This window comes from Pseudomonas sp. RC4D1 (assembly GCF_018390395.1).
Taxonomy (GTDB): domain Bacteria; phylum Pseudomonadota; class Gammaproteobacteria; order Pseudomonadales; family Pseudomonadaceae; genus Aquipseudomonas; species Aquipseudomonas danubii.
The window spans coordinates 2017212-2478584 of record NZ_JAHBAW010000001.1 but is presented as its reverse complement, the minus strand read 5'-3'; the positions used below and the strand labels follow the sequence as shown (position 1 = coordinate 2478584).

Below are 461373 nucleotides of genomic sequence, written 5' to 3'. Positions count from 1 at the left end.
CTGCGGCAAGCTCGCGAAGGCTATGAATTTCAGCGCTGCTTCCTGGTTCCGGCTGCCTTTGACTATGGCCCAGCTATCCATGTCATAGAGACTGCCATTCCACACTAACGGGAAGTCGTATCCCTCTTTTTGGGCACTGATTGCCCGGGTGATGTACACAGACGTCATGCTGACATCTCCAGCCGCCAGCCATTGCATCGGCTGAGCGCCTGACTCCCACCACTGTATCTGTGTTTTGATCTGGTCCAGTTTGCGAAAGGCCCGGTCTACGCCACCGGGTTGTCGCAGCACCTGATAAACCTGATCACGTGGTACGCCGTCGGCCATCAGGGCGATTTCCAGAGTCAGCTTCGCGCCTTTGCGCAGAGCCCGCTTGCCAGGAAAGCTCTCCAGATCCCAGAGGTCCGCCCATTCTTTTGGGGATTTCGACACCGCTTTAGGGTCATAGACCAGAGCCGTAGACCAGATAAAAATACCGACCCCACATTCGCTTACCCCGTCTTCGACGAAGTCCTCCTTGCGCACTCCGGGAATCGCCGGCAAGCGCTCGAACAATCCTTCCTCGCATCCGCGCTGCAACTCCGCATGGTCAACTTCAACGACATCCCAGGTAACGCTTCGGGTATCCACCTGAGCTTTGATCATGCCGATTTCGCCGTTGTATTGCGCTGCTCGCACGACCACAGAATGCTGCTTCTCAAAAGGCGTGTAGAACGCCTCCTGCTGAGATTATTTGTTTATTCCACCCACGGAGACGACCGTCAGTGCCTCGGCTTGGGCGCAAGTACCTAGGGCGACCAGGGTCAGGCTGGCTATCGCAGTTTTAAACATGGCAGATCATCCTTTTTCTGGTTTAAAAAACCTCGAAGAGGATGCTAACCAAGGTGACAAGCTGCTATCGGGAATAAAAGGCTCAAGCGGCGGGAATCTTTTTCCTCCGCCGCTGTGCGGATAGAACGACTCAACTCACTCAGGGGCCGTAAGATCGAAACCCGAATAGACCTTAAACAAAGCTAGAAAACCGAACCATCGTTCGAGCTCTGGTCGTTAGGAGGCCATGAAGAATGAAGAGCTGCAACGACTATCGACTCCCCTCTCTCGATGCACTGCTGGCCTTTCAGACTGCCGCGCAGTTGAAGAGTTTTGAGCGTGCAGCCGAAGCCCTGTCGCTGACCGCAAGCGCACTACGAAAACGTATAGCGGGTCTTGAGCAACTGCTTGGCTTGGTGTTGTTTGATCGTCAAGGCGGAACCCTCGCGCTGACGGCGCAGGGGCAAATGTACCTGGAACAACTCACCCCCGTACTGACTCAACTGATCGCCATACCGGTGCATCAACGCCCGGCACAACGCAGGCAGCGCCTGACACTCAGTTGTCCACCCACGTTTGCCCGTCAGATTCTCATCCCCCGCCTTGCAGAACATAGCCAACATTACCCGGACATCGATCTGGAAATTCAACTAAGCGCTCCCATGTCTGGTACAGAAGCACCGCTGCGAGACATCCAGGTATCTGGAGAAAGCGCCACCGTGGAGCCTCAACACAGGCTACTCGACGAGCTTTTGCAGCCCTTGGCTGCGCCAGAGCTGCTGAGCCGTTACCCAGACATACGGCTACCGCAGGAGCTCGCCTGCTTGCCGCTGATGCGCTCACCGCTAGAGCCCTGGCAACCCTGGTTTCAACAAGCGCACCTGGCCTTGAACGAGCCAGACCAGGGACCGTCCTTACTGGATCTGGGGATGATGCTAGAGGCTGCGGCCAACGCTCAGGGGGTCGTCCTCGCGCGCCCCTCGCTGGCTCGTGATTGGCTGGAAAGTGGGCGACTGGTCGCGGTCGGCAATGTTCGTAGTGTTCCTTCCTACCACTACCAACTGCACATGCATCAGCGATCAGAGGCCGCACAAGCCTTCAGTCACTGGTTGACACAGATATGCCATGAGGCCGTGGAGCACGGGCAGCGTTACTTGAGTGATCCGCACTAAGGAAAAACCGGCTCGCGAGATGTGAAATTTTTTCCCTGCTGATGATGCATCAGGCGGTTAGGCTGACTCTGAACATCACTCGGGAGCAGTCCAATTGCCTATCGTTACTTGCATCGAAGACCTGCGCAAAATGGCGCAGCAGCGCGTACCACGCATGTTCTATGACTACGTCGATGGAGGCTCTTGGACCGAAAGTACCTACCACGCTAACCAGGACGATTTTGCAAAGATCAAACTGCGCCAGCGCGTTGCAAGAAATCTCGAAAATCGATCGCTTAAAGCTAATCGACTGGGCATTGATATGGCTATGCCGCTGGCCATAGCACCTACCGGATTGGCTGGGATGATCCATGCGGATGGTGAAATCCTTGCGGCGCGTGCTGCGACTGCGGCCGGTATTCGCTACACACTCTCAACGGTCAGCATTTGCTCACTGGAAGACGTCGCCGACGCAATCGAGGCACCTTTCTGGTTTCAACTCTATGTGATGCGCGATCGTGAGTTTGTGGGCCGACTGATTGACCGGGCTAAAGCCGCAGGCTGCGATGCCCTGGTGTTAACTCTGGACCTGCAATTGAGCGGTCAACGACATAAAGACCTGAAAAACGGACTGAGTACCCCGCCACGCCTCACTCCCGCCAGCCTCTTGAACATCCTGACTAAACCACGCTGGATCAAAGGCATGCTGAGCACTCGCCGTCACTACTTCGGTAACATCATGGGACACGTTGCCGGCGTGGATGACTTGCGTCAGTTGGCCGATTGGACCTACGAGCAGTTCGACCCAACGCTGTGCTGGGACGACATCAAGTGGATCAAGGATCGCTGGGGCGGAACACTGATTCTGAAAGGCATTCTCGATGTTGAGGACGCACACCTGGCCGTTGCCAGTGGCGCAGATGCACTGATAGTTAGCAACCACGGCGGGCGTCAACTCGATGGCGCTCCTTCCAGCATCAACATGCTGCCGGCCATCGCTCAAGCAGTCGGTGGACAGATTGACGTCTGGTTCGACAGTGGCATTCGTAGTGGCCAGGACGTGATCAAGTCACTGGCTCTGGGGGCTCAAGGCGTCATGCTCGGACGTGCCCATCTTTATGGACTGGGAGCAATGGGCGAAGCAGGAGTGACCAAGGCATTGGAGATCATTGCAAAAGAAATGGACCTGACCCTGGCACTTTGCGGATACACCGATGTACAGCAAATTGATCACAACATCTTGTTACCAGGAAGTTATCCGAAGCCCTGACAAATCTGAAAGCCATCGCACTCGGGCTAAGGCATAGAAGCGTCTACAAAACTCGGGACGATTCAATCCTCGAGCAAAGGGCTATCACGATAAACAACGATCTTCCAATCCTTGAGGCCGTTTTTCCCAGTGAGTCGGCCCTCAACTTTCTCGGTTGCTGGAGCAGCCACCAGAAGTAAGAGCAGGAAATACAGCAAGCCGCACCCTAATTAGAGAGCTGTATACCAGCAACTCGAAGAAAAACTATGCGGGAGGAGATGTAGGAGTATTCTCCAGACATGAAAAAGCCCAACCTGTGAAGATTGGGCTAAGTCATTGAAAAATATGGTCGGGACGGAGTGATTCGAACACTCGACCCCTAGCACCCCATGCTAGTGCGCTACCGGACTGCGCTACGCCCCGACTAGGCGTGAAACCTATTTCACTTCTCAGGAAACGTTGAGGAATATACCGCAAGCTTTTGAAAAGTGGAAGTATTTAATACGATGAATTACTTCTTGAGCACCACAAGCACATCTTCCAGCTCAGAGATCATCTGACGGATCAGTTGCTTGTACTGGGTGGTGTCGTCTTTGGCCTCATCACCGGAAAGGCGCAAGCGCGCTCCACCGATGGTAAACCCCTGATCATAAAGCAACGCGCGGATCTGCCGGATCATCAACACGTCCTGGCGCTGATAATACCGGCGATTTCCGCGGCGTTTGACGGGGTTGAGTTGAGGAAACTCTTGCTCCCAATAACGCAGCACATGCGGTTTTACCGCACAGAGCTCGCTGACTTCACCAATGGTGAAGTAGCGTTTACCCGGGATGACCGGGAGCTCGTCGTTATGACTTGGTTCCAGCATAAGCCTCAACTCGGGCCTTCAACTTCTGCCCTGGACGAAAGGTGACCACACGGCGAGCCGTGATCGGGATTTCTTCACCCGTTTTCGGGTTGCGGCCAGGACGCTGGCGTTTATCCCGAAGGTCGAAGTTACCGAAACCGGACAATTTGACCTGTTCGTTATCTTCGAGAGCGTGCCTGATTTCTTCAAAGAAAAGCTCGACCAATTCCTTGGCCTCGCGTTTATTCAGGCCTAGCTCTTCGTAGAGACGTTCGGCCATTTCAGCTTTCGTCAGAGCCCCCATACGTCACTTCCTTAGCGTGGCGTTCAACCTTTGTTCGAGCGAGGTGAGGATGTTTTGTGTCGTGGAGTTCACCTCATCGTCATTAAGAGTGCGCGATGGATGCTGCCAGGTCAAGCCGACGGCAAGGCTTTTTCTATGCGGATCAATGCCTTTACCCTGATAGACGTCAAAGAGCCTGAGGTCTGTCAGCCATTCGCCTGCATTTTCACGAATTACGTCCAGTACTGCGCTCGCCGCCACGTCACGATCCGCCAGCAATGCCAGGTCACGGCGTACTTCTGGGAAACGCGAAAGCTCGTGGAACTTCGGAAGACGACCTTGAGCCACCTCGCTCAGAACCAGCTCAAACACGTAAACCGGACGATCCAGGCCGAGGTTTTTTGCCAGTTCCGGGTGAATAGCCCCCAGATAACCGACCTCACGACCATCACGCTCGATACGTGCAGTCTGGCCAGGATGCAGCGCAGGATGCTTGCCCGGAGCAAAAGTGAATTCATCCAGTGCGCCAGCAAGGCCCAGCACTGCCTCGACATCTGCCTTGACGTCAAAGAAGTCGACACCGTCGCGACCTTGCGCCCAACCTTCAGGTAAGCGACTGCCGCAAACGACGCCGGCCAACATTGGCTGCTGCTTCAAGCCTTCCAGTTGACCGATAAAGCGCAAGCCGCTTTCAAACATGCGGACGCGATCTTGCTGACGGTTCAGGTTGTGCTGAAGTGCCTTGACCAGGCCAGGCCACAAAGAAGAGCGCATGGCCGCCATGTCAGCCGAAATCGGGTTGGCCAATAGCAGCGGTTCAACACCTGGATTGAACTGCTCAAACAATTTCGGATCGATGAAGCTGTAAGTGATTGCTTCCTGATAACCACGGGCTACCAGCAGACGCCGCAGGGCAGGCAGATCACCTTGCGCTTCCGCCTTAGCCTGAGGAGCCAGGCGAGCCTGCGGATAACGAACCGGCAAACGGTTGTAGCCGTAGAGACGCGCCAACTCTTCGATCAAGTCGACTTCAAGGCTGATATCGAAACGGTGGCTTGGCACTTCAACGCGCCATTGGCCTGCACCATCGGCAGTGATTGTCAGGCCCAACGCGGTGAGCAGACGCTCGACCTCGGGACCGTCGATTTCCATGCCCAGCATCTGGGTGATGCGCTCAGCGCGCAGTGTCACAGGTGCAACAGATGGCAAGTGCTGCTCGCTGACAGCTTCGATGATCGGACCAGCTTCGCCGCCAGTGATCTCCAGCAACAAGCCAGTTGCACGCTCCATGGCCTCGCGAGCCAACTGCCAGTCCACACCACGCTCATAGCGATGAGAAGCATCGGTATGCAGGCCATAGGAACGGGCTTTGCCAGCAACCGAAATCTGGTCGAAGAAAGCGCTTTCCAAAAACACATCGCGGGTGTTTGCGGTAACGCCACTGTGCTCACCGCCCATAACGCCAGCGATTGCCAGAGCACGGGTGTGGTCAGCAATCACCAGGGTATCGCTACGCAGAGTAACTTCCTGGCCGTCGAGCAGTACCAGTTTCTCGCCCTCTTCGGCCATGCGCACTCGAATACCGCCGTTGATTTCGGCGAGATCGAAAGCATGCAGTGGCTGGCCCAGTTCGAGCATCACATAGTTGGTGATGTCCACCGCCGCATCGATACTGCGCACGTCGGCACGACGCAAGCGTTCAACCATCCACAGAGGGGTCGGCTTGGACAAATCGACATTGCGAATAACCCGACCCAGATAGCGCGGGCAGGCCGTCGGAGCAAGCACTTCCACAGGGCGTACTTCGTCGTGCACTACGGCAACCACTTTTACTTCAGGGCGCTGCACTTTAGCGGCATAGAGCGCACCGACCTCACGGGCCAGACCGGCAAGCGACAGGCAGTCACCACGGTTTGGAGTCAGATCGACCTCAATACTGGCATCGTCCAGGTTCAGATAGACGCGAACGTCCTCCCCCACTGGAGCATCGGCCGGAAGCTCCATCAGACCATCACTGCCTTCGCCAATCTGCAGTTCGGCTTGGGAACACAGCATGCCGTTGGATTCAACACCACGCAGCTTAGCTTTCTTGATCTTGAAGTCGCCCGGCAGCTCGGCGCCAATCATCGCGAATGGGATCTTCAAGCCTGGACGCACGTTAGGTGCACCGCAAACCACCTGGAAGGTCTCCGCGCCGTTACTGACCTGGCATACGCGCAGCTTGTCGGCATCTGGGTGCTGCTCGGTGCTCAGCACCTCGCCCACCACTACACCACTGAAATCACCGGCGGCTGGCGTTACGCTGTCAACCTCAAGACCGGCCATCGACAGACGAGCAACCAGCTCGTCACGACTCACCTGCGGGCTAACCCAGCCAAGCAGCCATTGTTCACTGAATTTCATCCTGCTCTCCTAATAGATTCGTTACGGACGCGCGACTAGCGAAATTGCGCAAGAAACCGCAAGTCGTTGTCGAAGAACAGGCGCAAGTCATTGACACCGTAACGCAGCATGGCCAAACGCTCGGCGCCCATGCCGAAGGCAAAGCCCTGGAACTCTTCCGGGTCGATCCCGGACATACGCAGCACATTTGGGTGAACCATGCCGCAGCCCATGACTTCCAGCCAACCGGTCTGCTTGCAGACGCGGCAACCTTTACCGCTGCACATCACGCATTCCATATCGACTTCAGCGGATGGCTCGGTGAACGGGAAGTACGAAGGTCGGAAACGCACGGCCAGCTCTTTTTCAAAGAACACCCGCAGGAACTCTTCAATGGTGCCTTTCAGGTCGGCAAAATTGATGTCGCGATCCACCAGCAGGCCTTCGACCTGATGGAACATCGGCGAGTGAGTGATATCGGAGTCGCTACGATACACACGGCCTGGGCAGACGATGCGAATCGGCGGCTGCTGCGATTCCATGGTGCGGACCTGTACCGGCGAGGTATGGGTGCGCAACAGCATGTTCGCATTGAAATAGAAGGTGTCATGCATCGACCGGGCCGGGTGATGGCCTGGGATGTTGAGCGCCTCGAAGTTGTGATAGTCGTCTTCAACCTCAGGGCCTTCGGCGATGCCGTAGCCAATGTGGGTAAAGAATTGCTCGATACGCTCCAGGGTCCGCGTAATCGGGTGCAGACCGCCAGAGGTCTGGCCACGGCCCGGCAGAGTTACGTCAATGCACTCGGCAGCGAGTTTGGCGCTGAGTTCCGCCTCCTCGAAAGCAATTTTGCGCGCATTGAGAACCTCTGTTACACGCTCCTTGGCAACGTTGATCAGCGCTCCGACTTGCGGGCGCTCTTCGGCAGGCAGGTTGCCCAGGGTCTTCATCACCTGAGTCAGCTCGCCCTTCTTGCCAAGGAAGTGAACCCGGATCTGTTCCAGGGCATTGATGTCTTCAGCGTGTTGCACGGCCTCAAGTGCTTGAGAAACCAGCGCATCCAGGTTTTCCATGTACAGACTCCAGATACAAAATAGGGGAAGAGCTTGAAGGCTCTTCCCCTATTTATGACGTTTAACACCAGAGCCCACGAAAGGTGAGCCCGGATGACTGTCGGGGGTACTTAAGCCAAGGTGGCTTTAGCTTTCTCGACAATCGCAGCAAACGCCGCTTTTTCGTTCACTGCCAGATCAGCCAGAACCTTACGGTCGATCTCGATGGACGCCTTTTTCAGGCCAGCGATCAGACGGCTGTAAGACAGACCGTTAGTACGAGCACCAGCGTTGATACGAGCGATCCACAGAGCGCGGAACTGACGTTTTTTCTGACGACGGTCGCGGTAGGCGTATTGGCCTGCCTTGATTACCGCTTGCTTGGCAACACGGAATACGCGCGAGCGTGCGCCGTAGTAGCCTTTAGCAAGTTTCAGAATTTTTTTGTGACGTTTACGGGCAATGACGCCACGCTTTACACGAGCCATGAGTTACTTCCTCTATTCTTGATCCAAAAATTAACGAAGGCGCAGCATGCGCTCGACTTTTGCCACGTCAGACGGATGCAGCAAGCTGCTACCGCGCAGTTGACGCTTACGCTTGGTCGACATTTTGGTCAGGATGTGGCTCTTGAAAGCGTGCTTGTGCTTGATACCGTTAGCAGTTTTCAGAAACCGCTTAGCAGCACCACTTTTGGTTTTCATCTTTGGCATGTTCGGATACTCCGCATTCAGTTGATAAACATAATCAGAAGGCCTGCCGTGCCCTGTTGATTACTTCTTCTTTTTCGGGGCGATGACCATGATCAGCTGGCGTCCTTCCATCTTAGGATGCTGTTCGACCGAACCGTACTCTTGCAGGTCAGCTTCAACCCGCTTGAGGAGTTCCATCCCCAGCTCCTGGTGGGCCATCTCACGGCCGCGGAATCGCAAGGATACCTTGGCCCTGTCCCCGTCACTCAGGAAACGTACCAGGTTGCGCAGTTTTACCTGGTAATCCCCTTCCTCCGTCCCTGGACGAAACTTGATTTCTTTAACCTGAATCTGCTTCTGGTTCTTCTTCGCAGCAGCAATCTGTTTCTTCTTTTCGAAGATCGATTTGCCGTAATCCATCACCCGGCAAACAGGTGGGACTGCGTCGGCGGAAATCTCCACCAAATCCAGCTTGGCTTCTTCAGCTATACGAAGCGCTTCATCAATCGAGACGATGCCAATCTGCTCGCCGTCAGCGCCAATTAACCGAACCTCGCGTGCCGAGATATTCTCGTTGATCGGGGCTTTCGGTGCAGCTCGTTTATCTTGTCTCATATCACGCTTAATAATAATTACTCCGAATCTTGGCGACCACGCCGGGAAACCGCTTGTGCGAGGAACGCCGAGAATTGGTCCACAGGCATCGAGCCCAGGTCTTCACCTTCACGGGTACGCACAGCGACAGTCTGCATCTCGACCTCCCGATCTCCAATAACCAAGAGATAGGGAACCTTGAGCAAAGTATGCTCGCGGATTTTAAAGCCGATCTTTTCATTTCTCAAGTCGGACTTGGCACGAAATCCGCTTTGATTGAGTGTTTTTTCTACTTCAAGGGCAAAATCTGCCTGTTTATCAGTGATATTCATCACCACGGCCTGAGTCGGAGCCAGCCACGCAGGGAACGCGCCCTCGTAATGCTCGATCAGAATCCCGACAAAACGCTCGAAGGAGCCGAGAATCGCCCGGTGCAGCATCACCGGATGCTTACGGCTGTTGTCTTCGGATACATATTCAGCACCCAGACGGATCGGCAGGTTGAAATCCAGCTGCAAGGTACCACACTGCCATACACGCCCCAGGCAGTCTTTCAACGAGAACTCGATCTTCGGACCATAGAACGCGCCCTCGCCCGGCTGCAGATCATACGGCAACCCGGCACTGTCCAAAGCCGCAGCTAGCGCATTTTCCGCACGATCCCACAACTCATCGGAACCCACGCGCTTTTCAGGACGAGTGGAAAGTTTCATCTCGATGTCCTTGAAGCCGAAGTCGGCATAGACATCCATAGTCAGCTTGATGAACGCAGCGGACTCGGCCTGCATCTGATCTTCAGTACAGAAGATGTGAGCATCGTCCTGGGTAAAACCGCGCACACGCATGATGCCGTGCAGCGCTCCCGAAGGCTCGTTACGGTGGCAAGCACCGAATTCGGCCAGTCGCATCGGCAGCTCGCGGTAGCTCTTCAGACCCTGATTGAACACCTGCACGTGGCACGGGCAGTTCATGGGCTTGATTGCGTAGTCGCGGCTTTCCGATTCGGTGGTGAACATATTTTCGGAATAGTTGGCCCAGTGCCCGGACTTTTCCCAAAGGCTGCGATCGACCACTTGCGGAGTCTTGATCTCCAGATAGCCGTTTTCACGCTGCACCTTGCGCATGTACTGCTCGAGCACCTGGTACAAAGTCCAACCATTGGGGTGCCAGAACACCATGCCCGGAGCTTCCTCCTGGGTATGGAACAGGCCCAAACGCTTGCCGATCTTACGATGGTCGCGCTTTTCGGCCTCTTCGATACGCTGGATATAGGCAGCGAGCTGCTTCTTATCCGCCCACGCAGTACCGTAAACCCGCTGCAACTGCTCATTCTTGGCGTCGCCGCGCCAGTAGGCACCAGACAACTTGGTCAATTTGAACGACTTCAGGAAGCGCGTGTTCGGCACGTGCGGACCGCGGCACATGTCGACATATTCTTCGTGATAGTAGAGGCCCATTGCCTGTTCATTCGGCATGTCCTCCACCAGGCGCAACTTGTAGTCCTCGCCACGAGACTTGAACACTTCAATCACTTCGGCTCGCGGGGTGACCTTCTTGATCACGTCGTAGTCTTTCTCGATCAGCTGCTGCATGCGCTGCTCGATAGCCGCCATGTCTTCGGGCGTGAAGGGACGCTCATAGGCGATGTCGTAATAGAAGCCTTCATCAATGACCGGGCCGATGACCATCTTGGCGGTCGGATACAACTGCTTGACCGCATGCCCTACCAAGTGAGCGCAAGAGTGGCGAATGATCTCAAGCCCCTCTTCGTCCTTTGGCGTGATGATTTGCAGGGTTGCGTCGCTGTCGATCACATCGCAGGCGTCGACCAGCTTGCCATTGACCTTGCCGGCCAGGGTGGCCTTAGCCAAACCTGCGCCAATAGATGCAGCGACCTCGGCTACGGATACCGCATGATCGAATGAACGTTGACTGCCGTCGGGAAGAGTAATGGTGGGCATGGCGCCTCCTCTCCTAGTGGTGACCCCTACCAAAGGTCACGTGGGTTGGGATGAGCCAGTACGCGATTCAGTCCGGCCGTTCTGTAACAAACGCCTGCCTCACAGTGGCGAGAGCCTTGCGGCCAACCGGGAAACCGAACCAGAGTGACTGGGGTTCAAATCAAAATTAATGAGGCATAGACCGCGAGGGAGAAGTGCAACACCCAAAGCTTGAAAACACCCAAGCCGGGCATGCTAGCACAGATAAATCGCAAGCACCGCGCAGCAAGTTTCCCAAAAGATACTTTCCGGTCTTTTATTGAAGAAAGTGAACTTGCGATGTACGCCGAACCTCAAATACCAAGAGAATCGTCGTCCTTGCTATCGACCTCAGGAGAACTCGACTCATGCGCCTTACCCAATTGCTTACCCTTGCCGCCCCACTCGCCCTGCTCCTGCCCTTGAGCGCACAAGCTGCATGGCCTGCCGGAGCTCGTGCCGACTATATGAAGGATTGCACTGCAGCAGCCAGCCAAAGCATCGACGCCAAAAGCGCCGAGAAACATTGCGCCTGCGGTGCAGAGAAGCTGAATGAAAAATTCACCACCGATGAAATCAAGGAGCTGATGAGTAAATCCAAGCAACCTAGTGCAGAACTGAGAACCCGAGCCCTGGACGCCATCGCTGCTTGCCGAGTGGTCAAATAACCAACCACCGCTCGAAACAGGCTGTACCAAGGCCTGTCAGCAGGCCTGAAACGCGGTTTTTTTCACAATTTACGCAGCTTTTACGGGTTTTTTTATCACCGTTTGTTTTCCGCGAAAGCCCCTTAAACCGGGGTCTACAGGCAAATCGAACGGCAAAATACACGGACACATCGGGCAAAGAGCACCTACAGGGGGCTCCCAAGCCGAACATTTCGACTATGATAGCTCGGTGTGCCCAGTTGGCCTGAGCAGCACAGCACTACTGAAAATATATGTTTCTTGGAGATACACCATGTCTAATCGCCAAACCGGCACCGTAAAATGGTTCAACGATGAAAAAGGCTTCGGCTTCATCACTCCTCAAGGTGGCGGTGACGACCTGTTCGTACACTTCAAAGCTATTGAAAGCGACGGTTTCAAAAGCCTGAAAGAAGGCCAAACCGTTTCCTTCGTGGCTGAGAAAGGCCAAAAGGGTATGCAAGCTGCACAAGTTCGCCCTGAGTAAGTTTTCAGCGAGCTAAAAAAACCCCGTCCATGTGACGGGGTTTTTTATGCGCGGGCAAAAAACCTAAGCCTCAACCACAGTTGACCCGAGTAACCACCAGGCCGGCATCGGTATTGAGGTTCAGGCGGTCGGAGCGGTACTCCAGAGTAATCATGTCATTAGGCTTGAGGAAACGCGCATATTGCGCTCCTGCGCGAGTACGGGCCTGCTCCAGCAGTTCGGGAGAAGCCTTCTTGCCGACGGCAAATTCGGCAGCTGTTGCTTCACAACGCGTGTGCCCGGATTCAGAGGCCACAGGTTCCTTTGTCGACCCGGTGGTGCTGCATCCACTGAGGACAACAGCGGCCAACAAGGTTCCGAATGAAGCGAGCTTCCAAGGCATGAAGCCTCCTTTTCAAAATTAAGCAGAGATCGTGCGACAGCCGATTTGGCTTTTGGTTTCAAAACAAAATGGCCTTTTGCCCTATGTCACGGACAGCGAGTAAGTCTGCCTCAGGCATCGCGACACTTTCACAGGACAATCGTCACTGAATATGAACAGCACTCAATAGATATCGATGTAGTCGAACGCCGGTTTCGGCCAGTTCTGCTTGAGTGCATTGAAGATCTGCATTACCCAGACCTCATCACTGGCCGCCACGTTGCCGACATAGCCGGATCCGGCTGCCCAGGTTTCCAGGCGAAACAACAAACCCTCGATGTCGACACCTCCCACCACTCCCGAAGAGATGTAGGCAATCCCGGTCCTGGTGACACGCAACTGGGTATGCACGTTGTCACTGGCCGAAGCCAGAAGCTGGCGCACCGCCTCCAGGGTCAGGGCATCAGGCTGATTCAAATCGATTTGCACAGAAGCTTCCTTGAGCGCAGGAAAAGCGCCAGTGTCGCATAGCCCCCCGCTTGATGCCTAAGTCGGAGTGCCAAACGCTCGGCAACATGGTTAACTCTGCGACGCAGCAAACACCCGCCCAGGCCCGGCCCTGGCGCCCGCCTTATCCGAATTCGTGAGACTTTCATGGCCACCGTGAGTATCGACGCCGACATCAAAGCCAAATGGCCCCAGGGCCAGTGCTCCTACAGCCCAGGGAGCCCGGAAGAGTTGGCGATCATTGGCATAGACCTGCTGGTCAAGGAGCTGGGAACCCAATCCGCCTGGGCGTTCATTGAGCAGGTTTTCGAGAAGTACCCTGCTGATCACCCAGGCGCACAGGACCCGGAACGGGAATAGAACCCCGCAGGCAGGAGCCTGCGGGGGCGCTGCTTACTTGAGCCGAGCCAGACGCTCGGTGAGCAAGTCGAAGAAGCCCTGAGCATCACCGTTCTCAACCCAGAACACGTTCTTTTCCTGCTTCAGACCGTCGTACCAGTCGACGATGGTCTGGCCGAACGTCGGCCCTTCACGACTGTCGACAACCATGTTGGCCTGACGCCCGCTGAACAGCTCAGGCTTGAGCAGATAGGCGATCACCGTCGCATCATGCACCGGGCCGCCAGGAATACCGTAGTGCTCCATGTCGCCTTTGACGTACTCATTGAGGATATCCCCTACCACCTTGCTGGCATTGTTGTTCAAGGCGGCGATCTTCTGCAGTCGCGCCTCGCTGGTCAGCACCTTGTGGGTGACGTCCAGTGGCAGGTAGGTCAGCTTGACGCCACTCTTGAGCACCACTTCGGCCGCTTGAGGATCGGCGAACAGGTTGAACTCGGCCACTGGGGTGATATTGCCGCCATTGAAGTGCGCGCCCCCCATGACCACCACTTCCTTGATGCCCTGGGTAATATCCGGCGCCTGGATCAATGCCAGTGCCAGGTTGGTCTGCGGCCCCAGCATGGCGATGGTGATGCTGTGGGGCTTGGCCGCCCGCAATGTATCGATCAGATAGTTGACCGCATTGCCCTTGGCCAGCGGCGCCTTGGGCTCATGCACAGTCACCCCGGAAATGCCTTCCTTGCCGTGGATATTCTCGGCATAGATCGGCGTGCGCAGCAGCGGTTTTGGCGCCCCGGCGTAGACCGGCACTTCATCGCGACCAGCCCACTCACGGGCCAGGCGCGCATTGCGCGAGGTCTTGTCCAGACGTACGTTGCCCGCCACCGTGGTCAAGGCACGAATATGCAGCTCCTCGGGCGATGCCAGGGCGAACAACAGAGCCACCACATCGTCGGCCCCCGGGTCGGTGTCGATGATCAGATCGATTTTTTCCGCCGCCTGAGCGCCGGTAGCAGTGAGTAGAGACAAGAGCAGCAGACTCCGGAACCAGTGTTGAAACAGCAGAGCATAGCGGTGCATGGCGCACTCCTTGTGCAAGGTAAGGAAAAGCCGGACAGCGGCTTAGAAAGTCACCCCGGCAACCAGGGCGATGTTGCAATACGGCTGGCACTCTCCCGTGCGAATCACTGCACGAGCCTGGCGACTGAGCACCTTGAAATCTTCGTGACTCATCAGTCTGCGCTCCCCCAGCTCGCCACTGAGGTTCAGCACATCCAGCCCCAGCAAAGGCTGCGGCCGCTTGAGCAGAATTTCCTCGGCCAGCACGTGACTCTCCACCTGCATCTCGCTGAGCAACACCTTGAGCGTGCCGAGAAAATCGGGCACGCCGTGGGTCAGGGCCAGATCGATCAATTCGACGCCAGGAGGCACCGGCAGACCGGCATCACCGATCACCACGATGTCGCCGTGGCCCAAAGAGGCAATCAAACGTGACAGGGCAATATTGAGCAAAGGTGTCTTTTTCATGAGGGGACAAAGGCCTGTACGTCGGACAGTGTGGGAATGGAAGGTTGTGCACCGGCGCGCGTCACCGACAGCGCCGCAGCGACCTGACCAAAGCGGATCGCCTCGGCCTCGCTCTTGCCGGCAGCCAGGGCGGCGGCAAAACCACCGACGAAGGTATCCCCCGCGGCCGTGGTGTCGATGGCCTTGACCTTGGGCGCCGGAAAATGCTCGAAACTACGGCCATTGGCAAACAGCGAACCTTGCGCCCCCAGAGTGATGATGACCTTGCCGGCACCGGCGGCGATCAAGCGACCGGCCGCAGCTTCGGCGCTCTCCAGCGAGTCCACCGCCACGCCACTGAGGGCGGACGCCTCGCTTTCATTGGGAATCAGGTAGTCGATCGAGCCGTACCACTGCTCCGGCAGCGGGCCGCTGGCCGGCGCCGGATTGAGAATCACCGTCTTGCCCAGCTCACGCCCGCGCTTGAGGGTGTACCCCACCGTTGCCAGGGGCACTTCCAACTGACAGATGATCACGTCGGCCTCCTGCAACACCCGATCAAACCCCGCAACCTTCTCGGGGCTGAGCAGGCCGTTGCCACCGGCGACGATGACAATTGCATTCTGGCTACTGTCATCCACCACGATCAGGGCTACGCCGCTGGAACCCTCTACCACGCTCACCGCCTGGCAATCGATCTGCTCGGCGAGCAAGGCACTGCGCAATTGCTCGCCATAGGCATCATCGCCAACACAGCCGACCATCGACACCTGCGCCCCCAGCCTGGCGGCCGCCACTGCCTGATTGGCTCCCTTGCCACCAGACACCGTGGCAAAGGATTTGCCAATCAGCGTCTCGCCTCCTCGCGGCAAGCGCTCGGCCCGGGTCACCAGATCCATATTGAGGCTTCCCACTACCACTACTTTTGCTGGCATACATCGATACTCAATCATTTGGATTCAGCGGTACTCGGCAAATGCGCTACTGAGCGGCGCAGTCGATTCCCGCAAGACAATATTCGGCGTAACGATGCGCTGGTCGACCGGCAACTCCCGCGCAGCGATCCGGCGCAGCAGCAACTCTGCCGCGGTCTCCCCCAGTTGCAGGATCGACTGACCCACCGTGGTCAGCGCCGGGTAGACATAACGGCTCATGAGAATGTCGTCGAAGCCGATCACCGAGAGCTCACTGGGTACACGGATATTGCGCTCCGCCGCGGCCCGCAACACACCGATGCCCATCATGTCGTTAGCGGCGAAAATGGCGCTTGGCGGGCGACTCTCAAGCAACTGCGCCGCAGCGCGATAACCACCAGTGCTGCTGAAGTCACTTTCCAGGATGCGCCCTGCTGGCACCTCGACACCGGCTTCCTGCAACGCCTGGCGAAACCCCGCCAGGCGCATCTGCGCCACGCTGGTATTGGCCGGTCCGCCGATACAGGCGATGTCCCGGTGCCCCAGCTCCAGAAGGTGCCGGGTCGCCAGGTAGGCACCGTAATGGTGGTCGATACGCACCAGATCGGCGTCCACCCCTTCCAGCCCACGGTCGACAATCACCATCGGCGTGCGCACCCCGGCCAGACCCTGGGCCAGACCACTGTCGCCACCAGCGGATGTCACAATCAGCCCGTCGATGCGCTTTTCCAGAAGCACACGCAGATAGTTGCGCTGCTTGTCCGGGTTATCGTCGGAGTTGCAGAGGATCACGCAGTAACCGTTGCGCTCGCAGTAGTCCTCAATCCCTCGTGCCAGTTCGGCGAAGTAGGGGTTGAGACTGTTGGGCACCAGCAGGCCGATGGTCGCGGTGGTCTTGGCCTTGAGTGAGCGGGCCACCGCACTGGGCACATAGTCGAGGCGCTTGATCGCCGCCTCGACCTTGACCCGCACCTCTTCACTGACCGGCCGCGTCTTGTTCAGCACATGGGACACCGTGGTGTAGGAAATCCCCGCCAGCGCTGCCACATCCTTGATTGTTGCCATGAATCAAACCCGCCGATTGGCGCGCTGGCTGCGATAGGTGTCCAGCACCACGGCAATCACAATGACCGCACCGGTGATGATGCGCTTGGTCGGTTCTGATGCGCCGATTTGCGCCAGGCCTGCAGCCAGCACGGAAATAATCAAGACGCCGAAGAAGGTACTGATCACCGAACCGCGTCCGCCCATCAGGCTGGTGCCGCCAATCACCACCGCAGCGATGACCTGCAACTCCAGACCGGAGCCCGCATTCGGGTCTGCCGCTTCCAGGCGAGAAATTTGAAACAGCGCTGCAATGCCCGCCAACAACCCCATCAGGCTGAACACCAGGATCTTGTAGGGTTTGGGATTGATCCCCGCCAGACGCACCGCCTCTTCGTTGGTACCGATGCCGATCAGGTAGCGACCGAACACGGTGCGCGTCAGCACCGCCTGGGCCAGGAAGATAATCAGCAGGGCAATGATAAACGACGGCGAAATGCCAAAGGCGATTGGATTCGACAACCAGGCGAAGGCATCACCGATATAGGCCGTGCGCGAGCCGGTCATCTGATAGGCAACGCCCCGGGCCATTTCCAGCACCCCCAAGGACACGATGAAGGACGGGATACGCCAGGCCACAGTGATCGAGCCGGTGATGGTTCCCGCCAGCGCCGCACAGGCCATGCCCAGCAATGCCGCAGGTACCACGCTCCAGCCCCAGCCGAGAATCGCCACGCTGACTGTCGAGGCCGCCAGGGCCAGCACCGACCCCACGGACAGATCGATGCCACCGATGATCAGGACGAAGGTCATACCCACCGCCAGCACCATCAGGTCGGGAATCTGGTTGGCCAGGGTGCTGAAGGTGTCATAGGAAAGGAAATGGCTGCTGAGCAGGGAGAACAGGACGATCATCCCCAACAACGCCCCCGCCAGACCCAGGTAGGTGCCGAGGCCGTAGTAATGGCCGCCTCGCTTGCCGCTTGCAGGTGCAGTTTTCATGATGCATTCCTAGGCGTCGCTTCGCTGAGCAACGCATCTCGTTTTTGATAGCCGGCAAAGGCGGCGGCAAGCAATTCGTCCTGGGTCCAGCTGTCACGCTCGAAGGTGTCGATCAGACGCCCGGCAGAGAGCACGCCGATGCGATCACAGATCAACATCAACTCGCGCAGGTCGCTGGACACCACCACCAGGGCCTTGCCCTGGCGGGTCAACTCCCCCAGCAGGCCATAGATATCGAACTTGGCGCCGACATCGATACCGCGAGTGGGCTCGTCGAACAGCAACACCGAGCAGTCGCGCTCCAGCCAACGGCCGATCACCACTTTCTGCTGGTTGCCGCCGGACAATTCGGACACCAATTGCGCCGGACTGGAACTGCGAATGCGCATGGCATCGATCTGTCGCCGGGCCAGTTGCTCTTCGTCCTGGCCATTGACCAGGCCGCCACTGGAAATAGCCGGCATGTTGCCCAGGGCGATATTGGCGCTGATGGACTGGGTCAGCAGCAGCCCTTCGCCCTTGCGATCCTCAGTGATCAACGCAATGCCGTTGGCCACCGCATCCACCGGGGAGCGAATGCTCACCGGCCGGGCTGGTGTGCCCAAGGCAATGCTGCCGCTGTCGGCGACATCGGCACCAAAGATCAGCCGCAGCAACTCGGTACGCCCTGCCCCGATCAAGCCAGAGATACCGAAGATCTCGCCACTGCGCACCTCGAAGGACACATCACAGACCTTGTCCGAGCGACTGAGGTTATTCACCGTCAGCGCCGGCGCACCGATCTTGCGCTCGCCCAGGTCAATGTGTTCGCCCAGCTCGCGACCCACCATCAGATTCACCAACTGTTCGCTGTTGTAGTTGGCCATGGGCTCGACACACACCAGGCAACCGTCACGCAACACAGCAATGCGCTGGGCTACGCGGGCCAGCTCTTCCAGGCGATGGGAGATATAGATGATGGACACGCCCCGAGCCTGCAGGCGAGTGATCTGCTCGAAGAGCATCTCCACCTCACGGGAAGTGAGCATGGCCGTCGGCTCATCGAGAATCAGCACATGACAGTCGCCGATCAGGTTGCGGGCGATCTCCACCATCTGCTGGTGACCGATGCCCAATTCACACACCAGCGTGTCGGGATCGATGGCGTCAAGGCCGACCTGGGCCATGGCCTCGATCGCGGCCTTGCGCAATTGCTTGCGGCTGATCCAGCCACCGGTACTGGGCAGATTGTCGAGAAACAGATTCTCGGCCACCGACAGGGTCGGCAGTAGGTTGAGCTCCTGCATGACCATGCGAACCCCCACCTCTTCCGCCTGGGTCCTGCTACCGGGACGATAGTCCTGGCCGTTGAACTGCATGTGGCCGGTGGTAGGGCTGACCAGACCACCGATGATCTTCGACAAGGTGCTCTTGCCGGCGCCGTTCTCACCAGTCAGGGCCAGCACCTCCCCACGCATCAGCGTCAGGTCGATGCCGGTCAATACCGGCTGTGCATAGGTCTTGCCGATACCGCTGACCGAGAGGACAGCGTTCGCAGCGGAAACTGACATAAGAAACTCTCCATGCGCTCGCCCGAACGGGCGAGCGCCGTTGTGCCGCCGGAAGGACTACTTGGTGACCAGCTCAACTGGAGTTTCGATCACGCCGTTGGCACCGCTGTCGACTTTCTCGCCCTTGAGGATCTTCAGCGCGGTCTCGATGCCGAACACCGCCTGCTTGGCAGCGAACTGGTCGGCAGTGGCCAGGACCCGGCCATCCTTGAGCATGGGTTTGATGGCGTTGATATTGTCGTAGCCCACTACCTGGACCTTGCCGGCCTTACCGGCGGCCCGCACGGCGGAAACCGCCCCCACTGCCATGCTGTCGTTACCGGCCAGCAATGCCTTGAGATTCGGGTACTCGCTGAGCATCGCCGAGGCCACACGGTTGCCTGCATTGATTTCCCAGTCGCCGGATTGCAGCGAGACCACCTTGATCTGCGCGGCGTCCATCGCGTCCTTGAAGCCAGCGGTGCGCTGCTGTGCGTTGGTGGTGGTGGAAACCCCTTCGATGATCCCCACTTCGTCGCCGGCCTTCAGTTGCTTGGCCAGGTACTCACCCACCAGGCGAGCCCCCTTGCGGTTGTCCGGCCCCACGAAAGGTACGCTGATGTTCTTGCTTTTCAGCACACCGGGATCGAGTTGGTTATCGATATTGATCACGGTGATCCCGGCATCCACCGCCTTCTTGATCACCGGCACCATGGCCTTGGAGTCGGCGGGTGCAATCACCAGGGCATTGACCTTGGAGACGATCATCTGCTCGACGATGCGAATCTGGTTGGCGGTATCGGTTTCGTCCTTGATGCCGTTGGACACCAGGTCGAAATCGGCGGAATGCTCTTTCTGATAAGCCTTGGCGCCGTCTTCCATGGTCAGGAAGAACTCGTTGGCCAGGGACTTCATGACCAGGGCGACCTTGGGTTTCTGCGAGGTCTCGGCATAGGCCGAAGAGAGAGGGAGGGCAGCGGATGCAGCAGCCAGAACAGCGACAGCGAGTAGACGTCCAGCGAAGGGCAGCTTCATGAATTCACTCCGATCTTATGATTATTGTGAGCAGCGTCCGCACGGCAGGGTGAGCAGGCCGTCATCAGCAGGGATGGGAGGCCGGTGCCGCACTTTGGAAAGATAGACGATTGTCGTTATCCAAAGGCCGCGCAAACGTTTGCGTAAAACGAACTATGCGAACCTAGCCAGAGTTTGTCAACGCCGATCAGTGTCTGGAAAAAGCAGACAGACAGGGGGCAAAACCCCACTGCTGGAGAGGAGAAACCTGTCCGCACCGTAGCGTCGAACAGGCTCTGAGGGTCATGCGGTGGTGTTTACCAGGCCGCCCGAGGAGGAGTCCTTGGCCAGCTCACGGACCAGATTGCCCGATACCTCGGCCAGGGCCCCGTTGGTCTGGGCGATCTGCCCTTGAAGGCCCATCACCACGGTCTGCTTGGCTTCAGGGGTCGGATAGTCGGCGGCCTGGGCGGCAGCCAGTTGCTGTTGCTGCTGCTTGAGCTGCTCCTGCAACTCTTGCATGCGTTTGAGCAGCATCTTGACGACGATGCTCTGATTGTCTCCACCCGAGTCTGCGGCTTCGGACTTTTCCGCCTGCTTGCCGGAACCCACCCGGAGGGTGTCCGACTCATCGGTGCCCAGCGCCGTGGACGCCTCCTCGGCAGCGGCGTTACTCAATGCATCAATGGTCGCCGGTGACTTGCCATTGATCAAAATCGCTCCTGCGCCAGGAAATCCGACTGACAGAGACATATGAACTCCTGAAAAAAAGATCCTGTCGGGTCATCGACCATCTCGCGACATTCTTTAATAACGGCCCCTGCCCCTTTGTACCAAACCGCTGACGGGCATTTTCGGATTGCCGAACGCCTACCCGCGCAAACGTTCGGAAACCCGGACACACACCACTCCATCGCCGTCATAAAAATGAATAAAGTTGATATAAATCAGTAACTTAAAATACTTATCAGACCAAGGTAGCGCTGGTACAGATCCTGCTCAACCCTCACTGCCTCACCGCATACAGATCTGCGGTCGGGGTGTTTCTAGATGAACCTGCATCAGCACCGTCTCACTACTAGAGAGAAAATAATGAAATCTGCCTTCAAAACCTTCGTTCCGGGCGCTTTGGCCCTCCTCCTGCTTCTGCCTGCAGCTGTGCAGGCCAAAGAAGCTGAAACCCAACAAAAACTCGCCAACGTTGTGGTCCTTGCTACCGGTGGCACCATCGCCGGCGCCGGCGCCAGTGCCGCCAACAGCGCCACCTACCAAGCAGCCAAAGTCGGCATCGAACAACTGATCGCCGGCATCCCCGAGCTGAGCCAACTGGCCAATGTGCGTGGCGAGCAAGTCATGCAGATCGCTTCGGAAAGCATCACCAACGAAAACCTGCTGCAACTGGGTCGCCGCGTTGCTGAACTGGCCGACAGCAAAGACGTCGATGGCATCGTCATCACCCACGGCACCGACACCCTGGAAGAAACCGCCTACTTCCTCAACCTGGTGGAAAAGACTGACAAGCCGATCGTGGTCGTCGGCTCCATGCGCCCAGGCACCGCCATGTCGGCTGACGGCATGCTCAACCTGTACAACGCAGTAGCCGTAGCCGGCAGCAAGAACGCCCGCGGTAAAGGCGTGCTGGTCACCATGAACGATGAAATCCAGTCCGGTCGCGATGTCAGCAAGACGATCAACATCAAGACCGAAGCCTTCAAGAGCCCATGGGGCCCACTGGGCATGGTAGTGGAAGGCAAATCCTACTGGTTCCGCCTGCCTGCCAAGCGTCACACCATGGATTCGGAATTCGACATCAAGAACATCAAGAGCCTGCCTGACGTAGAAATCGCCTACGGCTACGGCAACGTCAGCGACACCGCTTACAAGGCCCTGGCACAAGGTGGTGCCAAAGCCATCATCCATGCCGGTACCGGCAACGGCTCCGTGTCCTCCCGCGTAGTGCCAGCCTTGCAAGAGCTGCGCAAGAACGGCGTGCAGATCATTCGTTCTTCCCACGTCAATGCTGGCGGCTTCGTACTGCGCAACGCTGAACAGCCTGACGACAAGAACGACTGGGTCGTGGCTCACGACCTGAACCCGCAAAAAGCCCGCATCCTGGCCATGGTCGCTCTGACCAAGACTCAGGACAGCAAAGAACTGCAACGCATGTTCTGGGAATACTGACAGCCCTCCGCTCGACCGACTCCGGTCGAGCAGGCTTCAACCACTCGCCCATCCAGGCGAGTGGTTCCGCCCCCCGCCTAACAGCCTCGTCGCGCCCTCCCCCGTAAAAAATCTCCTTCATCCGTGAGACAAATGCGTAAAGCATGGTCAGAGGAACTTCTTGAATCTTAAGCAGTTGCGAAATGTCTTACAGTTAAATACTGTATACACGTACAGCTTATTAAGGATTGTTCCGTGGCCACGACCCAAACGCCCCTCAGCTCCTACGAACGCCTGGGTGTACGCATCCAGAAAATCATCAACTCCCCTACCGCACAGAAAGCCAAGGCAGCCCTGATCTTCCGCCTCGCCGATGAGCCCCAGGACGAGTGGGAACGCCTGCTGGAGGAAATCGCCGAGAACGACAACGTCACCCTCGCCTATCGCGACGATGGTGGCGTGCAAATTTTCTGGGTCGTACCGAAGGAAGACTGAGTTGATGAGTGTCCGTTGTTTTGCCGTACTGCTGTTTTTCGTCACCTTCACCGCCCAAGCCGATGCCCCACGCACCTTCAGCGAAGCCAAGAAAGTCGCCTGGAAACTCTATGCTCCCCAATCAACCGAGTTCTACTGCGGCTGCAAGTACAACGGCAACCGGATAAACCTCGCCGCTTGCGGCTATATACCGCGCAAGAACGCCAAGCGTGCGGAGCGCATCGAATGGGAACACATAGTGCCGGCCTGGCAGATCGGTCATCAGCGCCAATGCTGGCAGCAAGGCGGACGCAAGAATTGCACCCGTACCGACCCGGTCTATCAGCGGGCCGAAGCGGACTTGCATAACCTGGTACCAAGCATTGGCGAAGTGAATGGCGACCGCAGCAACTTCAGTTTCGGCTGGCTGCCGGAGCAATCCGGGCAATATGGCTCATGCCTGACCCAGGTGGACTTCAAGGCCAAGAAAGTCATGCCCCGCCCCTCGATTCGCGGCATGATCGCCCGCACCTACTTCTACATGAGCAAGCAATACGGTCTGCGCCTGTCGAAACAGGATCGACAGCTCTTCGAAGCCTGGAACAAAACCTATCCGGTGCAGGATTGGGAGCGCCAACGCAATCAGAGCGTGGCCTGCGTGATGGGGCGTGGAAACGAGTTTGTCGGGACCGTCAACCTCAAGGCCTGCGGCTGACCCAGAGGCGCCCCTTGATATGGGCGCCTCTCGATATGGCGGGAGCAGACTTACTGTGCAGCCTGGTGCTCGATAACCGTGACATCGATGTCACGCTTCTTGGCCTTGATGAGTTTCTCGACCACTTCGGTCTTTTTTGCCTCGGCCTCGGCCTGGGACGCAAAAGGCCCGAGCAGCACCCGCTTCTTGCCTTCCACGGCCACCACATTGGACATGATCCCGTGCTCGATCAGCCAACCTGTGAGATCACTGACCGCCAGGGGCAGTTCGCTGCCCACCCACACATCCCACTGCGGCGCGGTAGAAGCCTGAACCGGCTGAACCTGCGTCGTTGCCAAAGTGCTCTTGTTCGCCTCGACTGGCTTGCCTTCACCGCAACCGGCCAACGCCAACACCGCCATCATCATCGCTACTGTGCGCACAACCTACCCCTAGAAAGTCTGAGGCAGCGATTTTAGCACTCAAGACAAAAGAGACCTCGTCACAAAATCAGGCCGAAACAGGAAGAATGATATTTATTGCCTCTGTATAGTTGCGCCTTGGGAATTAATAGATCGTCTGCGCGTCAGAAAGAGGCACCCACTCAGTGGAACTTCGCACTAATCTATACCTAAGACCGACCTCTGCACTGTTTGAATCTGGTGCTCTACAAAGCCATCAAGGAGAAGATCATGCTGATACTCACCCGCAAAGTCGGTGAAAGCATAAACATCGGTGACGACATTACGATCACCATTCTCGGCGTCAGCGGCCAACAGGTCCGCATCGGTATCAACGCGCCAAAAGACGTCGCGGTACACCGCGAGGAAATTTATCAACGCATTCAAGCCGGACTGACCGCCCCGGACAAACGCGAAACCCCATGAATCCAATGAGCACCCGCTCCCTGCCTGTGCCCAACAGCTGGCGCGGCGCGTGCCCTATTTGCCTTGAACCTCTCCTACAGAACACCTGCATGCCCTGACCGGATTGCGGCTATAACAGATTCCCGCCCACTGGATTGTCGTCAAGCACTGACTATCGCCCTTTTCTGGCAAATACCAACCGCGGCCTCCCGGTACGCGGCGCCTCAGCAATACAGGCGTCGCACCCGGGCTCGGCGGTCAGGCGCTGACTGCTGGCTTGAACCCCAAATCCTCAGTGAACCGCAGCAGGTAGCCGTCCGGATCAAGCACTAGCAGGTTCAACTCACCATGCAGCAACTCGTCATGCCGGTACCAGCACTCCTGGATTTCCCTGCGCAGGACGATACCGGCATGCGCCAGAGCGGCAGCCATCTGGCGAATGTCCGGGCACTCGATGGACAAGTTCATGCCTCGGCCAAAAGGCGCCTGCAAGGGGCCGACGCGCCACTCTGATTCCTCCTGATCATCCTGCTCCAGCATCAACTGAGCGCCGTTGAGGGAGAGAAAGGCAAAGAAGTGTTCCGGACGCTGATACTCCACCTTGAAACCGAGGGTATCGCGATAAAAAATCAGACTGCGCTCCAGGTCCGTGACCAGCATTTCCGGAACCAGGTTATTCATTTGAAACATGGCAAAAGTCCATTGCTCATTGATCGAGCCGCGAGACTACGCTCAAGCCGATCCCAAGTGCAGCCCCGCTTACCAATGATTACAACTGAGCCAATGCCACACCAGGCGCCACGCCCATCCACCTGCCGCCGATCATCCATGGACAGCCTTCAGGAAAAAAAGGCGACCCGCATTCGGATCGACAACATCCGTGCGGGCCGCCTTGCCGCTGAGAAAAACAACGACGTCACTGTTCAGCCATGACGCTCCAGCAACACCTTGCTCCAGAGGGTGAAAGCCACGGAGGGCGTCCATGCCGGGTTTGAAGTGTGCTCTTGAAGGCAGAGATAGTGATTGCCCTCGTAGCTCACTCCGTCCTCCCGGAGATAGCGTTGACTGCTACTCCACTCAGGAAAGCTCGGATCGACGGCGCCACCCGCAGTCCTGACACTCAGGCTGCGACTGGGCAACGATTCACGACCCTGAGTATCAGTGGCCGTAACGAAGTAACTGTACTGGGTATCGGCACTCAGCCCCTTGTCTTCAAAGCCCAGGGAAGTCGACTGGCCCACCGCATTGCCATCGCGATACAGGGTGTAGAACTCCACCGGACGCACACCACTGGAGGCGCCCCAGCTCAAGGTGACACTGCTACGAGTGGCTCCCAGCACCTGCAGGTTGCCAGGTGCCCCGGGACGCTCGGGCTCTGCGCCATCGCCATGGATCAACGGCGCATAACGGTTGCGGAACTCCCAGTTGTACGGCACGCCTTGCCGACTGACTCCGGCATCCCAGTTCACCGACCAGGTCATCAAGCCCTTGATGGCATGACCAGCATCCTGCAGCCGCTTGAACGCATTACTCACAGCCGCGGGATCGATGACATAGCCCGTGGCCGCGGCATCGACGTTGCTGGGCAAGCCGATTGCCAGCTTGTCCGCCGCAATCCGGGTGTAACCGCGAGAGCCCGAAGCCAGGCTGTCGGTCAGGTAGAACAGGAAGTCTTCCTTCATCTGATCATTGTTCTGGGCAATCCAGGCGCCCTGCCCGCCATTGGCCTCCGGCACCCAGAGTCCATCGCCACCCTGGTTGTAGTATTGCGGCGCGACAAAGTCGTAGTAGCCCTCCAGGGCTTGCAGGTAAGCCACGTACTTGCCATTGCTGGTCAGGTACGGAAACTCCGGCGCCATGCTGATGATGAAATGCTTGCCCTGACCGGCATAGTGATCCTTCACCAGCTTCAAGGCTGCCGGCAACACACTCTTGTTGTCGGCATAGTCGATTGCACTCTGCTCCAGATCGATATCCAGGCCATCGAAGCCGTAAGTCTCCACCAGACGGATGATTTCGTTGGCCAAAGGCTGCTCGTCGCCCTTGCGCAACTCGATATGCGCATCGGCACCACCCAGGGAAATCAGCACGACGCGCCCCTGGCTGTTAAGCACACCGACCTGACGCCGGAACTCGGTGTCCGAGAGGTTGTAGGGCTTGAAGGTGGGAATGCCGTTGCCCTTCATGAAGGCCACCGCCACCACGTTGTACTCCTTGGGGACATCCAGCAGGCTCAGATTGGCAAATTGCCCCTGCTGATAACCGTCGGCAGAACCGGCGGCCCAGTTATGCCAGAAGCCCATGAGGATCTTCTTGCCGGCAATACTCGGCATCATGGAGGCCGCATCGGCAGCTTGACTCTTGTTTAATGCAAAATCGATTTTATTCACGCTCTAATCCTTCAGAACTGTTAAAGGGGGCTGCACGACCGAGACTTACTTGAAGTCCAGATCGAAAGCCTGATAAAACCCGTTTCCGGTATTGGCGACAACCCACACCAACACCACAACATGGTGGCCTTTCTTGTTTTTTGGCAGCACAACTTCATGATTAGTCTTGGCCTTCAATACCGAGCCAAACTTGTCGAATGGAACTTCGGTATAAAAATCCTGATAAAAAGCCTGAGGCTCCAGTTGTGCACGGCTGATGCGTTGCTTCGGATCCCAACCATCTTTAGTGATGAACCAGCTGTAGCCACGAGTGACGTGAGGCGCGGTGTACTCCCATTGCACCCGGAATACCTGACCGGGGTCCACATTGAGCAGCGGCCAGCTGAAGGCACGATTGATTTTCTTCGACATTTCCTCGTTGGTGAAGTTGATGCAGTCGCGCTCATCCACCTTGCCACCACTGAGAATGTGGCCATCTGCGGGAGGTACCGCGCTCCCGACATCGCTGTCGTAAGGTTTCGGGAAAGGCCCGGCGGTCAGAGCCGGAAAGTTTTTCCCGCCTTCCATTTCATTCACCTGCCAGGTTCCCAGCAATCCCAGCTCTACTGCAACCGCACCACGACTGGAAGGCGAAACAACGCGACCATGTTTAACTTGAGCTTGTGGCTTGTTCATATCTTTCACTCCATTGATTAAGTAAGTCTTGCTCCATGTTGAGCACCTTTAACTTAGCGCACTTTTCTCGATTTTTTTCACCACGTCACAAACTAACCATCCAGAACAATTTACACAATTCAGCGCCAGCCCTATTAAACACTAGACCTCTTTGTTTGAACTGACACTTTAAAGAGTCAATGTATTACACGCTTTTCTACACTAAAACTCATACTTTCTGCCGAGAGAAAATATCAAGCCATACAACTTGCGTTGAAAACACGGCACCCAGAAACAACAAAACCCGGCGATTGCCGGGTTTGCTGACAGAAAGGCTGAGCGCCTACACCTGAAGCCCTGCCTGGGCTTACAGACAGGTCGCCAACGCCGCCAGTCGACGCTTCGAAACAGAGCTGTCCTCGATCGCGTAATAGTGGACAGCGGTGCCCGAGGGCTCGGCCTTGATATCCACGAAGACTTCAGCTGCACGGGTATACACCGTATATCCGCCTACCTTGCCAGCTTGCAGGTAGGCAGCCGCATCCACACCAAAGACCGCCTCATCCTGCCAGGCGAACTGTACGCATTGCGCCACCAGTTGATCGGCCTTGGCCGAGGTCAGGGTCTTGTTGGGCGTTCTTGTCCGGGCATCATCCATGGTGGAACTTGCACAGCCGGCCAACAACACCGCAACCATCACCGCCATCAAAACCCGCATGCTGCCACCTCGTCCATAAAACGCGAGAGTATCGCTCACACGGCGGAGAAAAGGCGTTTGAGTAGAAGAAAAAAAGCCGCGATGCCAATTGCCTTTTGTTTACAAACCCCATTGCAAGGCCTCAGGCAAAGGATTAACCTTCGCGCCCCTTCCCACACTTTTGCCAAGGAGATCCACCATGCAACAGCTGATCACCCCTTGCAGGACGTGCCTGGTTTAAACGCTGTACCCGCTACCCGTTAGCGCCTTCGCTTAACCCCGCTCCGTCCTGCCACTACCTGAATATTTTTTTCCAATCAGGAATTGGACATGGACACTTGCATCCGTCATTTGTCGAATGGCGTCTCTCTTATCGCCTCCGACACCACCTGGATCGAAGACAAAGCGCTCCAGCAACTGCACACCACCGCCCAACTGCCCGGCATGCGCCAGGTCGTCGGCATGCCTGACCTGCACCCAGGCCGAGGCTACCCGGTGGGTGCAGCATTTTTTTCCACTGAGGTGGCCTATCCGGCACTGGTGGGCAACGACATCGGCTGCGGCATGGCGCTGTGGCAAACCGACCTCTCCAGCAGCCGCCTCAATCTCGACAAGCTGGAAAAGAAAATCGGCAATATCGATCTCCCTCTGGATGAACAGTGGGATGAAGAACGTGCCCAGCTGGGCCTGCCCCTCACCGGTCACGAGCACTCACTGGGCACCATTGGCGGCGGTAATCACTTCGCCGAGTTGCAACAGCTCGATCAGGTGTACGACACCGCAGCCCTGCCGGCTCTGGAACTGAATCCGAAAGCCTTGTTGCTGCTGGTGCATAGCGGCTCTCGCGGCCTGGGAGAGGCCATACTGCGGCGCCATGTGGATCAGCACGGGCACAACGGCCTGGAGATGACCAGCGCCGCTGGCGTCCAGTACTTGCAAGAGCATGATGAGGCCCTGCGCTTCGCCGAAGCCAACCGACGACTGATTGCCGAACGCCTGCTGCACAACCTGCGAGCCAGGGGGCACGCCGCTCTGGACATCAACCACAATCTGGTGTCCCCGGCGAATATCGATGGCGTCGAGGGCTGGCTGCATCGCAAGGGCGCCACACCATCGGACCAGGGCCCAGTGGTCATTCCGGGCTCCCGGGGTGACTACAGCTACCTGGTACAGCCCACTCCGACGCCTGTCAGCCTGTTCTCCCTGGCCCACGGCGCCGGACGCAAATGGCTGCGCAGCGACTGCAAGGGCCGGCTGGCGACCCGATTCAGTTTCGACCAGCTCAAGCGCACGCAACTGGGCAGCCGAGTGATCTGCGAAGACCGCGGATTGATGTACGAGGAAGCGCCCGAAGCCTACAAGAGCATCGACAGCGTAGTGGGCAGCCTGCGGGACGCCGGCCTGGTAAAGGTCATCGCCCGGCTCAAGCCGGTACTGACTTACAAACGCCGGGGGTGCTGCTGATGCTGCTGTTACAGCTGTCCTCTGCCCAGGGGCCTGCCGAGTGCGAGCTGGCGGTGACCAAGGCCTTGCGCCTCCTGTATCGCGAAGCCGAGGCACAAGGCGTACGTACCAGCCTGGTCGAACAGGTACCCGGCCAAACCCGGGACACCCACAAGTCGGTCCTGATCAGCCTTGATGGCGAACAGGCTGCAAGACTGGCTGAACGCTGGACAGGCACCCTGCTCTGGACCTGCAAAAGCCCGTGTCGCCCTGGACACAAACGCAAAAACTGGTATTTCGCCGGGCAACTGTTCAAGGCTCCACAAGACAGCATGGACGGCGAAATCCGCTTTGAAGCCATGCGCGCCTCGGGTCCGGGCGGACAACACGTGAACACCACCGACTCCGCCGTGCGTGCCACGCACCTGGCAACTGGAATCAGCGTGAAAGTGCAGTCCGAACGCAGTCAGCACGACAACAAGCGCGTTGCTCGCCTGCTGATCCTGCAGCGTCTGGCGGATCGGCAACAGCAATCCGAGGAAGCACTGCGTCTGCAACGCCGCGACGCCCACCACCGAGTGGAGCGCGGCAACCCGGTACGCAGTTTCAACGGCAACGCGTTCATAGCCCAAGACTGCCCCCCCGGCCACGGGAGCCGGCCATCACGGCGGCTCCCTGCACCAGAAGTTGGCGAGCTTCGCCTACGAAAACAGGGAACCGCACGTAAAAAATCCTCAACCCGTTCGCCAACAGGACCGCCACCCACAACAAGAACCGTGGACGGCAACGACCAGGACAATTGAAAACACGGAGTAAAAACCTTGATGAACAACTATTTTGAAAGCCCCTTCAAAGGCATCCCCCTTGATCAGCAAGTAACCCACCCGGATATCCAGGTGGGCCGCTACAGCTACTACTCCGGCTACTAGCACGATCACAGCTTCAATGACTGCGCAAACGACCTTCTTCATGATGAAGGCGCAGACCAACTGATTATCGGCAGCTTCTGCTCAGTTGGCTCAGGGGCGGCATTCATAATGGCCGGCAACCAAGGGCATAGGAACGCGCGGATCAGCACCTTCCCTTCTATTGGATGTCCGAAGAGCCTGCGTTCACAGGCGCACAAAACGGCTACGAAGCCGCTGGGGACACGGTGATCGGCAATGATGTCTGGATGGGTTCCGAAGCGGTTGTCATGCCCGGCATCGAAATCGGAGACGGTGCAGTGATAGGCACCCGCGCCCTGGTGACACGAGATGTCGAACCTTAGGCAATCGTCGGCGGCAGTCCTTTCAAGACGATCCGTAAACGCCTCGACGAACGTAGCATCGAGAGGCTTCTGGCGATGCCGTGGAGGCACTGGAGCGACGACCAGTTAAAAGCGGTAATGCCACTGATGACCAGTAGCAATATCGCGGCGTTGTTTCCGCACTGGAAGGAGTTCATTCGAGCGCCCTGACCCGACATCCCCAAGCGGCCCGCTCACACTCCGGCCGCCATCAGGACAAGAAGCGCCATGCGGAAAAACAGTGATCGCACCGAAGTTCTGAAGAGCGCCTCGCAATACAATTAAAACGCCCAAAGCAAAAAGGGGCTCACCTTTCGGTGAACCCCTTTTAGACCGCCCAGCAGAGCGGATTTTGTTTGGTAGGCGCGATTGGACTCGAACCAACGACCCCCACCATGTCAAGGTGGTGCTCTAACCAACTGAGCTACGTGCCTGCTGTGAGGCGGCATTCTACGGAATTCCAAAGGGGTGTCAACACCTTTTTTGCAGCTAAGCCTATGAATATGCGAATTTTTTAATTTCGCGGCCACGAAGAAGTTTTTCTTCCTGTCTGGTAGCGGATTTTCAACTCAGGTAGCATCGACGCACTCGTAAAATATATTAAACACATGAGGTCGCAGAATGGCGAACACTCCCTACCCACAGTCTTATTACGCTGCTTCCGCCAATGCGGCCCCGGAACGCCCACAATTGCAAGATGAGGTTGAAACCGACGTCTGCGTGATAGGCGCAGGTTACACCGGCCTGTCCAGCGCCCTGTTTCTTCTGGAAAACGGCTTCCGGGTGACCGTGCTCGAGGCCGCCAAGGTCGGCTTCGGTGCATCCGGGCGCAATGGCGGGCAGATCGTCAACAGCTACAGTCGCGACATCGATGTAATCGAACGCACTGTCGGCCCCAAGCAAGCACAACTGCTGGGCCAGATGGCATTCGAGGGCGGCCGTATCATCCGCGAGCGCGTCGCCAAGTATCAGATCCAGTGCGATCTGAAAGACGGGGGCGTGTTTGCCGCACTGACCAGCAAGCAAATGGGTCACCTGGAGTCGCAGAAGCGTCTCTGGGAGCGCTACGGCCACACTCAGCTGGAGTTACTGGACGAGCGGCGGATTCGTGAAGTCGTGGCCTGCGACCAGTACAAGGGCGGCATGCTCGATATGAGTGGCGGCCACATCCACCCGCTGAACCTGGCCCTGGGTGAAGCGGCTGCCGTGGAATCCCTGGGCGGGACCATTTACGAACAATCCCCAGCGGTACGCATCGAGCGCGGCGTCAGCCCCGTGGTACATACCCCGCAGGGTAAAGTCCGCGCCAAGTTCATCATCGTCGCCGGCAACGCCTACCTGGGCAACCTGATTCCGGAGCTGGCAGCCAAATCCATGCCGTGCGGCACCCAGGTGATCACTACCGAACCCTTGGGCGATGAGCTGGCAGCCAGCCTGCTGCCCCAGGACTACTGCGTCGAGGACTGCAACTACCTGCTGGACTATTACCGCCTCTCCGGCGACAAGCGCCTGATCTTCGGCGGCGGAGTAGTGTATGGCGCCCGTGACCCGGCCAATATCGAAGCGATCATCCGGCCGAAGATGCTCAAGGCCTTCCCGCAGCTGCAAAACGTGAAGATCGACTACGCCTGGACCGGCAACTTCCTGCTAACCCTGTCGCGCCTGCCACAGGTTGGTCGTCTGGGAGACAACATCTACTACTCCCAGGGCTGCAGTGGACACGGCGTGACCTATACCCACCTGGCGGGCAAGGTCCTGGCAGAAGCCCTAAGAGGCCAGGCAGAGCGTTTTGACGCCTTCGCCGATCTACCCCACTACCCTTTCCCTGGAGGCCAATTGCTGCGCACTCCATTCACTGCACTAGGAGCCTGGTACTACAGTCTACGAGACAAGTTCGGCCTCTGATAAACGGCCTTTCTGCCACCATAAAAAAACCGCCCAACAGGCGGTTTTTTTATGCTCGGACATTTCCACTCAAATTGCACAACTGCACCAAGCTCATTGCAAAAACAAAAAACCCCGGTCTTTCGACCAGGGCCTTTGCTATCTATGCGAATCAAGCCTTTGGCTTTCTTCGTTGCTTCAAGGCGTTCAGTGGTCCTTGAAACTGATATGGCGCAGCGGACGGGACTCGAACCCGCGACCCCCGGCGTGACAGGCCGGTATTCTAACCGACTGAACTACCGCTGCGTATCGCTTGGACTTGCGTCCATGTGAACCGTTTAAATCGTCTGACTAAAAAGCTTTTTGACTTTTCAATCTCAAACCAGGTCAACCTGATCTGGAAAATATGGCGCAGCGGACGGGACTCGAACCCGCGACCCCCGGCGTGACAGGCCGGTATTCTAACCGACTGAACTACCGCTGCGCGTCGGTTGGAGGCTTCCTTGGAAGCTTCCGCCTTTCTCTCGAAAGGCTCTCAGCAATGGTGGGTGATGACGGGATCGAACCGCCGACCCTCTGCTTGTAAGGCAGATGCTCTCCCGGCTGAGCTAATCACCCTTTGCTTCGCTGAGGCCGCGAAATTTACGCAGGTACCGAAGCTAAGTCAATAGCAGGCTTGAAGTTTTTTTCAGAAACAGCTGCAAGCGACACACTGTGAGGCTCAGGCAAAAGCCAAGACCGCATCATCCCTGATAAATCATTTTCTTGGTCATGCCGCCGTCCACCACGAACTCTTGACCAGTAACGAATCCCGAGTTGCGCGACAGCAGCCAAGCCACCATCGCTGCCACGTCCTCCACCGCCCCCACCCTGCCCGCTGGATGCTGGGCGTGATCAGCATCAGACAACGGCTCGGCGCGTCGCACCGCTGGATCACGAGCGTCGATCCAGCCAGGACTCACGGCGTTGACCCGAATTTCCGGCCCCAGGCTAATTGCCAGGGCGTGAGTCAAGGCCAGCAAACCACCCTTGCTGGCCGCATAGGCCTCACTGTCGGGCTCCGATTGCCGAGCACGAGTAGAAGCCAGGTTGACGATAGAACCGCCATGGGCACGCAGATAAGGCGCGCAATGCTTGGCCAGCAGCATAGGGCCGCCAAGATTCACCGCCAGTACCCGATTCCAGTAGGCCAGGTCCAGGCTTTCCAAGGTGATGTTGTGCGGATCGGCCACCGCAGCATTGCAGACCAGGGCATCCAGGCGCCCGAACTGCCCCAGCACCTCGGCAACCCCTTGAGCCACCTGCTGCTCATCCGCCACGTCCATGGTGATGAACCAGGCATTCTCACCCAGCACCTTGGAAACCTTGGAACCGCGCTCCCGATCCAGATCGGTCAGCACCACTTGCCAGCCTTCACTGATCAGCCATGCAGCGATCCCCAAGCCAATGCCCCGCGCCGCGCCGGTGACCAGCGCAACACGACCATTAACGCCACCCTGAGGCGTGGACAACTCGATCACAAGGCTGCCAGACCGCGAGCCAGGTCAGCCTGCAGGTCAGCCACATCCTCCAGCCCCACCGCAATGCGGATCAGACTGTCACGAATACCCGCAGCCTCACGCTCCTGAGGCGCCAGACGCCCATGGGAAGTGGTGCTCGGATGGGTAATAGTGGTTTTGCTGTCGCCCAGGTTGGCAGTGATCGAAATCAGCCGAGTGGCATCGATAAAGCGCCAGGCGCCCTCTTTACCGCCCTTGACCTCAAAGCTCACCACCGCACCGAAACCACGCTGCTGGCGCTTGGCCAGCTCGTGCTGCGGATGACTGGCAAGACCGGCGTAGTGCACCTTCTCGACACCATCCTGCTGCTCCAGCCATTGCGCCAGGGCCAGGGCATTGGAGCAGTGGGCACGCATCCGCAAGCTCAGAGTCTCCAACCCCTTGAGGAAAATCCAAGCATTGAACGGACTCAGGGTCGGCCCTGCAGTACGCAGGAAACCCACCACTTCTTTCATTTGTTCGCTGCGGCCGGCCACCACACCGCCCATACAACGGCCCTGACCGTCAATGAACTTGGTCGCCGAATGCACCACCACGTCCGCGCCAAGCTTCAGCGGCTGCTGCAACGCAGGGGTACAGAAACAGTTGTCGACCACCAGCATCGCGCCCTTGGCATGCGCTACCTCGGCCAGTGCGGCGATGTCCACCAACTCGGCCAAGGGATTGGATGGCGACTCGACAAACAGCAATTTGGTGTTGCTCTTGATTGCCGCATCCCAGCCAGACAGATCCGCCAGAGGTACGTAATCAACCTCAACACCAAAACGCTTGAAGTACTTCTCGAACAAGCTGATGGTCGAGCCGAATACACTGCGTGACACCAGCACATGGTCTCCGGCACTGCAAAGACTCATCACCACCGAAAGAATGGCCGCCATGCCAGTAGCCGTGGCGACTGCCTGCTCCGCACCTTCCAGCGCCGCGATTCGTTCTTCGAACGAGCGCACCGTCGGATTGGTGTAGCGCGAATAGACGTTACCAGGAACCTCGCCGGCGAACCGTGCAGCCGCATCAGCGGCTGTACGGAACACATAGCTGGAGGTAAAGAACATTGGATCACCGTGCTCGCCTTCCGGCGAGCGGTGTTGGCCGGCGCGCACCGCCAGGGTATCGAACGCTACGCCTTCAAGGTCGCTGTCCAGCCGACCGGCATCCCAATCCTGACTCATGCCGCCTACTCCTAATGTCTTCTTAAATGCTCTGGATCAGTTGTTGTACAGATCGATGATGGCGCTGACTGCCTGAGTCTTGGCCTTGGAGGCATCATTACGAGCGTCCTCGATCTTGTTCAGATAGGCCTCATCCACATCGCCAGTGACGTACTTGCCATCAAACACGGCGCAATCGAAGCTCTCGATCTTGATCTTGCCACCACCGACTGCTTCGATCAGATCTGGCAGGTCCTGATAGATCAGCCAGTCGGCACCAATCAGGTCCGCCACATCCTGGGTCGAACGATTGTGAGCAATCAGCTCGTGGGCGCTTGGCATGTCGATGCCGTACACGTTCGGATAGCGTACAGCAGGGGCCGCCGAGCAGAAGTAGACGTTTTTCGCACCGGCTTCACGGGCCATCTGGATGATCTGCTTGCAGGTGGTGCCACGGACGATGGAGTCATCCACCAGCATCACGTTCTTGCCGCGGAATTCCAGCTCAATTGCATTGAGTTTCTGACGCACGGATTTCTTCCGCGCCGCCTGGCCCGGCATGATAAAGGTGCGACCGATGTAGCGGTTCTTGACGAAACCTTCGCGGAACTTGACGCCCAGATGGTTGGCCAACTCCAACGCCGCGGTACGACTGGTGTCCGGAATCGGGATCACCACATCAATATCGTGCTCCGGACGCTCGCGCAGGATCTTCTCGGCCAACTTCTCGCCCATACGCAGACGCGCCTTGTACACCGAGACACCATCAATGATCGAGTCAGGACGAGCCAGATAAACGTGCTCGAAGATGCACGGAGTCAGCTGCGGGTTGGTGGCGCACTGACGGGTGTAGAGTTTGCCTTCTTCAGTGATGTAGACCGCCTCGCCTGGAGCCAGGTCGCGAATCAGGGTGAAGCCCAGCACGTCCAGGGAAACGCTTTCCGAGGCAATCATGTACTCCACGCCTTCGTCGGTATGACGCTGGCCGAAGACGATCGGACGGATACCGTGTGGATCACGGAAACCGACGATGCCGTAACCGGTGATCATGGCCACCACTGCGTAACCACCGACACAGCGGTTGTGCACGTCAGTCACCGCAGCAAACACGTCTTCCTCGGTAGGCTGCAGCTTGCCGCGCTGGGCCAGCTCGTGAGCGAACACGTTGAGCAGCACTTCGGAGTCGGAGTTGGTGTTGACGTGGCGCAGATCGGACTCATAGATCTCTTTGGCCAACTGCTCGACATTGGTCAGGTTGCCGTTGTGCGCCAGGGTGATGCCGTACGGCGAGTTGACGTAGAACGGCTGAGCCTCGGCCGAAGTCGAACTGCCCGCAGTCGGGTAACGCACATGGCCAATACCCATGTGACCGACCAGACGCTGCATATGCCGCTGCTGGAACACATCACGAACCAGGCCATTGTCCTTGCGCAGGAATAACCGGCCATCATGGCTGGTCACGATACCGGCAGCGTCCTGGCCGCGGTGCTGGAGGACGGTTAGCGCGTCATACAGCGCCTGATTGACGTTCGACTTACCGACGATACCGACGATGCCACACATGCGACGCAACCCCTACTTAATGAAACTGAACTGAACACATCTTACTGAGGCGTTTTGGCCGGTAAGAGGTGCTCCTTGAACGGTATTTCAGCGGGTACGCTGATACCGCTGGCCAGCCACTGACTGCTCCACCCCAGAATGAGGTTCTTGGACCAGTCTGCAACCAATAGAAATTGTGGCACCAGTCGCGACTGTTGCCACCAGGAATCCTGCTGAACCGGCCCCAGGCTCAAGAGCCCGACGGCCACGACCACCAGCAACGCGCCACGCGCCGCGCCGAAGGCCATGCCGAGAAATCGATCGGTTCCGGAGAGACCGGTGACACGAATCAATTCGCCGATGAGATAGTTGACCATTGCCCCCACCAGCAAGGTGGCGACAAACATGATTGCGCAGCCCGCGATCACGCGAGCCGAAGGAGTTTCGATATAACCGCCGAGGTACTCGGACAGCGAGCCACCAAACATCCAGGCAACGACTCCTGCGATGATCCAGGTAAGCAACGACAAGGCTTCTTTGACGAAACCGCGGCTCAAGCTGATCAAAGCGGAGATGGCGATTATTGCAACGATCGCCCAGTCAACCCAGGTAAATGGCACAGTGCAGCCTACAGACGGATAAGGCGGCGCATTTTAACAGAGCGCTTGGCTGTCGGTAAGCTGCGATTCACTGTGCTTTTGAAATCAGCCAGATAGCCTCAGCCACGCTCCGGCTGGAAGCGCACCACAAAACCCTTGAGGTTGTGCTGACGACCCAACAGGTCACGCAGGCGATCAGCCTCGGCACGCTCGATCAACGGCCCGACAAACACCCGATTCTTGCCTTCAGCAGAACGGATATATGCGTTATAGCCCTGGCTGCGCAGGGTTTTCTGCAGGTTTTCCGCACTTTCACGGCTCGACAGGCTGGCCAACTGCACCGACCAGCTGATGGACAGACCATTGGCATCGATCCGACTCTGACCGGTATCAGGCTTGGCTGCGGCAATCGGCTGGGCCGGGGCCGGCACAGGGGCAGGCTTAGGCGCTGGCGCCGGCTTGCTGGCCACTACAGGTGCTGGCGCACTCGGAGCAATCGGCATCGACGGTGCAACCTGCTGCACCACGGGCTCCTCGACAGGCACCGGCTCCTGGGGCAATACCTGGGGCTCAGGCACCACCACCGGCTCAACCTGAACCTGAGGCATGACCGAGGCCTGTGGCGCCGGCGGCGCTTCAACCGTTACGTGGCGCTGCTCATCCTCTCGCGAGAACAGCATCGGCAGAAAAATCACCGCCAAAGCCACCAACACCAGCGCTCCAACCATTCGCTGCTTGTAGACCTTATCCAGCATTGCCATGTGCAGCTTCCTCCGTGGAGCGCCGGGCGAGCCACTCAAGCGCCTCGGCAACACAATAAAAAGATCCGAACAGCAGAATTTCGTCATCTGCAGTCGCTTGCGCACATTGCGCGTCCAACGCCGCTGCGACACTGGCATAAGACGCTACCGAAGCACCAAGGTTCTCCAAGGCGGCCTGCAGATCCTCCACAGGGCGCGCCCGAGGCGAATCCAGTGGAGCCACCGCCCAGTGCTGGACCGAGGACTGCAAACTGCCGACAACTCCCGACAGATCCTTGTCTGCCAGCAGGCCGAATACCGCCAGGCGCTTGCCGGCTACAGGTCGACGCGCCAGGCGCTCGGCCAGATACTGCGCGGCATGGGGATTGTGCCCCACATCCAGCAGCAGGTTCAGACGCTTGCCCTGCCACTCGATCTGCCGACGATCCAGACGGCCGGTCACCCGGGTCCGCTGCAGAGCTACACCGATCAGCTCAGGCTGCCAGGGCAACCCGGTAAGCAGGTAGGCCTGCAACGCCAACGCCGCGTTTTCCATGGGCAAATCGAGCAGCGGCAGATCCCGCAACTCAACCTGATTGCCCTGGGCATCCAGACCGCGCCATTGCCAATATTCTTCGGTGAGCCCGAGGTCGAAATCTCGCCCCCGGAGGAAAAGCGGACAACCCAGCTCTCGCGCCTTGTCCAGCAAAGGCTGCGGCGGATTCAGGTCGCCACACAGAGCTGGAGCGCCGGCACGGAAGATTCCAGCTTTCTCAAAAGCCACAGACTCCCGGGAATCCCCCAGGTACTCGATATGATCGACACCAATGCTGGTGACCAATGCCAGGTCGGCATCCACCAGATTGACCGCATCCAGACGCCCACCCAGCCCCACTTCCAGGACTACGGCATCCAGGGCCGCGCGCTGGAACAGCCAGAACGCCGCCAGGGTGCCCATCTCGAAATAGGTCAGGGAAACATCACCACGCCCCGCCTCTACCGCAACAAAGGCCTCGCACAGTTGCTGATCAGTGGCCTCAACGCCATTGATCTGCACCCGTTCGTTGTAGCGCAGCAGGTGCGGCGAGCTGTAGACCCCAACCTGCAGGCCCTGAGCCCGCAAAAGGGAAGCGACAAAGGCACAAGTAGAGCCCTTGCCATTGGTACCAGTGACCGTGATGACCCGAGGCGCCGGCTTGCCCAGCCCCATCCGGGCCACTACCTGCTGCGAGCGCTCCAGCCCCATATCGATGGCCGAAGGGTGCAACTGCTCAAGGTAGGCGAGCCAATCGCCCAGGGTACGCTGGGTCATAGGTTTGCTGGAGCCGGCGGAACCACGATCGGTTCAACGGGAGCAGCCACGAATTCAGGCGTCGGCAGCCCCATGAGCTGGGCCAGCAGATTACCCAGGCGCGGACGCAGCTCCTGACGGGAGATGATCATGTCGATGGCACCGTGCTCCAGGAGGAATTCGCTGCGCTGGAAACCTTCCGGCAGTTTTTCCCGCACGGTCTGCTCGATCACTCGCGGCCCCGCGAAGCCCACCAGGGCTTTAGGCTCGGCGACGATTACATCACCCAACATCGCCAGACTGGCGGAAACACCACCGTAGACCGGATCGGTCAGCACGGAGACGAATGGAATACCTTCTTCACGCAGGCGCGCCAGCACGGCGGAGGTCTTGGCCATCTGCATCAGGGAGATCAGCGCCTCCTGCATCCGCGCACCACCGGAGGCGGAGAAGCAGATCATTGGGCAACGGTTTTCCAGAGCGTAGTTGGCCGCGCGGACAAAGCGTTCGCCAACGATGGCGCCCATGGACCCGCCCATGAAGGAGAACTCAAAGGCCGAGACCACGACCGGCATGCCCAGCAGAGTGCCACTCATGGAAATCAGAGCGTCCTTCTCGCCCGTCTGCTTCTGCGCTGCTGTCAGACGGTCCTTGTACTTCTTGCCGTCACGAAATTTCAGACGGTCAACCGGCTCCAGATCAGCACCCAGCTCGGCACGACCTTCGGCGTCGAGGAAAATATCGATCCGGGCGCGAGCACCGATGCGCATGTGGTGATTGCACTTGGGGCAAACATCCAGGGTCTTTTCCAGCTCCGGACGATAAAGCACCGCCTCGCAGGACGGACACTTGTGCCAAAGACCTTCGGGCACCGAGCTTTTCTTCACCTCGGAACGCATGATCGAAGGGATCAGTTTGTCTACTAACCAGTTGCTCATGCTTTCTTTCTCCAGTACCGGCGGCCCGAACGCTCTGGTTCGCAACCCCGCGTATGCCCTTGAGCTAAATTCATGTGTGCGGCGATGATCACTTCGCTACCGCGGTCAGCACCGGGCTCGACCTGCCTGCAATGAAGCGCCCCTCAGCCATCCCGACAACCCGCAATAGAGCGGTTGCCACTCGATTCCGACCCCGCCTTAAGGCGGCGCCTGCCTGTTTTGTACAGTGGTGTTATGGACGGCGGCAGACTGCCAGCCGTCACATCGACTCGTTGCTGCGACGCACTGCCTGCATAAATGCCTGAACCTTTGCCGGATCCTTGATGCCTTTGCTCTGCTCCACACCGCCACTGACATCCACCGCGTAGGGGCGAACCCGAGCAATGGCCTCGGCGACGTTCTGCGCTGACAGTCCGCCAGCCAGGATGATCGGCTTGCTCAGCCCCTGAGGAACCAGGGACCAGTCAAAGGCCTCGCCAGTTCCCCCCGGCACACCCTCGACATAGGTATCCAGCAGAATTCCGCTGGCGCGCGGATAAGCCAGGCAGGCAGCAGCAACGTCATCCCCGGCCTTGACTCGCAGCGCCTTGATATAGGGACGGTGATAGCCCTCGCAATCCGCTGCCGACTCATCGCCATGGAACTGCAGCAGGTCCAGCGGAACGGCATCGAGGATCTCCCCCAACTCGCAGCGACTGGCATTGACGAACAGCCCGACCGTCGTCACGAACGGCGGCAAGGCGGCGATGATCGCCCGCGCCTGCTGCACACTCACCGCCCGGGGACTCTTGGCATAGAACACCAGACCGATGGCATCGGCCCCCGCCGCCACCGCTGCCAACGCATCTTCTATGCGGGTAATCCCGCAAATCTTGCTGCGAACAGCTGACATGTCGTTTGAACCTCGGGGGCAAATTCGGAAAGTTCCGGATGGTAGCAAATGCTTTTCCGGGCGTCAGCCGTCAAGTTCAGACCAACCGGTGAGGAAATGTGGCCCGATGTATCGCTCCGGCAACTGGAACTCGTCCTTGTATTCCACCTGCACCAGATACAGGCCGAAAGGATGGGCGGTGACTCCGCCCGTGCGGCGAATCCGGCTCTCCAACACCTCCCGCGCCCACTCCACCGGCCGCTCGCCCGCACCGATGGTCATCAAGACCCCGGCAATATTGCGCACCATGTGATGCAGGAAGGCACTGGCGCGAATGTCCAGGACAATCATCTTGCCGTGCCGGGTAACCCGCAGGTGGTGAATCTCCTTGATCGGCGACTTGGCCTGGCACTGGCCAGCCCGGAACGCACTGAAATCATGGGTCCCCACCAGAAACGCGGCAGCCTGGGCCATCCGTTCGATATCCAGCGGCCGGTGATTCCAAGTGACCTCCTCATTGAGATGGGCCGGACGAATCTGATCGTTGTAGATCACATAGCGATAGCGCCGGGCAATCGCCTTGAACCGAGCATGAAAATGCGCCGGCATCTCACGAGCCCAACTGACACTGATGTCATGAGGCAGGTTGATATTGGCCCCCATGACCCAAGCCTTCATCGAGCGCACGGCCTGGGTATCGAAATGCACCACCTGACCACAGGCATGCACACCGGCATCGGTACGCCCCGCACAAGCCACCACCACGGGAGAGTCCGCAACCCTGGACAAGGCCTTCTCCAGGGTTTCCTGGACGCTGGGCACACCAGAAGCCTGACGCTGCCAACCGCGATAGCGCGATCCCTTGTATTCAACACCCAGAGCGATGCGGGAAAAGCCTGCGGCCGCCATTTCGGCGGCCGGGTTATCTATATTTGCCAAGAACTTACAGCCTGCTGATATGCGCAAAGGCGCTCATTATAAGGCTGGCGGGAGCAGACGCCATGCACTGCCGCGGTTTAGTTGCAGATTGCTTCACCTCGACAACGATTGCATCAGCCGCCAGGTCATCGCTATATAGCAAACTACATAGCGGTAGAGAAACAAACACCCTGACCGAGAGCCGACGAATGATCGCAACCAACAAAGAAGCCGTGGGCCTGGCCTACAGCCTGGAAGGCATGCTCCACGCCAAGCGCATGACCTGGGAGGCCATCGCGCAAATGGCCAGGCGGATCAAGCCCGGCATGCACGAATCCACCGCCAGGGAGATGGGCCTGCAAGTATTACAGGAGCTGGGCATGGAACGTATTTGGCACCCACTGCTGATTCGTTTTGGCGCCAACACCCTTAAGACCTTCAAGCAACGCTCCGACAGCGACCCCCAACTGAATGAAAACGATCTGTTCTTCATTGACCTGGGAGTCGTCTGGGATCGCCACGAAGGCGATTGCGGAGCGACTTACGTCGTAGGTTGCGACGAGGAAATGCACGCCTGTGCCGCGGCCGCCAAGAGCCTGTTCGATCAGGTGCACGATCACTGGAAAACCCATCAAGTGGCCGGCCCCGAACTGTACCAATATGCCGAAGAACAGGCCCGCGCCATGGGCTGGATGCTCAACCTGGAGATCAAGGGGCATCGGGTCAGCGACTTCCCCCACGCCATCTATCGCGCTGGAGACCTGGGGGACTTCGCCGACTGCCCACAAGTGGGCCTGTGGATCCTGGAAATCCAGATCGCCCACCCTACTCGCCCCTTTGGCGCCTTCTACGAAGACCTGCTGGTCTGAATGACCGCCAAAAGCGCCACCAACAAAAACGGCAGCCTTATCGGCTGCCGTTCTGCTCAAGCATCGGGTTGTTTCAGGCCAGTCTTGCGAGCATTTCCTGCGCTTCGCTCTTCTGTCCTTCATTACCCTCGCTGAGCACTTCGCCCAGGATATCCCGCGCGCCGTCGTTGTCACCCATATCGATATAGGCCTGAGCCAGATCCAGCTTGGTGGCCACTTCATCGCTGCCGGCGAGGAAGTCGAAATCCGCTTCCTCAGGCGCAGCCGCAGCATCTTCAGCCGTGAAGCTTGGCGTAGCCGGCTCAGGCTGATCCAGACTCTGGGCCAGACGATCCAGTTCGGCGTTGACATCATCCAGCTCGGAGGCAAAGGCGTCCTTGGGCTCTGCCGCGGCATCCATTTCATCAGCCAGGGACAGATCGAAGTCCGCCGACAGATCCAAGTCATCCAGCGTTGACTCGGTGACGGTAGGCACATCGCCAGCCGGCAGATCCTTGAGATCGTCTTCCAGGCTCAACAGGAAGTCGTCGTCACTCTGGGTCGACGCCGGCAGGTCCGCTCCGAGATCAAGGTCGAAATCCCCCAGATCATCCAGGCTTTCCTGGGCCGCAGTCTGCTGCTCAAGAACCGAACCAAAGCTCAGGTCGTCGTCCAGAGGGAATTCCTCCAGTTCAACCTCAGGCTCAGACGCCACTACCGCTGGCGAAGCTGCCTCGAGGTCATCCAGGCTCAGATCGAAATCCGCGTCCAGACCTTCCACAGGCGCCGCGGGCTCAGCGGGCTCAGGCTCATCCAGCAGCTCCTTGACATACTGAGCGTCCAGTTCCGCAGCCACAGCCGCAGCAGCCAGCCCCGCTGTCGCCGCCACCGCCACCATCGCCGGGAAACGGCTCTTGAGCTGCTCGACCTGAGCGTGGTTATCGCCATTGGCTACCAGCTGCCGCTCCTGAGCGACAAAGGCGCTGCGATCCCCCTGATGCGCATACACCTCCATCAGCTTGAGGCGCAGATCACTGCGCTGCGGCTCGAGCTTGACCGCCTCTTCAAGAATGGCTGCCGCCTGATTCAGGCGACCACCATCGATATGGTTCTGCGCCTGCCCCAGCACATCGGTGGCTCGCTCAACCGGCGCCGCCGGAACTGGCGCCACCACCGGAGCTGGAGCTGGAGCTGGAGCTGGAGCTGGAGCTGGAGCGAGCTTGACGCTTGGTGGAGGGACTTCAAGACCTTCGAAGCTACCTTCCGGAAGATCCAGTTCCTCGGCGAAGTCGCTATTTTCCTCGGACAACGCCCGAGCCATGCGCAGGTGCTTTTCCGCTTCCTGCTGAGCCTTGCGACGACGTGCCAGCAACAGCAACAGCAGCAACACCGCCACTATCGCACCGCCACCTACCAACCCGAGGAGGATTGGATTGGTCAGCAGGTCGCCATACTTGTCTTCGTCAGCCTGGGCCGCTGGCACATCCGGAGCCGGATTGGCTGCCGGTTCACTGACTGGAGCTTGCGCAACCACTGGCGTCGCCGCAGGCGCCTCAGGTTTGGCCACCAGCTCAGCAGGCATCACCGCTGCCGGCTGAGCGACAGGGGCTGCACCTTCAGCCTGCAACTTGGCCAACTGGTTGTTCTTCAATTCGATCAGGCGCTGCAGCTTGTCCAGCTGACTCTGCAGATCCGCCATGCGCTCCTTGAGTTCAGCATTATCGCGACGGGTTGCATCCAGGCTTTCCTGAGTCACCGCCAGCTTGTTGTTCAGGGCCTTGCTATCACCCGCGACGCCCTTGCCACCAGCCTTGCCGCTGTCCGCAGAAACCAGACTCAGGTTGTCCTTGGTATTGACCTGCTTGGGCGCTTTTTCGGCACCCGCACGACGAGTCGCATCCACCTGCAGCTGGCTCCGTGCACCAACGCGACGTCCCTGACGCCAGGCAGCATTCTGCGCAGCCACTTCGGCAATGGCCTTGGGCTGCGGCAACGCGGTGCTCTGCACCACGTCAGGCAGGCGCAGGACCCTGCCAGCTTTCAATCGATTGATGTTGCCGTCGATAAAGGCGTCCGGGTTCAGCGCCTGGATCGCCAGCATGGTTTGCTGGATCGACGCGCCATTGCGATTCTTCGCGGCGATTTCCCACAGCGTGTCACGAGGCGCAGTTGTGTATTGCTCAGGCTTGCTGACTTTGTTGGCACGAGTGACCGGGGCATTCACCGCCGGGCCACTGACCGGTGCCGCCTGTGCAGCAGCAGCGGCTTGCGGGGAAAACTTCGAAGGGTCCAGCAGCACGCTGTAATCGCGCAGCAGACGACCGTTGGGCCACATTACCTGGACCAGAAACTTGACCATCGGCTCCGACAACGGCTGGCTCGAGGTCACCCGCAGTACGCTCTTGCCGCCGGGATTGAGAACAGGAGTAAAACTCAGGTCATTGAGAAAGGCCTGACGATCGACGCCGGCCTTGGCGAACTCTTCTGCCGGGGCCAGGCTGGGCACCACTTCCGCAGCAGTAAGGTCCTTGATATCGAGCAATTCGATTTCTGCTACCAGAGGCTGGTTCAGACTCGACTTCAGGGTCAGCTCCCCGAGCCCAAGCGCCTGCGCCATACCGGAGGACAGCGCCGAGGCGGCCGCTATTGCTAACACCAGTTTGCGAACTTGAACCATAGCCTCATCCTTTGTTTGAACATTCCTCGGCCAGCGAGAAGGTTTTGTAGCGGCTGCCATAAGGCACTGCGCGGGATCATGAGCGACCACCACGCGGGATTATTTACTGCATGCCCCGGGAGCACCTGACGGCCACTCACCTCCAGCAACTTGCCAAGCATAGCGCCCGGCTAGATTCATTCTGCAAATTGTTGCCAAGTATCTTTTACAGCAGGTCTTTTATCAACAATTCAGCCAGCTGCACAGCGTTCAAGGCCGCACCTTTGCGGACGTTGTCCGAAGTCAGCCACAGATTCAGTTCCGCCGAATCGTCGACGCCCCCACGAACCCGCCCCACATAGACTACGTCCTGGCCCACGGCGTCACCCACTGCGGTGGGATAATCACCGGCGTCCACCAGTTCCAGGCCGGGAGCCGCCTCCAGCGCCGCATTCACCGCCGCCAGATCGACGTCGGCACCTGACTGCAAAGTCACGCTATAGCTATCGCCAAAAAACACCGGTGCTTGAATGCAAGTGACAGAAATCTTTAATAAAGGCTGCCCCAGCACCTCCCGCAACTCTCTCACCAGACGCTTTTCCAACAGCGTGTGTCCCTGGGCATCTGGCGTACCGACCTGAGCCAGCAGATTGAAGGCTACTTGGCGATCGAAGAAACGCGGTTCCAACGGACGCACATTCAGCAGTTCGGCGGTTTGCCGGGCCAGTTCGCTGACGGCCTCACGCCCCTGGCTGGAAATCGCCAGGCTGGCGGTCAGGTTAACCCGCTGGATATCCAGCACGTCCTGCAATGGCGCCAGCGCCACCGCCAGCGCCGTGGCCGCAGCACTGGGACTGCTCAGTTGCACCGGCTTCTTTAGACCAGCCAGCACCTGGGCATTGGCCTCAGGCACGACATTGGGTGCCTGAGCCGACGGCAAGGCACCGGAGAGGTCGATCACCGCGCAATTGGCCGCTGTGGCACGAGGAGCGAAGCTCAGGGTCACCGCAGGGCCCGCGGCGAAAAACGCCAACTGAACCTTGCCAAAGTCGAACTCGTCGACTTCTCGCACACGGACATTCTTGCCGCGAAACGGCACCGAGTGACCAGCCGACTCACTGCTGGCGAGCAGGTGCAGGTTGGCAACGGGGAAATCACGCTCTTCGAGAATCTGCACCAGGGTTTCGCCAACCGTGCCGGTGGCGCCGATAACAGCAATATCAAAGGACGGGTTCATGGTGCTACCTCAGGCGGAACGGGGGGAGCGGCACTTTACCCGGCACGGGGTGACGAGGCAATTCGCGGGGGAAAGTGCTGGTTGGGCTAAAGCACTCTTCGCGGGCGAGTCCGCTACATGAGCATGAAAAAGCCCGCGCCTTGTGCAAGGGGCGGGCTGTTTCAAACGCTTAGAGAATCAACGCTCCAGCAAGATCCGCAGCATGCGGCGCAGCGGTTCGGCTGCACCCCACAGCAACTGGTCGCCCACGGTGAAGGCACCGAGGAACTGCGAGCCCATGTTCAGCTTGCGCAGACGGCCAACCGGGATGTTCAGGGTGCCGGTGACCTTGGTCGGACTCAGCTCCTGCATGCTGATGTCGCGCTGGTTCGGCACCAGTTTGACCCAGGGATTGTGCTGGCTGATCAGCCCTTCGATATCGGCGATCGGCACATCCTTGTTGAGCTTGATGGTCAGCGCCTGGCTGTGGCAGCGCATGGCACCGATACGCACGCAGATACCATCCACCGGGATTGGGCTCTTGAAGCGACCGAGGATCTTGTTGGTCTCGGCCTGGGCCTTCCACTCTTCACGGCTCTGGCCGTTAGGCAGTTCCTTGTCGATCCACGGGATCAGGCTGCCGGCCAGGGGTACGCCGAAGTTCTCGGTCGGATAGGCATCGCTGCGCATGGCTTCAGCCACTTTACGGTCGATGTCGAGGATGGCGCTGGCCGGATTGGCCAGGTCATCAGCGACAGCCGCGTGGGTCGCGCCCATTTGCTTGATCAGCTCGCGCATGTTCTGCGCGCCGGCGCCGGAGGCCGCCTGGTAGGTCATGGCGCTCATCCACTCCACCAGACCGGCTTCGAACAAGCCGCCCAGGCCCATCAGCATCAGGCTGACGGTGCAGTTGCCACCGATGTAGTTCTTGGTCCCGGCATCCAGTTGCTGGTCGATGACCTTGCGGTTCACCGGGTCAAGAATGATCACCGCATCATCCTGCATGCGCAGGCTGGAAGCAGCGTCGATCCAGTAACCCTGCCAGCCGGCTTCACGCAGCTTGGGGAAGACTTCGCTGGTGTAGTCGCCACCCTGGCAGGTCAGAATCACGTCGAGGGTTTTCAACTCTTCAATGTTGTAGGCGTCCTTCAGTGGAGCAATGTCCTTGCCCACCGACGGCCCCTGGCCACCGACATTGGAAGTGGTGAAAAACACCGGTTCAATAAGATCGAAGTCCTGCTCTTCAAGCATCCGCTGCATGAGCACGGAACCGACCATACCGCGCCAACCGATCAGACCTACACGTTTCATCGCAACTACACCTTTACAAAAGTGGGCCACCGTCTGTGCGGTGGGCCCGAAAGATTACAGATTCCGCAGCGCGGCGACTACTGCATCGCCCATTTCCTGCGTACCGACTTTGGTGCAACCGGCCGACCAGATGTCACCGGTGCGCAAACCTTGATCCAGCACTCGGCTCACCGCTTGCTCGATGGCATCTGCCGCGTCATTCAGGTTGAAGCTGTAACGCAGCATCATCGACACCGAGAGGATGGTCGCCAGCGGGTTGGCAACACCCTGGCCGGCGATGTCCGGCGCCGAACCGTGGCAAGGCTCGTACATGCCCTTGTTGTTGGCATCCAGGGAAGCCGACGGCAGCATGCCGATGGAACCGGTGAGCATCGAAGCCTCATCGGAGAGGATGTCGCCGAACATGTTGTCGGTGACGATCACGTCGAACTGCTTCGGCGCACGCACCAGTTGCATGGCGGCGTTGTCCACATACATGTGGCTCAACTCGACATCCGGGTAGTCCAGAGCCACTTGTTCGACCACTTCACGCCACAGCTGGCTGGAGGCCAGAACGTTGGCCTTGTCCACCGAGCAGAGCTTCTTGCCACGCACCCGCGCCATGTCAAAACCGACCCGGGCGATACGACGGATTTCACTTTCGCTGTACGGCAGGGTGTCGTAGGACTGGCGCTCGCCATTTTCCAGCTCACGGGTGCCGCGAGGCGCACCGAAGTAGATGCCGCCGGTCAACTCGCGCACGATGAGGATATCCAGGCCCGAGACAATTTCCGGCTTCAGGCTCGAGGCATCGGCCAGTTGCGGATAGAGGATCGCCGGGCGCAGGTTGCCGAACAGACCCAACTGCGCACGAATCTTCAGCAAGCCGCGCTCAGGACGGGTATCACGCTCGATCTTGTCCCACTTCGGACCACCCACAGCACCCAGCAGCACAGCATCGGCGGCACGAGCACGATCCAGGGTCTCATCGGCCAGGGGCACACCGTGCTTGTCGATGGCAGCACCACCGATGACGTCGTGGCTCAGCTCGAAGCCCAGGCTGTACTTGTCATTGGCCAACTCCAGCACCTTGACCGCCTCGGCCATGATTTCCGGACCAATACCGTCACCTGGGAGAATCAGAATCTGCTTGCTCATGCGTTCCTCATTTGCTCTGTCGGCGCACCCGCAGGCGCGCCCGGAAAAGTTCTATCGCTCGGCCCACAGCACCAGTACATCTGTACTGAACGAACCATCGGCCTCAATCTCAAAATATTCGCGCACTTCATTGCCCATTGCCTGCTGCAGCTCGCGAATTGCCGCCCGCAGCACCTGGGGCGTGCGCATGCGCTCGACCCAGGAGTTGTACTCCAGGCGCAGACGCTGACGAGCGGTACTGCGGGTATGCAACCCCGCCTCGCTGACCTGGCGCAGCCACTCCCCAGCCGAATAGTCACGAACATGACTGGTGTCACGCAGCACTTCGACGCTTTGCAGGTAAGTGTCCAGCAGTGGACTGCCCGGCGACAAGACATCAATGAACGCCGCCACGCCACCCGGCTTCAGCACCCGGCGTACTTCTCTCAAGGCCAGGCCCAAGTCGCTCCAATGGTGAGCCGAGTAGCGACTGAAGACGAAGTCGAACTCGCTGTCGGCGAACGGCAAGCGCTCGGCTGCGCCCTTAACGGTGCAGACGTTGTGCAGATTACGCTCCTGCGCGGCTCCCGACACTACATCCAGCATCTGCTGGGAGAGGTCGTAAGCCACCACTTCCTTGACCAGCGGCGCAACGTGGAAGCTGACATGACCGGCGCCGCAGCCCAGGTCCAGGACCCGGGCAGCACCCTGGCTCGCCACTTCGGCTTGTAGCAGCGCGAATTCGGCGCCTTGAGCGTGTACGGCACTGCTCAGGTAGGCCGAGGCCTGTTCACCGAATTGCTTCTGTACCACCTGGCTATGGGCGTTGCTGGTCATGCTGTGGTCCTTTTGATCAGGGGGAACGGCGTTCACTGGCCAGCCAGCTCCTGCAACACAAATCCGCAGGAGCCGGCTGCCGGCGATCAGGCGTCGCGGAACAACCAGGGCTGGCTGGCCCGATGCTTGGCCTCAAAGGCGGCAATGGCGTCAGCGTCCTGCAAGGTCAGGCCGATGTCGTCCAGACCGTTGAGCAGGCAATGCTTGCGGAAGGCATCAATCTCGAACTTCAACACCTTGCCGTCGGGACGGGTCACGGTCTGCGCCTCAAGGTCGATGTGCAACTGGTAACCCGGCGTGGCTTCGACCTGCTGGAACAGCTCGTCGACTTCAGCATCGCTCAAGATGATCGGCAACAAACCGTTCTTGAAGCTGTTGTTGAAGAAGATGTCGGCATAGCTTGGCGCGATGATGCTGCGAAAACCGTACTCTTCCAGGGCCCAGGGCGCGTGCTCACGGCTCGAGCCGCAGCCGAAGTTCTCCCGCGCCAGCAACACGCTGGCCCCTTGGTAACGCTCGGCGTTAAGGACGAAATCCTTGTTCAACGGACGCTTGGAGTTGTCCTGGTAGGGCTGGCCCACGTCGAGGTAGCGCCACTCATCGAACAGGTTCGGACCGAAGCCGGTGCGCTTGATCGACTTCAGGAACTGCTTGGGGATGATCTGGTCGGTGTCGACGTTGGCACGATCCAAAGGCGCGACCAAACCATTGTGCTGGGTGAAAGCTTTCATGCTGCGCTCCTTAGATCAATTCACGGACGTCGACGAAACGACCGCTGACAGCGGCGGCGGCGGCCATGGCCGGACTGACCAGATGGGTACGCCCACCGGCACCCTGGCGCCCTTCGAAGTTGCGGTTCGACGTCGACGCGCAATGCTCACCGGACTCCAGGCGATCCGGGTTCATCGCCAGGCACATCGAGCAGCCCGGCTCACGCCATTCGAAACCGGCTTCGAGGAAGATCTTGTCCAGGCCTTCCGACTCGGCCTGGGCCTTCACCAGCCCCGAACCCGGAACCACGATCGCCTGCTTGATAGTGGAGGCCACTTTACGGCCCTTGGCGATCACCGCCGCGGCACGCAGGTCTTCGATCCGCGAGTTGGTGCAGGAACCGATGAACACGCGATCCAATTGAATGTCGGTGATTGCCTGGTTGGCGCTCAAACCCATGTACTTCAAGGCTCGGACGATGGAGTCACGCTTGACCAGGTCCATTTCCTTGGCCGGGTCCGGCACGCGCTGATCCACGGCCAAAACCATTTCCGGCGAAGTACCCCAGCTGACTTGCGGCTTGATTTGCGCGGCGTCGAGCTCGACCACGGTGTCGAACTGGGCATCGGCATCGGACACCAGGTCTTTCCAGGCCTCGACCGCCAAGTCCCATTCGGCGCCCTTGGGTGCAAACGGACGACCCTTGACATAAGCCACGGTCTTTTCGTCCGCCGCCACCAGTCCGACACGGGCACCGGCTTCGATGGACATGTTGCAGATGGTCATGCGGCCTTCAACGGAAAGGTCGCGAATCGCGCTGCCGGCGAACTCGATGGCGTGGCCGTTGCCACCGGCGGTGCCGATCTTGCCGATCACTGCGAGGACGATGTCCTTGGCGGTCACGCCAAAGGGCAAGGTGCCTTCCACGCGCACCAGCATGTTCTTCATCTTCTTGGCCACCAGACACTGGGTGGCGAGCACATGCTCCACCTCGGAAGTGCCGATGCCATGGGCCAGGGCACCAAAGGCGCCATGGGTGGAGGTATGGGAGTCACCGCAGACCACGGTCATGCCCGGCAAGGTGGCGCCCTGTTCCGGACCGATCACGTGGACGATGCCCTGACGCACATCGTTCATCTTGAATTCGACGATGCCGTATTCGTCACAGTTGTCATCGAGGGTCTGCACCTGCAGCCGGGAGACCTGATCGGCAATCGCTTCGATCCCGCCCTTGCGCTCAGGCGTAGTCGGTACGTTGTGGTCCGGGGTGGCGATGTTGGCATCGATGCGCCAAGGCTTGCGTCCGGCCAGACGCAGGCCTTCGAACGCTTGCGGCGAGGTCACTTCATGGATGATGTGACGATCGATATAGATCAGCGCCGAACCATCGTCGCGCTGCTTGACCAAATGCGAATCCCAGAGCTTGTCGTAGAGCGTCTTGCCGGCCATCGGACCATTCCTCATCAGCTTGTTTCTATGCCCCGGGCCCTGACCGTCGGCCGATCAATAACCCCTTGGCTTGTGAGGCTGATGCTATGGCGTTAGATTAAATAACTCAAATTCATATTTTTCATGCTTTGGATAACCAACTGGAATACAATCATGGACCTGGCCAACCTCAATGCCTTTATAGCCATCGCCGAAACCGGCAGCTTTTCCGGCGCTGGTGAACGCCTGCACCTGACCCAGCCCGCTATCAGCAAACGTATCGCCGGCCTGGAGCAGCAGCTCAATGTGCGCCTGTTCGACCGCCTGGGCCGCGAGGTCGGCCTGACCGAGGCCGGACGCGCTCTGCTGCCCCGGGCGTATCAGATCATCAACGTGCTGGACGACACCCGTCGCGCCCTGACCAACCTCACCGGGGAAGTCAGCGGCCGCCTGACCCTGGCCACCAGCCATCACATCGGCCTGCACCGCCTGCCGCCGCTGCTGCGGGCCTTTACCCGGCGCTACCCGCAAGTGGCGCTGGACATCCAATTCCTCGATTCCGAGGTGGCCTACGAGGAAATCCTCCACGGCCGCGCCGAACTGGCGGTGATCACCTTGGCACCCGAGCCCCACAGCCTGATCAAGGCCACCGCGGTCTGGGACGACCCGCTGGACTTTGTCGCCGCCCCGGAACATCCGCTGGTCAGCAACGGCCAGGTCAGCCTGGCGGATATTGCCCTGCATCCGGCAGTTTTTCCCGGCGGCAACACCTTTACCCACCATATTGTCCAACGCTTGTTCGAGGCCCAAGGCCTGACGCCGAACATCGCCATGAGCACTAACTATCTGGAAACTATAAAGATGATGGTTTCCATCGGTCTGGCCTGGAGCGTCCTGCCCCGCACCATGCTCGACGATCAAGTGGCGCGCATTCCTTTACCGGGCATACAACTGCGACGCCAGCTAGGCTATATCCTGCATACCGAACGGACGCTGTCGAATGCTGCGCGGGCCTTCATGGCCTTACTGGATGCACAAGTCGATTGGCCAGGGAACCCGGCATAGCTCTTCCGGGTATTGCCCGTGCCAAGCCGAACTGTCATGAGTATCCCGCGCCAAACGAATGACTCAGCTCAAGGCCTGACACCCATGCCAAAACCCGCTGACCGTATTCCACCCATGCCGCGTATCCATGCTGTCGACCCCAGGGAGTCGGAACAAAGCTGGGAAAGCGCACCGCAGTTGCTCGCCGCTCTCAATGGCGCGCGGCTGGGAGCCTGGTATTGGGATATTGAAAGCGGGCAGATCAGCTGGTCCCGGGGCACCCAGGCACTGTTTGGCTTCGATCCACGCCAACCCCTGCCGGAAAACCTCGAATACCTCGATCTGCTCCCCATTGAAGACCGGGCCAGAACCGTGCGGGCTTTTCATTCGGTGCTGGCGGGAGCGCCCCTGGAACACGCGATGCACCACCGCATTCGCTGGCCCGATGGCAGCCTGCACTGGCTGGAGATCAACGGCAGCGTGCTACCGGACAAGCATGGCAAGCCCCGAATGATCGGGGTGATCCGCGAGATCACTCACCAACGCCAGCGGGAGGAAGCCCTCAGCAGCTCGGAAAAACGTTTCGCCACCCTGTTTCACCTGTGCCCCAACATGGTGCTGCTGACCCGCCTGGAAGATGGCCTGATCAGCGAGGCCAACCAATACTTCGAAAGCCAGTTCGGCTGGCCCGCCGAACATGTGATAGGCCGTACTACCCTGGAGATCGGCCTGTGGGTTAATCCCGAACAGCGCGCCCAACTGATCAAGGCCGTGCAGAAAAAGGGCCAGGCCGCCAGCCTCGAAGTCCAGTTCCGCGCCAGCAACGGCCAGATCCACGACGGCATTCTCAGCGCGCAGAAAATCGAACTGGAAGGCAAGCCCTACCTGCTCAGCACCTTTCTCGATACCAGCGAACGCAAAAGAGCCGAACAAGCCCTCAAAGACAGCCAGGAACGCCTCGACCTGGCCCTGGATTCGGCGCAACTGGGCACCTGGGATTGGCACATTCCCAGCGGCATGCTCTATGGCTCGGCCCGGGCCGCACAATTGCACGGCCTGGAGCCAGCGCCCTTCCATGAATCCTTCGAAGCCTTTTTCGAGGGCGTCCCCACTGAAGAACGCGACAGCATGCGCGATGCCTATCGCAGCCTGCGGGAAGGCCCGGCGGGCAACTACCAGCTGACTTACCGGGTGCAACTGGCGGACGGCAGCTCGCGCTACCTGGAAAGCCGCGCTCGCCTCTATCGCGACGAGCAGGGCAATCCACTGCGCATGGCCGGAACGCTGCTGGACATCACCGAACAGGTGGAACGCGAACAGCGCCTGATCACTTCGGAAGAGAAGTTCGCCAGCCTGTTCCAGGTCAGCCCGGACCCCATCTGCCTGACCCTGCTGGAAACCGGCCAGTTCATCGAGATCAATTCAAGCTTCACCCAGACCTTCGGCTGGACCCCGGAAGATGTGATCAACCGCAGCGCCGAGCAGATCGGCTTCTGGGCAGATCCCGCCCCGCGTCTGCGGCGGATCGAACAGGTGATTCGCGAACAGGCGCTGAACAACGTGGCAGTGGTGGTCAACCACAAGAACGGCCAGGCACTGACCTGCATCATTTCCAGCCGCCTGATCACCGTCGACAAGCAGCCGTGCATCGTCACCACGCTGCGGGATATCACCCAGCAACAGCGTTCCGAGGCCGCGCTCAAGGCCAGCGAAGAGAAATTCGCCAAGGCCTTCCACTCCAGTCCTGACGCCATCACCATCACCGAGCGCGACACCGGCCGCTACCTGGAGGTCAACGACGGCTTCTGCCGCCTGACCGGCTACCACACCGATGAAGTGCTCGGCCGCACCATGTACCAGGTCGGCATCTGGGCCGAAGAAGCCCAGCTCGCCACACTGCTGGCGGAGCTTAGGCTCAAGGGCCGGGTGCATCACCTGGAAATGCTCGGGCGTAACAAGCGCGGGGAAATCCTCACCCTAGAGGTCTCGGTGGAGCCGATCATCCTCAATGAAACACCGTGCCTGCTGCTGACGGCCCGGGACGTCAGCCTGCTGAAGAATGCCCAGGCGCAGATCCGCCACCTGGCCTACCACGATCCTTTGACCAACCTGCCCAACCGCGCCCTGCTGATGGACCGCCTGAGCCAGCAGATCGCTCTGCTCAAGCGCCACAACCTGCGGGGCGCCCTGCTGTTCCTCGACCTGGACCACTTCAAGCACATCAACGACTCCCTGGGGCACCCGGTGGGCGATACCGTACTGAAGATCATCACCGCCAGACTGGAAGCCAGCGTGCGCATGGAGGACACCGTCGCGCGCCTGGGCGGCGATGAATTCGTGGTGCTGCTCAGCGGCCTGGAAGGCTCGCGCAATGAGGTCAGTGAACAAGTGCGGCAACTGGCCGGGACCCTGCGCGAGCTGCTCTCGGAACCGATGTTCCTCGACGGCCAGCGCCTGCAGGTCACCCCCAGCATCGGCGTGGCGCTGATTCCCGATCACGGCTCGACCCCCACCGACCTGCTCAAGCGCGCCGACATTGCCCTTTACCGCGCCAAGGACTCCGGGCGCAACACCACGCAGATGTACCACAACACCATGCAGAAGGCCGCCAGCGAACGCCTGCGCATGGAAACCGACCTGCGCCTGGCCCTGTCCCGCGGCGAATTCAGCGTGCACTACCAGCCACAGGTGGATGCCCGCGACAACCGCATCGTCGGCGCCGAGGCCCTGGTGCGTTGGCAGCACCCGGAGCTGGGGGCGCAATCACCGACGGAGTTCATCAAGGTGCTGGAGGACAGCGGACTGATCCTTGAAGTGGGCACCTGGATTCTCGATGAAGCCTGCCTGGCCTTCAGCCAACTGATCGAGCAAGGCCTGGTGGACCCGCACCACTTCAGCCTATGCGTCAACATCAGCCCTCGGCAATTTCGCCAGAACGACTTCGTCGAACGAATCGAACACAGCCTGACTGCCTATGCCCTGCCCTCATCATTGCTGAAGCTGGAGATCACCGAAGGCATCGTGATCCAGAACCTGGATGACACCATCAACAAGATGCGTCGACTGAAAAAACTTGGGGTCAGTTTTGCCATGGACGACTTCGGCACCGGCTACTCCTCCCTGACGTACCTAAAACGCCTGCCGGTGGACACCCTGAAGATAGACCAGTCATTTGTCCGCGATGCCACCCACGACCCCAACGATGCGGAAATCATCCGGGCCATCGTCGCCATGGCCCGCAGCCTGAACCTGAAGGTCATCGCCGAAGGCGTGGAAACCCCACAGCAACTGGAATTCCTCCAGGGGCTGGAATGCCATCTGTACCAGGGCTACCTGCACAGCCAGCCACTACCCCTGAGCGAATTCAAGAAGCTGCTGAAATGACAGGCACGAAAAAGGGCGCCACCAGGGCGCCCTTTTTTTACAGCGGTCTTAGTGTTGCAGAGCCGGCTGCTGCGCACCGTTGATCGGGATGCGCTTTGGCTTCGCCTCTTCCGGTACAACCCGCAGCAGGTCAATGTTCAGCAGACCGTTGCTCAGGGCCGCGGCCTTGACCTCGATATGGTCGGCCAGGCGGAAGGACAGCTTGAATGCACGCTGGGCAATGCCCTGGTGCAGGTAGGTGACACTTTCATTGGCGTCGCGCTTGCCACCGCTCACGGTCAACACACCTTTCTCCACTTGCAGTTCCAGATCTTCATCCTGGAAGCCGGCAGCGGCGATAACGATGCGGTATTGGTCGTCGGCGTGTTTTTCAACGTTGTAGGGTGGATAGCTGCTGCTCGGTTCGTTGCGCAATGCCGATTCAAACAGGTCGTTGAAACGGTCGAAGCCAACAGAGGAACGGAACAGTGGAGCCAGGGAAAATGCAGTACTCATGGGTCTATCTCCTGATTTTTCAGCGAGTGGTTATCTCCGCGACCCGAATTCGGCGTCGCGTACCCAAGAGATAGGGACCGCTCCTGACATTTCAAGAGGCTTTTTTTGAATTTTTTACGCCGCTTCGCTGCGGGGCATGCCCAGCAGCCGCCCCACCTGATCCAGATCGGTTTCCCGACGCAGAGCGGTAAACAGCTCAACCGCCTCCGGATAGTTGCGGGTCAGCATGGCCAGCCATTGCTTCAAACGCCCCGGGGCTGAACGGGGGGTCAGTTGCACCACCACCTGGGCCCAGAAGTCCTGAAGCATGGGCTGCAGATCGGCCCAGGACATTTCCACCACCTCCTCCCCTGCGCGAGCGGCGGCGATCTGCCGGGCCAGGTCCGGACGCGAGACCAGCCCACGACCGAGCATGATGTCCTCCACGCCACTGATCTCCCGACAGCGCCGCCAATCCTCGACGCTCCAGATATCGCCGTTGGCGAACACCGGCACCTTGACCACATCCTGCACCCGAGGAATCCACTCCCAATGAGCGGGCGGCTTGTAGCCATCGACCTTGGTCCGTGCGTGAACCACGATATGTTCCGCGCCGCCCTCGGCCAGCGCCGTAGCGCACACCAGCGAACCGTCCGGACTATCGAAGCCCAGGCGCATTTTTGCCGTGACCGGGATATGCGCAGGCACCGCTCGCCGCACATGCTCGACAATCTGATTCAGCAGTTCGGGCTCCTTAAGCAGCACCGCCCCACCCCGGGACTTGTTGACGGTCTTGGCTGGACAGCCAAAATTCAGGTCGATCACCTCGCTGCCAAGCTCGCAGGCCAGCGCGGCATTTTCAGCCAGGCACACCGGATCGGACCCCAGCAACTGCACGCGCAATGGCACGCCGGCAGCGGTATGCGCGCCTTGCAGCAACTCGGGAGCGAGCTTGTGGAAATAGGCAGGCGTCAGTAGACGGTCATTGACGCGAATGAACTCGGTGACACACCAGTCGATCCCGCCAACACGAGTCAACACATCCCGCAGGATGTTGTCGACCAACCCCTCCATGGGCGCCAGGGCAATTTGCATGAAACACACTCAACGAAAAATCAGGCGAAAAAACGTCCGCCAGTTTACTGGGTTTCACCCGATAACAGGAATTTTGTAGGAACGGCCGAGCGGCGTTGTGCTTAGCGAAAAATGGGCTCTCGGGCCTGACAGCGCCCTTGAACACGCCTTCGCTGGCAAGACGGTATCCACACAGGAGCCAAGGTAATCACGAGCCCTGCAGGGCTGGGCCGTAGCCCTCAAGGAATTCGGCGGGCATACGCTTGGGCTTGCCGCTGGACAGCTCGATGCAGACAAAAGTGGTCTGGGCCCGCAACAAGGTACTGCCATCGCTCGGACGGACCAGCTGGAAACGTCGAGTCATCTTCAGGCGCTGATCCCAATCGACGATCCAGGTGGCCAGTTGCAGCTCATCGCCTTCATAAGCCGCGGTCAGATAGTCGATCTCGTGCCGCACCACGGCCATCGCCCGATCCAGGCGACGATACTCGGCCAGATCCAGCCCCAGACGTTGCGAGTGACGCCAGGCGCAACGCTCCAGCCAGGTCACGTAGACCGCATTATTGGCGTGCCCCAAGCCATCGATATCCTCGGCCACCACCTGCAGATCGATAACGAATGGCGTTGCCAGATCCCAACTCATGCCCAACTCCCGGTCAGATTTTTTGACCGGGCCAGTGTAGCGGATGCTCAGGCAGATTGGCGCGCCTGCAGATGGCGTCCGGTGACCAGAGTGATCACAGCGTCGATCACTCGGGGATCGGCCAACACTCGCTGATGACCACCTTCACTCAAGCGCAGCAAGCGACTGTCGAACCAGGCCTGGTGGATCAACTCCGACTCCTTGACCGGTACAAATCGATCATCTTCGGCATGAATGATCAGGCCAGGCATCTCCAACTGATACTGAGCCACGTCCAGAGTCGCGGCACGCATCCCTACATCCTTCTCCACTTGACGGATAAAGGCCGAGCGCGCCCTGGGCGGCAAGCGCATGTAGCGGGCAAAACCTCGCAACACGCCAAGAATCCGAGCCGGCGCGGCGATACTGACCAGGGTTTCGGTGCGCAGTCCCAACTGCACAGCGAGCATTGCGCTGGCACCGCCCATGGAGTGACCAATCACTGCGCGCAAGGGGGGCAATTCCGCTGCTGCCTCCAACATCGCCCGGGCAAAGAGCACCACATTGGCCTCCTCCCCTGGAGAGCGGCCGTGGGCGGGACCGTCCAGCGCCACTGCGGTATAGCCAGCCGCCACCAGCGCCTCGATCAGGCTGGCAAATTGAGTGGGTCGCCCTTCCCAGCCATGCATCAGCAACACTGTCGGCCCCTGCCCCCAACGCAAGGCAGAGAGGCCAAAGCGCAAGGTCAGACGCTCAGCATGCTCCAGCAGGGGCAGCTCCCACTCTCGGGGCGGCAGCTCACGGGGAGTCATGAACAACTGGCGCATCCGATTCGCCGCCCACTGAGGAGCCACCCAGCCCAGAGTGCCATTGACACCACGAATCCAGCTCAATCCGCTCATCGCCCAACACCTCGCAACCGAACTTCAGGTCATAGAACCGCCGACTTGGCGGCACGCAGTAGACGATCGGACAATTCACCCGGCCCCAGAGCTCGCGCCAGGGACAGCCCACCAACCATCAACGCCATATCCGCCAACGCCTTGTCCGTGTCCTCGGGGCTTGCGGCCAACTGCGCGACCATCAGCTCCATATGCTCGTTCAAAGCCTTGCGAAAACTCTCTGGAAGCCGCCCCAGCTCACCCACCGATGCCGGAATCGGACAGGCCTGCTCAGTGGAGTCGCGGTGCTTGCGCGACAGATAGAACGCTGCCGTCAGCGCCCTTCGCTCCTCACCACTCAAGCCTGCGTCCATCTCGTCGAGCAAGCCACGTCGGTGGGCGAGCAGTTGGGTGAACGCCTCAAGCATCAGCGCATCCTTGCTCTCGAAGTGCGCATAGAAGCCCCCCACCGTCAGCCCGGCAGCCCCCATCACCTCACCCACACTCGGTTCGGCCGGGCCTCGCTGGATCAGCGCCGAACTGGCAGCCTGGAGAATACGTTCGCGGGTTTGAGCTTTTTTATCGTTCATCGTTGCCTCCGAATATTACGGATAAAATATTATTCTCATAATAATTTTCCGCAAGTCGTCAGTGTGACCGCCGGTCAGAAGTGCAGGCTGAGGAAGAGGGTAAAAGTTGGCCGGACGCCAGAAAAACAAAAGGGCCATTCAATAATTGAATGACCCTTAAAAATCCCGCATAGCGGGTAAACGTGGCGTCCCCTAGGGGACTCGAACCCCTGTTACCGCCGTGAAAGGGCGGTGTCCTAGGCCACTAGACGAAGGGGACACATACCCTTCTAACAGTTGATCAGTGCTGAGTTCTGATCGATTCAAGACCCGTGTGGCCAGGCCTTGAACTGTAAATTGGTGGAGCTAGACGGGATCGAACCGTCGACCTCTTGCATGCCATGCAAGCGCTCTCCCAGCTGAGCTATAGCCCCGGATTTTCGCCTCGCGGCGCAGCGATATCTTGCAACATCACTTGTGTAAAACTGGCGTCCCCTAGGGGACTCGAACCCCTGTTACCGCCGTGAAAGGGCGGTGTCCTAGGCCACTAGACGAAGGGGACGCAAACCCTTCTATACAACTGATCAGTGCTGAGTACTGATCAATTCAAGGCCGGTGTGGCCAGACCTTGAACTGCAAATTTGGTGGAGCTAGACGGGATCGAACCGTCGACCTCTTGCATGCCATGCAAGCGCTCTCCCAGCTGAGCTATAGCCCCGGATTTTCGCCTCGCGGCGCAGCGATATCTTGCAACATCACTTGTGTAAAACTGGCGTCCCCTAGGGGACTCGAACCCCTGTTACCGCCGTGAAAGGGCGGTGTCCTAGGCCACTAGACGAAGGGGACGCAAACCCTTCTATACAACTGATCAGTGCTGAGTACTGATCGATTCAAGGCCGGTGTGGCCAGACCTTGAACTGCAAATTTGGTGGAGCTAGACGGGATCGAACCGTCGACCTCTTGCATGCCATGCAAGCGCTCTCCCAGCTGAGCTATAGCCCCTCGTCGGTGAGGACGGGGCGAATCTTAAGGGGCGATCGGAAGGCTGTCAATTTTTTTTCCGTATTTTGAAAAAAAATTTGCCGGGATAACAACCACTTACCGCCCTGCCCCAAAAACCCTGGCTTTTTCAGCCTTAGCGGCCCGTGCCAACTCCCATAAACGGGGGGCCGCGAGCCGCCTGGAACCCACTTGGCCAGCGACCAATCGACCTGGCGCCTGAGAATCAAGCGTAGTCGAAAAGCCCGTAGCGCCTTGTAGCTCCCCTGCTGCGAAGCGCCGTCAGCCGATGGCGCCCAGCAATTTTTCCCACTCCTTGTTCTCTTTCTTCGACACGCCACCGAGCAGGTCGATGGCCTGGCGCAGACGGAAACGAGTAAGGTCAGGCCCCAGGATCTCCATGGCATCGAGCACCGACACCGAGCTGGCCTGGCCAGTGATCGCAGCGAACATCAGCGGCATGGCGTCACGCAGTTTCAGCTCCAGGGATTCAACCACTGCCTGAATGGTCGCGGTGATGCTGTCTTTCTCCCACTGGCGCAGGCTCTCGAGCTTCCACAGGATCAACTGCATCACTTGCCGCACCTGATCGCCAGAAAGCTTCTTGGATTCGAACAACTTGGCGTCCGGGGTCACGCCACCGGCAAAGAAGAAGCCGGCCAACGGTGCGATCTGGCTGAAGGTCTCAACCCGGCCTTGCACATGGGGCGCGATCTTCATCAGGTATTCAGGATTCAGCGCCCAGGTCTGCACGCGACTGGCGAACTCTTCCACCGGCAGGTCACGCAACCACTGACCGTTGAGCCAGGACAGTTTCTCGATATCGAAGATCGGCCCACCCAGGGATACCCGCGACAGGTCAAAGTTATCGACCATTTCCTGCAACGAGAACTTCTCGCGCTCGTCCGGCATCGACCAGCCCATGCGCCCCAGATAATTGAGCATGGCTTCCGGCATGAAGCCCATGCGCTCATAAAAGGTCACAGAGGTCGGATTCTTGCGCTTGGACAGCTTGCTCTTGTCCGGATTGCGCAGCAGCGGCATGTAGCAAAGCTGAGGCTGCTCCCAACCGAAGTACTCGTAGAGCAGAATCAGCTTCGGTGCCGAAGGCAGCCACTCTTCACCGCGCAGCACATGGGTGATGCCCATCAGGTGGTCATCGACCACGTTGGCCAGGAAGTAGGTCGGCAGGCCATCGGTCTTCATCAGGACCTGCATGTCCATGCGATCCCACGGAATTTCGACATCGCCACGCAGCAGATCAGGCACCACACAGACGCCTTCGGTCGGCACCTTCATACGAATCACATGGGGCTCACCGGCCGCCAGACGCCGGGCCACTTCTTCCTTGGACAGCAGCAAGGCGCGGCCGTCATAACGCGGCGTCTCGCCACGAGCCATCTGCTCGGCGCGCATCTGGTCCAGCTCTTCGGCCGTGCAGAAGCATGGGAACGCGTGTCCCAGGTCCACCAATTGCTGAGCATATTTCTGATAGATATCGCCGCGCTCGCTCTGGCGATAAGGACCATGGGGACCGCCCACATCCGGCCCTTCGCTCCAGTTGATGCCCAACCAGCGCAAGGCATCGAAAATCTGCTGCTCGGACTCGCGGGTCGAACGCAACTGATCGGTGTCTTCGATACGCAGGATGAACTCACCGCCATGCTGCTTGGCAAAGCAATAGTTGAACAAAGCGATGTAAGCGGTACCTACGTGGGGGTCCCCGGTAGGCGATGGCGCGATGCGCGTGCGGACGGTGGTCATGGCATATCTCGAAAAGATAGAAAAACGAGGAATAAAACAGGGGGCGAATGGTAACAGGCGACCCCGGCCCGGCTCCAGTAAGGAGGGCATTTAAGCCAAGGTTGCGGCTGTGCGCCCTGGGATTTGACCTGTTCGGGCTCGCGAGCCTCTCTTCCGGAGTGCTCAACCCGGACCTCGCCGGGCCGCAGCGCAATCAGATCCAGATCATCCGCGCCCTGAGGCAGCCGCTGATCATGACCCACAACGACGTCTTCCAGGTTGTCGGCATCGCCCAAGGAGGAGAAGCCCACTGACCCACGAAATGCCTGCAGCAGTTGCCTTGCCAGCGAAGCCCCCCCCCTCGAGCACCGCACAGGACTTGAGCCCCTCTTCGCCGGCCAGCCGGCTCCGAGGGATCGAACGCCGTTAGACGGTCAGCAAGCGCTCGCGCAGCTTGGTGATTTCGTCGCGCATCTGCGCCGCCGCCTCGAACTCCAGGTCCCGGGCCAGTTGGTACATTTTTTCTTCGAGCTGGCGAATGCGCTTGGTGATTTCGCTGGGCGAACGCAGTTCGTTTTCGTAACGGGCACTTTCTTCGGCGGCCTTGGCCATGCCCTTGCGCTTCTTGCTGCGCGAGCCCGGCACGGTGGCGCCTTCCATGATGTCGGCGACATCCTTGAACACCCCTTTGGGGGTGATGCCGTTGGCCAGGTTGAAGGCAATCTGCTTGTCACGCCGCCGTTCGGTCTCGCCAATCGCCCGCTCCATGGAGCCGGTGATGCGGTCGGCATAGAGAATCGCCCGGCCATTGAGGTTACGCGCGGCGCGACCGATGGTCTGGATCAGCGAACGCTCGGAACGCAGGAAGCCTTCCTTGTCGGCATCGAGAATCGCCACCAGCGACACTTCCGGCATGTCCAGGCCTTCACGCAGCAGGTTGATCCCCACCAGCACATCGAAGGTGCCCAGGCGCAGGTCGCGAATGATTTCCACACGCTCCACGGTGTCGATGTCCGAGTGCAGATAACGCACGCGCACGCCGTGGTCGGCCAGGTAGTCGGTCAAGTCCTCAGCCATGCGCTTGGTCAGGGTGGTGACCAGCACTCGTTCTTCCACCGCCACGCGCTTGGTGATTTCCGACAACAGGTCATCCACCTGGGTCAGGGCCGGGCGTACTTCCACCTGGGGGTCCACCAGGCCGGTGGGACGCACCACCTGCTCCACAATGCGCCCGGCGTGCTCAGCCTCATAGTTGCCCGGGGTAGCAGAGACGAAGATGGTCTGCGGGCTGACGCCTTCCCACTCGTCAAAACGCATCGGCCGGTTGTCCAGCGCCGATGGCAGGCGAAAACCATATTCCACCAGAGTCTCCTTGCGCGAACGGTCGCCCTTATACATGGCGCCTACCTGAGGCACGCTGACGTGGGATTCGTCGATCACCAACAGCGCATCCGCCGGCAGGTAGTCGTACAAGGTGGGTGGCGCGGCGCCAGCGGGACGGCCGGAGAGGTAGCGCGAGTAGTTCTCGATGCCGTTGCAATAGCCCAGCTCGAGGATCATCTCCAGATCGAAACGGGTGCGTTGTTCCAGACGTTGGGCTTCCACCAGTTTGTTGTTGGAGCGCAGGTATTCCAGGCGTTCCTGCAGTTCCACCTTGATCCCCTCGATAGCGTCCAGCAGGGTTTCCCGTGGGGTCACGTAGTGGCTCTTGGGGTAGAAGGTGAAACGCGGCAGCTTGCGGATCACTTCGCCGGTCAACGGGTCGAAAGCGCTGATGCTTTCCACTTCGTCGTCGAACAGCTCGATGCGGATCGCTTCCAGGTCGGATTCCGCCGGATAAATGTCGATCACGTCGCCACGCACACGGAAGGTGGCGCGAGCGAAGTCCATATCGTTGCGGGTGTATTGCAGGTCCGCCAGGCGCCGCAGCAAGGCACGCTGGTCGAGCTTGTCGCCGCGGTCCACGTGCAGAACCATTTTCAGGTAGGTTTCCGGGCTGCCCAGACCATAGATGCAAGACACCGTGGTCACGATGATCGCGTCCTTGCGCTCCAGCAGCGCCTTGGTCGCCGACAGGCGCATCTGCTCGATATGGTCGTTGATCGAGGCATCCTTCTCGATAAAGGTATCCGAGGAAGGCACATAGGCTTCGGGCTGGTAGTAGTCGTAATAGGAAACGAAGTACTCCACCGCGTTGTTCGGGAAGAAGGCCTTGAATTCGCCATACAACTGGGCCGCCAGGGTCTTGTTCGGCGCCAGCACCAGGGTTGGGCGCTGCACCTGGGCGATCACGTTGGCAATGCTGAAAGTCTTGCCCGAACCGGTCACACCGAGCAGGGTCTGGTGCGCCAGCCCCGCCTCGATGCCTTCGACCAGCAGGCGGATGGCTTCCGGCTGGTCGCCGGCGGGCTGGAAGCGGGTGACTAGCTGGAATTCGGACATAACCTACCTCTGGGATCATTCGTGCGCGGCCATACCGTACAGGAACGAGAAAGACCGCGTACGACCCATGTCGCCGGGGAAAAAACGGGAATGTGCTAGATGTGGAGCCAAATACTACGGCTTTCAAGGGAAAGGCCTGACACCCGCTAACACCCAGGATGTTGCAATAAGACTAACGGTCGAAAAATAAAGCGAAAAACTTGCTGCAAAAGGTCAATCGACTGTCGCCCACCGCGATGATGGCCTCTATACTAGCTCCCCGTTTGTGCACCGCTCTAGTGCATTCGGCTGGAGCGCGACACGTCCCTCCACACTCCATTCAGAGCCGCCGTAAAAATGAGCCTGTTCTCCGCTGTCGAAATGGCACCACGCGATCCAATCCTGGGCCTCAACGAAGCATTCAACGCCGACACCCGAACCAACAAGGTCAACCTTGGGGTGGGCGTGTACTGCAACGAGGAGGGACGCATTCCACTCCTGCGCGCCGTTGTCGAAGCCGAGACAATTCGCGCCGCTCAACACGCTTCCCGTGGTTACCTGCCGATCGACGGCATTGCCGCCTATGACCAAGCGGTACAGAAACTGCTGTTCGGCAACGACTCGCCCCTGCTGGCCGCTGGCCGCGTGGTCACCACCCAGGCCGTTGGCGGTACTGGTGCACTGAAGATCGGCGCCGACTTCCTCAAGCAACTGCTGCCCAACGCTGTGGTTGCCATCAGTGATCCAAGCTGGGAAAACCACCGCGCACTGTTCGAAACCGCTGGTTTTCCGGTGCGGAACTACCGCTACTACGACGCCGCCACCCACGACGTAAACCGTGCCGGCCTGCTGGAAGACCTCAACGCCCTGCCGGCCCAATCGATCGTGGTGCTGCATGCCTGCTGCCACAACCCGACCGGTGTCGACCTGACTCCGCAGGACTGGAAAAACGTCCTGGAAGTGGTCAAGGCGAAAAACCTCGTGCCATTCCTCGACATGGCCTACCAGGGCTTTGGCGACGGCATCGACGAAGACGCCGCCGCAGTGCGCCTGTTCGCCGAGTCGGGCCTGACCTTCTTCGTGTCCAGCTCGTTCTCCAAGTCGTTCTCGCTGTACGGCGAGCGCGTTGGCGCTCTGTCCATCGTCAGCAGCTCGAAGGAAGAAAGCGCTCGCGTGCTGTCCCAGGTCAAGCGCGTGATCCGCACCAACTACTCCAACCCGCCAACCCATGGCGCAACCATCGTTGCCGCGGTGCTGAACAACCCGGAACTGCGCGCCCAGTGGGAGCAGGAACTGGCGGAAATGCGCCTGCGCATTCGCGGCATGCGCACCCAGATGGTCGACTTGCTGGCCAAAGGCGCCCCTGAGCACGACTTCAGTTTTGTCGGCCGCCAGTGCGGCATGTTCTCCTACTCCGGCCTGACCGTTGAGCAAGTGACCCGCCTGCGCAATGAATTCGGCATCTACGCCCTGGACACCGGCCGCATCTGCGTGGCCGCACTGAACCAGAACAACATCGACGTGGTGACCAAGGCCATCCTCCAGGTGATCTGATTCACGGCCGTCGCGCAAAAAGGGGAAGCCAGGGTGCTTCCCCTTTTTTGTGCGCGCTCAGCTAATACCCAGTCCAGCCCCTGCATCCTCTAGACTGAGGCCACGCCTCCCTTGCCGATCGAGAATCCAGATGAAAAACGATGACCTGCGGGCCGACCGCGACGAACTGGAGCACTACTTGCCCCGCTCGCAGAAACGCGAAAAGAGCCTGGTACTGCAAATAGCCCTCGGCGTGTTCCTCGGTGGTCTGGCCCTGTGGCTGGTGCAACTGGCAGCCACATCGCTGATGGCCAAGCTGATGCTGGGCACCCTGACCTTCGGCGGCTGAACCGACTCAACCCGCCAGTTCACGCATTCGCTGACTGGCGGCATCATCAAAGGCCACGTACAACGCCTCAGCGACCTGGCTCTTGATGGCCTTGGCACTCTCCAGCCCCAGGACAAAACCTTCGGCCTTGCCCGCCGCGCGGTTCAGATCCGCCGCTGCCGCTGCCTGGGTAATGGCATCCCACAACTTGTCGGCCTGAGGCCCGACTCCCTTGGGCAGGTTGATCTGCTCGATGCTCATGACAGCACCTCGCATCGCGATGCAAAAAAATGAGTGGGAACCTGGGATAAATCGAAGCGCATCATAAAAACGTACCTTTGCGGCTTGAGGCCGGCAGCGCGTGAAACCACTTCCGGGGAGCCATGGTAGCCCCTATCGGATCACGTACAGGCCCGCTAGCCGATAAAACCCTTGAAGTAATGTCAGCAGATCATTCAGAACCTCGCTGCACTGAAAAAAACATTCACAGCTTGTTGACTTCCCTTTCTGAATCAGTAAGATACGGCGCATTCCGCGATAGCTCAGTTGGTAGAGCAAGTGACTGTTAATCACTGGGTCCCTGGTTCGAGTCCAGGTCGTGGAGCCATATTCCTACACTGATTTGCCTCAAACACAGCAAGAGCGCCCTGCTCTTTTGGCAAATCAGCAGAAAAAAACCAATATCAGTTTCATGATCCGCATGTCAGCCAGACATGCGGATAAAGTGCTTTGCGAGCCGAATGACTCAGGCAAAGGTCTGGTTGCCTTGCCGCAATGGCCTGACGTAGGCTGTGCGCCTATTTTTCCGGCCAGTCAGACAACGATGTTCCTGCCAGCACAGTCCCCGTGCCTCTCCCCCTCGATGAGCCCTTCGGCAACCCTGGCCGTTGCCCAGCATGATTGCGCGATCAACCGTCGCCGCCGCAGCGTCCTGTTCGCCTTCACCTTCTCCCCGCACCAAGGCAGTCGCTAACCGCGATTGAGCCTGGCACCGCCCCGCCACCTTTGGCGCCGATGCAGAGGCTGGCTCGCCAGCGAAGACGTCTCGAAGTGCAACGCACCATTCAATGACCGCTTCGCCAGCAGCCGGCCCCTATGCCGAGGGCACAGGCCCGGCTCTCGCCCGTATCTCGGCGGATGCTGTCACGCGGCGTCCGCAACATCTCCATTTTTCAGCGCCTGACGCTTCAGGCGCGAGTCTTGATCATGAACAAAGCCTTGTTAGCTGCCTTGATCCTGGGCATTTCCATTGTCGGCCTGAGCATCGGCTCCACAGTGCCGATCCTTGCCCTGCGCCTGTACCAGGCCGGCGCGTCGAACAATCAGATTGGCATCATGTCAGCCCTGCCTGCGGCGGGCATGATGCTTTCGGCATTCCTGGTCAATGCCTTGTGCCAGCGCCTGACCCGGCGCCAGATCTATCTGCTGTGTTTCAGCCTCTGCGCCCTGAGCGTGGCAGCCCTGGAACTGCCGGACGCCAGCCTCTTCAGCCTGGGATTGGCCCGGGTCACCATGGGGCTTGGGGCCGGGCTGATCATCATTCTCGGGGAAACCTGGGTCAATGAAATGGCCGAAGACGCCAGCCGTGGCCGCTTGGTGGCGGTCTACACCACCTGTTTCACCTTCTTCCAACTGCTGGGCCCTGGCCTGGTATCACTGCTGGGCACCGAGGGGCCGCTCGTACTCGCCATTGTCAGCCTCGGTTATGCCGTGGCGATCGCCGTGGTCTGGCTGACTCTGCCCCAGGAAGACTCCCCAAGTCCTCACGAGGAAAGCCGGACCTTCTCGGTGCTGGGCTTTATCCGCATCGCCCCGGCGTTGTGTGTGGGCATATTGTTCTTCGCCTTCTTCGACAGCGTCGTGCTGTCGCTGTTTCCGGTGTACGCGGCCACTCATGGCTACAGCATCAAACTGGCGGCACTGATGGTGACCATCATTCTCCTGGGAGATACGGCGTTCCAGTTCCCCCTGGGCTGGCTCTCGGACAAGCTGGGGCGCCCGGGGATCTACCTCGGCTGCGGCATCATCGCTCTGCTGATCGGTCTGTGCCTGCCACTGTTGATGCAATCCCCCAGTCTGCTCTGGCCGAGCCTGGTCATCCTCGGTGCGGCGGCGGGCGGCATCTACACCCTAGCGATCGTGCTGATCGGGCAATCCTTCAGCGGAGCGGATCTGGTGACCGCCAATGCCAGCGCCGGTCTGCTCTGGGGCATCGGCAGCCTGCTGGGACCACTGCTCAGTGGCGCCGCCATGAGCGGCGGCAGCTATGGCTTGCCCCTGACCCTGTCGGCGGCCGCCGCCGTGGTGGTGGTAATGGCTCTGTCCCTGGTGCGCCAGGGGCAGTTCAGCAAGGTCACGGAGTAACTCACGCTTCACAAAGAGGCGGCCTGGAAACATTCACAGGCCGCCTCTTTGTCATTACCATCGCGCCATCCGAATCCCCTGATGAAAACTGTGCAATGAACCGACCTCTGCGCCTCCTGTCCCTGTGGGGGCTGCTGTCTCTGTTACCGCTACAGGCCCTGGCCGCCTCCACGGTGGATTGCGCCACCCTGAGCGACAACGCTTCCCTGGAAGCCGGCGAGTACCGGCCGCCCCTGGAAGCCAAGGTCATAGGCCAAGGACGGTTGCACTTTCACAGTGGGCCGAATGCCGCCTGCGTGAACCAGAAGCTCTATGTGATTCCGGGCGACGGCCTGACCGTGTACGCCTCCAGCGACAGCGGCTGGGCCCAAGTCATGTACATCGCCAAAAACGGTGAGGACTACAGTGGCTGGGTCGAGGAAAAACGCCTGCAACTGGGCGGTCACTACGGCGGCCCACAGCTGCCGGCCGAGGTCACGGCCTTTATCCAGCGTCACGAAGATTGCCAGCACTTTGCCGGCGAGGAGGCGTATGACGAGGAGCGTCGGGCCGAATTGGAGAAAGCCGTTAACGACGTCTGTATTGGCCATGATCGCCAGCTCGCAACCTTGCGCGGGCAGTACAAGGACAACCCCGAGGCCCTGCAAGCCCTGGAGCCCTTGAACAACCTCGAATAATGACTCACCCATAAAAAACGGCGCCTTCAGGGCGCCGTTTTTTTATGTCGCAGTGATTGCACTCAGTGCGTGGTTTGCGCACTGCCTCGAGCATGGCTCGGTGCCGAGCCGTCCCCAAGCGGATTCGACGACTGCCCCGAAACCTCAGCTACCAGCGGCACTTCATTGCCTTCGGCATCGTGCAGCTTGCCACCGCTGAAGTAGTCCCCCTCACGCAGTACGGCAATGTCCTGGAAACGGAGGCTGCGCTCGGTGCCAGCGACGAACACCGACTGCTGGTCCGAGTTGCCTGCGGTGAAATGGTTGAACGCCAGGTTCAGCAGGATCGCCATGATCGCCGACGAGCTGATGCCCGAGTGGAAGATCGTCGCGAACCAGCTGGGGAAGTGATCGTAGAAGCTCGGCGCAGCGATCGGGATCATGCCGAAGCCGATGGAGGTCGCGACGATGATCAGGTTCATGTTGTTGCGGTAGTCGACCTTGGACAGGGTACGAATGCCACTGGCCGCCACGGTGCCAAACAGCACGATACCGGCACCGCCCAGCACCGAGGTGGGCACCGCCGCAATCACCCGCCCCATGAAGGGCAGCAAGCCAAGGACTACCAGAAACACGCCGCCGGTAGCCACTACAAAACGGCTCTTGATCCCGGTGACTGCCACCAGCCCGACGTTCTGGGCAAAAGCACTCTGAGTGAAGGAACCGAAGATCGGCGCGATCATGCTCGACAGCATATCGGCACGCAGCCCATCCCCCAGGCGCTTGGAGTCGACCTTGGTGTGGATGATTTCACCCACCGCGAGGATGTCCGCCGAGGTTTCCACCAGGGTCACCATGACCACGATGCACATCGACAGGATCGCTGCGACATGGAAAGTCGGCATCCCGAAGTGGAACGGCGTGGGCAGGCCAAACATCGGCCCCTGAGTGACGCCGGAAAAATCCGCCATGCCCAGGAACACCGCGATCACCGTACCGATGACCATGGCAAGGAGAATCGACAGCCGGGAAATCGCCGCGCTGCCGATCTTGCTCAGTAGCAGCACCAGCACCAGGGTGAGGGCCGCCAGACCGATGTTCGACATGCTGCCAAAATCCGCCGCCCGGCTGTTACCGCCCATGGCCCAGCGCGCCGCCACAGGCATCAGCGTCAAGCCGATGGTGGTGATGACAATGCCGGTGACCAGCGGGGGAAAGAACTTGGTAATGCGAGAGAACACCGGCGTAATCAGCAGGCCGATCAGCGAAGCTGCAATCACCGCCCCCAGAATTGACTGGAAGCCGCCCTCGCCGCTGCTGGTGACAATCGCCACCATGGTCGATACGCCCGCAAAGGACACCCCTTGAACCAACGGCAGCTTGCAGCCGAAAAACGGCACGCCGAGCGTTTGCAGCAAGGTTGCCAGCCCCCCTGCAAACAACGAAGCGGCGATCAGCAGGCCGATCTCCGCTGGCGACAGACCGGCCGCCTGGCCGACGATCAGTGGCACCGCAACGATACCGCCATACATGGTCAGAACGTGTTGCAGGCCATAAGCCATATTCGCGGCAATACCCAAATTTTCATCTTCGGGACGTTGCTGTGAAACCTGGGGCGTATTCATGGTGTGGGGTTCCCTGTTTTTGTTATGCGCACACTGTATGCAACAACAAAGACAACTGTCCATAGGATTGTATACAGTTTATCGGTCAATCTTCGGGCACTTCCCCCTGCTGATTCACCGATAAAAAGCCCCGCCCAGGTCGTACGGATCACCCTTTTCCAGCCTGAATGCCCGCCCCAGAGCCACTGCCCCACATCGGGCCGACAGGACCTGTGCAGCAAGCCGACATCCTCGGCCCCAACCCCACCCGCTGAAACACAACGCAAAAAAAGGCCGATCCATTGGCTGGATCGGCCCTTGCTGCACACAAAAAGACCAATCAGTTGGCCGGTACGCGGATCTTGTACACATTGGGGGCGACACGAATCCACTGATCGCTGACCAGCGGATAGACCCGGGTCCGCGCCGACAAACGCAACAGCTGCGAGTTGATGTTGGCCAGGGTCTTCACGTTGCCGTCACGCTGATAGCTGAGCATGTTGTCGCGCACATTGATGATGGTGTTCCAGGTGTCCTTGTTATTGATGATGTACTGGGCATTGGTTTCGAATTGCTCACCCGGATCATCATTGCGGCCGTTCGGACCGAGAAACAGGTTCCAGGGCATCCAGGTGTAGAAGCCATGGAAGGTGTCCCAACCCAGGGGCCGTGGCGGCACGCCCGCATTGGCCCGCACCACGCCCCGACCGATCTCCTCGAGCAACGTCTTGGCCTGGTCATAATCCGCCGCCACCGGCGCAGTGACGTTGACTCGATTGTCCTGGCCATAGCTGAGGAAACGTGCGCCAAAGCCGTCCCAGAAACCCTTCAGCTCCTTCAAGTGCCCACGCTGCACCACGGACATGTAGAAATCCCGCAATTGGTTGTAGGCAATGATGTGGTGTCGACTCACCGGCACCGTGAACGCCGGCCCGACTCCGGACGTCTTGAGATCGGCACTGTAGTTGTCGGACGGTGGATAGGGCGACCCGGCCCGGGCGTCCATGCTCAGGTTGTAGTTGCCGTCGGGGTTGGGGACCGCGAAGCTGCTGGTGGAACACAGGCTGACCACTGCCAGCAGTGCAGCGAACAGCCCCTGCCTGAAACGCCTCAGCGGTGTTGCGGTACTGCCGGACACCGTGGATCGATGTATTTTCTGCATGATTCTCTCCATAGAAAATTGCCGGTTTGCCGGTGGATTCTATGGAGCGCCAGCTTGGGATTTTAATCGGGAAGTGCTTCCGTATTCGGCTCCCGCTCCCGGTGCGACAGGTGGTGATCAGGCCTCCAGCAAGCGCTCGAGCACTCGCGACAGCTCGGGATGCTCCGGCAGACGCAAGGCAAACTCGTCCTGCAACAACTGCATCAGCTCCCCCGCATTAGTGATCTGCCGCCGCTCGCTGGGCTGCCCCACGCGATGCAAAGCGTAGCTGCCGTTGTTCAGGGTTCGGCGCACCCCCGGCCCTATCAGCGCCACCTTCAACTGACCGAGGAAAGGCGAGTCACGGTGAGTCGAGACGTACCAGTTGCCCATTTCGTAGTCCACATCGCCCTGTATCTGCAGATCAAAGACGTACAGGGCCCGCCACTCATCCATGACCTTGGCGCGCAGGGTGTAGCTACCGTCTCGCTCGGTAATGCGATAGGGCTCGTGGGGTGTTGCCTGTTCTGCTTCGGTATCGAGCAGCAAGGGCGCAGTGGGCACCATGCCGCCGAAGCCGACATCGGCGATGTAGCGCTGCCCGTCTAGGTGCAACAGCGTCAACCTGTGACTGCGCGCGGTGAGCGCATCCTCCGGCCCTCCCATGACCACCCGCCCGGTAATGCCACGCGCCTCATAGCCCAGATGCTGCAACAGCACCAGGAACGTCTGATTGAGTTCATAGCAATAGCCACCGCGCCCCTCTTGCAGAATCTTGCGTTCCACCGTGCCCAGGTCGATGGGCACCGGCAGGCGCAACAAGGTAGAAAGGCTTTCGAAGGCAAACTCGCAGACATGTCCCCATTGCAGTTCTCGCAGGGTTTCCAGGGTCGGCGGTGGCGCGCTGTGGTAACCCAGTCGGCGCAAATAGAGGTCAATGTTCATCAGGTGCGGCTGGCTCATGCACAAATCCTTGAAATGAGTGTCGCGCAGGGCTCCGGAGACTCTTGTGCCGATCCGCTTGTTCAGCACCGGTCCCTGCCAGGTCAACGATAGGTATAAGCCAGAAACGGGGCATTCCAACAATCGATTCGGCTGATATTTTTTATCGCATTGGCCCGGGATTGGCTCTTGCCAAGAGCTGACGGTGATTCTGTAGTAGCCACCGCCCTAGCGGCCTCGCCCAGGCGCGGCGAGCGTCCTGCCTGTGGCTCAAAAATCATTCGGCACGGGCCTTCTACCGGGCCCAGGGATATGACGCCGCAGGCACCACCCCCTATGAGCTTGGTGGCAATACCTACGCCAATCAGATCTTCTGCAAAGCCTGACAATGACTCAACGGTCGGAGCGCTGCAGCAGATCCTCAGCGCTCTCCACCGCCAGGGCCATCACCCGATTGCGCCCCGTGGCCTTGGCCTGATACAGCGCTGCATCCGCCCGTTCAATGAAGACTTCGATGCTGTCGCGCCCCGTAGGAACGAAGGAGTAACAGCCCAGACTGATGGTCACGCGTCCCACTGGAGAACCGGAATGGCTGATGTTGCGCTCCATGACGCTCTGGCGAATCTGCTCGGCCATGGCCAGGGCACCGTGGATATCGGTATCGGGTAGCAGCACCGCGAACTCTTCCCCGCCATAACGCACGGCCAGGTCGGTCTTGCGATGACAACACCCTTTCAGGGCCTGGGCCACCTCTGCCAGACAATGATCGCCGGCCACATGGCCGTAGGTATCGTTGTAACGCTTGAAGTAATCGATGTCGGCAATGATCAGGCTCAGCGGCGTGCTCTGCCGCGCCCCGCGACCGAACTCGATCTCCAGGGAGCGCTCGAACAGCCGCCGATTGCCCAAACCGGTCAGGCTGTCATGGGTGGCAATCACCTCCAACGCCTCCTGGGCCTTGCGCAGATCGGTTTCGATCCGCTCGTTGTTGCGCACCTGGCTCACAAACACCCAGCCGAACAGCCCCACTCCCAGCAGCACCAGGGCAACGATGGCCGTGGATTGATAGGCCGAGGCGTACCAGCCCTTGAGAATCGAGTCCTTGGAGTTGGCCGCCGCCACCACCAGCGGATACGCCTGCAACTGGCGATAGCCATACAAGCGCGTCACCCCATCCACGATCGAGGTGATCATGGCGTTGCCGGAGGTGGCCTCAGGCAGGTACTTGCTGAAAATCTCGCCACGGGACAGGGAGGCCCCCACTTGCCGCTCCTCGAATGGCCGCCGCGCGATCAGGGTGCCATCGGACAGGGCGAGAAACATCACGCCCTGCTCATCGATATTGAAGCTTTTGAAGAATTGATCGAAGTAAGCCAGCTTGATGCCGGCCATCAGCACGCCCTGGAAGTTCCCGTTCTGGTCATTGATCCGCCGCGAAATGGGAATGATCCACTCGCCGTTGGCGCGACTGCGAATCGCCGGACTGATATGGGCCTGCAGCGAAGCGTTCTGCTGGTGGAACCTGAAGTAGTCACGATCTGCCACGTCCTTGCCATGAGGCGAATCGTTAAAGGAACTGACCACCCACTGGCCTTGCTTGTCATAGAGAAACACTCCGCTGAGTTGCACCAGGGCCTGTACCCGTCGAGCAAAGATCTGTTGCAGGCGCAGCCGCTGCACGGGGCCCTCGCCGATGGCCTGGATCCACTCGGACAGGCTCATCAGCACCAGGTCGGCCTCCATGAAGGTGTCCTCCGCCTGCTGGGCAATGGCCCGAGTCAGGTTGGTGGAGTTGACCTCTGCCTGCGCCAGGTCATGGCGCCAGGACTGCTCTAGCTGGAGGTAAAGCAAACCGCACAGGCACAGGAACACCGTGGCGATAAAGGCCACCGCGGCCTTGAGCAGCGGCAAGCGTTTCAAGGTGCCACCCGGGGCGTGTTGAGCGTCGTAAATGGGGACAGGCAAAAGGGGCGTCCTGACGGGAAAAGCCTGAACTACGCGGCAGATCCCTGATTGTTTTCGAGACCGGTTCACTGACCAGCATCCTGTAAAACATCGGCTCCATGGCGTTCAAACACAGGCCAGGGGCCGCTCGCAACCGCATCCGATCTAGCCCCTTGCAGGGGTTATCGGCCGCAGAGGACGATGCCTAAAGCGCGGATCGTCGGCTGGAACAATATTCGACGATGACCTGAGTCAGTGTCGCCACAACGGCCGGGTCCGCGTCGGACGCAGTAAACAGCCGGAACTGGGCCTGAGGCAACTCCGGCAAACCGTATTCCGCCCCCAGTGCACACAGCCCTGCTCCCAACTGACTGACCGCCATGGGCGCCACGGCGAAGCCCGACAGCACTGCGGCACGCAAGGCCCCATTGCTGCTGCAGAGCATGGCCGTACGCTGAGCGATGCCGGCTTTGGCCAACAGCCCCAGGGCCACCGCCCGATAAGGACAAGGCTCAGGAAACAGCGCCAGGGGCAAAGGCTCGGGCAAGGGTGCCACTGATTGTGGCAGCCCGGCCCAGACCAGAGGTTCGGACCAGAGCAACTGGCCTGGCGCTGCTGTTTCGCACAAGGACCCCACCACCAGCTGCAAACTGCCCTGAGCCAGAAGATCCAGGAGGGTACCGGGGATGCTCACCTGCACATCGAGCTGGATACCCGGGAACTGCCCGGCAAAATCCAGAAGCGCACGCAACAGACGGGGCTCGGCAAAATCCTCCGCCAATCCAATCCCCACACGCCCATGGAACGGCACCCGGGTCAACTCGGTCCAGGCGTCGCGATTCAACGCCAGAATGGCTCGGGCGTAGGCCATCAGCCGCTCGCCATCGGCTGTCAGTTGCTGTGAGCGGGTGGTGCGTTGCAGCAACGGCTTGCCGACCTGCTGTTCCAGGCGCCGCAGATGGCCGCTGACCGCCGACTGGGTCAAGTGCAGTTTTTGTGCTGCACGACTGAACCCCTGTTCATCGACAACAGCGACAAAGGTACGGAGCAGCAAGGCATCGAACATATTTCATATCGCCATTAATAAGCCTTAGATCGACAATTTATATTTATAAATAAGCTATGTTGCAATAGCGGTCATCCCTGTCCACCAAGAGATTCGTTCATGACCCGGCTCCTGCACATCCAATGCTCGCCTCGCTTACGTCGCTCCGCCTCCCTGGAAATCGCCCGCAGTTTTATCCAGCGCTATCAACAACAGGTTCCCGACACTCAAGTCAGCACCCTGGACCTTTGGAGCCTGGAACTGCCGGAGCTCGATCAGACTGCAATGGACGCCAAGTACGCCCGACTCGGTGGCCAGCCGTTGAACGCTGGCGAACAAAGCGCCTGGGACCGACTCCAGGAACTCGCCGTGCCCCTGCATCAGGCCGACCTGTTGGTGCTCTCCGTGCCGCTGTGGAATTTCAGCATTCCCTACAAGCTCAAGCATTTCATTGACCTGGTATCGCACCAGGGAATCCTCTTCAGCTTCGACCCCGAGCACGGGCTGCAGGGCCTGTTGCGCGAAAAGACAGCGGTGGTGAGCTACGCCCGCGGCCTGGATTTTTCAGCCCAGTCGAACACTCCGGCCCAAGCGTTCGATTTCCAGAAACCCTACATCGAGGCCTGGCTGAACTTCATCGGCATTGCCGACCAGCACTCGCTGGTGGTGGAGAAAACCATTCTCGGGCCAGACATCGACCAGGCCTCCCGGCAAGCGACCGCGCGCCAGGCACACGGCCTGGCCGAGCAACTGGCAGCGCGCCGCCCCTAGTACTCGAAAAAGACCGGTGGAGCGACTGACAGTTTCCGCCGGTCTGCTCTGGTCCTTCCTCAACCCCCTGCTCATGCTGCTGGTATACACCTTCGTTTTCAGCGTGGTGTTCAAGGTGCGCTGGGACACCGGCAGCGACTCGAAAAGCCAATTCGCCTTGCTGGTATTCACCGGCATGATGGTCTTCAACCTGTTTTCAGAATGCATCAGCCGTGCTCCGGGCCTGATCCCGAGCAACGCCAACTACGTGAAGAAAGTCGTGTTCCCCCTGGACCTCCTGCCCGGCGTGATACTCGGGGCCGTGCTGTTCCATACCCTGGTGAGTTTCATCGTCTGGCTGATCTTTCATCTACTGGTCTTCGGCCTGCCACCGTTCACCACCTTGCTGTTTCCCCTGGTACTGCTGGGGCGTCGTCCCCGATATCAGCCTATGGCTGGGCCAACTGGTGGGTGCCAGCACTGTGGCTTTTCTCGGACATGCGTGGTTCGAGAAGAGCCGCCAGGGGTTTGCCGATGTGCTCTGATCCTGTGATCAAGACCCTGGGCCTGGGCAAGTGCTATCAGATCTACGACCAGCCTCGGGATCGCTTGCTGCAATTGCTGCTACCTCGCGGTAAACAGCGCTATCGCGAGTTCTGGACATTGAAAGAGGTCTCACTGGAGATTCGCAAGGGCGAAGCCCTGGGCCTGCCGGTGGTCAGCACCGACTTTGGCGAAATGAGTGTTCACCGTCACACACCGGGAGTTTTTCTCAGCGATACCGCCGCGGACATTCCCCAAGTGATGCGCCAAGCCCTGGCGTTCAGCGAGCCACTGGCGAATACCCTGCAGTTCCGCGAGGCCAACTCTTGGACGAAACGTTTCGAGGTTGCCCCTGCCGACCCAACCAACCAACCAACCAACCAACGTCGAAGCCATTTCCGGCGCCTGCAGCCGCTCACGCCCGTTGTTCGTCGAATGGCATAAACATCGAGGCATGATCCGCTTCTATGGCAAGTTCTTTCGTGATGATTATCCGAAGGTTCTTTCCTGGTGCATTTGCGCGGGGGTATGGCTGAGGTTCGGCGCAATCGTGGGGTACTACTCTGCGGTGCGCTTGAGGCAGATAATCGGCGTAACTCGATGACTCACCAATCGTCCCCCGTCCATCCCGGGGACAAACAAATTGCCCCTGCGCTTTCCTGATAAACTCCGCGCTATCAGATCTTTTGTTCACGATGCGAAGAAGCTTGCTTCATTTGCCGCCGTAACGTCTCAAAGCAGAACCTCATGTCCTTGAACAACGAAACCTCCCTACAGCAAAGCTTTTCACGTCGTTTCTCAGTGGCGCCGATGATGGATTGGACTGATCGTCACTGCCGATTCTTCCTGCGTCTACTGTCCAAACACACCCTGCTCTACACCGAGATGGTCACCACCGGTGCGCTGCTCAACGGTGATCATGAACGCTTCCTGCGCTATCACCAGTCCGAACATCCTTTGGCACTGCAGCTGGGCGGCAGTAACCCGGCGAACCTCGCGGCCTGCGCGCGTATGGCCCAGGAGCACGGTTATGACGAGGTCAACCTGAATGTCGGTTGCCCAAGCGATCGGGTGCAGAACAATATGATCGGCGCCTGCCTGATGGGGCATCCGGCGCTGGTGGCCGATTGCGTGAAGGCCATGCGCGATGCGGTGTCGATTCCGGTGACAGTCAAGCATCGCATCGGGATCAACGGTCGTGACAGTTATGCCGAACTGTGTGATTTCGTCGGCCAGGTCCAGGATGCCGGCTGCAGCAGTTTTACCGTGCATGCACGGATCGCGATTCTCGAAGGGCTATCGCCCAAGGAGAACCGGGATATTCCACCGCTGCGCTATGACGTGGCCGCACAGTTGAAGGCGGATTTCCCGCAGCTGGAAGTCATCCTTAACGGTGGAATCAAGACCCTGGAGGCCTGCCATGAACATCTGCAGACCTTTGATGGGGTGATGTTGGGTCGTGAGGCATATCACAATCCCTATCTGCTGGCCGAGGTGGACCAACAGCTGTTCGGCAGCACCGCACCGGTCATTTCCCGGGCCGAGGCCCTGGCGCAGCTGCGACCTTATATTGCCGAGCATCTGGCTTGCGGCGGCGCGATGCACCACATCACTCGCCATGTGCTGGGACTGGGGACGGGCTTCCCTGGGGCTCGCAAGTTTCGCCAGTTGTTGTCGGTGGATATTCACAAGACCAAGGACCCACTGGGCCTGCTGGATCAGGCCGGGCAACTGCTTGAAGGGCGTTAACCATCAGCCGGGTTGAACCTGATCTGGCTTTTGGTATCTCAATTACCTGAATCACGCCCCAGCATTCAAACACCTGTTTTCAGGCCGCCGCCCTTGGGGCCGTTGTAAGCCTTCCGCGCCCTTGAGCGCCTGACAGCGCTCGGGTAATGTCATCAGACCCATAGGACAGAGCACGCTCATGACTTCCAAGCTGGAACAACTGAAGAAAATCACTACCGTGGTAGCCGATACCGGCGACTTCGACGCTATCGCCCGGGTCAAGCCGGTGGATGCCACCACCAACCCTTCGCTGCTGCTCAAGGCAGCAGCCATTCCTGGCTATGCCGACCTGTTGAACGCTTGCGTCAGCGACTGCAAGGGTGATGTCGGTCTGGCCAGCGATCGCTTTGGCGTAGCTGTCGGCCAAGAGATTCTCAAGGTCATTCCCGGTCGTATTTCCACTGAAGTAGACGCCCGGCTGTCGTTCGACACTGACGCGATGCTCAAACGCGCCCATCGCCTGGTCGAACTCTATGAAAAGGCTGGCGTAGGACGCGATCGAGTGCTGATCAAAATCGCTTCCACCTGGGAAGGCATTCGTGCCGCCGAGAAGCTGGAGCGTGAAGGCATCCAGACCAACCTGACCCTGCTGTTTTCCTTCGCTCAGGCCGTGGCCTGCGCCGAAGCTGGAGTCTTCCTGATCTCGCCATTTGTGGGTCGGATCTACGATTGGTACAAAAAAGCCAACGGTAGCGACTACACCGGCGCCGATGATCCGGGCGTACAGTCGGTCACACGCATCTACAACTACTACAAGGCCAACGACTACAAGACCGTGGTCATGGGTGCCAGCTTCCGCAACCTGAACCAGATCGAGCAACTGGCCGGCTGTGACCGCCTTACCATCAGCCCAGACCTGATCGAGAAGCTGGCAGCCGACACTGGCCAGCTAGAGCGCAAGCTGAGCCCGGGCAAGACCGGCGAAGCCCGTCAGAGCCTGAACGAATCGCAGTTCCGCTGGGCCTCCAATGAAGATGCCATGGCCACCGAGAAACTGGCCGAGGGCATTCGCCAGTTTGCCCGTGACCAGGAAAAGCTCGAAGCCCTGCTGGCTGCCAAGCTCTGATTACTCAGTACCAACGCAAAAAGGGCGAACCCTCACAGGTTCGCCCTTTTTTATGCCGTGCGTTTCAGCGAATCAGTGACGCTCCAGAGCGTTCACCAGATCGTGGAAGGCTTCGCGGTTGGAGTCGTTGAGCCCCATCAGGATCTTGTGAGCCTCCAGGACCTTAATCCGCACCACTTCTTCCGACTGGTCCTGGGAAGGCAAGTCGGCCAGGCATTCCGGGCAAGGAATCGGACGATCGACGATGTTGAACACCTGATCGAAGCCCATGGACTGCAACAGCCGGGTAATGTCTTCGTGGGTGGTGACGACGGTGGGCAATAGACCTACCTTCTGCCGCGATAGGATCGACAACTTGGCCAGCAGGCCCAGAGTAGTACTGTCGATGCTGCGGGTTTCAGTGAGGTCGATCACGATCGCCGAGAAATTCAGCGCAGTGAAAATCCGCTCAATAGTCGCATCCAACGCCGAACACAGGGTCAGGCGCACTTCACCGATGAACTTCAGGACAAAAGTGCCGTCCTGCTCGGCGAACTGGATTCTACCGGTACTCATTAAAGGTTCCTGCTCAACACTAACAGGGCGATATCATCCGGCATCTCCCCTAGCGTGGCCAATCCAAAAACTTGCCGCAGGCCATCCAGGCTGCCGCCCGCAGCTCTCACCCGTTCAGGCAAGGCCGCTTCTTTTTCTTTGAGTGTAGGTTCGGGCAAAAGGTCCAGAATGCCATCGGACATCAGCGTCAAGCTGAACACCGGGGGCAGTTCCAGAATGTGGTCTTCATAGGTAGCCTCGTTGAACAGCCCCACCGGCAAACCACGCCCTTCCAGATAACGCACACTGTCTGGTGTGTACAACACCGGCAACGGCAAGTGCCCGCCAATGCTATAGGTCAACAAACCAGTCTCCTCGTCGATAACTCCACCGACCATCGTGACGTGTTTGCCCAGCTTACAACTGATCAGGCCACGGTTGATATGGCCCAGTACTTCCGAAGGCTTGAATTCCGGCAAGGTACCGTTGCGCTTGGACTCGAACAGCAGGCGCGTGGTCATGAACTTCAACAGCACGGTGACGAAGGCTGATGACGCACCATGGCCGGAAACGTCAGCCAGGTAGAAGGCAACCCGACGCTCGTCGACGCGGAAGTAGTCGACGAAATCCCCCGACAGGTAGAGCGAAGGGATGATCTGGTGCGCGAAATTAAACTCATCGATCGACCAGGGACTGGTGGGCAGCATGTTCATCTGCACCTGGCGACCGGCGTTCTGATCTTCCCGAAGCAGATTGAGGCTGGCCTCGAGTTCGCGGTTGGCGGCTTCGAGCTTTTCTCGATAACGCTGGTTTTCCAGCAACAAGCGCGCCCGATCCAGGGCTCGACGCACCGAGTGCTCGAGCACGGCCAGATCTTCCAGAGGCTTGATCAGGTAGTCCGCCGCACCCAGGCGCAGCGCTTCAACCGCGTCGTTCATCACGCCCGCCCCCGAAACCACCATCACCGGGGTTTGCGGCGACAACTCGGTCACTTGACGGATAAGTTCGAGACCGCCCATCTGCGGCATGCGCAGATCGCAGATCACCAGATCGGGGTTGTCGCGCTGGAATACCTGAAGACCCTGCTGGCCGTTAGCAGCCTGCAGTACGCTGAAGCCACTGTCTTCCAAATAGGCCGCGAGACTCGCGCGTACTACTTCGTCGTCATCGATTATCAGCAGCGTGGCACTGGTTTTTTGCATGTGGGCAAACGGCGCCAGAATTAGGTTGGCGTAGGTGGCTTGGCCCAAGGCCTGGCGCACGCTACTGGATTCGCTTTCTAGCCACTCTGAAGTGGAGCCAGGACCTTCAGCCCTGCACGCCCGCTCATCAGAGGTGCCCTTCTAAGGCGCAGACGGTACTCCCATCCGCGGGGCGTTTCAAGCTCATGCCGATGGTCGCCTGACGTCTTTACACCGCAAATCACCGGGAGTTATAAAAACCGCTAAAACCGCAACTCAATCGCAGGATGGAACCCATGAATCAAAACCAGCGTGACTACAGTGAAAAGCGCGATTACATCCGTATGCGGGTGGATGCCGAGGTCACGCTGATCCACCAGGGACAGGTGATAGAAGCGGTCTGCATTGACCTTTCCAGCAGCGGCATGCAGGTCCAGGCGCCCCGTTCATTTCAGGTCGGCGACCTACTGAGTGTGCGTATCGACTCGGAGCATGCAGCCCTCAGAGGCCTGGAAGCGGAGACCGAAGTGGTCTGGGTCAACTCACAGGAGGGTGGCGGCCAGAAACTTGGGCTTACAATCCTTAAGATGAAGTAAAACTTACTCCCATGAAAAAGGCGGCCTGATGGCCGCCTTTTCAGTTTCTGCAAGACAGTCGCCCGATCAGAAGTCGTCTTCGACCTGACCATCCTTGACCTTGAATTCACGATTCTGCAGATAGGCATTGCGCACAAAGGTGTAGCGATCACCGCGAATCAGCTTGTCCGCAGCCAGCAGGCTGGCACGAGTATCAACCACGTTCACGCCCATGGTGATGTTGCGCGCAGGGATGTCGTTCATGTAGCGATAAGGCAAGGTGTAGCTGTCCACATACTTGGCCGGCGCGTCACGCAGGGTGCTAGGGCCCAGTAACGGCAGCATCACGTAAGGACCGCTGCCCACGCCCCAATAGCCGAGGGTCTGGCCAAAGTCTTCGTCATTGCGCTGCAGGCCCATCTGGGTACCGACGTCAAAGAAGCCCGCCAGCCCCAACGTGGTGTTCATCAGCAGGCGCGCAGTATCCACACCGGCAGCACGAGGCTTGGCCTGGAGGATGTCGTTGGCCAGGTTGCCGACGTCACCAAGGTTGCGGAACATGTTGTGGATACCGTCTTCCAGAAACTGCGGCGTCACGGCCTGGTAGCCTTGGGCCAGCGGCTTCAGGGCATAGGTATCAAGGGTATCGTTGAACGTGAAGATGGGACGGTTGATGCTTTCCCACGGGTCCTCTTCGGCCGCCTGGGCGACCAGGGGAGCCAGCGTCACACCGGCACTCATACATAGCGGAACTAGATAACGGCTCCAGCGCATAGCAGGAAACTCCTTGGATTGTTCTCTCGTGGGGCTATGCCCTGAGGTTAGGTCGAGGAGTATAAAGCGGATAGGCCTGTTTAGGCAGCATCACTGCAAGCAGCCTGGAGGCATCAGTCACTCAATCCTGTTCGCATTCACCTCACTGTCACCTGCATGTCATCTTCCCCGGCTAGCCTCGAGAAGAATTTCAAGGATGTTGATATGCCCCACGCCGATGCCTTAGCCCAGACTGCAGCGCCATTGACCGCGGTGCTCTTCGGCCTCAGTGGCTGCCTGGTGGATTTCGGTGCGCGCACGCGCCTGCAAACCACCACGCGCCCTGGCCCGGAACAGGTCCGGACCACTCCAGGAGCTTTGGACACCTTGCGTCATCTGCAACAACTGGGCATTCCCTGCGCCTGGCTCGAGCAACTACCCTGCGCCAGCAGCAGCCACCTGGCCGCCGCCCTGCCCGACTGGATCAAACCCACCCCCGCCGCCCCCGCTCCCTGGCCCGCTCCTGACGCCTGCTGGCAGGCGCTGATGACCCTCAAGGTGTCCCGCCTCGAGGGTTGTGTACTGGTCAGCGGCGAACCGCAACTTCTGCAGTCTGGGCTCAACGCCGGTCTCTGGACCATAGGTCTGGCCTCCTGCGGGTCCCTGTGCGGCCTGACGCCAAGTGAATGGCAGGCCCTGAGCCAGCAGGAGCGCGAACTCAAGCGCGGCAAGGCCACCCTGCAACTCTTCGGTCTGGGGGTGCACTCGGTCATCGATCACCTGGGGGACCTGAACACCTGCCTGGCGGACATCGAACTGCGCCGGCTCAAAGGTGAAAAACCCTGACATAAGCCTGTTGATCAGGATCATGCACAGTGCCCGGGAGTGGATTACTCTAAGCCGTGGGCATGGACCTTTGCCTCAAACGCGCGGTCCATCCCTGTGCCTATCAATAAAGGGAGAACGCCATGCCTGCCCGCGAACTGCAAGAACAACTCGATACCCTGCGCGAGCAATTGGAGCAGAACCCACCGCTTTCGGAAGCCGAGCGCGCCAATCTGCAGGAACTGATGCAGCAGATCGAACTGCAACTCAAGCTGGAGACCAGCACCCACGACGCCAGCCTCGCCGACGGCGTCAACCTGGCAGTGGAACGCTTCGAACTGGAACATCCGGCCATCGCCGGAACCCTGCGCAATATCGTCCAGACCCTGGGCAACATCGGTATCTGATAGCGCCCGATAACACCGTCCCATAAAAACAAAGCCCCGCATCATTTGCGGGGCTTCTGCTTACTGGCGAACCAATCGCTGATTGGCGAACTCAACCGTTTCGGTACTGCGGTACGGATTGATATCCAGCCCGCCGCGACGCACATAGCGAGCGTAGACGGTGAGTTTCTCGGGTTTGAGCAACCGCTGCAGATCAAGGAAAATCCGCTCCACGCATTGCTCATGGAAGTCCGAGTGCTGACGGAAACTCACCAGATAGGCCAGCAGGCTGGCGTGATCCAGCGCCGCGCCACGGTACTCCACCACGACACTGCCCCAGTCCGGCTGGCTGGTCACAGGGCAATTGGATTTGAGCAAGTGGCTGTGCACACTTTCCTCCACCACTTGCGAATCATCGCAACGCAGCAGCTCAGGTCGCGGATGCTCATAGCTGTCGACACTGATATCCAGCTCGTCGATGCAGATGCCTGGCAGTGCCACCACACCTTGCGCCTCGACCTCACCAAGGCTGCGAATACGCACCCCTACGGGCTTGCCTGCGGCGGCCGAGAGATCCTGACGCAAAGTCGCCTCAAGCGTCGCTCGATCAGCGAAGGGGGTCTGGTTCAACGAATTGAGGTACAGCTTGAAAGACTTGGACTCGATGATGTTCGGCGAATCTGCAGGAATGCTGAATTCACCAATGGCCACCACCGGCTTGCCTGAAGGCAGCAGCCAGGACAATTCGAAGCAGTTCCAGAAATCCACTCCCTTATACGGCAGGGTATCGGCACTCAAGCCCAGCTCGGCCCATTTTGCTGCCCGGGGAATCGGGAACAGCAGGGATGGCGTGTAAGTGGAAACGTATTCACTGGACTTGCCCAGCGGCGAATGTTCGGCTGCGGGATGCATGGCGGAAACCTGACTGAAGAATCAGCGGATTCTACCAGCCTTTGCTCCCGCCTTTGAGCCCCGAACGCTTACGGGCTGACTGTCAGCTTGCCGACCATGCCGGCCTGGTAGTGCCCGGGAACATTGCAGGCGAATTCCAGGCTGCCGCTTTTGCTGAAGGTCCAGGTCAGGTCGGCCTGCTTGCCAGGCTCCACCAGCACACTGTTGGGATCGTCATGCTGCATGCCGTGATCCATGCCCGCCATTGAGCCGTGGCCCATGGCTGCGTGATCCATGGTTTTCATTGCGGTGGGCGTAAGCATCCCGCTTTGCTGCATCTTGAGCATTTCCTGCTGGTGCTCGGCATGCATCGCCGCGTTACCCAGGTTGAATTCGTGGAGCAGTTGCCCCTTGTTGATCAACACAAAACGCACAGTCTCGCCGGCCTTGATCTCCAGGACCTTGGGATTGAAAGACATATCGCCCATCACCACCTCGACCACCCGAGTGGCCTTGGCGGCCGCGGCCGGCTGGCCGAAGTCATAAGAGGCCGCCGGTGAAGCCCAGAGCGGTACGCTCAACAGCATCAGACAGCCTCCCAGGGCCGAGCGGCATCGCAACAACAGGTTTTGCAGATTCATCGTCAGGCTCCAACAAGATCAGGATTGAGCATGTGGCAAACTCTAACGGCCCAGCGCTGCCAGCCAGCTGACGGCTAGATTACAACTTTGTCAGCTTGATCTGCCCTGCCCCCCGGCAAGGTATAAAGCCCGGGTTACACAAGCCACGAGTACCACCATGAAACTGTTGATCGTCGAAGACCAGCCGAAAACCGGCCAGTACCTGCGCCAAGGCTTGAGCGAAGCCGGCTTCAATGCCGAGCTGGTAGCGGATGGCAATACCGGCCAGCACCTGGCGCTGACCGGTGACTACGCCCTGTTGATTCTCGACGTGATGCTCCCGGGACGCGACGGTTGGCAGATCCTCCAGGCCGTACGCAGCGCCGGCCTGGACATCCCTGTGTTGTTCCTCACCGCCAGAGACGCCGTAGAGGACCGAGTCCACGGCCTGGAACTGGGAGCCGACGACTATCTGGTCAAGCCCTTTGCCTTCTCCGAACTGCTGGCCCGGGTTCGCAGCCTGCTGCGCCGGGGTAGCGTGATGACCCAGGAAACCAGCCTGCAACTGGCTGACCTGCGCCTGGACCTGATCCGCCGCCGGGTAGAACGCAGCGGCCAGCGCATTGATCTGACCGCCAAGGAGTTCGCCTTGCTGGAAATGCTCCTGCGACGCCAGGGAGAAGTCCTGCCCAAATCGCTGATCGCCTCCCAGGTCTGGGACATGAACTTCGACAGCGACACCAACGTCATCGAAGTAGCAATCCGCCGCCTGCGCCTGAAAATCGATGACGAATACCCGAACAAGCTGATCCATACCGTACGCGGCATGGGGTATGTGCTCGAAGAGCGTCCGGCCTGATGCGCCGCCTGTCACTCAGCGCACGCCTGGCGCTGCTGTTCGCCGCCTGCACCGCCGTGGTCTCGCTATTTGCAGGGGTGCTGTTCAGTCGCGCCAGCGAAGCCCACTTCATCGAACTGGACCAGCAACTGCTGGACGGCAAGCTGATCGCCCTGCGCAGCGTCTTGCAGGATGTGACCGAGGCCCGAGATTTTGCCCGGTATCAGGCACGGCTGCAGGACGAGCTGAGCCATCAACCGGACCTGGCCCTGCGGATTATCGGCAGTGACGGCCAACTCTGGTTCAACAGTGCCCCCGCCCTGCCCGCCTCCTTGCCCAGCGAAGCCGGCCTGCACAATCTGAATCTGAACAGTGCTGCCTACCGGATCTACTCCGCGCCACTCAAGCCAGGTCAAACCGACTCGCCACAGCTGGCCCTGCTGCTGAATATCACCCATCACCAGCACTTTCTGCAGCGCATGCAGCACCTGATCTGGCTCACAGTAGGGCTCTCGGCCCTGGCCACTGCCCTGCTTGGTGCCTGGGCCGCCCGCAGCGGCCTGCGCCCCTTGCGACGCATGAGCGCAGTGGCCGCAGGAGTCTCCGCCAGTTCCCTGACCCAGCGCCTGCCCCAGGAACAGATGCCCGTCGAACTGGCCGACCTGGCCAGCAGCTTCAACGCCATGCTCGGCCGCCTTGAGGAATCCTTCCAACGCCTTTCGGCCTTTTCCGCTGATATTGCCCACGAGTTGCGCACGCCCCTGTCGAATCTGCTGACCCACACCCAAGTCACCCTGACCCGCCCGAGAGCGATCGAGGACTACCGCGAAGCCCTGCACAGCAACCTCGAGGAACTGCAATGGATGGCGCAACTGGTCAACGACATGCTGTACCTGGCCAAGGCCGACCATGGGCTGCTGACCCCGAAATGCGAAGCACTGGAGCTGGCCGAGGAAACCGACATGCTGTTGGAGTTCTATGGCCCCCTGGCGGAAGACGCGAACGTCAGCCTGAGCCGTGAAGGCCATGCCGGCTTTATCGGCGATCGCAGCATGCTGCGTCGTGCGCTGTCCAACCTGCTGGACAATGCCCTGCGCTTCACACCTCCTGGAGGATCGGTCCAGGTACGGATCAGCGACAGCCTACAGGGCTTGAACCTGAGCATCGAAAACAGCGGAGAGGGTATCGCCAGGGAGGTACTGCCGCGGTTGTTCGACCGTTTCTACCGGGTAGATCCGGCGCGACGCGAGGGCAGCAGTGAACATGCAGGATTGGGACTGGCGATCACGCAATCGATCATTCGCGCCCATGGCGGACAGATACGTTGCGAATCGGAAGCGGGCTGGACACGCTTCGTGATCGAGTTGCCGAGCAAGCGTTGAGAGCCTGTTCACCGGCAAGCCGGCTCCTTCACCAATCAGGCAGGAGCCGGCTTGCCGGCGAGAGCGGATCTCAGGAATACCGCAAAGCGTGAGCCGGCTCGACCTTGGACGCGCGCCAGGCCGGATACACAGTGGCCAGGAAGCTGAGGATGAACCCAGCGCTACAAATCAGCGCCACATCCCCGCCCTGCAGTTCGGAAGGCAGGTTGCTGACAAAGTACACATCCGAACTGAAAATCTGCTGGCCGCTGATCCGCTCCAGCCAGCCCACCAGCTCGCTCACGTTCAACGCCGCAATGACCCCTAGCACCCCACCGATCAGGGTGCCGACAATCCCGATCACCGTGCCCTGGACCATGAAGATCGCCATGATCTGCCGCGGCGTGGCGCCGATGGTGCGCAGGATTGCGATGTCCGCGCCCTTGTCGTTCACCACCATGATCAGGGTGGCGATGATGTTGAACGCCGCCACCGCGACGATCATCAGCAGCAACAGGCCGATCATGGTCTTTTCCATCTTCATTGCGCTGAACAGGCTGCCCTGGGTGTGGGTCCAGTCATCGGCGCGGAAGTCCGCACCCAGCCCCTTGGCGATATCCACCGCCACCTGTGGCGCGGCATACAGATCCTTGACCGCCAGGCGCACGCTCTGCACCTGATTGGGCTGCCAGCGCTGCATCTCTGCGGCGTCGGCCATATGGATCAGGCCCATGGAGCCATCCAGCTCGGCGCCCACCTTGAACACCCCCACCACGTTCAGGCGCTGCATACGCGGGGTGATACCCCCTGGGGCCGTACTCACTTCAGGCACGATCAGGGTCAGCTTGTCGCCGACATTCAAGCGGAAACGCCGGGCCGTGATCTCGCCGATCACCACACCGAACTCGCCGGGTTTCAGGTCCTGCAGGCTGCCCTGGACAATATGCTGGGCGACGATGGACACCTTGCCCTCCTGGGCCGGGTCGATACCGCTGATCTGGATCGGTTGCATCGCCCCCTTGTAGGAGAGCATGCCTTCCATCTCGGTGAAGGGCACCGCCGCAGTGACTTCCGGGTTCTTCAGGGCCGCTGCGGCCACTGGTTGCCAGTCATCAATGGGCTTGACCCCGACGATGGTGGCGTGGGGCACCATACCGAGGATGCGCGAGCTCATTTCCCGCTGGAAGCCGTTCATCACCGACAGCACCACGATCATCGCCAAAACGCCCAGGGCGAGGCCGATCATCGAGGTCATGGAAATGAACGAGACAAAACGATTGCGCCGCTTGGCGCGGGTGTAGCGCGTGCCGATAAAGATCGATAAGGGTCTGAACATGGGCAAGGCACCCTGGAAAAATTAATGACCCGGTGTCGACGGGCCAGCCGCCGACACCGCGTGCGGCCGCATCAGATGGCGACCAGGTGACCTTCTTGCAGGTGCAGTACGCGATCCATCTGCCGGGCCAGGTTCATATCGTGCGTCACCACCAGGAAGGCGGTACGCATCGAAGTGCTGAGTTCCAGCATCAGGTCCTGAATGCCCTGGGCCGTGTGCGAGTCGAGGTTGCCAGTGGGCTCATCGAGCATCACCAGCCCCGGCTGGTTCACCAGGGCCCGGGCGATGGCTACCCGCTGGCGCTCACCACCGGACAGTTCGGCCGGTTTGTGCTCCAGGCGATGACCCAGGCCGACCCGCTCCAGCAGCGCAGTAGCACGCTGACGGGCTTCAGGAATCGGTGTACGGCCGATCAGCAGCGGCATGCAGACGTTCTCCAGCGCGGTGAACTCTGGCAGCAGGTGGTGGAACTGGTAGACGAAGCCCAGGGCGCGATTACGCAATTGACCGCGAGCCTTCTCACCCAGCGCCGAGAGTTCTTCGCCGGCCAGCCAGACGCTGCCCTTGGAGGGCGTATCCAGGCCGCCCAGCAAGTTGAGCAAAGTACTCTTGCCGGAGCCCGACGTACCGACGATGGCCACTCGCTCCCCCGGATGCAGTTCCAGTTGCAGGCCGGACAGGACCACCACCGATTCCGGACCTTCCTCGTAGGACTTGCCCAGGTCACGGCAGCTCAGGATTGCTTTTTCACTCATGCCCAACTCACTCATAACGTAGCGCCTCCGCAGGCTGGGTGCGCGCCGCACGCCAGGCTGGATACAGGGTGGCGAGGAAACTCAGGACCAATGCCGCGCCGCAGACCATCAACACGTCCTCGGCCATCAGTTGCGACGGCAGGTAGTCGATGAAGTACACGTCGGCATTCAGGAATTTATGGCCGATCAGGCCTTCGAGGGCGGAGATCGCAGCACTGACATTCAAGGCTGCGAGCATCCCCAGCACCGCACCGATCAGGGTGCCGACCACACCGATCACCGTGCCCTGGACCATGAAGATCGCCATGATGGTGCCCGGCGTAGCGCCCAGGGTGCGCAGAATAGCGATGTCGCCCTTTTTGTCGTTCACCACCATCACCAGGGTCGAGATGATGTTGAACGCAGCCACCGCGACGATCAGCAGCAAGAGCAGGCCGATCATGGCTTTTTCCATGCGGATGGCCTGGTACAGGTTGCCATGAGTACGGGTCCAGTCACGGGCGTAGAAATGGTTCTCGCCCAACTGCTGGGCGATTTCCCAAGCGGTGCGCGGGGCCTGGAACAGATCGTCGAACTTCAGCCGCAGGCCCTGGACCTGATCCGACTTCCAGCGGTGTAAGCGGCCCAGGTCTTCCAGGTTGGTCAGGCCCAGGTAGCCGTCGATCTCGCCGGCGCCGACATGAAAGATGCCCACCACGGTAAAGCGCTTCATCCGCGGGAACATGCCGGCCGGGGTCACCGTGACTTCCGGGGCAACGAAGGTCAGCTTGTCCCCCAGGCCAACACCCAGCTTGGCGGCCGCCTTATCGCCGATGACGATACCGAAGCTACCGGGCGCCAGAGCATCCAGCTGCCCCCGCTGCATGAAGTGGTCGATGATCGACACCTGCCGCTCTTTGCCAGGATCTATGGCATTGAGCAGCACCTTCTGCACCTGGCCGTTGTTGGTCAGCAGGCCCTGCATTTGGGTGAATGGCGCCACCGCCAGCACTTTCGGGTTCTGCTTGACCTTGTCGGCCAGGCTTTGCCAGTCGCTGATGGGTTCACCGGACTCGATGGTGGCGTGGGGCACCATGCCCAGCACGCGGGTGCGCATCTCATGATCGAAGCCGTTCATCACCGACAGCACCACGATCATCACGATCACGCCGAGGGCGAGTCCGATCATCGAGGTCAGGGAAATGAATGACACAAAATGATTGCGACGCTTTGCACGGGTGTAACGCGTGCCGATAAAAGCAAACAGAGGTCTGAACATGTCGGGGCTTGTGCAGAGGAAAAGAAGACGTCCTTGTGGCGGGGCCTGGTAAGCAGCTTTACACTCAGACCACTGCCTCTACCATGGGTTCGCCATGTCGACATTAGATGAAGAAGATCGCCGCGAATACTACCGTATCGAGGACACGATCGCACTGGAAATTAGCCCCTTGTCCGCCCACGACGCGGCGAGCAAGGAAGTGTTGCAGGATGAGTCTCCGCTGTTCAATCTACTCAGCGAACTGCACCTGAGCGAATTCGAATCCCAGCACCTGCTGCGTCAGGTCAACGAGCGCGATCGCACCCTGGCCAGCTACCTCAAGGCCATGAACAAGCGCATCGACCTGCTCAGCCAGGTGGTGGCGCAGACCGTGTTCGGCAAGTTCGGCGAGCCGCAGCGGGTCACCCTTTCCGAAGGCGGCATCGAGTTCAACCACCACCTGAGCTATCCCAGCGGCAGCCACCTGGCGGTGAAACTGCTGTTGATGCCGCAAGCCCTGGGCCTGCTACTGCGAGCCCGGGTCATCCACTGTGAGCCACAGAGCTTCGGCACCTTCGAGATCGGCACCGAATTCGAAGCATTGACCGATGCCCAGCGCCAACTGCTGGCGCGCTACATCCTGCAAAAACAGGCTCAGCAACGCCGCATGGCCCGGGACCAGACAGACCCCGCCGCTGGTTGAGCCGCAAGCCTGACCCCCTCTTAAGGAACAACATCCGTGAAGGAGCAATTGTGACCCTGATCTATGGCCATCGCGGCGCTAAAGGCGAAGCACCGGAAAACACCCTGACCAGCTTTCAGGAATGTCTCAAGCACGGCGTGCGCCGCTGCGAGCTCGACCTGCACCTGTCCATGGACGGCGAGCTGATGGTGATTCACGACCCGACCCTCAAGCGCACCACTGACCGGCGCGGCAAGGTGGTGGAGCATTCCGCCGCCGAACTGGTGACCTACGACGCACGCAAAGGCGGCCCGGGCTGGGTCAGCCCCTGCCCTATTCCGCGCCTGGAAGAGCTGTTCGAAAAATGCGATTTCGAACACTGGCAGTTGGAGGTCAAGAGTGCCTCGCGCACCCGCGCCGCCACCACGGTGCTGGCAATTCGGGAAATGGCCCAACGCTTCGGCCTGCTGGACAAGGTCACCGTGACCTCAAGCTCGCGGGAAGTGCTGAAAGCCGCAGTCGAACTGACCCCGGACCTGTCTCGCGGACTGGTAGCCGAATACGCCTGGCTCGACCCATTGAAGGTCGCCCAGAGCTATGGCTGCGAGATTCTTGCGCTGAACTGGACCCTGTGCACCCCGGAGCGACTGCAAAGAGCGCAGCGTCAGGGCTTGCATGTGTCAGTGTGGACGGTCAACGAGCCCGCGCTGATGCGCAGGCTCGCCGACTTCGGCGTAGATAGCCTGATTACAGACTTTCCCGGTTTGGCCAGCGCCACCCTCGAGAATTACTGAAATCGGTCTCCCCGGCCGGCTCAGGCCACCGGCCGGAGCCGCTCAAAAAAGCCGGTTGAGGCCGTCGTACGCCGCTACCCGATAGGCTTCGGCCATGGTCGGGTAGTTGAAGGTGGTGTTGACGAAGTACTTCAGGGTGTTGTGCTCACCCGGCTGGCTCATGATCGCCTGACCAATGTGGACGATTTCCGAAGCCTGGTAACCGAAGCAATGCACGCCGAGGACCTCCAGGGTTTCCCGATGGAACAGGATCTTCAGCATGCCTTGCGGCTCGCCGGCAATCTGCGCACGAGCCATGCCCTTGAAGAACGCCTTGCCCACTTCGTAAGGCACCTTGGCCTGGGTCAGCTCCTGCTCGTTCTTGCCGATCGAGCTGATCTCCGGAATGGTGTAGATCCCGGTCGGTACGTCGTTGACGAAGCGCCAGCTACCGTTGTCGACGATGCTGCCGGCGGCGGAACGACCCTGGTCGTGGGCAGCACTGGCCAGACTCGGCCAGCCGATCACGTCACCGGCACCGTAGATGTTCGGCACGCAGGTGCGGTAGTTCTCGTCGACTTCGATCTGGCCACGACTATTGACCTTGACCCCGATATTCTCCATGCCCAGCTTGTCGGTGTTGCCGGTACGGCCGTTGCACCAGAGCAAGGCGTCGGCCTTGATCTTCTTGCCGGATTTCAGGTGCAGGATCACCCCGTTGTCCACACCTTCAACGCGGTCGTATTCCTCGTTGTGGCGCACAGTGATGTTGTTGTTGCTGAAGTGGTAGCTCAGGGCCTGGGAAATCTCCGAGTCCAGGAAGCTGAGCAACTGGCCGCGGTTGTCCACCAGTTCCACCAACACCCCAAGACCACTGAAGATCGAGGCGTATTCGCAGCCGATGACCCCGGCGCCGTAAACGATGAGTTTGCGTGGGGTGTGGCCGAGGCTGAGGATGGTGTCGCTATCGTAGATACGCGGGTGACTGAAATCGATGTCCGCCGGGCGATAAGGACGCGAACCGGTGGCGATGATGATGTGCTTGGCTACCAGTTTTTCCACCACGCCATTGGCGCAAACCACTTCGACGGTCTGCTCGTCGGCAAAACTGCCAGTGCCGAAGAACACATCGACCCGGTTGCGGGCGTAGTAGCCGGTGCGCGAGGCCACCTGCTTGGAAATCACCTTCTCGGCGCTCTTGAGCACGTCCGGAAAGGAAAACCAGCGCGGCTCGCCAATGGCCCGGAACATCGGATTGGTGTTGAACTGCATGATCTGCCGGACCGAGTGACGCAGGGCCTTGGACGGAATGGTACCCAGGTGGGTGCAGTTGCCGCCGACCTGGCGACGGCTATCGACCATCGCCACTTTGCGTCCTGCTTTCGCGGCGTTCATTGCCGCACCTTCTCCAGCGGGGCCCGAGCCCAGCACCACTACGTCGTAGTTGTAGACAGCCATGCGTACTCCTCAGAACAGGCCGAGATGCCCTTCTGGCATCTCCGGCTAAATCATGTCGCGGCCAGCGACATGAAGGATCAATTTGGCTCGGTTACGAACCCGGGCACAGTCTATAGAAGCGTCAACGCCGCGCACATTAACCCTTGGTCGCGTCGTAGGCTACTTTTGCCTGCACTACAGCATTCACAACAGCGTGCCTGGTTATTGTTTTGGTCCGGCCAACAGCGCATCGAACGCCGGGTTGCTACGTGTGACGAAGCCTTTATCGGCACGCATCACAAAAAATGCGCCGATACGGTGTTTTTGCGCGTAGTCCCAGCCTGCTTCGGGACCAAGAATCAGTAACAGCGTAGAGAGGCCATCGGCCATGAGTGCCGAAGGATGAATCACGGTCACCGACGCCAGCCTGTGAGTGATGGGCTTGCCAAGCCTGGCATCGAAGGTATGGGAATAGCGCTGGCCGTCCTGCTCGAAGTAATTACGGTAGTCGCCAGACGTGGATACACCATAGCCGTCCAGTGCGATCACCCGCTGGGCCACCTGCTGGTCGTCCCGCGGTTCCTCCAGGGCGATACGCCAGGGCGCGCCGTCCGGTTTGCGGCCCACGGCCTTGAGCTCGCCAGTGACTTCAGCGAGAAAACTGTCGATCCCCAACTGCGCAAGCCGCGCGGCAATGCGATCCACTGCGTAACCGGCGGCAAGGCTGTTGAAGTCCACTTCCACCGGCGCATCCTTGCACAGCTCTTGGCCTTCGATATGCAGGTGCCCATGTCCGACCCGCTGCCGAGCCTCGGCCAGGGCTGACGCGCTGGGAATTTTTTCCTCTCGCCCCTGAGGCCCAAAGCCCCAGAGGTCGAGCAGCGGCTCCACCGTCAGATCAAAGGCGCCGCCACTGTCCCGGGACAGCTGCTCGCCAACTCGCACCAAGTGCAGCACCGACTCAGGCATCGGTTGGCAGCTGTTGCCGGGCAAGGCGTTGAAACGCTCGATATCAGAGTCACTGCGGTAGGTGGACATCTGCCGATCAACCTCGGCCAGGATTTGCTCGACCTCGGCCTTGACCCGCGACTCATCCGGCACGCCGGTGCGCTGCACGTACTGAACGGAGTAAGTGCTGCCCATGGTCGGCCCGGAGACGCTGTGCAGGCGATCGCCACCACAGCCCGCCAACAGCGCCATCGCGCCCCACAATGCGTTCCACCACCATCGCCTTCCCGACAAGATTCCCCTCCAGATCAATTGCCCCAGAGGGCGAGCTGACAACGCGAATGGCCATTATGCGACAGACGGATGCGGCATGCGCGCCAGGCCTGCCAGCCTGGCCGGCACCAGAAGCTTGACCCAGAGCCATCGCGCAGCACCCAAGAGTTTTTGTTGCCTGACGCCACCAGCACACATATTGTTACAAAACTGTTCAGCGTGCCGCCTCGCGCCCCACCTTTGCAGTGAGGACGAGTACTGACCAGGGATTGATAACAAAACAGCCAAAGTGAGTGAAAAAATGTCCACGACCACGGGCAAAGGCAAGGCGATCTTTCGCGTTGTCAGCGGCAACTTTCTCGAGATGTTCGACTTCATGGTCTATGGCTTCTACGCCACGGCAATCGCCAAGACCTTCTTTCCGGCCGACAGCGCCTTCGCTTCATTGATGCTGTCCCTGGCCACTTTCGGCGCCGGCTTCCTGATGCGTCCACTGGGAGCGATCTTCCTCGGCGCCTACATCGACCGTCACGGCCGCCGCCAGGGCCTGATCATTACCCTGGTGCTGATGGCCGCGGGCACTGTGCTGATTGCCTGCGTGCCGGGCTACGCCACTCTCGGCGTCGCCGCTCCGCTGCTGGTGCTGCTGGGTCGCTTGCTGCAGGGCTTCTCCGCTGGCGTGGAACTGGGTGGCGTGTCGGTGTACCTGGCCGAGATCTCGACACCGGGCCGCAAGGGCTTCTTCGTCAGCTGGCAATCGGCAAGCCAACAGGCGGCCGTGGTGTTTGCCGGCTTGCTGGGGGTGGGTCTGAACCACTGGCTGAGCCCCGAACAAATGGGTGAGTGGGGCTGGCGCGTGCCGTTCCTGGTGGGCTGCATGATTGTTCCGGCAATCTTCATGATCCGCCGCTCTCTCGAGGAAACACCCGAGTTCCAGGCCCGCAAACATCGCCCCACCCTGCAGGAAGTCATCCGCTCCATCAGTCAGAACTTCGGAGTCGTCATTGCCGGCATGGCCTTGGTGGTGATGACCACCGTGTCCTTCTACCTGATCACCGCCTACACCCCGACCTTTGGCAAGGCCGAGCTGCACTTGTCGGACTTCGACGCCCTGCTGGTGACTGTGTGCATCGGCCTGTCGAACTTCTTCTGGCTGCCGGTCATGGGCTCGCTGTCGGACCGCATCGGTCGTAAACCGCTGCTGCTGGGCGCCACCATCCTGGCCATCTTCACCGCTTACCCGGCGCTGTCATGGCTGGTAGCCAACCCCAGCTTCAGCCACCTGCTGATCGTCGAGCTGTGGCTGTCCTTCCTCTATGGCTCGTACAACGGCGCGATGGTGGTGGCCCTGACTGAAATCATGCCGGTGGAAGTGCGCACCACCGGCTTCTCGCTGGCCTACAGCCTGGCAACCGCAACCTTCGGCGGCTTTACCCCGGCGGCCTGCACCTACCTGATCCACGTTCTGGGCAACCAGGCCGCACCGGGCATCTGGCTCAGCGGCGCGGCGGTGCTGGGGCTGATTGCGACACTGGTGCTGTTCCGTGGCAACCGCCACGAGCTGCGTACAGCGCAGGCGGCTGGCAGCGCCTGACAGCCAGCAGCGCGGACAAGTTGGCACCTACAAATGACGCTGGCCTCGTAGGCGAAAGCCACAAACAAAAACGCCCCGACAAGTCGGGGCGTTTTCATTTCAGCAGTCGCTTAGCGTGGGAATGCTGGCGGGTTGACCCCGGCCATGTCTTCCATCACGCGCACAACCTGGCAGCTGTAACCGAACTCGTTGTCGTACCAGACGTACAGAACAACGCGATTGTCCTGAACGATGGTGGCTTCAGCGTCGACAACACCGGCGTGACGCGAACCCACGAAGTCGGTGGACACCACTTCCTGCGAATTGACGAAGTCGATTTGCTTATGCAGATCGGAGTGCAGCGCCATGTAGCGCAGGTACTCGTTCATCTCTTCACGGGTGGCGGCTTTCTCAAGGTTCAGGTTGAGAATGGCCATCGACACGTTTGGCGTTGGAACGCGGATCGCGTTACCGGTCAGCTTGCCGGCCAGCTCAGGCAAGGCCTTGGCAGCAGCGGTAGCAGCACCCGTCTCGGTGATCACCATGTTCAGTGCGGCGCTACGGCCACGGCGATCGCCCTTGTGGAAGTTGTCGATCAAGTTCTGGTCGTTGGTGTACGAGTGAACGGTTTCAACGTGACCGTTGATGATGCCGAACTTGTCATTCACCGCCTTGAGCACCGGCACGATGGCGTTGGTGGTGCAGGAAGCGGCGGACACGATCTTGTCGTCAGCAGTGATTTCGTTGTGGTTGATACCGTGAACGATGTTCTTCAGCTTGCCTTTGCCAGGCGCGGTCAGGACCACGCGGTCGATACCCGGGCAGGTCAGGTGCTGGCCCAGGCCGTCGGCATCACGCCATACACCGGTGTTGTCCACCAGCAGCGCGTTCTTGATCCCGTACTGGGTGTAGTCCACCTCGGTCGGGTTCTTCGCGTAGATGACCTGGATCAGGTTGCCGTTGGCGGTGATGGTGTTGTTTTCTTCGTCGATGGTGATGGTGCCGTTGAACGAACCGTGCACCGAATCGCGACGCAGCAGGCTGGCGCGCTTGGTCAGGTCGTTTTCGGCGCCTTTGCGCACCACGATGGCGCGCAGACGCAGGCCGTCGCCACCACCGGTTTTCTCGATCAGGATGCGCGCCAACAGACGGCCGATACGACCGAAGCCGTACAGGACAACGTCAGTGCCTTTGCGGGCCGAAGCGTTTTGCTGGCCAACCACGTCAGCCATTTCTTCGCGAACGAACTGCTCGGCGCTGCGGCCATTGCCTTCGTTACGGAATTTGAACGCCAACTTGCCCAGGTCTACCGAAGCTGCGCCGAGCTTGAGCTCGCTCATTGCTTTGAGCAGAGGGAATGTTTCGTGGACGGAGAGTTCGCTGTCGTCGGAGGAGCGATGGCGAGCAAAGCGATGAGCTTTGAGAATCGCGATGACAGACTGGTTGATCAGGCTGCGGCCATAGATCGAGCTCACCACATTGTTATTGCGGTAGAGCTGACCGATAAGCGGAATCATCGCTTCTGCGAGTGCTTCACGGTCGATCCATTCACCAAGACACTGGTCGGGCTTCTGAGTCACGGGAACCTTCCACATGTAGGGGCAGAAAAAAGGGGCTACATTATGACGCCGAGTCCCTCTCGTAGCAATGCGCGCCTGTCGTGCGGAACGTAACAAAAAGCCCTTGCAAAAAAACACCACTATGCTGGAGGCCAGTAAAACCGTGGCTTCCAGCCGCGTCAATTTTTTGGACAGCCAAGCAACCTGTATGTAACCCTCCGTAACACCGAGCAAATTCGGCACTACATTTCCGCCAAAAAAGCACATTTTGTTGTCATAGCCACTACATTTGCCCTGACCGGCGTAATAGACGCATCAGCCACTGACAGTGGCCACCCGGGGCCGTTACAATTACCGACTTTCGTCGCAACGCTTGGAGCTTGACCGTCCGTGCCCGTCCTGCGTCTACCGCTACTCCCTGCCGCCGCCGGTAAACAGCATTGGGGCAACCTGCCCGGTGCCGCCCTGAGCCTGGCCATCGCCGAAGCCGCCAGCGCCGCCAAGCGCTTTACCCTCCTGCTGACCGCCGACAGCCAAAGCGCTGACCGGCTGGAACAGGAGCTGGGCTTCTTCGCCCCGGATCTGCCGGTGCTGCATTTCCCCGACTGGGAAACCCTGCCCTACGACCTGTTCTCGCCGCACCAGGACATCATTTCCCAGCGCATCGCCAGCCTCTACCGGCTGCCGGAGCTGGAGCACGGCGTACTGGTAGTGCCCATCACCACCGCCCTGCACCGCCTGGCGCCGACCCAGTTCCTGCTGGGCAGCAGCCTGGTACTGGACGTTGGCCAGAAGCTCGATGTGGAACAGATGCGCACGCGCCTGGAGGCCAGCGGCTATCGCTACGTCGATACAGTCTATGAGCACGGCGAATTCACCGTGCGCGGCGCCTTGATCGACCTGTTCCCCATGGGCAGCAAGTTGCCTTACCGCATCGACCTGTTCGACGACGAAATCGAGACCCTGCGCACCTTCGACCCAGAGAACCAGCGCTCCATCGACAAGGTCGACTCGGTGCGCCTGCTGCCGGCCAAGGAATTCCCTCTGCAGAAAGAAGCGGTGACTCGCTTCAAGGCGCGCTTTCGCGAACGCTTCGACGTGGACTTCCGCCGCTGCCCGATCTTCCAGGACCTGAGCAGCGGGATTACCCCGGCCGGTATCGAGTACTACCTGCCGCTGTTCTTCGAAGAGACTTCGACCCTGTTCGACTACCTGCCCCAGGACACCCAAGTGTTCTCACTACCGGGCATCGAACAGGCCGCGGAAAACTTCTGGAACGATGTACGCAACCGCTATGAAGAGCGCCGCGTCGATCCATCGCGCCCGCTCCTGCCTCCGGCGGAACTGTTCCTGCCGGTGGAAGACTGCTTCGCCCGCCTGAAAAACTGGCCACGGGTGGTGGCCAGCCAGCAGGACATCGAAACCGGCGTCGGCCGCGAGCGTTTCCCGGCCCACGAATTGCCCAACCTGGCCATCGAGGCCAAGGCCAACCAGCCGCTGGCGGCGCTCTCGGGCTTCCTCGACGAGTTCCCCGGCCGGGTGTTGTTCACCGCCGAATCCGCCGGCCGCCGGGAAGTGCTGCTGGAGCTGCTGGAACGTCTCAAGCTGCGGCCGAAGACCGTAGACAGCTGGCCGGATTTCGTCGCCAGCAAGGAGCGCCTGGCAATCACCATTGCCCCTCTGGACGAGGGACTGGTATTGGACGATCCAGCCCTGGCCCTGGTGGCGGAAAGCCCACTGTTCGGCCAGCGGGTGATGCAGCGTCGGCGCCGGGAAAAACGCGCCGACGCCAATAACGATGCAGTGATCAAGAACCTCACCGAGCTGCGCGAAGGCGCGCCGGTGGTGCACATCGACCACGGTGTCGGCCGCTACCTGGGTCTGGCGACCCTGGAGATCGACAACCAGGCCGCCGAGTTCCTGACCCTGGAATACGCAGAGGGCGCCAAGCTCTATGTGCCCGTGGCCAACCTGCACCTGATTGCCCGCTACACCGGTAGCGACGACGCCCTGGCGCCGTTGCACCGCCTCGGCTCGGAAGCCTGGCAGAAAGCCAAGCGCAAGGCCGCCGAGCAAGTGCGCGATGTGGCCGCCGAGCTGCTGGACATCTATGCCCGGCGCGCCGCCCGGGAAGGCTATGCCTTCGCCGATCCGAAGGCCGACTACGCCACCTTCAGCGCCGGCTTCCCCTTCGAGGAAACCCCGGACCAGCAGAGCACCATCGAAGCGGTGCGCGAGGACATGCTCTCGGGCAAACCGATGGACCGCCTGGTCTGTGGCGACGTCGGCTTCGGCAAGACCGAAGTGGCCATGCGCGCCGCTTTCATTGCGGTCCACGGCGGCAAGCAAGTGGCCATCCTGGTGCCCACCACCCTGCTCGCCCAACAGCACTACAACAGCTTCCGCGACCGCTTCGCCGACTGGCCGGTGACCGTGGAGGTGATGAGCCGCTTCAAGTCGGCCAAGGAAGTGAACGCCGCGGTGGCGGACCTGGCCGAAGGCAAGATCGACATCGTCATCGGCACCCACAAGCTGCTGCAGGACGATGTGAAGATCAAGAACCTGGGGCTGGTGATCATCGACGAAGAACACCGCTTCGGGGTGCGCCAGAAGGAACAGCTCAAAGCCCTGCGCAGTGAAGTCGACATCCTCACCCTGACCGCCACGCCGATCCCGCGAACCCTGAACATGGCCGTCTCGGGCATGCGCGACTTGTCGATCATCGCCACGCCGCCGGCGCGACGCCTGTCGGTGCGCACCTTTGTCATGGAGCAGAACAAGAGCACGGTCAAAGAGGCCCTGCTGCGTGAACTGCTGCGTGGCGGCCAGGTGTACTACCTGCACAACGACGTGAAAACCATCGAGAAATGCGCCGCCGACCTGGCCGAACTGGTGCCCGAAGCACGGATCGGCATCGGCCATGGGCAGATGCGCGAACGCGAACTCGAACAGGTGATGAGCGACTTCTACCACAAGCGCTTCAACGTGCTGATCGCCTCGACCATCATCGAGACCGGGATCGACGTGCCGAGCGCCAACACCATCATCATCGAGCGCGCCGACAAGTTCGGCCTGGCCCAGTTGCACCAGTTGCGCGGTCGGGTCGGCCGTAGTCACCACCAGGCCTATGCCTACCTGCTGACACCCCCGCGCCAGCAAATCACCCCGGACGCTGAAAAGCGCCTGGAAGCCATCGCCAATACTCAGGACCTGGGGGCCGGTTTCGTGCTGGCCACCAACGACCTGGAAATTCGCGGCGCCGGCGAGCTGCTGGGCGACGGCCAGAGCGGGCAGATCCAGGCTGTGGGCTTCACCCTTTATATGGAGATGCTCGAGCGCGCGGTGAAGGCCATCCGCAAGGGCGAACAGCCGAACCTCGACCAGCCCCTGGGCGGCGGCCCGGAAATCAACCTGCGCCTGCCGGCGTTGATTCCCGAGGACTACCTGCCGGATGTGCACGCCCGCCTGATCCTCTACAAGCGCATCGCCTCGGCAACCGACGAAGACGGCTTGAAGGACCTGCAAGTGGAGATGATCGACCGCTTCGGCCTGCTGCCCGAGCCCACCAAGAACCTGGTCCGCCTGACCCTGCTGAAACTCCAGGCCGAAACCCTGGGGATCAAGAAGGTAGATGGCGGCCCGCAAGGCGGGCGCATCGAGTTTGCCGCAGATACGCCGGTGGACCCATTGGCACTGATCAAACTGATTCAGAGCCAACCCAAACGCTACAAATTCGAAGGCGCAACCCTGTTCAAGTTCATGGTGCCGATGGAGCGCCCGGAAGAGCGCTTTAATACATTGGAGGCACTGTTTGAACGCCTCACCCCGAAAACTGCTTGAAGGACGCCCCATGCGCCTGTTCCGCTCCCTGACCCTGCTCCTGACCCTGGTCGCGCCCATGGCGTTTGCCGACGATCTGTACCAGGTGGAAATGATCCTTGTCCGGCAGAACGCCGAGCCGCAGATCATAAGCCGCGCCGCTCCGGAAGACTGGGCCGCCGGCGCTCAACGCCTGAGCCCGGAAAGCCAGCGCACGCCCGCCCTGGGCGGGATCGTCGAGAAGCTCAATGCCAGTGGCAACTACAGCGTGCTGCTGCACAAGGCCTGGCAGCAGACCCTGGGGGAAACCCCGGTCAAGGTGGCCCTCAGCGACGGGCGGGAACTGTTCGGCCAGTTCCCCATCGAAGGCACCCTGAACCTCAAGCTCGGGCGCTTCACCGATGTGGACGCAGACTTCTGGATCAACCAGATCGACAGCAATGGCCTGGTTACCCGCAGCGAACGCCTGAAGCAGCAAAGCCACACCAAAAACGGTCAGCTCAACTACCTGGACAACGGCCACCTAGCGCTGCTGATCAAGATCACCTCGCTCACCGCACCGGCGCCGCGCCCTGCTCCAACTGAAATACCGGACTGATCGAAGTCCCTATGACCCCGCCCCTGACCAAACCCCTGGCCCCGTCCTGGGTCAATCGCTTCAAGGAACAAACCTTGGAGCGCGGCCGGCGTTACGCCCTGGAAAGACGTGTACGCATCGTTACCGCCGCAGACAGCGCTATCACTGCCAGCTGCGAAGGCTCCGGTGGCAATGTCTATCGGCAGCACATCAGCCTGCGAGAATCGAGCAAGGGCAACCTGCTGCTGATCGACGCCCATTGCACCTGCCCGGTCCGCAGCAACTGCAAACACATCGCCGCCGTGCTGTTGCAAGTGGAAGAAACCCTGGCCTATCCCGCCGCAGCCAAGGATGCCGAGCTGCTGGAAAAGCTCTCCGCGGTACTCGACAGCCGCCGCCCCGCCGCGCTGCCACAGCACTTGCTGGAGGATGTGCAACCCGTGCCGCGCCTGTGGCTGGCAAGCATCGAATTCAGCGCTTTCGAACCACGCAACGGCAAGATGCAGCGCTATATCCAGCACCGCGCCGCACTGTCATTCAACTACATGGGCGAACACGTCAGCGGCCAGAAGAATGCCGATGTGATCATCCGCCAGGAACATCAGACCCTGCGTATAAAGCGCCACCCCGAGCGTGAGCAAGGCTGGCGCGAGCAACTGCGAAACCTGGGTTTCAAGATCGCCACCCGGCAGAGCAAGGCATTACCGGAAAGCGCCGGCGAGCTGTTCGAGATGGTCAACGACAGCGCCTGGCTGACCTTCACCCTCAATGAGCTGCCCAAGCTGCGCAACCAGGGCTGGGAGCTGCAGATCGACGAAGGCTTCGGCTTCGACCTGACAGCCGTGGACGACTGGTACGCCAGCGTCGACGAAGCGCCAGGGCGCGACTGGTTCGACCTGGAACTGGGGATCATCGTCAATGGCGAGCGCCTGAGCCTGCTGCCGATCCTACTTAACCTGATGCGCTCCCACACCGAACTCCTCAACCCGGAACGCCTGGCCAGGCGCCGTGACGATGAGTTGATCCTGGTGAACATTCCCAACCGACCCAATTCCTTGCACGGCCCGCTGCAAGTGGCGCTGCCCTACGGCCGCCTGAAACCGGTGCTGGCAACCCTGGGGGAGTTCTATCTGCAGGAGCCCGGGGAAACCGCCCTGCGCCTGAGCAGTGCCGATGCCACACGCCTGAACCCACTGCAGGACCTGCCACTGCTCTGGGAAGGTGGCGAGCATATCCGCACCTTTGCCCAGCGCCTGCGCGACATCAAGGACTACTCGGCGCCGGTGCCAGAAGGGTTGAATGCCACCCTGCGCCCCTATCAGCAGGAAGGCTTGAGCTGGATGCAGTCCCTGCGCCAGCTGGAAGTGGGCGGCATCCTCGCCGATGACATGGGCCTGGGCAAAACCCTGCAGACCCTGGCGCACATCCTCAGCGAGAAAAACGCCGGCCGCCTAGACCGCCCTTGCATGGTGGTCATGCCCACCAGCCTGATTCCCAACTGGCTGGACGAAGCGGCGCACTTCACCCCGCAACTCAAGGTTCTGGCGCTGTATGGCGCGGGACGCAAGAAACACTTCGCGCAACTGGCCGACTACGACCTGCTGCTGACCACCTATGCACTGCTGCCCAAGGATGTTGAACTGCTGGCCGCGCAGCCCTTGCACGTACTGATCCTCGACGAGGCGCAGTACATCAAGAACCCGTCGAGCAAGGCCGCTCAAGCCGCACGCGAACTCAACGCCCGGCAGCGCCTGTGCCTGTCTGGCACGCCCCTGGAAAACCATCTTGGAGAACTCTGGTCGCTGTTCCACTTCCTGTTGCCGGGCTGGCTTGGCGATGCCAGGAGCTTCAACCGCGACTACCGGGTGCCGATCGAAAAGCACGCCAGCGAAGTGCGCCTGCAGCACCTCAACGGCCGGATCAAACCCTTCCTGCTACGCCGCACCAAGGAGCAAGTGGCCACTGAGCTGCCACCCAAGACCGAGATCATCCATTGGGTCGAACTCAACGAGGCGCAACGGGACGTCTACGAAACCATGCGCCTGGCCATGGACAAGAAAGTCCGCGACGAGATCACCCGCAAGGGCGTGGCGCGCAGCCAGATCATCATCCTCGAAGCCCTGCTCAAGCTGCGCCAGGTGTGTTGCGACCTGCGCCTGGTCAACGACTCGCCCCTGGCGCGGGGCAGCTCGTCGGGCAAACTCGACAGCCTGATGGAGATGCTTGAGGAGTTGTTCGAAGAAGGCCGGCGCATTCTGCTGTTTTCGCAGTTTACCTCGATGCTGAGCCTGATCGAAGCCGAGCTCAAACGACGCAAAATCGCCTACGCCCTGCTCACCGGCCAGACCCGGGATCGGCGCACGCCGGTGCGGGATTTCCAGAGCGGCAAGCTGCAGATCTTTTTGATCAGCCTCAAAGCGGGCGGCGTGGGCCTGAATCTGACCGAGGCCGACACCGTGATCCACTACGATCCGTGGTGGAACCCGGCGACCGAGAGCCAGGCTACCGACCGCGCCTACCGCATCGGCCAGGAAAAGCCGGTGTTCGTCTACAAGCTGATTGCCCGGGGCACCGTGGAGGAGAAGATCCAGCTCCTGCAACAAGAGAAGTCGGACCTGGCGGCAGGCGTACTGGACGGGCGCAAGGCCGGCGACTGGAAGCTGCAGAGTGAAGACATCGAAGCCCTGTTCGCACCGTTGCCGGACAACAAAGCCGGCCGCTGACCCGATATGGGCACCCGGGAATTGCTCCTGGTGCCCATTAGTCAGGCGTCCTCAGTCAATCAGCTGGGCAGCCCTCAACGCCTCCAGGGCCTTGAGCCAGCGAGGGTCCTGCTTGTACTCAACATTGGCAAACGCCTGACCACGCATCCGTGCAATGCGCGGCGACGGCTGCACTTTAAGGCGCTGCGCCGCGCTCAATGCCAGCTCGGCCGCAGCACGGTCATTGCACACCAGGCCCATGTCACAACCGGCACCAAGAGCGGCTTCGATCCGGCTCGCGGCATCCCCCACCACGTGAGCGCCGGCCATGGACAAGTCATCACTGAAGATCACCCCGTCAAATTGCAGTTCGCCACGCAGGATGTCCTGCAACCAGCGCCGAGAGAAACCGGCCGGCTGGGGGTCGACTTGCGGGTAGATCACATGAGCCGGCATCACTGCCGCCAGTTGCTTGCTCAGGCGCGCAAATGGCAGCAGGTCCTTGGCACGAATCTCCTCCAGGCTGCGCTCGTCGTTGGGAATCGCCACATGGGAATCGGCCTCGGCCCAGCCATGCCCGGGGAAATGCTTGCCCGTGGCCGCCATCCCGGCGCTGTTCATGCCGCGGATAAAGGCACCGGCCAACAGCGCCGCACGTTCCGGATTCCCCTCGAAAGCCCGGCTACCCACCACCGCACTGCGCTGATGATCAAGGTCCAGGACCGGAGCGAAGCTCAGATCCAGGCCCACAGCCAGCACTTCGGTGGCCATGATCCAGCCACACTGTTCAGCCAGGTATTCGGCATTCGGGTTATCCGCGAGGGCGCGCATGGCCGGCAGACGAACAAAGCCCTGGCGTAGCCGCTGTACCCTGCCACCCTCCTGATCCACCGCCAATAGCAGATCAGGACGGATGGCGCGGATCGACGCACTGAGCTCACGCACCTGGCGCGGATGCTCGATATTGCGAGCAAAGATGATCAATCCACCCACTTGCGGCTGGCGCAGGAGTTGGCGATCTTCAGCCGTCAGCCAAGTACCGGCGACGTCCACCATCAAGGAGCCTTGCAGGCCAACGGTCATAAAATTTCCTTAATCACAAATACGCGCGCCATCAGCGATGGCTTCCTGGCGACGCAGACAAGGCCGTATCCACGAGGAACACAGCCGAGCCAATCGACATCGACGAGAGGAAAGCACAGGGGTAAAACGGGAATCGGCATGGGCGGCTAGCTTAGCGGATGTAAGCTGTCGCGCCCACCCGTGAGGTCAAGCCTTGGCGACTGCCGGGGCCGACTTGCTACGCGGCTTGAGCTGAGCGCTAGCCATGGCTTCGTCCGTGACCCCGGTTTCGGCACGCATGCCGGCGGCGAGGAACGGCACCATCAGCCGCATCACCTGCTCGATGGAGGTATTGACCCCGAAATCGGTCTCAGCGATGGCGCGCAATGCCTTGATCCCGGACATGCTGAAGGCCGCAGCACCCAGCATGAAGTGCACACGCCAGAACAACTCGATGGGCGGAATACGCGGCGCCGCTTCGTTAACCAGCAACATATAACGGCGGAATACCTTGCCGTACATGTCTTCCAGATAACGCCGCAAATGGCCCTGGCTCTGACTAAAGGCCAGTCCCAGCAGACGCATGAAGATCGACAGGTCGTTACCGCTACGAGGCTGCACCACCAGCGCCTGTTCGACGAGGATTTCCAACAGCTCCTCAAGACTCGGCTTGCTGTCCGGTTTTGACTGCCGCCGCTCCAGCTCGCGATCAAGACTGATGCAGAAAGGTCCAAGGAAGCGCGAGAACACTGCCTGGATCAACGCCTTCTTGGAACCGAAATGATAGTTGACTGCCGCCAGGTTGACCCCGGCCTTGCTGGTGATCAGCCGCAACGAGGTTTCGGCAAAACCTTTTTCCGCGAACAACTGCTCGGCAGCATCGAGAATGCGTTCAACGGTTTCCGACTGGGCCATGGCTACTCCGCCTGACAAACACTTGTTTGAAACATACGTTTCAGGCTCTGCAATGTCAAGCCTGCCGGCCTCTGCAGAGGCCTTACGGCGCGCTATTTAATCATACCTACCGACCTCTGTAGCCAGCCTTCGGCAACGGATTCCAGCATCAGGATGATGACCGCCCGGTAGCCCCCAGAAAAAGGAGGATTGCCAAGTGACACTCACTGTATATAATCCCAGTCACTGTATAAAAAGACAGAGCGATCGACATGCTAAAACTGACGCCACGCCAAGCTGAGATTCTGGCTTTTATCAAACGCTGCCTCGAAGACAACGGGTATCCCCCCACCCGTGCCGAAATTGCCCAGGAGCTGGGCTTCAAGTCACCCAATGCCGCCGAAGAACACCTCAAGGCTCTGGCCCGCAAAGGCGCTATCGAGATGACTCCGGGAGCCTCTCGCGGCATTCGCATCCCCGGTTTTGAAGCCAAAACCGACGACTCGCTACCCATCATCGGTCGTGTCGCCGCCGGCGCCCCCATTCTCGCCCAACAGCACATCGAAGAGTCCTGCAACATTAACCCGACCTTCTTTAATCCTCGCGCCGACTACTTGCTTCGGGTCCAAGGCATGAGCATGAAAGACATCGGCATCTTCGACGGCGACCTGCTCGCGGTGCATACCACCCGCGAAGCTCGTAATGGCCAGATTGTAGTCGCGCGCATCGGCGATGAAGTCACGGTCAAGCGCTTCAAGCGCGAAGGCAGCAAGGTCTGGCTGATCGCCGAGAATCCGGAATTTGCCCCTATCGAAGTCAACCTGAAAGATCAGGAACTGGTGATCGAAGGCTTGAGTGTCGGCGTCATTCGCCGCTAAAGGAGGCTCCATGCAGTTCCCCCAGACACCACAGCAAGCACAACTACCACTGTTCGAAGCGTTCCTAGCCCAGCCACTGGCGCCCGTACTCAAGGAAGCGGTCGAATCGCCCTGGAACAACGATCCAGAAGCCTTCAGTGAACTGTCGCTGCGCGGCGCCACCGGGAACTGCCTGAACCTTCTGGCCCCCATCCTCAGGGAGCTGAGTCAGGATCAGGACGCCCGCTGGCTGACCCTGATCGCCCCTCCATCCAGCCTGACCCAAAGCTGGTTGCGGGAGGCTGGACTGAATCGCGAGCGCATCCTGCTGCTGCATCCACGGGGTAATCAAAGCCCGCAGCAGCTCGCTTGTGAAGCCTTAAGACTGGGCCGCAGCCATACCGTGGTCAGTTGGCTGAACCCGCTAAGCGGCAGTGCTCGGCAACAATTGATCAGTGCCGCACGCACGGGTGATGCGCAAAGCCTGAATATTCGCCTGGGATAAATACCGGGAAGCCACAATAAATGCGCTTGAATGACGCGAGGCTTCTCCAGGATTGAGAAGCCGGAACAAATATGACGAATAACCGGAAGAAAACCGATAAACGGGTTTAGTGGAGAACCCGCGGACCGTCTTCCTTGTCGATTTCACCTTCAACCAAGCGTCCGGCCATCTGCACGCCGACGCTCAACATGGCCTTGGCAACTTCCACATGCTGACCTTGCAAAAAGACTTTGGCATCCTCGGAAAAATCCAAAGTAACCAGAGAACCCTCGTCCTCAGCTCTGCGCAGCTCAATACGACCGTCTGGCAATTCGACAATTTCTAGAAAGGACGTTGGCATAAAAGTCTGGTCTCCACGAAAGGCGGGGATTATATCAGTCATAACCCCCACCTCGCTCAGGATCTTGCATGGCAGCAGCTACTGCTCGACGCGCCACCTTCCCTTCTCCACCCGATGTCCCCTAAGCCGAACCCGCCACACAGGCGCAGCAGAGCCCCTCAGAAATTCGGCTTGTATTCAAAACCCGCCGACGCCTGGCTGTCGGAAAACGGCGTGACCAGTGACTTTTTCAGGGTCAACCGATTAACCAGCGAGCCGGGAAACAACTGAATTCTGTTATTGAAATGCTCCACATTCAGATTGAACAGGGTAATGGCGCCGCTGACATTGCCCTCCTGCTCGGCTACCTCACGCATCAGGTTGTTCATCAGCTCCGCAGACTTGAGCTCGGGATAGGCTTCAAACGCCAGGTTCAACCCTCCCAGCAACGCCTTGGTCCCCCGATCCACCGACTTCAACGCCTCGCCATCCGCCACAGATGGCAAGCTGGTGATGGCGCTACGGAGCCCGACTATTTTCTCCAGCAACTGGCTTTCGTAATCCTGAAAACCGGCCACTTGCGGCTCAAGCACGTCCAGCACCTTGATCTTCTGCCTCTGGTAGGTGAGCACATCTGACCAGGCCCGTTGCACGCGGTTATAAGCGCTGACGATCTTGTTGTAGTGCACATAGGCAAGGACACCCAAGACAATCGCAATCACTAACAACAATTCCATACCCTACTGCTCCATATCATCGGTGACTGTCAGCGGAAGCTCGAAATTGTTGTCCTGCAACTCCGCCAACTCATGCACGAGGGCCAGAACCGGAAAAAGGTTCGGCAATTTAAGCCCCTGCTTGATCTTTGCGTAGAAGCCCGGAAGGTCCTCAAGGGTTCCCGGGTCCTGATAGGCCATGACTTCGGCATCATCGAAGCTCAGACACAAGCGCCCCTGACTGGAAAACTCCAGATTCACATTCTTCAGCCGCCGACAAAGACCCAGCAAGAAAACCAGGGTGGTGGGCGTTGCGAACCTTGCGCAAGCCAGCTCACTCTCACCACAAAACATGAAAGTCCTGTTGAAGTCATCGAAGGTAGTCTCGAAGACCTTGCGCTTGGTAATTTTTTTATCCGGGAGATTGCTACGCACTGCCACACCCCTCACCCAGGGGAACTCCACCACCAGGCTGAAGCGATCGAAGCTCTCATACACCCGCTCGGACTCGCCATCGGTTTTTCTCTTGATATGAGAGTTCACATAACGCAGGTGGTGAAAGACAAAAGACAGCTCGTGCCGAGCTCCCTGATAGACCCCCTTGGCCGAAGCCTCGATACGACGACTGTCATTGCCACGGTCATAGTCATCAAACTCACCGCTCAATTGCCTGAAACGCTCATCAGCTGATCCACCCGGGTCCCACAGACCATTACTGAGGAACGAACATTTACGGGCTATCTTCTTCGGTAGCTCGTCAAAGGCCGCCTTACGGCTCATCCAGATGTACAGACTGGCAAAACCCAGGCACGCCGCGACAAACACCATCGGGATCACACCAGCCATGGCAGGCACGGCCGCAGCAATAGCCAGCATCAACAGCACCAGGGGCTGGGCATGATCGAATTTCAACCCACCTTTGAAGGTGCGGAGCTTGTCGATAACCTTCAGCAAATCCTCGTTTGACCTGGCGCGTGCGACTTCCGAGTCGCAGCTGGCCAACAAGCGGACCAGCTCGGCATCATGCTTGAGAAACTGCATCATTCTTCCTTGCTCAATTCGCCGGATTCAGAAGTCTGTGGAACGACAGCAGTAACAACATGACCGTCGTGCTGCTGGGCCAACCGCTCTATCTGCGCCAACAACGGATACAACTTCGGCAACTCGATGCCAGCCTCGATCCGCTCACGAAAGACCGCCAGATCACTCAGCAACCCCGGATCGGCATAAGCCATGATGTCTTCATTGTTGAAGCTCAGGCAGAGCCGTCCCTGGCTGGAGAACTCCAGATTGACCCCATGGAGCTGGCGCGAAAGCTCCATCAACAGATCCAGCGTCGCAGGCGTGGCGAAGCGCTCGCAACAGGCGGGGTCAATGCCGCGCAGCACAAAGGTCTGATTGAAATCGTCGCGGTCGGTCTTGAAGGGCTGTCCAGACAGCGGTATTTCCAAGGGACTGGATCGAACCGCAATCTCTCTCACCCAAGGGAAATCCACCACCAGACTGTAGCGGTGGTAGTTCGTGTAAACCGTCCTGAAGCCTCCGCTGGCCTCACGCTCGCGACTGGAGATCACATATCGTAGATGGTGATACTCGAATGCCAGCGAATGCTGCTCTCCTCGATACACCCCCTGGAGCGAGTCCAGGATACGGCGCTGCTCAATCTCGCTGCCCCGCTGGTAATCGGTGAATTCGTTGTCCAGTCTCTTCAGGCGCCAGTCGGCACTGCTGTCGAATTCGCTCAAGTCGTTGCCCAACATCATGCACTTGCGGGTAATGCTCGCCGCCAGATCCGTCAACGCCCCAGAGACGCCCTTGCTGACCCGGTAGCTGAAGAAACAAAGAGCCACAAACACCCAGAACATCCCGCCCATGCCATCCATCAACAACCCAGCCGCGAGCGCGGCAAACGCCAGCACCAGGAGCGTTATTGACTGCATATGATCGAATTCCAGGCCACCGGGGAATATCTCCAGCCGGTCGAGCACCTCCAGCAGATCCGCCTTGGACTGAGCGTTGATGACTCGCATCTGGCAATCGCTCAGCAGGCGAACTAGCGCTTGGTCACGCAAGAAGAACAACATAAATCTTCCTTGATCAATTAAACGCGTCGCGTATCAAGCGACGCTCAGGCTCAACACTCGTTCAAGCCATCTCGAAAACGAATGGCCAGGGCCTTGAGATTCTGCCGCCAACTTTCCAGCTCTTCCCGGCTCAGTTCCTGCTCCGACTCTTCCTCATCCAGATTGACCGCCACGATCAGCGGCTGGGTCACATCGCCCTTGGGCTTGTGCGGCGCTCGCGGTGGTTGAAAGAGTTCGCTGTAAGCGGATAGCAGTTGCGCCAGCCAGGTCTGCGGGCTCTGCGCCAATTCCACCAGCTCCGCCAGCTCGGGAATCGCAATGCTATCCAGCACTTCACGGCTCAGGATCTGCTCGACCCGCGCAGCATTGGCCTGCGGCAGCCGGTAGAACCCTGCAATTTCGTGGCATAGCCCCAGCAAGGCACCGTACAGGTGGAACAGCACCGATTCGCGCCCGGCCTGAACCTGTGCCTGGGCATTCATCGCCCGCCCCTCTTCGGCCCGGGCCAGGGACTCGAGGGCCAGGCCGGCAAAGTAGATTTTCTGATTGGTACGGGTATAGAGCTCGTGGGCCATGTAGGCAGCCTCCACTACAAGAAGAGAACCGGATGCGGACGGCACAGTTTCAAGGATCACTCCCGCGCACCGCAAGGCAAAAGAAAGGCCGCATGACTCCCAACGGAATCATGCGGCCCTGTACAGCGCTACATCGAGGAGCAAGCCCCTCGACACAAACAGTGCTTAGCGCTTGTCTTCGACCTTCCAGGTACCACCGTCGTAGAACGCACGCCAGCCGGTCGGCTTGCCATCAACCTCGGTCTGCACGTACTGCTCCTTGGTCTTGCGGCTATAGCGCACCACCGCCGGGCGACCGTCCGGGTCCTTTTTCGGCGCTTCGCAAAGGAAGTGGTACTTCGGATCAATTTCGTCCTTGTGCGGGATCAGCTCCAGCACCAGCGGAGCGCGGGTTTCACGGTTTTTCGGGAACTGACTGGCGGCCAGGAACAGACCCGAAGCACCATCGCGCAGGATGTAAGTGTCGTTGACCTTCTCGCATTTGAGCTCAGGCATCTTCACCGGGTCCATCTTCGGCGGCGCCGCGTCGCCGCTTTTCAGCAGCTTGCGAGTGTTCTTGCAGGTCGGATTGGTGCAACCGAAGAACTTGCCGAAACGACCTGTCTTGAGCTGCATCTCGCTCCCGCACTTGTCGCATTCCAGGCTCGGGCCTTCATAGCCCTTGATCCGGTAGCTGCCCTCTTCGATCTCGTAACCGGCGCAATCCGGGTTGTTACCGCAGATGTGCAGCTTGCGCTTTTCATCCAGCAGGTAAGCGTCCATCGCCGTGCTGCAGATCGGGCAACGGTGCTTGCCGCGCAGCACTAGGGATTCAGATTCACCCTCGTCGTCCGCAGCGATCTCATCGCCCGGCACCAGGTTGACGGTGGCCTTGCATCGCTCCTTCGGAGGCAGGCTGTAGCCCGAGCAACCCAGGAACACGCCGGTGGAAGCGGTACGAATCTGCATCGGCCGACCGCAGGTCTGGCAGGGAATATCGGTCATCACCGGCTGGTTGGCGCGCATGCCGGTGTCAGCGCCCTCGGCCACTTCGAGTTTCTTCTTGAAGTCGCCGTAGAACTCGTCAAGGACGTTCTTCCAGTCGCGCTCGCCCTGGGCCACGTCATCGAGGTTCTCTTCCATGCCGGCGGTGAAGCCGTAGTCCATGAGGTTGGAGAAGCTTTCGGAGAGACGCTCAGTGACGATGTCACCCATCTTTTCCGAATAGAACCGACGGTTGTGCAGGGTTACGTAGCCGCGATCCTGAATGGTCGAAATGATCGCCGCATAGGTCGAAGGACGACCGATGCCGCGTTTTTCCATTTCCTTCACCAGGCTGGCTTCGGAATAGCGCGCCGGCGGCTTGGTGAAGTGCTGGCTTGGGTCGAGCTTGATCAACTTCAGCACTTCGCCCTGCGCCATGTCCGGCAGCACATCGTCATCACCTGGCTTGCTGATCTGCGGCATGACCCGGGTGTAGCCGTCGAACTTGAGGATGCGGCCCTTGGCGCGCAGCTCGAAGTCGCCAGCGGCCACGCTGACGGTAGTGGACAGGTATTGCGCCGGCAGCATCTGGCAAGCAACGAACTGGCGCCAGATCAGCTCGTAGAGCCGCTCAGCGTCACGTTCCATGCCCGACAGTTTGCTTGGATGGGTGTTCACGTCGGACGGACGAATCGCTTCGTGCGCCTCTTGGGCCCCTTCCTTGCTGCTGTAGACGTTGGGCGAGGCCGGCAGGTACTTGTTGCCGAACTCGTCTTCGATATAGGTCCGCGCCATCGCCACGGCATCAGCCGAGAGGTTGGTGGAGTCGGTACGCATATAGGTGATGTAGCCAGCTTCATACAGACGCTGGGCCATCATCATGGTCTTCTTCACCCCGAAGCCCAGGCGGTTGCTCGCAGCCTGCTGCAGGGTGGAGGTAATAAATGGCGCCGACGGCTTGCTGCTGGTGGGTTTGTCTTCGCGCTTGGCGACGCTATAGGCCGAAGCCTTGAGCTTCTCCAGGGCAGCCATGGCCTGTGTTTCATTGAGCGGCTTGAAGGCCTCGCCGTTTTCACGGGCCACTTCAAAACGCACATTCGAACCCTTGGCGGTGCCCAGATCAGCGTGTACTTCCCAGTATTCTTCCGGGATAAAGGCACGAATTTCGCGCTCGCGCTCCACCACCAGCTTCACGGCTACGGACTGCACGCGGCCGGCAGACAGGCCACGGGCAATCTTCGCCCACAGCAGCGGCGAGACCATGTAGCCCACCACGCGATCAAGAAAGCGACGGGCCTGCTGAGCGTTGACCCGATGAATATCCAGCTCGCCGGGCTGGGAGAAGGCTTCCTGGATCGCCTTCTTGGTGATTTCGTTGAACACCACGCGCTTGTAGCGGCTGTCGTCACCGCCGATGGCTTCCCGCAGGTGCCAGGCGATGGCTTCCCCTTCGCGGTCCAAGTCCGTTGCGAGATAGATGGTGTCGGCATCCTTGGCAAGGCGGCGCAGCTCTTCAATGACCTTTTCCTTGCCGGGAAGGATTTCGTACTTGGCCTTCCAGCCGTGCTCGGGGTCGACGCCCATGCGTGAAACCAGCTGCTTGCGCGCTTTTTCCTTCGGCGACAAGGCCGGGGCTTCGCCCGCAGCGGCCTTGCCACGCTTGGCGGCTGGCTCTTTGGCGGCGCTCGCCGAACCGCTGGTGGGCAGGTCTCGGATATGGCCGATACTCGACTTCACCACGTATTGGTTGCCCAAGTACTTGTTGATGGTCTTGGCCTTAGCCGGGGATTCCACAATGACCAGCGATTTGCCCATGGATCAGAAAATTCCTGAATTCGAGAAGTGAAAGGCGGTTGGCGCCTGACGCGGCCCCGCTATATATAGTGGCAACAAGGTGAGGTCAAGCGCAGGGTACTGCGCGACCAGCACTTACGTCGGTGAAAAAAGACTGGGTTCGGCCTGCACCAAAGCAAAGCGTGGGACCTGCTCGCCGTCAACTTCGACCGACTCCAGGAACATGCTCAAGGGTCGCACCCAAAAACCGTAATCCCCATACAGGGCTTGGTAAAACACTACTTCTTCTTCCGTTTCCGAGTGCCGCGCCACGCTGAAAACGCGGTACTGCGGCCCCTTGTAATGCTGATAGAGCCCGGGTTGTAACTGCATGCTCTGGCCCTCGTGCAATTCTTTTCAAAATAAAAACAAATAAATCTTCAGAAAAACAAAAACCGGGGCACAGGGCCCCGGCTTCCATCAACCCAACGCTTAAACGCGTTCGAAGACGGTCGAGATGCCCTGGCCAAGGCCGATGCACATGGTGGACACACCGAAGGTGCCGCCATTTTGCTTCATGACGTTGAGCAGGGTCCCGGAGATACGCGCACCGGAGCAACCGAACGGGTGACCCAAGGCGATCGCGCCGCCGTGCAGGTTAACCTTCTCATTCATCTTGTCGAGCACTTTCAGATCTTTCAGCACTGGCAGGGCCTGTGCAGCGAAAGCTTCGTTGAGCTCGAAGAAGTCGATGTCGTTGATGCCCAGGCCTGCGCGCTTCAAGGCTTTCTGCGTGGCCGGTACTGGACCATAGCCCATGATCGCCGGGTCCACACCCGCCACCGCCATGGAACGGATCACTGCCAGCGGCTGGATGCCCAGATCCTGGGCACGCTGGGCCGACATCACGATCATGCACGAAGCGCCGTCGGTGATCTGCGACGAAGTACCGGCAGTCACGGTGCCACCCTTGGGGTTGAACGCCGGCTTCAAGGCCGCCAGGCTTTCCAGGGTGGTTTCGGGACGAATGGTTTCGTCGTAGTCGAACAGTTTCAGGAAACCGTTCTCGTCATAGCCCTGCATCGGGATGATTTCGTCCTTGAACTTGCCTTCCACGGTCGCCTTGTGGGCGAGTTGGTGGGAACGCACGCCAAAGGCGTCCTGCTGCTCACGAGTGATGCCGTGCATCTTGCCCAGCATCTCGGCGGTCAGGCCCATCATGCCCGAGGCTTTCGCCGCGTACAGGGACATGTGCGGGTTCGGATCGACACCGTGCATCATGCTCACGTGCCCCATGTGCTCGACGCCGCCCACCACGAACACGTCACCGTTACCGGTCATGATCGCTTGCGCAGCGGTATGCAGTGCACTCATGGAGGAGCCGCACAGGCGGCTGACGGTCTGGCCGGCCGAGGTGTGCGGGATCTGGGTCATCAGCGACGCCATGCGCGCGATGTTCCAGCCCTGTTCCAGGGTCTGGTTGACGCAGCCCCAGATCACGTCCTCGACTTCCGCCGGGTCGACCTTGGTGTTGCGTTCCAGCAGTTTGCTGATCAGGTGCGCCGACATGTCTTCGGCGCGGGTGTTGCGGTGCATGCCGCCCTTGGAGCGGCCCATCGGAGTACGACCGAAGTCGACAATCACGACGTCTCTAGGATTCAAGCTCATATGTTCACTCTCGCTCTAGTGTGGGCGCTTAACCGAAGAAGCTCTGGCCGTTCTTGGCCATTTCACGCAGCTTCGCGGTCGGGTGGTACAGCGCGCCCAGATCGGCGTACTGGTCGGCCAGGGCAACGAACTGGGCAACACCGATGGAATCGATGTAGCGCAGCGCACCACCACGGAATGGAGGGAAACCAATACCGTAGACCAGGCCCATGTCAGCTTCGGCAGCAGTTTCGACGATGCCGTCTTCCAGGCAACGAACGGTTTCCAGGCACAGCGGGATCATCATCCAGTTAATGATGTCTTCGTCAGTGACTTCACGCTGCTCGTAGACGATTGGCTTGAGCACTTCCAGCACCGACGGATCGGCGACCTTCTTCTGCTTGCCCTTCTTGTCGGTTTCGTAGGCGTAGAAACCCTTGCCGTTCTTCTGGCCCAGGCGCTTGGCTTCGTAGAGTACGTCCACGGCCGAACGACGATCGTCCTTCATGCGATCCGGGAAGCCTTCAGCCATCACGTCACGACCGTGGTGACCGGTGTCGATGCCGACCACGTCCATCAGGTACGCCGGGCCCATTGGCCAGCCGAATTTCTCCATGATCTTGTCGATGCGCACAAAATCCACACCGGCGCTGACCAGCTTGGCGAAACCGCCGAAGTACGGGAACAGAACGCGGTTGACCAAAAAGCCCGGGCAGTCGTTGACCACGATCGGGTTCTTGCCCATTTTCTTGGCGTAGGCAACGGTGGTGGCAACGGCCAGCTCGCTGGACTTCTCGCCACGGATCACTTCCACCAGAGGCATCATGTGCACCGGGTTGAAGAAGTGCATGCCGACGAAGTTTTCCGGACGCTTGAGGGCCTTGGCCAACAGGCTGATGGAGATGGTCGAAGTGTTGGACGCCAGGATGGTGTCCTCTTTGACCTGACCTTCGACTTCAGCCAATACCGCTTGCTTGACCTTAGGGTTCTCGACCACCGCCTCGACCACCAGGTCGACGTGACCGAAGTCCCCGTAAGACAGGGTTGGACGAATGCCGTTGAGCACCTCAGCCATTTTCGCGGCAGTCATGCGGCCTTTATCAACGCGACCGACCAGCAGTTTCGCAGCTTCCGCCAAACCCTGCTCGATACCGTGTTCGTTGATGTCCTTCATCAGGATCGGCGTGCCTTTAGAGGCCGACTGGTAGGCAATGCCACCGCCCATGATGCCGGCGCCGAGCACTGCGGCCTGCTTCACGTCCTTGGCGATCTCATCGTAGGCCTTGGCCTTTTTCTTCAGTTCCTGATCATTCAGGAACAGACCGATCAGGCTTTGTGCGGCAGAGGTCTTGGCCAGTTTGACGAAGCCGGCGGCTTCCACTTCCAGAGCCTTGTCGCGGCCGAAGTTGGCGGCCTTCTGGATGGTCTTGATCGCTTCAACAGGCGCCGGGTAGTTCGGGCCTGCCTGACCGGCGACGAAACCTTTGGCGGTTTCGAAAGCCATCATCTGCTCGATGGCGTTGAGCTTGAGTTTTTCCAGCTTCGGCTGACGCTTGGCCTTGTAGTCGAACTCGCCGGAAATAGCGCGCTTAACCAGGGCCAGAGCGGCGTCCTTGAGTTTATCGGGAGCAACCACAGCATCGACGGCACCGACTTTCAGCGCGTCTTCAGCACGGTTTTCCTTGCCGGCGGCAATCCACTCGATGGCGTTGTCGGCACCGATGATGCGCGGCAGACGCACGGTACCGCCGAAGCCCGGGTAGATGCCCAGCTTGACTTCCGGCAGGCCGATCTTGGCGCTGGCCGCCATGACGCGGTAGTCCGCCGCCAGGCACATTTCCAGGCCGCCGCCCAGGGCGATGCCATTGATCGCGGCAACGGTCGGCACGTTGAGGTCTTCGAAATCGCTGAAGATCTTGTTGGCTTCGAGGTTACCTGCCACCAGCTCGGCATCCGGCAGCTTGAAGTTATCGACAAACTCGGTGATGTCGGCGCCGACGATGAATACGTCCTTGCCACTGCTGACGATCACGCCCTTGATCGAAGCATCTGCCTTGATGGTGTCAACAGCCTGACGCAATTCATTCAGGGTTAGACGGTTGAACTTGTTGACGGACTCACCCTTGAGGTCGAAATTCAATTCGACGATGCCACTTTCAAGAGCCTTAACCGTGATGGCTTTACCTTCGTAAATCATCAACTGATCTCCACGATATGGAAGCTGAACAGTACACGTCGGACGCTGACTTCTGGCTTGGCACTAACGTCACCGTCGATGCTAACGCCAATCCGCCAGGCACACCCGCCAACGCGATAGTCGGGATTCTGTATAGAGCCGCCTGAGATACAAACGCTCATTTCATACGCCCGTTTGATTTGGGTACGCCACATTCAGGGAAAATCCGGCAATTGTCAATCGTACAAAACGCTGTTTGAAACGCGACTTTGCGGTCACTTCACTGCTCCCCAGATGATCAACACACCCCTGCATTCATCGCCATTCATAGGATCAATATTTAGAAAAATCGCCCTAAATCGTCAGCCCACAGGGAACGATAGCGACTAAGCTGGAGATATATCTGAAGAAAAGGTCAGAAAGTTTTATCAAATAGGGGCACAGCCCAGACAGCAAGAAGCCACCCCAGGGTGGCTCAAACGAGATTACCGGCCTGCCTGGCCATCCCGCCCGATGCTGAGTCGGGCTTTTTATTGCCAAACGCCCACGATTGCCGCGGACGCCCTCCCCCATGACTTCAGGCCAAGGCCTTGAGCACCGAGGCGATATCCTGCAAGACACTGGCCTCGCCGCGCTCGCTCCAGTACAGGGCGATCAGTTGCTTGTCCGCTTCAACCTTGAAGACCCCTGGCGGCAAGGTCTGCAGATGCTGGAGCAGCGCCTCATCGACACAGGGTTCACGCCACTGGTTGACCCAGCTACCAGGGGCTATCTGCCAGTAACTCCAGCAGGCCGATTGTGCGCTGCGCCTCGGCCGGTGGTATTGCGGGCAAGGATTGGGCGGCTCCTGCCCCAACCAGTGCGGCCATTCCTGGGGCGCCAGCTGCATGGCCAACCCCATGCGCCGCGCTTCCAGGCGCAGGGCGATCAAGCCGCTCTGGCGGCGCGAGGGCCGCAGCCACGCCAACGGGCTCAGAACCACCGCAAGGATTGACACCACTATCCAGACCGTCATATCAGTACTCTCGATTTTTAGATGAGCGGGGCCTGGGTGGAACCAACCCGCTTGAAACCAGCCATACTTGAAGCTATTGCAATCCTCAGGAGGAGCGCCTCATGTCCTACCACCATATTCTGGTCGCCGTAGATTTAACCGAAGAGTGCGATCCTGTTATCCACCGCGCTCGCGAGCTGTCGGTGAGCAATGGAGCCAAGCTGTCCCTGGTGCACATCGTCGAACCCATGGCCATGGCCTTCGGCGGTGACGTGCCCATGGATCTTTCGCAGCTGCAGCAGCAACAGTTCGATCAGGCCAGGGAACGCCTGGACCGGCTGATCCACAAGTACCCGGAGCTGACCAAGGAATACAGTCACCTGACCTATGGACAACCGCGCCAGGAAATACATCACCTGGCCAAGGAACAGGAATGCGATCTGATTGTGGTGGGCAGCCACGGCCGTCACGGCCTGGCCCTGCTGCTGGGCTCCACCGCCAATGACGTCCTGCACGGCGCACCGTGTGACGTGTTGGCTGTGCACCTGGCCAAACGCTAAGCCCTCACCCGACAGTTACCAGACCGGTCACTGCTCCGAAAAAAAGCCCGACGCTAAAGTCGGGCTTTTTTATCAAACACCGGTCACTCAGGCATCCAGCTCGGCCCAGCGCTCGACCATCTGCTCCAGCTCGGCATTCAACTGCTCCAGCCGGGCAATGACCGCAGCGGTTTCAGCCGCCGGGCGCTGATAGAAACCGGCATCGGCCATCTCCGCCTCGACCCCGGCAATCTGTTGTTCCATGGCATCGATCTGCCCCGGCAGCGCCTCAAGCTCACGCTGCAATTTGTAGCTGAGCTTCTTCTTCGCAGGAGCCTCTTGCACGGGGGCTGGCGCTGCGGCTTGCACCGGCGCAACCACGGCGGAATTCAGTTCGGCCTTGCCGGACTTGTTCTCGGTAACCCCCAGCAGCCGCGGCGAGCCACCCTGGCGCAACCAGTCCTGATAACCGCCAACGTACTCGCGAACCTTGCCTTCGCCTTCAAAGACCAGGGTGCTGGTCACCACGTTGTCGAGGAAGGCCCGGTCGTGGCTGACCATCAGCACGGTGCCCTGGAAGGTCAGCAACACTTCTTCCAGCAGCTCGAGGGTTTCCACATCGAGGTCGTTGGTCGGCTCGTCGAGCACCAGCAGGTTGGCCGGTTTGCTGAACAACTTGGCCAGCAACAGACGGGCACGCTCACCGCCGGACAGGGCCTTGACTGGCGTACGGGCACGTTGCGGACTGAACAGGAAATCACCGAGGTAGCTCAGCACGTGACGGCTCTGGCCATCGATCTCGATGAAGTCGCGACCTTCGGCAACGTTGTCGATCACGGTCTTTTCCAGGTCCAACTGGTGGCGCAACTGGTCGAAGTAGGCCACGTCGATCCGCGTGCCCTCTTCCACCTTGCCGCTGCTCGGCACCAGACCGCCGAGCATCAGCTTGAGCAAAGTGGTCTTGCCGGTGCCGTTGGCGCCCAGAAGGCCAATGCGGTCGCCACGCTGCAGGACCATGGAAAAGTCCTTGACCAGGAACGGGCCGTCCGGGTGAGCGAAGCTGACATTCTCCAGCACCATTACCTGCTTGCCAGACTTGTCGGCGGTTTCCAGCTGAATGTTGGCCTTGCCGGTACGCTCGCGACGCTCACTGCGCTCCACGCGCAGCGCCTTGAGCGCACGCACGCGGCCTTCGTTACGGGTACGCCGGGCCTTGATGCCCTGGCGAATCCACACTTCTTCCTGGGCCAGGCGCTTGTCGAACAGCGCATTGGCGGTTTCTTCCGCCGCCAGCATGGCTTCCTTGTGCACCAGGAAACTGGCGTAGTCGCCGTTCCAATCGATCAGGCCGCCACGATCCAGTTCGAGGATGCGGGTGGCCAGGTTCTGCAGGAAGGAACGGTCGTGGGTAATAAAGAGGACCGCGCCCTGGAAATCCTTCAGCGCCTCTTCCAGCCAGGCAATGGCGCCGATATCCAGGTGGTTGGTCGGCTCGTCGAGGAGCAGCAGATCCGGCTCGGATACCAGGGCCTGCGCCAACAGCACGCGACGCCGCCAGCCACCGGACAACTCGGCGAGGGTCTTGTCGGCTGGCAGTTGCAGGCGGCTCAGGGTGCTGTCCACCAGTTGCTGCAGGCGCCAGCCGTCACGGGCTTCGAGGTCGTGCTGGACGTGCATCAGTTTTTCCAGATCGGCGTCGGTGACGATGTTCTGGCTCAGGTGGTGGTACTGGGCCAGCAGCTCGCCGACACCGTCCAGGCCCTGGGCAACCACGTCGAACACGGTCCGCTCGTCGGCCACAGGCAGTTCCTGAGGCAATTCGCCGATCTTCAGACCGGGTGCGCGCCATACGGAGCCGTCGTCGGGCTTCTGATCGCCCTTGACCAGCTTCATCATGCTGGATTTGCCAGTACCGTTACGGCCGATGATGCACACCCGCTCACCACGGGCGATCTGCCAGGACACCTTGTCCAACAACGGCATGGCGCCGAAAGCAAGGGACACATCGCTGAATTTGAGCAGGGTCATGTTCTTCTCCAAAAACCGGGCGCGCATTCTACCTGACTTGCGCCCTCAGAAGGCCCGCTATTTCGCCACCGGCAACCCCGAAGGCACTTTTGTTGCCAACTGATGCCAAGGGCTCGGCAAAGCTTTCACCGGTTGCTGGCAAAAGGCTAAGCTAGTGAACAATCAGTGTTGGCCTTGTCGGCACTTGTCATGATTTCTCTGCCCGGATGTCTCATGCGCAGTCGCCTTTTCAGCCTTTTATCCTGTCTGCTTCTTTCCGCCACTGCCGTCCAATCCGCCCAGGCGGCGGACCTGACCCAGCAACGCCGGTATTACGACGAGGCCAAACGCGCTCTGGCCAAGGGCGATTCAGGCCCTTATTTCCGTTATGCCGATGCCCTGCGCGACTACCCGCTGGAACCGTACCTGGCCTATGACGAACTCACAGCCCGCCTGAAGAGCGCCAGCAACGCCGAGATCGAGAAATTCCTCGCCGAACATGGCGATCTGCCCCAGGCTAACTGGATGAAACTGCGCTGGTTGCGCTGGCTGGCGGAACGCGGCGACTGGGCCACCTTCACCCGGTATTACGACCCGAAACTCAACTTCACCGAGCTGGACTGCCTCAATGGCCAGTACCAACTGGGGCACAACCTCAAAGCCGAAGGCTACGCCGCCACCGAAAAACTCTGGCTGACCGGCAAATCCCAGCCCGCCGCTTGCGACGCACTGTTCGCCCAATGGGCCGCTGAAGGCCAACTGACCGAACAGAAGCGCTGGCAGCGGGCCAAGCTGGCGGCCGAAGCCCGCAACTACCCCCTGGCCAACAGCCTGGTCAAGAGCATGACCACCCTCGCACCCCAGGGCCGTCTGCTGGTGGATGTGGCGCAAAAGCCGGAGCTGCTGAGCCAGCCTTCGCGCTTCCAGCCCGCCGATGAGGCGATGTCCGACGTGGTCGGCCTCGGCTTGCGCCGACTGGCTCGCCAGGACCCGGACAAGGCCATGGCCCTGCTGGACGGCTATGCCAGCAGCATGCACTTCTCACGTGACGAAAAAGTGGCCATTGCCCGCGAAATCGGCCTGACCCTGGCCCGGCGCTTCGACAGCCGCGCCTTGGACGTCATGACCAAGTACGACCCAGAGCTGCGGGACAACACCGTCTCCGAATGGCGCCTGCGCCTGCTACTGCGTCTGGCGCGCTGGGAAGATGCCTACCAGTTGACCCGCAAGCTGCCTCAGGACCTGGCCAGCACCAACCGCTGGCGCTACTGGCAGGCGCGCAGCCTGGAGTTGGCCCAGCCGAAGAACCCCCAGGCCCTGGCGCTGTTCAAAGGCCTGGCCCGGGAGCGTGATTTCTACGGATTCCTCGCCGCGGATCACGCCAAGGCCCCCTATCAGTTGAACAACCAACCGCTGATGCTGAGCCAGGCAGTCATCAACAAAGTGCGCAACACTCCGGGCGTGCGTCGCGCCCTGGAATTCCATGCCCGGGGCCAGATCGTCGATGGTCGCCGTGAGTGGTACCACGTCAGCCGGCACTTCAACCGTGACGAAATGGTGGCCCAGGCCAGGCTGGCCTACGACCTGAAATGGTACTTCCCGGCCATTCGCACCATCAGCCAGGCCCAGTACTGGGATGACCTGGACATCCGCTTCCCCATGGCTCACCGCGACACCCTGGTGCGCGAAGCCAAGGTCCGCGGCCTGCATTCCAGCTGGGTGTTCGCCATCACCCGCCAGGAAAGCGCCTTCATGGACGATGCCCGTTCCCACGTGGGCGCCAGCGGCCTGATGCAACTGATGCCTGGTACCGCCAAGGAAACCGCGCGCAAGTTCAGCATTCCCCTGGCCTCTCCCCAGCAAGTGCTGGACCCGGACAAGAACATCCAATTGGGTGCGGCGTACCTGAGCCAGGTCCACAGCCAGTTCAACGGCAACCGGGTATTGGCATCTGCTGCCTATAACGCGGGTCCTGGACGGGTGCGGCAATGGCTCAAGGGCGCCGACCACCTGAGTTTCGACGTGTGGGTGGAAAGCATTCCCTTCGACGAAACCCGCCAGTATGTGCAGAACGTGCTGTCCTATTCGGTGATCTATGGCCAGAAGCTCAACTCACCGCAGCCGCTGGTGGACTGGCATGAGCGCTACTTCGACGACCAGTGAAGCCAGCCTTCTACAAGCCCGCAGCGATGCGGGCTTTTTATTGGGCGGCCACCCATTGCGGGAGCTGGCATGCCGGCAAAGAGGCCTTCGGACTCGGCGCCAGCCTGATGGCCGCTTTCGCCGGCAAGCCGGCCCCTACACAGGCGCCTGAGGGCCTTCGCTGAACTGCAGCGCCGCCAGACGCGCATAGAGCGGACTGTTGGCGATCAGTTGCTGATGAGTACCCACCGCCACCAGCCTGCCCTGATCCATGACCGCGATGCGGTCGGCATTCTTCACCGTGGCCAGGCGATGGGCGATCACCAAGGTGGTGCGGTTCTTCATCAGGCTGGGCAAGGCTTGCTGAATCAGATGCTCACTCTGCGCATCCAGGGCACTGGTGGCCTCGTCCAGTAACAGGATCGGCGCATCCACCAACAACGCGCGAGCAATTGCCAGGCGTTGCCGCTGTCCGCCAGAAAGTCCCAGCCCGCCATCCCCCAGATGAGTCTGATACCCCTCTGGCATCTGCTCGATGAACTCGTGGGCATAGGCGATCTTCGCCGCCTCCTGGACTTGGTCCAGGGTGGCATCAGGATTGCCATAGCGGATGTTCTCTTCGATGCTGCCGTAGAACAGCGCCGGGCTTTGCGACACCAGGGCAAAACAGCGCCGCAGATCCAGCGGATCGAGCTGGGTCAGGGGCACGCCATCCAGCAATATCCGCCCCTGCTGCGGGTCGTAGAAACGCAGCAGCAGATCGTAGAGGGTGGATTTGCCTGCCCCCGACGGCCCGACCAACGCCAGGGTTTCTCCGGCCTGAACCTTCAGACTCAGGCCATCGACGGCGTAGCGGTCCGGCCTTGACGGATAGGAAAAGCTCAGGCCGTCCAACTCCAGATTGCCCTGCACACGTGCCGGCAAGCTCACCAGACCACTACTGGGCGCCTGGATAATGTTCTCCGCCCGCAGCAGTTCGGCGATCCGCTCCGCAGCTCCGGCAGCGCGCTGCAGTTCGCCAATGACCTCACTCAAGGTGCCAAAGGCGCTACCGACAATCAGGCTGTAGAACACGAAAGCCGCCAGCTCACCGCCGGAAATACGCCCGGCGATCACATCCATGCCTCCTACCCAGAGCATCACCCCCACCGCGCCCAAGACCAGGACGATCACCAGGGTGATCAGCCAGGCGCGCTGGACAATACGCTTGCGCGCGGTATCGAAGGCCTGCTCCACCGTCACGGCAAAGCGCTGCTCGTCCTGGGCCTGGTGGTTGTAGGCCTGGACCGTCTTGATCTGCCCCAGCGTCTCGGACACATAGCTGCCGACATCGGCGATCCGGTCCTGACTCAAGCGCGACAGGCTGCGCACCCGGCGGCCGAAAATCAGGATCGGCACCAGCACCAGCGGCAAGGCCACCACCACGATGCTGGTGAGCTTGGGGTTGGTGACGAACAGCAGGACGATCCCTCCCAACACCATCAGCGCATTCCGCAGGAACAACGACAGCGAAGAACCGATCACCGACTGCAGCAAGGTGGTGTCCGCCGTGAGTCGAGACTGGATCTCCGAACTGCGATTGTTCTCGTAGAAGCCGGGATGCAGGTAGATCAGGTGATTGAACACCTGACGCCGGATGTCCGCCACGCAGCGCTCGCCGATCCAGGACACCAGATAGAAACGCACGAACGTGCCTACCGCCAGGGCCAGGACCAGCAGCAGGAACAGGCCAATGGACTGGTTCAGCAAATGCGGGGACTGGGTCATGAAACCCTGGTCCACCAACAGGCGAATCCCCTGCCCCATAGACAAGGTGATGCCCGCAGTAACAATCAATGCCAACAGGGCGCCGAGCGCCTGCCAACGGTAGGGAGCGATAAAACGGCTGGCCAGATGCAACGCCCGGCGGTGACGAGAAGAGAGCATGCAGTTCATCCATTGACGCGCCGGCGACTGACCCGTTGCAGCGGCGGCAACGAGAGGAATTCGCAGGAACTTTGCTAAATCACAATGAGTCAGGTTGATTATGACCGCTGACACTAGCGCCTAGAGATTATCGGTCTAATCCGTGGCTGGCACTCCCCGGGCATTTCTGTTGGAGTGAAGTCGCCGGGCCAGCCCTTGCGGCGGTCTGTAACAGCTTGGTCACCCGGCCATTCTAGAGTAAGCACACAACCTGATGAGGAGACAGGCCATGTCCTTGCAACACAGCAGCAATGACAAGATTCAAGTAATCCGTACCCAGCCGAACCAGTCTCTGGGGTGTGCCATCATCGACGCCCAGGGCCGCGAAGTACCTATTACTGAAGAAATGATCCAGAACGCCTGCCGCGAACTGGAAAAGCGACTGGTCAAGCCTGCTCGGCAAGATTGACACTCAGCCTCATGTCCTCTTGACCCGGCCTGGCGGCCGGGTTTTTTATGGGCGCGCTTTACTGTCTGAACGACTTCAGACTTCGCTGGCGCCCAGGGCCCGAACGATCTGGCTCAGGGCTGGCGAATCACCCTGAATCCGCACCTGCAGCCCGTCGATCTCGCGACGCTCCGGATAATGCTTGCGCAGGCCGTCGAAGGCGCTGCGTTGCTGGGCGACATCATCCGCCAGGCTACGGCGAAAATCCGCATCATCACGGCGCGGGTCATACACCGCCCGGCAGATCATCGCCAGGGCCCAGGCCGGATCGGCATTGGCATTCAGGCTGACTTGCGGCACCCAGGGCGCCGGCAGCAAGGTGGCCAGGCTGACCTGTTCGGCCTGACCGAGGAAGCGGCAGTAGGCCTGGTAGATCTGCGCCGTGCCACGCTGCTTGCCATCCAGGCTGTAGCCGGCGATATGGGGCGTGGCCAGCACGCACAGGTCCGCCAGCTCGCGATCCACTGTCGGCTCCTCTTCCCAGACATCCAGCACCGCCTGCAAATCCTCACGCTGCAGCAACACTTCACGCAGTGCCTGGTTATCCACCACCGGGCCACGGGCTGCATTGATCAGCCAGGTACCTTGCTTGAGCTGGCTCAAGCGCTGGCGATCCAGCAGGTGCCAGGTGGAATGCTCGCCATGCCGAGCCAGTGGCGTATGCAGGCTGATGACGTCGCAACGTTCGATCAATTGCTCCAGGCTGACGTAGTCGCCGCCTTCCGCCGCCTGTCGCTGCGGATCACAGACCAGGACTTGCCAACCCAGACCGCGCAAGACCTTGATCAAGCGTCCGCCGACTTCACCAGCCCCCACCACGCCGTAACAGCGTTGAGCCAGGTCCGCCCCTTCGATCTCGGCCAGGGTCAACAGGCTGCCCAATACATAATCCACCACGCCACGGGCATTGCAGCCCGGCGCACTGGACCAACTGATACCCGCCTGCTGGAAGTAATCCAGGTCCAGATGATCGGTGCCGATGGTGCAGGTGCCGACAAACCGCACCGGACTGCCTTCCAGCAATTGGCGGTCGACTTGAGTCACCGAGCGCACCAGCAACACATCCGCCTGCTCCACGGTCGCCCGATCAATGGCACGCCCGGGGAAACGCCGGATCTCGCCGAAGCCGGCAAAGAACTCTTCGATCAGGGGAATATTTTCGTCGGCAACAATCAACATGGCAGGCTCCTCGTGCGGAGCCGCAGTGTAGGCGCAGATGACAGGCCGAGCCAGCGCGGCTTGAGGTCGAGCACTCATTTCCCCGCGGCCGGCCATTACAAATCCACAACACTGGATTTTTTCCTGACCAGAGTGTCAACGCGTAGACTGTCGCGTCCCGCGCAACACGCCTATGGACGCTACGCCCCGTGAATTCCGTAACCGACACTCCCATCACCCCAGCCACCAGCCGCCCTGCCCGGGTTGGCCGCGAACTGCGCGACCTGCTGCGACTGGCCCTGCCCATCATGATTGCCCAGGTGGCCACCACCGCCATGGGCTTTGTCGATGCCGTCATGGCCGGTCGGGTAAGTCCGCGGGATCTCGCGGCCGTAGCCCTGGGCAACTCAATCTGGATTCCAGTGTTCCTGCTGATGACCGGCACCCTGCTGGCCACCACACCCAAAGTGGCCCAGCGCTTTGGTGCCGGCAAGCTGCACGAGATCAGTCCGGTGGTGCGCCAGGCCCTGTGGCTGGCGGTAGTGACGGGCCTCTCGGCCACGCTGATATTGATCAGCGCCGAACCGATACTGCACCTGATGAAGGTTGATCCGGAACTGATCAAGCCCTGCATGGGTTATCTGCACGGCATCGCCAGCGGCCTGCCGGCTGTAGCGCTGTACTACGTGCTGCGCTGCTTGAGCGACGGGCTGGGCCGCACAGTGCCGAGCATGGTCATCGGGCTTTGTGGCCTGGCCCTCAACATCCCCATCAACTACATCTTCATTTATGGCCACTTCGGTGTACCGGCCATGGGCGGCGTCGGCTGTGGCTGGGCCACGGCGATCGTGATGTGGGCCATGATGCTAGGCATGGCCGGCTGGGTTCACTGGGCACCGGCCTATCGCAAGATCCAGCTGTTCAGCCGGTTCGACTGGCCACAATGGGCGGTGATCAAGCGCTTGGTGAGTGTCGGCCTGCCTATCGGCATCGCGGTGTTCGCCGAGTCGAGCATCTTCGCGGTCATCGCCCTGTTGATCGGCAGCCTGGGCGCCACGGTAGTGGCCGGACACCAGATTGCCCTCAACGTCAGCGCCCTGATGTTCATGATCCCCTACTCCCTGGCCATGGCCGTAACGGTGCGGGTCGGCCAGTCTCTGGGCCGTCAGCAACCGCGCGACGCACGCTTCAGCGCCGGAGTCGGCATGGGCGCGGCACTGGCCTACGCCTGCCTGTCGGCAAGCCTGATGTACCTGCTGCGTGAACCCATCGCCTCGATCTACACCAACGACCCGATGGTGATCCAGGTAGCCTCGATGCTCATCGTGTACTCGGCATTGTTCCAGTTTTCCGATGGCATTCAGGTCACCGCCGCCGGCGCACTGCGCGGCTATCAGGACACTCGGGTGACCATGATCCTGACCCTGTTCGCTTACTGGGGGATTGGTTTGCCGGTGGGCTACGCCCTGGGCCTGACCGATTGGTTCGGAGCGGCACGGGGCCCGAGCGGTCTGTGGGAGGGGTTGATTGCCGGCTTGACCTGCGCCGCGCTGATGCTGTTGATCCGCCTGACACGCAGTGCGCGCAAGCAGATCCGCATCGGCCGTTCGGCGGGTTAATCGAGCTTCTTGCGAATCCAGTAGAGGTAGGTGCCGGCCTCTTCCTGCTGCGCCACCAGTTCGTGGTCGAGGAACACGCAGAACTTGGGAATGTCGCGGCGGGTGGAAGGGTCGGTGGCGATCACTTTCAGCAGCCCGCCTGCGGGCAGATCGCGAATGTGCTGGTGCAGCATCATCACCGGCTCGGGGCAATTGAGGCCGGTGGCGTCGAGGGTGCCGTCAACCGGCGTATCGATGATTTGACTCATGGTTCACTCCTGAAACAGGCGGCCATTGTCGCGCAATGGTGCCATAGGGTCATCTGTTGCCGTCGTTCCACGGCCCCGGACCTGCCGTAGGAGCTGGCTTGCCAGCGAAGGCATCCTCACGCCTTGCACAGCTGTGGGGCCTTTTTCGCCGGCAAGCCGGCTCCTACCTGGAAGCGGGCGGTGTTGCGGGTACTACGCCGATTTGGGCTTTTTCACATCCAGGCGACGCAGGTGGCAGGTCACTTCCTCGCGGTCGTGATACAGCTGCTTGCAGCCGATCGCCACCCGAATTCCCCGCGCCTTGAAGCCCTCTTCAATCCGCTCCAGCAAACGCTTCACTTCGGCGTAACGCTGCTTCATCGGCAGCTTCAGGTTGACCACGGCCTCGCGGCAATGGCCCTCGCCGATCCAGGTTTCCAGAAGTGCGGCGTTGCGCGCCGGCTTCTCGACGATGTCGCAGACCATCCAGTCCACCGGCTGTCGCGGCTTGAAGGTAAAGCCGTCCGCCATCAGGTGTTGCACCAGGCCAGTGTCCATCAGGCTTTCAGCCATAGGGCCGTTATCGACGGCGGTCACCAGCATGCCGCGATTGACCAACTGCCAGGTCCAGCCTCCTGGCGCCGCACCCAGGTCGACCCCGGTCATGTCGCTATGCAAGCGCTCATCCCACTGATCCCGGGGGATGAAGTGGTGCCAGGCCTCTTCCAGTTTCAGGGTCGAACGGCTTGGCGCTTCCCGGGGGAACTTCAAGCGTGGAATGCCCATCGGCCACATGGCCGAGTTGCCGGCATCCGCCAGGCCGACAAAGACTTCACGCCCACTCTTGAAGGTCAACAGCAAGCGCGGCTTGGCGGCATCCTCCACCAGCTTGCCGGCAGCGCTCAGGGCCTTGCGCAGCGGACCTTCGAACTTTTTGCAGAAGTTCGACAGTTCCTTGCCGTCATTGGTATCCACCACCTCCAGCCACAGGCTGCCGCACTGGGGAAAGCCGGCCAGGTAGGCCAGGATCACGCTAATGCGGTCGGTTTCCGGCAACTCGATGAAGCCGCCGCGGGCCCACTGCCGGGGGAAGATCAGTTCGGCAAAGCGCAGCCCCTGCATCAGGCGCTGGGCGCCGTCGTCCTCGGTGCAGATGAACTCGGCGCAGGCAGTGCTGGGCTTGGCCTTGGCGTAGCCGGCGACATTCAGCCGAGCCGCGTGGTCGGCGATCTCGGAGCAGACTTCGCCCTCGAAACCGGGCCGGCAATGGATAAACAGGGTGTTCATTGAATCTCCTGGGCAAATGGCGACGAATCGATGCGCAAACCTGCCCTGTAGCAAAGCCTGTCACGAAAACCGGCGCATCATAACCGAGTTCGGAACCTTGGACTGAACCCAGGAGTCCAGTGATTAGCTATAAGCCCCAAACAGAGCTAGGTTAACCCTCTGTCCGTATCACAGGCCCGTAGCCGTGCGGGCCACAAGGAGTCATTCAATGCCATCCCTCGATAGCCTGAAAACCCTTAAAACCCTAAAAGTCGACGACAAGACTTATCACTATTTCAGCCTGCCGGACGCCGCCAAGAGCCTGGGCGATATCGACGCCCTGCCCATGTCGCTGAAAGTCCTGCTGGAAAACCTGCTGCGCTGGGAAGACGACAAGACCGTCACCGGCGCCGACCTCAAGGCCCTCGCCGCCTGGCTCAAGGAGCGTCGCTCCGACCGGGAGATCCAATACCGACCCGCTCGCGTCCTGATGCAGGACTTTACCGGTGTGCCCGCCGTGGTCGACCTGGCCGCCATGCGTGCTGCCATGGCCAAGGCCGGTGGCGATCCACAACGGATCAACCCGCTGTCCCCGGTGGATCTGGTGATCGACCACTCGGTGATGGTGGACAAGTTCGCCAGCAGTAGCGCCTTCGAGCAAAACGTCGACATCGAAATGCAGCGCAACGGCGAACGCTATGCCTTCCTGCGCTGGGGCCAGAGCGCCTTCGACAACTTCAGCGTGGTGCCGCCGGGCACAGGCATCTGTCACCAGGTCAATCTGGAATACCTGGGGCGCACGGTCTGGACCAAGGACGAGGATGGCCGCACCTACGCCTTCCCCGACACCCTGGTGGGCACCGACTCCCACACCACCATGATCAACGGCCTCGGCGTGCTGGGCTGGGGCGTGGGCGGGATCGAGGCAGAAGCGGCAATGCTGGGCCAGCCGGTGTCGATGCTGATTCCGGAAGTCATCGGCTTCAAACTCACCGGCAAGCTCAAGGAAGGCATCACCGCCACCGATCTGGTGCTGACGGTGACCCAGATGCTGCGCAAGAAGGGCGTAGTGGGCAAGTTCGTCGAATTCTATGGCGATGGCCTGGCCGACCTGCCCCTGGCAGACCGCGCCACCATTGCCAACATGGCCCCGGAATATGGCGCCACCTGCGGCTTCTTCCCGGTGGACGACATCACCCTGGATTACCTGCGCCTGTCCGGGCGCCCTGCCGAGTTGGTGAAACTGGTGGAGGCCTATAGCAAGGCCCAGGGCCTGTGGCGCCTGCCGGGCAAGGAGCCGGTATTCACCGACAGCCTGGCCTTGGACATGGGCACCGTGGAGGCCAGTCTCGCCGGCCCCAAACGGCCACAAGACCGGGTTGCTCTGCCCAATGTGGCCCAAGCCTTCACTGACTTCCTCGACCTACAGTTCAAGCCCACCAGCAAGGAAGAAGGTCGCCTGGAAAGCGAGGGCGGCGGCGGTGTCGCCGTGGGCAATGCCGACCTGGTGGGCGAAGCCGACTACCAGGACGCAGGCCAGACCTATCGCCTGAAAAACGGCGCGGTGGTGATCGCCGCCATCACCTCCTGCACCAACACCTCCAACCCTAGCGTGATGATGGCGGCAGGCCTGGTGGCCAAGAAAGCCGTGGAAAAGGGCCTGCAGCGCAAGCCCTGGGTCAAGAGTTCGCTGGCTCCAGGCTCCAAGGTGGTGACTGACTACTATAAAGCCGCCGGACTTACGCCTTACCTGGACCAACTGGGCTTCGATCTGGTGGGCTATGGCTGCACCACCTGCATCGGCAACTCAGGTCCGCTACAGGAACCGATCGAGAAAGCCATCCAGCAAGCCGACCTCACCGTGGCTTCGGTGCTGTCGGGCAACCGCAACTTCGAAGGCCGGGTGCATCCCCTGGTCAAAACCAACTGGCTGGCTTCCCCGCCCCTGGTGGTGGCCTATGCCCTGGCCGGCACGGTACGTATCGACATCAGCAGCGAACCGCTGGGTCAAGGTAAGGATGGCCAGCCGGTGTACCTGCGGGACATCTGGCCCAGCAGCCAGGAAATCGCCGAGGCTGTGGCCCAGGTCAACACACGGATGTTCCACAAGGAATACGCCGAGGTGTTTGCCGGTGACGCCCAATGGCAAGCCATTGAAGTGCCACAGGCGGCCACTTATGTCTGGCAGGACGACTCCACCTATATCCAGCACCCTCCCTTCTTCGACGACATTGCCGGCCCCCTGCCGGAAATCAAGGACGTCAGCGGTGCACGGGTGCTGGCGCTGCTGGGGGACTCGGTGACCACCGACCACATCTCTCCCGCCGGCAATATCAAGGCCGACAGCCCGGCCGGACGCTACCTGCGGGACAAGGGCGTGGAACCCCGGGACTTCAACTCCTACGGCTCGCGTCGGGGCAATCACCAAGTGATGATGCGCGGCACCTTCGCCAACATCCGCATCCGCAACGAAATGCTCGGCGGCGAAGAAGGCGGTAATACGCTCTACATCCCCAGTGGCGAGAAAATGCCGATCTACGACGCGGCCATGAAATATCAGGCCTCGGGCACGCCGCTGGTGGTCATCGCCGGTCAGGAATACGGCACCGGTTCCAGCCGTGACTGGGCCGCCAAGGGCACCAACCTGCTGGGGGTCAAGGCGGTGATCGCCGAAAGCTTCGAGCGCATCCACCGCTCCAATCTGGTGGGCATGGGGGTCCTGCCCTTGCAGTTCAAGCTCGACCAGAACCGCAAGAGCCTGAAACTCACCGGCAAGGAGACCCTGGACATCCTCGGCCTGAGCGACGTGGAACTGACCCCGCGGATGAACCTGCCCCTGGTGATCACCCGTGAGGATGGCAGCCAGGAGAAAATCGAGGTGCTGTGCCGCATCGATACGCTGAACGAAGTCGAGTACTTCAAGTCCGGAGGAATCCTGCACTACGTGTTGCGCCAACTGATTGCATCCTGATCCACCACGAAATAAAACACCGCCTCAGGGCGGTGTTTTTCGTCGGCCTGTCGAACAAAACTCAGCTGGTTATACTTGCCGCCCGCCAAAGCTGACTCACCGGTCGCAATGGCGACTACAGATCCGCCGCTGAACAACGTTTCTGCAATACCTCTTTCTTTTGCAACAAGGATTCCACATGACCGCTTTGCCATGGATGTATCTGGCACTCCTTTCTATCGGCTACGCACTGGCTCTGAGCTACGGGCAACTGGGGCTGCTGGCCGCCCTCTCGATCTTCCTGCTGCTCTGCGCCGGATTTGCCGTACGCCAGCAACACAGCCGCATCGGCCAATACCTGGGCCACGGCCTGTTCGTGGTGCTCGCCCTGGCTCTGGCCATGCACTGGCTGCCAGGCTTCTACAACGGCCGGGCCATCGACCCGCAGCGCTTTACCGACGACGCAGTGCCCTTCTCCATGTACCTGAATCAGGACAAACCGCTGATCGGCTTCTGGCTGCTCTTGGTCTGCCCCTGGATCGTCGGTCGGCGCTCGCTGCGTCTGTCGCTCTACGCAACGGTTCTGGCCCTGACGTTGTGCGCAATCGCCGCATTGGGCGGAGCATTGCTGCTGGGAATCATCAGTTGGGCGCCGAAATGGCCGGATCAGGCCTGGTTGTGGGTGCTGAACAATCTGCTGCTGGTCACCCTGGTGGAGGAAGCGCTGTTCCGGGGTTACATCCAGGGCGGCCTGAGCCGGAAATTCAAGGCCCTTCCCTATGGTGAGAACCTGGCACTGCTGTGTGCGGCCCTGTTATTTGGCCTGGTACACCTGGGTGCTGGCTGGCAATGGACCCTACTGGCGACCATCGCCGGGGTCGGCTACGGTCTGGCCTATCGCTTTGGAGGCCTGGGTGCGGCAATTGCTACGCACTTCGGTCTCAATCTGCTGCATTTCGGCCTGTTCAGCTATCCGATGCTCGCCGGATAGCCCAGCGAAAAGTTGCCAAAACCAGTACTTCAGGACAATTGACTATCAAGGAAGAAGGTCAATGATTAACGCCTCGCCAAAGCCATCGGAACCGCGGTGGCGCATTTTGCAAGCGACAGCTTCTGCCTAATGAGACCCAGCGCCGATTATTGAAAAATAATTTCAATAATCGGCTGAAGCGGCCGACAACCCATCAAAGCCTTGCGGATTGAAAAACCATGCGTAATAACCAGCCTGTCACTCAGCGCGAACGTACCTTCCCGGCTCAACAACGGTTGATTTCCACCACCGACGCCAAAGGCGTGATCACCTACTGCAACGATGCCTTTGTCGAGATCAGTGGGTTCTCCCGTGAAGAACTGGTTCGCGCGCCGCACAACCTGGTCCGTCACCCTGATGTCCCAGCGGCAGTGTTCGCGCACATGTGGGGCACCTTGAAACAAGGCTTGCCATGGATGGGCATCGTCAAGAACCGCTGCAAGACCGGCGACCACTACTGGGTCAACGCCTACGTGACTCCGGTGTTCGAAGGTAACCAGGTGGTGGGTTACGAATCGGTACGGGTCAAGCCCACCGCCGAACAAGTGCGCCGCGCCGAAGCGCTTTACCAGCGTATCAACTCCGGCAAGTCGGCCATTCCCAAGCGTGACAAGTGGCTACCGGTGCTGCAGGACTGGCTGCCCTTCATTCTGGTCAGCCAACTGAGCTTCATGATCGGCGCCTGGCTCAACTCCCATTGGGGCTTCGCCCTGGCTGCCGCGCTCTCGGTGCCGCTGGGCCTGCTGGGCCTGAGCTGGCAGCAACGCGGCCTCAAGCGCCTGTTGCGCCTGGCCGAGCAGACCACCTCCGACCCGCTGATCGCCCAGATGTACACCGACAGCCGCGGCGCCCAGGCACGTCTGGAAATGTCGATCCTGAGCCAGGAAGCACGCCTGAAGACCTGCCTGACCCGCCTGCAGGACACGGCCGAGCACCTCAACGAGCAGGCTCGCCAGTCCGACACCCTGGCCCACAACAGCTCCAGCGGCCTGGAGCGTCAGCGGGTCGAAACCGAGCAGGTGGCCACCGCGGTCAACCAGATGGCCGCCACTACCCAGGAAGTGGCCAGCCACGTACAACGCACCGCCGACGCCACCCAGGAAGCCAATCGCCTTACCGGCCGTGGCCGGGACATCGCCGGGGAAACCCGCGAAGCCATCCAGCGCCTGTCAGTGGTGGTGGGCGAAACCGGCCTGACCGTGACCCAGCTGGCCAAGGACAGCGACGAGATCGGCGGCGTGGTGGATGTGATCAAGGGCATCGCCGACCAGACCAACCTGCTGGCCTTGAACGCGGCCATCGAAGCGGCACGCGCCGGGGAAATGGGCCGCGGCTTTGCCGTGGTCGCCGATGAAGTGCGCCAGCTGGCGCAACGCACCAGCGAGTCCACCGGGCAGATCCACACCCTGATCGCCAAGCTGCAACAAACCGCCGCCACCGCCGTGCAAACCATGGACGCCGGTCACCGTCAGGCCGAAGAAGGCGTGGCGCGGGTGCTGGAAGCCGACCAGGCGCTGGTGGGCATCAGTGAAGCGGTGGCCAACATCACCGACATGACCACCCAGATCGCTGCCGCCACCGAAGAGCAAAGCTCGGTGGCCGAAGAGATCAGCCGCAACATCAGCACCATCGCGCAACTGGCGGACCAGACTTCGGAGCAGGCCCAGCACTCGGCCGAACTCAGCGAAGCCCTGACCCGCACCGCCCACACCCAGTACTCGCTGGTGGAGCGTTTCAACCGCTAAGCCCCCGGGCCGGCGACAAAAAAACCGCAAGCACCGGCTTGCGGTTTTTTTATGCCTGCGAACTCGCCCAACAGCCGCAGGAGCGAGCTTGCTCGCGACAGATCTACGCCGCGATCCCCATTCGAGGGCCGGGTGAGCGCTTCGCGAGCAAGCTTGATACAGGATCAGGCCAGTGTTTGCAGGAACGCAGCGACCTTGGCCGCCGCTGACTCCAGGTGCTGCTCATGGGTGCAACCGGAGGCCTTCAGGGGCTTGAGATCGTGATCAGCGGCCGTCAGCCAATACAGCTCTATACTCGGCGCCAGCGAGTAGGCTTCGACCGCCTGGCGATTGCCCAGGGCGTCACGCTCGCCCTGCACGATCAGGGTCGGCGTCGCCAGTTCGGCCAGGTGCGCCACTCGCGGTTTTTCCGGCTTGCCAACGGCATAGAAGGGATAGCCCAGGCACACCAGGGCATCGGCAGCCAATTCATCGGCCAGCAAACTGGCCATGCGTCCGCCCATGGACTTGCCGCCCACCGCCAGAACCCCAGTGACATAAGGTCGCACCAAGGCATGCACCTCGCGCCAGCACTCCAGGAGTTTGGGTGCCGGGTTGGGCGGGCGCTTGCCGCCATCCAGGCGCCGCTGGGCCATGTAGGGAAACTCGAAGCGCAAGACGTTCACCCCATGCCCGGCAAGGCGTACAGCGATGTCGTTCATGAAGCTGCTGTCCATCGGCGCACCGGCACCATGGGCCAGGATCAGGGTCGGAGCCTGCAACGGGCTGGCAACAGCGGCGACCTCCCATAACCAGCCCCGTTTCCGCACGCACTGCGCCCATTGATCCCCGTCAATACTGGCCTTGTGCTCATTGCTCATGCTTGCCTCGCTTTTAGTCTGCCTATAACTCCAGACGAAGTGAGCGCGCCTTGCCGTGCGCAGTCGCTTTCACTTCAGCTGAACCGTGGATGGGGAACCATGAACACTTCTATCAGTACCGCCTACAACTACAAGGTGGTCCGCCAATTCGCCATTATGACGGTGGTGTGGGGCATCGTCGGCATGGGGCTCGGGGTTTTTCTCGCTGCCCAGTTGGTCTGGCCTGAACTCAACTTCGACCTACCGTGGACCAGCTTCGGCCGTCTACGTCCGCTGCACACCAACGCGGTGATCTTCGCCTTTGGCGGCTGCGCACTGTTTGCCAGCTCGTTCTACTCGGTGCAACGCACCTGTCAGACTCAGTTGTTCGCGCCGAAAATCGCCGCGTTCTGCTTCTGGGGCTGGCAGCTGGTCATCCTCTTGGCAGCTATCAGCCTGCCACTGGGCTACACCAGCTCCAAGGAATACGCCGAACTGGAATGGCCGATCGATATCCTGATCACCATTGTCTGGGTGGCCTACGCCATTGTGTTCTTCGGCACCGTGATGCAGCGCAAGACCAAACACATCTATGTGGGTAACTGGTTCTTCGGCTCCTTCATCATCACCGTGGCCATCCTGCACATCGTCAACAACCTGGAACTGCCGGTCAGCTTCACCAAATCCTACTCGGTGTATGCCGGTGCGACCGATGCGATGGTGCAGTGGTGGTACGGCCACAACGCTGTGGGCTTCTTCCTGACCGCGGGCTTCCTGGGGATGATGTACTACTTCGTACCCAAGCAGGCCGAGCGTCCGGTGTATTCCTATCGCTTGTCCATCGTGCACTTCTGGGCACTGATCACCCTGTACATCTGGGCCGGTCCGCACCACCTGCACTACACCGCACTGCCGGACTGGGCTCAGTCCCTGGGGATGGTGATGTCCCTGGTACTGCTGGCGCCAAGCTGGGGCGGCATGATCAACGGGATGATGACCCTCTCGGGTGCCTGGCATAAGTTGCGTAGCGACCCGATCCTGCGCTTCTTGGTGGTGTCCCTGGCGTTCTACGGCATGTCGACCTTCGAAGGTCCGATGATGGCGATCAAGACCGTCAACGCCCTGTCCCACTACACCGACTGGACCATCGGCCACGTTCACGCCGGCGCTCTGGGCTGGGTAGCGATGATCTCCATCGGCGCGCTGTACCACCTGATCCCGAAAGTCTTCGGTCGCGAGCAGATGTACAGCGTCGGCCTGATCAACACCCACTTCTGGCTGGCCACCATCGGTACCGTGCTCTACATCGCCTCGATGTGGGTCAACGGTATCGCCCAGGGCCTGATGTGGCGTGCAGTCAACGAAGACGGCACCCTCACCTACTCCTTCGTCGAAACCCTGGTGGCCAGCCACCCAGGCTTCATCGTGCGACTGGTCGGTGGTGCGATCTTCCTCAGCGGCATGTTCCTGATGGCTTACAACACCTGGCGCACCGTGCGTGCCGCCGTGCCAGCCGAAGTCAACGCCGCTGCGCAGATGGCCTGAGGAGTCCGCCATGAAACACGAAACGATTGAAAAAAACGTCGGCCTGCTGATGCTGCTGATGGTCTTCGCGGTGAGCATCGGCGGTCTGACCCAGATCGTCCCGCTGTTCTTCCAGGACGTCACCAACAAGCCGGTGGAAGGCATGAAGCCCTACACCGCCCTGCAACTGGAAGGCCGTGACATCTACATCCGCGAAGGCTGCGTACAGTGCCACTCGCAGATGATCCGTCCGTTCCGCGCTGAAACCGAACGTTACGGTCACTACTCGGTGGCTGGTGAAAGCGTCTGGGACCACCCGTTCCTGTGGGGCTCCAAGCGTACCGGTCCGGACCTGGCCCGTGTCGGCGGCCGCTACTCCGATGACTGGCACCGTGCGCACTTGTACAACCCGCGCAACGTCGTGCCCGAGTCGAAGATGCCGGCCTACCCGTGGCTGGTGACAGCAGCGGTGGACAGCAGCCATACCGAAACCAAGCTCAAGGTCATGCGCACCCTCGGCGTGCCCTATACCGACGACGACATCGCCGGGGCCACCGCCTCGCTCAAGGGCAAGACCGAGATGGACGCCCTGGTGTCCTACCTGCAAGTGCTTGGCACTGCGATCAAGAGCAAGAGGTGAGCCATGGGTTTTGAACTCGATAGCGGCATGATCCGCGGGCTCGGGACCCTGGTGGTGATGATCGCCTTCGTCGGTCTATCGATCTGGGTGTTCAACTCAAAACGCAATCCCGAGTTTGCCCAGGCACGCCTGCTGCCCTTCGCCGACGACCCGATGCCGGGTGCGGCACCGGCCGGTAATACAACTGATGACGCTCAACCTCAAGAGCCTGTAACAAGGAGCATTCGGCCATGACCACCTTCTGGAGTACGTGGATCTGCGTACTGACCATCGGCAGCCTGATCGGCCTGACCTGGCTGCTGGTCGGCACCCGCAAGGGTGAAACCAAGGGCAGCGTGGACCAGACCATGGGCCACGCTTTCGATGGCATCGAGGAGTACGACAACCCCCTGCCGCAATGGTGGTTCCTGCTGTTCGCCGGGACCCTGGTGTTTTCCGTGGGCTACCTGATCCTCTACCCGGGCCTGGGCAACTGGAAAGGCATTCTGCCGGGCTATGAAGACGGCTGGACCCAGACCAAGGAATGGGAAAAGGAAATGGCCAAGGCGGATGTGAAATTTGGGCCGATCTTCGCCAAATTCGCAGCCATGCCCGTGGAAGAAGTGGCCAAGGACCCACAAGCACTGAAGATGGGCGGACGCCTGTTCGCGTCCAACTGCTCGGTGTGCCACGGCTCTGACGCCAAGGGTGCCTTCGGCTTCCCCAACCTGGCGGACGACAACTGGCGGTGGGGCGGCAGCGCCGACACCATCAAGGCCACCATCATGGGCGGCCGCATGGCGGCCATGCCGGCCTGGGGTGAAGTGCTCAAGGAAGCAGGCGTGAAGAACGTAGCGGCTTATGTCCGTCACGAACTGGCCGGCCTGCCCCTGCCAGCGGACAGCGACGCCGACCTGGTGGCCGGGCAGCAAGCGTTCAGCACCACCTGCGTGGCCTGTCACGGCGCCGACGGCAAGGGCACTCAGATCATGGGCGCGCCCGACCTGACCCAGCCTGCCGGTTTCATCTACGGCACCAGCCTGGCGCAACTGCAGCAGACCATCCGCCACGGTCGCCAGGGCCATATGCCGGCGCAGAGCGAACTGCTCGGCAACGACAAGGTGCAACTGCTGGCCGCCTACGTGTACAGCCTCTCCCACCACAACAGCAACAAGCCACAAGCTGAAAGCGACCAGTAAAAGATCAACGGCAAGCTGCGAGATTTCACTTGCAGCTTGCCGCTTGAAGCTTTCCCTCCTGCCTCTTTGCGACCAAGTGTCGCACCCCTCTCCCCCACCGCCTTTGCACTGATCCGAATCAGGTCTAAGCTTGCCCCGAAGTGGACTGGCAATGACCGGTCACAGGCCATCGGTATCCTTGACGTTCGAAGCTTTCGCTCGATGACAGGCCGCAAAGGCTGGTTTATACCGGCTGTCGACTGGCTTACCACCTGTCAGCTGATCCGCGGACTTCCACACACCCGGTTACAACTGACCTGACACCCCAAGTTTTTTGTCCACTGCGACATTTTGTCCGAGGGCAATTTTTGTCCCTACTCGGCATAGGGAAAGGCCGCAGAATCAGGCATGGAACGCATTGACCCAGGTCATGGCGCGTTGCAATGACCCCCTGCTTTCTCCATACTTGCGGCCGATTTTTATCCCTAATAAAACACCCAAACCGTGGAACCTTAGAATGAGCACAGCAATCAGTCCGACTGCTTATAACTATAAGGTAGTCCGCCAGTTCGCCATCATGACGGTGGTCTGGGGGATCCTTGGCATGGGGCTCGGTGTCTTCATCGCCTCGCAACTGGTCTGGCCGGAGTTGAACTTCGATCTGCCATGGACGACCTTTGGACGCCTGCGCCCGCTGCACACCAACCTGGTGATCTTCGCCTTCGGTGGATGTGCATTGTTTGCCACCTCTTACTATGTCGTGCAGCGAACCTGCCAGACGCGACTGATTTCCGACAGCCTTGCGGCCTTCACCTTCTGGGGTTGGCAAGCGGTGATCGTCGGCGCGATCGTGACCCTGCCACTGGGTTACACCACCACCAAGGAATACGCCGAACTGGAATGGCCCCTGGCTATCCTGCTGGCGATCGTCTGGGTCACCTATGGCCTGGTGTTCTTTGGCACCATCACCAAGCGCAAGACCAAGCACATCTACGTCGGTAACTGGTTCTACGGTGCCTTCATCGTGGTGACCGCGATGCTGCACATCGTCAACCACGCCTCCCTGCCGGTCAGCTTCTTCAAGTCCTATTCGGCCTATGCCGGTGCGACTGACGCCATGATCCAGTGGTGGTACGGCCACAACGCCGTGGGCTTCTTCCTGACCACCGGCTTCCTGGGGATGATGTACTACTTCGTACCCAAGCAGGCCGAGCGTCCGATCTACTCCTATCGCCTGTCCATCGTGCACTTCTGGGCGCTGATCACCCTGTACATCTGGGCCGGTCCGCACCACCTGCACTACACCGCACTGCCGGACTGGGCCCAGTCCCTGGGCATGGCCATGTCGATCATCCTGCTGGCACCCAGCTGGGGCGGCATGATCAACGGCATGATGACCCTGTCGGGTGCCTGGCATAAGCTGCGCACCGACCCGATCCTGCGCTTCTTGGTGGTGTCCCTGGCGTTCTACGGCATGTCGACCTTCGAAGGTCCGATGATGGCGATCAAGACCGTCAACTCGCTCTCGCACTACACCGACTGGACCATCGGCCACGTACACGCCGGCGCTCTGGGCTGGGTAGCAATGATCTCCATCGGCGCCCTGTACCACCTGATCCCGAAAGTCTTCGGTCGTCAGCAGATGCACAGCACCGGCCTGATCAACACCCACTTCTGGCTGGCCACCATCGGTACCGTGCTCTACATCGCCTCGATGTGGGTCAACGGCATTACCCAGGGCCTGATGTGGCGTGCAATCAACGATGACGGCACCCTCACCTACTCCTTCGTCGAAGCGCTGCAAGCCAGTCACCCGGGCTTTATCGTCCGCGCTCTGGGCGGTGCGTTCTTCGCCGCCGGCATGCTGATCATGGCGTACAACGTGTTCCGCACCGTTCGCGCCTCGAACCCGGCTGAAGCTGAAGCCGCCGCTCAGATCGCTGTAGTTGGAGCTCACTGATGAAGCACGAAGTAGTCGAGAAGAACATTGGCCTACTGGCCTTCTTCATGGTCATCGCCGTCAGCATCGGCGGCCTGACCCAGATCGTCCCGCTGTTCTTCCAGGACGTTACCAACAAGCCGGTGGAGGGCATGAAGCCGCGCACCGCGTTGGAACTGGAAGGCCGCGACGTGTACATCGCCAACGGCTGTGTCGGCTGCCACTCGCAGATGATCCGTCCGTTCCGCGCTGAAACCGAACGCTATGGCCACTACTCGGTGGCCGGTGAAAGCGTCTGGGACCACCCGTTCCTGTGGGGTTCCAAGCGTACCGGCCCGGACCTGGCCCGTGTCGGCGGCCGCTACTCCGATGACTGGCAGCGTGCGCACTTGTACAACCCGCGCAACGTGGTCCCCGAGTCGAAGATGCCGGCTTATCCGTTCCTCGTAGAAAACAAGCTCGACGGCAAAGACACCGCGAAGAAAATGGAAGTCTTGCGCACACTCGGCGTCCCTTACACCGACGAAGACATCGCCGGCGCCCAGGATGCTGTGAAGGGCAAAACCGAAATGGACGCGCTGGTGGCCTATCTGCAAGGCCTGGGCACCATCATCAAAAGCAAACGGTGATCTAGATGGATATCGGGATGATTCGTGGCCTGGGCACCCTTGTTGTGATGGTGGCCTTCATCGGCTTGGCGCTCTGGGTGTTCAGCCCCAAGCGCAAGTCCGAGTTTGAAGACGCGACCTTGCTGCCGTTCGCGGATGATCCCGACGCCATCAAGCACGTCGAGCAAGCTTCTAGGAGTAACAAAGAATGACTACGTTCTGGAGTCTGTACGTCACAGTCCTCAGTCTGGGTACCATCTTCGCCCTGACCTGGCTGCTGCTGTCGACCCGCAAGGGCCAGCGCACCGAGCAGACCGACGAGACGGTCGGCCACTCCTTCGACGGGATCGAGGAGTACGACAACCCGCTGCCACAGTGGTGGTTCATGCTGTTTGTCGGCACCATCGTCTTCGCCCTGGGTTACCTGGTGCTGTACCCGGGCCTGGGCAACTGGAAAGGCGTCCTGCCGGGCTACAACTACCTCGATAACGAGAAGCAGACCCCGTTTGCCAACGGCCAGCCGGGCTGGACCGGTGTGCATGAGTGGGAAAAGGAAATGGCCAAGTCGGATGCCAAGTTCGGTCCGATCTTCGCCAAGTACGCCGCCATGCCGATCGAAGAAGTGGCCAAGGACCCGCAAGCCCTGAAAATGGGCGGTCGCCTGTTCGCGTCCAACTGCTCGGTCTGCCACGGTTCCGACGCCAAGGGCGCCTATGGCTTCCCTAACCTGACTGACGCCGACTGGCGTTGGGGCGGCGAGCCGGAAACCATCAAGGCCTCCATCATGGGCGGTCGCCACGCGGTGATGCCAGCCTGGGTGGACGTGATCAAGGAACAGGGCGTCAGTGACGTTGCCGCTTATGTCCTGACCAACCTCGACGGCCGCAAGTTGCCGGAAGGCATCAAGGCCGACCCGGTCAATGGTCAGAAGCTGTTCGCCGCCAACTGCGCGGTCTGCCACGGTCCGGAAGGCAAAGGCACACCAGCCATGGGCGCCCCGAACCTGACTCACCCGGCAGCCTTCATCTACGGCTCGAGCTTCGCCCAACTGCAGCAGACCATTCGTCATGGCCGTCAGGGCGTGATGCCTGCTCAGGAACAACTGCAAGGCAATGACAAGGTTCACCTGCTGGCGGCCTATGTCTACAGCCTGTCCCACGGTAACAAGCAGGCCGACGCCGAGTAAGACCGACGCCTGAAAGCAATACCCGACGGCCCCGCCAATGAAAATTGACGGGGCCGTTTTGTTTGCGCCTTGCATCGGCTGGTGCTCGACGGTGGATCACCCTTCCCGGCAACCCGGTAGTAGCATTTCTAGAGCAAGGAGGACTTTGAGGCCTGCGGAGTCCGCCTGATCATTCCCTGGAAGAATTGAACGGCGCCGCCTGCAAATGGGTCCATAATTCATAAGTCAATTGATTCAAGTCATTACACCATCAGTTGATTTCCCCCAACGCGACCAAAGGTCGCACCCTTGCGCTAGAGCTACAGGCGTATCATTGCGCCACTGCAACACCCCTTTTGACCCCGGCCGGCATGTACTGGCCGAGGCATTTTTCCACTGCCGTGGGATGCAATGATGAGCAACCAGATTCCCGTACAAGACGTTACCCCGCCTGCCAAAAACGCGACCAACAGCGTCGACCTCTACGCCTCCAGGGAAAAAATCTACACCCGCGCCTTCACTGGCCTGTTCCGCAATCTGCGCATGCTGGGCGGCGCCGGATTATTCCTGCTGTACTTCGGCACTGTGTGGCTCAACTGGGGTGGTCACCAGGCTGTCTGGTGGAACCTGCCGGAACGTAAATTCTTTATCTTTGGCGCCACGTTCTGGCCCCAGGACTTCATCCTGCTCTCGGGCCTGTTGATCATTGCCGCTTTCGGCCTGTTCTTCATCACCGTCTATGCCGGACGCGTCTGGTGCGGCTACACCTGCCCGCAGAGCGTCTGGACCTGGATTTTCATGTGGTGCGAGAAAGTCACCGAAGGCGACCGCAATCAGCGCATCAAGCTGGACAAGGCGCCCATGAGCGCCAACAAGTTCCTGCGCAAACTCAGCAAGCACAGCCTCTGGCTGTTGATTGGCTTCGTCACCGGCATGACCTTCGTCGGCTACTTCTCGCCGATCCGCGAACTGGTCATCGAGTTCTTCACCGGCCAGGCCGATGGCTGGTCGTACTTCTGGGTCGGCTTCTTCACCCTGGCCACCTACGGCAACGCCGGTTGGCTGCGCGAGCAAGTGTGCATCTACATGTGCCCCTATGCGCGCTTCCAGAGCGTGATGTTCGACAAGGACACCCTGATCGTGTCCTACGATCCGCGCCGTGGTGAAAGCCGTGGCCCACGCAAGAAAGGCGCCGACTACAAGGCCCAGGGTCTGGGCGACTGCATCGATTGCACCATGTGCGTCCAGGTCTGCCCCACCGGCATCGACATCCGTGATGGCCTGCAGATCGAATGCATCGGCTGCGCCGCCTGTATCGACGCCTGCGACAGCATCATGGACAAGATGGAGTACCCACGCGGACTCATCAGCTACACCACCGAACACAACCTCTCCGGACAGAAAACCCATAAACTGCGTCCGCGCCTGATCGGTTACGCCCTGGTGTTGCTGGCCATGATCAGCCTGCTGGTCACCGCGTTCTTCATGCGCTCGCTGGTGGGCTTCGATGTCAGCAAGGACCGGGTGCTGTACCGCGAAAACTCAGAAGGCCGGATCGAAAACGTCTACAGCCTGAAGATCATGAACAAGGACCAGCGCGACCACACCTACGTGCTCGATGCCGCTGGCCTGCCGGACCTGAAGCTGCAAGGCAAGCGTGAGATCCACGTGGAGGCCGGCGATATCGTCAGCATGCCAGTGGAATTGTCCATCGCTCCAGAGCAACTGCCATCGACCACCAACGAGGTGAAATTCATCCTCAAGGATGCCGACGATGACAGCGTCCACGTTGAAGCCAAGAGCCGGTTCATCGGCCCACAAATTCGTTAAGAGCCAAGAGAAGTGATCATGCCCGCAGCTACCACCACCAGCCCCTGGTACAAACACCTCTGGCCCTGGATCATCATTGGCATCCTCGCCTGCTCGGTGACCCTGACCCTGTCCATGGTGACCATCGCCGTGAACAACCCGGACAACCTGGTCAACGACAACTACTACGAGGCCGGCAAGGGCATCAACCGCTCCCTGGACCGTGAACTGCTGGCCCAGACCCTGAAGATGCGCGCCAACGTGCACCTCGACGAACTGACCGGCGAAGTGGAACTGCGCCTGAGCGGTAACAGCCAGCCCAAGACCCTGGAGCTGAACCTGATCTCGCCGACCCAGCCCGAGAAAGACCGCAAGATCGCCCTCACCCGCAGCGAAACCGAACAAGGTCGCTACATTGGCCAGCTGAGCGATCAGGTCGAAGGCCGGCGCTTCGTCGAGCTGCTGGGAGTCGAAGGCGACAAGACCTGGCGCATGTTCGAAGAGGAACAAGTCAGCCACGACAAGGACCTGCTGCTGGGCGATGAGCCGCTGCAAGGGGCGGAAGACCTGAACTGAACAACACCTGTCGTCCATCGCCGGCCCGCCGCCCTCCCCGTCACCCGGGTTGCAGGCGACTGGCCGGCGATGAGTTTTTTCCCGACCACAAAGACCGCCGATGACCACGCCACTGCCCTGCTACCACTGCGCCCTGCCGGTTCCCACTGGCAGCCGGTTCACCGCCGTCGTGCTCGGCGAGCCTCGGGAGTTCTGCTGCCCGGGCTGCCAGGCGGTGGCCGAAGCCATTGTTGCTGGCGGCCTGGAGCATTACTACAGCCACCGCAGTGAAGCCTCGGCCAACCCCGAAGCCTTGCCTGTGCAGTTGCTGGACGAATTGGCACTGTACGATCGTGCCGACGTGCAACAGCCCTTTGTCCGCCACGAAGGCGAGCTGGCGGAAACCACACTGCTCATGGAAGGCATCAGTTGCGCCGCCTGTGGCTGGCTGATCGAAAAACACCTGCGCAGCCTGCCAGCAGTGGTCGAGGCCCGCCTCAACCTTTCCAACCACCGCCTGCATGTGCGCTGGGCCGATAGCCAACTGCCCCTGAGCCAGGTTCTCAGCGAACTGCGGCACATCGGCTACGCCGCCCACCCCTACCAGCCGGACCGCGCCTCCGAGCAACTGGCCAGCGAAAACCGCCTGGCCCTGCGCCAGCTGGGGGTCGCCGGACTGCTGTGGTTCCAGGCCATGATGGCGACCATGGCCACCTGGCCGGAATTCAATATCGACCTGAGCCCGGAGTTGCACACCATCCTGCGCTGGGTCGCACTGTTCCTCACCACTCCCATCGTGTTCTACAGCTGCGCACCTTTCTTCAAGGGCGCCATGCGCGACTTGCGCACCCGTCACCTGACCATGGATGTCTCGGTGTCCCTGGCCATTGGCGGGGCCTACCTGGCGGGAATCTGGACCGCCATCAGCGGTGTCGGCGAACTGTACTTCGACGCCGTGGGCATGTTCGCGCTGTTCCTTCTCGCCGGCCGCTACCTGGAACGTCGGGCCCGGGAACGCACCGCGGCGGCCACAGCGCAGTTGGTCAACCTGTTGCCTGCCTCCTGCCTGCGCCTGGGCCAGGATGGCCAGAGTGAACGCATCCTGCTCACCGAACTGCGCCTGGGCGACCGGGTACTGGTGCATCCCGGCGCGGTGCTGCCGGCCGATGGCAAGATCCTCGACGGCCAGTCGAGCATCGACGAATCCCTGCTCACCGGCGAGTACCTGCCGCAACCACGCAGCCTGGGAGATAGCGTCACTGCCGGCACCCTGAACGTCGAAGGCGCGCTGACGGTGGAGGTTCAGGCCCTGGGCCAGGACACCCGGCTGTCCGCCATCGTCCGCCTGCTGGATCGGGCTCAGGCAGAGAAACCGCGGCTCGCGGAGGTCGCCGACCGCGCAGCCCAGTGGTTCCTGCTGTTTTCATTGATCGCTGCAGCGGCCATCGGCCTGCTGTGGTGGCAACTGGATGCCTCGCGCGCCTTCTGGATCGTCCTGGCCATGCTGGTTGCCACCTGCCCTTGCGCGCTGTCCCTGGCCACCCCAACGGCCCTGACCGCCGCCACCGGCACTCTGCACAAGCTCGGTCTGCTGTTGACCCGCGGTCATGTGCTCGAAGGCCTGAACCAGATCGACACGGTGATTTTCGACAAGACCGGCACCCTCACCGAAGGACGCCTGGCACTGCGCGCCATTCGCCCCTTGGGGCCGCTGTCCAGCGATGACTGCCTGAGCCTCGCGGCCGCCCTGGAGAACCGCTCCGAGCACCCTATTGCCCGGGCTTTTGGCCGTGCTCCAGTGGCGGCCGAAGAGGTCACCAGCAGCCCGGGGCTGGGCCTGGAAGGCCTGGTGGGCACACAGCGCTTGCGCATCGGCCAGCCGGCATTCGTCTGCGAACTCAGCGGTTGCCCGGTGCCCTCGATGCCCGATGAAGCCGGCCAGTGGCTGTTGTTGGGTGACAGCCAGGGCGCCCTCGCCTGGCTGGTGCTCGATGACCGGCTGCGCAGCGACGCCCCAGCCCTCCTGGCCGCCTGCAAGGCTCGCGGCTGGCATACCCTGCTACTGTCCGGGGACAGCTCACCGATGGTGGCCAGCGTCGCAGCCGAACTGCAAATCGACGAGGCCCGTGGTGGCCTGCGCCCGGATGACAAGCTGCAGGTACTGCAACAGCTGCATCAACAGGGCCGCAAAGTGCTGATGCTCGGCGACGGGGTCAACGATGTGCCGGTGCTGGCCGCCGCCGACATCAGCGTGGCCATGGGTTCGGCCACCGACCTGGCCAAGACCAGCGCCGATGCAGTGCTCCTGTCCAACCGCCTGGACGCACTGGTGCAGGCCTTCAGCCTGGCCCGCCGGACCCGCCGGGTAATCATCGAGAACCTGCTTTGGGCCGGGCTGTACAATGGCCTGATGCTGCCGTTCGCTGCCCTGGGCTGGATCACTCCGGTCTGGGCTGCAATCGGCATGTCCATCAGTTCCCTGACCGTGGTGCTCAATGCCCTGCGCCTGACCCGCATGCCGCGGTCAGCCGACAGCGCCAGCGCCCCCGAAACCCGCCTGTTGCCGGCCTGAGCCGCCGGGCCTGGAGTCCAGATGCCAGCTCTATATGTGATGATTCCGGCCGCCCTGCTGATCGTGGCCATCGCCATCTATATCTTCTTCTGGGCCGTCGACAGCGGTCAGTACGACGACCTCGACGGCCCGGCCCACAGCATCCTGTTCGACGATCAAGACCCTAGCCACACCGCAGCGGTGGACGAAGCCAAGGGCCAGCCAGGCAACGACGCCGAGCCGGTCAAGAAAGCGGAACCACCTCATGCTTGAGCTGGCTCCCCTATTGGTTTCGGCGGTGATCCTTGGCTTGCTGGGTGGAGGGCATTGCCTGGGCATGTGTGGCGGCCTGATGGGCGCTCTGACCCTGGCCATTCCCCAGGAGCAACGCAGCCGGCGTTTCCGCCTGCTACTGGCCTACAACCTGGGGCGCATCCTCAGTTATGCCCTGGCCGGCCTGCTGCTGGGCCTGGCTGGCTGGGCCGTGGCCAGCAGCCCGGTGGCGCTGTTCATGCGGGTACTGGCTGGCTTGCTGTTGATCGCCATGGGCCTGTACCTGGCCGGCTGGTGGAGCGGCCTGACCCGCATCGAAGGCCTTGGACGGGGCCTGTGGCGGCATATCCAGCCTGCCGCCAACCGCCTGCTGCCAGTTTCCAGCCTGCCTCGTGCACTGCTCCTGGGTGCGCTCTGGGGCTGGCTGCCTTGCGGCTTGGTGTACAGCACCCTGCTGTGGTCGGCGAGCCAGGGCAACGCTCTGGACAGCGCTCTGCTGATGCTGGCGTTCGGCCTCGGCACCTGGCCTGTGCTATTGGCCACGGGCCTCGCGGCAGAACGGGTCACCGCCCTGCTGCGCCGTCGCAGCGTGCGCATGGCCGGAGGGCTGCTGGTCATGCTGTTCGGCATCTGGACCCTGCCCGGTCCTCACCAGCACTGGCTGATGGGCCACTGATCCCAGGAAAGTGCCCGGCTACAGGGCTTGCACGCCCCGTCGGCGCTACCTCAGCGGCTCCCGAACACCCTTGATACAAATCAAGATGGCCGCAGCCCTAACCCCCTAGACTCGCGAACACTGCCAGCCTATCCGGGGGAATTCCCGCATGCTCGACGCCATTCGTTGGGACACAGATCTGATCCGCCGCTATGACCTGGCGGGACCACGCTACACCTCATACCCGACCGCGGTGCAATTCAACAGCCAGGTCGGCGCCTTCGATCTGCTGCACGCCCTGCGCGACAGCCGCAAGGCCCAGCGTCCGTTGTCGCTGTACGTGCACATCCCGTTCTGCGCCAACATCTGCTACTACTGCGCCTGCAACAAGGTCATCACCAAGGATCGCAGCCGCGCCCTGCCCTACCTGCAACGCCTGGAACAGGAGATGCAACTGATCGCCTGCCACCTGGCGCCCAACCAGCGGGTCGAGCAGTTGCACTTCGGCGGCGGCACCCCGACCTTTCTCAATCACGATGAGCTGCGCCAACTGATGGCGCTGCTGCGCAAGCACTTCAACCTGCTGGACGATGACTCCGGGGACTACGGTATCGAGATCGACCCCCGGGAAGCCGACTGGTCCACCATGGGCCTGCTGCGGGAGCTGGGCTTCAATCGGGTCAGCATTGGCCTGCAGGATCTGGACCCGGCGGTACAACGGGCGGTCAATCGCCTGCAGAGCCTGGAGGAAACACGGGCCGTGATCGAAGCGGCCCGCACCCTGCAATTTCGCTCCATCAACATCGACCTGATCTACGGCCTGCCCAAGCAGACACCAGAGCACTTCGCCCGCACCGTGGAAGAAGTGATCAGCCTGCAACCGGATCGCCTCTCAGTCTTCAACTATGCCCATCTGCCCGAGCGCTTCATGCCGCAACGGCGGATCAATGGCAATGAGCTGCCGGCTCCGGCAGAGAAACTGGAAATGCTGCAACGCACCATCGAGCAATTGACCGCCGCTGGTTATCGCTACATCGGCATGGACCATTTCGCCCTGCCCGATGACGAGTTGGCAATCGCCCAGGAGGAGTCGACCCTGCAACGCAACTTCCAGGGTTACACCACACATGGTCATTGCGACTTGATTGGGCTGGGAGTATCGGCCATCAGTCAGATCGGGGATCTCTACTGCCAGAACAGCAGTGACTTGACCCAGTATCAAAATGCTTTGGCGGGTGCACAACTGGCCACTAGTCGTGGCTTGGTATGCAACACCGACGACCGTCTGCGCCGTGAAGTTATTCAACAACTGATCTGCAACTTTAGTCTTAAGTTCGAAGATATAGAAAAGGCATTCAATATCGACTTTCGTGGCTACTTCAACGAACTATGGCCGGATCTGCAGGAGATGGCCGACGATGGCCTGATTCAACTCAGCGCCGAGGCGATTACCGTACTTCCAGCAGGACGCCTGTTGGTGCGCTCGGTGTGCATGATCTTCGATGCATACCTGGGCCAACAGAATCGCCAGCGTTTTTCCCGGGTGATCTAGGACCTCATGATCAGGGAAGCGGCCTTCATCACCTGCTCGGGGCTCAGACCTGCCTCTTTCATCGCCTTGGCCAGGGAGGCATTGGCAGTCAGCAAACCGCTGTTCAGGCTCGCCAGGGCAGACTGCAAGCTGCCAACCTTCGCCTTGGCCTCTTCAGGGCTCAGGTGTTTGTCGGCCATGACTGCCTGAAGCCGGGCAAGCTTTTCGGCAATCTGTTGTTGCAATTTTCTGATCATTTTGAGGAGTTGTTGAATATTTTCGGGCAGGCCGCTTTCCTCGATGTCACGGTCATCGCCCGCAGCACTGGAGGATTTCTGCAATCCAACACCCGACAGCGACACTTTGACGCCCTCTCCGATCACCGATTCAGTAACTAATGGAGAGCTCCTTAGTTCATCGTCATCACTGCCTTTCGAGGTCTCGGAAAGTAACTGCAAGTTGTTGCTGCCATTAGTAATACCGCCAACAGAGGACATAGTTGCAGCTCTCCAAGTTAACTTTGTTAACTGGTTATCGACTCATAAAAGGAATGCTTTACGACTAACAATCAATACGGCACGGACTGGCCGGAACCTCCTCCCGTGAGTTACCCTTACGGCTTATGTGTGTTTTCCCACAAGGATTCTAGAATGTCCGAGCCAGTTAAACTGCGCGCTCATAACCAGGCCCATTGCAAGGATTGCAGCCTGGCCCCTCTGTGCCTGCCACTTTCCTTGAATTTGGAAGACATGGACGCGCTGGACGAAATCGTCAAACGTGGCCGCCCATTGAAAAAAGGCGAATTCCTGTTCCGTCAGGGTGACGGCTTCGACTCGGTGTATGCCGTGCGTTCAGGTGCCCTGAAAACCTTCAGCCTCAGTGACGGTGGCGAAGAACAGATCACCGGCTTCCACCTCCCCAGCGAGCTGGTGGGGCTGTCCGGCATGGATACCGAAAGCCATCCGGTTTCGGCACAAGCCCTGGAAACCACCTCGGTGTGCGAGATCCCCTTCGAACGCCTCGACGAACTGGCTCTGCAACTGCCGCAACTGCGCCGTCAGTTAATGCGGGTCATGAGCCGTGAAATCCGTGACGATCAGCAGATGATGCTGCTGCTGTCGAAAAAGACCGCAGACGAGCGCATCGCTACCTTCCTGGTCAACCTCTCTGCACGTTTCCGCGCACGGGGCTTCTCGGCCAACCAGTTCCGCTTGAGCATGTCGCGCAACGAAATTGGCAACTACCTGGGCCTGGCGGTGGAAACCGTATCCCGGGTGTTCACCCGTTTCCAGCAGAACGAACTGATTGCCGCCGAAGGCAAGGAAGTGCACATCCTCGATCCGATCCAGCTCTGCGCCCTGGCCGGCGGCTCGGTAGACGGCTGAACCGCAGCACTTGCGACTGAGCCAAGCCGCTCGGTCGCGGGTATACTGGCGCGGCCTATTTGCCCGCCAGGACACCTGAAGATGGCCTTCGATTCCTTCGACATCAAATCCCTGATCCGCCCTGTCATCGACTTCCCGAAACCGGGCGTGATCTTCCGCGACATTACCCCTCTGTTCCAGTCTCCCCGGGCCTTGCGCCTGGTGGCCGACAGTTTCGCCCAGCGTTATGTCGAAGAAGACTTCAGCCACATCGGTGCCATGGATGCCCGGGGCTTCCTGATCGGCTCGATCATCGCCTACCAACTGAATAAGCCGCTGATCCTGTTTCGCAAACAGGGCAAGCTGCCCGCGGACGTGCTCGCCGAGGGCTATCAGACCGAATACGGCGAAGCCTTTCTCGAAGTCCACGCCGACAGTCTGTGCGAAGGCGATTCAGTACTGATGTTCGATGACCTGATCGCCACCGGCGGTACCCTGATCGCCGCGGCCAATCTGGTACGGCGCATGGGGGCGAAGATCTACGAGGCCGCCGCCATCATCGACCTGCCGGAGCTGGGCGGCTCGCAGAAACTGGAAGACATGGGCATCCCAACCTTCTGCCTGACGCAGTTCTCGCTGACTGAGCGCTAGGATCTACCCGCGTATTCACCAGCAAGCAGGTTTCTACAGGCCCATCTGCTTGCTGATGATTTCGTTCATCACCTCGCGAGTGCCGCCGCCGATCGAGAGAATACGGTTGTCGCGATACAGGCGCTCCACCAGGCTCTCGCGCATGTAGCCCATGCCACCGAGTATCTGCACCGCATCATGGGTAATACGGTCGGCGGTATCGGTGGCAACGTTCTTGGCCATGGAAATCTCCTTGATCACACTCTTGCCCGCGGCCATCTTCGCCGCCTGGCGATAGGTGAACTCCCGCGAGACTTCCAGAGCCGTAGCCATCTCCGCCAGACGATGCTTGAGCACCTGGAACTTGCCGATGGGCTTGCCGAACGCCTCGCGCTCGCGAGCCCACTTCAGGCTTTCCTCCAGGGCCATCTGCGCCGTCATGTTGGCCATCAGCGCCAGGGCCAGGCGTTCGCTCTGGAAATTGCCCATGATGCAGGCAAAACCCATGTTCTCGGCACCGATCAGATTGCCCACCGGTATCCGGCAATCGTCAAAGAACAGCTCGGCAGTGTCCGAGGCCCACCAGCCCATCTTTTTCAGCTGTCGCCCCACAGTGAAGCCCGGCGTGCCCTTTTCGATCAGCAGCAAGCTGATGCCGCCGTAACCGGGCTCACCGGTACGCACCGCAACGGTGTAGAAGTCGGCGCGTACGCCGCTGGTGATAAAGGTCTTGCTGCCGCTGACCCGATAATGATCGCCGTCACGCACGGCGCGGGTTTGCAGGTTGGCCACGTCAGAGCCGCCACTGGGCTCCGTCACCGCCAGAGCGCAGATTTTCTCGCCGCACAGCACTTGGGGCGCCACTCGCTCCCGCACTTCGGGTCGAGCCCATTTGACGATGGGCGGCAGGCCGATATCCAGGGAGCCCAGCCCTGCCACCAGGCCGCCGGAACCGCTGCGCATCAGCTCTTCACTGGCGGCGATCTTGGCGAACAGGTCACCTTCGTGACTGCCCCCCAGGGCTTCGGGATAACCGATCCCCAGAATCCCTGCCGCACCGGCCTTGAGATACAGCTCGCGGGGGAAGCTTTCAGCCTCCTCCCACTGATCGATCTCGGGGAGAATTTCCCGTTCGACGAAACGTCGCACGCTGTCACGGACCAACTGGTGGCTGGGGTCGAAGTATTCCTGGCAGGCAGACATCGGCAAGCTCCTCTGAAGGGTCGAGGGAACTTACCAAGCGCTTGCTTGGTTTTCAAGAAAATGTGTGGCGGGTCTTTCGCCGGCAAGCCGGCTCCTACCGCGTTAAAGTGCTATGGGTTTGCGACCGGCGAAGGAATGGGCCAGGGTGCCGCCGTCCACCAGCTCCAGCTCGCCACCCAGAGGCACGCCGTGGGCGATACGCGAAGTGATCAGGCCTTTGTTGGTCAGCAGTTGGGCGATGTAGTGCGCAGTAGCCTCGCCTTCCACGGTCGGGTTGGTGGCCAGGATCACTTCGCTGAAGCTGCCTTGCTCCTCGATCCGTGCCAGCAACTGCGGAATACCGATCGCTTCGGGCCCTAGACCGTCCAGCGGTGACAAGTGCCCCTTGAGCACGAAGTATCGACCGCGATAGCCGGTCTGTTCCACCGCGTACACATCCATCGGTCCTTCCACCACGCAGAGCAAGCTGTCGTCGCGACGCGGGTCGGCACACTGCGGGCACAGCTCGTCTTCAGTCAGAGTCCGGCATTGACGGCAATGCCCCACCCCTTCCATGGCCTGGCTCAGGGCCTGGGCCAGGCGCAAACCACCACTGCGATCACGTTCAAGCAGCTGCAAGGCCATGCGCTGGGCGGTTTTCTGACCCACGCCCGGCAAGGTGCGCAGGGCATCGATCAGTTGGCGAATCAGGGGGCTGAAGCTCATGGGCAAAGGTCCGACAAAACGACGAGACGCGGTTTATACCCGCGCCTCAGGGTAGCGTCAAATACTCGCGTGCGCGGCAACCTTGACCACCAGCTTGCCGAAGTTGCGCCCCTCCAGCAGACCGATGAAGGCTTCAGGCGCCTGCTCCAGGCCTTCGACCACATCTTCCTTGAACTTGACCTTGCCTTCGCGCACCCAGGGCGCCATGGCCTTGATGAATTCTGGATGCCGGTCACCATAGTCGTCGAAGACGATAAAGCCCTGGATCCGCACCCGCTTGGTCAACAAGGCGCGCTGCAACAGCGGCAGACGGTCCGGGCCTGGCGGCAGTTCCTGAGCATTGTACTGAGCGATCAACCCGCACAGGGGAATGCGCGCCTTGGGATTGAGCAAGGGCAGCACGGCATCGAACACCTTGCCACCGACGTTCTCGAAATAGATGTCCACGCCCTTGAAGCAGGCCTGGGCCAGCTCAGCGGCAAAATCGGCGCTCTTGTGATCGATGCAGGCGTCGAAACCCAGTTCCTCGACCACGTAGCGGCACTTGTCCGCGCCACCGGCCACACCCACCACCCGCAGCCCCTTGAGTTTGGCCACCTGCCCTACCACCGAGCCCACAGCGCCGGACGCCGCAGCCACCACTAGGGTTTCCCCGGCCTTGGGCTGACCGATGTCCATCAGCCCCATGTAGGCAGTCATCCCGGGCATGCCCAGCACGCCCAAGGCCATGGAGGGGCTGGGCAGGCCGGAAGGCACCGGAATCAGGTTACGACCATCACTGATGCAGTGGCTCTGCCAGCCAGTGGCCCCCACGACCAGATCGCCTTCCTGGAACTTCGGATTCAGCGAACGCTCGACCCGACTCACCGCGCCACCGGTCATGACTTCATTGATTTCCACTGGTGCGGCGTAGGACGGCGCGTCACTCATGCGGCCGCGCATGTAGGGGTCCAGGGACAGGTAGAGGGTCTGCAGCAGGACTTGGCCGTCCGCCAGCTCCGGCAAGGCGACCCGCTCCAGACGGAAGTTCTCAGGGACCGGTGCACCCTGGGGACGAGAGACCAGCACCACACGCTGGTTGAGGGTCAATGTTTGCGACATCACAGACACTCCTGTATCGAGGGTTGGATAGGACTGTATAGGGTGCAGACCCCGCAAGGGCCGTGGCGTTCGATGTTTCTACAGACGGATCGGCGGCGGCCTTCGCCCGCAATCCAGCTCCCACGAACAGCGCAGTGCTTATCGACAGGATAAAAAAAGCCAGGCTCAAGGCCTGGCTTTTTGCGTCCATCCGAAGCGCCTGGGCGACTCAGAACGGCAGTTTCATGCCTGGAGGCAGTTGCATGCCGGCAGTCATGCCGGACATTTTTTCCTGGCTATTGGACTCGATCTTGCGCACGGCATCATTGACCGCAGCGGCGAACAGGTCTTCCAGCACTTCACGGTCATCTTCGCTGACGCCTTCCAGCAGGCTCGGGTCGATGCTCACACGCTTGATGTCGTGACGACCGGTCATGACCACAGTGACCATGTCGCCGCCAGCCTTGCCGGTGACTTCAGCGTTGGCCAGTTCTTCCTGCATCTTGGCCATTTTTTCTTGCATTTGCTGTGCCTGCTTCATCAGGCCGGCCATGCCACCTTTCATCATGGGAATTACCTCAAAGTACGGGGATTGAAACAGCGCCCGACCCAGGGTCCGGCGCCCTTTAAGTGATCAACCCTGAGCGGCCAGGGCCTCGACAGGTTCAATAGTATCCTGGCGCACCACGGCGCCGAACTCCTGGACCATCTGCTGGATGAACGGATCGCCGTGGATCGAGTCCTCCGCCTCGCGCTGACGGTCGGCCCGACGCCTCGAAGCGGCCTGGGCCGGGGTTTCCTGCTCGGGCTTGATCAGCTCGATGGTCAGGGTCAGGGTACGTCCGTGGTACTGGTTCAGCGCGTCATTGAGCCGGCGCTGCTGAGTGGCGTTGAACAGTGCGCTGTGGGCCGGGTCCAGGTGCAACAGCCAGTTGTCGCCCTCTACGGTCATCAGGGTGCAGTTGGCGGCGATGCTGCCGGTCATGCCGGAGATCGGCAGTTTCGGGAACAGTTGCAGCCATTCCAGAGCCAGGCCGGTGGCCGGCTTGGCAGCAGGTTCCGGCTCGGGCTCCGGGGCCGGATCGGCGGCGTGCTCGCTGGCCAGCTCGTCCAGGTAGCTGTAGGCCGAATCCATGTCCGGCTCGATGTAGTCCTCGTCCAGGGGCGGCTCGTCGTCCAGATCAATGCCCGGGGTGGCAGCGTCGACCTCGGCCACGCTCGGCTCGGGCACAGGCGCACTGACCCACTCCGGCGCATCCGGCACCACGCTGTCGGGCGTTGGAGTTGGCATTGGCGTCAGCTCGGGCTGTTCGGCCACCACGTCCAGCACCGGTTCAACAGCTGGTTGCTGCTCGATCTGCGGCGCTACCGGATCGTTCCAAGGCAGGTCGACCACCTCCTCGGCGGCCACCGGCCCAGGCTCGACGTCAACCGCTTCGACGGCAAGCGCTTCGGCAACCGGCGGCGCGACAGGTACAGGCGCGACCGGCGGATCTGGAATCGGAGCCGGAGCGGCAGCCGGTGCGACCGGCGCGCTAGCAATAGGAGTAATGGGAGCCACAGGCACAGCAGGTGCTGGTACCGCCACGGCTTGGGCGGAATCAACTGTGGCCTGGCTGATCCCCACTAGCTTTAGCGGCTGTCTCGGTGCATCCGCGGTCTCCGCCGGGCGGAAGGCCAGCATCCGCAGCAAGACCATTTCGAAGCCCCCTCGCGGGTCCGGCGCCAACGGCAGGTCGCGACGGCCGATCAGGCCCATCTGGTAATAAAACTGTACGTCTTCGGCCGGCAGCGCCTGGGCCAGAGCCAGTACCCGGTCACGATCGCCATGACCGTTGTCGACCCCTTCGGGCAACGCCTGGGCAATCGCGACCCGGTGCAGCACGTTGAGAATTTCCGAGAGCACGCCGTTCCAGTCCGGGCCCTGCTCCGCCAGATGGCGCACAGCCTCCAGCAACGCCTTGGCGTCACCATTGATCAGGGCATGGAGAACGTCATAGACCTGGCCGTGATCGAGGGTGCCGAGCATCGCTCGCACGTCGGCGGCCATGACCTTGCCTTCACCGAAGGCGATGGCCTGATCGGTCAGGCTCATGGCGTCACGCATCGAGCCGTCGGCGGCGCGGCCCAGCAGCCACAATGCGTCGTCTTCGAACGGCACGTTCTCTACACCCAGCACATGGCTCAGGTGCTCGACCACCCGTTCGGGGGTCATGTTCTTCAGGGAGAACTGCAGGCAACGGGACAAAATGGTCGCCGGCAGCTTCTGCGGGTCGGTGGTTGCGAGGATGAACTTGACGTAGGGTGGCGGCTCTTCAAGGGTCTTGAGCAAGGCGTTGAACGAGTGACTGGAAAGCATGTGCACTTCGTCGATCAGGTAGACCTTGAAGCGCCCGCGGCTCGGCGCGTATTGCACGTTATCCAGCAGTTCACGAGTGTCCTCGACCTTGGTCCGGCTCGCGGCGTCGATCTCGATCAGGTCGACGAAGCGTCCTTCGTCGATCTCGCAGCACACCGAACAGGTGCCGCACGGCGTGGAAGTGATGCCTGTTTCACAATTCAGACATTTGGCAATGATCCGCGCGATGGTGGTCTTGCCCACCCCGCGGGTGCCAGTAAACAGATAGGCGTGGTGCAGCCGCTGGCTGTCCAAGGCATTGATCAGAGCCTTGAGCACATGGGTCTGGCCGACCATTTCGCGGAACGAGCGCGGACGCCATTTACGTGCAAGAACCTGATAACTCATCGAAAACCGTCGCAACTGGAAAGCGGAAGCCGGTAATGCTAGCGGAGCAAGGGCGAAATTGCATCCGGCGCGCTCGTCTAATCTGTCTAAGCTGCATTTCGCAAAGGATTGCTCGGTCGTTAGAACCGTGGGAGACCGTATGCATTTGACCTGGGGCGCCCTGCTACTCTTGAGCACCAGCCTGGAAGCCGCCGAAGCGCCTTTACGCTTTGTCATCGCCGACAGCTGGGCCATGCCGACCATCGAGGTCGATGGCGAGCAACCCACCGCCGGCATCCTTTACGACACCATGAACAGCCTCGCCCGGCATATGGGCACCCGTGCCGAGTTCCACGTCCTGGCCCGCGCCCGGGTGCAGAACGCCATGGCCCAGGGCGAAGTCGACGTGCGCTGCTTCGCCGCACAAGCCTGGCTGCCGAACCTGTCCGGGGATTACCTGTGGAGCGTGCCGCTGTTCGTGCAACGCAACCTGCTGGTCAGTAACCGCTACCATCATGAGCCGATCAACCCGCAACAGTTGCCCACTCAGCACATCGGCACCGTACTGAGCTACACCTACACCTCGCTGCAACCCCTGTTCGAGAGCGCCCAGCTGATTCGTGACGATGCCCGCAACGAGGAGCAAGTCCTGCAAAAGCTCCAGGTAGGACGCTACCAGTACGCTATCGCCAGCCAATGGACCCTGGACTGGTTCAACAAGACCCAGTCCTCCGGCAAACCCTTGCACCGCGTCGCGCTGCTGCAGGAGCAAGCCGTGGGCTGCTACGTGCGCAATGACCCGGCAGTGCCGGCCCAGCGAATTCTGCGGACCCTGCTGAAGATGAAGATGTCCGGCGAGATCGATGCCATCGTCCAGCGCTACGTCGACCCGCAGACCGGCGCTCAGGCCTCCGACACCGTGTCGCCCTGAAGCGTGCCGCACCGCCACGGCAGCGGCGGCTCGAAGTTGCTTACCCACTCCAGCACGGCGTCAGCGGGCATGGGCGCAGCAATGAACTCACCCTGGGCCACCTCACATCCGAGGGCCATCAATCGCTCGCCATGGGCCAGGCTTTCCAGGCCCTCGGCCACAACTTGGCGGCCAAACGCCCGGGCCAGCCCGACCAGAGCCTGAATCAGGGCCTGGTCATCCTGGTCGTGAAGCATGTCGCGGACAAACAATCGATCGATCTTGATGGTCTGGGTACGCAGACGCTTGAGGTAGCTGAGGGACGAATGCCCAGTACCGAAGTCCCCCAGGGAAAACTGCACACCAAAGCCCTGGCAGGCATCGAGGCAATCGCTGACTCGCTGAATATTGTCGATGGCCACCGACTCGACGATCTCCAGATCCAGCAAGACGGGTGACACATCCGGGTAGCGATCGAGCATCCCCTTGAGCCGCTCGACAAAATCCGTGCGCTGGAAATGCCGGGCCGCGACGTTCAGGCTCACCGGCCAGACATGGCCCGCCGACTGCCAGCGTTGCAACTGACTCATCACCTGATCGATGACCCACTCGCCGATGTCGACGATGAGGTCGGTCTCTTCCACCTGAGGCAGGAAATCCTGGGAACCCAGCATCCCGCGCTGCGGGTGCTGCCAGCGCAACATGGCTTCAAACCCCACCACCGCGCCGCTGCGCATGTTGACCTTGGGCTGGAAATACAGCTGCAGCTCGCCGCTGTTCAGCGCCTGGCGCACGTGCTCCACCGTCTGGTAGGTGACCATCACTTCGCGATCACGCAGGACATCGAACAGGTGGAAGCGATTGCGTCCGCTTTGCTTGGCCACGTACATCGCCTGGTCGGCGTGGCGCAGCAAGGTATCGGCATCATGGTTATCGGTGGGAAACAGGGTCACCCCAATGCTGGCAAACACATTGATGTCCTTGCCCTGGATCGAATACGGCTGGGAAATGGTCGCCAACACCCGCTGCAGTGCCGCCCGCAGCTCCAGCATGTCCCTTACGTAACGCAGGATCAGCACGAACTCGTCTCCGGCCAGGCGTGCCACCACATCTTCGCCCCTGATGATCGAACGCAGGCGCGCAGCCACTTCCACCAGCAGCAGGTCACCACAGGCGTGACCGTAGCCATCATTGACCGCCTTGAAACCGTCCAGATCGAGCATGCATACCGCCAGGGGAATATTCTCCTGGCGGGAGAAGTCCAGCGCCTGGTGCAACAGATCGGAAAGGAAGGCCCGATTGGGCAGACCAGTGAGCACGTCATGCCCAACCCGCCATTGCAGCGAATGCAGCAACTGGCGCTTCTCGCTGACATCGAAGCGGATCGATACATAGCGCATCACCTTGCCGGAGCGCTGATCCACCAGGGGCACCATGGTGCTGTCGACCCAGTACAGGCTGCCGTCCTTGGCACGGTTGCAGATCTCACCTTTCCACACCCGCCCCTGGATGATGGTCTGCCACAGCTCGGTAAAGAACTCCGGTGGATGCAGCCCCGAACTGAGCATCCGGTGGTTGGCTCCGATCAGCTCTTCACGGCTGTAGCCCGAGATCTGGCAGAACAGGTCGTTGACATAGGTGATGCAACCGCCGAGATCTGTCTCGGAGAAAATGGCGGCGGCATCGACGGCCCTGCGGTATTTCTCATCCATGAGTCGAACTCACTGTCGCTAGCGGTTGAACCGCTCGACCAAGGCACGCAGCCCGGAAGAGATGTTTTCCAGCTCCGCGCCGCGAACGACTCCGGCGCTGGCATTCTCGGCAGTGCGCTGCACCGTGGCGGCGACACTGTTGATCTGTTCGGAAACCGATTCAGCTACATGGGACTGCTCCTGGGACGCCGCAGCCATCTGCTGACTCATGTCGGTGATACGCTCCACCGCGGCGCCTATGCCCTGCAAGGCTTGCTGCGCCTGCAAGACCTGCTGCACCCCTTGTTCGGCTTCCTCGATGCCCAGGCTGGCGATCTGCACCGCCTCATCGGCACCGGCCCGCAGGCTCTGGATGATGCCCTGGATCTGCTGGGTGGACTCACGAGTCTTACCGGCCAGGGCGCGCACCTCATCGGCCACCACGGCAAACCCGCGCCCCTGCTCTCCGGCCCGAGCGGCTTCGATGGCTGCGTTCAAGGCCAGCAGGTTGGTCTGGTCGGCAATCGCCTGGATCATGCTCGCTGCCACCATGATGTCCTGGGTCTGCCCGGCCAGGTCACCCACCGCCTGATTGATCTGGGTAACAGTGCGGGCCAGCAACTGGATGGCGTCACGGGAAGTGCCCGCCACCTGGCTGCCTTGCTGGGCCAGCAGGTTGGCAGTGTGAGCCTCACTGGCGGTGTGCTGTACGTGTTCGGCAACCTCGGTGATCGAAGCGGCCATCTGGGTCATGGCAGCGGCCGTCATGTCGGTCTCCGCTCGCTGTTCCAGCAGCGCCGACTCAGTGCGGCTGGACAACTGACTGGAGTCGGCCGCCGCCGTAGCCATCTGTCGAGCCAGGTCGCTGAGTCGGGTCAAGGCGGTTTTCAGCCGCGCCTCTTCACTGGCCAGGATCAGTTGCAACTGCGCCGCCGGCCCCAGCGCGTCGCTGTAAGCCAGGGCACAGATCGGATCGGCAAAGGTGTTTGGAGTGCTACGGACAATCTGCTTGAGCTGCTGCCCCAAACGGCGCTGGGCCATCAGCCCGACCCCCACGAACCCCGTGACCGTCAGCCCCTGGGCCAGCAGCGTCGGCAACCAGGTGAATGCCGCCAGGCAACCCACCGCCACCGCTACCGGCAACAGCAATGGCCTGGCTGCTGCCTCCAGGTGCCGCCAGGCCGAGACCGGTGCCTTGTCAGCACGCAGTCGCGCATAGAGGATTTCAGCGCGGTTCACTTGCTCCCGGGTCGGCTTGACCCGCACCGACTCATAACCCACCAGTCGACCCTCTTCGAGGATGGGCGTGACATAGGCGCTGACCCAGTAGAAATTGCCGTTTTTGCAGCGGTTCTTCACCACGCCCATCCAGCTCTGCCCTGCCTTGAGATACCCCCACATCGACTCGAACACCGCCGCCGGCATATCCGGGTGACGCACCAGGTTATGGGTGCTGCCAATCAGCTCGGCCTGGCTGAAACCACTCATCGCGGCGAATTCGGCATTGCAGTAGGTGATGTGGCTGTTGGTATCGGTGGCGGATATGAGCCGCTGCTGGTCGGGAAAGGTCTGCTCAACAGAGGTGACCGGCAAATTGAGACGCACTTTAGAACTCCATAGACAGCCTGCGATCAACAGCACCGGGAAGCCGGCAACAGGTTGATTCGAAATGTACTTTCCTGGCGGTACGACTCAATCGAAAGGATCGCCCTGATTGCAGCCGTACAGCGGTTTGCGCGGCAGTTGACCGTCGATTCGACGAAGATCAACTAGGATCAGATAAGGCGTCAGGTGGGGGACGGCGGACGGTGCGTTGGCGGGATTTACGAGACGGTCGAGCCTCTGCCAAGTCCTCGGTTTAGGTGAACAAGGGAAATGCAATGATTTCTTGTTTCATAAACCTGCCCTCTGAAACTAGATCACCAAATACCTGTCCGAAGCGCCGATTCTACGAAATGCATCACATTTTGCAAAGCAAGGTGATGAATCATGGTGTTGTCTAATGCCAATATTTATCGTTAAGTTCTTGATTCTAAATGGGAATTGAGCGATGCAAATTTCAAGTTTGGGTGCAGCCATCAAGCGTTATCGAAAGGTAGCGGGGCTTACTCAGGCTGAACTAGGTGAAAAAACCGGTTTTGACCCAAAAACCATCAGCCGCTTCGAAACCGGCACCTACACCCCCAGCGTTGAAGCTCTATTTCTGCTAGCCGAAGTACTGGGAGTGAAGCTGAAAGCCTTCTTCGCCGATCTGGGCGACGAAGAGGAACAGCGGGCTTATTTGTTCGGTGTCATTCACAAAGCCACCCCGAAGGATCTGGGAAAGCTGATAGCAGCGGTAGACCAGGCCTTGTCCAAGCCTTGAGCCCCGCAACAAATCAACGAGAAGAGGCACGCTTATCACCCCTGATAAGTTGGCCTCTTTTTTAATCCACGACTCCTGACAGGAACTGACAGACCCAGCCCATAAGCTTGTGCCCACAGCACAGCCCAAAGGCCCCTGGAGTCGTCATGATCAGTAACACCTACTTCCTGCTTTATGTGGACAGCCCGCCCCTCAGTGCAGAGTTCTACAGCCGCCTGCTGGACAAACAGCCGGTGGAATCATCCCCATCCTTCGCCCTGTTCATCCTCGACTCGGGGATCAAGCTCGGCCTCTGGTCCCGGCACACGGTTGAACCGAGCGCCCAATCAACCGGTGGTGGCGGCGAACTGGGCTGGGCCGTGGACAGTCGAGAAGCCGTGGACGAATTGCATCGCCACTGGCAAGCGCTGGACATGACCATCGCCCAGCCCCCCACCCAGATGGACTTCGGCTACACCCTGCTCGCCCTTGATCCGGACGGACATCGCTTGCGCGTGCTCTATCTCACTGTCGACTGAATCCATGCCCCAACAGAGGCGCTATACCAGCGCCTTCCCCGCCAGCGCTGAGAGATTACTAGAAACACCTCATTGAGCCCTCCAACACTCATCGCTATCCTCCCCGCCGACTTGTCACAATTTGTAAGGGAATACGATGAAGTACCTGCGCCTCCTCATGGCGATGGCCGTCCTCTGCGCCACGCCCCTCCTTGCCTTTGCCGCCGCGCCGAACGAGAGCAAGGACGCCGAACCCCAGACCGCCGAACAGTTTCTCGCCTCGCTCTCCCCACGCCACGGCAACGTCAAGCTGCCCGGTGATATCGCCAGCCTCGACCTGAGCCAGGAGTTCTACTACCTCAACCCCAAGGACACCGAGAAGCTGCTGACCGAGGGCTGGGGCAACCCACCCGGCTTCACCACCCTGGGCATGATCGTGCCCAGCGCAGTCAGCCCGCTGTCCGCCGAAGGCTGGGGCGTGATCATCAGCTACAAGAATGACGGCCACATTTCCGATGACGACGCGGCGAAAATCGATTATCAGGACCTGCTCAAGCAAATGCAGGAAGCGGACGAGGAAGACAATAAGCAACGCAAGGAACAGGGCTACGGCGCCATCCACTTGCTGGGCTGGGCCGAACAGCCAAGCTATGACGCGCAATCCCACAAAATGTACTGGGCCCGCGAACTCAAGGCTGAAGGCGCCGAGAGCAACACCCTGAACTACAGCATCCGCGTACTGGGGCGCGAAGGCGTGCTGGAACTCAACGCGGTCGCCTCCATGGACGACCTGGCAACTATCAAGCGCGAAATTCCCAAGGTCCTGGCCTTCACCAACTTCACCGATGGCAACCGCTACGCCGACTACAACCCCAGCACCGACAAACTGGCGTCCTATGGCCTGGCCGCCCTGGTGGCCGGTGGCCTGGCCAGCAAGGCTGGCTTGTTCGCCAAGCTGGGGGTACTGCTCCTGGCCGGCAAGAAGTTCATTGTCATCGGCGTGCTCGCACTTGCCGCGTTCGCCGGCCGGCTGTTGAAGAAAAAAGGCTGACTGCAAGGTGCAACGCCCCCCGCATGATGAGGGGGCGTTGCAGCTTATCAACCACCCTGTTTTACCTGCACATCTCGCTCCTTCGCCGGCAAGGCCCGCAGCCGCCAACGCCCTTCCAGTTGCATGGCCATCACACTGCCCAGCACCACGGCCGCCCCCAGCACCACAGAAGATTGCACCCGCTCTCCCAGGACCATCGCAGCCAGCAGCATCGCCGTCGGTGGAATCAGATACATGGCGATCGACGCCCGACTGACCTCCACCCGCTCCAATACGTAAGCCCAGGCCAGATAGGCCAAAGCACTGGGAAACAACCCCAGCAACAGCACCGCCAGATTCACCCGCCACGACGCCTGTGCCACCGCCTCGGGCAACCCGGGTGCGTACACCGACAACAGCAACGTACCGCCCCAAACCATGTAGCACACCGTGGTCAACACGCCGTAGCGCCCGGAAAAGCGCCGTTGCAAAACGAAGTACAACCCCCAGGAAAAAGCCGCCAACAACACCAGCAATCCGCGCGGTTCGACCGAGCCCAGCCCCTTGTCGGCCGCCACCACCAGCACCGCTCCAAGCAACCCCACCACCACGCAGCCCCAGCGCCAACCACTGACCGGTTCCTTGAGCCAGAAGAAGGCGATCAGCGTGCTGAAGATCGGTGCCGACTGCGCCAGCACGCTGGACGCGCCGGCACTCAAGCCCTGCTGACCATAATTGAGGCTGACGTGATGCAGGGTGATGGCAAAGAACCCCAGCACCAGCAGCCAAGGCAGATCACACCAGCGCGGCAGGGATATTTTCAACGCCACTGCCATTGCCGCCATGAACAGCGAAGCGATCAGGAAGCGCAGCAGCGCCAGATGCCCCGGACTGTAGCCCTCAAGGCCAATATGGATACCCACCGGCGAATAGGCCCAGCACAGAATGACCGCAGCGGTAGCCAGCAATAACTTGAACCCAGGTAAGCGCTTCACGGCACAGGCATCCAGACAATAAGAAGAAACGCAGTCTCTCGCCCCTCATAACTCACCACAACTAACCGATACTAAGGCTACCCCTCACTGGAAATGAGCAATGGAACTGACCCAACTGAAGATGGTGAAAGCCGTGGCCCGCTCCGGCAGCATTGCCCGCGCGGCCGAGCAATTGCATTGCGTGCCCTCTAATATCACCAACCGCCTCAAGCAGCTGGAGAGCGAACTCGGTACCCCGCTGTTCACCCGGATCGGGCGCGGGCTGAAGATCAGCCCGGCCGGGGAAATATTCCTCGGCTACAGCGAGCGAATCCTGGCTCTGGTCGACGAAGCCAAACGCGCCGTGGACAGCCAGGCGGAGCCCAGCGGATTGCTGCGCCTGGGCTCGATCGAGTCCTGCGCTGGCGGCCGCCTGCCACCGCTGCTGGCGCAATACCACCGACGCTACCCCAAAGTGAACGTGGAACTGGTAACCGGCACCTGGTCGCAACTCTTTGAAGAACTGCAACACCAGCGTATCGACGGTGCCCTGGTGGCCATCAATACCTTGCCGCCCAAGCTTCAGCAAACCGTGCTCTACCACGAGCCACTGGTGCTGATTTCCAGTGCAGGCACCGCCCCCATCCGCAGCGCCAGCGATTTGCAGGGGCAGAATCTGTTCATGTGGCCACCGGGCTGCCCCTATCGCCGCGCCCTGGAAACCTGGCTGGCCAGGCACGGCCTGAACCTGCCCATTACCGGGTATGCCAGCTGGGGCACCATTATCGGCTGCGTCAGTGTCGGTGCCGGCGTCTCGCTGATACCGGAAGGTGTGCTGGAACGCTATTCACAATCGGCGACCCTGAACGTGCAGCGTTTCAGCGACCTGCTGCCGGTGGACAACCGCTTTGTCTGGCACCAGGACGTGAAGCGCCACAGTGCACGGGATGCGTTTGCCCAGTTGTTGCGGGAACAGCTGGGAGCATGACGCCCTTTCCCGGCAAGCCGGCGAGCGTTTCGGCACAATGCACGAGCGCCCCGGCACAACAACGGACTCAGCCTGCCAATAGACTCGTCTTTCATCACCAACACCCAGACGAGCCCCTCATGAAAAACCGACTTTTACTCAGCGTGCTTTCCTTGGGTCTGAGCCTTGGCGCCCACGCCGCCGAGTTCAGCATCAGCAGCCACGACATCAGCGACGGCCACCCCTTGAGCCCTCGTGAAGTGTTCCAGGGCTTTGGCTGCGAAGGCGGCAACACCTCTCCCGAACTGTCCTGGAAAAATGCCCCACCGGGCACCAAAAGCTTTGCTATCACTGTTTATGATCCGGACGCCCCCACCGGCAGCGGCTGGTGGCACTGGACCCTGGTCAACCTCCCGACTTCCACCCAGCAACTGCCCAGAGGTGCCGGTAGCGCCAACGGCGAGCAACTGCCGCCCGGCGCCATTCAGGGGCGTACCGATTACGGCCAACCCGGCTTTGGCGGCGCCTGCCCGCCAGTGGGCGATAAACCGCATCGCTATCAATTCACCGTCTGGGCATTGAAGGTGGATAAACTGCCCCTCGATGCCCAGGCCAGCGGTGCATTGGTGGGCTACATGCTCAACGCCAACGCCTTGGCCAAGACCACACTGACCGCTACTTACGGACGCTAGTAACGATGAATGCCCCTGCCGGCCTGCAGCATCATGAAAGCCGTATCGACACCTGCGTCATCCGCGCCCGGCAAGCCCATGCCCTGCAACGGGTACCGATTTTCGTCAGTGCTCTGTGCCGGGTGCGCCAGGGCGAGAAACGCATGGAGTGGGACGACCGCCAGATGCGCGTGGGCGGCCAGCACCTGATCCTGCTTCCGGCGGGACGCGAAGTGGGCATCAGCAACTATCCGGGCGCGCAGGGTCACTACATCGCCGATGTCGTGACCTTTCCTGCCCCGGCCTTGCGGGCGTTCAGCCTGCGCTACCGCCAGCAGATCATTACCCGTCCCGGGCGCAGCGGCGCGGACCTCTGCGTCCCCCTGGAGCGGCACACCGCCCTGGCCTGGGACAACCTGCTGGAGTGCATTGCCAGCGATGCACCGGACGCCCTGCGCAGCCACTACGGCGAAGCGGTGCTGCTGGCCCTGGCCCTTGGCGGCTGGGCCGGCCCATTGCTGCTGGATCGTCACGACCCACTGTGCGAACGGGTGCAACAGATCCTCATGAGCAACCCGGCGCGGGACTGGACAGTAGCCTGCGTCGCCGAGCGCCTGAACCTTGGGGCTTCCACATTGCGTCGCCAGCTGGCGAACGAGAACGACAGCTTCAGCAACATCCTCGAGAACGTCAGGCTGGGCCTGGCCCTGCAGTGGCTGCAAACCACGCCACGCCCCATCGGTGAAATCGCCGCAGCCAGCGGCTACGCCTCGGCATCACGTTTTGCGGTGCGCTTTCGCAAGCATTACGGGCTTTCGCCCCGAGAACTGCGGGCAGCTATCTAGCCAGCGCGCATCACTGCGACAGGCCATCCATCACCGCATCGATGAAGGGCGCCTTTTGCGCGAGATACTCGCCAATGCCCTCGCGATTGCCGGCTTCAAGCCGAAGCTTAAGATCCTGATATTGCTGACGGATGCCGCTGTCCTGACGCAACAGATCACGAAAACGCAGCATGCGCCCGATCTGCTCATGACCACAGATGCAGACATGCACTTTGTGGGTGCGCACACCCTCGACATCGCGGCGGTAAAAGTGATGCCCCGGGGACAGATCACTGCCCCGGACATAGCCCAGGGTCGCCATGAAGGCATTGCGCGCAGCCTCATCCCGGTGCTCCACGACTACTGCCAAAAGATCGATTTCCGGCTTGGCCGCCAGCCCTGGAACAGCGGTGCTGCCCACATGCTGAATATCCACTAGCTCGACGCCCAAGCCCTGGGCGATACGCGCTTGCTCGGCAGTGAAGGCCGCAGGCCAGTGATTGTCATAAGCACAGATTTTACTGGTCAGCGCCATTGGCACTCCGTCCCTGGTAGCAAAAAAACGCGAGAGCTTAACTTCGATAGGCAACCCTTGGAATCCTCCAGGTCGCAGAAGCAGTCTTTGAAGAGGCCGTAGATGGCGCTACGCGCCTTCCCTGCGCCCATCAAACTCAAACCAGAAACTGGCGCCACCACTAACGGATCGGCCGTACATGAATTCGCTCAACAGGTCGTCATTGAAGTGCTTGTGATAGGCATTGCCATACAACAGCCGGGTTCGCGGGTTATCAATCAACAACGCAAGCAGAAGATACTGCTCGGTCCAATAGATCTGATGATCAATCACCCAACTCTGCGGCAGCGCAAAGGGAAGAAAGACATCATGCACATGGACAAAGATCTTCTTGGTTATTTTCGGCAGCAGGCGCAAGTAAATGTGCAGGCAGTCGCTACCGGTCTTCACCGTATGCGTGGAGTCGATAAAAAGGATATCGCCATCTTGCAGAATGGCGTTCAGGCACTCGACCGTCAGTTCCTGAGCCGGCCTTACCTGCAACTCAAGTGCCCCCTCGGCCCCCAGCGCAGCAATGAACGGCCGCGGGAAGGGCTCGATGCAATGTAACCGCCCGACCGCGTTCCTGGACAATGCCTCCAAGGCAATCAGCGAAGAAAAACCACTGCCGATCTCGACAATGTTCCTCGGACGGATGCGCCGTATGTAGGCGTAGTAGGCCATGGCGTCACTGCCTGTGAACTGGCCGTTTTTCCAGAAGTACGAACGACTGTTTTCCTTATCCCCGGTTTGCGCCGGAGTGAAGTCGACCCCATATCGAATCAACTCGACAAGCTCTGCCCGCAGCTTGTCCCGATCAAATATTCCACAGTGCAAATACGGCGGCTCTGCTTCGCGGTATTCATAGGAGTTGAATGTCTCGGAAATCGATGGCGTGTTCGAGTAGAAGTTCACAGGAATCAAGTTAAGTCCATGCCCCTGCAAGCGCTCCCTGTCCTGCTGGTCAGCCCACAACAGTTTTTGCATCACGGGCAAAGCCGCATTGAATTCCTTATCCGTGAGGCGCGCCATCTTATCGACTTCCTTGTTCAAGCTACGTTGGATAAAGCAGAAGACCTGCTATAGGTCCTTTCCCTTTCGGAGAAACAGCGTAGACCGCTCAAGCCCGACGTGCAGCGCAGCGCTTTTGAACTGACAGCAAAAACTCTTGCCGATGGATAAGCCCCTCAGGCTCGCCACAGGCTGGCAAGGAGCAAAAGATATGCTTGAGAAAACGACGGACGCATAAGATCCAGCACCACGATTCGGAAGCTTTAGGCCGAGTGGCGGTACAACGTTAGGTAGGATCGAAGCGATACGGATATATCACGCCTTGTACCAGCGCATGGCAAAGGGTGAAAAACAGCTAGAAGAGAATCATTTGAAGATTGGAGGCAACCCCACCAGCCACACCCCGGCACACAATGTTCCCGCTGTGGCTGCTGCCTTCCGGCTCTGACCAGGTTCACGGGTAATCGTTGCGGGGGGACCGATGGGGTCACCATAACGACGTTCGCCTGACGGCGAGCCGCGCCATTGTACCTATCTGAGTTGAACTTACAACCGCTCGTTGCAGATTAAAAAATCCGATGAGCTTCAAGCACTTGGATACACCCCTGGGTGAAAGTCTTCCCCCATCGCCTGAAGGACGGTGGAGTCAGTCCAGGGACAGCACTTCGTCGGCACGGCCGCCTTCTTGCTGGATCACCAAATGAATGAAATGCAGCTTGGCAATCACCGCCGGCGGCAGGATGAAGGGGTAGAAATCCGGCTGGCCCATGCTGCGTGACAGTTCGTTGAGCATGCCAGCCAATTCGATCCAAGCGTTGACGAAGGCCAGGAACGCCGGTCCGCCAGGATGCTGCGGGTCGTACAGGCTGCTCAGGGGAAACGGCTGGTAGTCGAGATCGACGTCGCGGGCACTCATGCCAAAGCCCAGGGCGGTGTCCACCGCGTCCATCATGTGCAGGTAGTGAGCCCAGGTTTCCGCCCAGTCCTCCCAGGGGTGCATGGTGGCGTAGGCGCTGACGTGGCTTTGCTGCCAGCCGTTTGGCGCGCCCTGCTGATAGTGTTGCTCCAGAGCCTCGGCGTAGCTGTAGCGCTCGTCGCCGAACAAGCTGCGAAACGACTCCAGCCAGGGGCTGTTGGCAATCAGCCGATCCCAGTAGTAGTGCCCCACTTCATGGCGAAAGTGCCCAAGCAGGGTGCGGTAAGGTTCATGCATCTGCGCCCGCACCCGCTCGCGATGAGCATCATCGGCTTCCTTGATATCCAGGGTGACCAGGCCATTGGCATGTCCGGTAATGGGCGTCCTTCCCTCAAGATCAACACCAAGGAAGTCGAAAGCCAGGCCCCGCGCTTCGTCGTCGCTCTTGGGGATCACTTGCAGCCCGAGGGCAATCAGTTGGGCGACCAGGCGGCGCTTGGCGATTTCCACTTTGCGCCAGCGCTCCGGATTCTCCGGGACGGACAAGTCGGGGATGGTGCGGTTGAGGTTGCAGGCTACGCATAGATTACCGGTCAGGTGGGCCGGCAACAGCCAGTTACAAGCGGCGGGCGTGTCGAGGTTGGCGCAGCGCTTGAACGCCCCCGCCTCAGGCTCGGCATCCAACACCCAGGTCCCGGCGGCGGGCCCCGGCTGCAGGGACGACAGACAGCCTGATTGCGGCGCATAACCGAGCAAGGCAGAGCACGCCAGGCACTGGCTGTTGCGAAAGAACAGCGACTGCCCACAGCGGCATGACCAGAGTTTGCTGTTGCGTGAGCGGTCACCGACGAAGGGCGCGGCGATCCGGGAACTGAGCTGCTCGAAGAAACGGTACATGACGCATCCTCCCTGGGGCTTGCCAAGACTAGATCATCCTGGCTGCCTCATCGTTCCCTCGGCCTGTCAGGAGCCGGCTTGCTGGCGAAACCATCGCTGCCCAGCCGGCTCCCAAGGATCACGCGGGGATGGGGATGCCGTGGTCGACGAGAAAGGCGACAAAGGCCGCTTCATCCAGGACCTTGAGCCCCAGCTCATTGGCCTTGGCCAGTTTGGAACCGGCTCCGGGGCCGGCGACGACGCAGTGGGTTTTCGCCGAAACGGACCCCGCCACCTTGGCCCCCAGGCTTTCCAGCTTTTCCTTGGCCACATCGCGACTCATCAACTCCAGGGAGCCGGTGAGCACCCAGGTCTTGCCAGCCAACGGCAGGCCTTCGACCACCTTCTTCTCGCTCTGCCAATGCATGCCAAAGGCCTTGAGCTGCTCTTCGATGGCCTGGGCCAACCGGGCATTGGCCGGGTTGTCGAAGAACTCCCGCACCGACTTGGCCTGCTTCTCCGGCAGGGCCTGGCGCATATCCAGCCAGTCAGCCGCAATCACGCCCTGCAGGGAACCGAACTTGTCTGCCAGTTTCTGCGCCGCACCCGGCCCCACCGAGGGGATATTAAGCTTGTCGAGCATGCCGCCCAGCGTGGTGCTGGCGGCAAACTCTGCCCCCAGCTCGCCCTGATCCTGCAACACCAGGCCGCATTGATCCTCGGCCAGCAAGGCACCAATCACGCTCCGGTTATGACTGTCTTCGAAGAAGCTGTGAATCTCGTGGGCCACTTCCAGCCCCACATCCGGCAGGTAGGTCAGCACCTGGGGCAAAGCCTGCTGGACCCGCTCCAGGGTTCCCAGGGAACGGGCCAGGACCTTGGCGGTTTCCTCACCCACATCCGGAATGCCCAAGGCATAGATGAAGCGAGCCAGGGCCGGACGCTTGCTGTCCTCGATAGCCTTGAGCAGCTTGTTGCTGGAAACCTCGGCAAAACCTTCCAGATCGATGATCTGTTCGTACTTGAGCTGATAGAGATCCGCAGGCGAAGCAATGAGCTTTTCGTCCACCAGTTGCTCGATGGTCTTGTCCCCCAGGCCTTCGATGTCCATGGCTCGACGGGAAACGAAGTGGATGATCGCCTGTTTGAGCTGGGCACCGCAGGCCAGGCGACCGACGCAACGATACACCGCGCCTTCGCTGACGGTTTCCCGGCCCTTGCTGCGCTTGACCAGTTGCGTGCGTTCGACATGAGAGCCACAGACCGGACAGCTTTGCGGAATCTGTACCGGCCGGGCGTTTTCAGGGCGACGCTCAACGACCACCTGCACCACTTGCGGGATCACGTCACCGGCGCGGCGGATGATCACCGTGTCGCCGATCATCAGCCCCAGGCGCGCCACCTCATCCATATTGTGCAAAGTAGCGTTGGACACAGTGACTCCCGCCACCTTGACGGGCTTCAGGCGCGCCACTGGCGTCACCGCGCCGGTGCGGCCGACCTGGAATTCCACATCCAGCAACTCGGTGAGTTCTTCCATGGCCGGGAATTTATGGGCAATGGCCCAACGCGGCTCCCGGGCACGGAAACCCAGTTCACGCTGAGAGGCGATGCTGTTGACCTTGAACACCACACCGTCGATCTCATAGGGCAGCGCATTGCGCCGCTCGCCGATCTCACGGTAATAGTCCAGGCATTCATCAACCCCTTTGGCCAGGCGCAGCTCACGACTGATGGGCATGCCCCACTGCTTGAGTTGCTCCAGGTTGCCGATATGCGTGTCGGCAATATCGGCGCTGACTTGGCCCAGGCCGTAGCAGCAGAACTCCAGCGGCCGGCTGGCAGTGATCTTCGAGTCCAGCTGGCGCAGGCTACCCGCCGCCGCATTGCGCGGGTTGGCGAAGGTCTTGCCGCCCGACTCCAGTTGCGCCGCATTCAGGCGCTCGAAACCGGCCTTGGACATGAAGACTTCGCCGCGCACCTCCAGGGTCGCCGGCCAGCCGCTGCCTTGCAGCTTGAGCGGAATGTTGCGCACGGTACGCACGTTGACACTGATGTCTTCGCCGGTGGTGCCGTCGCCACGGGTGGCGCCCCGGACCAGCACGCCGTCCTGATACAGCAGGCTGACCGCCAGGCCGTCGAGCTTGGGCTCGCAGCTGTACTCCACCGCCGCGCCACCACCGAACAGATCGCCCGCCGGCAGGTCCAGGCCCTCGTTGACCCGGCGATCAAACTCGCGCATGTCGACTTCTTCAAAAGCGTTACCCAGGCTGAGCATGGGGATTTCATGGCGCACCTGGGTGAAGGCCGAGAGCGCCGCGCTGCCCACACGCTGGGTTGGAGAGTCACTGGTGACCAGCTCCGGGTGCTCGGCCTCCAGGGCCTTGAGCTCGTGGTACAGGCGGTCGTACTCGACGTCCGGAATGCTCGGTTCGTCCAGTACGTGGTAACGGTAGTTGTGTTGGTCCAGCTCGGCGCGCAGCTCAAGAATGCGGGTTTCAGCGGCGGTCATGGGGGTTCTCTCATAAAGCAAAAGAGCAGCCTAGGCTGCTCGATCTGAAGATGGGGGCGTGGGCTTCGCTGGCAAGCCAGTTCCTGCACAGTCAGCTCCTGCGAGAGGAGCTGACTGTGGAAGCTTAGCGCTTCTGGGTCAGAGCGCGGCGTTCGAATTCGACGATACGCTGACGGTAGTGCTCGATGGTCTGGGCAGTCAGCACGCTGCGCTGGTCGTCCTTGAGTTCGCCATTGAGCTCCTGGGACAGCTTGCGCGCCGCCGCCACCATCACGTCGAAGGCTTGCTTCGGGTGACGCGGGCCAGGCAAGCCGAGGAAGAAGCTCACCGCCGGAGTGCTGAAGTGATCGATATCATCCAGATCGAACACGCCGGGCTTGACCGCATTGGCCATGGAGAAAAGCACTTCGCCATTGCCCGCCATGCTTTCGTGGCGGTGGAAGATATCCATCTCGCCAAAACGCAGGCCACTTTCAAGGATGTTCTGCAACAGTGCCGGGCCTTTGAAACCAGCGCTGTCGCGGCAGATCACACTGATCACCAGAACTTCTTCGGCTTGCGGCTGTTCCTTGTCGCTGTGACCGGCAGCCTTGCCTTCATCCGCCGGGAAGTCATCGTCGCGGCTACTGAAGCTTGGGCCGCTATCCAGATCCAGGTCCAGATTGAGGTCACCCTGATGAGGCTCGCCCCCACGCTTGCCGCGCTTGGACGAAGAACTATCCCGAGGCTCGCGGGCAGGCATGCTCACCGACGGCAGATCGTGCTCGTCCAGTTGCGGTTCTTTATGAGTATCCAGCACCCGAGGCGGACCCAGGAGTTCGGCACTGCCTTCATCGTCCGGCAGATTGGAAAGACTTCGATCAAGACGGAACTTCAACTTCCCCTTGCCGCCGCGCATACGCCGCCAGCCATCAAAAAGAATACCGGCGATAACAATAATGCCGATGACGATCAGCCACTCGCGCAGACCGATTTCCATGTAATCCCGTGCCTCTATAAAAAATGCTGAAAAATAAGGGGTTTACAATCTGCAAACCGCTTTAAAACGTGGCGCCAACTCTATGTTCTGAATGGCGTTTTGCCCACGCATAGGAAAAATTGACATTAAACTAGCACGACCAAAGGCAACTTTACACCGTCTGTCGCAACGGTTACGGCCAATATGTCGATTGGCCAGCTTGGTAATGGGAAAAATCCCCCGACTTGCCGTCCAATAGTCGCCTTAGTCGCCCGGACTCAAGCGTCCACCATCGCCATCGCCTCCTCGACATCCACGGCTACCAGGCGCGAACAACCGGGTTCGTGCATCGTCACCCCCATCAACTGATCGGCCATTTCCATGGCGATCTTGTTGTGGGTGATATAGATGAACTGCACAGTCTGCGACATCTCTTTAACCAATCTTGCATAGCGTCCAACGTTAGCGTCATCCAGCGGCGCGTCAACTTCATCGAGCATGCAGAACGGCGCCGGATTCAACTTGAAGATGGCGAATACCAGGGCCAAGGCAGTCAATGCCTTTTCGCCCCCCGAGAGCAAATGAATGGTGCTGTTCTTCTTCCCGGGAGGACGCGCCATGATCGTTACCCCTGTATCGAGTAGATCTTCGCCCGTCAGTTCCAAATAAGCGCTGCCGCCACCGAAAACTTTTGGAAAGAGTGCCTGCAAACCGCCGTTGATCTGATCAAAGGTATCTTTGAATCGATTGCGGGTTTCCTTGTCGATCTTGCGAATCACGTTTTCCAGGGTTTCCAGGGCCTCCACCAGATCGGCGTCCTGGGCATCCAGATAGCGCTTGCGCTCTGACTGCTGCTGATACTCGTCGATGGCCGCAAGGTTGATTGCGCCCAAGCGTTGAATTCTTGCCGCAATGCGCTCCAGCTCTTCTTCCGCGGCCTGCTCGCTGGCCTCCCCGGTCAGGGTCGCCAGCACGCCGTCCAGGTCGTAGCCATCGGCCAGCAACTGCTCCTGCAAGGTCTTGCGACGCACGGTCAGGGCTTGCCATTCCATGCGTTGCTGTTCGAGCTGGCCGCGGATCAGTTGGGATTGCTGCTCGGCCTGGTTACGGCGCTTCTCGGCATCACGCAGTTCGCGATCGGCATCTTCTAGGGCGATCTGCGCGGTCTTGAGCTCGACATCAACGGTCATGCGCTTTTCCAGCAGTTCTTCGAGCTTGAGGCGCAGTTCTTCCAGCGGCGCCTCGCCCTCCTCCAGGTTGAGGCTGAGCTGTTCGCGCTTCTCGGTCAGGCGCTCGGACTGCAGCTCCAGACGCTCCAGGGCCTGACGGGTAGAGTCATGTTGGGCCTTAAGGGAGCCCATGCGCACCGCCAATTGATGAGCGTGATCCTTGTGCTGGCGTGCTTCCTGGCGCACCCGATCAAGGCGCTCGCGCAAGCTGTCGCGCTGGGCCAACAGCAGCTCACGCTGCTCGGTGTCCAGGGCCATGCTGTCGAGGGCCTCCTGCAATTGCAGACGCGCCTCGCCCACTTGTTCATGCTCCAGCTCACGCTGCTCGCCGAGCTCTACCAGCTCTTCATCGAGGCGGGTACGACGCAGATTCAACTGCTCAGCCTTGGCCTTGCCGGCGGACAGCTTGGCTTTCAACTCTCCCTGCTGGCGAGCCTCGTCCTGCAACAGGCGACGCAAGTGTTCGCGACCGTTCTCCTGCTGACGTTGCTGGGCCCGCAGGTTGAGCAATTGACTCTCCAGGGCTTCGACACTGGCTTCGCGCTCATCGCGCTCCAGGGTCAGTTGCTGGATTTCCTGGCCTCGCGCCAGCACGCCGCTTTCCGCTTCGCTGGCCCGCCGCACCCGCAGGAAATGCCGGCCGACCCAGTAGCCGTCGCGACTGATCAGGCTCTGCCCGGCTGCCAGTTGCCCACGCAAGGCCAGGGCCTGTTCGAGGTTTTCCACCGGTTTGACCTGCCCCAGCCAGGGCGACAGATCGACCGTGGATTCCACCTTGTCCAGCAAGCTGCCGGGCATGCGCAGCGCATCGCCTTGCAGGCTCAGCAGACGCAGGTCGCCTTGCTGGAAACCGGCCAGATCGATACCGGTGAAATCATCCACCAGCACCGCTTGCAGATCGGCGCCGAGCACGGTTTCCACCGCCAGCTCCCAGCCCGCTTCCACGTGCATGCCATCGGCCAGGCGCGGACGCTCGGCCAACTGCTGTTCACGCAGCCACTGTGCAGTACCGGTGCCCGGGTCCAACGCGGCTTGCTGCAGGGCCTCCAGAGACGCCAAGCGGCCATTGAGCCGCTGCAATTCACCCTGGGCCTGCTGCTGGGCCTGGGTCGCCTGCTGCAATTGCTGGCGCAGTTGCTCCAGGCGCTCGACCTGGGATTCCTCACTGGCTTGCAGGTCTTCCAGAGTTGCTTCGCTGGCGGCCAATTGTTCGTTGAGTTCGAGGATCGCCGCGTCTTCCGGGTCGGCCGAGAGCAACTCACGCTCCTCCCCCAGGCGTCGCTGACGCTCGGCCAGCCGCTCCATGCTGCTTTCGAGCTGCTGGATGCGCGACTGCTGCACTTCCGCCTGGCGCCGCGGCTCGGCAGAACTCAGGTTGAAGGCGTCCCACTGCTCCTGCCAGCCGTGCATGGTGGTTTCGGCTTCTTCCAGGGTCGCGGCGGCTTCCTCGGCGGCGGCTGCAGTGACCTCCTGCTCAGGTTCGAGCATGGCCAGCTCTTCCCCCAGGGTTGCCAGCAAAGTGCGGTCGTGGCCCAGGTGTGACTCGGTCTCCAGACGCGCACGTTCGGCTTCCTTGAGATCATCCTGCAATTGCCGCAGGCGCTGCTGGCCGTGCTGGATGCTTTGCTCGACCCGGGCAATGTCGCCGCCCACCGAATAGAAGCGCCCCTGCACCAGATTGAAGCGCTCGGACAATTCATGGTGACCGTCACGCAAGCGTTCGATAGCAGCATCGGCATTGCGCTGCTCAGCCACCAGGGCCTCGAAGCTGACTTCCTGGCTACCGATCACCGACTCGCGCTGGCCGACCTGCTCATTCAATGCCTGCCAGCGCAGAGCCGACAGTTGCGCCTTGAGCTGGCGCTCCTCGGCCTTGTATTCCTGGTACTTCTCGGCGGCCTGGGCCTGGCGATGCAGGCGTTCCAGCTGACGCTCCAGCTCTTCGCGCAGATCGGTCAGGCGGGCGAGGTTCTCATGGGTGCGGCGGATGCGGTTTTCCGTCTCGCGCCGGCGCTCCTTGTACTTGGAAATGCCCGCGGCTTCTTCAATGAAGTTACGCAGGTCCTCGGGCTTGGCCTCGATCAGCTTGGAGATCATGCCCTGCTCGATGATCGAGTAGCTGCGTGGCCCCAGGCCGGTGCCAAGGAAGATGTCGGTGATGTCCCGACGGCGGCACTTGGCGCCGTTGAGGAAATAGCTGTTCTGGCTGTCGCGTGTGACCTTGCGGCGAATGGAGATCTCGGCGTAGGCCGCGTATTCGCCCACCAGGGTGCCGTCGGAGTTGTCGAACACCAGTTCGATACTGGCCTGGCTCACTGGCTTGCGACTGGTGGAGCCATTGAAGATGACATCGGTCATCGACTCGCCACGCAGGTTTTTCGCCGAGCTTTCGCCCATCACCCAGCGCACGGCGTCGATGATATTCGACTTGCCGCAGCCATTGGGCCCCACCACCGCCGCCATGTTACTGGGGAAGTTCACCGTGGTCGGATCGACGAAGGACTTGAACCCCGCCAGCTTGATGCACTTGAGTCGCACGCTTAAGCATCCGCCAACGCAGACACCACCAGATCGCTGCTGCGCTGGGCGTAGGCCGTCAACACCTGGCGGATCTGCTCCAGATCACGGGCCAGCACCGCGGCCAGCAACTGCTCGAACAATTCCAGGTACTCGCTCATCGACGCCTTGCGCTGCTCCAGTGCCAGGTAATAGGCACGGCTCATGGCCGGCTGCAGATTCTCGACGGTTTCCTGCAGGTAAGGGTTGTTGGCAAAAGGATAGGCCGCGCGCATCACGCTGAAGCTGTCCTCGACGAAGGCGCGGATGTCCTGGCGCTCGTAGGCACCCTCCAGACGCTGCTGGATCTGCAGGAACGGCGTCATGTCGCTCTGCTGCACCCAGCCGCTGGCCACGCAGTTGCCCAGCAGGATGTACAACTCGCTCATCAGGGTGCAAAGACTGCGGACCTTGTGCTCGGTGAGCTCGGTCACGTGGGCACCACGGCGCGGCAGGATGGCAATCAGATGGCGGCGCTCAAGAATCAGCAAGGCCTCGCGGACCGAACCACGACTGACATTGAGGGCCAAGGTGACCTTCTGTTCCTGAATGCGCTCTCCAGGCTTGAGATCCCCGCGAATGATACGTTCGGCGAGGTGGTGAGCAATCTGCTCGGCGAGGCTGTCCGGCGCCTTGAACGTCATGGTTTTCCTTCAAAATCTTTAATCGGCACAAGCGGCGCAGTGTAGCGCAATTGCTACCCCATCGCGGAGTGCTCCGACAGGGGAATTTGGCATGAAACAAGCAGATTGATGTTGATTCAAGGGTTTCTCAAATGCCGTTCATACTTGAAATGTTGAGCACAGAAATTTCCTGACCCAAAGGTCAGAAAATCATTGACCGAAAAGTCAGACATGACTAAATTCGGCTCAGTTCGCTTAACAACAATAAAGAGTCTGCGAGGCCTTCCGTGATCCAGTTTTTACTCAACCAGGAACTCCGTAGCGAGCACGCCCTGGACCCAAACCTGACCGTGCTCAACTATCTGCGCGAGCACCTGGGCAAACCCGGCACCAAGGAAGGCTGCGCCAGCGGCGACTGCGGCGCCTGCACCGTGGTGGTGGGCGAGTTGCAGGTGGATGCCCAGGGCGGCGAATCCATTCGCTATCGCAGCCTCAACTCGTGCCTGACCTTCGTCTCCTCCTTGCACGGCAAACAGCTGATCAGCGTCGAAGGCCTCAAGCACCAGGGCCAACTGCACAGCGTGCAGCAGGCCATGGTCGAGTGCCACGGTTCACAATGCGGCTTTTGCACCCCAGGATTCGTCATGTCGCTGTTCGCCCTGCAAAAGAACAGCAGTGAACCCGACGCCCACAAGGCCCATGAGGCCCTGGCCGGCAACCTGTGCCGTTGCACCGGCTACCGGCCGATCCTCGCTGCTGCCGAGCAGGCCTGCTGCGGCCAGCAGAGCGATCAGTTCGACGCCCGCCAGACCGAGACCATCAGTCGCCTCAAGGCCATCGCTCCCAAGGACACCGGTGAACTCAACAGCGGCGACAAGCGCTGCCTGGTGCCGCTGACCGTGGCCGACCTGGCCGACCTCTACGACGCCTACCCCCAGGCACGGCTGCTGGCCGGTGGCACCGACCTGGCCCTGGAAGTCACCCAGTTCCACCGCACCCTGCCCGTGATGATCTACGTCGGTAACATTGCCGAGATGAAGCGCGTCGAACGCTTCGACGATCGCCTGGAGATCGGCGCGGCCACGGCCCTCACCGACTGCTACGACGCACTGCGCGCCGAGTACCCGGACTTCGGCGAATTGCTGCAGCGCTTCGCCTCGTTGCAGATCCGTAACCAGGGCACCCTGGGGGGCAATATCGGCAACGCCTCGCCCATCGGCGACTCACCGCCCCTGCTGATCGCCCTGGGTGCACAGATCGTACTGTGCAAGGGCGAAGTACGCCGCACCCTGGCCCTGGAAGACTATTTCATCGATTACCGGGTCACGGCCCGCCAGGACAGCGAGTTCATCGAGAAGATCATCGTGCCCCGGGCCAGCGCCGAACGGCTGTTCCGTGCGTACAAGGTCTCCAAGCGCCTGGACGACGATATCTCTGCGGTCTGCGCGGCCTTCAACCTGCAGATTGAAAACGGCGTGGTCAGCGATGCGCGCATTGCCTTCGGCGGTATGGCGGCAATCCCGAAACGAGCCAAGAGCTGTGAAACCGCACTGATTGGCGCGCCCTGGAACCTGTCCACGGTGGAGCGCGCCTGCGCCGCCCTGGCGGAGGATTTCACCCCGCTTTCGGATTTCCGTGCGAGCAAGGAATACCGCCTGCTGAGTGCGCAGAACCTGCTGCGCAAGTACTTCATCGAACTGCAAACACCGCACATCGAGACCCGGGTGACCGCTTATGTCTAATCATCACAAAGTCGAGAAGACTCAAGCCGAACTGACGGCCCTGTTTCACCAGGACCTGACCACGGGCGTTGGCCGCAGCGTCAAGCACGATAGCGCCGACAAACACGTGTCCGGCGAGGCGCTGTACATCGACGACCGCCTGGAATTCCCCAACCAGTTGCACGTCTACGCGCGACTGTCGGACCGAGCCCACGCCAAAGTCATCAGCATTGACACCGGCCCCTGCTACGCCTTCGAAGGCGTGCGCATCGCCATTACTCATGAAGACATTCCCGGCTTGAAGGACATCGGCCCGCTGCTGCCCGGCGACCCGCTGCTGGCCATCGATACCGTGCAGTTCGTCGGCCAGCCGGTGCTGGCGGTGGCCGCCAAGGATCTGGAAACCGCGCGCAAGGCGGCCATGGCCGCGATCATCGAGTACGAGGACCTGGAACCGGTGCTGGACGTGGTGGAAGCCCTGCGCAAGCGCCACTTCGTGCTGGACAGCCACACTCACCAGCGCGGCGATTCCGCCGGCGCCCTGGCCAACGCCGAACACCGCATCCAGGGCACGCTGCATATCGGCGGCCAGGAGCATTTCTACCTGGAAACCCAGATTTCCTCGGTGATGCCCACCGAGGACGGCGGCATGATCGTCTACTGCTCGACCCAGAACCCCACCGAAGTGCAGAAACTGGTGGCGGAAGTGCTCGACGTGTCGATGAACAAGATAGTGGTCGACATGCGGCGCATGGGCGGCGGCTTCGGCGGCAAGGAAACCCAGGCCGCCAGCCCTGCCTGCCTGTGCGCGGTGATCGCCCGCCTCACCGGCCAGCCCACCAAGATGCGCCTGCCCCGGGTCGAAGACATGCTCATGACCGGCAAGCGTCACCCGTTCTACATCGAATACGACGTGGGCTTCGACAGCAACGGCCGCCTGCACGGCATCCAACTGGAACTGGCGGGCAACTGCGGCTGCTCACCGGACCTCTCGGCGTCCATCGTCGACCGGGCGATGTTCCACTCCGACAACGCCTACTACCTGGGCGACGCCACCATCAACGGCCACCGCTGCAAGACCAACACCGCCTCCAACACCGCCTACCGCGGTTTCGGCGGCCCGCAAGGCATGGTCGCTATTGAAGAGGTGATGGACGCCATCGCCCGCCACCTGCACCTGGACCCGCTGGCGGTGCGCAAGGCCAACTACTACGGCAAGACCGAACGCAACGTCACCCATTACTACCAGACCGTCGAGCACAACATGCTCGAAGAGATGACGGCCGAACTGGAAGCCAGCAGCCAGTATGCCGAGCGTCGCGAAGCCATCCGGCTGTACAACGCCAACAGCCCGATCCTGAAAAAGGGCCTGGCACTGACCCCAGTGAAGTTCGGCATCTCCTTCACCGCCAGCTTCCTCAACCAGGCCGGCGCGCTGATCCACATCTACACCGACGGCAGCATCCACCTGAACCACGGCGGCACCGAAATGGGCCAGGGCCTGAACGTCAAGGTGGCCCAGGTAGTGGCCGAGGTGTTCCAGGTGGACATCGAGCGGGTACAGATCACTGCCACCAACACCGACAAAGTACCCAACACCTCGCCCACCGCGGCATCCAGTGGCGCCGACCTCAACGGCAAGGCCGCGCAGAACGCAGCGCAGACCATCAAGTCGCGCCTGGTGGAGTTTGCCGCGCGCAAGTACCAGGTCAGCGAAGAGGATGTGGAGTTCCACAACGGCCACGTGCGTGTCCGCGACCATATCCTGACCTTCGAGGAACTGATCCAGCAGGCGTATTTCGCCCAGGTGTCGCTGTCCAGCACCGGTTTCTACAAGACCCCGAAGATCTACTACGACCGCAGCCAGGCTCGGGGTCGGCCGTTCTACTACTTCGCCTTTGGCGCAGCCTGCGCCGAGGTGATAGTCGATACCCTGACCGGCGAGTACAAGATGCTGCGTACCGACATCCTGCACGACGTCGGTGCCTCGCTGAACCCGGCCATCGACATCGGCCAGGTGGAAGGCGGTTACATCCAGGGCATGGGCTGGCTGACCACCGAGGAACTGGTGTGGAACGCCAAGGGCAAACTGATGACCAATGGTCCCGCCAGCTACAAGATCCCGGCGGTGGCCGACATGCCCCTGGACCTGCGGGTCAAGCTGGTGGAGAACCGCAAGAACCCAGAAGACACGGTGTTCCACTCCAAGGCCGTGGGCGAGCCGCCGTTCATGCTTGGCATCGCTGCCTGGTGCGCGATCAAGGACGCAGTGGCCAGCCTGGGCGACTACCGCCATCAACCGCAGATCGATGCCCCGGCAACACCGGAGCGAGTGTTGTGGGGCTGCGAGCAGATGCGTCGCTTGCAGGTGACCAGGGCCGCGGATCAGCAAGTCGAGCTGGCGCCGCTGTAACGGCCTTCGCAGGCAAGCCCGCTCCTGCACCGCGCCCGTAGGAGCTGGCTTGCCGGCGAAGCAGCCCGAACAGACCACCAAGATGTCGAGGTAAACATGAACAACTGGATCAGCGCCCTCGCCGACCTGCAGAACCAGGGTGAACCCTGCGTGTTGGTGACCATCATCGAGGAGCTTGGCTCAACGCCGCGTAATGCCGGTTCGAAAATGGTCGTCAGCGCCACCCAGGCCTTCGACACCATCGGCGGCGGGCACCTGGAATACAAGGCCATGCAGATCGCCCGTGACCTGCTCGCCAGCGGCCAGCAGGCCACCCACCTGGAGCGCTTCAGCCTCGGTGCCAGCCTCGGCCAGTGCTGCGGCGGCGCCACCGTGCTGCTGTTCGAACCCATGGGCCAGGTGCAAGCGCAAATCGCCGTGTTCGGTGCCGGCCACGTCGGCCGCGCCCTGGTGCCACTCCTGGCCAGTCTGCCGTGCCGGGTACGCTGGATCGATTCCCGGGAACAGGAATTCCCGGAACAGATTCCCCAGGGCGTGAGCAAGATCGTCAGCGAAGAACCGGTGGAGGAAATCGATAACCTGCCGCCTGGCAGCTATTGCATCGTCATGACCCATAATCACCAGCTGGACCTGGAGTTGACCGCCGCCCTGCTCAAGCGCAACGACTTTGCCTATTTCGGCCTGATCGGCTCGAAGACCAAGCGGGTGAAGTTCGAGCACCGCTTGCGCGATCGCGGTTTCGACGCAACCACCTTGCAGCGCATGCGTTGCCCGATGGGGCTCGCTGAAGTCAAAGGCAAGTTGCCCGTGGAAATCGCCATCTCCATTGCCGGTGAGATCATCGCTACCTACAACGCCCATTTCGGCCAGTCCAGCGCCAGCACCGAACCCATTGCCAAGCTGCTGCCGGCTTCGCGCCGCAGCCAGACTTCGAACTGACACGCCACACACTGAGAACGACCATGCCTTTGACTCGCAAAGCCTACCGTGCCGCCATCCTGCACAGCATCGCCGACCCGGCCGAAGTCGGAATCGAAGCCTCCTACGAGTATTTCGAAGACGGCCTGCTGGTGGTCGAGGACGGCCGGATCAGCGCCCTCGGCCACGCCAGTGAACTGCTTGCCGGCCTGCCCGCCGATGTGCAGATCAATCATTACCCCGACGCCCTGATCACCCCGGGCTTCATCGACACCCACATCCACCTGCCCCAGACCGGCATGGTCGGTGCCTATGGCGAACAGTTGCTGGACTGGCTGAACACCTACACCTTCCCCTGTGAACGCCAGTTCGCCGATCAGGCCCACGCCGATGAAGTGGCGGACATCTTCATCAAGGAATTGCTGCGCAACGGCACCACCACCGCGCTGGTGTTTGGCAGCGTGCATCCACAGTCGGTCAATGCCTTCTTCGCCGCCGCCGAGAAACTCGACCTGCGGATGATCGCCGGCAAGGTGATGATGGACCGCAACGCCCCGGACTACCTGACCGACACCGCAGAGTCCGGCTATCTGGAAAGCAAGGAACTGATTGAGCGCTGGCACGGCAAGGGCCGCCTGCACTACGCGGTGACCCCGCGTTTCGCCCCAACCAGCACCCCGGAACAACTGACCCTGGCCGGCAAACTGCTGACCGAGTACCCCGATCTCTACATGCAGACTCACATCAGTGAAAACCTGCAGGAGATCGAATGGGTCAAGGAACTGTTCCCGGAGCGCAAGGGTTACCTGGACGTTTATGACCACTACCAACTGCTGGGGGAACGCTCGGTGTTCGCCCACGGCGTGCACCTGTGCGATGACGAATGTGCGCGCCTGGCGGAAACCGGTTCGGCCGTGGCCTTCTGCCCAACCTCGAACTTCTTCCTCGGCAGTGGTCTGTTCAACCTGCCCATGGCGGAAAAACACAAACTCAATGTCGGCCTGGGCACCGACGTCGGTGGCGGCACCAGTTTCTCGCTGCTGCAGACCCTGAACGAAGCCTACAAAGTCATGCAGTTGCAAGGCGCACGCCTGAGCCCGTTCAAGTCCCTGTACCTGGCAACCCTGGGCGGCGCCCGCGCCCTGCGCCTGGAAGATCGGATCGGCACTCTGCACCCTGGCACCGACGCCGACTTCGTGGTCCTCGACTACCACGCCACTCCCTTGCTCAGCTATCGCCTGAAGCAGGCCAACAGCATCGCTGAAACCCTGTTTGTACTGATGACCCTGGGGGACGATCGCACCGTGCTGCAGACCTACGCCGCCGGCCAGCCAGTCCACCAGCGCTAAGCCCGCAAACGAAAAATCCCCCGCTCGCGAAACATCGAACGGGGGATTTTTCACGCCTGAGTCCCAGGCGATCAGGTGCAGACTAGAACGTCACTTCCATGTTCAAGGTCGGCGCCGTGGTCCGCGTACCCCGTCCACCGTCCACCCCGAACTTGTTGTGCCAGTACTCGTAGCCAACACCCAGGTACAGGTTGGGCTTGACGTTCTTGCCGGGCAACACGGCCACCATCAGCGACGTCCGCACCAGGGTTTCCGCTGCGGTGTCACGATAGTTGTAGTCGTGGCCCTTTTCCCCGGTGTAGTTGACGAAGCCCTGGAACTTGGCGGCGTGACTGCCAACTTCGAAGGGACGCATCCAGGCCAGGTTGAGCATGTAAGTATCGTCGAAGGTGTGATCCGGGTCCTTGGCCCCGGGGATGCCGGAATGGTTGTTTTCCTTGTAGTACAGCAAGCTCAGGTCCAGCACGCCGACGGTGTTGAATTTCAGGGTCGGACCGAAGACCAGGGCGCGTTTCTTGGCCGAGCCCAGGTTGTTGTTGCGACTGGCATCGAAGCCCAGGGTCAGCGCGTAGTCCTTGACGAGGCCGGTGCCCAAGGGCGTATCGAACACCCGGGACGCGAAGAGCTGATGACGATAGACGCCATAGACTTCGCTGCTGCCCTTGTGGGTGCCCTTGCGCGGATCGTCGCTGTCGGAGAGCAGCAGATCCAGGTGCAGGTAGTTGCTGCCGTACTGGTAGCCACTGGCGTGGGTGAAACTGTAGATGCGCTTGCTGATGTAGTGCGGATTGTTCGGGTTGGTGAACTCCTTGCCGTACCGAAAGCCGACGCTGTTGTTCATCCACTCCAGGGCGGCTGCTTCCCCTGCTCCGATCAGTGTCATCAGCAGGGTTGCGCCTTGTAATGCCTTTTTCATTTTTATTATGTCCTGTGGCGGTGTGGCGTAAGGCAGCTTCGCTGGCTGCCGTCCGCACGCAGTATCGGCACAAGCGCCACAGGCCCCAAAGCACAGAATATCGATCAGCGCGCTGCCAAAACGGCAACAGCCGCCCACAGCCATGGACTCAGAGCGTTAGCTGGCCGAAAGCGCGCTCGGCCCGCTCGCGAATGGCGATCTCCTCGCCAAGCAGATGCGCCAGCGCCTCCACCGCGCTGGGCAGATCACGACCGCTGCGGGCATAGAGCCCCAGGTCGCTGTAGATCCCCCCCTGATCGCTCAGCGGGATATGCACCAGCTCCCCCTTGCTCAGGTCGCCCTCGACCCCGACCCGGGTCTGGAAGGCCACCCCCATGTTGTGCCGGGCCATCTGCCGCGCCAGCTCCATGGAGTTGCTCTGCAAGGGCGGCTTGTCCAACAGCCCCAAGCGCTTGTGCAACGGCGCCAGCAAGTGATGGATCGACAGCTCGCTCTTGGCCAGGATCAGCCCGTGCTCGGCGCAAGTGGCGAAATTGACGCTGCCCCGCTCGGCCAAGGGATGATCGGGACTGACCAGCGCCCCCAGGCGAAAATGACCGACGCTCAAGGGGCGGATCTCCGGCGCCCTGGGCAAGGCGAACGCCAGGCCCAGGTCCGCACGACTGTTGATCAAGGCCTGGGGAATGGATTGCGAGCCCTGCACCGTGACGCCGATGGTCACCTGTGGATACAGATCGCGCATGCGCTTGAGCACCGAGGGCAGCAGATCCACCGTCGCGCCTTCCACCGCGGCAATCTCCACATGCCCGCTCTTGAGGCCACGCAGGGCATCGAACTCCAGGCGCACCCGCTCCAGATCCTGCAGCACCAGATTGACATGACGGCTCATGACCTCACCCGCCAGGGTCAGGCGCAGGCCGCCCGGCAGGCGTTCGAACAAGGGCGCGCCGATTTCATCCTCGATCTTCAGGATCTGCCGGTTCACCGCCGAAGACGCGACATTCAAGCGCCGAGCAGCCTCGCGGATCGAATGACAGCGACGAACCATGTCGAAGTAATGGATGGCGGAAGAATGAATGCGTAGCGTTCTGCCGATCATGCCGCGGGCTCCTTTCGCAGGACCAGAGGCGCACGGATTGCCGGCCGTGAGCCTCGAAGCAGGCACTGTATACAATCTTGATTGAAATTTAAAACAATCTTCCTGATCAGGAGGCAGACCCGCCGCCAAACAAAAATCCCCCGCTGCATAGGGCTATGCAGCGAGGGATTTTCAGTCTGATCAAGGCTTACAGCTTGGCCGTCGGCCGCCCCGGCTTCTTGGTCTGCAGCAGGTGCGAGAACACCGCATGCAGGTCGTCCGAGGCGCTTTCCTCGTCGAGATTGAGCTTGCTGTCGATGTGATCCATGTGATGCATCATCAGGTTCACCGCCAGCTCGCCGTCGCGGGCCTCGATGGCGTCGATCAGTTGGGTGTGCTCATCGTAGGAGCAGTGGGAGCGGTTGCCGCTTTCATACTGGGCAATGATCAGCGACGTCTGGGACACCAGGCTGCGCTGGAAGCTGATCAGCGGTGCATTCTTCGCTGCTTCCGCCAGCTTCAGGTGAAACTCCCCGGACAGGCGGATACCGGCACCACGATCGCCTCGGGAAAAGCTGTCGCGCTCCTCGTTGACCATCTGCCGCAACTCCAGCAGCTGTTCGGCGGTGGCATGCTGGACCGCCAGCTCGGTAATGGCTCGCTCCACCAGACGCCGGGCGAGAAAGACCTGACGGGCTTCCTCGACGCTCGGACTGGCAACCACCGCCCCCCGATTGGGCCGCAACAGGACTACGCCTTCATGGGCCAGCCGCGACAATGCACGACGGATGATGGTCCGACTGACTCCGAATATTTCCCCAAGCGCCTCTTCACTCAACTTGGTGCCGGGCGCCAGGCGCTGCTCGAGGATGGCCTCAAAGATGTGCGCGTAGACAATATCGTCCTGGGTTCCGCTGCGACCGGCTTTGCCTGCTCGCGGTTGTTTCTTGAGAGGTTGCAACTGTTCGTTCATGGGCACTCGGGTCGGGAGGACTGCGGCGATTTCGGCGTGACTTTAATACGCCACGGTGGGTCGCTGGCAAGTATCGCGTTAAAACAGGGGCACATTGTACACAACCGCTGGGGATCATTAGCAAAAAGTGTTACCGGCCCCACCACTTACTCAACGACTGTACGGCTATTTGTAGTCACGGCTGTATTGCAATGCAAAGTTACTTTTAAGTTTAGGCTTGAACCTTGAACCCTATTACCGGCTCGTTGCTTGCGCAGGCTGCAAGCAGCGTTCGCCGGGTATGGGTTTTGCGTCTTTCGAGAACAAGGAATAGCAGTAATGTCCGACGCCACCCCCGCGCAATTACGCCCCCTCGCGGACACTTCGCCCTCCGCCATCGTTGCCGGCTTCATCGCCATGATGACCGGCTACACCAGTTCCCTGGTGCTGATGTTCCAGGCTGGGCAAGCCGCCGGCCTGACCAGCGGTCAGATCTCCTCCTGGATCTGGGCCATCTCCATTGGCATGGCGGTGTGCAGCATCGGCCTGTCTCTGCGCTATCGCACCCCCATCACCATCGCCTGGTCCACACCCGGCGCTGCCCTGCTGATCACCAGCCTGTCGGGAGTGACCTATGGCGAAGCCATTGGCGCCTACATCACTTGCGCGGTCCTGGTGACCATTTGCGGACTCACCGGCAGCTTCGAGCGCCTGGTGAAAAAGATCCCGGCATCCCTGGCAGCCGCCTTGCTGGCGGGAATCCTGTTCAAGATCGGCAGTGAAATCTTTGTGGCGGCCCAACACCGTACCGGTCTGGTACTGGGGATGTTCTTCACCTACCTGGTGGTCAAGCGCCTGTCGCCACGTTATGCCGTTCTCGCGGCCCTGCTGATCGGCACTGCACTGTCCGGGCTGATGGGCTTGCTGGACTTCAGTGGCTTCCACCTGGAAGTGGCGACGCCGGTCTGGACCACGCCGCACTTTTCCCTGGCGGCCACCATCAGCATCGGTATTCCACTGTTCGTGGTCGCCATGACCTCGCAGAACATGCCCGGGATCGCGGTGCTGCGCGCCGACGGCTACAACGTCCCGGCCTCGCCACTGATCACCGCCACCGGGCTGGCTTCGTTGCTGCTGGCGCCATTTGGTTCCCACGGCATCAACCTGGCGGCCATCAGCGCTGCGATCTGCACCGGCCCCCACGCCCACGAAGATCGCAGCAAGCGTTACACCGCCGCAGTGTGGTGCGGGGTTTTCTATGGCATTGCCGGGGTCTTCGGCGCCACCCTGGCTGCGCTGTTCGCGGCCTTGCCCAAGGAACTGGTGCTGTCCATCGCCGCCCTGGCGCTGTTCGGCTCGATCATCAACGGCTTGAGCATCGCCATGAGTGAAGTGAAGGAGCGAGAAGCGGCGCTGATCACCTTTATGGTGACGGCCTCGGGGCTGACGCTGTTCTCCATTGGCTCGGCGTTCTGGGGAATTGTCGCTGGGGTGGTGACCTTGATGATTCTGAATTGGCGCAGCGCCTGAAGGGCTTCGCTGGCCTACACAGACCGGCGCCCACTGCAGGAGCCAGCCTGCCGGCGAATAGCGCCCACGACAAAACCCGGGGCTGGCCCGTGGCAGATGCAAGGATACAAAGGGGGAAATCGACAGGTTGCCCTGGGGGCAACATCGCATGAGCGGCCCGGACGGGCCGCTCATGCATGACATCACGCGACTGGGTTGATCGCGTTGTCCGGGTACCAGACGTCCAGCAGCGGGCTGACTTCAACGCTGGTCAGCTCGGTACGGCCTTTGAGCCAAGCTTCAACAGCTGCACGCTGTGCTTCGCTGACGGAACCGCGCTTGCTCAGGCAAACCAGACCGAAGTCATCGCCGCCAACATAGCCCAGACCGTTGGCTTCCATCGCTTCTTTGAGGAACGCGTCGAGGAAAGCGTCAATAGCTTCTTCAGCCAGATCTTCTTTGAAATCCAGGTTCAGCTCAAAACCCAGCTCCTGAAATTCATCTACGCAGAGTTTTTTGCGCAGACGGCGGGAACGGTTAGTGGCCATGGAACAATCCTCATAAGTAATAACGGGCGGCACTTTACCAGTTTAGGCGGGCGATTGCCTGACTCTATGAGGATGCAGGACCGCCATTGGTAAAAAAAATACCGCCGCGGCGGCCCGTGGCACGGCACAAGCCGCTATACCTTGGGGCATAATGCCGACACTTTCATGATCACTGAGGGATTTTATCTGCATGCCCTCGCCTTTTTTCCCCTCGACTGCAGGGTTCCACTTCATATGATCAAATCGTTGCGTCCTCTGTTGCTTGCCAGTGTTTTTCTTCCCCTGGCATTTCCTGTCTCTGCGGCTCCGGTCAACACCACCCTGACCCCCAAGGTTCAACAAGCCCTCAAAGCCAGCAAGCTCCCGAACAACGCCCTGTCGCTGGTGATGATTCCCCTGAACGGCCCTGGCACGCCGACGGTTTTCAACGCCGATGTCTCGGTCAACCCGGCCTCCACCATGAAGCTGGTCACCACCTACGCGGCCCTGGAAATGCTTGGCCCGACCCACCAGTGGAAGACCGAGTTCTACACCGATGGCACCCTCAGCGGTGGCATTCTCAACGGCAATCTCTATCTCAAGGGCGGCGGCGATCCCAAGCTGAACATGGAGAAGCTCTGGCTGCTGATGCGTGACCTGCGGGCCAATGGCGTGCAGCAAGTCACCGGCGACCTGGTACTGGACCGCAACTACTTCGTGCAACCGCAGTTGCCTGAGTTCAATGACGACGGCAACGACGAGAACAAGCCGTTCCTGGTCAAGCCCGACGCGCTGATGGTCAACCTCAAGGCCCTGCGCTTCGTCGCCCGCAATGACTCCGGCCGGGTGCTGGTTTCGGTAGAGCCGCCGATTGCCAAGATCCGCATCGACAATCAGGTCAAGGCAGTCAACACCAAGCAGTGCACCGGCGACGTTCGCTACAACCCCGTGCCCCAGGCCGATGGCAGCGTGATCGTCACCGTTGGCGGCCAGTTGGGTGATGGCTGCAGTTCCCAGACCTATCTGTCGCTGCTGGACCATGCCACCTACACCGCCGGTGCGGTGCGGGCGATCTGGAGCGAACTGGGCGGCAGCATCCAGGGCAAGGACCGCCTCGCGGTAGTTCCCAAGGATGCCAAGGTCCTGGCCCGAGCCTTCTCTCCGGACCTCGCGGAGGTCATCCGCGACATCAACAAATACAGTAACAACACCATGGCCCAGCAGCTGTTCCTGAGCCTGGGCGCCAAGTACCGCAATGAAGCCGACGGCGATGACGCCAAGGCGGCCCAGCGTGTGGTGCGCCAGTGGCTGGCGAAAAAAGGCATCACCGCGCCGCATCTGGTGATGGAAAACGGCTCTGGCCTGTCCCGTGCCGAACGGGTCAGCGCCCGGGAACTGGCCGGTCTGCTGCAAGCTGCCTGGAAGAGCCCCTACGCCGCCGAGTTCATCAGCTCCATGCCGATTGCCGGCATGGACGGCACCATGCGCAAGCGCCTGAAACGTACCGCCATGTCCGGTGAGGCACACATCAAGACTGGCACTCTGAACACCGTGCGCGCCATCGCCGGCTATAGCCGCGATGACAACGGCAACACCTGGGCGGTGGTGGCGATCCTCAACGATCCACGCCCCTTCGGCGCCTCTTCGGTACTGGATCAGGTGCTGCTGGATCTGTATCGCCAGCCAAAACTGGCCACCAGCGCATCCGTTCTCTAACTCGCTGTTGCGACAGTGGCGGACCCGCTCCGCCGCTGTCAGCGATCAGGGCAGCTCTGGCTGGACTCGATCGCGTCCGGCCTGCTTGGCGGCATAGACCCCGGAGTCGGCCCGCAACAACAAACCGTCCGCCCCCTCGCCTTCGCGCCAGCTGGCAATGCCGAAACTGGCGGTGACACTGCCCACCGGCTCGATCGGCGAACTGCGCAGCCCCTGCCACAGTTCCTGAGCCAGGATCAGCGCCTGCTGGGCGTTGGTGCCCGGACACAGCACCATGAACTCCTCGCCGCCGAGACGGCAGAACACATCGGTACGCCGCAGACGCCCACCAATGCGGACACAGAGCCCCCGCAAGACCTGATCCCCGACGCCGTGTCCGTACTGGTCGTTGATCCGCTTGAAATGATCGATATCCAGCATGATCACCGCCATATCACCCCCAACACGTTCAAGACGCTGCATTTCGCTCTGCAACTGCTCCTGGAAATAGCGCCGGTTGTGAATGCCGGTCAGGGAGTCGGTCACTGACAACGCACGCAACTCTTCCTCGACCCGCTTGAGGTCGGAAATATCCGAGATATAGCCGTGCCAGAGCACGCCGCCGCCCTGCAGGCTTTCCGGGGTCGCCGCGCCACGCATCCAGCGCAGCCCCCGTTGCGGCAGGCAGACCCGATACTCCTCGCGCCACGGACTGAGCTGCTTGGCGGAAACCTGGATCGACTTGCGCACCCGCTGCACATCCTCAGGATGGATACGCTCGAACACTGCCTCGGCATCCTCCTGCAGCACCTGCGGCTCGATCTCGTAGATTTCGCGAATGCCATCGCTGGCATAGGTGAAGCTCGCGTGTCCCTCGGCATCCAGCTTGAACTGGTAGATCCCTCCGGGAACATGGGCACTGAGCCTTTTCAACAGGCGGTCCCGGGCCGCCAGGGCCTCGTGCACCCGCTTGCGCTCGGTGATGTCGATGCAGATGGCCAGGTGACCGATCCACAGCCCCTGATCATCCAGCACCGGGGTCGCCAGCATGTTCACTTGCAGGTGGCTGCCGTCACGCCTGACCAACGTCCACTCCCGCGCCTCATGGCCACCGGCCAGGCCTTCTTCCACCAGCATGGCCCGGGACACCGGAATGGCCTTGCCATAGCGCTGGGTAAGGCTCTGAGCCCAGCTTTCCAGCTCCCGGGGCAGGTGCAGGCTTTCCAGGGTCAAGTGGCCTACCGCTTCACTGCTGCTGTAGCCGAGCATCTGCTCGGCCCCGGCATTGAAGGTACTGATGACACCACGCAGGTCCGTGGCGATGATCGCCACCTGGGTCGCGGCATTGAGCACGCAGCGCAACTGACTGTGAGTGCCGCGCAATTCCTGCTCGCGACTGCGCAGCTCCCCCGTGCGTTGCTCCACCAGGGCCAAGGCCCGTTGCCGCTGACTCACCAGCACATAGAGCAAGGCGCTGAGCAGCAGACTGAGCAAGCCACCGAGAATCACCAGGCTGCTCAGGGAAGATTGGTTGGCGTGCAGGAACGCCGCGCTGGGGCGGATATCAACCTGATAATCCCGGTCCGCCAGGCGCAGCAAACGGCTGGCCGTCAGGTGACTGGCGATCGGCGGGTTGTTCGATTCATAGAGCACCTCGTGCTGGCCCTCGGTGGACAGATCGAGAATGCGCACCGACAAATTGTCGCTGGCCGGCACCGGCAAGCCGTCCGCCACCAGTTGCCGCAGGCTGATCACCGCCAGCACATAACCGTAAGGCCTGGCCTCGGGCAAGGGGCTGTCCTGGGGCCGCCTGACCGGCGCCGCCAGCAGCACGCCCCGGGCATAGGCCGGGTCCACGGCAACCAGGTGCAAAGGCGGCGAAACCGCCAGGCCGTTGAGCTCCCTGGCCCGCTCCAGAGTAGCCCGGCGCTGAGGCTGGGCCAGCAAGTCGTGCCCCAGGGGCGACCCCAGCGGGCTTTGAGTCTGGCTGTACAGAATCGGCGCAAAGTCTTCTTGCTCACCGGCGGGCTCCATCTGGCCGCTGGCGTTCAATTGCAGGATGGTGAACCCCGCCACCCCCTGATCCCGCACCGCCTGTTCGAACGCCGGACGCTGGGCACGACTCACCAGAGGCGCCCAGGCATAGGCCTGAGTGTGGCGTAGCAGAGGCTTGGCGTAACCATCGAAGTCCTGGCGGGTCACCAGGTCGGAATTGACAAAGAAACGCCGCAGACCGTCCAGGCGTTGCTCCTGGTCTTGAAAGCGCTCTTCGATACGGCTGTAGCGTTCACTGGCGAGCAATTGGAAGCGCTGGCGCAGTTGCTGTTTGTTCGAGTTGTAAGTGGACCAGGCCAGCAGCCCGGTGAGAATGCCGCCCGCAAGCAACACCAGCACAGCTACTAGCCAGGCAGAGACTTCTTCACTAATGAAACCCAGGATCTTCGGGCGTACCACATGCAACGGCATAAGTAGAACTCATCACGCCAGCGAGTTTGGGTGTCATCCGGACTTGGTGTGAGTTATAGCTATTAGCCACTAATTTGACCAGCGCTAAACAGCCCCCAAAGCCCGAAAAAACGGGCGTTGGGGACTTATCCGGCCATCAGCGGGCGCTGATTTTCCAAGCACGGTGAATTTTGCTGTTACGGGCAAAATCCGGGTCGATGGTTTTCGCCGTGATCTCCTCGACCTGATAGCGCGCGGCGAGGTTCTCGTCCAACTGGAACTTGCGGAAGTTGTTGGAGAAGTACAGCACGCCACCCGGCGCCAGACGGGCCATGGCCAGGTCCAGCAACTGCACCTGGTCACGCTGTACGTCGAACACCCCTTCCATGCGCTTGGAGTTGGAGAAGGTCGGCGGGTCGATGAAGATCAGGTCGAACTCGTCACGGCAGCTGTCCAGCCAGGCCATCACATCACCCTGCTCCAGACGGTTCTTGTCGGAGAAACCGTTGAGGGAGAAGTTGCGTCGCGCCCAGTCCAGGTAGGTTTTCGACAAGTCGACGCTGGTCGTACTGCGGGCTCCACCCTTGGCCGCGTGCACACTGGCGGTGGCGGTGTAGCAGAACAGGTTGAGGAAACGCTTGCCAGCCGCCTCTTTCTGGATGCGCATGCGCATCGGCCGATGGTCGAGGAACAGCCCGGTGTCCAGGTAGTCGGTCAGGTTCACCAGCAGCTTGACCCCGCCTTCGCGAACTTCGGTGAACTGGCCCTGGGCGCTCTGGCGCTCGTATTGCTTAGTGCCGCTCTGGCGCTCGCGACGCTTGATCACCACCCGGCTCTTATCCACGTTCAGTGCCTGGGGAATCGCTGCCAGGGCATCGAACAGACGCGCCTGGGCCTTCTCCGGGTCCACCGACTTGGGCGCCGCGTATTCCTGGACGTGCACCCAATCCTGGTACAGGTCGATGGCCAGGGAGTATTCCGGCATGTCCGCGTCATAGACCCGATAGCACTCGACACCTTCGCGCTTGGCCCATTTGCCCAGCAGCTTGAGGTTCTTTTGCAGGCGGTTGGCAAACATCTGCCCGCCCTCGCTCAGACGAGCCTGCTCGACCACCGGCGCCGGCGCAGGAGCCGGCTTGATCGGGTTGCCATTCTTGTTGTACTGGCGCACTGGCGGCTCGTCTGCAGCGGCCTGGGCCTGCTCGCGTTCCACCTGGCGCTGCTCGGCAGTGCGTCGCTCACCGGTGACGAACTGGTCCGGCAGCACCTTGATCAGCAGCAGCTTGCACGGCAAGGCGCCGTTCCAGAACGAGTACTGCTTGTGGCTGCGAATGCCCATGCGCTTGCCCAGGTCCGGGGCGCCGGTGAACACCGCCGCTTCCCAGTTCAAGCAGGCCTGACGCAGGCGCTCGCCGAGGTTCTGATAGAGGTACAGCAGGCTGGCCTCGTCACCCAGGCGCTCGCCGTAGGGCGGGTTGCAGATCACCAGGCCCTTCTGGTTCTGGTCCGGACGCGGTTCAAAAGTCCCCACCTCGCCCTGGTAGATCTTGATCCAGTCGCTCAAGCCCGCGCGCTCGACGTTGTTGCGACCCGGCTGGATCAATCGTGGATCGGCCTCGTAGCCGCGAATCCACAGCGGTGGCTTGGCCAGTCCGGCCTGGGCCCGAGCCAGTGCTTCATCATGCAGTTTGCGCCACAGCGCCGGCACATGGCCGAGCCAGGCGGTAAAGCCCCACTGCTCACGCTTGAGGTTGGGAGCGATGTCCGCGGCAATCATCGCCGCTTCCACCAGGAAAGTGCCGACACCGCACATTGGGTCGGCCAGGGCCCCGCCTTCAGCGGCGATACGCGGCCAGCCGGAACGGATCAGGATCGCGGCCGCCAGGTTTTCCTTGAGCGGCGCGGCGCCTTGCTGCAGGCGATAGCCGCGCTGGTGCAGGCTGTGGCCGGACAGGTCCAGGGACAGGATGGCTTCGCCGCGATCCAGGCGCAGGTGGATGCGCAGGTCCGGATTGAGCTTGTCCACCGAAGGACGCTCGCCGGTAGGTGTACGCAGTTTGTCGACAATGGCGTCCTTGACCTTCAGGGCACCAAAGTGGGTGTTGTCGATGCCCGAACCGTGACCGCTGAACTCCACCGCCAGGGTGCCATCGGCCAGCATGTGGTCCTGCCAGTCGACGTCGAGCACGCCGTGGTAGAGGTCTTCGGCGTCCTTCATTGGAAAGCGCTTGAGGACCAGCAGCACCCGGTTGGCCAGGCGCGACCACAGACACAACCGATAGGCCGTCTCCATGTCGGCCATGCCGCGCACGGCAGAAGTGTGCTCACGCGCTTGCTCAAGGCCAAGCCCGACGGCTTCCTCGATCAGCAGGCCTTCAAGGCCTTTGGGACAGGTGAGGAAGAGTTCGTAACGATCCGACATGGGAGTACCAGGGCCTTTAGCAATAAGTGAACGGACAACGCATCGCCCGTTCGGTTTTCAATCAAGCGCTTTTCTTCAAGAGCGCTCGTGTGGCACGAAACTGTGCCGTCCCACCCCGGCAGACAGGCTTTCTTGCAGGGCAAAAAAGCTTAGAGGCCGGGACAGATAAAAAAGTCAGGGCAACAAAATGACATAAGTCGACCCTTCGTCGAATAGTAGTTGAGTGCAACCGTTCGACATTCTCACTAAAGCATTAACCTCATCATCTAGTGAGAGGCTGATCACAGCGGGCTTTGCCTGGCAAACAAGCTAAAAAACCCGTCCCGGCTTATGGCCTGGACAGCATTATCGTTACGTCCTTATGACAAAACGATCATTCACTTGCTGTGACCTATTGGTTAGAACTCAACACAGGTTGGCGCCGCAATGGCGTCAACATCAAGGCTCGCCACGCCGGCAGCGAGCACCAACGGCAGAGACAATCTGCCCGACCTCAGAAGAAGGTCGACGGGACATAAGACAGTCAACAAGTGAGGGAAACACCCTATGAGAAGACTAAAGCGTGATCCGTTGGAAAGAGCATTTTTACGCGGATATCAGTATGGCGTTAATGGCAAGTCCCGTGAGCTTTGCCCATTTACTCTACCGTCGGTACGCCAAGCCTGGATTAACGGCTGGCGAGAAGGACGCGGCGACAACTGGGACGGTATGACTGGCACTGCGGGCATCCACAGACTCAACGAACTTCGCGCTGTCGGCTGATCAGGGCACATTCCGACACCTACAACTTGAATAGATGACGACTTAACCACGCACGCCCCATCCGGGCGGCGGGCTTCGGCCCAGGGGCTCCTTCGAGGAGCCCTTTTTTATGGCCGCGCTGGCGCCCGTTCTTATCGGCCCATGGCCGCGATGGCATCCACCGACTCGCGAATCAACGCCGGCCCCTTATAGATGAAGCCCGAATACAGCTGCACCAGGCTGGCGCCCGCGGCCATCTTCTCAGCCGCGTGCTTGCCTTCCGTGATGCCGCCCACGGCAATGATCGGCAAGCGACCGGCCAGTTCGGCGGCCAGGACCTTGACTGTATGGGTGCTCTTGTCGCGCACCGGCGCGCCGGACAGGCCGCCTGCCTCATCGCCGTGTTCCATGCCTTCGACGCCTTCGCGACTCAAGGTGGTGTTGGTGGCGATCACCGCGTCCATGCCGGTTTCCAGCAAGGCCCGAGCCACTTCAACGGTTTCCTCATCGCTCATGTCCGGCGCGATCTTGATCGCCAGGGGCACGCGTTTGCCATGAATGCTCGCCAGCTCCTGCTGACGCTGGCTCAGAGCCGACAGCAGCTGCTTGAGGGACTCGCCAAACTGCAGGCTGCGCAAGCCCGGGGTATTGGGCGAGCTGACATTGACCGTGACATAACTGGCATGGGCATAGACCTTGTCCAGGCAGATCAGGTAGTCATCCACCGCCCGCTCCACCGGGGTGTCGAAGTTCTTGCCGATATTGATCCCCAGCACGCCCTTGTATTGGGAGGCGGCCACACGCGCCAGCAGATTATCGACCCCCAGGTTGTTGAAGCCCATGCGGTTGATGATGGCTTCGGCCTGAGGCAGGCGGAAGATCCGCGGCTTGGGGTTGCCCGGCTGCGGACGCGGAGTGACGGTGCCGATCTCGACAAAGCCAAAACCCAGTTGAGCGAAGCCATCGATGGCGGCGCCGTTCTTGTCCAGACCGGCAGCCAGGCCCACCGGGTTCGGAAACTCCAGGCCCATGACCTGCACCGGCAACTGCGCCGGCGCCTTGCACAACAGACCGTTAAGGCCCAAACGCCCGCCCGCACCGATCAGGTCCAGGGACAGATCGTGGGAGGTTTCCGGGGAGAGTTTGAACAACAGCTGGCGGGCCAGGGTATACATGGGCGGGATGAACTCGGTTGGCGGCGAAATAAGGCGCCGATTATAGCCGCGCCCAGGGCTTGCAGGCGAGGCGCAGAATGAAATCCCCGACAATGGCATATGCCTTGCACCCACTTGCTCATCAGACCTGGGCCAATGGCGGCCCAGGTTCAAGGACAACGGCGTCGTCACCCACACAGGCTTTGCCTGGCCAGTGGGTACGACGCTTTTTTATGCAAGGTGCCAAGCCATGACTGAACACCCCAACTGCGCACTGGCCTGGGTCAACGGCAGCGATGCCCCGGAAAAGTCTGCCATCAACCTGGGCTTCATGGCCCTGACCGATTGCGCCTCTGTGGTGGTCGCCGCCACCCAGGGCTTTGCCCAGCCCTACGGCCTGACGCTGAACCTCAAGCGCCAGAGTTCCTGGGCCGGGCTGCGGGACAAGCTGGTGAGTGGCGAACTGGACGCCGCCCACAGCCTGTACGGCCTGATCTATGCCGTGCACCTGGGCATCGGCGGGACCCATCCCTGCGACATGGCGGTGCTCATGGGCCTGAACCAGAATGGCCAGAGCATCAACCTGTCGCGGGAACTGCAAGCCCTCAAAGTGACCAGCCCTGAAGCATTGGACCGCCATGTGCACCAACGCCGGGCACGACTGACCTTCGCCCAGACCTTCCCCACCGGTACTCACGCTATGTGGTTGTACTACTGGCTGGCCAGCCAGGGCATCCACCCACTGCTGGACGTCGACAGCGTAGTGGTGCCGCCGCCGCAGATGGTGGCTCACCTGCAGGCCGGGCGCATCGACGGGTTCTGCGTCGGCGAACCCTGGAGCGCCAGTGCAGTGCAGCAGGATCAGGGCTTCACCCTGGCCACCAGCCAGGCAATCTGGCCGGATCACCCGGAAAAAGTCCTCGGCTGCACCCGCGCCTTCGTCGAGCAATACCCCAACACCGCCCGGGTCCTGGTCATGGCGATCCTCGAGGCCAGCCGCTTTATCGAACAAAGCCCGGAAAACCGCCGCAGCACCGCCCAGTTGCTGAGCGCTGCCGATTACCTGAATGCACCACTGGACTGCATCGAGCCACGGCTGCTGGGGGCTTACGCCGACGGCCTGGGCAATCGCTGGCAGGACCCCCACGCCCTGCGCTTTCACCACCATGGCGCCGTCAACCTGCCCTACCTGTCCGACGGCATGTGGTTCATGACCCAGTTCCGGCGCTGGGGCCTGCTGCGGGAAGACCCGGACTACCTGGGCGTCGCTCGCCACGTGCAGCAACTTGAACTCTATCGCGAAGCCGCCAGCGCGCTGGGCATCACCGCCTGGGGCCAGGACATGCGCAGCAGCCAGTTGATCGATGGCAAGGTGTGGGACGGCTCTGAGCCTGCCGCCTATGCCCGCAGCTTTCGCCTGCATGCCCTCAACGACAGCCCTGCCCTTGCCGCCCAGCGCTGACCGGAGCCCGCGAACATGCTGCGTATCCTGCTGATCAACGACACCGCAAAAAAAGTCGGAAGGCTCAAGGCCGCCCTCAGCGAAGCCGGTTTCGAGGTGATTGACGAATCCGGCCTGACCATCGACCTGCCGGGCCGCGTCGAAACGGTGCGTCCGGACGTGATCCTGATCGATACCGAGTCACCCAGCCGTGATGTGATGGAGCAAGTGGTGCTGGTCAGTCGCGATCAACCGCGGCCCATCGTGATGTTCACCGATGAACACGATCCTGGGGTGATGCGCCAGGCGATCAAGTCCGGGGTCAGCGCCTACATCGTCGAGGGTATCCAGGTCCAGCGCCTGCAACCGATCCTCGACGTGGCCATGGCGCGCTTTGAAAGCGACCAGGCCCTGCGCGCGCAACTCCAGGCCCGGGACCAGCAACTGGCCGAGCGCAAGCGCATCGAGCTGGCCAAGGGCCTGTTGATGAAGATGAAGGACTGCGACGAAGAACAGGCCTACACCCTGATGCGCCGTCAGGCCATGGGCAAACAGCAGAAGCTGATCCAGGTCGCAGAACAGATCATCGCCATGCAGGAACTACTCGGCTGACCTGCGCCCCGTAGGAGCCGGCTTGCCGGCGAACAGGCCTCTGAACCTTGTGCCAGTGTTGAGGGCGCCTTCGCTGGCAAGCCAGCTCCTACAGCGAGCCTGCCCATGCGAGCCTGCATCGGCCGCCGGTTGGCGCGGCTCTTGCTATCAAATCCACAACGGTAACCAACGGCGGTTGCCCCACCTACGACAAAGACGTCGCGCACCCTGCTCGCCACAACGAGCCGGATGCCGACGTTTTTTCGTTTTGGCCCCACTGACCGGGGTCGGTGGCGCGGCCGTGGCGGCGCTCCACCTGCAAGCTCATGACGACTCCAACGACTCTTATCAGCTGAGGTGCGCGATGAATTCAAGCTTCTGGAAATCCGGCCACACCCCGACCCTGTTCGCAGCCTTTCTGTATTTCGACCTGAGCTTCATGGTCTGGTACCTGCTGGGCCCCCTGGCGGTACAGATTGCTGCCGACCTGCACCTGAGCCCCCAGCAACGCGGGCTGATGGTGGCCACACCGATCCTCGCCGGTGCAGTGCTGCGTTTCATCATGGGCCTGCTGGCCGATCGCCTGTCGCCCAAGACCGCCGGCCTGATCGGCCAGGTGATTGTCATCGGCGCTCTGTTCGGCGCCTGGAAACTAGGCATCCATAGCTATGAGCAAGCCTTGCTACTGGGGGTATTCCTCGGCATGGCCGGCGCCTCTTTCGCTGTGGCCCTGCCCCTGGCCTCCCAATGGTATCCGCCGCAACACCAGGGCAAGGCCATGGGCATCGCCGGTGCCGGCAACTCCGGCACGGTGTTCGCCGCACTGCTCGCTCCGGTGCTGGCAGCGGCTTTCGGCTGGAGCAATGTCTTCGGCTTCGCCCTGATCCCGCTGCTCCTGACACTGGTGCTGTTCGCCTGGCTGGCGAAGAACGCCCCCGAGCGGCCGCGGGCCAAATCCATGGGCGACTACTTCAAGGCCCTGGGGGACCGCGACAGCTGGTGGTTCATGTTCTTCTACAGCGTGACCTTTGGCGGTTTCATCGGTCTGGCCAGCGCCCTGCCCGGCTATTTCAATGACCAGTACGGCCTGAGCCCGGTGACTGCTGGCTACTACACCGCCGCCTGTGTCTTCGGCGGCAGCCTGATGCGCCCTCTGGGCGGCGCCCTGGCGGACCGTTTCGGCGGTATCCGCACGTTGCTGGCGATGTACAGCGTGGCGGTGGTCTGCATCGCCGCCGTGGGTTTCAACCTGCCCAGTTCCTACGCTGCCCTGGCCCTGTTCGTCTGCACCATGCTGGGCCTCGGCGCCGGCAATGGCGCGGTGTTCCAGCTGGTCCCGCAACGTTTTCGCCGGGAAATCGGGGTCATGACCGGGCTGATCGGCATGGCCGGAGGCATCGGCGGTTTTGCCCTGGCGGCAGGCATGGGCGCGATCAAGCAGAGCACCGGCAGCTATCAACTGGCACTGTGGCTGTTCGCCAGTCTTGGGGTCCTGGCCTGGTTCGGCCTGCACGGGGTCAAGCGCCGCTGGAGAACCACCTGGGGCTCCGCTGCCGTAACTGCGGCACGGGTCTGAGCGCGCCATGGGCCTGCAACTGAGCCATGCCGAGGCCAGCGCCACCGGACCGCGGACGGAAAATCAGGACGCCTTGCGCCGGGTCACCCCGGCGCCGGATCTGGCGGCGAGCAAGGGCCTGCTGTTCGCCATCGCCGATGGCGTCAGTCAGTGCGCCGACGGCGGCCTGGCAGCGCGTTCGAGCCTGCAGGCCCTGGCCCTGGATTACTACGCCACCCCGGAAACCTGGACCGTGGCCCAGGCCCTGGAACGCCTGCTGACCGCCCAGAACCGCTGGCTCCAGGCCAACGGCGGCGGCCAGCCCCTGCTCACCACCCTCAGCGCCCTGGTACTGCGGGGCCGGCGCTTTACCCTGGCCCATGTCGGCGACTGCCGGGTCTACCGTTGGCACCAACAGCAGTTGCAACGCATCAGCGAGGACCACGTCTGGGACCAGCCGGGCATGCAGCATGTGCTCAAGCGCGCCCTGGGCCTGGACCAGCATCTGGTACTGGACTTCCTCGATGGCGAACTGCGCCAGGGCGAAAGTTTCCTGATGCTCAGCGACGGGGTCTGGGCCACCCTGGGCGACAGCGCCATCGCCGCCATTCTGCGGGACCAGTCCGACCTGGACAGCGCGACACAGACCTTGGTCAACGCCGCGCACCTGGCCGGTAGTCAGGACAATGCCAGCGCGCTGCTGGTGCGGGTCGACGCGCTTGGCGAAAGCAGCCTCGGCGATGCCCTGCTGCACTTGCAACAATGGCCCCTGCCGCCGTTGCTGAAACCCGGGCAACGCTTCGAAGGCTGGCAGGTGGAGAGCCTGGTCAGCCACAGCCAGCAATCGCTGCTGTACCGCGTGCGTGACGAACAGCACCAGGCCTGGCTGCTGAAAACCCTGCCGGCGGCCCTGCACAACGACCTGGCGGCCTGCCAGGGGCTGCTGTCCGAGGAATGGCTGCTGCGCCGCGTTGCCGGGCGGTATTTTCCCCAGGTGCACGGTGGCACTGCGCGCCAGCATCTGTATTACCTGATGCGCGAATACCCCGGTCGCACCCTGCAACAGCTATTTCGCTACAACGGCCCCCTGCCCCTGGACCAGTGGCAGTCCCTGGCAGAGCGCCTGCTGCGGGCCGTTGGCTTGCTGCACCGCCGGCAGATCCTGCACCGCGACATCAAGCCGGACAACCTGTTGCTGGGGGACGACGGCGAACTGCGGATTCTGGATTTCGGCCTGGCCTACTGCCCGGGCTTGTCGGCGGACCTGGCGCACCAGCTGCCCGGCACCCCGAGCTATATCGCCCCGGAAGCCTTCGCCGGCGAACCTCCCAGCCCGCAACAGGATCTCTATGCGGTGGGTGTCAGCCTGTATTACCTGCTGACCGGGCACTACCCCCATGGCGAGATCGAAGCCTTCCAGCGCCCGCGCTTCACCGCTGCTGTTCCCCCCAGCCGCTACCGCCCGGATCTGCCGCAATGGCTGGAGCAAAGCCTAGAACGCGGGGTCTGTGCCGACCCGGCCCAGCGCTATGAAACCGCCGAAGAATGGCTGTTGGTGCTGGAACAGGGTGAACGCCGCAGCCTGAGCCTGCGGCCACGCCCCTTGCTGGAACGGGAGCCGCTGAAGGTCTGGCGCGGCCTCGCCCTGCTCGCCCTGCTGCTCAACCTGATGTTGCTGCTGGCACTGCTGCATCGTTAGCGCCCCGCGTCCCTACGGGCCGTTCGCAGCCTGCGGCAGCGGCTACACAACCCTCGGCTGCCTTGGGCCTGTAGCCGCTGCCGAGCCATAGCGAGGCTGCGATAAGGTCCGCAGGACCTTGCTTGACGCCCCCCTGACCGCCCATCGCCCCCCCCCACAGCCCCCAAGCGCCGAAACAGGGCGCAGCGCCTCAATCAGGTGCAACGGCCACACCCGACATCCCCGGAAACCTGACCCAGGCCCCATAAAACCGCGCCCTCGGCAACTTGGCACAAGCGCTGCATGAGAGCGGACAACAGACATAAAGCCCAGCCTTCAACGACGAAGGCAGGCTTCCCGAGAGAACGGGATCGGACAAAGGCGTCCTCGTCAGGCCACTGACGGGACGCCTTTTTTGTTTGCGCGCAGTTTTTCGAGCCAGGCCGCACTGAACCTGCCTGAGCTCCGGAGAAGCCCATGAAAAGACTCAAACTGGTAATGATCGGCAACGGCATGGCCGGGGTCCGCACCCTGGAAGAGTTGCTCAAACTGAGCGACGAGCTGTACGACATCACCGTGTTCGGTGCCGAACCCCACACCAACTACAACCGCATCCTGCTCTCGCCGGTGCTGGCCGGAGAACAGACCTTCGAGGACATCGTCCTCAACGACCTGGACTGGTACCTGAGCCACAACATCAAGCTGCTGCTCAATCGCAAAGTGGTGGAAATCGACCGGATCAAGCGCCGAGTGATCGCCGAGGACGGCAGCGAAGCCGAGTACGACCGCCTGCTGATCGCCACCGGCTCCACACCCTTTATCCTGCCGATTCCCGGCAAGGACCTGCAGGGGGTGATCGGCTATCGCGACATTGCCGACACCCAGGCGATGATCGACACGGCCAAGACTCACACCCATGCGGTGGTGATCGGCGGCGGCCTGCTGGGCCTGGAAGCCGCCAACGGCCTCAAGCTGCGGGGCATGGACGTGACCGTGGTGCATATCGGCGAATGGCTGCTGGAACGGCAACTGGACCAGACCAGCGGCCAGTTGCTGCAAGGCGCCCTGGAAAGCCGTGGCCTGAAGTTTCGCCTGTGTGAACAGACCCAGGCCCTGATCGATGCCGGCAATGGCCGGGTCGGCTCGGTGCAGTTCAAGAATGGCGAGATCATCCCCGCCGATCTGGTGGTGATGGCCGCCGGCATCCGCCCCAACACCGAGCTGGCGGAACGGGCCGGCCTGCCCTGCAACCGTGGGATTCTGGTCAACGACACCCTGCAAACCTTCGACCCGCGTATCTACGCCATCGGTGAGTGCGCCAGCCACCGTGGCATCGCCTACGGCCTGGTGGCGCCGCTGTTCGAACAGGCCAAGGTTTGCGCCAACCACTTGGCTCAACTGGGCTTTGCCCGCTACCAAGGCTCGGTGACGTCCACCAAGTTGAAGGTCACGGGCATCGATCTGTTTTCCGCCGGGGATTTCATGGGCGGCGACGGCACCGAGACCATCACCCTCTCTGACCCCATTGGCGGGGTCTACAAGAAGCTGGTGATCAAAGACGACGTACTGGTCGGCGCCTGCCTGTACGGCGACACCGCGGACGGCGGCTGGTACTTCCGCCAAATCCGCGAGCAGCAGGCCATCGGCGAGATCCGCGATCACCTGATGTTCGGCGAGCAGGCCCTCGGGGATGTCGGCCACCAGGGCCAGGACAAGGCCATGAGCATGGCCGACAGCGCCGAAGTCTGCGGCTGCAACGGCGTGTGCAAGGGCACCATCGTCAAGGCCATCCAGGAACAGGGGCTGTTCAGCGTCGACGAGGTCAAGAAACACACCAAGGCCGCCAGTTCCTGCGGTTCCTGCACCGGCCTGGTGGAGCAGATCCTGATCAACACCGTGGGCGGCGCGGCGGACGTCAAGCCCAAAAGCGAAAAAGCCATCTGCGCCTGCAGCGACCTAAACCACGGGCAGATCCGCCAGGCCATTCGCGACCAGCATCTGCTGACCATCGCCGGCACCATGAGCTACCTCAACTGGCGTACCCCCAATGGTTGTGCCACGTGCCGCCCGGCGCTGAACTACTACCTGATCTCCACCTGGCCAGGGGAGGCCCGGGACGATCCGCAATCGCGGCTGATCAACGAACGGGCCCACGCCAACATCCAGAAGGATGGGACCTACTCGGTGGTGCCGCGGATGTGGGGCGGCGTGACCAATCCGTCCGAGCTGCGACGCATCGCCGATGTCGCCGACAAGTACCAGGTGCCCATGGTCAAGGTCACCGGCGGCCAGCGCATCGACCTGCTGGGCATCCGCAAGGAAGACTTGCCCGGAGTCTGGAAAGACCTGGACATGCCCTCCGGCCACGCCTACGGCAAATCCATCCGCACGGTGAAGACTTGTGTCGGCAGCGAGTTCTGCCGCTTCGGCACGCAGAACTCCACCCAGCTGGGAATCGAGCTGGAACACGACCTGTTCAACATGTGGTCACCGCACAAGGTCAAGCTGGCGGTCTCCGGTTGCCCGCGCAACTGCTCGGAAGCCGGGATCAAGGACGTGGGCATCATCGGCGTCGATTCGGGCTGGGAGATGTACATCGGCGGCAACGGCGGGATCAAGACCGAGGTGGCGGAGTTTTTCGTCAAGCTCAAGACCGCCGAAGAAGTCCGCGAATACAACGGCGCCTTCCTCCAGCTGTACCGCGAAGAGGCCTTCTACCTCGAACGCACGGTGCACTACCTGCAACGGGTCGGCCTGGAGCACGTAAAAAAGGCCGTGCTGGAAGACCCGCAGCGGCGCAAGGCGCTGAACGAGCGCCTGCAGTTCTCCCTGTCCTTCGAGCAAGACCCGTGGCAGCAGCGCCTGGCTGAGCCGCAGCTGAAAAAAGAGTACGAGTCGATCCCCGTGAAACAACTGGAGGTGCCGGCATGAACTGGCTGGATATCTGCGCCCTGGAAGAGATCAATGCCCTGGGCTCGCGCATCATCAAGGGCCCCAAGGGCGATATCGCGATTTTTCGTACCAGCGACGATCAGGTCTTCGCCCTCGACGATCGTTGTCCGCACAAGGGCGGCCCCCTGTCCCAGGGATTGATCTACGGCAAGCGCGTGGCCTGCCCGCTGCACAACTGGCAGATCGACCTGGAATCCGGCGAAGCCCAGGCCCCGGACACCGGCTGCGCCCATCACCATCCGGCGCGGGTGGCAAGTGGCCGGGTGCAGTTGGCCCTGCGGGATGCCGGCTGATGAAGCCGCAGAGCACGGCCTCGACCTGTTGCTACTGCGGGGTTGGCTGCGGTGTGCTGATCGAGCATGACGGCCGGCAGATCCTCGGGGTCAGCGGCGATCCGGCGCACCCGGCCAACTTCGGCAAGCTGTGCAGCAAGGGCGCCAGCCTGCATTTGACCGGCGACCGCAACGCCCGCGCCCTGTACCCGGAGCTGCGCCTGGGCAAGGACCTGGCTCGTAGCCGCTGCGACTGGGACAGCGCCCTGGAGCATGCCGCCGGGGTATTCGCCCAGACCATCGCCGAGCATGGCCCGGACAGCGTGGCGTTCTATGTCTCCGGGCAACTGCTGACCGAGGACTACTACGCCTTCAACAAGCTGGCCCGGGCCCTGGTGGGCACCAACAATATCGACAGCAACTCACGGCTGTGCATGTCCTCGGCGGTGGTGGGCTACAAACGCAGCCTGGGGGCCGATGCGCCGCCTTGCAGTTATGAGGACCTGGAGCACAGCGATTGCGTGGTGATCGTCGGCAGTAACATGGCCTACGCCCATCCCGTGCTGTTTCGGCGCCTGGAACACGCGAAAAGCCAGCGTCCGGACATGAAAGTCATCGTCATCGACCCGCGTCGTACCGACACCTGCGATCTGGCCGACCTGCATCTGGCGATTCTGCCCGGCACCGATGTCGCACTGTTCCACGGGATTCTCCACCTGTTGCTGTGGGAGGACTGGGTCGATCGGAACTTCATCCGAGAACACACCGAGGGCCTGGCCGAGCTGAAGCTCCTGGTCCGCGACTACACCCCGGCGATGGTGGCGCAACTCTGCGGTATCAGTCTTGAGCAACTGCAGCTGTGCGCCCAATGGATAGGGACGGCGCCCAGTTTCCTGTCGTTGTGGTGCATGGGCTTGAATCAGTCCAGCGCCGGCAGCGCAAAAAACAGTGCGCTGATCAATCTGCACCTGGCCACCGGGCAAATCGGCCGAAAGGGCGCGGGGCCCTTCTCCCTCACCGGTCAGCCCAATGCCATGGGCGGGCGCGAAACCGGCAGTCTGAGCAACCTGCTCCCCGGGCACCGGGAAGCTGCCGATCCCCAACATCGCGCGGAGGTCGCCGCTTATTGGGGGGTGGAACAGTTGCCAGCCAGCCCCGGACTGAGCGCTATCGAGTTGTTTGAACAGCTGCAAAGCGGTCGCATCAAGGCCTTGTGGATCGCCTGTACCAACCCGGCGCAGTCGCTGCCGGACCAGAACGCGGTGCGTGCGGCCCTGCAGCACTGCCCGTTCGTGGTCCTGCAAGAAGCCTTCGCCACCACGGAAACCGCGCCCTTTGCCGACCTGCTGCTACCTGCCGCCAGTTGGGGCGAGAAGGAAGGCACGGTGACCAACTCAGAACGGCGGGTTTCTCATGTGCGTCAGGCGGTAATCGCACCCGGTGAGGCACGGCCTGATTGGGCCATTACCGTGGATTTCGCCCAACGCCTGGAGCGACGCCTGCGGCCCGGGCAGCCGAGCCTGTTCGACTTCGATTCCCCAGCCCAGCTGTTCGATGAGTACAAAGGCCTGACCCAGGACCGCGATCTGGACCTGTCCGGCCTCAGTCACCAGTTGATCGACCGTCTCGGCCCACAGCAGTGGCCCTTCCCCAGCGGCGCGACACAGGGCACGCCGCGCTTGTATGGGGATGGGCGTTTTCCCACCGCCACTGGCCGTGCGCACTTTGTCTGCGACCCTTACCTGCCCGCCAAGGAACAGCGCGATGCCCGCTTTCCCCTGACCCTGATCACCGGTCGGCTGCGGGACCAATGGCACGGCATGAGCCGCACCGGCACCGCGGCGCAGCTGTTCGGCCATGTCAGCGAAGCACTGCTGAGCCTGCATCCGGACGAACTGCGGCGCCAGCGGCTAAGGGAGGGAGATCTGGTCAACCTGAAAAGCCGCCGTGGCAGTGTGATCGTCGCCGTCAGCAGCGATGACAGCGTGCGTCCCGGCCAGGCCTTTGTGCCGATGCACTGGGGGGATCGCTTCCTCAAGGGCGGGATCAATGTCGTCACTCAGCCGGCCTTCGACCCTCTGTCCAAACAGCCGGAACTCAAACACAGCGGCGTGCGCCTGGAGCCGGTGCAACTGCCTTGGCAATTGTTTGCCCTGATCGAAGGCGACGTGCAGGCGCACTTCAGGGCTCTGCGCCCTCTGTGCGAAGCCTTTGCCTATGTCAGCCTCAGCCTGACCGGTCGCGAACGTCCGGCCCTGGTGATTCGGGCCGCTCACCAGGAGGCGCCGCAGCCGGCATTGCTCAAGCTCATCGATCAGCACTTGGGGCTCGAAACTGGGCCGGTACTGGCTTATGACGATCCGCGTCGGGCCATCGGCAAGCGGGTGCGCATCGAACAAGGGCGGATCACCGCAATTCGCCTGGCCGGCGAAACCCTGGCCCAGCACTGGCTGCACGAACTGTGGCACGAGGGACGCGCCGATGAGCAACTACGGCGCTGGTTGCTGGCGCCGATGAGCAGCCCGCCGGGGGCCAGCGGCCTGGGCGGGGAACGGGAGCGGACCCTGTGTAACTGCAAGAACGTCAGCTACCGGGCGGTCTGTGCCGGTATCGCTGAAGGCCTGAATCTCGACCAACTGAAACAACAACTGGGTTGCGGTAGCCAATGTGGCTCCTGCATGCCGGAGATCAAGCGCCTGCTGGCGGCTCCGGTGCAACCTGTCGCCGCCATCCCTGTGTGAGGAAAACGTATGAGCGCAAAAGTCTGGCTGGTAGGTGCAGGGCCTGGAGACCCCGAGCTGTTGACCCTCAAGGCCGTACGCGCCCTTGGCGAAGCCGATGTGGTGTTGATCGATGATCTGGTGAACAGCGCGGTGCTGGACCATTGCCCCACAGCGCGGGTCATCCCGGTGGGCAAGCGCGGTGGCTGTCGCTCCACGCCCCAGGCCTTCATTCATCGCCTGATGCTGCGCTATGCCCGGCAAGGGCGCTGCGTGGTGCGCCTCAAGGGTGGCGATCCATGCATTTTTGGGCGAGGTGGCGAGGAAGCTCAGTGGCTGAAGGAGCGTGGGATCGAGGTGGAGCTGGTCAATGGCATCACCGCCGGGCTGGCGGGTGCAACCCGTTGTGATATTCCCCTGACCCTGCGAGGCGTGGCTCGGGGCGTGACGCTGGTGACCGCCCACACTCAAGATGACAGCAGCCTGAACTGGCAGGCTCTGGCTCAAAGCGGTACGACCCTGGTGATCTACATGGGGGTGGCGAAGCTGACGGAGATTGCCGGGCACTTGCGTGACGGCGGTCTGGCAGCCGATACGCCGGTGGCGATGATTGAAAATGCCTCGCTGCCTGAACAGCGGGAATGCCGCAGCGATCTGGCGGGGATGGAGCGCGATGCCCTGCGCTTCGAGTTGAAGAGCCCGGCGATCCTGGTGATCGGTGCAGTGGCGGCCACTGAGTCCGCTGTCCAAGCCTCTGCGTGCCAAGCCTGAGTCGCGCCTCTGGGCCAGGTAAATCGCAGACAAAGAAAAACCCGGCCTAGGCCGGGTTTTTCCAAGCTACAAGGCTAATTACTTAGCTTGAGCTTCAACCGATGCTTCTACGCGACGGTTAACTGCGCGACCAGCTTCAGTTGCGTTGTCGGCAACTGGGCGGGACTCACCGTAACCAACGGATTGAACGCGGTTAGCGCCAACGCCGTACTGGTTGACCAGAACTTGTTTAACGGCGTTTGCACGACGCTCAGACAGCTTCTGGTTGTAAGCGTCAGGACCGACGGAGTCAGTGTGACCTTCAACAACGGTGGTGGTCTGTGGGTACTGATTCATGAAATCAGCCAGGTTCTTGATGTCAGCGTAGCTGTTAGGCTTAACGACCGACTTGTCGAAGTCGAACTTAACGTCCAGCTCAACACGAACAACTTCAGCAACTGGAGCTTCTGGAGCTGGCTCAGGAGCTGGAGCTGGAGCAACTGGAGCTGGAGCAACTTTGCCGCCGCTGCCACCGAAGTTCACACCCAGACCGATAGTAGGAGCGTAGTCCCACTTGCCGTTGTCCAGCTTGTAGTCAGCTTCAACGCCGGCACGGGCGAACAGGTTGTCGGTGAAGTAGTACTTAACACCAGCGCCTGCAGTCAGGAAAGTCGACTGGTCGCGGCCGCTGTGACCGTCAGCGATCACGTTGGTCATGCTCTTGTGAGCAACACCGCCGGAAACGTATGGACGCAGAGCGTCACCCACGGTACCAAAGTGGTACTGAGCGTTCAGGCCGAAGTTGTCGCCTTTGATTTTCTGGTTACCAGTACCGTCGTTAGAACGGGTGTGGTTGGTCTTGTCGTAGGTGGCGTTCAACGACAGATCGTCGGTCAGGAAGTAACCGATCGATGCGCCTGGGTTGAAGCCGTCTTCAACGTGATTAACGCTGTCGTTGTACTGTTTTTTGTAAAACAGTTCACCCTCGACCGCGCCTTGGCCTTGCGCCAGAACGCCGAACGAAGTCACGGCAACAATAGAACCAATGGCAATGCCCAAGGTGTTTTTCAGTTTCATCCGTTAAATCCCCATCTGGTGATTGTAAAGCAGTCCCACATACCGGGGGACAACTCGGCGGTAAGTCTATCAGAACTCACCTAGACGTAAGAGATATTTGCGCCGAACTAAGTTTCAGCAATGCCTGCAAATTTCTCACGCAATTTATCAAGAGCACGTTTGTAACGCATTTTTGTAGCACTCAACCCCATGTGCATGATGTCCGCGATCTCCTGAAACTCCAGTTCTGCGACAAATCGTAGCACCAGAATTTCTCGATCAATCGGGTTCACATGCACTAGCCATCGGTCAAGTCCGCCCTTTTCCTCAGGTTTCGGCGCCTTCTCTTCAGAGGCCTCCTCGAGGGGGTCAAGACTTAAAGCGTCCATCAACCGACGCTTGCGCCGCTCCTTGCGATACTGCGTGATGCATTCGTTGTACGTGATGCTATATAGCCATGTCTTGAACTTCGATTTGCCCTCAAAGTTCTTAAGGCCATACAGCACCTTCAACATCACCTCCTGACAGACATCATCCGCATCACGATCGTTCCCTAGATAACGCGCACAAACATTAAATAGGGTCCGCTGATAGCGTCGCATCAACTCTTCATAGGCGCGTGTTACGTGAAACAGCTCCGTATGTGAGCGCGCAACCAACTCCTCATCAGAGAGCTCACGGGGGTCATAGCGCGTGGATAGCGATTGGGTTTTATTCAAAACGAGTCGTGCCGACAGTCAGGTCAATGTCCGCCGCAGCCCGATGAGGGCATTTTGCGGCGGCATACATTAGCAGGGTTTGCCGGGTTAGCGGCTACTTACATGCTGCTCCAGCAGGATCCGATTGGACAGAGAGACTAGCTCACCCTCCTCGGTCAGCAATGTAGTTTTAACCGTGCCGATCTCTTCGATCTGGCCTTCGACCTCACCAACACGTACTTGTTGCCCAACCTGATACAACTCACGCACATAGATTCCCGCAAGAATCTGTCCGGCAATTTCCCGGCTTCCCAAACCCATCGCCAGCGCAACGGCCAGACCAACGGTAATCAATACGATCACGATCACATGGTTGAGCAGGTCGGTTTTGACCTCCAACTGACTGATCGCAACGGAAATACTGATGATGATCACCAGCCCCTGGGCAATCCGTCCCAGGCCACTGGCGTAATCGAGGCCTACACCTTCCGCCGCTCCGCGCACCAGACCATTGGCCAATTGCGCCAGCAGAACCCCCACCAACAGCACCAGCGCAGCACCGAAAACCTTCGGCAAATACAGCGCAAGCATGTCGAGCGTAGCCGAAACTCGCTCAAGGCCAAGGGATTCAGCAGCAGAAACCAGAAAAATAAGCAGAACGAACCAATAGACGATCTTGCCGATCAAGGTCGAGATCGGCACTTGCAAGCCCGCGCGGGACAGCAATTTGGTCAAGCCGGTACCGCCCATCAGGCGATCCAGGCCCAGCTTGGCCAGCAATTTCGACAACAGGGTATCCAGCAGCTTGGCCACCACGAAGCCCAGCAACAGCACCACCAGCGCGCCGAACAGGTTCGGAATGAAGTTCGCTACCTTGGTCCACAAGGCAGTCATCGCCGTGACGAGGCTCTGCGTCCAGAGATCAAGTTCCATATTCAATCAGCCTTATCAGCAGTGCGAGCAGAAGATTTACGACGGGAAACCGGCGCGATATGGGCCGATCCGTTATTCAAGGCGATCATCAGCGCCGGCAGCCAGCGGCCCAGCAGGCTGAACAGATCCCCCGCACCAACCTGGCGGTTGGCGGTTTTCAGTACGCGGCCCAGGCAGGCATCGTCATCGCGGCTCGATGGCGAAGCTTTGAGCATGTCACGCAAAGACTGTTCAAACGGATCGTGCATACGCACCTCGGGTGATGTCTGGAAAAGACGCGATCAGATTTATTCGGGTCACATGACGCATCATCACACCCAGCGCAAACGGCGAAACAACCACCATTGTCCCAGGGCCACCGATACCAGCAGCAGGCAGGCAATGATGAATCCGTAAGGGCTGGCGGAGAACGGAATGCCGCCGACGTTGATCCCCAGAAGACCGGTGAGAAAACTCATGGGCAGGAAGATCCCGGTGATGATCCCGAAGCGATACATGGTTCGATTCATGCGTACGCTCAAGCGCCGGTCTTCGGCCTCCAGCACAAGCCCCACGCGCTCTCGAGTCAACTCCAGCTCTTCCAGGTAACGAGTAAGGCTGTTGTGCAGTTCATTCCAATAATCACCATCATCGACGGCGAACCAGGGCAGTTTTATCCGACTCAGTTGGGAGAAAATATCCCGCTGCGGCGCCAGGAAACGCTTCAATCCGGCAGCCCGGCGACGGATCTGCAAAATACTCCCATGCTCCGGGGTATACCGTTCGTCGGCATCTAGCTTTTCTTCCTCAGCATCGACCACTTCAGAGAGATCGCTGACCAGATCCTGCACTTTATGGGTCAGGTATTCGGCCATATAGAGGAGGAGCTCGGCGGCGGTTTTCGGCCCCTTGCCCTCGGCCAGTTGCACCAACAGCTCATCGGTGGCCCGCAAAGGCCGCAAACGCAGAGAAATCACCCGCTGCGCGGACGCAAAGATGCGCACCGAGACCATGTCTTCAGGCTCGGCTCCCGGATTGAGATTGATGCCCCGCAGAAACAGCAGCAGTTCCGACTCCGGCAAGGCCAGCAAGCGCGGCCGGGTATTTTCCTCCAGCAGCAGATCACAGCTGAATTCGCTCAAGCCGCTGGAGCGGCGCAACCAGGTCTGGGTTTGCGGATGACTGCGATCCCAATGCAGCCACAGGCTTTCATGGGCCTGTAGCTGCAGATCGTCAAGCTCAGTCCGGGCTATCGAACGCGCACCACCTTCACCATCCAGCACCAGGGCATGCACCAGCCCCCATTGCGCGTTTTCTTCCTCGAACATCCTCATCCCTTGTCAGGCCAACTACTTATTCAGGCATTTTCAGCGGGCTCGGCGACACGATCACGCCGTTGTTATCGGCGTAGACATACTGGCCCGGACGGAAAGTCACACCGGCAAAGGTCACTGCCACATTGAGATCACCAATGCCACGCTTGTCGGTCTTCATCGGGTGGCTGGCCAGGGCCTGGACACCGAGGTCAGTCTGCGCGATGACATCCACATCGCGGATGCAACCGTAGATCACCAGACCTTCCCAGCCATTTTTCGCCGCCTTCTCGGCCAGCAGGTCGCCCAGCAGCGCGCGACGCAGGGAACCACCGCCATCAACCACCAGTACCTTGCCGTGCCCCTTGAGTTCGACTTGCTCCTTGACCAGCGAATTGTCTTCGAAGCACTTGATGGTGACGATTTCCCCACCAAAGGAATCGCGACCACCAAAGTTGCTGAACATGGGCTCAACCACCTGTACCAGGTCCGGGTAGGCGTCGCACAGGTCGGGAGTGAGGTAATGGTTCATCGAGAAACTCCTGTAGCAGAAAGAACACGATCGAAGGTATCGGCAAATTCCAGGGGCTGCCTTGGAAATACGAGCTCAAGCGGCAGATGTTTAACCCACAGTGCCTGAGAAGCTGATCGGCCTGTCGCGTATTTTGCAGCCGCCTCACTGGAACGGAAAGTCGACTCAACAACTGAATGTGACCAAAACAGCACAATGCGTCATATCTTAGCCGCAAGCGTTATCGAGCGAAATGCCCTTCTCAGAGCCCTCGCATCAGACCGCAGCCACCTGCTCGGGCGCTGAAACCAGCAACGGCGTGTGCTGATCCTTGAGCCAGCGCTCCACTAACGGCCAGACCTCAGTCTGCGCCGGCTTGCTCACCAACATCTCGACATGACCGAAATTGCTACTGAACCCTAGCTCACGCCCCAGGCAGACAAATTGTTTCTGCTCGCTGGCCAACTGATCGAACAACTTGCGACAGGCCCAGGTCGGGTCCTGATGATCCCCAGTTGCGCTGACCGCCAGCACCGGCACTGAAACCTCCGCTAGCCCTGCCCACCAATCCTTATCAGCATCGCCAAAACAACCGAACAGGCCATGCCAGCGCATGCTTTCCAAAGCCAGGCCAATGGGCTCGTCTTCCGGACCGCGCTTGAGCCGGGAACCGGAGAGTTGGGCAAAACGCTTGATGACCAGGCGCCCGCCCCACTCCACCATAGGAATTTTCAGCGGCCAGTAGGTGCGACTGACCTGGGTGCCGAAAAACGCCGCCGAAGCCACCCCCGCATCCCCCAGATACTGCCCACCCAAAGCCGCCGCCAGGGTGGTACCCCCCAGGGAATGGCCAATCCAGTGCGGTATTTGCGCACTTTGCTCACGAACGAAGGCTGCAATCGCCGGCAGATCGTAACGCGCGTAGTCAGCCACCCGATTCTTGCGGTAATCGGCATTGCGTCGCGACAGACCGTGACCGCGCATCTCGGGAATCCACACATCAAAGCCCGCTCGGGCCAGATAGGCCCCGAGGCCAATGCCCTTGGGCGAATACCAGAAACGCCGGTTGGAAAAACTGCCGTGAAGCAGGACCACAGGCACACCCCGGGCCTCGGGCTCATCGGCCAGCCCCAGGCGGGTCACCGCCAGCTCTACGGAGCTGTCCGGACTGTTGCCGGGTTTCAAGCGATAGACATCTTCGCTGAGGTCGCCTCGACGCTCGGCACTGATCAAGGCGACGGGAAATAGATTGCTGCTGCTTTGCATATTCTTCTTGCACAAAAAAGGGCGGCATCCAGAAGAAGCACGCCCTGCTTGAATCTTCAAGAGCCGGCCAGCCTCACGAGCGACCGACTCTTCGTTCACCGATTACGCCGCGCCCTGGCCTTCAGCCAGGAAGAACCAGGTTTCCAGCACCGAGTCCGGGTTCAACGAAACGCTTTCAATGCCCTGCTCCATCAGCCACTTGGCCAGATCCGGATGGTCCGAAGGCCCCTGGCCGCAAATGCCGATGTACTTGCCAGCCTTGTTACAGGCGGCAATGGCATTGGCCAGCAGTTTCTTGACCGCAGGATTACGCTCGTCGAACAGGTGGGCGATGATCCCGGAGTCGCGGTCCAGGCCCAGGGTCAGCTGGGTCAGGTCGTTGGAACCGATGGAGAAACCATCGAAGTACTCGAGGAACTCATCAGCCAGGATGGCGTTGGATGGCAGTTCGCACATCATGATCACGCGCAGGCCGTTTTCGCCACGCTTGAGGCCGTTTTCAGCCAGCAGATCAACCACTTGGCTGGCTTCGCCCAAGGTACGCACGAACGGCACCATGATTTCGACGTTGGTCAGGCCCATCTCGTTGCGCACGCGTTTCAGCGCGCGGCACTCGAGCTCGAAGCAGTCACGGAAGGATTCGCTGATGTAACGCGAAGCACCGCGGAAGCCCAGCATCGGGTTTTCTTCTTCCGGCTCGTAGAGCTTGCCGCCGATCAGGTTCGCATATTCGTTGGACTTGAAGTCCGACAGACGCACGATGACCTTCTTCGGCGTGAACGCTGCCGCCAGGGTGCTGATGCCCTCGACCAGCTTGTCGACATAGAAGTCCACCGGATCGTGGTAACCGGCGATGCGCTTGTCGACGCTGTCCTTGATCTCCTGCGGCAGCCCGGCGTAATTCAACAGCGCCTTGGGGTGCACGCCGATCATGCGGTTGATGATGAATTCCAGACGAGCCAGGCCCACGCCGGCATTGGGCAGTTGGGCGAAGTCGAAGGCGCGATCCGGGTTACCGACGTTCATCATGATCTTGAACGGCAGCTCCGGCATGGCATCCACCGAGTTCTTCTTGATGTCGAAGCCCAGTTCGCCTTCAAAGATGAATCCGGTGTCGCCCTCGGCGCAGGAAACGGTCACGCCCTGGCCATCTTTCAACAGCTCGGTGGCGTTGCCGCAACCGACCACCGCAGGAATACCCAGCTCGCGAGCGATGATCGCCGCGTGGCAGGTTCGGCCGCCACGGTTGGTGACAATGGCGCTGGCGCGCTTCATCACCGGTTCCCAGTCCGGGTCGGTCATGTCGGAGACCAGCACGTCACCCGGCTGGACCTTGTCCATCTCGGAAACGTCCTTGATGATCCGCACCTTGCCGGCGCCGATGCGCTGGCCAATGGCACGGCCTTCCACCAGCACGGTGCCGGTTTCCTTGAGCAGGTAGCGCTCCATGACATTGGCCTGGGTGCGGCTCTTCACGGTTTCCGGACGGGCCTGGACGATGTACAGCTTGCCGTCGTCGCCGTCCTTGGCCCATTCGATGTCCATCGGGCACTGGTAGTGCTTCTCGATGATCATCGCCTGCTTGGCCAGCTCGCTGACTTCCGCATCGGTCAGGCAGAAACGCGCGCGATCGGCCGCGTCCACGTCGACGGTCTTCACCGAACGCCCGGCCTTGGCTTCATCGCCGTAAATCATCTTGATCGCCTTGCTGCCCAGGTTGCGGCGCAGAATGGCCGGACGACCGGCTTCGAGGGTGTTCTTGTGAACGTAGAATTCGTCAGGGTTCACCGCGCCCTGGACCACGGTTTCACCCAGGCCGTAGGCGCCGGTAATGAAGACCACGTCACGGAAGCCCGACTCGGTGTCGAGAGTGAACATCACGCCGGCGGTGCCGGTTTCCGAACGGACCATGCGCTGCACACCCGCAGACAAGGCCACCAGCTTGTGGTCGAAACCCTGGTGCACGCGGTAAGAAATGGCGCGATCGTTGAACAGAGAAGCAAACACTTCCTTGGCCGCGCGAATCACGTTATCCACGCCACGGATGTTGAGGAAGGTTTCCTGCTGGCCGGCGAAGGAGGCGTCCGGCAAGTCTTCAGCGGTAGCCGAGGAACGTACGGCTACGGCGATGTCCGGGTTGCCCGCCGACAAAGCGGCGAAAGCGGTGCGGATTTCGGTGTTCAGGCGCTCGGGAAACTCGGCTTCCATGATCCATTGACGGATCTGCGCACCGGTCTTGGCCAGGGCGTTGACGTCATCGACATCCAGCGCATCGAGGGCGGCATGGATCTGGTCGTTCAGACCGCTCAACTCAAGAAAATCACGATAAGCCTGAGCTGTCGTGGCGAAGCCACCAGGGACCGATACGCCCGCACCTGCGAGGTTGCTGATCATCTCGCCCAGGGATGCGTTCTTGCCCCCCACATGCTCAACATCGTGTTTGCCGAGCTTATCGAGGGAAACTACGTACTCTACCAAGGTGATCTCTCCACTAACTGTGTTGGAAAAGCTCAGAAGCCGGCTGCTCTTTGGAGCGTTTGCCCGCTATATGGCCTGGACCTGGAAAATAAGTGAGAATGCGGGCCATTCCCGGCCGACAAATCGCGCCTATCATATCCAAGAATCGTCACTAGCTTAAGGCCCAAGCCGCAAATGAAACGATCTGCTTTCTTTATCTCCGACGGTACCGGCATCACAGCGGAAACCCTCGGCCAGAGCCTGTTGGCGCAGTTCGAAAACGTTACCTTCAGCAAATTCACGCGGCCGTATATCGACAGCATGGAAAAAGCGCGGGCCATGGTACAACAAATCAATATAGCCGCCGAAAAAGACGGCTATCGGCCGATTATCTTCGACACCATCGTCAATCAGGACATTCGTGAGATCCTCGCCACCTCCAATGGTTTCATGATCGACATCTTCTCGACCTTCCTCGCCCCCCTGGAACAGGAGCTCAGCGAGCACTCTTCCTACTCCGTCGGCAAGTCCCATTCCATTGGCCACAACTCCAACTACATGGAGCGGATCGAGGCGGTGAACTTCGCCCTGGACAACGACGACGGTGCCCGCACTCACTATTACGACAAGGCCGACCTGATCCTGGTGGGCGTGTCGCGCTGCGGCAAGACCCCAACCTGCCTGTACATGGCCATGCAATTCGGCATCCGTGCGGCCAACTACCCGCTGACCGAAGAAGACATGGAGCGCCTGCAACTGCCCAACGCCCTGCGCGCCCACAAGCACAAGCTGTTCGGCCTGACCATCGACCCGGACCGGCTCACCGCGATCCGCAACGAGCGTAAGCCCAACAGTCGCTATTCCAGCTATGCCCAGTGCGAGTTCGAAGTGCGTGAGGTGGAAAACCTGTTCCGCCGCGAAAACATTCCCCACATCAACTCCACGCATTTCTCGGTGGAAGAGATCTCGGCCAAGATCCTCGTGGAAAAAGGCGTGGAACGGCGCTTCAAGTAAGCATCGGCGCCACTTCAGCCGATCCGATGTGGCAAGGACGCGCCCTTGCCACATCCACACCGCCTTCAGCGTCTCACCACCCCGGCAATCCAGGCTCCTGGCTTAACGCCGCAGCCAGCGCAGCAAAACCCTCAGTCAGTTTCCGATCATCGGCCGTGGTATTGCAGACACTGGCACGAATGAACTGCGGCACCCCTGCCTGGCCGACGGCAAAGGCCTCGGCCGTGGCCACCAGATAGTGCTGCTGCTTCAGATGCGCTTCGATCTCCGAGGCCCGCCAGGGCTCGGGAACCTGAATCCAGAAATGCGGGCATGCCTGCGGACTGCGCCACTCCAACCCTTGCAGCAAACCCGCCACCAGCCCCTTGCGACGAGTGATCTCGGCCATTTGCTGCTGACGCAGGCGTTCGGCAATGCCGTCGTCGATCCACCCGGCAGCCAGCTCCAGGGCTAACGGCGTGGCCATCCAGCAGGTTGCCCGCAGCGCTGCGGCCAATCGTCCCACCAGAGGCTGCGGCCCATGCACGAAGCCGACCCGCAACCCAGCCGCCACAGCCTTGCTCAGGCTGCTGATCAGCACCGTGCGCTCCGGGGCAAAATGAGCCAACGGCGCCGGGCGCCGATCCATCAGCACGGCATGGGTTTCGTCTTCAAGAATCAACAGATTGTGTCGCCGACAGACCTCGGCAATGGCCTCCCGCCGCGTCGGGGACTGCACCGCCGTGCTGGGATTCTGCAAGGTCGGCGTGCAATACAGGGCCGCCAGCCGGTGATGCCGGCACGCCTCCTCCAGCGCCTCGGGCAACAGCCCCTGCTCATCCATGGGCAACCCCAGCAACTTGATCCCCAGCATCCGTGCAGTGCTGATCAGACCCGGATAGGTCAGGTGTTCGGTAGCCAGGGTATCCCCGGCCTTGAGCAGCGCCAGCAAGGCGACATGCAAGCCGTGCTGCGCCCCGTTGACGCAAATGACCTGCTGGGGATCAACCTGCAATCCCTCTTGGCTCAGCCAGCGGGCGCCGGCCTCGCGATAGCGCGCCAGCCCGGCTTCCGGGCTGTAGCGAGCCACCTCCAGCAACCCCTGAGGATCGTCGGCTAAAGCCCGCAGACTCTGGGCGATGTAACGACTCTCCGAACCGGGAATATGGGTATTGCGACTCATGTCGAACAGCGCGGGCGACTCGTCTCCGACAGTGCGGAACCCCGAATCACGCTGACGCTGCAAACCGTCCTGGCGCACATAAGTGCCATCACCGACCCGCGCCACCACCTGCCCCAGGCGCTCCAGCTCGGCATAGGCACGGCTGATGGTGCCGATGGTCACGCCCAGTTGATCGGCCAGCAGCCGGTGGGGAGACAGTTTGCTACCGGGCGCCAGCAGGCTTTGCTCAATGCCCTGGTCCAGGGCCTCTGCCAGCCGCTTGTACTTGGGCCCCGAGCCCTCCTGCAACGCGGAACGCAACATTGACACCATGTCAATACTTACTTTGACAGCCATCATTTACCCCAATAACGTGCTTTACAGGTTCAATCACCGGAAATGACTCGCCAAATATAGGGGTCAATTGCCAATCACGAAAGGAATGTCAGTGTGAACACCCTCACGGCAGCACCTACCACGCCTGTGTCATCGCGCCAGTGGCTCGCCACGCTGGTGACCTGCACCCTGTTCCTGATTGTCTGCCTGAGCTGGGGCACCACCTGGCTGGGCATCAAGATTGCCGTGGAGAGCGTGCCGCCGCTGACCGCCGCCGGGCTGCGCTTTCTGATCGCCTTCCCGCTGTTCGCCTGCTTTGCCTGGCTGCGCCGCGAACCACTGATGTTTCCCAAAGGCAGCCGGGGTTTCTTGCTGTTCGTCACCTTGTGCTACTTCAGCCTGCCCTACACCTTGCTCAACTACGGCGAGGTCCACGTCTCCTCGGGCCTGACCGCGCTGCTGTTCAGCTGCATGCCGGTGTTCATCCTGATTTTTTCCGCCTTGCTGTTGCGCGAGAAGATTCATCTGGCACAACTGCTGGGCATCGCTGTCGGCTTCGCCAGCCTGTTCCAGATCATCCGCGGCCAGGGCCTGCTCAGCGATCACAACGAACTGTCGGGGGTACTGGCGATTCTCGGCGCGGCGCTGCTGCATGCACTGTGCTACGTGGTCACCAAGAAACACGGCAGCGCCATCAGTGTCATCACCTACAACACCTTGCCAATCGGCATCGCCGGTTTGCTGCTGTGCCTGGCGGGGCTGGGGATTGAGCAACCGGACTTTGCCGCCATCAGCCCGCGTTCCTGGGGCGCCTTGCTGTATCTGGGGCTGGCTGCTTCGGTGGGCGGGTTCATTGTCTACTTCTTCCTGCTCAAACGACTGAACCCGGTGATCCTGTCCTTCGTGTTCATTATTTTCCCGGTGTTCGCGGTGATCATCGGCGCCTGGTACGAAGGACAGAGCCTGTCCCGGGACTTGCTGCTGTACTCCGCCACCCTGCTCGGCGGCTTTGCCATCACCAAATTGCCATTGGATAAATGGCTGTCCAGAAAGCCCTCACGACACTAAAGAGACGCTGTAGGAGCGAGCTTGCTTGCGAAGCTTCTCGGAACGCCACGCTCGCCCGGCGAACCCGCGTCATCGTTGACGTTCATCGCGAGCAAGCTCGGTCCTACAAGGGTGGGTATCAGATCACCAGCAAATCGACGAACCTATGCACTGGTGTTGCCTCCAGGCGCGCCGGGTCCTTGCACAGTTGGAAAATCTGCGTCGAACGCTGGGCGGTGAAGCGCGTGGCCAGATTGGCCTTGAACTTGTCCTCCAGCAATGGAATGCCTTCGGCGCGGCGACGACGGTGACCGATGGGATATTCCACCGCCACCTGCTCGGTACTGGAGCCGTCCTTGAAGAACACCTGCACGGCATTGGCGATGGAGCGCTTGTCGGCCTCCAGGTATTCACGGGTGTAACGCGGGTCTTCGACGATCTCCATCTTGCCCCGCAACTGATCGATGATCGGATGCGCAGCGTGGAAATCATCTTCGTAGTGCTCGGCCACCAAGGTGCCGAAGGCCAGGGGCACAGCGGTCATGTATTGCAGGCAATGATCGCGGTCGGCGGCATTGGCCAAGGGGCCGACCTTGGAAATGATGCGGATCGCCGATTCATGGGTGGTGATGACGATCCGGTCGATCTCGGGCAAGCGATTGCGCACCAGGGGATGCAAAGTCACCGCCGCTTCACAGGCGGTCTGCGCATGGAACTCCGCTGGGAAGCTGATCTTGAACAGGACGTTTTCCATCACGTAACTGGCGTACTTCTGCGACAGGCTGAAACAGCGCTGCGCCTCGGGCTTCAACGCCAGGTCCTTGTTGGTGTGACTGAACAGCACGTCATAGAAGCCCCATTGCGGCGCCGTCAGGACACCGGGAATCCCCATCTCGCCACGCAGGGCGATGTCCGCCAGACGCACCCCACGGCTTGAAGCATCGCCCGCCGCCCAGGATTTGCGTGAACCGGCATTCGGCGCATGACGGTAGGTGCGCAGCGCCTGACCGTCGACAAAGGCATGGGACAGCGCCGCCAGCAACTGCTCGCGGTTGGCGCCCATCAACTTGGCGCAGACCGCTGTGGAGGCAACCTTTACCAACAGCACATGATCGAGACCGACCCGGTTGAAGGAGTTTTCCAGGGCCATCACTCCCTGGATCTCATGGGCCATGACCATCGCTCGCAACACATCGCCCATGGTCAACGGCGCTTCACCATTGGCCATACGCTTTTGCGAGAGATGGTCGGCCACCGCGAGAATGCCGCCGAGGTTGTCCGAGGGATGCCCCCATTCGGCCGCCAGCCAGGTGTCGTTGTAATCCAGCCAACGCACGATGCAGCCGATGTCCCAGGCCGCCTTCACCGGGTCCAGGCGATAGCTGGTGCCGGGAACCCGGGCACCGAAGGGCACCACCGTGCCTTCGACGATCGGTCCCAGGTGCTTGGTGCATTCAGGGAAACGCAGGGCCAGCAAGCCGCAGCCCAAGGTATCCATCAGGCAATTGCGGGCGGTATCGAGGGCTTCTTGGGAGTCGATGACGTAGTCCAGGACATAGTCGGCAATGTCCTGCAAAACCGGGTCGTAATCGGGACGGTTGTTCAGGTCAACGTTGGCGCTCATGAGTGCTTCACTCCTGTTGCAAGGTTGTGGGTAGCGGTGATTCCTCAGGTACAGGTCAATAACGGCATCGCAGGTCTGCGCCTGCTCAGCGATTCAATAACAACGTCACGACTGGCGGTGATGGCGAGTGCACAAGCCCCGCCACCACAGCCAGCATTACTCTGCCTAGAAACTGTCGCCGGGCACTCGCACCCAGCCTTCCATCAGCACTCGGGCGCTGCGGCTCATGATGGCCTTGACCACCGTCCAGTCACCGCCGCTTTGAGTGGCTTCGGCACCGACACGCAAGGTGCCTGAAGGGTGACCAAAACGCACCGCGCTGCGCGCACCGCCACCGGCCGCCAGATTGACCAGGGTCCCGGGAATCGCCGCCGCGGTGCCGATGGCCACCGCGGCGGTGCCCATCATCGCGTGATGCAGCTTGCCCATGGACATGGCCCGCACCAACAGATCGACGTCCCCGGCCTTGATCGCCTTGCCGCTGGAAGCCTGGTAATCCGCCGGCGGCGCCACAAAGGCCACTTTCGGCGTGTGCTGGCGCTGGGCGGCTTGGTCCAGGTGCTGAATCAGGCCCATGCGCAGGGCGCCGTGGGCGCGGATGGTCTCGAACATCGCCAGGGCCTTGGGGTCGCCATTGATGTCGCCCTGCAGCTCGGTGCCGCGATAACTGATGTCCGCCGCGTTGACGAAGATCGTCGGAATCCCGGCATTGATCAGAGTCGCCTTGAAGGTGCCGACACCGGGGACTTCCAAGTCGTCCACCAGGTTGCCGGTGGGGAACATCGAACCACCGGCGCCCTCTTCCTCGGCCGCCGGATCGAGGAATTCCAGCTGCACTTCGGCCGCCGGGAAGGTCACCCCATCCAGCTCGAAATCACCGGTTTCCTGAACCTCGCCGTTGGTGATCGGCACGTGGGCGATGATGCTCTTGCCGATATTGGCCTGCCAGATGCGCACCACCGCCACGCCGTTCTGCGGAATGCGACTGGCGTCCACCAGGCCGCTGCTGATGGCGAAGGAGCCCACCGCCGCCGAGAGGTTGCCGCAGTTGCCGCTCCAGTCGACGAAGGCCTTGTCGATGGCCACCTGGCCGAACAGGTAGTCGACGTCGTGATCGGCCTTGATGCTCTTGGATAGAATCACCGTCTTGCTGGTGCTGGAGGTGGCACCGCCCATGCCGTCGATCTGCTTGTCATAGGGATCGGGGCTGCCGATCACCCGCAGCAGCAGGGCATCGCGGGCCGCGCCCGGCAACTGCGCGGCCTCGGGCAGGTCCTGCAGGTTGAAGAACACACCCTTGCTGGTGCCGCCACGCATGTAGGTGGCCGGAATCTTGATTTGCGCTACAAATGCCATGGATTTCTGGTCCTGATAAAGACCGGGGGCGGCGCCTTGCGGCCCGCCCCCGGTACGTCATTTAGCTGGCGACTGCCGATTCCAGGAAGTCCTGGGCGAAGCGTTGCAGCACCCCGCCCGCCTCGTAGATCGACACCTCTTCGGCGGTGTCGAGGCGGCAGGTTACCGGCACCTCCAACCGCTCGCCGTTGCGGCGATTGATCACCAGGGTCAACTGCGCCCGTGGTGTGCGTTCGCCGATCACGTCGTAGGTTTCGGTGCCGTCGATGCCCAGGGTCTTGCGGTCGGTGCCCGCCAGGAACTCCAGGGGCAGCACGCCCATGCCCACCAGGTTGGTGCGGTGGATGCGCTCGAAGCCTTCGGCGACGATCGCCTCCACACCCGCCAGGCGCACGCCCTTGGCCGCCCAGTCGCGGGACGAGCCCTGGCCATAGTCGGCGCCGGCAATGATGATCAGCGGCTGCTTGCGCTGCATGTAGGTTTCGATGGCTTCCCACATCCGCGTCACTTTGCCTTCCGGCTCGATGCGCGCCAGGGAACCCTGCTTGACCTTGCCGTTTTCCTCGACCATTTCGTTGAACAGTTTCGGGTTGGCAAAGGTCGCGCGCTGAGCGGTCAGGTGGTCGCCACGGTGGGTCGCGTAGGAGTTGAAGTCCTCTTCCGGCAGGCCCATTTTCGCCAGGTACTCACCGGCCGCACTGTCGAGCATGATGGCGTTGGACGGCGACAGGTGGTCGGTGGTGATGTTGTCCGGCAGCACCGCCAGCGGCCGCATGCCCTTGAGGCTGCGCTCCCCGGCCAGGGCCCCTTCCCAGTAAGGCGGACGGCGGATGTAGGTGCTCTGCGGACGCCAGTCGTACAGCGGCTCGACTTTCGGGCCGGTGTCCTCGTGGATGGCGAACATCGGGATGTAGACCTTGCGGAACTGCTCCGGCTTCACCGCGGCCTTGACCACGGCGTCGATTTCTTCGTCGCTCGGCCAGATGTCCTTGAGGCGGATTTCCCGGCCGTTGGCGTCCAGGCCCAGCACGTCCTTCTCGATATCGAAGCGGATGGTGCCGGCAATCGCGTAGGCCACCACCAGCGGCGGCGAAGCCAGGAACGCCTGCTTGGCATAGGGGTGGATACGCCCGTCGAAGTTGCGGTTGCCCGAGAGCACAGCGGTGGCGTACAGGTCGCGATCGATGATCTCTTTCTGGATCACCGGGTCCAAGGCGCCGGACATGCCGTTGCAAGTGGTGCAGGCAAAAGCCACCACGCCAAAGCCCAGCTGTTCCAGTTCATGGCCCAGGCCGGCTTCTTCCAGGTACATGGCCACGGTTTTCGAACCCGGAGCCAGGGACGATTTGACCCACGGCTTGCGGGTCAGCCCCAGCTTGTTGGCATTGCGCGCCAGCAGGCCGGCAGCAATCACGTTGCGCGGGTTGCTGGTGTTGGTGCAACTGGTGATGGCGGCGATGATCACCGCGCCGTCGGGCATCTGCCCCGGCACTTCGGACCACTGCCCGGCGATGCCCTTGGCCGCCAGGTCGCTGGTGGCGACCCGGGCGTGGGGGTTGCTCGGCCCGGCCATGTTGCGCACCACCGACGACAGGTCGAACTGCAGGCCACGCTCGTAACGCGCGCTCTTCAGGCTGTCGGCCCACAGGCCAGTGTGCTTGGCGTAGCTCTCTACCAGACGCACTTGTTCGTCTTCACGACCGGTGAGCTTGAGGTAATCGATGGTCTGCTGGTCGATGTAGAACATCGCCGCAGTGGCGCCGTATTCCGGGGCCATGTTGGAGATGGTGGCGCGGTCGCCCAGGGTCAGTGCCGCGGCGCCTGCGCCGAAGAACTCCAGCCAGGCACCCACCACTTTCTGTTTGCGCAGGAACTCGGTCAGCGCCAGCACCATGTCGGTGGCGGTGATCCCGGGCTGCAACTTGCCAGTGAGCTCGACACCGATGATTTCCGGCAAGCGCATCCACGAAGCGCGACCGAGCATGACGTTCTCGGCTTCCAGGCCGCCCACGCCGATGGCGATCACCCCCAGGGCATCCACGTGCGGGGTGTGGCTGTCGGTGCCGACGCAGGTATCCGGGAAGGCCACCCCGTCGCGCACCTGGATCACCGGGGACATTTTCTCCAGGTTGATCTGGTGCATGATGCCGTTGCCCGGCGGGATCACGTCGACGTTCTTGAAGGCTTTTTTGGTCCAGTTGATGAAGTGGAAACGGTCTTCGTTGCGCCGGTCTTCGATGGCGCGGTTCTTGTCGAAGGCGTCCGGATCGAAGCCGCCGCACTCCACGGCCAGGGAGTGGTCGACGATCAACTGGGTCGGCACTACCGGGTTGACCAGCGCCGGATCACCGCCCTGGTCGGCGATGGCGTCGCGTAGGCCGGCCAGGTCCACCAACGCAGTCTGGCCAAGGATGTCATGGCACACCACGCGGGCTGGGAACCAGGGAAAGTCCAGGTCGTCACGACGTTCGATCAACTGGCCCAGGGACGCCTTGAGGGTCGCCGGATCACAGCGACGCACCAGGTTCTCCGCCAGCACGCGGGAGGTATAGGGCAGGCTGTCGTAAGCGCCTGGCTGAAGCGCATCGACCGCCGCACGGGCGTCGAAGTAGTCCAGCTGGCTGCCAGGCAGCGTCTTGCGAAATTCAGTGTTCATGGTCAGGGGACTCGATCACGGTAGTTTCAAAGGGAGCGCCTGGCACCGTGTTGAATGAACATCTATCCCTTGTCGGAGCGAGCTTGCTCGCGATCACTGAAGCAGATCCGACATGGCTGTCGGCTGATCCATCGCTATGGCGAGCAAGTTCGCTCCTACAGGTTTGTGGTTCATTCAAGCCATAGTGCCGGCGCCCTCCCGGTCAGCGGCGTTCGATTGGCACGAACTTGCGCTGTTCAACGCCGATGTACTCGGCGCTTGGACGGATGATGCGGTTGTTGCCACGCTGTTCGAACACATGAGCAGCCCAGCCGGTCAGGCGCGAACACACGAAGATCGGCGTGAACAACTTGGTGGGAATGCCCATGAAGTGGTACGCCGAGGCGTGGTAGAAGTCGGCGTTGGGGAAGAGTTTCTTTTGCTCCCACATGGTCTTGTCGATGGCTTCGGATACCGGGAACAGCACCTTGTCGCCCACTTCGTCGGCGAGCTTCTTCGACCAGCCCTTGATCACCTCGTTGCGCGGGTCGTTGTCTTTGTAGATCGCGTGACCGAAGCCCATGATCTTGTCCTTGCGCTCCAGCATCCGCAGCAACTCGGCAGTCGCCTCCTCGGGGCTCTGGAAGCGCTCGATCAGCTCCATGGCTGCCTCGTTGGCACCACCGTGCAGCGGGCCGCGTAGCGAACCGATGGCTGCAGTAATGCACGAGTACAGGTCCGACAGGGTCGAGGCACAGACCCGGGCGGTGAAGGTGGAAGCGTTGAATTCGTGCTCGGCATAAAGGATCAGCGAGACGTTCATCACCTTGACGTGCAACTCGCTGGGCTTCTTGCCGTGCAACAAGTGCAGGAAGTGGCCGCCGATGGTCTGCTCGTCGCTGACACAGCTGATGCGCACGCCTTCGTGGCTGAAGCGGTACCAGTAGCACATGATCGCCGGGAAAGCCGCCAGCAGACGGTCGGTGACGTCATGCTGCTGGGAGAAGTCCGCCTCCGGCTCGATATTGCCGAGGAACGAGCAGCCCGTACGCATCACGTCCATCGGATGGGCCTGGGCCGGAATCCGCTCCAGCACTTCCTTGAGCGCCTGAGGCAGGTCCCGCAGCTTGCTCAGCCTGGCGCTGTAAGCGGCCAGTTGCTCCTGGGTCGGCAGATCGCCGTACAACAGCAGGTAGGCCACTTCCTCGAACTGCGCATCGGCCGCCAGTTCGCGCACGTCATAGCCGCGATAGGTCAACCCGGCACCGGCCTGGCCCACGGTGGACAGCGCGGTTTGCCCGGCCACCTGTCCGCGCAGACCTGCGCCACTCAATACTTTTGCTTCGGCCATTGCTCTCTCCAATCTTGAATTTGTTAGGGACTTGGCAACTTCATCAACGGTTTGTTCGTGGTTCGCGAATCAACCTTTCTTCTGCGCGAACAGCGCGTCGAGCTTCTGCTCGAAGCTGTGGTAGTCGATGCGCTCGTAGAGCTCCATGCGGGTCTGCATGGTGTCGATCACGTTCTGCTGGGTGCCGTCGCGACGGATCGCGGTGTAGACGTTTTCCGCCGCCTTGTTCATGGCACGGAACGCCGACAGCGGGTACAGCACCAGGGAAACATCCACGGATTTCAACTGTTCGGTGGTGTACAGCGGAGTCGCGCCGAATTCGGTGATGTTGGCCAGGATCGGCGCTTTCACCCGGTCGGCGAAGATCTTGTACATCTCAAGCTCGGTGATGGCTTCCGGGAACACCATGTCGGCGCCGGCCTCGATGCACGCCGCGGCGCGCTCCAGGGCCGACTCCAGGCCTTCCACCGCCAGGGCGTCGGTACGCGCCATGATCACGAAACTGTCGTCGGTGCGGGCATCCACCGCGGCCTTGATGCGGTCGACCATTTCCTGCTGGGACACGATCTCTTTATTAGGACGGTGACCGCAGCGCTTGGCGCCGACCTGGTCCTCGATGTGGATCGCCGCCGCGCCGAACTTGATCATCGACTTGACGGTGCGGGCCACGTTGAAGGCCGAGGAACCGAAACCGGTGTCCACGTCCACCAGCAGCGGCAGGTCGCAGACGTCGGTGATGCGGCGCACGTCGGTGAGGACGTCGTCGAGGCCGGTGATGCCCAGGTCAGGCACGCCGAGGGAACCGGCGGCGACCCCGCCGCCAGACAGGTAGATCGCCTTGAAGCCGGCGCGCTTGGCCAGCAGGGCGTGGTTGGCGTTGATCGCGCCCACCACTTGCAATGGCTGTTCGCTGGCGACCGCATCGCGGAAACGCTGGCCTGGAGTGCTCTTGTTGGAACTCATGACTCACCTCGTGGAGTGGCTGTCTGATGGGCGCTGTCCTGGTAGTGACGCGCGATGTTGCGTTTCGAGGCGCCGATGTGGCGGCGCATCAGTAGCTCGGCCAGTTCGCCGTCGCGATCGGCAATGGCGTCGAGAATCCGGTGGTGTTCGGCAAAGGCCTGGTGCGGGCGGTTGGGGGTCGCGGAGAACTGGATGCGATACATGCGCACCAACTGATACAGCTCGCCACAGAGCATTTGCGTGAGGGTGCGGTTGCCCGCGCCCTGGATGATCCGGTAGTGGAAGTCGAAATCCCCTTCCTGCTGGTAGTAGCCGACCCCGGCCTGGAACGCCGCATCGCGCTCATGGGTATCGAGCACCCGGCGCAATTCGTCGATTTCCTCGCTGGTCATGCGCTCCGCCGCCAGGCGACAGGCCATGCCCTCCAGGGATTCGCGAATTTCGTAGAGTTCGATCAGCTCGGCGTGGCTCAGGGATACCACCCGGGCCCCGACATGCGGCACCCGCACCAACAGGCGCTGGCCTTCCAGGCGGTGGATGGCTTCGCGCAGCGGGCCGCGACTGATGCCGTAGGTTCGGGCCAGCTCAGGCTCGGAGATCTTGCTGCCCGGGGCGATCTCGCCCTTGACGATGGCGGCCTGGATGCGCCGGAAGACGTTTTCGGACAGGGTCTCAGAATCGTCCTGTGTCGGCAGCGGATGTTCCAGTTGATCCAACATATTGTCGACACCTTTAAAATCAATGAGGCAAAAACTAGCCAATGCCCCCTAAACAGTCAAAGGAAAAATTGAGATTGTCGACAATCGTCTAATAACCCTTTGCACCCAAACGAGACAAAAGGCCCGCCCCCGACGCTGGCGCCATAAAACCAGCATGCTAGAATGCTGCCCGCATTGGCCTGTCATCTTTTTATGACACGCATACGAGGGAGCTTGCGCAGCAATGCCGGTCGCCTTGAACTGAAGAACCCAAGCCCATCAGGATCTATGAGACTCAAGGCCCTTCCCCTACTCCTCTGTCTGCCTGCCCTGCCCGGTCTCAGTGCCGCCGCCGGCAAGACGGTCTACGGTTTGAACGAGTACGCGCATCTATCAGGTATCGACCTGGAAGTTGCTGCCAAGCTCGACACCGGCGCCAAGACTGCGTCCTTAAGTGCCCGCGACATCAAGCGCTTCAAGCGCAATGGCGAGTCCTGGGTGCGTTTCTACCTGGCCATCGACACCGCCCATTCCCACCCCATCGAACGGCCCCTTGCCCGGGTCAGCAAGATCAAGCGCCGCGCTGGCGACTATGATCCCGATGAGGACAAGAATTACACCGCGCGTCCGGTGATCGCTCTGGATGTCTGCATGGGCAGTGCCTTGCGCAGCATCGAAGTGAACCTGACCGACCGCAGCACTTTCCAATACCCGCTGCTGATTGGCTCCGAAGCGCTGAAACGCTTCGACGCGCTGGTCGACCCCAGTCTTAAATACGCTGCTGGCAAACCCGCCTGCGCCACCGACGCTCATACCGCAGAGTAATTCCAATGCGCTCTCTTACCCTTCATCTGAAAGTCCTGATCGCCATCCTGGTGGTGCTGGGCATTTCGATCACGGCCTATCAGATCTTCGTGCTCGGCATTCCGGTGACCGAAGACGCCACCGACGATCTGTGGAACATCGACGCCAAGGTCGAGTTCGTCGCCAACGGCAAGGACCCGATCAAGATCCAGATGTTCGTGCCGCCCCTGAGCCGCGACTACGTGAGCCTCAACGAGAGCTTCATTTCCAACAACTACGGGGTGGCGGTCAACCGCGTCGACGGCAACCGCAAGGTCACCTGGTCGGCACGCCGGGCCAAGGGCAACCAGACCCTGTACTACCGCCTGGTGCTGACCAAGCGCTACAGCGCCGAGAAGTCCAAGGTCAAGGGCCCGACCTTCCGCGACAGCATGGCCGTGGAAGGCGCGGAAAAGATCGCCGCCGAAGCCCTGCTGGCGCCAATCCGCCAGCACTCGGCGGACGTCGAGACCTTCATCAGCGAAGCCATCAAGCGCGTCAACAACGCCAATGATGACAACGCCAAGCTGCTGCTGGCCGGCGACCCCTCCAGCGCCAACAAGGCCAGGATCGTCGAGCTGCTGCTGTCCATCGCCCACGTGCCGATGGAGAAGGTCCACACCATCCGCCTGGTGGCCGATCAGCCGCAGACCCCGGAACTCTGGCTGCGCAGCTTCAACGGCACCGACTGGCTGTACTTCAACCCGGAAACCGGCGAACAGGGCATGCCCAGCGACCGCCTGCTGTGGTGGACCGGCGATGACAACCTGATCACCGTCGATGGCGGCAAGAAGGCCAACGTCACCTTCAGCCTCAACAACAGCGAAATGAACGCCATTCGCCTGGCCAAGCTGACCGACGAGAACACCGACGCCAACTTCCTCGAATACTCGCTGTACGGCCTGCCGCTGCAGACCCAGCAGACCTTCATGATCATGGTGATGATCCCCATCGGCGTGCTGGTGATCCTGGTGCTGCGCAACCTGATCGGCCTGCAGACCCTGGGCACCTTCACCCCGGTGCTGATCGCCCTGGCGTTCCGCGAGACCCAACTGGGCTTCGGCATCGTGCTGTTCACGGTGATTACCGCGCTGGGCCTGTCCTTGCGCTCGTACCTGGAACACTTGAAGTTGCAGATGCTGCCGCGGCTGTCGGTGGTGCTGACCTTCGTCGTGGTGCTGATCGCCGCCATCAGCCTGTTCAGCCACAAGCTGGGCCTGGAGCGCGGGCTGTCGGTGGCACTGTTCCCGATGGTGATCCTGACCATGACCATCGAACGCCTGTCCATTACCTGGGAAGAGCGCGGCGGCGGCCATGCGATGAAAGTCGCCATCGGCACCCTGTTCGCCGCCTCCCTGGCGCACCTGATCATGAGCGTGCCGGAGCTTACGTACTTCGTCTTCACCTTCCCGGCGATGCTGCTGATCCTGGTGGGCTTCATGCTGGCGATGGGTCGCTACCGCGGCTACCGCCTGACGGAGCTGGTGCGTTTCAAAGCCTTCGTCAAGGCCGACTCCTGATGTTTGGCCTGTGGAAGACCTGGAAAGCCCTGGAAGCGCGTGGAATCATGGGCATCAACCGGCGTAATGCCGACTACGTGCTCAAGTACAACAAGCGCAGCCTGTACCCCATCGTCGATGACAAGATCATCACCAAGGAGCGGGCGATCAAGGCCGGCATCCATGTGCCGGAACTGTACGGGGTGATCTCCACCGAGAAGGAAATCGACAAGCTCGACGAGATCATCGGTGGGCGCAACGACTTCGTGATCAAGCCGGCGCAAGGCGCCGGTGGTGACGGCATCCTGGTGATCGCCGACCGCTTCGAAGGCCGTTACCGCACCGTGTCCGGGAAGATCATCAGCCATGAGGAGATCGAGCATCAGATCTCCAGCATCCTCACCGGCCTGTATTCCCTGGGCGGCCACCGCGACCGGGCACTGATCGAGTACCGGGTGACCCCGGACCAGATCTTCAAGAGCATCAGCTACGAAGGCGTGCCGGACATCCGCATCATCGTGCTCATGGGCTACCCGGTGATGGCCATGCTGCGCCTGCCAACCCGCCAGTCCGGGGGCAAGGCCAACCTGCACCAGGGCGCCATTGGCGTCGGTGTCGATCTGGCTACCGGCCTGACTCTGCGCGGCACCTGGCTGAACAACATCATCACCAAGCACCCGGATACCACCAACGCCGTGGACGGTGTGCAACTGCCCTACTGGGACGGTTTCATGAAGCTGGCAGCCGGCTGCTACGAGCTCTGTGGCCTGGGCTACATCGGCGTGGACATGGTGCTGGACCAGGACAAGGGCCCGCTGATTCTCGAGCTCAACGCCCGGCCCGGGCTGAATATCCAGATCGCCAACGACTGCGGCCTGACCCAGCGTACCCACGCTATTGAAGCCCACCTTGAGCAACTCAAGGCCCGGGGCATCGAGGAAACCGTCGAAGAGCGGGTGCGCTTCGCCCAGGAGCTGTTCGGCCACATTCCGCCGGTGGAAGGCTGATAACGGCTGCCGCGGGGTGCGAAGGCAATTTTCGCAGCCTGCGGCAGCGGCTACAGGTCGGTGAATGCGCCCTGAATCAGGCAATCGCCGACATACCCTCTAGGAGCAATTCCTGCACAGGCATACAATCGCCAACCGCGCTCCGATGGCTGATTTGCCCCGCATGTTGACCTGTTCCGTACACCCGCTTCCTTATCGCGCCAACCCCGCCGAGTATTTCGCGGCAATCGAACACGCCCCCGGTGCCGTGCTGCTGGACAGCGGCCGGCCCGCTGCCGAGCGCGGTCGCTATGACCTGCTCAGTGCCTGGCCGCTGGCCGAGCTGACGGTGGCCGCCGACGAAAGTGGCGGCGACTTCCTCCAGCGTCTGCGGCACAACCTGCAGCAGCTAGGCCCGGCCGAGGTCCCGGCGCCCTATGAATTGCCCTTCGCCGGCGGCCTGATCGGCTACCTCAGCTACGACTTCGGCCGCCACCTGGAACGCCTGCCGAACCTGGCCCAGGATGACCTGCACCTACCGCACGCGCGCTTTGGCCTGTATGGCTGGGCGCTGATCAATGACCACCAGACGGGCACCAGCCAACTGCTGTTCCACCCCAGCCTGGACGCCGCCGAACGCCAGCGCCTGATCCAGCTGTTCAACCAGCCACTGCCCGCGTCGCAGTCGGCATTCAAGCTGACCAGCGCCATGCAGCCTGATCTGAGCGCCGAGGATTACCGCCAGGCCTTCCAGCGCATCCAGCACTACATCCAGGCCGGCGATTGCTATCAGGTGAACTTCGCCCAGCGCTTTCGCGGCCAGTACCAGGGCGATCCCTGGGTCGCCTACTGCGCGTTGCGCGCGGCCTGTCCGACGCCCTTCTCCGGTTTTCAGCGCCTGCCGGACGGTGGCGCGGTGCTCAGCCTGTCGCCGGAGCGCTTCGTCCACGTCAGCCAGGGCCGGGTGGAAACCCGGCCGATCAAGGGCACTCGTCCCCGGGGCCGAGACGCCGCAGAAGACGCTGCCAACGCCGCCGAGCTGCTGGCCAGCCCCAAGGACCGCGCGGAAAACCTGATGATCGTCGACCTGCTGCGCAACGACCTGGGGCGCACTTGCCGCACCGGCTCGGTGCGCGTGCCGGAGCTGTTCAGCCTGGAAAGCTACCCCAACGTGCACCATCTGGTGAGCAGCGTGACCGGCGAGCTGGCGCACGACAAGGACGCTCTGGACCTGATCGCCGGCAGCTTCCCCGGCGGCTCGATCACCGGCGCGCCGAAGATCCGCTCGATGCAGATCATCGACGAACTGGAGCCCACGCGACGGGCGCTGTACTGCGGCTCGCTGCTGTACCTGGACGTGCGCGGGGAAATGGACAGCTCGATCGCCATCCGCAGCCTGTTGGCCAAGGACGGGCAGATCTGTTGCTGGGGCGGTGGCGGAATCGTCGCGGATTCGGACTGGCAGGCGGAGTACCAGGAATCCATCACCAAGGTGCGGGTGCTGCTGGAAACGCTGCAGGGGCTCTGAACCCCTGTAGCCGCTGCCGCAGGCTGCGACAAGCCCCGCAGGGGCTTCAAGACCTCAAGAGCGACGCCTGCTTCGGAGTCGATCGCAGCCTGCGGCAGTGACTACAGGTGCTACTTACAGGCTCAAGGTGCGGTTGGAAGCCTTGATGAACTCCTGCTTCAGCTCGGCAAAACTGTGCACCGCGGGGAACTGCGGGAACTCGCGGATCACGTTGTCCGGGGCATGGAACAGGATGCCGGCATCGGCCTCGCCGAGCATGGTCGTGTCGTTGTAGGAATCCCCCGCCGCGATCACCCGGTAGTACAGGCTCTTGAAGGCCAGCACCGATTGACGCTTGGGGTCCTTCTGGCGCAGCTGGTAACCGGTGACCCGACCGCCGTCATCGGTGATCAGGCGGTGACACAGCAAGGTCGGGAAACCCAGTTGGCGCATCAGGGGCTGGGAAAACTCATAGAAGGTGTCGGAGAGGATCACCACCTGGAAACGTTCGCGCAGCCAGTTGACGAACTCCACCGCGCCGTCCAGGGGCTTGAGGGTGGCGATCACTTCCTGGATGTCGGACAGCTTCAGGCCATGCTCGTCGAGAATCCGCAGGCGCTGCTTCATCAATACGTCGTAGTCGGGAATATCCCGGGTGGTTGCCTTGAGGGATTCAATCCCGGTTTTTTCGGCAAAGGCGATCCAGATTTCCGGGACCAAGACACCTTCCAGATCGAGACAGGCAATTTCCACAAGACACTCCCATTGGTTCTGATTATTGAAGTTGAGCGAGCAAAAGGACTGCCGAACTCTAGCGATTCGCCTGCGCAGGCGCAACGCAGAGGAGCGCGCCAGGGCCGGGTGGATTTTGTTAAGATCGCCCCCCTATAGAGCGCACAGCGCCACCGACCTGTAGGAAACCGCCCTGATGACCCCATCGTTCGACGTCGCTGAACTCGCCGCGACCTATGCCAACAAATCCGCCCAGGACATTCTCAAGCTGGCCTTCGCCCAGTTCGGTGACGACCTGTGGATCTCCTTCAGCGGCGCCGAGGATGTGGTGCTGGTGGACATGGCCTGGAAGCTCAACAAGAACGTCAAGGTGTTCAGCCTGGACACCGGGCGCCTGCACCCGGAAACCTACCGCTTCATCGATCAGGTGCGCGAACACTACAAGATCGACATCGAACTGATCTCGCCGGACCACAGCAAGCTCGAACCCTTCGTCAAGGAAAAGGGCCTGTTCAGCTTCTACAAGGACGGCCACGGCGAATGCTGCGGCATCCGCAAGATCGAACCGCTGCGACGCAAACTGTCCACCGTCAGCGCCTGGGCCACCGGCCAGCGCCGCGACCAGAGCCCGGGAACCCGCAGCCAGGTGGCCGTGCTGGAGATCGACAGCGCCTTCTCCACCCCGGAACGTCCCCTGTACAAGTTCAACCCGCTGGCGCAGATGAGCAGCGAAGAGATCTGGGGCTATATCCGCATGCTCGAACTGCCGTACAACAGCCTGCATGAGCGCGGCTTCATCAGCATCGGCTGCGAGCCCTGCACCCGCCCGGTCCTGCCCAACCAGCACGAGCGCGAAGGCCGCTGGTGGTGGGAAGAAGCCACCCAGAAGGAATGCGGCCTGCACGCCGGCAACCTCATCAGCAAAGCCTGACCCTCCCCCTTCTCCCCTGGAACCGGCTTGCCGGCGAAAGCCCCTCGGCCTGAGGACGCGTTCGCCGGCAAACGGAACGCCAACCGACGCACCCGCAAAACCTGTACACATAAATGTCACCAAGGGTGCCATTTATGTGTGCACTTTCAGCACCCTCCGCCCCAAAAAGTGACAGGCCTTTCTGCCGTCAACATTCATACGACAGCCAATCGCATCCGCCGAAAAATAAATACCTGTTCAAACGGTCAATTTTTAATCCATCTGTTTCATACAGTTAGGAGCAGTCCATAACAAAACGAAATCGGCAGCCGATTTCATAGTTTCAAAACTGGCACAGAAGTGGCTTTAGTCGACCTATGTTTTGTATACAAAAACAGCAAAATATACATACACTAACCGTCCGCACGCCTGATCCACGACTCAAGCTGCAGATGCCCAGAACCCAGTGATTCCGCCCCTGCGACGAAGATTGTCGAGCCTTGCGCTCAAGCACAGTCATCCGGGGCCGGAATCAGGAGCCGCCGGAATGCACACCAGCCCTTCCAACAACATCGCACTGGATCTGCCCTCCTCGCCGCACTCGCACCACCTGCAACAGCCCATCGCCACAACCGACCCGGACAGGGTCATCCTCAGCCCGCGCCTGCACAACCGCGACCTGGCGCCAACCAAGGTCGAAGGCCGGCGCTGGGGTGGCTACAGCATCTTTGCCCTGTGGACCAACGATGTGCACAACATCGCCAACTACTCCTTTGCCATCGGCCTCTACGCCCTGGGCCTGGGTGGCTGGCAGATCCTCCTGTCGCTGGGAATAGGCGCGGCGCTGGTGTACTTCTTCATGAACCTGTCCGGCTACATGGGACAGAAGACCGGGGTGCCGTTCCCGGTGATCAGCCGCATCAGCTTCGGCATCCATGGCGCGCAGATACCGGCACTGATCCGCGCGGTGATCGCCATCGCCTGGTTCGGCATCCAGACCTACCTGGCCTCGGTGGTATTTCGCGTGTTGCTCACGGCCATTCATCCGGGGTTCGCCGACTACGACCACAACTCGATCCTCGGCCTCTCGACCCTGGGCTGGGCCTGTTTCGTGCTGATCTGGCTGGTGCAGTTGGTGATCCTCGCCTACGGCATGGAGATGATCCGCCGCTACGAAGCCTTCGCCGGGCCGATCATTCTGCTGACCGTGGCCTGCCTCGCCGGGTGGATGTACACCCAGGCCGACGGGCAGATTGCCTGGTCGATCCGCGAACCTTTGACCGGCGGAGAAATGTGGCGGCAGATCTTCGCCGGCGGCGCATTGTGGCTGGCGATCTACGGCACGCTGATCCTCAATTTCTGCGACTTCGCCCGCTCCTCGCCGTGCCGCAAGACCATCAAGGTCGGCAACTTCTGGGGCCTGCCGGTGAACATCCTGGTGTTCGCCACCATCACCGTGCTGCTGTGCGGAGCGCAGTTCCAGATCAACGGCCAAGTCATCGAAAGTCCGACCCAGATCATCGCCTCGATCCCCAACACCCTGTTCCTGGTCCTGGGTTGCCTGGCCTTCCTGATCGTCACCGTGGCGGTGAACATCATGGCCAACTTCGTCGCACCGGCCTTCGTCCTCAGCAACCTGGCCCCCAAGTATCTGACCTTCCGCCGCGCCGGGCTGATCAGTGCGGCGCTGGCGGTGCTGATCCTGCCGTGGAACCTGTACAACAGCCCGCTGGTGATCGTGTATTTCCTCTCTGGCCTGGGCGCCCTGCTAGGCCCGTTGTACGGGGTGATCATGGTGGACTACTGGATCCTGCGCAAAGCCCAGATCCACGTGCCACAGCTGTACAGCGAAGACCCGCAAGGCGCGTACTTCTACAGCCGCGGGGTCAATCTGCGAGCGGTGGCGGCCTTCGTGCCCGCGGCGCTGATTGCCATCGTGCTGGCCCTGGTGCCGGGCTTTGCCAGCGTCTCGCCCTTTTCCTGGCTGATCGGCGCCGGCATCGCCGGCCTGCTGTACCTGATCATCGCCAAGCGCCAGCCCGGTTACGCGGACGTCAGCGGCGAATCCATCGCCGTGGAAAACGTCAGTCATTGAAACTGAACGGCCCGGTGCGCCGGGCCTTGAACTGCCCAACCTGCAAGGAGCCCCCATGCGCATTCTCGTGGTCAACGTCAACACCACCGACAGCATCACCCAGGCCATCGCCCGCCAGGCACAAAGCGTGGCAGCGCCGGGTACGGAAATCGTCGGCCTGACTCCCTATTTCGGCGCCGAATCGGTGGAAGGCAACTTCGAAAGCTACCTGGCGGCCATCGCCGTCATGGATCGAGTACTGGCCTACGACCAGCCCTATGACGCGGTGATCCAGGCCGGTTACGGCGAGCACGGCCGCGAGGGGCTGCAGGAGCTGCTGAATGTGCCGGTGGTGGACATCACCGACGCCGCCGCCAGCACGGCGATGTTCCTCGGCCACGCCTACTCGGTGGTGACCACCCTGGATCGCACCGTGCCGCTGATCGAGGACCGGCTCAAGCTGTCCGGCCTCTATGAGCGCTGCGCCTCGGTACGGGCCAGCGGCCTCGCGGTGCTGGAGCTGGAGGAAGACCCGCTGCGGGCGGTGGAGTCCATCGTGCACCAGGCCGAACTGGCGGTGACCCAGGACAAGGCCGAGGTCATCTGTCTGGGCTGTGGCGGCATGGCCGGACTGGATGAACAGATCCGCCAGCGCACCGGGGTGCCGGTGGTGGATGGGGTCACGGCGGCGGTGACCATTGCCGAATCGCTGGTACGCCTGGGGCTGTCCACCTCGAAGGTGCGCACCTACGCGACGCCACGGCCAAAAAAGGTGCTTGGCTGGCCGCTGCGTTTGGGGCGCTGAGTTAGCCAGCGCCCGGGTTTGCCAGCCAGGCGGCGCCTACAGGGCGCTGAAGGTTTGCGCCAGGCCCTGTTCGGCGAATTGCTCGATGACGAAGTCGACAAAGGCCCGGGTCTTGCCCGGGAGCATCTTGTGCTCGGCGTAGTAGATCGAGGTGTAGCCATCATCGACGTACCAATCCGGCAAGACCCGTTGCAGCGCGCCGGAACGCAGGTAGTTGACGGCAAACGGCATGCTCACCAGGGCCAACCCCAGGTCCTGGGCGGCCGCCACGCAGGCGGCTTCGGAATCGCTCATGGTCATGCTGGCCTTGAGCTCCAGCGGGCGCACACCGCCTGCGCGGCCAGTCAGTTGCCAGGGACGGATGCGGCCGGTCTGCGGAGAACGGATCAGGATCCCCCGGCAATGCTGCAGGTCCTCCGGATCACGGATCGGCGCTCGCCCCGCGAGATAGGCCGGGCTGGCCACCAGCACCCGATGGGCCGGTGCCAGGCGCCGGGCGACCACCCCTTGTGGCAACTCGAAACCGCCACCGATGGCGGCATCGAAGCCCTGGCCGATCAGGTCCACCTGGCGATTGTCGAAATGCCAGTCCGGCTGGATGTCCGGGTAACGCTGCAAGAAGCTTGCGAGCATCGGCACGATGTAAAAACAGCCAAATACCGTTCCCATGCTGACCTTGAGCGTGCCTGCCGGGCGCCCCTGGACGGTGGACAGGCTGCTCACGGCATTCTGGATGGTCTGTAGGCTGTCGCTGACTTCTGCCAGGAACAAGCGTCCGGCCTCGGTCAGGGTCAAACGCCGGGTACTGCGCTGGAATAGACGCACACCCACCCGCGCCTCCAGCTTGGCTACGCTCTTCCCCACCGCGGCCGGGGTCAATCCCAGGCGTCGCGCCGCCTCGGCAAAGCTGCCGACTTCAGCGCTGCGGACAAAACATTCGATACTGCCGAAAGCTTCCATCACTGACCATTCCATACTTTTGGTTTACACAGAGTATAGGAATTACCCGCTACACAGCGGCCAATCAGCAGTCGATACTCGACGCCAAGCACAAGGCAACCCGACCTTGAATCTCTGGAGAAACACATGAGCAAGCACAACCTCAGCGGCAAAGTGGCCTTGATCCAAGGCGGTTCCCGCGGTATCGGCGCCGCCATCGTCGAGCGCCTGGCCGCCGAAGGCGCCAGCGTCGCCTTCACCTATGTCAGCTCCGCGAGCAAGGCCAAGGCCCTGCAGGACAGCATCATCGCCAAGGGCGGCAAGGCCCTGGCCATTCAGGCCGACAGCGCCGACGCCGACGCCATTCGGGAGGCCGTGCAACGTACCGCCCAGGCCTTCGGCCGCCTCGACATCCTGGTCAACAATGCCGGGGTCCTGGCAATGGCCCCGCTGGACGAATTCAAGCTGGAAGACTTTGACCAGACCCTGGCCATCAACGTACGCAGTGTGTTCATCGCCACCCAGGAGGCTGCGCGGCACATGGGCGAAGGCGGACGCATCATCAATATCGGCAGCACCAATGCCGAGCGCATGCCCTTCGCCGGTGGCGGTCCCTACGCCATGAGCAAGGCCGCGCTGGTAGGCCTGACCAAAGGCCTGGCGCGGGACCTGGGACCACGGGGCATCACCATCAACAACGTACAGCCCGGCCCAGTGGACACCGACATGAACCCGGCCGACGGCGCCTTTGCCGAAAGCCTGCTGGATCTCATGGCCGTGCGTCGCTATGGCCGCGCCGAAGAAATCGCTGGCTTCGTGGCCTATCTCGCCGGGCCCGAAGCGGCCTACATCACTGGCGCCAGCTTGAGCATCGACGGCGGTTTCAGCGCCTGATCCGTCAACGCAAAAAAACCGGGCCACCTGTAGCAGGTGGCCCGGTTGCTTGCGCGGCATCCGCCAACGGCTGCCGCAGGGGGCGAACCGGCTGGCAACGCCCTCCTTTCTCCCTACCCGTTTCCTTGCGACCTCAGGCCCACACCAGATGCGGCAAACCGCAGGCGGCGGGCTGAAACCCCTTGAGCGAGCGCAAAATCCCGTCAGCGTGGGCGAACTTGCTATCCGCCATGGCCGGATCGGGTACCGCAAGCACCCGCATCCCTGCGGCCTTGGCAGCCGTCACGCCGAAGGGCGAGTCCTCGAACACCAGGCACTCCCCTGGGGCTACCCCCAGGCGCCGGGCCGCAGTGAGGAAGATATCCGGCGCCGGCTTGGCCGCCGTCACTTCCGGGTCATCGGCGGTGACAATGGTGTCGAACAGCGCAAACCAATCGCCATGGCGGGTGATTTTCTCGCCGAAGGACATCTGCGACGAGCTGGTGCCCACTGCGATTGGCACTTGATGCTGCTTCAAATGGCGTACCAGTTGCTGAGCCCCCGGCATGGCCTCGGCTCGAGGAAAGCGCTCACGCATCAAGGGCTCGCGCATGACCAGGAACTCTTCGGCGCTGATGGGCAGGTCCAGGGCCTCGACCACGTAACGCGCCAGATCGGCGGCACCACGTCCGATGATGTTTTGCTTGATGGTCCAATCGTAGGTGCGGCCATAACGCTCGGCGATCAACTGCGTGATCTCGGTGTAGATACCTTCGGTATCCAGGAGCAGACCGTCCATATCGAAAATGATCGCCTTGATCGGTCCCAAATCATTCAACTGTGCATTCATCGCATCTGATCCGTTAGCAAAAGTACATTCCAGGGAGCGGCTCAGGTACGGCCCGTTATGTTCGGCAACGCGTCAATTAAAGGATTCAGCAGCATAGCGGCGGGGCTGGGTCAGGAGCAACCGAGGGGCAAGGTACAGAGTGCGAGAGGCGGGATAGTTTCAGTCGCCAGGATCGAGCTCGCCCTCTCCTTCTTCAGGCCCTTCCTGCAGTGGCACCAGCGCATCATCCATCAAGGAGCCGGGATCTTCATTCCCCGGGTCGTTGATCACCAACGGTGACGCTGGGCCTGGCTCGACATTAGCGGGCATTTCACGGGGCATGATCCTCTCCTTAAACAGCGGGACGGGCTGCATCAAGTATGGCGAAGCCCTGGGCAACGCGCACAAAAAACCCGGCGCGGGGCCGGGCTATTTTGAACGAGAGCCTAAATCAATGACGCTTCTTGTGCCCCATGCTGCTCCCCAGGGCACCACCCGCCGCACCACCAATGCCGGCACCCACGGTGGACCCAGTGCTGCCGCCCAGGCGATTGCCGATCAGCGAGCCACCGGCCGAGCCCAGGCCACCGCCAATCGCAGCCTTGGTCCGGCTGCCCTTGCGCGCACCCGCCGCACTACCGGCCGCCCCGGCCACACCCGCACCAATAGCCGCCCCGGTGCTGCCGCCGAGCTGTTGCCCGACCACGTTGCCCAGCGCACCGCCGAGACCACCACCAATGGCGGCAGTGCCATCGCCAGCCATCGCACCTTGAGCCAGCAGAAGTCCTACAACCAGGGCAGGTAAAGTTGAACGCATGACTTGAACCTCAAAAAAAGACTGTCGAACTGACACAAAAGCCCAGCGCGCGCCACCCGCTGCGGAGCGTAACGGCAACACCCGGTTGCTCTCCGGTGGGTTGGACCGCGGATTCTAAAAGAGTTTTATCGTCGCGCAAAAAAAAGCCCGCTGGGGAACGGGCTAGGGGTACTGCTTTTAACGGATGGTTTGAGCGTACGCAGGCAGATGTGAAGATTCTGTGAAAAGTACCCGCGACTGGGAGCAACAGACGCGGATCACACAATTTCCCATCCTGCCAACATCTTCAGTTCACCTTCTGAAGATGCTCGAAGCCGATCAATACAGGCCAGCCCCTTGGTTGGCTACCCCGCCACTGCTTCGATAACGGCCTGATCGCTCACTGGCAACAGTGATCTCAGCGAATGCTGCGAATGCTGCCCTTGTTGCCTTTGACAGTGACCGAGACTTTCTTGAAGACGAAGTAGTTTTCTTCGCTGACTTCATAGCGTGGAGCCACGATCAGGTCGGCACCGGAAGACTTGACTGCCTTGAAGGCAGCAGCCGACTTGACCGCACTCACTGGATCCAGACCCAGACCACCCAGACCGCCGCCGGTAGCACCGCCGTAGGTCACGCCATCAGCAAACTGGTTATCGCCACCAAACTGCAGGAAACCAAAGAGGATATTCACCGACGACTGGCCCGAGATTGCCTCGCCCACTGCTACATCTGCCTTCAGGTCAGCCTTGACCTGGCTATCGATGGGCGACGATGGCTGGCTGATGTTGTAGCTGGTGCAACCAGTGGCTGCGGCTACGAGAGTGGACAGTGCGAGGAGTTTGAAAATAGCTTTCACGTTTATTTCCTTATCGCTTTTCATATAAAGGCATCATCGCTGGATGCGCAGCCCCGTTTGAATCGGGATAAGGAACATATCGCCAGTTATAGCCAATTGAGATAAGAAATTTCCTAAAAGCACAAAGGATGCCTCTTCAATTACCCCCTCTCACTGGCGATAAACTATTAATACGACTACCAAAAAAATCGAAAAAAAATAATACGCAAACAACGGCAAGAACGTTATGCCCCCAACCAACCACCGAAAATGAACCCGCCTACTTCGTGACCAGCCTTCACGTTTGGCAGCACGATAAAGCCCCATTACAGATGCATCGCTCGGCGCAAACAGGGATCTCTATTGCCAGCAGGACTATTGGCAACATCAGGTCTTTTCTCAAACTACTCATTTCTTCCAATTACAACTATCAATCCTGATAGACATTCGAACTTAACGATTTGCGGACAATAAAAAGCCCCGCATCTAACGGGGCACTCAAAACTTAAGATTACTTTCTCTTTGGCATTGCCTTGGGAAAGAACATCGTGCTACTGGCTACCGGCAGCGGCGCAGTTTTCTTTCTGCTACTGACTCGGGATTGTTCTTCGACTTCAAATGCGGCCTGACCGCAACGCACCAAGTTGTTGATTGGGAACTCATCCCCGTTGTCTTCGATATAGGCAAGACTCCTCATATTCCAGCTCCCTCCAACAACCGATCAGTACCGGCAAGCTCCTGATTGCCTGGAAAATACTGACCGTCACGGCGCTTCAGACTAGCCAGTCATTTGTCGACCTGCCGTCCAAACCAGACAAGTGCCGACGAGTGGCAAGGCATCAGAGGAAAAAATGATCCAGAGCACATTTCCGGGCCCATGAACCCGACGACCACTTGATATGGCAGCACGTCCATTCAGAAATTAGCGGGGGCTTGGCATCCAATTGCCTTATGAAGTGGTGCAGTACATGTCTAGGGATGGAGACATTTTCAGGGAGAGCATCAACACCAGGCTCATCAAATTCGAACCCCTGGCAGCTCTTTCCATGAAAAAACCCAGACCATTATCAGCTTGTCAATAGTGCTGTTGAGCGACTGAGCGGGAGGTCGCGCGGTGGTAGGCTTTCATGGCGTCACATTACGCGCGTGCCCGATCTGTTCGGATTACTGATAAAGGCAGGTCAGGCTATGCATAAGCCGCATATCAGCTAACTGAAAGGAATCGAACATGAAAAAATCCATAACTGTTCTGGCCGTTTCCGCGACGCTCGCTTTCACCGCAACTGTCGCGAACGCCTCCGTGCATCAGGCCCCCATCAAGGCTCCCCAGACCGTCAATCAGATGACAGCCTCTGTTGACACTCCTTTCGGACCCCATCAGACAACTGGCGAAATCCAGATGGCCAGCCTGGCCAGTAGTTGCTCCGATGATCGATATTCCTGGTGGGAATACAGCGGCTGGGAAATCGTCGGCTGTCTCATAAGCGGTCAGTGGTAACTATTCTGACAGGCCTGGTGCGCGACTTACGCGGTCAGCACGCACCAGAGCCTGTCAGCCCAGCCACACACGACTTCGAAGATACAGACGCCCTCATACTTTTTACCCAGCAATAGCCCTCGCCGGCAGACAATTGCTTCTGGTTTAGAGACAACCCTTGTTGCGTCTTCGAAATGGGACTTGAGCAACAAAATACCTTTCCATGTGTATGCTGCTGCGGACATCGCTCGGCGAATTCGACCTCGGCCATTTCGCCGAGATATATACAGCTCATTCACTGCGCAAAGGGGGCAACGCTTAACCAGTTGTTATCCACCCAACGCCACCGAAAAACACCCACCGGCCCCATGCGGGTCCCATAGGGCCATTTTTCAGACGCCAAAAACCACAAACCCCCGACTTTCTCTAGGAAAATCAGGGGTTTGTGTTTGTAGAATGTGGCGGTGAAGGAGAGATTCGAACTCTCGATACAGTTTCCTGTATACACACTTTCCAGGCGTGCTCCTTAAGCCACTCGGACACTTCACCGTATCTCTTCAAACCGATTCAGTCTGTCGAGGCGCGCTAATGTAGTCGATAGCTTTTCAGATGGCAAACTTTTTTTTCAGAATTTTCATGCGCTTAAGGCCGATCCCTGCTTGAAGGGGATTCGCCCTCCATCGACGACAAGGCAAACCGGCCATTCTCCAGCCTTGCCTACAGCTATATAGAAGAAACCACCCGTTACCCGCAGCGCCATACAGGCCGATGTCAGGTCCCAAGCCTGACTCACCAGTCAGTCACGGCGCTTTACCAGATCTATCGTGGTGGGTAACTTCTGCTGCACTTCAATACAAGGAATTGCGTCATGAGTGAGTTGATTTCCTACCATCTCGAAGACGGTATCGCGACCCTGACCTTGAGCAATGGCAAGGTCAATGCCATCTCCCCGGACGTGATTGCCGCTTTCAATGCCGCGCTGGATCAAGCAACGGCCGATCGCGCAGTGGTGATCATTACCGGTCAGCCAGGGATTCTTTCCGGTGGCTACGACCTCAAGGTGATGACTGCCGGCCCTAAAGAAGCCGTGGCGCTGGTGACCCTGGGTTCGACCCTGGCTCGCCGCCTGCTGTCCCACCCCTTCCCGGTGATCGTCGCCTGCCCCGGCCATGCTGTGGCCAAGGGCGCCTTCCTGCTGCTGTCGGCGGACTACCGTATCGGCGTCGACGGGCCGTTCAGCATCGGCCTCAATGAAGTACAGATCGGCATGACCATGCACCACGCGGGGATCGAGCTGGCCCGTGACCGTCTGCGGCGCTCGGCCTTTCATCGCTCGGTGATCAATGGCGAGATGTTCGATCCCCAGAGTGCTGTGGATGCCGGCTTCCTCGACAAGGTGGTGAGCACCGAGGAACTGCAAGGCGCCGCCCTGGCTGCCGCGCGTCAACTGAAGAAAATCAACATGCTGGCCCACAAGAACACCAAGCTGAAAGTGCGCAAGGCGCTGCTGGAGACTTTGGACAACGCCATCATCCAGGATCAGGAACACCTGGGCTAAAACACCTGCCGTCCCCGATCCAGCCCGACCTGCGTGTCGGGCTTTTTGCATTGGCCTGAACACCCAGCGCCCACCGCTCTAGACCGCTGCCGGCCATCGCAGCCGGAAACATGCCCTTAAACATCGCCCATCTCCCGGCTGAGAACGGTAATTGCCGAAAACAGTGCACATCCGTACACTGCGCCACCTTTTGTCCCCGGTGAGCCGTTTAGATGCTGTATCTGTTTCGTATGTCGTTGATGGGCCTGCACTTTATCCTGGCCGGCAGCCTGGGCCTGCTGCTGGGGCTGTGCCGCCCGTTCAACCCCGACAACAGCCGCCTGTGCGCCCGCCTCTACGCCTGGCCGGCCATGTGCATTCTGCGCCTGCGGGTCAAAGCCGAAGTCGGGCCACTGATGGACAAACCCGAGAGCTGCGTGATCATCGCTAACCACCAGTCCAACTACGACCTGTTCGTGTTCGGCAACGTGGTACCACGGCGCACCGTGTGCATCGGCAAGAAGAGCCTGAAATGGGTGCCTTTGTTCGGCCAACTGTTCTGGTTGGCGGGCAATGTTCTGATCGATCGCGGCAACCCGCTTAAGGCCCGACGCTCGATGCTCACCACCACCCACACCCTGCAGCACAAGAACACCTCGATCTGGGTCTTCCCGGAGGGCACGCGCAACTTCGGCGAAGAACTGCTGCCCTTCAAGAAAGGCGCCTTCCAGATGGCCATCGCCGCCGGTGTGCCGATCGTGCCGGTGTGCGTCAGCAGCTACATCAAGCACATGCACCTGAACCGCTGGAACGGTGGCAAGATCCTTATCCGTTCGCTGCCGGCTATTCCCACGGCCGGGCTGACCATGGAAGACATGCCCTTGCTGATTGCCCAGTGCCGCGAGCAGATGCGCGAGTGCATTGCCAACATGGATCGCCAACTGCAAGCGGCCTGAAGCTGCCGCCCCATCTGTGACGCCACCAAGCCCGCCTCGTGCGGGCTTTTATTTATCGCCGAACTCAAGCTGCACCAGTGACTCTGATGCTGCATTGCAGGCTAAGCTGCTGCTGATCTGTCATCGCCACCATTGATAAGAAGAAGTGAACCGCAACCATGGGTAGAGTTGTTGCTGCCGCCGTTTATAGCGGCGGGAAGAAAGTCGCTGATATCAGCCTCGACGAAGGGGCTGCCTGGGCCGCGAAACCCGGCCACTTCGTCTGGATCGGTCTGGAAGAACCCAACGCCCACGAGCTGGCCAATCTGCAGCGCCAGTTCAACCTGCACGAGCTGGCCATTGAGGACGCTCTGGAGAAACACAGTCGGCCCAAGCTGGAAACCTTCGGCGACGCACTGTTCATCGTCACCTACTCCCCCGTGCGGACCGAAGGCAAGCTGGAGTTCATCGAAACCCACATCTTTGCCGGCAACGGTTACATCATCACCGCCCGCAATGGCCAATCGGCTTCCTACGGCTATGTCCGCCAGCGCTGTGAGGCGCGCCCACTGTTGCTCGAGCACGGCGAAGACTTCGTCCTCTATGCCTTGCTGGACTTCGTCACCGAGAACTACCAGCCGGTCAGCGAGGCCATCCACGGGGAAATCGACGAGCTGGAACGCAATGTGCTGAGCAACTCACTGAACGAGCGGGATATCCAGAACCTCCACGGCCTGCGCCGCGACGTGCTGCGCCTGCGCCGTTATGTGGCGCCCATGGTGGAGATCAGCGAGGAGTTGCAGAAGCTCAGCTTTCCGTTCATCGACAAGAACATGCGCCCGTACTTCCGTGATGTGCAGATTCATGTCACTCGGCAGATGGAAGACCTGTCGACCCTGCGCGACATCGCCAGCCAGACCATCGAGATCGGCGTGCTGCTGGAGGCTTCCCGGCAAAGCATCGTGCAACGCAAGTTCGCCGCCTGGGCAGCGATCCTGGCGTTTCCAACAGCGGTAGCCGGGATCTACGGGATGAACTTCCAGAACATGCCGGAACTGAGCTGGCACTACGGCTACTTCGGGGTGTTGGGCTTCATCAGTGTGGGCTGTGTCGGTCTCTGGGCCAGTTTCAAGCGCTCAGGCTGGCTCTGAGGGACGATGGCCCTACCCTTGCGGCAGGGCCACAGGCGCCCTCAGGCCGCTTCAGGCTTGTGAGCGACGAAGCGCATCATCCACTCCGCAACGGTGGTGCCGTGATGATCGTGCTCAAGGCTGGCCACGCCTTTCTGGTAGATCTGCTCGCCGAGAAACTCCTGGCGCAGATCCAGCAGGGCCCGGGAGTAATCGTGGATGAACTCGGGATGCCCCTGGAAGCACAGCACCTGGTCGTTGATGTGGTAGGCCGCGAAGGGGCAGAAATCACTGGAGGCAATCACCGTGGCATTTTCCGGCAACGCGGTGACCTGGTCCTGGTGGCTGATCAACAGGGTCAACTCCTCCACCACCGGGCTCATCCACGGCGCCTTGGCCGCCAACTTGTAGCTGTGGGTTCCCACGCCCCAGCCCTGACTCGCCCGCTCGCTCTTGCCCCCCAGGAGCAACGCCAGCAACTGATGACCAAAGCAGATGCCCAACAGCTTGTCGCCGCGCTCGTAGCGACCCAAAAGGTAGGTCCTGAGGGTTTCGATCCAGGGATCGGTACCGAAGGAATCGGCCTTGCTGCCCGTCACCAGATAGGCATCGAACTCCAGCTCATCGCCGGGATACTCGCCCTGGACCACGTTGTAGACACTGAACTGGGCGGCGATGGGCTGCTGGGAAAACAGACGCTGGAACATCTGCCCGTAACCCTGATATTGATCGACCAGTTCGGGACGCAGGATATCGGTTTCAAGAATGCAGATGCGTAGCGACATAAAAAATTCCTGACAAGGCGATGGCAATAATGAACACCCCAGAGCCTGCCTTGAAATACCACGGCAAGGCAAGCCCCGGGGCGGGTCATTTACTGCCCGCTTGTGTCAGAACAACTGGCCCTGGCGGGCCTTTTCCAGGAGCAGCGTCGGCGGGGTGAAACGCTCGCCATACTGCTCCGCCAGGTACTGCGCGCGAGCGACGAAATCCTGCACCCCGTACTGATTGATGAACTGCAGGGCGCCACCGCTCCAGGCCGCAAAACCGATACCAAAGATCGAGCCGATATTGGCGTCAGCGGTGGACTGCAACACGCCCTCCTCCACACAGCGCACGGTTTCGATGGCCTGGATAAACAGCAGGCGGTCGCGCACATCCTGGGGCGAGATCTGCCCGTCGGCCTTGTAGAAGCGCGTGTGCAATTGTGGCCACAGGTGCTTCTGGCCGCCGGCCGGGTAGTCGTAGAAGCCGCCTCCGGCAGCCTTTCCCGCTCGCTTGTATTCGTTGAGCAACAAATCGATCACGGCAAATGCCGGATGCTCGATGGCAGGCCGGCCTTCGGCCTGCAAGTCCTTGGTGGTCTGCTGGCGAATATGGCTCATCAGGCTCAGGGAAACCTCATCGGAGATTGCCAGCGGTCCGACGGGCATCCCGGCCTTGCGCGCCTCGGCTTCGATCATCGGTGCCGCGATGCCTTCGCCCAGCATGGCGATGCCTTCGTTGGTAAACGTACCGAACACCCGGGAGGTGAAGAAACCGCGGCTGTCATTGACCACAATCGGGGTCTTCTTGATCTGCAGGACGAAGTCGAAACCTCGAGCCAGGGTTTCGTCGCTGGTCTTCGCCCCTTTGATGATTTCCACCAGAGGCATTTTCTCCACCGGGCTGAAGAAATGCAGACCGATGAACTTGTCCGGATTGGGTACTGCGGTGGCCAGCCCGGTAATGGGCAAGGTGGAGGTGTTGGAGGCAATCACGGCGTCCGCGCCGACCACCTGCTGGGCAGCCCTGGACACCTTGGCCTTGAGTTCTCGATCCTCGAACACGGCTTCGATGATCAGGTCGCAGCCGGCCAGGTCGGTCTCTTCAGCCGTGGTGAGAATCCGCGCCAAGATTGCCTCACGCTGCTCGTTGCTCATGTGTCCGCGCGCGACTTTTTTCTCCAGCAGCGCCGCCGCGTGAGCCTTGCCCTTCTCCGCCGCTTCGCGGCTTATATCCTTGAGCACCACCTCGATGCCTGCGACGGCACTGACGTAGGCAATCCCCGCGCCCATCATCCCGGCACCGAGTACCCCGAGTTTTTTCGTGGTCTGCGGCGCTATGCCTTGAGGACGTGAACCGCCGGCATTGATCTCGTTGAGCTGGAACCAGAAGGTGCCGATCATGTTCTTCGCCACCTGGCCGGTGGTCAGCTCGGTGAAGTAGCGGGTCTCGATCAGTTGCGCGGTGTCGAAGTCCACCTGGGCGCCTTCAACGGCGGCGCAGAGGATCTTCTCCGGTGCCGGGAAGCAACCCTGGGTCTTGTTCCGCAGGATCGACGGGGCAATGGCGAGCATTTGCGCCACTTTCGGGTTCGCCGGCGTACCTCCAGGAATCTGATGGCCGCGCACATCCCAAGGTTGTCTGGCTGCAGGATTGGCCTGAATCCAGGCCCGGGCCTTGGCCAGCAGGTCGTCGCGATCTGTCGCCAGTTCGTCGATCAGGCCGGCCTGCAGCGCCTGCTGCGGACGCACTTTCTTGCCCTCCAGCAGATAAGGCAAGGCCTTCTCCAGGCCCAGCATGCGCACCATGCGTACCACGCCACCGCCACCAGGTAACAGGCCCAGAGTCACTTCCGGCAGACCGATCTGTACCGACTTGTCGTCCAGTGCAATTCGGCGATGACAGGCCAGACAGATCTCCCAGCCACCGCCCAGAGCGGCACCGTTGATCGCGGCGACCACGGGCTTGCCCAGGGTTTCCAGGGCACGCAACTGGCCTTTGAGGCTCAGCACCATGTCGTAAAAGGCCTTGGCCTGCGGCTTGCCGACCTTGATCAGCTCATTGAGGTCACCACCGGCAAAGAAGGTTTTTTTCGCCGAGGTAATGATCACCCCGGCAATGGAATCCTGTTCGGCCTGCAGGCGGGCCACGGCAGCGGCCATGGCATCGCGGTACACCGCGTTCATGGTATTGGCGCTCTGGCCCGGCATATCGATGGTCAGGACGACGATCTGGTCCTGGCCCTTTTCGTAACGGATGGCATCGGTCATGAAGGAAATTCCTTGAAGTCGGGGCTCAGAGGCGTTCGATGATGGTGGCGATACCCATACCGCCGCCGACACACAGGGTGGCCAGGCCATAGCGCTGGCGCCGGACTTCCAGCTCGTCGAGCAAGGTGCCGAGAATTGCGCAACCGGTGGCGCCCAGTGGATGGCCCATGGCGATGGAGCCGCCGTTGACGTTGACCTTGGCCGGATCGATGGCCATGTCCTTGATGAACTTGAGCACCACCGAGGCAAAGGCTTCGTTGACCTCGAACAGGTCGATGTCCTCGACTCGCAGCCCGGCCTTGGCCAGGGCCTTGCGAGTGGCCGGCGCCGGGCCGGTAAGCATGATGGTGGGATCGGTGCTGGTCACCGCAGTGGCAACGATCCGCGCCCGGGGCTTGAGTCCCAGCTCCCGGCCCTTGGCTTGCGAGCCGATGAGCATCAGCGCCGCACCGTCGACGATTCCTGAGCTGTTGCCCGGGGTGTGCACATGGTTGATGCGTTCCACATGGCTGTAGACCCGCAGCGCAGTGGCGTCGAAGCCCATCTGCCCCATCATCTCGAAACTCGGCTTGAGGTTGCCCAGGCCTTCCAGGGTCGAATCGGCACGAATGAATTCGTCGTGGTCCAGCAGCACGATGCCGTTCTGGTCCTGAACCGGCACCAGGGACTTGCCGAAGGCACCGCTGGAGCGCGCACGGGCAGCCTTCTGCTGGGATTGCAGGGCAAAGCGGTCGACGTCCTCGCGGGAGAAACCTTCCAGGGTCGCAATCAGGTCGGCACCTATCCCCTGGGGCGTGAAATGACTGTGCATGTTGGTCTCTGGGTCCAGTACCCAGGCGCCGCCATCACTGCCCATGGGGACCCGCGACATGGACTCGACGCCACCGACCACCACCAGTTCCTCAAAGCCCGAGAGCACCTTCATCGCGCCCAGGTTGACCGCCTCCAGCCCCGAGGCGCAGAAGCGATTGATCTGCACCCCCGCCACGCTCACATCCCAGTCCGCTGCCTGGACGGCGGTCTTGGCGATATCGGCCCCTTGATCGCCGATGGGGGTCACGCAGCCCAGGACCACGTCGTCCACCTGGCTGGTGTCCAGCTCGCAACGTTGTTGCAGGGCCCGCAACAGGCCGGCAACCAGATTCACCGGTTTCACACTGTGCAAGGCGCCATCAGCCTTGCCTTTGCCACGGGGCGTGCGTAACGCATCGAATATCAAAGCTTGGGTCATGACGTCCTCGAACCGCTATCCAGGGGGGGAAATGTCGAGCTCCCACATTAGGCGCGGCAGCGACGGATTCAATGACCGATGCGCTCAGCCGCCTTGACGGTGACGCTCAGACGAACGGTAGGCAGCTAAGCGATCCACCGATGAAGGGTCGCGAGCTGTCTAGCCAAAGGGCGGCCACCCGGTATTCGGGCGGATTTATAGCTTTTTAAGGAAGTGCAGCTATAACTTCATACGAATTGGATCTAAGCCAGAGGATTCAAGGCCCCTAAGGTAGAAACTGTAGGAAGTCCCAGACGGATTCTGCGCCGGGACAGATCAGAAAAAGGACACATAGCCGGCTCATCGTAAAAAAAACAGCGACCGGCGTGCATAGATGCTCAGGAATAACAACAAAAGGCATTCAGCCATGTTCAAACATTCGAAAGTACGCCAGGCGGGGCTCATTCTCTTTGCAACCACACTGCTGCTGATCTTGCCGAACCTCACCAAAGTGATCGGCTGATCTGTGGCTGCTCGACCAACGAGATAGAAAATCGCCCCCCGGTTCCTACCGGGGGACAGTTTTGCGTGCCAGTCTTCCCGAGGAACTGGAGGACGTTATCGGCATCAGTGCCGAGGGCCTGGCCCAACAGTTGCGCAACGTGGTGCTGGCCCCCAACGCCACGGTGGTGAGCTACACCGACACTGGCCAGCATGCCCTGGAAGCCGAAGAGACCCTGGTCAAACGCGGCCATTTCGGTATCGTCAACGGCGGTAACCATGAAAAACTCCGGGCTGCCCTGTTCGACCATGTGTCGCAACCTGAGGATGTACTCCCCGGCGACGAACCCACTGACGACGATCCGATGGACATCAATTGAAAGCTCTCATCCTTTGCGCTGCTCTGTTGTCGAGCAGTCCGCTATACGCTGCGCAACTGCTGATCGACCTGGGCTCAGACAGCCGCACCTGGCAAACCGAAGAACTGCTCAAGCACCCCGAAGCCCGGGACATCCGCATCAAGGACGATGTGTCCTACAATCGCGAGATGCAGTACCGAGCCGTGCCCATGGCGGCCCTGCTCAAGGGCCTCAAGGCCGAGGACCATCTGCAGGCCGTGGCTCTGGACGGCTTTGCCGCAGAGTTGAACGCCGCGCCCCTGCTCAATCGCAAGGGCGCCCAGGCCTGGCTGGCCATTGAGAACCCTGACAAACCCTGGCCGTCACTGGCAGCGGACAAGCCCAGTGCCGGGCCTTTCTACCTGGTATGGAGCAACCCCGCGGCCGGGCATATCAGCCCAGAGCAATGGCCGTTCCAGGTTGCGCGCATTCAGCGCCTGGCGCCGGTGGCGGAGCGTTTCCCGGCCCTGGGCCCGGACCCGAAGCTGGCGGTCGATGATCCAGTCAACCAGGGGTTCGCCCTGTTCCAGAAGAACTGCCTGGCCTGCCACCGACTCAATGGCGCTGGCGACTCTCAGTTCGGACCGGACCTGAACATTCCCTATAACCCCACCGAGTATTTCGGCAGTGATTTTCTCAAGCGCTATATCCGCGATCCGCAAAGCCTGAGGCGCTGGCCCCAGGCGAAAATGCCTGGGTTCAGCAACAGTGTCCTGCCGGATGGGGAGCTGGAATTGTTGCTGGAGTACCTCCGGCATATGGCGGGGCGCAAGCAGATTCCTTGAGTCCCTTTCGCCGACGAGCCGGCGCTTGCAGAAGTGACTGCTGCTTGCACAATCCTGGTATGCATCTGTTCGCCGGCACCGCCCCGGCGAAAGCCTCGGCCGCGCTGGTAGCCACATCCGTTGCCCTCAATGTGTAGGCCATGAGCTGGTGAAGCCCTGCATCAGGTCGACCAGAGCGGTGCGATCACAGCGCCTTGCGCATTGCTGACTGGCAAATTCACGCAACGCTTCATCAGCCTCGATCAGGCGAGCACCTGCTGGCGCTCACTGTCGTGGGGCGTCAGGCTCAAGTACTGGATGCTGGTTCGTACCGGGTGCTGGTGCTGGTAGCGATAGGCGGTTGCGTGGCTGATGGAGAGTCTCACGCAGCCTCCAGGTAGGCACGGTGAATGGCATCGCCCAACTGGCGCACCAGGGGAATGAAGTCGGTCAGCCAGGCATGCAGGCCCTCGTCGAGAATTTCATCAATGCCGATGCAGCGCAGACGCGCATTCATCTGCGCCGCCAGACGCTGGGCCGGAAGCCCGTTGTCCCCTGGCAGGCTGGCGAGGATCTGGTCGATCTCTTCGGTGCAGGCGCGCAACGAGCGCGGCACGTCGGCATGCAACAGCAGCAACTGGGCGACATGCCGGGCTCCGGGAGCTTCGCGGTAGATCTCGGTATAGGCCTCGAAGGACGACAGGGCGCGAAGCAAGGCGCTCCATTGGTAATACGCACGGGCGGTACCGTCACCGACCGCATCAACTTGGTCGCCAGTCATCTCGTAGCGGGCATCCAGCAGGCGCAGGGTGTTGTCGGCCCGTTCGATAAAGGTGCCCAGGCGGATAAACCGGAAGGCATCGTTGCGCATGATGGTGCCGTAGGAGGCTCCGCGAAACAGGTGGGAGCGCTCCTTGATCCATTCGCAAAAGCGGTTCATGCCGTAGGTACTGAGACCTTGGCGGGCAATCTGTTGAATATCCAACCAGGTGGCGTTGACGTTTTCCCACATATCGGCGGTGATCCGCCCGCGTACCGCGTGGGCACAGGCCCGGGCCGAACCCAGGCAACTATAAATGCTGGCCGGATTGGCGGCATCCAGGGCAAAGAACTGCAACAGCCGCTCGGCATGCAGCGTCTCATGGCGAGCCCGGTAATCCTCAAGGGTGCCGGTGATCAACAGCGGCATGGCCAGTTCATGCAGACCGTCACCGTGCCCATCCTGGGGCATCAGCGACAGCGAATAGCTGACGTCGAGCATCCGCGCGAGGTTTTCCGCGCGCTCCAGATAACGGGACATCCAGTACAGGTCTGAAGCGGTTCGACTCAACATGGCAGGCGTCCTTAATCCTCCACTACCCAGGTGTCCTTGGTGCCGCCAACCTGGGAGGAGTTCACCACCAGGGAGCCTTCACGCAGGACCACACGAGTAAGACCACCGGACACCACACGGGTTTCGCGATCGGCGAGGACAAGCAGCAACCTGGCGTGCCTACCCTCGCTGCGCGAAGCCGCTGCCGCTCCCTTGTACGTAATGGCCAGGCGCAGGTTTTGGCTATCACCAGCATAGTCAGAGTTGATTTCACCGCTGGGGGACACACGGGGATAATCGCCCCATCGAGCAAACACTTCACCAAGCCTGATGAAGTTGCTGCTGCAACCTTGATGACGCCGATGACAACCGGGTCCGGGCTCTCCCGACCGGTTCCCTCTCCTGACCGGTCTTCCCTTTTAGCCACCCTATCGGGTGGCTTTTTTTTGCCTTTGCGGCCCCTGAAAACACAATTGGCCGACCCGCAGGCCAGCCAATTGTCAGTCTCGATGCACACAACCTTAGCTATACCAGACGCCCACGGATCTCCTGTTTCACCCCCCAGCCTTCAATGATGCCGCCCAGGGGTTCGACCACTGCCTCGAAGTCCTGTTCAAAATCCCCGATGCCGCCATGGGTGGCGTACATCACCTTGCTCAACTCCAGATACCAGGCGCCGTCGTCACGCACGCTGACCTGGGCATTCAAGGATTCACCGCGAAACTGTCCTGCCGCCCTGCGTGCCCGCTCCTCATCCGGGAAAATGGCGTAGAACTCGATGGGATGGAATCGTGAAAAGTCAAAACCGCCTTCTTTCATGCGGCGCAACACACTGCTGCTGAGGTCTTCTTGAAAGGCTGTGCTCATGAAACGTCCTCCTCAAACCGATGGATAGACTTTCCGTGCTTCCCGACCCACCGGCCAAAAGTGACCGACATCACGACCCGGGGCGGGTCGTCAGGAAACAAGCATGGAGCTGACAAGATCAGAGCTTAGCGAAGAATTCGCTGATCTCGTTTGCAGATTAGCGCCAACACCTGGACGACGCCAGAAATTGCTGTCGGAGCCCTCTCTGCTCTCATTACATCGGCGTAATGCTGAGAATCTGAATGCTGTTCTGCTCTTTCAAGCTCTTGAGGGTGGGGGAATCGGTGCGCCCATCCAGATCATTGAGATCCAGTTCGGCACTCACTGGCAGCAACCTGGCCCGGACCAATTGTGCGGCGCGTTCCAACGTCGGTTGCTGCTCGCAATCGAACTGCTCGACGGACTGGACGCCATGATCATCCACGAAAGTGACTTGCCACTTTTGCATCAACGCCTCCTTGATAGCCCCATGAGTGGACCTACAGCATCTCGACCTTGAGTGCGAGGCAAACGTTCCACAGTGCTGGCGGGGACAAACCAATAAAAAGACCGCCCGGAGGCGGCCTTGATGAATCCCGTGGACAATCAGCCGATTACGGCTTTTCGGCACGGGCCTTGAGCGCCTTCAAAGTGTTGAAGGGCGCGTCCACCACGAACTTGTTGGCCAGCCAGGACGGCACGCTGCCACCCGGCTCGGTATGCACCTGGTAGGTCACTTCCACCTGATCGGCCCCTTTGGGCACAAACTTCCAGTAACCCTCAACCTGGGACACACGCACAAAGCCTTTCTCTTCGGGAATGTAGGTGGGCACGCCTTCCAGCTTACGGGTCAGGCTGCCATCGGCGGCCTCGCTGGAGGTAATGTGCAGCACCGAGTCACGGGCAGTCACTGGCCAGGGTGTATTGAACTGAGTGTAGGTCCAGCTTTGATCGCCCTCATGCTTGAGCAGCTTCTGGCTCTTGCACTCATGAATCCAGGAGCAGGCACCGGCCACGTCTTCCTGCAGCGCGCGAAGCTTGGCGATGGAGGTCTTCATGGTGGTGACGCCGCGATAGGCCTTGTATTTGGAACCGGCCACTTCACTCAAGGAAATCTTGATGCCGTCTTCATCCTTGGCCGTTTGCCAGTCTTCGGCGTGGGCCGTTGCCGACAGCAGCACGGTTAAACCACAGAGCACAGCAATTCGATGCAGCGAACCCATTGTCTTATTCCTTATTGTTGAAGTTCCGTTCATTAAAACTAAGCAGCCGTCACTTGCTCCCACCAACCGAGCAAACGGATGGCGTCTTCTCGGCTTTCGCCACACACCTCAGGATCCGCCTGAAATGCCCCACAAACCGCTGGCCGCTCCGGCCTGCCGAAAAGACCGCACAGGTGTTCGACAGAAAGGTGCAGGCAACGTTCTCCCGCCGGCTTGCCATTGGGCATTCCGGGAATCGGCGTACTGATAGAAGGGGCAATGCAGCAAGCGCCACAACCTTCACGGCAGTTCATGACGAAAAGCTCCTCGCGACAAGCATAGTGTTGAATGAGGCCGGACAAGAGTAACCGCTAAAACAGCCGTTTAAAATTACTCAAAGAACGGATTTGACGCACAACCGTGCGTGACTGATCAGTCTCCGACAAAGTGCCGGTCAACTCGGTCACAGAGAGGTTGATGAATTTACTGCTTGAACTCGAAATCCAGGGCAGCGCCCTCGATATCCCGACGCTCCTCGTTGCGTAACTGCAACTGCATTTCGTTGCTGAGCAATCGACCGTTGAGTTGGAACGGACTGCTGTCCTTGGGCTTCTCGCCAAACATCTGCGGCAGCAGAGGCTCGCGCTTGGGCAGCGGCAGTGCTCCCACAGGCTGCAAGTGCTTGACCATTTCCGGTGGCAGGCTCAAGTCGAGCTTGGGACTGGCCAGAGGTGTGTTGATATCTTGATAGGCCCACTTGGACTTGGCCTTCTTGGGCGCAGGCTTGGCCTTTTTCTTGGGCTGGGCTTTGCTGGCATTGGCGGACGGTTTGGTCTTGCTCGCTGGAGCCTGCTTGGTGCTGGAGGCCTTGCTTGAATGAGTAACGCTGGCAGCCGGTTTATCCGGGGTCGAGGCCGCCTGGACAGGCGTCGCAACGACTCCCAAGAGGCAGGCACTCAACCAGATGGCAGGAAAAAAGGCTTTCATAAAGGCAGGTAGATCGACAAAAGGTGCCCTATGCTCGCTTGTTGCAAGCCCCATGACAAGCATGGGACCACACTGTCTAGAATCCGCCGGCCGCTTCTTGGCATAACTGACTGGCGAGCATGCCCAGGGTCATCAAGGCTCGCTCGGCCTCGCGGTTCCAGGGTGTCCCGCAATTCAGGCGCACGCAGTGGTTGAACTGTTCGGTGTTACTGAAGATCAACCCCGGAGCGATGCTGATGCCCTGCTGCAAAGCCCGCACGTGCAGTTCCTGGGTGTTGACCCGTCCCGGCAGGCTGACCCAGAGAATGAACCCGCCGTTGGGCCGGGTAATCTGCGTACCTTCCGGAAAATGCTGCTGCACCGCCAGTTGAAAGGCGCTGAGGTTCTTGCGGTATTCCTGGCGGATGTAGCGCAGATGACGGTCATAACCACCGTTCTCCAGATACGCCGCAACCCCCATCTGCGTCACGCTGCATGCGGAATGGGTACTGAAGGTCTGCAGGCGCTGGATCTCCTGCTGATACTTGCCAGCAATCATCCAGCCGATACGCACTCCCGGCGATAGGGTCTTGGAGAAGCTTGAGCAGTAGATCACCCGGTCCAGGCGGTCATAGGCCTTGAGGGCCTTGGTGCGCCCCACTTCGAACATCAACTCGCCGTAGATATCGTCCTCGACCACCTGGATATCGAAGTCCGAAGCCAGGCGCAGCAGTTGCTTCTGCCGCTCCTCCGGCATGGTTCCACCCAGGGGGTTGCTCAGGCGCGTAGTCAGTACCAGGGCCTTGATCGACCATTGGTTGGCCGCCAGCTGCAGGGCCTCCAGGCTCATGCCCGTAGAGGGGTCGCTGGGAATCTCGATGACCTTGAGCCCCAGCAGGTCCGCCAGTTGCAGCAGCCCGTAATAGGTCGGCGATTCCGCGGCGATCAGATCACCCGGCCGGGTCAGGACCCGTAGGGACATCTGCAAGGCATCGACGCATCCGTGGGTAATCACCACTTCCGAAGGGTCGACCACGACCCCGGCATCGCGCATGCGAATCGCCACCTGACGCCGCAAGGGCTCGAATCCCGGGCTGAACATATAGCTGAACGCCCGCGGACTGTGAAAACGCGTGACCTTGGCCAATTGCTGGTGCAGCGCCCGCACCGGCAAATAGTCAACGCTGGGCACTGCCGCACCCAGGGGAAACACGCCCTCGCGACGGGACTCCACCAGCACCTGCTGAATAATGCTGCTGCGCGTGACCAGTCCTGGACGTTCGACCCGGGCAATATCCGGGGTCGGCGCGGTCAGAGCCGGGGTCTGGTGCACGTAGTAACCCGATTGGGGACGCGCGCGGATCAGTCCCTGATCTTCCAGATTGGCGTAGGCCTGGAGCACCGTGGCGTGGCTGACATTGAGCTGCGAGCTCATCTTGCGCACCGACGGTACGCGCTCCCCCGGCTGGTAGACACCACGGCGAATATCCTCAGCCAGTTGCTGAGCGATACGTTGATAGAGCAAGAGATTGGTCATGGCGCAGCACTCGATTTCACGGCGTTTTATTCTTGTGTGAAACAATACCGGCACAGTTTAGAAGTGTACTGGGACAGTTTCTACAATAGTCGAGGACACAGGGCAGTGAAAAGTAGAACTGTCGGGTTTTTGCGACACCCTCAGACATAAAAAAACCCAACGCTTGCGAGGCGTCGGGCTTTTCAGGGGCAAAGGGATCAGTGTTTCAGCGAGCAGCGCCGAGCTGGCCCTTGTCGTCGGAGAAGACGATCTCCACCCGACGGTTCTGCGCCCGGCCCCGCTCGGAGGCATTGGCTTCCACTGGGTACTCGTCACCATAGCCCTGGACATGGACACGCTTTTCGTCGATTCCCAGGTCCACCAGCACATCGGCCACCGCCTGGGCACGATCGCGAGACAGCTGCAGGTTGCTCTGACGCTCCCCGGTGTTATCGGTGTAGCCCTCGATGCGTACCACGCGCTTAGGGTTCAGCTGGAGGAACTGCACCACCTTGAGCACCGTGCGGTTCGCCGAACTCTTCAACTCAGCTTCACCGGTGTCGAACAGCACGTCTCCCAGCGTCATCACCAGACCACGATCGGTCTGGGTGGTGGCCAGGCTGATGATCTGCTCTTCGAGCCATTTGCCCTGCTGCTGCACGCTCAGCAACTTGGCCTCACGCAGGGCCAGTTGCAGACGTTGACGCTCCAGCTCGAGCTTGGCCGCACGCTCCTGATTCAGCGCCTGTTCGGTGTGCTCACGGGCGATTTCGCTGTAACGACGGCTCAGGTAGGCATAGTGCTCCACGTCGCCGCCGCTGCCCCAGTAGGTCGACAGACGATCGGCGCGAGCCAGGGACTCACCCGCACGTATCACGTCCTTGGGCGCGATACGCAGCACATTGGAGTCTTCCTTGACCTTCTGGAAGTCGTTGCCGGCTTGCTGCAAGGCTTCCTCACTGTGCTGGCCGGCGCAGCCATAGAGACCGGCGCAGGCCAACAGCACAGCGCCGCCGAAGATACGGATAGAGAGGCTCATTGGGCGTCTCCCAACTGCTTGCGCAGGCGCGTAATGCGGGTATTGAGCACATTCACCTGCTCCTGGCTTTTCTGAGTCAGGACCTTGGCTTCTGCCAGACGCGCATCCAGCTCGGCCTGCTCGGCGCGCATCCGCGCCTTCTTGTACGACTCATCCTGCATATTGCCTTGGGCCCGGGCGAACTTGTCTTCGGCCAGTTTCAACTCAGGCATGTCCTCGGCCGAAGCCCCCACGGCCTTGGCTTGTTCCAGGGCCTGGGCAGTAAGGCGCATCTGCTCGTTGGGCGCCGGATCGGTTGCACAACCCGCCAGGGCCAACAGGGCCAGGGCAGCGAAAAGAGGTCGAATAGTCACACGTGATTCCTACGGTTTTGGGCTGCTGACGGGTTGCTGCAACTGGGCCTTCCAGCGCTCCAGATTGCGCTGCAGCAAGGCCTCCGTCAGACCGGACGCGGGCAATTCTGTCATCTTTTTTGCCAACTGTCCGCGCAACCATGGATCATTGCAGGCGGAGTTGTGGGACAAGGCCAGGAACAGCCCCGGTTTGTCGACAGGCTGGGGAAAGGACACCAGATCCGCCGCCATCCCCAAGGACTGGGCCATGGCCATGCCCGCGTAACGCGGCGCCAGAACATAGTCCACTTCCCCCAGGAGCAAGGTCTGGAAGACTTGGGTCAGATTCGGCAAACGCTTGAGTTGCAGATGCTCCTTGGCCATAGCCTGAAAGGGCTGGGTCAGCCTGGCCTTTTCCGATACCGCGCCGGGATGACCGGCAAGATCCAACGGCTGGGCATAACTCAGAGTGGAGTCCTTGCGGGTCCACACCAGGTAGTCGTTCTGCACCAGGGCCGGATGGATGTAGTCCAAGGACTCCAGTTCGTTCAAGGTCAGGGGCGCGTCGGCTAGCAGATCCATGCGCCCACTGCGCACTTCATCCAGGGCCTCGGAACGTTTGCCGGCGTACAGCAACTCGATCTTGAGCCCCAACTCTCCCGCCACCTGCTGCAACAGATCGGCACTGGCCCCTATCAGGTGCTTGGGATTCTGCGGATCGCGCCACAGGTAGGGCGGTGCGTCCGGGCTGCCGGTGACCACCAGGCGTTCGCACTTACCCGCAGCCATCGACAGCGATGGCAACAACGCCAAGCCCAACAGCGCTGACCAGCCACTCATGCGGCGCAGATCCATGGCGAAATTCTCCCCAACAAAAAACAGACAAAAAAAAGCCCGGCCAAAGGGCCGGGCTCTTTATAAGTGAAGCCGCCGGATTAGACCAGCTTCTCCAACTCAGGTACGGCTTCGAACAAGTCCGCCACCAGACCGTAGTCGGCCACCTGGAAGATCGGAGCTTCTTCGTCCTTGTTGATCGCAACGATCACCTTGGAATCCTTCATGCCTGCCAGGTGCTGGATCGCGCCGGAGATACCGACGGCGATGTACAGCTGTGGCGCGACGATCTTGCCGGTCTGGCCGACCTGCATGTCGTTGGGCACGAAGCCTGCGTCCACGGCTGCGCGGGAAGCGCCGACCGCTGCGCCAAGCTTGTCGGCCAGGGCGTACAGGTGCTTGAAGTTGTCACCGTTCTGCATGCCACGGCCGCCGGAAACGACGATCTTGGCAGCGGTCAGTTCAGGACGATCGGACTTGGCCAGCTCTTCGCCAACGAAGCTCGACTTGCCGGCATCGTGAGCGGCGCCAACGGCTTCAACCGCAGCCGAACCACCTTCAGCAGCAACGGCGTCGAAGCCGGTAGCACGCACGGTGATGACCTTCACGGCAGCCGAGGACTGCACGGTAGCGATGGCGTTACCGGCATAGATCGGGCGCTTGAAGGTGTCAGCGCTTTCTACCGAGATGATCTCGGAGATCTGGTCAACATCCAGCTGAGCGGCAACCCGCGGCAGGATGTTCTTACCGTTGGAGGTAGCGGCAGCCAGGATGTGGCTGTAGCCAGCACCCAGCTCGGCCACCAGCAGCGCAACGTTTTCCGGCAGTTGGTGAGCGTAGGCGGCATTGTCTGCCACCAGCACTTTGGCCACGCCAGCGATTTTTGCAGCGGCTTCAGCCACAGCGCCAACGCCCTGGCCGGCGACCAGTACATGGACGTCACCACCGATTTTGGCGGCGGCGGCAACGGTGTTCAGGGTGGCCGGAGCCAGCGCCTTGTTATCGTGTTCGGCGATTACCAAGATAGTCATGATCAGATTACCTTCGCTTCGTTTTTCAGTTTCTCGACCAGTTCAGCCACCGACTTGACCTTGATACCTGCGCTGCGTGCAGCCGGCGCTTCGACTTTCAGGGTCTTGTTGGTGGAGGCGGTGGAAACGCCCAAAGCATCAGGAGTCAGCGTTTCAAGCGGCTTCTTCTTGGCTTTCATGATGTTTGGCAGAGACGCATAGCGCGGCTCGTTCAGACGCAGGTCGGTGGTGACGATGGCTGGCAGGTTCAGCGCAACGGTCTGCAGGCCGCCGTCGATTTCGCGAGTGACGTTGACCTTGTCGCCGGACACTTCGACCTTGGAGGCGAAGGTGCCTTGAGCGTAACCGCTCAGGGCCGCCAGCATCTGGCCGGTCTGGTTGTTGTCGCTATCGATGGCCTGTTTGCCCAGGATCACCAGCTGTGGCTGTTCCTTGTCGACCACAGCCTTGAGCAGCTTGGCCACAGCCAGGGAGTTCAACTCTTCAGCGGACTCGACGAGGATTGCGCGATCGGCACCCAGTGCCAGGGCGGTACGCAGTTGCTCTTGAGCAGTAGCAGGACCGATGGAGACGACGACGATTTCAGTCGCTACACCTTTCTCTTTCAGGCGTACGGCTTCTTCCACTGCGATTTCGCAGAAAGGGTTCATCGACATCTTGACGTTGGCGAGGTCGACGCCGGAGTTGTCCGCTTTGACGCGAACCTTGACGTTATAGTCGACCACTCGTTTGACAGCTACAAGAACCTTCATGGATTCCTCGTTACTCTCCGGTGAAAAGAAAGTCGCCTAGGCGAAAACCTGGCGGTTGATGCTCATCGGCACAAGGGCACCTCCAAAAACGCTGGCGCATATCAGGTTGACCTTGCTCACGGGGTGATGACCGTTCGTCAGTGGTGACCGACGAGTCATTCATTATCGCGGCGTGTAAACTGCGCACTTTCAAGCTGCGCGGTGCGTCACCTTTATTGCCTTTGCCCTGTCTTTAGAGGTGCTCTTGAAACCAACAGTCAGCCTACGGCGAGCGCAAAACCGACCGTATCTTGACCGGAACGCCTTTTCCGGTCAATACGGCAAAATAGCCGTTTATAAGCCGCGCTTCTTTGATTTATCTGGGCTGCGGCAAATTCAAACAAACGTTTGTATTGGACGCTGAGAGTGGTGTAGATATAATGCGCCGCCCAGAGAGAAAGGTCGGCCATCCTCCCCTTCTCCCCCCATTTGTAATGGGAGAAAGCGCGGATGCAACGCCAAACCTCCAATTAGAAAAAACCGTTGAGCCTTGAGTAGGAGATAGCCTAGTGGAACGCGAATACATGGAATTCGACGTGGTCATCGTCGGTGCCGGCCCCGCAGGCTTGTCCGCCGCTTGCCGCCTTAAGCAGAAGGCCGCTGAAGCCGGTAAGGAAATCAGCGTCTGCGTGGTTGAAAAAGGCTCCGAAGTCGGTGCTCACATCCTTTCCGGTGCCGTGTTCGAGCCTCGGGCCCTGAATGAACTGTTCCCGGACTGGAAGGAACTGGGCGCCCCGCTCAACACCCCGGTCACCCGCGACGACATTTATGTCCTGCGTAGCGGCGACACTTCCACCAAGGTTCCAGACTTCTTTGTGCCCAAGACCATGCACAACGAAGGCAACTACATCATTTCCCTGGGCAACCTGTGCCGCTGGCTGGCCCAGCAGGCCGAGAATCTGGGCGTGGAAATCTACCCGGGCTTCGCCGCCCAGGAAGCCCTGATCGACGAAAACGGCGTGGTCCGCGGGATCATCACCGGTGACCTGGGTGTCGACCGTGAAGGACAGCCGAAAGATGGCCTCTACACCCCAGGCATGGAACTGCGCGGCAAGTACACCCTGTTCGCCGAAGGCTGCCGCGGCCATATCGGCAAGCAACTGATCAAGCGCTTCAACCTGGACAACGACGCCGACGCCCAGCACTACGGCATCGGCCTCAAGGAAATCTGGGAAATCGATCCGGCCAAGCACCAACCGGGCCTGGTGGTCCACACCGCCGGCTGGCCGCTGGACATCATGAGCAACGAGAACACCGGCGGCTCCTTCCTCTATCACCTGGAAAACAACCAGGTCGTGGTGGGCCTGATCGTCGACCTGTCCTATGCCAACACCTACCTGTCGCCGTTCGACGAATTCCAGCGCCTCAAGCATCACCCGGTGCTCAAGCAGTACCTGGAAGGCGGCAAACGCATCAGCTACGGCGCCCGTGCACTGGCCAAGGGCGGTATCAATTCGCTGCCGAAGATGGTCTTCAAGGGCGGCGCGCTGATCGGCTGCGACCTGGGCACCATGAACGTGGCCAAGATCAAGGGCAGCCACACCGCCATGAAGTCCGGCATGCTCGCCGCCGATGCCGTGGCCGACTCGCTGTTCGCCGGCTCCGAAGGGGCTGACGAGTTGAAGAGCTACGTCGACTCCTTCAAATCCAGCTGGCTGTATGAAGAGCTGTTCGCCAGCCGCAACTTCGGCCCGGCCATGCACAAGTTCGGTCCGATCATCGGCGCCGGCTTCAACTGGATGGATCAGAACATCTTCGGTGGCAAGCTGCCCTTCACCCTGCACGACACCAAGCCGGACTACGCCAGCCTGAAGCTGGCCAAGGACTGCGCGAAGATCGACTACCCCAAACCCGACGGAAAAATCAGCTTCGACAAACTGAGCTCGGTGTTCATCTCCGGTACCAACCATGAAGAAGAGCAGCCTTGCCACCTCAAGCTGACCGACCCGAGCATCCCTCTGGGCCGCAACCTGCCGCTGTACGACGAGCCTGCTCAGCGTTACTGCCCGGCCGGCGTGTATGAAGTGATCACCCAGGAAGACGGCGAGAAGCGCTTCCAGATCAACGCCCAGAACTGCGTGCACTGCAAGACCTGCGATATCAAGGACCCGGCCCAGAACATCACCTGGGTCACTCCGGAAGGTGCCGGCGGCCCGACTTACCCGAACATGTAAGTCGCCGCGGTACACAAGAGGCCCCCTATATGGGGGCCTTTTTCATGCCCGGGATTTGCTGGCACAGTCTCCGGTAGAAACCGACTTGTCGGCGAAGAGCCCCTCAAGCCTTGTAGCGGCCCAAAGGCGTCGTCGCTGGCAAGCCAGCGCCTACGAACAGCACCTACAGAGCAACGGCCCGCTCATCCCCGGGATTACGCTCAAAGTAGCGCTTGTACTCGCGACTGAACTGCGAGGTGCTCTGGTAACCCACCCGATGCGCTACCTGGGCCACACCCAGCCCTTCTCCCACCAGCAACTGCTGGGCCTTGAGCAACCGCAGGCGCTTGAGGTACTGCACTGGCGACAGCAGGGTGCTGCGCTTGAAATGCTCGTGGAAGGTCGAAGTGCTCATGTTGGCGCAGCGGGCCAGGGTCTCGACGTTCAACGGCTCGGTGTAATGCTCGTGCAGATGATTGAGCGAAGCCGCGACCCGCGCGAACTGCCCCTGCTGCTCCACCAGTGCCCGCAGCGCATCGGCCTGAGGCCCGCGCAGGGCAGCAAAGAGCAGCTCGCGCACCCTGGACGCCCCCATGACCTTGCACTCCAGAGGATCGTGCAGGCAACGCAGCAGGCGCTCCACGCAACCACGCATGACGTCGTCGAGCACCGCCGAGGTCATCGATTCCAGGGTTTGCGCCGAAGCCGCCCGGCCTTCGGCGATCCCCATGGCCAGCACCAGCTCGCTCAGGACTGCCCGGTCGATGGCAATGGAAATCCCCAGCAGCGGTGCATCGGGCAAGGCGAAGGTTTCGCACTCGAAGGGCACCGACAAGGCCTGGATCAGGTAGTGCCCGGCGCCGTATTCCAGGGTCCGCGTGCCCAGGTAGGCCAGTTTGCTGCCCTGGACAATGATCATCAGGCTCGGTTCATAGATCTGTGGACCTCGCGCCACATCACAGCTGGCCCGCAGCACCTGGACCCCAGGCAAGGCGGTGGCAACAAAACCATCTCGGCTGGCAAGGGGCTGGATCAGCGAAACCAGGGTGGCATTGGCGTCAAGGTGACGGGTCAGCAGCATGCAGAAAACTTCACGAAAAAAGGGATGAAAACATCATCGCAGGTCTGCTGGCCAATGCCGCGCAAAAACCGCCAATACCGGAGGAATAGGCATGACATGCCGAGGAATCGCCATGGCCGCCCTCAGGCTCGACGCCGAGAATGCACCGCCTCACTTGTCAGCGCTTTTGCGAGGTTCTTCATGTACACCGCCATCGGTTATGCCGCCCAATCGGCCACCACTCCCCTCGCCCCCATGAGCTTCCAGCGCCGCAGCCCACGCGCGGACGACGTCGCCATCGAGATCCTCTACTGTGGCGTCTGCCACTCCGACATCCACCAGGCCCGCAACGAATGGGGCATCGCCGTGTACCCGCTGATGCCGGGCCACGAGATCGTCGGCAAGGTCACCGCCGTCGGCGCCAACGTCAGCAAGCACAAGGTCGGCGACTTGGTGGGCGTCGGCTGCATGGTGGACTCCTGCCGCCATTGCGAAGCCTGTGCTGCGAACCTGGAACAGTACTGCCTGGAAGGTCCGACCATGACCTACGCCACCCCGGATCGGGTCGATGGCAGCAACACCATGGGCGGCTACTCCGACAGCATCGTGGTCAGCGAGCACTTTGTCGTGCGCATCCCGGAGAAACTCGACCTGGCCAGCGCAGCACCGATTCTCTGTGCCGGCATCACCACCTACTCGCCCCTCAAGCACTATGGCGTCAAGGCTGGCGACAAGGTGGGGATTCTCGGCATGGGCGGCCTGGGCCACATGGGCATCAAGTTCGCCAAGGCCCTGGGGGCCGAAGTGACCCTGTTCACCCGCTCGGCGAGCAAGGCCGAAGAAGCCCGCCGCCAAGGCGCGGACCATGTGATCGTATCCACCGATGCGGCGCAGATGCAGTCGGTAGCCGGGCATTTCGACTTCCTCCTGGACACCATCCCGGTGCCCCACGACCTCAATCCCTACCTCGACACCCTGCGCTTTGACGGCGTGCACATCCTGGTGGGCCTGATCGAGCCGGTGGACCCGGCACTGCACGCCGGCAAGCTGGTGATGAGCCGTCGCGTACTGGCCGGATCGCTGATCGGCGGCATTGCCGAGACCCAGGAGGTGCTGGATTTCTGCGCCGAGCACGGCATCACCTGCGACATCGAGATGCTGGATATTCGCCAGATCAACCAGGCCTATGAGCGCATGATCAAAGGGGATGTGAAGTATCGCTTCGTGATCGACATGGCGACCTTGAAGCTCTGAATCTCGATGCCATGACGGCCCGGCTTGTCACGAGGAGGCGCTCCACGCAATACGCATTCGCCGACAAGCCGGCTCCGGCACGGGCCAGCTGGCGCCAGCCCATGGGGGCTGGCGTCAGCCCCGGGCGAACGCCCGCAGCACTTCGCCGTCCATGCGGTACTTGACCCACTCCTCCTGAGGCTGGGCGCCCAGGGACTTGTAGAACTGGATCGCCGGTTCATTCCACTCCAGCACACTCCATTCGAAGCGTCCGCAATCGTTGTCACAGGCGATCTGTGCCAGATGCCGCAACAGTTGCTTGCCCGCCCCGCCACCGCGTTGTTCCGGGGTGATGTAGAGATCCTCCAGGTACAGACAGTTGCTGCCCAGCCAGGTGGAATAACTGAAGAAAAACACCGCAAAGCCAATTGGCACGCCGTCACGCAGACAGATCAGGCCGTGGGCCGTAGCCCCCTCACTGAACAAGCTGCGCTCGATATCGGCGACGCCGGCAATCACTTCGTGACGAGCCCGCTCGTAGTCGGCGAGCTCAGTGATGAAAGCAAGAATCTGTGGGGCATCGCTGGGCAGTGCAGGACGGATTACGACGGTCATCGACGGTTCTCTAGGCGGAATCAGGTGGCCATATTAGAACGACAGCCGAAATACATGCACGGCCATTTACGCGCAAAGCTGATTCCGCGGCTCGCGGCTTACTCCGCTGTCGACTAACCCTGAGGCCTGCAGGATCAGAACAAACAGCGCAGAAGGCCATGCTAGAAAGCCCTCCACGACTACAAGCATAAGAGAGGAGTTTTCATGTCCGTGCGGGCTATGCAGGAATCCAGGGGGCCGGGGCCATTGTTCGGGTTGTTCTGTCTGGGCAGCTATCTGTTGTCACTGTCTTACGGATCGACCTTTCTCCTGTCCTTGCTGATCAGCAGCCGCGGCGGCAATGAGCACGACGCCGGCAGCGTGATTTCGGCAGCGATGCTCAGCACCTTCGTCGCGGTGATCGGTTCCGGGCACCTATCGGACTGGCTTGGCGCCGCACGTTCGGTGGCGCTGTTCGGCTGCCTGCTGGCCCTAGCCAGCCTGGGCTTTGCCCTGACCCCCGGGTTCGGCCACGCCCTGCTGCTCTTCGGCCTGACCCTGGGCCTGGGCTGGGGAGTGTTCTACACCCTGGGGCCAATCATCGTGGCGATGCTGGTGGAGCCCGCGCAACGAGCCCGTTACTTCGCCCTGCTGTCGGGCAGCATGATGACCGGCATAGGATCCGGGCCGCTGCTGGGCCGCCTGGCCAGCGCCCTGGGCTATCCCGTGACCAGCGCTTTTTTCATTGCTGCGGCAGCCAGCCTGGTGGGGGTGCTGATCTTTTGGCGACTGGGCGCCCGCCTGAGTCGCGAGCCCAATCATCTGGGGGCTTCGGCGGCCCGGATCACCAGGAGCGGTGCGGCGCGCGTACTGTCTTCCAGGGCCCTGTGGCCAATCCTGATGGTGGGCCTGGGTGGCTGTGTGTTCGGCGGGCTGTCGAGTTTCCAGACCAGCTACGGTGTATCCCGAGGCGTGGACTACTCGCTGTTCTTCCTCGGGTTCATGAGCGCCGCCATCGCCAGCCGGATGCTGATCGCCGGCATCGTGGTCAAGCGTGACCCCTATCGCGCATCCTGCCTGCTATCGGGGCTGATGGTGGTGTCGATCCTGCTGTTTCTGTTTGTCGTCGACAGCAGCGCCAGCTACCTGCTGGCCGCAGTAATACTGGGGATTGGCTATGGCCTGACGTATTCAGTGATCAACGGCCTGGCCGCCAACGAAGCACCTGCCGGCAGCACCTCGCAGGCACTGCTGTTGTTCAGCCTGTCCTATTTTGTCGGGGTATTCGGCTTTCCCTGGCTGGCCGGGCGGATCATCGTCGAGGCCGGCATGCAAGCGCTGCTGTTCACCGTACTGGCAATTGCTCTGCTGAACTGGCTGATCAGCCTCGGCCGCCTGGGCTGGCGCCGAGCATTCCAACTGCGTATCGCCCACAACCCGTAGCGCCGTTCGTCGATCATCCGGCACCAACCCCACGCCAGGGCAGACCAATATCAGGTAACGACTCTAACAATGGAGGCGACACCATGATCAAGGTCCAACTCTCAGCCCTGGCCCTGGCCGGACTGTTGTCCAGCGCCGCCCTGGCGGGCACCACAGGCCCCACCAATCCGGTAGAAGGCCCGCAATCCCCTGCCCCCCAGAGCACACCGAAGATCAACATCAACCCGCCAGCCATGGACGAAGGCTCGCTGCCGCCGGCCACCGGCACCGACCCTAGAATCCAGGGCAACGACAACGGCCGCCAGGGCGGCGCCGGCACCCTGGATGCCACGACTCCGGACAATGGCAAGACCGGTAGCGGATCGAAAACCACCACCGGTGGCTCAGGCTCAGAGGGCAGCAGCCAGTAACACCCGGCGCCGGCTCAATCCAGCTAGTGCTGCGCAAGGCTGGTGACAGTCCATCAGGCCCGCAACATTGCGTCCACTTCCGCGCTGCACGGTGCGGTGGCCGGGCCACGGCGGGTCACCGCGATGGCCGCCGCCGCATTGGCCCGACGAGCCGCTGCCTGCGGCTCATGACCCGCAGCAAGCGCGGCGACAAAGACACCGGCATGGGCATCGCCGGCACCATTGCTGTCCACTGCCTCGACCTTGAACCCCGGCACCAGCACAGCACGCCCCTCTTGATTGATCCAGCAACCTCGGGGACCGTCACGCAGTACCAGCATGGCCTTGGACGACAACATTGAGCCCAGCCGCTGCAAGGCTTCGACCATTTCCGAGCTGGCACTCAAGCGCAGGGCCTCGACCCGGTTACTGCTCCAGATGTCGATACGTGGCAACAAAGCCGCCATCAAGGGAGAATCCAACGAGCCCACCAGCGGCCCCGGATCGAACATCAGGGGCACCGAGGCTGGCAACGCCAGCACCCAGTCGACCAGGGCCTTGGCCTTGCTCGCCTGCAGCAGGCTGTAGCCACTGACGTAGAGGTAATCCCCCGCTCTCACCTCGACCTGCGCCAAGTCTTCGACCGTCAGTTCGCCCTCGGCACCTATATGGGAAATGAAAGTGCGTTCGGCAGAGGCTTCGGTCAAGGCCACGCATAGACCCGTGTCGGCCCCAAGACTGGGTTCCAGGCTCATCTGGATGCCTTCGGCCTGCATCGCCTGCCGAGCCAGATCACCAAAACGCCCCTGGCCGTGACGACCGAGATAGACCACCGGCAGGCCATTGCGCGCGGCCGCCGCCATGACATTGAAACCGCCACCCGCCTCGAAACTGGCCGACTGCGCCAGCACATCGCCGCCAGACTCCGGCAGGCGATCAACGGCCATCACCAGATCGACGATCACCTGGCCACTGTGGAGCAATCTAGGCATTGGCATTCTCGACAAAAGCCCGACGCCGGTCACGGGCGCCGCCCAGCACGCCATAGACGCCGCCGGCCACCAGGAAGGTGATGATCCAGCCCAGGCCGTTATGCCCCAGCCAGGAATCGGCCAATGGTCCCGTGAACCAGACGTCCTCGACCGTGGTGCCAATGCTGGTGAAACAGAAGCCCAGGACGATGGCCAGCACCCAGGCACCAAAGGCCCGCCATTCGATGCCGCCCTGATACCAGTAGGCGCTGCTCGGGCCCACATTCAATAAATCATCGGCGCTGTAGTAGTGGCGATGGATCAAGTCCACCACGAAGATTCCCACCCAGGCCGTGATCGGCACCGCCAGCAGGGAAATGAAGCTGATGAAGGGGCCGTAGAAACTGTCAGCGATCAACATGAAGTAGATCGACCCCATGAAGATCGCCACGATGTCCACCAGTACTGCGTAGACCCGCTTGACCTTGAGGCCCAGGGTCAGCGCGGTGAGACCGGCGGAATACACCGACAGGTTATTGGACAACAGCAGACCGCCGAAGGCAGCGATCAGGTAAGGCACGGCCATCCAGGTTGGCAGCATGTCGCGGATCGCAATGATCGGGTCCACCGCTGAGGCCAGATGATCGTTACCGACCGACAGCAAGCCTCCCAGGGTGATCAGCAGCACCAGCGGAATACCGGCACCGAAGGCCGCCGAGGCCACCAGGCGCCCGGCAGTGACCGAACGTTGCTGATAACGGGACATGTCCGCCCCAGAGCTGGCCCAGCCGATCCCGGTGCCTGCGGCCATGGTGCCGACGCCGATGATCATCGCGCTCATAGGCGCGGGGGAGGCATTGAACACTGCGGTCCAGTCGATGGTGGCACAGAGAAAGCCGCCCACCAGGACGTTCAGCGCGCCGAATCCGTAGGTGGCCCACTTCTGGATCACCAGCAACGTGGCGTGACCCAGACCGGACACACTCAGCGTCATGAGCACAAAGATAGCGATGAACAGCAGGGTCAGCAGTGGCGCGTCCTTGGCCGAGGCCGGGGTGTGGAACAGGATCGAACTCAAGGACAGGAGAACAAAGGCTGCGGTGGTGGTATTGACCGTTTCCCAACCGACTCGCGACAGCATGGACACCAGGGTCGGGCCGATATTGCCGCGCACACCGAAAATGGCCCGAGACAAGGTCAGGCTCGGCGCCCGACCACGACGGCCAGCCACGGATATCAGCCCGACCACGGCGAACGATCCCACCGAGCCCAGGACCGCCACCAGCAGCACCTGCCAGATCGACAGACCGCGAAACGCCACCAGGGTCGCCCCCAGGGGCAACCCGAGGATGCTGATATTGGCCGCAAACCAGACCCAGAACAGCTGCAAAGGATGACCGTTGCACTCCGCTTCCGGGACCGGCTCGATGCCACGGGTTTCCAGTTGTCCGACACCTGGCCCGGCGCTCGATGAACTCATGAATAAGGCTCCTGTTGCCATCGTTGTGGTTATTGGCAATTTCGGAAGTCGCTGAACATCCCGGCATTCCTGGCCGTGTTTTTTAGCTTTCCATAGCCATAGGTGTTCTCAGAGCAAAATGGCTCAGCGCAGAGCCAGCAGCTCTTGTACCAGGGGCTGCAAATCCAGTTCATTGACCTGCTGCACCCGGTCGATCAAATCCCTGGGCCACGCCTCGAGCCCAAGGCAGGCGCCGAGCATGGCCCCGAGAATCGCGGCGATTGTGTCGGTATCGCCCCCCAGGCTGGCAGCCATGCACAAGGCCTCGAAGGCTTCCAGATGACCAAGCGCCACTTGCCCGGCCAGGGCAAAGCTCGTTACCACCGACTCTTGGGACGCCACCGAGGTCCCCACCAGCTCATAGAGCATCCGGGCAAACCCCTGCTTGTCGCCATCCACGCTCAGAGTGGCAGCCCACTCCAGGCGCGCGGCAATACTGGCACCGGCGACCCAGTAACCTTGCGCCTGTGCCTGCCAGGCAACCTGCCTCCCAAGGGGCAAAGCGTCCGCCAGGCAAGCGCCATTGACACCTGCGGACACGACTGCCGCCACCGCTGCCGCACTGGCAATGCCCAAGCTGGTGTTGTGGGTGACCTGACAGGCCTGGACCACCGCCTGGATAAAACGATCGGAGTGGGCAACATCGCTGGCGATGCCCACTGGCGTGATACGCATCGCGGCGCCATTGGTGGTGCCGTAGCGGCCGGCCTCTTCCACCGAGTGACCGGCGAGGATCAGTTCAATCGCGTGTTTGGTGGAAGGCCCGAGCAGGTCCTGGGAGCCTTTGGCCTGCATTGCGGCCTCCCATTCAATCAGGCTGCTGGCCAGCGCGGTCGGAGCGATACGGCCTTGGCCCTGGACCAGCAGGCGGCCCACCAGGATCGCCTGTTCGGTGTCGTCGGTAATGGAGCCGGCAGGCATGTTCGCCGCGATCGGCTGATCCGGGCCGGCATCTTCCAGGGTACCGATAGCGCCGAAGCGCTGCTGGATCTGTTCACGACTCAGGGACTGGGTCGGCATGCCCAGGGCGTCGCCCAAGGCCAATCCATAAAAAGCGCCAAGCGCCCGCCGGAGCTGGCTCACCCTGACTCTCCAAATTGCAGGTGCAGGCGAAAATGCTGCGGGTCCAACAGGCTCTCCACCTGCTCCATGAAGCGTCCCTGGCGGTCATAGGTAGTGCGCAGGGCCTTGAGGAACACTTCTCCGGGAGCACGGCCCAGCAGCTCGGCGTCTTCGGCATTCAAGGGTTCGGCGCCGATCCACTGATCGCCACGCTCGCCGATATAGCCGTAGGCGGCCAGGGTAATGGTCAGGGAATCATCGATCAGGCCAACCCGGGGCAGGCCTTCAAGTTCGCCGGATGCAGGGATCAGGGAGCGCTCAAGAGACAGCACCCGCCCCTCGGTGCTGCGGCGACGGCGGTCCAGGGCAATGAATTGGTCAGTGCCCAGGCGGTGCTTGAGCTCGGGACGGCAGATCGCCTCCAGGCGCAACACCTCGGTATTGACCAGCGCTCCACTGTCGGCCAGCGCCTGGGCCCAACCGTGATGCTGGTCCAGGGCCACGCCATCGAAGGTGACAATGGAGCCGACGCCGCTCTGTGTGGCGATGTAGTTGCGACGCTTGAGCTCGGCCAGGGCCTCACGCAAGGTGCCGCGACTGACACCGAACTCTTCGGCCAACTGATGCTCCCCCGGAAGCTGGAAGCCGTCTTCCATGAGACCGCTTTCAATGCGCCGGATCAGCTCGTCGACCACTCTTGTTTTCTTATCGAATCGGACATGTTTGATCATGTCCGGTTGATACATGAAAGATCGGATCAAGAGCAAGAAATATCTTCTTACACCGGCTGGAAACGTCCGTCTAAGGCTCAAGACCCATGGGGAAAAACGTTCCGCCGCTCCACACTCCCAACCAGTTCTGGCCTTCAAGGGTGCGGGTCTGCGCCAGTTCCACCAGTTGGTAGAAGACGTTGCGATGGATCAGCGCCTCAAGATTGTGTCGAACCAGGATATAGGGCGCAGGCTCCTGGGTCTGAGGATCGATCACCACGCGCAGGGGATGCTCAGCGCCGGCAACCACCTGTTCATCGACATGGGTGGTGAAGCGCAACACCTGGTTTTCGCCCTGCCCTTCGACCTCCAGGGTCACGGCAACGAAAGGTGCGTCATCAACCTTGATCCCCACTTTCTCAACCGGAGTGATGAGAAAGTACTGGTCGCCATCGCGGCGGATGATCGTGGAGAACAGCTTGACCATGGGCTTGCGGCCGATGGGTGTGCCCAGGTAATACCAGGTACCGTCACGAGCGATGCGCATGTCGATATCGCCGCAGAAATCGGGATTCCACAAGTGGACCGGCGGCAGGCCCTTCTCAGCCTTGGGAATCTGCGCCAACAGGTCGTTGGCCTTGCCTGGACCACTCATACCGCTCTCCTCAATCAATCAGTCACTCAAGCCCAGCAAACCGCGCGCGTATTGCTGCAAGGGCGGGCCGAGCAGATCCTGGGGCTTGTTGTCGTGGAACGTCAGTAAACCGCCACGACTGCGAATACGTGCCGAATCGATCAGATACTGGGTACTGGTTTCGATCAGCATGATCTGGATGGTACTGGTATCGACCCCCAGGCGGTCCACGGCTTCCTGATCCAGCCACTCATCGGAGTTGCCGATGCGGTCATCCGCCTTGGCAAAACGGGCGTAAAGCAGATAGTGCGCGCCTAGCTCCCGGGCTTCGGCCATGGCTTCGTTGAGGCCTTCGGCTGCTCGGGCGCGACGCACCATGGGGAAATATTCGATAAAGCCGTTGAAGGCTTCCTCCGCCACCACGTTGGGCCGCGGGTACGCGCTGCCTGGAGGAGCGAAAGGCCCCTGGGCGATGAAAATGAACGAATCCGGCTGAATGCGGAATGAGCTGGTACGGCGGGTATCACTGTGGTCGAGCACCCCGGCGTCACTCAGGTGATAACGCACCCCTTCGCCCATATCACTGACATTCATGCAGCCGCCAAGTGCCAAAAAGGCCAGCAGCAAAACCAGGCTACGCATCCTACCCTCCAAAATCCGGTGACGGAAAACCGGCGAATGGCCACGGGATGCAGCTTCCGCGCCAGCTACGCGATTGAAGGAAACTCACGGAAAATCAGCATCAGCCACCGATGATCTTCATCACCGTGGCTCCGCCGGAGAAGGCCACATCCTGCTTGTCTCCCAAGGCCTTGACCAACAGGCGCTGCAGGGCCGGCAAAGCTTGATGACGCGGCTTGTCCAGCAGATCGCCAACATAGTGACGATTGCTCGAAGACAGGCAGCCGTGCAACCAGCCAGTGGAAGACAGTCGCAGGCGCGAGCAAGTCCGGCAGAACGGTACACTCTCGTTGGCAATCACTCCGAAATGGCCAAGCCCGGGAATCTCGTAGCGTACGGCCGTGGCATCCAGTGGCGCGTCGGCCTGCAGGTAGTCGTAGCGCTGGCCGATCAGGTCCAGCAACTGCTGCAGGCTGACAAACTGCTGCAGGAAAGCATTGCCGTCGCTAGCCAGGTGGCCCATGCGCATCAACTCGATGAAACGCAATTCATAGCCCTGCTGCAGACAGTAATCGAGCAACGGCATGACCTGGTCCAGGTTCTGTCCGCGCAACGGCACCATGTTGACCTTGATCTTCAACCCCGCGGCACGGGCTTGCTGCATGCCATCGAGCACAGTGGCCAGATCCCCGCCGCGGGCGATGCTGCGAAAGGCCTTGGCATCCAGAGTGTCGAGAGAAACGTTGATTCGACGGATCCCTGCTTCCAGCAACAATGGCAGCTTGCGCGCCAGCAACTGACCGTTGGTGGTCAGACTGATGTCTTCCAGATCCATGCGCCCCACCGCCTCCATGAAAGCTTCCAGCTTGGGGCTGACCAGGGGCTCACCGCCGGTGATGCGCAAACGCTCGATGCCAGCCGCTTCGATCAGATACGCCACGCCCCGGGCCATCGCCTGGGCCGACAACTCATCCTGGGCAGCCACCAGCCGCTTGCCGTTGGGCACGCAGTAGGTACAGGCGTAGTTGCAGGCAGACGTCAGGCTGATCCGCAAGTTGCGAAAGCGCCTGCCTTGACGATCAACGATCATGGATGACTCCGGCGTAAGAAGGGAGAACCGGCAAAACCTGACTCAAAAATCAGGTTTTAGCAAGTCCCATGCCTGAGTATATTCCTCGGACACCGCGCCATACAGTTACCCGATGGCGCAATACAACGGGCGAATGCCTCAGCTGTTGGAAGTGTCGGGGTCGCGCTTGCGCTTGTTGCCCATGCGCACGCCGATGTCCATCAGGAACTGGAAGAAACCTTCCTGATCCTCGAGCACATTGCTCCAGAATGGCGAGTGATAGAGCGCCACGGCACCGTGCACCAGCGCCCAGGAAGCGCAGTAGTGGAAGTAAGGCGGCACGTCTTCCAGCTTGCCTTCGCTGATGCGGCCCTTGATCAGCAGGGTCAGGCGCTCGAAGTTGGAAGCACGGATCTTGTGCAGTTCCTCGACCATCTCCGGCACCTGATTGCCCTTGACCACCTTCTCTTCCAGGCGGTCGAACAACCGGTAGCGCTGCGGATCGCGCATGCGGAACTCGAAGTAGGCCCGAGACAGAGCCTCCTTATCCTTGTCGACATCGGCAGAGTGCAGCAACTCGTTCAGATCCCGCTCATAGTCGAGCATCAGGCGCAGGTAGATCTCCGCCTTGGACTTGAAATGCTTGTAGATGGTCCCTTTGCCGATACCCACGGCATCCGCAATCATCTCGACGGTGACGCTGTCTTCACCTTGTTCGAGGAACAGCTTGAGCGCGGTATCGAGAATTTCTTGCTCACGGCGACGAAACTCACGGACCTTACGAGGTTCTTTTTGCATAAGAAAAGGTCTGTTCGGGGTCAAAATCGAAGCCGCGTATTATGCCTAACTTGCACCAAAATGCACGGATCATCCGTCGTTGCCACTGTTTCTGACGTAAAAGCCCTCGAGACGAAAAGACACAGATGAGTCGCAAACGTCCGGAAAATCCAGTGAATACGGGGCCGGCAAGCGGTTCAAATAGAAAACATCGACAGCTGTAAAGCCTCGTATCAGACCGTAAAGTCTCGATTTTTCTGTAATCGGGTCTCGATACCGGCCTCAGCCCCACACTCGACGAAAACACCGCAATGAGTCGCAATTGCCTCACTGCTTCGCAGGAGTGTTGCCTTTATCAGCATCAGGAAATATTACCGATGAGCCTCGAAAGCTCCATCCGGGACAGGTGAAAGGTCTGAATGTATCGATACCATTGATGGGGATCAGGCTTCTCGGGAAACTAAACTGCAACAGCTTGTGTGTTTACCGAAGAGAGAAAATCGTCGAATTCGTGCAAATTTTGCGAAAACAGACTGATTTTTTGTGATTTTCAACGAAATAAGCCCCAAAACACCGCAAATGAGAACTCAACCGAAGCGCTCGTATTCCAAATTTGTTTAAAAAACGAGCAGGAGCAACTGGACTGAATGCAATAGTGATCAATACTTGAACTGTCGGCGGGACATCTCCCCCAAGTGAAACGCCGATCAAGGTACCGAAGGACCGCGTGCCTTAGTTTTACTCCTAATGGTCTTAACCCGGATTCACCCCCCAGAACCCGGGTTTTTTTTGCCTGAAATTTGCTCTTCCACACACCGACGACTCAGGCCTCGCCCTTGACTCGCGCCAGGGGAAACAGACGTTTGAAGTTGGCTGTGGTCTGTTCGGCAAAGGCGTCATAGGCTTCGCCCCGCAACATCGCCAGGAACTCCGCCACTTCACGTACGTACTGCGGCAGGTTGGGCTTGCCGCGATAGGGGATAGGCGCCAGATAAGGTGAATCGGTTTCCACCAACAAGCGATCGGCAGGCACCTGCCGCGCTACATCGCGCAAAGCGTCGGCATTGCGGAAGGTGACAATGCCCGACAGAGAAATATAGAACCCCAGGTCCAGAGCTGCCTTGGCCATGTCCCAGTCCTCGGTGAAGCAATGCAACACGCCGGCATTGGGCAATGCAGCTTCACGCAACAGCGCCAGCGTATCGGCCCGGGCACCGCGGGTATGCACGACCACCGGCTTGCCAGTCTGCTGCGCGGCCTGCAGGTGCAAACGGAAGGACTCCTGCTGCAACTCAGCCGCTTCCGGCTCGTAGTGATAGTCCAGTCCGGTCTCGCCGATGGCCACCACCCGCGGGTGGTTCAATTCATCCAGCAACCAGTCCAGCGCCGGAGCCGCCCCCGGCTGCACATCCAGCGGATGCACCCCCACCGAACAATCGACGTCGTCATAACGCTCGGCCAGCGCTTTGACGTCCGCCGCGTTGTCGGCACTGACGCCAATGCACAGAAAATGCCCGACACCGCGCTGACGGGCGGCATCGAGCGCGGCATCCAGTGAGCCGTCATGGGCGGCAAGGTCGAGACGATCAAGGTGGCAATGGGAATCTACGAGCATAAGAGACTGCAACTACATCCGATAAATGAAAGGGCCGGACTGCACAGTCCGGCCGGATACAGGCTTGATTCTAGGCGCTGCCTGTCAGCGCTGGGTAGGCAACGCCGACCATTGCACCAACAGCGCTTCCAGCAGCAACACGCGATTGAGGTTGGCCTTGCTCAGAACCTTTTGCCGCTGGGCCAGGATCCAGTCCTGGATCGCCAGCACCTTGTCCTGGCCGGACTTTTGCGCCAGGTACTGCAGCACCTTGCGCATGTCCTGCAACCCCAGTCCGTCTTCGTCCTGGGTCAGTTGGTAGCGCAGGATCAGGTTCGACCAGTCACAGAACCAATCGAACAGCAGCAACAAGGGGATGGCATTCCAGGCCTCGGCCAACTGGGTTGGCGACTGTTGCTGCTTGAGCAACTTCTTCACCCCCTCCACCACCAACGCCCGCTGCTCACGCACCCCTTGGGCCTGCAAGCCGACGGCAGCCAGCGGCGATCCCGCCGCGAGGGTCAGCAGCTCCAACCGCTCCTCCTCGGTGCATTCAGGCAAGGCCTGGGACAGCCACTGCTGACTCATTGCCGCGCTGGGCAATGGGCACGCCTGCTGCACACAACGGCTCTTGATGGTGGGCAACAGCCGGCTGGGCTGATGGCTCACCAGCAACAGCACGGTGTCGCCTGAAGGCTCCTCAAGGCTTTTCAACAGGGCGTTGGAGGCGTTGATGTTCATCGACTCCACAGGCTCGATCAGCACCACCTTGCGTCCGCCCAGCTGCGCAGTCTGGACCACGAAACTCACCAGCTCGCGAACCTGGTCGACCTTGATCGCCTTGTCCGCTTCTTCGGGTTCCAGCACGTAATTGTCTGGATGACTACCCGCCTGCAACAACAGACAAGACTTGCACTGACCGCAGGCATCCAGCCCGTCGGGGCGCTGGCACAACAGGCGCGCCATCAGGCGCTCAGCCAGGGCCCGCTTGCCAATTCCCGCCGGACCGTGCAGCAGGTAGGCGTGAGCATGCTGCGCGCGCCCCGCCAACTGTTGCCAGAGGCCGTCCTGCCAGGGAAAGACCTCAGCCACGGGCGCGCTCCAGCAATTGTGGCAGCAAGGCATCCAGGGACTGCTGGACCTGCGCCAGTGGCTGCGCCGCATCTACCAGGAAATAACGCTGCGGAGCAGCTTCAGCACGCTTCAGGTAAGCCTCACGGACCTTCTGGAAAAACGCCTGGCCTTCCTGCTCGAAGCGATCCAGCCGGCCACGGGCACTGGCCCGGGCCAGGCCAACGTCCACCGGCAGGTCAAACACCAGGGTCAGGTCCGGGCGCAGCTGGCCCTGGACGAAATCCTCAAGGGCAGCGATGCGCGCAAGACTCAGGCCACGACCAGCCCCCTGATAGGCGTAGGTCGAGTCGGTGAAGCGGTCGCACAACACTACCGCGCCCCGGGCCAGTGCCGGGCGAATCACCGAGGCCAGGTGCTGGGCGCGGGCCGCGAACACCAACAGCAGCTCGGTATCGGCGCTCATGACTTCCTCCCCCGGAGTCAGCAACACTTCGCGAATCCGCTCAGCCAGAGGCGTGCCACCAGGCTCGCGGGTCAACAACACTTCGATGCCTGCAGCGCGCAAACGCTCGGCGAGGTACTCGCGGTTGGTGCTTTTGCCGGCACCTTCCGGGCCTTCCAGGGTAATAAACAAGCCAGTCACAGGCAGTCCTTAATCAAAGTCATTGCGGGCGTTTCGGCGCGGGTTCGGGCTCCAACGGAGCCACAGCCGGCGCGGGTGACGCTGGCGGCGAGCTGTCCGGCGCCGCCTGAGGCACGACTGCCGGCGCCGAACTCTCGGCTTCGGGAGCGGCCGGAGCAGTTACTGGCGCCGGGCTGGAACGATAGTCGGCGCGACGCTTGAGCTGGAACTCGCGCACGGCGCTGTTATGGGCATCCAGATCATCGGAGAACACATGGCTGCCGTCACCCCGGGCAACAAAATACAGGCTCTTGCCCGGCACCGGATTGAGAGCGGCATGAATCGCCTCGCGCCCGACCATGGCAATCGGCGTGGGTGGCAACCCGGCAATCACATAGGTGTTATAGGGCGTGGCTTCCTTGAGATGCGCCCGGGTCAGCTTGCCGGTGTAGCGCTCGCCCAGACCATAGATCACGGTAGGATCGGTCTGCAGCAGCATGCCGATCTGCATGCGCCGTACAAAGACCCCCGCGATCTGTCCACGCTCATGGGGCACGCCGGTTTCCTTTTCCACCAGCGACGCCATGATCAGCGCCTGATAGGGATCACTGTAAGGCGCATCATCAGCCCGCCTGCTCCACTCCTTGGCCAGTACATCGTCCAGGCGGTCGTAGGCTTTTTCCAGAAGTTCGGCATCGGTCATGCCGCGCACAAAACGATAGGTATCGGGGAAGAAACGCCCCTCGGGGAACACGCCGCCGTGTCCGAGCTTCTCCATCACCTGGCTATCGCTGAGACCGGTCAGGGTCTGTTGCAATTTGTCGCTCTTGGCCAGGGCACTGCGCACCTGACGGAAGGTCCAGCCCTCCACCAGGGTCAGGCTGTACTGCACCACCTCGCCTCGCTGCCAGAGACCGATCAGGCCTTCGGCAGTCATGCCCGGTGTCATGCGGTACTCGCCGCTGTGCAAAGGCTGCCCCGGCAAGTTGAAGCGCCAGTAAAGGCGCAGCCAGAACGCGTCCTGGATCACGCCATCAGCCTGCAGACGATTGAAGGTTCCGGTGGGCGTAGAACCGGCGGGAACATCGAGCAGTTGCTCCTGACTCAGGTTCAGCGGTTGTTCCAGGGCCGAGTGCAGTTTCCAGGCACTCGCGCCCAGCAGCAGACCTGCCAGGACCAGTCCGGTTTCCAGCAGGAGCAGAAATTTACGTCTCACGAATCAAGCATCCAGTAGTGCGCGGGTAATGCCCTGCAGTTTACGGGTGAGCGCACCCGCCGACCAGCTCATCCCGGCGCAGCCAAGCACTGGCCAAATGCCGTAGACACTGTTGCAGACGAAGACCTCGTCCGCCTGTTGCAGTTGATCAAGGCTGATATCCGCCACTTCAAAGGGAATGCCTTGTGACTCGGCCTGAAACAAAATTTCAGCGCGCATCACTCCAGCCACACCGCAGCGACTCAGATCAGCCGTCAGGAGACGCCCCTGACTGACCAGAAACAGATTGCTGAATACACCTTCGATCACCCGTCCGGCACCATCGAGCATCAAGCCTTCGGCGTGCTCGGGGTCGCGCCATTCAGCGCGAGCCAGAACCTGTTCAAGGCGATTGAGATGCTTGAGGCCAGCCAGTAGCGGCTGCTCGGATAAACGCGTGACGCAAGGGAACAGCACAACCCCCTGATCGGCATGAGCCGCCGGATAAGCCGGCAAGGCCCCGCCCTGGAGAATCCGCCGCGCAGCGCCTGCAGGATCGGCGGCATATCCTCGCAGGCTGTCGCCCCGGGTCAGGATCAGCTTGAGCACGCCCTCCCCCAGGGCCGCCGCATAGGCCAGCACTTCGTCGCGAATCAGCGCCTGATCCGCGCTCAGCGCCAGACGTCGGCAGCCTTCGGCCAGACGCTGCAAGTGCCGCTCCAGCAGTTGCGGTTGCCCGGATCGGACAGCGATGGTCTCGAACAGACCATCGCCATAGGCCAGGCCGCGGTCCCTGAGCGACAGCGCGTCAGCCGGCCGACCGTCGACCCAGCTTTGCATCACTCGGAGAACCGGCGGAACACCAGGGAGCCGTTGGTGCCACCAAAGCCGAAGGAGTTGGACAGCACCACATCGATGTCCATGCTGCGCGCAGTGTGCGGCACGAAATCGAGGTCGCAACCCTCATCCGGTTCATCCAGGTTGATGGTGGGCGGCGCGGCCTGACTGTTGATTGCCAGTACGCTGAAGATCGCCTCGATCGCCCCGGCGGCACCCAGCAGGTGACCGGTCATGGACTTGGTGGAACTGACCGCGAGCTTGTAGGCATGGTCGCCGAACACGCTCTTGATCGCTTCGGCTTCCGCCAGGTCACCGGCCGGAGTCGAAGTACCATGGGCGTTGATGTACTGCACTTGATCGACATTGAGCTTGGCATCACGCAAGGCGTTGGCGATGCAGCGAGCGGCACCGGCGCCATCGGCGGGTGGCGACGTCATGTGATAGGCATCACCGCTCATGCCGAAGCCGATCAGCTCAGCGTAGATGGTGGCGCCACGAGCCTTGGCGTGCTCCAGTTCCTCAAGAACCAGGGCACCCGCACCGTCGGCCAGCACGAAGCCATCACGCCCCTTGTCCCACGGACGGCTGGCACGGGTCGGCTCGTCATTGCGAGTCGACAGCGCACGGGACGCACCGAAGCCCCCCATACCCAGGCCACAGGCGGCCATTTCGGCGCCACCGGCAATCATCACGTCGGCTTCGCCGTAGGCAATGTTGCGCGCGGCCATGCCGATGCAGTGGGTACCGGTGGTACAGGCAGTAGAAATGGCATAGTTCGGCCCCTGGGCACCCAGATGGATGGACAGGAAGCCGGAAATCATATTGATGATCGAACCGGGCACGAAGAACGGAGAAATCCGCCGTGGGCCGGAATCGTGCAGGATGCGGCTGGTTTCTTCGATATTGGTCAAACCGCCAATACCCGACCCCATGGCCACGCCGATGCGCTCACGGTTGGCATCGGTGACTTCCAGGCCGGCGTTACGCACCGCCTGAAACCCGGCCGCCAGACCGTATTGAATGAACAGGTCGAGTTTGCGGGCCTCTTTGGCCGACAGGTACTCCTCGACATTGAAGCCCTTTACCGAGCCGCCAAAACGGGTGGAATAGGCAGAAAGGTCGGTGTGTTCGATCAGACCAATGCCACTTTGGCCAGCCAGAATGCCCTGCCAGCTACTCGGTACATCCGTACCCAGTGGCGACAACATACCCATACCGGTGACTACGACGCGTCTACGCGACACAGCACTCTCCTTTTTCTAATGACGACACTTTGTATCAGGCCTAAAGAAAAAACCGCACGCCGTAACGGCAGTGCGGTTTTTCCATGACAGCAAAAGACGACTACAAACGATTAAGCCTGGTGGCTAGTAACGTAGTCGATAGCTGCTTGAACGGTAGTGATCTTTTCAGCTTCTTCGTCAGGGATTTCGGTCTCGAATTCCTCTTCCAGAGCCATCACCAGCTCAACGGTGTCAAGGGAGTCGGCACCCAGGTCTTCAACGAAGGAAGCGGTGTTCACAACTTCTTCTTCTTTAACGCCCAGTTGCTCAGCAACGATTTTCTTGACGCGCTCTTCGATGGTGCTCATACCTTGTTTTCACTCCTAATGGACAAATTCAGGCAGCTGGCCAGTGGGTAAGTGTATAGAAAGGCTTTTCAGCTTTTCAACTGAAAGCTTCATCCCTCAAACCCTTTGGCCATCTGCCTATAAATTGATTGCAGCTTTATAACGGATTTTAGACAGCTCGTATGACATTTTTTTGAAGCAATCCGTCACATTTGACTCACATATACATCCCGCCGTTGACCGGGATTGTAGCCCCAGTAACGTATGCCGCACCGTCGGATGCCAGAAAAGCGACCACTTGCGCGATCTCTTGAGCCTGACCCAGACGACCCAGCGGAATTTGCGTCAGCAGGGCTTCACGTTGTGCTTCCGGCAACTCGCGGGTCATATCGGTATCGATAAAACCTGGAGCAACCGAGTTCACAGTGATCGACCGCGAACCCACTTCACGCGCCAGGGCACGGCTGAAACCTTCCAGACCGGCTTTGGCGGCGGCGTAGTTTACTTGGCCTGCGTTGCCCATGGCACCCACAACCGAGCCAATACTGATAATTCGCCCCCAACGAGCCTTGGTCATGCCACGCAAAACACCTTTGGACAGGCGATACAGACTATTCAAGTTGGTATCGACCACGTCGTACCACTCGTCATCTTTCATGCGCATCATCAGGTTGTCGCGAGTGATACCGGCATTGTTCACCAGGATCGCCGGCGCACCGAACTGTTCGGTGATGCTGGCCAGAACCGCAGCCACGGACTCGTCGCTGGTGACATTGAGCTCAAGGCCGGTGCCTTGAATGCCATTTTCCTTGAGGGTAGCGGCGATGCGCTCGGCCCCCGAAGCGGAAGTGGCGGTACCCACCACAGTGGCGCCCATACGCCCCAGCTCAAGCGCGATGGCCTGGCCGATCCCACGGCTGGCGCCGGTCACCAGTGCAACTTTACCTTGCAGACTCATGCAAGCTTCTCCTAGTTCAGGCCAACGCTGCACGAGCGGCAGCGAAAGCATCTGGGGTATTCAGGTTAGAGGTCGACACGCCTTCGGCGCAGCGCTTGTTGAGACCGGCCAGGACCTTGCCCGGACCGCATTCCACCAGCTGGGTGGCGCCCTGGTTCGCCAGGGTCTGCACCGACTCGACCCAGCGCACAGGCTTGTACAGCTGTTCCAGCAAGTCGCACTTGAGAGTATCGAGGTCGGCCGCCACGGCGGCGCTGACATTCTGTACCAGCGGAATCTGCGGTGCCTGCCAGTTGATCGCAGCAATCGATTCAGCGAAACGCTCAGCCGCAGGGCGCATCAGCTCGCAATGGGACGGCACGCTGACCGGCAATGGCATGGCACGCTTGGCTCCGCGCGCCTTGCAACCCTCGATAGCACGGTCCACCGCCGCCTTGGCACCAGCGATCACCACCTGGCCCGGGGAGTTGTAGTTCACCGCACTGACCACTTCACCTTGCGCCGCTTCTGCACAGGCCGCCACGACATCGGCGTCGTCCAGACCAAGAATTGCCGCCATGCCGCCTTGACCTGCCGGCACGGCTTCCTGCATCAGCTGACCACGACGCTCGACCAGCTTGACCGCTTCGGCCAGAGTCAGACTGCCAGCGGCCACCAGGGCGCTGTATTCACCCAGACTGTGACCCGCGACGAAGGCCGGACGCGCACCACCCTCGGCCAACCAGACACGCCACAGGGCGATGGAGGCGGTGAGGATGGCCGGTTGAGTCTTGTCGGTTTGATTGAGCAGCTCTTCGGGACCTTGCTGGGTCAGAGCCCAGAGGTCGTAGCCCAGAGCATCGGAGGCTTCCTTGAAGGTGTCGAGGATCAATGGGTACTGCGCGCCCAACTCGGCCAACATGCCGAGGGACTGCGAGCCCTGTCCTGGAAAGACGAATGCGAGGGATGCAGACATGTAACAAGCCCCTAATGATCTTGTCGTCGGAGAATTGACGTCACACCGCGGTGGACGCAAGAAACTGACAGTTGGATGGCCAATTGAACTGAGCGGTCACATTTAAGCACTCCACAGGATAAACGCCTAAAGCAACAGATCTTCAAGGCGCCCATGAAGGCGTCGCGGCAGGTCTTCCTGGATTTCGATCAATGCACGCTGAATCGCACTCTGGAACCCCTGAACGCCCGCAGAACCGTGGCTTTTCACCACTATTCCCTGCAACCCGAGAAAGCTCGCACCATTGTGCCGAGCCGGCGCCAGGTCCGCCTGTAATCGCCGCATCAGCGGCAAGGCCAGCACACCTACGGCCCGGGATAGCAGATTGCGCCTGAACAATGCCTCGATACGAGCAGCAATCATGGTGGCCAGCCCCTCGCTGGACTTGAGCAGGATGTTGCCGACAAAACCGTCGCACACCACCACATCCGCCTCGCCGCGATACAACCCGTCACCTTCAACGAAGCCTATGTAGTTCAGCCCTCGCGCCTGCTGAAGCAGACTCGCCGCCAGCTTGACCTGCTGATTACCCTTGATGTCTTCGGTACCGATATTCAGCAAGGCCACTCTTGGCCGCACGATGCCCAGGCTTTGTGCCGCAACCGACCCCATGATTGCGAACTGCAACAGGTGCTCGGCACTGCAATCGACGTTGGCCCCCAGGTCCAGCAACTGGCAATAGCCGCGCTGAGTGGGAATGGCAGCCACCATCGCCGGACGATCGATACCGGGCAGGGTCTTTAGCACGTAACGCGACAGAGCCATCAGCGCCCCGGTATTACCTGCACTGACACAAGCCTGGACCTTTTCATCCCGCAACAACTCGAGCGCCACCCGCATCGACGAATCAGGCTTGCCACGCAATGCCTGGGCAGGCTTCTCGTCCATGGCAATCACTTCGCTTGCCGGAGTAATCGTCAGGCGCGCGCGATCCACGGCCGAATGACCGGAGAGCAGCTCTTCAAGTAGGGAGGGTTGACCGACCAGGGTCAGGTGCAGCGAGGGGGTAGCAGACAGGCAAGCAATACTGGCCTGAACAATGCTGCGGGGACCGAAGTCCCCGCCCATTGCGTCAATCGCGATGACTTGAGCGGACAAGGATTACTCGTCAGCGCCCTTGTCGATCACTTTACGACCACGGTATACGCCTTCTGGCGATACGTGGTGACGCAGGTGAACTTCACCGGTGGTCTTTTCTACGGACAGGGTGCTAGCCTCGAGAGCATCGTGGGAGCGACGCATGTCACGGGCAGAGCGGGATTTTTTGTTCTGCTGAACAGCCATAATTGATTAACTCCTAAACGTTTGGGTCACGCTTTAACTGCGCCAATACACTGAACGGGTTGGACCGCGTTACCTCGTCCTCGCTCGGTTCGGGCTCATCGAGCCCCGCCGGCTGCTGGCATTCTTCCGGATGATGAGCAGGCACGATGGGCAAGGCAAGCAAAAGCTCTTCCTCGACCAACGCCTGCAGATCCAAAGGATCTTCGCCCAGTTCCAGCACGTCATAACCTTTCGGCAACGACTGGGTATTCGCACCCTCCTTCACCACGGCGTAACTGCACTTGCTGTGGATCGGCAGGGTGACCAGCTCAAGACAACGCTGGCAAACCATTTTGACTTCGACGTCGATGGAGCTGTGGATAACTACAGCTTTACGCTCGTCACGCTCGAAAACGAATTTAGCCTGCACCGTACCGACATTGTCGGAAAGCGGGTCGCAGAGTCTCTCCAAATCGGCCAGCAGCAGTTCACCTTGAAGGGTGGTGCCACGGTCAGCCAATTTGCGCGGGTCAACGTGAGGTGGAATCGGGTCATTCAACATAGGCGCAGCATTATAGGGATGCCCCCGGCCATGTCAAAGGAAATTCAGCCCTGTCCGTCACTTGCGAGCCCCGCTAGAATTCCCGCCCCACCCCAGGAGATGCGCATGCTGCCTTTATTACTAGCTTCGAGCTCGGTGTACCGCCGAGAATTGCTCTCTCGCCTGCAACTCCCCTTCACTTGCAGCTCTCCTGACATTGACGAAAGCCACCGCCCCGGCGAGCACGCCATAGAGCTGGTGAAGCGCCTGGCGGAGGAAAAGGCCCGCGCCCTGGCAACCACCCACCCAGCACACCTGATCATCGGCTCGGATCAGGTGGCGGTACTGGGAGAGCGCATCATCGGCAAGCCTCACACCTTCGACAAGGCCCGCCAGCAGTTGCTGGACGCCAGCGGCGCGAGCGTGACCTTCCTCACCGGCCTGGCCCTGCTCAACAGCAAGAGCGGCCAATGCCAGGTGGACTGCATCCCCTTTACGGTCAACATGCGCCACCTCGACAGCGCCCGCATCGAACGCTATCTGCACGCAGAGCAGCCCTTCGACTGCGCCGGCAGCTTCAAGGCCGAAGGCCTGGGTGTCAGCCTGTTCCAGAGCACCGCCGGCAGCGATGCCACCAGCCTCATAGGACTGCCACTGATCCGCCTGGTGGACATGCTACTGGCCGAAGGCGTGGAACTGCCCTGAGCAGACACTAAAAAGCCGGCACTGCGGCCGGCTTTTTACTCACCCTCGAAGTCAACGCAAGGTTGGCCCCTGAAAACCCATCCACATGGCGATCTGCTCAGCCACACTGGCACCAAGCTTCTTCGAGAAACGATCGAAAGGCGATTCCTGAACAGTAAAATCCACCACTTCCTTCTCGCCGATCACATCCCGCGCCACCGAACTGGTGCTGCCCAGGCCGTCAATCAAGCCCAACTGCAGTGCCTGCTCACCAGACCAGACCAACCCGGAGAACAGCTCAGGATGCTCCTTGTCCTTGAGACGCTCACCACGCCCCTGCTTGACGCTGGCGATGAACTGACGATGAGTTGTATCCAGCACACCTTGCCAGAACTGGGTCTCTTCAGGCTTTTGCGGCTGAAACGGATCAAGGAACGACTTGTGCTCGCCAGAGGTGTAGGTACGGCGCTCGACCCCCAGCTTCTCCATGGCACCGACAAAACCGTAACCGGCAGCCGTAACCCCAATGGAGCCCACCAGACTCGCCTTGTCGGCATAGATCTGATCAGCAGCACTGGCAATGTAATAAGCGCCAGAAGCACCGAGATCAGAAATCACCGCATAAACCTTGGTGTCCTTGTGCAGAGCCCGTAAACGGCGAATCTCGTCATAAACATAGCCAGACTGCACCGGACTGCCGCCAGGACTGTTGATACGCAAAACAATGCCCTTGACCTTGGGATCATCAAAGGCCGTGCGCAAGCTACCGACGATATTGTCTGCACTTGCAGACTCCTTGTCGGCAATCACCCCCGTGACATCGATCACTGCGGTGTAGCTACCACCACGAGCGGCGCTCTTCTCCATGGTCATCAACGGAGTAAACAACGCCAGCGCGACAAACAGGTACACAAAGGTCAGCAGCTTGAAGAAAATCCCCCAACGCCGCGAACGACGCTGCTCCTGAACACTGACCAGGAGGGTCTTTTCCAACAACTGCCAGCTTTTATCGTCACCACCTTCAGCGCCGGCCTTGCTTGGCGCCTTCCATTCATCAGACATGCTTGCTACCCCAACGAAAACTTAATCGACACCCTGACTGAGCCAGGCGTGCAACTCAGGAAAACGGTCGATGGACAGGCGCGGCTCAAACGCCTGCAAGGCCTCAATGGACTGAGCACCGTAGCTAACCGCCACCGAATCCATGCCAGCATTACGCGCCATCAACAGATCGAAGGACGAATCCCCGACCATCAATGCCTGCCGAGGCCCAACACCGCAATGAGCAAGAATCTCCTCCAACATCAAGGGATGGGGCTTGCTGGCAGTCTCATCAGCAGCCCGGGTGATATCGAAATACTCTTCCCAGCCATGAGACTTCAGCACCCGATCCAAGCCCCGACGCGCCTTGCCCGTAGCGACCGCCAACCGATAACCCTCAGCCCGAAAGGCCTCAAGAGACGACACCACTCCAGCAAACAACGGCGAAGGCTCAGCCTCAAGCGCGATGTAGTGTTCCGCGTAATGCTGACGAAAGGCTACCAACTGGCCGTCGTCGATTTCCGGATACAAGGTACGAATCGCCTCCGGCAACCCAAGCCCGATGATGCCCTTGACGGCAAAATCATCACGCCGAGGAAAACCGGATCGATCGGCAGATACGTGCATCGACTCAACAATCCGACCAATGGAGTCAGCCAGAGTGCCGTCCCAATCGAAGATCAGCAGTTGGTAATCAGGGTGCACTCAAGCGCTCCACGGTTTTGGCCCACATGTCGTCCACTGGGGCCTGCAACTTCAGCTCACCACCATCCGGCAGCGGCACCGTCAACATATAGGCATGGAGAAACAGGCGCTTACCGCCCAACTCGCGAATCTCACGAGTGAAATCGTCGTCGCCGTATTTGCTGTCGCCAGCAATGCAGTGCCCGGCGTGCAGGGTGTGCACACGAATCTGATGCGTACGCCCGGTGACCGGCTTAGCCTCGACCATAGTGGCGAACTCACCGAAGCGGCGCAGCACCTTGAACACCGTCAAGGCCTCCTTGCCCTCCTCGTTCACTTCCACCATGCGCTCGCCTGAGCGCAGATTGCTCTTGAGCAACGGCGCCCGCACCTGCTTCAGCGCAGTAGCCCAGTGACCACGAACCAGCGCCATATAGCGCTTATCCACACCATCACCGCGCAAAGCGGCATGCAGGTGGCGCAACATGCTGCGCTTCTTCGCGATCATCAACAGGCCAGAAGTATCGCGATCGAGGCGATGCACCAACTCCAGTTCCTTGGCATCCGGGCGCAACTGACGAAAGGCTTCGATTACCCCGAAATTCAGGCCGCTTCCGCCATGCACAGCAATGCCTGCAGGCTTGTTGATCACAATCAGGGCCTTGTCTTCGAAGACGATCGACGCCTCAAGACGCTGCAGCAAACCTTGCGCCAGCGGCACCGGCTCGTCGCGCTCAGGCACGCGCACCGGCGGCACGCGCACCACATCACCCGCCTGCAGCTTGTATTCGGGCTTGATCCGCCCCTTGTTCACCCGCACTTCGCCTTTGCGCAAAATGCGATAAATCAAGGTCTTGGGCACGCCTTTGAGCCGAGCAAGAAGGAAGTTATCAATTCGTTGGCCGGCATATTCCGGCGAGACCTCAAGCAATTGAACGCCTGGAGTCGAGGGGGCAGTAGTCGTCATGGCGCGAATGATAACAATTTTTTATGGATTTGAAGCACTTAATGATTGCTGCTATAGTCGCGAACGCCGCCAAAAGCGGCTGGACAGCGGAACAGCGGCAACTAGCCGGCCCTGACCAACGCAATTCATAAGGACGCAAGGCCGTCCTACGCAGCTCTCGCTACATACCGGAAGAGTTTGACGTTGTAACAAGCGCAGGTGACATGAGGCCTGAAACCCGTAGAAAGCAGAGTTATCACTCGCCTTTTACGCAGCGATTAACGGCCAGTTCACAAAGTGCAGTCGGCGACAGACAACCCCGAGCGAAGGTTACGGAAACAACGCCTTTAGCCATGATGCGTGACCTCCCCTTTCGGAGTTCACGGTAAATGCCAACCCGCTGCGGATTCTGCGCGCGGCAGCACCCGAATTATCAGGGATACGTGTAGGGTGGAGATGCACAACCGTCGGACTGTGTAGCATTAGGCTTTATTCAAGACGCTTCATCTCGTCCACAGTCGCCGGTTGATTCCTCCTCCTGACAGACTTTTGCTTAAGCGGTGCCTTAGTCACCACAGCAAGCAGGACGCGTGAGTCGCGACTTCGTTCTTAGTTATTCGGACGAACCTCGCTAGACACTCGAGTGGTCAACCACTCCTGACGCACCTGACACCGACCGTGAGAAGTCGTGTGTGCCGAACGCCGTTTCCGGCAGCCCGGAAACCGACGGTACTACATGAAAAGAATGCTGATTAACGCAACTCAACCCGAAGAGTTGCGTGTTGCCCTGGTAGACGGCCAGCGCCTCTACGATCTGGACATCGAGTCCGGTGCACGCGAGCAGAAAAAGGCCAACATCTATAAAGGCCGCATCACTCGTATCGAACCAAGCCTTGAGGCTGCCTTTGTCGATTTCGGCTCTGAGCGCCACGGCTTCCTGCCCCTCAAAGAAATCTCCCGCGAATACTTCAAGAAAGCCCCTGAAGGCCGCGTCAACATCAAGGACGTCCTGAGCGAAGGCCAGGAAGTCATCGTCCAGGTCGAAAAAGAAGAGCGTGGCAACAAGGGCGCCGCCCTGACCACCTTCATCAGCCTGGCGGGCCGTTACCTGGTACTGATGCCGAACAACCCACGTGCCGGTGGCATCTCCCGTCGCATCGAAGGCGAAGAACGCAACGAACTGCGTGAAGCGTTGAACGGCCTGGTAGCTCCTGCCGACATGGGCCTGATCGTGCGCACTGCCGGCCTGGGCCGCAGCAGCGAAGAAATGCAGTGGGACCTCGACTACCTGCTGCAACTCTGGACCGCCATCAAAGAAGCATCGCTGGATCGCTCCGCGCCATTCCTGATCTACCAGGAAAGCAACGTGATCATCCGCGCGATTCGCGACTACCTGCGCCAGGACATCGGCGAAGTGCTGATCGACAGCGTTGAAGCCCAGGACGAAGCCCTGACCTTCATCCGCCAGGTGATGCCGCAGTACGCCAGCAAGATCAAGCTGTACGAAGACAGCGTTCCGCTGTTCAACCGTTTCCAGATCGAAAGCCAGATCGAGACCGCCTTCCAGCGTGTGGTTGAACTGCCTTCCGGCGGCTCCATCGTCATCGACCCAACCGAAGCCCTGGTGTCCATCGACATCAACTCGGCCCGCGCCACCAAAGGCAGCGACATCGAAGAAACCGCCCTGCAGACCAACCTGGAAGCAGCGGAAGAAATCGCTCGCCAGTTGCGCCTGCGTGACATCGGCGGCCTGATCGTCATCGACTTCATCGACATGACCCCGGCCAAGAACCAGCGCGCAGTGGAAGAGAAAGTCCGCGAATGCCTGGAAGCCGACCGCGCCCGCGTACAGATCGGTCGCATCTCGCGCTTCGGCCTGCTGGAAATGTCCCGTCAGCGCCTGCGCCCATCCCTGGGTGAAAGCAGCGGCATCGTCTGCCCACGCTGCAACGGCACCGGCATCATCCGTGACGTCGAGTCGCTGTCCCTGGCGATCCTGCGCCTGATCGAAGAAGAAGCCCTGAAAGACCGCACCGCCGAAGTTCGCGCCCAAGTGCCGATTCCGGTCGCGGCTTTCCTGCTCAACGAAAAACGCAACTCGATCACCAAGATCGAACTGCGCACCCGTGCCCGCATCGTCATCCTGCCGAACGATCACCTCGAAACGCCGCACTTCGAAGTTCAGCGCCTGCGCGATGACAGCCCGGAAGCCAACACCAACCAGTCCAGCTACGAAATCGCCGCTGCCGCTGCCGAAGCCGAAGAAGTTCAGCCAACCGCCGCCACCCGTACCCTGGTTCGCCAGGAAGCCGCGGTGAAGACCGCTCCGGCCCGCGCCAACGCTCCAGTGCCAACCGAAGCCCCTGCCCCGGTTGCCGCTCCAGCTCCGGTTGTTGCCGAGCCGAGCCTGTTCAAAGGCCTGGTGAAGTCCCTGGTCAGCCTGTTCGCCACCAAGGAAGAGCCAGCGGCTCCAGTTGTGGTCGAGAAGCCAGTGACCGAACGTCCTGCGCGCAGCAACGAAGAACAACGTCGCAATGGCCGCCAACAGAGCCGCAACCGTAATGGTCGCCGCGATGAAGAACGCAAGCCGCGCGAAGAACGTGCTCCGCGTGAAGAACGCGCACCACGGGAAGAGCGTCAGCCACGAGAAGTTCGTGAAGCCCGTGAAGAAGTACAAGGCGTAGCCCGCGAAGAACGCGCTCCACGCGCACCTCGTGAAGAACGTCAACCACGCGCCCCTCGCGAAGACCGCAAGCCACGTGGCGAGCGTGAAGAACGTGTTCGCGAACTGCGTGAACCTCTGGATGCCGCTCCGGCTGCAGCCACCGCTACCGCCGCTGTGACTGAAGAGCGTCCAGCTCGCCAGCCACGTGAAGAGCGCCAGCCGCGTCAACCGCGTGAAGAGCGTCAACCACGCGCCGAGCAGGCTCAAGCCGCTGCCGCCAGCGAAGAAGAAGTGCTGCCGAACGAAGAGCAACTGCAGGAAGAAGGCCAGGACAACGCCGAAGGCGAACGTCCACGTCGTCGCTCCCGCGGCCAGCGTCGTCGCAGCAACCGTCGTGAACGTCAGCGCGATGCCAACGGCAATGTGATCGAAGGCTCGGAAGAGAACGGCGAAGAGCCGAGCAGCGCCGACCTGGCTGCCGGCCTCGCGGTTACCGCTGCCGTTGCCAGCACCGCCATCAGCGCCAACGCTGAAGCCGAAGCGCATCAGCAAGCCGAACGTGCTACGGCCGCGGTTGAAGAAAAGGCTCCGCAAGCGCCTGTTGTTGAAGCCAACACTGCAGTGGAAGCTCCAGCAGCTCCAGCGGTTGAAGTTGCTCCAGTAGCCGAAGCGGCTCCGGTTGTTGCAGAACCCGCCCAGGTTGAAGTTGCTGCCGAACCGGCCGTGGTTGTGGAAGCACAGCCAGTGGTTGCCCAGCAGCCTGTGGCAGAACCTGTAGCCCCAGCGCCAGTGACTGAAGAAAAGGCCATCGAGCCGGCTCAGGAAACTCCAGTGCCTGCAACTGAGCCTGTAGCTGTCGAACAGCCAGTGGTTGCCCAGCAACCAGCCCAGGCTGAAGAGCCTGCTCCGGTTGTCGCCCCTGTGGTTGCCGAAGCACCCGCTCCAGTGATCGAGGCCGCTCCTGCCAGCGCCCTGACCAGCAACGGTCGCGCACCAAACGATCCGCGCGAAGTGCGTCGTCGCAAGCGTGAAGCCGAGCGTCTGCAGAAGGAGGCCGAACTGGCTGCCGCAGCTGCCCCGGTTGAAGCCGTGGTCGCTGCCGAACCCGCTCCGGTAGAAGCGCCAGTGGTCGTCGAGGCCGCTCCAGCGCCTGTCGAAGCATCCGAAGCAGCACCTGCGCCTGTCGCCGAACCTGCGGTCGAGCAAGCTGCCCCAGCCGTGGAAGAGGCTCCGCACAACGTCGAACACGCCGTTGAGCACGTAGCCCACACCGAGGAGAAACAGCACGAGCCTAAACCTCTCGTCTGACTCCATCGGCAATGAAAAAGCCCCGCCCGGTTAACCGAGCGGGGCTTTTTCATGCCTGCCATTCAGCGTTCCCGATAGACCAGCGCCTCGGGTCGATCCACATCCCATACCACTCCCGGGTCGGTCACTGCCACCTCGACCACCTTGCCCGAGGTAAACAGGCACTTGGCACCGCGATCACCGGACAAGCCTTGCAATGCAGCGCCATAAGCCCGACCAAACCCCACCGGATGCCCCAGATCGTCACCCAGCCGAGGCACGCTGATGCCCTCCTCGGTCAACGCCTCGATTACCCGCGTTATGGTGCCAGGCAAGATAAAGGGCATATCCCCCAGCAAAATCACCCAACCACCGGCATCGGCACTAGCAGCCACTGCCGCCGCCAGACTCTGGCCCATGCCAAGGGAATCCAGCAACAGCACCTGGCAGCCATAAGCCTGCGCCAGTTCCGCCACCTGCGGCCGACCCGGCGTCGTGACCAGCACTCGCCGATGCATTTCCACCGGCAGGTTGACCAGCACCTGTTCCAGCACCGGTCGCAATACACCATCGCGACCTCTGCAAGGTGCCAGCAACTTATCCTGATCGCTCCCTGCCACCTCTCGATAACGACTGCCCTGCCCCGCCGCCAGGATGACGGCGCAAGGCGAGGCAATCATGTGGTCGCCTCGGCCACTCGGGCCAACGGCTTCTTCTGCAAGGGCTCAATGCCATTCTTGATCGCGACGATCTCCGCCATCAGCGACAGGGCAATCTCCGCCGGCGTATGACTGCCGATGTGCAACCCCACCGGGCCATGCAAACGCTCGATGGCCGGCGCTGACAATCCCAAGAGCGCCAGATTGTCCCGACGTTTCTGGCTGTTGACCCGAGACCCCAGGGCTCCGACATAAAACGCCGGAGAATCGAGCGCCGTCAGCAGGGCCATGTCATCCAGACGCGGATCGTGAGTCAGCGCCACCACCGCCGTGCGCTCATCGGGCTTAATACTCAGCACCGCATCGTCTGGCATGCCGGCGACAAAGCGCCCATCCTGATCCTCCCACCCTTGCACGAACTCCTGGCGCGGATCACAGACCAGCACCTCGAAGTCCAGCAGACGGGCCATTTGCGCCACATAACGGGAAAGCTGCCCGGCACCGATCAGCAACAGACGCCAGCGCGGCCCATAGATCGCCCGCAGAGTGAGCCCGTCGAACGCCAGCTCATCCGTCTTGCTCGCCGCCTTGAGCAGCACCTGGCCGCTGCTCAGGTTCAATTCCCGAGCCACGATCTGGTGCGCTTCGCAGCGCTCCAGCAACTCGGCGACCCAGGAAGGATCGCCAACCCGCTCCTCGGTCAGGCGCAAGGTGCCGCCACAAGGCAGGCCGAAACGTGCCGCCTCCTCCAGGGTCACACCATAGGTCAGCAACTGCACCGGCGGCCCGGACAGGGACAAGCGCCCATCCGCCAGGCGCGTGATCAAGTCGTCCTCGATACAACCACCGGATACCGAGCCAATCACCACCCCATCGTCGCGCAAGGCCAACATGGCACCCGGCAACCGGGGCGCACTGCCCCAGGTCTGCACCACGCTATAGAGCACCACCGTGCGCCCGGCGCGGCGCCACTCCAGAACACTGCGCAGGACATTCAGGTCGACGCTGTCCATCAGGCACCCGCCTGCTGCCAACCCTGCAGCTGGTAGCGCACGGGCAGATTGCGGATGCGCTTGCCGGTGGCGGCGAAGATGGCGTTGCACAGGGCCGGCGCAATCGGTGGTACACCCGGTTCACCAACGCCCCCAAGCGGCACCTCGCCCGGCGGAGTCAGCAAATGCACCTGCACCTCTTTCGGCGCCAGGGACATGCGGGCCACCTCATACATATGGAAATTGTCCTGCTGCACCTTACCGTCCTTGAAGCTGATCTCCCCCAGCACCGCATTGCCCAGGCCCATGACACAAGCCCCCTCGAACTGCGAGCGAATACGCTCGGGGTTGATCTGCGGACCGCAATCCACGGCGATATCAGCCTTGTGCACAATCAGCGTGCCATCCTCCTTCACCTCCACTTCGATCACCGCTGCCACGTAGGTCACGAAGCTGTAGTGCACCGCCAACCCCAGGCCACGCCCCTTGGGCAGCGAGCGCCCCCACCCGGCGGCCTTGGCCGCGGTTTCCAGCACCGCGCGCATGCGCCCGGTATCGATCGGGTAACGCTCAGGGGACTCGCCGTAATTCCATTCTTCGCTCAGGGTTCGCGGATCGATCTGACGGTCCGGCCCCAACAGCTTGAGCTGGTACTTCAGTGGGTCCTGGCCCGCCTTGTGGGCCAGTTCGTCGACAAAACTCTGAATGGCAAAACCGTGGGGAATATTCGACACCGAGCGATACCAACCCACCCGGGTATGGGCCGCCGCTTCGGGGTTTTCCAGGCGCACATTGGGAATCGCATAGGCCATGTTGGTGAAGCCCATGCCCAGCTCGAAGGCGCCTTCATGGTTCATCCCCGGGGCAAACAACGCGGTAATGCTCGGCGCCACGGTGCGATGCAGCCAGGCGGCGGGCATGCCGTCCTCGCTTAACCCGGCCTTGAGGTACTCCGCCGACACCGTATGGAAGTAGGAGTGGTGGATATCATCCTCCCGGGTCCACTGCACCCGCACCGCCTTACCGGGAAATGCCTTGGCCAGGATGGCCGCTTCAAGAATGAAGTCCGGCTTGGATTTGCGTCCGAAGCCGCCGCCCAGCAGGGTGACGTTGACCGTGACCTGGTCAAAGCCGATGCCCAGGCGCTCGGCAATCCGCTCACGGGTCACCTGAGGCGCCTGACTCGGCGCCCAGGCCTCACAACGGCCATCCACGAAGCGCGCCACGGCCACCATCGGCTCCATGGGTGCCTGGGCCAGGTGCGGCAGGTAATAGGTGGCTTCCAGGCTGCTCTGCGCACCACTCAGGGCTTCATCCAGGTTGCCGGTGCTGCGCACCACCTTGCCCGGCTTTTGCGCCGCCGCCTCCAACTCCTTGCGATATTCGATGGAGTTGTACCCGGCATTGACTCCATCGTCCCACTCGATCTTCAAGGCATCGCGGCCCTTGATCGCCGCCCAGGTGTTGCTCGCCACCACCGCCACACCGCCCAGGGGCTGGAACTCGGAAGGCAACGGACGGCCATCGATGGGCATGACCTTGATCACCCCAGGCACCTTCAGCGCTGCACTGTCATCCACGGACTTGACCTTGCCGCCATAGACTCGGGGCCGCGCCACCGCCGCAAACAACATGCCTTCAAAGTGCACATCGGCGCCGTACACCGCACGACCATTGACGATGTCCTCGCCGTCGATGGCCCGGGTCGCCTCTTTACCGATATAGCGAAACTCCGACGCCTGCTTCAGCCGCAGGCTGTCCCGGGCCGGCACCGCCAGAGCCCCCGCCGCTGCGGCCAGAACGCCATAGCCCAGTTCGCGCCCGCTGGGTTGGTGAACCACTTTGTGCAACTGCGCCCGGCACTCGCTCAGCGGTACTTGCCATTGCTCGGCGGCGGCCTGTTCCAGCATGGTTCGCGCAGCGGCGCCGCAACGACGCATGGGCTCGTACCAATGGCGCATGCTGCGCGAACCGTCGGTGTCCTGGTTGCCAAAGCGCGCCTCGTCCCCGGGCGCCTGCTTGACCTTGACCTGAGCCCAATCGGCCTCCAGCTCATCAGCCACCACCATGCTCAGGCTGGTCCGCACCCCCTGGCCCATCTCCGAACGGTTGCAGATCACCGTCACGCTGCAGTCACTGGCGATGCTCACATAGACCTTGGGATCGTCGACCCAGCCATGGGGCATGCCGTCGGCACCGAACTTCTGGTCTTCGGCAAACGCCTGCTGCCAGCCCCAACTGGCCGCCAGCACCAGGGCTCCGGTTGCACCCACGCCCTTGAGAAAACTCCGGCGGCTGAGGTTGCTCAGGGCAAAATCACTGGGTAGGTGGTTCATGCCTTGGCCTCCTGCAGATGGTTGGCTGCCTGGCGAATCGCGGTCTTGATCCGGTTATAGGTACCGCAGCGACAGATATTGCCGAGCATCGCCTCCTCGATCTGCTCGTCGCTGGGATTGGGATGGGTCTTGAGCAATGCAGTGGCGGACATAATCTGTCCGCCCTGGCAATAACCGCACTGGGCCACCGCTGTATCCAGCCAGGCCTGCTGCACCACCTGCCCGACCGGATCGTTGTGCAGGTTATCGATGGTGCTGATGTTCTTGCCCAGCACCGAGCCGGCCGGGGTGATGCAACTGCGCGCCGGATCACCGTCGATATGAACGGTGCAGGCGCCGCACAGGCCCATGCCGCAGCCGAATTTGGTGCCGCTGTAACCCGCCACATCGCGGATGGCCCACAACAGTGGCATGTCCTCGGTGACGTCCAGTGGATGATCTTGACCGTTGAGCTTCAGGGTAATCATGGGCACGCCCGCATTCTATGAGGTGATGGGGTCGAGCCATCTGCCACGCAGCAGCGCGGCTGCGGTGCGCGCAGATCGGCTCAGGCTAATCGGGCTCTCTTGTGAAGACGGGGCTTCACCGGGCCTTTGGCGACGACAAATACTCACATTGTTAGCAAGCTAAGTTAAGTCGTCATGCATAAAAAAGCCTTGCAGGGTGTAAACCGTGCAAGGCTTTGGACTCAAGCGCTGAGCTTAGTTCAAGAGCTGCCTCAATACAGATTCGGCTCCATCTCCAGCTCGACACCGAAGCGCTCGGCAATATCGCGCTGGATTCGTCGGGCCAACTCCAACAGCTGCAAGCCTGTGGCAGTACCGTAATTCACCAGCACCAGGGATTGCAGGCGATGCACGCCGGCATCGGCATCGCGAAAGCCTTTCCAGCCCGCCTGCTCGATCAGCCAGCCGGCCGCCAGCTTGACCTGCCCGTCGGCCTGGGGATAACCCACCAGCCCCGGATGCGACTGCTTGATCTGCGCCGCCAGCACCGCCGATACCACCGGGTTCTTGAAAAAGCTGCCGGCATTGCCAAGCACCGCCGGGTCCGGAAGTTTCTCGCTGCGGATACTGCAAATCGCCCGGCTGACATCCCTGGCGGTCGGCTGTTCGATGCCCTGCTCACTCAAGCGCTGACGCACCGGACCGTATTCAAGATGCAAATGATCGACACGGTTCAAGGCAAAACGCACCCGCAGAATCAGCCAGCGGCCGGCCTGATGCTTGAACAGGCTGTCGCGGTAGGCGAACTGGCACTGATCCAGATCGAAGTCCCGCAATTCGCCGGTCTGCCGATCAAGGGCGGTGAGACCGACGAACACGTCCTTGATCTCGACACCATAGGCACCGATGTTCTGCATCGGCGCGGCGCCGACGGTGCCGGGGATCAGGCTGAGGTTCTCCAGCCCGGACAAGCCCTGATCCAGGGTCCATTGCACGAAGGGATGCCAGGTTTCGCCAGCCTCGGCTTCCACCACCACCCGCTGCCCATCATCGCTAAGCAAGCGAATGCCGCGGGTGGCCATGCGCAACACCAGTGCCTGGATATCCGTCGTCAGCAGCAGGTTGCTGCCGCCGCCGATCACCAGCAGTGGCAACTGCTGATCGGCGCAATAGGCCAGGGCCTCGCGTACGTCGTCATCGCTGTGGGCCTGGGCGAACCGCTGCGCCTTGACCTCGACCCCGAAACTGTTGAACGGCTTGAGGGACACATCGGATTGAATGTCCAGGCTCATAACCGCCCCTTCAGTTCGATCACCAACCGATCACAGGCATCCTCGATCAGGTCCAGCACCTGCTCGAAGCCCTGCTCACCGTCGTAATACGGGTCCGGCACTTCATCCAGCGGCGCCTCGTAGCGGCGCAGGAACAGATCCAGCTCGGCCTTGCCCAAAGCCGGCTGCAAGGCCTTGAGGTTGCGCAGGTTGCTCTGATCCATGGCGAAAATCAGGTCATACACGGCGAAATCGGCACTGCCAACCTGCTGCGCCCGTTGCGCAGAAAGGTCGTAGCCACGCCGCAAGGCCGCCTGCTGGCTGCGCTTGTCCGGCGCCTTGCCAACGTGCCAGTCGCTGGTGCCGGCGGACGCGACCTGAACCTGATGACCCATGCCGGCTTCATTCAACTTATGGCGCAGCACGCCTTCGGCGGTGGGCGAGCGGCAGATGTTGCCCAGGCAGACGAACAGAACCCGCATCACGCCTCCAACAGGCGCCGAACGCGCTCAAGGTCTTCGGCGGTATCGACGCCAGTGGGAGGTGCTTCCAGGGCATCGGCAACGTGGATGCGCACGCCGTGCCACAGAGCACGCAACTGCTCCAGGGACTCGGTGTTTTCCAGCCAGCACGGCCCCCAACTGACGAAGTCATGGAGAAAACCTGCACGGTAGGCGTAGATACCGATGTGCCGGCGATAAGGCACGCCTTCCGGCAACTGATCATGACTCTTGGCAAAGGCATCCCGGGCCCAGGGCAAGGTGGCGCGACTGAAGGTCAGGGCCAGGCCGTTGAGGTCAGTAACCACCTTGACCACGTTCGGATTGAACAGAGTCTGTGCGTCCTCGATCGGCTCGGCCAGGGTAGCCATGCGCGCTTCGGTATGAGCCGCCAGGTTGGCCGCCACCTGATCGATCACCGAAGGCGGAATCAGCGGCTCATCACCCTGGACGTTGACCACAATGGCATCCGCCGCCAGGCCGAGCTTGCCCGCGACTTCCGCCAAACGATCGGTACCCGAATTGTGGTCTTCCCGAGTCAGCAGCGCTTGCGCGCCAAAGCCCTGGCAGGCCTCGACGATACGCTGATCATCGGTGGCCACCACCACTCGCTCGGCGCTGCTCTTGCAGGCCTGCTCCCAGACCCACTGGATCATCGGCTTGCCGGCGATCAGTTGCAGGGGTTTGCCTGGCAGGCGGGTGGAGGCGAAACGCGCCGGGATGACCACGGTGAAAGCGCTGCTCATTTGTCCAGACGCTCTTCGGTGGTCAGGGTACGGGCCTCGCTTTCCAGCATCACCGGGATGCCGTCGCGAATCGGGTAGGCCAGGCCGGCGCCCTTGCTGATCAGCTCGGTCTTGTCGGCGCTGAGTTTGAGAGGGCCTTTGCAGATCGGGCAGGCCAGGATGTCGAGCAGTTTGGTGTCCATGAGGTTTCCCTGGATAAAAGCGATTAAGGCAACAGACGATCAGGCAGCAGGCGCATCAGCTGGGTATCGAACCAGGCGACGAAGGCCGCGGACGGCACGGCGTCCACCGCCAGGTACCACCAGTCGGCTGCCGCGAAGTCACGGCACTTGACCGCATCTTTTTCGGTCATGACCAGCGGCAATGACGGGGTGAAGGCCAAGGCCTGCGCACTGTATTGGGCGTGATCGGCAAATGCATGGGGGACAGGCCGCCAGTGTAGCGTTTCAAGGGTATTGAAGAAACGCTGGGGGTTGCCGATACCGGCCACCGCGTGCACCGCCTGCCCTGGCGCGAAGTGTTCCACCGGGCGACGCTCGCCGCTCTGCAGATTGACCAGCGCCGAAGGCTTGAGATGGAAGGCAAAACCGTCGGTGCGATCATCGGCAGCGCCGTTGTAGAGCAGGGCATCGACACTGTGCAGACGCTCCACCGGCTCACGCAGCGGGCCGGCCGGCAAACAGCGACGATTGCCCAGGCCGCGGGCCGCGTCGATCAGCACCAACTCCAGATCACGGGCCAGACGGTAATGCTGCAGGCCGTCGTCGGAAAGAATCAGATCCAGCGGTTCGGCAGCCAGCAAGGCCTGCACCGCGCGGCTACGATCCGGGTCGATCATCAGCGGCACGCCACAGCGCTGAACGATCAGCAGCGGTTCATCACCAGCCACGGTGGCGCTGTCGTCGGCCGTCACTCGCCAGGGCAATTGCGGCGGCTTGGCGCCATAGCCACGGCTGACCACCCCGACCCGCAGGCCAAGGCGCTGGCAGTGCTCCACCAACCACAGGATCAACGGCGTCTTGCCTGTGCCTCCGACGGTGATGTTGCCCACCACGATCAAGGGCACCGGTGGTTGATAGATCGCCCCCTCGCCTGCCAGGAAACGCTGGCGCTTGCCCACCACCACACGGCGGTACAGCCATTCCAGGGGCTGCAGCAGTTTCAGCGCAGGATGGCCGTTGTACCAGGCGGCGAGCAGACGATCAGAAAGTGCCATCAGGGTGCCGGCGCCGCCTCGACGGTGGTCATGCGCAAATGGCTGAAGCCGAGCTTGCCGGCCGCGTCCATGGCAGTGATCACCGCTTGATGTTGAGTCTTGCCGTCGGCACTGATGGACAGCGGCAGGTTGGTGTCTCCCGCCGACTCCTTCTGCAAGGCGTCCATCAGGGTCGCCAGGTCATTCTTCGGCAGCACCTGATTGTTGACCGAGAACACGCCATCAGCGCTGATGGCGATATCCAGCTGCTTGACCTGCTGGTCTTCGGCGGGCGAGCCGCTGACCGCTTCCGGCAGATCGACCCGCAGTTGGGTCTCCCGGGTAAAGGTGGTGGTGACGACGAAAAACAGCAGCAGGATGAACACCACGTCAATCAACGAAGCAAGGTTGATGTCCACGGTTTCCCGGGGTTTGCGACGGAATTTCACGCTTTGCCCTCAGCCAGGTCGACATCGCGGTCGCCCTGGATCACTTCCACCAGCTTGATCGCTTCCTGTTCCATGCCCACCACCAGCTCATCGACCCGGCGTTGCAGGAAACGGTGGAAGAACACCGAAGGAATGCCCACCATCAAACCGGCGGCAGTGGTGATCAGTGCCTTGGAAATACCACCGGCAAGCACTGCAGCGTTGCTGGTCATGCCCGATCCCATGAACGAACTGAAGATATCGATCATGCCCAGCACCGTACCCAGCAGGCCCAGCAGGGGCGCCATGGCGGCGATGGTGCCGAGGGCGTTGAGGTAGCGCTCCAGTTCGTGAATGACCCGGGCGGCGGCTTCCTCGATGCATTCCTTCATGATCTCGCGACCATGCTTGGAGTTGGCCAGGCCCGCTGCCAGGATCTCTCCCAGGGGCGAATCGGCACGCAGTTCCTTGAGTTTCTCCTTATTGAGTTGCTTGTCCTTGATCCAGCGCCAGACCTGGCCCAGCAAATGGGGCGGGGTGACTCGGCTGGCCCGCAGGGTCCACAAACGCTCGGCGATGATGCCCACAGCCGCGATGGAACTCAGAATGATCGGCAACATCATCCAGCCGCCGGATTTGACCAATTCCCACACAGTGACAGTCCCCTCGAAAAAGTGCGCCACTCTAACATAGGGGCTGGACGCACCGAAGACCGTGATGTCGCATGCTCAGGGGCTTTAATAACCCACGGTTATTTAAGGCATTGCTGGCCAGTCGCGCCAGAAGCGCCGCTGTTGGCGCAGGCTTTCAGGCTGGCCGAAAGTCCCCAGCCGCAGCTTCAGTGCGCCTTGCTCGGCACTGTCATGAATCACCATGCCCAATTGCCGGTAGCGCGCCACCACCTGGGGATGAGGATGGCCAAAGGCATTGCCCTGCCCCCGGGAAATCAGCACCGCCTTCGGCGTCAACCGCCGGAGCAAGGCCATGGACGATGAGGTACGGCTGCCATGATGGGGCGCCTGCAACCAGTGAATGCGAACCGCCAGCGGACTGCCGAGCAAAGCCCGCTCAGCATGGACATCGATATCGCCGGTGAGCAGCAGGCGTTCGCCGCCGGCCTCGACCAGCAGCACACAGGAAGCCTGGTTGCCGTCTGCCGCCCCCGTCCACTGCCACAGCGTGAAGCGGGCGCCATTCCAGTGCCAGCTCAGCCCGCTATCACAGGAGGCCGACTGCAGGGCAGCCGGCAAGGCCTCAGGCTCGCCGCTGCGCACCTGGCTCACCGGTATCCCGCGCTGGACTGCCAGGGCGCCTCCGGCATGATCGTTATCGGCGTGGCTGAGCAGCATCAAGTCCAACCGTCGAATGCCAAGTTTATGCAGCGTCGGCAGCACCACTCGCTCCCCCAGGTCGAAATCCGCGACTCGCGCACCGGCGTCATACAACATCGCGTGATCACGGGTACGCAGAATGAACGACAACCCCTGCCCCACATCCAACTGCCAGATCTCCACCTCGCCCTCGGGTACCGGGTCCTGGGGAGGCCAGACGGCCAACAGCAACAGCGGCCAACCCAGCACCCGCAGTGGCACGCCCTTGGGCAACAGCAACAACAGCGCGCCCAGGCTGCTCAGGCCCCAAACCCAAAGGGGGATCAACGGCGCCACCCAGGCTGGCCATAATCCGGCCATCGCCCCCAGTAAGCGGAACAGCCCATCCAGCAGGCCACCCGCCAGCCATAACAGCCCTTCACCCACATAAGGCACAGGCAACAACAGACAGCCCAGCAAGGCCGGGGGCAGGACCAGCAGACTGATCCAGGGCACCGCCAGCAGATTGGCCAGCGGACCACTGAGACTGATGGGCAAGCCAAGGGCCAGCAAGGGTGGCAACAGGCCAATACCCATCAACCACTGGGCGCGGGTCCAACTCTGCCACCAACGCCAGGAACCCAGGCGCCCGGCAAAGGTGAAGATGAGCACCGCCACCGCGGCATAGGACAGCCAGAACCCTGGCTGCAAGCTGGCCAGGGGCTCGAACAACAGCACTGCATTCAACGCCAGCAACAAGGGCCACCAAGCCCGCAGGTGACGAAAGCGCCAGCGCCAGAGCAGCACCAGCGCAACCATCACGCAGGCCCTCTGTACCGGCACATCGAACCCTGCCAGCAGGCCGTAGCCCAGCGCCCCGACAAAGGCCAGGGCGCAGGCCCAGGGCAGCCAGGGCCAACGCGCGGGCCAAAGCCCGTAACGAGCCAGCCCTGCCACTGCAAGGTAGATCACTGCGGCCAGCAGACTGATGTGCTGTCCGGATATCACCATCAGGTGCACCGTGCCGGTGTCCTGCAACAGTTGCCAATCTTCCCGCGTCAGCCCCGAACCGTCGCCCATCACCAATGCCGCCAGGCCTGCGGCGCGGCCGTGGGCCTCGACCGCGAGTAAACGCTGGCGCAGACCGTCACGCCAGGCTTGGCGTGCCGGCGCCAGCAGTTGCCCATCCTTGACTGTGCCGGTGGCCCCAATGCGCCGGGCCAGCAGCCAGGCTTCGTAATCGAAACCGTGAAGATTGAGCAGACCGGCAGGACGCCGCAGCTTGACCGCCAGGCGCCAACGTTCCCCGCTATTGACGGGTGGCCCACCGTGCCAGGCCAGGCGAATTCGCCGCGGCAGGCGCTCTCGTCGGGACTGGGCATCCTTGAGCTCAAAGCGCACCACGCTCGCCCCCGGTTCCGGCAAGCCGACCACCCGCCCTTCCAGCCAGCGGGTTTGCCCATCCAGGGACTGAGGCAGGCGATCATCCAGCGCCCATTGCCCGGATGCACAGGCCCAGGCCAAACCGAACAAAAAAAATGCCACCGGATGTGTACGAAAAGGCAGCAACATCAGCCCCCCTATCACCATCAGCAGCAACAACCAGCCGGGCGGCAGCACCGGCATGAAACCCAGCGCCAGCAGTCCTGCGGCCAGGGCCAGCATCCCTGTAACCATCCATCAGCCCATCCTTGGCAGTTCCTAGTCTTGGCTTAGCCGAGGATCGCAGGCGCGGCTTTATCATTTGTCACAATGTCTGAATTTGCGCTGGCTAGAATCCAGTCATAATCCTCGTCTGACCTGACCGAGAAGCCTTATGCCCCGGCACTTATTCAAACGTTACATGCCAGATCCGGTCAGCATCCGGGAACACAAGTCCTTACGCTTTCTTGGCACCCTGTTGCATGACGCCAACCTCTGGCACCTCAATCGGCACTCGGTAGCCCGAGCCATGGCTGTAGGCCTGTTCGCCGCCTTTATCCCGATCCCGATGCAGATGCTGCTGGCCGCGGTACTGGCCATCTGGCTGCGGAGCAACATGCCCATCAGCGTCAGCCTGGTCTGGCTGACCAACCCCATTACCATGCCGCCGGTGTTCTTCTGCACCTATCAACTGGGCGCCTGGCTGATGAATGTGCCGACGCGCACCTTGCCCGACGAACTGACCTGGGAATGGATCAGCAGCCAGCTCAGTACCCTGTGGCAACCCTTCCTTCTCGGCTCGGTGGTGGCCGGATTGGTGCTGGGAGCCCTGGCCTATTGCCTGACCATGCTCTACTGGCGCTGGTGGGTCGGCCGCCAATGGCACAGACGCAAGCAACAGCGGCGATGACAAACGAAAACGGCCTCCCAAAGGAGGCCGTTTTCAGTACACCATCACGGCGTTTACTGACGCATGCCGCGGCCGCTGACCAGCAGTCGGGCACAACCGATATAAAGCACCACGGTGGCCACCAGCATGAAGGTGATGGCCACACTGATCTTGATGTCCGAAACCCCGAGAATGCCGAAACGGAAGGCGTTGACCATGTGCAGCACCGGGTTGGCCAGGGACACGGTCTGCCAGAACGGCGGCAGCAGATTGATCGAGTAGAACACTCCGCCCAGGTAGGTCAGGGGCGTCAGCACGAAGGTCGGGATAATCGAGATATCGTCGAAGTTGCGCGCAAACACCGCGTTGATAAAGCCCAGCAGCGAGAATATGGTTGCCGTCAGCACCACCACCAGCACGGTCACACCCAAGTGATGCACCTGCAGCTTGGTGAAGAACAACGACAACAGGGTCACGATGATTCCCACCATCAAGCCCCGCAGGACCCCACCCAGGGTGTAGCCGATGAGAATGGTGTGGGGCGATACCGGCGACACCATCAATTCCTCGATGGAGCGCTGGAACTTGCTGCCGAAGAAGCTCGACACCACGTTGCCGTAGGAGTTGGTGATCACCGACATCATGATCAGCCCCGGCACGATGTACTCCATGTAGGTGAAACCACCCATGTCGCCGATCTGCCGACCGATCAGATTACCGAAGATGACGAAGTACAGAACCATGGTAATGGCCGGCGGCAGCAGGGTCTGTGGCCAGATCCGGGTAAAGCGTCGGACCTCGCGATAGACAATGGTGTTGAGCGCCACCAGATTGGGTTTCAACTCGGAACTCATACCGCCACCTTCGACAGATTCTTCTCCACCAAGGACACGAACAACTCCTCAAGTCGGTTGGTTTTGTTACGCAGGCTCAAGACCTCGATGTTCTGCAGGGCCAGTTGACCGAACAGCGCCGTAATCCCCACAGCCTTGTCCACCTGGACTTCCAGGGTGTGGCTGTCCACCAGCCGGGTCGGGTAGCCCGCCAGCTGCGGCGCCACACTGAGATCGTGCTTGAGATCGAGAAGGAAGGTTTCCACATGCAACTGGCCCAGCAACTGCCGCATGCTGGTGTTCTCGACGATGGTGCCGTGGTCGATGATGCCGATGTTGCGGCACAGCTGCTCAGCCTCTTCCAGGTAATGGGTGGTGAGGATGATGGTGATGCCTTTCTGATTGAGCTCGGTGAGGAAGCTCCACATCGAACGGCGCAGCTCGATATCGACCCCGGCAGTGGGTTCGTCGAGGATCAGCAGGCGCGGCTCATGCACCAGCGCACGAGCGATCATCAGGCGGCGCTTCATGCCGCCGGACAGGGAGCGCGAAGGCACATCGCGCTTGTCCCAGAGGCCGAGCTGGGTCAGGTACTGCTCGGCCCGCTCCTTGGCGATCTTCGCCGGAATGCCGTAATAGCCGGCCTGAGTGACGACGATGTCGAAGGTCTTCTCGAACTGGTTGAAGTTGAACTCCTGCGGCACCACGCCGATGCAGCGCTTGAGCGCCGCAGGCTCACGATCCAGGTCGTGACCGAAGACATTCACGGTGCCGCTGGTCTTGTTCACCAGGGTCGAAAGAATGCCGATGGTGGTGGATTTACCGGCCCCGTTAGGACCAAGCAGGGCGAAAAAGTCACCTTCGGCGACATCCAGATCGATACCACTCAGGGCCTGGAAACCGTTGCCGTAGGTTTTGGTTAGCTGCCGGATGGACAGAGCGGAACTCATATCGGATTCATGCACCAAGAAGAGGGAATTGTATAAGTGAGGGCAGCCTGGCTGGATTGCAACGACGCCAGGCGCTCGCCATGTTGCGGGTCGAGGCCGCGCAAGTACAGTCACGCGTATCGATAGTGGGTATTAAGTCAACGCGGTCATCACCGCCTGACGATAGGCCGGACGCTGCTTCAAGCGCTGGTACCAGGCCTCAAGATGGGGCATCGAAGGCCGCTCGATGGGCATCTCGAACCAGGCATAGATGAAGCTGCCCAGCGGGATATCGCCCACGCCGATTTCTTCTCCCGACAGATAGGGCTGCCCAGCCAACGCCTGATCGACCCGGGTCAGCAACTCGGCGCAAGTGGCCTTGGCGGCATTGATCTGTTGCCAGTCCTGCTGCGCCTCGGGGGTACGCAACACGCCCCAGAACAACTGCCGGAACGGTTCGGCGAAGGTCGAGGTGGTCCAGTCCATCCACTTCTCGGCACTGGCCCGGGCCTGCACATCGGCCGGATACCAGTGGCTATTGGCGGCATGCCGGGCCGCCAGGTAACGCACGATGCTGTTGGACTCCCAGAGCACGAAGCCATCGTCTTCAATCATTGGGATGCGCCCATTGGGGTTCAGCGCCCGATATTCCGGGGTGTCCACTAGGCCGAAGGCACCGCCGGCATCCAGGGACTCATAGGCCAGCGCCAACTCTTCAGCGCACCACAACGCCTTCCTGACATTCGACGAGTTCTTGCGACCCCAGATCTTCAGCATGACCATCCCTCAGTAATGAATGCCGGGGCAGTCTACGCCTGATCAGCCGCGACTCAAATCGTCGTGCATGTCCCCCAGCGGCACAGGGTTCTGCTCATTGAACAGATGGGGGTAGCACTTTTCCAGGTGGCTAAAGAACAGGCTCTGCGGCACATCGGCGAAGCGCCCATGGTCCACCAGGTACTCCATGGATTGGTCGCCCTGGCGGTTGAAGGGGTGGAAAACACTGTCCTGCACACCGTCAAAATCCAGCGGCGCCACGTCGAACAACTCGCACAGACTCTGATTGAACGCCGGCGTCGCCTTGACCCAGCGTCCGTGCAGGTACAACTCGGTGTAGCCGTGCATGGCGAACACATCGCTGCGCAGCAACTCCAGCAGACGGGGCGTCGACAGATGATTGCGCACATCCGCCAGACCGATACGCGCCGGAATCCCGCAATGCCGGGCGCAGCCGGCGAGCAAAGTGGCCTTGGGCACGCAATAGCTTTCGCCGCTGGCCAGGGCATGGCTGCCTCGCAAGGTCTCGGGGTCGCGGCTGAAGGAATAGAAGTTGTAGCGCACGGCCTCACGCACGGCGTAGTACAGGCTCACCGCCTGCTGTCGCGGATCACCACTGGCACCGCGATGAGATTCGGCGAACTCCACCACTGCAGGGTGGTCACTATCGATGAAGCGGCTGGGACGCAGGTACTCGTGCATGGGCAAAACCTCCGAGCGAAGCCTGGAGTCTATCGAGGCGTGCGTCCCAGCGATAACGACGTTTCGGCCAAAGGTCAGGGTCGGCTCGATCCAATCGGACCGGGTTTGCCAGCCTTGGCTCGACGGCAAAGTCGACCGCTGTACTCGCACCGCACCGATCACCCGCTTTGTCGGAGGCCGACTAAGCTCTGATGGTGATTTGGCCCCTGGTTTCATGGAGGATTGAATATGCTGTTGTTGTGGATACTGGTTCTGCTGGTTGGAGTGGCCTACCTGGCGCACCGCCGCACTGCCCCTCTGCCCGCCCTGGGCGCAGTGGCCGTTTTCCTGCTGGCCATGGGCGCCTTCAGCCGAGCACCCGGCTGGTTGTTGCTGGTTTTCTGGGTAGTGCTGGCGGCCGTCGCCGCGCCTTTGCTGCTACCGGACCTGCGACGCAAGCACTTCAGCGCACCGCTGTTCGCCTGGTTCCAGAAAGTCCTGCCGCCGATGTCGCAGACCGAGCGCGACGCCATCGACGCCGGCACCGTGTGGTGGGACGGCGAGCTGTTCAGCGGCCGTCCGGACTGGAACACCTTGCTGGCCTACCCCAAGGCCCAGTTGACCGATGAAGAACAAGCCTTTATCGACGGTCCCACCGAGGAACTCTGCGCCATGGTCAGTGACTGGCAGATTGGCCAGCACATGGACCTGCCGCCCGCGGCCTGGACCCATATCAAGGAACATGGCTTCTTTGCCCTGATCATTCCCAAGGAGTACGGCGGCAAGGGTTTTTCCGCCTACGCCCACTCTCAGGTAGCGATGAAGCTGGCGACCCGCAGCGGCGACCTGGCCTCCACGGTCATGGTCCCCAACTCCCTGGGCCCGGCGGAACTGCTGCTGCATTACGGCACCGAAGAACAACGCAACCACTACCTGCCGCGCCTGGCTCGTGGTGACGACATCCCCTGCTTCGCCCTCACCGGCCCATTGGCAGGCTCCGACGCAGGAGCCATGCCCGACACCGGCATCATCTGCAAGGGCCAATGGCAAGGCGAGGAAACCCTCGGCCTGCGCCTGAACTGGGAAAAGCGCTACATCACCCTGGGCCCGGTGGCCACCCTGCTGGGGCTGGCCTTCAAGGCCCACGACCCGGATCACCTGCTGGGGGACGAGGAAGACCTGGGCATCAGCCTGGCGCTGATCCCTACCGATACCCCGGGGGTCGAGATCGGCCGCCGCCACCTGCCCCTGGGCGCGGCCTTCATGAACGGCCCGAACTCCGGCAAGGACGTGTTCATTCCCCTGGACTACCTGATCGGCGGCCGGGAAATGCTCGGCAAAGGCTGGATGATGTTGATGAACTGCCTGTCGGTGGGACGCTCGATCTCCCTACCGGCGGTGGGCACCGGCGCCGCCAAGTTCACCAGCCTGGTGACCGGCCAGTACGCCCAGGTACGGGAGCAGTTCAATGTGCCCCTCAGCGCCTTCGAGGGGATTCAGGAGGCCCTGGCCCGCCTCGGCGGCAATGCCTGGCTGATGGACAGCGCGCGCATGCTGACCGCCAACGCCGTGGACCTGGGAGAGAAACCCTCGGTGCTGTCGGCCATTCTCAAGTACCACCTCACTGAGCGCGGACGCGAGTGCATCAGCCACGCCATGGACGTGCACGGTGGCAAGGGCATCATCATGGGGCCCAACAACTACCTGGGCCGCAGTTGGCAGGGCGCGCCGATCTTCATCACCGTGGAAGGCGCCAATATCCTCTCGCGCAACCTGATGATCTTTGGCCAGGGGGCCATCCGCTGCCATCCGTTCGTGCTCAAGGAAATGGCCCTGGCCGGACGCGAGGACCATGACCAGGCCCTGCAGGAATTCGATGCCCTGCTGCTGCAGCACATTGGTTTTGCCGTGAGCAACGCCGCCAGCACCCTGGTGCTGAACCTGGGCCTGGGCCACTTCGAACAACCCCCGGGAGACAAGCTCAGCCAAGGCTACTTCCGCGCCCTGAACCGCCAGGCTGCGGCCTTCGCTCTGCTGGCCGACGTGTCCATGATGCTGCTGGGGGGCGAGCTCAAGCGCCGCGAGCGCCTGTCGGCGCGCCTGGGCGACGTCCTCAGCCACCTGTACCTGGCCTCGGCGGCGCTCAAGCGCTACCACGATCTGGATTCACCGGAGTACCTGCGGCCCCTGCTGGCCTGGGCCCTGGAAGAAAGCCTCGGCCACTCCGAACGCGCCCTGGACGAGTTGCTCAGCAACTTCCCCAGCCGAGTGTTCGGCTGCCTGCTACGGGTATTGGTGTTCCCCTTCGGCCGTCGCCATACCGGGCCGTCGGACCGCCTGGATGCCGAAGTGGCGGCGATCATTGGCCGCGCCCAGGGCGACCCGGCCCTGGAAGCGGTGCTCGCCGGCTGCTATCGCCCGCAATCCACGGACGATCCGGTAGGCGCCCTGCAGCACGCCTGCGACCTGCTGAGCGCGACCCATCCGCTGCAGAAAAAACTCCACGAAGCGCTGAAAAGCGGCCAAGTCAAACCGGCGGCGGGCGAGTCGCCCATCGATGCGGCCCTGGACGCCGGCGTGCTGCAAGCGGCCGAAGCCCAGAGCCTGCGGGACGCCGAAGCGGCGCGACGCAAAGTCATCGATGTGGATGATTTCGCCAAGGAGGAACTGACCTTGAGCGAGGGCAAGACCCGCTAAACGGGCCCCTTGGGACAGGTCGATTATGAAACCGGGCGCGAGGGCTATATACTCCCGCGCCCGTTTTGCTCTTGAGGACCCTGTCATGTCCAACGTCGTCGCCGATCATCTCGTCCTCCTGGACCACCTGCGCAGCATCCTGGTGGCGGTGGGAGAAGCCGAACAGGTTCCCGAAGAAAGCCATGCGCTGTTCCTGGAGCGCTTCGATGAACTGCGCGCCTCGCTGCCGATCGACCCGATCGAAAGCCAGTACCTGGGCCAGGACCTGCTGTGCCAGATCATGCAGCGCTATCCGCAGATCGCTCATCTGGTGCCTCGCGACCTGCTGTGGTTCTTCGCCGGTGACTGCCTGCACTACATGCCCGATGAAGAAATCGACCTGTACCAGGCCCTGGAAGAACGCCGTTTCGAAGCCGAGCAGAACGACGAGCCCTTCGACTGGAACCAGGAAAAACAGCTGCTGGCGCTCTCCGCCCAGGACAGCAAGCACTGATTGCCGCGCCTCGCGCAGCCAAGGCCCGCCCGGCTTTTCCGGCGGGCCTTTTTTATGCCCGCCTTATCGCGTCGTCCTCGCAGGAGCCGGCTTGCCGGCGAAGAGGCCCTTGGTTTTTTGCATCGCCCTCAAAGGCATCTTCGCTGGCAAGCCGACAGTTTCTACAAGATGCGTTCGGCTTTGCCAGGGCGGTTCAAGGTCGGCTCCCGAGCCAGGCACTCCACCAGATAGTCGATGAAGACCCGCAGCTTGGGCGGCAGGTAGCGGGTTGGCGAATGCAGGAGCCAGGCACCGCCGTGATAGGACGCAAGAAAGGTCCACTCCGGCAACACCTGGACAATCAGCCCCTGTTCCAGAGCATGCCGCGCGGTGAAATACGGCAGGCTGCCAATGCCCAGATGCTGCAGCACCGCATCCAGGCGCACCCCTGTGTGGTTGGCGGCATAACGCCCGCGCACACCGACAGTCACCGCCTTGCCGCCTTGAGTGAACTTCCACCGCGCATCGCTGGGGGTTTCGCCAAGATAGATGCAACTGTGCTGGCGCAGGTCCTGAGGATGCTGCGGCGTGCCCTGCTGCGCCAGGTACTGCGGGGTGGCACACAGCAGGTGATCAATGCGCAACAACTGACGACCAATCAAACCTGGCGGCGGGCGATCGGTGATGCGAATCGCCAGGTCGACATTGTCTTCAATCAGGTCGATATCCCTGTCTTCATGCAGCAGTTCGACATCCACCTTCGGGTAGCGCCGAAGAAACTCCGGCATATGAGGATGCACCACGAAGCGCCCCACTGCCTTGGGCACACTGACCCGCACCACGCCCTCGGCCTCGTGGGTGAACTGACCGCTGATCTCCATGACCGAACGGGCCGCACTGACCATCTCGCTGCAGCGCTTGAAAACCTCTTCGCCGCCGTCGCTCAAGCGCAACTTGCGGGTGGTGCGTTGCAGCAGGCGCGTGGCCAGGGCCTTCTCCAGCCGCGAGATGCTGCGGCTTACCGCCGACGGCGAGGAACCCAACTGACGCGCTGCTTCGGAAAAGCTGCCGGTTTCTACGACCCTGACGAAGATGGCCATTTCTGCCAGTAAAGGCAGGGGGAGATTTATGCTCATGACGCAATAGTCCATTGAGTTTTGAACGGATTATCACGCAATTACCCAAGCCTCATAATAAAAAAACACTTGGTTCCAGGGTTTGAGAAATGACGCTTCGCCTGTACTTCGAACACGACCTGCTGACTGCCCCGGTAGAACTGCTGACCTGCGTGCCCCGGGACGATCTGTTCGCCGCGACCTTGCACGCCACGCCCTTTCATCCCCAGGGTGGCGGCCAACCCAGCGACACGGGCTGGATTGGCGAGGCCCGCGTACTGCGAGTCACCCAGGAAGGCGAGCAGATCGTGCATTACCTGACTCAGCCGCTGACGCCGGGAAGCCATGAAGCTCGCGTCGATGAAGAGCAGCGCCTGTTCAACAGCCGCATGCACTCCGCCGGACACTTGATTGGCCACTTCGTACAGAGCCTGGGCTGGATACCGATCAAGGCTCATCACTGGCCGAACGAGGGACGGGTGTCGTTCAAGCCCGGCGAACAGCCTCAGGCAATCGACTGCGCCCGGGTGCAGAACGCCCTCGCACAATGGATCAGCGAGGATTTTCCCCGGCATATTTCCCTGGCCGCCGGATCGCGCCAGATCAGCTTCGGCCAGTTGCCCGCCTACGGTTGCGGCGGCACTCACGTCCAGCACTTGCAACAGCTGGGACGGGTGATCATCGACTCGGTCGCGGAGAAAAAAGGCACCCTTTCAGTCAGCTACAGCCTCGGCTGAGCCACCCACGCTTTTACCCACCTTCCTGCCTTGCGGAGTCCGCATGCTGTCCAATTATCTTGGGGAATTTCTTGCCCTGGCCGTCGTTCACTTTCTTGCCGTGGTCGCCCCAGGCCCGGACTTTGCCGTCACCATTCGCCAGAGCGTGCGCTTTGGCCGAATGACCGGTGTCTGTACCGCCCTGGGGATCGGTGCCGGCATTTCGGTGCATGTGCTCTACACCCTGCTGGGGGTCGGTGCACTGATGCACGCGACGCCCTGGCTGCTGAGCGCCGCCAAGCTGCTGGGCGCGGCCTACATTCTGTACTTGGGCGTCAGCCTGTTGCGCAGCAAGGCCAAGACCAGCATCCCAGGCGACACGGCGCCGGATGAGCCGCAGCAGACGTTACTGCGGGCCTTTATCACCGGTTTCCTGACCAACGCCACCAACCCCAAGGCGACCCTGTTTTTCCTGGCGATCTTCACCACCCTGGTCAGCGCCACCACGCCGTTGAGCATTCAGGCGCTGTATGGCGCCTGGATGTGCCTGGTGAACGCCCTGTGGTTCGTCATCGTCGCGCTGTTCTTTTCCAGCACCCGGGTCCGCCTGCTGTTCATGCGCCTGGGCCACTGGTTCGAGCGCTGCATGGGGCTGATCCTGCTGCTGTTCGCCGGACGCCTGCTGCTGTCGCTGTAAGCGACCTACGACAAAGGCCCGCACAGTCGTCTGACTGGCGGGCCTTTTTTTGTCCATGGCAGGACGAAGCGTTGAATCGCAGACAAACAAAAACGCCGCTCAATGAGCGGCGTTTTTGTGAAATTGGAGCGGGAAACGAGACTCGAACTCGCGACCCCGACCTTGGCAAGGTCGTGCTCTACCAACTGAGCTATTCCCGCAAATGGCGTCCCCTAGGGGACTCGAACCCCTGTTACCGCCGTGAAAGGGCGGTGTCCTAGGCCACTAGACGAAGGGGACACGCTACCCGGAACACATGGTGTGTGTTTCGGTGTCCAGACCCGCATCCGAAAACTTGGTTCTGGTTTCACTCGACCCCGCCCGAAAGCAGTGCCGTTTAAAATTGGAGCGGGAAACGAGACTCGAACTCGCGACCCCGACCTTGGCAAGGTCGTGCTCTACCAACTGAGCTATTCCCGCAAATGGCGTCCCCTAGGGGACTCGAACCCCTGTTACCGCCGTGAAAGGGCGGTGTCCTAGGCCACTAGACGAAGGGGACACGCTACCCGGAACACATGGTGTGTGTTTCGGTGTCCAGACCCGCATCCGAAGACTTGGTTCTGGTTTCACTCGACCCCGCCCGAAAGCAGTGCCGTTTAAAATTGGAGCGGGAAACGAGACTCGAACTCGCGACCCCGACCTTGGCAAGGTCGTGCTCTACCAACTGAGCTATTCCCGCATTGGCGTCCCCTAGGGGACTCGAACCCCTGTTACCGCCGTGAAAGGGCGGTGTCCTAGGCCACTAGACGAAGGGGACACGCTACAACATTCACTACCTTCAACGTTTCGCGCTTTGCTTTCCGTTGAAAGTGGCGCGCATTCTATGGATGCTTTGGGAGGCCGTCAACCCCCAGATATAATTTTATTTAAATCAATGACTTCGGAGTGGTTTTAGGCTCACTTCGGGCTTTTCTGCCGTCCGCGCTTTGACGCCTATATTCTGGCACTCGACAAGACGCTATAGTCCCCCGCAGCCGGTGATGGCAATTTGAACCTGGGGCTCACCCTGGTGGTTCTATACCTATATAAGCAGCACAACTCATGCCCGGCTCGTCGAGCGGCGCTATGCGTCTAAATGCCAAGCCACTACACTCGCACGCGAATCCTATAACGAGGTTTTAACGGTGACACCACTCATGATCACCCTGCTGGTAATAGCCGGGATCGCACTATTGATCGCCATTGGCTACATGAACCATGTGGTGGAAAACAACAAACTGGAAAAGGCCCGTACCAAAGTCGAACTCAATGATCGCCTGCGTCGCTGCGGCGAGATCACCGAAACCTTCCCTGGCCAGTTCATGTCACCGGCCCTCAAGCTGCTGCTGACACGCCTGGAACTCAACGTTGTGCAGCGCATGCTCAACCTCGACAAGACAGATAGCGCTCTCAAGGCGCGTCTGGCCGAGCTCAATACCTTGGTGGGACAGGGCGAATCGATTCCGGTGAACAATCCACCGTCGCCGATCCAGACCGAAGCCAAGGCCAAGGATGTTCGCTTCCTGCTGGAGGCCATGCACGGCCAGGTCACCCGTGCCGCCCACGATGGCTTCCTGCAACCCAATGAAGCCAAGCGCTGGATCAAGGAGATCCGCCATATCCTGGTGTTGCTGCATATCGAGTTCTTCAACAACCTGGGGCAATACGCCCTGCAACAGAACCAGCCGGGCCAGGCCCGCCTGGCCTTCGAACGCGGCGTGCAATACCTGCGCAAGCAACCGGACCCGGCGGTCTACAAGGAACAGCTGGAATACCTGGATAAGCTCCTGGCCCGTGCCAACGCCATGGTGCTGTCGACCCTGGAGCCCGCGCCAGACGAGGACAACGAGCTGACCCAAGGCCTGAAGACCGTGGAAGCCGACGCCGACTGGAAGAAGAAAGCCATCTACGACTGATATGAAAAACCCCCGCCTGGCGCATCCAGCGCCAGGCAGGGGTTCGATGCAACAGCGCCCTCTTCGCCGCTACAAGCGGAAATGCCCCACCATCCCCTTCAACTCCACACCCAACTGCGCCAGCTCGATGCTCGACGCAGCATTGCCTTGCATGGCCAGGGAAGACTGGTCGGCACTGGCACGAATGCTGGTGACACTGCGATTGATCTCTTCAGCCACCGAACTCTGCTGTTCGGCGGCAGCGGCAATCTGCTGGTTCATCTGCTGAATCAACGACACCGCCGCGGCAATACTGCCCAGGGCACTTTCAGTCTGCAGGGCATCGCTGACCGCCAGCTTCACCAGCTCGCCGCTGCTCTGGATCTGCTGCACGGAAGAATCGGCAGCGGCATGCAATGCCGTCACCAGACGCGCGATCTCCTCGGTGGACTGCTGGGTACGTTTGGCCAAGGCCCGAACTTCATCGGCCACCACCGCAAAGCCCCTGCCCTGCTCCCCCGCCCTTGCCGCCTCGATGGCGGCATTGAGGGCCAGCAGGTTGGTCTGCTCGGCAACGCTCTTGATGACATCCAGCACGCTGCCGATGTTGTCGATCTCAGCGCTCAGGCTCTCGATGCCGCTGCTGGCCCGGGTCGCGGAATCCGCCAACTGCTCGATGCGTTGCATGCTCTGGCGCACGACCTGCTGGCCACTCTCCACCTTGTCATCCGCCGCCTGGGCGGCCTGGGCCGCTTGCTCGGCATTGCGCGCCACATCGTGCACCGTGGCGGTCATCTGATTCATCGCGGTGGCCACCTGCTCGGTTTCTTCCTTCTGGGTACTGACTTCAAGGTTGGTCTGCTCGGTCACCGAGGACAGTGACTGGGCCGAACTGGCCAGTTGCTCGATCCCGGCCTGCAGGCCACTGACGATACCGCTCAGGCCACTGCCCATCTGCTGCATCGCCTGCATCAACTGGCCGATCTCGTCACGCCGGGTGACCATCACTGTGGCACTCAGGTCCCCCGCCGCGATCTGCTGGGCCACATGCATCACACTGCGTAGCGGACGAACGATCAGGCGAGTGATGCTCAAGGCCGCCAGCAGCCCCACCAGCAATGCCAAGGCCGAGGAGCCGATGATCAGCAGGGTGTTTTTCTCCAGCTCCCCCTGCATCGACAGATCTTCAGCGGCATAAGCCTGGTCGACCCGTGCCATCACCTGGGCGGCGCGCTCATGCAACGTCTGATAGACCTGCTTCTCCTGAGCCAACAGGCCGGTGTATTCGTTGAGTTTTTCGCTGAAGTTGCCGATGTGCCCAGCGACCTCGTTGAGCACCGTCTGGTAGCCCCCATCCTTGACTGCGCTCTTCAACTGCTCGGCTTGAGCCAGGGCCTGCTCGGCCTGCTCGATATTGCCCTGCTCGGCACTGCCTTGCTCATCCCCCTTGCGATTCTGGTCCAGGCGCACCCGAGCTTCGTTCATGGCTTGCAGCATCAGGCGCGAAACCTGGCTGATCTGATTGGCCTGTTCGATGAACTCCGCGCCCTCCTTGCCCTGGGAATCCTTGAGCGTATAGGCGCCGTCATCCGCCAGACCGGCCTGCAGCACATCAAGGTTGTTGGCCACACTGGACACCGACCAACTGGCCATTTCCAGGGCCAGGTCCTTGGCCTGGGTCAGCTCGACGAATTCATCGAAGGCCTTGCGGTAGTCCGCCAGCGCCAGTTCGACCTCCCCCATCACTGACTGGTTGGCGGTCGACTGCCCCTTGAGCTGCTGGGCCAGGAGCAACAGTGCATCCAGGCTTTCATGCAGGCTGTCCACCGTCTTGCTGTCGCCGTGCAAGGCATAGTCCTGCTCCAGCAGTCGCACCTTGAGCACGCCACTGTTGAGCTGGGACATCTGCTTGAGGCCATCGAAACGCTGGCTGACGGTTTGCAGGGACCAAACGCCGATGCCGGCCACCAGGGCCGTCAAGAGCAACACCAGGGCAAAACCGATACCCAGTTTCTTTGCCATGCCCAGGTTGGCAAAACGTCCACTCGCGGCCGAAGTCATGGTGCGCAGTCCCCTTCCAATCCCCAATGGCAATAAGGCCATTTTGTCTTTGCGAAGGGTCGCAACGGCGTGCACCGGCGCACAAGTCTCTGACGTCGGAATAATGGCAAAAAGCTACGCCGAGGTCGTTTTCAGGACACTGGAGGTCGATTCCATCGGGCCCCGGCGGGCTGTTGCGCCAAGGCCCGAGCCTGCATTCAGATGGCCGTGGCGCCGCCGTCGACGGTCAAGGCGTGTCCAGTGGTGAAAGCAGCGCCATCACTGCACAGATAGAGCACCGCACTGGCAATCTCCTCGACTTTGCCGATACGCCCCACCGGGTGCATCGCCGCGGCAAATTCGGCCTTCTTCGGGTCAGCCTCATAGGCACGGCGGAACATGTCGGTGTCGATCACTGCCGGGCAGACGGCATTCACCCGAATCTTCTTTTTGGCGTACTCGATGGCCGCTGACTTGGTCAGGCCGATCACGGCATGCTTGGACGCCGCATAGATGCTCATCTTCGGAGCGGCGCCCAGGCCAGCCACCGAAGCGGTGTTGACGATCGCGCCACCGCCCTGGGCAAGCAGCAGCGGCAGCTGGTACTTCATGCACAACCAGACCCCTTTGACGTTGACCCCCATGATGGCGTCGAACTCATCCAGGGAGCCTTCCGCCAACCGCCCCTTCTCGATCTCGATCCCGGCATTGTTGAAGGCATAGTCCAGACGGCCATAAGCCTCAACCGTCCGAGCCATGAGGTTCTGCACATCCGCCTCCCGGGTGACGTTACAGGGTACGAACAGCGCCTCGCCTCCAGCCGCCCGGATAAGCGCCACCGTCTCTTCGCCTCCGAGCACGTCCAGATCCGCCACCACCACTTTCAAACCTTCTGCGGCGAACGCCTGGGCAGTCGCCCGGCCAATACCGTTGGCTGCGCCGGTCACCAGGGCCACCTGGCCGGAAAACGTCATGCTCATTGCAAAGATCCTCGATCAAGTACGGGTCAGCTACCCAATCCAATCTAGCCACAGCCGGCCATGGTCGCGTCAGCACTATCAAAAGGCCGGTTGAGCTCTTATGCCTGCTGGTGATGAACGCCCCCCTCTCTACATCACCACACTGGATTGGCTCCCATTCGCTGGACTGGCAAACCTTGCGACAACGTCCTTGAGGGTCTATCAACTAGAGCTTCATTCACCCCTTGAGTGCCTGTCATGACCACCCTGACCAATCGCCAGTTCCTGCTTGCCAAACGTCCCGTCGGGGCAGCCACCCGCGAGACCTTTACCTACCAGCAGGTCGCCGTCGGCGAACCGGCAGCGGGGCAGATTCTGGTGAAGAACCAATACCTGTCCCTGGACCCGGCGATGCGCGGCTGGATGAATGAAGGCAAGTCCTATATCCCTCCGGTGGCGATTGGCGAGGTCATGCGCGCCCTTGGGGTGGGCCAGGTGATTGCCTCGAACAACCCGGGATTCGCAGTCGGCGACTACGTCAATGGTGCCCTGGGTGTGCAGGACTATTTCCTGGGCGAGCCTCGCGGCTTCTACAAGGTCGACCCCAAGCTGGCCCCTCTGCCGCGCTACCTTTCAGCCCTGGGCATGACCGGCATGACGGCCTATTTCGCCCTGCTGGATGTCGGCGCGCCCAAGGCCGGTGACACCGTGGTGCTGTCCGGTGCGGCAGGCGCGGTGGGCAGCATCGCCGGGCAGATCGCCAAGATCAAAGGCTGCCGGGTGGTGGGCATCGCCGGCGGCCAGGACAAGTGCAAGTTCCTCATCGACGAACTGGGTTTTGACGGCGCCATCGACTACAAGAGCGAAGACGTGCACGCCGGGCTCAAGCGTGAGTGCCCCAAAGGCGTCGATGTGTATTTCGACAACGTCGGCGGCGACATTCTCGATGCCGTGCTCAGCCGCCTGAACCTCAAAGCCCGGGTGGTGATCTGTGGCGCCATCAGCCAGTACAACAACAAGGAAGCGGTCAAGGGACCGGCCAACTACCTGTCGCTGCTGGTCAACCGTGCGCGCATGGAGGGGTTCGTGGTGATGGACTACGCCTCGCAGTTCGCCGCCGCCGGACAGGAAATGGCCGGCTGGATGGCCAAGGGGCAACTCAAGAGCAAGGAGGATATTGTCGAAGGTCTGGAGACCTTTCCGGAAACGCTGACCAAGCTGTTCAGCGGCGAGAACTTCGGCAAGCTGGTACTGAAGGTCTGACCTGCAGGAGCCGGCAAGCCGGCTCCTGCAAGAGGAGGCGTGTTACAGGGCCAGTTCGGCCACTACGTCGGCCAGGGCCTTGGCCGGATCGGCCGCCTGGCTGATGGGACGACCAATCACCAGGTAATCGGAGCCTGCGTCCAGAGCCTGACGCGGAGTGAGAATCCGCCGCTGGTCGTCCTGGGCGCTGCCCGCCGGACGAATCCCCGGGGTCACCAGTTGCAGGCTCGGATGGGCGCTCTTCAGTGCCTGGGCTTCCAGGGCCGAGCACACCAGGCCGTCCATGCCGGCCTTCTGCGCCAGGGCGGCCAGGCGCAGGACCTGCTCCTGGGGCTCGATGTCCAGGCCGATACCGGCCAGGTCTTCACGCTCCATGCTGGTGAGCACGGTGACGCCGATCAACAGCGGTTTGGGACCTGTGCGCTGATCCAGCACCTCGCGGCAGGCAGCCATCATGCGCAGGCCGCCGGAGCAATGCACGTTGACCATCCACACGCCCATTTCCGCAGCAGCCTTGACCGCCATGGCGGTGGTGTTGGGAATGTCGTGGAACTTCAGGTCCAGGAACACTTCGAAACCCTTGTCACGCAAGGTCCCGACAATCTCGGCGGCACAGCTGGTGAACAGTTCCTTGCCGACTTTGACCCGGCACAGTTTCGGGTCCAGTTGATCGGCCAGTTTCAGTGCGGCGTCACGGGTGGGGAAATCCAGGGCGACGATGATAGGAGTCTGGCAGGCGGACATGAAGGGGCTCTCAGGCAAGTCGAAATCGGCGCGGATTGTAGCGCAAGCCGTGGCGCTCCGGGACCCGATGAAAGGTAAAACATCCTCAACGGTGGTCGCGAATGCCGATCCGGCCGACAAATCCCCCGGGAGACGCGGACTTTGTATCAAGCCGGATACACTGACGACACGTCAGCAACAATCCCCGACGCTACCCTCCCCAGCCGCAATACCCTCGAACAGCACTTCCAGCCCCCGGGCCGGACGCCTATGCTGAAGCCACAACCCCGCCGTCACCTTCTAGTGGCGGCAAGCCTACCTGGCAGATGAACGCCCCATGCACAACACTCCAGCCCCTCTCAACGACTCCAAAGCAGCAGTCAATGCCGATGACAAGCGCTGGAACACCCGGGCCCTGATCGTCGACGACGACGTACCGATCCGCGAACTGCTGATCGACTACCTGGCGCGCTTCAACATCCATGCCAGTGGCGTCACCGACGGAACAGCAATGCGCCAGGCCCTGCAGGCCGAACACTTTGACGTGGTGGTACTGGATCTGATGCTGCCCGGGGAAGACGGCCTGTCCCTGTGCCGCTGGCTGCGCACCGAATCGGATATTCCGATCCTCATGCTCACCGCCCGCTGCGAACCCACCGACCGCATCATCGGCCTGGAACTGGGGGCCGACGACTACATGGCCAAGCCCTTCGAACCCCGAGAGCTGGTGGCGCGAATCCAGACCATCCTGCGCCGGGTCCGTGATGATCGCAGCGAACAGCGAGCCAATATCCGCTTCGACAGCTGGCGCCTGAACAGCGTCCTGCGCCAACTGATCTCGGCCGATGGGCTGGTGGTGCCGCTGTCCAACGCCGAGTTCCGCCTGCTGTGGGTATTCATCGAACGCCCGCGCCGGGTGTTGAGCCGCGAACAACTGCTGGACGCCGCCCGCGGACGCTCCATCGAAGCCTTTGATCGCAGCATCGACCTGCTGGTCTCGCGTCTGCGGCAGAAGCTCGGGGATGATCCGAAATCGCCGCAGTTGATCAAGACCGTGCGCGGAGAGGGCTACCTGTTCGACGCCCGAGATATCGGCTGATGCGTGGGCGTTTCGATACGCTGTTCGGCCGCCTGTTCGGCGTCCTGCTGATCGCGATCGTACTCGCCCACCTGCTGGCGTTCTTCTGGTTTCACCATTACGGACCACCGCCCCCACCGCCGCCGCCCCATTCGGCGACGTTCAACAATGGCCAGCCTCCAGTTCAGCCACCGCATTTCCCGAGACGCCCGCCACGGCCCTGGTTCGGTGGCCCACTGGTGCCCCTGACTTTCCAGTTCATTTCCTTGATCATCGCCGCCTGGTACGGCGCCAAGCTGCTATCGCGCCCCATCCAGCGCCTCAGCGATGCCGCGGAACGCCTGAGTGAAAATCTCGACAGCCCGCCCCTGGAAGAAGTCGGCCCCCGGGAAGCGCGACAAGCGGCCAGCGCCTTCAACCAGATGCAAAAACGCATACAGGAACAGGTTCAGCAGCGGGGGCGCATGCTCGGCGCCGTGTCCCATGACCTGCGCACGCCACTGTCACGCCTCAAGCTGCGCCTGGAACAGATCGAGGACAGCAAGCTGCAAGGGCAAATGCGCCAGGACCTGGACGACATGATCAAGATGCTCGATGCCACCCTCAGCTATCTGCATGAACAGCGCACCAGCGAGGCGGCGCAATGGATGGATGTGCAGGCGCTGGTGGAGTCGCTGTGCGAGAACGCCCAGGACCAGGGCGCCGACGTCCAGGCCCAAGGCCATTGCGCGCCCCTGCTGGTGCAGCCGATGGCCCTGCAGTCCTGCCTCAACAACCTGCTGGACAACGCCTTGCGCTATGCCGGGCAGGCCACCCTGACCCTGGAAGACAACCGTGAGCAGCTGCTGATCCGGGTCATCGATCATGGGCCGGGGATTGCCGCCGACAAGCGTGAGGCCGTGTTCGAGCCCTTCTTCCGCCTCGAAGGCTCACGCAACCGCAACTCCGGCGGCGTTGGCCTGGGCATGACCATTGCCCGCGAGGCGGCGGAGCGCATGGGTGGGCAATTGCTGCTGGACGAAACCCCGGGCGGCGGCCTGACTGCAGTGTTGCACCTGCCCCGCCCCTGAGCGCCTTGTGTAGCGACGGGGACAAAACTCAAATACCCAGGACAGCGACGCCCAGAGCCAGCAGGCCAACATCGCCGAAGCCCTGGGCAAGATGATCGCCAACCTCAGCAAGCAGTATCAGTTGAACCCCGGCAGCAGCGTCAACGTCGCCGCCTGAGGCCCCTTGCCGCTCCCTCGGGGAGCGGCAATCCGCACGTCAGCGCGGTTCCTGGGCCCGGGCCTGGCTGGCACTCCAGTCCAGCAGCAGGCTGTAGGCCACCGCCAGCAGGGTCGGCCCGATAAACAGGCCGATAAAGCCAAAGGCGATCAGGCCGCCGAACACGCCCAGCAGCACGATCACCAGGGGCAGATTGCCACCGCGACTGATCAGATACGGCTTGAGCACGTTGTCGACGCCGCTGATGATGAAGGTGCCCCAGATTCCCAGGAACACCGCCATGCCGTATTCGCCCTTCCAGGCCAGCCAGGCCGTGGCCGGAATCCATACCAGGGGCGGTCCCATGGGAATCAGGCTGAGCAGGAAGGTGACGATACCCAGCACCAGCGCCCCGGGAACGCCGGCAATCAGGAATCCGATCAGCGCCAGCACGCCTTGGGCCGCTGCGGTACCTATGACTCCGTTGACCACCCGTTGCACCGTGCCGGCCACCAGTTCGATGTAATACCCGGCCCGGTCACCGATCAGGCGTTCCAGCAGCTTGTGCACGAACAGCGCCAGGCGCGGACCGTCGCGGTAGAAGAAAAACACGAAGACAATACTCAGGGTCAGCTCAAGAATGCCCCCGCCTATCTGCGCACTGCGGGCCAGCAACCAGTTGCCGACCTGCCCCAGGTACGGCTTGACCGCCAGCATCAGGGCCGCGCCCTGCTGGTCGATGCTGTCCCACAACGCCACCAAGCGCTCTCCGACCAATGGCAAGCCACCGAGCCAGGCGGGAGCCTCGGGCAGCCCGTCCACCTGCACGTCCTTGATAAAGGCCGTGGCATCGCGCACATGGTCCGCCAGATTGAGGCCCAGCCAGACCAGGGGCGCCGCCACCAGGACCATCCAGCCCAGGGTCAGCAGCGCTGCGGCCAGGGATTCGCGGCCATTGAGCCAACGGGTCAGCAATCGCATCAGAGGCCAACTGGCAAAGGCCAGCACCGCGCCCCAGAACAGCGCCGACCAGAAAGGCGCCATCACCCAGAAGCTGGCACCGAACAACACCAGGAGCAGGATCTGCACCAGCAGGCGATCGTTATTGGGCATGAAATGTCTCGCGCAAGAAGAATCAGAGAAGAGTAGGCGAACCCGCGAATGCGGGCCGCCTGAAACAGCTTAACGCAGCCGTTCGACGTGCAAGCCGGTCACTTCGGTGTTGCCGGTCTCCATGCGCGTGGCCAGCACGCCCTGGCTGATCAGGGCCTGGCGCCAGGCTTCAGCCTGCTTGCCGGACAGGCTGATCCGCATCGTGGTGTCCAGATTCAAGCCACGAGAGAGCAGATTGAGCCAGACGGGCTGGGGGTCCGCGAGTTTTGGCAGATCCAGTTTTCCCGTGTCCTTCAGCTGCCGTAGCAAGGTCGCCGAGGTGGGCAGCAGGTCGCCCAGAGGCGCTGCAGCATCAAACTGTTCCACATGGAGGTAGGCCCGGCGATTACCCCGGGTGATGCTATACAAGGCCACCAGGGTGTTCTCCTGGGGCTCCGCCAGGCGCAACAGCAGATAGGCCTGCTGCTCATCGGCGCCGTACAGCTTGGCGTTGCCGAACACTTGATTGGCCCACAGGCTGCTCTCGCCGCAATCCCTGGCCTGGCACCAGAACAACAGCTCGGCCCCCTGCTTCTGCAGGGCCTCCCGGGCCAGGGTGAAGGCCTCGTTGGAGGTGCGCTCGGCGGGTAATTGGTAGGTAATGGCGGTGAGTTTGCCCCTGGCATTGACCTGTCCGTCAAAACGCAGCTGGCCGCTGATCCTGCGGACCGACCCCAAGGGGTAGACGCGCTCCTGCTCCACTTCGGGGCGGTAGTCGACGATTTGTGCGTCGGTCAGACGGGGAACCAAAGGCAGGTCATGACTGCCCGGCAGATCGGCGGCAAGCGCCAGCGAGCTTAACAAGGCCAAGCTCAAAGCACTGATTGAACGCATGAACACTCTCATCGGATAAGCATGGCCTGGGCGCCTTTGACGACGCTGGCGTCATCATTGCGCTGCGGAACCTGCAAGCCGCGCTGGACCGCAGGCCGGGCCTCCAGGGCCGCCATCCAGCGTTGCAGGGCCGGCAATCCCTGTACCGAGACACCGGACCATTCATGACCGCGCACCCAGGGGAAGGTGGCGATGTCGGCAATGCTGTAGTCCCCGGCCAGGTATTCGACCTGCTGCAGACGAGTATCGAGCACCTCGTACAGGCGCCGGGTTTCATGCTGGTAGCGGTCGATGGCGCCCTGGAGCTTTTCCGGGAAATAACGGAAGAATACGTTGGCCTGGCCCTGCATGGGCCCCACCCCGCCCATCTGGAACATCAGCCATTGCATGACGATGGAGCGGCCCTTGGGGTCGGCGGGCAGCAACTGGCCACTGCGCTCGGCCAGGTACACCAGGATCGCGCCAGATTCGAATACGGGGAAATCACCATTGTCGCGATCGACGATGGCCGGAATACGTCCATTGGGATTGATCTTCAGAAACGCTGGCGCCTTTTGCTCCCGCTTGTCGAAACTCAGGGCGTGCACGGTATAGGGCAGGCCGAGCTCTTCGAGCAGGATGGAAACCTTGTGGCCATTGGGGGTCGCAGCGGTGTACAGATCTATCATGGTTGTCTCCCATTTCAACCCGCCCAGCCTCGACAGTTGACCCCGTCAAGTCAAGGAACGGCGAAAAACCGATTGAAACAGTCTGCGACAAAGCTGGCACCGGTCTCATCGTTGAGATGCAGATGGTGGCCGCCTGGCAGCTGCTCACGGCTAAAGGGTAGACGCTGCAACAGCGCTTCATGCCTGACCAACATGCCATCGGCCGCAACCACCAGTTGAGTTGGACAACTGACACGCTGGACGAAGGACATGGCCTGTTCCTCGGTCAGCCGCAGCGGCGAGGCTAGGGTCAGGCGACTGTCACTGCGCCAGGTGTAGCCACCGGCAACCGGCATCAGGCCACGCTGGGCCAGCAGTTCGGCAGCCTCGCGACTGACCGCGACCAGTCCCTTCATCCGTGCTTCGATGGCCCGTTCCAGAGTGCGATAGACCGGTTTGCTCTTGTCCTGCAGGTTGATTTGCGCCTGCAGGGCCATGCCCAGGCGTTCGGCGGCGTCCTCGCCCTTGGCGGTCGGTGGAATGACCCCGTCGATCAAGGCCAGGTGGCTGACCCGCTCCGGCAGCGCGGCCGCCAGCACCAGGGATACGATCGCCCCCAGGGAATGGCCCATCAGGGCGAAACGCTTCCAGCCCAGCTGTTCGGCGACTTGCAGCACGTCGTACACGTAGTCCCACAAGGCATAGCCGGCCCCCAGGGGGCGATGCCCGGAATGACCATGGCCGGCCAGGTCCAGGGCAACGATACGCAGACCTTTGAGCTTGGGCGCCAGCCGGGCAAAGCTGTTGGCGTTGTCCAGCCAGCCGTGCAGGGCGATGACCGGTAAACCGTCCTCGGGCCCGAACAGATGAGCCGCCAGTTCGATGTGGGGCAGACTCAGGCGCACTTCCTCGACGGTATGGCTCATGCACAACTCCGTTGCTGGCGATCGTCCCAGCGGCTGAACAGCTCCTTGAGCAAGGCCGCCGTGGCAGTGGGCCGCTCAAGAGGAAACATGTGGCCGCCAGGCATGGTCAGCGATTCCCCATGGGGCATGCGCCCCACTGCACTGGTGTGATGACGCATCACCACCCGACTCTGCTGCCCCCGCACCACCGCCAGGGGCACCTTTAGCTGGCGGGCGCTGCCAGGGCTGGTGTGGGGCACGCCGCGATAGATGCTGATCTCGGTAGCCGGATCGAAGCGCAACCGCAGGCGGTCGCCCACTTGCTGCAGGCCATGCTGCAAATACGCGTCCAGACAGTCCGGATCGAACGCGCGAAACAGGGTCTTGCGCGAGAAGTAGCTGCGGGCCGCTTCGATATCGGCAAATTCCTCACGACGTCCCAGGGTGCGCCCGGCGGGAGTCAAGCGGTCGATGAAACCAAACCGCTTGGCGGCGCGGATCACCCATTGATCGGCCCGGGTCAGCACCGGGGAATCGAGCATGACCACGCCCCGATACAGTTCCGGACAACGCAAGGCCGCATGCAAGTGCAACACCCCGCCCAATGAATGTCCGACGCCCCATACCGGCTGGGCCTGCTGTTGCAGGTGGTGAATCAATTCGTCCACCAGGCTGCGCCAGTTATCGTCCACCGGAAAACGCGGGTCATGGGCGTGCTGCTGCAAGTGGCTGACCTGGAATTCAGGCGCCAAGGCAGCGAACAACTTGCCGTAAGTCCCGGAGGGAAACCCATTGGCGTGAGCGAAAAAAACCTGTTGCGACATACCGACTCATCCATCCACCAAACCAACAACGATTGTCCGCAAGGCCCCGTACCAGGGCAATGACCGTAACGGACAGGAATGCTGACACCCGGGCTCAGCCTATGACCCGTTGTTTCAAGCCACCGGCGGTTTCTGTCCCAGCGGCACCACGGCCATGGTCAGGCGCGAGACGCAACTGGCCTTGCCTTCATCACTGCTCAAGCGGATGTCCCAGACATGGGTAGTGCGCCCGATATGAATGGCCCTGGCTACCGCTGTCACCCGACCGCTGCGCAAGCCCCGCAGGTGGTTGGCGTTGATCTCCAGGCCCACGCAATAGAACTGGCTGGCATCGATGCACAGATAGCTGGCCATGGAGCCGACGCTTTCCGCCAGCACCACCGACGCGCCGCCATGCAACAGGCCATAGGGCTGGTGGGTGCGATGGTCGATGACCATGCTCGCCGTCAACGACTCCTCGTCGTAGGACTCGAAGCGAATATCCAGCACTTCGCCGATGGTGTTCTTCTGGATTGCGTTCAGTTGTTCGATGTTCGGAGTGGTACGCCACAGACTCATCGCCGCTTCCTTCTCTCGGGTTGTTCTTGTCGATCAATCCTGCCACAGCACGGCTTCGCCACGCTCGCTCCAGGTTTGAAAACTCCCGCCATAGGTGGCTTCGATCACATTGCGCTTGATCTTCAGGGTCGGGGTCAGAAAGCCGTTCTCCACGGCCCAGTTGTCCTTGACCACCACTAGCCGATGCAAACGCTCGTGTTTGTCCAGACTGCCGTTGACCTGAACCAGGAGACTTTCCAGGCTGCTGTGCAGTCCTTCCCGGGAGCTGCCGCCAGCTGCCTGCAAGCCGGCCGCCGAAAGCACACACAACCCCAGGGGCGCGCTCAAGCCATCGCCCACCACACACACCTGCTCGATATGGGCATGCACCGCCAGGCGATTCTCGATGGGGGCCGGGGCCACATACTTGCCCTTGCTGGTCTTGAAGATTTCCTTGAGCCGGCCAGTCAGGCGCAAATTGCCGGCAGCATCCTGCTCCCCCTTGTCCCCCGTGCGCAAAAAACCATCCTCGGTGATGGTTTCCGCCGTTTTCTGCGGGTCCTTGTAATACCCCAGCATGGTGGCCCCGCTGCGCACCTGGACCTCCCCCGCCTCATCGATACGCACTTCGACCTCCGGACAGGGCCGGCCGATCCAGCCCGGAACATGCTCCCCGGACCGCCCGATATGGGAATAACCGCAGCTTTCGGTCATGCCGTAAACCTCCAGCACGTCCAGGCCCAGGCGGCGATACCAATGCAACAGGGTTTGAGGTACCGGCGCCGCGCCCGACAAGGCCACGCGCAATGCGTCTAGCCCCAATCCGGCCAGCACCTTGTGACCGACGCGCCTGCCGATAAAAGGCAGGCCCAAAAGAAAATCCAGACGCTTGGCCGGCACCTTGCTGTACACCCCCATCTGGAACTTGGTCCAGATCCGCGGCACGCCAAACAGTGCAGTGGGCCGGGCCCGCTGCAGGTCAACCAGGAAAGTGTCGAGGCTTTCGGCAAAGAACACAGTCTGCCCGGTGTAGATCGCCGCCATCTCGACGAACATGCGTTCGGCCACATGACACAACGGCAGGTAGGACAGCAACCGATCCTCGGGGCCCAGGCCGAAAAGCCCGACGCCGTGGCTGGCGGCAAAGCCCAGGTTGCCGAAACTGTGCATCACGCCCTTGGGCAGGCCGGTGGTGCCGGAGGTGTAGATGATGGTGGCCAGTTGATCCGCAGGCGGGCAAGGGCTATCCGCCAGGGGCTCGCTACGCTGCACCTGTTCCCAGTCGAAATCGAAATGCCCCTCGGGGCCCAGCGGCAGACGGATGGTGGGCAACCCGGGCTTCAACCCCGGGGCCATGCCCGGCCAGTCATCGAGCTTGCCGATGAATGCCAGGGCCGACTCGGAATGCTCCAGCACCTGGGCCACCGAATCGGCTGTGAGGTTGGGATACAGCGGCACCGACACATGCCCGGCCATCCAGATCGCCAGGTCGCTGATGATCCAGTGCGCGGAGTTCTTGCCAATGATTGCAATGTGGCTGCCAGGAGCCAGCTGCCGTTCCCGCAGCCACTGGGCGGCACGACGGGCCTGCTGGCCGACGTCGAACCAGCTCAACGTCTGCACCTGCCCTCCGGCGCTGGGCTGCACCAGAAAACGTTGCTGGGGATGACGAGCTTCGCGCTCGTAGAACACTTGCAGCGGCAAACGAAAAGCAGCAGCCATGACTCGCTCCTTTGTTTTTATTCTGTTCGCGACACCAACCAAGCACTTGCTTGGCTGACTATTCCACGCACAAAGGAGCGCTGCAAGTTAAGAAATGTAGCGGATCACGACCCGATACCGAGCGGGGGCAAAAGGTCATGACGGCCAGGGGATTCCCTGGCCGCCGCCAGCATCAAGGGTGCTTGACGCCGTTAAGGGTCATCAGCCCCGCCAGAGGCCAGTCGCCTTCCAGCTCCGCCAGGCTGGCGGTGTTCATGGGCTGGGGATCACGCAGATGGCCATGCTGCAACAGGCCGATCAGGCTACCCACCAGGGGTTGATGGCTGACCAGCAGCAGATTGTCCGCACCGTCCAGTTGCTGCAGCACCAGCAGCGGATTGGCCTCCGGCGTCAGCCAGGACACGGTACGGATCTCTGCTTCGAACCCCAGGGCCTCACGTACCAGCTGGGCCGTTTGCTGGGCTCGTACATAAGGGCTGGCGATGATTGCGCTGATGGGCTGGCCAATCAGTTGCGCGGCGCTGCCCAGCACTTCCTCACGGCCGTGGGCGGTGAGATTGCGTTGGGCATCGGTGGGCGCGTGGGATTCGGCCTGGCCATGGCGCAGGACCCACAGTTTCACAGCTTGGGCTCCTCATCGCGCACCGGATGGGGGGCTGGCGGCACGCTATGGGGAGCCTCCCCTTCAGGTGCTCGTGGGGTTGGCCAATCCGAGAACGGCCAGGGTTTCTGTTCGGTATGGAAGCTGCCGAAACGGCCGATCTGAGCCAGGAACTGACTCAGGCTGTCACCGAAGTTCATCAGGCCGGCATTGGGAGCGCCGTAGATCAACCGATAAACAAGCTGCACCAGGACCAGGGCACCAAGGAGAAACTGCGCCACCTGCCACACCATCACGAACACCAGCATCCACAGCACGCGCAGGAGGATGGATTCGTATTTGGCTTCGGAATTCGTATCGTTCATGTCTGGCTCCTGTGCTACTCAGTTGAATCCGCTGGTGGAGATAAAATCGACGTCGGTTTTCGGCTCGCCGCGCATCAAGAGCTCGATCACCTGATTCAGCGTACGCCCTTCGAACAGGATCGCGTGCAGCCCGGCTACCAGCGGCATGTAGACCCCCAACTCCTGAGCCTTGACCTTGAGCACCTTGAGGGTATTGACGCCCTCCGCCACTTCGCCCAGGCGGGTCACCGCCTCTTCCAGGCTCAGGCCCTGGCCCAGGGCAAAGCCCACCTGATAGTTGCGGCTCTTGGGCGAGGAACAGGTGACGATCAGGTCACCGACACCCGCCAGACCGAGAAAGGTCATGGGATTGGCACCCTGGCTCACGGCAAAGCGGGTCATTTCCGCCAGCGCGCGGGTAATCAGCATGCTCTTGGTGTTTTCCCCCATGCCCAGGGCCACCGCCATGCCGGCGATGATCGCGTAGACGTTCTTCAGCGCTCCGCCCAGCTCCACGCCAAAGCGGTCGGCACTGGCATAGACGCGGAACGTCCGGCCATGCAACACAGCCTGGACCTGCTGGCACAGTTCTTCGTCTTCGCTGGCGACCACGGTGGCGGTCAGGGCGTGCTCGGCCACTTCGCGGGCCAGATTGGGCCCAGAGAGCACGCCGATCCGCGCTTGCGGGGCGATATCCTCGAGGATCTCGCTCATCAGCTTGAAGGTCTGGGCCTCGATGCCCTTGGTCAGACTGACCAGCATCTTGCCGCTCAACAGTTGCGCGTGGGGGGCCAGTACCGAGCGCAGGGCGCTGGAAGGCAAGGCGACAAAGCACAGGTCACTGTCATTCAGGGTGGCCAGCAGATCGGTGACCGGCTCCACCGCCGGATGAATCTTGATGCCCTTGAGATAGCGCGGATTCTCGCGATTGACCCGAATGGCCTCGGCCTGTTCGGGGTCACGCATCCACTGCCGCACCGGGTGACCGTTCTCGGCCAGCAGATTGGCCACGGCGGTACCAAAACTTCCGCCTCCCAGGACCGCAATAGGGCGCTGTTGTGTCATATGCAATCCGTTTATCCATAGCAGTGGCGATGGCGGCATTATACGGGGCGGTTTCCCCACCACCAGCCCCAGCGGCCATTCAGACGATCTGTCGGGAACGGGTGGACTCATTCGGGGAATGTCGGGCTTATCGACTGGAAAACTCGACTGTCTCGGTTAACATGCGCGCCATCTTTCAAGATTCAAGGCTGTGCCGTGTCCATTGGCCCCTCACCTCTTCGTCTGTCACTGCTGCTGGGCATGTTGTTCGGCTATCCAGCGCTGGCCGACGATTTGTTCATGGATGGCAGCGCCCTGCCCGAGGTCCTCACCGCCACGCGCCTGAAGCAATCCCCAGCCGCCGTCCCCGGCAGCATGACGGTGCTCGACAATGAACTGATCAAGGCCAGCGGCGCGCGGGACATCAGCGAACTGCTGCGCCTGGTGCCGGGGATGATGGTCGGCGCCATCAGCGGCAATCAGGCCACGGTCAACTACCACGGCACCAACGCCAGCGAAGCCCGGCGCATGCAGGTACTGATCGATGGGCGCTCGGTGTATCGCGCGGGCCTGGCCACGGTGGACTGGAGCGATATTCCGGTAGCCATGGAAGACATCGAGCGCATCGAAGTGTTTCGCGGCCCCAACACCGTCAGCTACGGCGCCAACGCACTGATGGCGGTGGTCAACATCATTACCCGCTCCCCCGCCAACAGCCACGGCACGCGCTTCAAGGTGACCAGGGGCCAGCGCGGTATCAACGACTGGTACGCCAGCCAGGGCACCGGCTGGGAAAGCGGCGACCTGCGGCTGTCGTTGTCGGGGCAGGAAGACGATGGCTTCGACAGCCGCCTCGACGGTTCGGACTACCGCGACAGCAGGCGCTTGAATCGCGTCAGTCTGTCGGTGAGCCAGATGCTCAATGAACAGCAGAGCATCGATTGGCAATTGAACGCCAAGGAAGGCACCAACCAGCGACCTTATACCTATAAACCAGTCTTCAAAGCCTATGCCGAGAAAGGCTACAACTCTGACATTGTCGCCAAGGACTACGCAGGATCTCTACGCTGGAATCTGGAGCTCAATCCACAACACAGCCTTTATGTACAGGGCTCGGCCCAACACTGGGACCGCCAGCAGACATGGAGAGCCTGCGATGCCGCAGTTTCCTTCAGCCCTGAACTGACGCGCCTTTGGCAACTCAATCCCTATTACGCCGAGCGCCTGGCGAGGAATATGCCAAGTACTTTGAGCGGCGCGCCCTCAGGAACTGCGGCGGAACGGGCATTGGCAAGCCAAATCATCGATCAATGGAATGATGGTGGCCAAAACCCCGTCTGCGGCAATATCGACCAGAGCGCCCGGGAGACCCGCTACGACCTGGAGTTGCAGGACACCCTGAGCCTCAGCGATAACCTGCGGCTGGTCAGCGGCATGAACTATCGTTACGACCGGGCCGACTCCGAAACCTACTTCAACGGCACCCTCGACGACACCACCTGGCGCCTGTTCGGCCAGTTGGAGTGGCGGGCCAGCGAACACTGGCTGATCCAGGGCGGGGCTATGTACGAAGACACCCAGCTGACCGGCAACTCGCTGACGCCACGGATCGCCGTCAACTACCTGATCAACCCGCGCCACGGGCTGCGCGCGGTGTATTCGGAAGCCATCCGCTCTGCGGACATGTTCGAGAACAACGTCAACTGGAGCTACCGGGTCACCGGCCTGAGCGCTCCGGTCTACGGCCAGAACAGCGCCCAGTACTTCGTCAGGACCCGTGGCCCCGGCAATCTTGACCAAGAGCACATGCGCTCTCGGGAGCTGGGCTACAACGGCTATTTCAGCGACCAGGCACTAAATCTGGACATCAAGCTGTTCTACGACGAAATCAGCGGAATGATCAGCGAACCGCTGCGCAACAACCAGTACATCGCCAGCAACAACAACTCGGCGCGCTTCTCCGGCACCGAGGGCCAGCTCGACTGGCAACTGAGCCGCGCCGACCGCCTGCGCCTGACCTACGCCTATGTCCACGCGCAAGCCAGCAATCGCCTGGACCAGCACCTGACCGCCAGCAACAGCGGTTCTGCCGGCTGGCTGCGCAATTGGGGCCAGGGCTGGTCCAGCGCCCTCTTCTACTATGGTGACAACGCCCTCAACGGCTACCGCTTCCAGCGCATCGACACCCGCATCGCCAAGCGCCTGGCCCTGGGCAAGGCCAGCCTGGAACTGGCAGGCACGCTGCAACAGCGGCTTGACCATGAGCCCACCACCTTCGCCGACAACCTCTACGACTCACGGCACGTGGCCTACCTCAGTGCCGAGCTGGAGTTCTAGCATGGGCCAGCGCGGGCCCTGGAAGGCCCTGGGCATTCATCGCTGTCTCGGTATCTGCCTGATCCTCCTGGGCATGCTGCTGGCGACTCCGCTGCGGGCAGCCGACGTGTTGCTGACCGCCAGTGAAGGCAGCGACAGCGTGCGCACCTTCACCGAGGAACTGGCCACCCAGCGGCCTCAGGATCAGGTGCGCTTCGTGCCCTTGGCACAACTGCCGGCACCGAGCCAACTGCCCGCAGCCACGCGCCTGATCCTGCTGGACCCGCAAAGCCTCGACTGGCGCCTGCAAGACCCGCAAGGGCCGGCCACCCTGGTCCTGCGGATCAGCCGCCTGCAGGCCCAGCAGCGCCTGCAAGGCGCACCTCACCCCAAACTCAGCCTGCTCTGGAGCGACCCGCCCTTGAGCCGCCAACTGCGGCTGATCCACAAGGTGCTGCCCCAAGTGCGCCGGATCGGCGTGCTGTACAGCGAGGACAGCCAGTTCCTGCTCAGGGAACTGCGCGACGCAGCGCAATCCATGGAAATGGAAATCGTCGCCGAACCCTGGGACAGCACCAATGACAGCCGCCCGCTGCAGAACCTGTTGCGCAACAGCCAGGTGCTGCTGGGCCTGGACGACCCCAAGCTGTACAACCCGAAAACCGTGAAGAACCTGCTGCTGAGCAGCTACGCCCGGCAACAGGCGCTGATCGGGCCCAATGCCGGCTTCGTCAGGGCCGGCAGCCTGGCCAGCACCTACAGCGACCAGCAGGACTGGCTGCAGACCCTGGACCGCCTGCTGGATCAAGCACCAGCCCACTGGCCCAGGGAGCTGTACCCGGCGGCCTTCAAAGTACTGAGCAATCCACAGGTGGCACGCTCCCTGGGCATCGAGGAAATCGACCCGCAAGCCGTCGCGCACCAGTTGAGTGAAGGAGAGAAACGCCCATGACATTGCGTCGCCGGTGGGATATCCAGACCCGCACTCAGCTCATCAGCCTGGGCCCGGCCCTGCTCCTGACTCTGCTGCTGATCAGCTTTTTCACCTTCGTGCGCCTCCAGGATCTGCGCCAGGAGTTGAACCATACCGGCCAACTGATCGCCAACCAGTTGGCCCCGGCCACTGAGTACGGGGTGATCTCCGGCAACAACGAGGGCCTGGAAAGCCTGTTGCAAGCCACTCTGGCCACGCCTCATGTGCACTTTCTGGAAGTCCAGGACAGTGCCAACAACATCCTGGTGTATGTCGAGCAGCCGTCCGCCAGTCACAACCATGCCCAGCAGATCAAGGTCTTCCAGGCGCCGGTGCGCTTGCAGCGCATTCAGGTGCACAACGACTTTCTGCAGAATGATCCCGCCAGCCTGAGCCCCCAGGGCGACGGTTACCTGGGGCGGGTCATTGTCGGCATGTCCAATGACGCCTTCAGCCAGCGTCAACAGGAAATCCTCCTCAAGGCCGGGATTCTCGCCCTGTTCGCCCTGCTCTTCACCTTCTTCCTGGCCCGACGCCTGGCGGCCGGCCTGGCGCAACCCATCAGCGCCATGGGCCACGCGGTGAAGGCGATTCAGGAAGGCGACTTCAAGACGCCGCTGCCGATTGTCGACGACGGCGAGCTGGGCAATCTGGCGCGACATATCAACAACCTCGCCGCCGGCCTGGAACTGGCCAGCCGTGAGCAGCAACAGGCAATGTCACAACTGATCCAGACCCGGGAAGATGCCGAGCGTGCGAACAAGGCCAAATCGGACTTCCTGGCGATGATGAGCCATGAGCTGCGTACCCCGATGAACGGCGTACTAGGGATGCTGCAATTGCTGGAAACCACCGAGATGACCCAAGAGCAGAGCGAGTACGCGGCACTGGCCTCGGAGTCCACCGAGCACCTGCTGAAGGTGATCAATGACATCCTCGACTTCTCGCGCATCGAACGCTCGGCCCTGGAGCTGGAACACATTCCGTTCAACCTCGCCGAGTTGATCAGCAGCTGCGCCCAGGCCTTCCAGCACAGCGCATTGCAACGAGGCCTGGACCTGCAACTGCGGCTGCCGCCGGGCATGGAGTCGCTGCAGGTCAAGGGCGACCCGACGCGAATCCGCCAGATCCTGGTCAACCTGATCGGCAACGCGCTGAAGTTCACCGAACAAGGCAGCGTCACCATCGAACCCCAGTGGCAGGCCCTGGATCACGAACTCCTGTGGTTCACCTGCTCGGTGCGCGACAGCGGGATCGGCATCAGCCCGGCCAGCCTGGAGCTGATGTTCGATGCATTCCAGCAGGCCGACAGCTCGATTTCCCGACGCTACGGCGGCACGGGCCTCGGCCTGCCTATCGCCCGGACCCTGGCTGAACGCATGGGCGGCACCCTGCGGGCCCAGAGCGAGGAAGGCCAGGGCTCGGTGTTCACCCTGGAAATCCCCCTGGCGCTGTTTCAGCAAAGCCTGCCCGTGCTGGCGCCGCGAGTGAACACGGCCGCTCACCAGGGCGAAGGCCGCAACGTGCTACTGGTGGAGGACAACCCGGTGAACCAGACCGTGATCCAGGCCATGTTGCGCAGCCTGGGCTTCACCGTCAGCATCGTCACCGACGGCGCCCAGGCGGTACGCAGCGCCGAAAGCCTGATTTTCGAGGCCATTCTGATGGACTGCCGACTGCCACTGGTCGACGGCTACGAAGCCACCCGGCAGATCCGCCAACTGCCCGGCTGCGCTGATTTACCGATCATCGCCCTGACCGCCAACGCCTTGCAGGGCGACCGTGAAGCCTGCCTGGCGGCGGGCATGAACGACTACCTGGCCAAGCCGTTCAAGCGGGCTGATCTGCAGCAAATTCTCCAACGTTGGGTGCAGTAACAGGCTATTTTCCAACAGGTGCGACTGGCGTGACGGGCGAAAGTGCGGCAGTCTTAGGCACCCGACGGGCCCCGAAAAGGCCCTCAAAAAAAATTTCAGTGCACAAGTGTACATTCATGCCCTTTGCGCTGTGACTTTCACTACAACGCAATAGTCTATGAGTAGGCTGCCGGCTCGAGGCATGAACGCTTCGATCGGCCGGGAAGATTGCCCAACCCTGCCGCACGGGACTATTGAGGAGCTCGCATGACCAAACAAAACGCCTTTACTCGGGAAGACCTGCTGCGCTGCAGTCGCGGTGAGCTGTTCGGCCCAGGTAACGCGCAACTGCCCGCCCCCAACATGCTGATGGTGGATCGCATCACCCATATCAGCGAAGAGGGTGGCAAGTACGGTAAAGGTGAATTGGTCGCTGAGCTGGATATCACTCCAGACCTGTGGTTCTTCGCTTGCCACTTCGAAGGCGATCCGGTGATGCCGGGCTGCCTGGGCCTGGATGCCATGTGGCAACTGGTCGGTTTTTTCCTCGGCTGGCAAGGCCTGCCGGGCCGCGGCCGCGCCCTGGGTTCGGGGGAAGTGAAATTCTTCGGCCAGGTACTGCCGACCGCGAAAAAAGTCACCTATAACATTCACATCAAGCGCGTGCTCAAGGGCAAGCTGAACATGGCCATCGCCGATGGTTCGGTCAGCGTTGACGGCCGCGAAATCTATACCGCCGAAGGCCTCCGGGTCGGCGTGTTTACCTCAACTGACAACTTCTAAGGGTTATCCGCATGCGCCGCGTCGTTATCACTGGTCTGGGCATTGTTTCGTGCCTGGGCAATGACAAAGAGACCGTCTCCGCTAACCTGCGTGCAAGTCGCCCTGGCATCCGCTTCAACCCGGAATATGCCGAAATGGGTCTGCGTAGCCAGGTTTCCGGCTCCATTGACCTGAATCTTGAAGAACTGATCGATCGCAAGATCTATCGCTTCGTCGGCCACGCAGCGGCTTACGCCTACCTGGCCATGAAAGACGCCATCGCCGACTCCGGCCTGAGCGAAGAGCAAGTGTCCAACCCCCGCACCGGCCTGATCGCCGGCTCCGGCGGCGCTTCGACCCTGAACCAGATGGAAGCACTGGACATCCTGCGCGAGAAAGGCGTCAAGCGCGTTGGCCCGTACCGTGTAACGCGGACCATGAGCAGCACCGTTTCCGCCTGCCTGGCCACGCCGTTCAAGATCAAGGGCCTGAACTACTCCATCGCTTCTGCCTGCGCCACCAGTGCTCACTGCATCGGTACCGCCATGGAACAGATCCAGATGGGCAAGCAGGACATCGTCTTCGCCGGTGGCGGTGAAGAAGAGCACTGGACCCAGTCGTTCCTGTTCGACGCCATGGGCGCCCTGTCCACCCAGTACAACGAAACCCCGGAAAAGGCCTCCCGCGCCTATGACGCCAAGCGTGACGGTTTCGTCATCGCCGGCGGTGGCGGCATGGTGGTGGTCGAGGAACTGGAACACGCTCTGGCCCGTGGCGCGAAGATCTACGCGGAAATCGTCGGCTACGGCGCCACTTCCGATGGCTACGACATGGTGGCTCCAAGCGGCGAAGGCGCAATCCGCTGCATGCAGATGGCCATGTCCACCGTCGACGCACCGATCGACTACCTGAACACCCACGGCACCTCGACTCCGGTCGGCGACGTTGCCGAGATGAAGGGCGTGCGTGAAGTGTTCGGCGACAAGGCTCCAGCCATCAGCTCCACCAAGAGCCTGTCGGGTCACTCCCTGGGCGCCGCCGGCGTTCACGAAGCGATCTACTGCATGCTGATGATGGAAGGCAACTTCATGGCCGGTTCGGCCAACATCGACGAGCTGGACCCGGAAGTGGCCGACATGCCGATCCTGACCAAGACTCGCGAAGACGCCACCATCAACACCGTGATGAGCAACAGCTTCGGCTTCGGTGGCACCAACGCTACCCTGGTGCTGAAACGCTGGCAGGGCAAGTAAGCCCCGCCGCTTCGCCGAATGAAAAAGCCCCGACTGGTTCGGGGCTTTTTTTCGCCTGGCGTTCGCCGGTAAGCCGACGCCCAAGCAACCTGCACGAGCCAGCTTGCCAGCGAAAGCGCCTCACACCGAGAAGCGCGCCACCATGGTGTTCAGATCCACCGCCAGCCGCGACAGCTCCTGGCTGGCGGCGCTGGTCTGGTTGGCCCCCGCCGAGGTCTGCAGCGCCAGATCGCGGATGTTCATCAGATTGCGATCCACTTCCCGCGCCACCGCGGCCTGCTGCTCCGAGGCACTGGCAATCACGATATTGCGCTCGTTGATCAAGGTGAAGGCCGAAGCGATTTCCTCCAGCGCCTGACCTGCCGCCTTGGCCACTTCCAGGGTCGAGCGGGCCCGGCTGTTGCTGTGCTGCATGGAACTGACCGCCTGGTCGGTGCCTTGCTGGATCCCGCCAATCATCTGCTCGATTTCCTGGGTCGACTGCTGAGTCCGATGGGCCAGGGCCCGCACTTCGTCTGCCACCACGGCAAACCCGCGCCCGGCATCCCCGGCTCGCGCAGCCTCGATGGCCGCGTTCAGTGCCAGCAGGTTGGTCTGTTCGGCGATGGAGCGAATCACATCCAGCACCTTGCTGATGCCATAGACCTTCTGTGCCAGGTCTTCCACCTGGCTGGCATTGGTCGTCACATCCTCGGCCAGCAACTCGATGGAGAGCACCGTCTGATGCACCTGCTCACGCCCATGCTGGGCGATCCGGTCCGACTCCCGAGAGGCTTCGGAGGTGGCCACGGCATTGCTGGCCACCTCCTCCACCGCGGCGGTCATCTGATTCACCGCAGTGGCCGCCTGCTCGATTTCCAGGCTCTGCTGATGTAGGCCCCGGGTCGCATCCTCGGTCACGCAACTGAGCTCTTCCGAGGCGGAGGCCAACTGGCTGGAGGAGTCGGAAATGCGCCGGATGGTTTCCCGCAGGCTGTGCTGCATGGCCTTGAGCGCCAGCAACAGACGCGCCGGTTCATCCTTGCCAACCACCGTGATGTCACCCGTCAGGTCGCCGCCGGCCACCACCTCGGCGACACTCAGGGACTGGGCCAGGGGCAGGACGATGCTGCGGGTCAGCAACAATGCCAGGCCAATGGTCACCAGCGCCGCCACCGCGATCATGCCCACCACCCAGACCCGCGACTTGCTGAACACGGCCTGGGCCAGGTCCGTGGCCTGGGTCGCGCTCTGCTTGTTCAACTCGACCAGTTCATGCAGGGTCGCCGCCATGTCATCGGCCAATTGATTCATCTCGCCATTGACCACCTTGATCGCCTCTTCCAGCTGGTTCTGGCTGGAAAAGGCCATGACCTGAGCCTGGCGCTGCAGGTACTGCTTCTCAATGGCCTTGAAACGATCGAACAGGACCCGTTCCTGGGGCAGCACGATCAATGACTCATAGCGCCCCTGGGCAACCCCCAGGCCAGTCTTGATGTCGTTGATCTTTTTTTCGTTCTGGACAATCGCTTGCGGGTCGCGATTGATCAGCAGACGCAGGGTCAGGGCACGGATGCGCAGCAGGTCCTGACTCATGTCACCGACGAACATGACGCTGGGCAGCCAATTGCTTTCCACTTCATCGGACTGCTGGCGCATATTGGCCATCTGCATCAGGGCGAATGCCCCGAGGGCAAACACCATCAGCGCCAGCAAGCCGAAACCCAGGCCTGCGCGCGGCGCGATATTGAGACTTCTAAGGCTCATTCCTCTGGCTCCTTCCTAGAGCGCTGCAAGAACTTGCAGCAGGGTGCTCTTAGACGGTATCGGGCCGTTGGAAAATTGCGTAAGACAAAAACGTGATATCAAAACGCCCTAGCACTCCAATACTTGGGCGTAAAACGATTCAGCGCACAGAAAATCGCTGTTCTGCCAACAAACGGTCGCCCTGAAAGACCATGAAGTGCCATTCGCCGGGCACCACTTCATGGTTCTCCGTGAATTCGTAGGCCATCACATCCTGAGGAGCATTGGGCACCAGTTTCTGAGTGATCTCGAACTTGTCGTGGCGCGCCCCGTCCGGGGTACGGATGCCCGGAGTCAGGTAGAGCAGAGTCAGGGGCTGATCCTCGGCCACCTTGCCCAGCAACTGGTAACGCATACCGAACTTGGTCCCCAGCTTGGCGGGCACCACCGAGGTTTGCTGGATCTTCTCGTTGCTGCGGCGCAGCACCCGCTCCCCCGATTGCAGCTCGGCCTTGGGCCCTTCGAACACGCCGTATTCCACCGGTCCTTCAACACGGACTTCGGCACTGGCCAGGCCAGTGAAGATCATCAGCGCCGCCAATGCGCTTAAACGAGTGAGGTGCATATCGCGCTCCTTGATTGAGATGGCGCGAGCTTATGAAGCAGGCGTGACAGGCTGATGACAGACTGGGGCCTGCTAAGGGCGACTTTTGGCGGGAAGGATGGCGAGGAAATTGTCATGGGCCACCTTGCGCGCCACCTCCTCCGGCAAGGCATCGAGGAAGACATCGAAGCTGTGCAGCTCGCGCCCCAGCTTGTTGAAGCGCCCGACCACATCCGAACCGAGCATGAAGCGCTCCGGGAAGCGCTCCACCAACTGCAGCCAGGCCTGGCTGGGGTTGCCCTGCTCATCCAGCAGATAGGGCGTGAGCAGGCTCCAGGACAGGTCGATGTACAGATTGGGGTAGCTCTCCAGCAGCCGCGTCAGGGTCGGCAGCAAGAATTCCAGGCGGGTCTGGTGACGATGGATCTCGGCGCTGGTGCCAGCGTGGGCCCAAATAAAGCGCGTATGGGGGTGATTGCGCAGCGGCTCTTCGATTTCTGCCAGGTACAGCGGGTTGCGTTCGCGCTTGGAGGTGATGTTGGAATGCAGCATGACCGGCAGGTCGTTCTCCGCCGCCAGGTGATAGACCTTGGTCATCGCCTCGTTGTTGGCCCGTGGCGTGTCTCCGGCAGTCAAGGCCGTGAGGTCGTCATGGCGGGTGAAGACCTCACCGATGCCCTGCCACAGCCCCGGATCAAGGTCGAGCATGCGCTGGATATGCGCCGCGGAGTTCTTGTCATTGGGATTGAAACCGGACAGGAAGGGATGAAAACGCTGACGCTGCTCAGGGGGCAGTTGCTTAACCGCAGCCGCCACCAGCACGTCGGTGGCGCTGTACCAATAGGCATCAGCATCATCACCGGCGTAATAGCGTGGACGCTTGGGTTCGTCCTCGTGCCATTTCTTGGCCACCGGAATGCCGGAAATCATCACCTGTTCAATACGGTTGTCAGCCATGGCCTTGAGCAACGCATCCATGCCCGCGGATTCCTGGAAGAAGTCCACGTAATGCAAGTGAGCATCGCTGTAGCGGTAATCCCGTGCCTGGGCCGCCACGCCGGGCAGCAGCATCAGCAACGCTCCAAGGCAGGTTCCGTATAAATGATTCCAGTACACCGCAGCGTCTCCAAAGGGTTGCAGCCGGGTAGACCCTGCACCCCAGCAGCAGGTTCAGAAAAAAGGGGAACGCCTGTGCCTCACCATGCTCTATAACTTCAGCACCTTTACAGCCTGATCCGATATTCATCACTGCCTGAGGTTTGCCATGACCATTACCGTCAATACCGAGTCCAGCGAAGGTTTCCGCCACAGCATCCAGGTGGATGACCACCAGTTGTTCACCGACCTGCCCCAGTACGCCGGTGGCGAAGGCACCGCCCCCGAGCCCCATGACTACTTCGATGCCGCCCTGGGGGCCTGCAAGGCCCTGACCCTGAAGCTCTATGCGCAGAAGAAGAACATCCCGCTGACCGGGGTCACGGTGGAGCTCAAGCACGACAACAGCCAGGAGCCGCAAGGCAAATACGCCCTGCATGTAAAGCTGACCCTCAAGGGCGTGCTCACCGATGCCCAGCGTGATGAGCTGCACCGGGTGGCCGACCGTTGCCCGATCCACAAGCTGATGACCACCAGCGAAGTCAGCATCGAGACCCACCTCTCCGAAGGCGCCTTCAGCCAATAGCAGCAAGGCTGGCACACGCGGGTTATGCTCCCGGGCATAACCCGATCAGCCTGGAATCCGCCATGAACTCCCCCCTCGTGATCCGTCCCCGTGCCGAGGACGTTGAAGGCCAGCCCATCCTCCGCCCCCTGCCTTCGGCCCAGTGCCGCAGTGTCGGGCCTTTCGTGTTCTTCGACCATATGCTGGAAACCCGCTACCCGCCGGGCAAGGGCATGAATATCCGCCAACATCCGCATATCGGCCTGTCCACCCTGACCTACCTGTTCGCCGGGCAGATCCAGCACAAGGACAGCCTGGGCTCCGACCAGATCGTGGAGGCCGGAGACGTCAGCTGGATGACCGCCGGCAGCGCCATCGCCCATGTCGAACGCACGCCAGCCCCCTTGCTGGCCCAGGGGTTCGCCATGCACGGCCTGCAGGTCTGGCTGGCCTCGCCCCAAGAGCAGGAGCAAGGCCCGGGGCATTACAGCCATCACCCGGCCAGCAGCCTGCCGGTGAGCGACAACCTGGGGGTGAGCATCCGCATGATCGCCGGCAGCGGCTTCTGCCTGGAATCGCCGGTGCCGGTACTCTCCCCCACCCTGTACGCCGAACTGCGACTGCAGACCGCCACCAGCCTGCTGATTCCCACCGAGCACCCGCAGCGCGCGCTGTATGTACTGGACGGCGAGGCACAACTGGACGGCGAGCCTTTGCCCGTGCACGCGCTAGTGGTATTGCCGGAGGGGGAGAACGCCACGCTGTTCGCCGAAAGCGATTGTCACGCAGTGCTGATCGGCGGCGCGCCCCTGGACGGTCCGCGCCGGATCAATTGGAACTTCGTGGCCAGCGATCCGGCGCGTATCGAGGAGGCGCGCCAACGCTGGGCGGCCGGTGATTGGCCGCAGGTACCAGGAGAAAGCGAGCGCATCGAATTGCCACCCGCCCGCCACTGATCGCTAGGAACCGGCTTGCCGGCGAACAGGCCCGTGAGTCTGGCGCTGCTCTCACTGACGCCTTCGCTGGCAAGCCAGCTCCGGAATCAGAGGCGGCGGGTCAGCCGCAGAAAACTTCGTCCAGCAGGTAATGCATGGTGGCGAAGGCCCGCGCCGAGGTCTTGGCGTCGTACATCATCTTGCCCGGTACATTGGCGTGGGTATCGGTGAAGGAATGCACCGCACCGCCATAGCTGACCAGTTGCCAGTCCACACCCGCCGCATCCATTTCCGCCTCGAAGGCCGGCAGTTGCTCCTTGGCCACTAACGGGTCCGCCGCACCGTGCAGTACCAGTACCGAACCCTTGATATTGTTCGCGTCGCTAGGGTTGGGGGTGTCCAGGGTGCCGTGGAACGACACCGCCGCCTTCACTGGCGCGCCACTGCGGGCCAGCTCCAGGGCGCAGCAGCCGCCAAAGCAGAAACCGAAGGTGGCCAGCCTGGAAGTGTCCACCGCTGCTTCGCCCTGACTCTGCAAGGCCGCAAAGGCCGCCTGCATGCGCTTGCGCAACAACGCCCGGTCATCCTTGAGCGGCATCATCGCGGCACCGGCCTCACTGGCATCGCTGGGACGCAGCGACTGGCCATACAGATCAGCGATCAGTACCACGTAGCCCTTGGCCGCCACCGCCTCGGCGATCTTCTCCGCGCCAGCGCTGACGCCCATCCAGTTCGGCGCCATCAGCAACCCCGGGCGCGCGCCTTGATGGGCGGCATCGAAGGCCAGTCGACCTTCATAGGGCTGGCCATCGATCTGATAGACCACGGAACGCACTGTGATTTGACTCATGACTCAGCTTCTCCAGTAGAGGGACACCAGAATGAAAAAACCCGCCGAAGCGGGTTTTTCTTGCAACGTGGTTAAACCGACAGTTCAACCAGCAGCTTGTTCAGTCGGCGCACATAGGCCGCCGGGTCTTTCAAGCTGTCACCGGCCGCCAGGGCCGCCTGATCGAAGAGGATGTGCGACAGGTCGCCAAAGCGCTCTTCGCTCTGCTCACCGTCGAGTTTCTCGATCAGCGGGTGAGTCGGGTTGAACTCGAAGATCGGCTTGGAATCCGGAACCTTCTGCCCGCTGGCTTCAAGGATCTGGCGCATTTGCAGCCCCAGGTCCTGCTCGCCGATGGCCAGGATCGCCGGGGAGTCGGTCAGGCGGTGGGAAACCCGCACTTCGCTGACGCTCTCGCCCAGGGCGGTCTTGATCCGCTCCACCAGGCCTTCCTTGGTCTTGGCGACTTCCTCGGCAGCCTTCTTGTCCTCTTCCGAGTCCAGGTTGCCCAGGTCCAGGTCACCACGCGCCACGTCGACAAAGCTCTTGCCGTCGAATTCGTTGAGGTAGCTCATCAGCCACTCGTCGATACGGTCGGTGAGCAGCAGCACTTCGATGCCTTTCTTGCGGAAGACTTCCAGGTGCGGGCTGTTCTTCACCTGAGCGTAGGATTCGCCGGTGAGGAAGTAGATCTTGTCCTGACCTTCCTTGGCGCGAGCCAGGTAGTCGGCCAGGGACACTGTCTGCTCGCCGTCGTCGCCCTGAGTGGACGCGAAGCGCAGCAGGCCGGCGATCTTTTCCTTGTTGGCGAAGTCTTCGGCCGGGCCTTCCTTCATCACCTGGCCAAAGTTCTTCCAGAAGCCCTTGTATTGCTCTGGCTCGTTCTTCGCCAGTTTTTCCAGCATGTCGAGGACGCGCTTGGTCAGTGCCGATTTCATCGAATCGATGATCGGGTCTTTCTGCAGGATTTCCCGCGAGACGTTCAGCGACAGGTCGTTGGAATCCACCACGCCCTTGATGAAGCGCAGGTACAGCGGCAGGAAGGACTCAGCCTGATCCATGACGAACACGCGCTGCACGTAGAGCTTGAGGCCCTTCGGCGCTTCACGCTGGTACAGGTCGAACGGTGCACGGGCCGGCACGTAGAGCAGCGAGCTGTACTCCAGCTTGCCTTCGACCTTGTTGTGGCTCCAGCTCAGCGGGTTCTCGAAGTCATGGGCGATGTGCTTGTAGAACTCCTGGTATTCCTCGTCCTTGATCTCGGTACGCGGACGGGTCCACAGGGCACTGGCGCGGTTGACGGTTTCCCACTCCAACGCCGGTTTCTCTTCGCCTTCGGCGGCAGCGGCTTCTTTGGGCAACTCGATCGGCAGCGCGATGTGGTCGGAGTACTTCTTGATGATGTTGCGCAGGCGCCAGCCATCGGCGAACTCGTCTTCACCGGATTTGAGGTGCAGGACGATGCGGGTACCGCGCTCGGCCTTGTCGAGGGTCGCCACTTCGAACTCGCCTTCACCCTTGGACGACCAGTGCACGCCTTCGCTGGCCGGCAGGCCGGCACGACGGCTGAACACTTCGACCTGGTCGGCAACGATGAACGCGGAGTAGAAACCCACGCCGAACTGACCGATCAGGTGCGAGTCCTTCTTCTGGTCGCCGGTGAGGTTCTTCATGAAATCGGCGGTGCCGGATTTGGCGATGGTCCCCAGGTGAGTGATGACATCTTCACGGCTCATGCCGATACCGTTGTCTTCGAGGGTGACGGTTTTCGCGTCCTTGTCGAAGCTCACACGGATTTTCAGTTCGGCGCCACCTTCCAGCAACTCAGGCTTGGACAGGGCTTCGAAACGCAATTTGTCGACGGCGTCAGAGGCGTTCGAGATCAATTCGCGAAGGAAGATTTCCTTGTTGGAATACAACGAATGGATCATGAGGTGCAGCAGTTGCTTCACCTCGGTCTGGAAGCCCAGGGTTTCCTTTTGAGTTTCCACACTCATGGTCATCAAACTCCAATCAGATGGCTGTGGTCGCGCTCCGGAAGCGGAGAGCGGCGGGATGACATGGAAGTGGGGGTAGCTGACTGGATTTCAAGGGGCGAGACTCTCTTCAATCTTGAAATGTGCCCGGGCGGTAGCAATTGGCTCGTCGGCGGTGCTCTGCCAGGCCGTGATGGCGACGTTGGCCACCCTCCTCCCCTGCCGCCACACCTGGCAGCGAGCGAAGGTGTCACGAAACTGTCCGGCACGCAGGTAGTCGAGGGAAAAATCGATGATCTTCGGCACGCCGGGCGAGCCGGTGAGAATCAGCAAATGCAGGGCTGCCGCCAGCTCCATGAAACCGGCGATCACTCCACCGTGCAGGGCCGGCAGCAGAGGATTGCCGATATTGTCCTTATTGGCCGGCAGGCGAAACAGCAGCTCATCCCCCAGCGGCGTGCACTCGATGCCGATCAATCTGGCGTAGGGAATCTGCTCCAGCAACGCGGCGTAATCGCCCTGCTGACGAGCCTGCTCCAATAACCCTGCAAGACCCACGCTCATGCCCGCTCTCCCTTGATGGAGCCGGCAAACCCACGACTGCCCTTGAGCCCCTTGCCCATGCGCATGAAGGTACCGACCACGTGGGCCACGGGGCGTTCGGGATCGTCCTGATAGGCAAAGCCACGGGTGAAGATCACGTCAGTGGTGACCCGGTAACACTGGGCAAAGCCGTGCACGTCATGATGAGGCATCGCCGGATGCATATAGTCTATGCGCAGGTCCAGGGTCGGACACACTTCGAACTCCGGCAGCACACAAAGCGTGGCCATGCCGCAGGCGCTGTCCATCAGCGTGGTCAGGGCGCCGCCATGAATGATCCCGGTTTGCGGGTCACCGACAATCTGCGGGCTGTAGGGCAAGGTCAGAGTCATGCCTTCCACCGAGGCGCTGTGTACCCTGATATCCAGCACCTGACAGTGGCGCAGAGCGGAAAGAAAGCGCGTCGCACGCTCGAAAATTGGGTTCTGCACCATGGCTTATGCCTCTTGTTATTGTCAGGAATGTGCATTGAATGAAGCAGACAAAAGTTCCGTGAAACGAATACTTAATATATCTGTGAGCCTCAAGGAACTTAAATCACAAGGCCATGATCGAAAGGCCAGTAGATATCTTCACTAAGGAGAAACACCCCATGCGTAAGACTTTAGCTATTGCCCTGATGCTGACCGCTTCCCTCGGTCTGGCTGCCTGCGACAAAAAATCCGAGGACAAAGCTCAAGATGCCAACCAACATGCTGAGCAAGCTCAACAAAAAATGAACGAAGCTCAGGATAAAGTGAACGAGGCAGCGAAAGAAAACGCCGAAGCCGCCAAAGATCAGGCTGAATCCAACAAGGCCGCTGCTGAAGAAAGCGCCAAGGAAGCAGCACCTAAAACCAACTAAGTCGGTTTTAGCGCAACACCAAAAAGCCCGCCAAGTGCGGGCTTTTTCTTGTCTGCTAAACAGCAGCTCAATACAACGGTGTTTAGTTGTCGAATAGGTAACTAAGCACTGAAGCTCAATACCCTGACTCCAGGAACAACTCATCCTGGAGCGGCTCTGCCTGCAACGGGTGTCCAGACACTCCACTGGCTGAAGACTCCAACGCATAGTGCGAGGAACTGGATACGGGCAATAGCCTGATGGGAAAGTCGTAGTGGGCGGTAAAGGGTGCCAACCACTGGCGAGTCTGGTAATCGACCGCGGTGATACTCATGTAGCAAGGGTGCGGGGTGTCCTGGGGCGCGCGGCCGGCCAGCACCATCACCAGTTCCCAGTCGGTTGCCTGCTCGACCTGGAAGCGTCCGTCCTCGCCAGTCAGGAACTGCGCCCCACAGAAGGTGCCCCTGGCCCCGGCGATCGGCATGCCGCTCAATGCATCCACCACCTGGCCATGGGCGTCGCCATTCAGATACAGGGTTTGCACCCGGCAACCGGACAACAAAATGAATGAAAGGCACAGGCACATCAGGGCACGCAGCTTACTCATTGGCCAACTCCTTTTAACCGGGCAACAGATCAATCGATCAGCCCTCCCCGCTCAGACTGCGTCTTTGGGGCTATCGGCCAAAGGCTGTTCAGTCGGGGTATAGACCATGACGTCAAGTACGTCGGAATGAAACTCCCGCCGGTACAGGACAAACACCACGCCTGCACTCATCAGCATGAACAACCAGGGGCTGACGAACCAGGCCAGCATGGTCATGCCGAAATAGTAGGAACGCAGCCCGAAGTTGAACTGGTTGGCCGCCATGGAAATCACCCGGGCTGCCCGCAAAGCAAACGCCTTGCGCTCCTGCTCGGAGACATGTCGCTCGCCGATCATCGGCGCCGACCCCACCAGCACCGCCGCAAAGTTGTACTGGCGCATGCACCAGCTGAAGGTGAAAAAGGCATATACGAACACCAGCGCCAGGCACAGCAACTTGATCTCCGACATGCCCTGGGACGCCTGCTGCACCAGCGGAATGTCCGCCAGCAGCGACACCGCGCGCTCCGATGCACCGAGCACTGTGAGGATGCCTGCCAGGATGATCAGGGTACTGGAAGCGAAGAACGAAGCGTTGCGCTCCAGGTTGCCGATCACACTGGCGTCGGCGATACGGTTGTCCCGCAGCAGCATGCGACGCATCCAGTCCTCGCGGTACAGGTGCAGGACGCTGGCCAGGCATGCCGTGTCCCGGCCCTTCCAGGTGGCATAGCGGGTATAGCCGCCCCAGCAGACGACGAACCACAGAGCGGCCAGTAGATGAATCAGGTTGGCTTGGACAAACGACATGCAAATTCCTGTAAGGCGTTGGCAAAAGACAAGGACACTGCTTCGACGCCACGCCGAGGAAAAAGACACCGCCCAAGCCCCATAAAAAATGCCCCGTATCGATGGATACGAGGCATTTTCCTTGGCGCTCATGGATCGCTTGTGGCGATCCAGAGCCATCAGCGGCAGATCAAGCCAGGGCTTGGGCCGGCTTGCCCAGAATACGGTCGAAAACCACCGCAACCGCCAGGACGATCACCGAAGGCACCAGCCAGGCCAGGCCTTGCTCGCTCAACGGCAAGTGGGCCAGCTGGCTAGGCAAACCATCGGCCAGGCCGGCCCCCTTGAGCGCATCGATCAGACCGAACACGAAAGACACCAGCATCACCGGGCCAACGATACGCCGCTGGTCCTGCCAGAAGTCCTTGCAGAAGCTCAGCGCCACCAGGGCAATGCACGGTGGATAGATGGCAGTCAGTACCGGGATCGAGAAGGCGATCAGCTTGGTCAGGCCAAGGTTGGACACCAACAGCGAGAAGACCGCGAGGATCACCACCAGAGTCTTATAGGACAACGGTGTTACGCGGCTGAAATACTCGGCGCAGGCACAGGTCAGGCCCACGGCGGTCACCAGGCAAGCCAGGGAGATCAGTACCGCGAGGAAGCCGCTGCCCAGGGAGCCAAAGGTGTGTTGGACATAGGCATGCAGCACCGCCGCGCCATTGGTGGCCCCGGCGGCCACTTCATGGCTGCCCGAACCGAGACGGAACAGACTGACATAGACCAGCGCCAGACCAACCCCGGCGATCAGGCCGGCGATCACCGCGTAACGGGTGATCAGTTGAGGCGACTCGACTCCTCGCGAGCGAATGGCGTTGACGATAACGATACCGAACACCAGAGCGCCCAAGGTATCCATGGTCAGGTAACCATTGATGAAACCTTGAGAAAACGGCGCTGCCACATATTCGGGCGTGGCCTCGCCAACAGTACCCGCTGGCAGCGCGACCGCTGCAATCCCCAGAACCGCCAGCGCGATGATCTTCAACGGCGCCAGGAAACGGCCAACGGTATCCAACAAGCGGCCCGGATACAGGGAGATGAAGAACACCAGCAGGAAGTAGGCCGAACTGTAGAGGAACAGCGCCAGCGGGCTCTCGCCCGTCAGTGGCGCCAGGCCCACTTCAAAGGACACAGTAGCCGTACGCGGCGTGGCGAACAGCGGGCCAACCGCCAGGTAGCAGACCGCCGCCAACAGACCGCCAGCGACTTTACCGATGGGGCTGCTCAGGGCATCCATGGCGCCACCGACCTTGGCCAGGGCAACCACGGTGATCACTGGCAGGCCGACCGCCGTGATCAGAAAGCCTAGCGCCGCCATCCAGACATGGGGTCCGGACTGCAAACCGACGATAGGAGGGAAGATGATGTTGCCAGCCCCGACGAACAGGGCAAAAGTCATGAAGCCGAGTGCCAGAATGTCCTGGCCTTTCAACACTTTCATTAAGGAAATACCACACTACTGAATCGGAATTTAGAGAGGGATTTCCCTTATGGGTGAGGGAAATGCTGTCAATCCGTATAAGACTGACCCGTTTAGCGCGCAGTTACCTTGTGGGCAGCAGACGCAAAAAGAGGCGGCTAGCCTACCGAATCTGCAAGACGAACGCACCGGCGCAATGAGAATTTTCTGATATGCGACATTGGGATGTCGCATTTTCGAAATTATATTTCCATCGGGCTTAATCCTATCCCCGCACACCAGCCAGCATGCTGGGAGCCGAACCGTATAGAAGCCGAATTAGGTAAGCGCGGCTTGTATAGGAGCTGGCTTGCCAGCGAAGCCCTCCCCCAGGGCAGCAACTGAACTGAAGGCCTCTACGCCGGCAAGTCGGCTGCTGGGGCAGAAAGCACAAAGGCCACCCGAAGGTGGCCTTTGTGGTTGAAGCGTCAGTTAAGCGCGAGGCTTACTTGACAGCCCAACCGGTCAGCTCGGCCAGGGCCTTGCCGATGTCTGCCAGCGAACGCACGGTTTTCACGCCTGCGTCTTGCAGCGCAGCGAATTTCTCGTCTGCAGTGCCTTTGCCGCCAGAGATGATTGCGCCAGCATGGCCCATGCGCTTGCCCGGAGGAGCAGTCACACCAGCGATGTAGGAAACAACCGGCTTGGTCACGTGAGCCTTGATGTAGGCAGCCGCCTCTTCTTCAGCCGAACCGCCGATCTCGCCGATCATCACGATCGCTTCGGTCTTCGGGTCTTCCTGGAACAGCTTCAGGATGTCGATGAAGTTGGAGCCTGGGATCGGGTCACCACCGATGCCGACGCAGGTGGACTGACCGAAACCGGCGTCAGTGGTCTGCTTAACGGCTTCGTAAGTCAGGGTGCCGGAACGGGAAACGATACCGACCTTGCCTGGCAAGTGAATGTGACCTGGCATGATGCCGATCTTGCATTCGCCTGGAGTGATCACGCCTGGGCAGTTAGGGCCGATCAGGGTAACACCCAGCTCGTCGCACTTAACTTTAGCGTCCAGCATGTCCAGGGTAGGAATGCCTTCGGTGATGCAGACGATCAGCTTGATGCCGCCGAAAGCTGCTTCCAGGATCGAGTCCTTGCAGAAAGGAGCTGGAACGTAGATCACGCTGGCGGTGGCGCCAGTGGCAGCTACAGCGTCTTTCACGGTGTTGAACACTGGCAGACCCAGGTGCTCGGTACCGCCTTTGCCTGGAGTTACGCCACCCACCATCTGGGTGCCGTATTCGATGGCTTGCTGGGTGTGGAAACTACCTTGCGAACCGGTAATACCCTGGCAGATAACTTTGGTGTCTTTATTGATCAGGACGCTCATTATTTGCCCTCCGCAGCTTTGACAACTTGTTGAGCAGCGTCGGTCAGGCTGGTAGCAGCGATGATGTTCAAGCCGCTTTCTGCCAGTACTTTAGCGCCCAGTTCAGCGTTGTTGCCTTCAAGGCGAACAACAACCGGGATTTTCACGCCGACTTCTTTCACAGCGCCGATGATGCCTTCGGCAATCATGTCGCAGCGAACGATGCCGCCGAAGATGTTGACCAGTACTGCAGCGACGTTGGTGTCGGACAGGATGATCTTGAAAGCTTCGGTCACGCGCTCTTTGGTAGCACCACCGCCCACGTCGAGGAAGTTAGCTGGCTTACCGCCGTGCAGGTTGACGATGTCCATGGTACCCATGGCCAGGCCGGCACCGTTGACCATGCAGCCAATGTTGCCTTCCAGGGCTACGTAGTTCAGTTCGAACTTGGCAGCGTGTGCTTCGCGCGGATCGTCCTGCGACGGATCGTGGAAGGTCTTCAGCTTAGGCTGACGGTACATGGCGTTGGCGTCGATGTTGATCTTGGCGTCCAGGCAGTGCAGATCGCCGTCAGCCTTGATCACCAGCGGGTTCACTTCCAGCAGGGCCAGATCGTGATCCTGGAACAGTTTGGCCAGACCCACGAAGATCTTGGCGAACTGGGCAACTTGCTTGCCTTCCAGACCCAGCTGGAAAGCCAGCTCGCGACCCTGGAATGGCTGAGCGCCAACCAGTGGGTCGATAGTGGCTTTCAGAATTTTTTCTGGAGTGTCGTGAGCGATTTTCTCGATGTCCACGCCACCTTCGGTGGAAGCCATGAACACGATGCGACGGCTCGAACGGTCAACGACAGCGCCCAGGTACAGCTCTTTAGCGATATCAGTGCACGATTCAACCAGGATCTTGGTGACAGGCTGGCCATTGGCATCAGTCTGATAGGTCACCAGACGCTTGCCCAACCACTGCTGAGCGAATGCCTTAGCGTCTTCTTTGCTGCGAACCAGCTTAACGCCGCCCGCTTTACCGCGACCACCGGCGTGAACCTGGGCTTTGACAACCCACTCGGAGCCGCCGATTTTGTCGCAAGCTTCTGCTGCTTCTTCCGGGGTGTCTACCGCGTAGCCTTTGGATACTGGCAGGCCGTATTCAGCGAACAGCTGCTTACCCTGATACTCGTGAAGATTCATGCTTTTTACCGTCTTCGTTAGGTACTGCGCATTCGGCGCTGCGCTCAAGATTGAGTGCCGCACCACCTGTGACCGCTACTCTCAAACCAGCGCCACACCTGAACCCGGAGCCTGAGCCCCGATCCAGTGTGTGGCGCTACCTCAAGAGGTCGAGTCCAGCGGATATTCCGCGGTGAGTCTTGCGCACAAGGCTCACGACGGGCCAACCGCCGTGGTTTCTTATTATTGCTTAGCGTTTCTTGCGGTTGGCAATGTGGATGGCAGTGCCATTCACAGCCAGAGCTGCTTCGTGCAGGGCTTCGGACAAGGTCGGATGAGAGAAAACCATCATGCCCAGGTCTTCGGCGCTGGTGCCGAATTCCATGCCGATTGCACCTTGCTGAACCAGTTCCGCAGCGCTTGGGCCAATCACATGGACGCCCAATACGCGGTCAGTCTTGGCATCGGCGATGACTTTGACGAAACCACCGGTGTCGTTGGCTGCCATGGCACGGCCGCTGGCGGCAAACGGAAAGGTGCCGACGTTAACTTCAACGCCTTCAGCTTTCAAGGCCTGCTCGGTTTTACCGACCCATGCAATTTCCGGGTGAGTATAGATAACCGAAGGGATCAGGTCATAGTTCATCTGGGCCTTGTGGCCCTTGATGCGCTCGGCAACCATGATGCCCTCTTCCGAGGCCTTGTGAGCCAGCATCATGCCGCGCACCACGTCACCAATGGCGTAGACGCCCGGTACGGTAGTAGCGCAGTGATCGTCAACGTGCACGAAACCGCGCTCGTCGAGGGTCACGCCGCAGTCGGCAGCCAGCAGATCGGTGGTCACCGGACGGCGACCAACGGCGACAATCAGCTTGTCGAAAGTGATGGTCTGTTCGCCGTTGGCGTCGGTGTAGGTCACCACGACTTCTTCGCCGTTGACCTTGGAGCCGGTCACGCGAGCGCCCAGCTTGATGTCCAGACCCTGCTTGGTCAGGGTTTTCAGCGCTTCCTTGGAAACAGCGGTGTCAGCTGCCATCAGGAAGGTGTCCAGGGCTTCCAGGACAGTCACTTGCGCGCCCAGACGCGACCAGACCGAGCCCAGTTCCAGACCAATAACGCCAGCGCCGATCACGCCCAGACGTTTTGGTACGGCCTGGAATTCCAGCGCGCCGGTGGAGTCGACGATGACATTCTGATCGACCGGGGCCGGTGGAATGTCGATTGGACGCGAACCCGGAGCCAGGATCACGTTTTCAGCTTCGATGACTTCAACCGAACCGTCCGGCTTGGTGACTTCGACTTTCTTGCCTGCCAGCAGTTTGCCGTGGCCTTGGATCGAAGTGACGCCGTTGGCTTTGAACAGGGTGGCAACACCGCTGGTCAGGCCTTTGACGATGTTGGCCTTGCGACCGACCATGGCCGGTACGTCCATGGTCACGCCAGCGTGGCTGATACCGTGGATGGCGAAACCGTCCTGGGCCTCATGGAATTTCCAGGAGCTGTCCAGCAGCGCCTTGGAAGGAATGCAACCGACGTTCAGGCAAGTACCGCCGAGGGCCAGCTTGCCCTCTTTATCGGTGTACTTCTCGATGCAAGCAGTCGTCAGACCAAGCTGTGCTGCCTTGATTGCAGCTACATAACCGCCTGGGCCCGCGCCAATCACTACTACGTCGAATTTCTGAGTCATAAAAAGGTTCCTTTTAACGGCAAGCTAGAAGCCGCAAGCCGCAAGCTTGAAGCCCCTCGCCTTAAGGGCTCGGAACTTGTCGCTTGCAGCTTGCAACTGCTTTTTAGATGTCCAGGAGCAGACGCGCCGGGTCTTCCAGCAGGTTCTTGATGGTCACCAGGAACGTCACAGCTTCTTTACCGTCGATCAGACGGTGATCGTAGGACAGCGCCAGGTACATCATCGGACGGATTACTACCTGACCGTTGATCGCCATAGGACGTTGCAGGATGTTGTGCATGCCCAGGATAGCGGCTTGCGGTGGGTTGACGATCGGGGTCGACATCATCGAGCCGAAAGTACCACCGTTGGTGATGGTGAAAGTACCACCGGTCATCTCTTCCATCGACAGCTTGCCGTCGCGGGCCTTCTTGCCGAAGGTGGCGATGCCGCCTTCGATTTCGGCCAGGCTCATCAGCTCGGCGTTACGCAGGACCGGAACCACCAGGCCACGGTCGCTGGACACCGCAACACCGATGTCGGCGTAGCCGTGGTAGACGATGTCGGAACCGTCGATCGAAGCGTTGACTGCCGGGAAGCGCTTCAGCGCTTCGGTGGCGGCCTTGACGAAGAACGACATGAAGCCCAGGCGCACGCCATTGTGGGACTTCTCGAACAGGTCCTTGTACTTCGAACGCAGAGCCATGACTTCGGTCATGTCGACTTCGTTGAAGGTGGTCAGCATGGCCATGTTCGACTGGGCTTCAACCAGACGCTCGGCAACCTTGGCCCGCAGGCGGGTCATAGGTACGCGCTTCTCGACGCGATCGCCGGCAGCGAAGACTGGAGCGGCAGCGGCTGGAGCCGGAGCCTTGGCAGGCGCGGCAGCCGGAGCGGCTTTCTTGGCGGCAACAGCAGCCACCACGTCTTCCTTGGTCACACGACCGCCTTTGCCGGTACCGGCAACGGAGGCGATGTTGATGCCGTTCTCTTCAGCCAGCTTGCGCGCGGCAGGAGCGGCGATTGGATCGTCTTCGCCGTCAGCGGCAGCCGGGGCAGCAGCGGCCGGAGCAGCGGCGGCAGCAGGAGCAGCGGTAGCAGCACCGCCTTCAACGATGGAGCCCAGAACTTCGTCGGACAGAACGGTGTCGCCTTCGTTCTTGACGATAGCGCCCAGCACGCCATCAGCGGTGGCCAGCACTTCCAGCACAACCTTGTCGGTCTCGATGTCGACGATCAGCTCGTCGCGCTTGACGGCTTCGCCCGGTTGCTTGTGCCAGGTGGCAACGGTGCCATCGGCAACCGATTCCGGGAAAGTGGGGGCTTTGATCTCGATAGCCATTATCAGTGGTTCCTTAAATTCGGTTTCAGGTGCGCGAAGGCGTTAAACAGTGAAGGCATCTTGCAGCAGTTTTTCCTGCTGCTCGGCGTGCATCGACGCGTAGCCACAAGCTGGCGCAGCAGAGGCGTCACGGCCCGCGTACTCGAGTACGAGCGACTTGTCGTGATTGCCTACGATGCGACGCATATGGTGCTGGCTGCAGTACCAGGCGCCCTGGTTCATCGGCTCTTCCTGACACCAAACCACATGCTTGAGGTTGGTGTACGGAGCCAGGACTTCGTTCAGATCGTCCTCAGGGAACGGATACAGCTGCTCGATACGCACGACGGCGATGTCTTCACGACCTTCGGCACGGCGTTTTTCCAACAGGTCGTAGTAGACCTTGCCGCTACACAGAATCAGGCGCTCGACCTTTTTCGGGTCCAGTACGTCGATTTCCGGAATCACGGTCTGGAACGAACCTTCGGCCAGATCTTCCAGAGTCGAGATGGCCAGCTTGTGGCGCAGCAGCGACTTCGGAGTCAGAACCACCAGTGGTTTGCGCAGAGGACGGATCACCTGACGGCGCAGCAAGTGGTAGATCTGTGCCGGAGTGGTCGGCATGCACACCTGAATGTTGTGCTCGGCACACAGTTGCAGGTAACGCTCCAGACGCGCCGAGGAGTGCTCAGGGCCCTGACCTTCGTAACCGTGAGGCAGCAGCATGGTCAGACCGCAGAGACGGCCCCACTTGTGCTCGCCGCTGGTGATGAACTGGTCGATCACCACTTGTGCACCGTTGGCGAAGTCGCCGAACTGGGCTTCCCAGATCACCAGCGCGTTTGGCGTGGTGGTCGAGTAGCCGTATTCGAATGCCAGTACCGCCTCTTCCGACAGGAAGGAGTCGTACAGGTCAAAGCGCGGCTGACCTTCGAACAGATGCTTGAGCGGCACATAAGTGCTGGCATCTTTCTGGTTGTGCAGAACGGCGTGGCGGTGCGAGAAGGTGCCGCGGCCGATGTCCTGGCCGGTCATGCGGATCGGGTGACCTTCGAACGCCAGGGTCGCGTACGCCATGGTTTCAGCGTAACCCCAGTTGATCGGCAGGCCGCCGGCTTGCATCTTCTGACGGTCTTCGTAGATCTTCGCAACCTGACGCTGAACCACGAAGCCTTCCGGCAGCTCCAGCAACTTGGCGGACAGTTCCTGCAGGGTCTTGAGATCGAAGGTGGTGTCGTGACGTGCGGTCCAGGTGTGGCCCAGGTATGGACGCCAGTCCACGAACAACTCTTTGTTCGGTTCCTTGACCAGGCTCTTCACTACGTGCAGACCGTTGTCCAGCGCATTGCGGTACTCATCGACTTTCGCCTGAACACGCTCTGCGTCGAGCACACCGCTCTGGATCAGGCGATCGGCATACAGCTCACGGGTGGTGCGCTGTTTGGTGATCTGCTGATACATCAGTGGCTGGGTGCCGCTTGGCTCGTCGGCCTCGTTGTGGCCGCGACGACGGTAGCAGACCAGGTCGATCACCACGTCGCGCTTGTACTGCATGCGGTAGTCGATGGCCATCTGGGTCACGAACAACACGGCTTCCGGATCATCACCATTCACATGGAGGATCGGCGCCTGGATCATCTTCGCAACGTCAGTAGCGTACTCGGTGGAGCGCGAGTCCAGCGGGTTGCTGATGGTGAAACCTACCTGGTTGTTGATCACGATGTGCACAGTGCCGCCGGTACGGAAACCGCGGGTCTGGGACATCTGGAAGGTTTCCATCACCACGCCCTGACCGGCAAACGCCGCGTCACCGTGGATCGAGATCGGCAGAACCTTGTCGCCGGTCTGGTCGTTGCGACGATCCTGACGGGCGCGCACCGAACCCTCGACCACTGGAGAAACGATTTCCAGGTGGGACGGGTTGAACGCCATGGCCAGGTGAACTTCGCCGCCGGCGGTCATCACGTTGGACGAGAAGCCCTGGTGATACTTAACGTCACCGGAGCCCAGCTCGACCTTCTTCTTGCCTTCGAACTCGTCGAACAGCTCGCGCGGGTTCTTGCCGAAGGTGTTGACCAGGACGTTGAGACGGCCACGGTGAGCCATGCCGATCACGACTTCCTTGGTGCCGTAGGAACCGGAACGCTGGATCAGCTCGTCGAGCATTGGAATCAGGCTTTCACCACCTTCCAGACCGAAACGCTTGGTGCCCGGGTATTTGGTACCCAGGTATTTTTCCAGGCCTTCGCCGGCGGTGACGCGCTCGAGCAGGTGGCTCTTGATGTCGGCGGAATAGGTCGGACGGCCGCGTACGCTTTCCAGACGCTGCTGGAACCACTGACGCTGTTCGGAATCGGTGATGTGCGTGAATTCAGCGCCGATGGTGCGGCAATATGTCTGCTGCAACGCTTCGTGAATTTCGCGTAGGCTCGCTTCCTCTTTGCCGATGAACAGGTCGCCGGCACGGAAGGTCGTATCAAGATCGGCATTGGTCAAGCCGTAATGATTGATCGACAGGTCTGCAGGTGCAGGACGCTGCCACAGCCCCAGCGGGTCCAGCTGGGCTGCCTGGTGGCCACGCATCCGATAGGCCTGGATCAATCGCAGCACTTCAACTTGCTTCTTCTCGTGCTCACTGCTCACGCTGCCGGCGGATACCGGTTGGGCGCGGCGCTGGTTCTTTGCCAGCAAGACGAAATGATCGCGGATTGTCGAGTGCGAAACATCGATGGCAGTGCTGCCGTCGGTAGGCAACTTCTGAAAGTAAGTGCGCCACTCTTCTGGCACAGCGTTAGGGTCGTGCAGGTAGAGCTCGTAGAGCTCTTCCACATAGGCAGCGTTACTACCGGATAGGTAGGCGCTGTTCCACATGCGCTGCATCACGCTTTCTTGCATGCTTGGTCACCCTCGGTTAGGGGAACACCACCGGCGAAGACACCGAGCAAGCTTGCAGAAGTCCGAATGCAGCGACCAAAACAAGCCACTTAGGATCACGCTGATAGTCCGGGTACCAGCCCGGATGCCCCTGCTTGTCTCATTTCTTCAAAAATAAAAGCAGCCACTTTGTGAGCTGCTGCTCAGGTTAGAGCCATGACGCGGGTTGAAGCCCGCGCCTTGGCTTTTACGGGTACAGCGGTCCTACGGGTACAACAGCTGAATCACACGCCACTCTGCAGCAACATGTTACGAATGTGACCGATGGCCTTAGTCGGGTTCAGGCCCTTCGGACAAACGTTGACGCAGTTCATGATCCCCCGGCAGCGGAATACGCTGAACGGGTCGTCCAAGGAAGCCAGACGCTCGGATGTCTTGGTGTCACGGCTGTCTGCCAGGAAGCGATAGGCTTGCAGCAGAGCAGCCGGGCCCAGGAACTTGTCCGGGTTCCACCAGAAGGACGGGCAAGAGGTCGAGCAGCAAGCGCACAGGATGCACTCGTACAGACCGTCGAGCTTTTCGCGCTCTTCTGGGGACTGCAGACGCTCGATGGCCGGAGCCGGCGTGTCGTTCTGCAGGAATGGCTTCACCTTCTCGTATTGCTTGTAGAAGATGCTCATATCGACGACCAGGTCACGGATAACCGGCAGACCTGGCAGCGGACGAACAACCAGCTTGTTCTTCTTGACCACGGCGGACAGCGGCGTGATGCACGCCAGGCCGTTCTTGCCGTTGATGTTCATGCCATCGGAACCGCAAACGCCTTCACGGCAGGAACGACGATAGGAGAACCCCTCGTCCTGCTCTTTGATCAGCGCCAGCACGTCCAGCACCATCAAGTCCTTGCCACCGGTGTCGACCTGGAAAACCTGGGTTTTCGGAGCCGAGTCGGTGTCAGGGTTGTAACGATAAACTTCAACTTGCAACATATCGATCACCCTTTAGTAAGTCCGGACTTTTGGTTCAAAAGTCGGAACAGTCTTCGGCGAGAAGTTGACCGCACGCTTGGCAACGCGCTTCTCACCCGGGAAGTACAGGGTGTGGCACAGCCAGTTTTCGTCGTCACGGTCTTCGAAGTCTTCACGGGCGTGAGCGCCGCGGGACTCTTTACGCACTTCGGCAGCGATGGCAGTGGCTTCAGCCACTTCCAGCAGGTTCTGCAGCTCAAGTGCTTCGATACGCGCAGTGTTGAAAGCTTGAGACTTGTCGTTGATCTTGACGTTGGCGATACGCTCGCGCAGCTCAGCCAGCTGAGCAATACCCTTCTGCATGTACTCGCCGGTACGGAATACACCGAAGTAGTTCTGCATGCAGTTCTGCAGCTCGCGGCGCAGGGTTGCAACGTCTTCACCGGTGGTGCGCTCGTTGAGCTTGGCCAGGCGGTTCAGGGCAACGTCGACGTCAGTGTCGCTGGCATCGCGGTATTCGATACCGTCGGTCAGCGCTTTTTCCAGGTGCAGGCCAGCTGCACGACCGAACACCACCAGGTCCAGCAGCGAGTTGCCGCCCAGACGGTTGGCGCCGTGTACCGATACGCAAGCCACTTCACCCACTGCGAACAGACCAGGGATGATGGTGTCTTCGCCAGCAGCGTTCTGAGTGATCGCCTGACCATGAATGTTGGTGGCAACGCCGCCCATCATGTAGTGGCAGGTTGGAACGACCGGAACCGGAGCAACCACCGGGTCAACGTGGGCAAAGGTCTTGGACAGCTCGCAGATGCCAGGCAGGCGGCTGTGCAGTACTTCTTCGCCCAGGTGATCGAGCTTGAGCATCACGTGGTCGCCATTCGGGCCACAACCGTTGCCGGCGATGATTTCCTTGACCATGGAGCGCGCAACAACGTCGCGACCTGCCAGGTCTTTGGCGTTCGGAGCATAACGCTCCATGAAACGCTCGCCGTGCTTGTTGATCAGGTAACCGCCTTCACCGCGGCAGCCTTCAGTCACCAGTACACCAGCGCCGGCGATACCGGTCGGGTGGAACTGCCACATTTCGATGTCTTGCACCGGAACGCCGGCACGCAGCGCCATGCCTACACCGTCACCGGTGTTGATCAGGGCATTGGTGGTGGAAGCATAGATACGACCTGCACCGCCGGTAGCCAGAACAGTGGCCTTGGAGCGGATGTAGGTGGTTTCGCCGGTTTCGATGCAGATCGCGATCACACCGACAAAAGCGCCGTCCTGGTTCTTCACCAGATCGACCGCGTACCACTCGTTGAGGAACGTGGTGCCGGCTTTCAGGTTGCCCTGATAGAGGGTGTGCAGCAGCGCGTGACCGGTACGGTCGGACGCAGCACAGGTACGAGCAGCCTGGCCGCCCTTGCCGTAATCCTTGGATTGACCACCGAAAGGACGCTGATAGATACGACCGGTTTCAGTACGAGAGAACGGCAGACCCATGTGGTCCAGCTCGAAGACCGCAGCCGGACCTTCCTGACACATGTATTCGATAGCGTCCTGGTCACCGATGTAGTCGGAACCCTTGACGGTATCGTACATGTGCCAGCGCCAGTCATCGTTCGGGTCCGCCGAGGCGATCGCGCAAGTGATGCCGCCTTGGGCAGACACAGTGTGCGAACGGGTCGGGAACACCTTGGTGATCACAGCAGTCTTGTGGCCGCCCTGGGCCAGCTGCAGTGCGGCACGCATGCCGGCGCCGCCGCCGCCAATGATGATGGCGTCGAAAGAAATGGTTGGAATGTTAGCCATGAATCAGATACCCCAGAGAATCTGCACACCCCAGACGAAGTAAGCGAACATTGCAACGCCGCATACTGCCTGGAAAAGGAAACGCACTGCTGTCGCCGACTTGCCCAGCGCCATCGGCGTCAGGTAGTCAGTCGAGATGGTCCACATGCCGACCCAGGCGTGAGCGCCCAGGGCCACCATGGCCAGCAGACTGAAGATACGCATCCAGTTGTTTGCGAACAGGCCATGCCACTGGGTGTAGTCAATGCCCGGATTCGCTACGAGGTATCCGATCAGGAAAATGAAATAAGCCGCGAGAACGACCGCAGACACACGCTGTGCCATCCAGTCATAAAGGCCCGAACGCGACAGGTTCGTAACGCTGGTTACCATATCCAAACTCCCGCCAGAACGATTACCACCACGGATACGGCGATAACGATTTTCGAGCCCAGCTTGCCGCCTTCCAGCGTCTCACCGATGCCCATGTCCATAATCAGATGGCGTACACCGGCCACCAAGTGATACAGCAAGGCGGACAGGAGGCCCCACGCAACGAATTTGGCCAGCGGACTGGTCAAGCACGCCTTCACCTCGGCATAGCCTTCCTCGGAGCCCAGGGATTTGCTCAATGCATAAAGCATGATGCCGATGCCCAGGAAGAGGATGATGCCGGAAACACGGTGAAGAAACGACGTAACGCCGGTGATGGGGAGTTTGATGGTCCTTAGGTCTAGGTTTACAGGTCGTTGGCTATTCACGGCTTTTTTCACACTGAAGAGCCCCTAACAATCAGGGCAAAGTTGTTGGGGAGTGCACTGGTCAGGTAACCACTACCCAGGGAGTGCGACCCCCAATAAAGCGGGCCCAGAAGCCTACGGAGGTCGGTGGCCGAGTATAGACAGTTAGGCTACTAATGACAACGCAAACACCTTCCCCTAATAGCTGATTGCGTTAGCCTTATAAAAGGCGTAAATGGCGCTGAATTTCGCTAAAAAATCCCTCCCAAAGCCTTCTGGGACAAGACTTTAGGCAAATTGACATTCAGATTTATCTCACTATAGTGGTGCGGGCCCTGCGTGGGGGGTCTGTCTGATGATTTCAAGCATAAATAGGAGGCCACATGGCTGACAAAAAAGCGCAGTTGATCATCGAGGGCGCAGCCCCCGTCGAGCTGCCCATTTTAACCGGCACCGTTGGTCCCGATGTAATTGATGTTCGGGGCCTGACGGCCACGGGCCGCTTCACTTTTGACCCGGGTTTCATGTCGACCGCCTCCTGCGAGTCGAAAATCACCTATATCGACGGCGACAACGGCATTCTGCTGCACCGCGGCTACCCGATCGAACAGCTGGCTGAAAAGTCGGACTACCTGGAAACCTGCTACCTGCTGCTCAACGGTGAATTGCCTACCGCCGAACAGAAGGCCCAGTTCGTCAGCACCGTGAAAAACCACACCATGGTTCACGAGCAGCTGAAGAGCTTCTTCAACGGTTTCCGCCGCGACGCCCACCCAATGGCGGTAATGTGCGGCGTAGTGGGTGCACTCTCGGCGTTCTACCACGACTCCCTGGACATCAATAACCCGCAGCACCGCGAAATTTCCGCCGTGCGCCTGGTCGCCAAGATGCCGACCCTGGCAGCGATGGTTTACAAGTACTCCATGGGCCAGCCGATGATGTATCCGCGCAACGACCTGTCGTACGCGGAAAACTTCCTGCACATGATGTTCAACACCCCGTGCGAGATCAAACCGATCAGCCCGGTACTGGCCAAGGCGATGGACCGGATCTTCATCCTCCATGCCGACCACGAACAGAACGCCTCGACTTCCACCGTGCGTCTGGCCGGCTCTTCGGGTGCCAACCCGTTCGCCTGTATCGCTGCCGGTATCGCCGCGCTCTGGGGCCCTGCCCACGGCGGCGCCAACGAAGCCGTACTGACCATGCTCGACGAAATTGGCGATGTATCGAACATCGACAAGTTCATCGCCAAGGCCAAGGACAAGAACGATCCGTTCAAACTCATGGGCTTCGGTCACCGCGTGTATAAAAACCGCGACCCGCGCGCCACCGTAATGAAGCAGACCTGCGACGAAGTCCTGAAAGAACTGGGCATCAACAACGATCCTCAGCTCGAACTGGCCATGCGCCTGGAAGAGATCGCCCTGACCGATCCGTACTTCATCGAACGCTCCCTGTACCCGAACGTCGACTTCTACTCGGGGATCATCCTCAAGGCGATCGGCATTCCAACCAGCATGTTCACCGTGATCTTCGCCCTGGCGCGGACCGTCGGCTGGATCTCCCACTGGAAAGAAATGCTCTCCAGCCCTTACAAGATCGGCCGTCCTCGTCAGCTGTACACCGGCTACGAATCGCGCGACATCACCAAGCTGGAAGACCGCAAGTAAGACCTGCCTTGCGCACACGTCTTAGCTGCACCGGATACGGCCTCTAACAGAGGTCGTATTTGTTTCTGCTCCCCCCTCCCCTCACCTACCCCCTGCCGGAACCGACTTGCCGGCGAAGAACCCCGCAGCCCTGCCTCCCCCTCAAATAAGCCTTCGCTGGCACGCCAGCTCCTTGCATCTCGACTATCGCTACGCCCGCAATCGAGGGTATCTGAACAGGGCGAGCAGACAAAAAAATGCCTCGATCTTTCGATCGAGGCATTTTGCTATTACACAGCTTCTATATAGAAGCCGATATACAGGCCGAGCTTAGTGCGACACCGCCCCACTGGCGCCCAGGCCGGTCTGCGAACGCACGAACTGCGGGAAGAACAAGGCCCGCTCATTGGCCGCCGAAGCCGACTTGTCAGTGATGGAGAAGAACCAGATACCGACAAAGGCAATGATCATCGAGAACAGCGCCGGGTACTCGTACGGGAAGATTGCCTTCTCGTGGTGCAGGATCTGCACCCAGATGGTCGGACCGAGAACCATCAATGCCACCGCACTGACCAGACCCAACCAGCCGCCAATCATGGCGCCACGCGTGGTGAGCTTCTTCCAGTACATGGAAAGCAGCAGCACCGGGAAGTTGCAACTGGCAGCGATGGAGAACGCCAGGCCCACCATGAACGCAATGTTCTGACTCTCGAAGAGAATGCCCAGACCGATGGCCAGCACGCCCAAGGCCACGGTAGTGATCTTGGAAACGCGAATCTCATCCTTCTCGTTGGCCTTGCCCTTCTTGACCACACTGGCATACAGGTCGTGGGACACCGCCGAAGCACCTGCCAGGGTCAGGCCCGCTACTACCGCCAGAATGGTGGCGAAAGCCACCGCCGAGATGAAGCCGAGGAACACGCTGCCGCCCACCGCATTGGCCAGGTGCACTGCCGCCATGTTGTTGCCACCCAGCAAGGCGCCTGCGGCATCCTTGAAGGCCGGATTGGTGCTCACCAGCAGGATCGCGCCAAAACCGATGATGAAGGTCAGGATGTAGAAGTAACCGATGAAGCCAGTGGCGTAGAGCACGCTCTTACGGGCTTCCTTGGCATCGCTCACGGTGAAGAAGCGCATCAGGATATGCGGCAGGCCGGCAGTACCGAACATCAGCGCAAGCCCCAGGGAGAATGCCGAGATCGGGTCCTTCACCAGACCGCCAGGACTCATGATCGCCTCACCTTTGGGGTGAACCTTGATCGCCTCGGAGAACAGGGTGTTGAAATCGAAGTTGACGTGCTTCATCACCATCAGCGCCATGAAGGACGCACCGGACAGCAGCAGCACTGCCTTGATGATCTGTACCCAAGTGGTGGCCAGCATGCCGCCAAACAGCACATACAGGCACATCAGGATCCCCACCAGGATCACCGCCACATGGTAGTCGAGGCCGAACAGCAGCTGGATCAGCTTGCCGGCACCCACCATCTGCGCGATCAGGTAGAACGCCACCACCACCAGCGAACCACAGGCCGACAGAGTGCGTATCTGAGTCTGCCCGAGGCGATAGGACGCCACGTCGGCAAAGGTGTACTTGCCCAGGTTGCGCAGGCGCTCGGCGATCAGGAACAGAATGATCGGCCAGCCCACCAGGAAGCCGATGGAGTAGATCAGGCCGTCATAGCCGGAAGTGAACACCAGCGCGGAAATCCCCAGGAAGGACGCCGCCGACATGTAGTCACCGGCAATCGCCAGGCCATTCTGGAAGCCGGTGATCTTGCCACCCGCGGCGTAATAGTCGGCAGCCGACTTGTTGCGCTTGGAGGCCCAGTAAGTGATGCACAGGGTGGCCCCGACGAAGACCACGAACATCACGATCGCCGAGACGTTGAGGGGTTGCTTGTGGACTTCGCCAGTCAAAGCGTCTGCGGCCCACAGGGCAGGAGCGAAAGCGGCAAGACCGAGTGCTGCGAATAGACGTCGGATCATTGCTGAGCCTCCTTCAGGATCGCATTGTTCAGGTCATCGAACTCGCCGTTGGCGCGTCGCACATAGATACCGGTCAGGATGAAGGCCGAGACAATCAAGCCGACACCAATGGGAATGCCCCAGGTGATGGATGAAGTTGGACTGAGTTTGGCGCCCAGGATCTGCGGACCGTAAGCGATCAACAGAATGAAGCCCGAGTAAAGCCCAAGCATGATCGCCGAGAGAATCCAGGCGAACCGCTCTCGCTTACTGACCAGCTCCTTGAAACGCGGGCTGTTTTGAATCGAGAGGTAAATGCTGTCGTTCATTGTTTTTATCCTCGCAGCACAGATTTTAGGTAGAACCTAATCCACTCTATGCGGCTGTGAGGCAGGTTCCAGACGACCTTAGTATTAGAACGACATTAGCCACCTCGCCAACTTCCCCCCCAAAAAAACACAAGGCCGGCCGCTGATATCAGCGGCCGGCCTCACAACCCTCGTTCTAGACGCCTGACGGCTATTTAGCAGTCCACTCGGCAACCCGCTCCGGGTGCTTGCTCACCCAGTCCTTGGCCGCCACATCCGGTTTTGCGCCATCTTGAATGGCCAGCATGACCTCGCCGATTTCATCCTTCGACGCCCACTGGAACTTCTTCAGGAACGCTGCCACCTCTGGCGCCTTCTTCTCCAGGCCCTTGCTGCCGATGCTGTTGACGGTTTCAGCGGCGCCATACACCCCTTTCGGATCTTCGAGGAAGCGCAGTTTCCACTTGGCGAACATCCAGTGCGGTACCCAGCCGGTCACGGCGATGGATTCCTGCTTATCCTCGGCCCGGGTCAGTTCGGCGATCATCGCCGCACCGGAACTGGCCTGCAGCTTGTAGTCCAGGCCGTAGTCCTTGATCGCCTGGTCGGTCTTGAGCATCACCCCTGAACCGGCGTCGATGCCGACAATCTTGTTCTTGAAGCTGGTATCGGTCTTGAGGTCCTCAATGGTCCTGGCCTTGACGTACTCCGGCACGATCAGACCGATCTTGGCGTCCTTGAAGTTGGGACCGTAGTCGACAACCTTGTCCTTGTTCTTGGTCCAGTATTCGCCGTGAGTCACCGGCAACCAGGCCGAGAGCATGGCATCGAGCTTGCCGGTGGCTACGCCCTGCCACATGATCCCGGTCGCCACCGCTTGCAGTTTGACGTCGTAACCGAGCTTCTGCTTGATCACCTCCGCCGCCACATAGGTAGTCGCCACGCTGTCGGACCAGCCGTCGACGTAGCCGATGCTCAGGGTTTTGCTGTCGGCACTGGCCAGAGTGGAGCTGATGGCAAGTACCAGTGCGGCACCTGCGCCTAAGAGTCGTCGCATCTTCATCGTTACTTCCCCGAAAAGTGCAGTGCCGGGCGGCTGCCGGGCACGTCAACGTATGGTTATGGTGCTCAGCGCCCCCATCACGCCTCACCGCGAACGCGTTCGATCATCAGCGGAGTACTGATGCTTCGATCATCAACCCGCCACCGCCCGCGACCTGCTCTGCCTGCGACCTCAAGGCAACCAGCAACGACATCAGATAGCCAGTAACCAGGTGCTGCGACCTCCTCGACTCAGGGCCCGCCCAAACTTTGCATGTCAAAATCATGCAGGCCACCAAGCTGTGGACAAATGCGGGTAAGATGCCCCGCTTTGTTCCACTACGGCCTGACCATGTCCGCCACAGCCCGCTTCCCCACCCTCGCTTATCTGTTCGCCTGCCTGCTCGGCCTGCTGGCCCTTGGTAGTTACTGGTACGGCCTTGGCCGGCCGGTGTCGCTGCCGGACGTCGCCAGCGCCAGCCACAAACTGCAATGCGCCTCCTATACGCCGTTCGACAAGGACCAATCGCCCTTCGACCAGCCGTTCAAACTGCGCCCCGAACGCATGGACGCCGACCTGGCATTGCTGGCCACCCGCTTCGAATGCATCCGCACCTATTCCATGACCGGCCTCGAAGCCCTGCCCGAGCTGGCGCGCAAGCACGGCCTGAAGCTGATGATCGGCGCGTGGGTCAATAGCAACCCAGTAGACACCGAGAAAGAAGTCGACCTGCTGATCGCCTCGGCCAATGCCAACCCGGATGTCGTCAGCGCGGTGATCGTCGGCAACGAGGCGCTGCTGCGCAAGGAAGTCACCGGGCCGCAACTGGCGCGGCTGATCCTCAAGGTCAAGGCCGGGGTCAAGCAGCCGGTCACCTATGCCGATGTCTGGGAATTCTGGCTCAAGCACCCGGAGATCGCGCCAGCGGTGGACTTCCTCACCATTCACCTGCTGCCGTACTGGGAAGACGACCCCTCGAACATCGACGCGGCCCTGAACCACGTGGCCGAGGTACGCCAGGTATTCGGCAACCGCTTTGCCCCCAAGGACGTGATGATCGGTGAAACCGGCTGGCCCAGCGAAGGCCGCCAGCGAGAAACGGCGCTGCCGAGCCGAGTCAACGAGGCCAAGTTCATTCGTGGCTTCGTTGCCTTGGCGGAACACAACGGCTGGCACTACAACCTGATCGAAGCCTTCGACCAGCCCTGGAAACGCGCCAGCGAGGGCGCAGTCGGCGGTTACTGGGGGCTGTTCGATGCCGATCGCCAGGACAAGGGCATCCTCGCAGGCCCGGTGTCCAACCTGCCTTACTGGCCACAATGGCTGGGCGCGGGCGCGGTGATATTCCTCGGCACCCTGATCCTGGGTGGCCGGGTTCGCGGTCGACGCGCTGCGCTGCTCTTGCCGCTGCTGGGCGCGCTGGCGGCGTGCACCATCGGTACCTGGGGCGAACTGGCGCGGGTCACCAGCCGCTTCACTGGCGAATGGTGCTGGGCCGGACTGCTACTGGGCCTGAACCTGCTGATTCTGGCCCATGCCGCCCTGGCCTTGAGCCCTCGCGAAGGCTGGCGTCTGCGGGCCTTCAATGCCCTGGAAAAGCGTGCAGGCTGGTTGCTGGCAACGGCAGGATTCGCCGCCGCGGTGATGATGCTGGAGCTGGTGTTCGACCCGCGCTACCGCAGCTTCCCGAGTGCGGCCCTGCTGCTGCCGGCGCTGGTCTACCTGTGCCGCCCGGTGCGCGTGCCACGCCGCGAAATCGCCTTGCTGACCTTTATCCTGGGTGCCGGCATCGCTCCGCAGCTGTATCAGGAAGGCCTGGCCAACCAGCAGGCCTGGGGCTGGGCCCTGGTCAGCCTGCTGATGGTGGCCGCGCTGTGGCGCAGCCTGCGGGCCCGCATCGCCTGAAAACAGCCCTAGCCGCAGGTTTTGCCTGCGGCTAGGGCTTGGCGGCGCGCACCAGGCGCAAGGCCGCAATCACCACCGCAAACACCGCCAGCGTGGTGTTGTACAAGGCCAGGGCCGGAATGCCCGCCAGCAAGGCCAGCACCGCCAGCCACCAGCCGGCACGACCGGGCACGACAAACCCCAGCAGCGCTGCGCCCAAGGCACTCCAGCCCAGCACCTTGAAGTGGATCATCCAGCCCAGGCTGGAACGTAGCGAACACTCCCAGCGACCGACCTCATCAACACAGGCGCCCACCCACCGAGCATCCTCCATAAAGCCATAGCGCAGGCCATAACTGGCAGCCAGCCACAGCGGCAGGACAACGAGCAGCACAATCACGGGAAGGCGGCGGGACATGAAACACTCCGAACAATCAAAACGGCGCCCAGCATAATCGCCCACGGACGCTTGGCAAGCACGACGCACAGATAACTGTTCAGCAAATAGCGGCAAAGTGTATCGTCCGGCTACTATCACCCCCCAGCAGGCCTGTGGCCGGGGTTATTTGTGCCCACCCATGGCACTTCGGCAGCAGCGCGGTGGTCATAGCCTGCGAACCTCATTCGGTACCTTCCTTCTAGGGATACAGTCATGCTTCGTTCCTTGCGCCTCGCTGCCCTGTTCGGCGGCCTTATCCTGAGTGCGTCCGCACTGGCGGTGGATGTCGACCCGGCCAGCTATGGCTACCCGTTGACCAACCCCTTTGAAGCCACCATCGCCACCACCCCCCCGGAGCTGCGCCCGGAACTGCCCGCCAACGATGACATCCGTCAGTCCGACTACAGCCTGAACCTGCGGCCGGAGCGCGAGTTCATCCTCCCGGACAATTTCTGGGCGGTGAAGAAGCTCACCTACCGCATCGCCACCCAGGACCACGCCGCGCCGCTGATCTTCCTGATCGCCGGCACTGGCGCGCGCTACGACAGCAGCCTCAACGAGTACCTGAAGAAGCTCTACTACAAGGCCGGCTACCATGTGGTGCAGCTATCCTCGCCCACCAGCTTCGACTTCATCACTGCCGCCTCGCGCTTCGCCACCCCCGGGGTGAGCCAGGAAGACGCCGAAGACATGTACCGGGTCATGCAGGCCGTACGGGCCCAGCACCCCAAGCTGCCGATCACCGAGTTCTACCTCACCGGCTACAGCCTCGGCGCCCTGGACGCGGCGTTCATCAGCAAACTGGATGAGACCCGACGCAGCTTCAACTTCAAGAAAGTGCTGCTGCTCAACCCGCCGGTCAACCTCTACACCTCGATCACCAACCTCGACAAACTGGTACAGACCGAGGTCAAGGGCATCAACAACAGCACCACCTTCTATGAACTGGTGCTGGGCAAGCTGACCCGCTACTTCCAGCAGAAGGGCTACATCGACCTCAACGACGCCCTGCTCTACGACTTCCAGCAGTCCAAGCAACACCTGACCAACGAACAGATGGCCATGCTGATCGGTACCTCCTTCCGCTTCTCGGCAGCGGACATCGCCTTCACCTCGGACCTGATCAACCGCCGCGGCCTGATCACCCCGCCCAAGTACCCGATCCGCGAAGGCACCAGCCTTACCCCGTTTCTCAAGCGTGCCCTGCAGTGCGACTTCGACTGTTACCTGACCGAACAGGTGATCCCGATGTGGCGCGCCCGCACCGACGGCGGCAGCCTGCTGCAACTGATCGACCAGGTAAGCCTCTACGCCCTGCAGGACTACCTCAAGGCCAGCCCGAAGATTGCCGTGATGCACAACGCCGATGACGTGATCCTCGGCCCCGGCGACCTGGGCTTCCTGCGCAAAACCTTTGGCGACCGCCTGACCGTCTACCCCCATGGCGGGCATTGCGGCAACCTCAACTACCGCGTCAACAGCGACGCCATGCTGGAGTTCTTCCGTGGCTAAACATCTCCTGCTTATCGCTGCGTTGCTCTGCGCAGGCTATGCCCAAGCCGACAACAGCAAGGCCCACGCCTCCACAGTTCAGGACCCCGACGGCTTCACCGAGCCGTTGAAGAAACTCAAGTTCAACCCGGGGCTGGACCAGCGCGAGTTCGAGCGTTCGACCCTCAATGCACTGAACATCTATGACCCGCTGGAGTCGTGGAACCGCCGGGTCTACCACTTCAACTACCGCTTCGATCAGTGGGTGTTCCTGCCGGTGGTGGACGGTTATCGCTATGTGACCCCGAGCTTCCTGCGCAGCGGGGTCAGCAACTTCTTCAATAACCTCGGCGACGTCCCGAACCTGATGAACAGCCTGTTGCAGTTCAAGGGCCATCGGTCGATGGAAACCACGGCGCGCCTGCTGCTCAACACCACCATCGGCGTTGCCGGCCTGTGGGACCCGGCCACCAAGATGGGCCTGCAACGCCATAGCGAAGACTTCGGCCAGACCCTCGGATTCTATGGCGTGCCCGGCGGCGCCTATCTGGTGCTGCCGATCCTCGGCCCGTCGAACCTGAGGGATACGGCCGGGCTGGCGGTGGACTACACCGCCGAATCGGCAATCAACTTCCTCAACGTCTCGGAAGTCAGCAGCAATCACCCCGAGATCTGGGCGCTGCGTGGTGTCGACAAGCGCTACCAGACCAGCTTTCGCTATGGCCAGCTGAACTCGCCGTTTGAATACGAGAAGGTGCGCTACGTGTACACCGAATCGCGCAAACTGCAGATCGCCGAGTAACCTGCTGTACCGGTTGCCGACCGCAAGAGCGGCAACCGGCTGACTCGGATCTCAGCCGCGCAAGGCCCGCCAGCCTTTGCCCAGTAGCGTCACGGCCAGCAGTACCAGCCCACCGGCAATGATCCCGGCCACGGCATTGAGCAGGGTCGGCATGATCACCGACACCGGGCCCATGACTGTGGCACTACGCTCAGCCAGGCTCTCGATCAGATGGTGCACGGCAGGGACGCCGTGGGTGAGGATGCCGCCGCCCACCATGAACATCGCCGCCGTGCCGATCACCGACAGACTCTTCATCATCCACGGCGCCGCTCGCAGGATGGCACCACCGACGCGTTTGGCCAGGGCGCCCGGTTTCTGCGCCAGCCACAACCCCAGGTCATCGAGCTTGACGATGCCCCCCACCAGACCGTAGACGCCAACGGTCATGACAATCGCAATCCCCGAGAGCACCACCACCTGCTGGCTCAGGGAGGCGCCTGCCACCGTGCCCAGAGTAATAGCGATGATTTCCGCGGAAAGGATGAAGTCGGTACGAATCGCGCCCTTGATCTTGTCCTTCTCAAAGGCCACCAGATCCACCTGAGGGTCTGCCAGCGCCCGCAAGGTCTGCTCATGTTCGGCCGCATCGTCGCCGTGGGGCAGGTACTTGTGCGCCAGCTTCTCGAAGCCTTCGAAACACAGGTAGGCCCCGCCGATCATCAGCAACGGCGTCACCAGCCAGGGCGCCAGGGCACTGATGGCCAGCGCCGCCGGCACCAGGATCAATTTGTTGCGAAACGAGCCCTTGGCCACGGCCCAGACCACGGGAATTTCCCGCTCGGCGCGAACCCCGGAAACCTGCTGGGCATTGAGCGCCAGATCGTCGCCCAATACCCCGGCGGTCTTCTTCGCCGCCATCTTGGTCATCAAGGCTACGTCATCGAGAACTGCGGCGATGTCGTCGATCAAAACCAGCAAACTGCTTCCTGCCATGGGCCAGGCTTCCCTGCGTGAAATAAGGCGCGCAGCATACCGCGTCAAAGGCCGGACAAGCGAGATGTCAGAAGCAGGAAAACCGCGGCCAACGGGCATTCTTGAGCCCCTCGCGACCCCGGTGCTACCATGCGCAACCGCCCGAACAGGCAAGGAATCCCCCGGTTTATGAGCACCATCCGCGAGCGCAATAAAGAACTGATCCTGCGGGCCGCCAGTGAAGAGTTTGCCGACAAGGGCTTTGCAGCGACCAAGACCAGCGACATCGCCGCCAAGGCCGGGTTGCCCAAGCCCAACGTCTACTACTACTTCAAGTCCAAGGAAAACCTCTACCGCGAGGTGCTGGAAAGCATCATCGAACCGATCCTCCAGGCTTCCACTCCGTTCAATGCCGACGGCGTACCCAGTGAAGTGCTCAGCGGCTACATCCGCTCGAAGATCCGCATCTCCCGCGACCTGCCTTTTGCCTCCAAGGTGTTCGCCAGCGAGATCATGCACGGTGCGCCGCACCTGAGCCCGGACCAGGTGGAACAGCTCAACGCCCAGGCCAAGCACAACATCGAATGCATCCAGACCTGGATCGATCGCGGCCTGATCGCCCCGCTCGACCCCAACCACCTGATGTTCAGCATCTGGGCCGCGACCCAGACCTACGCCGACTTCGACTGGCAGATCTCGGTGGTCACCGGCAAGAGCAAACTTGACGAAGACGACTACGAAGCTGCCGCGCAGACCATCATCCGCCTGGTGCTCAAAGGCTGTGAACTGGATCGCTGATCGCGTTTCGGCCCTTTCCCGTGCATTTGTGTTGTTGCTGCAAACTGCGCACAGGAATATCTAGACACCAGGCAAGGTCCTGCGGACCTTTTCGCAGCCTCGCGGGCTCGGCAGCGGCTACAGGCCAGGGCCGGGCCGGGCCGGGCCCGCAAGGTTAAGGGCTAAGCGCTGACGCCGGCGTCCGCCGCCAGGCCCTGAGCCTCGATCGCGCTGATCGCGCATTGCTCATCGATGTCCGAGGTATCGCCACTGATGCCGATCGCTCCCAGCACCGCCCCCGCCTGATCCCGAATCAACACCCCGCCCGGCGCGGGCACCACGCTGCCCTGTCCCAGGCCATTCAACGCACCGATGAACGCCGGGCGCTGCTGCGCATCCAGCGCCAGCAGGCGCGAGCCCTTGCCCAGGGCTACCGCGCCCCAGGCCTTGCCGATGGCGATCTGCGGACGCAACAGGCTGGCGCCATCCTCCCGTTGCAGGGTCACCAGATGCCCGCCGGCATCCAGCACCGCAATGGTCAGCGGGGCCGCGTTGATCTTGCGCCCCGCATTGATGGCCTGATTGGCCAGGTTGACTGCGACTTTCAAGGTTAAAGCGCTCATGGGTGCCGTCCTTATCTTGTTATTGGGAAAGCCTGGTGGAAGCTTCTTGCAGGAGAAGTCCGATACAGCAAATAGAACACAATGAATTTATTTTTTGTATACAATAATTCGAGAAAGGTAGCTCATGCGACAAAAGGACGCCGGTTTATAGGGCCCCATCGAAAGCCGCTACCGTTCAAGAAAATGGATTGACCTGCGCCATCCGCCGTGAATACACTTTGCGCAAAACCACTTGTATACAATTACAAAACGCAAGAGGCACAAAACCATGAGCAAAATGAGAGCAATCGAAGCCGCCGTTCTGGTGATGCGCCGTGAAGGGGTCGATACCGCTTTTGGCATCCCGGGTGCCGCCATCAACCCGCTGTATTCCGCGCTGCAGAAGGTCGGAGGCATCGATCACGTCCTCGCTCGCCACGTCGAAGGCGCCTCGCACATGGCCGAGGGCTACACCCGCACCAAGGCCGGCAACATCGGCGTGTGCATCGGCACTTCCGGCCCGGCCGGCACCGACATGGTCACCGGCCTGTACAGCGCCTCGGCCGACTCGATCCCGATTCTCTGCATCACCGGCCAGGCGCCCCGGGCCCGCCTGCACAAGGAAGACTTCCAGGCCGTGGACATCACCAGCATCGTCAAGCCGGTGACCAAGTGGGCCACCACCGTGCTGGAACCGGGCCAGGTGCCCTACGCCTTCCAGAAAGCCTTCTATGAAATGCGCTCCGGCCGTCCTGGTCCGGTGTTGATCGACCTGCCGTTCGACGTGCAGATGGCGGAAATCGAATTCGACATCGACGCCTACCAGCCACTGCCCCTGGCCAAACCGGCGGCCACCCGGCTGCAGGCGGAAAAGGTTTTGGCCCTGCTGGACCAGGCCGAACGCCCGTTGCTGGTAGCCGGTGGCGGTGTGATCAACGCCGATGCCAGCGACCTGCTGGTGGAGTTCGCCGAACTGACCGGCATTCCAGTGATCCCGACCCTGATGGGCTGGGGCACCATCCCTGACGATCACCCACAGATGGTGGGCATGGTCGGCCTGCAGACCTCCCATCGCTACGGCAACGCCACCCTGCTCAAATCCGACACGGTGCTGGGCATCGGCAACCGCTGGGCCAACCGCCACACCGGCTCGGTGGACGTCTACACCGAAGGCCGCAAGTTCATTCACGTGGACATCGAGCCAACCCAGATCGGCCGGGTATTCACTCCGGACCTGGGCATCGTCTCCGACGCTGGCAGCGCCCTGACCGTGCTGCTGGAAGTGGCTCGTGAATGGCAGACCGCCGGCAAGTTGAAAGATCGCAGCGCCTGGCTGCATGACTGCCAGCAGCGCAAGGCCAGCCTGCATCGCAAGACCCACTTCGACAACGTGCCGGTCAAGCCGCAACGGGTCTACGAAGAGATGAACCAGGTCTTCGGCAAGGACACCTGCTACGTCAGCACCATCGGCCTGTCGCAGATTGCCGGTGCGCAATTCCTCCACGTCTACAAGCCACGCCACTGGATCAACTGCGGTCAGGCCGGCCCATTGGGCTGGACCATCCCCGCCGCCCTCGGCGTGGTCAAGGCCGATCCGAACCGCCAGGTGGTGGCCCTGTCCGGCGACTACGACTTCCAGTTCATGATCGAAGAGCTGGCAGTAGGGGCACAGTTCAACCTGCCGTACATCCACGTGGTGGTGAACAACTCCTACCTGGGGCTGATCCGCCAGGCCCAGCGCGGCTTCGAGATGGACTACTGCGTGCAGCTGTCCTTCGACAACCTCAACGCGCCGGAGCTCAACGGCTACGGCGTGGACCACGTCGCGGTCGCCGAAGGCCTGGGCTGCAAGGCACTGCGGGTGTTCGAACCCAAGGACATCCAGCCGGCCCTGCGCCAGGCCCAGGAAATGCTCCAGACCTTCAAGGTACCGGTGGTCGTGGAGATCATCCTGGAGCGCGTAACCAACATTTCCATGGGCACCGAAATCAACGCGGTCAACGAGTTCGAAGACCTGGCGCTGGTGGGCAACGACGCCCCGACCGCCATTTCCCTGCTCGACTAAACCCTGTAGCCGCGCCCCCAGGCTGCCATCAGGTTCGCAGAACCTGGCCGGGATATGCCCCGCACCCTCTTCAAGAGGCACTGCCGGGGCAGCTCGACTGCAGCCTTCGCCCGCTCTACAGGCTTCACCGATTCACAGGAGACCACCATGCCGCGTTTTGCCGCCAACCTGTCCATGCTGTTCACCGAACAGGACTTCCTCGCTCGCTTCAAGGCCGCCGCCGATGCCGGTTTCAGCGGCGTCGAATACCTGTTCCCCTACGAATTCAGCTCCGCCGAGATCAAGGCGCAACTCGATGCCCACGGCCTGACCCAGGTGCTGTTCAACCTGCCCGCCGGCGACTGGGGCAAGGGTGAGCGCGGAATCGCCTGCCTGCCCGACCGGGTCGAGGAATTCCGTGCCGGCGTCGACCTGGCCATCGCCTACGCCCAGGTCCTGGGCAATACCCAGATCAACTGCCTGGCCGGCATCCGTCCCCAGGGGGCTGATGCCGCGTTGCTGGAAAAGACCTTCGTCGCCAACCTCAAGTACGCCGCCGACAAACTGCAGGCGGTCGGCATCAAGCTGGTGATGGAAGCCATCAACACCCGCGACATTCCCGGCTTCTACCTCAACAACACCGCCCAGGCGCTGTCGATCCGCGAACAAGTGGGCAGTGCCAACCTGTTCCTGCAGTACGACATCTATCACATGCAAATCATGGAAGGTGACCTGGCGCGGACCATGGCCAACCACCTCAACCAGATCAACCACATCCAGCTGGCAGACAACCCAGGACGCAACGAACCCGGCACCGGCGAGATCAACTATCGCTTCCTCTTCGAGCACCTGGACAGCATCGGCTACCAGGGCTGGGTCGGCTGCGAGTACAAACCGCTGACCACCACCGAAGCGGGCCTCGGCTGGCTGAAAACCCACAACGCAATCTGAAACCGCCCCCCCCCTGTAGGAGCCGGCTTGCCGGCGAACAGGCCCGCAAGCCGTGCTGCGCCTTCGCTGGCCAGCCAGCTCCTACAAGGTCCCGTTGAATAGAGGATTTTTATCATGGCTAAAATCGGATTTATCGGCACCGGCATCATGGGTCATCCCATGGCGGCAAACCTGCAGAAAGCCGGTCACTCCCTGCTGCTCTCGGAACACCACGGCAAGGCCCCGGCCGACCTGATCGCCGCCGGCGCGGTGGCCCTGGCCTCGCCCAAAGAAGTGGCCCAGGAAGCCGAATTCGTCATCATCATGGTGCCCGATACCCCTCAGGTCGAAGACGTACTGCTGCGTGCCGACGGCGTTGCCGCCGGGATCGGCAAGGGCAAGATCGTCATCGACATGAGTTCCATCTCCCCCACCGCGACCAAGGCCTTCGCCGCCAAGATCAACGAGAAAGGCGCGCAGTACCTGGACGCACCGGTGTCCGGCGGTGAAGTCGGGGCCAAGGCCGCGACCCTGAGCATCATGGTCGGTGGCGACAGCCAGGCCTTTGAGCGCGCCCTGCCGCTGTTCCAGAGCATGGGCAAGAACATCACCCTGGTGGGGGGCAACGGTGACGGTCAGACCGCCAAGGTGGCCAACCAGATCATCGTCGCCCTGAACATCCAGGCCGTGGCCGAAGCCCTGCTGTTCGCCTCGAAGAACGGTGCCGATCCGGCCAAGGTGCGTGAAGCGCTGATGGGCGGTTTTGCCTCCTCGAAGATCCTCGAAGTGCACGGTGAACGCATGATCAAGGGCACCTTCGATCCAGGCTTCCGCATCAACCTGCACCAGAAGGACCTGAACCTGGCCCTCAGTGGCGCCCGCGAGCTGGGGATCAACCTGCCCAACACCGCCAATACCCAGCAAGTGTTCAGCACCTGCACCGCTATTGGTGGCGGCAACTGGGACCACTCGGCCCTGATCAAGGGCCTGGAACACATGGCCAACTTCTCGATCCGCGATAAGAAATAAGCAGCGTCCGTAGCCGCTACCCCAAGCAGCGCCAAGGTTTGCAGGAAACGCCTCACGGCGGGCCAGGGACAGGCCCTGCTGACCTTGTCGCCGCCTGAGGTGGCGGCTACACCCGTTTCAAGCCCCCCATAACAAGAAATCCGGGAGCCCGCCATGTCGGTCGATCCGCAACAATTCCTCCGAGAGCTGTTCGCCACAGCCATCGACGCCGCCCATCCGCAACAGGTTCTCGAAGCCCATCTCCCCAGCGACCGCAGCGGCCGCGTCATCGTCATCGGTGCCGGCAAGGCAGCGGCGGCCATGGCCCAAGTCGTGGAACGCAGCTGGCAGGGTGACGTCTCCGGGCTGGTGGTTACCCGCTACGGCCACGGCGCCCCATGCACCAAGATCGAAGTGGTCGAAGCCGCTCACCCGGTGCCCGACGCGGCCGGCCTGGCCGTGGCCAAGCGGGTACTGGAGCTGGTCAGCAACCTGTCAGAACAGGATCGGGTGATTTTCCTGCTGTCCGGCGGCGGTTCGGCGCTGCTGGCCCTGCCCGCCACGGGCATCACCCTGGCCGACAAGCAGGCCATCAACAAGGCCCTGCTGAAATCCGGCGCCACCATCGGCGAGATGAACTGCGTGCGCAAGCACCTCTCGGCGATCAAGGGCGGACGCCTGGCCAAGGCCTGCTGGCCGGCCACGGTCTACACCTATGCCATTTCCGACGTCCCCGGCGACCTGGCCACGGTCATCGCTTCCGGCCCCACAGTGGCCGATCCGAGTACCTCGGCCGAAGCCCTGGCGATTCTCAAGCGCTATGCCATTGAAGTACCCGCAGCAGTACGCAACTGGTTGCAGAACCCCGACTCGGAAACCGTCAAGCCCGGCGACCCGTGCCTGGACCGCAGCCACTTCCAGTTGATCGCCCGCCCCCAGCAATCCCTGGAAGCCGCCGCGGTCAAAGCCCGCCAGGCCGGCTACAGCCCGCTGATCCTCGGCGACCTGGAAGGCGAATCCCGGGAGGTGGCCAAGGTTCACGCCGGCATCGCCCGCCAAGTAGCCTTGCACGGCCAGCCCCTGGCGGCGCCCTGCGTGATCCTTTCCGGTGGTGAAACCACGGTTACCGTGCGCGGCAAAGGTCGCGGCGGCCGCAACGCCGAGTTCCTCCTGAGCCTCACCGACAGCCTCAAGGGGCATCCCGGGATCTACGCCCTGGCCGGCGATACCGACGGCATCGACGGCTCCGAAGACAATGCCGGGGCGATCATGACCCCGGACAGCTACGCTCGGGCTGCGGCCCTGGGCCTGAGCGCCAGCGACGAGCTGGACAACAACAATGGCTATGGCTACTTCGCAGCCCTGGGCGACCTGATCGTCACCGAGCCGACCCGTACCAACGTCAACGACTTCCGCGCCATCCTGATCCTCGAGAACCCCAAACATGACGCCTGACAAGAAAGTCAAAATCCTCGCCACCCTGGGGCCGGCCACCGACAGCATCGAGGACATCCGCGAACTGGTGCAGGCCGGCGTAAACATCTTCCGACTCAACTTCAGCCACGGCAGCCATGCCGACCATGCTCAGCGATATGAGTGGATTCGCCAGATCGAACGCGAGCTGAACTACCCCCTGGGCATCCTCATGGACCTGCAAGGACCGAAACTGCGGGTCGGCACCTTCGCCGAGGGCAAGGCGCAGTTGGTACGCGGCCAGGCCCTGCGCCTGGACCTGGACCCGACGCCGGGGACCGCCCAGCGGGTCAACCTGCCGCACCCGGAAATCATCGCGGCCCTGGAGCCAGGAATGGACCTGCTGCTGGACGATGGCAAGCTGCGCCTGCGGGTCATCGCCAAGCACGCGGACGCCATCGAGACCACCGTGCTCAATGGCGGCGAACTGTCGGACCGCAAGGGCGTCAATGTGCCCCAGGCAGTGCTCGACCTGAGCCCGCTGACCGCCAAGGACCGCCGCGACCTGAGCTTCGGCCTGGAATTGGGCGTGGATTGGGTGGCGCTGTCCTTCGTGCAACGTCCGGAAGACATCCGTGAAGCCCGTACCCTGATTGGCGACAAGGCCTACCTGATGGCCAAGATCGAAAAGCCTTCCGCGGTGGCCCAACTGCGGGAAATCGCCGAACTGAGCGACGCGATCATGGTGGCCAGAGGTGACCTGGGGGTGGAAGTCCCGGCGGAAAGCGTGCCGCAGATCCAGAAGAACATCATCAGCACCTGCCGTCAGCTGGGCAAACCCGTGGTGGTCGCCACCCAGATGCTGGAGTCCATGCGTTTCTCCCCGGCGCCCACCCGAGCCGAGGTGACCGACGTCGCCAATGCCGTGGCCGAAGGCAGCGATGCGGTGATGCTCTCGGCGGAAACCGCCTCCGGGGAATACCCGCTGGAAGCAGTGCAGATGATGAGCAAGATCATTCGCCAGGTGGAAACCGGCCCCGACTACCAGACTCAACTGGACGTCAGCCGCCCCCAGGCCGAAGCCACGGTATCCGACGCCATCAGCTGCGCGATCCGCCGGGTGTGTAGCATCCTGCCCGTGGCGGTGCTGGTGAACTACAGCGAGTCCGGCAGTTCCACCCTGCGTGCCGCCCGGGAACGTCCTTCGGTACCTATCCTCAACCTGACGCCGAACCTGCAGACAGCGCGCCGCTTGAGCCTGGCCTGGGGTGTGCACTCGGTGGTCAATGACCGCTTGCGCCAGGTGGACGAGGTCTGTGCCACGGCCCTGGAAATCGCCCAGGCCCAGGGCCTGGCCAAACGCGGGGATACCGTGGTGATCACCACCGGCGTGCCGTTCGGCCAGCCGGGAACCACCAACTCCCTGCGCGTCGAAACCCTTCTCTGACCCGCCGCAGCGCCCGCGACCTGCAGCGAGCCTCCCAAAGAGGATGCCGCTGGGGTCGAACGCTGCGGTACGACAACCACCGCATTCGCCGACTCTCGTCATGCCTGCACAGTCTTTCAATGCCTTCTGCCCCGACTGGGCCACTGCCTTGCTCAACGGTTTCAGTCAGATTTTCCTCCAGCGCCACCCGCTGTGCGGCCTGCTGTGCCTGCTGGCGATCCTGATCAGCGCCCCGGCCCTGCTCGGGGGCGCCCTGCTGGGTGCCCTGGCCGGCCTGCTCACCGCCCAGCAACGGGGCTATGCCAAGGCCGACCGGCAAGCCGGACTCTTCAGCTATAACGGCGTGCTCCTGGGCCTGCTGCTGAGCCTGTACCTGCCCTGGTCGGTGCTGCTGCCGCCGCTGATCATCGCCGCCGCCGGCCTCAGCGCGATCATCACCCAGCAATGGCTGAAACGGGCCCGCAGCCCAGCCAGCCTGCCGGCCTACACCGCGCCCTTCGTGGGCCTGGGCTGGCTGTTGCTGAGCCTGATGGAACCCATGCAATCCATGCCCCAGGCGCTGCCCGGCCTGTCCCTGTGGAGCCTGCTGAGCGGACTGTTCCAGGGCCTGGGCCAGATCATGTTCCTCGGTCAGCCACTGGCCGGATTGTTGATTCTCCTCGGCCTGCTGCTGGCCAACCGCCGCGCAGCGACCTGGGCCCTGATCGGTTCCGCCAGCGGCCTGGCCTTGACACTGCTGCTGCATGAGCCCGGCCGGGCCCTGCTGGGCCTGGGCGGCTACAACTGCGCACTGGTGGCCCTGGCCCTGGGCCAAGGGGCCCGACGTCCGTGGCGGCCACTGGCAGGGATGTGCCTGGCGCTGCTGATCACCCCGGGCATCGTCGCCCTGGGGCTAGCGCCCCTCACCGCCCCCTTCGTCCTGGCCTGCTGGCTGATGCATGTCGCCACCCGGGTCCTGGGGCCTGCGCCTGGGGACCACGCACCTTGCGCTCCCCCGGCAACTCCCCCTAGGCTTCGCTGATCTTTGATTCAGGCGATTCCCATGGTTAACCGCGACAACTGGCGCCAGCGCCTCTACGTGATGATCTTCCAGACCGATACAGTGGCCGGAAGACGCTTCGATACGACCCTGCTGCTGATCATCCTCGCCAGCCTGGTGATCGTGATTCTCGACAGCATCGACGAGGTGCACAGCAACTACGCCGACGTCCTGGCGTACATCGAATGGGGCTTCACCCTGATCTTCCTCATCGAATACGGACTGCGCCTGTATTGCTCCCCCAAACCCCTGCGCTATGCCTTCAGCTTCTATGGCCTGGTGGACCTGCTGGCGATCGTCCCCGGCATCCTCGCCCTGTACTACAGCGACGCCCAGTACCTGTTGATCATTCGGATCATCCGCATGCTGCGGATCTTCCGCGTGCTCAAGCTGTCGCCCTACCTGAAACAGGCCCATTACCTGCTCGATGCCCTGCGCGGCAGCAAACAGAAGATCCTGGTGTTCCTGCTCAGCGTCTGCACCCTGGTCACGGTGTTCGGCACCCTGATGTACGTGGTGGAAGGCCCGGAACATGGCTTTACCAGTATCCCCAAGGGCATCTACTGGGCCATCGTCACCCTGACCACCGTGGGCTATGGCGATATCGTGCCCAAGACCGTGATCGGCCAGATTATTTCGTCCATGGTGATGATCACCGGTTACTCGATCATTGCCGTGCCTACCGGGATCTTCACTGCGGAGCTGGCCAGCGCCATGCGCGGCGAACAGCTCAAGCACGACTGCCCGGTGTGCCGCAAGAACAGTCACGAACCGGCCGCGGCCTTCTGCTCCCGCTGTGGCAACGCGCTGTTCAAGAAAATGGAATAAGCAAAGTACTTTTTAATCTTTAAAGAGATATAGCGCCCCGGCTATAGTCGGCGGCAAATTGCCTTCACTCTCGAACAAAAGGAATGCGCAGTGAAAAAACTCTTCAGCGCCTCGCTTCTGGCCGCCGGCCTGGCCCTGGGCAGCGTCGCCCAGGCCGCACCGACCCTGCTCAACGTGTCCTACGACGTGATGCGCGACTTCTACAAGGACTACAACACCGCCTTCCAGAAACACTGGAAAGCCGAGCACAACGAAAACATCACCCTGCAGATGTCCTTCGGCGGCTCCAGCAAGCAGGCGCGCTCGGTGATCGACGGCCTGCCAGCGGATGTCATCACCATGAACATGGCCACCGACATCAACGCCCTGGCGGACAACGGCAAACTGGTGCCGGACAACTGGGTAACGCGCCTGCCGAACAACAGTGCGCCCTTCACTTCGGCCACCGTGTTCATCGTCCGCAAGGGTAACCCCAAGGCCCTGAAAGACTGGCCAGACCTGCTCAAGGATGGCGTGCAAGTGATAGTGCCCAACCCCAAGACCTCGGGTAACGGCCGCTACACCTACCTCTCGGCCTGGGGCTACGTGCTGAAGAACGGCGGCGACGAGAACAAGGCCAAGGACTTCGTCGGCAAACTCTTCAAACAGGCCCCGGTACTGGACACCGGTGGCCGCGCCGCCACCACCACCTTCATGACCAACCAGATCGGCGACGTGCTGGTGACCTTCGAGAACGAAGCGGAAATGATCGCCCGCGAATTCGGCCGCGATCAGTTCGAAGTGATCTACCCAAGCGTCTCCGCTGAAGCCGAGCCGCCGGTGTCGGTGGTAGACAAAGTGGTGGAGAAGAAAGGCACCCGCGCTGCGGCCGAGGAATACCTGAAGTACCTGTGGTCGCCGGAAGGCCAGGAAATCGCCGCCAACAACTACCTGCGCCCACGGGACCCGAAAGTCCTGGCCAAGTACACCGACCGTTTCCCGAAAGTCGACTTCCTGTCGGTGGAGAAGACCTTCGGCGACTGGCGCAGCGTGCAGAAGACCCACTTCAACGACGGCGGGGTTTTCGATCAGATCTATACCAACGCCAAGTGACGCTGGTAGCCCGATAAAAAAAGCGACCGTGAAGGTCGCTTTTTTTATGCCGCCGATCAGGGAGTCACAGAGCCCGCGCCGAACTGAACTGCGCGGCTTCGGCTGCCTGATAACGCTCATCCAGCACCGCCTCCGCCTCGACTTCGATCAACCACTCCGGCAACGACAGCCCGCTGACGATGATCCATGAGGACGCCGGTGGCTGGCTGGCAAAACGCTCGAGCAATACCGCACTGATGTGCTCCTGCTGATCCCGCGCCGCTTCGGCGATGTAGATCCGCAACATCACCACATCCGCCAGTTGGCCTCCCGCCTCGGCCAGGACCTTCTCGATATTGTCGAAGGCCTGCTCGGTCTGCTGCCGCAGGCCCGGTCCTACGGTGCGCTCCTGCTCATCCACACCCACCTGACCGGACAGCAGCAGGCGTCGACCGCCGCGCACCTCCACCGCCTGGCTGAAACCGTATTGCAGGGAATTGAACACACTGGCTGGGTTGAACGTTGACTTTTCCATAGGGGACTCCCACCGCACTGAACGACCGGAAACCCTAAACCAAGGCCTCAGCGACTTCCACTGCAAGCGCAGCGCAGCAACATTTGGCAACGCAAGCTTCAGCGCGGGGTTGCCAGCCTTGAGCAGGCTGCCCCCAGGGCCGTGAAGAACATGAGCATGCTATCGAACAAGATGTAAGTAAATGTATCATCAGGCCTCGGCAGCGGCACGCCCCGGCCATCTCCAGAGCCTCATGACTCAGAGATTTATTCCCAGCAGGAATGAATGCTATCGCCCCGCCCTCTCTACTGCGTTACTGCGCGGTCTCTTAACCTCGTTCCATCCTTTCGCCGCCAAGAGAAACCTGATGACTTCCACGACCCAGGTGCTGCCCGCCAGCAACGTGACAATGACCCGAGGCATGGTGCTGCTGTTCGCCTTCTGCTGCGGCGCCATCGTCGCCAACATCTACTACGCACAACCGATCATCGAGCTGATCGCCCCGGACCTGGGCCTGTCCAGCTCCCTGGCCAGCCTGATCGTGTCCCTGACCCAGATCGGCTATGCCCTGGGCTTGTTCTTCCTGGTGCCCCTGGGAGACCTGCTGGAAAACCGTCGGTTGATGATCATCACCACCCTGGTGGCCATCGCCAGCCTGCTGGGGGCTGCGTATACCCAGCAGCCCAACGCCTTCCTCCTGGTATCGCTGCTGATCGGCTTCAGCTCGGTGTCGGTACAGATCCTCATTCCCCTGGCTGCGCACCTGGCCCCGGAGGAGTCCCGAGGACGAGTGGTGGGCGGCATCATGGGCGGCCTGCTGCTGGGGATTCTCCTGGCCCGCCCGGTGTCCAGCGTGGTGACCGATCTCTTCGGCTGGCGCGCAATGTTCATCGCCGCCGCCGTGCTGATGGCCGCCATCAGCCTGGTATTGATGCTGACCATACCCAAGCGCCAGCCGGCCCACAGCGCCACCTACGGCCAACTGCTGCGCTCCCTGGGCGGCCTGCTGCGCCAGCAGCCGGTCCTGCGCCAGCGAGCCTTCTACCAGGGCTGCATGTTCGCCACCTTCAGCCTGTTCTGGACCGCCGCCCCCCTGGAACTGGCACGGCATCACGGCCTGTCACAAAGCCAGATTGCGATCTTTGCCTTGGTGGGCGCCATCGGCGCCATCGCCGCCCCCATCAGCGGACGTCTCGCGGATGCCGGCCATACCCGCATCGCCTCGCTGCTGGCCATGCTCCTGGCAGCCCTGAGCTTTATCCCGACACTGATCCATCCCGCCTACAGCGTCATCGGCCTGGCAGTGACCGGGGTGGTCCTGGATTTCTGTGTGCAGATGAACATGGTGCTCGGCCAACGGGCGGTGTATGCCCTGGACGCCCACAGTCGCAGTCGCCTCAACGCGCTGTACATGACCAGCATCTTCATCGGTGGCGCCTTCGGCTCGTCGATTGCCAGTGCGGTGTACGAACACGGCGGCTGGCTGGGAGTGGTGCTGGTGGGCAGTGGGTTTCCACTGCTGGCCCTGCTGCGCTTCCTGCTGGTGGCGGACAACCGCCGCGCGGCCCGCGCCTAGGCCGTGCGCCCAGGACTTGGTGAACGTTTTGGCGCACACTCCCCGATTCCCCCCTTCTCAACCCAGCAAGGACAACCGATGGACCGCCTGGCCGCGATGGAAACCTTTGTACATGTGGTGGAAAGCGGCTCCTTCTCCGCTGCCGCCCGGCGTCTGAACCTGGGTCAGCCCGCCGTATCGAAAAGCATCGCCCAACTGGAGGCCTATCTGCAGGTACGGCTGTTGCTGCGCTCCACCCGCGGCCTGAGCCCCACCGAAGCCGGCCTGGCCTTCTTCGAACGGGCCAAACGCACCCTGGAGGAAGCCAGCGAAGCGGAAAATGCCGCCCGGGGCTCGGCCTCCCAGTTGCGTGGCACCTTGCGCATCTGTGCGGCGGTGACCTTCGCCCGCCTGCATATCATTCCTCACCTGGGGCCCTTTCTGGAGCAGCACCCCGAGTTGCAGATCGACGTGGTGATGGATGATCACACCATCAATCTGGTGGAGGCGGGAGTCGATGTCGCCCTGCGCATGGGCAGCCTCGCCGACTCGACCCTCATCGCCCGCCAGATCGCCGAGTGCCCGCGCCTGCTGCTGGCCACTCCCGAGTACTTCGCCGAGCACGGCGAGCCGCAGCATCCCGGTGAACTGACCGGGCATCAAGCGGTGATCTATAGCCGGGGGCCCGGCAATCTCTGGCACTTTTCCCAAGGCGACGACGAGCAACGGGTAAGTGTCAGTGGCAGGGTTCGAGTGAATGCCGCAGAAGGCTTGCGCGAATCGGTACTGGCCCATCAGGGGCTGGCAATGGCCTCGCAATGGATGTTTGCCCCGGAGCTGGCCAAGGGTGCGGTCAAGGCCGTGCTCACGGATTGGCAACTGCCCCGGCAGCAGCTGTGGGCTGTGTTTCCCGGCGGGCGCCTGGTGAGCGCCAAGGCCCGGGCGTTCGTGGATTATGTGGAGCAGTTGCTGGAGCGTCTGTGAAACCCCGGCCTCAGATCCGCTCGCGCACCAGCACTTCGATATTCGCCGCCTCACCCCAGCGCCGCAGCCGGTCGATCAGGCTCAGGTCGGTTTCACCCACCAGATACAGGACGTCGATGGTCTGGATCGCGGCCCACTGGACGAACTCACTGCTGTCGAACTCGCCAAGACTGGCGAGCTGGAACTCGTTCTCGTAGAAACCTGGGATCACCGGGACCGGGGTGTCCTGGGGGCTGGCTCCGGCAATGAACGGGCAGGACAGGTGCACCACGCCCCATTGCGCCACACGCCAGTTCCTCAGGGCTTCGTCCAGGCGCGCGCGGGCACCGCGGACAAAGCCCAGGCCGTCGATCACTACCCGCCGGTTGACGATCAGCCACAACTTGCGCCGGCGCGGCGCCTTGAGCAGTACCTCGCCGGTCACCTTGGACGCCCGCAGCGCCAGGGCGATCACCAGCAGCAAAGGTGCGCAGTAGCCATAGAGCCTCTCGGCCTGACTGGCCTCGGTCAGGCCATGCAGACGGTGTACCTCGGCCCGCTGGTGCTCCAGCTCACTGAAGCTTTCCCCCAGGCGCTGCAGCCATTGCTGCACCAGAGGCGCTGAATACTCACCACGAAGGTCGCCCAGGGCCTGCTGCACCTTGATCACGGCCAAAGCCGAAAGACGCCCATCGGCAGAACGCTCCAATGTGCCAAAGCGTTCGCACAGGCTGATGACCTGGGCGGCATCCTGGGGCTCATGCAGCTCCAGCGCCGCCTTGCAGTGAGCGCTGCCGAGCATGTCGTCGATCTCGGCCAGCACTCTGCGCTGCGCTGCGTCCCGGGCGCTTTGTGCCAGTTGGTAGTCACTCTGGAACCAGTCCACCCGCACTGCCTGGGTGGCGCTGATCAGGGCCAGGGCAGCCAGCAGCAACCAGCCGTAGTCGACTTTCTTCCAGCCGACCTCCCCCAAGCGGAAAACCGAGATCAGGCTCCAGCAGAAGAAGTAGTACATGAAAGCGAAGGCCACCAGCAGGTACACCGGTGCCAGGGACAGATAGATCAGCTCCGGCACGTCCGCCGGCCCCAGGCCGTACAACAGCAACAGGACGCAGACCACGGCCAGCCAGAACACCATCGGCGCGACATAGGGTTTGTTCAGGTCTTTCTTCATCGGGCGCTCAACGGCTGATACTCAGGAACACCCCGCTGTATCGGCCAGCCTGGGCAGGGCTTAAATAATCCGCTGACCATGGCAAGGCCGGCGCCGGCTCTGGCCCGCGCCTGTGCAGTCAGTCAATAGTGTTGGAAATTACTGGAACTGACGCCCCAGCCCTGCGGGTACACCATGGATGTCGGTGTCTTCCCAAGGACCGTCGGGGCTGATGGAGCGGCTCCAGCCATTGTTCCAACGGTAATAGGTGCGTTGGCGATAGAAGGTGTTGCTCTGGTTATCCAGCACATAGACCCCCAGCCGCGCATCCCAGTGGCTGTGCCCGCCGGGTGGCGGAGCAAAGCTGGCGGAGGTGCGTGGCAGGGGCTTGGCGGCGGGAATCGGCGCCCCGGGCTTGCCTGGCGCGGGAGCCGTAGACGGGGCCGGGCGCGTACTCGGCCCCGCAGGCGGGATGGGTTCAGAGGAGGTCGGCGCCGGCCGGTGGACCGTACAAGCACTCAACCCCAGGACCAGTGACAACAGGGTGATACGAGCGATGGCGGTCATGGCGGCTTCTCTGATTATTGATCCGGACTGTCGATGGTCAGCTGTTGCGCGGCCGTGGTGCTGCTGGGCAGGGGCTGGCTCTGCCCGATCCACTCACCGGCCGTTGGCTGGCCGGCACGGGAAATGCGCGCAACCAATTGGACTTCAGGGAAGTTCGACAGTTTCAACTGCGGCATCATCGCGTCGCTATCCCCCAGCTCCACAGTGGCCGGCAGATCGGCGACGGTCAGGCGCTTGGCCGCCAACGGCGCGGGCGGGCCCTGGGTCGCACGGGCGAAGATGAATACGCTGTCACCCGGCTGGACCTTGGCCTTGAGCTCCGCCGCCAGATCGACCCGGACCTTGAGCAAGGCGCCCTTGGCCTTGACCGCAGGCTCGGCCGCGACCTTGCCACCGGCTGCCAGCAGTTTTTCGCTGGCGCGATCAATGCCTCCCTGCAGCGCGGCACGGGAATTGTCCTGCGGCGGCAGTTGCGCCTGCAGGCGCTTCCAGTAATCGATGGCCTCCTGGAAACGTCCGCCTTCGAAAGCGGCGATACCCAGCAACCCGAGACTGGTGACTTCGTTGGGATCGGCCTTCAACGCTTCATCGGTCAAGCCCTGGACCTTGTCCGACCATTGCTTGTTATCGGCGAAGTACTGAGCCTGGGCCCACTGCCCCAACAGCTCGGGCTGGCGTCCGGCCAGAGCCACGGTACGCTCGAAGATCTTCGCCGCGTCCGCTGGACGGTCCTGGGCCATGTAGGTACGCCCAAGGAAGTACAGGCCCTCGGCAGAATCCGGCTGGGCCGCCACTGCGCGCTCCAGGCGCCGGGTCATTTCTTCCATGGACTGCGGCGCCTGGGCGAACTCCCGGGTCAGCTCGACCTTGTCGCTGGCACCAAAATGCAGGTACAGACCCAAGCCCAGCACCGGCACCAGCAGCGCCGCCAGCAGCGGCAGCGGTTTGCCCAGACGCGAGGTCCGCACTGGGCCGCTGCCTTCGGTGTCCGCCAAGAGTTCCCGGGCCGCTTCCGCACGCCCCGCGTCCATCTGCTCGGCACTGAGCACGCCTTGCGCTTGCTGGCCATGCAGCTCGGCCACGCGCTCTTCATAAAGCGCCACGTTCAGCGCGGTACGATCCTCCTCACGTTGGGCACGACGCTCACGCAATACCGGGATCAACAGGAAACTCAGGGCGATCAGGAGCAGCAGACCTGCTGCAAGCCAGAAATCAATCATGGGGGGTTTTATCCAGCAGTTGGTCGAGGCGCTGACGCTCTTCGACGGAAAGCGTGTTCGGGCTGTCGCTGCGCTCGACGCGACGACGCCGGACTATCACGGCAATGATCACCAACCCGCCCAGCAACAGGCCGGCAGGACCGAACCAGAGCAAGGCGGTCTTGCCGGTCAGGGCCGGCTTGTAACGCACAAAATCACCGTAGCGATCCACCATGAAGTCGATGATCTGCTGATTGTCCTTGCCCTCGCCGAGCATGCGGAAAATCTCCTTGCGCAGGTCGGCGGCAATCGGTGCATTGGAATCGGCGATGTCCTGGTTCTGGCACTTGGGGCAGCGCAGTTCCTTGGTCAGCTCGCGAAACCTTTCGCGGTCGGTGTCATTGGCGAACTGGTAGGTATCAATGGCAGCGTGGGCCACGCCAGCGATGCTCAGGCCCAGGATGGCGGCGGCTAACCAGCGCTTCATGGCTTGGCCTCGTCGACCAGGGCCTGGTACTTGGCCGCCAGCTGTTCGCGCCACACCACTTCGTCGATCACCCCGACGAACTTGTCACGGATGATGCCCTTGGCATCGATGAAGAAGGTTTCCGGAGCGCCGTAGACACCCAGATTCAGCCCCAGGGAGCCCTCCTCGTCACGCACATCCAGCAGGTAGGGATTGTGGAACTCGGCCAGCCACTTCAGGGCGTCGGCATTGACGTCCTTGTAGTTGATGCCGTAGATCACCACGCCCTTCTCGGCCAGCTTGTTCAGCACCGGATGCTCGACCCGGCAGGAAATGCACCAGGTGCCCCAGACGTTGACCAAAGCCGGCTTGCCCAGCAGGTCCGCGCGGGTCAGGGTCTTGTCGCCCTGCACCGACGGCAGGGAGAACTCCGGGAGCGGCTTGCCGATCATCGCCGACGGCAGCTCGGCCGGGTCCAGATACAACCCGCGATAGAGGAACACCGCCACCACCAGGAACACCGCCAGGGGCAACATCATCATCCAGCGTCTCATGCGGCGGCTCCTGTCATGCCCAGCGCTTCGCGCACGCGGCTTTTAACCTTGACCCGATAACGCCGATCCATTGCCGCCAGCAAGCCACCGAACCCGGTGAGCAGGCCGCCGAACCAGATCCAGCGCACGAACGGCTTGACGTGTACCCGCACCGCCCAGGCGCCATCCCCCAGGGATTCGCCCAGGGCGACATACAGGTCACGGGTGAAACCGGCATCGATGCCGGCTTCGGTCATCATCGAGCTCTGCACGGTGTACAGGCGTTTTTCCGGGTGCAGCACCGCCACTTCCTTGCCGTTGCGCACCACACGCACAGTGCCCTTGTCGGAAGTGAAGTTCGGCCCTTCGAAATGCTTGGCGCCTTCGAAGATGAACTGATAACCGGCCAGTTCCATGGACTCGCCTGGCTCCAGGCGCAGGTCGCGCTCGGCGCTGTTCTGGCTCGACAGCACCACGCCCAGGGCGCAGATCGCAATGCCCAGGTGCGCCAGCTGCATGCCCCAATAACTGCGAGTCAGGCTTGGCAGGCCCTTGATCAGGCCCTTGTGACGGGTCTTGTCGAAGATGTCACGCACCCCGGCCAGCAGCACCCAGGCCGCCAACAAGAAGGTCGCCAGCACCGCCCAGTTGAAGTCGCCGTAGGCAATGCCGGCCACCACGGCCAGGGCCACGCTGCCCAGCAGCACCGGACCGAGCATGCCCAGCAGCCATTTCACCGGGGTGTCTTTCCAGCGCACCAGCACGCCCACCGCCATCACCAGCATCAGCAGGGCCATCAGCGGAATGAACAGCGCATTGAAATACGGCGGGCCCACCGACAGCTTGGCCCCGGTCAGAGCGTCCAGCACCAGCGGATACAGGGTGCCCAGCAGGATCATCGAGGACGCCACCACCAGCACCAGGTTGTTGCCCAACAGCAGGGTTTCCCGGGACCACAGGTTGAAGCCCACATGGCTCTTGACCACCGGCGCTCGCAGGGCAAACAGGGTCAGGGAGCCCCCCACCACGAACAGCAGGAAGATCAGGATGAACACGCCGCGCTCAGGGTCCGAGGCGAAGGCGTGCACTGAAGTCAGGACCCCGGAGCGCACCAGGAAGGTCCCCAGCAGGCTCAGGGAAAAAGCGGCAATGGCCAGCAGCACGGTCCAGCTCTTGAATACACCGCGCTTTTCCGTCACTGCCAGGGAGTGGATCAAGGCCGTACCCACCAGCCAGGGCATGAAGGAAGCGTTTTCCACCGGGTCCCAGAACCACCAGCCGCCCCAGCCCAACTCGTAGTAGGCCCACCAGGAGCCCAGGGTGATACCGATGCCGAGGAAGGCCCAGGCGACAATGGTCCAGGGCCGCGACCAACGCGCCCAGGCAGCGTCCAGGCGACCGCCGAGCAGCGCGGCGATGGCAAAGGCAAAGGCTACCGAGAAACCGACATAGCCCATGTACAGCATGGGCGGGTGGACGATCAGGCCGATGTCCTGCAACAGCGGGTTGAGGTCACGACCGTCCGCCGGCACCTGGGGCAGGATTCGCGAAAACGGGTTGGAGGTCATGATCAGGAACAGCAGGAAGCCGGTGCTGATCATGCCCATCACCGCCAGCACCCGGGCCAGCATCACTTGCGGCAACTGGCGCGAGAACACCGATACGGCGAAGGTCCAGCCTCCGAGGATCAGCGCCCAGAGCAGCAGCGAACCTTCGTGGGCGCCCCACACCGCGCTGAACTTGTAGTACCAGGGCAAGGCGGTGTTGGAGTTGCTGGCGACATAGGCCACCGAGAAGTCGTCGCTCATGAAGGCGTAGGTCAGGCAGCCGAAGGCGAATACCAGGAAAGCGAACTGGCCCCAGGCGGCCGGCTGGGCCAGGCTCATCCACAGGCGGTCGCCGCGCCAGGCGCCCAGCAATGGCACCACCGCCTGGACCAGGGCAAAGCACAAGGCGAGGATCATCGCCAGATGACCGAGTTCGGGAACGAACAGTGCGGAACTCATGGCTTAACCCTCTTTCGCTGGTGTCGGTGCCGACTGGCCGCTGTCTTGCAACGCCTTGGTGACTTCCGGCGGCATGTATTTCTCGTCGTGCTTGGCCAGCACTTCATCGGCCACCACCACGCCATCGGCGTTGAGCTTGCCCAGGGCGACGATGCCCTGCCCTTCGCGGAACAGGTCCGGAAGAATGCCGCGGTAGGTGATGGTCACTGACTTGTTGAAGTCGGTGACCACGAATTTCACGTCCAGGGAGTCGGCGGAACGTTGCAGGGAGCCGGCCTCGACCATGCCGCCAGCGCGAATCCGCGTGTCCAGCGGTGCTTCACCATTGGCAATTTGGGTCGGGGTGTAGAACAGGTTGATGTTTTCCTTCAGCGCGCTGAGGGCCAGGCCGACGGCAATGCCGACGCCCACCAGGATCGCCAGGATGATCAAAAGACGCTTTTTACGCAGCGGATTCACTTACCGTTCTCCCGGCGCAGACGACGCGCCTCTTGTTGCAGATAACGCTTGCGCGCCAGGATCGGCGCCACCAGCTCACGAGCCAGGACGACCAGGCAAATGCCATAGGCCGACCAGACGTAGAGGCCGTGATGGCCCATGGCGAGAAAATCGCTGAAGGATGCAAAGCTCATTGTGCGGTCTCCAGGCTGCGTTGGACTTCGGCCTTGACCCAACTGGTGCGGGCTTCGCGCTTGAGCACCTCAAGGCGCATGCGCAGCAACAGCAGCACGCCAAAGAAACAATAGAAACCCAAGGACGTCAGCAGCAGCGGCAGCCACATTTCCACCGGCATGGCGGGCTTTTCGGTGAGGGTGAAAGTCGCCCCCTGGTGCAGGGTATTCCACCACTCCACCGAGTATTTGATGATCGGGATATTCACCACGCCGACAATCGCCAGCACCGCGCAGGCCTTGGCGGCGCTGTCACGATTGCTGATGGCGGCATTGAGCGCAATCAGACCTGCGTACAGAAACAGCAGGATCAGCATCGACGTTAGTCGCGCATCCCAGACCCACCAGGAACCCCAGGTCGGCTTGCCCCAGATCGCCCCGGTTACCAGGGCCAGGAAGGTGATCGAATGCCCGATGGGCGCCGCGCATTGCAGGGCAACATCGGCCAGTTTCATTTTCCACACCAGCCCGACCACACCGCACACGGCCAGCATGACGTAGCAGGACTGGGCCAGCATCGCCATTGGCACATGGATATAGATGATGCGAAAGCTGTTGCCCTGCTGGTAATCCGGTGGCGCAAAGGCCAGGCCCCAGACCACGCCGATACCGATCAGCAACACGGCGGCGACGCTCAGCCAGGGCAGCAGCTTGCCGCTGATGCCGTAAAACCATTTAGGCGAGCCGAGCTTATGAAACCAAGTCCAGTTCATTCATTGCTTCCATCACGGTTGCTCTTCGCTTTCACGAACAGCCAGGGTCTTTACTGGTTAAAAAACAACCAGACCTCATTATTCGCCGACGCTGATCTTCAGGCCAGCAGCTATTGCAAAGGGTGTAAGGGTTACTGCCAGGGCGGTCAGGCTCCCAAGCCAAAGCAGATAACCTGTCGCCGGCATGCCCTGCAGTGCCGCCTGCAGGGCGCCACTGCCGAGAATCAATACCGGGATGTACAGAGGCAGGATCAGTAACGCCAGCAGCAAGCCTCCACGCTTCAACCCCACCGTCAGTGCTGCGCCCACTGCGCCCAGCAGGCTCAGCACCGGAGTGCCCAGCATCAATGAAGCCAGCAACACCGGCAGGCAGGCGGCAGGCAAGCCGAGCATCAAGGCCAGCAAGGGTGCAAGCAATACCAGTGCCAGGCCGGAAAAGGCCCAGTGTGCCAGCACCTTGGCCAAAACCAGAAGAGGCAGGGGGTGCGACGAAAGGACCCACTGTTCAAGGGATCCGTCCTCGAAATCACTGCGAAAAAGCCCGTCCAGCGAGAGCAGGACGGACAATAAGGCCGCTACCCAGACCAGCCCGGGAGACAAGGTTTGCAACAGATTTGTCTCAGGTCCCACGGCCAATGGGAACAGTGCAACGACGATGGCGAAGAACACCAGGGGATTGGCCAGCTCCGCCGGGCGTCGGAACAGCAAGCGCGCTTCACGGGCCAGCAATTGGGCAAAGACGCTCATGCCGCCCACCGCCCCAGATCCAGATCGCGGTAGCCGGACGGCATACGGGTCAGCGTGTGGTGAGTGGTCAGGACCACCATGCCGCCACGTTCACAATGATTGGCCAGGTGCTCCTCGAGCTGGGCCACCCCCTGTTTGTCCAGGGCGGTGAAGGGTTCGTCGAGGATCCACAGCGGCGGGCCGTCCAGATACAACCGGGCCAAGGCCACACGACGCTGCTGGCCGGCGGACAGGGTGTGACAGGCAACGTCCTCGAAGCCGCGCAGGCCGACGGCCGCCAGGGCCTGCCAGATAGCGTCGCGCGTTGCCGGCTGGTGCAAGGCACAGAGCCAGTTGAGGTTTTCCTCGGGGGTCAGGACATCCTTGATTCCAGCGGCATGGCCAATCCACAGCAGGTTGCGCGCCAGTTCGGCGCGCTGGGCATGCAAGGGCTGGCCATTGAGCAGCACCTGACCGCTGGTGGGTTGCATCAGGCCGGCGAGCAAACGCAGCAGGCTGGTCTTGCCACTGCCGTTGGGGCCACTGATCTGCACCATGTCTCCGCTGGTCAGACGCAACTCCAGGTGTTCAAACAGCATCCGCCAGTCGCGCTCACAGGCGAGTGCTACGGCTTCGAGAAGAGGGCTGGTCAAGGGATGGTGGGCCTTTACGGGTTCAAGTCGGCAGTGGAGCGGCCGTTAAAGGGATGCAGGATAAATGCATTAGCGGCCTGTTCTAGAGAGCTGCGTCAAACATTTGCAATGTTTTCCCCACTCCCCCAAAGACGGGCGGCATTATACATGCGAAGCCCTACTCTCAAGAGGGCTAATTTCCACAGGTTGTGTCCGAATGACTGGCGAAATAAACATCCTGCCACTGCCCCAGGTGCCCGCTCCCGGCCCCTCGCGCCCTCAGCCGATCAGCGGCGAACTGCTCAAGCTGGTGCCGCCACTGGAAGGCTTGATTGCCGCCGGTCAGAGCGCCAAGGCTGAAGTGCTGTCGCTCAAGCAGACCGACCAGACCTTCCAGCTGCTGCTCAAGGTGACCCTGGACAACGGCCGGCAAACCACCGTGCAAGCCACCAGCAGCCAGCCCTTGCCCCAGGGCACCAGCCTGGCGGTGATCCAACCTTCGGCCGGCAACCTGGCGATCACCGTGCAGCAGGCCATTGCCTCCAGCGTCGCCGCCCTGACGCGCCTGGATACCAGCCAACTGCCCGCCGGCACCCTGCTCCAGGGCAAGGTGCTGACTACCCAGCTCCTGCCCCAGGGCAGCAATCAGCCGGCGATCTACCGTTCCCTGGTGAGCCTGCTCAACACCGCGCAAAGTGGCGCCACCTTGAGCATCGACAGCCCGCAGCCGCTGCGTATCGGCAGCCTGCTCAGCGCCCAGGTGTCGGATGCACAGACCCTGAACTTCGTCCCTCTGGGCAACCGCCAGGAACAACTGGCCATCGCCGCACAACTGGCCAGCCAGCAAAGCCGCCAGGGTTCCCTGAACGGATTGATCAACCTTCTGCAGAACCTGCCCGCCGACAGCGAACTGGCCACTTCCTCCGCCGACCTGCGGGCCGCCGTGGAGCGCTTGCTGGCCGGTCTGCCGGACCATCAGCAGTTGAGCACCTCGCGCGGCGTGGCCCAGGCTCTGCTGGGCAGCGGCCTGTTTCTGGAAGCCAAGCTGCTGGCCGGCACCAATCCCGGTCAGACGCCAGACCTGAAGGGCGACCTGCTGCGCCTGATCGCCCAGTTGACCCCGGGGCTGCCCTCCTCCAGCAGCTTCAATGCGATCATCGCCGCCAACACCCTGGCGCAATCGCTGCCGAGCTTCGTGCGCAGCGCCCTGGGCACCCTCGGCCAGGTCAGCGCCAAGACCTCACCCAGCGGCTTCCCGCTGCCGGCACGGCTGCTGCAAAGCCTGGAGGGCGAAGGCGATCTGGAACACTTGCTGCGCCTGGCCGCCGCTGCGGTATCACGCCTGCAGAGCCATCAACTGGCGAGCCTGGAACAAAGCGGCCAGACCGACGATGGCCGGCAACTGACCACCTGGCAGCTGGAAATTCCCATGCGCAACCTGCAGGACATCGTGCCCTTGCAGGTCAAAATGCAGCGCGAAGAAGCGCCGGAACCTGAGCCGCAACAAAAACGTGAAGAGCGAGAATCCAAGCAGGCCTTGTGGCGGCTCGATCTGGCCTTCGACCTGGAGCCCCTGGGCCCGCTGCAGGTCCAGGCTCAACTGATTCAAGGTCGGCTGTCCAGCCAGCTGTGGGCCGAACGCCCCTACACCGCGAGCCTGATCGAAAGCCACCTGGGCAACCTGCGCGAACGCCTGCTGGCTTCAGGGCTGGATGTCGGTGACCTGGACTGCCACCTGGGCATCCCGCCCCAGGGCCCGCAAACCCGATTGGAACAACGCTGGGTCGACGAAACCGCATGAAGCACACACCTCCTCCACGCCAGGCCATTGCCCTCAAGTACGACGGCCAGCAAGCCCCGGCCCTGACCGCCAAGGGTGACGATGAACTGGCCGAAGCCATCCTGAAGATCGCCCGGGACTATGAAGTGCCGATCTATGAGAACGCCGAGCTGGTGAAGCTGTTGGCGCGCCTGGAGTTGGGCGAGAGCATTCCACCGGAGCTGTACCGGACCATCGCCGAAATCATCGCCTTCGCCTGGAACCTCAAGGGCAAGTTTCCGGCCGGGCATGATCCGCATCAGGTGGAACTGGAGAAAGACATCACCGAGCGCGGTGACGATTATTGAAGAGAAGCCGCGGTAAGCGCTAAGTCGCAAGCCTCCCTCGGGAAGCTTGCGACTTGTGGCTAGCCTTTGTGCAGCTTGCTGACCAGCTCCGCCTCGGCCTGGGTCAGGCCGCAGGACTGGGTCAGCTCGTCGACACTGGCGCCCATGCCCACCAGGCGCGCGGCCTGGGCGAAGGACAGGCTGGAGGGGTCACGCTGCTCCAGTTGGGCCAGTTTGTCCGGCAACGGCGCCACCACCGCTCGCAGCTCGTGCAGATCCTCGCCCATGCGCACCGTACCGCTCTGGTAATGATCGACGCGCTTGGCCAGCTCCTTGATCCGCTGGTCGCGCACGGCATCGCCTTCGGCCTGCTGGGCAGCGATCTGCCGCTGATTGCGGGTGTACGACAGGAATAGCGCCACAGTGGCGACCCAAAGGATCGCCAGGACAATCACCGCTACCTCGAGGATCAATCAGATACTCTCCAGTTCCGACCATTCCTCTTCGCTCATCATCTTGTCCAGTTCAACCAGAATCAGCAGTTCGCCGTTCTTGTTGCAGACACCCTGAATGAACTTGGCCGACTCTTCGTTACCGACATTCGGCGCGGTCTCGACTTCCGACTGACGCAGGTAAACCACTTCCGCCACGCTGTCGACCATGATCCCGACCACTTGCTTGTCGGCTTCGATGATGACGATCCGGGTGTTGTCGTTGACTTCGGTCGGCACCAGGCCGAAACGCTGACGGGTGTCGATCACGGTGACCACATTGCCCCGCAGGTTGATGATCCCCAGCACATAGCTGGGAGCACCCGGTACCGGAGCGATCTCGGTGTAGCGCAGGACTTCCTGGACGCGCATCACGTTGATGCCGTAGGACTCGTTATCCAGCTTGAAGGTGACCCATTGCAGGATCGGATCTTCGGAACCCTGTGCAGACGACGACTTATTCATACCCTGACCCCTCAAAAAACCGTTGAAAACGGCGTGTGTTCTGTGTGGCCACGTCCGACGGACGTAGCCTGTTGTTGGTTTACTTCGGCTTGTGGGCCGCTTGACTGATAGCCATCTGCTTGGCGCCACCGGTGGCAATCAACTCGGCCAGTTCAGCAACGTCAAGCAAGGCGCACATATGCTCAATCACCGTGCCGGCCAGCCACGGACGCTGGCCACGATGACTGCGCCACTTGATTTCGTTGGGGTCCAGGCGCAGGGAGCGACTGACCTGATGCACTGCCAGCCCCCACTCGTAGCCCTGGACCGAGATCACATACTGCAAGCCCTGGCGAAAATCATCACGGTAGCGATCCGGCATGACCCAGCGAGCGGTATCCAGGACTTTCAGATTACCGGCCTGGCTCGGCAGGATGCCGAGGAACCATTCCGGCTGGCCGAACAGCGGTGTCAGTTCCTGCCCCGCCAGGGAATAGATCGACCCCAGGCACACCAACGGCACTGCCAGGGTCAGGCCGGCGACATCGAACAACAGGCACTCGAAAGGTTCGGCCGCCCAGCTGGGACGGTCGCTACCGGAAACCGGAGGCGGTGTATTGTTCGGCGGCAGATGAACTTCCACCAGTGGCGGCACCAGGGCCTGGAGCATCGGCACCACCGGCGAGATCGAGCTCGGCAAGGGTTCCGGCGCCTCCATTACCGCAGGTGTAGGTGCAGGTGCAGCATCCCGGACAGCAGGTGCCGCCTGGTGCTGGGCCTGTGCGTCCCGCGCCTGCTCTTCCAATACGGCAGCCTGGAACTCATCCAGCACTTCGCTGGAAGCCGGGGACATTACCGGCGGGACCGGCGGAGCAACCTGGACCGGAGGCTCCGGTAGCTGTTCCTCTTCGGTAGCATCCTGCAGCAAAGCGTCCAGGTACGACTGCAGCGCCAGCTGAGGCCGGCTCTTGATATCCAGAGGACGGTTCATGAGGATGCCCACGCAAAAACCCCGATACAGTGATCTGTAGGGGTTATCGGCCGAGCGGTCGAGTGACTTGAATAGCGCTTCACGTCAAGCCACCTGCGCCACGAGTTGTTGGGCCAGCAGATGCTTGAGCAAGGCCTTGTAGGCCAGTACACCGCGGCTCTTGCCATCGAACTGAGATGGGGTGACCCCTGCCCGGCTGGCATCCCGCAAGCGGGTATCCACCGGGATATAGCCCTGCCAGATTTCGTCGGGAAACTTGTCCCGCAGAATGCGCAGAGTGCCCAGGGAAGCCTGGGTCCGGCGGTCGAACAGGGTCGGCACAATGGTGAACGGCAGCGGCTGCTTGCGCGAGCGATTGACCATCGCCAGGGTGTTGACCATGCGCTCCAGCCCCTTGACCGCCAAGTGCTCGGTCTGCACCGGGATCACCAGCTGCTGGCTGGCCGCCAGGGCGTTGACCATCAACACACCGAGCAGCGGCGGGCTGTCGATCACCGCGTAATCGAAGTCCTGCCACAGCTGTGCCAGGCTCTTGGCGATCACCAGGCCCAAACCACTCTGCCCCGGTGACTGACGCTCAAGGGTGGCCAGGGCGGTGCTCGACGGCAACAGTGAAATGCGCTCATGGCTGGTGCCCAGCAACAACTGGCCCGGCAGGTCCTGGGGCACATTGCCCTTGTGCAGGAACAGGTCGTAGCTGCTGTGCTCCAGGCTGTCCGGGTCATAGCCGAAGTAGCTGGTCATGGAACCGTGGGGGTCGAGATCGACCACGACCACGCGCTTGCCCGCCTCGGCCAGCAAACCGGCTAAAGCGATGGAACTGGTGGTTTTACCGACACCACCCTTTTGATTGGCAACTGCCCAGACTCTCATTCGGTTTGTTCCTCCCGCCCGGCCACAGCGGGGCGAGACATAGCGCTAAGTTATAAAGCGGGTGACGGAGAATTGACGGCGCTTCCCTGTACCGGCGTTTTCACTGGGGTTGGTGCAGTTTGTGTGCCAGCACGCTTGAGTGCCGCATCCGGTGTCGCGTTGGCGGTTCCGGTACCGGTCAGGCTGCGACGCACATCCAGGTTGCGCGATACCACCAGCACCACCCGGCGATTGCGTGCCCGGCCTTCGGCAGTGGCATTGTTGGCCACCGGCTGGAACTCGCCATACCCCACCGAAGCCATTCGCGCGGGGTTCACCCCCTGCATCGCCAGCATCCGCACGATGCTCGCCGAGCGGGCCGAAGACAACTCCCAGTTGGTCGGGTACTGCGCGGTCTGGATCGGCAGGTTGTCGGTGAAGCCTTCGACATGAATCGGGTTGTCGAAGGGTCTGAGGATCTTCGCCACCTTGTCGATGATGGTGAACGCCTGATCGCTGGGCATGGCATCGCCGCTGCCGAACAACAGGCTGGAGTTGAGTTCGATCTCCACCCACAACTCATTGCCACGCACGGTCATCTGGTTGGAGCTGATCAGGTCGCCAAAAGCGGCGCTGATGTCATCGGCGATGCTTTTCAGCGGATCACTGCCACCGGAGATGCCGGCGTCGGTCTGTTCGCTGTCCTTGACCAGCGGCTTGGCCGGGGTCACGGTCTTGGGCCGCTCGTCACCGATGGGAATCGGCTTGAGACTGCGATCGGAGTCGGTGAAGACCCCGATCAAGGCTTCGGAAATCACCTTGTACTTGCCCTCGTTGATCGAGGAGATGGAGTACATGACCACGAAAAACGCGAACAGCAAGGTGATGAAGTCGGCGTAGGAAACCAACCAGCGTTCGTGGTTGACGTGTTCTTCTTGCTGGCGACGACGAGCCATAATCAGTCCATGAAGCCTTGCAGCTTCAACTCGATGGAGCGAGGGTTTTCGCCTTCGGCAATCGACAGAATGCCTTCGAGCAACATTTCCCGGTAACGGGACTGGCGCAAGGCAATGGCCTTGAGCTTGGCCGCGATCGGCAACAGCACCAGGTTGGCGCTAGCCACACCGTAGATGGTGGCGACGAAGGCCACGGCGATACCACTGCCCAACTGCGATGGATCAGCCAGGTTGCCCATCACGTGGATCAGGCCCATCACCGCACCGATGATGCCGATGGTCGGCGCATAGCCGCCCATGCTTTCGAAGACCTTGGCAGCCTCAATATCGCGGCTCTCCTGAGTGTAGAAGTCCACCTCAAGGATGCTGCGGATGGCTTCCGGCTCGGCACCATCGACCAACAGCTGCAAGCCTTTGCGCGAATAGGTGTCAGGCTCGGCGTCCGCCACGCCTTCCAGGCCCAGCAGGCCCTCCTTGCGCGCGGTCAGGCTCCAGTTGACCACCCGATCGATGCCCCCGGGCAGGTCCACCCGAGGCGGAAACAGAATCCACACCAGGATCTGCATGGCTCGCTTGAAGGCACTCAAAGGCGACTGCAGCAAGGCCGCGCCGATGGTCCCGCCGAGCACGATCAGTGCCGCCGGGCCATTGGCCAGGGCCGACAGGTGCCCCCCTTCCAGGTAGTTGCCGCCAATGATGGCGACAAACGCCATGATGATCCCGATAAGGCTGAGCACATCCATCAGAGACAGGCCTCGACCAGATGCCGGCCGATGTCGTCCAGGCTGTACACCGCGTCCGCCAGATTGGCTTTGACGATGGCCATGGGCATGCCATAGATCACGCAGCTGGCTTCATCCTGGGCCCAGACCGCGCTGCCGCCCTGCTTGAGCAGACGCGCGCCTTCACGACCGTCAGCGCCCATACCGGTCAGCACCACCGCCAGAACTTTGTCGCTGTAGGATTTGGCTGCAGAACCGAAGGTGATGTCCACGCATGGCTTGTAGTTCAGGCGCTCGTCGCCAGGAAGAATCTTCACCGCGCCACGACCGTCGATCATCATCTGCTTGCCGCCCGGCGCCAGCAGCGCCAGGCCTGGACGCAGGATGTCGCCATCCTCCGCTTCCTTGACGCTGATCCGGCACAGCTTGTCCAAACGCTCGGCAAAGGCCTTGGTGAAGGCCGCGGGCATATGCTGAATCAGCACGATAGGTGCCGGGAAGTTGGCCGGCAGTTGGGTCAGGACCCGCTGCAGCGCCACCGGGCCACCGGTGGAAGTACCGATCGCCACCAGCTTGTAGGCCTTGCGCTTGGGCGCCGGCGATGCCGGGCCGGCAGCCGGTGCAGGAGCACGGACTGGAGCAGGCGCAGGCGCCGGACGACTGCCGCCAAAACTCGACGGCGCCGGAGCCGGTGCAGCCGGTTGCGGCGCCGGGGCGCTGTAGCTGCTGAAACGGCGATTACTGCGCGAAATGCTGTGGACTTTCTCGCACAGCAGTTGCTTGACCTTCTCGGGGTTGCGCGAGATGTCTTCGAAATTCTTCGGCAGGAAATCCACAGCCCCGGCATCCAGCGCGTCGAGGGTCACTCGAGCGCCTTCGTGGGTCAGGGAAGAGAACATCAGGACCGGCGTCGGGCAGCGCTGCATGATATGCCGCACTGCGGTGATGCCATCCATCATCGGCATCTCGTAGTCCATGGTGATCACGTCCGGCTTGAGGGCCAGGGCCTGATCGATCGCCTCTTTACCATTGGTCGCCGTACCGACGACCTGGATATTCGAATCCGCTGAAAGAATTTCCGAGACGCGGCGGCGGAAAAAACCCGAATCGTCCACCACCAGGACTTTGACTGCCATAAACACTCCGTTAGGTGGGGCGAGGCCAACCGCCCCTCCCCGCCGAATCAAATACGCCGTGCGGCGTAACGCTTGAGCATGCTCGGAACATCGAGAATCAGAGCGATGCGGCCGTCACCGGTAATGGTGGCGCCGGACATGCCCGGGGTTCCCTGAAGCATTTTGCCCAAGGGCTTGATGACCACTTCTTCCTGGCCTACCAGTTGGTCGACGACAAAGCCGATCCGCTGGGTGCCCACCGAAAGGATCACTACGTGGCCTTCACGCTGCTCTTCATGAGCCGCGGAACTGACCAGCCAGCGCTTGAGGTAGAACAGGGGCAATGCCTTGTCACGCACGATCACCACTTCCTGGCCATCCACCACATTGGTGCGGGACAGATCGAGGTGGAAAATCTCGTTGACGTTGACCAGAGGGAAAGCGAACGCCTGGTTGCCCAGCATCACCATCAGGGTCGGCATGATCGCCAGGGTCAACGGCACCTTGATGACGATCTTCGAGCCCTGGCCCTTGGTCGAGTAGATGTTGATCGAGCCATTGAGCTGGGAAATCTTGGTCTTCACCACGTCCATGCCCACACCACGGCCGGAGACGTCGGAGATCTCGGTCTTGGTGGAGAAGCCCGGGGCGAAGATCAGGTTGTAGCACTCGGTGTCGCTCAGGCGGTCGGCCGCGTCCTTGTCCATCACGCCGCGCTTGACGGCAATGGCTCGCAGAACGTTGGGGTCCATGCCCTTGCCGTCGTCGGAAATCGACAGGAGGATGTGGTCACCTTCCTGCTCCGCCGCCAGCACCACTTTGCCGCCACGGGCCTTGCCCGAGGCTTCGCGCTCTTCCGGCGACTCGATGCCATGGTCCACCGCGTTGCGCACCAAGTGCACCAGCGGATCGGCCAGGGCCTCGACCAGGTTCTTGTCGAGGTCGGTTTCTTCCCCCACCAGCTCCAGGTTGATCTCTTTCTTGAGCTGTCGGGCCAAGTCGCGAACCAGACGCGGGAAGCGCCCGAACACCTTCTTGATCGGCTGCATGCGGGTCTTCATCACCGCGGTCTGCAGGTCGGCCGTCACCACGTCCAGGTTCGACACGGCCTTGGACATGGCTTCGTCGCCGCTGTTGAGCCCCAGGCGCACCAGACGGTTACGCACCAGAACCAGCTCGCCCACCATGTTCATGATTTCGTCCAGGCGCGCGGTATCGACCCGCACCGTGGTTTCTGCTTCGCTGGCAGGCTTTTCCGCTGGTGGCGCAGCTGCGGCACGAGCCGGTGCCGGCGCTGCAGCCGCTGCCGGTTTTGGCGCCTCGGCCTTGGCTTCGGGCTTCTTCGCCACGGGCTTGGCGACGGCGGTGCTGGTTGCAGCGGCCGGTGCCGCGGCAACAGCCGCTGCCGGTTTGGCCGCACCCGGAGCTTCAGAGAACTTGCCCTTGCCGTGCAGCTCATCGAGCAGGGATTCGAATTCGTGATCGGTGATCAGGTCGCTGCCGGCTGCGGCGGCGCTTGGCGCCGGCGCGGCAGGCACCGCGGCCACTGCTGACTCCAGTGCGTCCACGGCAAAGTTGCCCTTGCCATGCAACTGGTCCAGCAGGGCTTCGAATTCGTCATCGGTGATTTCGTCGCCCGCCGCGGCAGCACCAGCGGCAGCAGGAGGCGCTGCGGTGGCTACGGCATCGGGTGCGAACTGCCCCTTACCATGCAGTTGGTCCAGCAGGGACTCAAACTCAGCATCGGTGATCTCGTCGCTGGCGGGCTCGCCCTCGGCCACCGGTGCGGCAGCAGGTGCGGCTTCGGCGTCGGCCTTGGCGGCATTCAGCGAGTCGAGCAAGAGTTCGAATTCGTTATCGGTGATGTCCCCTGACGGAGCCTGCGCTTCAGGCTCGACAACGGCTTCGGCCACTTCTTCAACCACCGGCGCTGCAGGTTCGGCACCGGCAGGCTCAGCCAAGCGCGCCAAGGCGGCCAGCAGCTCAGGTGTCGCGGCAGTAATTTCGGTGCGCTCACGGACCTGGCCAAACATGCCGTTCACCGCGTCCAGAGCCTCAAGCACCACGTCCATCAGTTCCGAGTCGACCCGCCGCTCACCCTTGCGCAGGATGTCGAAGACGTTCTCGGCGATGTGACAGCACTCCACCAGCTCATTGAGCTGGAGGAAGCCGGCGCCCCCTTTAACAGTGTGAAAACCGCGAAAAATTGCATTGAGCAAGTCCGCATCATCTGGCCGGCTTTCCAGCTCGACCAGTTGTTCGGACAGTTGCTCTAGAATCTCGCCGGCCTCAACCAGGAAATCCTGAAGGATCTCTTCATCGGCGCCGAAGCTCATTAATGGGTGCTCCTAGAATCCAAGGCTGGAAAGCAAATCGTCTACATCGTCCTGACCGGACATAACGTCTTCCCGTTTATCGGCATGAATCTGCGGACCTTCACCCTTGGCGAGATGTTTTTGCGGATCTTTTTCAGCGAGGATCGATTCACGGTCATGTTCGATGCCTGCGAAACGATCGACCTGACTGGCCATCAAGACGAGTTTGAGCAGATTGCTTTCGACTTCCGTGACCAACTGGGTCACACGCTTGATCACCTGACCGGTCAGGTCCTGGTAATCCTGCGCCAGCAGAATGTCGTTGAGGTGGCCCGAGACGGTGCGGGTTTCCTGCTCGCTGCGCGTCAGGAAACTGTCGACCCGGCGTGCCAGTTCGCGAAACTCTTCAGCGCCGACCTCGCGCCGCATAAAGCGCCCCCAGTCTGCGCTCAAGGCCTGGGCTTCAGTGCTCAGGCCATTGACCAACGGAGTGCTGATCTCTACCAGATCCATGGTGCGGTTGGCGGCGGCTTCCGTGAGCCGGACCACATAGGACAGGCGCTCAGTGGCATCCGTGATCTGTGAAACTTCCTCGGCTTGCGGCATGTGCGGGTCAATCTGGAAATTGACGATCGCGCTATGCAGCTCGCGGGTGAGCTTGCCCACTTCCTGATACAGGCCGCGGTCACGGGTCTGATTGAGCTCATGGATCAATTGCACCGCTTCGCCAAACCTGCCCTTTTCAAGGCTTTCGACCAGTTCCAGCGCATGTTTTTTCAGGGTCGACTCAAAGTCGCCCAGTGAAGATTCGTTATGCTCCATAGCTCCCCCGTGGCGGAATGGCTACGTACATCAACCGATGCGTTCGAAGATCTTTTCGATCTTCTCTTTCAACGCCTGAGCCGTGAATGGTTTGACGACATAGCCGTTTACGCCGGCCTGGGCCGCTTCGATGATCTGCTCGCGCTTGGCTTCAGCAGTCACCATCAATACCGGCAGGTGCTTGAGTTTTTCATCGGCACGCACGTGGCGCAGCAGGTCGATACCGGTCATGCCCGGCATGTTCCAGTCCGTTACCAGAAAGTCGATGCTCCCGCTGTTGAGTACCGGAATGGCGGTAGTGCCATCGTCGGCCTCGACCGTGTTGGTGAAACCCAGATCACGCAACAGGTTTTTTATGATCCGCCGCATCGTTGAAAAGTCATCAACGATGAGGATTTTCATGTTCTTGTCCAATTCGACCTCCAAGCAGTCTTAAACGCATCCAGCACCTGAACGCGCCATTCAATCAATTCGGCATAACACACAACGACTGCATGGAGCACATACTGCAAGACCGGTGCAGCGCTTGCTTCACCGGTCCTGATCGCAGTGTCCCCACACTGCCTGTCAGCGCGCTCGCCACTCCCCCAAACGCCCCCGCAAGCGGGCTGCGCACTGGCTATGTAACTGGCTGACCCGCGACTCGCTGACCCCCAGGACCTCACCGATTTCCTTGAGGTTCAGCTCTTCGTCGTAGTACAGCGCCAACACCAGTCGCTCGCGCTCCGGCAAATTGGCAATCGCATCCGCCAACGCAGCCTGGAAGCGTTCATCCTCCAGGTCCCGTGACGGCTCGAGATGAGCACTGGCGCCATCCTCATGCAGCCCTTCATGTTCGCCGTCCTGCAACAGATCGTCGAAACTGAACAGGCGGCTGCCCAAGGTGTCGTTCAAAATCCCGTAATAATCGTCGAGACTCAATTGAAGTTCGGCCGCAACTTCGTGATCTTTAGCGTCGCGACCGGTTTTAGCTTCAATTGCGCGAATGGCATCACTGACCATGCGCGTATTACGGTGCACCGAACGCGGTGCCCAATCGCCTTTGCGAACCTCGTCGAGCATCGCCCCGCGGATACGGATACCCGCGTAGGTTTCGAAACTCGCCCCCTTGCTCGCGTCGTACTTGGTCGACACTTCGAGCAAACCGATCATTCCGGCCTGAATCAGGTCTTCCACCTGAACACTGGCCGGCAACCGCGCCAGCAGGTGATAGGCAATACGCTTGACCAGGGGCGCGTAGCGCTCGATCAATTCGTATTGGCTGTCACGTGCCGACTTCTTGTAGAGGTTGTAGCCGCTGGCAGTCATAGCACCGGTCCCGCTGTTTGATGCACTAGGCGCTCGACAAAAAACTCCAGATGCCCGCGTGGGTTCGCCGGCAACGGCCAGGTATCGACTTTTTGCGCGATGGCCTTGAACGCCAATGCACACTTCGAACGAGGAAAGGCTTCATAGACCGCACGCTGCTTTTGCACGGCCTTGCGTACGCTTTCGTCGTAGGGAACTGCGCCGACGTATTGTAAGGCCACGTCCAGGAAACGATCCGTGACCTTGGTCAATTTTGCAAACAGGTTGCGCCCTTCCTGAGGACTCTGGGCCATGTTGGCCAAAACCCGGAAACGGTTCATGCCGTAATCGCGGTTGAGCAACTTGATCAGCGCGTAAGCGTCGGTGATGGAGGTCGGTTCGTCGCAGACCACCAGCAACACTTCCTGGGCTGCGCGGACGAAACTGACTACCGAGTCACCAATGCCCGCAGCGGTGTCGATCACCAGCACATCGAGATTGTCGCCGATGTCGCTGAAGGCCTGGATCAGGCCCGCATGCTGGGCAGGACTCAGGTGCACCATGCTTTGGGTGCCCGAGGCGGCCGGAACGATGCGAATGCCGCCAGGCCCCTGGAGCAGCACGTCGCGCAGCTCACAGCGCCCTTCGATGACATCCGCCAGGGTGCGTTTGGGGGTCAGACCCAGTAGGACATCGACGTTGGCCAGTCCCAGATCGGCGTCCAGCAGCAAGACCCGCCGACCGAGCTCAGCCAGAGCCAGGGACAAGTTCACTGACACATTAGTCTTGCCGACGCCACCTTTGCCGCCGGTCACCGCAATCACCTGTACGGGATGCATGCTGCCCATGTTCTTTCTTTACCTTGTCTTACTTAGACGGGGCCACATAACTGGCTGCGCGTTCACCATTGGAACAATGCATGGCAGACCATCGATGTAGATACACTGCAATCTATTCATGTCTACCTCAGCCGACCCGCTTGGTCGGGCTGTGATAGAGGTCAGCGAACATGTCGGCCATGGCTTCTTCGCTGGGTTCTTCCTGCATCTGCACACTGACAGCACGACTCACCAACTGGTGGCGGCGAGGCAGATGCAAATCGTCGGGAATCCGTGGGCCATCGGTGAGATAGGCCACTGGCAATTCGTGACTGATGGCCAGGCTCAAGACCTCGCCAAGACTAGCTGTTTCATCCAGTTTCGTGAGGATGCAACCGGCCAGACCGCAGCGTTTGTAGCTGTGGTAGGCAGCCGTCAGCACCTGCTTCTGGCTGGTGGTGGCCAGCACCAGGTAATTCTTCGCCCGAATCCCACGACCGGCCAGGCTTTCCAGTTGCATGCGCAACGCCGGGTCGCTGGCTTGCAGGCCGGCGGTGTCGATCAACACCACGCGTTTGCGCAGCAGCGGGTCCAGGGCTTGAGCCAGGGACTGACCAGGATCGACATGGGTCACCGACACATTAAGGATGCGCCCCAGGGTCTTGAGCTGCTCCTGGGCGCCAATACGGAAGCTGTCCATGCTCACCAGGGCAATGTTCTGTGCGCCGTACTTGAGTACATAGCGCGCTGCCAGCTTGGCCAGGGTGGTGGTCTTGCCCATGCCGGCAGGACCGACCATGGCAATCACGCCCCCCTCTTCGAGTGGCTCGACTTCCGGGGTCTGGATCATCCGCGCCAGGTGCGCCAGCAACATGCGCCAGGCCTGGCGGGGCTCGTCGATTTCGCTGATCAGTGCCAGCAGGTCGCGCGCCAGCGGGCCGGACAGGCCGATGCGCTGCAGGCGACGCCAGAGGTTGGCCTGCTCCGGGCGGCTGCCCTGCAACTGACTCCAGGCCAGGGAGCCCAACTGCACTTCCAGCAGCTCACGCAGACCGTTGAGTTCGAAACGCATGGAGTCCAAGGCCCGGTTATCGGGCGCCGGAGCAACAGGAGCCGGGGCCGGACGCGGACGTTCGGTCAGGGTCGGCTCGATCAGCGGCTCGGCGGCAGTCAACGGCAGACCGGCGAACAACTGGCGATTGGTGATCGAGGCACTGTCGCCCTCGCCCCGCAGGCTCAGTTCGGCCTGGGCGGTGACGATACGCGACTGGGTCTTGCGCAACTCGTCTTCAAGTTCCATGTTCGGAACCCGCGGCGACAAGGCTGACAACTTGTAATCCAGGGCAGCCGTCAACTCGACGCCCCCGGCAATCCGCCGGTTGCCGATAATGGCGGCTTCAGCGCCCAACTCATCACGAACCAGTTTCATGGCCTGACGCATATCGGCGGCGAAAAAACGCTTAACTTGCATAACCCACTACCTCAGCCGTTGGGCCCTACTGTCGCAACGATGGTCACTTGCTTGTTGTCGGGAATTTCCTGGTACGCCAGCACATGCAACCCGGGAACGGCGAGACGCCCGAACCGCGAGAGCATGGCGCGGACCGGACCCGCTACCAACAGAATCACCGGTTGACCTTGCATCTCTTGACGCTGCGCCGCTTCGATCAGCGAACGTTGCAGCTTTTCAGCCATGCTTGGCTCCAGCAGAACGCCTTCTTCCTGGCCTTGTCCTGCCTTCTGCAAACTGCTGAGCAAAATTTGTTCCAACCTTGGCTCCAAGGTAATCACAGGCAGCTCAGACTCAGTACCTACAATGCTTTGGACGATGGCGCGAGACAAGCCGACCCGAACCGCGGCAACCAAAGCGGCAGTATCTTGACTCTTGGCGGCATTGTTGGCGATCGCCTCGGCAATGCTGCGGATGTCCCGTACCGGCACCTGTTCGGCCAGCAGCGCCTGCAACACCTTGAGCAACTGCGACAACGACAGCACACCCGGCACCAACTCCTCGGCCAGCTTCGGCGAACTCTTGGCCAGCACTTGCAGCAGCTGCTGCACTTCCTCGTGACCAATCAGCTCGCTGGAGTGCTTGTAAAGAATCTGGTTCAAGTGGGTGGCGACCACGGTACTGGCGTCCACCACGGTGTAGCCCAGGGACTGCGCCTGAGGCCGCTGGCTGATTTCGATCCACACCGCCTCCAGGCCAAAGGCCGGGTCACGGGCCGAGATACCGTTGAGGGTGCCGTAGACCTGCCCGGGGTTGATCGCCAGTTCGCGATCCGGATAGATCTCGGCCTCCGCCAGGATCACCCCCATCAGGGTCAGGCGATAGGCACTGGGGGCCAGGTCCAGGTTGTCACGGATATGCACAGTGGGCATAAGGAAGCCCAGGTCCTGGGACAGCTTCTTGCGCACACCCTTGATCCGCGCCAGCAGTTGCCCGCCCTGGTTGCGATCCACCAAAGGAATCAGGCGGTAGCCAACTTCCAGGCCGATCATGTCGATCGGAGTCACATCGTCCCAACCCAGCTCCTTGGTCTCCATGGCCCGAGCCGGAGAAGGCAGCAAGTCTTGCTGACGCTGGACTTCTTCCTGAGCCTTGACCTTGACCAGGTTCTGCTTTCTCCAGAGCAGATAAGCCGCACCACCGGCCACTGCCGCCAGGCTGAGGAAGGAGAAGTGCGGCATGCCCGGCACCAGCCCCATCACCGCCATCAGGCCTGCAGCAACTGCCAGCGCCTTGGGCGAAGCGAACATCTGCCGGTTGATCTGCTTGCCCATATCTTCGGAGCCCGAAGCACGAGTCACCATGATGGCGGCCGCGGTGGACAGCAGCAGCGATGGCAACTGCGCCACCAAACCGTCACCGATGGTCAGCAAGGCATAGACCTTGCCGGCGTCGGCAAAGGTCATGTTGTGCTGGAAGATACCGACCGCCATGCCGCCGATCAGGTTGATGAAGAGGATCAGCAGGCCGGCGATGGCGTCGCCGCGAACGAACTTGCTGGCACCGTCCATGGAGCCGTAGAACTCGGCCTCCTGGGCCACTTCCAGACGGCGCAGCTTGGCCTGATTCTGATCGATCAGGCCGGCGTTGAGGTCGGCGTCGATGGCCATCTGTTTGCCGGGCATGGCATCCAGGGTGAAGCGCGCGCTCACCTCGGAAATCCGTCCGGCACCCTTGGTCACCACCACGAAGTTGATGATCATGAGGATCGCGAAGACCACGATACCCACGACATAGTTACCGCCGATCACCACCTCACCGAAGGCCTGGATCACCTTACCGGCGGCGGCATGGCCTTCCTGACCGTGGAGCATCACCACCCGGGTCGAGGCCACGTTGAGTGCCAACCGCAACAAGGTGGCTACCAGCAGAATGGTGGGGAACACCGCGAAATCCAGTGGTCGCAGGGCGTACACACAGACCAGCAGGACTACGATCGACAGGGCGATGTTGAAGGTGAAGAACACATCCAGCAGGAACGCCGGCACTGGCAGCATCATCATGGCCAGCATGACCAACAGCAGCACAGGTACACCCAGGTTGCCTCGACCGAGGTCAACCAGGTTACTGCGAGCCGTGTTGATTAACTGAGAGCGATCCACCGATTTACCCCGTTCCGTAAAGCAAACTTTTGACGCCTGAAGCGGCTCGGGGCTGCTACTGCAAGAAGCCTTCCAACTTTGCCAAAGCGGCGCAATCCCATCCTTGACCAGGAAGAACCGGGCTACCGGCGAACAAGATCGCGGGACCACCATTGTCGGCTAGCGAAGCGCCCTGGGTCAGCTGCAAGAAACAAGGTTACAAGGCGAAATAATGGCAATTAGCCATTTTTCTGACGAAAGCAGGACGCACTCGTTGGCAAGCCAGGCCCTGCATGCCTGCAGCTACACAGGCTCGATGGGGCCGCCAGAGGATTGCTTGCCGCCAGTGTCGCGCCGCAGATCCGCCGGAATCGGCAAGTCCTTGAGCGGGTCCGGACGCTTGCCCTTGCCCGCGCGGTGCTGGCGGATCTGATAGACGTAGGCCAGGACCTGGGCCACCGCCAGGTACAGGCCCGCAGGGATTTCTTCTTCAAGCTCAGTGGAGTAATAGATGGAACGCGCCAAAGCCGGCGACTCCAGCAGCATCACTTCATGGGCCACGGCAATCTCGCGGATTTTCAGGGCCAAGAAATCACTGCCCTTGGCCAGCAACACCGGAGCCCCACCCTTCTCGGCGTCATACTTGAGGGCAACGGCGTAGTGAGTCGGGTTGGTGATCACCACGTCAGCCTCGGGGATTGCCGCCATCATCCGCCGCTGAGACATCTCGCGCTGGGTCTGGCGAATCCGCTGTTTGACCTCAGGACGACCTTCCTGGTCCTTGTGCTCGTCACGCACCTCCTGCTTGGTCATCAACAACTTCTTATGGGCCTGGTAAATCTGCACCGGTACATCCACCGCCGCGATCAGGATCAGCCCGCACGCCATCCACAACGTGCTCCAACCCACCACCTGGACGCTGTGGATGATCGCCAGTTCAAGCGGTTCGTGGGCAATGCGCAGCAGATCATCAATGTCCGCCGACAGCACCGAAAGCGCCACGAACAACACCAGGCCGAATTTGGCCAGGGCCTTGAGCAGCTCGATCAACGCATTGGTGGAAAACATCCGCTTAAGACCACTCGCCGGATTCATCCGACTGAACTTGGGCGCCAGACTCTTGCCCGCGAACAACCAGCCCCCGAGGGAAATCGGCCCGATGATGGCCGCCAGCAGCAAGGTCAGCAGCACCGGCTGCACCGCCAGGATGGCGATCTTGCCCGAGTGCAGCAGGTACTGCCCCATGGCTCCCGGGCTGAGCAGCACCTCCCGGGGCAAGGAGAAATTCAGACGCATGATTTCCAGCAGGTCCTGGGCCAGACCACCGCCATATACCAGCAGACCGCCCGCCCCTGCCAACATGACGGCCAGGGTATTGAGCTCCTTGGAACGGGCAATCTCACCCTTTTCCCGGGAGTCCTTCTTGCGTTTCTCCGTGGGGTCTTCTGTCTTGTCCTGACCGCTCTCGCTTTCTGCCATGGCTCAACGCGCCTTTGCCAGTTCGCGTAAAAACTGCAGGGCCTCGGAGGCCAGCGGTTGATACTGATTGAGAATGTCAGCCAGGCTGACCCAGACAATGCCCATGCCGAGCACCAGCGTCAGGGGAAAGCCGATGGAGAAGATATTCAATTGCGGGGCGGCTCGGGTCATCACGCCAAAGGCGATGTTGACCACCAGCAGCGCGGTGATCGCCGGCAGTACCAGCAACAGCGCAGCCCCCATGACCCAACCGAGCTTGCCCGCCAGCTCCCAGTAGTGGTTGACCATCAGGCCACCGCCCACTGGCAGGGTGGTGAAGCTTTCGGTAAGGACTTCAAAGACCACCAGATGGCCGTTCATGGCCAGGAACAGCAGGGTCACCAGCATGGTGAAAAACTGCCCGATCACCGCCACCGAGACGCCGTTGGTAGGGTCGACCATGGAAGCGAAGCCCATGCCCATCTGGATCGCCACGATCTGCCCGGCGATCACAAAGGACTGGAAGAACAGCTGCAGGGAAAACCCCAGCACCGCACCGATCAGAATCTGCTCGGCAATCAGCAGCAGGCCGCTGAGATCCAAAGCACGCACTTCGGGCATGGGCGGCAGGCCCGGGACTATGACCACGGTAATCGCCAGGGCGAAATACAAACGCACGCGACGCGGCACCAGAGTGGTACCGAATATCGGCATCACCATCAGCAGCGAGGTGACCCGGAACAGCGGCAACATGAAGCTCGCCACCCAGGTACTGATCTGAGTGTCGGTCAGCGCCAACAGGGACATCGGCTCAGCCGATCAGCTGAGGAATACTGCCGTACAACTGACGGATGTATTCCATGAAGGTTTGCACCAGCCAGGGACCGGCGACAATCAGGGTCACCAGCATCACCAGCAAGCGCGGCAGAAAGCTCAGGGTCTGTTCGTTGATCTGGGTGGCCGCCTGGAACATGGCCACCATCAAGCCCACCAGCAGGCTGGGCACCACCAGCACTGCCACCATCAGAGTGGTCAGCCAGAGGGCTTCGCGAAACAGGTCTACCGCGACTTCAGGAGTCATTGTCGAGCACCCGCAAACAAGGTTTTAAACACCACCGAAACTGCCCGCCAAGGTGCCGATGATCAGGGCCCAGCCATCCACCAGGACAAACAGCATGATCTTGAACGGCAAGGAAATGATCAGCGGTGACAGCATCATCATGCCCATGGCCATCAGCACACTGGCCACCACCAGGTCGATGATCAGGAACGGGATAAAGATCATGAAGCCGATCTGGAAGGCCGTCTTGAGCTCCGAGGTGACGAAGGCCGGCACCAGGATGGTCAGCGGTGCCTGGTCGGGGCTGGCAATGTCGGTGCGCTTGGACAGGCGCATGAACAACTCCAGGTCACTGCTGCGAGTCTGCGCCAGCATAAAGTCCTTGATCGGCACCTGGGCCTTGGCCACCGCCTCCTGGGACGTGAGTTTTTCCGCCAGGTAAGGCTGCAAGGCATCCTGGTTCACCCGGTCGAACACCGGAGCCATGATGAACATGGTGAGGAACAGCGCCATGCCGGTGAGGATCTGGTTGGACGGCGTCTGCTGCAGACCCAGGGCCTGACGCAGGATCGAGAAAACGATGATGATCCGGGTGAAGCTGGTCATCAGCATGACGAACGCCGGGATGAAACTCAGCGCGGTCATGATCAGCAGGATCTGCAGGCTGACCGAGTATTCCTGCTGACCGTCGGCATTGGTGCCCAGGGTAATCGCCGGGATCGACAACGGGTCGGCCGCCAGCGCCAGCGGCGCCACCAACATCAGTGCCAACGTCAAGATGATGCGCAACGGCATTACTTCTTATCCTTATGATCCTTGCCCAACAGCTCCATCAGGCGCTGGGCAAACTCGGGCGTCGCCTGCTCGGCACTGGGCACCTGCACCGGTTCTTTGAGTACATGCAGCGGGGTGATGGTGCCCGGGGTCAGGCCCAGCAGAATCTGCTCGCTGCCCACTTGCACCAGCACCAGGCGATCGCGCGGCCCCAGGGCCCGGGAGCCGATCAACTCGATCACCTGCCCCTTCCCGGCGGGACCGGCCTGCTGCACCCGGCGCAGCAGCCAGGCGAGGAAGAAAATCAGCCCGATCACCAGCAGCAGGCCCAGCACCAGCTGGGTCAACTGCCCACTGACGCTGCCCACTGCCGGGGCTGCAGCCGCAGCTGTCGCTGCCGACTCTGCAGCCAGGGCGCCCAGGGGCAAACCGAGCACGACCACGCCAAGCAGCTTGTTCACTTAGCGCAGCTTCTTGATGCGTTCGCTGGGGCTGATCACGTCAGTCAGGCGAATACCGAACTTCTCGTTGACCACCACCACCTCGCCATGGGCGATCAGGGTGCCGTTGACCAGCACATCCAGCGGCTCGCCGGCCAGGCGATCAAGCTCGATCACCGACCCCTGGTTGAGCTGCAGCAGGTTGCGGATGTTGATGTCGGTGCTGCCCACTTCCATGGAGATCGATACCGGGATATCGAGAATCACGTCCAGGTTGGGACCGTCTAGCGTGACCGGCTCATGGCTCTTGGGCATGCTGCCGAACTCTTCCATCTGCAAACGCCCGGAGCCGGATGCGGCGCCTGCATCGGCGGCCAGCAAGGCGTCGATATCGGCCTGGCCGGCATCACCGGTTTCTTCCAGTGCAGCAGCCCATTCATCGGCCAGTGCCTGGTCGTCCTGGGAGTTAATTTCGTCAGCCATCTTGGGTCCTCGACGGGCAAAAATTCATTGAACAGCAAACAGGTTGGAGCGCCGCTCAACGGCGCTCGATCGGCTCGATCACTTGCAGCGCCAGGTTGCCCTTGTGGGAACCCAGCTTGACCTTGAACGACGGTACGCCGTTGGCACGCATGATCATGTCTTCCGGCAGTTCCACCGGGATCACATCGCCCGGCTGCATGTGCAGGATGTCCCGCAGGCGCAACTGACGACGGGCCACGGTGGCGCTCAGCGGCACTGCCACATCCAGCACGTCCTCGCGCAGTGCCTTGCTCCAGCGCTCGTCCTGGTCATCCAGGTCAGACTGGAAGCCGGCGTCGAGCATTTCGCGGATCGGCTCGATCATCGAGTACGGCATGGTCACGTGCAGGTCGCCGCCACCGCCATCGAGTTCGATGTGGAAGGTCGACACCACGATGGCTTCGCTGGGGCCGACGATGTTGGCCATGGCCGGGTTCACTTCCGAGTTTATGTACTCGAAGTTGACCGGCATGATCGCCTGCCAGGCTTCCTTCAGATCGACGAAGGCCTGCTCCAGCACCATGCGCACCACCCGCAGCTCGGTAGGCGTGAATTCACGCCCTTCGATCTTCGCGTGACGGCCATCGCCGCCGAAGAAGTTGTCCACCAGTTTGAACACCAGCTTGGCGTCGAGAATGAACAGCGCCGTGCCACGCAGCGGCTTGATCTTCACCAGGTTGAGGCTGGTGGGCACATACAGCGAGTGCACGTACTCACCAAACTTCATGACCTGCACGCCACCCACCGCCACATCGGCGGAACGACGCAGCATGTTGAACATGCTGATCCGGGTATAGCGGGCGAAACGCTCGTTGATCATTTCCAGGGTCGGCATGCGTCCGCGGACGATGCGATCCTGGCTGGTCAGGTCGTAGCTTTTGACACTGCCGGGCTCGGCAGCGTGTTCGGTCTGTACCAGACCGTCGTCGACGCCATGGAGCAGCGCATCGATCTCATCCTGGGACAGCAGGTCCTGCACGGCCATGTCGTGTTCCTACTGCAGTACGAAGTTAGTAAAGAGCAACTGCTCGACCACCACTTTGCCCACCTCTTTCTGCGCCACTTCCTGGACGCTGGCAGTGGCCTTCTGGCGGAGCATTTCCTGGCCAACCGGAGTCGCCAGGGTGTCGAAACTCTGTCCTGAGAACAGCATCACCAGGTTGTTGCGGATCACCGGCATGTGCACTTTCAGCGCATCCAGGTCGGCCTGGTTGCGCGCCAGCAGGGTAATGCTCACCTGCATGTAGCGCTGACGACCGTTCTGCGTGAAGTTGACGACGAAGGCCGGGGCCATGGGCTCGTAGATCGCTGCGGGCCTGACGTTGCTGGCGGTTTCCGCAACCGGCGCAGGCTTGCTCTGAGCACTGTGCATGAAGTACCAGGTGGCGCCGACCGACAAGCCGATGGCCAGCAACAACGCCAGAACAATCAAGAGGATAAGCTTGAGTTTGCTTTTCCCTGCGGTGGGTTTTTCTGCTGCTTCGCTCTTCGCCATGCCAATAATCCGTCACTATTCGGGGGTTCACAGTCGCACGGCAAGGCAAGAGCAAGTGTTATGCCAGATTTGTCCGAAATGGGGGGATAAGCAGCGGGGAAGGAGAAGCAAGGGGCATGGCGAGCTCTCTCGGCCACGCCCCCTCTGTCACTCAATCAGGCGTAATAGTCCACAGCGCTGGTGCCAATCACGGTCTGCACCGGGGCAGCCACTTCAGCCACGCCATGGGGCAACTCCTCGTCGCCACCGTCAAGGCGCGTGCCACTGGTGCTGGAACCACTCCTGCGGTTCTGCTCCTGTTGCGCCTGTTCCTGACCTTGCCAGCCGCGAGACTGGTCGGAAACGTTGACGTCCACCTGCCCCAACCCCTGCTGGTTGAACATGTCTCGCATACGGTGCATCTGCCCTTCCAGGGCTTCACGGACACCGGCATGGGCACTCATGAAGGTCACCTGGGTCTGCTGATCAGGAATCATGTGTACGCGAATATCCAGGCGTCCCAGCTCCGCAGGTTGCAACTGAATGTCCGCCGACCTGAGGTTGGCGCTGGACAGGTACATCACCCGATTGACCACTTCATCGGTCCAACCGCTCTGGTGCATGGCCAGCGGCTGGTTGACCGGCACCGCATTGGCGGTCTTCGGCGTCGCGGCCTGAGTCAGGGCCGCCAGACGATTGGCGAAATCATCCACCCGGGTATCGCTGGAAGCCCCCTTGAGGTCTTTCAGGCCGTCGGCAATCAGGCCAGTGAAGGCCTTTTCGCCGCCCTGCTCGGTGCTGTTCTTGCTGGTGTGCTGCTCAAGCATGCCAGCCATGCCATTGGCGAAGTTCTGCACCGACGTCAACTGACCGTCGGCATCGGCATTCGCGGGTGCAGCCTTGGGCTGAGACTGACTGGAAGCCGAGACATGCCCACCTTGCTCCATGGCCAGACGCAGCGCTGGCAAGGCATCCAGCGGATCGGCCTCAGGATCGAAGGCCTCCTTGGGCGGCTCCGCCACAGGTGCCACCGTCGGCGCTACCGCTGCCACCACTCCAGCGGGCGGCGCCACGGGCACTTCCACCTGAGGTTGCGCAGCCACTACCGGCGGCGGCACTTCAGCGACCTGGGGTTGCGGCTGGATCGCCGGCAACAGACTCGGGTCCACCGGCGCCGGATCCACCGAGGCGTCGGCCTGCGTGGTATCGGCCGGCTTGCTGTCATCACTGGCGGCAGTGGCGGGCTTGCTGTCGCTGCTCACCGGCTTATCGGCAGGCAAGGTTTTGCCGCTATCGGCAACCGCCGGCTGCGGCGCGGCAGACTGATCGCTGGCAACATCCTTCTTCGGACTGTTGTCGACGCTCTTGTCCCGTACGGGCTTGGGCGAGTTGTCGGCGAGGGCCGGCGATTTGTTCTGCGGCTTGCTCTGAGACTCCTTGGCATAGAGCTGCGCGAAGCTGGACGCCTTGTCCCCAGGCTCGGCAACGCTTGCCAGAGGGCTGGCAGGAGCCGCTTGAGTCTTGGACTTAGCGTTGGCCTGAGCTGTGGCCTGAAGAAGCGAATTAGGGGTAACAGCCATGGGACAGTCTCCGCTGCACGGGGATCAAAGGTACAGTTCAGAGACTTGACTGCAAAGGTCGAGCCAGCTTTATCAACCTGCTGACAAAAGGTCGTTTCTCAGCAGTGGAAGCGCTGCAATTCCTGCTCGCACAAGCGCCGGACAATGGCGAACTCGCCATCGATCTCCCCCACCAGCTGGCGAATGCCATCAACGGCAGACTGTCCGGCCCGCACCTCAAGCTCATGACAGAGCTCAGCCAGGCGGATCGCCCCCATATTGCTGCTACTGCCCTTGAGACTGTGGGCGGTCGCCACTAGCTGCAGAGCATCCTCGGACTTGCGCAACAGCCGCACTCGTTCCTCGGAGTCGCAGACGAAAGTGTCCAGCAGGACGGGGTATTCATCCTCCATGACTTCCTGCAATGCGTTGAGCACCGTGTGGTCCAGATGTATCTCAGCCACTTGTTCACTCCTTGATCAAGAACCCCAAGATTATGCCAGAGCCTCCCAGGAAAACTCCACGCAGACACTGCGCCCATCGTCCGCCCACACCGCCTGGCGGCTCATCTGTCGGATCAGGCTCACGCCGCGCCCCGACAAGCGCTCGGTATCGTTGGGCCGAGCCAGGATCGCCGCGACATCGAAGCCCTCGCCACTGTCTTCGATCCGCACTATCAGGCGCCCTCCCGTCTCCAGGGGCTGCACCTGCAAATGCACCCGCACAAAGCCATCCTCTAGCTCCGCCAGCCTCACGGATCGCTCGCGGTAATAGCGGCTGAAGCCCTCGGCATCCCGTTTAAGCCGGGAGTCGAGCTTGAGCACACCGTGCTCCAAGGCATTGGAATAGAGTTCGGCCAGCACGCTGTACAGAGCCCCGCTCTGGGAGCGCAGGCCGTGCACCTCCAGCAACAACTGCAACAGATACGGCAAAGGATTGAAGCGCTTGAGGGTAGCGGCGCGGAACTCGAAGCTCACCGACCAATCCAGCGGACAGGACTGGCCGCTGTCGGAGTACACCGGGGCCGGCGGCGCCAGCCTGGGAAATTCTGGCAAGCCGACTTCGACCATGCTCACATCGTCCCGGGCACTGCCACCAAAGTCCTCCAGGGCCTGCTGAATCTCCTCGAACAGTCGCTCCTGCTCGCGGTTGGCGGCAAACACCCGGTGCAACCGCTCCACACCAAACAACTCATCGGCGGCGTTGCAGGTGTCGATCACCCCGTCGGACAGCAGGAATACCCGATCCCCCGGCGCCATGGGGAACACTTCAGTGCGATCTTCGAAAGCCTCGGCACTCAGCACCCCGAGGGGCAGATGTCGCGCCACCAGGGGCGTACGCGCACTGCCGGCATGACGATACAGATACCCCTCGGGCATGCCGCCATTCCACACCTCCACTGACCGTCGCTGGTTACTCAGGCACAGCAGGGTCGCACAACAGAACATATCCACCGGCAGGATGCGCTTGAGCTTGGCATTCATCTCCCGCAGGGTTTCCGGCAGTCCGTAACCCTTGGCGGTCATGCCATAAAACACCTCGGCCAGGGGCATGGCCCCAACCGCCGCTGGCAAGCCATGACCGGTGAAGTCCCCCAACAGCACATGCATGTCACCCGCCGGGGTGTAGGCCGCCAGCAGCAAATCGCCATTGAACAGCGCGTAAGGCGACTGCAGGTAGCGGATGTTCGGCGCATCCAGGCAACCGGAATGGGCGACCTTGTCGAACACCGCCTTGGCCACCCGCTGCTCGTTGAGCAAGTAATCGTGGTGACGAGTGATCTGGTCCCGCTGCGCCAGCACGGTTTCCTGCAGGCGCCGCAAACGGTCCATGGCGTTGATCTTGGCCCCCAGAATCACCGGGTTATAGGGCTTGGCCAGAAAGTCGTCGCCACCTGCCTCCAGACAGCGAGCCAGCGCCTCCCCTTCGCTCAGGGAGGTGAGGAAGATGATCGGCACCAGGGTCTCGCCCGCCAGGGTCTTGATCCGTCGCGCGGCCTCAAAGCCGTCCATCACCGGCATCATCGCGTCCATCAGCACTATGTGCGGACGCCGCTGCTCGAACAACGCCAGGGCCTCGGCCCCATTACTGGCCGCCAGCACCTGATGCCCCTGGCGCCGGATAATGCCAGACAGCAGCAAGCGGTCCGCCGCGCCATCTTCGGCGATCAGCACACACAGGGGCTCGGTCATCGAGCGCATACCGCTCAACTGATGTCGAAAAGCTTGTCGAAATTGGAGATGGCAAGGATCTTGCGCACATCCGAGTTGCTGTTGATCACCCGGACATCGGCATTGTCGCCACCGGCGTGATCACGCAACAGCAACAGCATGCCCAGGGCCGAGCTGTCGAGGTAGGTGGCTTCCTTGAGGTCCACCACGATGGACTCTGGCGTCCGGTTCAGGCGCTCATAGGATTCACGAAACTCCTGGTGGCGTCCAAAATCGAAGCGCCCCCTGATGGAAATCGTGAGTTTTTGTCCGTCCGGGGATATTTCTGTAACGACCGACATGTGACTGCTTCCTTGTCATTGACGACGTTTAAAAGGTTTAGCACCCACTGACCCGGCGAACAACCTGCAGACGAAAAATGAGCGCTCTCAATAAGGGTTCTGACGGGGCAGACGCTGGGAAAGTTCATCCAGCAGCTTCTGTTCGCGCTTGTCCTCAAGCGCTCGAGCCTCATCAACGTAACGCTGCACCAGCTTGCGCAGCCCTTCCACCCGGGCATAAGCCTGCTGCCAGGCCTCGCGCGCGCGATCGAGGTTGTTCTGATGCCAGGCAAGGCTTTGCCGCTGCTGGGCCACGGCGGTATCCAGCTGACTGAGAAAATACTGGTAGTTCATCAACCAGTGACCACTGACGCCGAGCTTGCCGCGCTCGACCCACTGTTCCTGGTAGTCGCCACGAAAACGCTCCAGGTCCCCGAGCTTGCTCTGGGCCACACGCACCTGGCCGTGAAAGTACTCCAGACGCTGGGCAGCGGTACGCTCGGCGTTTTCCGCCATGTCCACCACCGGCGCCAGACGCGCCGCACGGCTGTCGGCCATGGCCGGTTAGCCCCCCGTCGCTGGAGCGAAAAGCATTTCCAGGTGGGTCTGGCTATGACCCAGGCTGACGTTGTCGTTAAGGCCCTGGCGCAGGTAGGCAACCATCGCCGGCTGCAGGGAGATTGCGGTGTCGGTATCGCGATCGCCACCGGCGACGTAAGCGCCAACGCTGATCAAGTCCCGAGCCTGTTGATAACGCGACCACAACTGTTTGAAGTATTGCGCCCGGGCCATGTTGTCGGGGCTGATCACCGCCGGCATGACCCGGCTGATGGAGGCCTCGATATCGATGGCGGGATAATGCCCTTCTTCGGCCAGGCGCCGGGACAGCACGATATGCCCGTCGAGCACGCCCCGAGCCGAGTCGGCGATCGGGTCCTGCTGATCGTCACCCTCGGACAGCACGGTATAGAACGCGGTAATCGAACCACCACCGGCCTCGGCATTACCGGCCCGCTCCACCAGCTTGGGCAGCTTGGCGAACACCGAAGGCGGGTAACCCTTGGTGGCCGGCGGCTCGCCAATGGCCAGAGCGATCTCCCGCTGGGCCTGGGCGAAACGGGTCAGGGAATCCATCAGCAACAGGACGTTCTTGCCCTTGTCGCGAAAATACTCGGCGATCCGCGTGCAGTACATCGCCGCCCGCAAACGCATCAACGGCGCATCGTCCGCTGGCGAAGCCACCACCACCGAACGCTTGAGCCCCTCTTCACCGAGAATGTGCTCGATGAACTCCTTGACCTCACGGCCCCGCTCGCCGATCAGCCCGACCACGATGATGTCGGCTTCGGTGAAGCGAGTCATCATGCCCAGCAGCACACTCTTGCCCACGCCGGTACCAGCGAACAGACCGAGGCGCTGGCCGCGACCTACCGTCAATAAACCGTTGATACTGCGAATGCCCACATCCAGCGGCTGGCTGATGGGGTCGCGCTTGAGGGGGTTGATGGTAGGACCGTCCATCGGCACCCAGTCCTCGGCACGCATGCCGCCCTTGCCATCCAGAGCGCGTCCGGCGCCATCCAGCACACGCCCGAGCATGCCCATGCCCATGGGCAAGCGCCCGGTATCAGCCAGAGGGACAACCCGAGCACCAGGAGCGATCCCGGCCACGCTACCGACCGGCATCAGGAACACCTTGCTCCCGGAAAAGCCCATGACTTCCGCCTCGACCTGAACCGGGTGATAGCTGTCATCGTTGATCACCAGGCAGCGGGTGCCCATGGCGGCGCGCAGGCCCTCGGCTTCAAGAGTAAGGCCGACCATGCGCAGCAGGCGGCCTTCAAGAATCGGCTGACCTGGTAGCTTGACGGCCTCGGCGTAACCTTCCAGGCGCTTGCCGAAACTGGTGCGTTCAAGGCGCATCGGGGTGTTCCGCAGGCTCGGCCTGCTCTGGAACGCTGGACTCTGCGGCGTCGACATCCGGCGCCGACGGAGTCCTTGGGCCGAGGTCCAGGCTCAGGTCAGCAGCCGCCGGGTGCAGCGACTGCTCATGCAACTGATCGGACAGTTGATCCAAGGCCTGGGTGATCCGGGTTTCGATGCTGGCGTCGATGCGGCTGTGCTCGGTCTCGACCCGGCAACCACCGGGCAGCAGCGCCTCGTCCTCGACGATGCGCCAGCTTTCCTCGTGCCGCTCGCGCAGGCTCTTGACCTGCTCGAAGTCCTGCGGATTGACATAAAGACGTACATTGCCAACCCCCAGCGGCAATAGCTTGAGGGCCTCGCGCATGACGTGTTCGATCTGACTGGAATCCATCACCAGCTCACGCTGGATCACCTGCCGGGTGACGTGCTTGACCAGATCCACCAGGGTTTGTTCGATCTGCGTATCTTGCTCGGCGATGGGCTCGAACAAATTGACCATCAACTGTTCGAGCGCCTGCAACTTGGCGACCAGGGCGACTTCAGCCTCCTGACGAACCTTGAGCGTGGTGCTGTGGAAGCCTTCCTTCTCGCCGGTGGCGAAACCTTCGTTATAGGCTTCCTGGCGAATGCTCTCGAGCTCTTCCAGGGTCAGTGGCTGGACTTCTTCCAGCGGCACTTCCTCGATTTCTTCCGGCACCTCTTCAGGCTCCGGCTCAGGCTCGGGCGGCTCGGGATCGAAACTGGGCAGCGCCCAGACGTCAAAACCCTCGACGTCCCGGGCACGAATCAGTTCGCTTTGGGACTCATCACTGCTGGACGACATAAAGCGACCTTAGATCATTTCTTCGCCGCCCTTCCCACCGAGAACAATCTCTCCGGCTTCGGCCATACGGCGGGCAATAGTGAGGATTTCCTTCTGCGCAGTTTCCACGTCGCTGACGCGAACCGGGCCCTTGGCTTCCAGGTCGTCGCGCAGCAGCTCCGCCGCACGCTTGGACATGTTCTTGAAGATCTTTTCCTTGACCCCTTCGTCCGACCCCTTGAGGGCCAGAACCAGGACATCGGAAGACACTTCGCGCAACAGGGCCTGGATACCGCGGTCATCGACATCGGCCAGGTTGTTGAACACGAACATCAGGTCTTCGATCTGACCAGACAGGTCTTCGTCGACTTCGCGGATCGAGTCCATGAGCTGGCCTTCAATCGAGCTGTCGAGGAAGTTCATGATGTCGGCTGCGCGCTTGATACCGCCCAAGGTGGTACGGGACGCGTTGGAGTTGCCGGAGAATTGCTTCTCGAGAATCTGGTTCAGCTCTTTCAGGGCCGCTGGCTGCACAGTATTGAGCGAGGAAACCCGCAGAATGATGTCCAGGCGCGCCTTGTGGTCGAAGTTGCCCAGCACTTCACCGGCCTGATCCGGATCGAGGTAAGCCACCACGATGGCCTGGATCTGCGGGTGCTCGTAACGGATCACGTCGGCCACGGCCCGTGGTTCCATCCACTTCAGGCTGTCGAGGCCACTGGTGTTGCCACCCAGGAGGATACGGTCGATCAGGCCATTGGCCTTGTCTTCGCCCAAGGCCTGGGTAAGCATTTTGCGCACGTAGTCATCGGAACCGACGCCGAGACTGGTTTGATCGCCGACAATGTCGACGAACTCGCTCATCACCTGCTCGACCTGCTCACGGTGCACGTTGCCCATTTGCGCCATGGCCACACCCACACGCTGAACCTCTTTGGGCCCCATGTGGCGCAGCACTTGCGCGGCATCGGTGGAACCCAGGGACAGCAGCAGAATCGCGGCTTTGTCGACCCGGGTCAGTTTGGCGGTAGCGGCTCGGTTATCACTCATCTGCGTTAATCCACTCTTTCACGACCTGAGCCACACGACCCGGGTCTTCAGCCACCAGACTCTTGATTGCGTTCAACTGAGCGTCATAACCCTCGCTCGGGCTCGGCAGCAGAATGCTTTGCGGACCGCCCAGGCTGACGCGGTCGTTGGCCAGCTCGCCGTCCAGGCCGCCCATGCCGCCCAGCTCGACGTCGCTGCCCAGCCCTGCCAGTTCCTTGTTCTTGCCGCCGCCAGTGATGTTGTTGAGCACCGGGCGCAGCACGCCGAACACCAGCACCAGGATGAACAACACGCCCAGCACTTGCTTGACGATGTCCCAGAACCACGGCTGCGAGTAGAACGGAATGTCGGCGATCACTTCCCCACGCTCGGCGGAGAACGGCACGTTGATTACGCTGACACTGTCGCCACGGCTGGCATCGAAGCCCACTGCGTCCTGCACCAGGCGAGTGAAGCGCGCCAATTCATCGGCGCTCCAGGGAGCGCGACTGGTTTCGCCGTTAGCCGGGTTGACCTTGACTTGATCATCCACCACCACCGCTACCGACAGGCGATTGAGACGCCCCTGCTGTTGCTTGGTGTGGCTGATGGAACGATCGAGTTCGAAGTTCTTGGTGGATTGTTGACGCTTGTCCGACGGGTACGGTGCCAGCATCGGCTGGCCGGTAGCCGGATCCATGATCTGCTGACCGTTGGCGTCCAACAGCGGCTGACCTGGCTGCACCATGCCCGCGGCGGCGGTCGCGCCACCGGTGGTTTGCGGCGCCGAAGCCGGCGAAGGCGGCTGGTTGCTCAGAGCACCCGGAACGCCTTGCGGACCATTGCTGCTGGAACGCTGCTCGTTGACCGACTGCTCGCTGCGCAAGGCCGGCTGGTCCGGGTTGAACTGTTCCGAAGTGGATTCAACGGCGCTGAAGTCGACATCCGCCGAGACCTCAGCCTTGTAACGATCGTTGCCCAGCACTGGCTGCAGGATATTGTGCACCCGCTGGGTCAGCATGCCCTCCAGGCGACGACTGTAGTCGAACTGCTTGCCAGCCATGGTCAGCGCGGAGTTTTCCGCTTGATCGGAGAGCAGGTTGCCCTTCTGGTCGACCACTGTGACTTGGGACTTGCTCAATTCGGGGACGCTGGTAGCCACCAGGTTAACGATGGCCATGACCTGGCCTGGCTCCAGGGAGCGGCCGGAGTACAGCTCTACCAGTACCGAAGCACTGGGCTTGCGCTCGTCGCGCACGAACACCGAGCTTTTGGGAATCGCCAGATGCACCCGAGCGCCCTTGACATTGTTCAGGCTGGAGATGGTACGGGCCAGCTCGCCTTCCAGGCCGCGACGATAACGGGTCGCCTCCATGAACTGGCTGGTGCCCAGGCCTTGCTCTTTATCAAGGATCTCGAAGCCGACGTTGCCGTCACCCGGCGCCACACCGGCGGCAGCCAGTTTCAGGCGGGCACGAGACAGGTCATCGGCCTTGACCAGCAAGGCACCGGAGTTGGGTTCGACGGTGTAAGGAATGTCGGCAGAGGCCAGGGTGTCCATGACTTGCTTGGCGTCCATCCCGGCCAGGCTGCCGTACAGCGGCCGGTAATCGGGCTGCTGGGACCACAGCACCACGGCAAAGCCGATCGCCACGCTGGCGGCCAGGCCTACCAACAGGCCAACCTGACGCAGCATGGTCATCTGGGACAGGTTTTCCAGGAAGGACAAACCGAACAGCGGCGGTTTACCGTCTATCGGGGTGGCCTTGGCCGGTACGTTATCGGCGACTGCTTCTGCCATGACTCAATCTCGTCCTTAAACCGGCATCTGCATGATGTCTTGATACGCTTGAACCAGCTTGTTACGAACCTGGGTCAAGGCTTGAAAAGACACGCTGGCCTTTTGCGAGGAAATCATCACATCCGTCAGGTCCACACCGCTTTTGCCGATCTCGAAGGCACTGGCCAACTGATTGGACGCCTTCTGGGTATCGTTGACCTTGTTCACGGCCTGGCCAAGCATGTCAGCGAAACTGCTGCCGCTGACCTCTGCCACTGCGGCGGATTTAGGCTGCGACATCGCGTCCATTTGCATGGCCCGCATATCCAGCATCAACCGATTAAATTCAACACCTTGGCTCATGGTCTACTCTCTCTGACGACCCGCAATTTTTTGACGCTCACCGTGCGGTTAGTGAGGTGTTAGCAACAAGGGTGCCAGCTCCATGGCCCAACTCGACAAAAGCCCATCCAGGACTTTGCATATCAGTAATCAGGTCGCAAACAGATAGGCCTCGACGTCCATTCCGGCGTCACGCATCTGCGCCAATTTGTAACGCAGGGTGCGCGGACTGATCCCCAGACGCTCCGCCGCCTCCTTGCGCCGCCCACGCTCGGAACGCAGGGTATCGATGATCATCTGAAATTCCCGGCGCCGCAGATCATCCCCCAGGCCACCCGACTCCTGAGGCACGCCCTCATCCTCGCCGACCACGCCGCGCAACGCCGACTGACCGGCAGGAGCCAGAGCCGGCAGGGGTGCACAGGCCACCGGCCCGGCCAGGCAGAAATCTTCCGGCTGGATCAGGCCGCCCTGCTGCAGGATCAATGCCCGCTGCAAAGCGTTGTCCAACTCCCGGACGTTGCCCGGCCATGGATAGGCCAGCAGACACGCTTGCGCCTCAGCCGAGAGCCTGGCGGCGGCATGTTTCATTTTATTGACGTGTTTGGCCAGCAGACGCTCGGCCAGCGGCAAGATATCGGCGGTACGCTCGCGCAATGGTCTCCAGGCCAGAGGAAACACCGAAAGACGGTAATACAGATCCTCGCGGAAGCGTCCGGCCGCCACCTCTCCTGCCAAGTCGCGGTTCGTGGTGGCCACGACCCGGATATCCAGAGCGATAGGCTTACGCGCCCCCACCCGCTCCACTTCACGCTCCTGCAACACCCGTAGCAACTTCGCCTGCAGCCCCAGGGGCATTTCGGAAATTTCGTCCAGGAGAATAGTGCCGCCGTCGGCCTGCTCGAACTTGCCGGGCTGCGCGGCGATAGCCCCCGTGAAAGAACCCTTCTCATGCCCGAACAGGGTGGCTTCGAGCATGTTGTCGGGAATCGCCGCACAGTTGATGGCGATAAAGGGCTGGTTACTTCGATGGGAATGCTGATGGATGTAACGCGCCAACACTTCCTTGCCCGTGCCGGACTCGCCGGAAATCAGCACAGTGGAATCACTACGGGCCACGCGCGCGGCCAGTTCCAGCAATTGCGCACTGGCAGGCTCAAAGGCTACAGGCCCCTCATCCTCGCCCGCCCCCAGGCAACCCAGGGCATGGCGCGCCACCAATTCCAGCAGGGCACGAGGCTCAAAGGGCTTGACCAGATAATCGGCAGCGCCTTGACGCATGGCCTCCACGGCTCGCTCGACGGCGCCATGGGCAGTCATCAGCAATACCGGCAACTGCGGTTGGCGGGCACGCAACAGACCCAACAACTGATGACCATCCATGCCAGGCATGTTGACATCGCTGACCACCAGGCTGAAGGACTCCACGGCGACCGCTTCCAGCGCCTCTTCCGCACTGCCGACCGCCTTGTAGTCATGACCGGCCAGCAGCAGAGTGTCCGCCAGGGCCTCGCGCAACGCGCGATCGTCTTCAACCAGTAGAACCTTGATTGCCATTACCTTCACTCCACTCCATGAGCACTGGAGAACAGAGGCAATGTCACCAGCGCACAAGTACCGCGCCCAGGACGGGAACGCAGCGACAATTCTCCCTGATGCGCACGGGCCACCGCCTTGACCACCGTCAGGCCAAGTCCGGTCCCATTGGCCTTGGTGGTAAAAAACGGCTCTCCCAGACGCTCCAGCACCGCCGCATCGATACCACTGCCGCTGTCACTGATACACAGCCGCAAGGTGTCACCACGACTGTACAGGTGCACCTTGAGCCGCGCCGCGCCGGCACTGGCTTGCACGGCATTCTCGATCAGGTTGAGCAAGGCACCCACCAGGGTGTCGCGATTGCACAGCAACTCTCCCTGATGACTGTCGCACTGCCAGCGCACGGCAACATCCTGGACATGGGTCAGGGCCGCGGCCTGCAGTGATTGCAGCAGCGACTTGGGAGTCAGGCGATCAGTGAGGGGCAGCTCACCACGAGCGAACACCAGCATGTCGCGCACCTGGTGCTCCAGCTCGTGCAGTCGCTCCTTGAGGCGCCCAGCGAAACGCTGATGAGTGGCCACTGGCAGTTCATGCTCGGTGAGGTGACTGGCATACAACAGGGCCGCCGAGAGCGGCGTGCGAATCTGATGCGCCAGAGAAGCGACCATCTTGCCCAGGGAGGACAGGCGCTCGTGACGGGCCAGTTGATCCTGCAGATGACGGGTTTCAGTCAAATCGTTAAGCAGCACCAGTTGCCCGGGTTCGGCATCCAGTGAGCGGGTAGCGATCGATAGGCGCCGGCCATCGCGCAGGGATATTTCATGACCATCATCCTCGCGGGGCGCAAAGCTGCGGGCGATGATGTTGCGCCACAACTGCCCTTCCAGCGGCAGCCCCAGCAAATCACACGCCGCCGGGTTGGCCTCGCTGACGATACCCTGGCCATCGATGACGATGACGCCACCGGGCAACAGGTCGAGAAGGTTTTGCAGACGGTTGGCCAGACGCTCTTTTTCTGCCAGCTCCTGCATCCGCTGGGCACTGACCACAGCCAACTCGCCCTTGAGCTCAGTCACCCGAGCCTCAAGCATGCTGTAAGAGTCAGTAAGTTGGCTCGACATCTGGTTGAACAAAGCGAAGGCCTGCTCAAGACCCAGCCGGCTTGCCTGCTCTACGGACGACGATTGCCCCGAAGTATCAGGGGCAGGAGACATCTGGGCGGCTTGGGGCATCGTGCTTTCTCGCGTGGCTGACCGTCAGTTAAACGGAACGTTGCAAGAGACTTAGCAATACCCGTGCCTAAAAAAAACCGCCCTTTTTTCAACAACTTGAAAAACAGGCGTCAATCATCCGCCTGTTCATCACCTTCACGACGACTCATGCCGTACTTGCGCATCTTCTCCACCAGGGTGGTGCGACGAATGCGCAGGCGTTCTGCGGCCCGAGCCACAATGCCATTGGCATCGTCCAGCGCTTGCTGGATCAGACCCTGCTCCAGGCTACCGAGGTAATCCTTCAGATCCAGGCCTTCCGGCGGCAGCATGGCGGTGGCAGCAAAGTCCGGCGCATGGCCATTGATCGCCACGCGCTCTTCAAGGTCGCTGCGCAGGCTGTCCACCAACTGCTCGTCTTCATCATCGACATAGCGGAATTTCTTGGGCAGCTCGACCACACCGATCACACCGTACGGATGCATGATCGCCATGCGCTCCACCAGGTTCGCCAGTTCGCGGACGTTACCCGGCCAGCCATGCCGGCACAGGGACATGATGGCCGCGGAGTTGAAGCGGATCGAACCGCGCTTCTCATGCTCCATGCGCGAGATCAACTCGTTCATCAGCAGCGGAATGTCTTCCACTCGCTCACGCAACGGCGCCATCTCGATGGGGAACACGTTGAGGCGGTAGTACAGATCCTCACGGAAACTGCCCACTTCAATCATGCTTTCAAGGTTTTTATGGGTGGCTGCGATGATTCGCACATCGACACCCTGGGTCTTGTTGCTACCTACGCGCTCGAAGGTACGCTCCTGCAGCACCCGCAACAGCTTGACCTGCATTGGCAGCGGCATATCACCGATTTCGTCAAGGAACAGGGTGCCACCGTTGGCCAGCTCAAAGCGCCCGGCACGACTGGTAATGGCCCCGGTAAATGCGCCCTTCTCATGGCCGAACAGCTCGCTTTCCAGCAACTCTGCAGGAATGGCTCCGCAATTGACCGGAACGAATGGCGCGTCACGACGCTTGGAGTGGTAGTGCAGGTTACGAGCTACCACTTCCTTGCCGGTCCCGGACTCACCAAGGATCAGCACGCTGGCATCAGTATCCGCCACTTGCTGCATCATCTGCCGCACGTGCTGGATCGCACGACTGGTGCCTACCAGGCTGCGAAACAGGTTGGGTTCGCGGTGACGACCGCGCTCGCGGGCCTGATCGTACATTTCACGATAGACCTGGGCACGGTGCAGGGAGTCAAGCAACTTGCTGTAGCTAGGAGGCATTTCCAGAGTGGAAAGCACTCGACGACGCTGGTCTTCTGGCAAGTCGATGGAAGAATTTTCGCCCATTAACAAAACCGGAAGGAACTCATCCCAGGTTGAGAGTGTCTTTAACAGGCCCAAAAGCGCACCAGGAGCATTTACAGTCCCGATGAGGACGCAAATTACTTCACGACTTGACGACAAAGAGCCGACAGCCTGCTGCCAGTCATGGCTACCGCAGGGTAAATTTTCTTCACCGAGAAAATTTAAAATCACCGCCAAGTCGCGGCGGCGCACGCTATCGTCATCGATCAGCAGAATTTTGGTTTCACGCCACATGCAATAGCAACTTCCCTAGTCAACTCAATGCCCAGAATGAGGGGCAAGCTAGACGCGCTTTAGGCATTTTCTGCCTTATAGACGCCTGAAATCTGAAAACAGCCACTAGTTAAGTCAAAAATGCGTGCACAGTCAAATTTATGGCGCGCAACGTTCGGATTAACTCAACATTAACCGAACAAATGGTAAACCTTTGCTGCGTTCTGTGCTTGGGTGATCTGCGACATCTCGTCGACTATTGCCTGACGCTCACCGGTTGCCACCTCAAGCAGCTGCCGGTAAACACCCAGCAACTCCTCCAGATTGTCCCGCAAGGCGACCTCGTCAACCTGAGCCTCACCAAGCACATCTTCCATGCACGAGCGGCAGGCAAGATCCAACTCGCCAATGGCTTGCCAGTTGCGCTCAGCCAAGGCACCAACCAGGGCTTCGCGGGTTTCTTCGATGCGTTGCAGGACAGCACTCATGGTGTTCCTCCTTAGAACTGCGGACCCGGTGCAGCGATGGCATCCCAGCCTTCCTTGACCGTACGTAGCAGATCAGCGACCTCATCGAGAATCTTCGGATCGGTCTTGATATTGGCTTCAGCCAGACGCTTCATCATGTAGGTATAAAGACTGTCCAGATCCCCCAGGGTATCCATGGAGTTTTCCAGGTCCAGCCCCTCACGCAAGCCACCGATGATGCCAATGGCCTTGCCGATGAACACGCCCTTGTTGGCGACATCCTTGCGCTCCATCGCGCCCTTGGCCTGCGCAATACGATCCAGACCGCCTTCCATTAGCATCTGTACCAGACGATGCGGACTGGCTTCTGAGGTCTGTGCCTGTGCACCCACCTTCTGGTACTGCCGAAGGGCTAACATCGGATTCATGTGATACCTCTTCAAAAATCAAGGGTTCGTATAAGCAATGTATCGACGCAACGTCAAAAAACTTTAGATCAAATGCAAAAGCCCGGAGCGCTGAAAAAACGCTGCCGGGCTTTTGGCGCAGGCTGGATATTAGCCCTTTTTCTGTGCGTTCAACGCTTCGAACATCGACGTGATGTTACTGGCGGTGGCCTTCAACTTGCCCACCAAAGTATCCATGTCGTTGTACTTCTTGGTCAGTACCGCGGTCAGCGTCGCCACTCGACGGTCAAGAGCATCCTGCTGATCGCTGAGCTTTTTCTTGGTGATATCCAGGGTCTTGGTCCGAGTGGTGAGAATCCCCTCGGTCATACTGCCTACGCCCTGAGTGAACGGCTTGATAGCGGAAGTCATGCGATCAAGCAGGCCCGGATTGGTGCCATCGCCGGAAAACAGCTTCTGCACCTCGCCACCGAGCTTTTTATCGGTCATGGCGGCAGTGAACTTCTTATCGTCGAAGTCCAGGGCGCCAGTCTTCTGGTTGGTGGTAATCCCCAACTGCGCCAGTACCGTCAACTTGTCACCCGCCCCCACTTCCGACAACGGCGCACGAATCGCCGCCAGAATCGAACGAGGCAGAGCGTCACCGGTCAACTGAGCAGGGACCGTCAGCTTGCCGTCGTCGTCCAGCGAGGGCTTGGTCAAGGTCGAAATACCATTGGCCACGGCGTTATAGGCATCGACAAACTTCTGAATCGAAGTTTTCAGACCTTCAGTATTGGTCGCAACGGTGATAGTTATCGGCTTATCGGTCTTGGCCACCAAGTTGAGTTTAAGACCGGAAACAGCCTGAGTGACGGTATTGGTCTTACTGGTCAGTTGCATGCCATCGATTGTGAAAACCGCATCCTTGGCCAGCCCACCAATGTTGCCCGATGCAGCGGCGCCTGCCCCCATAGATTGGGTGCCGTCAATTTCCAACCCGGCGATACCACTGACAGAAATATCAGAGCCCGCACCGGTCTTGTCAGAGCCAATCACCAGACGCGAGCCGAACGAGTCAGTCACAATGTTGGCACTGATTCCGGACATGGCCATCTTGGAGTCGGCGTTGATCGAGTCACGCACCGACTGCAATGTCGCATTCGCGCCGATCGTCAGCGGATAGTTAATGCCATTTTGAGTGATGTTCAACGTACCACTCGGAATGGCACTGGTATTTCCTCCGGCAAAAGCCTTACTGGCCACTTTTGACGAAGTTGCAAGATTGGACACCTCAACAGTGTACTTGCCAGCTACCGCATAGTTGTCGGCTGTGGCATCCACAGTTTTGTTGTCGCTGGAGGTCGCCGCAAAGCCGGCAAAGGAGGGATTGACCGAACTTCCAAGCCCTGTGACCGAGAGGGTGCTCTGAAAAGTCGACAACAGCGATTGCAAGGTGCCGATACCGGAAATGCTCGCACTGTTGCTGGCAGTTGCACGGTCAATCTGACCCTGCTTGGCCGCTTTATCAGCCGCAACCAACGCCTTGACGATAGCACCGGTGTCGAGGCCGGAACCCAGACCGGTACCCGGTAGAATTGGACTTGCCATGTGTTTCTCCCTTCAGTGTGCCGCCGGTCTTTTGACCACTACAACGTCCAAAAGAACACAGCAACAAGTTTCATGCCAGCTATCAGACTTTCGCGCTGAACAGCAGACTGCTGGCGTCATTCAAGCTATTGGCCAATCTCAGCACTTCTTCGTTGGGGATCTGACGAACCACCTCACCCGAATCACTGGCAATCACCTTGACCACAACCTGGCCGGAGGGCTCGTCGATCGAGAACTCCAGATTGCGCTTGACCGACTGGACGAATTTCTCGATTTCCTGAACGGCCATCTTCAACTTGTCCTGCTCGGTCTGAGCATCTTTCTTGCTGTCCTGGCTGGCAGCCTCAACCACAGCAGGCACCACCTCTCGAGGCTTCTCCACGGGTTTGTCAGCAACGGGCGTCACCGGCTTGGCCGCTGGATAAGACAAGTTCAGCTTCACGCTCATATCCATGTCCATCACCTCTTAAAGTAAAAAAGCGAGAGAGCACGACCAGCGCACTCCCCCGCCAAAGCTTAGCCAGCTATTACTGAAGCAGTTTCAGTACAGCGGATGGCAGTTGGTTGGCCTGGGCCAGAACTGCGGTCGAAGCTTGTTGCAGAGTCTGCTGCTTGGTCAGCTGGGCAGTTTCAGCAGCGAAGTCGGTATCTTGTACGCGACCCAGTGCAGCACTGGCGTTTTCGTTGATGTTCTGCAGGTTGGAGATGGTGCTGGTCAGACGGTTCTGGGCAGCACCGAGGTCGGCACGGCTGGAGTTGATGGTCTGCAGCGCCTTGTCGATGGCGTCCATAGCAGCTTTGGTGCTGGCTTCAGCAGTGGTGCTGTCAGTACCGGTAATGGCGATGGTCGCGGAACCCACGCTCAGGGTTGCAGCGTCGAAGCCGCTGGCCAGAGTGATGGTGATCTGGTTGGTAGCGCCAGTGTTGGAACCAACCTGGAAGGTCATGGTGCCAGCAGTACCGTCGATCAGGTTCTTGCCGTTCAGGTTGGTCGACTTGGCGATACGGGTCAGTTCGTCCGACATCTGAGCAAATTCTTTGTTCAGAGCAACACGGTCTTGAGTACCGTTGGAGTCGTTTCGTGCCTGAACAGCCAGTTCACGCATACGCTGCAGGATGTTGGTGGATTCTTGCATCGCGCCTTCAGCGGTCTGGGCGATGGAGATACCGTCGTTGGCGTTCTTGATCGCCATGGTCTGACCACGGATCTGCGAAGTCATACGGGTAGCGATCTGCAGGCCGGCGGCGTCGTCTTTTGCACTGTTGATTTTCAGGCCGGAAGACAGGCGAGTCATCGAAGTCGACAGAGCGTCGGAAGCGCGGTTCAGGTTCTTCTGAACGTTCAACGACGTGACGTTAGTGTTTACTGTTAAAGCCATGACGAATTCCTCGTTGGTTGGGTACTGCGGCTTCCGGCCCTGGCAACCGCCGGGTAATGGCCTAGAGAACCTTCGTAATAGTTATCGTCGCCAATGCAAGTTGCTTTAGGGCTTTTTCAAAAATATTTGCCATCACCCTGCCACCCCTTGGAAAACAAGGGGTTAAGCCCATCAACAAGCGAAAAAATGACGCCAGAAAACCCACGCAAAAACCAACTTTGAGCCCTCAGATGGGATACCTCGTCAACCGTCGAGCCCAACCTGCAGCCAATCCAACATTTCATATTCAAGATAATCAGCCAGACCCAACCAGTTCTGCATTTCCTGGCAGGCCAGCATCAGGCCCAGCAGCCGAGCCCAGTCCTGCTGAACCGAAACCGGCGCACCGTCCACCCACAACTGTATGGGCTCGAACAACTCCACCATGCCCCCTACAGCTTCTACATCCCGGCCCAGCCGGAACAGATCGGCAACTTCCCGCGCACGATCAAACACAGGCTCAAGTCGCGTCATTGAACAAAGTCCCCATGGAAGGTGGTGCCCAGGATCATCGCGCCACTGCGACTGGTATTGAAGAACGCCACTTCAGGCCGACTCGCGATGTAACGCTCCAGCTCGCACAGATAGCTGCGAAAGTTGAGCTGAGTCTTGACCCGCTGTCCGTAACCGTCCATCACCCAATGCCGGGCCACACCGGCCTGAGGCCCGAGATCACCGTCCTGCCAACCGGCGTGAGTACGATTCTGAGGAAAAGCGAAATCAGCACCAAACAGCGTGATCCGCCTGCCTCCCATCTTCACCGCGAGGTCCACGGCCGGATGAATCACGCTGCCTCCGGCATGCAACTGCGCCCGCGGCAGCCGCTGGCGCAACGCCTGGAATACCGGACTGGAGGAATAGCCCACGTACCGCGGCCCTTGCCAACCTTCAAGAACCAGCGGGTCCGCCAGGGGCATATAGACCAGGACGACGCCTTCACTGCCCTGGCCCGGCAGGTGTCGCGTGGAGATTCGCTGATCGATACTGACCACCAGGTCCACCCGGATGCCTTGCTTGAGCAGAGGCAGATAGGCTGTATCCACACAGATCAACAACGGCCGCTCAGGTTGTCCGGCCACGACCCGCAATGCCGGGTAATGCTGTTCCAGACTTGGCCCCGTAGCGATCACGAACACCTCGCGCCCAGGGTGAAGATCGAACAGTTCGGCAACATCTCGATCCGCCCCAACCCAAGGCTCGATGGCAGCCAGGCGCGCGGCGATATCCGGCGTATCGGCCGAAAACAAACGATTGTTGAAGGACAGATGGGTCTCGCTGATCAGCCGATCACGAATCTTCGCGTTGTAGTCATCGGCCAGCACCAACTCGGCCGGCAGGGCAAAGAACGGCAGTTGAATCTCCGGCAGATCGCCGGCATACAGCAACTCGACCCGCGGATCGGCCAGCCAGTCCTGCTGATCAAGCAGTTGCAGCACCAGCCTGAACACCGCGCCATTGAGGATGTGCACGTACAGGCGCTTCAGCTCCGGCCGCTGGAGCAACGCCAGTTGCAGATCCCCCAAACCACAGCCGTACAGATGCAGGACCGGCGCCTCAGGCAGGCTGGCGGCCTGGGTATGCGCCTCACGGGTACGATCATGACGACTGGTGAGCTGAATACCTGCAATGCTCAGGGTCGAGCCCAGCCCCTCAACCAGATCGGCCTGCAACGCACCACTGTCTTCAGCCTGCAGCCGCTCCAGCAGCACCGGCCAGCGCTCGCCCAAGATCCGGGCATTGTGTTCCAAGCTGTCGCTCATGCTGCCTCGCTTATCACTCGCGCAAAAAAATAGCGCTCAAGATTACACCTTGAGCGCTACGTGTGCCGCCGGAAGCTGAGTGTCAGGAGCGATAGATAATCGCCGACCCCCAGGACAAGCCAACGCCGAAACCACTCAAGGCCACGCGTTTCCAGCTGGAGTCGAACATGTGCTTTTCCAGCAGCAGCGGAATGCTCGAGGAAACCGTGTTACCGGTTTCCACCATGTCCTTGATGAACTTGTCCGGATCGCCCTCGAAACGCCGGGCCACGGCGTCGACAATCGCGGCACTGCCCTGGTGAATGCAGAAGGCATCGATATCGTCAGGCTGCAAGCCCGACTCGGCCAGCAACTCGTGCAGGTGGGCAGGTACCTTGAGCAGCGCGAAGTTGAACACCTGGCGGCCATTCATGAAGAACACGCCGTCGCTGACTTTCAGGTGCGGAGCACCGGAGCCATCGGTGCCGAACTTGGCCTTGCCCAACTGCCAGGTAGCGCCCTCACCCAGCCAGGTGGCGGTGGCGGCATCGCCGAACAGCATGGTGGTATTGCGGTCTTCAGGATCGACGATCTTCGAATAAGGATCGGCGGTGACCAACAGGCCGTTCTTCAGGCCCGCAGCTTCCATGAAGCCCTTGATGGCATAGATACCGTAGACATACCCGGAACAGCCCAGCGAAATATCGAAGGCCGCCACTGTGGTCGGCAGACCCAGCTTGTCCTGAACGATCGCGGCAGTGTGAGGCAGCCCCTCCTCGTCACCGTTCTGGGTGACCACGATCAATACGTCGATAGCTTCACGCTTGAGTTCCGGGTTGCTGGCGAACAGGGCATTGACCGCTTCGACACACAGATCGGAAGTCTCTTGCCCGTCGTCTTTGCGCGGCAAAAAAGCAGAACCGATCTTGCCCAGGATGAAATCTTCATCCTTGGCGAATTTTGCACCTTGTGCGTAATTGTCCACGCCGGCTACAGGCACGTAGCTCGCAATGCTTTTTATGCCAATCATTACGGCTTCCCAATAATAAACAGCTCAATACCCCCGCTCAGTCACTGAGCAGGGGCTGCCGAAAGAAACACAGATACTTGCGCCGAACACAACGGCATCGGGAAGAACCAAGGGCTATCACGGGTCCTGTCACGCAGGGCTGGCGCCATCTTCCCGGGCAATACAATACAGTGAAGATGCACGTTATGACTCACAGGTCACGCTATTTTGCCGAATCAGCCACACAAAGACCTATTCGATGAGCGCCCAGTCCAGTGCCGTGCCGCGCTTGAGGGCCTGACGCGCACGACGGCCGAGCAGCGCATCGTAGTGCTTGGGAGCCAGCCCCAGCCCGGGACGGATTGCCCGCACGTTGTCGGCACTGAACAGCTCCCCGGCCTGCATGTCCCGAGTGACATACAACGACCGACGGTACATCAGCGACTTGCTCTCGGCCTGAGTAGCGCCATAGCGCACTTGCCCCATGGCCTGCCAGGCCCGCTCGGTTTCCACCACCAGGCTGGCCAACTCCCCTGGCTCCAGGGAAAAACTGGCGTCGACCCCACCGGCCGAACGGTCCAGGGTGAAGTGCTTTTCGATCACCGTGGCGCCCAGGGCCACAGCAGCCACCGAGACCCCAACCCCCATGCTGTGATCGGACAAGCCCACCTCACAGCCGAACAGTTCCCGCAGATGAGGAATAGTCAGCAGGTTGCTGTTGGCCGGCGAAGCCGGATAGGTGCTGGTGCACTTGAGCAATACCAGATCCCGGCAGCCGGCCTGCCTGGCGGCCTGCACGCTTTCGTCCAGCTCGGCGATGCTGGCCATGCCGGTGGAAATGATCAGCGGCTTGCCGGTGGCGGCGACCCGGCGAATCAGCGGCAGATCGGTATTTTCAAAACTGGCGATCTTGTAGGCCGGAACGTTGAGGCTCTCGAGAAAGTCCACCGCGCTCTCGTCGAACGGCGTGGAAAACGCCAGCATGCCCAACTCACGTGCCCGAGCGAAGATAGGCTCGTGCCACTCCCATGGCGTATGGGCACGCTGGTACAGGTCGTAAAGCGATGAACCGGCCCAAAGGCTGTCCGGGTCCTTGATGAAAAACTCCCCCTGATCCAGGTCCAGGGTCATGGTGTCGGCGGTATAGGTCTGCAACTTCAGGGCATGGGCACCGGCCCTGGCTGCGGCCTCGACAATCTGCAGGGCCACATCCAGCGACTGATTATGGTTGCCGCTCATCTCGGCGATGATCAACGGCGCCGCACCCGCGCCCACGCAGCGCGAGCCGATCTTGAAACTAGTCATCCAGATGTTCCTTCAACACACGGGTGAATTCGCAGGGCGCCTGGCAATAGCCGGCCCGGCGAAACAATGTCAGCGAAACCTGATTCTCTGCCAGCACCCTAGCCCCCAGACGCTGTACATCGGGCCAATGGCGCACCAGCCAAGCCTCGCCCTGCTCCAGCAGCGTCCGCCCCCAGCCCAAGCCCAGGTGCTCAGCAAACAGGTAGATGGACACATCCACCTGAACGCCTTGGCGGTCATAGCGCAGCACCCCCACGGCCCCCGCGGCTATTTCCGCTATCAGCAACCGCCGCTGCGGATCATTCACAGCGGCCTCCAGCCAGCGCACATGGTCCGGCCACTCAAGCGCCTCAGGCTGCTGGGACCAACGCCTGACAGGCTCAGCATTGCGCCCGTCGAACAGTAGCCGGGCATCCTCCAAAGTCGCCGGACGCAAGCGCAGTACCGCAGTGAACAACGCCGCCGCCACTCGCTGCACGCCCCGACCATCCACCAGCTCGCGGGCCCGGCGAGACAGGCTATGCCGCAGCCCCGGATTGCCCAGCAACAGGCTTAGGGCCTGGCGCACCTGCTCCACGCTGACCTGCTCACAGGCCCCCAGGTACAAGTGGGCACCCGCCTCGGCCAGCAACCGGGCATTGGCCTCCTGGTTAGCGGCCACAGTGATGCACAGCGTAGGCACGCCCAATACCGCCCGCTCCCAGCTGGTACCGCCTCCCGCGCCCAGGCACAGGTCGGCCTCGGCCAACAGCCCGGCAAAATCCTTCACATAGCTGTGCAGTCGCCAGTGCGGCCGTTCGGCAGCCAGGGCCTGCATGGCCTGCCAGTCCGGGTTGCCGCTGCCGGCGACGAAGTCCACCTGCAGATCGTGAAAATCCAGCAGTGCCAACATGGCCTTGTGGGTCTGACCGGCGGCATCGAAGCCGCCGAAGTTCACCAGCAAGCGCCGCGCCTGTGGCCGGATCGATATCGGTGGACGGCGGAACTCTTCGCGCAGCAAAGCGTAGTGCGGGCCGAACAGGGTCCGGCACGACGCATCGTGCAATCCGGAATAAGCCTGGGCACTGCCGCTGAAATTCTGGTCCAGCAACAGGTCCACGGCATGCTTGCGGTTGGCCAGATCATCGATCGCTGCAATCCTCGGCGCCCATTGGCGAGCGGCGCTCTGCCATTGATGATCAAGGCCGTAATGATCCACCAGCACCCAGTCGAAGGCCGGCTGAGAGGCCAATGCCAGCTGCAGCGCGGCAATGTCCGCCTGCCAGGGCAAAGGCGCCTCGATCCCCAGCTCTGGATGCTCGCCGACGTAGCACTCCGGCAATTCAAAGGCCTGGAAGCCCTCGGCCCGCAGCGCCTCCAGGCGATGGCCGGGCAGACGCCGACAGGCGAACGCCACATCAGCACCCTGACGGCGCAGTTCCTGGGCCAGGGTCAGGCAGCGGGCCACGTGGCCGCTGCCGATGGCCGGCGACGCGTCGGCGCGGATCAGCACCCTCACTCCAGCTCTCCTGCGGCCTTCAGCGCGGCATACAGGTATTCAGCTCGCTGCCAGTCCTCTTCGGTATCGATGTCCTGCACCAGATGACGGGGCAGGATCACCGGCAGGCTGCGGGGCGAGAACAGCACCTCCCCCTCCAGCCAGGCCTGGCTCCTGCCCCAGTAGAACTGCCCGGCATCCTGATAGGCCGGTGGCAGATCCTGGGAACGGCTCTGGCGAAATTCCGGGTACAGGGCATTGAGCGCCCCTTGCTCATCGAGAGTCAGCGCCCGCTGCACGGGAAAGCCGAAGCTGCACACCGAGAAGGCGAACGCCTTGTCCGGGTGCTGCACCAGTGTCTCCAGCCCCTGGCGCAGATAACGCACCTGCAGCAAGGGCGCGGTGGCGTAGATGCAACACGCGTACTCAAACACTTGCCCCTGCTCCTGCAACGCCTGCAGGGCATGGACAATCACCGCTGCCGTGCCGGTGAAGTCATCTGCCAGGGACTGTGGCCGAATAAACGGCACCTCGGCGCCACAGGCGAGCGCCAGTTCGGCGATCTCTGGATCGTCGGTGCTGACCACCACTCGCTGGAACAATCCGCAACTCAAGGCCTTGTCGATGGAGCGAGCGAGCATCGGCACCCCATCAAAGGCCCTGAGGTTCTTGCGCGCGATACGCTTGCTGCCGCCTCGGGCAGGAATGATGGCGATTGCGCTCACGATATTGACGGCTCCTGAATCCAGCGTCGCACCTGCTGGACAACATAGTCCTGCTCGCTGTCACTCAACCCGGGATAAATCGGCAGGCTGATGGCTTCTGCGTAATAGTGCTCAGCCTCGGGAAAGTCCCCCTGGGCGAAGCCCAATGCCTGGTAATAGGGCTGCAGGTGCACCGGAATGTAATGCAGGTTGACCCCGATTCCCGCCTCACGCAGCCCCTCGAAGACCTGCCGATGGGAGCGCTGCAATCCGTCGAGCTGCAAGCGCACCACATACAGGTGCCAGGCCGACTGCGCATCAGCCTGAGCCTTGGGCAGCGTCAACGGCAAGTCCTGCAGCAGCTGCTGGTATCGGGCTGCCAGGTACTGGCGTCGCTGTACAAAGCCATCCAGTTTTTTCAACTGTGACAAGCCCAGCGCCGCCTGAAGATCGGTCATTCGATAGTTGAAGCCCAGCTCCACTTGCTGGTAATACCAGGGACCATGGCTGGCCTCACTCATCTGTTGCGGATCACGGGTCATGCCGTGGCTACGCAAGCGCCGTAAACGATCCGCCAACTCAGGACGATTGGTCAGAACCATCCCTCCCTCGGCACTGGTAATGATCTTCACCGGATGAAAGCTGAACACGGTCATGGCGGCAAACTCGCCGCACCCGACGGGCCGGCCGGCATAGCGCGCACCCACCGCGTGAGAGGCGTCCTCGATCACGGTGAAGGCATAACGCTCGGCCAGTTCCGCCAACTGGCGCATGTCACAGCTCTGTCCGGAAAAAGCCACCGCCACCACCACCTTGGGCAGGCGCCCCATGGCCTGGGCAACCTGCAGCTTGCCAGCCAAGGCCTCGACATCAAGATTCCAGGTCTGCGGATCGATATCGACAAAATCCACATCCGCGCCGCAATAACGCCCGCAGTTGGCCGAAGCCAGAAAAGTGTTGGGGCTGGTCCACAGCCAATCGCCTGGCCCCAGACCGGCCGCCAGGCAAGCAATGTGCAAGGCCGCCGTGGCATTGCAGACGGCCACCCCAAAGGCTGCTTCGCAACGGGCCGCCACGGCCTGCTCAAAGGCATCTATGGTGGGCCCCTGAGTCAGCCAGTCGGACTGCAAGACGGCCAGAACCGCATCAATATCCGCCTGATCCACGCTCTGGCGGCCGTACGGAATCATGCCGAAATCCCGTCATGCAACTCGGCAATCTGCCCCACCGAGAGAAAGTGCGGATTGGTATCGGAGCGGTACTCGAAATCCTCGGCGACCGAAACGCCCCGCTCCCCGACCCCATCAACGGCAAAATCGACATTGACACTGGTGAAGCGAATGGACGGTTGAATCGTGTAGTGATCGGCAAACTCCAGGGTCATGCGCGCATCATCCAGAGGCACCATCAACTCATGGAGCTTCTCCCCAGGACGGATGCCCACCTGTTTCTGCGGCAGATGAGAGGCCATGCCCGACGCCAGGTCGACAATGCGAATCGAGGGAATCTTGGGCACGAAGATCTCACCGCCATGCATACGGGCAAAGCTGTCCAGAACAAACTGCACGCCGTGATCCAGCGTGATCCAGAACCGCGTCATGCGCTCATCGGTGATCGGCAGTTCCCTGGCGCCCTCGGCAATCAGCTTGCTGAAGAACGGCACGACCGAACCACGGGAGCCGGCGACATTGCCGTAGCGCACCACGGCAAACCGGGTTGGCTGCTCACCGGCAATATTGTTCGCCGCCACAAACAGCTTGTCCGACAGCAGTTTGGTGGCGCCGTACAGGTTGATCGGGCTCGCTGCCTTGTCGGTGGACAAGGCCACGACCTTCTTCACCCCGTTGTCGATGGCCGCGGCAATGATGTTCTCCGCACCATTGACGTTGGTACGAATGCATTCCGTGGGGTTGTACTCGGCAGCCGGCACCTGCTTCAGGGCGGCAGCATGGATCACATAGTCGATGCCGCGCATGGCTTGGCGCAAACGCTCGGCATCACGCACATCGCCGAGAAAATAACGCATGCAAGGGGCATTGAAGGTTTGCTGCATTTCATACTGTTTGAGTTCGTCACGGGAAAACACCACCACCCGCTTGGGCTGATACTGCTCCAGCAGACGACGAATGAAATTGCGCCCGAACGAACCGGTGCCACCGGAAATGAAAATCGACTTGCCGTTGAACATGACTGAATCCTTATCCGAGCAACTGGGCCCAGTTGACCGCACTGGCAGCACCCAGGGCAAAACCCTTGCCGCTCAACGCCAGGTTCTGGTTATAGGCAATATCCTGGGCAAAGCGTGCCGCCCATTTGTCTTGCAGGGCCGCGGCCGCCTGTGGGTGTTGCGGCAACGTCCCCGGATGCTGCACCTGGGCCTGGGGCGTCAGTACCGTGAGGTAACCGGCATCGGCCACTTTCAGGCACAGGTCGACATCGGCGAAAGCCTGGTCGAAATGCTCTTCATCCAGCCCGCCCACCGCCTCGAACAGCGCTTTGCCGATCATCAGACAGGCACCGGACACCGCTGAATAATTCTTCTCCACCCACAGGCTATTCATGTAGCCCGCAGCCTCCTTGGTCTCACCGGCGAAGGCCGCACCCAGGTGGCCGTCGAACCCCAGGATCAGCCCGGCCTGGGTGGTCACGCCGTTTTCGTTCACCAGCTTGGCGCCAACAATCCCGACTTCCGGGCGTTGAGCCTGGTTGAGCAAGCTCTCGATCCAGTTGGCGTTGACCACCTCGGCATCGGCCGCAAGCAGCACCAGGTACTCGCCCCGAGCTTCCCGGCACGCCATGTTGAACAAGGCCGAAGCGCTCAGGCGTTGGCCACTGCGCAACACACGAATGCGCTCGCCGCGGCCTTCCAGGCTGGTCAGCCAGCTGTCGAGCTCGACACTCTGGTTGTGGTTTTCGGCGATCAGCACTTCATAGCGCTGGTAGCGGGTGCGCTGCAGCACGCTGACCAGGCAACGTTGCAACTCGGCGAAATTGTCCTGGCTGGGCAGGATGATCGATACCAACGGCCGCTCGGCGTGCTGATACTCGATCTGGTAGGTACCCGGCTGCGCCGAACCGACCTGAGCGCGATAGCCTCGTGCGGCCAGGTGCCGGGTCAGCACCTGCCGCTCTTCGGCGTCAGCCTCGTCCCCCGGAGCCTGACAAATCAGCAAGGGCTCGGCCAGGTGGGCCAGACCGGCCAGGCCGCCGTCCTGGATCAGGCGCAGCAGCAGGTCCAACTCCAGCGCCTGCTTGAGCTCACGGGAGAAACCACCAGCCTGCAGCACCGTCTCGCGGTCCAGCAGCCAATGTCGGGCCATCAGCGCCGGTGTGCCTTGCAATTGATCGAGGTTGACCCCGGGGCGGAACACCGAAGTCAAAGTGGCATCGGCACGGCGCTGGATCTCGTCCATGGCCACGGCACGAATGCCTTCGGCGCCGAGCAATTCCAGGCTCGCCCGCAGCAGGCCGCTGGCGGTGAACTGATCACCGGCCTCGGCCAACAGCACCCAGTCGGCACGGGACTGGGCCATGGCCTGATTGATGCGCTCGACGTAGTTGTTTTCCGTGACCTTGACGAAATGCAAGGTGTCCTGGGCCGTGGTGGTGGCCGGCAGCTCGCCCGTGGTGAACACCACCAGTTTAAACGCCTTGTAATGACCGGCCAGCAGGCTGTCGAGCGTGGCCTGCAACTTGACCAGGTCAGCGTCCAGATCCAGCAGCAGGATCTGCACTTGCGGGCCACCGGCATGGCGGGCCAGGTGCGCAGCGATGGCACTCAACTGTGCCGGCTCCGGAGCACGGGCCTCGAGCCATTTGAGCAAGCGTCCCGACTCGGTCGCGTTGAACAGCGCACGGCTGTCCGACTCCGGTACCGACGCCAGGCGCTCGGCCCAGGCCTGCAGCTTGCGCGCCTCCTCGGGCTCGTCGCTGTCTTGCATCGACTCGGCCAGGCGCTTGACCACCTCGCGGTTGAACAGGTTCAGGGTCAGCGCTTCCCACAACCGGGCGCGCAGGCTCTCTGGTGTGTCGTTGGGATGAACCCGCATCAACTCTTCCTGACGCAGCAACACACCCTCCAGCTCTTTGAGCTGCAGACGCCCGGTGGGCATGGCATGCATGAGGAATTCCAACTCGGTCAGCAGATCGAACATCGGCTGGTTGTAGAACGGCATCTCGACAAACTGCTCGGGACCGAAGGAGCGTACCGGCTCGGCCCCGACCTCGACCCAGGCCGAACGGAAGATCGCCGTGCCCTTGAGGGAACGGCCGCTGAGCAGGCAGTCGGCCATGGCGGTGAAACTGTCCAGGGCGATCTGCTTCACCTGCTCGGGGTCCCGACCACTGAAACCGGTGGGCAGCGAGGCGAGGAACTCGGCGAACGCCTCACGCTGGGCCACCGATTGCGCGTCCTTGTAGGTCAGCACCGTCAGCACATTGGTGTTGTGCTCCGAGGCCCCGTAGTTGGCCTCACGCACGGCAAACGGAATCGGCAGGATCCGCGCCTTGGCACAGGCCAGCAGGAAGAAGGAGTGACCGATTTCCTGCCATTCGAAACTCACCCCCGGCGGCAGCAGCTCATACCACTGGCGCAGCAGGTCGGTGCGGGTTACCGCATAGAACGGCGGCAGGAAATGCCCCATGAAGTTCATCACCCGATCCTGGGCATCATGGGAGTCATAGTCCTCCATGACCCGGCGATCACGGCGGTAGTAATTGGTTTCCGAAGCCCGGGCCAGATACATCATCCCGTAGCCATGGCACAGCCCGTAGTCGGGATGGGCCTCAAGAAACTCCAGGGAGCTGGTCAGCGCATCATGAAGAAGAAAATCGTCATCGGCAGCGAACGCCATGTAAGGCGTGGTCACCAGGCTCATGCCGTAGGTCAGCTTGTCCTGCAGGCCCTTGTAGCTGAACTGCGGCAGATGCCGGTAGTCGACCTGGGGATAGAGCTGCGCCAGGGACTCATCCGCCTCCAGCGACGAATCCAGTACCAGGATCGAGCACGGATAGGTGCTGTAATACTGCAAGGTGCGCCGCATGAACGCTTTGCGGTTGTGGGACAACAGCACAAGGGTGAAACGCTCACTCAGGGGTGCTTTGTCATTCATTGCTTTGTCTCCAACCCACATAGGTACTTCCCCACAACCGGCCAAACGCCTTGAACCTGCAACCATTGATAGTTAACGAACCCGACGCAGGTAACCGTCCGGCGCCACGGTGATCAGCAGCTTGTTCTGCATCTGGTAGTCGATCTCGAAATCGCGGTTCTCCTCCAGATAGGCCCAGACCGCGGTTTTCGGGTTGTCACCCGGGCCCCACGGACGATCCGGGAAGAAGCTTTCCGGCATGTCCTCGACCACGGTGTCCATGACCACGCAGTAGCTGTCCACCGACACCAGCGGCGCATACAGACGCAGCTCTTCGAGCACGTGCTCGTGGGTATGGTTGGAGTCCAGGACCAGAATCACCTTCTTGCCGGCGGCGGCGGCCCGAACCTGCTCGGCGATGGCCGGGTCGATGCTCGAACCTTCGATCATGCGGATCCGCTTGCTCATCGGATGCTGCTCGATGGCTTCGCGGTTGTGCGGACGGATATCCAGGTCGATGCCCAGCACTTCGCCATGGCCCTGCAACTCCAGCAGCGAGGCGTAGTAGATGATCGAGCCGCCGTGGGCGATACCGCATTCGATCACCAGGTCCGGCTTGACCTGCCAGATGATCTCCTGCATTGCCATCATGTCCTGGGGCAGCTGGATGATCGGCCGGCCCATCCAGGAAAAGTGATAGCTGTACTTGTGGGTCGCGGACTCGTTGAAAAAGTCACGGGCCAGGCCCTTGAGTTTCTCATCCTGGCCCTGGGCGCTGATCTGCGCCTGGCATTCTTGTTCAAAGGCTTGAATGACGTTGTGCTCGGTCATGTTCGGTTCTCAATGGCAAATTAGCTGAACGAAGCGCTGTCGACGGCGTGATAGACATAACGGCCGTCGGTCATGCGCTTGATTTCTTCGAGGTAGTTGGAATTCATCACGAACAGGTTGGCGCCTGCCGGCAGTGCCTCCATGGCTTCTTGTGGCGATGACACACGCATGCCACTGAGCGGCAGGTACCGGCCCTGTTTGGCCGGGTTGATATCGACGACCTGATCCACCGCCACGCCGGCGCGTTGCAGGAACAGCGAATAGATCACGCCCTTGGACGACGCGCCCCAGATCCCGGCAGCGGTGTGCGGCGCCGAGCCGATGATGCGTTTGGCGCACTCGATGCTGGCGGTGAAATCCGCCGGCATCTGCAAGGGCTGGATCGGCGCCGGCAACGACGACGTCAAGCTGCCCAGGTCCGCCACCACATATAGGTACTGGCCGCCGAACAGGTGCCCGGCCTCGTGCACGGTGCCGAACATGCGCTGCAGGTCCTCGAGGCGGAAGTAGTTGACGTGCTCATAGAACACGTCGAACCAGGCGCGATGCTCGAGAATCCAGTCGAAACACGGCACTTCGATATAGATCTGCCCGCCCTGGTTGGCATCGGCAATCTCTGCCAGAAAGGCCAGCGGATCAGCAATATGCTCCAGCACATGACGCAGCACGATGGCCTCGGCAGCCAGCCCCAGGCCACGGGTGAAAGGCGCCTTGATCACCTCGGGGTTGGTCCCCTCGTAGGCCGGGTCGATGCCGGTGATGGCATAGCCCTCACTGCGCAGCAGTTCGAGGAAATAGCCCTTGCCGCAACCGACCTCGATCAGCTCGCGCCCCTTGAAGTGCCGGGCGATGATGCCCTCCACATCCATCAGGTGCTGCTGGAACTGCGCCGAATGGGCCTGTTCGTTCTGATAGTCGCTGTCGTAGCTGAGCTTGTCGGCATCGAAGGCCTGATTGAAGATCAGCCCGCTCTTGAGATCCTGCACCAGCACGATGTCCGCAGACGCCGAGGCCCGGGCACTCTGGGCATCGGCGAAGGTACGGTTCTGCAGCACCGGCAAGTCGGCGACCCGATACAACTCATGCGCCATGTTCGGCTCCTGTTATTTGCAGCAAGCGTTGGTTCAAGCCCCAGAACGCCATGGGTTCGTAGTCCGGGTATGGGTAATGCCCCAGGTTCAGGCGAATCGCCGAACCGCGCTGGGCGATGCGCTGCTCCACCAGGGAACGCACGGCTATCGGCCTGCCACTAGAGCAATTGACCACCCCGGAAAATTCTCGCTGCTCGAGCAGCGCCGCCAGGTAGCCGGTAGCCGCCTCGATGTCCAGGTAGTCCCGCAGTTGTTCGCCGCCGGACATATTGAAAACCTCGTCACCGGCATCGATCGCTCGGTCCAGTGCCGCCAGCAGGCTCTTGGGATTCTGTCCGGGGCCATGCAGGTAGAACAGCCGCGCCCACTGCAAGCTGAAGGGCAACTGCTGCTGCAGGGCCTGGAGGAACAGGTGCAGGCTGTGCTTGGCCAAGCCGTAGGGATTGCCTGGACGAGCCTCGGTCTGTTCTGTCAAAGGTCCACTCTGCATGCCGTACTCGAAGCAGGTGCCGGTGACCAGCACCTGGCTCACCCCCGCCTCGACCACCGCCTTGATAAAGCGATAGTCGGCCATCAGGTTGTGCTCCAGGTGAAACAGCGCCTGGTAGTTCGGCAATCCGGGCCAGGCCAGATGGGCCAAGGCATCGACCCCGTCCACCAGGGCCGCGACATCCAGCTGCGGGTCATGCACATCCAGCGCGCGAAACTCTACCGCGTCGAACCAGGGCATCTGCCGCGCCTTGTCCAGATCCCGGGCCAGCGCCCGGACCCGGCAACCCCGGGCCAGCAAGGCCGCGACCAGATGCCGGCCGACAAAGCCGGTGGCGCCGGTGACCAGCACCGTCATGCCCTTCACAGCAGCTTCAACTCAGGCACGGCAATCACGAAACGCCCGCCCCATTGCCGCACCTGGGCCAGTTGCTCGCTGACTTCGCCCAACAGGTTCCAGGGCAACACCAGCACATAGTCCGGCTGCTCCTGCTCGATGCGCTCGGGGGCCACCACCGGGATGCGACTGCCCGGCAGGAACTTACCCTGCTTGTGCGGGCTGGCGTCGGCGACCCAAGCCAGCAAGTCGGCCTTGACCCCCGCGTAGTTGAGCAAGGTATTGCCCTTGGCTGCCGCGCCGTAGCCCACCACGCGCTTGCCTTCGGCCTTGGCCTGGAGCAGAAAGCGCAGCAGCTCGTGCTTGATCCGTTCAGCGGCCGGCGCCAGGGTCTGGTAGTAATCGGGCGTGTTCACCCCTGCATGCTGTTCCAACAGCAACTGCTGCGCCACGCTGTCTTGCACCGGCCGGCGCGAGCCGTCGATGCGCTGCACGAAGACCCGCAGCGAACCGCCATGGGTGGCCAGGGTCTGGACGTCGAAGACTTCCAGGCCGTTGCGCTGGCACAGGCTCAGGACCGCGGTCAGCGACAGGTAGGAATAATGTTCGTGGTACAGGGTGTCGAACTGCTGCCCGGCCATCAGGGTCAGCAGCTGGGGAAACTCGAAAGTCGCCACGCCCGTCGGCTTGAGCAAAGTCGCGAAACCGCAGAGGAAATCGTTGATGTCCGGCACATGGGCCAGCACATTGTTGGCCGCCATCAGGTCGGCGGCCCAGCCCTCCTCCAGCAACTGCGCGGCAGTGCCACGGCCGAAGAACAGCTCGCGGATCTGCAACCCCTTGGCCCGCGCCGCCTGGGCGGTGCTGCGGGTCGGCTCGACCCCCAAGCAGGGAATGTCACGCTGGGCCACGTACTGCAGCAGGTAGCCGTCGTTGGCCGCCACTTCCACCACCCGGCTCCGGGCGTCCAGGCCGAAACGCTCGACCATCTGCGCCACGTAGTCTCGGGCATGCTGCAACCAGGTGCTGGAGAACGAACTGAAGTAGGCATAGTCGGCGTCGAACAGGTGGTCGGCGCGGGTGTAGTCCTCGGTCTGCACCAGCCAGCATTGCTGGCACACCTGGACCTTGAGCGGCACCCACTGCTCGGCCTGATCCAATTGCTCGGCCCGCAGGTAGGCGTTGGATGGCGGCGAGGTGCCCAGGTCGATCAGAGGCAGGCTCAGGCATGCGCCACAACCGCGGCAATTCATAGTCTCACTCCAGCGAAGGCAGCATCGAGCAAGGGGTGGCTGGCATCCCGGGTCGACAGATTATTGACAGGCAACGGCCAGTTGATCGCCAGTCGCGGGTCCAGCACCGACAACCCGGCCTCGTGCTCGGGGGCGTAGTCGGCGCTGTGCAGGTAGAGCAACTCGGCATCGTCGCTCAGGGCCTGGAAGCCATGGGCGAAACCCGCCGGCAGCAACAGGCTGCGCCCATCGCCGCCACGCAGGTGCTCGGCATGCCAATGCAAAAAGGTCGGCGACTCGGGGCGCAGGTCCACCGCCACATCCCAGACTTCGCCGCGCAAGCAACTGATGAGCTTGGCTTCGGGCCGGGCGGCGGTCTGATAGTGCAAGCCACGCACGCTGCCCTGTTCGCGGGTGCAGGAGTGGTTGATCTGGCGAATATGGAAGGG

General features: G+C 61.0%; 427 protein-coding genes, 19 tRNA genes, 1 other RNA gene and 7 pseudogenes (2 of these 454 running past the window's edge). 142 read left to right on the top strand and 312 right to left on the bottom strand.

The genetic code is table 11. The features are described 5' to 3' along the window. Positions 1-708: pseudogene (locus KHO49_RS11455) on the bottom strand (ABC transporter substrate-binding protein) (its annotated part extends 198 nt beyond the left edge of the window); the annotation flags it as partial. A 356-nt stretch (positions 709-1064) separates the two neighbouring features. Between KHO49_RS11455 and KHO49_RS11450 the strand changes: the two are divergent. Both KHO49_RS11450 and KHO49_RS11445 read left to right on the top strand, forming a co-directional pair. Next, positions 1065-1982, top strand: coding sequence for a LysR substrate-binding domain-containing protein (locus tag KHO49_RS11450; protein WP_213665026.1), 918 nt, complete (start codon positions 1065-1067; stop codon positions 1980-1982). 94 nt (positions 1983-2076) lie between these two features. Continuing rightward, the gene (locus tag KHO49_RS11445) at positions 2077-3231 is read left to right on the top strand and encodes an alpha-hydroxy acid oxidase (protein ID WP_213665025.1); all 1155 of its coding nucleotides are present in this window, start codon (positions 2077-2079) and stop codon (positions 3229-3231) included. 325 nt (positions 3232-3556) lie between these two features. Here KHO49_RS11445 and KHO49_RS11440 read toward each other — a convergent pair. From KHO49_RS11440 to thrS, 9 genes are all read right to left on the bottom strand, one after another. Next, positions 3557-3633, bottom strand: a tRNA-Pro gene (locus KHO49_RS11440). A gap of 88 nt (positions 3634-3721) precedes the next feature. After that, the gene (locus KHO49_RS11435; protein WP_007920509.1) at positions 3722-4078 is read right to left on the bottom strand and encodes a MerR family transcriptional regulator; all 357 of its coding nucleotides are present in this window, start codon (positions 4076-4078) and stop codon (positions 3722-3724) included. After that, a complete protein-coding gene (gene ihfA / locus KHO49_RS11430) occupies positions 4059-4361 on the bottom strand; it encodes an integration host factor subunit alpha (RefSeq protein WP_002553164.1) in 303 nt (100 codons plus the stop codon). Before ihfA ends, KHO49_RS11435 begins: the two co-directional genes overlap by 20 nt. 3 nt (positions 4362-4364) lie before the next feature. Continuing rightward, positions 4365-6743, bottom strand: coding sequence for a phenylalanine--tRNA ligase subunit beta (gene pheT / locus KHO49_RS11425; RefSeq protein ID WP_213665024.1), 2379 nt, complete (start codon positions 6741-6743; stop codon positions 4365-4367). 35 nt (positions 6744-6778) lie between these two features. Next, positions 6779-7795: a phenylalanine--tRNA ligase subunit alpha gene (gene pheS, locus KHO49_RS11420; protein ID WP_170002273.1), complete on the bottom strand. Its 1017-nt coding sequence runs from the start codon at positions 7793-7795 to the stop codon at positions 6779-6781. 110 nt (positions 7796-7905) lie between these two features. After that, entirely contained in the window at positions 7906-8262 is a 357-nt protein-coding gene (gene rplT / locus KHO49_RS11415; RefSeq protein WP_016963673.1) for a 50S ribosomal protein L20, read from the bottom strand. A gap of 30 nt (positions 8263-8292) precedes the next feature. Next, entirely contained in the window at positions 8293-8487 is a 195-nt protein-coding gene (rpmI, locus tag KHO49_RS11410) for a 50S ribosomal protein L35 (RefSeq protein ID WP_002553160.1), read from the bottom strand. A gap of 60 nt (positions 8488-8547) precedes the next feature. Continuing rightward, on the bottom strand, positions 8548-9099 hold the full coding sequence (gene infC, locus KHO49_RS11405; protein ID WP_169893379.1) for a translation initiation factor IF-3: 552 nt from the start codon (positions 9097-9099) through the stop codon (positions 8548-8550). Then, positions 9099-11021: a threonine--tRNA ligase gene (thrS, locus tag KHO49_RS11400; protein WP_102863610.1), complete on the bottom strand. Its 1923-nt coding sequence runs from the start codon at positions 11019-11021 to the stop codon at positions 9099-9101. Before thrS ends, infC begins: the two co-directional genes overlap by 1 nt. 386 nt (positions 11022-11407) lie before the next feature. Here thrS and KHO49_RS11395 point away from each other — a divergent pair, with 386 nt between their 5' ends. Together KHO49_RS11395 and KHO49_RS11390 are read left to right on the top strand one after the other, a co-directional pair. Further along, on the top strand, positions 11408-11707 hold the full coding sequence (locus tag KHO49_RS11395; protein WP_102882483.1) for a hypothetical protein: 300 nt from the start codon (positions 11408-11410) through the stop codon (positions 11705-11707). Between the two features lie 292 nt (positions 11708-11999). After that, complete coding sequence (locus tag KHO49_RS11390) at positions 12000-12212, top strand: cold-shock protein (RefSeq protein ID WP_003179963.1); 213 nt, start codon at positions 12000-12002, stop codon at positions 12210-12212. Positions 12213-12282: 70 nt separating this feature from the next. Here KHO49_RS11390 and KHO49_RS11385 read toward each other — a convergent pair whose 3' ends face one another. Together KHO49_RS11385 and KHO49_RS11380 are read right to left on the bottom strand one after the other, a co-directional pair. Further along, on the bottom strand, positions 12283-12594 hold the full coding sequence (locus KHO49_RS11385; protein WP_102863613.1) for an I78 family peptidase inhibitor: 312 nt from the start codon (positions 12592-12594) through the stop codon (positions 12283-12285). Positions 12595-12756: 162 nt separating this feature from the next. Then, positions 12757-13062, bottom strand: coding sequence for a hypothetical protein (locus KHO49_RS11380; RefSeq protein ID WP_102863615.1), 306 nt, complete (start codon positions 13060-13062; stop codon positions 12757-12759). 165 nt (positions 13063-13227) lie between these two features. Here KHO49_RS11380 and KHO49_RS11375 point away from each other — a divergent pair, with 165 nt between their 5' ends. Further along, positions 13228-13440, top strand: coding sequence for a hypothetical protein (locus tag KHO49_RS11375; protein ID WP_102882485.1), 213 nt, complete (start codon positions 13228-13230; stop codon positions 13438-13440). A gap of 33 nt (positions 13441-13473) precedes the next feature. On the opposite strand, the gene KHO49_RS11370 is transcribed toward KHO49_RS11375, so the two are convergent. The 8 genes from KHO49_RS11370 to KHO49_RS11335 form a co-directional block, all read right to left on the bottom strand. Beyond that, positions 13474-14502, bottom strand: a complete 1029-nt coding sequence (locus KHO49_RS11370; protein ID WP_102863619.1) for a nucleoside hydrolase — start codon at positions 14500-14502, stop codon at positions 13474-13476. Between the two features lie 42 nt (positions 14503-14544). Next, a complete protein-coding gene (rbsD, locus tag KHO49_RS11365) occupies positions 14545-14949 on the bottom strand; it encodes a D-ribose pyranase (protein WP_110596814.1) in 405 nt (134 codons plus the stop codon). Beyond that, positions 14946-15863, bottom strand: coding sequence for a ribokinase (gene rbsK, locus KHO49_RS11360; RefSeq protein ID WP_102882487.1), 918 nt, complete (start codon positions 15861-15863; stop codon positions 14946-14948). Before rbsK ends, rbsD begins: the two co-directional genes overlap by 4 nt. Positions 15864-15887: 24 nt before the next feature. After that, positions 15888-16907 (bottom strand): LacI family DNA-binding transcriptional regulator, encoded by a 1020-nt coding sequence (locus tag KHO49_RS11355; protein WP_110596813.1) that lies wholly within the window; start codon positions 16905-16907, stop codon positions 15888-15890. Positions 16908-16910: 3 nt separating this feature from the next. Continuing rightward, positions 16911-17888, bottom strand: coding sequence for an ABC transporter permease (locus KHO49_RS11350; RefSeq protein ID WP_102863626.1), 978 nt, complete (start codon positions 17886-17888; stop codon positions 16911-16913). Then, complete coding sequence (locus KHO49_RS11345; RefSeq protein ID WP_102882489.1) at positions 17885-19438, bottom strand: sugar ABC transporter ATP-binding protein; 1554 nt, start codon at positions 19436-19438, stop codon at positions 17885-17887. Before KHO49_RS11345 ends, KHO49_RS11350 begins: the two co-directional genes overlap by 4 nt. Positions 19439-19495: 57 nt before the next feature. Further along, positions 19496-20452, bottom strand: a complete 957-nt coding sequence (locus KHO49_RS11340; protein ID WP_102882490.1) for a sugar ABC transporter substrate-binding protein — start codon at positions 20450-20452, stop codon at positions 19496-19498. Positions 20453-20734: 282 nt separating this feature from the next. Continuing rightward, a complete protein-coding gene (locus KHO49_RS11335; protein ID WP_102882491.1) occupies positions 20735-21184 on the bottom strand; it encodes a hypothetical protein in 450 nt (149 codons plus the stop codon). Positions 21185-21523: 339 nt separating this feature from the next. On the opposite strand from KHO49_RS11335, the gene KHO49_RS11330 reads away from it, so the two are divergent. From KHO49_RS11330 to KHO49_RS11320, 3 genes are all read left to right on the top strand, one after another. Next, positions 21524-22612, top strand: coding sequence for an asparaginase (locus tag KHO49_RS11330; RefSeq protein ID WP_102882492.1), 1089 nt, complete (start codon positions 21524-21526; stop codon positions 22610-22612). Positions 22613-22816: 204 nt separating this feature from the next. Further along, positions 22817-23086 carry a DUF1654 domain-containing protein gene (locus KHO49_RS11325; RefSeq protein WP_102863635.1) on the top strand — a complete coding sequence of 90 codons (270 nt, stop codon included), beginning with the start codon at positions 22817-22819 and terminating at the stop codon, positions 23084-23086. 4 nt (positions 23087-23090) lie between these two features. Further along, positions 23091-23780: an endonuclease gene (locus KHO49_RS11320; protein ID WP_102864090.1), complete on the top strand. Its 690-nt coding sequence runs from the start codon at positions 23091-23093 to the stop codon at positions 23778-23780. A 50-nt stretch (positions 23781-23830) separates the two neighbouring features. Here KHO49_RS11320 and KHO49_RS11315 read toward each other — a convergent pair whose 3' ends face one another. Next, a complete protein-coding gene (locus tag KHO49_RS11315; RefSeq protein ID WP_213665270.1) occupies positions 23831-24187 on the bottom strand; it encodes an SPOR domain-containing protein in 357 nt (118 codons plus the stop codon). Between the two features lie 264 nt (positions 24188-24451). Between KHO49_RS11315 and csrA the strand changes: the two genes are divergently transcribed. Next, positions 24452-24646, top strand: a complete 195-nt coding sequence (csrA, locus tag KHO49_RS11310) for a carbon storage regulator CsrA (protein ID WP_007920550.1) — start codon at positions 24452-24454, stop codon at positions 24644-24646. Between the two features lie 237 nt (positions 24647-24883). On the opposite strand, the gene KHO49_RS11305 is transcribed toward csrA, so the two are convergent. The 4 genes from KHO49_RS11305 to KHO49_RS11290 all read right to left on the bottom strand — a co-directional run bounded on the left by KHO49_RS11305 (position 24884) and on the right by KHO49_RS11290 (position 28387). Beyond that, positions 24884-25315, bottom strand: coding sequence for a VOC family protein (locus KHO49_RS11305; RefSeq protein WP_110596809.1), 432 nt, complete (start codon positions 25313-25315; stop codon positions 24884-24886). Between the two features lie 233 nt (positions 25316-25548). Then, positions 25549-27015, bottom strand: coding sequence for a carbohydrate-binding protein (locus tag KHO49_RS11300; RefSeq protein ID WP_413787141.1), 1467 nt, complete (start codon positions 27013-27015; stop codon positions 25549-25551). Positions 27016-27060: 45 nt separating this feature from the next. Beyond that, positions 27061-27690 carry a lytic polysaccharide monooxygenase auxiliary activity family 9 protein gene (locus tag KHO49_RS11295; protein WP_102863640.1) on the bottom strand — a complete coding sequence of 210 codons (630 nt, stop codon included), beginning with the start codon at positions 27688-27690 and terminating at the stop codon, positions 27061-27063. A gap of 346 nt (positions 27691-28036) precedes the next feature. Further along, positions 28037-28387 carry a hypothetical protein gene (locus tag KHO49_RS11290; RefSeq protein ID WP_102882495.1) on the bottom strand — a complete coding sequence of 117 codons (351 nt, stop codon included), beginning with the start codon at positions 28385-28387 and terminating at the stop codon, positions 28037-28039. 309 nt (positions 28388-28696) lie between these two features. On the opposite strand from KHO49_RS11290, the gene KHO49_RS11285 reads away from it, so the two are divergent. The 3 genes and pseudogenes from KHO49_RS11285 to KHO49_RS11275 all read left to right on the top strand — a co-directional run bounded on the left by KHO49_RS11285 (position 28697) and on the right by KHO49_RS11275 (position 31268). Further along, complete coding sequence (locus KHO49_RS11285) at positions 28697-29830, top strand: RNA ligase RtcB family protein (protein WP_213665023.1); 1134 nt, start codon at positions 28697-28699, stop codon at positions 29828-29830. Further along, positions 29830-30612, top strand: a complete 783-nt coding sequence (prfH, locus tag KHO49_RS11280) for a peptide chain release factor H (RefSeq protein WP_213665268.1) — start codon at positions 29830-29832, stop codon at positions 30610-30612. Before KHO49_RS11285 ends, prfH begins: the two co-directional genes overlap by 1 nt. 21 nt (positions 30613-30633) lie before the next feature. Further along, positions 30634-31268, top strand: a pseudogene (locus KHO49_RS11275) (CatB-related O-acetyltransferase). 186 nt (positions 31269-31454) lie between these two features. Here KHO49_RS11275 and KHO49_RS11270 read toward each other — a convergent pair. Beyond that, positions 31455-31531, bottom strand: a tRNA-Val gene (locus KHO49_RS11270). Between the two features lie 187 nt (positions 31532-31718). On the opposite strand from KHO49_RS11270, the gene KHO49_RS11265 reads away from it, so the two are divergent. After that, entirely contained in the window at positions 31719-33002 is a 1284-nt protein-coding gene (locus KHO49_RS11265; RefSeq protein WP_102882497.1) for an NAD(P)/FAD-dependent oxidoreductase, read from the top strand. Positions 33003-33210: 208 nt separating this feature from the next. Here KHO49_RS11265 and KHO49_RS11260 read toward each other — a convergent pair. The 12 genes from KHO49_RS11260 to truA form a co-directional block, all read right to left on the bottom strand. After that, a tRNA-Asp gene (locus KHO49_RS11260) sits at positions 33211-33287 on the bottom strand. Between the two features lie 101 nt (positions 33288-33388). Beyond that, positions 33389-33465 (bottom strand) — tRNA-Asp (locus KHO49_RS11255). 58 nt (positions 33466-33523) lie between these two features. Beyond that, positions 33524-33599 (bottom strand) — tRNA-Val (locus KHO49_RS11250). Between the two features lie 125 nt (positions 33600-33724). Next, complete coding sequence (locus tag KHO49_RS11245; RefSeq protein ID WP_102882498.1) at positions 33725-34501, bottom strand: SDR family oxidoreductase; 777 nt, start codon at positions 34499-34501, stop codon at positions 33725-33727. Further along, complete coding sequence (locus KHO49_RS11240) at positions 34498-35709, bottom strand: O-succinylhomoserine sulfhydrylase (RefSeq protein WP_102882499.1); 1212 nt, start codon at positions 35707-35709, stop codon at positions 34498-34500. Before KHO49_RS11240 ends, KHO49_RS11245 begins: the two co-directional genes overlap by 4 nt. A 36-nt stretch (positions 35710-35745) precedes the next feature. After that, the gene (gene purF / locus KHO49_RS11235; RefSeq protein WP_102863649.1) at positions 35746-37251 is read right to left on the bottom strand and encodes an amidophosphoribosyltransferase; all 1506 of its coding nucleotides are present in this window, start codon (positions 37249-37251) and stop codon (positions 35746-35748) included. Between the two features lie 41 nt (positions 37252-37292). Further along, positions 37293-37850, bottom strand: coding sequence for a CvpA family protein (locus KHO49_RS11230; RefSeq protein ID WP_016968003.1), 558 nt, complete (start codon positions 37848-37850; stop codon positions 37293-37295). Between the two features lie 98 nt (positions 37851-37948). Continuing rightward, positions 37949-38590 (bottom strand): SPOR domain-containing protein, encoded by a 642-nt coding sequence (locus KHO49_RS11225; RefSeq protein WP_213665022.1) that lies wholly within the window; start codon positions 38588-38590, stop codon positions 37949-37951. After that, the gene (gene folC, locus KHO49_RS11220) at positions 38574-39881 is read right to left on the bottom strand and encodes a bifunctional tetrahydrofolate synthase/dihydrofolate synthase (protein ID WP_213665021.1); all 1308 of its coding nucleotides are present in this window, start codon (positions 39879-39881) and stop codon (positions 38574-38576) included. The genes KHO49_RS11225 and folC overlap by 17 nt, the downstream gene beginning before the upstream one ends. Then, complete coding sequence (accD, locus tag KHO49_RS11215) at positions 39878-40798, bottom strand: acetyl-CoA carboxylase, carboxyltransferase subunit beta (protein ID WP_060838410.1); 921 nt, start codon at positions 40796-40798, stop codon at positions 39878-39880. The genes folC and accD overlap by 4 nt, the downstream gene beginning before the upstream one ends. A 259-nt stretch (positions 40799-41057) precedes the next feature. After that, complete coding sequence (locus KHO49_RS11210) at positions 41058-41690, bottom strand: phosphoribosylanthranilate isomerase (protein ID WP_110596803.1); 633 nt, start codon at positions 41688-41690, stop codon at positions 41058-41060. A gap of 63 nt (positions 41691-41753) precedes the next feature. Further along, positions 41754-42578, bottom strand: a complete 825-nt coding sequence (gene truA, locus KHO49_RS11205; RefSeq protein WP_102863657.1) for a tRNA pseudouridine(38-40) synthase TruA — start codon at positions 42576-42578, stop codon at positions 41754-41756. A gap of 218 nt (positions 42579-42796) precedes the next feature. Here truA and KHO49_RS11200 point away from each other — a divergent pair, with 218 nt between their 5' ends. Beyond that, positions 42797-43456 carry a M24 family metallopeptidase gene (locus KHO49_RS11200; RefSeq protein WP_110596802.1) on the top strand — a complete coding sequence of 220 codons (660 nt, stop codon included), beginning with the start codon at positions 42797-42799 and terminating at the stop codon, positions 43454-43456. Between the two features lie 73 nt (positions 43457-43529). Here KHO49_RS11200 and KHO49_RS11195 read toward each other — a convergent pair whose 3' ends face one another. The 7 genes from KHO49_RS11195 to leuC all read right to left on the bottom strand — a co-directional run bounded on the left by KHO49_RS11195 (position 43530) and on the right by leuC (position 52731). Next, the gene (locus KHO49_RS11195) at positions 43530-46112 is read right to left on the bottom strand and encodes a motility hub landmark protein FimV (protein WP_213665020.1); all 2583 of its coding nucleotides are present in this window, start codon (positions 46110-46112) and stop codon (positions 43530-43532) included. Between the two features lie 205 nt (positions 46113-46317). After that, a complete protein-coding gene (locus tag KHO49_RS11190; RefSeq protein WP_213665019.1) occupies positions 46318-47328 on the bottom strand; it encodes an aspartate-semialdehyde dehydrogenase in 1011 nt (336 codons plus the stop codon). Positions 47329-47505: 177 nt separating this feature from the next. Continuing rightward, entirely contained in the window at positions 47506-48618 is a 1113-nt protein-coding gene (asd, locus tag KHO49_RS11185) for an aspartate-semialdehyde dehydrogenase (RefSeq protein WP_102863663.1), read from the bottom strand. Positions 48619-48672: 54 nt separating this feature from the next. After that, complete coding sequence (gene leuB / locus KHO49_RS11180) at positions 48673-49755, bottom strand: 3-isopropylmalate dehydrogenase (RefSeq protein WP_102863665.1); 1083 nt, start codon at positions 49753-49755, stop codon at positions 48673-48675. A gap of 51 nt (positions 49756-49806) precedes the next feature. Further along, the gene (locus KHO49_RS11175) at positions 49807-50571 is read right to left on the bottom strand and encodes a class I SAM-dependent methyltransferase (RefSeq protein ID WP_213665018.1); all 765 of its coding nucleotides are present in this window, start codon (positions 50569-50571) and stop codon (positions 49807-49809) included. Between the two features lie 86 nt (positions 50572-50657). After that, positions 50658-51302 (bottom strand): 3-isopropylmalate dehydratase small subunit, encoded by a 645-nt coding sequence (leuD, locus tag KHO49_RS11170; protein ID WP_102882508.1) that lies wholly within the window; start codon positions 51300-51302, stop codon positions 50658-50660. Between the two features lie 10 nt (positions 51303-51312). Beyond that, positions 51313-52731 carry a 3-isopropylmalate dehydratase large subunit gene (gene leuC / locus KHO49_RS11165; protein WP_102863671.1) on the bottom strand — a complete coding sequence of 473 codons (1419 nt, stop codon included), beginning with the start codon at positions 52729-52731 and terminating at the stop codon, positions 51313-51315. Positions 52732-52884: 153 nt separating this feature from the next. On the opposite strand from leuC, the gene KHO49_RS11160 reads away from it, so the two are divergent. Then, entirely contained in the window at positions 52885-53775 is an 891-nt protein-coding gene (locus KHO49_RS11160; RefSeq protein WP_102863672.1) for a LysR family transcriptional regulator, read from the top strand. Positions 53776-53859: 84 nt separating this feature from the next. Next, positions 53860-57138, top strand: coding sequence for an EAL domain-containing protein (locus KHO49_RS11155; RefSeq protein WP_213665017.1), 3279 nt, complete (start codon positions 53860-53862; stop codon positions 57136-57138). A 48-nt stretch (positions 57139-57186) separates the two neighbouring features. Here the strand turns inward: KHO49_RS11155 and KHO49_RS11150 are convergent, their stop codons facing one another. The 12 genes from KHO49_RS11150 to gltX all read right to left on the bottom strand — a co-directional run bounded on the left by KHO49_RS11150 (position 57187) and on the right by gltX (position 63521). Further along, on the bottom strand, positions 57187-57633 hold the full coding sequence (locus KHO49_RS11150; protein WP_102882511.1) for an Hsp20 family protein: 447 nt from the start codon (positions 57631-57633) through the stop codon (positions 57187-57189). 114 nt (positions 57634-57747) lie between these two features. Beyond that, entirely contained in the window at positions 57748-58707 is a 960-nt protein-coding gene (locus KHO49_RS11145) for a tRNA dihydrouridine synthase (RefSeq protein WP_102863678.1), read from the bottom strand. Positions 58708-58894: 187 nt separating this feature from the next. After that, a complete protein-coding gene (locus KHO49_RS11140) occupies positions 58895-59329 on the bottom strand; it encodes an acyl-CoA thioesterase (protein WP_213665016.1) in 435 nt (144 codons plus the stop codon). 47 nt (positions 59330-59376) lie between these two features. Continuing rightward, positions 59377-60210, bottom strand: coding sequence for an alpha/beta fold hydrolase (locus KHO49_RS11135; protein WP_123392594.1), 834 nt, complete (start codon positions 60208-60210; stop codon positions 59377-59379). A 29-nt stretch (positions 60211-60239) separates the two neighbouring features. Beyond that, positions 60240-60779 carry a TetR/AcrR family transcriptional regulator gene (locus KHO49_RS11130; protein WP_102882513.1) on the bottom strand — a complete coding sequence of 180 codons (540 nt, stop codon included), beginning with the start codon at positions 60777-60779 and terminating at the stop codon, positions 60240-60242. Between the two features lie 183 nt (positions 60780-60962). Beyond that, positions 60963-61038 (bottom strand) — tRNA-Glu (locus KHO49_RS11125). A gap of 78 nt (positions 61039-61116) precedes the next feature. Further along, a tRNA-Ala gene (locus KHO49_RS11120) sits at positions 61117-61192 on the bottom strand. A 52-nt stretch (positions 61193-61244) separates the two neighbouring features. Beyond that, positions 61245-61320 (bottom strand) — tRNA-Glu (locus tag KHO49_RS11115). An 80-nt stretch (positions 61321-61400) separates the two neighbouring features. Beyond that, positions 61401-61476, bottom strand: a tRNA-Ala gene (locus KHO49_RS11110). Between the two features lie 52 nt (positions 61477-61528). Beyond that, a tRNA-Glu gene (locus KHO49_RS11105) sits at positions 61529-61604 on the bottom strand. 80 nt (positions 61605-61684) lie between these two features. Further along, positions 61685-61760, bottom strand: a tRNA-Ala gene (locus KHO49_RS11100). Positions 61761-62039: 279 nt separating this feature from the next. Further along, entirely contained in the window at positions 62040-63521 is a 1482-nt protein-coding gene (gene gltX / locus KHO49_RS11095) for a glutamate--tRNA ligase (protein WP_102882514.1), read from the bottom strand. 47 nt (positions 63522-63568) lie between these two features. On the opposite strand from gltX, the gene KHO49_RS31510 reads away from it, so the two are divergent. Further along, a complete protein-coding gene (locus KHO49_RS31510; protein WP_146036707.1) occupies positions 63569-63814 on the top strand; it encodes a hypothetical protein in 246 nt (81 codons plus the stop codon). A 112-nt stretch (positions 63815-63926) separates the two neighbouring features. On the opposite strand, the gene uvrB is transcribed toward KHO49_RS31510, so the two are convergent. After that, the gene (gene uvrB, locus KHO49_RS11085) at positions 63927-65942 is read right to left on the bottom strand and encodes an excinuclease ABC subunit UvrB (RefSeq protein WP_102863684.1); all 2016 of its coding nucleotides are present in this window, start codon (positions 65940-65942) and stop codon (positions 63927-63929) included. Between the two features lie 336 nt (positions 65943-66278). Here uvrB and KHO49_RS11080 point away from each other — a divergent pair, with 336 nt between their 5' ends. Then, on the top strand, positions 66279-67475 hold the full coding sequence (locus KHO49_RS11080) for an amino acid aminotransferase (protein ID WP_102863685.1): 1197 nt from the start codon (positions 66279-66281) through the stop codon (positions 67473-67475). Between the two features lie 130 nt (positions 67476-67605). Beyond that, positions 67606-67803, top strand: coding sequence for a hypothetical protein (locus tag KHO49_RS11075; protein WP_011060362.1), 198 nt, complete (start codon positions 67606-67608; stop codon positions 67801-67803). A gap of 6 nt (positions 67804-67809) precedes the next feature. On the opposite strand, the gene KHO49_RS11070 is transcribed toward KHO49_RS11075, so the two are convergent. After that, positions 67810-68043, bottom strand: coding sequence for a hypothetical protein (locus KHO49_RS11070; RefSeq protein WP_102863689.1), 234 nt, complete (start codon positions 68041-68043; stop codon positions 67810-67812). Positions 68044-68313: 270 nt separating this feature from the next. On the opposite strand from KHO49_RS11070, the gene KHO49_RS11065 reads away from it, so the two are divergent. The 4 genes from KHO49_RS11065 (at position 68314) to KHO49_RS11050 (ending at position 70823) form a co-directional block, all read left to right on the top strand. After that, positions 68314-68389: transfer RNA gene (locus KHO49_RS11065), tRNA-Asn, on the top strand. Continuing rightward, positions 68381-68755, top strand: a complete 375-nt coding sequence (locus KHO49_RS11060; protein ID WP_146232949.1) for a hypothetical protein — start codon at positions 68381-68383, stop codon at positions 68753-68755. The genes KHO49_RS11065 and KHO49_RS11060 overlap by 9 nt, the downstream gene beginning before the upstream one ends. A 233-nt stretch (positions 68756-68988) precedes the next feature. After that, entirely contained in the window at positions 68989-70146 is a 1158-nt protein-coding gene (locus KHO49_RS11055; protein WP_110652618.1) for an MFS transporter, read from the top strand. Between the two features lie 95 nt (positions 70147-70241). Then, on the top strand, positions 70242-70823 hold the full coding sequence (locus KHO49_RS11050) for an SH3 domain-containing protein (protein WP_213665015.1): 582 nt from the start codon (positions 70242-70244) through the stop codon (positions 70821-70823). Between the two features lie 62 nt (positions 70824-70885). Here the strand turns inward: KHO49_RS11050 and KHO49_RS11045 are convergent, their stop codons facing one another. From KHO49_RS11045 to KHO49_RS11025, 5 genes are all read right to left on the bottom strand, one after another. Further along, entirely contained in the window at positions 70886-72427 is a 1542-nt protein-coding gene (locus tag KHO49_RS11045) for a nucleobase:cation symporter-2 family protein (protein WP_102863693.1), read from the bottom strand. A gap of 319 nt (positions 72428-72746) precedes the next feature. Then, positions 72747-73568, bottom strand: coding sequence for a hypothetical protein (locus KHO49_RS11040; RefSeq protein ID WP_170002237.1), 822 nt, complete (start codon positions 73566-73568; stop codon positions 72747-72749). Positions 73569-73685: 117 nt separating this feature from the next. Then, positions 73686-74510: an arylamine N-acetyltransferase family protein gene (locus KHO49_RS11035; protein WP_213665014.1), complete on the bottom strand. Its 825-nt coding sequence runs from the start codon at positions 74508-74510 to the stop codon at positions 73686-73688. Positions 74511-74882: 372 nt separating this feature from the next. After that, positions 74883-76454 (bottom strand): sensor domain-containing diguanylate cyclase, encoded by a 1572-nt coding sequence (locus KHO49_RS11030; protein ID WP_102863697.1) that lies wholly within the window; start codon positions 76452-76454, stop codon positions 74883-74885. A 184-nt stretch (positions 76455-76638) separates the two neighbouring features. Beyond that, a complete protein-coding gene (locus KHO49_RS11025) occupies positions 76639-77499 on the bottom strand; it encodes a LysR family transcriptional regulator (RefSeq protein WP_213665013.1) in 861 nt (286 codons plus the stop codon). 99 nt (positions 77500-77598) lie between these two features. On the opposite strand from KHO49_RS11025, the gene KHO49_RS11020 reads away from it, so the two are divergent. The 5 genes and pseudogenes from KHO49_RS11020 (at position 77599) to tal (ending at position 81625) form a co-directional block, all read left to right on the top strand. Continuing rightward, positions 77599-78249: an FMN-dependent NADH-azoreductase gene (locus KHO49_RS11020; RefSeq protein ID WP_213665012.1), complete on the top strand. Its 651-nt coding sequence runs from the start codon at positions 77599-77601 to the stop codon at positions 78247-78249. 16 nt (positions 78250-78265) lie between these two features. Further along, positions 78266-78655 (top strand): annotated as a pseudogene (locus tag KHO49_RS11015) (ABC transporter permease); the annotation flags it as partial. Between the two features lie 107 nt (positions 78656-78762). Beyond that, positions 78763-79215: a P-loop NTPase family protein gene (locus tag KHO49_RS31025; protein WP_249735503.1), complete on the top strand. Its 453-nt coding sequence runs from the start codon at positions 78763-78765 to the stop codon at positions 79213-79215. 303 nt (positions 79216-79518) lie between these two features. Beyond that, positions 79519-80520 (top strand): tRNA dihydrouridine(20/20a) synthase DusA, encoded by a 1002-nt coding sequence (gene dusA, locus KHO49_RS11000; RefSeq protein ID WP_213665011.1) that lies wholly within the window; start codon positions 79519-79521, stop codon positions 80518-80520. A 178-nt stretch (positions 80521-80698) separates the two neighbouring features. Next, positions 80699-81625, top strand: coding sequence for a transaldolase (gene tal / locus KHO49_RS10995; RefSeq protein WP_102863751.1), 927 nt, complete (start codon positions 80699-80701; stop codon positions 81623-81625). A 72-nt stretch (positions 81626-81697) separates the two neighbouring features. Here tal and rssC read toward each other — a convergent pair whose 3' ends face one another. Both rssC and rssB read right to left on the bottom strand, forming a co-directional pair. Continuing rightward, positions 81698-82180 (bottom strand): anti-sigma factor antagonist RssC, encoded by a 483-nt coding sequence (gene rssC / locus KHO49_RS10990; RefSeq protein WP_102863752.1) that lies wholly within the window; start codon positions 82178-82180, stop codon positions 81698-81700. Continuing rightward, a complete protein-coding gene (rssB, locus tag KHO49_RS10985; RefSeq protein ID WP_213665267.1) occupies positions 82180-83361 on the bottom strand; it encodes a two-component system response regulator RssB in 1182 nt (393 codons plus the stop codon). The genes rssC and rssB overlap by 1 nt, the downstream gene beginning before the upstream one ends. A gap of 275 nt (positions 83362-83636) precedes the next feature. Here rssB and KHO49_RS10980 point away from each other — a divergent pair, with 275 nt between their 5' ends. Further along, entirely contained in the window at positions 83637-83936 is a 300-nt protein-coding gene (locus tag KHO49_RS10980; RefSeq protein WP_102863753.1) for a PilZ domain-containing protein, read from the top strand. A gap of 66 nt (positions 83937-84002) precedes the next feature. Here KHO49_RS10980 and KHO49_RS10975 read toward each other — a convergent pair whose 3' ends face one another. Beyond that, the gene (locus KHO49_RS10975) at positions 84003-84689 is read right to left on the bottom strand and encodes an MlaA family lipoprotein (protein WP_102879033.1); all 687 of its coding nucleotides are present in this window, start codon (positions 84687-84689) and stop codon (positions 84003-84005) included. Positions 84690-84893: 204 nt separating this feature from the next. On the opposite strand from KHO49_RS10975, the gene pcrP reads away from it, so the two are divergent. Continuing rightward, complete coding sequence (pcrP, locus tag KHO49_RS10970) at positions 84894-85514, top strand: HAD superfamily inactivated hydrolase PcrP (RefSeq protein ID WP_102879032.1); 621 nt, start codon at positions 84894-84896, stop codon at positions 85512-85514. A gap of 122 nt (positions 85515-85636) precedes the next feature. Then, complete coding sequence (locus KHO49_RS10965) at positions 85637-85900, top strand: DUF4404 family protein (protein WP_102863756.1); 264 nt, start codon at positions 85637-85639, stop codon at positions 85898-85900. Between the two features lie 60 nt (positions 85901-85960). Here the strand turns inward: KHO49_RS10965 and queF are convergent, their stop codons facing one another. Beyond that, positions 85961-86791 carry an NADPH-dependent 7-cyano-7-deazaguanine reductase QueF gene (queF, locus tag KHO49_RS10960; RefSeq protein WP_123392475.1) on the bottom strand — a complete coding sequence of 277 codons (831 nt, stop codon included), beginning with the start codon at positions 86789-86791 and terminating at the stop codon, positions 85961-85963. 68 nt (positions 86792-86859) lie between these two features. Next, on the bottom strand, positions 86860-87411 hold the full coding sequence (gene copI / locus KHO49_RS10955) for a copper-resistant cuproprotein CopI (RefSeq protein WP_170002219.1): 552 nt from the start codon (positions 87409-87411) through the stop codon (positions 86860-86862). 157 nt (positions 87412-87568) lie between these two features. Here copI and KHO49_RS10950 point away from each other — a divergent pair, with 157 nt between their 5' ends. Both KHO49_RS10950 and KHO49_RS10945 read left to right on the top strand, forming a co-directional pair. Beyond that, positions 87569-88249 carry a heavy metal response regulator transcription factor gene (locus KHO49_RS10950; RefSeq protein ID WP_102879031.1) on the top strand — a complete coding sequence of 227 codons (681 nt, stop codon included), beginning with the start codon at positions 87569-87571 and terminating at the stop codon, positions 88247-88249. Next, the gene (locus KHO49_RS10945) at positions 88249-89610 is read left to right on the top strand and encodes a heavy metal sensor histidine kinase (RefSeq protein ID WP_213665010.1); all 1362 of its coding nucleotides are present in this window, start codon (positions 88249-88251) and stop codon (positions 89608-89610) included. The genes KHO49_RS10950 and KHO49_RS10945 overlap by 1 nt, the downstream gene beginning before the upstream one ends. A 70-nt stretch (positions 89611-89680) precedes the next feature. On the opposite strand, the gene KHO49_RS10940 is transcribed toward KHO49_RS10945, so the two are convergent. The 3 genes from KHO49_RS10940 to KHO49_RS10930 form a co-directional block, all read right to left on the bottom strand. Beyond that, complete coding sequence (locus KHO49_RS10940; RefSeq protein WP_102863761.1) at positions 89681-90925, bottom strand: lipoprotein-releasing ABC transporter permease subunit; 1245 nt, start codon at positions 90923-90925, stop codon at positions 89681-89683. A gap of 71 nt (positions 90926-90996) precedes the next feature. Further along, the gene (lolD, locus tag KHO49_RS10935; RefSeq protein ID WP_162884123.1) at positions 90997-91680 is read right to left on the bottom strand and encodes a lipoprotein-releasing ABC transporter ATP-binding protein LolD; all 684 of its coding nucleotides are present in this window, start codon (positions 91678-91680) and stop codon (positions 90997-90999) included. A gap of 7 nt (positions 91681-91687) precedes the next feature. Next, on the bottom strand, positions 91688-92938 hold the full coding sequence (locus KHO49_RS10930) for a lipoprotein-releasing ABC transporter permease subunit (RefSeq protein WP_213665009.1): 1251 nt from the start codon (positions 92936-92938) through the stop codon (positions 91688-91690). 94 nt (positions 92939-93032) lie between these two features. Here KHO49_RS10930 and KHO49_RS10925 point away from each other — a divergent pair, with 94 nt between their 5' ends. Both KHO49_RS10925 and KHO49_RS10920 read left to right on the top strand, forming a co-directional pair. Then, complete coding sequence (locus KHO49_RS10925) at positions 93033-93620, top strand: PilZ domain-containing protein (protein ID WP_102879029.1); 588 nt, start codon at positions 93033-93035, stop codon at positions 93618-93620. 50 nt (positions 93621-93670) lie between these two features. Next, on the top strand, positions 93671-94393 hold the full coding sequence (locus tag KHO49_RS10920; protein ID WP_016967735.1) for a glycerophosphodiester phosphodiesterase: 723 nt from the start codon (positions 93671-93673) through the stop codon (positions 94391-94393). Positions 94394-94435: 42 nt separating this feature from the next. Here KHO49_RS10920 and sthA read toward each other — a convergent pair whose 3' ends face one another. Together sthA and KHO49_RS10910 are read right to left on the bottom strand one after the other, a co-directional pair. Beyond that, on the bottom strand, positions 94436-95830 hold the full coding sequence (gene sthA / locus KHO49_RS10915; protein ID WP_016967736.1) for a Si-specific NAD(P)(+) transhydrogenase: 1395 nt from the start codon (positions 95828-95830) through the stop codon (positions 94436-94438). Positions 95831-96031: 201 nt separating this feature from the next. Then, on the bottom strand, positions 96032-97009 hold the full coding sequence (locus tag KHO49_RS10910; RefSeq protein WP_213665266.1) for an FAD:protein FMN transferase: 978 nt from the start codon (positions 97007-97009) through the stop codon (positions 96032-96034). Positions 97010-97331: 322 nt separating this feature from the next. Between KHO49_RS10910 and KHO49_RS10905 the strand changes: the two genes are divergently transcribed. Next, on the top strand, positions 97332-98624 hold the full coding sequence (locus KHO49_RS10905; RefSeq protein ID WP_213665008.1) for an MFS transporter: 1293 nt from the start codon (positions 97332-97334) through the stop codon (positions 98622-98624). Between the two features lie 110 nt (positions 98625-98734). Here the strand turns inward: KHO49_RS10905 and KHO49_RS10900 are convergent, their stop codons facing one another. Continuing rightward, positions 98735-100198 carry a glyceraldehyde-3-phosphate dehydrogenase gene (locus KHO49_RS10900; protein WP_102863767.1) on the bottom strand — a complete coding sequence of 488 codons (1464 nt, stop codon included), beginning with the start codon at positions 100196-100198 and terminating at the stop codon, positions 98735-98737. A 354-nt stretch (positions 100199-100552) separates the two neighbouring features. Here KHO49_RS10900 and mfd point away from each other — a divergent pair, with 354 nt between their 5' ends. Genes mfd through KHO49_RS10885 form a run of 3 tightly spaced genes read left to right on the top strand, consistent with a single transcriptional unit; the run spans position 100553 to position 107281 of the window. After that, positions 100553-104002, top strand: coding sequence for a transcription-repair coupling factor (gene mfd, locus KHO49_RS10895; RefSeq protein ID WP_213665007.1), 3450 nt, complete (start codon positions 100553-100555; stop codon positions 104000-104002). Positions 104003-104012: 10 nt separating this feature from the next. Next, complete coding sequence (locus KHO49_RS10890) at positions 104013-104579, top strand: CsiV family protein (RefSeq protein WP_170002207.1); 567 nt, start codon at positions 104013-104015, stop codon at positions 104577-104579. Between the two features lie 11 nt (positions 104580-104590). Next, positions 104591-107281: a DEAD/DEAH box helicase gene (locus KHO49_RS10885; RefSeq protein WP_213665006.1), complete on the top strand. Its 2691-nt coding sequence runs from the start codon at positions 104591-104593 to the stop codon at positions 107279-107281. Positions 107282-107332: 51 nt separating this feature from the next. Here the strand turns inward: KHO49_RS10885 and nagZ are convergent, their stop codons facing one another. Next, positions 107333-108331: a beta-N-acetylhexosaminidase gene (nagZ, locus tag KHO49_RS10880; RefSeq protein ID WP_213665265.1), complete on the bottom strand. Its 999-nt coding sequence runs from the start codon at positions 108329-108331 to the stop codon at positions 107333-107335. Between the two features lie 198 nt (positions 108332-108529). Then, a complete protein-coding gene (locus KHO49_RS10875) occupies positions 108530-109237 on the bottom strand; it encodes a TetR/AcrR family transcriptional regulator (protein ID WP_016967101.1) in 708 nt (235 codons plus the stop codon). 251 nt (positions 109238-109488) lie between these two features. On the opposite strand from KHO49_RS10875, the gene lexA reads away from it, so the two are divergent. Both lexA and sulA read left to right on the top strand, forming a co-directional pair. Further along, the gene (lexA, locus tag KHO49_RS10870; RefSeq protein WP_102863772.1) at positions 109489-110094 is read left to right on the top strand and encodes a transcriptional repressor LexA; all 606 of its coding nucleotides are present in this window, start codon (positions 109489-109491) and stop codon (positions 110092-110094) included. 10 nt (positions 110095-110104) lie between these two features. Then, positions 110105-110578: an SOS-induced cell division inhibitor SulA gene (sulA, locus tag KHO49_RS10865; protein WP_102863773.1), complete on the top strand. Its 474-nt coding sequence runs from the start codon at positions 110105-110107 to the stop codon at positions 110576-110578. A 106-nt stretch (positions 110579-110684) separates the two neighbouring features. On the opposite strand, the gene KHO49_RS10860 is transcribed toward sulA, so the two are convergent. The 10 genes from KHO49_RS10860 to KHO49_RS10815 all read right to left on the bottom strand — a co-directional run bounded on the left by KHO49_RS10860 (position 110685) and on the right by KHO49_RS10815 (position 121846). Next, positions 110685-110918, bottom strand: a complete 234-nt coding sequence (locus KHO49_RS10860) for a hypothetical protein (protein WP_102864101.1) — start codon at positions 110916-110918, stop codon at positions 110685-110687. A gap of 158 nt (positions 110919-111076) precedes the next feature. Next, positions 111077-111634: a LemA family protein gene (locus KHO49_RS10855; RefSeq protein WP_213665005.1), complete on the bottom strand. Its 558-nt coding sequence runs from the start codon at positions 111632-111634 to the stop codon at positions 111077-111079. Between the two features lie 3 nt (positions 111635-111637). Continuing rightward, positions 111638-112654 carry a hypothetical protein gene (locus KHO49_RS10850; RefSeq protein ID WP_213665004.1) on the bottom strand — a complete coding sequence of 339 codons (1017 nt, stop codon included), beginning with the start codon at positions 112652-112654 and terminating at the stop codon, positions 111638-111640. Then, positions 112654-113697, bottom strand: coding sequence for a hypothetical protein (locus KHO49_RS10845; protein WP_213665003.1), 1044 nt, complete (start codon positions 113695-113697; stop codon positions 112654-112656). The genes KHO49_RS10850 and KHO49_RS10845 overlap by 1 nt, the downstream gene beginning before the upstream one ends. Before the next feature lie 50 nt (positions 113698-113747). Beyond that, positions 113748-114272, bottom strand: a complete 525-nt coding sequence (locus KHO49_RS10840; protein WP_102879018.1) for a DUF6586 family protein — start codon at positions 114270-114272, stop codon at positions 113748-113750. Between the two features lie 165 nt (positions 114273-114437). Then, positions 114438-117050: a type I DNA topoisomerase gene (topA, locus tag KHO49_RS10835; protein ID WP_102863778.1), complete on the bottom strand. Its 2613-nt coding sequence runs from the start codon at positions 117048-117050 to the stop codon at positions 114438-114440. 114 nt (positions 117051-117164) lie between these two features. Then, positions 117165-117401 (bottom strand): DUF1653 domain-containing protein, encoded by a 237-nt coding sequence (locus KHO49_RS10830; protein WP_102864102.1) that lies wholly within the window; start codon positions 117399-117401, stop codon positions 117165-117167. Positions 117402-117500: 99 nt separating this feature from the next. Further along, complete coding sequence (gene fadA, locus KHO49_RS10825) at positions 117501-118676, bottom strand: acetyl-CoA C-acyltransferase FadA (protein ID WP_102879017.1); 1176 nt, start codon at positions 118674-118676, stop codon at positions 117501-117503. Between the two features lie 28 nt (positions 118677-118704). Beyond that, positions 118705-120852, bottom strand: coding sequence for a fatty acid oxidation complex subunit alpha FadB (gene fadB / locus KHO49_RS10820; RefSeq protein WP_102863780.1), 2148 nt, complete (start codon positions 120850-120852; stop codon positions 118705-118707). Between the two features lie 556 nt (positions 120853-121408). Then, positions 121409-121846 (bottom strand): hypothetical protein, encoded by a 438-nt coding sequence (locus tag KHO49_RS10815; protein ID WP_102879015.1) that lies wholly within the window; start codon positions 121844-121846, stop codon positions 121409-121411. A 101-nt stretch (positions 121847-121947) separates the two neighbouring features. Between KHO49_RS10815 and KHO49_RS10810 the strand changes: the two genes are divergently transcribed. Further along, positions 121948-122385, top strand: a complete 438-nt coding sequence (locus tag KHO49_RS10810; RefSeq protein ID WP_047302975.1) for a universal stress protein — start codon at positions 121948-121950, stop codon at positions 122383-122385. An 87-nt stretch (positions 122386-122472) separates the two neighbouring features. Here KHO49_RS10810 and KHO49_RS10805 read toward each other — a convergent pair whose 3' ends face one another. After that, positions 122473-124392 carry an ATP-binding cassette domain-containing protein gene (locus KHO49_RS10805; RefSeq protein WP_102863783.1) on the bottom strand — a complete coding sequence of 640 codons (1920 nt, stop codon included), beginning with the start codon at positions 124390-124392 and terminating at the stop codon, positions 122473-122475. A gap of 213 nt (positions 124393-124605) precedes the next feature. Here KHO49_RS10805 and KHO49_RS10800 point away from each other — a divergent pair, with 213 nt between their 5' ends. Continuing rightward, a complete protein-coding gene (locus tag KHO49_RS10800) occupies positions 124606-126534 on the top strand; it encodes a transglycosylase SLT domain-containing protein (RefSeq protein WP_102879014.1) in 1929 nt (642 codons plus the stop codon). 135 nt (positions 126535-126669) lie between these two features. On the opposite strand, the gene KHO49_RS10795 is transcribed toward KHO49_RS10800, so the two are convergent. After that, on the bottom strand, positions 126670-128448 hold the full coding sequence (locus tag KHO49_RS10795; RefSeq protein ID WP_181430926.1) for an ABC transporter transmembrane domain-containing protein: 1779 nt from the start codon (positions 128446-128448) through the stop codon (positions 126670-126672). Between the two features lie 259 nt (positions 128449-128707). Between KHO49_RS10795 and KHO49_RS10790 the strand changes: the two genes are divergently transcribed. Further along, positions 128708-128887: a PA1571 family protein gene (locus KHO49_RS10790; RefSeq protein WP_102863786.1), complete on the top strand. Its 180-nt coding sequence runs from the start codon at positions 128708-128710 to the stop codon at positions 128885-128887. 75 nt (positions 128888-128962) lie between these two features. On the opposite strand, the gene pdxB is transcribed toward KHO49_RS10790, so the two are convergent. Beyond that, entirely contained in the window at positions 128963-130105 is a 1143-nt protein-coding gene (gene pdxB / locus KHO49_RS10785) for a 4-phosphoerythronate dehydrogenase PdxB (protein WP_213665002.1), read from the bottom strand. Positions 130106-130293: 188 nt separating this feature from the next. Between pdxB and KHO49_RS10780 the strand changes: the two genes are divergently transcribed. After that, entirely contained in the window at positions 130294-131703 is a 1410-nt protein-coding gene (locus KHO49_RS10780) for an MATE family efflux transporter (RefSeq protein ID WP_102879011.1), read from the top strand. On the opposite strand, the gene tusA is transcribed toward KHO49_RS10780, so the two are convergent. After that, complete coding sequence (gene tusA / locus KHO49_RS10775) at positions 131700-131951, bottom strand: sulfurtransferase TusA (protein WP_047302965.1); 252 nt, start codon at positions 131949-131951, stop codon at positions 131700-131702. The two genes, KHO49_RS10780 and tusA, sit on opposite strands and share 4 nt — an antisense overlap. A 192-nt stretch (positions 131952-132143) precedes the next feature. Next, entirely contained in the window at positions 132144-133217 is a 1074-nt protein-coding gene (gene rlmM / locus KHO49_RS10770) for a 23S rRNA (cytidine(2498)-2'-O)-methyltransferase RlmM (RefSeq protein ID WP_102863789.1), read from the bottom strand. 208 nt (positions 133218-133425) lie between these two features. Here rlmM and acnA point away from each other — a divergent pair, with 208 nt between their 5' ends. Further along, on the top strand, positions 133426-136167 hold the full coding sequence (acnA, locus tag KHO49_RS10765; protein ID WP_213665001.1) for an aconitate hydratase AcnA: 2742 nt from the start codon (positions 133426-133428) through the stop codon (positions 136165-136167). Here acnA and KHO49_RS10760 read toward each other — a convergent pair. Beyond that, positions 136137-136361 (bottom strand): hypothetical protein, encoded by a 225-nt coding sequence (locus tag KHO49_RS10760; protein ID WP_134929297.1) that lies wholly within the window; start codon positions 136359-136361, stop codon positions 136137-136139. The two genes, acnA and KHO49_RS10760, sit on opposite strands and share 31 nt — an antisense overlap. Between KHO49_RS10760 and KHO49_RS10755 the strand changes: the two genes are divergently transcribed. Together KHO49_RS10755 and KHO49_RS10750 are read left to right on the top strand one after the other, a co-directional pair. After that, a complete protein-coding gene (locus tag KHO49_RS10755; protein ID WP_102879009.1) occupies positions 136346-137137 on the top strand; it encodes a CPBP family intramembrane glutamic endopeptidase in 792 nt (263 codons plus the stop codon). The genes KHO49_RS10760 and KHO49_RS10755 overlap by 16 nt on opposite strands. A 218-nt stretch (positions 137138-137355) precedes the next feature. After that, positions 137356-138921: a methyl-accepting chemotaxis protein gene (locus KHO49_RS10750; RefSeq protein WP_102863792.1), complete on the top strand. Its 1566-nt coding sequence runs from the start codon at positions 137356-137358 to the stop codon at positions 138919-138921. Between the two features lie 164 nt (positions 138922-139085). Here the strand turns inward: KHO49_RS10750 and KHO49_RS10745 are convergent, their stop codons facing one another. After that, positions 139086-139781 carry an alpha/beta family hydrolase gene (locus tag KHO49_RS10745; protein WP_249735501.1) on the bottom strand — a complete coding sequence of 232 codons (696 nt, stop codon included), beginning with the start codon at positions 139779-139781 and terminating at the stop codon, positions 139086-139088. A gap of 99 nt (positions 139782-139880) precedes the next feature. Between KHO49_RS10745 and ccoN (KHO49_RS10740) the strand changes: the two genes are divergently transcribed. The 14 genes from ccoN (KHO49_RS10740) to hemN all read left to right on the top strand — a co-directional run bounded on the left by ccoN (KHO49_RS10740) (position 139881) and on the right by hemN (position 154188). Next, positions 139881-141305 (top strand): cytochrome-c oxidase, cbb3-type subunit I, encoded by a 1425-nt coding sequence (ccoN, locus tag KHO49_RS10740; protein WP_110596940.1) that lies wholly within the window; start codon positions 139881-139883, stop codon positions 141303-141305. A gap of 10 nt (positions 141306-141315) precedes the next feature. Continuing rightward, positions 141316-141924: a cytochrome-c oxidase, cbb3-type subunit II gene (gene ccoO, locus KHO49_RS10735; RefSeq protein WP_102863795.1), complete on the top strand. Its 609-nt coding sequence runs from the start codon at positions 141316-141318 to the stop codon at positions 141922-141924. A 3-nt stretch (positions 141925-141927) separates the two neighbouring features. Continuing rightward, positions 141928-142158 carry a cbb3-type cytochrome oxidase subunit 3 gene (locus KHO49_RS10730; protein ID WP_102879007.1) on the top strand — a complete coding sequence of 77 codons (231 nt, stop codon included), beginning with the start codon at positions 141928-141930 and terminating at the stop codon, positions 142156-142158. Then, positions 142155-143102 (top strand): cytochrome-c oxidase, cbb3-type subunit III, encoded by a 948-nt coding sequence (ccoP, locus tag KHO49_RS10725; protein ID WP_102863796.1) that lies wholly within the window; start codon positions 142155-142157, stop codon positions 143100-143102. The genes KHO49_RS10730 and ccoP (KHO49_RS10725) overlap by 4 nt, the downstream gene beginning before the upstream one ends. 496 nt (positions 143103-143598) lie before the next feature. Next, positions 143599-145041 (top strand): cytochrome-c oxidase, cbb3-type subunit I, encoded by a 1443-nt coding sequence (gene ccoN / locus KHO49_RS10720; protein ID WP_102863797.1) that lies wholly within the window; start codon positions 143599-143601, stop codon positions 145039-145041. Beyond that, positions 145041-145649 carry a cytochrome-c oxidase, cbb3-type subunit II gene (gene ccoO, locus KHO49_RS10715; RefSeq protein WP_102863798.1) on the top strand — a complete coding sequence of 203 codons (609 nt, stop codon included), beginning with the start codon at positions 145041-145043 and terminating at the stop codon, positions 145647-145649. Before ccoN (KHO49_RS10720) ends, ccoO (KHO49_RS10715) begins: the two co-directional genes overlap by 1 nt. 5 nt (positions 145650-145654) lie before the next feature. Then, positions 145655-145840 carry a CcoQ/FixQ family Cbb3-type cytochrome c oxidase assembly chaperone gene (locus KHO49_RS10710; protein WP_011060239.1) on the top strand — a complete coding sequence of 62 codons (186 nt, stop codon included), beginning with the start codon at positions 145655-145657 and terminating at the stop codon, positions 145838-145840. Then, positions 145837-146814 (top strand): cytochrome-c oxidase, cbb3-type subunit III, encoded by a 978-nt coding sequence (ccoP, locus tag KHO49_RS10705; protein ID WP_102863799.1) that lies wholly within the window; start codon positions 145837-145839, stop codon positions 146812-146814. Before KHO49_RS10710 ends, ccoP (KHO49_RS10705) begins: the two co-directional genes overlap by 4 nt. A gap of 393 nt (positions 146815-147207) precedes the next feature. Then, positions 147208-148623, top strand: a complete 1416-nt coding sequence (gene ccoG / locus KHO49_RS10700) for a cytochrome c oxidase accessory protein CcoG (RefSeq protein WP_102879006.1) — start codon at positions 147208-147210, stop codon at positions 148621-148623. 18 nt (positions 148624-148641) lie between these two features. Next, a complete protein-coding gene (locus KHO49_RS10695; protein ID WP_102863801.1) occupies positions 148642-149178 on the top strand; it encodes a FixH family protein in 537 nt (178 codons plus the stop codon). A gap of 100 nt (positions 149179-149278) precedes the next feature. Further along, positions 149279-151729, top strand: coding sequence for a heavy metal translocating P-type ATPase (locus KHO49_RS10690; protein WP_213665000.1), 2451 nt, complete (start codon positions 149279-149281; stop codon positions 151727-151729). 21 nt (positions 151730-151750) lie between these two features. Then, positions 151751-151981: a cbb3-type cytochrome oxidase assembly protein CcoS gene (ccoS, locus tag KHO49_RS10685; RefSeq protein ID WP_102863803.1), complete on the top strand. Its 231-nt coding sequence runs from the start codon at positions 151751-151753 to the stop codon at positions 151979-151981. After that, the gene (locus KHO49_RS10680; RefSeq protein WP_213664999.1) at positions 151974-152657 is read left to right on the top strand and encodes a sulfite exporter TauE/SafE family protein; all 684 of its coding nucleotides are present in this window, start codon (positions 151974-151976) and stop codon (positions 152655-152657) included. The genes ccoS and KHO49_RS10680 overlap by 8 nt, the downstream gene beginning before the upstream one ends. A 148-nt stretch (positions 152658-152805) precedes the next feature. Further along, positions 152806-154188, top strand: coding sequence for an oxygen-independent coproporphyrinogen III oxidase (gene hemN / locus KHO49_RS10675; RefSeq protein ID WP_102879004.1), 1383 nt, complete (start codon positions 152806-152808; stop codon positions 154186-154188). On the opposite strand, the gene KHO49_RS10670 is transcribed toward hemN, so the two are convergent. After that, positions 154185-154664, bottom strand: a complete 480-nt coding sequence (locus KHO49_RS10670; RefSeq protein WP_213664998.1) for a hypothetical protein — start codon at positions 154662-154664, stop codon at positions 154185-154187. The two genes, hemN and KHO49_RS10670, sit on opposite strands and share 4 nt — an antisense overlap. Positions 154665-154817: 153 nt before the next feature. Between KHO49_RS10670 and fnr the strand changes: the two genes are divergently transcribed. Further along, a complete protein-coding gene (gene fnr / locus KHO49_RS10665) occupies positions 154818-155552 on the top strand; it encodes a fumarate/nitrate reduction transcriptional regulator Fnr (protein WP_102863807.1) in 735 nt (244 codons plus the stop codon). Positions 155553-155633: 81 nt separating this feature from the next. Beyond that, a complete protein-coding gene (locus KHO49_RS10660) occupies positions 155634-156182 on the top strand; it encodes an adenine phosphoribosyltransferase (RefSeq protein WP_102863808.1) in 549 nt (182 codons plus the stop codon). A gap of 33 nt (positions 156183-156215) precedes the next feature. Here KHO49_RS10660 and KHO49_RS10655 read toward each other — a convergent pair whose 3' ends face one another. The 5 genes from KHO49_RS10655 to dnaX form a co-directional block, all read right to left on the bottom strand. After that, entirely contained in the window at positions 156216-157364 is a 1149-nt protein-coding gene (locus KHO49_RS10655) for an acyl-CoA dehydrogenase family protein (protein ID WP_102879002.1), read from the bottom strand. 102 nt (positions 157365-157466) lie between these two features. Continuing rightward, positions 157467-158069: a recombination mediator RecR gene (gene recR / locus KHO49_RS10650; RefSeq protein ID WP_102863810.1), complete on the bottom strand. Its 603-nt coding sequence runs from the start codon at positions 158067-158069 to the stop codon at positions 157467-157469. Positions 158070-158126: 57 nt separating this feature from the next. Continuing rightward, entirely contained in the window at positions 158127-159170 is a 1044-nt protein-coding gene (gene curA, locus KHO49_RS10645) for an NADPH-dependent curcumin/dihydrocurcumin reductase (RefSeq protein ID WP_102879001.1), read from the bottom strand. 208 nt (positions 159171-159378) lie between these two features. Then, positions 159379-159717: a YbaB/EbfC family nucleoid-associated protein gene (locus KHO49_RS10640; protein WP_015634779.1), complete on the bottom strand. Its 339-nt coding sequence runs from the start codon at positions 159715-159717 to the stop codon at positions 159379-159381. A 66-nt stretch (positions 159718-159783) separates the two neighbouring features. After that, positions 159784-161895, bottom strand: a complete 2112-nt coding sequence (gene dnaX, locus KHO49_RS10635) for a DNA polymerase III subunit gamma/tau (RefSeq protein WP_213664997.1) — start codon at positions 161893-161895, stop codon at positions 159784-159786. 139 nt (positions 161896-162034) lie between these two features. Here dnaX and KHO49_RS10630 point away from each other — a divergent pair, with 139 nt between their 5' ends. Further along, complete coding sequence (locus tag KHO49_RS10630) at positions 162035-162805, top strand: substrate-binding periplasmic protein (RefSeq protein WP_110652561.1); 771 nt, start codon at positions 162035-162037, stop codon at positions 162803-162805. Here the strand turns inward: KHO49_RS10630 and KHO49_RS10625 are convergent. Next, positions 162778-164496 carry a putative bifunctional diguanylate cyclase/phosphodiesterase gene (locus tag KHO49_RS10625; RefSeq protein WP_213664996.1) on the bottom strand — a complete coding sequence of 573 codons (1719 nt, stop codon included), beginning with the start codon at positions 164494-164496 and terminating at the stop codon, positions 162778-162780. The two genes, KHO49_RS10630 and KHO49_RS10625, sit on opposite strands and share 28 nt — an antisense overlap. 18 nt (positions 164497-164514) lie before the next feature. Further along, the gene (locus tag KHO49_RS10620; protein ID WP_102863815.1) at positions 164515-166080 is read right to left on the bottom strand and encodes a methyl-accepting chemotaxis protein; all 1566 of its coding nucleotides are present in this window, start codon (positions 166078-166080) and stop codon (positions 164515-164517) included. A gap of 445 nt (positions 166081-166525) precedes the next feature. On the opposite strand from KHO49_RS10620, the gene KHO49_RS10615 reads away from it, so the two are divergent. From KHO49_RS10615 to KHO49_RS10605, 3 genes are all read left to right on the top strand, one after another. Then, a complete protein-coding gene (locus KHO49_RS10615) occupies positions 166526-166840 on the top strand; it encodes a helix-turn-helix domain-containing protein (protein WP_011060220.1) in 315 nt (104 codons plus the stop codon). A gap of 146 nt (positions 166841-166986) precedes the next feature. Next, positions 166987-167358, top strand: coding sequence for a VOC family protein (locus tag KHO49_RS10610; protein ID WP_102878997.1), 372 nt, complete (start codon positions 166987-166989; stop codon positions 167356-167358). A 136-nt stretch (positions 167359-167494) separates the two neighbouring features. Next, a complete protein-coding gene (locus KHO49_RS10605; protein ID WP_213664995.1) occupies positions 167495-168388 on the top strand; it encodes a DUF2167 domain-containing protein in 894 nt (297 codons plus the stop codon). A gap of 47 nt (positions 168389-168435) precedes the next feature. Here KHO49_RS10605 and KHO49_RS10600 read toward each other — a convergent pair whose 3' ends face one another. Beyond that, on the bottom strand, positions 168436-169362 hold the full coding sequence (locus KHO49_RS10600; protein ID WP_213664994.1) for a DMT family transporter: 927 nt from the start codon (positions 169360-169362) through the stop codon (positions 168436-168438). 100 nt (positions 169363-169462) lie between these two features. On the opposite strand from KHO49_RS10600, the gene KHO49_RS10595 reads away from it, so the two are divergent. The 3 genes from KHO49_RS10595 (at position 169463) to KHO49_RS10585 (ending at position 171824) form a co-directional block, all read left to right on the top strand. Continuing rightward, positions 169463-170329 (top strand): LysR family transcriptional regulator, encoded by an 867-nt coding sequence (locus KHO49_RS10595; protein ID WP_213664993.1) that lies wholly within the window; start codon positions 169463-169465, stop codon positions 170327-170329. 119 nt (positions 170330-170448) lie between these two features. After that, the gene (locus tag KHO49_RS10590) at positions 170449-171000 is read left to right on the top strand and encodes a kinase inhibitor (protein ID WP_102863820.1); all 552 of its coding nucleotides are present in this window, start codon (positions 170449-170451) and stop codon (positions 170998-171000) included. A gap of 5 nt (positions 171001-171005) precedes the next feature. Continuing rightward, complete coding sequence (locus KHO49_RS10585) at positions 171006-171824, top strand: helix-turn-helix transcriptional regulator (RefSeq protein WP_110596952.1); 819 nt, start codon at positions 171006-171008, stop codon at positions 171822-171824. Positions 171825-171834: 10 nt separating this feature from the next. Here the strand turns inward: KHO49_RS10585 and KHO49_RS10580 are convergent, their stop codons facing one another. From KHO49_RS10580 to KHO49_RS10545, 8 genes are all read right to left on the bottom strand, one after another. After that, positions 171835-172338, bottom strand: coding sequence for a GrpB family protein (locus KHO49_RS10580; RefSeq protein ID WP_110652556.1), 504 nt, complete (start codon positions 172336-172338; stop codon positions 171835-171837). Positions 172339-172446: 108 nt separating this feature from the next. Continuing rightward, positions 172447-173388 (bottom strand): class I SAM-dependent methyltransferase, encoded by a 942-nt coding sequence (locus KHO49_RS10575; protein ID WP_110652555.1) that lies wholly within the window; start codon positions 173386-173388, stop codon positions 172447-172449. A gap of 366 nt (positions 173389-173754) precedes the next feature. Further along, an RNA gene (gene ffs, locus KHO49_RS10570) (signal recognition particle sRNA small type) lies at positions 173755-173851 on the bottom strand. 162 nt (positions 173852-174013) lie between these two features. Then, entirely contained in the window at positions 174014-175180 is a 1167-nt protein-coding gene (locus KHO49_RS10565; protein ID WP_213664992.1) for a zinc-binding metallopeptidase family protein, read from the bottom strand. Positions 175181-175298: 118 nt separating this feature from the next. Further along, positions 175299-177671 carry an NAD-dependent DNA ligase LigA gene (ligA, locus tag KHO49_RS10560; protein WP_123392352.1) on the bottom strand — a complete coding sequence of 791 codons (2373 nt, stop codon included), beginning with the start codon at positions 177669-177671 and terminating at the stop codon, positions 175299-175301. A 124-nt stretch (positions 177672-177795) separates the two neighbouring features. After that, positions 177796-178650: a cell division protein ZipA gene (gene zipA / locus KHO49_RS10555; protein WP_102878987.1), complete on the bottom strand. Its 855-nt coding sequence runs from the start codon at positions 178648-178650 to the stop codon at positions 177796-177798. Positions 178651-178907: 257 nt separating this feature from the next. Then, the gene (gene smc, locus KHO49_RS10550; protein ID WP_213664991.1) at positions 178908-182396 is read right to left on the bottom strand and encodes a chromosome segregation protein SMC; all 3489 of its coding nucleotides are present in this window, start codon (positions 182394-182396) and stop codon (positions 178908-178910) included. Between the two features lie 2 nt (positions 182397-182398). Next, positions 182399-183058: a GntR family transcriptional regulator gene (locus KHO49_RS10545; RefSeq protein ID WP_102863827.1), complete on the bottom strand. Its 660-nt coding sequence runs from the start codon at positions 183056-183058 to the stop codon at positions 182399-182401. A gap of 266 nt (positions 183059-183324) precedes the next feature. Between KHO49_RS10545 and xdhA the strand changes: the two genes are divergently transcribed. The 4 genes from xdhA to guaD all read left to right on the top strand — a co-directional run bounded on the left by xdhA (position 183325) and on the right by guaD (position 189438). After that, complete coding sequence (xdhA, locus tag KHO49_RS10540) at positions 183325-184779, top strand: xanthine dehydrogenase small subunit (protein ID WP_102863828.1); 1455 nt, start codon at positions 183325-183327, stop codon at positions 184777-184779. Beyond that, a complete protein-coding gene (gene xdhB, locus KHO49_RS10535; protein WP_115581941.1) occupies positions 184772-187171 on the top strand; it encodes a xanthine dehydrogenase molybdopterin binding subunit in 2400 nt (799 codons plus the stop codon). The genes xdhA and xdhB overlap by 8 nt, the downstream gene beginning before the upstream one ends. Positions 187172-187267: 96 nt before the next feature. Continuing rightward, positions 187268-188110 carry a xanthine dehydrogenase accessory protein XdhC gene (gene xdhC, locus KHO49_RS10530; protein ID WP_213664990.1) on the top strand — a complete coding sequence of 281 codons (843 nt, stop codon included), beginning with the start codon at positions 187268-187270 and terminating at the stop codon, positions 188108-188110. A 23-nt stretch (positions 188111-188133) separates the two neighbouring features. Next, on the top strand, positions 188134-189438 hold the full coding sequence (gene guaD, locus KHO49_RS10525; protein WP_213664989.1) for a guanine deaminase: 1305 nt from the start codon (positions 188134-188136) through the stop codon (positions 189436-189438). An 82-nt stretch (positions 189439-189520) separates the two neighbouring features. Here the strand turns inward: guaD and KHO49_RS10520 are convergent, their stop codons facing one another. From KHO49_RS10520 to KHO49_RS10510, 3 genes are all read right to left on the bottom strand, one after another. Next, entirely contained in the window at positions 189521-190354 is an 834-nt protein-coding gene (locus tag KHO49_RS10520) for a nucleoside-binding protein (RefSeq protein WP_102878982.1), read from the bottom strand. Between the two features lie 148 nt (positions 190355-190502). After that, positions 190503-191453, bottom strand: coding sequence for a LysR family transcriptional regulator (locus KHO49_RS10515; RefSeq protein ID WP_102863832.1), 951 nt, complete (start codon positions 191451-191453; stop codon positions 190503-190505). 187 nt (positions 191454-191640) lie between these two features. Further along, complete coding sequence (locus KHO49_RS10510) at positions 191641-192405, bottom strand: GntR family transcriptional regulator (protein ID WP_025128787.1); 765 nt, start codon at positions 192403-192405, stop codon at positions 191641-191643. A 318-nt stretch (positions 192406-192723) separates the two neighbouring features. Here KHO49_RS10510 and KHO49_RS10505 point away from each other — a divergent pair, with 318 nt between their 5' ends. After that, complete coding sequence (locus KHO49_RS10505; protein WP_123392323.1) at positions 192724-193914, top strand: benzoate/H(+) symporter BenE family transporter; 1191 nt, start codon at positions 192724-192726, stop codon at positions 193912-193914. 182 nt (positions 193915-194096) lie between these two features. On the opposite strand, the gene KHO49_RS10500 is transcribed toward KHO49_RS10505, so the two are convergent. Next, on the bottom strand, positions 194097-194441 hold the full coding sequence (locus KHO49_RS10500; protein ID WP_102863834.1) for a YggL family protein: 345 nt from the start codon (positions 194439-194441) through the stop codon (positions 194097-194099). Between the two features lie 234 nt (positions 194442-194675). Here KHO49_RS10500 and dacB point away from each other — a divergent pair, with 234 nt between their 5' ends. Then, positions 194676-196136 (top strand): D-alanyl-D-alanine carboxypeptidase/D-alanyl-D-alanine endopeptidase, encoded by a 1461-nt coding sequence (dacB, locus tag KHO49_RS10495; RefSeq protein ID WP_102863835.1) that lies wholly within the window; start codon positions 194676-194678, stop codon positions 196134-196136. Between the two features lie 45 nt (positions 196137-196181). Here dacB and KHO49_RS10490 read toward each other — a convergent pair whose 3' ends face one another. Next, positions 196182-198581 carry a sensor domain-containing diguanylate cyclase gene (locus KHO49_RS10490; RefSeq protein ID WP_213664988.1) on the bottom strand — a complete coding sequence of 800 codons (2400 nt, stop codon included), beginning with the start codon at positions 198579-198581 and terminating at the stop codon, positions 196182-196184. A gap of 136 nt (positions 198582-198717) precedes the next feature. Continuing rightward, positions 198718-200982 carry a bifunctional 23S rRNA (guanine(2069)-N(7))-methyltransferase RlmK/23S rRNA (guanine(2445)-N(2))-methyltransferase RlmL gene (rlmKL, locus tag KHO49_RS10485; RefSeq protein WP_102878978.1) on the bottom strand — a complete coding sequence of 755 codons (2265 nt, stop codon included), beginning with the start codon at positions 200980-200982 and terminating at the stop codon, positions 198718-198720. 546 nt (positions 200983-201528) lie between these two features. Between rlmKL and rmf the strand changes: the two genes are divergently transcribed. After that, complete coding sequence (gene rmf, locus KHO49_RS10480) at positions 201529-201744, top strand: ribosome modulation factor (RefSeq protein ID WP_016965693.1); 216 nt, start codon at positions 201529-201531, stop codon at positions 201742-201744. A gap of 131 nt (positions 201745-201875) precedes the next feature. Here rmf and KHO49_RS10475 read toward each other — a convergent pair whose 3' ends face one another. Beyond that, positions 201876-202898 carry a quinone-dependent dihydroorotate dehydrogenase gene (locus tag KHO49_RS10475; protein WP_213664987.1) on the bottom strand — a complete coding sequence of 341 codons (1023 nt, stop codon included), beginning with the start codon at positions 202896-202898 and terminating at the stop codon, positions 201876-201878. A gap of 229 nt (positions 202899-203127) precedes the next feature. Between KHO49_RS10475 and KHO49_RS10470 the strand changes: the two genes are divergently transcribed. The 8 genes from KHO49_RS10470 (at position 203128) to cobA (ending at position 214857) form a co-directional block, all read left to right on the top strand. After that, complete coding sequence (locus KHO49_RS10470; protein WP_213664986.1) at positions 203128-204339, top strand: CmpA/NrtA family ABC transporter substrate-binding protein; 1212 nt, start codon at positions 203128-203130, stop codon at positions 204337-204339. Between the two features lie 15 nt (positions 204340-204354). After that, positions 204355-204930 carry an ANTAR domain-containing response regulator gene (locus KHO49_RS10465; protein ID WP_102863840.1) on the top strand — a complete coding sequence of 192 codons (576 nt, stop codon included), beginning with the start codon at positions 204355-204357 and terminating at the stop codon, positions 204928-204930. A gap of 343 nt (positions 204931-205273) precedes the next feature. Then, positions 205274-206485: a nitrate/nitrite transporter gene (locus KHO49_RS10460; RefSeq protein ID WP_102878976.1), complete on the top strand. Its 1212-nt coding sequence runs from the start codon at positions 205274-205276 to the stop codon at positions 206483-206485. A gap of 7 nt (positions 206486-206492) precedes the next feature. Beyond that, positions 206493-208163 carry a bifunctional protein-serine/threonine kinase/phosphatase gene (locus tag KHO49_RS10455; protein WP_213664985.1) on the top strand — a complete coding sequence of 557 codons (1671 nt, stop codon included), beginning with the start codon at positions 206493-206495 and terminating at the stop codon, positions 208161-208163. A 456-nt stretch (positions 208164-208619) separates the two neighbouring features. Further along, positions 208620-211073 carry a nitrite reductase large subunit NirB gene (gene nirB, locus KHO49_RS10450; RefSeq protein WP_213664984.1) on the top strand — a complete coding sequence of 818 codons (2454 nt, stop codon included), beginning with the start codon at positions 208620-208622 and terminating at the stop codon, positions 211071-211073. Next, positions 211070-211387: a nitrite reductase small subunit NirD gene (nirD, locus tag KHO49_RS10445; RefSeq protein ID WP_102863844.1), complete on the top strand. Its 318-nt coding sequence runs from the start codon at positions 211070-211072 to the stop codon at positions 211385-211387. Before nirB ends, nirD begins: the two co-directional genes overlap by 4 nt. After that, entirely contained in the window at positions 211387-214107 is a 2721-nt protein-coding gene (locus KHO49_RS10440) for a nitrate reductase (RefSeq protein WP_213664983.1), read from the top strand. Before nirD ends, KHO49_RS10440 begins: the two co-directional genes overlap by 1 nt. 9 nt (positions 214108-214116) lie before the next feature. Continuing rightward, the gene (gene cobA, locus KHO49_RS10435) at positions 214117-214857 is read left to right on the top strand and encodes a uroporphyrinogen-III C-methyltransferase (RefSeq protein ID WP_213664982.1); all 741 of its coding nucleotides are present in this window, start codon (positions 214117-214119) and stop codon (positions 214855-214857) included. Between the two features lie 78 nt (positions 214858-214935). Here the strand turns inward: cobA and KHO49_RS10430 are convergent, their stop codons facing one another. From KHO49_RS10430 to ppsA, 8 genes are all read right to left on the bottom strand, one after another. Then, entirely contained in the window at positions 214936-215913 is a 978-nt protein-coding gene (locus tag KHO49_RS10430) for an OmpA family protein (RefSeq protein ID WP_025128772.1), read from the bottom strand. A 107-nt stretch (positions 215914-216020) separates the two neighbouring features. After that, positions 216021-216611: an RNA polymerase sigma factor SigX gene (gene sigX, locus KHO49_RS10425; protein ID WP_011060195.1), complete on the bottom strand. Its 591-nt coding sequence runs from the start codon at positions 216609-216611 to the stop codon at positions 216021-216023. An 87-nt stretch (positions 216612-216698) separates the two neighbouring features. Further along, a complete protein-coding gene (locus KHO49_RS10420; protein ID WP_016964357.1) occupies positions 216699-217523 on the bottom strand; it encodes a mechanosensitive ion channel family protein in 825 nt (274 codons plus the stop codon). Positions 217524-217525: 2 nt separating this feature from the next. Beyond that, complete coding sequence (locus tag KHO49_RS10415; protein ID WP_011060193.1) at positions 217526-217771, bottom strand: hypothetical protein; 246 nt, start codon at positions 217769-217771, stop codon at positions 217526-217528. 63 nt (positions 217772-217834) lie between these two features. Beyond that, on the bottom strand, positions 217835-218830 hold the full coding sequence (cmaX, locus tag KHO49_RS10410) for a divalent cation transporter CmaX (protein ID WP_102863847.1): 996 nt from the start codon (positions 218828-218830) through the stop codon (positions 217835-217837). A gap of 25 nt (positions 218831-218855) precedes the next feature. Then, positions 218856-219347, bottom strand: a complete 492-nt coding sequence (gene rraA, locus KHO49_RS10405; protein ID WP_102863848.1) for a ribonuclease E activity regulator RraA — start codon at positions 219345-219347, stop codon at positions 218856-218858. A 255-nt stretch (positions 219348-219602) separates the two neighbouring features. Next, positions 219603-220592, bottom strand: coding sequence for an alpha/beta fold hydrolase (locus KHO49_RS10400; RefSeq protein ID WP_213664981.1), 990 nt, complete (start codon positions 220590-220592; stop codon positions 219603-219605). A gap of 102 nt (positions 220593-220694) precedes the next feature. After that, positions 220695-223070, bottom strand: a complete 2376-nt coding sequence (ppsA, locus tag KHO49_RS10395) for a phosphoenolpyruvate synthase (protein ID WP_102878970.1) — start codon at positions 223068-223070, stop codon at positions 220695-220697. A 174-nt stretch (positions 223071-223244) separates the two neighbouring features. On the opposite strand from ppsA, the gene ppsR reads away from it, so the two are divergent. Then, a complete protein-coding gene (gene ppsR / locus KHO49_RS10390) occupies positions 223245-224063 on the top strand; it encodes a posphoenolpyruvate synthetase regulatory kinase/phosphorylase PpsR (RefSeq protein ID WP_102863851.1) in 819 nt (272 codons plus the stop codon). Positions 224064-224136: 73 nt separating this feature from the next. Here ppsR and KHO49_RS10385 read toward each other — a convergent pair whose 3' ends face one another. Then, a complete protein-coding gene (locus KHO49_RS10385; protein WP_213664980.1) occupies positions 224137-225561 on the bottom strand; it encodes an aminotransferase-like domain-containing protein in 1425 nt (474 codons plus the stop codon). Between the two features lie 93 nt (positions 225562-225654). On the opposite strand from KHO49_RS10385, the gene KHO49_RS10380 reads away from it, so the two are divergent. After that, complete coding sequence (locus KHO49_RS10380) at positions 225655-226608, top strand: DMT family transporter (protein WP_102878969.1); 954 nt, start codon at positions 225655-225657, stop codon at positions 226606-226608. Positions 226609-226726: 118 nt separating this feature from the next. Here KHO49_RS10380 and prpD read toward each other — a convergent pair whose 3' ends face one another. The 6 genes from prpD to KHO49_RS10350 form a co-directional block, all read right to left on the bottom strand. Further along, entirely contained in the window at positions 226727-228211 is a 1485-nt protein-coding gene (prpD, locus tag KHO49_RS10375; RefSeq protein ID WP_110595228.1) for a 2-methylcitrate dehydratase, read from the bottom strand. Between the two features lie 165 nt (positions 228212-228376). Next, positions 228377-229567, bottom strand: coding sequence for a 2-methylaconitate cis-trans isomerase PrpF (prpF, locus tag KHO49_RS10370; RefSeq protein WP_110595227.1), 1191 nt, complete (start codon positions 229565-229567; stop codon positions 228377-228379). Positions 229568-229628: 61 nt separating this feature from the next. Then, positions 229629-232223, bottom strand: a complete 2595-nt coding sequence (gene acnD, locus KHO49_RS10365; RefSeq protein WP_110652111.1) for a Fe/S-dependent 2-methylisocitrate dehydratase AcnD — start codon at positions 232221-232223, stop codon at positions 229629-229631. Between the two features lie 202 nt (positions 232224-232425). Then, the gene (prpC, locus tag KHO49_RS10360) at positions 232426-233553 is read right to left on the bottom strand and encodes a bifunctional 2-methylcitrate synthase/citrate synthase (protein WP_213664979.1); all 1128 of its coding nucleotides are present in this window, start codon (positions 233551-233553) and stop codon (positions 232426-232428) included. A gap of 69 nt (positions 233554-233622) precedes the next feature. Continuing rightward, positions 233623-234516, bottom strand: a complete 894-nt coding sequence (prpB, locus tag KHO49_RS10355) for a methylisocitrate lyase (protein WP_011060181.1) — start codon at positions 234514-234516, stop codon at positions 233623-233625. After that, the gene (locus KHO49_RS10350; RefSeq protein WP_102863858.1) at positions 234513-235235 is read right to left on the bottom strand and encodes a GntR family transcriptional regulator; all 723 of its coding nucleotides are present in this window, start codon (positions 235233-235235) and stop codon (positions 234513-234515) included. Before KHO49_RS10350 ends, prpB begins: the two co-directional genes overlap by 4 nt. 267 nt (positions 235236-235502) lie before the next feature. Between KHO49_RS10350 and rloA the strand changes: the two genes are divergently transcribed. From rloA to pabB, 4 genes are all read left to right on the top strand, one after another. Then, on the top strand, positions 235503-236039 hold the full coding sequence (gene rloA / locus KHO49_RS10345; protein ID WP_102863859.1) for a retropepsin-like aspartic peptidase RloA: 537 nt from the start codon (positions 235503-235505) through the stop codon (positions 236037-236039). A 5-nt stretch (positions 236040-236044) separates the two neighbouring features. Then, positions 236045-237577, top strand: coding sequence for an osmotic stress tolerance membrane protein RloB (gene rloB, locus KHO49_RS10340; protein ID WP_102863860.1), 1533 nt, complete (start codon positions 236045-236047; stop codon positions 237575-237577). After that, the gene (locus tag KHO49_RS10335) at positions 237577-238563 is read left to right on the top strand and encodes an alpha-L-glutamate ligase-like protein (protein WP_102878964.1); all 987 of its coding nucleotides are present in this window, start codon (positions 237577-237579) and stop codon (positions 238561-238563) included. Before rloB ends, KHO49_RS10335 begins: the two co-directional genes overlap by 1 nt. Before the next feature lie 163 nt (positions 238564-238726). Beyond that, entirely contained in the window at positions 238727-240070 is a 1344-nt protein-coding gene (pabB, locus tag KHO49_RS10330; protein ID WP_213664978.1) for an aminodeoxychorismate synthase component I, read from the top strand. 114 nt (positions 240071-240184) lie between these two features. Here pabB and thrH read toward each other — a convergent pair whose 3' ends face one another. After that, positions 240185-240802 (bottom strand): bifunctional phosphoserine phosphatase/homoserine phosphotransferase ThrH, encoded by a 618-nt coding sequence (gene thrH / locus KHO49_RS10325; protein ID WP_015634738.1) that lies wholly within the window; start codon positions 240800-240802, stop codon positions 240185-240187. Positions 240803-240977: 175 nt separating this feature from the next. On the opposite strand from thrH, the gene KHO49_RS10320 reads away from it, so the two are divergent. The 3 genes from KHO49_RS10320 to KHO49_RS10310 all read left to right on the top strand — a co-directional run bounded on the left by KHO49_RS10320 (position 240978) and on the right by KHO49_RS10310 (position 244570). Then, entirely contained in the window at positions 240978-241712 is a 735-nt protein-coding gene (locus KHO49_RS10320; RefSeq protein WP_102863863.1) for a phosphoadenylyl-sulfate reductase, read from the top strand. A gap of 526 nt (positions 241713-242238) precedes the next feature. After that, positions 242239-243786: an NCS1 family nucleobase:cation symporter-1 gene (locus tag KHO49_RS10315; protein WP_213664977.1), complete on the top strand. Its 1548-nt coding sequence runs from the start codon at positions 242239-242241 to the stop codon at positions 243784-243786. 55 nt (positions 243787-243841) lie between these two features. Then, positions 243842-244570: an aspartate/glutamate racemase family protein gene (locus KHO49_RS10310; RefSeq protein WP_213664976.1), complete on the top strand. Its 729-nt coding sequence runs from the start codon at positions 243842-243844 to the stop codon at positions 244568-244570. 36 nt (positions 244571-244606) lie between these two features. On the opposite strand, the gene KHO49_RS10305 is transcribed toward KHO49_RS10310, so the two are convergent. Continuing rightward, positions 244607-245530, bottom strand: coding sequence for a LysR family transcriptional regulator (locus tag KHO49_RS10305; protein WP_110595224.1), 924 nt, complete (start codon positions 245528-245530; stop codon positions 244607-244609). 126 nt (positions 245531-245656) lie between these two features. On the opposite strand from KHO49_RS10305, the gene KHO49_RS10300 reads away from it, so the two are divergent. Further along, the gene (locus KHO49_RS10300; RefSeq protein WP_110595223.1) at positions 245657-246403 is read left to right on the top strand and encodes a 3-oxoacyl-ACP reductase family protein; all 747 of its coding nucleotides are present in this window, start codon (positions 245657-245659) and stop codon (positions 246401-246403) included. Positions 246404-246536: 133 nt separating this feature from the next. Here KHO49_RS10300 and KHO49_RS10295 read toward each other — a convergent pair whose 3' ends face one another. The 4 genes from KHO49_RS10295 to KHO49_RS10280 all read right to left on the bottom strand — a co-directional run bounded on the left by KHO49_RS10295 (position 246537) and on the right by KHO49_RS10280 (position 248890). Further along, entirely contained in the window at positions 246537-247232 is a 696-nt protein-coding gene (locus KHO49_RS10295) for an HAD-IA family hydrolase (protein ID WP_213664975.1), read from the bottom strand. Positions 247233-247391: 159 nt separating this feature from the next. Beyond that, positions 247392-247553 carry a hypothetical protein gene (locus tag KHO49_RS10290; protein WP_213664974.1) on the bottom strand — a complete coding sequence of 54 codons (162 nt, stop codon included), beginning with the start codon at positions 247551-247553 and terminating at the stop codon, positions 247392-247394. Positions 247554-247662: 109 nt separating this feature from the next. Then, positions 247663-248028 (bottom strand): glycine zipper domain-containing protein, encoded by a 366-nt coding sequence (locus tag KHO49_RS10285; RefSeq protein WP_102863869.1) that lies wholly within the window; start codon positions 248026-248028, stop codon positions 247663-247665. A 397-nt stretch (positions 248029-248425) separates the two neighbouring features. Continuing rightward, the gene (locus KHO49_RS10280; protein ID WP_249735499.1) at positions 248426-248890 is read right to left on the bottom strand and encodes a hypothetical protein; all 465 of its coding nucleotides are present in this window, start codon (positions 248888-248890) and stop codon (positions 248426-248428) included. A 1183-nt stretch (positions 248891-250073) separates the two neighbouring features. Here KHO49_RS10280 and KHO49_RS10275 point away from each other — a divergent pair. Next, positions 250074-250343, top strand: coding sequence for a hypothetical protein (locus KHO49_RS10275; RefSeq protein WP_123392221.1), 270 nt, complete (start codon positions 250074-250076; stop codon positions 250341-250343). 438 nt (positions 250344-250781) lie between these two features. Here the strand turns inward: KHO49_RS10275 and KHO49_RS10270 are convergent. Next, a tRNA-Ser gene (locus KHO49_RS10270) sits at positions 250782-250871 on the bottom strand. 319 nt (positions 250872-251190) lie between these two features. On the opposite strand from KHO49_RS10270, the gene KHO49_RS10265 reads away from it, so the two are divergent. The 3 genes from KHO49_RS10265 to KHO49_RS10255 all read left to right on the top strand — a co-directional run bounded on the left by KHO49_RS10265 (position 251191) and on the right by KHO49_RS10255 (position 253945). Next, a complete protein-coding gene (locus KHO49_RS10265) occupies positions 251191-251880 on the top strand; it encodes a crotonase/enoyl-CoA hydratase family protein (RefSeq protein ID WP_213664973.1) in 690 nt (229 codons plus the stop codon). 212 nt (positions 251881-252092) lie between these two features. After that, entirely contained in the window at positions 252093-252815 is a 723-nt protein-coding gene (locus tag KHO49_RS10260; protein WP_213664972.1) for a lysophospholipid acyltransferase family protein, read from the top strand. A 158-nt stretch (positions 252816-252973) separates the two neighbouring features. Then, a complete protein-coding gene (locus KHO49_RS10255; RefSeq protein WP_102878954.1) occupies positions 252974-253945 on the top strand; it encodes a magnesium and cobalt transport protein CorA in 972 nt (323 codons plus the stop codon). A 41-nt stretch (positions 253946-253986) separates the two neighbouring features. Here KHO49_RS10255 and KHO49_RS10250 read toward each other — a convergent pair whose 3' ends face one another. The 3 genes from KHO49_RS10250 to KHO49_RS10240 form a co-directional block, all read right to left on the bottom strand. Then, positions 253987-254709: an amidotransferase gene (locus tag KHO49_RS10250; protein WP_102878953.1), complete on the bottom strand. Its 723-nt coding sequence runs from the start codon at positions 254707-254709 to the stop codon at positions 253987-253989. Positions 254710-254814: 105 nt separating this feature from the next. Then, positions 254815-256959 carry a 3-hydroxyacyl-CoA dehydrogenase NAD-binding domain-containing protein gene (locus tag KHO49_RS10245; protein WP_213664971.1) on the bottom strand — a complete coding sequence of 715 codons (2145 nt, stop codon included), beginning with the start codon at positions 256957-256959 and terminating at the stop codon, positions 254815-254817. A 25-nt stretch (positions 256960-256984) separates the two neighbouring features. Then, entirely contained in the window at positions 256985-258190 is a 1206-nt protein-coding gene (locus tag KHO49_RS10240; RefSeq protein ID WP_102863878.1) for an acetyl-CoA C-acetyltransferase, read from the bottom strand. Between the two features lie 563 nt (positions 258191-258753). Between KHO49_RS10240 and KHO49_RS10235 the strand changes: the two genes are divergently transcribed. After that, positions 258754-259050 carry a hypothetical protein gene (locus KHO49_RS10235; protein ID WP_249735498.1) on the top strand — a complete coding sequence of 99 codons (297 nt, stop codon included), beginning with the start codon at positions 258754-258756 and terminating at the stop codon, positions 259048-259050. Then, a complete protein-coding gene (locus KHO49_RS10230) occupies positions 259047-259853 on the top strand; it encodes a c-type cytochrome (RefSeq protein ID WP_213664970.1) in 807 nt (268 codons plus the stop codon). Before KHO49_RS10235 ends, KHO49_RS10230 begins: the two co-directional genes overlap by 4 nt. 82 nt (positions 259854-259935) lie before the next feature. On the opposite strand, the pseudogene KHO49_RS31020 reads toward KHO49_RS10230, so the two are convergent. From KHO49_RS31020 to KHO49_RS10155, 15 genes and pseudogenes are all read right to left on the bottom strand, one after another. Further along, positions 259936-260218, bottom strand: a pseudogene (locus KHO49_RS31020) (transglutaminase family protein); the annotation flags it as partial. Beyond that, positions 260215-261165, bottom strand: a complete 951-nt coding sequence (locus KHO49_RS10220) for an alpha-E domain-containing protein (RefSeq protein ID WP_123392214.1) — start codon at positions 261163-261165, stop codon at positions 260215-260217. The gene KHO49_RS10220 and the pseudogene KHO49_RS31020, both read right to left, overlap by 4 nt. Before the next feature lie 11 nt (positions 261166-261176). Beyond that, positions 261177-261284 (bottom strand): annotated as a pseudogene (locus KHO49_RS10215) (hypothetical protein); the annotation flags it as partial. 385 nt (positions 261285-261669) lie between these two features. Next, positions 261670-262011, bottom strand: coding sequence for a ribonuclease E inhibitor RraB (locus tag KHO49_RS10210; protein WP_102878950.1), 342 nt, complete (start codon positions 262009-262011; stop codon positions 261670-261672). 214 nt (positions 262012-262225) lie between these two features. Further along, positions 262226-262459: a hypothetical protein gene (locus KHO49_RS10205; protein WP_102878949.1), complete on the bottom strand. Its 234-nt coding sequence runs from the start codon at positions 262457-262459 to the stop codon at positions 262226-262228. Positions 262460-262604: 145 nt separating this feature from the next. Continuing rightward, positions 262605-263213 carry an START domain-containing protein gene (locus tag KHO49_RS10200; protein WP_102863884.1) on the bottom strand — a complete coding sequence of 203 codons (609 nt, stop codon included), beginning with the start codon at positions 263211-263213 and terminating at the stop codon, positions 262605-262607. Positions 263214-263251: 38 nt separating this feature from the next. Continuing rightward, positions 263252-263506 (bottom strand): YkgJ family cysteine cluster protein, encoded by a 255-nt coding sequence (locus KHO49_RS10195; protein WP_102863885.1) that lies wholly within the window; start codon positions 263504-263506, stop codon positions 263252-263254. Between the two features lie 169 nt (positions 263507-263675). Beyond that, entirely contained in the window at positions 263676-264179 is a 504-nt protein-coding gene (locus tag KHO49_RS10190; protein ID WP_213664969.1) for a translation initiation factor 2, read from the bottom strand. Between the two features lie 76 nt (positions 264180-264255). Beyond that, positions 264256-265695: an aminotransferase-like domain-containing protein gene (locus KHO49_RS10185; RefSeq protein ID WP_110652120.1), complete on the bottom strand. Its 1440-nt coding sequence runs from the start codon at positions 265693-265695 to the stop codon at positions 264256-264258. 205 nt (positions 265696-265900) lie between these two features. Beyond that, positions 265901-266713, bottom strand: coding sequence for an OmpA family protein (locus tag KHO49_RS10180; protein WP_102863888.1), 813 nt, complete (start codon positions 266711-266713; stop codon positions 265901-265903). Then, positions 266710-267066, bottom strand: coding sequence for a DUF4398 domain-containing protein (locus tag KHO49_RS10175; RefSeq protein WP_102863889.1), 357 nt, complete (start codon positions 267064-267066; stop codon positions 266710-266712). Before KHO49_RS10175 ends, KHO49_RS10180 begins: the two co-directional genes overlap by 4 nt. A gap of 9 nt (positions 267067-267075) precedes the next feature. Then, positions 267076-267900, bottom strand: a complete 825-nt coding sequence (locus KHO49_RS10170; RefSeq protein WP_102878945.1) for a substrate-binding periplasmic protein — start codon at positions 267898-267900, stop codon at positions 267076-267078. Between the two features lie 80 nt (positions 267901-267980). Continuing rightward, entirely contained in the window at positions 267981-268910 is a 930-nt protein-coding gene (locus KHO49_RS10165) for an electron transfer flavoprotein subunit alpha/FixB family protein (protein ID WP_213664968.1), read from the bottom strand. Positions 268911-268912: 2 nt separating this feature from the next. Beyond that, positions 268913-269662 (bottom strand): electron transfer flavoprotein subunit beta/FixA family protein, encoded by a 750-nt coding sequence (locus KHO49_RS10160; protein WP_015634720.1) that lies wholly within the window; start codon positions 269660-269662, stop codon positions 268913-268915. A 257-nt stretch (positions 269663-269919) separates the two neighbouring features. Continuing rightward, positions 269920-270111, bottom strand: a complete 192-nt coding sequence (locus tag KHO49_RS10155) for a hypothetical protein (RefSeq protein ID WP_102863892.1) — start codon at positions 270109-270111, stop codon at positions 269920-269922. 99 nt (positions 270112-270210) lie between these two features. On the opposite strand from KHO49_RS10155, the gene KHO49_RS10150 reads away from it, so the two are divergent. After that, positions 270211-271875 carry an electron transfer flavoprotein-ubiquinone oxidoreductase gene (locus tag KHO49_RS10150; protein ID WP_213664967.1) on the top strand — a complete coding sequence of 555 codons (1665 nt, stop codon included), beginning with the start codon at positions 270211-270213 and terminating at the stop codon, positions 271873-271875. Positions 271876-272038: 163 nt separating this feature from the next. Here KHO49_RS10150 and KHO49_RS10145 read toward each other — a convergent pair whose 3' ends face one another. After that, on the bottom strand, positions 272039-272935 hold the full coding sequence (locus KHO49_RS10145; RefSeq protein WP_102878943.1) for an AraC family transcriptional regulator: 897 nt from the start codon (positions 272933-272935) through the stop codon (positions 272039-272041). A gap of 180 nt (positions 272936-273115) precedes the next feature. Here KHO49_RS10145 and KHO49_RS10140 point away from each other — a divergent pair, with 180 nt between their 5' ends. Further along, positions 273116-274168: an NAD(P)-dependent alcohol dehydrogenase gene (locus tag KHO49_RS10140; RefSeq protein ID WP_102878942.1), complete on the top strand. Its 1053-nt coding sequence runs from the start codon at positions 273116-273118 to the stop codon at positions 274166-274168. A 114-nt stretch (positions 274169-274282) separates the two neighbouring features. Here the strand turns inward: KHO49_RS10140 and KHO49_RS10135 are convergent, their stop codons facing one another. Beyond that, positions 274283-274762, bottom strand: coding sequence for a GNAT family N-acetyltransferase (locus KHO49_RS10135; RefSeq protein ID WP_102863896.1), 480 nt, complete (start codon positions 274760-274762; stop codon positions 274283-274285). A 204-nt stretch (positions 274763-274966) separates the two neighbouring features. On the opposite strand from KHO49_RS10135, the gene KHO49_RS10130 reads away from it, so the two are divergent. Together KHO49_RS10130 and KHO49_RS10125 are read left to right on the top strand one after the other, a co-directional pair. Beyond that, entirely contained in the window at positions 274967-276184 is a 1218-nt protein-coding gene (locus KHO49_RS10130) for an MFS transporter (protein WP_249735497.1), read from the top strand. An 83-nt stretch (positions 276185-276267) separates the two neighbouring features. Next, on the top strand, positions 276268-276594 hold the full coding sequence (locus tag KHO49_RS10125) for a hypothetical protein (protein WP_102863898.1): 327 nt from the start codon (positions 276268-276270) through the stop codon (positions 276592-276594). A gap of 53 nt (positions 276595-276647) precedes the next feature. Here KHO49_RS10125 and KHO49_RS10120 read toward each other — a convergent pair whose 3' ends face one another. From KHO49_RS10120 to KHO49_RS10025, 20 genes are all read right to left on the bottom strand, one after another. After that, positions 276648-277565: a PfkB family carbohydrate kinase gene (locus KHO49_RS10120; RefSeq protein WP_123392205.1), complete on the bottom strand. Its 918-nt coding sequence runs from the start codon at positions 277563-277565 to the stop codon at positions 276648-276650. Continuing rightward, complete coding sequence (locus KHO49_RS10115) at positions 277558-279024, bottom strand: purine-cytosine permease family protein (protein ID WP_213664966.1); 1467 nt, start codon at positions 279022-279024, stop codon at positions 277558-277560. The genes KHO49_RS10120 and KHO49_RS10115 overlap by 8 nt, the downstream gene beginning before the upstream one ends. Positions 279025-279147: 123 nt before the next feature. Further along, entirely contained in the window at positions 279148-280146 is a 999-nt protein-coding gene (locus KHO49_RS10110; protein WP_213664965.1) for an ADP-ribosylglycohydrolase family protein, read from the bottom strand. Beyond that, positions 280143-280856, bottom strand: a complete 714-nt coding sequence (locus KHO49_RS10105; RefSeq protein ID WP_102864106.1) for a GntR family transcriptional regulator — start codon at positions 280854-280856, stop codon at positions 280143-280145. The genes KHO49_RS10110 and KHO49_RS10105 overlap by 4 nt, the downstream gene beginning before the upstream one ends. Before the next feature lie 70 nt (positions 280857-280926). Then, positions 280927-281490 (bottom strand): DUF1285 domain-containing protein, encoded by a 564-nt coding sequence (locus KHO49_RS10100; protein ID WP_213664964.1) that lies wholly within the window; start codon positions 281488-281490, stop codon positions 280927-280929. An 18-nt stretch (positions 281491-281508) separates the two neighbouring features. Next, positions 281509-282111 carry a DUF4823 domain-containing protein gene (locus KHO49_RS10095; RefSeq protein WP_102863903.1) on the bottom strand — a complete coding sequence of 201 codons (603 nt, stop codon included), beginning with the start codon at positions 282109-282111 and terminating at the stop codon, positions 281509-281511. 100 nt (positions 282112-282211) lie between these two features. Next, positions 282212-283180 (bottom strand): GTP 3',8-cyclase MoaA, encoded by a 969-nt coding sequence (locus KHO49_RS10090; RefSeq protein WP_102878937.1) that lies wholly within the window; start codon positions 283178-283180, stop codon positions 282212-282214. A gap of 138 nt (positions 283181-283318) precedes the next feature. Beyond that, the gene (locus KHO49_RS10085; protein WP_011060125.1) at positions 283319-283957 is read right to left on the bottom strand and encodes a TetR/AcrR family transcriptional regulator; all 639 of its coding nucleotides are present in this window, start codon (positions 283955-283957) and stop codon (positions 283319-283321) included. A gap of 802 nt (positions 283958-284759) precedes the next feature. Next, positions 284760-285551 (bottom strand): TatD family hydrolase, encoded by a 792-nt coding sequence (locus KHO49_RS10080; RefSeq protein WP_102878936.1) that lies wholly within the window; start codon positions 285549-285551, stop codon positions 284760-284762. 84 nt (positions 285552-285635) lie between these two features. Further along, on the bottom strand, positions 285636-286622 hold the full coding sequence (locus tag KHO49_RS10075; RefSeq protein ID WP_102878935.1) for a DNA polymerase III subunit delta': 987 nt from the start codon (positions 286620-286622) through the stop codon (positions 285636-285638). Next, positions 286615-287247, bottom strand: coding sequence for a dTMP kinase (gene tmk / locus KHO49_RS10070; RefSeq protein ID WP_102863907.1), 633 nt, complete (start codon positions 287245-287247; stop codon positions 286615-286617). The genes KHO49_RS10075 and tmk overlap by 8 nt, the downstream gene beginning before the upstream one ends. Positions 287248-287266: 19 nt before the next feature. Beyond that, entirely contained in the window at positions 287267-288442 is a 1176-nt protein-coding gene (gene mltG / locus KHO49_RS10065) for an endolytic transglycosylase MltG (RefSeq protein ID WP_213664963.1), read from the bottom strand. Between the two features lie 3 nt (positions 288443-288445). After that, positions 288446-289261 carry an aminodeoxychorismate lyase gene (gene pabC / locus KHO49_RS10060; protein WP_110652127.1) on the bottom strand — a complete coding sequence of 272 codons (816 nt, stop codon included), beginning with the start codon at positions 289259-289261 and terminating at the stop codon, positions 288446-288448. Next, positions 289261-290505, bottom strand: coding sequence for a beta-ketoacyl-ACP synthase II (fabF, locus tag KHO49_RS10055; protein ID WP_102863910.1), 1245 nt, complete (start codon positions 290503-290505; stop codon positions 289261-289263). The genes pabC and fabF overlap by 1 nt, the downstream gene beginning before the upstream one ends. Before the next feature lie 110 nt (positions 290506-290615). Further along, on the bottom strand, positions 290616-290852 hold the full coding sequence (acpP, locus tag KHO49_RS10050; protein WP_003175607.1) for an acyl carrier protein: 237 nt from the start codon (positions 290850-290852) through the stop codon (positions 290616-290618). Positions 290853-291048: 196 nt separating this feature from the next. Further along, a complete protein-coding gene (gene fabG, locus KHO49_RS10045; protein ID WP_011060118.1) occupies positions 291049-291789 on the bottom strand; it encodes a 3-oxoacyl-ACP reductase FabG in 741 nt (246 codons plus the stop codon). 16 nt (positions 291790-291805) lie between these two features. Next, positions 291806-292744, bottom strand: coding sequence for an ACP S-malonyltransferase (gene fabD, locus KHO49_RS10040; protein WP_213664962.1), 939 nt, complete (start codon positions 292742-292744; stop codon positions 291806-291808). Positions 292745-292870: 126 nt separating this feature from the next. Then, a complete protein-coding gene (gene plsX / locus KHO49_RS10035; protein ID WP_102863912.1) occupies positions 292871-293881 on the bottom strand; it encodes a phosphate acyltransferase PlsX in 1011 nt (336 codons plus the stop codon). 3 nt (positions 293882-293884) lie between these two features. Continuing rightward, positions 293885-294067 carry a 50S ribosomal protein L32 gene (rpmF, locus tag KHO49_RS10030; RefSeq protein WP_003179396.1) on the bottom strand — a complete coding sequence of 61 codons (183 nt, stop codon included), beginning with the start codon at positions 294065-294067 and terminating at the stop codon, positions 293885-293887. 13 nt (positions 294068-294080) lie between these two features. After that, positions 294081-294608 (bottom strand): YceD family protein, encoded by a 528-nt coding sequence (locus KHO49_RS10025; protein ID WP_213664961.1) that lies wholly within the window; start codon positions 294606-294608, stop codon positions 294081-294083. A 105-nt stretch (positions 294609-294713) separates the two neighbouring features. Between KHO49_RS10025 and KHO49_RS10020 the strand changes: the two genes are divergently transcribed. After that, positions 294714-295292, top strand: a complete 579-nt coding sequence (locus KHO49_RS10020; protein WP_102878931.1) for a Maf family protein — start codon at positions 294714-294716, stop codon at positions 295290-295292. 51 nt (positions 295293-295343) lie between these two features. Here the strand turns inward: KHO49_RS10020 and sppA are convergent, their stop codons facing one another. Genes sppA through rluC form a run of 3 tightly spaced genes read right to left on the bottom strand, consistent with a single transcriptional unit; the run spans position 295344 to position 297963 of the window. Next, a complete protein-coding gene (gene sppA, locus KHO49_RS10015) occupies positions 295344-296333 on the bottom strand; it encodes a signal peptide peptidase SppA (protein WP_213664960.1) in 990 nt (329 codons plus the stop codon). Between the two features lie 21 nt (positions 296334-296354). After that, positions 296355-297017: an HAD-IA family hydrolase gene (locus KHO49_RS10010; RefSeq protein ID WP_102878929.1), complete on the bottom strand. Its 663-nt coding sequence runs from the start codon at positions 297015-297017 to the stop codon at positions 296355-296357. Then, on the bottom strand, positions 297007-297963 hold the full coding sequence (rluC, locus tag KHO49_RS10005; RefSeq protein ID WP_102878928.1) for a 23S rRNA pseudouridine(955/2504/2580) synthase RluC: 957 nt from the start codon (positions 297961-297963) through the stop codon (positions 297007-297009). The genes KHO49_RS10010 and rluC overlap by 11 nt, the downstream gene beginning before the upstream one ends. Before the next feature lie 715 nt (positions 297964-298678). Between rluC and rne the strand changes: the two genes are divergently transcribed. Beyond that, positions 298679-301915 (top strand): ribonuclease E, encoded by a 3237-nt coding sequence (gene rne, locus KHO49_RS10000; RefSeq protein ID WP_213664959.1) that lies wholly within the window; start codon positions 298679-298681, stop codon positions 301913-301915. Between the two features lie 62 nt (positions 301916-301977). On the opposite strand, the gene KHO49_RS09995 is transcribed toward rne, so the two are convergent. The 12 genes from KHO49_RS09995 to KHO49_RS09940 all read right to left on the bottom strand — a co-directional run bounded on the left by KHO49_RS09995 (position 301978) and on the right by KHO49_RS09940 (position 313454). Next, positions 301978-302574, bottom strand: coding sequence for a nucleotidyltransferase family protein (locus tag KHO49_RS09995; protein WP_213664958.1), 597 nt, complete (start codon positions 302572-302574; stop codon positions 301978-301980). Next, entirely contained in the window at positions 302571-303566 is a 996-nt protein-coding gene (locus tag KHO49_RS09990) for an XdhC family protein (protein ID WP_102863919.1), read from the bottom strand. Before KHO49_RS09990 ends, KHO49_RS09995 begins: the two co-directional genes overlap by 4 nt. Beyond that, entirely contained in the window at positions 303566-305881 is a 2316-nt protein-coding gene (locus KHO49_RS09985; RefSeq protein ID WP_213664957.1) for a xanthine dehydrogenase family protein molybdopterin-binding subunit, read from the bottom strand. The genes KHO49_RS09990 and KHO49_RS09985 overlap by 1 nt, the downstream gene beginning before the upstream one ends. Further along, positions 305878-306348 (bottom strand): (2Fe-2S)-binding protein, encoded by a 471-nt coding sequence (locus KHO49_RS09980; RefSeq protein WP_102878924.1) that lies wholly within the window; start codon positions 306346-306348, stop codon positions 305878-305880. Before KHO49_RS09980 ends, KHO49_RS09985 begins: the two co-directional genes overlap by 4 nt. Before the next feature lie 251 nt (positions 306349-306599). Then, the gene (gene murB, locus KHO49_RS09975; RefSeq protein WP_102878923.1) at positions 306600-307619 is read right to left on the bottom strand and encodes a UDP-N-acetylmuramate dehydrogenase; all 1020 of its coding nucleotides are present in this window, start codon (positions 307617-307619) and stop codon (positions 306600-306602) included. Further along, positions 307616-308080, bottom strand: a complete 465-nt coding sequence (locus KHO49_RS09970; protein ID WP_110595198.1) for a low molecular weight protein-tyrosine-phosphatase — start codon at positions 308078-308080, stop codon at positions 307616-307618. The genes murB and KHO49_RS09970 overlap by 4 nt, the downstream gene beginning before the upstream one ends. Then, positions 308080-308844 carry a 3-deoxy-manno-octulosonate cytidylyltransferase gene (gene kdsB, locus KHO49_RS09965; protein ID WP_110595197.1) on the bottom strand — a complete coding sequence of 255 codons (765 nt, stop codon included), beginning with the start codon at positions 308842-308844 and terminating at the stop codon, positions 308080-308082. Before kdsB ends, KHO49_RS09970 begins: the two co-directional genes overlap by 1 nt. After that, positions 308841-309026, bottom strand: a complete 186-nt coding sequence (locus tag KHO49_RS09960) for a Trm112 family protein (protein ID WP_011060103.1) — start codon at positions 309024-309026, stop codon at positions 308841-308843. The genes kdsB and KHO49_RS09960 overlap by 4 nt, the downstream gene beginning before the upstream one ends. A 23-nt stretch (positions 309027-309049) precedes the next feature. Next, positions 309050-310060 carry a tetraacyldisaccharide 4'-kinase gene (gene lpxK, locus KHO49_RS09955; RefSeq protein ID WP_110595196.1) on the bottom strand — a complete coding sequence of 337 codons (1011 nt, stop codon included), beginning with the start codon at positions 310058-310060 and terminating at the stop codon, positions 309050-309052. Beyond that, on the bottom strand, positions 310060-310488 hold the full coding sequence (gene pocB, locus KHO49_RS09950) for a flagellar polar localization protein PocB (RefSeq protein ID WP_102863926.1): 429 nt from the start codon (positions 310486-310488) through the stop codon (positions 310060-310062). The genes lpxK and pocB overlap by 1 nt, the downstream gene beginning before the upstream one ends. Then, complete coding sequence (pocA, locus tag KHO49_RS09945; protein ID WP_162884118.1) at positions 310485-311120, bottom strand: flagellar polar localization protein PocA; 636 nt, start codon at positions 311118-311120, stop codon at positions 310485-310487. Before pocA ends, pocB begins: the two co-directional genes overlap by 4 nt. Before the next feature lie 102 nt (positions 311121-311222). Continuing rightward, a complete protein-coding gene (locus tag KHO49_RS09940) occupies positions 311223-313454 on the bottom strand; it encodes a DNA internalization-related competence protein ComEC/Rec2 (RefSeq protein ID WP_213664956.1) in 2232 nt (743 codons plus the stop codon). 139 nt (positions 313455-313593) lie between these two features. Here KHO49_RS09940 and KHO49_RS09935 point away from each other — a divergent pair, with 139 nt between their 5' ends. Continuing rightward, positions 313594-314109: a DUF2062 domain-containing protein gene (locus tag KHO49_RS09935; protein WP_102863929.1), complete on the top strand. Its 516-nt coding sequence runs from the start codon at positions 313594-313596 to the stop codon at positions 314107-314109. A 53-nt stretch (positions 314110-314162) separates the two neighbouring features. Here KHO49_RS09935 and KHO49_RS09930 read toward each other — a convergent pair whose 3' ends face one another. From KHO49_RS09930 to KHO49_RS09915, 4 genes are all read right to left on the bottom strand, one after another. Beyond that, entirely contained in the window at positions 314163-314942 is a 780-nt protein-coding gene (locus KHO49_RS09930; protein WP_102863930.1) for an ABC transporter permease, read from the bottom strand. Beyond that, positions 314939-315871, bottom strand: coding sequence for an ABC transporter ATP-binding protein (locus KHO49_RS09925; protein WP_102863931.1), 933 nt, complete (start codon positions 315869-315871; stop codon positions 314939-314941). The genes KHO49_RS09930 and KHO49_RS09925 overlap by 4 nt, the downstream gene beginning before the upstream one ends. A gap of 132 nt (positions 315872-316003) precedes the next feature. Next, complete coding sequence (locus KHO49_RS09920) at positions 316004-316627, bottom strand: glutathione S-transferase family protein (protein ID WP_110652138.1); 624 nt, start codon at positions 316625-316627, stop codon at positions 316004-316006. A gap of 42 nt (positions 316628-316669) precedes the next feature. Continuing rightward, positions 316670-317329 carry a transglutaminase-like domain-containing protein gene (locus tag KHO49_RS09915; protein ID WP_213664955.1) on the bottom strand — a complete coding sequence of 220 codons (660 nt, stop codon included), beginning with the start codon at positions 317327-317329 and terminating at the stop codon, positions 316670-316672. Between the two features lie 228 nt (positions 317330-317557). Between KHO49_RS09915 and KHO49_RS09910 the strand changes: the two genes are divergently transcribed. Together KHO49_RS09910 and KHO49_RS09905 are read left to right on the top strand one after the other, a co-directional pair. Beyond that, entirely contained in the window at positions 317558-320005 is a 2448-nt protein-coding gene (locus KHO49_RS09910; RefSeq protein WP_213664954.1) for an acyl-CoA dehydrogenase, read from the top strand. Positions 320006-320090: 85 nt separating this feature from the next. After that, entirely contained in the window at positions 320091-320498 is a 408-nt protein-coding gene (locus KHO49_RS09905; protein ID WP_016968255.1) for a PA2817 family protein, read from the top strand. 161 nt (positions 320499-320659) lie between these two features. On the opposite strand, the gene KHO49_RS09900 is transcribed toward KHO49_RS09905, so the two are convergent. Beyond that, positions 320660-321613 carry a LysR family transcriptional regulator gene (locus KHO49_RS09900; RefSeq protein WP_102863935.1) on the bottom strand — a complete coding sequence of 318 codons (954 nt, stop codon included), beginning with the start codon at positions 321611-321613 and terminating at the stop codon, positions 320660-320662. A gap of 89 nt (positions 321614-321702) precedes the next feature. Here KHO49_RS09900 and KHO49_RS09895 point away from each other — a divergent pair, with 89 nt between their 5' ends. Both KHO49_RS09895 and KHO49_RS09890 read left to right on the top strand, forming a co-directional pair. Next, positions 321703-322329, top strand: a complete 627-nt coding sequence (locus KHO49_RS09895) for an alanyl-tRNA editing protein (protein ID WP_213664953.1) — start codon at positions 321703-321705, stop codon at positions 322327-322329. Between the two features lie 43 nt (positions 322330-322372). Continuing rightward, positions 322373-323005 (top strand): LysE family translocator, encoded by a 633-nt coding sequence (locus tag KHO49_RS09890; RefSeq protein WP_102863937.1) that lies wholly within the window; start codon positions 322373-322375, stop codon positions 323003-323005. 124 nt (positions 323006-323129) lie between these two features. Here KHO49_RS09890 and KHO49_RS09885 read toward each other — a convergent pair. From KHO49_RS09885 to KHO49_RS09860, 6 genes are all read right to left on the bottom strand, one after another. Next, a tRNA-Gly gene (locus KHO49_RS09885) sits at positions 323130-323205 on the bottom strand. Positions 323206-323208: 3 nt separating this feature from the next. Then, positions 323209-323284, bottom strand: a tRNA-Glu gene (locus KHO49_RS09880). A gap of 104 nt (positions 323285-323388) precedes the next feature. Further along, positions 323389-323464 (bottom strand) — tRNA-Gly (locus KHO49_RS09875). A 3-nt stretch (positions 323465-323467) separates the two neighbouring features. After that, positions 323468-323543 (bottom strand) — tRNA-Glu (locus KHO49_RS09870). 104 nt (positions 323544-323647) lie between these two features. Further along, a tRNA-Gly gene (locus KHO49_RS09865) sits at positions 323648-323723 on the bottom strand. A gap of 2 nt (positions 323724-323725) precedes the next feature. Further along, positions 323726-323801: transfer RNA gene (locus tag KHO49_RS09860), tRNA-Glu, on the bottom strand. Positions 323802-324180: 379 nt separating this feature from the next. Between KHO49_RS09860 and KHO49_RS09855 the strand changes: the two genes are divergently transcribed. Beyond that, complete coding sequence (locus KHO49_RS09855; protein ID WP_213664952.1) at positions 324181-324939, top strand: hypothetical protein; 759 nt, start codon at positions 324181-324183, stop codon at positions 324937-324939. 69 nt (positions 324940-325008) lie between these two features. On the opposite strand, the gene KHO49_RS31505 is transcribed toward KHO49_RS09855, so the two are convergent. The 3 genes and pseudogenes from KHO49_RS31505 to KHO49_RS09845 form a co-directional block, all read right to left on the bottom strand. Beyond that, positions 325009-325872 (bottom strand): methyl-accepting chemotaxis protein, encoded by an 864-nt coding sequence (locus tag KHO49_RS31505; RefSeq protein ID WP_371826160.1) that lies wholly within the window; start codon positions 325870-325872, stop codon positions 325009-325011. Then, a pseudogene (locus KHO49_RS31500) lies at positions 325870-326094 on the bottom strand (HAMP domain-containing protein); the annotation flags it as partial. The pseudogene KHO49_RS31500 and the gene KHO49_RS31505, both read right to left, overlap by 3 nt. 1082 nt (positions 326095-327176) lie before the next feature. Further along, positions 327177-327938 carry an SDR family oxidoreductase gene (locus KHO49_RS09845; RefSeq protein WP_110595189.1) on the bottom strand — a complete coding sequence of 254 codons (762 nt, stop codon included), beginning with the start codon at positions 327936-327938 and terminating at the stop codon, positions 327177-327179. 237 nt (positions 327939-328175) lie between these two features. Between KHO49_RS09845 and KHO49_RS09840 the strand changes: the two genes are divergently transcribed. Next, a complete protein-coding gene (locus tag KHO49_RS09840; protein WP_110595188.1) occupies positions 328176-329180 on the top strand; it encodes an NADP-dependent oxidoreductase in 1005 nt (334 codons plus the stop codon). A 42-nt stretch (positions 329181-329222) separates the two neighbouring features. Here KHO49_RS09840 and pyrF read toward each other — a convergent pair whose 3' ends face one another. After that, positions 329223-329924, bottom strand: a complete 702-nt coding sequence (gene pyrF, locus KHO49_RS09835; RefSeq protein WP_213664951.1) for an orotidine-5'-phosphate decarboxylase — start codon at positions 329922-329924, stop codon at positions 329223-329225. Between the two features lie 316 nt (positions 329925-330240). Between pyrF and KHO49_RS09830 the strand changes: the two genes are divergently transcribed. Together KHO49_RS09830 and KHO49_RS09825 are read left to right on the top strand one after the other, a co-directional pair. Beyond that, positions 330241-331002 (top strand): response regulator, encoded by a 762-nt coding sequence (locus KHO49_RS09830; RefSeq protein WP_102878909.1) that lies wholly within the window; start codon positions 330241-330243, stop codon positions 331000-331002. Continuing rightward, positions 331002-332051: a sensor histidine kinase gene (locus tag KHO49_RS09825; RefSeq protein WP_102878908.1), complete on the top strand. Its 1050-nt coding sequence runs from the start codon at positions 331002-331004 to the stop codon at positions 332049-332051. The genes KHO49_RS09830 and KHO49_RS09825 overlap by 1 nt, the downstream gene beginning before the upstream one ends. 196 nt (positions 332052-332247) lie before the next feature. On the opposite strand, the gene KHO49_RS09820 is transcribed toward KHO49_RS09825, so the two are convergent. From KHO49_RS09820 to KHO49_RS09775, 10 genes are all read right to left on the bottom strand, one after another. Further along, a complete protein-coding gene (locus tag KHO49_RS09820; RefSeq protein ID WP_102863944.1) occupies positions 332248-333300 on the bottom strand; it encodes an AI-2E family transporter in 1053 nt (350 codons plus the stop codon). Between the two features lie 69 nt (positions 333301-333369). Next, the gene (locus KHO49_RS09815) at positions 333370-334173 is read right to left on the bottom strand and encodes a DUF4892 domain-containing protein (RefSeq protein WP_180988369.1); all 804 of its coding nucleotides are present in this window, start codon (positions 334171-334173) and stop codon (positions 333370-333372) included. A gap of 8 nt (positions 334174-334181) precedes the next feature. After that, complete coding sequence (locus tag KHO49_RS09810) at positions 334182-334841, bottom strand: glutathione S-transferase family protein (protein WP_102878906.1); 660 nt, start codon at positions 334839-334841, stop codon at positions 334182-334184. Positions 334842-334891: 50 nt separating this feature from the next. Further along, complete coding sequence (locus tag KHO49_RS09805; RefSeq protein WP_213664950.1) at positions 334892-335746, bottom strand: alpha/beta hydrolase; 855 nt, start codon at positions 335744-335746, stop codon at positions 334892-334894. Then, complete coding sequence (locus tag KHO49_RS09800) at positions 335743-336549, bottom strand: alpha/beta fold hydrolase (protein WP_102863948.1); 807 nt, start codon at positions 336547-336549, stop codon at positions 335743-335745. Before KHO49_RS09800 ends, KHO49_RS09805 begins: the two co-directional genes overlap by 4 nt. Positions 336550-336663: 114 nt before the next feature. Further along, on the bottom strand, positions 336664-337107 hold the full coding sequence (locus KHO49_RS09795) for a hotdog fold thioesterase (RefSeq protein ID WP_102863949.1): 444 nt from the start codon (positions 337105-337107) through the stop codon (positions 336664-336666). A gap of 33 nt (positions 337108-337140) precedes the next feature. Further along, the gene (locus KHO49_RS09790) at positions 337141-338808 is read right to left on the bottom strand and encodes an AMP-binding protein (protein WP_213664949.1); all 1668 of its coding nucleotides are present in this window, start codon (positions 338806-338808) and stop codon (positions 337141-337143) included. Between the two features lie 172 nt (positions 338809-338980). Next, complete coding sequence (gene sixA, locus KHO49_RS09785) at positions 338981-339430, bottom strand: phosphohistidine phosphatase SixA (protein WP_213664948.1); 450 nt, start codon at positions 339428-339430, stop codon at positions 338981-338983. Next, positions 339427-339774: a DUF4389 domain-containing protein gene (locus KHO49_RS09780; RefSeq protein WP_102863952.1), complete on the bottom strand. Its 348-nt coding sequence runs from the start codon at positions 339772-339774 to the stop codon at positions 339427-339429. The genes sixA and KHO49_RS09780 overlap by 4 nt, the downstream gene beginning before the upstream one ends. A gap of 18 nt (positions 339775-339792) precedes the next feature. Continuing rightward, positions 339793-340818, bottom strand: a complete 1026-nt coding sequence (locus KHO49_RS09775; RefSeq protein ID WP_102878901.1) for an NAD(P)H-dependent glycerol-3-phosphate dehydrogenase — start codon at positions 340816-340818, stop codon at positions 339793-339795. Positions 340819-341013: 195 nt separating this feature from the next. On the opposite strand from KHO49_RS09775, the gene KHO49_RS09770 reads away from it, so the two are divergent. The 5 genes from KHO49_RS09770 (at position 341014) to fabB (ending at position 347957) form a co-directional block, all read left to right on the top strand. After that, complete coding sequence (locus tag KHO49_RS09770; RefSeq protein WP_213664947.1) at positions 341014-343134, top strand: TonB-dependent receptor plug domain-containing protein; 2121 nt, start codon at positions 341014-341016, stop codon at positions 343132-343134. Between the two features lies 1 nt (position 343135). Next, positions 343136-344065, top strand: coding sequence for an ABC transporter substrate-binding protein (locus tag KHO49_RS09765; RefSeq protein WP_213664946.1), 930 nt, complete (start codon positions 343136-343138; stop codon positions 344063-344065). Beyond that, on the top strand, positions 344062-345963 hold the full coding sequence (locus KHO49_RS09760) for an ATP-binding protein (RefSeq protein WP_102878898.1): 1902 nt from the start codon (positions 344062-344064) through the stop codon (positions 345961-345963). The genes KHO49_RS09765 and KHO49_RS09760 overlap by 4 nt, the downstream gene beginning before the upstream one ends. A 246-nt stretch (positions 345964-346209) precedes the next feature. Further along, on the top strand, positions 346210-346725 hold the full coding sequence (fabA, locus tag KHO49_RS09755) for a 3-hydroxyacyl-[acyl-carrier-protein] dehydratase FabA (RefSeq protein WP_011060067.1): 516 nt from the start codon (positions 346210-346212) through the stop codon (positions 346723-346725). A gap of 11 nt (positions 346726-346736) precedes the next feature. After that, entirely contained in the window at positions 346737-347957 is a 1221-nt protein-coding gene (gene fabB / locus KHO49_RS09750; RefSeq protein ID WP_047302756.1) for a beta-ketoacyl-ACP synthase I, read from the top strand. A 120-nt stretch (positions 347958-348077) separates the two neighbouring features. On the opposite strand, the gene KHO49_RS31495 is transcribed toward fabB, so the two are convergent. The 4 genes and pseudogenes from KHO49_RS31495 to KHO49_RS09735 all read right to left on the bottom strand — a co-directional run bounded on the left by KHO49_RS31495 (position 348078) and on the right by KHO49_RS09735 (position 351357). Then, entirely contained in the window at positions 348078-348941 is an 864-nt protein-coding gene (locus KHO49_RS31495; RefSeq protein WP_372342471.1) for a methyl-accepting chemotaxis protein, read from the bottom strand. After that, positions 348933-349703: pseudogene (locus tag KHO49_RS31490) on the bottom strand (MCP four helix bundle domain-containing protein); the annotation flags it as partial. The gene KHO49_RS31495 and the pseudogene KHO49_RS31490, both read right to left, overlap by 9 nt. Before the next feature lie 139 nt (positions 349704-349842). Further along, complete coding sequence (locus KHO49_RS09740; RefSeq protein ID WP_102863958.1) at positions 349843-350307, bottom strand: DUF3859 domain-containing protein; 465 nt, start codon at positions 350305-350307, stop codon at positions 349843-349845. A 72-nt stretch (positions 350308-350379) separates the two neighbouring features. Further along, positions 350380-351357: an amidohydrolase family protein gene (locus tag KHO49_RS09735; RefSeq protein WP_110595180.1), complete on the bottom strand. Its 978-nt coding sequence runs from the start codon at positions 351355-351357 to the stop codon at positions 350380-350382. A gap of 193 nt (positions 351358-351550) precedes the next feature. Between KHO49_RS09735 and KHO49_RS09730 the strand changes: the two genes are divergently transcribed. Then, positions 351551-351967, top strand: a complete 417-nt coding sequence (locus tag KHO49_RS09730; RefSeq protein WP_102878895.1) for an OsmC family protein — start codon at positions 351551-351553, stop codon at positions 351965-351967. Between the two features lie 62 nt (positions 351968-352029). Further along, complete coding sequence (locus KHO49_RS09725) at positions 352030-352902, top strand: pirin family protein (protein WP_110595179.1); 873 nt, start codon at positions 352030-352032, stop codon at positions 352900-352902. Positions 352903-353002: 100 nt separating this feature from the next. Here KHO49_RS09725 and KHO49_RS09720 read toward each other — a convergent pair whose 3' ends face one another. The 4 genes from KHO49_RS09720 to KHO49_RS09705 all read right to left on the bottom strand — a co-directional run bounded on the left by KHO49_RS09720 (position 353003) and on the right by KHO49_RS09705 (position 356723). Further along, entirely contained in the window at positions 353003-353731 is a 729-nt protein-coding gene (locus KHO49_RS09720; protein WP_110595178.1) for a dienelactone hydrolase family protein, read from the bottom strand. 71 nt (positions 353732-353802) lie between these two features. After that, a complete protein-coding gene (htpG, locus tag KHO49_RS09715) occupies positions 353803-355707 on the bottom strand; it encodes a molecular chaperone HtpG (RefSeq protein ID WP_102879089.1) in 1905 nt (634 codons plus the stop codon). Between the two features lie 90 nt (positions 355708-355797). After that, the gene (locus tag KHO49_RS09710; RefSeq protein ID WP_115581881.1) at positions 355798-356250 is read right to left on the bottom strand and encodes a PaaI family thioesterase; all 453 of its coding nucleotides are present in this window, start codon (positions 356248-356250) and stop codon (positions 355798-355800) included. Continuing rightward, the gene (locus KHO49_RS09705; protein WP_102863964.1) at positions 356247-356723 is read right to left on the bottom strand and encodes a PaaI family thioesterase; all 477 of its coding nucleotides are present in this window, start codon (positions 356721-356723) and stop codon (positions 356247-356249) included. The genes KHO49_RS09710 and KHO49_RS09705 overlap by 4 nt, the downstream gene beginning before the upstream one ends. A 158-nt stretch (positions 356724-356881) precedes the next feature. On the opposite strand from KHO49_RS09705, the gene KHO49_RS09700 reads away from it, so the two are divergent. Then, complete coding sequence (locus KHO49_RS09700; protein WP_016968094.1) at positions 356882-357133, top strand: hypothetical protein; 252 nt, start codon at positions 356882-356884, stop codon at positions 357131-357133. A gap of 115 nt (positions 357134-357248) precedes the next feature. Here KHO49_RS09700 and KHO49_RS09695 read toward each other — a convergent pair whose 3' ends face one another. The 12 genes from KHO49_RS09695 to sdhC all read right to left on the bottom strand — a co-directional run bounded on the left by KHO49_RS09695 (position 357249) and on the right by sdhC (position 371868). Then, on the bottom strand, positions 357249-357719 hold the full coding sequence (locus KHO49_RS09695; RefSeq protein ID WP_110652149.1) for a hypothetical protein: 471 nt from the start codon (positions 357717-357719) through the stop codon (positions 357249-357251). A gap of 51 nt (positions 357720-357770) precedes the next feature. Next, the gene (locus tag KHO49_RS09690) at positions 357771-358508 is read right to left on the bottom strand and encodes a DUF599 domain-containing protein (protein WP_102878890.1); all 738 of its coding nucleotides are present in this window, start codon (positions 358506-358508) and stop codon (positions 357771-357773) included. A 169-nt stretch (positions 358509-358677) separates the two neighbouring features. Next, positions 358678-359991 (bottom strand): branched-chain amino acid transport system II carrier protein, encoded by a 1314-nt coding sequence (brnQ, locus tag KHO49_RS09685; protein WP_102878889.1) that lies wholly within the window; start codon positions 359989-359991, stop codon positions 358678-358680. Positions 359992-360454: 463 nt separating this feature from the next. Continuing rightward, positions 360455-361336: a succinate--CoA ligase subunit alpha gene (gene sucD / locus KHO49_RS09680; protein WP_068587916.1), complete on the bottom strand. Its 882-nt coding sequence runs from the start codon at positions 361334-361336 to the stop codon at positions 360455-360457. After that, positions 361336-362502 carry an ADP-forming succinate--CoA ligase subunit beta gene (sucC, locus tag KHO49_RS09675; RefSeq protein ID WP_009047768.1) on the bottom strand — a complete coding sequence of 389 codons (1167 nt, stop codon included), beginning with the start codon at positions 362500-362502 and terminating at the stop codon, positions 361336-361338. The genes sucD and sucC overlap by 1 nt, the downstream gene beginning before the upstream one ends. Positions 362503-362731: 229 nt before the next feature. Continuing rightward, a complete protein-coding gene (gene lpdA, locus KHO49_RS09670; protein WP_102863968.1) occupies positions 362732-364168 on the bottom strand; it encodes a dihydrolipoyl dehydrogenase in 1437 nt (478 codons plus the stop codon). Between the two features lie 103 nt (positions 364169-364271). Next, positions 364272-365489 (bottom strand): 2-oxoglutarate dehydrogenase complex dihydrolipoyllysine-residue succinyltransferase, encoded by a 1218-nt coding sequence (gene odhB, locus KHO49_RS09665; RefSeq protein ID WP_213664945.1) that lies wholly within the window; start codon positions 365487-365489, stop codon positions 364272-364274. A 42-nt stretch (positions 365490-365531) separates the two neighbouring features. Next, positions 365532-368363, bottom strand: coding sequence for a 2-oxoglutarate dehydrogenase E1 component (locus KHO49_RS09660; protein ID WP_213664944.1), 2832 nt, complete (start codon positions 368361-368363; stop codon positions 365532-365534). Between the two features lie 263 nt (positions 368364-368626). Then, positions 368627-369331 carry a succinate dehydrogenase iron-sulfur subunit gene (locus KHO49_RS09655; RefSeq protein WP_011060051.1) on the bottom strand — a complete coding sequence of 235 codons (705 nt, stop codon included), beginning with the start codon at positions 369329-369331 and terminating at the stop codon, positions 368627-368629. A 12-nt stretch (positions 369332-369343) separates the two neighbouring features. Continuing rightward, positions 369344-371116, bottom strand: a complete 1773-nt coding sequence (gene sdhA / locus KHO49_RS09650) for a succinate dehydrogenase flavoprotein subunit (protein ID WP_102878886.1) — start codon at positions 371114-371116, stop codon at positions 369344-369346. Between the two features lie 3 nt (positions 371117-371119). After that, on the bottom strand, positions 371120-371488 hold the full coding sequence (gene sdhD / locus KHO49_RS09645; protein WP_011060049.1) for a succinate dehydrogenase, hydrophobic membrane anchor protein: 369 nt from the start codon (positions 371486-371488) through the stop codon (positions 371120-371122). Further along, entirely contained in the window at positions 371482-371868 is a 387-nt protein-coding gene (sdhC, locus tag KHO49_RS09640; protein ID WP_015634665.1) for a succinate dehydrogenase, cytochrome b556 subunit, read from the bottom strand. Before sdhC ends, sdhD begins: the two co-directional genes overlap by 7 nt. A gap of 350 nt (positions 371869-372218) precedes the next feature. Here sdhC and gltA point away from each other — a divergent pair, with 350 nt between their 5' ends. Then, positions 372219-373508: a citrate synthase gene (gene gltA, locus KHO49_RS09635; protein WP_011060047.1), complete on the top strand. Its 1290-nt coding sequence runs from the start codon at positions 372219-372221 to the stop codon at positions 373506-373508. Positions 373509-373817: 309 nt separating this feature from the next. Here gltA and KHO49_RS09630 read toward each other — a convergent pair whose 3' ends face one another. From KHO49_RS09630 to KHO49_RS09620, 3 genes are all read right to left on the bottom strand, one after another. Continuing rightward, positions 373818-375476 carry a cation acetate symporter gene (locus KHO49_RS09630; RefSeq protein WP_102878885.1) on the bottom strand — a complete coding sequence of 553 codons (1659 nt, stop codon included), beginning with the start codon at positions 375474-375476 and terminating at the stop codon, positions 373818-373820. After that, positions 375473-375784, bottom strand: a complete 312-nt coding sequence (locus KHO49_RS09625) for a DUF485 domain-containing protein (RefSeq protein WP_102863973.1) — start codon at positions 375782-375784, stop codon at positions 375473-375475. Before KHO49_RS09625 ends, KHO49_RS09630 begins: the two co-directional genes overlap by 4 nt. A gap of 190 nt (positions 375785-375974) precedes the next feature. Beyond that, on the bottom strand, positions 375975-376826 hold the full coding sequence (locus tag KHO49_RS09620; protein ID WP_213664943.1) for a glycine betaine ABC transporter substrate-binding protein: 852 nt from the start codon (positions 376824-376826) through the stop codon (positions 375975-375977). A gap of 330 nt (positions 376827-377156) precedes the next feature. Here KHO49_RS09620 and KHO49_RS09615 point away from each other — a divergent pair, with 330 nt between their 5' ends. Continuing rightward, positions 377157-378710: a glycoside hydrolase family 17 protein gene (locus KHO49_RS09615; RefSeq protein WP_213664942.1), complete on the top strand. Its 1554-nt coding sequence runs from the start codon at positions 377157-377159 to the stop codon at positions 378708-378710. Positions 378711-378741: 31 nt separating this feature from the next. Here KHO49_RS09615 and KHO49_RS09610 read toward each other — a convergent pair whose 3' ends face one another. After that, positions 378742-379107 (bottom strand): hypothetical protein, encoded by a 366-nt coding sequence (locus KHO49_RS09610; RefSeq protein ID WP_213664941.1) that lies wholly within the window; start codon positions 379105-379107, stop codon positions 378742-378744. A gap of 234 nt (positions 379108-379341) precedes the next feature. Here KHO49_RS09610 and mlaY point away from each other — a divergent pair, with 234 nt between their 5' ends. Together mlaY and KHO49_RS09600 are read left to right on the top strand one after the other, a co-directional pair. Next, the gene (mlaY, locus tag KHO49_RS09605) at positions 379342-380640 is read left to right on the top strand and encodes a lipid asymmetry maintenance lipase MlaY (protein WP_102863976.1); all 1299 of its coding nucleotides are present in this window, start codon (positions 379342-379344) and stop codon (positions 380638-380640) included. Next, positions 380633-381421, top strand: coding sequence for an MlaA family lipoprotein (locus KHO49_RS09600; protein ID WP_213664940.1), 789 nt, complete (start codon positions 380633-380635; stop codon positions 381419-381421). The genes mlaY and KHO49_RS09600 overlap by 8 nt, the downstream gene beginning before the upstream one ends. A gap of 51 nt (positions 381422-381472) precedes the next feature. On the opposite strand, the gene KHO49_RS09595 is transcribed toward KHO49_RS09600, so the two are convergent. Then, positions 381473-382396: a DUF808 domain-containing protein gene (locus tag KHO49_RS09595; protein ID WP_213664939.1), complete on the bottom strand. Its 924-nt coding sequence runs from the start codon at positions 382394-382396 to the stop codon at positions 381473-381475. A 168-nt stretch (positions 382397-382564) separates the two neighbouring features. Here KHO49_RS09595 and KHO49_RS09590 point away from each other — a divergent pair, with 168 nt between their 5' ends. Then, positions 382565-383173 (top strand): TetR/AcrR family transcriptional regulator, encoded by a 609-nt coding sequence (locus KHO49_RS09590; RefSeq protein ID WP_102863979.1) that lies wholly within the window; start codon positions 382565-382567, stop codon positions 383171-383173. Between the two features lie 161 nt (positions 383174-383334). Here KHO49_RS09590 and KHO49_RS09585 read toward each other — a convergent pair whose 3' ends face one another. Continuing rightward, the gene (locus KHO49_RS09585; RefSeq protein ID WP_102863980.1) at positions 383335-383775 is read right to left on the bottom strand and encodes a GlcG/HbpS family heme-binding protein; all 441 of its coding nucleotides are present in this window, start codon (positions 383773-383775) and stop codon (positions 383335-383337) included. A gap of 268 nt (positions 383776-384043) precedes the next feature. Between KHO49_RS09585 and gcl the strand changes: the two genes are divergently transcribed. The 8 genes from gcl (at position 384044) to KHO49_RS09545 (ending at position 393555) form a co-directional block, all read left to right on the top strand. Further along, complete coding sequence (gene gcl, locus KHO49_RS09580) at positions 384044-385819, top strand: glyoxylate carboligase (RefSeq protein ID WP_102863981.1); 1776 nt, start codon at positions 384044-384046, stop codon at positions 385817-385819. A 147-nt stretch (positions 385820-385966) separates the two neighbouring features. Then, entirely contained in the window at positions 385967-386749 is a 783-nt protein-coding gene (gene hyi / locus KHO49_RS09575) for a hydroxypyruvate isomerase (RefSeq protein WP_110595172.1), read from the top strand. A 114-nt stretch (positions 386750-386863) separates the two neighbouring features. Next, on the top strand, positions 386864-387757 hold the full coding sequence (locus tag KHO49_RS09570; RefSeq protein WP_102878880.1) for a 2-hydroxy-3-oxopropionate reductase: 894 nt from the start codon (positions 386864-386866) through the stop codon (positions 387755-387757). Positions 387758-387910: 153 nt separating this feature from the next. After that, entirely contained in the window at positions 387911-389191 is a 1281-nt protein-coding gene (locus KHO49_RS09565) for a glycerate kinase type-2 family protein (protein ID WP_213664938.1), read from the top strand. Next, positions 389181-390596 carry a pyruvate kinase gene (gene pyk, locus KHO49_RS09560; protein ID WP_102878878.1) on the top strand — a complete coding sequence of 472 codons (1416 nt, stop codon included), beginning with the start codon at positions 389181-389183 and terminating at the stop codon, positions 390594-390596. The genes KHO49_RS09565 and pyk overlap by 11 nt, the downstream gene beginning before the upstream one ends. Before the next feature lie 100 nt (positions 390597-390696). After that, positions 390697-391617, top strand: coding sequence for an urea transporter (locus tag KHO49_RS09555; protein ID WP_110595171.1), 921 nt, complete (start codon positions 390697-390699; stop codon positions 391615-391617). 21 nt (positions 391618-391638) lie between these two features. Next, complete coding sequence (locus tag KHO49_RS09550) at positions 391639-392463, top strand: ion transporter (protein ID WP_102878876.1); 825 nt, start codon at positions 391639-391641, stop codon at positions 392461-392463. 90 nt (positions 392464-392553) lie between these two features. Then, positions 392554-393555, top strand: coding sequence for a sulfate ABC transporter substrate-binding protein (locus KHO49_RS09545; protein ID WP_058433729.1), 1002 nt, complete (start codon positions 392554-392556; stop codon positions 393553-393555). A gap of 64 nt (positions 393556-393619) precedes the next feature. On the opposite strand, the gene KHO49_RS09540 is transcribed toward KHO49_RS09545, so the two are convergent. Then, complete coding sequence (locus KHO49_RS09540) at positions 393620-394069, bottom strand: RidA family protein (protein WP_102863988.1); 450 nt, start codon at positions 394067-394069, stop codon at positions 393620-393622. Positions 394070-394415: 346 nt separating this feature from the next. Between KHO49_RS09540 and KHO49_RS09535 the strand changes: the two genes are divergently transcribed. Both KHO49_RS09535 and KHO49_RS09530 read left to right on the top strand, forming a co-directional pair. Continuing rightward, on the top strand, positions 394416-395624 hold the full coding sequence (locus KHO49_RS09535; RefSeq protein ID WP_102878875.1) for an MFS transporter: 1209 nt from the start codon (positions 394416-394418) through the stop codon (positions 395622-395624). 78 nt (positions 395625-395702) lie between these two features. After that, on the top strand, positions 395703-396587 hold the full coding sequence (locus KHO49_RS09530; RefSeq protein ID WP_102863990.1) for a LysR family transcriptional regulator: 885 nt from the start codon (positions 395703-395705) through the stop codon (positions 396585-396587). 10 nt (positions 396588-396597) lie between these two features. On the opposite strand, the gene KHO49_RS09525 is transcribed toward KHO49_RS09530, so the two are convergent. From KHO49_RS09525 to ccmA, 11 genes are all read right to left on the bottom strand, one after another. After that, positions 396598-397740 (bottom strand): BAR domain-containing protein, encoded by a 1143-nt coding sequence (locus tag KHO49_RS09525; RefSeq protein WP_213664937.1) that lies wholly within the window; start codon positions 397738-397740, stop codon positions 396598-396600. A gap of 138 nt (positions 397741-397878) precedes the next feature. Beyond that, complete coding sequence (locus KHO49_RS09520; protein WP_102863992.1) at positions 397879-398286, bottom strand: hypothetical protein; 408 nt, start codon at positions 398284-398286, stop codon at positions 397879-397881. Between the two features lie 14 nt (positions 398287-398300). Continuing rightward, the gene (ccmI, locus tag KHO49_RS09515; protein ID WP_102863993.1) at positions 398301-399506 is read right to left on the bottom strand and encodes a c-type cytochrome biogenesis protein CcmI; all 1206 of its coding nucleotides are present in this window, start codon (positions 399504-399506) and stop codon (positions 398301-398303) included. Beyond that, positions 399499-399972 (bottom strand): cytochrome c-type biogenesis protein, encoded by a 474-nt coding sequence (locus tag KHO49_RS09510; protein ID WP_102863994.1) that lies wholly within the window; start codon positions 399970-399972, stop codon positions 399499-399501. Before KHO49_RS09510 ends, ccmI begins: the two co-directional genes overlap by 8 nt. Continuing rightward, on the bottom strand, positions 399969-400505 hold the full coding sequence (locus KHO49_RS09505; protein ID WP_213664936.1) for a DsbE family thiol:disulfide interchange protein: 537 nt from the start codon (positions 400503-400505) through the stop codon (positions 399969-399971). The genes KHO49_RS09510 and KHO49_RS09505 overlap by 4 nt, the downstream gene beginning before the upstream one ends. Next, complete coding sequence (locus KHO49_RS09500) at positions 400502-402490, bottom strand: heme lyase CcmF/NrfE family subunit (protein ID WP_213664935.1); 1989 nt, start codon at positions 402488-402490, stop codon at positions 400502-400504. The genes KHO49_RS09505 and KHO49_RS09500 overlap by 4 nt, the downstream gene beginning before the upstream one ends. A 3-nt stretch (positions 402491-402493) precedes the next feature. Then, entirely contained in the window at positions 402494-402949 is a 456-nt protein-coding gene (ccmE, locus tag KHO49_RS09495; RefSeq protein ID WP_102863996.1) for a cytochrome c maturation protein CcmE, read from the bottom strand. Next, positions 402946-403122 (bottom strand): heme exporter protein CcmD, encoded by a 177-nt coding sequence (ccmD, locus tag KHO49_RS09490; protein ID WP_011060018.1) that lies wholly within the window; start codon positions 403120-403122, stop codon positions 402946-402948. Before ccmD ends, ccmE begins: the two co-directional genes overlap by 4 nt. Beyond that, on the bottom strand, positions 403119-403874 hold the full coding sequence (locus KHO49_RS09485) for a heme ABC transporter permease (protein ID WP_102863997.1): 756 nt from the start codon (positions 403872-403874) through the stop codon (positions 403119-403121). Before KHO49_RS09485 ends, ccmD begins: the two co-directional genes overlap by 4 nt. Before the next feature lie 78 nt (positions 403875-403952). After that, positions 403953-404621, bottom strand: coding sequence for a heme exporter protein CcmB (gene ccmB, locus KHO49_RS09480; protein WP_102864110.1), 669 nt, complete (start codon positions 404619-404621; stop codon positions 403953-403955). Further along, positions 404618-405253, bottom strand: coding sequence for a cytochrome c biogenesis heme-transporting ATPase CcmA (gene ccmA / locus KHO49_RS09475; RefSeq protein ID WP_213664934.1), 636 nt, complete (start codon positions 405251-405253; stop codon positions 404618-404620). The genes ccmB and ccmA overlap by 4 nt, the downstream gene beginning before the upstream one ends. A gap of 196 nt (positions 405254-405449) precedes the next feature. Between ccmA and fliK the strand changes: the two genes are divergently transcribed. Then, on the top strand, positions 405450-407033 hold the full coding sequence (gene fliK, locus KHO49_RS09470) for a flagellar hook-length control protein FliK (RefSeq protein ID WP_213664933.1): 1584 nt from the start codon (positions 405450-405452) through the stop codon (positions 407031-407033). Continuing rightward, positions 407030-407359 (top strand): EscU/YscU/HrcU family type III secretion system export apparatus switch protein, encoded by a 330-nt coding sequence (locus KHO49_RS09465; protein ID WP_170001268.1) that lies wholly within the window; start codon positions 407030-407032, stop codon positions 407357-407359. Before fliK ends, KHO49_RS09465 begins: the two co-directional genes overlap by 4 nt. Positions 407360-407418: 59 nt before the next feature. On the opposite strand, the gene KHO49_RS09460 is transcribed toward KHO49_RS09465, so the two are convergent. From KHO49_RS09460 to KHO49_RS09195, 54 genes are all read right to left on the bottom strand, one after another. Then, the gene (locus KHO49_RS09460; protein WP_102864001.1) at positions 407419-407811 is read right to left on the bottom strand and encodes a DUF2802 domain-containing protein; all 393 of its coding nucleotides are present in this window, start codon (positions 407809-407811) and stop codon (positions 407419-407421) included. Next, positions 407812-408294 carry a chemotaxis protein CheW gene (locus tag KHO49_RS09455; protein WP_011060011.1) on the bottom strand — a complete coding sequence of 161 codons (483 nt, stop codon included), beginning with the start codon at positions 408292-408294 and terminating at the stop codon, positions 407812-407814. A 79-nt stretch (positions 408295-408373) separates the two neighbouring features. Continuing rightward, entirely contained in the window at positions 408374-409264 is an 891-nt protein-coding gene (locus KHO49_RS09450; protein ID WP_110595163.1) for a CheW domain-containing protein, read from the bottom strand. A gap of 84 nt (positions 409265-409348) precedes the next feature. After that, the gene (locus KHO49_RS09445; RefSeq protein ID WP_102864003.1) at positions 409349-410137 is read right to left on the bottom strand and encodes a ParA family protein; all 789 of its coding nucleotides are present in this window, start codon (positions 410135-410137) and stop codon (positions 409349-409351) included. Between the two features lie 50 nt (positions 410138-410187). Continuing rightward, positions 410188-411075 carry a flagellar motor protein MotD gene (gene motD, locus KHO49_RS09440; protein WP_502937880.1) on the bottom strand — a complete coding sequence of 296 codons (888 nt, stop codon included), beginning with the start codon at positions 411073-411075 and terminating at the stop codon, positions 410188-410190. Further along, positions 411075-411815, bottom strand: coding sequence for a flagellar motor protein (locus KHO49_RS09435; protein ID WP_102864005.1), 741 nt, complete (start codon positions 411813-411815; stop codon positions 411075-411077). The genes motD and KHO49_RS09435 overlap by 1 nt, the downstream gene beginning before the upstream one ends. Further along, positions 411815-412930 carry a protein-glutamate methylesterase/protein-glutamine glutaminase gene (locus KHO49_RS09430; protein WP_102864006.1) on the bottom strand — a complete coding sequence of 372 codons (1116 nt, stop codon included), beginning with the start codon at positions 412928-412930 and terminating at the stop codon, positions 411815-411817. The genes KHO49_RS09435 and KHO49_RS09430 overlap by 1 nt, the downstream gene beginning before the upstream one ends. Positions 412931-412977: 47 nt before the next feature. Continuing rightward, positions 412978-415245 carry a chemotaxis protein CheA gene (locus tag KHO49_RS09425; RefSeq protein WP_110595162.1) on the bottom strand — a complete coding sequence of 756 codons (2268 nt, stop codon included), beginning with the start codon at positions 415243-415245 and terminating at the stop codon, positions 412978-412980. 12 nt (positions 415246-415257) lie between these two features. Beyond that, on the bottom strand, positions 415258-416046 hold the full coding sequence (locus tag KHO49_RS09420; protein WP_102864008.1) for a protein phosphatase CheZ: 789 nt from the start codon (positions 416044-416046) through the stop codon (positions 415258-415260). Positions 416047-416076: 30 nt separating this feature from the next. Beyond that, the gene (locus KHO49_RS09415; RefSeq protein WP_003183998.1) at positions 416077-416448 is read right to left on the bottom strand and encodes a chemotaxis response regulator CheY; all 372 of its coding nucleotides are present in this window, start codon (positions 416446-416448) and stop codon (positions 416077-416079) included. 165 nt (positions 416449-416613) lie between these two features. Next, positions 416614-417354 carry an RNA polymerase sigma factor FliA gene (fliA, locus tag KHO49_RS09410; RefSeq protein ID WP_011060003.1) on the bottom strand — a complete coding sequence of 247 codons (741 nt, stop codon included), beginning with the start codon at positions 417352-417354 and terminating at the stop codon, positions 416614-416616. Continuing rightward, on the bottom strand, positions 417351-418181 hold the full coding sequence (gene fleN, locus KHO49_RS09405) for a flagellar synthesis regulator FleN (RefSeq protein ID WP_016963180.1): 831 nt from the start codon (positions 418179-418181) through the stop codon (positions 417351-417353). The genes fliA and fleN overlap by 4 nt, the downstream gene beginning before the upstream one ends. Before the next feature lie 118 nt (positions 418182-418299). After that, on the bottom strand, positions 418300-419622 hold the full coding sequence (gene flhF / locus KHO49_RS09400) for a flagellar biosynthesis GTPase FlhF (RefSeq protein ID WP_102864009.1): 1323 nt from the start codon (positions 419620-419622) through the stop codon (positions 418300-418302). A gap of 11 nt (positions 419623-419633) precedes the next feature. Next, positions 419634-421763, bottom strand: a complete 2130-nt coding sequence (gene flhA, locus KHO49_RS09395; protein ID WP_102864010.1) for a flagellar biosynthesis protein FlhA — start codon at positions 421761-421763, stop codon at positions 419634-419636. Positions 421764-422045: 282 nt separating this feature from the next. Continuing rightward, positions 422046-423221, bottom strand: coding sequence for a flagellar biosynthesis protein FlhB (gene flhB / locus KHO49_RS09390; protein WP_110595161.1), 1176 nt, complete (start codon positions 423219-423221; stop codon positions 422046-422048). A gap of 3 nt (positions 423222-423224) precedes the next feature. Beyond that, entirely contained in the window at positions 423225-424007 is a 783-nt protein-coding gene (gene fliR, locus KHO49_RS09385; protein ID WP_102878865.1) for a flagellar biosynthetic protein FliR, read from the bottom strand. A gap of 4 nt (positions 424008-424011) precedes the next feature. Next, the gene (gene fliQ / locus KHO49_RS09380) at positions 424012-424281 is read right to left on the bottom strand and encodes a flagellar biosynthesis protein FliQ (RefSeq protein WP_102864013.1); all 270 of its coding nucleotides are present in this window, start codon (positions 424279-424281) and stop codon (positions 424012-424014) included. A 24-nt stretch (positions 424282-424305) separates the two neighbouring features. Next, positions 424306-425055: a flagellar type III secretion system pore protein FliP gene (gene fliP / locus KHO49_RS09375; protein WP_102864014.1), complete on the bottom strand. Its 750-nt coding sequence runs from the start codon at positions 425053-425055 to the stop codon at positions 424306-424308. Continuing rightward, positions 425055-425495, bottom strand: a complete 441-nt coding sequence (gene fliO / locus KHO49_RS09370; RefSeq protein ID WP_102878864.1) for a flagellar biosynthetic protein FliO — start codon at positions 425493-425495, stop codon at positions 425055-425057. The genes fliP and fliO overlap by 1 nt, the downstream gene beginning before the upstream one ends. Further along, positions 425496-425957: a flagellar motor switch protein FliN gene (fliN, locus tag KHO49_RS09365; protein WP_102864016.1), complete on the bottom strand. Its 462-nt coding sequence runs from the start codon at positions 425955-425957 to the stop codon at positions 425496-425498. Between the two features lie 55 nt (positions 425958-426012). Continuing rightward, entirely contained in the window at positions 426013-426981 is a 969-nt protein-coding gene (fliM, locus tag KHO49_RS09360; RefSeq protein ID WP_011059984.1) for a flagellar motor switch protein FliM, read from the bottom strand. 9 nt (positions 426982-426990) lie between these two features. Continuing rightward, entirely contained in the window at positions 426991-427491 is a 501-nt protein-coding gene (fliL, locus tag KHO49_RS09355; protein ID WP_213664931.1) for a flagellar basal body-associated protein FliL, read from the bottom strand. A 155-nt stretch (positions 427492-427646) separates the two neighbouring features. After that, complete coding sequence (locus tag KHO49_RS09350) at positions 427647-429050, bottom strand: flagellar hook-length control protein FliK (protein WP_213664930.1); 1404 nt, start codon at positions 429048-429050, stop codon at positions 427647-427649. Positions 429051-429148: 98 nt separating this feature from the next. Continuing rightward, complete coding sequence (locus KHO49_RS09345; RefSeq protein ID WP_102864019.1) at positions 429149-429493, bottom strand: Hpt domain-containing protein; 345 nt, start codon at positions 429491-429493, stop codon at positions 429149-429151. Between the two features lie 30 nt (positions 429494-429523). After that, a complete protein-coding gene (locus KHO49_RS09340; protein ID WP_213664929.1) occupies positions 429524-431230 on the bottom strand; it encodes an ATP-binding SpoIIE family protein phosphatase in 1707 nt (568 codons plus the stop codon). Positions 431231-431235: 5 nt separating this feature from the next. After that, positions 431236-431541, bottom strand: a complete 306-nt coding sequence (locus tag KHO49_RS09335) for an STAS domain-containing protein (RefSeq protein ID WP_011059979.1) — start codon at positions 431539-431541, stop codon at positions 431236-431238. Between the two features lie 87 nt (positions 431542-431628). Beyond that, positions 431629-432078 carry a flagellar export protein FliJ gene (gene fliJ, locus KHO49_RS09330; protein ID WP_213664928.1) on the bottom strand — a complete coding sequence of 150 codons (450 nt, stop codon included), beginning with the start codon at positions 432076-432078 and terminating at the stop codon, positions 431629-431631. A gap of 6 nt (positions 432079-432084) precedes the next feature. Continuing rightward, positions 432085-433443, bottom strand: coding sequence for a flagellar protein export ATPase FliI (gene fliI, locus KHO49_RS09325; protein WP_102878860.1), 1359 nt, complete (start codon positions 433441-433443; stop codon positions 432085-432087). Then, the gene (fliH, locus tag KHO49_RS09320; RefSeq protein ID WP_102864023.1) at positions 433433-434269 is read right to left on the bottom strand and encodes a flagellar assembly protein FliH; all 837 of its coding nucleotides are present in this window, start codon (positions 434267-434269) and stop codon (positions 433433-433435) included. The genes fliI and fliH overlap by 11 nt, the downstream gene beginning before the upstream one ends. A gap of 9 nt (positions 434270-434278) precedes the next feature. Continuing rightward, positions 434279-435298 carry a flagellar motor switch protein FliG gene (fliG, locus tag KHO49_RS09315; protein WP_011059975.1) on the bottom strand — a complete coding sequence of 340 codons (1020 nt, stop codon included), beginning with the start codon at positions 435296-435298 and terminating at the stop codon, positions 434279-434281. Continuing rightward, positions 435291-437078, bottom strand: a complete 1788-nt coding sequence (fliF, locus tag KHO49_RS09310; RefSeq protein ID WP_102864024.1) for a flagellar basal-body MS-ring/collar protein FliF — start codon at positions 437076-437078, stop codon at positions 435291-435293. Before fliF ends, fliG begins: the two co-directional genes overlap by 8 nt. 15 nt (positions 437079-437093) lie before the next feature. Then, positions 437094-437420 carry a flagellar hook-basal body complex protein FliE gene (gene fliE / locus KHO49_RS09305; protein WP_102864025.1) on the bottom strand — a complete coding sequence of 109 codons (327 nt, stop codon included), beginning with the start codon at positions 437418-437420 and terminating at the stop codon, positions 437094-437096. A 129-nt stretch (positions 437421-437549) separates the two neighbouring features. Continuing rightward, positions 437550-438956 carry a sigma-54-dependent transcriptional regulator gene (locus KHO49_RS09300; RefSeq protein ID WP_102878859.1) on the bottom strand — a complete coding sequence of 469 codons (1407 nt, stop codon included), beginning with the start codon at positions 438954-438956 and terminating at the stop codon, positions 437550-437552. A 5-nt stretch (positions 438957-438961) separates the two neighbouring features. Beyond that, on the bottom strand, positions 438962-440155 hold the full coding sequence (locus KHO49_RS09295; protein ID WP_170001274.1) for a sensor histidine kinase: 1194 nt from the start codon (positions 440153-440155) through the stop codon (positions 438962-438964). A 128-nt stretch (positions 440156-440283) separates the two neighbouring features. Next, the gene (locus KHO49_RS09290) at positions 440284-441759 is read right to left on the bottom strand and encodes a sigma-54 dependent transcriptional regulator (protein ID WP_011059970.1); all 1476 of its coding nucleotides are present in this window, start codon (positions 441757-441759) and stop codon (positions 440284-440286) included. A gap of 170 nt (positions 441760-441929) precedes the next feature. After that, positions 441930-442226 carry a flagellar protein FliT gene (gene fliT, locus KHO49_RS09285; protein ID WP_102864028.1) on the bottom strand — a complete coding sequence of 99 codons (297 nt, stop codon included), beginning with the start codon at positions 442224-442226 and terminating at the stop codon, positions 441930-441932. An 11-nt stretch (positions 442227-442237) separates the two neighbouring features. After that, entirely contained in the window at positions 442238-442633 is a 396-nt protein-coding gene (gene fliS / locus KHO49_RS09280) for a flagellar export chaperone FliS (RefSeq protein WP_102878857.1), read from the bottom strand. A 129-nt stretch (positions 442634-442762) separates the two neighbouring features. After that, positions 442763-444202, bottom strand: coding sequence for a flagellar filament capping protein FliD (gene fliD, locus KHO49_RS09275; RefSeq protein WP_110595157.1), 1440 nt, complete (start codon positions 444200-444202; stop codon positions 442763-442765). Between the two features lie 82 nt (positions 444203-444284). Then, positions 444285-444656: a flagellar protein FlaG gene (locus KHO49_RS09270; RefSeq protein WP_110595156.1), complete on the bottom strand. Its 372-nt coding sequence runs from the start codon at positions 444654-444656 to the stop codon at positions 444285-444287. 73 nt (positions 444657-444729) lie between these two features. Continuing rightward, positions 444730-445581, bottom strand: a complete 852-nt coding sequence (locus tag KHO49_RS09265) for a flagellin domain-containing protein (protein ID WP_102864032.1) — start codon at positions 445579-445581, stop codon at positions 444730-444732. A gap of 243 nt (positions 445582-445824) precedes the next feature. Further along, on the bottom strand, positions 445825-446094 hold the full coding sequence (locus KHO49_RS09260; protein WP_110652166.1) for a hypothetical protein: 270 nt from the start codon (positions 446092-446094) through the stop codon (positions 445825-445827). Beyond that, the gene (locus tag KHO49_RS09255) at positions 446091-447380 is read right to left on the bottom strand and encodes a motility associated factor glycosyltransferase family protein (protein ID WP_213664927.1); all 1290 of its coding nucleotides are present in this window, start codon (positions 447378-447380) and stop codon (positions 446091-446093) included. The genes KHO49_RS09260 and KHO49_RS09255 overlap by 4 nt, the downstream gene beginning before the upstream one ends. Before the next feature lie 82 nt (positions 447381-447462). Then, positions 447463-448389, bottom strand: coding sequence for a ketoacyl-ACP synthase III (locus KHO49_RS09250; protein ID WP_102864035.1), 927 nt, complete (start codon positions 448387-448389; stop codon positions 447463-447465). 231 nt (positions 448390-448620) lie between these two features. Next, a complete protein-coding gene (pseI, locus tag KHO49_RS09245; RefSeq protein WP_110595153.1) occupies positions 448621-449673 on the bottom strand; it encodes a pseudaminic acid synthase in 1053 nt (350 codons plus the stop codon). Next, on the bottom strand, positions 449666-451171 hold the full coding sequence (pseG, locus tag KHO49_RS09240; protein WP_110652168.1) for a UDP-2,4-diacetamido-2,4,6-trideoxy-beta-L-altropyranose hydrolase: 1506 nt from the start codon (positions 451169-451171) through the stop codon (positions 449666-449668). The genes pseI and pseG overlap by 8 nt, the downstream gene beginning before the upstream one ends. After that, complete coding sequence (gene pseF / locus KHO49_RS09235) at positions 451168-451875, bottom strand: pseudaminic acid cytidylyltransferase (RefSeq protein ID WP_102864038.1); 708 nt, start codon at positions 451873-451875, stop codon at positions 451168-451170. Before pseF ends, pseG begins: the two co-directional genes overlap by 4 nt. Further along, positions 451872-453044, bottom strand: a complete 1173-nt coding sequence (gene pseC, locus KHO49_RS09230) for a UDP-4-amino-4,6-dideoxy-N-acetyl-beta-L-altrosamine transaminase (RefSeq protein WP_102878850.1) — start codon at positions 453042-453044, stop codon at positions 451872-451874. The genes pseF and pseC overlap by 4 nt, the downstream gene beginning before the upstream one ends. After that, positions 453041-454042 (bottom strand): UDP-N-acetylglucosamine 4,6-dehydratase (inverting), encoded by a 1002-nt coding sequence (gene pseB / locus KHO49_RS09225; protein ID WP_102878849.1) that lies wholly within the window; start codon positions 454040-454042, stop codon positions 453041-453043. The genes pseC and pseB overlap by 4 nt, the downstream gene beginning before the upstream one ends. Before the next feature lie 10 nt (positions 454043-454052). After that, positions 454053-456986 carry a TIGR00180 family glycosyltransferase gene (locus KHO49_RS09220; RefSeq protein ID WP_213664926.1) on the bottom strand — a complete coding sequence of 978 codons (2934 nt, stop codon included), beginning with the start codon at positions 456984-456986 and terminating at the stop codon, positions 454053-454055. A 51-nt stretch (positions 456987-457037) separates the two neighbouring features. Continuing rightward, positions 457038-457775, bottom strand: a complete 738-nt coding sequence (locus tag KHO49_RS09215) for a cephalosporin hydroxylase family protein (protein ID WP_102878847.1) — start codon at positions 457773-457775, stop codon at positions 457038-457040. 20 nt (positions 457776-457795) lie between these two features. Then, the gene (locus KHO49_RS09210) at positions 457796-458866 is read right to left on the bottom strand and encodes a class I SAM-dependent methyltransferase (protein WP_110595148.1); all 1071 of its coding nucleotides are present in this window, start codon (positions 458864-458866) and stop codon (positions 457796-457798) included. Beyond that, the gene (locus KHO49_RS09205) at positions 458856-459713 is read right to left on the bottom strand and encodes an NAD-dependent epimerase/dehydratase family protein (protein WP_110595248.1); all 858 of its coding nucleotides are present in this window, start codon (positions 459711-459713) and stop codon (positions 458856-458858) included. The genes KHO49_RS09210 and KHO49_RS09205 overlap by 11 nt, the downstream gene beginning before the upstream one ends. Before the next feature lie 5 nt (positions 459714-459718). Next, positions 459719-460945 carry a class I SAM-dependent methyltransferase gene (locus KHO49_RS09200; protein WP_213664925.1) on the bottom strand — a complete coding sequence of 409 codons (1227 nt, stop codon included), beginning with the start codon at positions 460943-460945 and terminating at the stop codon, positions 459719-459721. Beyond that, on the bottom strand, positions 460942-461373 hold the 3' portion of the coding sequence (locus tag KHO49_RS09195; protein ID WP_102864045.1) for a dTDP-4-dehydrorhamnose 3,5-epimerase family protein. 129 nt of this gene lie beyond the right edge of the window; 432 of the gene's 561 nt are visible here — the last part of the coding sequence; its start codon lies beyond the right edge, outside the window — the gene reads right to left on this strand; it ends in the stop codon at positions 460942-460944. The genes KHO49_RS09200 and KHO49_RS09195 overlap by 4 nt, the downstream gene beginning before the upstream one ends.

Bases quoted from the DNA above. Each gene is read 5' to 3' on its own strand.
- KHO49_RS11450 (WP_213665026.1), top strand. From the start codon at position 1,065: ATGAAGAGCTGCAACGACTATCGACTCCCCTCTCTCGATGCACTGCTG.
- KHO49_RS11435 (WP_007920509.1), bottom strand. From the start codon at position 4,078: ATGCTGGAACCAAGTCATAACGACGAGCTCCCGGTCATCCCGGGTAAA.
- ihfA (WP_002553164.1), bottom strand. From the start codon at position 4,361: ATGGGGGCTCTGACGAAAGCTGAAATGGCCGAACGTCTCTACGAAGAG.
- pheT (WP_213665024.1), bottom strand. From the start codon at position 6,743: ATGAAATTCAGTGAACAATGGCTGCTTGGCTGGGTTAGCCCGCAGGTG.
- pheS (WP_170002273.1), bottom strand. From the start codon at position 7,795: ATGGAAAACCTGGATGCGCTGGTTTCTCAAGCACTTGAGGCCGTGCAA.
- rplT (WP_016963673.1), bottom strand. From the start codon at position 8,262: ATGGCTCGTGTAAAGCGTGGCGTCATTGCCCGTAAACGTCACAAAAAA.
- rpmI (WP_002553160.1), bottom strand. From the start codon at position 8,487: ATGCCAAAGATGAAAACCAAAAGTGGTGCTGCTAAGCGGTTTCTGAAA.
- thrS (WP_102863610.1), bottom strand. From the start codon at position 11,021: ATGCCCACCATTACTCTTCCCGACGGCAGTCAACGTTCATTCGATCAT.
- KHO49_RS11395 (WP_102882483.1), top strand. From the start codon at position 11,408: ATGCGCCTTACCCAATTGCTTACCCTTGCCGCCCCACTCGCCCTGCTC.
- KHO49_RS11390 (WP_003179963.1), top strand. From the start codon at position 12,000: ATGTCTAATCGCCAAACCGGCACCGTAAAATGGTTCAACGATGAAAAA.
- KHO49_RS11385 (WP_102863613.1), bottom strand. From the start codon at position 12,594: ATGCCTTGGAAGCTCGCTTCATTCGGAACCTTGTTGGCCGCTGTTGTC.
- KHO49_RS11375 (WP_102882485.1), top strand. From the start codon at position 13,228: ATGGCCACCGTGAGTATCGACGCCGACATCAAAGCCAAATGGCCCCAG.
- KHO49_RS11370 (WP_102863619.1), bottom strand. From the start codon at position 14,502: ATGCACCGCTATGCTCTGCTGTTTCAACACTGGTTCCGGAGTCTGCTG.
- rbsD (WP_110596814.1), bottom strand. From the start codon at position 14,949: ATGAAAAAGACACCTTTGCTCAATATTGCCCTGTCACGTTTGATTGCC.
- rbsK (WP_102882487.1), bottom strand. From the start codon at position 15,863: ATGCCAGCAAAAGTAGTGGTAGTGGGAAGCCTCAATATGGATCTGGTG.
- KHO49_RS11355 (WP_110596813.1), bottom strand. From the start codon at position 16,907: ATGGCAACAATCAAGGATGTGGCAGCGCTGGCGGGGATTTCCTACACC.
- KHO49_RS11350 (WP_102863626.1), bottom strand. From the start codon at position 17,888: ATGAAAACTGCACCTGCAAGCGGCAAGCGAGGCGGCCATTACTACGGC.
- KHO49_RS11345 (WP_102882489.1), bottom strand. From the start codon at position 19,438: ATGTCAGTTTCCGCTGCGAACGCTGTCCTCTCGGTCAGCGGTATCGGC.
- KHO49_RS11340 (WP_102882490.1), bottom strand. From the start codon at position 20,452: ATGAAGCTGCCCTTCGCTGGACGTCTACTCGCTGTCGCTGTTCTGGCT.
- KHO49_RS11335 (WP_102882491.1), bottom strand. From the start codon at position 21,184: ATGTCTCTGTCAGTCGGATTTCCTGGCGCAGGAGCGATTTTGATCAAT.
- KHO49_RS11330 (WP_102882492.1), top strand. From the start codon at position 21,524: ATGAAATCTGCCTTCAAAACCTTCGTTCCGGGCGCTTTGGCCCTCCTC.
- KHO49_RS11320 (WP_102864090.1), top strand. From the start codon at position 23,091: ATGAGTGTCCGTTGTTTTGCCGTACTGCTGTTTTTCGTCACCTTCACC.
- KHO49_RS11315 (WP_213665270.1), bottom strand. From the start codon at position 24,187: ATGATGATGGCGGTGTTGGCGTTGGCCGGTTGCGGTGAAGGCAAGCCA.
- csrA (WP_007920550.1), top strand. From the start codon at position 24,452: ATGCTGATACTCACCCGCAAAGTCGGTGAAAGCATAAACATCGGTGAC.
- KHO49_RS11305 (WP_110596809.1), bottom strand. From the start codon at position 25,315: ATGTTTCAAATGAATAACCTGGTTCCGGAAATGCTGGTCACGGACCTG.
- KHO49_RS11295 (WP_102863640.1), bottom strand. From the start codon at position 27,690: ATGAACAAGCCACAAGCTCAAGTTAAACATGGTCGCGTTGTTTCGCCT.
- KHO49_RS11290 (WP_102882495.1), bottom strand. From the start codon at position 28,387: ATGCGGGTTTTGATGGCGGTGATGGTTGCGGTGTTGTTGGCCGGCTGT.
- KHO49_RS11285 (WP_213665023.1), top strand. From the start codon at position 28,697: ATGGACACTTGCATCCGTCATTTGTCGAATGGCGTCTCTCTTATCGCC.
- prfH (WP_213665268.1), top strand. From the start codon at position 29,830: ATGCTGCTGTTACAGCTGTCCTCTGCCCAGGGGCCTGCCGAGTGCGAG.
- KHO49_RS11265 (WP_102882497.1), top strand. From the start codon at position 31,719: ATGGCGAACACTCCCTACCCACAGTCTTATTACGCTGCTTCCGCCAAT.
- KHO49_RS11240 (WP_102882499.1), bottom strand. From the start codon at position 35,709: ATGAGTCAGGATTGGGATGCCGGTCGGCTGGACAGCGACCTTGAAGGC.
- purF (WP_102863649.1), bottom strand. From the start codon at position 37,251: ATGTGTGGCATCGTCGGTATCGTCGGTAAGTCGAACGTCAATCAGGCG.
- KHO49_RS11225 (WP_213665022.1), bottom strand. From the start codon at position 38,590: ATGGCAATGCTGGATAAGGTCTACAAGCAGCGAATGGTTGGAGCGCTG.
- folC (WP_213665021.1), bottom strand. From the start codon at position 39,881: ATGACCCAGCGTACCCTGGGCGATTGGCTCGCCTACCTTGAGCAGTTG.
- accD (WP_060838410.1), bottom strand. From the start codon at position 40,798: ATGAGCAACTGGTTAGTAGACAAACTGATCCCTTCGATCATGCGTTCC.
- KHO49_RS11210 (WP_110596803.1), bottom strand. From the start codon at position 41,690: ATGTCAGCTGTTCGCAGCAAGATTTGCGGGATTACCCGCATAGAAGAT.
- truA (WP_102863657.1), bottom strand. From the start codon at position 42,578: ATGGCGGCCGCAGGCTTTTCCCGCATCGCTCTGGGTGTTGAATACAAG.
- KHO49_RS11200 (WP_110596802.1), top strand. From the start codon at position 42,797: ATGATCGCAACCAACAAAGAAGCCGTGGGCCTGGCCTACAGCCTGGAA.
- KHO49_RS11195 (WP_213665020.1), bottom strand. From the start codon at position 46,112: ATGGTTCAAGTTCGCAAACTGGTGTTAGCAATAGCGGCCGCCTCGGCG.
- KHO49_RS11190 (WP_213665019.1), bottom strand. From the start codon at position 47,328: ATGAACCCGTCCTTTGATATTGCTGTTATCGGCGCCACCGGCACGGTT.
- asd (WP_102863663.1), bottom strand. From the start codon at position 48,618: ATGAAACGTGTAGGTCTGATCGGTTGGCGCGGTATGGTCGGTTCCGTG.
- leuB (WP_102863665.1), bottom strand. From the start codon at position 49,755: ATGAGCAAGCAGATTCTGATTCTCCCAGGTGACGGTATTGGTCCGGAA.
- KHO49_RS11175 (WP_213665018.1), bottom strand. From the start codon at position 50,571: ATGACCAGCAACGCCCATAGCCAGGTGGTACAGAAGCAATTCGGTGAA.
- leuD (WP_102882508.1), bottom strand. From the start codon at position 51,302: ATGAAAGCTTTCACCCAGCACAATGGTTTGGTCGCGCCTTTGGATCGT.
- leuC (WP_102863671.1), bottom strand. From the start codon at position 52,731: ATGGCCGGCAAGACGCTCTACGACAAGCTCTGGGATTCGCATTTGGTC.
- KHO49_RS11160 (WP_102863672.1), top strand. From the start codon at position 52,885: ATGGACCTGGCCAACCTCAATGCCTTTATAGCCATCGCCGAAACCGGC.
- KHO49_RS11155 (WP_213665017.1), top strand. From the start codon at position 53,860: ATGCCAAAACCCGCTGACCGTATTCCACCCATGCCGCGTATCCATGCT.
- KHO49_RS11150 (WP_102882511.1), bottom strand. From the start codon at position 57,633: ATGAGTACTGCATTTTCCCTGGCTCCACTGTTCCGTTCCTCTGTTGGC.
- KHO49_RS11145 (WP_102863678.1), bottom strand. From the start codon at position 58,707: ATGCAAATTGCCCTGGCGCCCATGGAGGGGTTGGTCGACAACATCCTG.
- KHO49_RS11140 (WP_213665016.1), bottom strand. From the start codon at position 59,329: ATGAGTTGGGATCTGGCAACGCCATTCGTTATCGATCTGCAGGTGGTG.
- KHO49_RS11135 (WP_123392594.1), bottom strand. From the start codon at position 60,210: ATGAGCGGATTGAGCTGGATTCGTGGTGTCAATGGCACTCTGGGCTGG.
- KHO49_RS11130 (WP_102882513.1), bottom strand. From the start codon at position 60,779: ATGAACGATAAAAAAGCTCAAACCCGCGAACGTATTCTCCAGGCTGCC.
- gltX (WP_102882514.1), bottom strand. From the start codon at position 63,521: ATGACCACCGTCCGCACGCGCATCGCGCCATCGCCTACCGGGGACCCC.
- KHO49_RS31510 (WP_146036707.1), top strand. From the start codon at position 63,569: ATGGTAACAGGCGACCCCGGCCCGGCTCCAGTAAGGAGGGCATTTAAG.
- uvrB (WP_102863684.1), bottom strand. From the start codon at position 65,942: ATGTCCGAATTCCAGCTAGTCACCCGCTTCCAGCCCGCCGGCGACCAG.
- KHO49_RS11080 (WP_102863685.1), top strand. From the start codon at position 66,279: ATGAGCCTGTTCTCCGCTGTCGAAATGGCACCACGCGATCCAATCCTG.
- KHO49_RS11075 (WP_011060362.1), top strand. From the start codon at position 67,606: ATGAAAAACGATGACCTGCGGGCCGACCGCGACGAACTGGAGCACTAC.
- KHO49_RS11070 (WP_102863689.1), bottom strand. From the start codon at position 68,043: ATGAGCATCGAGCAGATCAACCTGCCCAAGGGAGTCGGGCCTCAGGCC.
- KHO49_RS11055 (WP_110652618.1), top strand. From the start codon at position 68,989: ATGAACAAAGCCTTGTTAGCTGCCTTGATCCTGGGCATTTCCATTGTC.
- KHO49_RS11050 (WP_213665015.1), top strand. From the start codon at position 70,242: ATGAACCGACCTCTGCGCCTCCTGTCCCTGTGGGGGCTGCTGTCTCTG.
- KHO49_RS11045 (WP_102863693.1), bottom strand. From the start codon at position 72,427: ATGAATACGCCCCAGGTTTCACAGCAACGTCCCGAAGATGAAAATTTG.
- KHO49_RS11040 (WP_170002237.1), bottom strand. From the start codon at position 73,568: ATGCAGAAAATACATCGATCCACGGTGTCCGGCAGTACCGCAACACCG.
- KHO49_RS11035 (WP_213665014.1), bottom strand. From the start codon at position 74,510: ATGAGCCAGCCGCACCTGATGAACATTGACCTCTATTTGCGCCGACTG.
- KHO49_RS11025 (WP_213665013.1), bottom strand. From the start codon at position 77,499: ATGTTCGATGCCTTGCTGCTCCGTACCTTTGTCGCTGTTGTCGATGAA.
- KHO49_RS11020 (WP_213665012.1), top strand. From the start codon at position 77,599: ATGACCCGGCTCCTGCACATCCAATGCTCGCCTCGCTTACGTCGCTCC.
- KHO49_RS31025 (WP_249735503.1), top strand. From the start codon at position 78,763: ATGTGCTCTGATCCTGTGATCAAGACCCTGGGCCTGGGCAAGTGCTAT.
- dusA (WP_213665011.1), top strand. From the start codon at position 79,519: ATGTCCTTGAACAACGAAACCTCCCTACAGCAAAGCTTTTCACGTCGT.
- tal (WP_102863751.1), top strand. From the start codon at position 80,699: ATGACTTCCAAGCTGGAACAACTGAAGAAAATCACTACCGTGGTAGCC.
- rssC (WP_102863752.1), bottom strand. From the start codon at position 82,180: ATGAGTACCGGTAGAATCCAGTTCGCCGAGCAGGACGGCACTTTTGTC.
- rssB (WP_213665267.1), bottom strand. From the start codon at position 83,361: ATGCAAAAAACCAGTGCCACGCTGCTGATAATCGATGACGACGAAGTA.
- KHO49_RS10980 (WP_102863753.1), top strand. From the start codon at position 83,637: ATGAATCAAAACCAGCGTGACTACAGTGAAAAGCGCGATTACATCCGT.
- KHO49_RS10975 (WP_102879033.1), bottom strand. From the start codon at position 84,689: ATGCGCTGGAGCCGTTATCTAGTTCCGCTATGTATGAGTGCCGGTGTG.
- pcrP (WP_102879032.1), top strand. From the start codon at position 84,894: ATGCCCCACGCCGATGCCTTAGCCCAGACTGCAGCGCCATTGACCGCG.
- KHO49_RS10965 (WP_102863756.1), top strand. From the start codon at position 85,637: ATGCCTGCCCGCGAACTGCAAGAACAACTCGATACCCTGCGCGAGCAA.
- queF (WP_123392475.1), bottom strand. From the start codon at position 86,791: ATGCATCCCGCAGCCGAACATTCGCCGCTGGGCAAGTCCAGTGAATAC.
- copI (WP_170002219.1), bottom strand. From the start codon at position 87,411: ATGAATCTGCAAAACCTGTTGTTGCGATGCCGCTCGGCCCTGGGAGGC.
- KHO49_RS10950 (WP_102879031.1), top strand. From the start codon at position 87,569: ATGAAACTGTTGATCGTCGAAGACCAGCCGAAAACCGGCCAGTACCTG.
- KHO49_RS10945 (WP_213665010.1), top strand. From the start codon at position 88,249: ATGCGCCGCCTGTCACTCAGCGCACGCCTGGCGCTGCTGTTCGCCGCC.
- KHO49_RS10940 (WP_102863761.1), bottom strand. From the start codon at position 90,925: ATGTTCAGACCCTTATCGATCTTTATCGGCACGCGCTACACCCGCGCC.
- lolD (WP_162884123.1), bottom strand. From the start codon at position 91,680: ATGAGTGAAAAAGCAATCCTGAGCTGCCGTGACCTGGGCAAGTCCTAC.
- KHO49_RS10930 (WP_213665009.1), bottom strand. From the start codon at position 92,938: ATGTTCAGACCTCTGTTTGCTTTTATCGGCACGCGTTACACCCGTGCA.
- KHO49_RS10925 (WP_102879029.1), top strand. From the start codon at position 93,033: ATGTCGACATTAGATGAAGAAGATCGCCGCGAATACTACCGTATCGAG.
- sthA (WP_016967736.1), bottom strand. From the start codon at position 95,830: ATGGCTGTCTACAACTACGACGTAGTGGTGCTGGGCTCGGGCCCCGCT.
- KHO49_RS10910 (WP_213665266.1), bottom strand. From the start codon at position 97,009: ATGGCGCTGTTGGCGGGCTGTGGTGGCGATCGCCTGCACAGCGTCTCC.
- KHO49_RS10905 (WP_213665008.1), top strand. From the start codon at position 97,332: ATGTCCACGACCACGGGCAAAGGCAAGGCGATCTTTCGCGTTGTCAGC.
- KHO49_RS10900 (WP_102863767.1), bottom strand. From the start codon at position 100,198: ATGTGGAAGGTTCCCGTGACTCAGAAGCCCGACCAGTGTCTTGGTGAA.
- KHO49_RS10890 (WP_170002207.1), top strand. From the start codon at position 104,013: ATGCGCCTGTTCCGCTCCCTGACCCTGCTCCTGACCCTGGTCGCGCCC.
- KHO49_RS10885 (WP_213665006.1), top strand. From the start codon at position 104,591: ATGACCCCGCCCCTGACCAAACCCCTGGCCCCGTCCTGGGTCAATCGC.
- KHO49_RS10875 (WP_016967101.1), bottom strand. From the start codon at position 109,237: ATGGCCCAGTCGGAAACCGTTGAACGCATTCTCGATGCTGCCGAGCAG.
- lexA (WP_102863772.1), top strand. From the start codon at position 109,489: ATGCTAAAACTGACGCCACGCCAAGCTGAGATTCTGGCTTTTATCAAA.
- sulA (WP_102863773.1), top strand. From the start codon at position 110,105: ATGCAGTTCCCCCAGACACCACAGCAAGCACAACTACCACTGTTCGAA.
- KHO49_RS10860 (WP_102864101.1), bottom strand. From the start codon at position 110,918: ATGCCAACGTCCTTTCTAGAAATTGTCGAATTGCCAGACGGTCGTATT.
- KHO49_RS10855 (WP_213665005.1), bottom strand. From the start codon at position 111,634: ATGGAATTGTTGTTAGTGATTGCGATTGTCTTGGGTGTCCTTGCCTAT.
- KHO49_RS10850 (WP_213665004.1), bottom strand. From the start codon at position 112,654: ATGCAGTTTCTCAAGCATGATGCCGAGCTGGTCCGCTTGTTGGCCAGC.
- KHO49_RS10845 (WP_213665003.1), bottom strand. From the start codon at position 113,697: ATGTTGTTCTTCTTGCGTGACCAAGCGCTAGTTCGCCTGCTGAGCGAT.
- KHO49_RS10840 (WP_102879018.1), bottom strand. From the start codon at position 114,272: ATGGCCCACGAGCTCTATACCCGTACCAATCAGAAAATCTACTTTGCC.
- topA (WP_102863778.1), bottom strand. From the start codon at position 117,050: ATGGGCAAATCGCTGGTCATTGTGGAATCCCCGGCTAAGGCCAAGACC.
- KHO49_RS10830 (WP_102864102.1), bottom strand. From the start codon at position 117,401: ATGCAGTTACAACCCGGGCTCTATCAGCATTACAAGGGGCCGCAGTAC.
- fadA (WP_102879017.1), bottom strand. From the start codon at position 118,676: ATGAGCTTGAATCCTAGAGACGTCGTGATTGTCGACTTCGGTCGTACT.
- fadB (WP_102863780.1), bottom strand. From the start codon at position 120,852: ATGATTTACGAAGGTAAAGCCATCACGGTTAAGGCTCTTGAAAGTGGC.
- KHO49_RS10815 (WP_102879015.1), bottom strand. From the start codon at position 121,846: ATGACGGTCTGGATAGTGGTGTCAATCCTTGCGGTGGTTCTGAGCCCG.
- KHO49_RS10810 (WP_047302975.1), top strand. From the start codon at position 121,948: ATGTCCTACCACCATATTCTGGTCGCCGTAGATTTAACCGAAGAGTGC.
- KHO49_RS10805 (WP_102863783.1), bottom strand. From the start codon at position 124,392: ATGACCCTGCTCAAATTCAGCGATGTGTCCCTTGCTTTCGGCGCCATG.
- KHO49_RS10800 (WP_102879014.1), top strand. From the start codon at position 124,606: ATGCGCAGTCGCCTTTTCAGCCTTTTATCCTGTCTGCTTCTTTCCGCC.
- KHO49_RS10795 (WP_181430926.1), bottom strand. From the start codon at position 128,448: ATGAACTGCATGCTCTCTTCTCGTCACCGCCGGGCGTTGCATCTGGCC.
- KHO49_RS10790 (WP_102863786.1), top strand. From the start codon at position 128,708: ATGTCCTTGCAACACAGCAGCAATGACAAGATTCAAGTAATCCGTACC.
- pdxB (WP_213665002.1), bottom strand. From the start codon at position 130,105: ATGTTGATTGTTGCCGACGAAAATATTCCCCTGATCGAAGAGTTCTTT.
- tusA (WP_047302965.1), bottom strand. From the start codon at position 131,951: ATGAGTCAAATCATCGATACGCCGGTTGACGGCACCCTCGACGCCACC.
- rlmM (WP_102863789.1), bottom strand. From the start codon at position 133,217: ATGAACACCCTGTTTATCCATTGCCGGCCCGGTTTCGAGGGCGAAGTC.
- acnA (WP_213665001.1), top strand. From the start codon at position 133,426: ATGCCATCCCTCGATAGCCTGAAAACCCTTAAAACCCTAAAAGTCGAC.
- KHO49_RS10755 (WP_102879009.1), top strand. From the start codon at position 136,346: ATGACCGCTTTGCCATGGATGTATCTGGCACTCCTTTCTATCGGCTAC.
- KHO49_RS10760 (WP_134929297.1), bottom strand. From the start codon at position 136,361: ATGGCAAAGCGGTCATGTGGAATCCTTGTTGCAAAAGAAAGAGGTATT.
- KHO49_RS10750 (WP_102863792.1), top strand. From the start codon at position 137,356: ATGCGTAATAACCAGCCTGTCACTCAGCGCGAACGTACCTTCCCGGCT.
- KHO49_RS10745 (WP_249735501.1), bottom strand. From the start codon at position 139,781: ATGAGCAATGAGCACAAGGCCAGTATTGACGGGGATCAATGGGCGCAG.
- ccoN (WP_110596940.1), top strand. From the start codon at position 139,881: ATGAACACTTCTATCAGTACCGCCTACAACTACAAGGTGGTCCGCCAA.
- ccoO (WP_102863795.1), top strand. From the start codon at position 141,316: ATGAAACACGAAACGATTGAAAAAAACGTCGGCCTGCTGATGCTGCTG.
- KHO49_RS10730 (WP_102879007.1), top strand. From the start codon at position 141,928: ATGGGTTTTGAACTCGATAGCGGCATGATCCGCGGGCTCGGGACCCTG.
- ccoP (WP_102863796.1), top strand. From the start codon at position 142,155: ATGACCACCTTCTGGAGTACGTGGATCTGCGTACTGACCATCGGCAGC.
- ccoN (WP_102863797.1), top strand. From the start codon at position 143,599: ATGAGCACAGCAATCAGTCCGACTGCTTATAACTATAAGGTAGTCCGC.
- ccoO (WP_102863798.1), top strand. From the start codon at position 145,041: ATGAAGCACGAAGTAGTCGAGAAGAACATTGGCCTACTGGCCTTCTTC.
- KHO49_RS10710 (WP_011060239.1), top strand. From the start codon at position 145,655: ATGGATATCGGGATGATTCGTGGCCTGGGCACCCTTGTTGTGATGGTG.
- ccoP (WP_102863799.1), top strand. From the start codon at position 145,837: ATGACTACGTTCTGGAGTCTGTACGTCACAGTCCTCAGTCTGGGTACC.
- ccoG (WP_102879006.1), top strand. From the start codon at position 147,208: ATGAGCAACCAGATTCCCGTACAAGACGTTACCCCGCCTGCCAAAAAC.
- KHO49_RS10695 (WP_102863801.1), top strand. From the start codon at position 148,642: ATGCCCGCAGCTACCACCACCAGCCCCTGGTACAAACACCTCTGGCCC.
- KHO49_RS10690 (WP_213665000.1), top strand. From the start codon at position 149,279: ATGACCACGCCACTGCCCTGCTACCACTGCGCCCTGCCGGTTCCCACT.
- ccoS (WP_102863803.1), top strand. From the start codon at position 151,751: ATGCCAGCTCTATATGTGATGATTCCGGCCGCCCTGCTGATCGTGGCC.
- KHO49_RS10680 (WP_213664999.1), top strand. From the start codon at position 151,974: ATGCTTGAGCTGGCTCCCCTATTGGTTTCGGCGGTGATCCTTGGCTTG.
- hemN (WP_102879004.1), top strand. From the start codon at position 152,806: ATGCTCGACGCCATTCGTTGGGACACAGATCTGATCCGCCGCTATGAC.
- KHO49_RS10670 (WP_213664998.1), bottom strand. From the start codon at position 154,664: ATGTCCTCTGTTGGCGGTATTACTAATGGCAGCAACAACTTGCAGTTA.
- fnr (WP_102863807.1), top strand. From the start codon at position 154,818: ATGTCCGAGCCAGTTAAACTGCGCGCTCATAACCAGGCCCATTGCAAG.
- KHO49_RS10660 (WP_102863808.1), top strand. From the start codon at position 155,634: ATGGCCTTCGATTCCTTCGACATCAAATCCCTGATCCGCCCTGTCATC.
- KHO49_RS10655 (WP_102879002.1), bottom strand. From the start codon at position 157,364: ATGTCTGCCTGCCAGGAATACTTCGACCCCAGCCACCAGTTGGTCCGT.
- recR (WP_102863810.1), bottom strand. From the start codon at position 158,069: ATGAGCTTCAGCCCCCTGATTCGCCAACTGATCGATGCCCTGCGCACC.
- curA (WP_102879001.1), bottom strand. From the start codon at position 159,170: ATGTCGCAAACATTGACCCTCAACCAGCGTGTGGTGCTGGTCTCTCGT.
- KHO49_RS10640 (WP_015634779.1), bottom strand. From the start codon at position 159,717: ATGATGAAAGGTGGCATGGCCGGCCTGATGAAGCAGGCACAGCAAATG.
- dnaX (WP_213664997.1), bottom strand. From the start codon at position 161,895: ATGAGTTATCAGGTTCTTGCACGTAAATGGCGTCCGCGCTCGTTCCGC.
- KHO49_RS10630 (WP_110652561.1), top strand. From the start codon at position 162,035: ATGCATTTGACCTGGGGCGCCCTGCTACTCTTGAGCACCAGCCTGGAA.
- KHO49_RS10625 (WP_213664996.1), bottom strand. From the start codon at position 164,496: ATGGATGAGAAATACCGCAGGGCCGTCGATGCCGCCGCCATTTTCTCC.
- KHO49_RS10615 (WP_011060220.1), top strand. From the start codon at position 166,526: ATGCAAATTTCAAGTTTGGGTGCAGCCATCAAGCGTTATCGAAAGGTA.
- KHO49_RS10610 (WP_102878997.1), top strand. From the start codon at position 166,987: ATGATCAGTAACACCTACTTCCTGCTTTATGTGGACAGCCCGCCCCTC.
- KHO49_RS10605 (WP_213664995.1), top strand. From the start codon at position 167,495: ATGAAGTACCTGCGCCTCCTCATGGCGATGGCCGTCCTCTGCGCCACG.
- KHO49_RS10595 (WP_213664993.1), top strand. From the start codon at position 169,463: ATGGAACTGACCCAACTGAAGATGGTGAAAGCCGTGGCCCGCTCCGGC.
- KHO49_RS10590 (WP_102863820.1), top strand. From the start codon at position 170,449: ATGAAAAACCGACTTTTACTCAGCGTGCTTTCCTTGGGTCTGAGCCTT.
- KHO49_RS10585 (WP_110596952.1), top strand. From the start codon at position 171,006: ATGAATGCCCCTGCCGGCCTGCAGCATCATGAAAGCCGTATCGACACC.
- KHO49_RS10580 (WP_110652556.1), bottom strand. From the start codon at position 172,338: ATGGCGCTGACCAGTAAAATCTGTGCTTATGACAATCACTGGCCTGCG.
- KHO49_RS10575 (WP_110652555.1), bottom strand. From the start codon at position 173,388: ATGGCGCGCCTCACGGATAAGGAATTCAATGCGGCTTTGCCCGTGATG.
- KHO49_RS10565 (WP_213664992.1), bottom strand. From the start codon at position 175,180: ATGTACCGTTTCTTCGAGCAGCTCAGTTCCCGGATCGCCGCGCCCTTC.
- ligA (WP_123392352.1), bottom strand. From the start codon at position 177,671: ATGACCGCCGCTGAAACCCGCATTCTTGAGCTGCGCGCCGAGCTGGAC.
- zipA (WP_102878987.1), bottom strand. From the start codon at position 178,650: ATGGAAATCGGTCTGCGCGAGTGGCTGATCGTCATCGGCATTATTGTT.
- KHO49_RS10545 (WP_102863827.1), bottom strand. From the start codon at position 183,058: ATGACGTTCAAGGCGCCGGACAGCCTCGCCGAGCAGATTGCTCACCAC.
- xdhB (WP_115581941.1), top strand. From the start codon at position 184,772: ATGTCTAATCATCACAAAGTCGAGAAGACTCAAGCCGAACTGACGGCC.
- xdhC (WP_213664990.1), top strand. From the start codon at position 187,268: ATGAACAACTGGATCAGCGCCCTCGCCGACCTGCAGAACCAGGGTGAA.
- guaD (WP_213664989.1), top strand. From the start codon at position 188,134: ATGCCTTTGACTCGCAAAGCCTACCGTGCCGCCATCCTGCACAGCATC.
- KHO49_RS10520 (WP_102878982.1), bottom strand. From the start codon at position 190,354: ATGAAAAAGGCATTACAAGGCGCAACCCTGCTGATGACACTGATCGGA.
- KHO49_RS10515 (WP_102863832.1), bottom strand. From the start codon at position 191,453: ATGATCGGCAGAACGCTACGCATTCATTCTTCCGCCATCCATTACTTC.
- KHO49_RS10510 (WP_025128787.1), bottom strand. From the start codon at position 192,405: ATGAACGAACAGTTGCAACCTCTCAAGAAACAACCGCGAGCAGGCAAA.
- KHO49_RS10505 (WP_123392323.1), top strand. From the start codon at position 192,724: ATGTCCGACGCCACCCCCGCGCAATTACGCCCCCTCGCGGACACTTCG.
- KHO49_RS10500 (WP_102863834.1), bottom strand. From the start codon at position 194,441: ATGGCCACTAACCGTTCCCGCCGTCTGCGCAAAAAACTCTGCGTAGAT.
- dacB (WP_102863835.1), top strand. From the start codon at position 194,676: ATGATCAAATCGTTGCGTCCTCTGTTGCTTGCCAGTGTTTTTCTTCCC.
- KHO49_RS10490 (WP_213664988.1), bottom strand. From the start codon at position 198,581: ATGCCGTTGCATGTGGTACGCCCGAAGATCCTGGGTTTCATTAGTGAA.
- rlmKL (WP_102878978.1), bottom strand. From the start codon at position 200,982: ATGTCGGATCGTTACGAACTCTTCCTCACCTGTCCCAAAGGCCTTGAA.
- rmf (WP_016965693.1), top strand. From the start codon at position 201,529: ATGAGAAGACTAAAGCGTGATCCGTTGGAAAGAGCATTTTTACGCGGA.
- KHO49_RS10475 (WP_213664987.1), bottom strand. From the start codon at position 202,898: ATGTATACCCTGGCCCGCCAGCTGTTGTTCAAACTCTCCCCGGAAACC.
- KHO49_RS10470 (WP_213664986.1), top strand. From the start codon at position 203,128: ATGACTGAACACCCCAACTGCGCACTGGCCTGGGTCAACGGCAGCGAT.
- KHO49_RS10465 (WP_102863840.1), top strand. From the start codon at position 204,355: ATGCTGCGTATCCTGCTGATCAACGACACCGCAAAAAAAGTCGGAAGG.
- KHO49_RS10460 (WP_102878976.1), top strand. From the start codon at position 205,274: ATGAATTCAAGCTTCTGGAAATCCGGCCACACCCCGACCCTGTTCGCA.
- KHO49_RS10455 (WP_213664985.1), top strand. From the start codon at position 206,493: ATGGGCCTGCAACTGAGCCATGCCGAGGCCAGCGCCACCGGACCGCGG.
- nirB (WP_213664984.1), top strand. From the start codon at position 208,620: ATGAAAAGACTCAAACTGGTAATGATCGGCAACGGCATGGCCGGGGTC.
- nirD (WP_102863844.1), top strand. From the start codon at position 211,070: ATGAACTGGCTGGATATCTGCGCCCTGGAAGAGATCAATGCCCTGGGC.
- KHO49_RS10440 (WP_213664983.1), top strand. From the start codon at position 211,387: ATGAAGCCGCAGAGCACGGCCTCGACCTGTTGCTACTGCGGGGTTGGC.
- cobA (WP_213664982.1), top strand. From the start codon at position 214,117: ATGAGCGCAAAAGTCTGGCTGGTAGGTGCAGGGCCTGGAGACCCCGAG.
- KHO49_RS10430 (WP_025128772.1), bottom strand. From the start codon at position 215,913: ATGAAACTGAAAAACACCTTGGGCATTGCCATTGGTTCTATTGTTGCC.
- KHO49_RS10420 (WP_016964357.1), bottom strand. From the start codon at position 217,523: ATGGAACTTGATCTCTGGACGCAGAGCCTCGTCACGGCGATGACTGCC.
- KHO49_RS10415 (WP_011060193.1), bottom strand. From the start codon at position 217,771: ATGCACGATCCGTTTGAACAGTCTTTGCGTGACATGCTCAAAGCTTCG.
- cmaX (WP_102863847.1), bottom strand. From the start codon at position 218,830: ATGTTCGAGGAAGAAAACGCGCAATGGGGGCTGGTGCATGCCCTGGTG.
- rraA (WP_102863848.1), bottom strand. From the start codon at position 219,347: ATGAACCATTACCTCACTCCCGACCTGTGCGACGCCTACCCGGACCTG.
- KHO49_RS10400 (WP_213664981.1), bottom strand. From the start codon at position 220,592: ATGCAAAGCAGCAGCAATCTATTTCCCGTCGCCTTGATCAGTGCCGAG.
- ppsR (WP_102863851.1), top strand. From the start codon at position 223,245: ATGAAACGATCTGCTTTCTTTATCTCCGACGGTACCGGCATCACAGCG.
- KHO49_RS10385 (WP_213664980.1), bottom strand. From the start codon at position 225,561: ATGGCTGTCAAAGTAAGTATTGACATGGTGTCAATGTTGCGTTCCGCG.
- prpD (WP_110595228.1), bottom strand. From the start codon at position 228,211: ATGAGCGCCAACGTTGACCTGAACAACCGTCCCGATTACGACCCGGTT.
- prpF (WP_110595227.1), bottom strand. From the start codon at position 229,567: ATGGCATTTGTAGCGCAAATCAAGATTCCGGCCACCTACATGCGTGGC.
- acnD (WP_110652111.1), bottom strand. From the start codon at position 232,223: ATGAACACTGAATTTCGCAAGACGCTGCCTGGCAGCCAGCTGGACTAC.
- prpC (WP_213664979.1), bottom strand. From the start codon at position 233,553: ATGGCCGAAGCAAAAGTATTGAGTGGCGCAGGTCTGCGCGGACAGGTG.
- prpB (WP_011060181.1), bottom strand. From the start codon at position 234,516: ATGAGTTCCAACAAGAGCACTCCAGGCCAGCGTTTCCGCGATGCGGTC.
- KHO49_RS10350 (WP_102863858.1), bottom strand. From the start codon at position 235,235: ATGTTGGATCAACTGGAACATCCGCTGCCGACACAGGACGATTCTGAG.
- rloA (WP_102863859.1), top strand. From the start codon at position 235,503: ATGAGACTCAAGGCCCTTCCCCTACTCCTCTGTCTGCCTGCCCTGCCC.
- rloB (WP_102863860.1), top strand. From the start codon at position 236,045: ATGCGCTCTCTTACCCTTCATCTGAAAGTCCTGATCGCCATCCTGGTG.
- KHO49_RS10335 (WP_102878964.1), top strand. From the start codon at position 237,577: ATGTTTGGCCTGTGGAAGACCTGGAAAGCCCTGGAAGCGCGTGGAATC.
- pabB (WP_213664978.1), top strand. From the start codon at position 238,727: ATGTTGACCTGTTCCGTACACCCGCTTCCTTATCGCGCCAACCCCGCC.
- KHO49_RS10320 (WP_102863863.1), top strand. From the start codon at position 240,978: ATGACCCCATCGTTCGACGTCGCTGAACTCGCCGCGACCTATGCCAAC.
- KHO49_RS10315 (WP_213664977.1), top strand. From the start codon at position 242,239: ATGCACACCAGCCCTTCCAACAACATCGCACTGGATCTGCCCTCCTCG.
- KHO49_RS10310 (WP_213664976.1), top strand. From the start codon at position 243,842: ATGCGCATTCTCGTGGTCAACGTCAACACCACCGACAGCATCACCCAG.
- KHO49_RS10305 (WP_110595224.1), bottom strand. From the start codon at position 245,530: ATGGAAGCTTTCGGCAGTATCGAATGTTTTGTCCGCAGCGCTGAAGTC.
- KHO49_RS10300 (WP_110595223.1), top strand. From the start codon at position 245,657: ATGAGCAAGCACAACCTCAGCGGCAAAGTGGCCTTGATCCAAGGCGGT.
- KHO49_RS10295 (WP_213664975.1), bottom strand. From the start codon at position 247,232: ATGAATGCACAGTTGAATGATTTGGGACCGATCAAGGCGATCATTTTC.
- KHO49_RS10290 (WP_213664974.1), bottom strand. From the start codon at position 247,553: ATGCCCCGTGAAATGCCCGCTAATGTCGAGCCAGGCCCAGCGTCACCG.
- KHO49_RS10285 (WP_102863869.1), bottom strand. From the start codon at position 248,028: ATGCGTTCAACTTTACCTGCCCTGGTTGTAGGACTTCTGCTGGCTCAA.
- KHO49_RS10280 (WP_249735499.1), bottom strand. From the start codon at position 248,890: ATGAAAAGCGATAAGGAAATAAACGTGAAAGCTATTTTCAAACTCCTC.
- KHO49_RS10275 (WP_123392221.1), top strand. From the start codon at position 250,074: ATGAAAAAATCCATAACTGTTCTGGCCGTTTCCGCGACGCTCGCTTTC.
- KHO49_RS10265 (WP_213664973.1), top strand. From the start codon at position 251,191: ATGAGTGAGTTGATTTCCTACCATCTCGAAGACGGTATCGCGACCCTG.
- KHO49_RS10260 (WP_213664972.1), top strand. From the start codon at position 252,093: ATGCTGTATCTGTTTCGTATGTCGTTGATGGGCCTGCACTTTATCCTG.
- KHO49_RS10255 (WP_102878954.1), top strand. From the start codon at position 252,974: ATGGGTAGAGTTGTTGCTGCCGCCGTTTATAGCGGCGGGAAGAAAGTC.
- KHO49_RS10250 (WP_102878953.1), bottom strand. From the start codon at position 254,709: ATGTCGCTACGCATCTGCATTCTTGAAACCGATATCCTGCGTCCCGAA.
- KHO49_RS10245 (WP_213664971.1), bottom strand. From the start codon at position 256,959: ATGACCGATGCCATCCGTTACGAAAAGGGCCAGGACCAGATCGTCGTC.
- KHO49_RS10240 (WP_102863878.1), bottom strand. From the start codon at position 258,190: ATGACCCAAGCTTTGATATTCGATGCGTTACGCACGCCCCGTGGCAAA.
- KHO49_RS10220 (WP_123392214.1), bottom strand. From the start codon at position 261,165: ATGTTGAGTCGAACCGCTTCAGACCTGTACTGGATGTCCCGTTATCTG.
- KHO49_RS10210 (WP_102878950.1), bottom strand. From the start codon at position 262,011: ATGAGCACAGCCTTTCAAGAAGACCTCAGCAGCAGTGTGTTGCGCCGC.
- KHO49_RS10205 (WP_102878949.1), bottom strand. From the start codon at position 262,459: ATGCAAAAGTGGCAAGTCACTTTCGTGGATGATCATGGCGTCCAGTCC.
- KHO49_RS10200 (WP_102863884.1), bottom strand. From the start codon at position 263,213: ATGGGTTCGCTGCATCGAATTGCTGTGCTCTGTGGTTTAACCGTGCTG.
- KHO49_RS10195 (WP_102863885.1), bottom strand. From the start codon at position 263,506: ATGAACTGCCGTGAAGGTTGTGGCGCTTGCTGCATTGCCCCTTCTATC.
- KHO49_RS10190 (WP_213664969.1), bottom strand. From the start codon at position 264,179: ATGAAAGCCTTTTTTCCTGCCATCTGGTTGAGTGCCTGCCTCTTGGGA.
- KHO49_RS10185 (WP_110652120.1), bottom strand. From the start codon at position 265,695: ATGACCAATCTCTTGCTCTATCAACGTATCGCTCAGCAACTGGCTGAG.
- KHO49_RS10180 (WP_102863888.1), bottom strand. From the start codon at position 266,713: ATGAGCCTCTCTATCCGTATCTTCGGCGGCGCTGTGCTGTTGGCCTGC.
- KHO49_RS10170 (WP_102878945.1), bottom strand. From the start codon at position 267,900: ATGGATCTGCGCCGCATGAGTGGCTGGTCAGCGCTGTTGGGCTTGGCG.
- KHO49_RS10165 (WP_213664968.1), bottom strand. From the start codon at position 268,910: ATGACTATCTTGGTAATCGCCGAACACGATAACAAGGCGCTGGCTCCG.
- KHO49_RS10160 (WP_015634720.1), bottom strand. From the start codon at position 269,662: ATGAAGGTTCTTGTAGCTGTCAAACGAGTGGTCGACTATAACGTCAAG.
- KHO49_RS10155 (WP_102863892.1), bottom strand. From the start codon at position 270,111: ATGGCCGACCTTTCTCTCTGGGCGGCGCATTATATCTACACCACTCTC.
- KHO49_RS10145 (WP_102878943.1), bottom strand. From the start codon at position 272,935: ATGCTGCTGACCCGTCACCTTGACGCCAATGCCACCCTGGTTTCGCTG.
- KHO49_RS10140 (WP_102878942.1), top strand. From the start codon at position 273,116: ATGTACACCGCCATCGGTTATGCCGCCCAATCGGCCACCACTCCCCTC.
- KHO49_RS10135 (WP_102863896.1), bottom strand. From the start codon at position 274,762: ATGACCGTCGTAATCCGTCCTGCACTGCCCAGCGATGCCCCACAGATT.
- KHO49_RS10130 (WP_249735497.1), top strand. From the start codon at position 274,967: ATGTCCGTGCGGGCTATGCAGGAATCCAGGGGGCCGGGGCCATTGTTC.
- KHO49_RS10125 (WP_102863898.1), top strand. From the start codon at position 276,268: ATGATCAAGGTCCAACTCTCAGCCCTGGCCCTGGCCGGACTGTTGTCC.
- KHO49_RS10120 (WP_123392205.1), bottom strand. From the start codon at position 277,565: ATGCCTAGATTGCTCCACAGTGGCCAGGTGATCGTCGATCTGGTGATG.
- KHO49_RS10115 (WP_213664966.1), bottom strand. From the start codon at position 279,024: ATGAGTTCATCGAGCGCCGGGCCAGGTGTCGGACAACTGGAAACCCGT.
- KHO49_RS10105 (WP_102864106.1), bottom strand. From the start codon at position 280,856: ATGATCAAACATGTCCGATTCGATAAGAAAACAAGAGTGGTCGACGAG.
- KHO49_RS10100 (WP_213664964.1), bottom strand. From the start codon at position 281,490: ATGAGTGGTCCAGGCAAGGCCAACGACCTGTTGGCGCAGATTCCCAAG.
- KHO49_RS10095 (WP_102863903.1), bottom strand. From the start codon at position 282,111: ATGCGTAGCCTGGTTTTGCTGCTGGCCTTTTTGGCACTTGGCGGCTGC.
- KHO49_RS10090 (WP_102878937.1), bottom strand. From the start codon at position 283,180: ATGATCGTTGATCGTCAAGGCAGGCGCTTTCGCAACTTGCGGATCAGC.
- KHO49_RS10085 (WP_011060125.1), bottom strand. From the start codon at position 283,957: ATGCAAAAAGAACCTCGTAAGGTCCGTGAGTTTCGTCGCCGTGAGCAA.
- KHO49_RS10080 (WP_102878936.1), bottom strand. From the start codon at position 285,551: ATGCTCGTAGATTCCCATTGCCACCTTGATCGTCTCGACCTTGCCGCC.
- pabC (WP_110652127.1), bottom strand. From the start codon at position 289,261: ATGCAAAGCTGGGTCGACGGTCGGCCGGCTGACGCGCTGTCGCTCAGG.
- acpP (WP_003175607.1), bottom strand. From the start codon at position 290,852: ATGAGCACCATCGAAGAGCGCGTCAAGAAAATCGTTGCTGAGCAACTG.
- fabG (WP_011060118.1), bottom strand. From the start codon at position 291,789: ATGAGTCTGCAAGGTAAAGTTGCACTGGTGACCGGCGCCAGCCGTGGG.
- fabD (WP_213664962.1), bottom strand. From the start codon at position 292,744: ATGTCTGCATCCCTCGCATTCGTCTTTCCAGGACAGGGCTCGCAGTCC.
- rpmF (WP_003179396.1), bottom strand. From the start codon at position 294,067: ATGGCTGTTCAGCAGAACAAAAAATCCCGCTCTGCCCGTGACATGCGT.
- KHO49_RS10025 (WP_213664961.1), bottom strand. From the start codon at position 294,608: ATGTTGAATGACCCGATTCCACCTCACGTTGACCCGCGCAAATTGGCT.
- KHO49_RS10020 (WP_102878931.1), top strand. From the start codon at position 294,714: ATGCTGCCTTTATTACTAGCTTCGAGCTCGGTGTACCGCCGAGAATTG.
- sppA (WP_213664960.1), bottom strand. From the start codon at position 296,333: ATGTCTGATGAATGGAAGGCGCCAAGCAAGGCCGGCGCTGAAGGTGGT.
- rluC (WP_102878928.1), bottom strand. From the start codon at position 297,963: ATGACGACTACTGCCCCCTCGACTCCAGGCGTTCAATTGCTTGAGGTC.
- rne (WP_213664959.1), top strand. From the start codon at position 298,679: ATGAAAAGAATGCTGATTAACGCAACTCAACCCGAAGAGTTGCGTGTT.
- KHO49_RS09995 (WP_213664958.1), bottom strand. From the start codon at position 302,574: ATGATTGCCTCGCCTTGCGCCGTCATCCTGGCGGCGGGGCAGGGCAGT.
- KHO49_RS09990 (WP_102863919.1), bottom strand. From the start codon at position 303,566: ATGGACAGCGTCGACCTGAATGTCCTGCGCAGTGTTCTGGAGTGGCGC.
- KHO49_RS09985 (WP_213664957.1), bottom strand. From the start codon at position 305,881: ATGAACCACCTACCCAGTGATTTTGCCCTGAGCAACCTCAGCCGCCGG.
- KHO49_RS09980 (WP_102878924.1), bottom strand. From the start codon at position 306,348: ATGATTACCCTGAAGCTCAACGGTCAAGATCATCCACTGGACGTCACC.
- murB (WP_102878923.1), bottom strand. From the start codon at position 307,619: ATGAGCCTGGACATTCAATCCGATGTGTCCCTCAAGCCGTTCAACAGT.
- KHO49_RS09970 (WP_110595198.1), bottom strand. From the start codon at position 308,080: ATGCGGGTTCTGTTCGTCTGCCTGGGCAACATCTGCCGCTCGCCCACC.
- kdsB (WP_110595197.1), bottom strand. From the start codon at position 308,844: ATGAGCAGCGCTTTCACCGTGGTCATCCCGGCGCGTTTCGCCTCCACC.
- KHO49_RS09960 (WP_011060103.1), bottom strand. From the start codon at position 309,026: ATGGACACCAAACTGCTCGACATCCTGGCCTGCCCGATCTGCAAAGGC.
- lpxK (WP_110595196.1), bottom strand. From the start codon at position 310,060: ATGGCACTTTCTGATCGTCTGCTCGCCGCCTGGTACAACGGCCATCCT.
- KHO49_RS09940 (WP_213664956.1), bottom strand. From the start codon at position 313,454: ATGGTTACAGGGATGCTGGCCCTGGCCGCAGGACTGCTGGCGCTGGGT.
- KHO49_RS09935 (WP_102863929.1), top strand. From the start codon at position 313,594: ATGCCCCGGCACTTATTCAAACGTTACATGCCAGATCCGGTCAGCATC.
- KHO49_RS09930 (WP_102863930.1), bottom strand. From the start codon at position 314,942: ATGAGTTCCGAGTTGAAACCCAATCTGGTGGCGCTCAACACCATTGTC.
- KHO49_RS09925 (WP_102863931.1), bottom strand. From the start codon at position 315,871: ATGAGTTCCGCTCTGTCCATCCGGCAGCTAACCAAAACCTACGGCAAC.
- KHO49_RS09920 (WP_110652138.1), bottom strand. From the start codon at position 316,627: ATGCTGAAGATCTGGGGTCGCAAGAACTCGTCGAATGTCAGGAAGGCG.
- KHO49_RS09915 (WP_213664955.1), bottom strand. From the start codon at position 317,329: ATGCACGAGTACCTGCGTCCCAGCCGCTTCATCGATAGTGACCACCCT.
- KHO49_RS09910 (WP_213664954.1), top strand. From the start codon at position 317,558: ATGCTGTTGTTGTGGATACTGGTTCTGCTGGTTGGAGTGGCCTACCTG.
- KHO49_RS09905 (WP_016968255.1), top strand. From the start codon at position 320,091: ATGTCCAACGTCGTCGCCGATCATCTCGTCCTCCTGGACCACCTGCGC.
- KHO49_RS09900 (WP_102863935.1), bottom strand. From the start codon at position 321,613: ATGAGCATAAATCTCCCCCTGCCTTTACTGGCAGAAATGGCCATCTTC.
- KHO49_RS09895 (WP_213664953.1), top strand. From the start codon at position 321,703: ATGACGCTTCGCCTGTACTTCGAACACGACCTGCTGACTGCCCCGGTA.
- KHO49_RS09890 (WP_102863937.1), top strand. From the start codon at position 322,373: ATGCTGTCCAATTATCTTGGGGAATTTCTTGCCCTGGCCGTCGTTCAC.
- KHO49_RS09855 (WP_213664952.1), top strand. From the start codon at position 324,181: ATGATCACCCTGCTGGTAATAGCCGGGATCGCACTATTGATCGCCATT.
- KHO49_RS31505 (WP_371826160.1), bottom strand. From the start codon at position 325,872: ATGGGCAGTGGCCTGAGCGGTATCGTCAGTGGCCTGCAGGCCGGGATC.
- KHO49_RS09845 (WP_110595189.1), bottom strand. From the start codon at position 327,938: ATGAGCATGACGTTTTCCGGCCAGGTGGCCCTGGTGACCGGCGCAGCC.
- KHO49_RS09840 (WP_110595188.1), top strand. From the start codon at position 328,176: ATGACCACCCTGACCAATCGCCAGTTCCTGCTTGCCAAACGTCCCGTC.
- pyrF (WP_213664951.1), bottom strand. From the start codon at position 329,924: ATGTCCGCCTGCCAGACTCCTATCATCGTCGCCCTGGATTTCCCCACC.
- KHO49_RS09830 (WP_102878909.1), top strand. From the start codon at position 330,241: ATGCACAACACTCCAGCCCCTCTCAACGACTCCAAAGCAGCAGTCAAT.
- KHO49_RS09825 (WP_102878908.1), top strand. From the start codon at position 331,002: ATGCGTGGGCGTTTCGATACGCTGTTCGGCCGCCTGTTCGGCGTCCTG.
- KHO49_RS09820 (WP_102863944.1), bottom strand. From the start codon at position 333,300: ATGCCCAATAACGATCGCCTGCTGGTGCAGATCCTGCTCCTGGTGTTG.
- KHO49_RS09815 (WP_180988369.1), bottom strand. From the start codon at position 334,173: ATGCGTTCAATCAGTGCTTTGAGCTTGGCCTTGTTAAGCTCGCTGGCG.
- KHO49_RS09810 (WP_102878906.1), bottom strand. From the start codon at position 334,841: ATGATAGATCTGTACACCGCTGCGACCCCCAATGGCCACAAGGTTTCC.
- KHO49_RS09805 (WP_213664950.1), bottom strand. From the start codon at position 335,746: ATGAGCCATACCGTCGAGGAAGTGCGCCTGAGTCTGCCCCACATCGAA.
- KHO49_RS09800 (WP_102863948.1), bottom strand. From the start codon at position 336,549: ATGTCGCAACAGGTTTTTTTCGCTCACGCCAATGGGTTTCCCTCCGGG.
- KHO49_RS09795 (WP_102863949.1), bottom strand. From the start codon at position 337,107: ATGAGTCTGTGGCGTACCACTCCGAACATCGAACAACTGAACGCAATC.
- KHO49_RS09790 (WP_213664949.1), bottom strand. From the start codon at position 338,808: ATGGCTGCTGCTTTTCGTTTGCCGCTGCAAGTGTTCTACGAGCGCGAA.
- KHO49_RS09780 (WP_102863952.1), bottom strand. From the start codon at position 339,774: ATGAACGATACGAATTCCGAAGCCAAATACGAATCCATCCTCCTGCGC.
- KHO49_RS09775 (WP_102878901.1), bottom strand. From the start codon at position 340,818: ATGACACAACAGCGCCCTATTGCGGTCCTGGGAGGCGGAAGTTTTGGT.
- KHO49_RS09765 (WP_213664946.1), top strand. From the start codon at position 343,136: ATGGGCCAGCGCGGGCCCTGGAAGGCCCTGGGCATTCATCGCTGTCTC.
- KHO49_RS09760 (WP_102878898.1), top strand. From the start codon at position 344,062: ATGACATTGCGTCGCCGGTGGGATATCCAGACCCGCACTCAGCTCATC.
- fabA (WP_011060067.1), top strand. From the start codon at position 346,210: ATGACCAAACAAAACGCCTTTACTCGGGAAGACCTGCTGCGCTGCAGT.
- fabB (WP_047302756.1), top strand. From the start codon at position 346,737: ATGCGCCGCGTCGTTATCACTGGTCTGGGCATTGTTTCGTGCCTGGGC.
- KHO49_RS31495 (WP_372342471.1), bottom strand. From the start codon at position 348,941: ATGCAGCACAGCCTGCGGGAAACCATCCGGCGCATTTCCGACTCCTCC.
- KHO49_RS09740 (WP_102863958.1), bottom strand. From the start codon at position 350,307: ATGCACCTCACTCGTTTAAGCGCATTGGCGGCGCTGATGATCTTCACT.
- KHO49_RS09735 (WP_110595180.1), bottom strand. From the start codon at position 351,357: ATGCTGCTGCCCGGCGTGGCGGCCCAGGCACGGGATTACCGCTACAGC.
- KHO49_RS09730 (WP_102878895.1), top strand. From the start codon at position 351,551: ATGACCATTACCGTCAATACCGAGTCCAGCGAAGGTTTCCGCCACAGC.
- KHO49_RS09725 (WP_110595179.1), top strand. From the start codon at position 352,030: ATGAACTCCCCCCTCGTGATCCGTCCCCGTGCCGAGGACGTTGAAGGC.
- KHO49_RS09720 (WP_110595178.1), bottom strand. From the start codon at position 353,731: ATGAGTCAAATCACAGTGCGTTCCGTGGTCTATCAGATCGATGGCCAG.
- htpG (WP_102879089.1), bottom strand. From the start codon at position 355,707: ATGAGTGTGGAAACTCAAAAGGAAACCCTGGGCTTCCAGACCGAGGTG.
- KHO49_RS09710 (WP_115581881.1), bottom strand. From the start codon at position 356,250: ATGAGCGTGGGTCTTGCAGGGTTATTGGAGCAGGCTCGTCAGCAGGGC.
- KHO49_RS09705 (WP_102863964.1), bottom strand. From the start codon at position 356,723: ATGGTGCAGAACCCAATTTTCGAGCGTGCGACGCGCTTTCTTTCCGCT.
- KHO49_RS09700 (WP_016968094.1), top strand. From the start codon at position 356,882: ATGCGTAAGACTTTAGCTATTGCCCTGATGCTGACCGCTTCCCTCGGT.
- KHO49_RS09695 (WP_110652149.1), bottom strand. From the start codon at position 357,719: ATGAGTAAGCTGCGTGCCCTGATGTGCCTGTGCCTTTCATTCATTTTG.
- KHO49_RS09690 (WP_102878890.1), bottom strand. From the start codon at position 358,508: ATGTCGTTTGTCCAAGCCAACCTGATTCATCTACTGGCCGCTCTGTGG.
- brnQ (WP_102878889.1), bottom strand. From the start codon at position 359,991: ATGAAAGTGTTGAAAGGCCAGGACATTCTGGCACTCGGCTTCATGACT.
- sucD (WP_068587916.1), bottom strand. From the start codon at position 361,336: ATGAGCGTCCTGATCAATAAAGACACCAAAGTTATCTGCCAGGGTATT.
- sucC (WP_009047768.1), bottom strand. From the start codon at position 362,502: ATGAATCTTCACGAGTATCAGGGTAAGCAGCTGTTCGCTGAATACGGC.
- lpdA (WP_102863968.1), bottom strand. From the start codon at position 364,168: ATGACTCAGAAATTCGACGTAGTAGTGATTGGCGCGGGCCCAGGCGGT.
- odhB (WP_213664945.1), bottom strand. From the start codon at position 365,489: ATGGCTATCGAGATCAAAGCCCCCACTTTCCCGGAATCGGTTGCCGAT.
- KHO49_RS09660 (WP_213664944.1), bottom strand. From the start codon at position 368,363: ATGCAAGAAAGCGTGATGCAGCGCATGTGGAACAGCGCCTACCTATCC.
- KHO49_RS09655 (WP_011060051.1), bottom strand. From the start codon at position 369,331: ATGTTGCAAGTTGAAGTTTATCGTTACAACCCTGACACCGACTCGGCT.
- sdhA (WP_102878886.1), bottom strand. From the start codon at position 371,116: ATGGCTAACATTCCAACCATTTCTTTCGACGCCATCATCATTGGCGGC.
- sdhD (WP_011060049.1), bottom strand. From the start codon at position 371,488: ATGGTAACCAGCGTTACGAACCTGTCGCGTTCGGGCCTTTATGACTGG.
- gltA (WP_011060047.1), top strand. From the start codon at position 372,219: ATGGCTGACAAAAAAGCGCAGTTGATCATCGAGGGCGCAGCCCCCGTC.
- KHO49_RS09630 (WP_102878885.1), bottom strand. From the start codon at position 375,476: ATGATCCGACGTCTATTCGCAGCACTCGGTCTTGCCGCTTTCGCTCCT.
- KHO49_RS09625 (WP_102863973.1), bottom strand. From the start codon at position 375,784: ATGAACGACAGCATTTACCTCTCGATTCAAAACAGCCCGCGTTTCAAG.
- KHO49_RS09620 (WP_213664943.1), bottom strand. From the start codon at position 376,826: ATGAAGATGCGACGACTCTTAGGCGCAGGTGCCGCACTGGTACTTGCC.
- KHO49_RS09615 (WP_213664942.1), top strand. From the start codon at position 377,157: ATGTCCGCCACAGCCCGCTTCCCCACCCTCGCTTATCTGTTCGCCTGC.
- KHO49_RS09610 (WP_213664941.1), bottom strand. From the start codon at position 379,107: ATGTCCCGCCGCCTTCCCGTGATTGTGCTGCTCGTTGTCCTGCCGCTG.
- mlaY (WP_102863976.1), top strand. From the start codon at position 379,342: ATGCTTCGTTCCTTGCGCCTCGCTGCCCTGTTCGGCGGCCTTATCCTG.
- KHO49_RS09595 (WP_213664939.1), bottom strand. From the start codon at position 382,396: ATGGCAGGAAGCAGTTTGCTGGTTTTGATCGACGACATCGCCGCAGTT.
- KHO49_RS09590 (WP_102863979.1), top strand. From the start codon at position 382,565: ATGAGCACCATCCGCGAGCGCAATAAAGAACTGATCCTGCGGGCCGCC.
- KHO49_RS09585 (WP_102863980.1), bottom strand. From the start codon at position 383,775: ATGAGCGCTTTAACCTTGAAAGTCGCAGTCAACCTGGCCAATCAGGCC.
- gcl (WP_102863981.1), top strand. From the start codon at position 384,044: ATGAGCAAAATGAGAGCAATCGAAGCCGCCGTTCTGGTGATGCGCCGT.
- hyi (WP_110595172.1), top strand. From the start codon at position 385,967: ATGCCGCGTTTTGCCGCCAACCTGTCCATGCTGTTCACCGAACAGGAC.
- KHO49_RS09570 (WP_102878880.1), top strand. From the start codon at position 386,864: ATGGCTAAAATCGGATTTATCGGCACCGGCATCATGGGTCATCCCATG.
- KHO49_RS09565 (WP_213664938.1), top strand. From the start codon at position 387,911: ATGTCGGTCGATCCGCAACAATTCCTCCGAGAGCTGTTCGCCACAGCC.
- pyk (WP_102878878.1), top strand. From the start codon at position 389,181: ATGACGCCTGACAAGAAAGTCAAAATCCTCGCCACCCTGGGGCCGGCC.
- KHO49_RS09555 (WP_110595171.1), top strand. From the start codon at position 390,697: ATGCCTGCACAGTCTTTCAATGCCTTCTGCCCCGACTGGGCCACTGCC.
- KHO49_RS09550 (WP_102878876.1), top strand. From the start codon at position 391,639: ATGGTTAACCGCGACAACTGGCGCCAGCGCCTCTACGTGATGATCTTC.
- KHO49_RS09540 (WP_102863988.1), bottom strand. From the start codon at position 394,069: ATGGAAAAGTCAACGTTCAACCCAGCCAGTGTGTTCAATTCCCTGCAA.
- KHO49_RS09535 (WP_102878875.1), top strand. From the start codon at position 394,416: ATGACTTCCACGACCCAGGTGCTGCCCGCCAGCAACGTGACAATGACC.
- KHO49_RS09530 (WP_102863990.1), top strand. From the start codon at position 395,703: ATGGACCGCCTGGCCGCGATGGAAACCTTTGTACATGTGGTGGAAAGC.
- KHO49_RS09525 (WP_213664937.1), bottom strand. From the start codon at position 397,740: ATGAAGAAAGACCTGAACAAACCCTATGTCGCGCCGATGGTGTTCTGG.
- KHO49_RS09520 (WP_102863992.1), bottom strand. From the start codon at position 398,286: ATGACCGCCATCGCTCGTATCACCCTGTTGTCACTGGTCCTGGGGTTG.
- ccmI (WP_102863993.1), bottom strand. From the start codon at position 399,506: ATGATTGATTTCTGGCTTGCAGCAGGTCTGCTGCTCCTGATCGCCCTG.
- KHO49_RS09510 (WP_102863994.1), bottom strand. From the start codon at position 399,972: ATGAAGCGCTGGTTAGCCGCCGCCATCCTGGGCCTGAGCATCGCTGGC.
- KHO49_RS09505 (WP_213664936.1), bottom strand. From the start codon at position 400,505: ATGAGACGCTGGATGATGATGTTGCCCCTGGCGGTGTTCCTGGTGGTG.
- KHO49_RS09500 (WP_213664935.1), bottom strand. From the start codon at position 402,490: ATGAGTTCCGCACTGTTCGTTCCCGAACTCGGTCATCTGGCGATGATC.
- ccmD (WP_011060018.1), bottom strand. From the start codon at position 403,122: ATGAGCTTTGCATCCTTCAGCGATTTTCTCGCCATGGGCCATCACGGC.
- KHO49_RS09485 (WP_102863997.1), bottom strand. From the start codon at position 403,874: ATGAACTGGACTTGGTTTCATAAGCTCGGCTCGCCTAAATGGTTTTAC.
- ccmB (WP_102864110.1), bottom strand. From the start codon at position 404,621: ATGAGCGTCTTTGCCCAATTGCTGGCCCGTGAAGCGCGCTTGCTGTTC.
- fliK (WP_213664933.1), top strand. From the start codon at position 405,450: ATGACTGGCGAAATAAACATCCTGCCACTGCCCCAGGTGCCCGCTCCC.
- KHO49_RS09465 (WP_170001268.1), top strand. From the start codon at position 407,030: ATGAAGCACACACCTCCTCCACGCCAGGCCATTGCCCTCAAGTACGAC.
- KHO49_RS09455 (WP_011060011.1), bottom strand. From the start codon at position 408,294: ATGAATAAGTCGTCGTCTGCACAGGGTTCCGAAGATCCGATCCTGCAA.
- KHO49_RS09450 (WP_110595163.1), bottom strand. From the start codon at position 409,264: ATGAACCGTCCTCTGGATATCAAGAGCCGGCCTCAGCTGGCGCTGCAG.
- KHO49_RS09445 (WP_102864003.1), bottom strand. From the start codon at position 410,137: ATGAGAGTCTGGGCAGTTGCCAATCAAAAGGGTGGTGTCGGTAAAACC.
- KHO49_RS09435 (WP_102864005.1), bottom strand. From the start codon at position 411,815: ATGGATGTGCTCAGCCTTATCGGGATCATCATGGCGTTTGTCGCCATC.
- KHO49_RS09430 (WP_102864006.1), bottom strand. From the start codon at position 412,930: ATGGCAGTCAAAGTCCTGGTGGTGGACGATTCGGGTTTTTTCCGCCGC.
- KHO49_RS09425 (WP_110595162.1), bottom strand. From the start codon at position 415,245: ATGAGCTTCGGCGCCGATGAAGAGATCCTTCAGGATTTCCTGGTTGAG.
- KHO49_RS09420 (WP_102864008.1), bottom strand. From the start codon at position 416,046: ATGGAGCATAACGAATCTTCACTGGGCGACTTTGAGTCGACCCTGAAA.
- KHO49_RS09415 (WP_003183998.1), bottom strand. From the start codon at position 416,448: ATGAAAATCCTCATCGTTGATGACTTTTCAACGATGCGGCGGATCATA.
- fliA (WP_011060003.1), bottom strand. From the start codon at position 417,354: ATGACTGCCAGCGGCTACAACCTCTACAAGAAGTCGGCACGTGACAGC.
- fleN (WP_016963180.1), bottom strand. From the start codon at position 418,181: ATGGGCAGCATGCATCCCGTACAGGTGATTGCGGTGACCGGCGGCAAA.
- flhF (WP_102864009.1), bottom strand. From the start codon at position 419,622: ATGCAAGTTAAGCGTTTTTTCGCCGCCGATATGCGTCAGGCCATGAAA.
- flhB (WP_110595161.1), bottom strand. From the start codon at position 423,221: ATGGCAGAAAGCGAGAGCGGTCAGGACAAGACAGAAGACCCCACGGAG.
- fliR (WP_102878865.1), bottom strand. From the start codon at position 424,007: ATGTCCCTGTTGGCGCTGACCGACACTCAGATCAGTACCTGGGTGGCG.
- fliQ (WP_102864013.1), bottom strand. From the start codon at position 424,281: ATGACTCCTGAAGTCGCGGTAGACCTGTTTCGCGAAGCCCTCTGGCTG.
- fliP (WP_102864014.1), bottom strand. From the start codon at position 425,055: ATGCCGTTGCGCATCATCTTGACGTTGGCACTGATGTTGGTGGCGCCG.
- fliN (WP_102864016.1), bottom strand. From the start codon at position 425,957: ATGGCTGACGAAATTAACTCCCAGGACGACCAGGCACTGGCCGATGAA.
- fliM (WP_011059984.1), bottom strand. From the start codon at position 426,981: ATGGCCGTGCAGGACCTGCTGTCCCAGGATGAGATCGATGCGCTGCTC.
- fliL (WP_213664931.1), bottom strand. From the start codon at position 427,491: ATGGCGAAGAGCGAAGCAGCAGAAAAACCCACCGCAGGGAAAAGCAAA.
- KHO49_RS09350 (WP_213664930.1), bottom strand. From the start codon at position 429,050: ATGGCTGTTACCCCTAATTCGCTTCTTCAGGCCACAGCTCAGGCCAAC.
- KHO49_RS09340 (WP_213664929.1), bottom strand. From the start codon at position 431,230: ATGCGCTCGATGACCGAGCCCCTGTGTGTGCTGATCGCCGAAGATGGC.
- KHO49_RS09335 (WP_011059979.1), bottom strand. From the start codon at position 431,541: ATGTCGGTCGTTACAGAAATATCCCCGGACGGACAAAAACTCACGATT.
- fliJ (WP_213664928.1), bottom strand. From the start codon at position 432,078: ATGGCCGACAGCCGTGCGGCGCGTCTGGCGCCGGTGGTGGACATGGCG.
- fliI (WP_102878860.1), bottom strand. From the start codon at position 433,443: ATGCGCCTTGAACGCACCAGTTTCGGCAAGCGCCTGGAAGGTTACGCC.
- fliH (WP_102864023.1), bottom strand. From the start codon at position 434,269: ATGTCGTCCAGCAGTGATGAGTCCCAAAGCGAACTGATTCGTGCCCGG.
- fliG (WP_011059975.1), bottom strand. From the start codon at position 435,298: ATGAGTGATAACCGAGCCGCTACCGCCAAACTGACCCGGGTCGACAAA.
- fliF (WP_102864024.1), bottom strand. From the start codon at position 437,078: ATGGCAGAAGCAGTCGCCGATAACGTACCGGCCAAGGCCACCCCGATA.
- fliE (WP_102864025.1), bottom strand. From the start codon at position 437,420: ATGAGCCAAGGTGTTGAATTTAATCGGTTGATGCTGGATATGCGGGCC.
- KHO49_RS09300 (WP_102878859.1), bottom strand. From the start codon at position 438,956: ATGGCAATCAAGGTTCTACTGGTTGAAGACGATCGCGCGTTGCGCGAG.
- KHO49_RS09295 (WP_170001274.1), bottom strand. From the start codon at position 440,155: ATGTCTCCTGCCCCTGATACTTCGGGGCAATCGTCGTCCGTAGAGCAG.
- KHO49_RS09290 (WP_011059970.1), bottom strand. From the start codon at position 441,759: ATGTGGCGTGAAACCAAAATTCTGCTGATCGATGACGATAGCGTGCGC.
- fliT (WP_102864028.1), bottom strand. From the start codon at position 442,226: ATGAGTGCTGTCCTGCAACGCATCGAAGAAACCCGCGAAGCCCTGGTT.
- fliS (WP_102878857.1), bottom strand. From the start codon at position 442,633: ATGAATCCGATGTTAGCCCTTCGGCAGTACCAGAAGGTGGGTGCACAG.
- fliD (WP_110595157.1), bottom strand. From the start codon at position 444,202: ATGGCAAGTCCAATTCTACCGGGTACCGGTCTGGGTTCCGGCCTCGAC.
- KHO49_RS09270 (WP_110595156.1), bottom strand. From the start codon at position 444,656: ATGGATATGAGCGTGAAGCTGAACTTGTCTTATCCAGCGGCCAAGCCG.
- KHO49_RS09265 (WP_102864032.1), bottom strand. From the start codon at position 445,581: ATGGCTTTAACAGTAAACACTAACGTCACGTCGTTGAACGTTCAGAAG.
- KHO49_RS09260 (WP_110652166.1), bottom strand. From the start codon at position 446,094: ATGACGCGACTTGAGCCTGTGTTTGATCGTGCGCGGGAAGTTGCCGAT.
- KHO49_RS09255 (WP_213664927.1), bottom strand. From the start codon at position 447,380: ATGAGCGACAGCTTGGAACACAATGCCCGGATCTTGGGCGAGCGCTGG.
- KHO49_RS09250 (WP_102864035.1), bottom strand. From the start codon at position 448,389: ATGATTGGCATAAAAAGCATTGCGAGCTACGTGCCTGTAGCCGGCGTG.
- pseI (WP_110595153.1), bottom strand. From the start codon at position 449,673: ATGACTAGTTTCAAGATCGGCTCGCGCTGCGTGGGCGCGGGTGCGGCG.
- pseC (WP_102878850.1), bottom strand. From the start codon at position 453,044: ATGATTCCGTACGGCCGCCAGAGCGTGGATCAGGCGGATATTGATGCG.
- pseB (WP_102878849.1), bottom strand. From the start codon at position 454,042: ATGTTCAACGGCAAGTCGATTTTCATTTCCGGTGGCACCGGTTCGTTC.
- KHO49_RS09220 (WP_213664926.1), bottom strand. From the start codon at position 456,986: ATGTGGGTTGGAGACAAAGCAATGAATGACAAAGCACCCCTGAGTGAG.
- KHO49_RS09215 (WP_102878847.1), bottom strand. From the start codon at position 457,775: ATGACCGAGCACAACGTCATTCAAGCCTTTGAACAAGAATGCCAGGCG.
- KHO49_RS09210 (WP_110595148.1), bottom strand. From the start codon at position 458,866: ATGGCGCATGAGTTGTATCGGGTCGCCGACTTGCCGGTGCTGCAGAAC.
- KHO49_RS09205 (WP_110595248.1), bottom strand. From the start codon at position 459,713: ATGACGGTGCTGGTCACCGGCGCCACCGGCTTTGTCGGCCGGCATCTG.
- KHO49_RS09200 (WP_213664925.1), bottom strand. From the start codon at position 460,945: ATGAATTGCCGCGGTTGTGGCGCATGCCTGAGCCTGCCTCTGATCGAC.